Source organism: Streptomyces fradiae (assembly GCF_041270065.1).
Taxonomy (GTDB): domain Bacteria; phylum Actinomycetota; class Actinomycetes; order Streptomycetales; family Streptomycetaceae; genus Streptomyces.
Genome location: NZ_CP065958.1, coordinates 2,681,311 through 3,141,551, shown reverse-complemented (window position 1 = coordinate 3,141,551; position 460,241 = coordinate 2,681,311). Strand labels below are relative to the sequence as shown.

Below are 460,241 nucleotides of genomic sequence, written 5' to 3'. Positions count from 1 at the left end.
GAGGAGGAGCCGCCCCTGGAGGTCAAGATCGAGCTCCCGGTCGACGCGCACGTCCCCCACGACTACGCGCCGGGCGAGCGGCTGCGCCTCCAGGCCTACCGCGCCATCGCCTCCGCCAACTCGGAGGCCGACATCAAGGCCGTACGGGAGGAGCTCACCGACCGCTACGGCAAGCTGCCCGAGCCCGTCGAGAACCTCCTCCTCGTCGCCGGCCTGCGCATGCTGGCCCGCGCCTGCGGGGTCGGCGAGATCGTCCTCCAGGGTCCCAACATCCGCTTCGCCCCGGTGGAGCTGCGCGAATCGCAGGAGCTGCGCCTCAAGCGCCTCTACCCGCGCACGGTCATCAAGCCGGCCGTCCACCAGATCCTGGTGCCGCGCCCGACGACCGGGAAGATCGGCGGGAAGCCGGTGGTGGGCCGCGAACTGCTGGCGTGGACGGGCGAGTTCCTGACGGAGATCCTCAGCTAGGCGCTGGTGTACGAGGTACGGCGAGGGGTCGCCCCCGCCGTACCTCGTACGTCCGTACGGTCAGAGCTCGTCGAGGTCCAGCGCCCCGGCCATCGCGGTGTACCCCGCGTCGCCCGGGTGGAGGTGGTCGCCGGAGTCGTAGGCGGGCAGGATGCGGTCCGGGTCGGCGGGGTCGGCGACCGCGCGGTCGAAGTCGACGACCGCGTCGTAGGCACCGGAGGTGCGGACCCAGTCGTTGAAGGCCTCGCGCTTCGCCTCGTTCTCCGGGGTGAAGTAGAAGGAGCCCTTGATCGGGGTGAGGGTCGCGCCGACGACCTTGATGCCGTGGGCGTGGGCCTGGCGGATCAGGGCGCGGTGGCCCTCGATGAGCCGGTTCACCGAGACGTCGGGGGTCGGCCCGCCGGGGAAGGTGGGGCCGCTGCCGCCGATGTCGTTGATGCCCTCCAGGAGGACCACCGTGCCGACGCCCTGCTCGGTGAGCACGTCCTTCCGGAAGCGCACGACCGCCGCCTCGCCCGCCCAGGTGACGTCGTTGGTGACCTGGTTGCCGCCGATGCCGTGGTTGAGGACGGGGCGCGGGCGGCCGGTGGCGGCGAGGCGCTCGGCGAGCTCGTCGGGGTAGCGGTCGTCGGCGTCGTTCGTGGCGCCGACGCCGTCGGTGATGGAGTCGCCGAAGGTGACGATGCCGTCGCGGCGGTGCGGCCGGGCGGCGGCGGGGCCGCCGGAGACCTCGACGCCGGACAGGTAGTACCAGGAGGTGCTGGTCTCGGTGAAGGCCGCGCCGGACGCGTCGGCGCGGTGGTCGCCCGCCGCGCGGTAGCTGGTGGCGCCCGCGAAGTGGTGGAAGGTGGCGGGGCCGGTCGGCCCGGCGAGGTAGAGGGTGACGGTCACCGACTCCAGGGCCCGGGTCTTGAACGGCACGCCGTCGCTGAGCAGGGTGCCGCCGGCCGGGATCGTCACGGAGCCGCGGCCTCCGCCGAAGGTGAGCGGCCGGACCGAACCGGGCTCCACCGCGCCGCCCTTGGCGGTGCGGGCGACCGTGGCGCCGGTGATCCGCAGCGGGGTGGAGCCGTATCGGTTGGTCAGCTCGATCCGGGCCTTGGTGCCGCCGGCCGTGACCCGTACGACCTGGCGCACGGTCTGGTCGGCGAAGCCCTGAGTGGACCAGTTGGGGCCGAAGGGTGCCGTCGGCGCCTGCGGGGAGGCGGCCCAGACACCGTGCCAGGCGGGCTGTGCGGCAGGCTGCGGTGCGGGCTGCGGGGCCGCGGTGGCGGGCGCGCCGGTGAGGGTGCCGGCGAGGGTGAGGCCGGCGAGCAGGGCGATCCCTGCGCTGCGAAGGGTGGTGCGGTTGCGGTTGGTCATGTCAGGTCCCCCGTTGCTGTCGTGACTGCGTATGACAGGGAGAAGGCATGATCGACTCCGGCTATTCCCCTTCCGAGAGCGGGAGTTGACCGGAACCGAGGAGTCCGCTCAGTGCACGGAACGCCTCACCCGGCTCCCGCCCGCCCAGTGGGTCGTCCAGGTTGTGGGTGAGCAGCAGGGTCGCGAAGCCGTGGGCGAGGGACCAGGCGGCGATGCCGGCGTCCCGGGCGGCGGGAAGGGCGGCGACGCCGGCCCGGAGTTCGGCGGCGGCCCGCTCCTTGGCGGCGAGCAGCTCGGCGTCGTCGGCCCGGTCCCGGTACAGGTCGGGCTGGAACATCACCTGGAAGTGCGCGGGGTGCGCGACGGCGAACCGGACGTACCGCACTCCGCGCTCCCGTAGATCGGGCGCGTCGGCGAGGGCCGCGGCGAGGAGCTCGTATCCCTGGGCGGCGATCGCGGTGAGCAGCCCGGTGCGGTCCTTGAAGTGGTGCGCGGGGGCGGCGTGCGAGACGCCGGCGCGGCGCGCGAGGTCGCGCAGGCTGAGCGCGCCGGGGCCGTCGGTGGCGATGACGTCGAGGGCGGCGGCGAGGACGGCCTGGCGCAGGTCGCCGTGGTGGTAGCCGCGGCGGAGGCTCCCGGTGGTGGTCATGACAGCAGCGTACGCCGGATCTAGTCATTGACAAGTTGGGGGGAGTCAGAGCAATCTAGTCACTGACAAGATATTCAGGTTGTCGAGGAGAGCGAGGCGGAGTCATGACCGTGGAGACCCGGAACCTGACCGAGACGGTGGAACCGAGCCGCGTCCGGCAGATGTGGCACCTGCTCGAACCGCTGCACGCGGTGCTCTATTACGCCCCCGAGGCCTTCGAGGAGGCCGCCGCGCTCGGGTACGACGTGAACGAGCGCTGGCCCAGCTACTTCGCCTGGCGCGCGGCGCCGCTCGGACCGGTCGGGGCCGGGCCGGTCGCCTCCGCCTTCTACTCCTTCAGCCGGGAGACGGTCGGGCGGTACGTGCCCGGGGTCTGGGCCACCGCCGCGCCCGAGGCGGTGCTCGCCGCCCGCCTGCGCGCGGTGGACCGCACCTACCGCGCGCTGCTCGGGGACGAGGCGGTCGAAGGCCCCGAACTCGCCGAGGCCGCCGCCCTCGCCCGCCGGGCCGCCGAGGCCGCCGGTACGGCCGGGCGCCCGCTCGCCGCCGCCAACGCCGCGCTGCCCTGGCCCGAGGCCCCGCACCTCGTCCTCTGGCAGGCCGCCACGATCCTGCGCGAGCACCGCGGCGACGGGCACCTCGCGGCGCTGCTCGCCGCCGGCCTCGACCCGGCCGAGTCCCTGGTCTCCTTCGCCGCCGTCGGCGCCGCCGCCGAGACCACCTTCGCGAGCCGCGGCTGGCCCCCGGCCGAATGGACCGCCGCCCGCGACCGCCTCGCCGCCCGCGGCCTGCTCCACCCGAACGGCACCGCCACCGACGCGGGCCGCGCCCTCCGCACCGAGGTCGAACACCGCACCGACCTCCTCGCCACCACCCCCTGGTCCACCCTCGGCCCCGCCCCGACCGCCCGCCTCGCGGAACTCCTCGGCGCCCCGTGGCTCGCGATCATCGGCTCCGGCCTCCTGCCGTCCGAGAACACGCTCGGCATCGGAAAGGTGTGATCCCGAAGGGCGACTTGGGATCCTCGGGGAAAAATCGTTACGCCCGCTCCTGGAGGCGCAGTTAGCCTCGCCCGCATGGACGTGCACATCACTACGCTCGCCGAGCGCCCCGCCCTTGCCGGGAAGCTGTGGCAGATGAAGGACCTCTGGCCGGAGTTCATGATGTACGACCCGGTGGGGTGGAGCCACATCGGGCGGATCGTGGCCGAGTTCCCGGAGTACGTGCTCGTCGCGACCGACGGGCCGGACGGTGAGGACGTGGTGGCGCGCGGGTTCAGCGTGCCGTTCCAGCTGGGGGCCGAGGGGCGCGGGGAGCTGCCGGACACCGGGTGGGACCAGGTGTTGCTGTGGGCGTTCTCCGATCTGCGGCACGGGCGGACGCCGGACACGGTGAGCGCGATCGAGATCACCGTCGACACCAGCGCGCTCGGCAACGGGGTCTCGCACCGGATGCTCGCGGCCATGCGTGACAACGCCCGTCGCCTCGGGCACACCCAGCTCGTCGCCCCGCTGCGCCCGAACGGCAAGCACCTGGAGGCCGAGGGCTCCATCCACGAGTACGCGCGGCGCACCCGCGAGTCCGACGGGCTGCCGCACGACCCGTGGCTGCGCGTGCATGTGCGCGCGGGCGGCGCCGTCGTGAAGGTGGCGCCGGCGTCGATGACCATCGGCGGGTCCGTGGCGCAGTGGCGGTCCTGGACCGGGCTGCCCTTCGACACCGACGGACCGGTCGAGGTGCCCGGCGCCCTGGTGCCGGTGCACTGCGACACCGCCCGCGGTTACGCGGTCTACGTCGAGCCGAACATCTGGGTCCGGCACCAGCTCTGAGAGCGACACACACGAAAAGGCGTGACGGCCGCCCCCCTCCGGAGGCCGTCACGCCTTTCGCTTTCCGCCGGCCGACGCTCGGTCAGCCGAGGTCCTTCTCGTCCAGCACGTCCTTCTTCGCCGGCGCCGTCGCCGTGACCGGCTTGTCGTAGCCGGACAGGGCGATCGTGCCCGGCTCCTTCCCGCCGGTCGTGACGATCTTCAGCAGGTACGGCTTGCCCTCCGTGGCCACGTAGAACGTGTCCTTCTCGCCGCCCTTGTACGTCTGCGTCAGTGTCAGCGCCTTCTTGCCGCCGACCATCGTCTCCTCGCCCTGCACCGTGCCGGCGGTGGACTGCTCGAAGTCGGCGAGCAGCGCCTTCAGGTCGCACAGCTCGACCATGTCCTTGGCGTCCGGGTCCTTGGCGTCGGTCTTCAGCCAGCGGCCCTTCATCTGCTTGAGCACGGCCGCCTGCACCTCGGGCGACTCGCCCTTGGACTGCTCCTTGAGGAACGCCTCGTCGTAGCGGAGGTAGACCGCCTTGTCGTCGGGGCGGATCAGCTCGGCGGTGCCGGTCGTGTCGATCGTCATCGTCCCCGCGCACCTGCCCTGCAGGTCGGTCGAGACGAAGGCCTTGATCGGACCGTCGGTGGTCTTGAGGTCGAGGTCCATGCTCAGGGACTTCGCGGTCTTCGTCGTCGCGATCGCCTTGTCGACGATCTGCGGGCCGGTGAGTTCCCCGAACGGCCCGGAGGCCTTGGGCTCGGCGTCCCCGAAGGGCCCGCAGGCGGTCGCGCCGAGCGCGACGGCGGCGCAGAGGGTGGCGGCGAGGGCGGCCCGGCGGCGGATCCGGTGGCTGGCGCGGGCGCGGGCGGGGGCGGGGACGGTGGCAGACATGGTGAATCTCCGAGGGGGATCGGGGTGGTGCGGGGGTACGGGGTGGTGCGGGGGTTACGGGGGAGTGCTGGGCTTACGGGGCGGGGCGGCGGGTCAGCCGATCTTCAGGTCCCACTGCGCGGCGTCGTGCGCCAGACCCATGCCGGGCTCGATCTCGACGGTCAGCACCTTGGCGGCGGCGGGCGCGTCGAAGGCGAAGGTCTTGGTGACCTTCTTGCCGGGCAGGACCGAGCCGTCGAAGGCGACGTCGAGCTTCTCGCCGAGGATCATCTCCGCGTCCGCGCCGTCCTTGCCCGCGCGGGCGTTGGGCAGGGTGCCCGCGGTGTCGAAGGCCTTCTTGCCCTTGTTCTCGATGGTGACGGTGACCTTGTACGCCTTGTTGCCCTCGGTGTGGCCGACGGCGAACTCGTCCGGGGTGAACGCCTTGGGCGCGGAGACCGTGACCTCCAGGCCGTCCTCGTACGCGGCGGTCTCGTCGGCCGCGAGCGGCTTGTCCTTCTTGCTCTCGCCCGTGCCGCCCTTGCCCTTGGCGCTGCCGCCCGGCTTCGCGGGCGCGCTGCTGGCGGCGTCGTCGATCGCCTTGTTGATCTCGTCCGCCGCCTCGCTGACCGCGGTGACGGTGATGACCACGCCGACCACCGAGAGGACCAGGGACGCGAGGCCCAGGATCGTGCCGGTCACGGCGACGCCCTTGTTGTTCGCCTCGCCGCGCTTGACCCGGCCCTTGCCGACCAGGCCCAGGATCAGCGCGATGACGCCGAGGATGCCGGCCAGCCAGAAGAGCAGCGGGATGAAGCCGGACAGGGTGCCGATGATGCCGAGGATCAGGGCCGCGGTGCCGAGCCCGTTCCGCATGACCGCCGGGGCCGGGGTCTGCGGGTGCGGGAGCTGCGTGTCGTACGACATGAGTGTGTCCTCCCGGACAGTGAGTTTGTCTGGCGCGATGGATCAATGACAGCAGAGCCTGTGAACCGAGTCAACACGGTTCACGAAAAACAGGTCCGCTCACGCTGTGAAGGGGCGCCTCTTGCGTTCGTCGGTAGGATCGGCGTCACACGCCAGGCGGGACTGAAGCGGGCTGACGAAGCGGACTGAAGAGGAGTGGCCGGTGCCGGACAACGCAGCAGAGGTGACCGCCGCGGGGATCGCCCGCCTCGCGGGCGTCGGCCGGGCGGCCGTGAGCAACTGGCGCCGCCGCCACGCCGACTTCCCCCGGCCGGTCGGCGGCACGGAGACCAGCCCGTCCTTCGCCCTCGCCGACGTCGAGGACTGGCTGCGCGCCCAGGGCAAACTCGCCGAGGTCCCGCTCGGCGAGCGGGTCTGGCAGCAGATCGCCGCCCACCCCGCCGGCGCCGTCACCGCCCTCGTGCACGCGGGCTGCGCCCTGCTCCTGGTCCGCGACCGGGCCGCCGCCTGGCCCACCCTCGCCGCGGCGCCCGACACCCGCCTCGCCGAACTCCTCCCCGTACCCCTGGAGGAGACGCTGACCGAGCGGTTCGGCGTCGAGCGGGCCGTCCGCACCCCCACCGCGCGGGCCCTCGCCCCCTCCGTCCCGCTCGTCCGCGGCGCGGCCGAACTGGCCGCCGAGAGCAGCCCCGGCGAGGCCTTCGAGTTCCTGCTCGGCCGCCACCTGGACGCCAACCCCCGGCAGTACACGCTCACCCCGCCCGGCCCGGCCGCCCTCATGGCCGCGCTCGCCGGACCCGCGGCCACTGTCCTCGACCCCGCCTGCGGCACCGGTGCCCTCCTCCGCGCCGCCACGGCCACCGCCACGGTCGTCCACGGCCAGGACGCCGACGGCGACCTCGCCGCGCTCACCGCGCTGCGCCTCGCGCTCACCACCGACCGGACCACCGACGTCCGCGTGCTCCCCGGCGACACCCTGCGCGCCGACGCCTTCCCCGCCCTCACCGCCGACGCCGTGCTGTGCCACCCGCCGTTCAACGAGCGCAACTGGGGCCACGACGAACTCGCCTACGACCCGCGCTGGGAGTACGGCTTCCCGGCCCGCACCGAGTCCGAACTGGCCTGGGTCCAGCACGCCCTGGCCCGGCTGCGCCCCGGCGGCACCGCCGTCCTGCTCATGCCGCCCGCCGCCGCGTCCCGCCGCTCCGGCCGCCGCATCCGCGCCGACCTGCTGCGCCGCGGCGCGCTGCGGGCCGTCGTCGCCCTGCCGGCCGGCGCGGCACCCCCGTACGGCATCCCGCTGCACCTCTGGGTGCTGCGCAGGCCCGTCCCCGGCGAACGCCCGCCCGCCGAACTGCTCCTCGTCGACACGGCGACCGAGACCAGCGCCCCCGGCCGCGACCGGCTCGACTGGCCCGCCGTCGAGACCGCCGTCCTCGACGCCTGGCGCCCCTTCCTCCAGGACGGCACCCTCGCCGAGACCCCCGGCGAGAGCCGCTCGGTCCCCGTCATCGAACTCCTCGACGACGACGTCGACCTGGCGCCCGCCCGCCATCTGCCGCCGCCCGCCGCCGCCGAGGGCGCGGCGCAGCTGGCCGGCGTGCGCGAACGGCTGACGGAGACCCTGCGCCGCACCCGCGAGCTGACCCCGCCGCCCGCCACCGACCCGACGGCCGGCCCCGGTCTCCCCGGCGTGCACCGGACCGCGACGACCGTCGGCGAACTCGCCCGCGCGGGCGCCCTCACCCTCCACGCCGGAGGCGCCGGTTCGGCCGCCGCCGGCGCCCCCGTACGGGTCCTCACCGACACCGACGTCCTCGCCGCCCAGGCCCCCTCCGGCAGCCTCCCCGAGGCCCCGCCCGGCGGGCCCGCCGAGGAGCCGGTGCTGCTCGCCGCCGGGGACGTCGTCGTCCCGGTGCTCGGCGGCGGCGCGGTCGCCCGCGTCGTCGACCCGGCCACGGCCGGCGCCGCCCTCGGCCGCAACGTGCACCTGCTGCGCCCCGACCCGGCCGCCGTCGACCCCTGGTTCCTGGCCGGCTTCCTTCGCGTCACCGCCAACAAGCGACAGGCCAGCTCGTACGCCTCGACCGCCACCCGGCTCGACGTACGGCGCCTCCAGCTGCCCCGGCTCCCGCTCGCCGAACAGCGGCGCTACGGCGCCCGTTTCCAGGCGCTCGCCGAGTTCGAGGAGGCGCTGCGGCTCGCCGGACGGCTCGGCGAACAGCTGGTGCAGGGCATGTACGACGGGCTCGCGGACGGCACGGTGACGCCCTGACCAACGGCCTGGACAACGGCCCGCGCAACGGCCCGAACACGGTTATGCACAACCCCTGGGTGGCTGTCGGAGTCGGTGTATACGCTCATCTCCGACAGTCGGGCTTTTCAGGTGACCAGGGGCAGGAGCAGAAGCAGGAATGTACGGCCAGGGCTATCCGCCGCCCGCCACACCGCCGCAGCGGCAGGGTGTGCCGGCGTCGGTCATCGTGCTGCGGGTGCTGTTCGCCATGCTGCCGCTGCTCAGCATCGGGTTTCTGACGTGGGCGACGGCGCTGCGCATCGCCCTGCTGACCCGCCGGGTCGTCGACTGGATCCTGTTCGTCGCCTCGATCGTGCTGATCATCGTCTGCATGGTGCTGATGCCGGACGACGTCGAGACGACCCGGGCCGACGTCGTCATGGCGACGATCCTGCTCAGCGCGGCGGCGTTCACCGGGTACTACCTGGCGGTGGACATCCGACACGACCGGATACGTCTGCACGGCCCGGTCCCGCCGACCGCGCCGTACAACCCGTACGCGGCCACCGTGCCGCCGCACCGGCACCAGGTCCCGCAGCAGCCCCAGCAGGGTTACGGCTTCCCGCCCGTCCAGCCGCAACCGCAGCCCCAGCCTCAGCCCCAGTCCCAGTCCCAGATCACCCCGCCCAGCCCCCGCATCGACCAGGTCCGCGCCGAGCTCGACGAGCTCAGCGACCTGCTCCGCAAGGACAAGGACCCCCGGGACGGCGGTAGGTGAACGGCCGGGTCGTCGGCGGGCGTTACGAGCTGGCCACCCTGATCGGCCAGGGCGGCATGGGCCAGGTGTGGACGGCGTACGACGGCCGGCTCGACCGCCGGGTGGCCGTGAAGCTGCTCAACCCGGCCGCCATCAGCGGTCCGGCGACCGCCGCCGACGAGCTGCGCCGCCGCTTCGTGCGCGAGTGCCGGGTGACCGCGCAGGTCGACCACCCGGGCCTGGTGACCGTCCACGACGCCGGCAGCGACGGCGACGAGCTGTATCTCGTCATGCAGTACGTGGAGGGCGCCGACCTCGCCGACCACCTCGCCGAGCACGACCCGTACCCCTGGCCGTGGGCGGTGTCCGTCGCCGCCCAGCTGTGCGCGGTGCTCGCCGCGGTGCACGCCGTGCCGATCGTGCACCGCGACCTCAAGCCGCGGAACGTGATGGTCCGCCCCGACGGCACGGTCACCGTGCTCGACCTGGGCGTGGCGTCCGTCCTCGACAGCGACACCACCCGCCTCACCCACACCGGCTCGCCCATCGGCACCCCCGCCTACATGGCGCCCGAGCAGGCGATGGGCGGCGCCGTCGGCCCGTACACCGATCTGTACGCGCTCGGCGTGCTGCTCCACGAACTCCTCAGCGGCAACGTGCCGTTCGCCGGCTCCACCGCGCTCGGCGTGCTGCACCGCCACCTCCACGAGTCGCCGCTGCCGGTCCGCCGGCTGCGGCCCGAGGTGCCGGACGCCCTGGAGGCGCTGGTGCTGCGGCTGCTCGCCAAGGACCCGCAGGACCGCCCCTCCGGCGCCCAGGAGGTCTACGAGCGGCTGCTGCCGCTGCTGCCCGCGCCCGGTGTGGCCGCCGCCGCGGGTCCGGGCGCCGGGCCGCTCGACCCGACCCGCCCGTTCCGCCGCCCGCACGCCCCCTGGCCCGACCGGGCGACCGCCCCGGCCGCGGTGCCCGCCCCGCCGCCGGTGCCCCCGGCGCCCGGCAAGCCCGATGTGGCCGCCGCCGTCGACGAGGTGAAGCGGCTCCTCGGCGAGGGCTCCATCACCCAGGCCGTGGACGTCCTCGGCGGCATCCTCCCGGCCGCCGCCGCCGAGCACGGCGAGCGCTCGCCGGTCGTCCGCATCCTGCGCAAGCAGTACGCGACGACGCTGATGGACGACGGCCAGTACCGCCGCGCCCTGCCCGAGCTGCGCCGCCTCGCCGAGGACCGGTCCGCCGAGGCCGGCCCGTACGACCCGCAGACCCTGCGCTTCCGCTACGACGCGGCGCTGTGCCTGGAGCAGCTGGGCGACCCGGCGGCCGCGCTCGCCGAGTTCCGGGCGCTCCTGCCGTACCACGACCAGGGCGGCGCCGCGGACCCCGAACTGCGGCAGCGCGCCTTCGACATCCGCCACCGCATCGGCCTGCTGATGCTCGCCACCGGCGAGCAGGCGGGCGCCGTCTCCCACCTGGCGACCCTGCTGTACGACGTGGAGCGCGAGCAGGGGCCGTACCACCCGCTCGCCGCGGACCTGCGCCGGGTGCTGGATCGCCAGCGGCAGATGGATCCGCGGCTTCCCCGGGCCTGACCTCGGGCTGACCCTAGGGCTGGAGCGCGGGTACGGCCGGGGAGGACACCGGCATCGGGTCGTGGCGCAGGCGCTCCGGCGGCAGGCCCGCCTCGGTGAGGTGCCAGGCCGTGGCGGCGACGAGGCCGGTGGGGCCGCTGACGTAGACGAGCTGCCGGGACCCGGACCAGTCCGTGGGGGACGTACGGGAGCCGAGGACGGCGTCCATGAGGGCGCCACGGCCGTCGGGGCCGCTCGGACCGCCGTCGACCACACGGGTGACGCCGAGCCACGGGCAGCGGGCCTCCAGACGCTCCAGGGCGGCCTCGTCGTAGAACCCGCCGGCGTCCCGGGCGCCGAGGAAGAGACGGGCCGTCAGACCGGCCGGGCGGCGCCGGGACAGCTCGTCGAGGAGCGCCTTGGCGTGCGCCCAGCCGGTGCCGCCCGCGACGATCAGGACGTCGTCGGTCAGCTCCTCGTCGAGCGTGGCGGTGCCCTGCGGCGGGCCGAGCCGCAGCACGTCCCCGACCCCGGTGTGCGCGACGAGCGCGTCGCTGACCCCGCCGGGCGCCGTGCGCCGTACATGGAACTCCAGCTCGTCGCCGGGCACACCGGCCGGGGTGTACGGCCGCCAGGTGTGCGGCAGCAGCGGCGTCTCCACGCGCGCGTGCTGCCCGGCGCGGTACGGATACGGCTCGGCCGGCCGCACCCGCAGCAGCGCCAGGTCGGGGCCGACGCGCTCGTGCGCGGTGACGGTGGCGTTCCAGGCCACGGGTTCGCCCAGGGCCTCGTTCGCGCCCGCCACCATGGCGGCGGAGACATGCCGGTGCATCCGCACCCACGCCGCCTCGGCCGCCCCGCTCCACGCGCCGCCCGCGCACAGCCGCAGCCCCTCGACGAGGGACGACTCGAACACCTCGTAGTGCACCGGCAGCACGCCGAGCCGGCGGTGCTCGCGCCCCAGGCGGGCGAAGTCGGCGGCCAGTTCGGCGGGCCGGTCGAGGTGGTCGATCATGTGCCAGAAGGCCCGCTCCAGGTGCGAGCGCTGGAACTCCATGGAGTCGGGGAAGAGGCGCCTCAGATACGGGTGGCGGCCGAACATCGACTCGTAGAGCCGGTCGATCAGCTCCCCGAAGGGGGTGACGGCCGCCAGGTGCCGCAGGACGAGCGCCTGGTCGGCGGCGCCGGCGGCGTCGTCGTACGCACCCGGGACCGGGACCGGCCCCGACCCCGGTGCCGTAGTTCTCGCACCGCTCGCGGGCGAGAGCAGCCGGTTGCGCAGCCGCATCGCCTCGTGCCGCGCGACCAGGGCGTGGTAATCGTCCTGATGCCCGCTCATCCCCACGGTCCGAGCCTCCTGAATGCGTTCCGGTGGACAGTTCTCCGTCGTGATCCGATCACGGGGGAGGGGGCCGGCGGGGAGGGCCGTTCGGCCCTGGCTGGGAGGATTTTCGGCGGTTTCCTGACGGGTCGGCAGAGTCACGAGTCCGTACCGGATTGGGAAACGAAGCAGAACCGTCCGATTTACCTATTTTGCACTGTGTAACGTGCGCGTTCGATCATGTCCACGCCGTTCCCCCGTCAAGGATCCGAGATGACCACGCCTCAGCCGTCCGACCCGTTCGCCGCTGCCCAGGGTGCCCCGGTGCCCCAGCCCGAGCAGAAGAAGGGCGGCATGCTGAAGAAGATCGGTGGCTTCGTCGTCCTCGTGATCGTCGCCGTCGCCGTCAAGGTCGGCCTCCCGCACCTGACCGGTGACGCCCCGGTCCACGCCGAGGTCAACGACTGCGTGACCGTGACCGGCCCGGAGAACGACCCGAAGGTCGACACCCAGGACTGCTCCTCGGGCAAGGCCGACCTCTACAAGGTCCTCAAGGTTGTGGACAACACCTTCGACGTGAACAAGTGCGACGTCGGCGAGGTCGCGCTCGCGCAGCAGCTGAACTCGGACAAGTTCGTGCTCTGCCTCGACCCGGTCAAGAAGGCCTGACGCCCGTCCGTCACGCCACTCACGTAAGGGGCCGTCCCTAGGGGGCCGGCCCCTTACGCATGCGCCGAGTAAATGGTTTGCGGGGGCCGGTGGCCCCTTCCTAGGTTGGGCCGCATGTCAGCCTTCAGCACCGCCGCCATCGGCGGCTTCGGCGCCGTCTTCATCCGCCTGCGCAGCGACCGGCCCCAGGCCCGCTAGCGGACGGACGCACACCCTTCACACGTCCGCGGGCGTGCCCAGGGCCCTTCGAGACCTCTTCCTCATTCCTCTCGAAGACCCCGAAAGGGCAGCCGCAATGGCGAACAACTTCAACTCCCGCAAGCACGGTTACGGGAACTTCTCGCACAACACCCGGGGCAGGGCCGTCCCGGGCGCCCAGCGCAGCCCGCGCGACCGCGCCCACCAGGCCGTGTCCCCGTACGTGCTCGTCGACCCGGCCACGATCGGCCGACTCGTGGCGACCGCCGCCCCGGCGGCCCACGGCCACGTCCTCGTGCCCGCCGCCGGCGACGCCGCGCTCCTTCGCGCCCTGGCCGCCCACGGCGCCCGGGTCACCGCGTACGAGCCCGACCCGGCCGCCGCCGGAAGGCTCTCGGCGCGCACCCGCGACGTGCCCGGCATCAGCGTGCTCCGCGCCGACTTCACGAAGGCGAGGGCTCCACGCGAGCCCTTCGCCGTGGTCGCCGCGGCCCCCACCACGGCCCCCGCGATCCTCGCCTGGTGCCTGCGCGCCCCAGCCCTGACCTCGGCGACCCTCCTCGTCCCCCAGGAGTACGCCGACATCGCAGCCGACCAGGCCGCCCCGGCCTTCACCCGAACCCTCACCGACCCCGTCCCCGCCGAGGCCTTCCACCCCACCACCCCGACGCCCTGCGCGATCCTCCACCTCCGCCGCAGCTGACGCCTCACGGCCGGGCGCCCCACTCCCGGGGCGCCCGGCCCCCATTCGTGCCCACCCTCGCTGTCCTGCTGCTTGCCCCGTTCTCTCAGCCCCAGTCCTGCAGCTGCTGGAGCAGGTCGGCGTCGCCCTCGATCCGCAGCGAGTCGGCCGGGATGCGCATGTACATGAGCAGGGCCATCTCGCTTGCCGTGCCGTGGATGGCGGCGGTGGGCTTGCTCTCGGCGGCCTCCGCCGCGGTGAGGCGGGTGAAGCGGGAACCGGCGGCGTCCACCGTCTGGCGCCAGGAGCCGGCCTCGGCTGCGTGGTAGTCCATGGTGGCGGGCTCGCCCGGCCACGGGACCGTGACGGTGCAGACGGTGGCGAGGAACTCCTCGATGGCGTCGACCGCCTCGGTCGTCGGCAGCTCCTGCGGGGTACCGGAGGCCAGCTGGGCGTCGTAGGTGTGGATCAGCGACTCCGGGACGCGGCGGCGGGCCACGGCGGCCACCGTGTGCGGCGAGGCCAGCGGCTCCCACCAGGCCCAGCAGCCCCGGTCCGGGCCGGCCTCGCGCAGAGCGGTGAGCAGCTGCTCCGTCGAGTCGGCCAGCCAGGTTATGAGGGCCTCGCGCTCCCTGGGCGCCGCCAGGCCGTCCTTGCTCGGCCGCTCGTCGCCCGGCGCGGTGTTCAGCACGATGTAGGCCCAGAAGCGGTCCCCCTCACTGAGGTGGTTCGCCAGGTCGTACAGCGTCCAGCCCGGGCAGGACGGGACGTCGGCGTCGAGGCTGGGGGCCGCGGCGACGGCGGCGCGGAACGCGGCGGACCGCTCGTCAATCATCCGCAGCAGGGTGGGGAAGTAGGGATGCTCAGTCACGCGGACCTTGTATCACCCGGACCGGGACTCTCACACTCGATTAAGACCGCCCGGCACGCCTACTGCCGGGCGCCCTGGGCGAGTTCGGCTTGGGCAAGATCGAAACTTCTCGGACGGGAGCGCGGGCTCGCCCGAGCATGTCGAGTCCCTGGTCTTCACCCTCACCCGCCTGAAGGAGGCGTCCTGACAGAGCTCTGGGATCCGCACGGCAGTCTGCGCCGGATGCTGTGGATCGGCGGTGCGCAGTGGGCCGGGAAGACGACCGTGTCCGAACTGCTGGCCCGGGACTTCGGCGTGACGGTGTATCACTACGACTACCACGACGCCCGGGGCCATCAGGACCGCCGGATCGCGCGGCGGGTGGCGCTGGGGGAGCCGGTGGCGGACCCGGAGCCCGAGCAGGTCTGGACGGGGCGGAGCCCGGAGGAGATGGCGGCCGAGACGCTGGCCGGTTTTCCGGTGCGGTTCGAGTGGGCCCTGGACGACCTGCGCGCCCTGTCGACCGGCCGGCCGGCGATCGCCGAGGGGTGGGGCCTGCGGCCCGAGCTGGTCGCGCCGTTGATCGACTCGGTCCGGCGGATGGTCGTCCTCGTACCCACCGAGGACTTCCGGCAGCACCAGATCCGTACCCTCCGCCGGGCGGGCGCCCTGGGCGTGCCGGTCGGCGACCCGGCGCGCGCCCAGGCCAACCGGATCGCCCGCGACCGCCTCGTCGCCGAGGACGTGGTGCGCGGCGCCCGGCGACTGGGCATCCGCGTGATCGAGGTCGACGGGACGCGGGACGCGGCGGGTGTGGCGGCGTTGGTCGCCGAGCACTTCGGCCCCTGGCTGCGTGCCTGATCCACGGGGCGGGCGGCCGAGGGCGGCCAAGGGCGGCCAAGGTAACGACTTGAACGTGTTCAAGTTCCGTGCCAGGGTACGGCATGCGTTCTTGAGCCCAGAGGTGAAGTGTGTCGCGCTACCGCCGAATATCAGCCCTGATCCTGCCCGCCGTGGCCCTCGCCCTGACGGCCTGCGGCAGGCTCTACGAGCTTCCGCCGCCCGAGGGCGACCCCATCATCCTGAAGCCTGCCGAACTCGCCACCACGTGGACCGATGCCGACGACGGCACCCTCACGCTGAAGCCGGACGGGACGTTCGTCGCCGACAAGATCTGCGTCGCCGTCCGCTGGGAGGAGGGTTTGACCTGGTCCGGAACAGGCACCTGGAAGCAGGGTTCCAACAAGAAGCAGAGCATCCTCGCCCTGTCCTTCGACACCGATCACCCCGTCGACGAATATCGCCCCGAAGAGGTCGAGCGGGAGCCCGACCCCTGGGCCGCCTTGAAGCAGGGCGAGGTCCTGAAGCTCTGGACCCGCGTCGGCGATCCGGACCACGACCTTCCGCACTGCACCCTGACCCGCCCGGCGAACTGACCCGAGGCGGGGTGTGCGAGCATCCGCGCGTGAACGATCTTCGTATCCGCCTCGCCGTCGAGTCCGACCTCCCCACCCTCGTACGCCTCCGCGACGCCGCCGCCCGCTGGATGCTCGCGCGCGGCGTGACCCGCCAGTGGCAGCCCGGCGAGCTCGACGAGGACCACTTCCGGCGCGTCATCGCCGGGGACGGCGAGGTCTGGCTCGCGGAGTCGGAGTCGGAGTCGGCGGGCGGGGGTGCGGTCGTCGGGGCCTGGGAGCTGTGGTGGGACGACGAGGCCGCGTGGGGCGCCCAGCCGCCCATGGCCGGCTACATCCACCGCCTCATGATCGACCGCACCACCGCCGCCCCCGGCACCGGCCGCCGCCTCCTTGCCGCCGCCGAAGCCCGCGTCGCGGCGACCGGCCGCACCCACGCCCGCCTGGACTGCCTGGCCGACAACGCGCCCCTGAACGCGTACTACCGGGACGCCGGCTACCGCCCTGTCGGCCTGGTGGAGGGCAAGCCGCAACCGGGCGGCCCGCCCAAGTCCTTCACCCTGATGGAGAAGGCCCTCACGCCGTAAGGGGGCACATTCAGGCGGACAGTGCGCTTCCCACCAGCCAGTCGAGCAACCTGATCAGCACCAGCACGTTGAACACCACCGCGCAGATGAGCGCGCCGCTGCGTACGCGTCGCAGGAACAGCCGGACGCCCAGCCACACCCCGTATCCCGTCAGGCCGGTGGACACCAACAGGATGAGGATCTCAACGGCTGCCCCCGCACCGTTCTCCTTCGCGATGTACGCGACGGTGTACGCCAGCATCGCCTGCGGAAACCCGAGCAGCAGGATGTTCCGCACGTCCGCCGCGCGCGGCACCTGGACGGGAGCGGTGGCGGGCCGGGGAGGGTAGTACGACGGTGGCGGAGGACCCGACGCGGCGCGCGTGCGGGTGGCCGGCTGAGGCGGCGGCGGGCTGCTGCTCTGCGGCGCCTGAAGGGCCCCGGCCACGCGCGCGGCGAACTCCGGGTCCGCCCGCAATTCGTCGGCGAGTACGGAGGCCACGATGCCGGCCGACCCCTCGCCGGGCTGCTCGTGCAGCCGCGCCAGCGCCGAGGCGCCCAGCGTGCTTCCCCCGAGGCGGCCCCAGACCAGTTCCTGGACCACCTCCTTCTGCGCCGCCGCGACCGAAGCTCCTCCGGTCGCCACCCGGACCGCTGCGGTGGCTAACTCCGATGCCTGCATCGCCGATCCTTCCCCCCGACTACATGGCCGACTTGATCCCGTCCATGAAAGCGGACCAGGCGGCGGCCGGGAAGAGGAGGACGGGGCCGGTGGGGTTCTTGCTGTCCCGGACCGGGAGGAGGGGGAGGGGGACGGTGCCGGTGTCGGCGACCTCCAGGCACTCGCCGCCTTCTGAGTTGCTGTACGAGCTCTTGCGCCAGGTGACCGTGCTCAGATCGACGGCTCGCACTGTGCTTCCTCCAACGTACGCATGATGAACTTCCGTGAATCCGCCGGGGAAAGGGCCAGATCGCGAACTCGATCGTAACGGAGCTGCAGGAGGTCCACGTCGGCTGATTGTTCGATCAGGCTTCCGGAGTAGTTGGTCTCGACCCAGGCCACCACGCGGCTGTCCGCGAGTCTCAGGAACGTCGTCTGGGCGCTGTGTAGCGCGTACAGCCCGGCGGAGTGTGGGACCACGTGGATGGTGACGTTCCGGCGGTCGTCCATCGCGAGGAGGTGCTCCAACTGCTCCTGCCACTGAGTCCGGTCCGGAAGCGGCGTGCGGAGCACGGTCTCCGACAGGATCGTGCGGAAGTTGAGTGGGCTGGGGCCGGTCAGCAGCTCGTGTCGCCCAATGCGTGCCTCGACCTGTCGGTCCAGTTCTTCGCCCTCATGGATGCCTGCCCCCATCAGTGTGCGCGCGTAGGCCTCTGTTTGGAGCAGGCCCGGCAGTACGCAGGTCGCGTGCTGCCAAATGCTCACCGCCTCCGCCTCCAGCGCCATGTACTGGCGGTACTTCTCGCGGAACTGCGACTGGTCGCCCGCCGCCAGCTCCCACAGCACCAGTAACAGGTCCGACGTTCCGTAATACGTGTCCAACGCCTGGGCGACCTCCGGGCCGCCGATCGTCTCGCCCTTCTCCATCTTCGAGAACAGCGTCGCGTCCCAGCCAAGCGCCGCCCCCAACGCCCGGAAGCTCAGCTTGCGTTCCAGTCGCAGCTTGCGCAGCTCCTCGGTGAAACGCTTGCGCGGCTCCTGGCTGCGGCCGGTGACCACTCGTCTCGGCGGCATCAGCACTCCTTCCCGGAAGGTGTGGAAGTACCGGAACGACGACGGGGAACAACGGCCGCGAAACCGGCCTCCCCAACCTGCCCCGGGTTCATCCTCGACATGCCCCATTACGGAGGGTAGTCCAACACCTGGAGCTGTTGTCATGGAATGCGGCGCTTTTGTGTACGACGAAGTCGCTGGTGTGGTAGGGGAGTTCCGGGGCCACGCCGGGCCCCACGTGATGCTCCGGCCCCTCGGCGGCGGGCGCGAATGGCAGGCCGACCCCGCCCACATCCGGCTCGCGACGCAGGACGAGCGGCTGAGTGCCGGGGTGCGGGCGGTGAACGAGCGGGCGCGGGCGGCGGCGGTGGCGTTCCTGGACGTGGAGTTGCCGCCCGCGCCCGTCCCCGTAACGGGGTGTGCGGAGTGTGACGGCCTGGCGGGGCGTCGCCGCACGGCGCGGGTCGCGTACGACGGGAGTGCGGAGGCGGACGCCAACGTGCTCCTCCGCCGGCATCTGGCGAAGGAGCACGCGGGTGAGGGGAGCGGTCAGGCGAACTGGCCGACCTGGTAGTCGCCGCCCGGCATCTGGAGCAGGACGTTCATGCGGTTGAAGGCGTTGATCAGGGCGATCAGGCCGACGAGGCCGAGGAGCTGCTCCTCGTCGTAGTACTTGGCCGCGTTCAGCCAGACGTCGTCCGGGATGCCGGTGCCGTCGGCGATACGGGTGCCCAGCTCGGCGAGTTCGAGGGCGGCGCGCTCGGCGTCGGTGAAGACCTTCGCCTCGCGCCAGGCGCCGACCATGATCAGTCGCTGTGTGGTCTCGCCGGCCGCCTCGGCCTCCTTGGTGTGCATGTCGAGGCAGAAGGCGCAGCCGTTGATCTGGCTGGCGCGGATCTTCACCAGTTCCTGGGTCAGGACGGGCACTCCGGACGCGGTGACGGCGTTGCCGGCGGCCGCGAGGTGCTTGATGAGCTTGCCGGCGGTCGGGCTGGTGAAGGGGTTGAGGCGGGGTTCCATGATGGGCTCCTTTTGTGCCGTTCTCATCGTCGCTACACCCCTATGACGAGACGGCCGGAGCGTCTGTGACAGGCTCCAGTGTGACCTGAGTCACACTGTCGTGCGATGCGCTCCTCCGACTTGCGGACTATTGGTCGCGGCGGCGTATGCGGCGGTGTGTCCGCATGCCTCGTGTCGGCTCGGTGTGGCTTGATCGGCGGAGTTCCCGGTAGGGACCGGAACGTCCACCCCCCATGCGGCACCCCCTTGGCGAGGAGTCCCGAGCGTGAGACTGACCATGCATCCTGCGGTATCCCCACGACGTGGCGCCCTGCTGCTCGCCGCGGCGGCGCTGCCGGCCGCGCTGGTGGGGCCCCTGGCCGCGCCCGCGCAGGCGGCCCCCGTGACCGTGACCTTCAACGCCGGCGCCAATCAGGCCTTCAACGTGCCCTCCGGCGTCACCCAGCTGACCATCACCGCCGTTGGCGCCGCGGGCCGGAGCGGGGTCAACGGAGGGCTGGGCGGTGACGGCGCCAGCGTCACCGGCACCATCACCGTGCCGTCGGGGGTCACCACCCTCTACGTCAATGTCGCCCAGGGCGGAGGCAGCAGCGGAGACCTGACCGAATTCGGCCTCGGAGGCGGCGCCAGTGACGTCCGCACCTGCGACTCCACCATCCCGAGCTGTCTCCTCACCGGCGACCCCGCCACCGACCCACGCCTGATCGTCGCGGGCGGCGGAGGCGGCGGCGGAAGCATCGGCGCGTCCTCACCCATCACCCTCACCGAGGCCTACGGAGGAGACGCCGGAGACACCGGCCAGGATGGCGGCAGCAGGCCCGATGGCGGTGGAGGAGGGGGCGGCGGAAGTCAGACGATGGGCGGCGACGGTGGCGCCGGATGCGTCGCCGGGGGTGCGGGCGGAGGCGGCGGCGGAGCCGGTTTCGGCGGCGACGGAGGAGCTACCGGCTTCGAAGGCGGAGGTGGTGGAGCCGGCTGGCTCGGCGGAGGTGGCGGCGGCAGCTGCAACTCCGTCACCAACGACGGCCTCGGGACAGGTGGCGGTGGTGGCGGGTCCAACCGCGTCCCGGCGGGCGGTACCTCCAGGCTCGCCACGGGCCCGGCCATGGTGACCATCACCTACGAGCAGGCCGGCGGGAACAACGGCGGAGGCGGCGGGTCGATCCTGCCCATCAACCTCAGCGGCGTCCTGCCGATGTTCAACAACATCAGCGTCAACAACAACATCAACAGCCCCGGCGCCAGCAACACCACCACGCAGAACCTGAACACGCCCTGAACACGCCCTGATCCACGCATAGGGTGTCGGCATGTCACTGGGTCGCATAGTCCTCACGTCCGGTCGTTCGATCGAGCTCACCGAGCTGCGGATGTCTGAGACCTACGGGGGGATGCTGGAGGGCTACCCGTGCAAGCGGGTCAACGACCGCAGGGTCGAGTGGTTCCAGCGGCTGGCGGAGCGGGCGTATTCCTCCCGGCCGGTGCACTTCGTGGAGCCCTCCCGCGAGTACCCGGACGGGTCCGTCGGCGGCGGCGCCTTCGGTCCCGTCGAGGTGCTGCCCGGCGTGGCCTGTATCGGTGTCTTCGATTCCGGGGCGCTCGACAGGGCGATGGACGGTTCCTCCCTCGTCGTCGTCTGGTTTCAGCCGGAACCGGTGGTACCGGCGGGCGAGGACGCCGATCTCGCGCTGCGCGGCATCCGCTGGGAGGAACTGGCGCAGGACTACGAGCTGTAGCGACGCCGTCCCCACAGCACCCATCCCGCGAGCGCCAGCAGCGACGCCCCCGCCGCCGCGAGGCCGAGCCGCAGGCCCGGCGGGCGGAAGGTGCACGTCACCTCGCGCTGGTCCGAGGTGACCGGGGCGGCGACCAGGCCGCCGTACGACTCCGCCGACCGGCCGTCGCAGTGCCAGCCCGGGATGCGCGGCGCCGACAGGACGAGGGTGCCCGTCGTGCCCGGGCGAAGGGTGGCGTGGAAGCCCGTGGAGGTGACGTCCACCACCGGCGGGGCGGAGGCCCGGAGGGTGGTGACGGCGGCCCGTAGACGGGTGTGGTCCAGGCAGGCGAGTTCGCCCTTCGCGGGGACACGGGGCTTCAGGCCCGGCACCTTCTGGACGCCCAGCGAGACCAGGGCCGCGCGCCACTTCAGCAGCTGGCCGCGCAGCTTCACCGTACGGTCGCCGAGCGAGGCCGGGCCGGTGTAGTCGGGGGACCAGAAGAAGACCTCGGTGCCGACGCGGCAGGCGCCGGAGGGGGTCGGGGGCTCGTACACCCGGGCGCCCAGGAGGAGTTCCTGGTTGCGGAAGGGGGAGGGGCCGTAGACGGGGGGCGGGCCCGGGGGCCGGAGGGTCACCAGGGGCGCCGGCGGGGTGGCCGTACGGACGAGGTCGCCGTCCCGCAGGCGCGCGCCGACCGCGAACAGGGCGTCCGTGACCGGGTTGTCGAGGCTCTGCAGGTTGCGGCCGCGCGAGGTCCAGCCGACGCCGAGCGCCGCCATGGTGCGGGTGAGGACGTCGGGGGTGAGGCTGCTGTAGTAGGCGCCGCCCTGGCCGCCGAGCATCATCGGCTCGTTGCCGGTGGTCTGCGGCCGACCGGAGTCCACGCGGTACGCCGGCCAGCCGTCGGCCCGGTCGAGCGCCTCGTACCACCGGGTGTCGGCGGCGCTCCACGCCGGGTAGTCGTCGAGCCGCCGCAGCCGCTCCTTGTCGCCCCACGCCGTGGTCGCGGCGGCCTGCGCGACGAGGACGGCGGCGAGGAGGGGCAGGGCCAGGCGCCGGTGCCGTACGAGGACGACCGCGAGACCCGCCGCGAACAGCGCCCACCCCCACGGCGTCGCCTCGCCGCTGCCCAGCGCGCCGAGCGCGAGGACCCCGACGACGGCGACGCCGCCGAGCAGCGCGCGCCGGTCCGGCGGGCCGTCGGCGACCGCCGCCCACGCGGCGATCACCAGGACACCCGCGAGGACGAAGGTCTGGCGGTACGGGCTGCCGTTCGGTGTCGCGAAGACGTGCCACACCAGGTGCGTCGGCCCGAACTGGAAGGACAGCGCGACCCCGGTCACGACCGCCGGCCACAGCCACCTGCGCCGGAAGAGCAGGGAGGCCGCAAGCACCGGGACGGCCGTGAAGACGAACAGGGCCGGGGTGGAGAAGCCGTACGTGGCGGGCATCAGGCGGGCCGCGAGGTCCGCGCCGCCGGCCGGTGCGAAGTCCCGGACGACGCCGGGGTACGCGTACCGCGTCCCCAGGAACACCGGCACCAGGACCGGCGTCGCGAGGCCCACGCCGAGGAGCACGGTGAGGGCGCCGCGCAGGATCACCCGCCACCGCGGGGCGGTGACGATCAGGACGAGGGCGGCGCCGAGGGTCGCCATGTAGGCGGTGTAGAAGTTGGCGGTCCAGCAGACCACGACGACCAGCGGGCCGAGCAGCGGCCGCCGCCCCTCCCGTACCCACACCCCCACCAGGCAGAGCAGCGGGAACGCGATCAGGCCGTCCATCCACATGGGGTTGTAGACGGCCTCCAGGATCGCCCAGCCGCACAGGCCGTACGCCGCGCCGAGCACCCCCGGCGCCCACCAGAGCACTCGCTTGCCGGTCACCGGCTGGAGCCGGGGCAACAGGAAGGCCATCGCGGCCGCGGCCGCCGCCGTCTTCAGGACGGTGATCGCGTACAGCGCGTACGCCAGGTCGGCGCGCGGCGCGAGCGCCACCAGCGGGGCGAACGGGCTGGTCAGATAGGTGCCCAGATCGGGCAGGAAGCTGGTGCCCCAGCCCGACTGCCAGTTCAGGAGCAGCCCGCCGTCGGCCCGCCCGTGCAGCAGGTCCCACAGGCGCGCGTGGAAGGGCAGGAACTGGTTGCCCAGGTCGTTCACGCTGCGCCGGTGGTGGCCGAACGGGAAGGTGGTGGCGACCGCGTCCCCGGCGCACACGGCGACGACGGTGAGCAGCGCCGCCAGTCCGGTGGGACCGGCCGGGCTGTTCCGGATTCTGTTCCCGATCCCGATCCCGCTGGTGTTTCCGCTGATGTTCATCGTGGTGTCGAATATGACAGGGCAGATCATGAAATCGGCCCCGGTGCCGGGCAGTTCATTCAATGGTCGCCTCGTCGTCACCGGTGGAATCCGGCGGCGACATCCGGACCGGTTGTCGTGTGGTCCGTGCTGCTCTCGATCGTGGTCCCGTGCTTCAACGAAGAAGAGATCATCGGTCGCTTCCACGACCAGGTGACGGCCGAACTCTCCCGTTTCGACGGAGAATTCGAGATCGTTTACGTGGACGACGGAAGCCGTGACCGAACGCTCCCCCTTCTGGAGGGGATCGCCGACGGCGATCCCCGGGCGCGCTATGTCTCCTTCAGCCGCAACTTCGGCAAGGAGGCCGCCATGCTGGCCGGCCTCCGGGCCGCCGCCGGCGACGCCGTCGTGATCATGGACGCCGACCTGCAGCACCCGCCGGAGCTCGTGCACCGCATGCTGGCGCTGCACGCCGAGGGGTACGACCAGGTCATCGCCCGGCGCACGCGCACCGGCGACCGGGTCACCCGCACGCTCACCGCCCGCGCCTACTACTGGGCGATCAACCGCCTGGTGGACGTCGAGCTGGTCGACGGCGTCGGCGACTTCCGGCTGCTTTCCCGGCGCACGGTCGACGCCGTTCTCGAACTGACCGAATACAACCGTTTCTCCAAGGGCCTGTTCGCCTGGGTCGGATTCAAGTCGACGACCTTCGAGTACGAGAACGCGGTGCGCGAGCAGGGACGTTCGAAATGGACGTTCGGAAAGCTGCTCAACTACGGCCTCGACGGCCTTCTCTCCTTCAACAACAAGCCGCTCCGCGCCGCCGTCTATCTCGGAATGATCCTGGTCGCGGTGGCATTCGCGTACGCCGCCTGGATCGTCGGTGTCGCCTTGGTGAACGGCGTGGACACGCCCGGTTATGTCACCCTGCTCGTGACGGTCACGGCGCTCGCCGGCGTCCAGATGGTGATGCTCGGGCTGGTCGGCGAGTACGTGGGCCGCATCTACTACGAGGTGAAGCGCCGCCCGCACTATCTGGTCAAGGCCACCAACACGCGCGTCCCCGCGCCCCGGGAAGAGCAGGAACTCGTCCGCCGATGACGCCGAGCACCACGAGGAACACTGCCTGGCAGGTGGTGCGGTTCGGCCTGGTCGGCGTCGTCAACACCGGCACGTACTACGGGCTCTACCTGCTCCTCGGGCTGTGGGTGCCGTACATCGCCGCCCATGTCCTCGCCTTCGCGCTGTCCATGGTCGGCTCCTTCTTCCTCACCTCGTACTTCACCTACCGCACCCGCCCCACCTGGAAGAAGTTCCTGCTGTTCCCGCTGACCAACGCGGCGAACTTCGTCATCACGACGGTCGGCGTCTACGTCCTCGTCGACCTCATGGACGTCGACAGCACCTACGCGCCGCTGATCGCCGCGGCGGCGGCGATCCCGGTCACCTTCGTGCTCTCCCGGACGATCATGCTGGGACCCGACACCACCCGAACACGTGAGTCGTTGACCGAATCGACCGAGACAGTCGCCGCGAAGTAGTGGCCCGCGCCACGGTGACTGCCTAACATCGATCACCGCACGGTCGTTCCACTGACGCACGACCCACGCCGGGAGGCTCCTTTGCACCGCCGCACTGCGCTCTCCGTCTCCGCCGCCGCGACGCTGCTCGCCGCGGCCCCGCTGCTCACCGCCTGCGGCAGTGACGCCCATCCGGGCGCGGCGGCCGTCGTCGGCGGACAGCGGATCGACGTGTCCAGCCTCCAGGCCCAGGTCGCCGACGTGCGCACGGCGCAGCAGGCCTCGCCGAACGCGGAGCAGCTGATCCGCGAGACCGGCGACCTCAGCCGCCAGAAACTGCACGACATGATCTTCGACCGGGTGGCGCGGAAGGTCGGCGAGGACAACGGGGTCACCGTCAGCCGCGCCGAGGTCCAGCAGGCCCGCAGCGACTTCGTCCGGCAGAGCGGCGGCGAGCAGCAGATGGCGACCGCCCTGCTGCAACAGCGCGGGGTGGCGCCGGGCCAGATCGACGACGTGGCCCGGCGGGCCGTCCTCATGAACAAGATCGCGTCCAAGCTGGGGATCACCAACACCCCGGAGGGGCAGAAGAAGCTCACGGAGGCCTTCAGCAAGGCGTCCAAGGAGCTGAAGATCGACGTGAACCCGCGCTACGGCAGCTGGGACGACGAGAAGATCCAGCTGGGGACGTACACGGCGCCGTGGGTACGGCAGATCACCAAGCCGGCGGCCGTGGAGGCCGGGGCCTGAGCCTGGGCCGGGGCCGGGGCCTGATCAGCCCTTCGGCGACGGGGTAGGTTCGAGGTGTGAACGCTGAGAACCGTGGTCGTGTCGTCCTGCTCACCGCCAGCCACCGGGTGGCGCCGGGCCTGCTCTCCTGGCCGGCCTGGCAGGCGCTGCACGGGGCGGACCGGGTGCTGTGCCCGGACGCGGACCACCCCCAGCTTCCGTATCTCAAGGAGGCCGGGGTCACCGTCGAGGTGCTGCGGCCGACGGCCGAGGAGCTGGTCGAGGCCTGCGCCGGGGGCCGTACGGTGCTCGTGCTGCCGTCCGGCGAGGGCGACCGGGCGCTCACCGACGGGCTCGCCCGGCTCGCCGGTTCGGGCCGGGTCGCCATGCCCGACCTGGAGCTGCTGCCCGGCTCGTACGACCTGCCGGGCGCCCGGCTGCTCGACCTCGTCCAGGTCATGGACCGGATCCGCCGCGAGTGCCCCTGGACCTCGCGGCAGACGCACCCGGGCCTGGCGAAGTACGCCATCGAGGAGGCCTACGAGCTGGTCGAGGCCATCGAGGACGAGGACCGGGAGGCGCTGCGCGAGGAGCTCGGCGACGTGCTGCTCCAGGTGGTGTTCCACGCCCGGATCGCGGAGGAGGACGCCGAGGAACCGTTCTCGGTGGACGACGTGGCCGGGACGATCGTGGAGAAGCTGATCCACCGGCACCCGCACGTCTTCGGCGACGCGACCGCCGAGACCCCGGAGGACGTCAAGGAGCACTGGCTGCGCACCAAGGCCGCGGAGAAGCGGCGCGACTCCGTCACCGACGGCGTCCCGCTCGGCCAGCCCGGCCTCGCGCTCGCCGCCAAGCTCGCGGGCCGGGTACGGACCGCCGGACTCGACGTGCCGCTTCCGGCCGCCGACGGCATCGGCTACGAGCTCCTCGCCCTGGCCGTACGCGCGGAGGCCGCCGGCGTCGACCCGGAGGCCGCCCTGCGCGCGGCGGGCCGCCTCTACCGGGACGCGATCCGTGCGGCGGAGGGCCTGGAAACCCCGTAGGACAACTACAGGTCTCAGGGCTCGCGCGGTGCGCGGGCGTCCGGGTTGTGCCACTGGAGCTGCGGCGGGCTGAGGAGCCACTCCGCGCGGGTGGCCGGGCGGGTCCGGAAGCGGCCGACGGACGGCAGCCGGTCGTGGAAGATCCGGACCGGGTCGGTGCCGAGGCAGGCCAGCTCCTCCGACACCTCGTCGAGCAGGCCGGGCGGGCCGGCCAGATAGACGTCGTGGGCGGGCCAGTTCACGCCCGCCCGCAGGGCCTGGACCAGGCGCTCGGTGGCCTGGTCGCGGGGGCGGCCGGGGGCCGCGGTGATGTAGGTGACGTGCAGGCCCGGGAGCAGCCCGCACAGGCGCTGCGCGTCGGCCCGCCCGTACAGGTACTCCTTGGCCCGGGCGACCACGAACAGGCGCCCCTCAAGGCCGGGTTCGTCCCGCGCGGCCTCTTCGAGCAGCGCCCGCACCGGCGCCCAGCCGGTGCCGCCGGCGATGTACGTACGGGGTTTGCCGGGCGGGGTACGGGCGGTCAGCGCGCCGCCCGGGGAGCTCAGCCGGACCGTCTCGCCGACCCGCAGCCGCTCGGTCAGGGCGGTGCTCATCAGCCCGCCCCGGATCCGGCTCACATGCAGCTCCAGGGTGCCGTCCGGGCGCGGCGCGTTGGCGAGGGAGTAGGTGCGCCAGACCCGGGGCAGGTGGAGCGTGCTCACGCTCACGTACTGCCCGGCGGCGTACGGGTAGGGGCGGCGCGGGCGCAGCGTGAGCAGCGTCAGGTCGTCCCCGTACCGCTCGTGGCCCACGACGTCCGCGTCCCACCAGGCCGGCTCCCCCTCCGCGACGGCCTCCGCGGCGCCCGCCTGCATCAGGTCGGCGACCCGCCCGTACGCCTCGGTCCAGGCCTTCTCCGCCTCGATCGTCCACGCGGCGCCCGCGGTGTGCGCGAAGGCGGCGAGCAGGCTCGCGCCGACCGCGCAGTAGAGCGGGGGCGCGGCGAGGAACTTGCGGTGGTCCCGGCCCAGCTGCCCCAGATAGTGCGCGAGCCCGGGGTCCTCCACATGCGTCACCACATGGGTGAGCGCGGCGAACAGCCGGTCCCGCTGGGGCGCCAGGTCGGCGGGGAACAGCTCGCGCATGCCCGGGTTGTGCCAGAAGAGATGCGAGTAGAAGAAGGCGACGGCGTGCTCGGCACGCCGCTCGACGACCGCGAACACGCTTCTGAGCAGCTGGGCATCCACGCGGTGAATCTAAGCCCCGGAGTGTCACCGCACGGGCGGACTTCGGCATTCGCCTGCGGAGTCGGCCCTCCGTATGTCAGCTCCGGCACCACCTCCGGCATCAGCCCCGGTGCCGGCTCCGGTGTCAGCCCCGGAAGAAGTCTGTCAGGACGGGGGCCAGGACCTCCGGCGCGATGGTGTGCTCCTCGCCCGGGAAGACCCGCAGGGTGTAGTTCCCGGCCGAGGCGGCGAGCTCCCGGGCGCCGGTCAGCATGTGCGGCGCGCCGGCGTCGCCGCTGCCGACGAGGACGGGCACGGTCACCGGGGCCCAGCGCTCGACCGGCAGGGGCCGGCCGGACATGGTGTCGCCCATGACCTGCCCGTCGTACGGGAGGGTGCGGGCCACGGCCTCCATGCCGGACCAGAACGGGGCCTGCCGCATGCCCGCGACGACTTCCTCGGGCAGGTTGATCGCGGCGGTCATGAAGTACGCGGCGGCGTCCCCGTACGCCCCCTTCGCCACCAGCTCCGTCAGGTGCGCCACATAGTCGGCGGGCAGGGGCGGGCGGCTGTCGTCGGTGATGAACGGCGGCTCGTAGAGCGCGAGGCGGGTCACGGCGGCGCCCCGGGCGGTGGCCTCCAGGGCGAGCACGGCGCCCGAGGACATGCCGAAGAGCATGGCCGAGCCGCCGGCCGCCCCCGCGATCACCGCGTCCAGGTCCTCGACCTCGCGCCGCACCTCGTAGCCGGTGAGCCCGGAGGCGTCGCCGCTGTCGCCGCGGCCGCGCCGGTCGTACGTGATCACCGTGAAGTGCTCGGCGAGCAGCCCGGCCAGCGGGCCGGACTCGGCGTGGGACATGAACGCCCCGCCGATGAGCACGACGGCGGGCCCGGAGCCCTGCCGCTCGTAGGCGATCGGCGTGCCGTCGGCGGAGACGACCCTGTTCGTGGCCATGGTGAAGATCCCTTCCCCCTCGATGCGATCTTGTCTGCGACCTTACGGGTCGGGTCTGACAACCCGCGGCAGCCGCGGCAGCCGCGGCCTCCGCAGCATCCGCGGCCTTGTACGGTCGGGGGGTGAGCACCGCCCCCTCGTCCCCGTCCTCCCCGCCGCCCGCGCCCGAGCTCTTCACCTGGGAGTTCGCCACCGATCCGTACCCGGCGTACGCCTGGCTGCGCGAGCACGCGCCCGTGCACAAGGCCACCCTGCCCAGCGGGGTCGAGGCCTGGCTGGTGACCCGGTACGCGGACGCCCGGCAGGCCCTCGCCGACCAGCGGCTGTCGAAGAACCCGGCGCACCACGACGAGCCGGCGCACGCCAAGGGGAAGACGGGGATCCCGGGCGAGCGCAAGGCCGAGCTGATGACGCATCTGCTCAACATCGACCCGCCGGACCACACCCGGCTGCGCCGGCTCGTGTCGAAGGCGTTCACGCCGCGCCGGGTCGCGGAGTTCGCGCCCCGGGTGCAGGAGCTGACCGACCGGCTCATCGACGACATCATTTCGAAACAGCACAGCGTGGAGAAGGGGAGCGCGGACCTCATCCACGAGTTCGCCTTCCCGCTGCCCATCTACGCGATCTGCGACCTGCTCGGCGTGCCCGCCGAGGACCAGGACGACTTCCGGGACTGGGCCGGGATGATGATCCGGCACGGCGGCGGGCCGCGCGGCGGGGTCGCGCGCTCGGTGAAGAAGATGCGCGGCTATCTCCTTGAGCTCATCCACAAGAAGAGGGAGGAGCCGGGGGAGGATCTGATCTCCGGGCTGATCCGCGCCTCGGACCACGGCGAGCACCTCACCGAGAACGAGGCCGCCGCCATGGCCTTCATCCTTCTCTTCGCCGGTTTCGAGACGACGGTGAATCTGATCGGCAACGGTGTCTACGCGCTGCTGCGCAACCCCGAGCAGCGGGCCGTGCTCCAGGACTCGCTCGCGGCGGGGGAGACGGGGCTCCTGGAGACCGGGATCGAGGAGCTGCTGCGGTACGACGGTCCGGTCGAGCTGGCGACCTGGCGGTTCGCCACCGAGGCGCTGAGCATCGGCGGGCAGGACATCCCGGCCGGTGATCCGGTTCTGGTGGTGCTCGCCGCCGCCGATCGGGACCCGGCGCGCTTCGCGGAGCCGGACACCCTGGACCTGGCACGGCGCGACAACCAGCACCTGGGGTACGGGCACGGCATCCACTACTGTCTGGGCGCCCCGCTGGCCCGTCTCGAGGGGCAGACGGCGCTCGCGACCCTGCTGACTCGCCTGCCGGACCTGCGACTTGGGGCCGATCCGACTGAACTGCGGTGGCGCGGCGGGCTGATTATGCGTGGCCTGCGCACGCTTCCGGTGGAGTTCAGCGCTTCCCACAAAATCGCGCGGAACTGACGGACCATCAAGAATGTGATCTTCGCGTGATCTGCGCTGCATCGACTTGTGACGTGCGTTCGAATGCCGCTACGTTCACCCGCAGTCTCAGCAGTCACGCGAAAGGCACTCCGCATGCGCTCCGGGAACGGACGACACCGCAGACCCCGCCAGGCCCCCGCACTCGTCGTCGCGGCGGGAGTCACCGGCTCGGCCATGGCACTGCCGCTGCTCGCCACCGGCTCCGCCTCCGCTGCCGACGCCCAGACCTGGGACCGGGTGGCCGAGTGCGAGTCGGGCGGCGCGTGGAGCGCCAACTTCGGCAACGGTCTTTACGGCGGCCTGCAGTTCACCCAGGAGGGCTGGGAGCGGCACGGCGGCCTGGCCTACGCGCCGAGCGCGGACCAGGCGAGCCGGGCGCAGCAGATCGCCATCGCGGACAAGGCGTTCGCGGCCGGCGACAACCAGTGGGCCACCTGCGCCCCGATCGCCGGCCTGAAGAAGGACGGCAAGACGCCGGCCGTCGACCCCGGTCCGGGCGTCACGCCCGAGGAGTCCACCGGCCCGGCGCCGGAGTCCAACCGCACCGACGGCCTGCCCGCCACCGGCGCCACGGGTTCCACCGGCACCACCGCCGACCCCTCGACCGGCACGACCGCTCCGGCGACTCCGGCGACCCCCGCCACCCCTTCCACCGGTACGCCGACCACGCCCGGGTCCACGACCGCCCCCGCCACCCCGGCGACCCCCGCCACGCCCGCGACCCCGGGCGGCTCCGTAACGCCGGGCACGCCGGGTGCGCCGGACGAGTCCCTTCTGCCCGGTCTGCCGGGAACACCCGATGCGACCGGTACGCCCGGATCGCCGGATGCGACCACGCCCGGAACCGGCAAGCACCGCGGTGACGCCGCGACAGATGAATCGGGCGCAACGGACAGCTCGTCCGATTCCGGACGGCACGCCGCACCGGCTGACGGGGCGGCGGGCGGCACGGCCGACGGCGCCACCGGCGGTGGCGAGGCGGGCGATTCGGGCACCGCGGACAAGGCGGACGAATACACCGTCAAGCCGGGTGACAGCCTGTCGGGCATTGCACGGGACAACGGTCTCGACGGCGGCTGGTCCGCCCTCTACGACGCCAACAAGTCGACGGTCGGCTCCGACCCGGACCTCATCCTCCCTGGTCAGAGCCTTGAGTTGAGGCTCGGACTCGGCGACGCCCAGAAGTAGTTCGCGGCTGAATGTCCGGTTCTGTCCAAGTGAGACATGGGTCTCTCTTGCCGAACTGGCGTGTCACGCCCGCAAACTTTGCTCACCGCACTCCTCACCTGCGCAAACAGGGCCTGACGGAGTGCAAGTAGGGGCGATTTTTCCGGGTTGATGGTCTTTGAACTTCTCCCGGGTCTATGTCTACGGTCGTCACCGCTCGCCACCGCGGGCCCCGTCGACCGGTACGCCGAATCCTGCCGCCGACCGATGGGAACAGTCGTCGCGTCGAGCGCCGAAGGCAGGAGCGGGGGACCCAAGGTACGTGCCGGCCCCGGCCGCCCAACACGGGCGGCCGGAGACCGGCTTGGGGTGGAGCCGCGTGCTAGGACACGCGGCCGGGCAACTCACTCGCCCGAACCCGACAGCTCACCTCGTAGGCGTCGGTGAGGAGAACTTCCATGCTGCTTTCCGGCAAGGGCAAACACCGTCGTGCCTCCAAGGCCACCCGCGCCGTCGCGCTCGTCGGCGTCGCCGGCGTCGCCGTCGCCGCCCCGCTGATGACCGCGGGCTCCGCCTCGGCCGCCACCAGCTCCGAGTGGGACGCCGTCGCCCAGTGCGAGTCCGGCGGCAACTGGTCCATCAACACCGGCAACGGTTACTACGGCGGCCTGCAGTTCTCGGCCTCCACCTGGGCCGCCTACGGCGGCACCGCCTACGCGGCGCGCGCCGACCAGGCCTCCAAGTCGCAGCAGATCGCCGTCGCCGAGAAGGTCCTCGCGGGCCAGGGCAAGGGCGCGTGGCCGAGCTGTGGCGTGGGCCTCTCCGGCGCCTCGTACGACGGCGGCTCCGCCGAGGCCCCGACCTCGGCCCCGGCTCCGAAGCGCACCGCCGAGCAGCCGACCACCCGCAGCGAGCAGCGCACCGCGCCGAAGCCCGCCGCGCCGAAGAAGACCGAGTCGAAGAAGACCGTCACCACCCCGACCGGCAAGAAGGTCAAGAAGGGCGACGGCGAGTACAAGGTCGTCGCCGGCGACACCCTCAGCAAGATCGCCCAGGCGCACCACGTCAAGGGCGGCTGGGAGAAGCTCTTCGAGCTGAACAAGGACATCGTCCAGGACGCCGACCTGATCTACCCGGGTCAGCAGCTCCACCTGAAGTAAGGCGAGATCCGGGAGCGAGACCCGGAGTCAAGGAAGGACGGGGACGGTCCGGCGGTCGTCCCCTTCCCCCGCCCTCCCCGCGGTGACCGGGAGACCGGCCCGGAGCAGCCCGCTCCGGGCCGGTTTCGTACCGGTAAGTAACCGACTCGACCGCGGGGTCTTTCGTCCTCGTATGCATGCCCTCGGGTCCTTTTTCGTCCCAGGGGGCGGGCGCCCGGCTGGCCGGAGGCCCCGAGCCGGTTAGGCTCTTGTCGCAAGGCGAACGAGACCTTGCCGCATGCGTCACAACCAGCGTCACATCCCAGAAGGAGATGCTCGTGCCGTCCATCGACGTCGTCGTAGCCCGGGAAATCCTGGACTCCCGAGGCAACCCCACGGTCGAGGTCGAGGTCGGCCTCGACGACGGCAGCACCGGCCGTGCTGCCGTTCCCTCCGGTGCCTCCACCGGTGCGTTCGAGGCCATTGAGCTCCGCGACGGGGACCCCAACCGCTACCTCGGCAAGGGCGTCGAGAAGGCCGTCCTCGCCGTCATCGAGCAGATCGGCCCGGAGCTCGTCGGCTACGACGCCACCGAGCAGCGGCTGATCGACCAGGCGATGTTCGACCTGGACGCGACCGAGAACAAGGGCTCGCTCGGCGCCAACGCCATCCTCGGCGTCTCGCTCGCCGTCGCGCACGCCGCCTCCGAGGCCTCCGACCTCCCGCTCTTCCGCTACCTGGGCGGCCCGAACGCGCACCTGCTGCCCGTTCCGATGATGAACATCCTGAACGGCGGCTCGCACGCCGACTCCAACGTGGACATCCAGGAGTTCATGATCGCCCCGATCGGCGCGGAGTCCTTCTCCGAGGCGCTGCGCTGGGGTGCCGAGGTCTACCACACCCTCAAGAAGGTCCTGCACGCCAAGGGCCTCTCCACCGGCCTGGGCGACGAGGGCGGCTTCGCCCCGAACCTGGAGTCCAACCGCGCCGCGCTCGACCTCATTGTCGAGGCCATCAAGCAGGCCGGCTACACCCCGGGCAAGGACATCGCGCTCGCGCTCGACGTCGCCGCGTCCGAGTTCTACAAGGACGGCAAGTACGAGTTCGAGGGCCAGTCCCGCTCGGCCGCCGAGATGACCGAGTACTACGAGGAGCTCGTCTCCGCGTACCCGCTGGTCTCCATCGAGGACCCGCTGTACGAGGACGACTGGGCCGGCTGGAAGGTCATCACCGACCGCCTCGGCGCCAAGGTGCAGATCGTCGGCGACGACCTCTTCGTCACCAACCCGGAGCGGCTGGCCCGCGGCATCGAGGAGGGCACCGCGAACGCCCTGCTCGTGAAGGTGAACCAGATCGGTTCGCTGACCGAGACCCTCGACGCCGTCGAGATGGCCCAGCGCAACGGCTTCAAGTGCATGATGTCGCACCGCTCCGGCGAGACCGAGGACGTCACCATCGCCGACCTCGCCGTCGCCGTGAACTGCGGCCAGATCAAGACCGGCGCCCCGGCCCGCTCGGACCGCGTCGCCAAGTACAACCAGCTGCTGCGCATCGAGGAGATCCTCGACGACGCCGCGGTCTACGCCGGCCGCAGCGCCTTCCCGCGGTTTCGCACTGCGAACTAATTAAGAGGGGCAAGGGCTGAGCCTCTCCGTAAGGCAGCTTCCGTACGTCCCCGCACTCGGTCCCGTACCGTGTGCGGGGACGCACGTTTGATGAGGTGATCTGGGGAGGCACTGGACATGGCCGTGAAGAACCGGGACCGGGACCGGTTCTCGACCGCGACCCGGATCAGGCTGCTCGGCGAGCAGACCGCCGCCCGTGTCTACCGCTCCCAGACCCGCCGCCAGGCCCGCCGCTCCCGGCTCACCGGCCGCGCGGCCTTCCTGGCCCTCGTGGTCTGCTCGCTCGTGGTGGCGCTCGCCTATCCGATGCGGCAGTACGTCTCCCAGCAGGGCGAGATCGCCGACCAGGAGCGCAAGGCCGCCGAGGCGGCGGAGCGGGTCGAGGAGCTGCGGGACGAGAAGGCCCGCCTGCAGGACCCGGCCTATGTGCGCCGGCTCGCCCGCGAGCACCTGCACTACGTGCTGCCCGGCGAGACCGGCTTCACCGTGAACGACCCCGAGGCGGAGCACCGGCCCCGCACCGACCAGGACGCGACGGACGACCGCCCCTGGTACGACAACCTGTGGGACGGCGTCGACAACGCCGACCGCCGCTGACCCCCGTACACACGACGACGAGCAAGGCAGACATGGAAACGCCCCCTCCGCAGACCGCACGCACCGAGCCCACCGACGTGGACGTCGCCGCGTTCGAGGCCCAGCTCGGCCGGCCGCCGCGCGGCCTGCGCGCCATCGCGCACCGCTGCCCGTGCGGCAACCCGGACGTCGTCGAGACCGCGCCGCGGCTGCCCGACGGCACGCCGTTCCCGACCACGTACTACCTGACCTGCCCGCGGGCCGCCTCCGCCATCGGCACCCTGGAGGCCAACGGGGTCATGAAGGAGATGCAGGCCCGGCTCGCGACCGACCCCGAGCTCGCCGCCGCCTACCGGGCCGCGCACGAGGACTACATCGCGCGCCGCGACGCCATCGAGGTCCTGGAGGGCTTCCCCTCGGCCGGCGGCATGCCCGACCGGGTCAAGTGCCTGCACGTGCTCGTCGGCCACTCGCTGGTCGCCGGCCCCGGCGTGAACCCGTTCGGCGACGAGGCCCTCGCGATGCTGCCCGAGTGGTGGGCCAAGGGCCCGTGCGTGAACCCGTGCGCGGAGAAGAACGACGAGGACGGGGAAGCCAAGTGACCCGGGTCGCCGGAATCGACTGCGGTACGAACTCCATCCGCCTGCTCGTCGCGGACCTCGCTGTGCCCGATAGCGCCTCCGGCGCGGGGTCGACGGGCGAGCTCGTCGAGCTGGACCGGCGGATGACGATCGTCCGGCTCGGCCAGGGCGTCGACAAGACCGGCCGGCTCGCGCCCGAGGCGCTGGAGCGGACCTTCGCCGCCTGCCGCGAGTACGCCGCGGTGATCAAGGAGTTCGGGGTCGGCACCGACCGGCTGCGCTTCGTCGCCACCTCCGCCTCCCGCGACGCCGAGAACCGCGAGGACTTCGTCAAGGGAGTCGTGGAGATCCTGGGCGTCGAGCCCGAGGTGATCACCGGCGACCAGGAGGCCGAGTTCTCCTTCACCGGCGCGACCGGCGAGCTGCACGGCGCCGACCGGCGCCTGGTGGTGGACATCGGCGGCGGCTCGACCGAGTTCGTGGTCGGCAACAAGCACGTCGAGGCCGCCCGCTCGGTCGACATCGGCTGCGTCCGGCTCACCGAGCGGCACGTCCGGCACGACCCGCCGGCCGCCGAGGAGGTCGCCGCGATCCGCGCCGACGTGCGCGCGGCGATGGACCTGGCCGCCGAGACCGTGCCGATCACCGAGGCCGAGACCCTGGTCGGGCTCGCCGGTTCGGTCACCACGGTCGCCGCGATCGCCCTCGGGCTTCCGGAGTACGACTCCGAGCGCGTCCACCACTCCCGGATCTCCCGCGCCCAGGTCGACGAGGTCGTCGCCCGGCTGCTCGGCTCCACCCACGACGAGCGCGCCGCGATCCCGGTGATCCACCCCGGCCGGGTCGACGTGATCGTCGCCGGAGCCCTGGTCCTCGCCGAGATCATGGAGCGGACCGGCGCCGCCGAGGTCGTGGTCAGCGAGCACGACATCCTCGATGGGATCGCGCTATCCGTCGCATAGCGGGCGGCTATGAGCCCCTGTGAGAGGCCTGCGAAGGGCCTCCGAGGGGCCTTCGGGGACCCTCTTCGGGCCCCTGGAGGACCCCTTCGCCAAAAGGTTCGTGAAGTTCTTCACAAGGAAAAGGGCCCTGTGGGAGCCGTTGGAGGGCCTTTGGTCCCTCCGAGGGGTTCCGCGGGGCCCTTTCGCAGGCGCGGAGGCCACTTCGCTCGTTGTTTCCATCGTGTGAACGTGCCCTGCGGTTCAGCGTTAAAGAAGGCTCTCCGGTCCAGTTCACAGGGGGTGAACAACGTTCTCCCCGGCACCGTGGTTCCTTTGCTGGACCATGACCTGGGTCACGTGGGCGGCGGAGTGTAGCAGAGGTGCCTCGGAACCTTGTGAAGGGGCGCACGAGCCACCCCTCCCAAGGGGGTGGATACTCGGATGCATGAGCACCACGGAGCGTCCCAGGATCCTCGTAGTAGGCGGTGGGTACGTAGGCCTGTACGCAGCTCGGCGCATCCTCAAGAAGATGCGCTTCGGCGAGGCGACCGTCACGGTCGTCGACCCGCGGTCGTACATGACCTACCAGCCCTTCCTCCCCGAAGCCGCCGCCGGCAGCATCTCCCCGCGTCACGTCGTCGTCCCGCTGCGACGCGTCGTGCGCGGTGCGGAGGTGCTCACCGGCCGGGTCACCACCATCGACCAGGACCGCAAGGTCGCCACGATCGCGCCGCTCGTCGGCGAGGCGTACGAGCTGCCGTTCGACTACCTGGTCATCGCGATGGGTGCCGTCTCCCGCACCTTCCCGATCCCCGGCCTCGCCGAGCAGGGCATCGGCATGAAGGGCATCGAGGAGGCCATCGGCCTGCGCAACCACGTCCTCGAGCAGCTCGACAAGGCCGACTCGACGACCGACGAGGAGGTCCGCCGCAAGGCGCTGACCTTCGTCTTCGTGGGCGGCGGCTTCGCCGGCGCGGAGACCATCGGCGAGGTCGAGGACATGGCCCGCGACGCGGCGAAGTACTACACGAACGTGAAGCGCGAGGACATGCGCTTCATCCTCGTCGACGCCGCCGACAAGATCCTTCCCGAGGTCGGCCCGAAGCTCGGCCAGTACGGCAAGGAGCACCTCGAGGGCCGCGGCATCGAGATCTACCTCTCGACGTCGATGGACTCCTGCGTCGACGGCCACGTCGTGCTGAAGAACGGCCTCGAGGTCGACTCCAACACCATCGTGTGGACCGCCGGTGTGAAGCCGAACCCGGCGCTCGCCCGCTTCGGTCTGCCGCTCGGCCCCCGCGGCCACGTGGACACCTCCGCGAAGCTGCAGGTCCAGGGCATGGACTACGTCTGGGCCGCGGGCGACAACGCCCAGGTCCCGGACCTGGCCGCGATCAAGGCCGGCGTCCCGGCCGAGCGCGCCTGGTGCCCGCCGAACGCCCAGCACGCCCTGCGCCAGGCCAAGGTCCTCGGCGACAACGTGGTGGCCGGCATGCGCGGCTTCCCGCAGAAGGAGTACGCGCACTCCAACAAGGGCGCCGTCGCGGGTCTCGGCCTGCACAAGGGCGTCGCGATGATCGTCATGGGCAAGATGAAGATCAAGCTCAAGGGCCGGCTCGCCTGGTACATGCACCGTGGCTACCACGGCATGGCCATGCCGACCTGGAACCGCAAGATCCGCATCTTCGCCGACTGGACCCTCGGCATGTTCCTCAAGCGCGAGGTCGTCTCCCTGGGCGCCATGGAGACCCCCCGCGAGGAGTTCTACGAGGCGGCCAAGCCCGCCCCGGCGCCGGCCGCCCCGGCGCAGGAGAAGGCCAAGGCCTCCTGACCTCGTAGGTCCGGAAGCACCAGCAGGACCAGCAGCACCGGCAGTACCCGTACTGCCCCGTAGTACACGCAAGGCCGTAAAAGGGCCGTCCGCCATCCGTGGTGCGGACGGCCCTTCGCGTGTTTTTCACGCTGTTTACGCACGCGGCGGGATGGCATCGCCTACGGACGGTGTTCCCATGGTGACGAGCATTTCTGGGGCACGAGATCACGGAGGTGTTGCACCATGGCCGACGCCGCGTCGCGGCTGACCGCCCTTGCCGAGGACGTCCTGGGAGCGAAGCTCCCGGTGCGCCTGCGGGCCTGGGACGGCAGCGAGGCCGGTCCTGCGGACGGCCCCGTACTGATCGTGCGCGAGCGCCGCGCCCTGCGGCGGTTGCTGTGGAAGCCGGGGGAGCTGGGGCTCGCCCGGGCCTGGGTGGCCGGGGAGATCGATGTCGAGGGCGACCTCTACACGGTCCTGGACCGGCTGGCCGGCTTCCTCTGGGAGCGCGACGCGGAGACCCGCGGCGCCCTGGAGACCGTGCGCGACCCGAAGGTCAGGGCGGCGGCGAAGACGCTGCTCAAGCTGGCCGGCCCGTTCCCGCCGCCGAAGCCGCCCGTGGAGGAGATGCGCGGGCGCAGCGGCACCCGGCACAGCAAGCGCCGGGACAAGCAGGCGATCAGTCACCACTACGACGTGGGCAACGAGTTCTACGAGCTGGTCCTCGGCCCGTCGATGGTCTACTCGTGCGCCTACTGGACGGACACGGGCACCCTTGAGGAGGCCCAGCGCGACAAGCTGGACCTGATCGCCCGCAAGCTCGCGCTCAAGGAGGGCGACCGGCTGCTCGACGTGGGCTGCGGCTGGGGCTCGATGGCGATCCACGCGGCCAGGGAGTACGGGGCGCGGGTCGTCGGCATCACCCTCTCCCGCGAGCAGGCCGCCTACGCCCGCAAGCGGATCGCCGACGAGGGCCTGACCGACCGGATCGAGATCCGCGTCCAGGACTACCGGGACGTCACCGACGGGCCGTTCGACGCCATCTCCTCCATCGGCATGGCCGAGCACGTCGGCGCGGTGCGGTACCGGGAGTACGCGGACATCCTCTTCCGGCTCCTGAAGCCCGGCGGGCGGCTGCTCAACCACCAGATCGCGCGCCGCCCGGAGCCCGACGAGGAGGCGTACGAGGTGGACGCCTTCATCGACGCGTACGTGTTCCCGGACGGCGAACTGGCCCCGATGGGCCGCACCCTGACGACCCTGGAGGAAGCCGGCTTCGAGGTGCGGGACGTCGACGTGCTGCGCGAGCACTACGCGCTGACGCTGCGCCGCTGGGTGGCCAACCTGGAGGCGCACTGGGACCGGGCGGTCCGGCTGACCTCGCCGGCCCGGGCGCGGATCTGGCGCCTGTACATGGCGGCCTCGGCGGTCTCCTTCGAGCGCAACCGGATCGGCGTCAACCAGTTCCTGGCGGTGAAGACGCCGGCCTCGGGCGCGAGCGGCCTGCCGCGGCGCTCGCGGGAGTGGACGGAGTAGCCGACTCCGCGCCCGTACGGGTACGGCGAAGGGCCGGGCTCCCCCAGGGGAGCCCGGCCCTTCGCCGCGCCACGCGTGCGCTACTCGGCCTTGATCGCGGCCAGCATGTTCAGCTTCGCCGCGCTGCGCGCCGGCCACAGGGAGGCGAGCACGCCCACCAGTCCGGCGAGGAGCAGGAAGATCCCGATCCGGCCCCAGGGCAGGACGAGCGCGTAGTCCGGCAGGCTGGCCCTCAGGGTCTCGCCGATCGCCCAGCCCAGGAAGGAGCCGAGGGCGATGCCGACCACCGCGCCGAACAGCGAGATGACCACGGCCTCCAGACGCACCATCCGCTTCACCCTGCGCCGGTCGAGACCGATCGCCCGCAGCATGCCGATCTCCTGCTGCCGCTCGAAGACCGACATCGCCAGGGTGTTGACGACCCCGAGCACCGCGATGATCAGGGCCATCGCCAGCAGGCCGTACATGATGTTCAGCATCATGTTGATGACGCCGCCGAACTGGTCGCGGATGTCCTTCTGGTCCATCACCGTCATGGCCGGGTTATCGCCGAGCGACTTCGTCACGGCCTTCTCGGCCGCGGCCGACGGGCCGCCGTCCATCTTCACGAAGATCTGCGGGATGTACGGCTTGGGGTCGTGCGCGTTGAGCACCTTGGTGTCGAGCATCAGCGGCGAGACGAACTCGCTGGCCTCGTAGACCGCGCCGACCGTCAGCTCGCCCTTCTTCTTGTCCGAGTACTCCACCGGCAGCTTCGAGCCGACCTTCCAGCCCTGCTTGTCGGCGGTCTTGTCGTCGACCGCGACCTGACCTGCGGCGAGGGTGCCGAGGGAGCCGTTGACGACCTTGACGTTGAGCACCTTCTCGATGTCGCCCGGGGTGACGCCGGAGACGGACTTGAAGGTCCCCTTCACCTGGACCCAGCCGGCCTGCTGCGGGGAGACGGCGGTGGCGCCCGGGGTCTTCTTCACGGCGTCGAGCGCGGCCTGGTTGAGGCCCTCGCCGCTCGCCATGGTGATCATGTAGTCGGCCTTGATCTGGTCGGTCGTCATCCGGTCGACGGCCGAGCCGACCGTGGCGCCGAGCACCGAGAGGCCGGTGACCAGGGTGAGCCCGATGGCGAGCGCGGAGGCGGTGGCGCCGGTGCGGCGCGGGTTGCGGACCGCGTTGAGACCGGCCAGCGTGCCGGCCACGCCGAAGGCCTTGAGGACCGGGCGGGACAGCGCGATCACCGGACGGGAGAGCAGCGGGATCAGCACGATCACGCCGATGAGGGCCAGGAAGGCACCGCCGGCGATCATCATCCGGCCGTCGTCGCCGCCCTTGGAGGCGCCGAGGGCGATGGCGCCCACGCCGAGCGCGGTGACGATCGCGCCGATGGTGTTGCGGACGACCAGAGACTTGGTGGTGGCGACCGCGTGGACGCTGCTCATCGCGGCGACCGGCGGGATCTTCGCGGCGCGGCGGCCCGGCAGCCAGGCGGCGAGCACGGTGACGAGGATGCCGACGGCGAGCGCCGAGACCAGCGGGGTGGCGCCGATGACCAGCTCGCCCGCGGGGACCTTGAGCCCGAAGGCGTTCATGCCGGAGCGCAGTCCGGCGGCGAGCCCGATGCCGAGGACGAAGCCGATGGCCGAGGCGACCAGACCGACCAGACCGGCCTCGATGAGCACGGAGCGGGTGATCTGCTTGCGCGAGGCACCGACGGCGCGCATCAGCGCGAGCTCCTTGGTGCGCTGGGCGACCAGCATGGTGAAGGTGTTGGAGATCAGGAAGATGCCGACGAAGAGCGCGATGGCGGCGAAGCCGAGCAGCATCTGGTTGAGCGCGCCGAGCCCGGCCTCGATGTCCTTGGCCTGCTGGTCGGCGAGCTCCTTGCCGGTCTGGGCGTCGGCGGTGTCGCCGACGACCGGCTTCACTGCGGCGAGGATCTTGTCCGCGTCGGCGCCGGCCTTGGCGCTGACGCTGATGTCGGAGAAGAACCCGGGCCGCAGGAACAGCTTCTGGGCGACGTCGGTGTCGAACAGGACGAGGCTGCCGCCCGCGTTGACGGCGCCGTCCTCGGTGGTGAAGACACCGGCGAGGGTGTAGGTCTCGACGGGGCCGTTGGTGGCCACCCGGACCTGGTCGCCGACCTGGTAACCGCCCTTGGCGGCGGTCTCCTTGTCGAGCGCGATCTCGTCGTCCTTCACCGGGCCCTGGCCGGTGGTGAAGGCGTACGCGGAGTCCTTGCCGTCCTTGCCGGGGGCGAAGTTGCCGCCCTTGTTGGACCAGCCGGTGCCGATCAGCTTGCCGGCCTTGTCCGGCACGCCGGCGAAGCCGCTGACGCGGCCGGTGGCGTCGGCGACGCCGTCGAGCGCGGCGATCTTCTGCCGGGTCTGCTCGGACAGGCCGGGCGTGGAGTTGGGGTCCTTCTGGTTCGGGGCGGCGCTGACGGCCACGGCGACCTGGTCGTAACTCTTGGCCGACTGGTTGCGGAAGGCGTTGGACAGGGTGTCGGTGAAGACCAGGGTGCCGGAGACGAAGGCCACGCCGAGCATCACGGCGAGCACGGTCATCAGCAGCCTGGCCTTGTGCGCGAGCACATTGCGCAGGGCGGTACGGAACATGGAGGTGTCCTGGGTACGGAAGGTGGGACGGCGGACGGGGAGGAGACGGGCCCGGGGCCCCGGGCTCAGCTCGTGCGGCCCTTGGCGTCGAAGGCCTTCATGCGGTCGAGCACGCCGTCCGCCGTCGGGTGGAGCATCTCGTCGACGATCCGGCCGTCCGCCAGGAAGATCACGCGGTCCGCGTAGGAGGCGGCGACCGGGTCGTGGGTCACCATCACCACGGTCTGGCCGAGTTCGCGCACCGAGTTGCGCAGGAAGCCGAGGACCTCGGCGCCGGAGCGCGAGTCGAGGTTTCCGGTCGGCTCGTCACCGAAGATGATCTCGGGCTTGGAGGCCAGGGCGCGGGCCACCGCCACGCGCTGCTGCTGGCCGCCGGAGAGCTGGTTGGGGCGGTGGCTCAGCCGCCCGGACAGGCCGATCATGTCGATGACCTGCTGCACCCACTGCTTGTCGGGCTTGCGGCCCGCGATGTCCATCGGCAGCGTGATGTTCTCGAGCGCGGTGAGCGTCGGCAGCAGGTTGAACGCCTGGAAGATGAAGCCGATCTTGTCCCGGCGGAGCTGGGTGAGCTGCTTGTCCTTGAGGCTGCCGAGCTCGGTGCCGCCGATCCGGACCGAGCCGGAGGAGAAGGAGTCGAGGCCGGCGACGCAGTGCATCAGGGTCGACTTGCCGGAGCCCGAGGGGCCCATGATCGCGGTGAACTCGCCCTGCCCGAAGTCGACGCTGACCCGGTCGAGGGCGACCACCTGGGTCTCGCCCGATCCGTAGACCTTGCTGAGGTCGGTGGCACGGGCGGCCACCGCGGTCGAGCGGTGCACGGTGGGGGTGGTGGTCACGACGGCGACTCCTGTCACTGCGACGATTCGGGAACCACTCCATCGTGTCGTTCGTACCGCGCCGGGACGTCCGTCCACGTGCCCGTTCGAGGGGCCCTCTGGAGTCGGACCGCCGGGCCGCCCCGTCATCCTGAGGTATGACGGTGACCCCGAGACGCCGGACCGGTGCGGAGGCCGCCGTGGAGGGCACCCGGGAAGGTGACGGAGTCCCGCCCTGTTCGGCGGCGAGTTTTCGTCATTCCACCCCCCTCGTCTTTGCTGGCGCGACCCTGGTCACACTTCGTCACAAGGCCCCCCACCTGCGCTGACGCACCCTCAGGTGTCAATAAAATAAGACAACATCGGGCCAGCGTTCGACTGAACGGGCGAACGCGCCCCGATAGGCTCCTGTGCCAACGCGGAGCTTCGCGCACGCCCGGATGGTGGAATGCAGACACGGCGAGCTTAAACCTCGCTGGCCTTCGGGCCGTACCGGTTCGAATCCGGTTCCGGGCACTCCTCGGCGCCCTCGCGGCGCCGCCTCGGCCGACTCCCGCTCGACACGATCGTATAAAGATCCTCCCCGAGCACGAGGGAGTTCCTTTTGCCTTCCTATTACTCTTGACGCAAGGCCGCGCAGTGCGGCCATGGAGGAGTGAGATGAGGAGCAGCAACCCGGTCTTCTCGCGACGGGGGTTCAGCCGCGACAACGCCTACGCGGGCGCGCAGCAGCCGCAGGCCGGGGGCGTCGGAACCAACCCGTACGCCACCGGCAACCCTTACGCCGAGGGTGCCGCCAACCCGTACGCGACCAACCCGTACGCGCCGCAGGACACGCAGTTCGGCGCGCCGCAGCAGGTGCGCGGCAATGTGATGACGATCGACGACGTGGTGAGCCGTACGGCGATCACGCTCGGCACCGTCGTCGTGACCGCCGTGCTGTCCTGGCTGCTGCTGCCGGTCGACCCGGCCAACCTGAACAAGTCGTACGCCATCGGCGTCGGCGCCGGTCTGGTTGCCCTCGTCCTGTCGCTCATCCAGTCCTTCAAGCGCAAGCCGGTCCCCGCGCTGATCCTCGGCTACGCGGCCTTCGAGGGCGTCTTCCTCGGCGTGATCTCCGCCGCGGTGTCGACGTACATCGCGGACGGCGTGGTCGCGCAGGCGGTGCTCGGCACCATGGCGGTCTTCGCCGGTGTGCTGATCGCCTACAAGATGCGCTGGATCCGCGTCACCCGCCGCTTCTACGGCTTCGTGATGGCGGCCGCGATCGGCTTCGTGCTGCTGATGGCGGTCAACCTGCTGTTCGCCGTCTTCGGCGGCGGTGACGGCCTGGGCTTCCGCAGCGGCGGCCTCGGCATCATGTTCGGCGTCATCGGCATCATCCTGGGCGCCTGCTTCCTGGCCCTGGACTTCAAGCAGGTCGAGGACGGCATCACCTACGGCGCTCCGCGCGAGGAGTCCTGGCTGGCGGCCTTCGGTCTCACCATGACGCTGGTGTGGATCTACATGGAGTTCCTGCGCCTGCTGTCGATCCTGCAGGGCGACGACTGACGCACCGTGTGACCACGGCGTGAACTGAGAAGGGCCCGTCCGGCATCCGCCGGGCGGGCCCTTCCGCGTTCCCCGGTGTCGCTCAGTCCACGTACGCGTCGAGCAGCACCCGCGCCGCGTCCTTGGCCTGGGCGGCCGGCTCGGAGGTGCCGTTGATGCCGGCCACGACCATGGCGCCGTTGGCGAGCAGGGCGAGCTGGTCGGCGAGGGCGGGCGGGGCGTTCATGGCCCCGGTCTGCTCGGCGAAGTAGTCCCGCAGGGCCTGCTTGTGGCCGCGGGCGAGGCCGGCGATGTCGGGGGAGATGCCGCCCATCTCGCCGAAGGTGTTGATGAAGGCGCAGCCCCGGAAGTCGGGCTCGGCGAACCAGGCGCCGAGATAGTCGAAGACCGCGAGGGCCCGCTGGTACGGGGTGGTGGCGTGGGTGGCGCCATGGGCGGCGATGGCCTCGCGCACCGCCTTGTCGCGGCGCTCCAGGACCGCCCAGACCAGATGGTCCTTGGACGGGAAGAGCTGGTAGAGGCGCTTGAGGGAGACCCCGGAGGCGCCGCGGATGGCGTCCATGCCGACGGCCTGGACGCCCTTCTCGTCGAACAGCGTCTCGGCCGTCTGAAGGAGCTTCAGCTCCGCGGTCTCCGCGTCCATCACCGATCACTCCTCGGAAAGCGCCCTTGCGGGGAGAACCATCGTTCTCCTACTCTACAGGGCATCGGGAGAACGATCGTTCTCCACCGTCCGGGGAGGTCCCATGTCCGCATTCGCCCTGCGCGCCCGCACCGAGAACATCGACGGCCTTGAGGTCTTCTACCGGGAGGCCGGCGACCCCTCGCGCCCCACCCTGGTGCTGCTGCACGGCTTCCCGAGCAGCTCGCACATGTACCGGGGCCTGATGGCCGCGCTCGCCGACTCGTACCACCTGATCGCACCCGACCACATCGGCTTCGGCGCCTCCGCCGCGCCCGCCGTGGACGCCTTCGACTACAGCTTCGAGAAGCTCACCGAGATCACCCTGAAGCTGCTCGACCGGCTCGGCGCCGACCGCTTCGCCCTCTACATCCAGGACTACGGCGCACCCATCGGCCTGCGCATCGCCGCCCGGCACCCCGAGCGGGTCACCGCGATCGTCACCCAGAGCGGCAACGCCTACCTGGAAGGCTTCACGCCCTTCTGGGACGTGCTCTTCGCCCACGCCAAGGACCGCGAGGCCAACGAGGACGGGGTGCGCGCGCTGCTCACCCCCGAGGCCACCCGCTGGCAGTACACCCACGGTGTGCCGGCCGACCGGCTGGACCGGATCGGCCCGGAGGCCTGGACCCTCGACCAGGCAGGCCTCGACCGGCCGGGCAACCAGGAGATCCAGCTCCAGCTGTTCTGGGACTACCAGTTCAACCTGGACGGCTACCCGGCCTTCCAGGAGTACTTCCGCACCCACCGGCCGCCGCTGCTCGCCGCCTGGGGCCGCGGCGACGAGATCTTCGGCCCGGCCGGCGCCGAGGCCTTCGCCCGCGATCTGCCGGACGCCGAGATCCATCTCCTCGACGCCGGGCACTTCGCCCTCGAGACGCACGGCGAGGAGATCGCGGAGCTGGTCCGCGACTTCCTCGGCCGGCACGTCAACTGAGGGGAGTGGGCTCCGACCGGCGGGTCAGAGCATGCGGCGGGCGGCCCTCCGCAGGTCGTACTCGTGGATGATCGCCTTGGCGTGCCCGTAGGCGAGCCCGTGCTCGCCGCGCAGCCAGCTGACCTTCTCCTCGAAACGGATGAGGGACGGACCCTCCTCGACGGCCTTCAGCCAGTCGGACACCTCACGACCGGTGCAACGGGGGATGCGGGCCAGCAGATTGCGATGGGTCTCTTCGGAGAATGTGCGGGACATCGGCGCCTCCGGACGCGTTGTGCCTGTGCTCCTTCACGTCACCGTGCCCGAGCGTTCGCCCGTTGGCAATGGTCCCCGGACGGCGCGTAGGGTCGCGGGGTGCGCGATACGACCGAACTGACCGCCGCCGCCGAGCGCTTCGCCGACCGGCTGCGGGCCGCCCCGCAGAGCCGCCTCCAGCGCGGTGCCGCCGCCGAGGGCCTCGCGCTGGCCAGGGAGTTGGCGGCCCGGGCGCAGCGTCTGGAGGACCCGGAGCGGGAGCCCCGGACCATGCCCGACGCCGGGGTGTTCGTGGTCGCCGACCAACTCGCGGTCGCCGCCGCGGATCTGGCCGAAAGTATGCGTACGGCCCCGGCAGGAGCCCCCGGAGGGGACCTGGACGAGGCCGTGGAACTCGTACGGGCGGCACAGGCCCGCGCGGGCCTGTAGGGGGCCTGTAGGGGCCGTACGGCGCCCCCAGGGGCCCTACAGGCTGGCGATCACGCGGTCCGCGAGGATGTAGACGTTGTCCTCGGGCGCCTCGCCGCAGGAGAAGGTCAGGGCGTAGGCGCCGGAGACGCCCGAGCCGCCGAGCAGGACGGGGGTCTGTCCGGCGCGCAGGGCACCGGCGAGCCGCTCGGCGGTCTCGCGGTGGCCCGGGGTCATGCACAGCGTGGTGCCGTCGGCGAACACGTACACGTCCAGGGTGCCCAGCGGGCCGGGACGGACGTCGGTCAGCGCCGTACGGGTGTCGGCCAGCTCCTCAAGCCGCGCCACCGTGCGCTCGTGGTCGGTGACCACGGGCGTGCGGACCGGCACGAAGTCCGGGTGCGAGGGGTGCCGACGGCGGGCGGCGGCCAGCTCGGGGGAGTCCTCGGGGTACTCGCCGGCGCCGGCCGGCTCACCGGTCAGCTCGCCCGCGAGCTCACCGGCGAGCTCGGGGAACTCGTCGAAGGTCTCGAAGGTGTCGAACGTGTCGAAGGCGTCGAGGAGCTCCGTCGGGTCCTGCAGCGCGGCCTCGCGGCCCGGGCCGTCGAGCGCGGCGGCCTCCGCCTCCATGGCCTCCAGGGCCATCGCCTCCAGGCCCGTGAAGTCGGCCTGGCGCGGGACGAAGTAGGGGCCGTCCTCGCCGGGGCCGGCGAGGCCGCCGAGCAGCGACGGGGCGTCGGCGGCGTCCCGGGCCTCCTGCGCGGCCCAGAAGGCGCGCGCCTCGGCCAGCTCGCGCTCGCGCTCCTCGGCCAGGGCCTCGGCGACCGCGGCCCGTATCTCGGCGGCGGGCGTCTCGCGGGCCTGCTGGGGGACGGACGCGCCCTGCGCGGTTGCGATCTCGCCACGCAATGCGATGATCTGCTTACGGAGAGCGTGGGCGGAGTGCAGGGCCGCGGCGCCCACGGCCGTGGCAGCGGCGGTGGTCACCAGCAGGGCAAGAGACAGAGCGCTCACTGACGTACTCCCGATTCCGAGTCGATCCCCCCGACTTCCTACATCAGAGTGTCCTGAGGTCGCGCGTCCTGTCAGTGCATTACGTCACGAAATGGACAGGTATTTGGGCCGGGTGTTTAGTCCCGAAACCCCTGTGACCTGGGAAAACAACTCTCCCCCGGGATGTATGTCACATCCTGGGGGAGATTCGGTCACGGCTTGGACGCGGGGCGGTTAGCTCAGGCGCTCGATGACCATGGCCATGCCCTGGCCGCCGCCCACGCACATGGTCTCCAGACCGAACTGCTTGTCGTGGAACTGGAGGCTGTTGATCAGGGTGCCGGTGATGCGGGCACCCGTCATGCCGAAGGGGTGGCCGACGGCGATGGCGCCACCGTTGACGTTCACCTTGTCCAGGTCGAAGCCCAGGTCGCGGTAGGACGGGATGACCTGCGCGGCGAAGGCCTCGTTGATCTCGACCAGGTCGATGTCGCTCGCGGTGAGACCGGCGCGCTTGAGCGCCTGGTTCGACGCCTCGACCGGGCCCAGGCCCATGATCTCGGGGGACAGGCCGGAGACGCCGGTGGAGACGATCCGGGCCAGCGGGGTCAGGCCCAGCTCGCGCGCCTTGGTGTCCGACATGATCACCAGCGCGGCGGCGCCGTCGTTCAGCGGGCAGCAGTTGGCGGCGGTGACCAGGCCGTCGGGGCGGAAGACCGGCTTCAGGCCGGAGACGCCCTCCAGGGTGACGCCGGCGCGCGGGCCGTCGTCCTTCGACACGACCGTGCCGTCCGGGAGCGTCACCGGGGTGATCTCGCGCTCCCAGAAGCCGTTCTTGATGGCCTGCTCGGCCAGGTTCTGCGAGCGGACGCCGAACTCGTCCATGTCCTGGCGGGTGACGCCCTTCCAGCGCGCCAGGTTCTCGGCGGTCTGGCCCATGGCGATGTACGCGTCGGGGACCAGGCCGTCCTCGCGCGGGTCGTGCCAGGTGGAGCCCTCGGAGGCGGCGACGGCGGCCGTACGGGCCTCGGCGTCGGCGAAGAGCGGGTTGTGCGTGTCGGGCAGCGAGTCCGAGTTGCCCTTCACGAAGCGGGACACCATCTCGACACCGGCCGAGATGAAGACGTCGCCCTCGCCCGCCTTGATCGCGTGCATCGCCATGCGGGAGGTCTGCAGCGAGGAGGAGCAGTAGCGGGTGATCGTGCAGCCCGGCAGGTGGTCCATGCCCATCTGCACGGCCACGATGCGGCCCAGGTTGTTGCCCTGCTCACCGCCGGGCAGACCGCAGCCGAGCATCAGGTCGTCGATGTCGCGCGGGTCCAGCTCGGGGACCTTGGCGAGGGCGGCCTGGATGATCGTGGCGGTGAGGTCGTCGGGCCGCAGGTCCTTCAGGGAGCCCTTGAAGGCCCGGCCGATCGGGGAGCGGGCGGTCGAGACGATGACGGCTTCGGGCATCACGGCTCCAGGAGGATGCGGAGTGGGCGGACAGAAAGGGAAGTTACCTGCACGTACCGCGCGGGTCACCGGCCACGGTGTGTGATGCGGACCTCTTTTCTAAGCGCCCGCTCAGTCCTGGGGGAGGGGTGCGGAGGTGTCCCGCTGTCCATTGTCCCGCCCGGTCCCGTGTCCGTTCTCCCGCCCGTGCTCCTCCGGTACGGGGGTGCCGCCCGGCAGCGGCAGCCGGCGCCGCCTGCGGTGCTTGAGCAGCGCCCAGGGCGCCCGGGCGCCGGTGACCTCGGTGCCGGCCTCCCGGACCGCCTCCGCCGCCGCCTTCGCCACCGGCAGCATGTTCTCGCGGCGCGCCACGTCGAGCCGGTCGGCTTCCGGCCAGACCCCGAGCGCCGCGCAGACGGTCGGAAGGACCGCCATCGCCGCCGTCGCGTACCCCTCCGCGGAGGGGTGGAAGTTGTCCACGCCGAACATCTCGCGCGGGTTCTCCGCGAACTCCGGCCCGAGCAGGTCGCCGAGCGACACCGTCCGCCCGCCCTGCTCGACCACCACGATCGTCTGGGCCGCCGCGAGCTGCCGCGAGGCCCGCCGGGCCAGCCAGCGCAGCGGCTGGTAGACCGGCTCGATGGTGCCGAGATCCGGGCAGGTGCCCACCACCACCTCGGCGCCGGCCGTGCGCAGCCGCCGTACGGCCGCCGACAGACAGCGCACGGACTGGGTGGCCGGCATCCGGTGGGTGACGTCGTTCGCGCCGATCATGATCACGCACACGTCCGGGGGACCCGACGGCGCGGCGAGCAGCAGTGACACCTGCCGCTCCAGGTCGTCCGAGCGCGCCCCGGACAGCGCCACGTTCCGCAGGTCCACCGGGCGCTCGGCCACCGCCGCGAGCCCCGAGGCGATCAGCGCCCCCGGGGTCTGCCCGACCCGCCGCACCCCTTGCCCGGCCGCCGTGGAATCACCCAGAAGGGCCAGCCGCAGCGGCTCCTCGGGGCCGAACTCCCGCCCGTACCGGCCGTCCGACCCGGGCGGCAGCGGCGCCACCCCGCCCCCGACCGACTTCTTGGCCAGCGCGACCTCGGCGAGCAGCACGCCCACGGCCGCCACACCGAGCAGACCGATGCTCCCGCCGCCGTACGCCGCGCCCGCCGCGATCCGCCGCGCCACCCTCGCCCTGGACATCCGGGCCGCCACCTCCTTCAGGCCGCATCCGAGCCGTCTCGGTTACTCCTGCCCCGTAAGCGGCTCCGGCTACGCATTCCACGGAATACGCTGGCTGCACCATTACGGAGACCCCGGAGACTACGGTGCAATTCCACGACTCGATGATCAGCCTCGTCGGCAACACCCCGCTGGTGAAGCTCAACAGCGTCACCGCCGGCATTCAGGCGACCGTCCTGGCCAAGGTCGAGTACTTCAACCCGGGCGGCTCGGTCAAGGACCGCATCGCCCTGCGCATGATCGAGGCTGCCGAGGAGAGCGGCGCGCTCAAGCCCGGCGGCACCATCGTCGAGCCCACGTCCGGCAACACCGGCGTCGGCCTGGCGATCGTGGCCCAGCAGAAGGGCTACAAGTGCATCTTCGTCTGCCCGGACAAGGTGTCCACGGACAAGATCAACGTGCTGCGGGCGTACGGCGCCGAGGTCGTCGTCTGCCCGACGGCGGTCGACCCCGAGCACCCGGACTCGTACTACAACGTGTCGGACCGGCTGGTGCGGGAGACCCCCGGCGCCTGGAAGCCCGACCAGTACTCGAACCCGAACAACCCGCGCTCGCACTACGAGACCACCGGTCCCGAGCTGTGGGAGCAGACGGAGGGGAAGATCACCCACTTCGTCGCGGGCGTCGGCACCGGCGGCACCATCTCCGGCACCGGCAACTACCTGAAGGACGCCTCCAAGGGCAAGGTCCAGGTCATCGGCGCCGACCCGGAGGGCTCGGTGTACTCCGGCGGCTCCGGCCGCCCGTACCTGGTCGAGGGCGTCGGCGAGGACTTCTGGCCGACCGCCTACGACCAGAACGTCGCCGACCGGATCGTCGCGGTGTCCGACAAGGACTCCTTCCAGATGACCCGCCGCCTCGCCAAGGAGGAGGGCCTGCTCGTCGGCGGCTCCTGCGGCATGGCGGTCGTCGCCGCCCTGGAGGTCGCCAAGGAGCTCGGCCCCGACGACGTCGTGGTGGTGCTGCTGCCGGACTCCGGCCGCGGCTACCTGTCGAAGATCTTCAACGACGAGTGGATGGCCGACTACGGCTTCCTGGAGGACACCTCCTCCGCCACCGTCGCCGACGTCCTGACCCACAAGTCGGGCGACGTGCCCTCGCTCGTCCACATGCACCCGGACGAGACCGTCGGCCAGGCCATCGAGGTGCTGCGCGAGTACGGCGTCTCCCAGATGCCGATCGTGAAGCCGGGCGCCGGCCACCCCGACGTGATGGCCGCCGAGGTCGTCGGCTCGGTCGTCGAGCGCGAGCTGCTGAGCGCGCTGTTCACCCAGAAGGCGTCCCTGGAGGACCCGCTGGAGGACCACATGTCCGCCCCGCTGCCGCAGGTCGGCTCGGGCGAGCCGGTCGCCGACCTGATGTCGGTGCTCGGCGACGCGGACGCGGCGATCGTGCTCGTCGAGGGCAAGCCGACCGGTGTGGTCAGCCGCCAGGACCTGCTGGCCTTCCTCGCCGCGAGCGGCGGCGGCCGCCAGCACTGAGGCCCGGTAAGGGGGTGCCGCGGGGCCGCCGCGGGTCCGCTTCGGGTCCGTTCGCGCAAACGGTACGAGCGCGACACGTACCCGCAGCACCCCCTTAACAAGGCCACGGCAGAGTCTTACCCGTCGGCGTCACGGATCTCCGGAGCGGCTCCCGGACCTCCAGACGACGCCGCCGGACGCGGACCGGCCCTGACCCGGGCCCGTGTCCCTCGCGGGGACCGCCGTCGTCCCGCCCCCCGGAAACGGGGGTGCGGCGGTCCCCGCGCAACTTTCCCCCGGCCTTCGCGCCCGCCCTTCTCCCCGTCCTCTGCTTGCCTGTCTGCATATCCTCATGCAGAGTTCCAGGTGACTGAATAGATGGACGGGTGGAAGGGGGACGGCAGGCATGAGCGACAGCCCGGCCGGACGGCTGCAGGCGCTCTTCGAGGGGCACCGGCTCACACCGACCCAGCGCCGCATCGCGCACTGCATGGTGCGCCGCGCCGCCGACGTGCCCTTCCTGTCCAGCGTCGAACTGGCCGAGCTCGCCGGCGTGAGCCAGCCCTCCGTGACCCGCTTCGCCGTGGCCCTCGGCTTCGACGGCTACCCGGCGCTGCGCAAGCACCTGCGCGACAGCGTGCCCGCGGTCGCCGAGGAGCACACCGAGCACAACGAGTACCAGCAGGCCGTGCTCGGCGAGATCGAGAACCTCAAGCACCTCGCCGCGCTGCTCGCCGACCCGACCCCGGTCGAGCGGGCCGGGCGGCTGCTCGCCGGCTCGCGCCCGCTGCCCGTGCTCGGGCTGCGCGCCGCCTCCTCGCAGGCCCGCGGCTTCGCGTACTTCGCCGGCAAGGTGCACCCGGACGTCCGGCTGCTCGACGAGGGCGGCTCGATGCTCGACGACCGCATCGACGCGGCCGTACGGGCCGGGGCCTCGGCCCTGCTGTGCTTCGCGCTGCCCCGGCACCCGCGCGAGGTCGTCGACGCCCTCGCCCACGCGCGGGCGGCCGGCCTGCAGGTGGTGACCGTCGCGGAGTCCGCCTTCGCCCCCGTCGCCGCCCACAGCGACCTGCTCATCCCGGCCGCCGTCGGCACCGGCCTCGCCTTCGACACCGCCTGCGCCCCGATGCTGCTCGGCCGGGTGCTCCTGGAGGCGATGGCCGACGAGCTGCCGGACGCCCAGGCCCGCCTGGAGGAGTTCGACACGAAGGCGGCGGCGCGCGGCCTGTTCGTCGACTAGGGCCCGTCCTTCGACGGGTTCTAGCCCCGGCTCTCCACCGCCCGCGCCATCTCGTCCAGGTCCTTGCCGAGGGCGCGGGCGACCGCCCGTGAGCCGAACCGGTTGAGGAGCCGGGTCAGCACGCCCGGGTTGCGGTCGAGGGAGGGGCGGGCCGTGAAGGTCATGCGCAGGACGGTCGCGGTGGCCGCCGCCGCGGGGCCCTCGGGGTGGAGGGTGAGCTCGGAGACGTAGTGCATGCCGTGGGAGTCGGCGACCGTGACGTACCGCTCGGGCGGTTCGCAGACGGTCACCGTCATCTCCTCGGTGGCGGCCTTGCCGAGCATCCGCCGGGTCTCGCGCCAGCGGGTGCCCACCGCGAAGCCGCCCTCGGTGAGCACCTCGACCTTCTCGACGCCGGAGAGCAGCCGCGGCAGCTCGGGGAGGTCGGTGATCGACTCCCAGACGCGGCCGGGCGAGGCGGCGACACGGCGTTCCACGACGACGGAGGTGCCAGCTGTCATGCCTCCATGTCAGCATCCGGCGCCCGGTCGCGCATCGGATCGCGCGTCGGTTCGTTGGTCGGATCGCGCACCGGATCGCGCATCGGTTCGTGCACCAGGACGCCGGACCGGGCGCCGCCGGACTCGGCCACGATCTCGTCGAGGGTCTGGGCGGGGCGCACGGTGACGAAGACCGTCCCGCCGTCGTCCGTCGGGGTGAATCCGTGCACGGCGGGCCGGGGCAGGCTGTTGTACGCGTAGTGGTGGGCGAAGTAGTAGGCGCCGGTGTCCGGCACCGCCACCACGTCGCCGGGGCGCAGCAGCGGCAGGGCGCGGCCGGTGGCCAGCAGGTCCCCGGCGAAGCAGGCGGGCCCGGCCACGTCCTGGACGACCGGCTCGCCGGTGCGGGGCCGGCCCTCGGCGTCGTACGCGAGGATCCGCAGTGGCCAGGACTCGGGCGCGTAGACGGTGCGGGTGGCGATCTGGACGCCCGCGTGGGTGACGGCGATGGGGCGGCCGCCGGAGGTCTTGGTGTATTCGACCCGGGCCAGGACGGTGCCGTGCTTGGCGAGCAGGGAGCGCCCGAACTCGGTGACCAGCGCGTAGCGCCCGTCGAGCAGTCCGGGGACGGTCTCGGCGAGCAGCCGGGCGTAGTCGGCGTAGGTCGGGGTCTCCTCGTCGGAGGCGAAGTTGACCGGGAGCCCGCCGCCGATGTCGAGGGTGTCGATCTGCTGCCGGCCGGCCTTGGCGTTGATCTCCTCGGCGAGCGCGTACGCGGCGGCGACGCCTTCGGCCATCAGGGCGAGCGGGATGCCCTGGGAGCCGGTGTGGGTGTGAAGGCGGGTGAGCCAGGGGCGGTCCAGATAGGCCTGCACGACGGCCTCGCGGGCGCCCTCGTCGCGCAGCGCCACGCCGAACTTGGAGGTGGCGGTCGCGGTGGAGAGCGCGCCGATGGAACCGGCGCCGACCTGCGGGTTCACCCGCAGTCCGAGCGGCGAGGCGGTGGGCGCGGAGGCGACCAGGGCGTCCAGCCTGGCCAGTTCCTGGAGGTTGTCGGCGTTGACCGCGATGCCGAGCGCGAGGGCCTGGCGCAGCTCGGCGTGGGTCTTGGCGGGGGAGTCGAGGACGGTGCGGGAGGGCGGGATCCCGGCGGCGCGGGCGAGCGCCAGCTCGCCGGGGCTCGCGACCTCGACGCCGAGCCCCGACTCGTACAGGAGCCGGAGCACGGGCACCAGCGGGCAGGCCTTGACGGCGAAGGCATGCAGCACGGGAGCGCTGGTGACGGCGATGAATGCGCTGGTCAGGGCGGCGGCGGAGGCGCGGATGCCGGTCACGTCGAGGAGTGCGGTGACGGGCTCGGCGGGGGAGAGGAGGCCTTGCTCGACGGCGGCGCGGACGGCCCGGTCGCGTACGGAGAGCGTCATGCGTCCATGGCACCACCCGGCGGGTCGGACGCGCAGCTGTTGACTAAGTCTATTCAGGCGGTCAGGATGTGAATATCTGAACCACATTCGAGGAGGCACCGCCATGTCAGGACCCCGACCCGTACGGGCACCGCGCGGTACGGAACTGAGCGCCCTGGGATGGCAGCAGGAGGCCGCCCTCCGGATGCTCCAGAACAACCTCGACCCCGAGGTCGCCGAGCACCCCGACAAGCTCGTCGTCTACGGCGGCACCGGCAAGGCCGCCCGCGACTGGCGCTCCTTCGACGCCATGGTCCGCACCCTGAAGACCCTCAAGCAGGACGAGACCATGCTGGTCCAGTCCGGCCGCCCGGTCGGCGTCATGCAGACCCACGAGTGGGCCCCGCGCGTCCTCATCGCCAACTCCAACCTGGTCGGCGACTGGGCCAACTGGGAGGAGTTCCGGCGCCTTGAGGCCCTCGGACTCACCATGTACGGCCAGATGACCGCCGGCTCCTGGATCTACATCGGCACCCAGGGCATCCTCCAGGGCACCTACGAGACCTTCGCCGCCGTCGCCGCGAAGAAGTTCGGCGGCACCCTGGCCGGCACCATCACCCTCACCGCCGGTCTCGGCGGCATGGGCGGCGCCCAGCCGCTCGCCGTCACCATGAACGACGGCGTCGCCATCTGCATCGACGTCGACCCGCGCGCCATCGAGCGCCGCATCGAGCACCGCTACCTGGACGTCAAGGCCGACAACCTCGCCCACGCCCTCCAGCTCGCCACCGAGGCCCGCGACGCCCGCCGCCCGCTCTCCATCGGCCTCCTCGGCAACGCCGCCGAGCTGCTCCCGCAGATGCTTGCCGAGGGCGCGCCCATCGACATCGTGACCGACCAGACCTCGGCCCACGACCCGCTGTCGTACCTCCCGATCGGCGTCGCCTTCGAGGACATGGCCGACGCCGCCGCCAAGGACCCGGCCGGGTTCACCCAGCGCTCCCGCGAGTCCATGGCCAAGCACGTCGAGGCCATGGTCGGCTTCATGGACGCCGGCGCCGAGGTCTTCGACTACGGCAACTCCATCCGCGGCGAGGCCCAGCTGGCCGGCTACGACCGCGCCTTCGCCTTCCCCGGCTTCGTCCCCGCCTACATCCGCCCGCTGTTCTGCGAGGGCAAGGGCCCGTTCCGCTGGGCCGCCCTGTCCGGCGAGGCCTCCGACATCCACAAGACCGACAAGGCGATCCTCGACCTCTTCCCGGAGAACGAGTCGCTGCACCGCTGGATCAAGATGGCCGGCGAGCGCGTCCACTTCCAGGGCCTGCCCGCCCGCATCTGCTGGCTCGGCCAGGGCGAGCGCGACAAGGCCGGCGCCATGTTCAACGACATGGTCGCCGACGGCACCCTCGCCGCCCCGCTCGCGATCGGCCGCGACCACCTCGACTGCGGCTCGGTGGCCTCCCCGTACCGCGAGACCGAGGCCATGCTCGACGGCTCCGACGCCATCGCCGACTGGCCGCTGCTCAACGCCATGGTCAACGTCGCCTCCGGCGCCTCCTGGGTCTCCATCCACCACGGCGGCGGCGTCGGCATGGGCCGCTCCATCCACGCCGGCCAGGTCTCCGTCGCCGACGGCACCAAGCTCGCCGGCGAGAAGATCCGCCGCGTGCTCACCAACGACCCGGGCATGGGCGTCATCCGCCACGTCGACGCCGGCTACGACATCGCCGAGCGGGTCGCCGACGAGAAGGGCGTCCGCGTCCCGATGCGCGAGGGTGATTCCGCGTGACCTCGTCCCACGACGCCGCCGAGGCGCCCCGCGGCTCCGCCCGGGCCGCCTCGGCGGGGCGGGGGGACTCCCCCTCGTTCCACGCCATGTGGCGCAGCCTCCACGGAATCGGCCGCAACGCGGACTCCGGCGGCTACCGCCGCTACGCCTGGACCCCCGCCGACGCCGACTGCCGCCTCTGGTTCCGGATGCAGGCCGAGGCCCGCCGGCTCGACGTCGAGACCGACCGCAACGGCAACCAGTGGGCCTGGCTCGGCGACCCCACCGCGGGCGACGCCGTCGTCACCGGCTCCCACCTGGACTCCGTGCCCGACGGCGGCGCCTTCGACGGCCCGCTCGGCGTCGTGTCCGCCTTCGCCGCCCTCGACGAACTCCGCGCCCGCGGCGTCTCCTTCAAGCGGCCCCTCGCCATCGTCAACTTCGGCGACGAGGAGGGCGCCCGCTTCGGGCTCGCCTGCGTCGGCTCCCGGCTCACCTCCGGCCAGCTGACCAAGGAGAAGGCCTTCGAGCTGCGCGACGCGGACGGGATCTCGCTGCCGCAGGCCATGGAGGCCGCCGGCTACGACCCCGAGGCCATCGGCCACGACCCTGAGCGGCTCGCCCGCATCGGCGCCTTCGTCGAGCTCCACGTCGAGCAGGGCCGCGCCCTCGACCTGTCCGGCGACCCCGTCGGCATCGCCTCCGCCATCTGGCCGCACGGCCGCTGGCGGTACGACTTCCACGGCGAGGCCAACCACGCCGGCACCACCCGGCTCGTCGACCGGCGCGACCCCATGCTGCCGTACGCCGAGACCGTCCTCGCGGCCCGCCGCGAGGCCGAACTCGCGGGCGCCGTCGCCACCTTCGGCAAGATCGCCGTCGAGCCCAACGGCGTCAACGCCATCCCCTCGCTCGTCCGCGGCTGGCTCGACGCCCGCGCCGCCGACCAGGAGTCCCTGGACGCCGTCGTCGCCGGCATCGAGGCCGCCGCCCGCGACCACGCCGTCCGCCGGGGCGTCGACCTCGCCGTCGTACGCGAGTCGTTCACGCCGGTCGTCGAGTTCGGGCACGCCCTGCGCGAGGAGCTGAGCCGGCTGCTCGCCGACTCCACCGGCACCAAGGTCCCGGTTCTCGGCACCGGCGCCGGACACGACGCGGGTATTTTGTCCGCCTCGATCCCGACCGCCATGCTGTTCGTGCGCAACCCCACGGGCGTCTCGCACTCCCCGGCCGAGTTCGCGGCCGAGGACGACTGCGTGGCGGGCGTCCACGCACTCGCCGACGTACTGGAGGGCCTCGCGTGCAGGTGACGACGTACTGGCTGGAGCACGCCTGGCTCGACACCCACGTCGAGCCGGGCGTGGTGCTCGAAGCGGCCGACGGCCGGATCACCGCCGTACGGACCGGGGCCGAGACCCCGCCGCCCGGCGCGGTCGTCCTGCGCGGCCTGACGATCCCGGGCCTGGCGAACGCCCACTCGCACGCCTTCCACCGGGCCTTGCGCGGCACCGTCCAGGTCGGCAGCGGCACCTTCTGGACCTGGCGCGAGGTCATGTACGGCGTCGCCCAGCGGCTCACCCCCGACAGCTACTTCGCGCTCGCCCGCGCCGTGTACGCGGAGATGGCGCTCGCCGGCATCACCGCCGTCGGCGAGTTCCACTACCTCCACCACGCGCCCGGCGGCACCCCCTACGCCGACCCCAACGCCATGGGTGAGGCCCTGATCGCGGCCGCCGCCGACGCCGGCATCCGTATCACCCTCCTCGACACCGCCTACCTCTCCTCCGGTTTCGGCGCCGCCCCCGAGCAGCACCAGCTCCGCTTCTCCGACGGGACGGCCGACGCCTGGGCCGAGCGGGTCTCGGCGCTCAAGGAACGCGACGGCGTACGGATCGGCGCCGCCATCCACTCCGTGCGCGCCGTCCCCGCGGACCAGCTGGCGACCGTGGCCCGCTGGGCCCAGGACCGCCAGGCCCCGCTGCACGTCCACCTCTCCGAGCAGACCGCGGAGAACGAGGCCTGCCAGGCGGCCCACGGCCGCACCCCGACCCAGCTGCTCGCCGACCACGGCGTGCTCGGCGCGCACACCGTGGGCGTCCACAACACCCACATGACGGACGCCGACATCGCGCTGATCGGCTCGACGGCCACCGGCACCTGCATGTGCCCGACCACCGAACGCGACCTCGCCGACGGCATCGGCCCCGCCGTCGCCCTCCAGCGGGCCGGGTCCCCCCTCTCGCTCGGCAGCGACAGCCACGCCGTCATCGACCTCCTGGAGGAGGCGCGCGCGATGGAGCTCAACGAGCGCCTGCGGACCAGGACCCGCGGCCACTGGACCGCGGCGGCGCTGCTCCGCGCGGCCACGACGGACGGCCACGCGGCCCTCGGCCGGCCCGACGCCGGCCGCCTGGAGACGGGCGCGCTCGCCGACTTCACGACGATCGCGCTCGACTCCGTCAGGACAGCGGGACCGGTACCGCGTCTGGCAGCCGAGACGGCGGTATTCGCAGCGTCGGCCGCGGACGTGCGGCACACGATCGTGGGCGGCCGGCAGGTCGTCCGGGACGGGACCCACGTATCCGTTCCCGACGTGGCCCGGGCCCTCGCGGATTCGATCGCCGCCCTGCGCGGCTGAGCTGACGACCGAGCCGGCTGAGCTGACCGAACTGACGACCGAGCTGACGACCGAGCTGACTGAAGGAGAGACGCCTCACCATGAACAAGGGCCCCGCGGCGACGAACAACCCGGCGGCGAGCTCCGGCCCCACGAGCGCGAACAGCGCCGTGGCGGCGACCGCCACGGTGATCACCAACATTGCCAGTCTCGTCACCAACGACCCCTCCCTCGGTGATGGTTCGCCACTCGGTCTGATCCAGGACGCGGCCGTCGTCGTCGACGGCGACCGCGTCGTCTGGGTCGGTGAGACAAGCAAAGCACCGGCCACTGACAACCGGGTCGACGTCGGCGGCCGGGCGGTGATCCCCGGCTTCGTCGACTCCCACTCCCACCTCGTCTTCGCGGGCGACCGGACGGCCGAGTTCAACGCCCGGATGTCCGGCCAGGCGTACAAGGCGGGCGGTATCCGCACCACCGTCGCCGCGACCCGCGCCGCCACCGACGCCGAGCTGTCCGCCAACGTCGCCCGCTACATGTGGGAGGCGCTGCGCCAGGGCACCACGACCTTCGAGACCAAGTCCGGCTACGGCCTCACCGTCGAGGACGAGGCCCGCGCGCTGCGCATCGCCGCCGAGCACACCGACGAGGTCACCTACCTCGGCGCGCACATCGTGTCGCCGGACTACGCGGACGACCCGGCCGGGTACGTGAAGCTGGTGACCGGCGCGATGCTGGACGCCTGCGCGCCTTACGCCCGCTGGGTCGACGTGTTCTGCGAGAAGGGCGCCTTCGACGGCGACCAGGCCCGGGCGATCCTCAAGGCCGGCCAGGCGAAGGGCCTGCAGGCCCGGGTGCACGCCAACCAGCTGACGTACGGCCCCGGCGTGCAGCTCGCGGTCGAGCTGGACGCGGCGAGCGCCGACCACTGCACCCACCTCACGAACGCCGACATCGACGCGCTCGCGCAGGGCAACACGGTGGCGACGCTGCTGCCGGGCGCCGAGTTCTCCACCCGCGCCGAGTGGCCGGACGCGCGGCGGCTGCTCGACGTGGGCGTGACCGTCGCGCTGTCCACGGACTGCAACCCCGGCTCGTCCTTCACCTCCTCGATGCCCTTCTGCATCGCGCTCGCCGTCCGCGACATGCTGATGACGCCCGACGAGGCGCTGTGGTCCGCGACGGCCGGCGGCGCGGCGGCGCTGCGCCGCACCGACGTGGGCCGGCTCGCCCCCGGCGCCCGCGCGGACCTGATCGTCCTCGACGCGCCGTCGCACGTGCACCTGGCGTACCGGCCGGGCGTGCCGCTGGTCGCGGAGGTCTGGCGAAAGGGCGTGCGGACCGTCTGAGGGCGCCGCTAACCTCGGCGCCCATGACGACGACTCCGCAGACGCCTCCGAAGAAGATCCGGCCGAGCAGCTTCCGCGAGGAGTCCGGCCTGGACGACTGGCGGGTCCTGGGCGAGGGAGCCTGCGCGTACTACCGCACCGGCACCTTCGCCGAGGGCGCCGCCTTCGTGTCCGCCCTCGCCACCCTGCCCGGCTCGCCCGAGCGCGCACCCGACGTGGACCTGCGGCCCGACGGCGTGACGGTCCGCCTGATCACGGCCACCGACGAGCTGTACGGCCTGACCGAGGGCGACCCCGAACTCGCCCGCCGCATCTCGGCCCTGGCCGCCGAACTCGGCCTCACCGCCGACCCGTCGGCCCTCACCGGCGCCCAGGTCACCATCGACGCGCTCGACATCCCCGCGGTCACCCCCTTCTGGAGCGCCCTCCTCGGCTACGCCCACCGCGCCGGCAGCCCGGAGGACCTCATCGACCCGCACCGCCGCAACGCCCCCTTCTACTTCCAGCAGATGGACGCCCCCCGCCCCCAGCGCAACCGCCTCCACATCGACGTCTGGGTCCCCCACGACGAGGCCGAACCCCGCATCGCCGCCGCCCTCGCCGCCGGCGGCCGCCTCGTCACCGCCGAACACGCTCCCTCCCACTGGGTCCTGGCGGACCCGGAGGGCAACGAGGCGTGCGTGGGCACTCTGTGACGTACGAGGAGTTCCTCCTCCTGGCCTCGGCCGACCCGGCGGTCGTGGGCCTCGTCCTCAAGGGCTCCCAGGCCCACGAGGGCATGCCCACGGCCCACTCGGACCACGACCTCTACGTCGTCCTCGCCGACGACACACCCTCCGGCCTCACCCGCTTCGCGGGCCACCGCACCCCCGAACTCGACCTGGTCGTCCTGTCGTTGAGCGCCTTCCGGGCGGTGGGCATGCCGGGCTTCGAGCGCTACGCGCTCGCCCGGGCGCGGGTCGTCCTGGACCGTCTGGACGGGGAGATCGCCGCGATCCTCGCCGCGAAGGCCGTCCTCACGGAGGCGGAGTCCGCCCGCCTCGCCCCGGACTTCCTCGACGCCTACGCCAACTCCCACTACCGCTCCCTGAAGAACGCCCGCGACGGCCACCCGCTCGCCGCCCACCTGGACGCCACGGACAGCCTCTCCCACCTCCTGGACCTCCTCTTCACCCTGGCCCGCCGCCCCCGCCCGTACAACAAGTACCTGGAATGGGAGCTGACCCGTCACCCCCTCCCCGACTGGCCGGCCACGGACCTCCTCCCGCTCCTGACCCGCCTCGCGACCACCCCCGCCCCGACCCTCCAGCGCACCCTCTTCGCCCGCGTGGAATCCGCCGCCCGCGCGGCCGGCCACGGCGCGGTCCTCGACGCCTGGGGCGAGGACCTGGAACTGATGCGGCCGCAGCGAGCCTGAGCCGCGCCCTCACGCCAGCCACAGCCCCGAGCGGCGGTGACGGAACGGCGGGATGTCGACGGTGTCCGTCGCCGCCGGGTCGGTGTTCGCCAGGTGTACGGCGGCGGCCAGGGCGGTACGGAGGCGGGCGCGGGCACGGCGTTCCTCGACGGCCGCCCAGCGGCCGACCGTGGCGTCGTGCTGGTGGCGGGGGAAGGAACGGAACGCGACCTCGCGGCGGGTCCCGCGGCGCGGGTCGCGGAGCACCACGACATGCCAGGGCGCGCCGGGGCGCTCGGGCCGCTCGGCGTGGGCGGGCGGGATGTGATGGGCGGTACGCGACACGGGGCACTCCTCCGGCAGCGACCACCAGGACTCTCCTGGCGGGCTACCGGAAACCGGCCGGGCCGGTGGCGCGGGCGTGAGCGGCGTGAAGCACCGTGATATCCAACCGCATCGGTGACCGCTCGCGCGCGAGATTGGCGGCATGGGACATGCGCGGGCCTACCCCGCACGCACACCGTCTCCCTGCACGCCGACAAGCGCTGCCCGCCCGAGCGGGTCCGGGAGCTGGCCGGCCTCGCCGGGTTCGAACTGCTCGGCGAGGCGCGGATCGGCTGGTAGAAGCGGCTACCCGGCCAGGGTGACGATGAGCTCCCCGGCCGCCGGGATCGACGCGCGTTCCGCCTTCGACAGGTGTGGGTCCTGGGACCGGAGGGCGGTCGCCTGCGCGACGTACGGGGTGACCGGGGTGGGGAGGTGGGTGAGGAGGGTGGTCAGGGCGGTGTGGGCGCCGGGGGCGTAGGGGGCGGGGGAGAGGGCGGCTTCCGCGAGGAGGAGGGCGGACATCGCGCGGTCCAGGCCCGCCGGGCCCTGGCGGGCGGTGCGCCAGTCGATGACGACGGGGCCCGCCGGGGTGAGGACGACATTGCCGGGATGCAGGTCCAGATGGATCCACGGGGTCGCGTGGAGGCGGACGAGGAGGTCCGCGAGCAGGGCGCCCGCCGCCTCCGGGGTGACCGTGCCGGTCACGGCGGCGTCCAGGAGGGTGGGGCCGGTGAGGCGTTCCATGAGGAGGTCGGGGCCCTCCGCGCGGGCCACCGCCGGCACGGGGTAGCCGTGCGCGGCGAGCTCCCGCATGATCCGGGCCTCCGGTGCGGCGTCGCCGCCGTCGCGGTAGCGCCGCAGGACCCGGCCGTCCCCGGCCTCGTACACATCGGCCGAACGGCCCGTACCGATCAGTGACTTCCGCATGCGCCCCCCGCTCCTCCCCTACTCCTCCGCCGTCAGGCCCCTGCGCAGTCGCGCCAGCGTCCGCGACAGCAGCCGCGACACGTGCATCTGCGAGATGCCCAGCTCCTCGCCGATCTCCGACTGGGTCAGCCCGGCCGTGAAGCGCAGCGACAGTATGCGGCGTTCGCGGGCCGGCAGCGAGGCGATCAGCGGCTTGAGCGACTCGACGTACTCGATGCCCTCCAGGCCGTGGTCCTCGTAGCCGAGCCGGTCGGCGAGCGTCGCGCCGCCGTCCGACTCGGCCTCCTCCGGCGGGGCGTCCAGCGAGCTCGCGGTGTACGCGTTGGCCGCGGCCATCCCCTCGACGACCTCGTCGGTGCCGATGCCCAGTTCGCGGGCCAGCTCGTCGACGGTGGGCGCCCGGTCCAGGCGCTGGGCGAGTTCGTCGCCGGCCTTGGCCAGGTCGAGGCGGAGCTCCTGGAGCCTGCGCGGGACGTGCACCGACCACGAGGTGTCGCGGAAGAAGCGCTTGATCTCGCCGATGATCGTCGGCATCGCGAAGGTGGGGAACTCGACGCCGCGGGCCAGTTCGAAGCGGTCGATCGCCTTGATGAGGCCGATGGTGCCGACCTGGACGATGTCCTCCATCGGTTCGCTGCGGGTGCGGAACCGCGAGGCGGCGAACTTGACCAGGGCCAGGTTGAGTTCGATCAGGGTGTTGCGGACGTACGCGTACTCGTGGGTGCCCTCCTCCAGGTCGCCCAGCCGGGCGAAGAGGTTCTTCGAGAGGGCGCGCGCGTCGAGCGGCGCGATCTCGTCGAGGGGCGGGATGTGCGGCAGTTCCGCGCGTTCCGCCACCTCGAGGGGTACGAGGGATACGTCGTCGAGGCGGGGGGACATGGGTCTCCTCCAGTGGTGGTCTCTGTGTCTCTGCTGCGGTGTGCGGCGCCTCCGAAGCCGGCCGTGGGAAATGTGGTCCTTACTAGCCCTACCTGCTCGACCCTGATGGTTGCAAGTGGCAATTGTCTGCTTTGGTATGTATTGCGGTGGAGCTTGTGTGCGGTGCACGCGGGTGCGCTTGTATGGTTCGACGCATGTACCGCCAGCACATCGGCAGCGCACCCGAACGGTTTCGGGTCGAGGTCCGGACCGTGGGGGCGAGCGAGGTGCTCACCCCCGTGGGTGAGCTCGATCACCACACCGCCGAACTGTTGCGTGCGCCACTCGACCACGCGCTCGACGAGGGTCGTACACGCCTCGTACTCGACTGCTCACGCCTCGAGTTCTGCGACTCGACCGGACTGAACGTCCTGCTGGCCGCCCGGCTCCGGGCGGACGCCGGCGGTGGCGGGGTCCATCTGGCCGCGATGCGGCCGCCGGTCGCGCGGGTCTTCGAGATCACCGGGGCGGAGGCCGTCTTCACCCTCCACGACACGCTCGAATCCGCGCTCCCGCATCCCGGCTGAGCAGCCGGCCGAGCGCACGGCCCGGGCGCACGGCCCTCCGCCTCCGCCCGGCGTCCCCGACCCCGGCCCGCCGGGCCCCTGTCCTGAACTCGTCAAGCGATTGCATCGGTATCGGTGAGGTGAAGCGTTGAAGGAGACCGCCTCCGGCGACCCCGAGGTCCGCACCCTCGCCCTTGGGTCGGCCAGTGGCACCGTTCCGCTCGCCCGCGACTTCACCAGGCAGCTGCTCCACGAGTGGGGCTGGCTGCCGGCCGCCACCGCGGATCGCCGGGCCGCCGCCGAGGACGTCCTCCTCGTCGTCTCCGAACTGGTCACCAACGCCTGCCTGCACGCCGAGGGCCCGGAGAGCCTGCGCGTGCTGCGCCTCGCCGAGGTGCTGCGCCTGGAGGTCGCCGACCGAGGCGCCGGCCAGCCCGCCCCGCGCACCCCGCACCGGGCCGGCCGCCCGGGCGGACACGGGATGTTCATCGTGCAGCGGCTTTGCCGCGCCTGGGGCATCGACCGGGTCCCGGGCGCCCCGGGCAAGACGGTCTGGGCGGAACTCGCCGCCCCCGCATAGGACTTTCACAACGCTCTCTCTTCCCTCCACAAGGCACCGGGCGTACCTTGACGGCCAATCTGATGAACCGTCAGCAATGCTGTGGTGAGTGCGGTGAGGGGTGCTTGAGGTGCCGAACGTGCCGAACCGGAGAAGAGTGGCCCGTGCGCTGACGGCGACGGTGGCGGTGGCCGGCTCGGCCGTGCTGGTCTCCGCGCCCGCCGCCCACGCCACCGTCGTCGACGTCGACTACGCCTGCGAGACGAAGATCGGTCCCAAGAGCGCCGTCTCGCCCGTCGACATCAAGGCCGAGAAGAGCGGAAGCTCGTACACGATCACCATGTCCTTCGAGAAGGGCGTCTCGGACAGCCCGGTCGAGCTGCCCAAGGGGGTCATGACCCCGCGCGCCGAGCTGGTGCTCGGCGGCGCCGACAGCGGCAAGGTGCAGGTCAAGGGCGTGCCGAACGCGGTCGCGATCCCGCCCAACACCCCCATCAAGATCGGGCAGTTGACGGGCACGTACACGCCCAAGAAGAGCGGCAAGGTCACCTTCACGGCCGGCACGCTCATCGTCCACGCGCTCGGCATGGACGCCGCCACCTGCAAGCCCACCAACAGCCCCAAGCCCGCCCTGGAGCTGGACGTGACCGCCTCGGGAGGGTCCGGAGGCGGTTCCGGTGGGTCCGACGACCCCGGCTCCTCCGGCGGTACGGACTCGGGCGGCGGGCAGCTGCCCAAGACCGGGCCCCTCGACTCCGCCACCGCGCTCGGCACCCTCGGCGGCACCGTGCTGCTGACCGGCACGGCCGGAGTGCTCTGGCTCACCCGGCGCTCGGCCCGGCACACGGCACGTTGATGCGGGGGGTACGGGCGGGCCTCGGGGCAGTCGCCCTTCTCGGCGTGCTCGCGGCCGCCCCGCCGCCCCACGCCGACGCGGGCGCCAGGGCCGACGCCGGGGCCTGGACCGCCGCGCCCGCCGCCGGCCGCCCGTACGTCTATCTGGAGGGCGCCGCCGGCAGTGTCCTGCAGGACACCCTCTCCGTCACCAACCCCGCCCCGCGCCCGCTCACCGTCCGCCTCACCGGCCAGGGCGGCGCGCCCGTCGCCTTCGCCGCCACGACCGTGACCGTGCCCGCCCGTACCCGCGCGGACGTGCCCTTCGCCGTCACCGTCACCGCCGACACCCCGCCCGGGGAGCACCGCGGTGCGGTACGGGCCGAGGCCGCCGGGCACGCCACCGTCGTCCCGCTCCACCTGCGGGTGAGCGGGCCCCGGCTGGCCGCGCTGACCGTCGAGGACGTGCGCGTGGAGCGCTCCGGCACCCGGTGCACCCTGCGCTACACCCTGGTCAACCGCGGCAACACCGTGCTCGCCCCGCGCCTCGCCGTACGCGCCGAGGGCCTCTTCGGCACCGTCCTGGACCGCCCCGCGCAGGCCCTGCCGGTCACCCTGCGCCCCGGCGAACGCGTCACCCGCACCGACCCCTGGCCCGACCCGCCCGCGCTCGACTCGGTCACCGTGCGCCTGACGGCCGCCGCCCCCGGCGCGGCGCCCGCGACCGCCCGCGCGGACGCCTCCTTCGCCTCCCCGGCGGGCGTCGGTGGTCTGGCGGCCGCCCTCCTCGCGACGGCGGGCACGGCCACGTACGCGATACGACGGAGGAGACGATGACGTACCTGCGTACGGCGGCGGGCGCGCTGATCACCGCACTGCTCACCGCGCTCCTGCTCGTCCTGCCACTCGCCCTGCTGCCGGCCACCGCCACGGCCGCCGAGGCGCCCCGGGTCGCGCTCTCGCAGGCCGAGGGCGGCAAGGGCGGCGAGATCACCGTCAGCGGCTCCGGCTGGAAGCCGGGCGCCCTGCTCATGCTGCTGGTCTGCGGACAGTCGGCGCCCGGCAAGGGCGTCATCGGCGGCACCAACTCCTGCGCCAACACCGACGGCCGCGCGGCCACGGTCGACGCCAAGGGCTCCTTCAGCGCGAAACTGCCCGTCGCCGAACCACCCGTGCCCTGCCCTTGCGTGGTGCACGTGGCCGGGGTGACCGGCCAACAGGACGCCGTGGACGCCGCGTTCGCGGTCGCCGGCCACCCCACCGCCCCGCTGCCCGAGACCACCGGCACGGGCCGGCTCGCCGTTCTCACCTCGGCCCGCCTGGAGGGTTCGAGCGGGGTCCTGGTGTGGTTCGGCGCCCCGGCCCGGCGCGAGGTCGTCGTGACCCTCGGCAACCTCGGCCAGACACCGGTCAAGGACCCCGTCTTCGAAGTCGGCACCAGCCACGGGGTGTTCGCGCCGCAGTACGAGGAGCGCCAGTGGCGCGGCACGATCGAACCCGGCCGCAAGGCCCTGGTCAGACTGCCGGTCGAGCTGACCGCCGGCGCGCACGGCGACTACCAGGTCTCCGTGCGCTTCGGCGGCAAGGTCCTCGTCGAGCAGTCCTGGGGCGTCGGTCGCCCCTGGGGCGTGACCCTGTTCTGGGTGCTGCTCGCGCTCGTCGTCCCGGCCGCCCTCTTCCGTATCGGCATGGCGGTCGTGGACCGGGTCCGCCCGGCGGCGGCCTTCGTCCCCCGGGGCCGCCGGGCCCGTGGCCGTACACCTGCCCCCGCCCCCGCCTCTGTATCCGTATCCGAACCGACGGCGGTCCTGCCGTGGTTCACCCCTGACTCCGCACCGTCAGAGACCAGTCCGACGACGAAGGGACAGGCGTGAGTACGACACGCACGACGACACGGAGGATCGGTGCGACGGGCGTCGCGCTGATCCTCGGCGGGGCGGGGATCCTGCTGACCGCCGCACCCGCCCTGGCGGCGGAGGTCTCGTACAAGACCGAGTGCATCCCGCCCGCCATCTCCGGCCTTCCGCCGGTCCAGGGCACCACCAAGGTGCAGATCACCGCGCCCGCGGAGGCCAAGGTCGGCGACGAGGTCGAGGTGGTCTGGAAGACGGTCGAGGCCGCGTCCAAGAACCCGGACATCCTCGACCTCGACAAGGACACGGTGAAGCCGACCGGCGTGATCAAGATCGGCGGCGCGGCGAGCGGCACCCTGACCATGGAGGGCCCCCGGCAGAACCCGCCGATCCCGAAGAACAGCCCGATGGTCCTGCCGGACATGAAGGGCAAGCTGAAGCTGGAGAAGGCGGGCGAGATCACGCTGACGCCCGACAAGTACACGATCAACGTCTCCAAGCCGATGTCGACGGACACCAAGTGCTCCCCGAAGGAGACGGTCGCGGTCGGCGCCACGATCAAGGTGACGGACGGCGGTGGCGGCGGCTCCTCGTCCGGTGGCGGCTCCTCGTCCGGTGGTACGACCACGAGCGGTGGTACGACGACCAGCGGTGGTACGACGACCAGCGGTGGTACGACGACGAGTGGCGGTACGACCACCAGCGGCGGCAGCACCGCAGGCGGCACCACGGCGGGAGGCTCGACCTCCGGCGGCAGCTCCGGCGGCTCCGGCGGCCAGACCGACTTCCCCGGCAAGGAGGTCTCCGTCGCCTTCGCCTGCCAGGCCCCCGGCCCGGCGTCCATCAACTCCAAGGTGACCATCAACGCCAAGAAGAACGGCGGCTCCTACGCCCTCACCGTCAAGACCGCCAAGGGCGTCATGAACAGCCCGGCCGCCCTCCCCAAGGGCGCCCTCAAGCCCTCGATGGCGGTGAAGATCGGCGGCGCGGACAGCGGCACGGTCACCGTCACCGGCGCGCCCAACCCCGAGCCCCTGGAGGCGGGCAAGCCGGTCGACCTGACCGACATGACCGGCACCTACAAGCCGGGCGCGAGCGGCAAGGCCACGCTGAGCCCCGGCAAGCTGACCATCAGCGTCTCGCTCGGCGGCTCGCCGATCGTCATCCCCTGCGAGGTCAAGGGCTCCGTCCAGGCCTCGCTGACCCTGGACACCGAGAAGCAGGCGGGCGGCGCGGCCGGCGGCAGCGGGGACGGCGGCGCGTCCACCACGTCCGGCTCCGGTGGTGGCGGCCTCGCCGACACCGGCGCCGACGACGGCGGCGCCCTGCGCGCCCTCGCCCTGGTCGCCGGCACGGTGATCCTGCTCGGCGGCGCGGTGTTCACCTTCACCCCGTGGGCCCGCCTGCGCAGGTAGGCGGAAAAGGCGGAGGGCCGCCGCACCGGTTCGGTGCGGCGGCCCTCAGAGCCGTACAGCTACAGCGTCAGTCGGACGTCAGTGGACGTCGCCCATGAGCGCCTGGACCTTGTTGCGGTACATGTAGATCGCGAATCCGGCGACCACGGCCAGTGTGGCCTGCAACGCGATGATCCCGGTTCCGTTGAGGTCCACGCCCGCGATGGAGAGCAGACCGGTGGTGCAGTCACCGGCGGTGACGGCGAGGAACCAGACACCCATCATCTGGGATGCGTACTTCTTCGGCGCCATCTTCGTGGTGACGGAGAGGCCGACCGGGGAGAGGCACAGCTCACCGATGGTCTGGATCATGTAGATCGAGACGAGCCACATCGGGGAGACCAGGGTGCCGTCGCCGGCCATGTTCATCGGGACGATGAAGATGAAGAACGACGCGCCGACCGCGACGATGCCCATCGCGAACTTCACGATGGTGTTGGGCTCCTTGTTGCGGCGGGCGAGCCACAGCCACAGCCAGGCGAAGACCGGGGCGAGCGCCATCACGAAGAGCGGGTTCAGCGACTGGTACCAGGTGGCGGAGAAGCCGAGGCCGAACATCGTGTCGGCGGTCTTGTCGTCGGCGAACAGCGACAGGGTCGAGCCACCCTGGTCGTAGATCATCCAGAAGACGGCGGCGGCGACGAAGAACCAGATGTAGCCGGAGACCTTGGACTGCTCGGCCTTGTCGAGGTCCTTGTCGCGCTTGATCCGGGCCAGGACGGCGATCGGGATGATCAGACCGGCCAGGGTCAGCGGGACCAGGGCCCAGTTCAGGGTGTACAGGCCGAGGGCGACGACCGCGCCGTAGAACACGGCGGCGGCGACCACGACCAGGCAGACCTTGACGAGGACGTTCCTGCGCTCCTCGGCGGACAGCGGGTTCGGGACCTCGCTGCTCTTCGGGTTGAGGCTCTTGCCGAAGGCGAGGAAGACGGCGAGGCCGAGGCCCATGCCGACGGCGGCGAGGGCGAAGCCCACGTGCCAGTTGACTTCCTTGCCGATGGTGCCGATGAGGAGCGGCGAGACGAAGGCGCCGAGGTTGATGCCGATGTAGAAGAGCGTGAAGCCACCGTCACGGCGCGGGTCGTCCGGGCCGTTGTAGAGGTGGCCGACCATCGTCGAGATGTTGGCCTTGAGCAGACCCGAACCCACGGCGACGAGCGCCAGACCCACGAAGAACATCGCCTGGCCCGGCAGGGCGAGGGAGATGTGACCGGCCATGATCACGAAACCGGCGATGGCGACCGTCTTGCGGGCGCCCCACACGCGGTCACCGAACCAGCCGCCGGGCATGGCCATCAGGTAGACCATCGACACGTACACGGAGTAGATCGCCGTGGCCGTCGCGGCCGTCATGGCGAGACCGCCGCCCTGGCTCCCCTTGGCGGCGTCGACGCCACCGGAGACCAGGTAGTACACCAGCAGGGCCCTCATGCCGTAGTAGGAGAAGCGCTCCCACATCTCGGTGAAGAAGAGGGTGGTCAGACCTCGGGGGTGCCCGAGGAACGTCTTCTGGTACCGGGGCATCCCGGTCGAAGCCGTCGTCATGCTCGACGCCATGTCGATCCTTGCTCTGTCGGGACGCGCGCTTTGTGAGCGGGGTGCGCCCGGTGGGGGAGGCCGGCACCGGCGGGGAGCGGTCGCACCCCTCCGGGATCCACGCCCTGACGCGTCAGCGCGTCGCAGGACCCGGCCCACAGGTCATTCACTGTCCTCGAGACCGCCGACGGCCGCCTCGTGCAGAAAAGAGACCCTTGGCGTGCTTGGCGTACCAACCCGGCCAAAGGTCCCCGTTTACCGCTACAGAACTCTCGACACCATACGACACGACACTGCCGGATATGGAAGGACTTGAGAGATGGATCACAGGCGACTATGGAACCAACTTCCTTCATTCCAAGGTCATGAGCAAATTCCAGACCAAGATCAAAGGGGGGTGGTCCACCCCTGTGGATCACGCCCCGGCACCGTGCCGGTGCGGACTACCATCACCTCATGACCCGTGTACTGCTCGCCGAGGACGACGCATCCATCTCGGAACCGCTGGCCCGCGCCCTGCGGCGGGAGGGGTACGAGGTCGAGGTGCGCGAGGACGGCCCCACCGCGCTCGACGCCGGACTCCAGGGCGGGGTCGACCTGGTCGTGCTCGACCTGGGCCTGCCCGGCATGGACGGACTCGAGGTCGCCCGCCGGCTGCGCGCCGACGGGCACACGGTGCCGATCCTGGTGCTCACCGCCCGCGCCGACGAGGTCGACACGGTGGTGGGCCTCGACGCCGGCGCCGACGACTACGTGACGAAGCCGTTCCGGCTCGCCGAGCTGCTCGCCCGGGTCCGGGCCCTGCTGCGGCGCGGCGCCGCCGAGCCGGCCGTCGCGCCGACCACCCACGGCGTGCGGATCGACGTCGAGTCGCACCGCGCCTGGATGGGCGACGAGGAGCTCCAGCTCACCGCCAAGGAGTTCGACCTGCTGCGGGTCCTGGTCCGCGACGCGGGCCGGGTGGTCACCCGCGACCAGCTGATGCGCGAGGTCTGGGACACCACCTGGTGGTCCTCCACCAAGACCCTCGACATGCACATCTCCTGGCTGCGCAAGAAGCTCGGCGACGACGCGGCCAACCCGCGCTACATCTCCACCGTCCGGGGTGTGGGCTTCCGCTTCGAGAAGAGCTAGTCCGAGAAGAGCTGGTCCGAGAAGAGCTAGTCCGAGAAGAGCTAGTCCGATGAAGAGCTGGTCCGATGAAGAGCTGGTCCGAGAAGGCTGATCCCGTCCCGTGCGCCGCCGTCTGATCAACTCCACGCTCGCCGTGGTGCTCGTCGTCATCGCCGTCTTCGGCGGCTCGCTCCTGATCGTGGAGACCCGCACGGTCTCGTCCAGTGCCCAGGAGCGGGTGGACACGGAGGCGGTGCGGATCGCCTCCATCATCGACAGCCGGCTGATCGGCGGCGAACCCGTCAACCCGGACATCCTGGCCGACCAGAGCGGCGGCCGGCGGTACGCGATCATCCGCATCCCCGGCCGCGACCCCATCGAGATCGGCTCCCGCCCCGGCGGCAGCGTCATCCGCGGCTTCGCCGAGGGCGAGCGCGGCGAGACCGTGGTCGTCGAGGAGGCCCGTTCGGTCGTCATGACCGAGGTGCGCCGCACCCTGCTGATCATCCTGGCCGTGGCGCTGCTGTGCGTGGTGGCCGCGGTGCTCCTCGCCGTACGGCAGGCCAACAAGCTGGCCTCCCCGCTCACCGACCTCGCCGAGACCGCCGAGCGGCTCGGCTCCGGCGATCCGCGGCCCCGGCACAAGCGGTACGGGGTGCCCGAGCTCGACCGGGTCGCGGACGTCCTGGACGCCTCCGCCGAGCGGATCGCGCGGATGCTCACCGCCGAGCGCCGGCTCGCCGCCGACGCCTCCCACCAGCTCCGTACGCCGCTCACCGCGCTGTCCATGCGCCTGGAGGAGGTCGCCGTCGCCGACGACCTGGAGACGGTCCGGGAGGAGGCGACGATCGCGCTCACCCAGGTGGAGCGGCTCACCGACGTCGTCGAGCGGCTGCTCACCAACTCGCGCGACCCGCGGACCGGCTCCGCGGTCGCCTTCGACCTCGACGAGGTCGTCAAGCAGCAGCTGGAGGAGTGGCGGCCGGCCTACCGCAGTGCGGGCCGGGCGATCGTGCACTCCGGCAAGCAGGGCATGCGGGCCGTCGGCACCCCCGGCGCGGTCGCCCAGGTCCTGGCCGCGCTGATCGAGAACTCCCTGATGCACGGCGGCGGCACCGTCGCCCTGCGCACCCGGGTCACCGGCAACCAGTCGGTGATCGAGGTCACGGACGAGGGCCCGGGCGTGCCCGTGGACCTCGGGGCGCGGATCTTCGAGCGGGCGGTCAGCGGTCGCTCCTCGACGGGCATCGGCCTCGCGGTGGCCCGCGACCTCGCGGAGGCGGACGGCGGGCGCCTCGAACTGCTCCAGCAGCATCCGCCGGTGTTCGCGCTCTTCCTGAGCCGCGAGGTCAGAAGCCGTACGGAACCGGAGCCGGAGCGCCCTGTCCGGTAGCAGCCGTGATCGGCGGTCTCAGACCCGGTCGGGCTGCTTGCGGCCGGCCCGGGTGGCCTGCCGCGGCGCCTGCTCCAGGAACGATTCGGCGGCCTGCACCGCCTCCTTCGCCGGCAGCGCCTGGAACACCCAGGTGCGGTACGACCAGAAGCGGAACAGGGTCGCGACGCCGATGCCGAAGAACTTGAAGAAGTTGCTCTGCAGCGGGGTGTCCCAGCCGAAGCCGTACGTCGCCGTGTAGAGCACGCCGTTCTCGATCACCAGGCCGACCGCGCTGAACAGCAGGAACAGCACCAGTTCCTTCGTACGGCCGGACTTGTCGCGGTCGCGGTACGTGAAGTAGCGGAACCCCACGTAGTTGAAGAGGATCGCCACGACGGTGGCGATGATGCTCGCCCGCACCACCGGAAGCTCGGTGACATGGCGCACCAGGTTGAAGACGAGCAGGTTCACCAGGACGCCCAGACCGCCGACCACGCCGAATTTGGCGACCTCGCGGACGAGCCGGTCCACTCGCGTGCGCAGCGCGCCGGGTTCACTCATCGTGATCGCTCTGTCCTGTCCGTTCCGGAGGCGTTCCGGCCGACGCCGTGGCGGCGTCAACCCAGCCATGCTAACCAGCCCTCCGCACACCCGCCCGGGATGTGCGCGATCCGTGTGCGAGCACACCCCGGCTGTGACAAGACACAGCCGGACGAGGCTCCGGAACTTGTGCGGATACCCTAAGAGGGTGACGTTCCCGGTAGTCGGCATGGTCGGCGGCGGTCAGCTCGCTCGTATGACGCACGAGGCAGGCATCCCGCTCGGCATCCAGTTCAAGCTCCTCAGTGACACCCCGCAGGACTCGGCGGCCCAGGTGGTGAGTGAAGTCGTTCTCGGCGACTATCGCGACCTGGACACGCTGCGTGACTTCGCGCGCGGCTGTGACGTGATCACCTTCGACCACGAGCACGTGCCCGCGGAGCACCTCGCGACCCTGGAGGCGGACGGCGTCGTCGTCCGCCCGGGCCGCGCGGCCCTCGCGCACGCCCAGGACAAGGGGGTGATGCGGGCGAAGCTCGACGAGATCGGCGCGCCCAGCCCGCGCCACCGCATCGTGGCCGACCCGGCCGACGCCGTCGCGTTCGCCGCGGAGGGCGCGGGGGAGGGCGGGGGCGACGGCTTCCCGATCATCCTCAAGACCGTGCGCGGCGGCTACGACGGCAAGGGCGTGTGGTTCGTGCGCTCCGAGGAGGACGCCCACGACGCCTTCAAGGCGGGCGTGGCGGTGCTCGCCGAGGAGAAGGTCGACTTCGCGCGCGAGCTCGCCGCGAACATCGTCCGCTCCCCGCACGGCCAGGCGGTGGCCTACCCGGTGGTCGAGTCCCGTCAGGTCGACGGCGTCTGCGACACCGTGATCGCGCCCGCCCCCGAGCTCTCCGACGAGCTGGCCGGGCAGGCGCAGGAGCTGGCGCTGCGGATCGCCAAGGAGCTCGACGTGGTCGGCCACCTGGCCGTGGAGCTGTTCGAGACCCGCGACGGGCGGATCCTCGTCAACGAGCTCGCCATGCGCCCGCACAACTCCGGCCACTGGACCCAGGACGGCGCGATCACCTCGCAGTTCGCCAACCACGTCCGGGCCGTGCTCGACCTTCCGCTGGGCGACCCGCGCCCCCGCGCGAAGTGGACCGTGATGTGCAATGTTCTGGGTGGCGACTACCCGGACATGTATCAGGGGTATCTGCACTGCATGGCCCGGGACCCGCAGCTCAAGATCCACATGTACGGCAAGGACGTGAAGCCGGGCCGCAAGGTGGGCCACGTCAACACCTATGGCGACGACCTGGACGAGGTGCTGGAGCGCGCCCGCCACGCCGCCGACTACCTGCGAGGGACGATCGTTGAGTAATCCGGCCGCGTCGAATGTGAACTCGTCGAGCCCGCTCGTCGGCATCGTGATGGGGTCCGACTCGGACTGGCCCGTCATGGAGGCCGCCGCGCAGGCCCTGGACGAGTTCGAGATCCCGTACGAGGTCGACGTCGTCTCCGCGCACCGCATGCCGCGCGAGATGATCGCGTACGGCGAGGAGGCCGCCGACCGCGGACTCAAGGCGGTCATCGCGGGCGCCGGCGGCGCGGCCCATCTGCCGGGCATGCTCGCCTCCGTCACCCCGCTGCCGGTGATCGGGGTGCCGGTGCCGCTGAAGTACCTCGACGGCATGGACTCCCTCCTCTCCATCGTGCAGATGCCGGCCGGTGTGCCGGTCGCGACCGTCTCGGTCGGCGGCGCGCGCAACGCGGGTCTGCTCGCCGCCCGGATCCTCGCCGCGCACGACCCCGAACTGCTCGCCCGGATGAAGGAGTTCCAGCAGGAGCTCAACGACCAGGCGACGGAGAAGGGCAAGCGGCTGCGGCAGAAGGTCGAGGGCGCGGGCGCGTTCGGGTTCGCCAAGTGAGCGCGGCGGGTACGAGCGGGGCGGGTACGAGCGGGGCGCAGGCCTCGGACCGCCTCGCCGAGGCGCGCGAACTGCTCGCCGCGACCCCGGTCGTGGACGGGCACAACGACCTGCCGTGGGCCCTGCGCGAGCACTGCGGCTACGACCTCGACAAGCTCGACATCGCCGGCGATCTGTCCGCCTCCCTGCACACCGACCTCGCCCGGCTGCGGGCCGGCGGCGTCGGCGCGCAGTTCTGGTCGGTGTACGTGCCGGGCCGGCTGACCGGCGACCACGCGGTCAGCGCCACCCTGGAGCAGATCGACGCCGTCGACCGGCTGGTCGAGCGGTACGCGGCGGACCTCGCGCCCGCGCTGACCGCCGACGCCATGGAGACGGCCCGCAAGGAGGGCCGCATCGCGTCCCTCAAGGGCGCCGAGGGCGGCCACTCGATCAACAACTCCCTGGCCACCCTGCGCGCCCTGCACACCCTGGGCGTGCGCTACATGACGCTCACCCACAACGAGAACAACGACTGGGCGGACTCGGCCACCGACGACCCCCGGCACGACGGGCTCACCGCCTTCGGCCGCGAGGTCGTCCGCGAGATGAACCGCTGCGGCATGCTCGTGGACCTCTCGCACGTGGCGGCGTCGACCATGCGGGACGCGCTGGACACCAGCGTCGCGCCGGTGATCTTCTCGCACTCCTCGTCCCGCGCGGTCTGCGACCACCCGCGCAACATCCCGGACGAGATCCTGGAGCGGCTGCCCGCCAACGGCGGTGTGGCGATGGCGACCTTCGTGCCGAAGTTCATCCTGCCCGCCGCGGTCGAGTGGACCAACCGCGCGGACGAGAACATGCGCGCCCACGGCTTCCACCACCTCGCCACCACCCCGGACGCGATGGCCGTCCACCGCGCCTTCGAGGCGGAGAACCCGCGCCCGCTCGCGACGGCCGCCACGGTCGCCGACCACCTCGACCACATGCGCGAGGTCGCCGGCATCGACCACATCGGCATCGGCGGCGACTACGACGGCACGGCCTTCACCCCGGCCGGCCTGGACGACGTCGCCGGCTACCCGAACCTGATCGCGGAGCTCCTGGTCCGCGGCTGGTCGCCGGCCGACCTGGCGAAGCTGACCTGGTCCAACGCCGTACGGGTGCTGCGCGACGCGGAGTCGGTGGCGCGGGAGCAGCAGGCGCTGCGGGGCGCGTCGATCGCGACGATCGCCGGCTTCGACGCGTAACGCCTCGGTTCTGTACGGGATATGACGTCACGTCAGTGAGGCCCCCGCTCCGGCGGGGGCCTTCGTGTCGCTCGTACGGGCATCCCCCGGACGGCCTAGCCCGCCGCGCCGGGCGCCGGGGGCGGTGGCACGGTTGCCGTACTGCCTCAGTAGTACGGAGTTGAGTCACCCATGGCAGATCTGCTGGACGATCCCACCACCACCTTCACCGTCGCCCACGCCGTCTCGGCGGGCGACGCCGATCCCCCCGAACATCCCCGGCCCCTCGACGAGTCGACCCGAGCCCGCGCGCTGCTTGCCGCGCAGCCGGTCGTCGAGGGGCACACGGAACCGCCGCGCGTCACCGAACCGGACCCGGAAGACCTTCCGCCGGTACGGGCCGCGGAGGCGGGAGCACAGCTCTGGTCCCTGCGCGTCGACGCCGACGAGGGCGTCCTCGGCACCCTGCGCCGGATCGACGCGGTCCGCGCCCTCGTGGCGGCCTGCCCCGAGGACCTGCGCCTCGCCCACACCACCTCCGAGATGGACCACGCCCGCAACTGCGGCCGGGTCGCCGTCGTCCTCGGACCGGTGAGCTGGTCGGCCGTCGGCGGCTCGCCCGCCACGCTCCGGGCGTACCACGCGCTCGGCGTACGGGCGGTGAGCCTCACCCGCTACGACCGCTTCGCCCGCGAGGCGGTACGCGAGATGAACCGGCTCGGCCTGGCCATCGACCTGGCCGGCGCCGACACCGACACCGTCCGCCAGACCCTCGCGGTGAGCCGGGCCCCGGTCCTGCTCACCCGGGCGGACCCGGACGGCATGCCGGACGAGGTGCTGAGCCTCCTCGGCGAGAAGGACGGCGTGTGCATGGTGCCGGTCACCCCCGACGTCTCGGCCACCGCCGACACCCTCGACCGCCTCCGCGCCCTCGCGGGCCCCCGCTCCCTGGGCCTCTCCCACGCGGAACACCCGCCCACCGGCTACGTCCCGCTCTTCGCGGAACTCCTCCGCCGCGACTGGCCGGCGTCGGACCTGGTCTCCCTGTCCCACGGCAACATCACACGCGCGCTGCGGGACACGGAGTTCAGATCGCGGGTGACGCGGCTGAGAGCGGCGTAGCCGTCCCGTTGTGGGCATTCGTCCCGCAGGGCGTGGGGGTCCCCCCGGCGAAGCCAGGGGGAGGGTGGGCACACGGGACGGCGCCCATGCGGGCGCGTTCCGCTCCCGGGCCTGGACCCGCACCACCAGCGCGGCGCGCTCTTGGTGCCCGTTCAGGCCCGCGGGCGGCCCATCGCCCGGTACGTCCAGCCCGCCTCGCGCCACCGCCCCGCGTCCAGCGCGTTGCGGCCGTCGAGGATGACGGCCGAGGAGACGACCTCGGCCAGCTCCGCCGGGTCCAGCGCGTCGCGGAACTCGCGCCACTCGGTGAGGTGGAGGACGACGTCCGCGCCGCGCACCGCGTCGAGGGCGGTGGGCGCGTACGCCAGCGTCGGGAAGAGCCGGCGCGCGTTGTCCATGCCCTTGGGGTCGTAGACGGTGACCTGGCCGCCCTGGAGGTGGATCTGGCCGGCCACGTTCAGCGCGGGCGAATCGCGGACGTCGTCCGAGTCGGGCTTGAAGGTCGCGCCGAGCACCGCCACCCGCTTGCCGAGGAAGCCGCCGCCCAGCGCCTCCCGGGCCATCTCGACCATGGACGCGCGGCGCCGCATGTTGATGGAGTCGATCTCGCGCAGGAAGGTCAGCGCCTGGTCCGCGCCGAGCTCACCGGCCCGCGCCATGAAGGCCCGGATGTCCTTCGGCAGACAGCCACCGCCGAAGCCGATGCCGGCCCGCAGGAACTTGTTGCCGATCCGCTCGTCGTGTCCGATCGCCTCCGCGAGCTTGGCCACGTCGCCGCCGGCCGCCTCGCAGACCTCCGCCATCGCGTTGATGAAGGAGATCTTGGTGGCGAGGAAGGAGTTGGCGGAGGTCTTCACCAGCTCGGCGGTCGGGTAGTCGGTCACCACGAACGGCGAGCCCTCCGCCACCGGCACCGCGTACACCTCGCGCAGCAGCTTCTCGGCCCGCTCGCCGCGTACGCCCTCGGCCACGCCGACCACGATCCGGTCCGGGTGCAGGGTGTCCTGCACGGCGAAGCCCTCGCGCAGGAACTCCGGGTTCCAGGCCAGTTCGACGCCCTCGGGCAGCACGCCCGCGAGCCGCTGCGCCGAGCCGACCGGCACGGTCGACTTGCCGACGACCAGCGCCCCGTCCCGTACGACCCCGGCGAGCGAGGCGAAGGCGGCGTCCACGTAACTCATGTCGCACGCGTACTCGCCGTGCTTCTGCGGGGTGTTCACACAGACGAAGTGGACGTCGCCGAAGGCGCCCGCCTCCTCCCAGGAGGTGGTGAAGCGCAGCCGGCCGCTGGAGCCCTCGATCCCGGCGACGTGCCGCGCGAGCAGCTCCTCCAGACCCGGCTCGTACATCGGGACCCGGCCGCCGGCCAGCATCTCGATCTTCTCGGGGACCACGTCCAGACCGAGCACCTCGAAGCCGAGCTCCGCCATGGCCGCGGCGTGGGTGGCGCCGAGGTAGCCGGTGCCGATCACGGTGATCTTGAGGGCCATGCGGTCTCCATGAGGAGTCGAGGTCGGGCGAATGCCTGCCCGAGCATAGTCGTGCCCTGGCCCGGGGCCCGGTCTCGCCCTACCCTTTGAGTTACTTAACGGTAGTTAGCAAGCGTGGGAGTGTGTGACGGTGGCCGGTTCGGCTGATTTCGATCTGTATCGTCCGTCGGAGGAGCACGAGATGCTCCGGGAGACGGTCCGTGCGCTGGCGGAGGCGAAGATCACGCCGTTCGCGGCCGCGGTGGACGAGGAGGGCCGGTTCCCGCAGGAGGCCCTGGACGCGCTGGTGGCCGCCGACCTGCACGCGGTGCACGTCCCCGAGACCTACGGCGGCGCGGGCGCCGACGCGCTGGCCACCGTGATCGTGATCGAGGAGGTCGCCCGCGCCTGCGGCTCGTCCTCCCTGATCCCCGCGGTGAACAAGCTCGGCTCGCTCCCGGTCATCCTGTCCGGCTCCGAGGAGCTGAAGCACAAGTACCTCGGCCCGCTCGCCAAGGGCGACGCGATGTTCTCCTACTGCCTGTCCGAGCCCGACGCCGGCTCCGACGCCGCCGGCATGAAGACCCGCGCCGTGCGCGACGGTGATTTCTGGGTCCTCAACGGGGTGAAGCGGTGGATCACCAACGCCGGCGTGTCCGAGTACTACACCGTCATGGCGGTCACCGACCCGGAGAAGCGCTCCAAGGGCATCTCCGCCTTCGTCGTCGAGAAGGGCGACGAAGGCGTCTCCTTCGGCGCGCCGGAGAAGAAGCTCGGCATCAAGGGCTCCCCGACCCGCGAGGTCTACCTCGACAACGTCCGCATCCCCGCCGACCGCATGATCGGCGCCGAGGGCACCGGCTTCGCCACCGCGATGAAGACCCTCGACCACACCCGCATCACCATCGCCGCCCAGGCCCTCGGCATCGCCCAGGGCGCCCTCGACTACGCCAAGGGCTACGTCAAGGAGCGCAAGCAGTTCGGCAAGCCCATCGCCGACTTCCAGGGCGTGCAGTTCATGCTCGCCGACATGGCCATGAAGCTCGAAGCCGCCCGCCAGCTCACCTACGCCGCCGCCGCCAAGTCCGAACGCGTCGACGGCGACCTCACCTTCTTCGGCGCCGCCGCCAAGTGCTTCGCCTCCGACGTCGCCATGGAGGTCACCACCGACGCCGTCCAGCTCCTCGGCGGCTACGGCTACACCCGCGACTACCCCGTCGAGCGCATGATGCGCGACGCCAAGATCACCCAGATCTACGAAGGCACCAACCAGGTCCAGCGCATCGTCATGGCCCGCAACCTCCCGTAACCCCCCCACGGGAAGGAACAGCCCCCGGCACACCGTGCCGGGGGCTGTTCGCGTCGGGCGGGGTGCCCGGCCTCAGAAGCGTTCGAGCTTCTCGCCGTCCGGAATCTGGTAGCAGCCTGAGGTGACGAAGATGCTCAGTTTCGGCTCGTCGTCCTTGGCGTGATGGGAGATCTCGACGCTGAACTTCTTCGCGTCGTTGTCGGCCACGATGGTGACGTTCTTGTTCTTGCTCGTGTCCGGCCCGAAGCTGACGATCTTCCAACCATGCTTCGGCATTTCGTTCTTGAGCCGCTCCATGACGCCCTCCAGCTGTGCCGGAGCGGCCGGAACGAAGCTCCACGGGTGGAAGACCGTGAAGTACTTCTCCGGATCCTTGTCGCTCCCGCAGTGCCCCACACCGGCCCCTGTCTTGGTCGCCATCCCCTTGACGCCGACCAGGTCGTAGAGCTCGCTGGAGACCTTCTCCGCCGCGTCCGCCGCGTCATGCGTGGTGCTGATGCCCGAAGAGGGAAGGCCGGAGTCCTTGTCGTTCATGCTGCATCCAGTGAGGGTCGTGAAAGCGAGGGACAGGAGGAGCGCGGACGCGCCCGCCTTGATCTTCATCTAGCGCACTCCCGGCGTGAGGTTGGGCGGCGGCTTCAGCTTGACGTTGTCACCGCTGCCCGCGACGACCAGGCCCTGGTTCTTGAGACTCTCGGTGCCTTCCTTCCAGTAGTCGCTGTGGCCCTCGGTGTCGGTGGCCATCTGGTTGGCGCCGAAGGTCGGGTCACTGGGGATCTGGAACGGACCGTCCCAGTCGAGTCCACCGTGTCCGAACCGGCCGATGTCCGGGACCGGGTCCCCGTCGGCCTCCTCGTTCCAGACATGCCCCTTGGGGACGTCCAGCTGCTCCGCCTTCGGCACCTGCACGCCGGGGCTGCCCGCGAGGATCACGTCGTCGGCGTGCAGGTCTCCCTGCCGGGCCGCCGAGCCGATGAGGGTCGTGCCGTACGAGTGGCCGATCGCCGTGCGGTGCGGATCGGTGTCGACCGAGCGCGAGGCGTCCAGGCCGTCCATGAAGCGGTTGTACGCCGGGGCGCCGTCATCGGCGTAGTGGCTGAACGGCGAGTCCTTCACGATGTCCTGCGGGGCGTCGTAACCGAGCCACGTGATCGTGGAGACCGAGCCGTTGTGCTGCGCGTCGGCCACACGCCACACGTTCTGCATGCGCTCGATGTCGCCGTTGATGCCGCTCAGGTTGGACGTCGTGCCCGGCACGTAGACGGCCTGGTGGTCTGCCGTGTCCGGGTTCCCGTTGGCGACGATCGCGCGGCCGTTCCCCTCGGCGCTGAATCCGAGCAGGTAGGCCTCGGGCAGACCCCGCTCGCCGGTCCGGTCGAAGCGCGCCTGGATGCTGTCCATGCCCTTCAGAGCGCCTTCGAGCTCCCGGTACCGGTCCCCGTACTTCTTGTCCCACTCCATCCACTCGTCGGTGTGCACCTTGGCCGGGTACATACCGGCGGTGATCCACGTCCACTCGTTGGCAGGGGGCTTCGGGATGGAATCCAGCTCGGTACGGTAAGCGCCCTGCTTCTCCGCGAGCACCACCCGGTTCGCCTCGTCGCGGATCGGCGACGGCAGGCCGTCCAGCGCCCCGACCCGGTCCGGCCGCATCGCCAGCCAGGCCTCCTGCTGCTCCGGGGTGAGCCCCTTCCACCAGGCGGAGTTGTCCTTCGGACTGCCGTCCTTCGGCGGCTGCGGCAGCGAGTTCAGGTAGCTCTCGCCAGCCTCCCGGACGCCGCTCGTGTCGGACTGGGCGTCGGCCCAGTCCTTGTCCGAGACCTTCAGGTCGTCGTCCGCCTTCAGCGCCCGCAGCTTCGGCGCCCACTTGGCGTCGGCGTCCGCGGCCTCCTTCAGCGCGTCGGCGATCCGGTTCGCGTACCCGAGGGCCCGGCCGTAGTACGGGTTCGGGTGGATGTTGATCGCCTGGCGCTCGATCGCGTCGGAGGTGTCGGTGCCCCCGGCGCTGCCGGTCACCGTGCCGCCCTCGGCGACCTTGTCGGCACCCGGCTTCGCACCCGCGGGGAAGGTCACCGAGCCGTTCGGGTTCACGGTGCAGCCGTTGGCCTCGGCGTCGGCCGTCGCCGCGTCCAGGTTCCGCTTGGCGACCGCCATGTCGAAGGCGAAACCGTTCAGCGCGGTGCTCACCAGATCGCACTCGGTCTGCGCGTAGTGGAAGTTCTTCGCCAGCTCCTTGAGCTCGCCCAGCGCGGCCTCGGCGGCCTTGCCGGTCAGGCGGGCGCGGATCCCCGAGGAGACCTGGTTCTCCACCGTGTCCATGGCCGCCCCGGCCATGTCGCCGACGGCCCGGTAGCCGTCCGCGGCCTCCTCGTACTCGGCCTGCTTGAAGGCCCGCAAGGTCTCCAGATCCATGGCCGCGGTCACTTCTCCTTCGCCTGGCCGCCGACGGCCTCGGTGTCCGCGTAGTGCGCCTTGAGGCCGTTGAGCTCACCGAGGAGGGTCTCGTCGGGCTTCGACAGGTCGTGCCCGGACGAGGTCAGCAGTCCGCCCAGGGCGCCGCAGCGACTGCTCACGTCGCCGACGTACTTCTTCCAGGAGTCGTACAACTCCTTCTGCGCCGCCGCGCTCTGGATCCCCTGACCGTCGCCCAGTCCCGCCTGCCCCGAGTCGAGCTTGCCCAGCGCCGTGGTGATGTCGTCCTTGAGGCCCGAGACGCCCTCGCCGGCCTTCGTCCAGGCCCGCTTGTCGGTCTTCAGGTCCTCCGAGTACCCGCCGCCGCCCGGCTCCGGCGCGACCTGGTTCAGGCGCATCGAGGACGACTGGCGCGCCGCCGTCTCCGCCTTGAGCTGCTCCCACTCGTCCCACGGCACCCCGTGAACCTCCCCGTTCTCCCCGTTGTCCCCGCCGTCCACGGGCTGTCCCCCGCGGCGGTCCGCCATGATTTCCGAATTTGCTGGACGAAATCAAACGGTCGACGCCCGAACAGGGCGCCGACCGGAAGGAATGAGACGTCAGCGTCAGCGATTGGCCGTCAGCGGTTCGACGTGACCGTGACCGGCTCGTCGTTCTGGATCTCCTTGACCAGCTGCTTCACCTTCGGCATGTCCCACTTCAGGGAGTTCTGCGGGGCCGTGCCGTTGATCGGCATGTTCATCGACTTGCCGTCGCCGCCGCTGATGCCCTTCATCGCGAAGAACATCGTGCCCAGGTCGTAGAGCGACATGTCCTTGTCCACGATCAGGGTGTCCAGGCCCGCGCCGAGGGTCGGGTAGAGCTTGAACGGGTTGAGGATCGTGCCCGGGGTCGCCGCCTGGCTCGCCAGGGCCGACAGGAACTTCTGCTGGTTCTTCGTGCGCTGCAGATCGGACTCGGCGAAGGCGTAGCGGGTACGCACGAAGGCCAAAGCCTGCTCGCCGTTGAGGGTCTGGGTGCCGGCCTGGAAGTCGGCGCCGGACTTCTTGTCCTTGAAGCCCTTCTCGATGTTCAGCTCGACACCGCCGAGCGCGTCCACGATGTTCGCGAAGCCGGCGAAGCCGATCTCCGCGTAGTGGTCGATGCGCAGGCCGGTGTTGTACTCGACGGTGCGGACGAGCAGCTCCGGGCCGTCCATCGCGTAGGCCGCGTTCAGCTTGGAGCCGCCGCGGGCCGCGTACTGCTTGCCGGACTCCGAGCCCACGAAGGACGGGATCGTCACCCAGGAGTCACGGGGGAGCGAGACCATCGTGTTCCCGCTGGAGCAGGCCGCGAGGATCATCATCGAGTCGGTCCGCTTGCCCTCGGCGGAGCCGGTGTGGAGCTTCTTCTTCTCCTCGGCGGACATGCCCTCGCGGCTGTCCGAGCCGACGATCAGATACGTGGTGCAGTCGTCGTCGGCCGGCCGCTCGATGACCTTGGCCAGATCGACCTCGTTGCGCATCTGCGAGCTGGCCCACGCGTACGTGCCGATGCCCCACGCCAGGAGGCCCACGACCACCACGATCGAGCCGATCTTGACGCGCTTGCCCCAGTTCGGCGCGGGCCGCGCGGGTACGGGAGCGCCGCCGCCGGGCGCGTACTGCGGCGGCACGCCGCCCCGGCCGCCGCCCTGCTGGCCGCCGTACACCTGGCCGGAGCTGTAGCCGGAGTCGTAACCGGTGTTCTGGGCCTGGGTGAAGTTCGGGTTGTACCCCTGGTCGTACCCCTGGCCCTGGTCATAGCCCTGGTCGTACCCCTGGTTCTGCTGGTCACGGGGGTACGACTGCTGCTGCGGGGGGACCTGCGGGCGCTGCACGTGGCGCATCCGGCGAGGTCCCTCGGGCTGGGCGTCGGGCCAGTCATTCATGCGGAACAGTGTGCCGGTCCGCGGCTTCGCCCCGACAGGGCGGGTGGGAAATCGGACCGGCGCTGTTGCCAAGCTGATGCAAACCGGACGGCGCCGAGACCGGCCACAAGGGCGGGCATAAGGTAGAGGGCATGACAGATCAGGGCGCTATTCCGGGCAAGCCCACCTCCGCCTCCCGCACCACTCTCAGCCACATCATGACCAGCCACGACACCAACCTCCTCGGTACGGTGCACGGCGGCGTGATCATGAAGCTGGTGGACGACGCCGCGGGCGCGGTCGCGGGCCGGCACTCGGGCGGCCCCGCCGTCACCGCGTCCATGGACGAGATGGCCTTCCTCGAGCCGGTCCGCGTCGGCGACCTGCTGCATGTGAAGGCCCAGGTCAACTGGACGGGCCGGTCCTCCATGGAGGTCGGCGTCCGGGTCATGGCCGAGCGCTGGAACGAGTCCACGCCGGCCACCCAGGTCGGCTCCGCCTACCTCGTCTTCGCCGCCGTCGACGCCGACGGCAAGCCGCGCCCGGTCCCCCCGGTCCTCCCGGAGACCGAGCGCGACAAGCGCCGCTACCAGGAGGCCCAGATCCGCCGCACCCACCGCCTGGCCCGCCGCCGCGCGATCAGGGAACTGCGCGAGCAGCGGAAGGCGGAGGGTTACGAGGACTGATTGGTCCCATGCCCTACGGGCACACCACCTGGTCCCCCCGCACCGCCTCGAACTGCCCCGTCTGCTGCTCCCGCTCCCGTACCGGCGTCACGGCCTTGTAGTCCGCGCCCACCGTCACCTTCAGGGTCGCGCCCTGGCCCTTCACCGGGCGGAGCTCGGCGCCCGGCAGGGCCGCGGCCAGGGACTTCGCCGAGCGGTCCCAGCCGGGGTCGTACTCGACGAGGGTGCGGGCGTGCTCGCGGCCGCCGGGCGCGGTCCGCGGTGCGCGGGTGGTGTCGAAGCCGGTGGCGCGCAGGGCCGTGTCGACCCGGCCGCCGAGTCCGTCCGCGCCGGTCCCGTTGTAGACCTGGACCCGGATCGTCTTCGGCGCGACGTCCACGTCGACGGGCCGCGGCCCCTTCGGCGCGGCCGGCCGGGCGGGGGTGAGCGGGCGGTCGTCGCGCAGCGACTGGAACAGCTTCTGCGCCTTCGGCGCGTCCCACTTCACCGTGGAGCCGATCCCCTTCACCGGGAAGCTCATCTCGCCGATCGGCACGGACACGAACTCCGACGAGGCCGGCGTGAAGCCGTTCATCGCCTTCGCCAGGGCCAGCATCTGCTGGGTGCCGAAGCCCTGGTCGGCCCGGACCGAGCTCAGCATGGTGGAGGCGACCTCGCGGAAGCGCACCGGGTTGAGCAGCACCCCGCCGCCGGTCACCCGGTCGATCAGCGCCGCCAGGAACTTCTGCTGCCGCTGCATGCGCCCGATGTCGGCGGCGCCGTCGACGTGCCGGGCGCGCACGTACTGCAGCGCCTGCCCGCCGTCGAGCTCGTGCGGCCCGGCGGCCAGGTCGAGCCCGGTGTAGGAGTCCTTCAGCGGCTTGGCGGTGCAGATCTGCACCCCGCCGACCGCGTCGACGGTGCGCATGAAGCTGGTGAAGTCGACCTCCAGATAGTGGTCGATCTTCACCCCGGTCATCGACTCCACCGTCCGCACGGTCAGCGACGGCCCGCCCTCCGCGTACGCCGCGTTCAGCTTCACCGGGTGCGCGTGGTGGTGCTTGCCGGTGGTGAGGTCGGTGTGCTCGGGCATCTCGGCGTACGAGTCACGGGGCAGCGACACCACGCTCGCCCGCTCCCGGTCCTCCGAGATGTGCACGAGCATCACGGTGTCCGTGCAGTGGCAGGGGGCGCCGCCGAGCCGGTACTTCTTCCGCTCCTCCTCGGTGATCCGGTCGCGTCCGTCGGTGCCGACGACCAGCACGTTCATGCCGTGCCCGGCCTGCGGGCGGTTCTTCATGTCCTTGAAGGGGTCGATCCGGTTGATCCCGGTGTCGAGGCTGGTCACCACGGCATGCCCGATGCCCCCGGCGGCGAGCACCACCACGGACAGCGTCGTCGCCATCCGCATGCCCCACCGCGGCCGGCTCGGCCGGCGCCGGTGCCCGCGGGCCGGAGCGGCGCGGACCGGAGCGCGGTGGACCGGTTCGGTGCGGACCGGAGGCCGGGGCGGACGGGCCGGACGGGGCGGCGTACGAGGCGGCGTACGGGGCGGTGTGGGCACCGGGGGACACCTCCGCTGGTACGACAGGGGGACCGTGAGCACCGTAGGCCCATACGATCAGCGCCACCGTGCTGCGAGCCGGCGGCACGCGCCCGTGTCCCCCGTTCGCGGTAACGTGGCCCCCGATGAACGCCAATACCCCTGTGTCTGTGATCATGCCGGTCCTCGACGAGGAGCGGCATCTGCGCAACTCGGTCCGCCACATCCTGGAGCAGGAGTACGACGGCGAGATGGAGGTGGTGATCGCGCTCGGGCCGTCCACGGACCGCACCGACGAGATCGCCGCCGAGCTCGTACGGGAAGACCCCCGGGTCCGCACCGTGCCGAACCCCACCGGCCGTACGCCCGCCGCCCTGAACGCGGCGATCAAGGCCTCCCGTCACCCGATCGTGGTCCGCGTCGACGGCCACGGCATGCTGTCGCCCAACTACATCGCGACCGCCGTGCGCCTCCTGGAGGAGACGGGCGCGATGAACGTCGGCGGCATCATGCACGCCGAGGGCGAGAACGCCTGGGAGGACGCGGTCGCCGCCGCCATGACCTCGAAGATCGGCGTGGGCAACGCGGCCTTCCACACGGGCGGCGCGGCCGGCCCGGCGGAGACCGTCTACCTGGGCGTCTTCCGCCGCGAGGCGCTGGAGCAGCAGGACGGCTACAACGTGGAGTTCATCCGCGCCCAGGACTGGGAGCTGAACTTCCGCATCCGCGAGGCCGGCGGTCTGATCTGGTTCTCGCCGGAGCTGCGCGTGCAGTACCGGCCGCGGCCGAGCGTCCGCGCCCTCGCCAAGCAGTACAAGGACTACGGCCGCTGGCGGCATGTCGTCGCCCGGTACCACGAGGGCTCGATCAACCTGCGCTACCTCGCCCCGCCGGCCGCCGTCTGCGCGATCGCCGCGGGTCTCGTGATCGGCGCGACCCTCACCCCGCTCGGCTTCGTGATCCCGGCCGGCTATCTGGCGGCGATCACCGCGGGTTCGGTCCCGGCCGGCAAGGGCCTGTCCCTGAAGGCCCGGCTGCAGATCCCGGTGGCCCTGGCGACCATGCACATGTCGTGGGGCTTCGGCTTCCTGACCAGCCCGCGCGCGCTTGCGCGGAAGGTCATCGCGAGCAGGCGCCCGGCGGTGAAGGCCGGCGAGACCGTCTGACCCGCACCGCACCACACTCGTACGGCGAAGGCCGGGCCCCTCGCAAGGGGCCCGGCCTTCGCCGTATGGAACGTATGGATAGCGCGGGTTCCCAGGACTTAGGGACTCAGGACTTCCCGTCCCACTTGTAGACCGGGTAGACGCTCATGCAGTCGGTCTTGTCGTCCGCGCCCTCGGGCAGGTCGCCCGCCGCCACGGTCGGCTTCTTGTAGGTGCGGCCCTCGCGCCAGTCGGCGCCGACGACCAGGGTGAGGCCGCTGACCTTGGCGTCCGCACGGACCGCCGAGGCCGGCAGGCCGAGGGCGGTGGCCACGGAGGTGGCGTCGGCCTTGCCCTGGTCGCCGTCGCCCTTCGGGTAGAACACCACGCTGTCCTTGCGCGGCTGGGCCTCCCGGGAGGACTGGGCCTGGCCGAAGCCCTTGTCACGCAGTTCCTTGGCGACGTCGGTGGCCCGGCCCTCCTGGGCCGGCTCGCCGTCGCCCGCGGTGCCGTTGATCACCGAGATGGCGAGGGAGGCGGGCGCACCGGCGGTGGCCGCAGGCTTCGCGGACGCGGACGCCTTCGGCTTCCCCTTCCCGTCTGCCGGGTCGCCGTTCTTGTCCATGGCCACGTCGTCGCGGAGCATCGACCACATCTTCTCGGCGGCCGACGGGATCGGCTGGAGCCACGCCTTCGGGTTGGGCGGGTACTCGGTGGTCGGGACGGTGGCCGTGGTCAGCCGGTCCAGCTTCACGTTCTTCAGCTGCATCGACAGGTCGAACAGCTTCTTCACCGTGCCGATCTCGTCGGAGACCTGGAAGGCGTCGATGGCGGTCTCGACAAGCCCCATCAGCTGCGGGGTGTCGGTCCAGGCGTTCTGGTCCTGGAGCTTCTTCATCAGCCCGTTCATGTACATGTGCTGGGCCTGGGCGCGGCCCTGGTCGCTGCCCCAGGCGTGCCGGGTGCGCAGCCACTGCAGCGCCTGCTCGCCCTTGACGTCGTGGGTGCCCTCGGGGAGCTTGAGATGAGAGCCGCCGGGCGCGGCGGGCGTCGACTTGTCCCAGACGCCGGTCTTCACACAGACCGGGACGCCGCCGACCTCGTCGGCCATGGCGACCACACCCGCGAAGTCGATCATCATCCAGTGGTCGATGTAGACCCCGGTGAGCTTCTCCCAGGTGGTGAGGGTGCAGCCGGGACCGCCCCGGGCCAGCGACTCGTTGATCGGCCGGTTGGTGGTCTCGGGGTACTTCTTGCCGTCCGCACCCTTGCACTCGGGGATCTTGACGACCGTGTCGCGCGGGATGGAGACGATCGAGGCGTTCTTCCGGTCCGCGGAGACGTGCAGCAGCATCTGCACGTCGGCGAGCGGCGGCCGGTTGGCGTCCTTCTTGCCGCCGCCCAGCGCCACGTTCTTGGGGTCGGAACGGTCGTCGGAGCCGATGAGCAGGATGTTCAGCGGGGTGTCGCCGAGCGCGTTCGGCGCGGCCTTCTCCACCCCGCTCTCGCCGCCCGCGCGGCCACCGCTGCGGATGTTGCCGTTGAGGTGCTCGTAGTACAGGTATCCGGCGCCGGCCGTGCCGACGACCAGCAGCGACACCGCGATGGCGGTCCAGCGCAGCACCTTGCGCTTGCCGGACTTCTTGGTCCTGGCGCGCCGGCGCGAACCGCCGCGCCGGTGGCCCGTACCGGAACCCGAACCCGGGCCCGTACTCGTACCCGTAGAGCCGTCGTCGTCCCCGCCGCCGGCCCGCCGGGCGTGGGGTATTCGGCCGCCAGGGCCCCCGTCCGGGCCTCCGCCCGGACCGCCGTCACCGGTGTTCCCCTCCTCGTAGAGGCTGTCGTCCCAGCCCACCTCTTGGGCGCGCGAGGCGCGGTTCCGCGCCCCCTCCCTGCGCACGCTGCTCTGTCCCACCCCAGGTCTCCTTGTTGACTCAGGCGTTCCCGCAGGCGCGGCGCAGGGGCCGGACGGTGGTCCGGCTCACTTGGCGCACACCTGCTTGTCGGCCGTCTGCGCACCCTCCGGCGCCTTCGCCGGACCGGTGAGGGGCACCCCCGCCCCCTTGTAGTCGGCGCCGAGTACGAGCGTCATGGGCTCACGCTCCCCGGCGTCCTGCGTGCCCGGCTTGAGTGCCGTGGCGGGCAGGCCCATCAGGTCCGCGAGCTTGCGGGCCTGGTCGGCCTGGTTGGGCGCGTACGTGAGCGTGGTCTTCGCCGCCGGCTCCGGGGCGTTGCTCTTGTTGCTCGACCGCGTCACGCCGTGCTCGTTCTGGAGCCATTCGAGCGTCTTCTGCGCCGCGCCGGTCTTGCCGCTGCCGTTGTAGACATCGACCCGGACCTCGTGCGCGGTGGAACGGGCGCCCTGGAGAAGCTTCGCCTGGGCCGCGGCCTGGGCGTTCTTGGCGTCCGTCTCCTTCTTCTTCACCTCGGTGAGCGAGGTGTCGGACTGCATCATCTCGAAGAGCCGCGGGGCCTCGACGGGGTCGGGTACGACCGTGACGGGCTTGGGCTCGCTCGGGTTGTCGATGACCGGCATGGTCAGGAACGTGATGTTCTTGGTGTCGATCTTGGCGAGTTCCAGGGCCAGGGACTTGAGCTTGGAGATGCTTCCTATCCCCGTGTCGACGGTGAGCGCCTTGGTGGCGGCGTCGGCGAGGCCGTACAGCTTGGTCGGCGACGTGAGCGTGTCGTCCGACTTCATCTGCCGGATCATCGAGCTGAGGAACTGCTGCTGGACCTTCATGCGGTCCAGGTCGCTCTCGTTGCCGAAGCTGTGCCGGGTACGGACGAAGGCGAGGGCCTGCTCGCCCTGGATGGTGGACTCGCCGGCCGGCAGCTTGAGGTGCGACTTGGGGTCGTTGACGGGCTTCGCCACACAGACCTTCACGCCGCCGACGGCCGTCGTCATCTCCTTGACGGCGTTGAAGTCGGCCATCATGAAGTGGTCGACGGTGAGCCCGGTGATCTCCTTGACGGTGCGCATGGTGCAGCCCGGGTCGCGGTCGGCCTGGCCGAGGCTGATGTTGAAGCGCTCGTCGGTCTGGCCGGGGATCTTCTTGACGGAGCCGTCGGGCTGCTTCGTCTCGCACTCGGGGATGTCGATGACCAGGTCGCGCGGGATGGACATCGCCGTGGCGTTCGTCCGGTCCTTGGAGACGTGGAAGAGGATCGTGGTGTCGGCGTGGCCGGGGCTGTTCTTGTCCCCGTAGCCGGCGTTGCCCTCACCGGTCCGCTTGTCGGTGCCGATGAGCAGGACGTTGAAGGCCTCGTCCTTCTTGAAGCCCTCGCTGCCGCCCGCGACCTCGATGGTGTTGATGTTGTTGTCGAAGTGGTTGTAGAGCGCGTACGCCCCGGCGGCGCCCGCCACGACCACGAAGGCCATGGTGCCGCCGGTCCACATCAGGACCTTCTTCTTGCGCGACTTCTCCGGCCGGCGCTTGCGACGCCCGGCCGGACCGCGCTGGTCACCGGGCTCGGGGGCACGGCGCCGGCGCTGCCCGGGGACGGGCGGCGCGGCCTCGGTGGTGCGCTCGCCGCGCTCGTGGGTTCTCTGGCCGGGAGGTGTGGCGCCACGGGTGGTGCGGGGGCGCGGTTGGGACGGGGCGGCGGCCTGCGGCGACTGCCCAGCGGAGCGGTCCAGTCGCAGTTCGTAGTGGCCCGTCTGCGGGTTGAGTACCCACTGGTCGGCGGGGTCGATCTCGTCCGCCCGTCCACGGCTGTGCGCGTCCACGGTTACTTGAGTCCTCCGTCGGTGCCACGCGAGGCGCCTCCCCCTCGGGCGCTCGGTCGTTCGATCCATCGAGTGCGCGACCACGCGGTCTTGTGCACCGGATCGCGTCACACTATCCGCCCAGTTCAGCGTGGGGCGACGTCCGTGACAAATTCCACGCCCCTTACAACCGGGCAATGTGCCCAAACCGCATCGGGCATCTCCCATTCCCTCCCATCCCTTGGCCCTCGCTTTGCGCATCTTGCACATCGCGCACATCGCGCCACTCCGGTGAGTGCCGGGTGCGTTCCCCTCGGCCCTGCCTCAGCCTCGGCCCTGCCTGAGCCCCGGCCCTGCCTCAGCCCTGGCACGCCCCCTCCGCCGCGTTGCGTCCCGCGAACGTGGGCGCCGTGGAGGCGCCCGTCCCGTCCCCGGCCCGCTCCGGAGTGCCGCCACCGCCCGGGTGCACGGTCACCGGCTGGTCGGCGCGCAGCCGCGCGAAGAGCTGATCGGCGGCGGGTTGCACCAGTTCGTCCCGGTTCGCGTTGTACGAGTACGGGCGCCGCGGCACCGTCAGGAACTGCACCTTCTCCGTCGGGATCGCCCGCATCGACCGCGCCAGGTCGTACAGGTCGCGCAGCGAGTCGAGCCCCGGGTCGGTGGTGATGGACCTCGTGGCGGCGTCCAGGACCGGGTAGAGCTTCGTCGGGTTGAGCAGGACGCCGTCGCTCTGCACCTTGTTGACGAGCGCCCCGAGGAACATCTGCTGCCGGTCCATCCGATCGGTGTCACTGCCGTTGCCGATCGACTTGCGGGCCCGTACGAAACCGAGCGCCTGCTCGCCGTGGAGCGTCTGGCGCCCGGCCGGCAGCTTCAGATGCGCGTCGCGGTCGTCGATCGGCTCCTTGAGGCAGACCTCCACCCCGTCCACGGCGTCGACCATCTTCTTGAAGCCCCGGAAGTCGATCACCATGTGGTGGTCGATCCGGATCTTCGTGAGCTTCTCCAGGGTGCGGATGGTGCAGGCGGTGCCGCCGAACTCGAAGGCCCAGTTGAACTGCGCGAACTGCTCGTTCGTGGTGGTCCTGTCCGCCTTCGTGCAGCGGGGGATCCGCACCATCAGATCGCGCGGGATCGACACGGCGGTCGCGCCCGCCCCCTCCGCCGAGATGTGCAGCAGGATCGTGGTGTCCGAGCGCTGGGTGCCCTCGTCCTTCCCGTACTTCCCGTTCCCCGCCCCGGTCCGGGTGTCCGAACCGATCAGCAGGATGTTCCGCGCCGCGTTCACGGCCGGCGAGGGGCGCTCCTTCTCGTACTTGCGCAGCTCGGCCTCGGCGGTGGTGTCCGTGGTGATGTTCCCGTCCAGCTTCCGGTACGCCCACCACCCGACCCCCGCCGCGGCGAGCACCACGATCGCCGCGCCGAGCGCCGCCCACCGCAGCCAATGCCGCCGCCTGCGCCCGGTCCCGGCCTCCGCCCCGGCCTCGGTGGCGGGCGTGTCCGCGCTGTCCGTCACGTCTGAACCGTCCGTCCTCACTGGCGCCTGCGTCGCACCGTCCGGCCGTCCCTCCCTAGAGGTAGACGACCGATCCCGGCGCGCGGTTGTGCGGAAGGCATCGGATACCCCCTGCCGATCATGTACCGGCGAGGGGGAGGGGCGCGGGGTATGCGGCGCGTCGATGGGCCGTACGGGTGGGGCGAGGTCGAGCGGGGGGGCTCGGGCCGTGCGGGGGGCTCGGGCCGTGCGGCGGCCCACACGGCGGTGGAGCCGAAGGCCCCGCAGGGGGGCTCAGTCGGCCAGGACGAGCGTGACCCGCTCGCTCTCCACCCGCTTCGCCACACCCTCCGCCCCCAGCTCCGCCAGGTTCCGGCACAGCACCACCGACCCCCCCGCCACCGCGAGCGCCGCGTACAGCCCGGCCGAGACGCCGGCCCAGGTGTCGTACGACCGCCCGGACAGGACCCGGCCCCCGTCGAGGAGCCCCAGCTCGCCCGCGTCCGCGCGCGCCCGTTCCACCACCTGCGCGCCCGTCAGTTCCGTGCCGTCGACGACGAGGGCGACCTCGTCCGGGTCCACCGGGACGAACGGGGCGAACCGGTCCCCCTGGCTCGGCACCTCCACCGCGTAGTCCGCGTAACCCGCGGGCGGCGTCGGGAAGCGGCGCCCCAGCGGCGCGAGGGAGAGGGCGATCCGGTCACCGGAGCAGGCGAGGCCCGCCTCGAGGCCCTCCGGCCCCGCCACCACATAGTCCGCGCCGACCGGATCGCCGCCGATCTGCGCCGTCACGCCCACCGACGCGCAGGCGAGCAGCCACACCGCGGTCTGCCAGTGCGCGGGCAGCAGCAGCGCGACCCGGTCGCCGGGCGCGGCGGACAGTTCGCCCTGGAGCAGATTCGCGGTCTTGGCCACCCAATTGGCGAAGGTGGCCACCGACAATTCCACGCGTTCACCGGTGGCGTCGTCGTAGAAAGTGACCAAGGGGCGGGCCGGGTCCGCGGCGAGCGCGGATCGCAGCAGGTCGGCAGGGGTGCGGTCGCTGGCGTTCACGCGGGCAAGCGTACGCGCGGCGCCCGGCGCGGTCCGCCGTACCGGTGACACCGTCCTCCGGTCGGCCCGACGGACCGTCAGTTTCCGCACCGCCTCCCGCCGCGCGCGACCGCCCCACCGTACGGACGATCGCTCCATGCGTGCCTACCTCGCCTCCTCGATCGCCGTCACGTGCGCGGCGGCACTGGCCCTGCCGCTCGCCCTCACGACCCCGGCCGGCGCGGCCGCACCTCCAGCCGCCCCTCCGGCGCTCCCAGCCGCGGACCCGGGCGCGTACCCGGCCACGCACTCGGCCGCGGACCCGGCGGGCGACCTCGCCGGATCGACCCAGTCGCTCCCCCTCGAACCCCTCGCCGCCCCCGAGACCCGGCCGCACGGCCGCGCCTTCGGGCGGCCCGAAGGCGCGGTGGGGGAGAAGGGCCTGACCCGACGGGAGGTCAGACCCTTCTCCCTGGTGGGCGTCGTGTGGAACGACGCCCGCACCCCGCTGCACGGCACCGTGCAGGTCCGCACCCGCGCCACCGCGGACGGCGCCTGGTCCGACTGGCAGGACGTGGAGACCCACAACGAAGAGCACGGCGCCGACCCGGGCACGGCCGAAGGCCGTTCGGGCGCGCTGCACGGGGCGACCGCCCCGCTGTGGGTCGGCGACTCGGACGGCGTCGAGGTCCGCGTACGCCCGGAGTCCCCGGAGTCCGAGGAACGGACCGCCCCCACCGCCCTCCCGGCGGGCCTGCGCCTCGAACTGGTCGACCCCGGCCCGGACCCGGACCCGGCGGCCGGGGCGGGGGCGAGGGGAACGCGGGCCGCCGCTGCCCAGCCCGCCGCCGCGCCGAACGTCGATCGGGCCTCCGCCCAGGCCGCCGCGTCGGGCGCGAACGCCGAACAGGCCCCGTTCGGCGCCACCGTCATCCCCGCCCTCACCCGGGAGGAGACGCTCGCCACACTCCCGCCCGCCGCGGGCACTGGCAGTGGCAGTGGCACCGGCACTACGGCCGACCGCGCCGCGCTCGCGGCGAAGCCGTACATCGGCCCGCGCCCGAAGATCATCACCCGTAAGGGGTGGGGCGCGGACGAGAAGATGCGGGAGAAGGCCTTCGGCTACACGAAGACGATCAAGGCGGCGTTCGTGCACCACAGCGCCACCGGCAACAACTACACCTGCAAGCAGGCCCCCTCCGTGCTGCGCAGCATCTACCGCTACCACGTGAAGAGCCTGGGCTGGCGTGACTTCGGCTACAACTTCGCCGTCGACAAGTGCGGAAACATCTACGAGGGGCGGGCCGGCGGCGTCGCCAAGCCGGTGCTCGGCGCCCACACCCTCGGCTTCAACACCAACAGCATGGGCGTCGTGGTGCTCGGCACCTTCGGCAGCGCCACCCCGCCGGCCGCCGTCGTGACGGCCGTCGCCAAGCTGACGGCGTGGAAGCTCGGGCTCCACGGGGTGAATCCGAAGGGAAAGGTGACACTCACCTCAGGAGGCGGAAACCTCTACAAAAAGGGCAGGAAGGTGAAGTTCAACGCCATCTCCGGCCACCGCGACGGCTTCGCCACCGAATGCCCGGGCGGACGCCTCTACAGCAAACTCGGCACCGCCCGGTCCAGCTCGGCGAAGTACCAGGGAAGAAGCTGACGGAGCTGTCGGGATCGCCGCTGGGATCGCCGATGGGGCTGTCGGTGGGGTCATGGACTCAACCATCTGCATAAACTGACCGGTCATATCGTACGGGCGGCCGAAAAGCGGCCGCCCGTGGCGAGCCGCCCACGGCGATGAGACCGGACCGACAGGAAGCAGAGACGACAGGTGACCGAAGCGATTCTTCTGGTCGGTGGCAAGGGCACCCGGCTGCGTCCCCTGACCGTCAACACGCCCAAGCCGATGGTCCCGGCGGCCGGCGTCCCCTTCCTGACGCACCAGCTGGCCCGGGCCCGGGCCGCCGGCGTGGACCACATCGTCCTCGCCACGTCCTACCTGGCGGAGGTCTTCGAGCCGTACTTCGGCGACGGCTCGGCGCTCGGTCTGAGCATCGAGTACGTCACCGAGGAGGAGCCCCTCGGGACCGGCGGCGCCATTCGCAACGTCGCCTCCCGGCTCCACTCGGGCCCCGAAGACCCCGTCCTGATCTTCAACGGCGACATCCTCACCGGCCTCGACATCGGCGCGCTCGTCGCCACCCACGAGACCTCCGGCGCGGACGTGTCCCTGCACCTCACCCGGGTCGAGGACCCGCGCGCCTTCGGTCTCGTGCCGACGGATGCGACGGGACGCGTCACGGCCTTCCTGGAGAAGCCGCAGACGCCGGAGGAGATCGTCACCGACCAGATCAACGCGGGCGCGTACGTCTTCCGGCGCTCGGTCATCGACACCATCCCGGCGGGCCGGCCGGTCTCCGTCGAACGCGAGACCTTCCCCGACCTGCTGGCCTCCGGCGCGCACCTGCAGGGCATGGTCGACTCCACCTACTGGCTCGACCTCGGCACCCCGCAGGCCTTCGTCCGCGGCTCCGCCGACCTCGTCCTCGGCCGCGCCCCGTCCCCGGCCGTACCGGGCCGCTGCGGCGACCGCCTGGTCCTCGACACGGCGACCGTCGCCCCGGACGCCAAGCTCACCGGCGGTACGGTCGTCGGCCCCGGCGCGGTCATCGGCTCCGGCGCGCGCGTCACCGGCTCGACCGTCCTCGCCGGCGCCGTCGTCGAACCCGGCGCCGTCATCACCGACTCCCTCATCGGCACCCACGCCCGCATCGGCGCCCGCACCGTCCTCACCGGCGCGGTCATCGGCGACGGCGCCGACATCGGCCCGGACAACGAACTCCGCGACGGCGTCCGCGTCTGGTGCGACGCGAAGCTCCCGGCGGGCGCGGTCCGCTTCTCGTCCGACCAGTAGCCGGTAGGCGGGACCGGCCTCGGGGGCGCCCCGCTACGCTCGTACGCATGGCAGGCCGCTTCGCTCCCCGACCCACGCGCACCACCACGCGCGGCGGCCACGTCCCCGTACCCGCCCCGGCCCCCGCACCGAGCTCCGAGGAAGCCCTGGTCGACCTCGACCTCGGTCTCACCCTCGGCCCCCTCCGCCGCGGCCCCGGCGACCCCACCTTCCGGACGACGGCCGACGGCTCGGTCTGGCGGGCCAGCCGGACGCCCGACGGCGCCGGGACCGTCCGGGTCCGGGCGGCGGACGGACGGGCCGAGGCGTGGGGCCCGGGAGGCGGCTGGCTCATGGCGCGGCTGCCCGCGCTGCTCGGCGCCGAGGACGACCCCGCCGCCTTCGTCCCGCGCCACAAACTCCTCGCGCTCACCCACCGCGCCCGCCGCGGCCTCCGCCTCACCCGCACCGGTCTGGTCATGGAGTCGCTGATCCCCTCCATCCTGGAGCAGAAGGTCACGACGGACGAGGCCTACCGCTCGTGGCGGCTGCTCGTCCGGAAGTACGGGGAGCCGGCGCCCGGGCCCGCGCCCGAGGGGATGTACGTGATGCCCGACGCCCGCACCTGGGCGATGATCCCGTCCTGGGAGTGGCACCGCGCGAACGTCGACGGCAAGCGCTCCGCCGCCGTCGTGCGCGCCGCGCGGGTCGCCCACCGCATGGAGGAGGCGGCGCACATGCCGCCCGCCGAGGCCCGCAAGCGCCTCGAACTGATCCCCGGCATCGGCCCCTGGACCTCCGCCGAGACCATCCAGCGCAGCAACGGCGCCCCGGACGAGGTCACCACCGGCGACCTGCACCTCCCGGGCATCGTCGGCTGGGCCCTCGCGGGCGACCGCACGGCCGACGACGCGACGATGCTGGGCCTCCTCGCCCCGTACGCCGGCCAGCGCCACCGCGCCGCCCGCCTGATCCTCCTCAGCGGCCGCGTCCCGCCCCGCCGGGCACCCCGTATGGCGCCCGGCAACATCACGGGGATCTGACCCGCAGGCCCGTCGCCACGGGGCGTCACCGCACGCGCGTCACCGCACCGCGACGAACGTCTCCGCGTCCCGTACCGCCCGCTCCTTCGGTGCCGCCGCCGGGCGGCCGACGGCCACCGCGCCCATCGGGTCCCAGTCACCCGGCAGGCCGAGCACCTCCCGTACGACGTCGCGACAGAACATCGTCGAGGACACCCACGCCGAGCCCAGCCGCTCGCCGGCGAGCGCCACCAGCAGGTTCTGCACGCCCGCGCCCGCCGCGACCACGAACATCTCGCGCTCGGCGGCGTCCCGGCGCGGGTCGCCGTAGTGGTGGGCGCCGTCCATGACCAGGCAGGGCACGATCAGGTACGGCGCGTTGCGCAGCACGTCGCCGCGGCGGACGCGGCGCGCGATGGACTCCTCGGACTTGCCGTCGCGCCGCAGGTCCGCGATCCAGGCGTCCCGCATCGCGTCGAGCAGCCGCACGCGCGAGGCCTCGGACTCCAGGAGGACGAAGCGCCACGGGGTGGTGTGGTGCGGGGCGGGCGCGGTGACGGCGGCGGCGACGGCCCTCCGTACGGCGCCCGGGTCGACGGGGTCGTCGGTGAACTCCCGCACCGTACGGCGCAGGGTCACCGCCTCCCGTACCGCCTCCGAGGTGCCGAGCCGGAACATGTCGTCGGCGGCGTCCCGGACCAGGGCCCGCGCGCCCGTCCCGTCGTCGTCACCCGCGACGACGTGCGGCAGCCCGCGGACGACGGCCACCGGCCGCCCCGCCGCCTTGCCCTTCACCAGGTCCCCGGCGGCGGCCAGTTCGTCGGCGGTGGCGGTGACGGTCACGTTGAGCTCGTTGCCGTGGGAGTCGGTGGCGCCGCGCAGGTCGTCGAGGACCCGCACGCCGGCCGCGCCGATGGCCACGTCGGTGAGGCCGTTGCGCCAGGGCCGCCCGAAGGTGTCGGTGACGACCACGCCGACGTCGACCCCGAGCGTCTCGCGCAGCCCGGCGCGGATCCGCGCGGCGGAGGCGTCCGGGTCCTCGGGCAGCAGGAGCACGGTCCCGGCGGGGGTGTTGGAGGCGTCGACGCCGGCGGCGGCCATCACCAGACCCTGCCGGTTCTCGACGATGCGCAGGGCACCGCGCCGCGCCACCACCCGTACCGTCTCGGCGTCGATCGCCGCCTCCCGGTCGGCGGCGGCGATCACCCGCCCCTCCGCCTTGCTGACGATCTTCGAGGTGACGAGCAGCACGTCACCGTCGACGAGACCGGCCCCCGGGCCCGCCGTCGCGGCCGCGATCAGCTTGGCCAGGTCGTCCCCGGCCGCGACCTCGGGCACCCCGTCAAGCGCCCACACCTCGAACCGCGCGGCCGCGCCACCGCCCCCGTGCCCGTCCTGCCCTATGGCTCCGCCGAAGGCGCTGGCGTCGGCCTCGGCGGTACGCCCGGCTTCCTGCCCGGCGGCTCCGCCGGGGGCGCCGGCGTCGGCGGTACGCCTGCCGTCCTGCCCCGTGGCTCCGCCGGAGACCCTTGCGCTGGCGGCGCCCGTACGCCGGCCTTCCTGCCCTGCGGCTCCGCCAGAGGCGTTCGCGTTGCCCTCGCCCGTACGCCCGGCTTCCTGCCCCGCGGCTCCGCCGGACGCGCTCGCGCCAACCGCGGCCTCGCCCGTACGCCCGCCCCACCCGGGGCCGGGCCCCCCGCCGGGCCCTGCAGTGCCTGCGGGCCCTGCGGATCCGGCGGGTCCTTCGGCCCTGGCGGGCCCTTCCGTCCCTGCCGCCCCCGCCGTCACGCCTTGACCTCCGCCGCGAGCGCCAGCGCCTCGCGCGCCATCGCCGTCGTCGCGTCCAGGTCGGTCATCATCAGCGGCACCGCGCGGCAGCGGATGCCCGCCGCCTCGACGTCGGCGACCGTGCCCGCGTCGACGGTGTCGACGAGCCAGCCGTCGAGCAGCCCGGAGCCGTAGTGCAGGGCGACGGCGGCGGCCGTGGACTCGACGCCGACCGCCGCGAGCACCTTGTCGGCCATGCCGCGCACGGGCGCGTCGCCGACGATCGGGGAGAGGCCCACGACCGGCGCGTCCGCGGCGGCGACCGCCTCGCGGATGCCGGGCACGGCGAGGATCGTGCCGACGGACACGACCGGGTTGGACGGCGGGAAGACGATGAGGTCGGCGGCGGCGACGGCCTCAAGGACGCCCGGCGCGGGCTTCGCCTGCTCGGCGCCGACCGGCACGACGGCCAGCGCGTCGACGGAGGCGCGCAGCTTCACCCAGTACTCCTGGAAGTGCACCGCCCGCTGCTCGCCGTCGACCTCGATGGCCACATGCGTCTCGACCCGGTCGTCCGACATCGGAAGCAGCCGGACGCCGGGCTGCCAGCGGGCGCACAGCGCCTCGGTGACGGCGCTGAGCGGATAGCCGGCGCCCAGCATCTGGGTGCGGACGATGTGGGTGGCGAAGTCGCGGTCGCCGAGGCCGAACCACTCGGGCCCGACCCCGTACGCCGCGAGCTCCTCCTTGACCGTGAAGGACTCGTCCTCGCGGCCCCAGCCCTGTTCCTCGTTGATGCCACCGCCGAGGGTGTACATCACGGTGTCGAGGTCGGGGCAGACCTTGAGACCGAAGAGATGGATGTCGTCACCGGTGTTGCCGATGACCGTGATCTCCGCGTCGGGCGCGGCCTGCTTGAGGCCGCGAAGGAAGCGGGCACCACCGATGCCACCGGCCAGAACCACAATGCGCATGCCATGCAGTTTGTCAGGCGGTGACGACTCCGGGGGCCGTCGGGGCAGAGCCGCACTGTGAGGTCAGCGACTCGTGCATCGACTCGGGCGACTCGCGCGTCGACTCGTGCATCGGCATGTCGGTGAGGCCCGGGTAGTAGACGTGCAGGCTGACGGCGGGTTCGAGGGAGTCGTTGACGACCTCGTGGACGTACCCGGGCGCGAACACGCGCTGCGCGCCCGCGTCCAGGCTCCGCCCGCCCCGCTCCGTACGCTCCGTCAACTCGCCCGACAGGACGGTGAGCACGCCGGAGGACTGTCCGTGGTCGTGCCGGCCGCTGCCCTGGCCGGGCAGCCAGGAGAGCAGCCAGATCTCGTAGCCGGGGCCGGTGCGCAGCCGGTGGTACCAGCGGGTGGTGGCGTCGTACTCGACGTACGGGGCCCACAGGGCGCGGTCGGCGGCGATCTCGCGGGCGAGACCGGCGAACTCGGCCACGGTGGCGGGGTGCTCGCGGGCGGGCTGCAGGAGGTGCGGGACCTCAAGGATGTCGCCGGCGATCTGAAGGTCGCTGTCCATGTTCATGGGATGCGGTGGTTCCTCGGCAGAAGTGCGGGGTGTCGCAGAGCAAGGGGTGAGGCAGCGGCGGCGGGACGGCGGCCGCGAAGGGGCTGGAGCGCTAGACGCAGAACGCGCGCATCAACAGCTGGGACAGCAACAGCGACAGGAACGCGTCTGGACAGCGCGGCGGAACCCACGGGCGTGGGTCGCGAAGAGCGCTGCGGTCGCTGGCATGCCACCAAAGTGGCGTGAGGGACACCCGACTGTCAACCCAATGCCCGATTTGGCGGCAATGTTTCACCTCATCCGGTTACAGTGCGCGAAGAAAGGTTTGCGCACCGCGTGACCAGGAGACATGGCGCAGCAACCGGCGCCGTAAACACGGTGGGGGTCTTGTGATCAGACTGTGATCCGGATCGCTTCCGTGGCCGAATCGCAACAGGATTCGACTCCCGGACGTCCTTCTGTGTGGGGCGTGACGGTGCGGACAGGCCCGTGGCATGTGTCAGGTTTTTGGTGATTTGAACACTTTCCGCATAGGCTTGGTTCCGCAGAGTGAATACGGGGCCCAATAGCAGATCTCGGCTTGACTCGCACAGAGCACGAACTTGTAATTTCACTCGTGTCGTTCGGCCGGGACTGATCCGGGATCGATCCCGGATCGAAGACGGCCAATCACGGGGACGCAATGGACGGACGAGGGGCGCACATGACCGAGTTGTTCGAGGAACTGCTGGTCGAGGACGCGGACGAGGAACTCGGCTGGCAGGAGCGCGCACTGTGCGCCCAGACCGATCCCGAGTCCTTCTTCCCCGAGAAGGGCGGCTCGACCCGGGAGGCGAAAAAGGTCTGCCTCGCCTGCGAGGTCCGCTCCGAATGCCTCGAATACGCGCTGCAGAACGACGAGCGCTTCGGTATCTGGGGCGGTCTGTCCGAGCGCGAACGCCGCCGCCTGAAGAAGGCGGCCGTCTGAAGGACGTCTGGAAGGACGTCTGTACACCGCGCCGTACATCACGCCGTACACCGCGACGTATACCAAGACGTCCGCAACGACGTACACGACGTCCACAACGACGTACACAACGAACGGTCCGCACCCCGTGGTTGTCCACAGGCGGCGGACCGTTGTCGTGCCAGCTACTAGTGTGGGCCTCCGTCCGAGACGCATCCACGCCCTTCACCGGGCGACCCCCGGCCGGAGGGGCCGTAGCTCGATGTCCTCAACTCCTGAGTTCCCACGACACGTCGTCACCGCCGTGCTCGTCGCCCACGACGGCGCCCGCTGGCTGCCGGACGCCCTCGCCGGGCTGCTCGCCCAGGAGCGCCCCGTCCAGAACGTGGTCGCCGCCGACACCGGCAGCGCCGACGACTCCGCGCGGCTGCTCGCCGACTCGCTCGGCCCCGACCGCGTCCTCCACCTCGCCCGCCGCACCGGATTCGGCGCCGCCGTCGAGGAGGCCGCGCGCACCGCGCCCGTCCTCGGCCCCGAGGAGCTGCCGTATCTGAAGCGCCCCAGCGGCTGGGACCCGGTCACCCGCAGCTGGCGCGACGACGCCTACGACCTGCCCGAACTCCCACACGGCGAGCCCGTGCAGTGGCTCTGGCTGCTCCACGACGACTGCGCGCCCGAGCCCGGCGCGCTCACCGAACTCCTGCGCGTCGCGGACTCCGACGGCGACATCGCCGTCGTCGGCCCCAAGCTGCGCGGCTGGTACGACAAGAAGCAGCTCCTCGAAGCCGGCGTCTCCATCGCCCGCAGCGGCCGCCGCTGGACCGGCCTCGACCGCCGCGAGCAGGACCAGGGCCAGCACGACCAGGTCCGCTCCGTGCTCTCCGTCTCCAGCGCCGGCATGCTGATCCGCCGCGACGTCTTCGAGGAGCTCGGCGGCTTCGACCGCCGGCTGCCCCTCATGCGCGACGACGTCGACCTGTGCTGGCGCGCCCACTCCGCCGGCCACCGCGTCCTCGTCGCCCCCGACGCCGTGCTCCGCCACGCCGAGGCCTCCGCCCGCGAGCGCCGCACCGTCGACTGCGCCGGCCGCTCGGCCGCCAACCCGCACCGCGTCGACAAGGCCGGCGCCGTCTACACGCTGCTCGCCAACACCCGCGGCGCCGCCCTGCCGTACGTCTTCCTCCGCCTCGTCCTCGGCACCCTGCTGCGCACCCTCGGCTATCTCGTCGGCAAGGCGCCCGGCCAGGCCGTCGACGAGGTCATGGGCCTGCTCGCCACCCTGCTGCGGCCCGAGAAGATCCTCGCCGCGCGCGGCCGGCGCAAGCACCCCGCCGTGCCCTCGAGCGAACTGCGCCCGCTCTTCCCCGCGCCCGGCGCCACCGTCCGCGCCGCCGCCGAACAGCTCGCCTCCCACTTCGGCGGCTCCGACGCCGACTCCGGCGGCTCCCGGCACGGCGTCGTCGAGTCCGGCCCCGGCGGCGACGACGCCGACTACCTGGAGATCGAGCAGTTCGCCCGGCTGAAGAAGATCGCCCGCAAGCCCGGACCGGTCCTCTTCGCCCTCCTCCTCGTCGTCTCCCTGGTCGCCTGCCGCAACCTCTTCGGCGGCGGCTCGCTGACCGGCGGCGCCCTGCTGCCCGCCGCCGACACCGTCTCCGGCCTCTGGTCGCGCTACGCCGACGGCTGGCACGCCATCGGCACCGGCGGCACCCAGACCGCCCCGCCGTATCTCGCCGTCCTGGCCGCGCTCTCCGCGCTGTTCCTCGGCTCGACCTCCTTCGCGCTGACCGTGCTGCTCGTCTGCTCGGTCCCGCTGGCCGGCTTCACCGCCTACTTCGCCTCCCGCGGCATCGTCGAGTCCCGCCTCCTGCGCGCCTGGGCCGCCATCGCCTACGCCTTCCTGCCCGCCGCCACCGGCGCGCTCGCCACCGGCCGCCTCGGCACCGCCGTCCTCGCGATCCTGCTCCCGCTGATCGCCCGCGCCGCTGTCGCCGCCCACGGCCTCAACCGTCCGCGCGGCGAGCGCGGCAGCTGGCGCGCCACCTGGGCGTACACCTTCCTGCTGACCTTCGCGACCGCGTTCACGCCGGTCGTCTGGCCGCTCGCCGTCCTCCTCGGCCTCGGCGTCCTCGCCCTGCGCCGCGACGACATCACGGCGTACGCGCTGCGCTTCGTCGCCGCCGTCGGCACCCCCATCCTGCTCCTGGCCCCCTGGTCGCTCACCCTGCTGACCGGCCCCTCCGCCTTCCTGCGCGAGGCCGGCCTCGACATCCGTACGGGCAGCGCCTCCGCGCTCGACCTGCTCGGCACCAGCCCCGGCGGCCCCGGCACCCTCGGCGGCATCCTGCTCCTCGGCCTCGTCGGCGCCGGCCTGGCCGGACTGCTCCGCGAGGACCGCACCCTCGCCGTCCGCGCCGCCTGGGCCGCCGCCCTCGGCGGCCTGCTCTTCGCCGTGCTCACCAACGGCGCCGGCGACGGCGAGACCGGCTGGTCCGGCCCCGCCACCCTCGTCTACGGCGCCGCGCTGCTCGCCGCCGGCACCATCGGCGCCGAGGGCGGCCGCACCCGCGTCGCCGCCCATGGCTTCGGCTGGCGCCAGCCCGTCGCCGCCCTCGTCGCCCTCGCCTGCGCCGCCGGCCCGCTGCTCTCCGCGGCCGGCTGGATGATCGGCGGTGCCGACGGTCCGCTCACCCGCCGCGACCCGGTCCAGGTGCCCGCGTTCGTCGCCGAGGAGAGCGGCGAGGAGGACCAGGCCCGCACCCTCGTCCTCGGCGGCGGCGGGTCGGGCGAGGTGTCGTACACCCTGGTCCGCGGCTCCGGCGCCCGCCTCGGCGACGCCGAACTCACCGCGACCGGCGGCAGCGACCCGCGCCTCGACCAGGTCGTCTCCCACCTCGTGGCCGGCTCCGGCGCCGACCAGACCGAGGAGCTGAGCGGTTTCGCCATCCGCTTCGTCCTGGTACGGGACGGGGCGCCGCGCGCGATGGGCCGCGTCCTCGACGCCACCCCGGGCCTCTCCCGGCTCAGCCAGCTCGACGGCAGCGCGCTGTGGGAGGTGAGCCGCGAACACGCGGTCGCCCGCGTCATGATCGTCCCCAAGGACGGCGGAGCGGCCGCCGGCACGGCGACCGAGACCCCCGACGCGGCCCCGGCCGCCGAGACCGCGCGGCCGGTCGCCGTCGCCGCCGGCCCCGTCGAGGCCCACACCAAGATCCCCGCCGGGCCCGCCGGCCGCGTCCTGCGCGTCGCCGACCGCGCCGACGCCGGCTGGACCGCCACCCTCGACGGCAAGGAGCTCAAGCCGGTCACCGTCGACGGCTGGGCCCAGGGCTTCGAGCTCCCCGCGACCGCGGGCCGCCTCGACCTCACCTTCGAGGAGCCGGTCACCCACACCGCGTGGATCTGGACCCAGGCCTTCCTCGCCGTCGTCCTGCTCGTCCTCGCCCTGCCCGGCCGCCGCCGCGACATCGACGACGACCTGCCCGACGAGGAGCTCGCCCTCCCCGCCCAGGCCACCGCCGCCGACGGCGACGGCCGCCGAGCCCGCCGCCTGCGCGCCGCGGCGGAAGCCGGCGAGGCCGCGGTGCCCGCACCCGAGCCGGAGCCGGAGCCCGTGCCCGTCCCCGTACCGGAACAGCAGACGTACGAGCAGCAGCCCGAGTGGGACGGCCAGTACGCGGGGCAGCAGCAGGGCTACTACCAGGAGCAGTACGCGTACGACCCGTACGCGCAGCAGCAGTACGACCCCCAGCAGTACGACGCTCAGCAGCAGTACGACCCGTACGCCCAGCAGAACGGGTACGAGCAGCAGCCCTATGAACAGCAGGGCTACGAGCAGCAGCAGGGCTACGAGCAACAGCAGCCCTACGACCCGTACGACCCCTACGGGTACGGGCAGCAGCAGCGTCCGGACGGGAGCAGCAACCAGTGAAGCGCACCACCCTCTCCCTGATCGCCGTCGCCGGCACCCTGGCGGCGGTGACCGGCGTCGCTGCGCTCACCGCCCCCGACGGCGCCGTGCCCGTGAACACCTCGCAGGCCGCCCGGCTGCCCGTCGAGCGCACCGCCCTGCTCTGCCCCGGCCCCAGCACCTCCGAGGTCGCGGAGACCACGTACACCTCGTACACGCCCGAGGACACCCCGGCGGCGAAGGCGCCGGCGCAGGCGAAGGGGGAGGAGCGGACCGCCGCCAAGGCCGAGCTGCAGCCCGCCCCCATCGCCCCGCCGCCCGGCGAGCAGCCCGCCAAGACCACCAAGAAGCCCAAGGCCCCGGCGACCGTCACCAAGCCCGGCACCCCGGTCAACGCCGAGGCGAAGGGCCCCGACGCGCCCGCCCTCACCGGCTCCGCGAGCGGCGGCCTGGCCCCCGGCTGGACCGTCCAGCAGACCACCGTCGTCCCGGCCGGCGGCGCCCGCGGCCTGCTCGGCGTCACCTGCACCGCCCCGGACACCGACTTCTGGTTCCCGGCCGTGTCCACCGCCAAGGAGCGCCAGGACTACGTCCACCTCACCAACCCGGACGACGGCACCGCGACCGCCGACATCGAGCTGTACGGCCCGGCCGGCCCGCTCAAGCTGCTGTCCACCGAGGGCATCCCGGTCCCGGCGCACACCACCGTCCCGGTGCTGCTCTCCACCCTCACCAACGACCCGGCCCAGCAGGACCTCACCGTCCACGTGACCACCCGCAGCGGCCGCGTCGGCGCCGTCGTCGGCGCCGCCGACGACAAGGCGGGCGCCGACTGGCTGCAGGCCTCCGCCGACCCGAGCGGCACCGCCGTGCTGCCCGGCATCCCGGCCGACGCCACCTCGGTCCGCCTGGTCGCCTACGCGCCCGGCGACGCCGACGCCGACCTGAAGATCCAGCTGGTCACCCCGACCGGCAAGATCGTCCCGGCGAGCGCCGACGCCGTGCACGTGAAGTCCGGCATGACCGCCGCCGTCGACCTGCCCGACCTCACCCGCGGCGAGCCCGGCTCCCTGCTCCTGACCCCCACCGACCCCAAGAAGGCCACCCCGGTCGTCGCCGCGCTCCGGGTGGCCCGCGGCAAGGGCGAGCAGCAGGAGATCGCGTTCATCCCGGCCGCCGCCGCCATCGAGGGCCGCGCCACCGTCGCCGACAACCGCGCCAAGGGCTCCACCCTCGCCCTGACCGCGCCCGCCGGCGGCGCCGAGGTGCGGATCACCGCCTCCGCGGGCGCGCAGGGCGGCACCAAGGTCAGCAAGACCGTCACCCTCAAGGCGGGCACGACCACCTCCCTCGCCGCGCCGGTCCCCGACGGCCTCAAGGGCTCCTACGCCCTCACCGTCGAGCGCCTCTCGGGCGGCCCGGTGCACGCCTCGCGTCTGCTCGAACTGCCGCAGGACGGCATCCCGATGTTCACGATCCAGCCGTTCACGGACGACCACAGCAAGGTCGAGGTCCCCAAGGCCCGCCAGGACCTGACCGTCCTGGACGACTGACCCCGCTCCCACCCGCCCTCACAGGGGCCGGCCTCTTCGCCCGTACGGGTGGGGCCGGCCCCTTTTCGGTCCCTGCCCGGGTCAGCCGACCCAGTCGGTCCCGCCCCGGTCAGTCCTGCCCGTAGCGCGGGTCGACCGACTCGGGGGAGAGGCCGAGCAGGTCGGCGACCTGCTCCACGACCACCTCGTGCACCAGCAGCGCGCGCTCGTCGCGGTTCTTCGCGCGGATCTCGACCGGGCGCCGGTAGACGACGACCCGGGCCGGCTCGTTCTTCTCGGCCGGCGTCGAGCCGCCGAGCGGCACCACGGGCTCGCCCGAGACCGTGGGCGGCACCTCCATCACCATGAACTCGACGTCCGCCAGCTGCGGCCAGTGCCGCTCGAGCCGCTCCACCGAGTCCAGGACCAGATCGCGGAAGCTGTCCGCCCGGCTCGCGGACAGCGGCACCTGCGGCGGGGCCACCGGCCCCCGCATGCCGCGGCCGTGCCGGTCGCGGCGTCGCACGCGCGGCGTCGCACTGTCCATGCTGTGGGTGCTGTCCGTCACTGACGCAGCGTAACTCTCCCCGGTGTTCCCGGACCGGTCCGGGACGGCCGGGCCGGTGGCGACCGGCCGCCACCCGTGTCGCAACCCGACCGATCCGGCCAAGCCCGCGCCCGTTTTCCAGGGCCCCGGCGATCGGCCATCTGGCCGTGATTGACCGGATTTCCCCAGGCCGATGTCCGGATCGCGCGCCACCACGACCCGCCCGGCACACCGCTCCCGCAGGTCAGAACGGCCGATCGGACCCGGTCCGTGGCGGAGGTCACACCGCGACACGGTGGAGTGACCTGGGGGAGAGTCGTCGCGGCCCGCTCAAGAGTGCGGTACCGTCCAACGTCGTGAGCCCTGTACGTCGCTGTTCGCGCACCGCGTGCGGCCGCCCTGCCGTCGCGACACTGACGTACGTCTATGCCGACTCGACCGCGGTCCTCGGCCCGCTCGCCACCTACGCCGAGCCCCACTGCTACGACCTGTGCGCCGAGCACAGCGAGCGCCTCACCGCCCCGCGCGGCTGGGAGGTCGTGCGGCTCCACGACGCCAGCACCCCCACCCGCCCCAGCGGCGACGACCTCGAAGCCCTCGCCAACGCGGTACGGGAGGCGGCCCGCCCCCAGGAGCGCGCGGCCGAGGCCGGCGGCGGCAAGCCCGGTACGGGCGGCCGCGGCGCCGACCCCATGGAGGTCGGCCGGCGCGGGCACCTGAGGGTGCTGCGTTCACCTGAGAACTAGGGTGCTGCGTTCACCCGAGAACTGATCAAGGTCCGGTCCCGGGTAGTTTGGGCGGTCCGTACGCGCGCCGCAATCCGCGCGAACGACAGCCGAGACCTCAGGAGGATTGATCCGTGACTGCTGCTGATCTGTCGCAGATCGTGAAGGCGTACGACGTCCGCGGAGTGGTGCCGGATCAGTGGGACGAGTCGCTCGCCGAGCTCTTCGGCGCGGCCTTCGTGCGGGTCGTCGACGCCGACGCGATCGTCATCGGCCACGACATGCGCCCCTCCTCGCCCGGCCTCGCCGCCGCCTTCGCGCGCGGCGCCGCCCGGCTCGGCGCCGACGTCACCCTGATCGGCCTCTGCTCGACCGACCAGCTGTACTTCGCGTCCGGCGCCCTCGGCCTGCCCGGCGCGATGTTCACCGCCTCCCACAACCCGGCCCAGTACAACGGCATCAAGCTGTGCCGGGCCGGCGCCGCCCCCGTCGGCCAGGACACCGGCCTCTCCGAGATCCGCGCGCTCGTCGAGCGGTGGACGGAGCAGGGCGCCCCCGAGCCGGCCGCGACCGAGGGCACGGTCAGCGAGCGCGAGACCCTCAAGGACTACGCCGCCCACCTCCTCGGCCTCGTCGACCTCAGCGCCATCCGGCCCCTGAAGGTCGTCGTCGACGCCGGCAACGGCATGGGCGGCCACACCGTCCCCACCGTCTTCGACGGCCTGCCGCTCGACGTCGTCCCGATGTACTTCGAGCTCGACGGCACCTTCCCGAACCACGAGGCCAACCCCCTCGACCCGAAGAACATCGTCGACCTCCAGGCCCGCGTCCGCGCCGAGGGCGCCGACCTCGGCCTCGCCTTCGACGGCGACGCCGACCGCTGCTTCGTCGTCGACGAGAACGGCGACCCGGTCTCCCCGTCCGCGATCACCGCCCTCGTCGCCGCGCGCGAGCTCGCCAAGAACCCCGGCGGCACCGTCATCCACAACCTGATCACCTCGTGGTCCGTCCCCGAGGTCGTCCGCGAGAACGGCGGCACCCCGGTGCGCACCCGGGTCGGCCACTCCTTCATCAAGGAGGAGATGGCGAAGACCGGCGCCATCTTCGGCGGCGAGCACTCCGCGCACTACTACTTCAAGGACTTCTGGAACGCGGACACCGGCATGCTCGCCGCGCTCCACGTCCTCGCCGCCCTCGGTGGCCAGGACGGCCCGCTGTCCGCCCTGGTCGCCGCCTACGACCGCTACGCCTCCTCCGGCGAGATCAACTCCACCGTCGCCGACCAGACCGCCCGCCTGGCCGCCGTGAAGGCCGCCTACGCCGACCGCGACGGCGTCACCCTCGACGAGCTCGACGGCCTCACCGTCACCGCCGCCGACTGGTGGTTCAACCTCCGCGCCTCCAACACGGAACCCCTCCTCCGCCTCAACATCGAGGCCCGCGACGAGCCGACGATGTCCGCCCTCCGCGACGAGGTCCTGTCCCTGGTCCGCGCGTAGCCCGCAGCACAGCCCCGAGGGCCCGCCCGCAGGGGCGGGCCTTCGCCGTTCGCGGGGTCCGTCCCTGCAGGGCGGTGCCCACCCGCACGGGCGGTGTCGCGCCGTTCCCGTTGCGCGTCTTCGCCCCTAACGGGCGGTGCCCACCCGCACGGGCGGGGCGCGCCGTTCCCGTTGCGCGTCTTCGCCCCTAACGGGCGGTGCCCACCCGCACGGGCGGGGCGGGCCTTCGCCGTTTCCCGTTGTGGGCATTCGTCCCGCAGGGCGGGACGGGTGGGCACACGGGACGGCGCCCTTGCGGGCGCGCTCCGCTCCCTGCGCCTGCCCGCGCCCCGAGGGCGCTGCGCTGACGGGGCCGCCCGCCCGGTGGCCCCCCGTGCCCCGAGCGCGCCGCGCTCACCAGGCCGCCCACCCGGACCCCCCGCACCCGTAAGCAGGCCCGCACGGGCACCCCGCACGGGCAACCCGTCGCCCCCCGTTCCCCACCCGGTTCCCCCACCGCCGCCCCACCGTCGGCCGCGCCCCGCAACGTAACCCCGGCGCCCCGCCCCGCACCAAGGGCGCCGACCGCGGCCCGGCGGTAGGCTGACCAGGCCCGTAGACCCGCCCCGGTACCTTGTCGTACCGCCCCCCCCGAAGGGACCACCATGCCGCTCGAAGCCGGCCTCCTGGAGATCCTGGCCTGCCCGGCCTGCCACGCCCCGCTGAACGACCGGACGGCGGAGGAGACCCCGGAGCTCGTCTGCACCTCCGCCGACTGCGGACTCGCGTACCCCGTGCGCGACGGCATCCCGGTCCTGCTCGTCGACGAGGCCCGCCGCCCCGAGTGACCCGCTCCAGCGCCCGTTCCGCCGCCCGCCCCGCGCCCCGGGAAGCCGGCGCGGGACGGGGCGCGCGGGATGCGAGCGTGCGCTGACGCGCACCACCCTCGGGGGACCACCCACACCGGCCCACCGCCGGCCACCGCCGGCCCCGCTCCGCCGACCCACCGGAGGCCCGCCACATGCTCGACGAGACCCTCCTCGACGCCCCGGACGCCCTCGCGCTCGCCGACCTCCGCGGACTGCTCCGCGGCGCCGCCGAAGCGGGCGCGCGGGTACGGACCGCCGCCCGGCACGCCGCCGAGGCAGGCATCGCGGCGCTCCGCCCCGAGGGCCGCCCCCGCGCGGTCCTCGTCGCGGGCCCCGGCACCGCCGCCGCGGGCGTCGCCGATCTGGTCGGCGCCCTCGCGGGCGCCGCGGCCCCGGTGATCCGCCTCCAGCCGACCGGTGTCGCACCGGCCGCCGGCGCCCTGCGCTGGGCCCTGCCCGGCTGGGCCGGCTCGGTCGACCTGCTGCTCCTGCCGACGACGGACGGCGCCGAGCCGGGACTCGCGCTCCTCGCCGAGCAGGCGTACCGCCGCGGCGTCACCGTCGTCGCCGTCACCCCCAAGGACTCCCCGCTGGCCGAGTCGGTCGGCGGCGCGCGCGGCCTGCTCGTACCGATGGCGATGGCCCCGCACGAGACGGCCGACGAGTACGGGGAGAACCTCGCCGCGAGCCCCGGCGCGCTGTGGGCGCTGTTCACGCCGCTGCTCGCGCTGCTCGACCGGGTGGGCCTGGTAGAGGCCCCGCCGGAGGCGCTCGAACAGGTCGCCGACCGCCTGGACCGTACGGCGGAGCGCTGCGGCCCCGCCATCGCCACGTACAGCAACCCGGCCAAGACCCTCGCCGCCGAGCTCGCCGACTCCCTCCCGCTGGTGTGGACCGAGGGCGAGGTCGCCGGGCCGACCGGCCGCCGCTTCGCCGCCGTCCTCGCCGAACTCGCCGGCCTGCCCGCGCTCGCCGCCGAACTGCCCGAGGCGCTGCCCGCCCACGGCATGCTGCTCGCCGGGGACTACGCGGCCGGCGCCGACCCCGACGACTTCTTCCGCGACCGCGTCGAGGAGCAGCAGGCGCTGCGCGCCCGCGTCGTCCTCCTCCGCGACCGCCCGGCGGAGGGCAACGTACTGAGCGCGGCCCCCGCCGCCCGCGAACTCGCCCTCAGCCACGACACCGCGATCAGCGAGCTGGAAGCGGAGGAGGGCACCCCGCTGGAGAACCTCGCCGAACTCCTCGCCGTCACCGACTTCGCCGCCGTCTACCTCTCCCTCGCCTCGGCGGGCCGAGCCCCGCAGTAGCCGGGCCGCATCCCGTACCGGCCGGGCAGGCGGTCCGACACGTCCATCACCGCGCACCGCAACCGCACTGACGCGCCACCGCAACCGCACTGAAAAGAGCTGGAAGCCCCATGGACCGCCTCGTCAACACCGTCCGTCCGTACGCCTGGGGGTCCACGACGGCCATCCCGGAACTGCTCGGCGTCGCCCCCACCGGCGAGCCCCAGGCCGAGATGTGGATGGGCGCCCACCCCGGCGCCCCGTCCCGCACCGGCCGCGGTCCCCTCAACGAGGTCATCGACGCCGATCCCGTACGCGAACTCGGCCCGGCCGCGGTCGAGAAGTTCGGCCCCCAGCTGCCCTTCCTCTTCAAGGTGCTGGCCGCCGGCGCCCCGCTCTCCCTCCAGGTCCACCCCGACCTCGACCAGGCGCGCGCCGGATTCGCCGCCGAGGAGGCCGCGGGCGTCCCGATCGACGCCCCGCACCGCAACTACAAGGACGCCAACCACAAGCCCGAACTCATCTGCGCGCTCACGCCGTTCCACGGCATGTGCGGCTTCCGCGACCCGGCCGACGCGGCCGACACCATGGCCGCCCTCGGCGTCGACTCCCTCAAGCCGTATGTCGACCTCCTCCACGCCCACCCCGAGGAGGCCGCGCTGCGCGAGGTCCTCACCGCGCTGCTCACCGCCGACCGCACCGAGATCGCGCACACCGTCGCCGAGGCCGCGCACGCCGCCGCCCGCCTGGGCGGCGCCCACACCACGTACGCCCGGATCGCCCACCACTACCCCAACGACCCCGGCGTCCTCGCCGCGATGCTGCTCAACGAGGTCATCCTGCAGCCCGGCGAGGCCCTCTACCTCGGCGCCGGCGTCCCGCACGCCTACCTCGACGGCCTCGGCGTCGAGATCATGGCCAACTCCGACAACGTGCTGCGCTGCGGCCTCACCCCCAAGCACGTCGACGTCCCCGAACTCCTCCGGGTCGTCCGCTTCGAGCCCAACGACCCCGGGATCCTGCGCCCCGAGGCCTCCCCGTCGGGCGAGGAGCTGTACGACACCCCGATCGACGAGTTCCGGCTCTCCCGCTACGTACGCGCCGAGGGCGCCGCCCCCACCGACCTCACCGCCGGCACCCCGCAGATCCTGCTCGCCGTCGCCGGCCGCCCGGCGGTCGGCGAACTGACGCTCGCGCCCGGCGAATCGGCGTTCGTCCCGGCGGGCGAAAAGGCCGAACTGTCCGGTACGGGAACGGTCTTCCGTGCCACGGTCGTGGCCTGACGCGGGTCTGACCCGGACCCGATGCCCGCCTGATGCGAGAATGACCGGCCGAACGACGGCAAAGGGATGGCAATAAGCTGCCCTGCGACAGGGGCCGCGCCTCCCTCCCGGGCCGGAGCATCGAGCACACGACGAAGGGAACAGACACACCCATGAGCGCGTCAGGCGGAACCAAGGCGATCGTGGCGGCGCTCGGCGCCAATCTCGCGATCGCCGTAGCCAAGTTCGTGGCGTTCCTCTTCAGCGGTTCGTCCTCGATGCTCGCCGAGGCCGTCCACTCGCTGGCCGACTCCGGCAACCAGGGCCTGCTGCTCCTCGGCGGCAAGCGCGCCCAGCGCGAGGCCACCCCGCAGCACCCCTTCGGCTACGGCCGCGAGCGCTACATCTACGCCTTCCTCGTCTCCATCGTGCTCTTCTCGGTCGGTGGCATGTTCGCCCTCTACGAGGGCTACGAGAAGATCAAGCACCCGCACGCGATCGAGGCCTGGTACTGGCCGGTCGGTGTCCTCGTGTTCGCGATCATCGCCGAGAGCTTCTCCTTCCGCACCGCGATCAAGGAGTCGAACGAGCTCCGCGGCAAGAAGTCCTGGAAGGACTTCGTCCGCCACGCCAAGGCCCCCGAGCTCCCGGTCGTCCTCCTGGAGGACTTCGGCGCCCTCATCGGTCTCGTCCTCGCCCTCGGCGGCGTCGGCCTGGCCCTGCTGACCGGCGACGGCGTCTGGGACGGCATCGGCACCCTCTGCATCGGCGTCCTGCTCATCGTCATCGCGCTCGTCCTCGCCGCCGAGACCAAGTCGCTGCTGCTCGGCGAGTCCGCCGGCGTGGAGGAAGTGAAGAAGATCGAGGACGCGATCGTCGACGGCGAGACCGTCACCCGCCTCATCCACATGCGCACCCTCCACCTCGGCCCGGAGGAGCTCCTCGTCGCCGCCAAGATCGCCGTGGCGCACGACGAGTCCGCCACCCAGGTCGCCCGCGCCATCGACGCGGCCGAGGAGCGCATCCGCGCCGCCGTCCCGATCGCCCGGGTGATCTACCTGGAGCCGGACATCTACAGCGAGCAGCGGGCCGCCGCGGACGCCTGACGACCTGACGACCTGACGACAAGAGAGGCCCCGGACCCGATCAGAGGTCCGGGGCCTCCGTCGTTTCAGGGGACGGCGTACGGGACGGGGGGAGGCGGCGTCGCCGCGCGCCGCCGCGCCGACCGGCCGGTCAGCGAACCGGCGAGCCCGAGCCCGAACCCGGTCAACAGGACCGCCGCCCCACCGAGGAACCCGCCCACGGCGGCGACCCCGCCCACCGGCCCGTCCACCGCCCGCTCCCGTACCGCCGTCACCGGGACGGTGCCGCCGCTGAGCTCCTGGTGGAAGCGCGAGTCGAGGGAGTTGCCCCGGTTGTCGCCGAGCAGGAACAGCCGCCCCTCCGGCACCTTCACATCGATCTTGACGTCGGGCATGCCCCCGATCGGGTCGCCCCCGGCCACGTACGGCTCGCTGAGCGGCTCGCCGTTCACGTACACCTGCCGCTCGTCGGCCGTGACCCGGTCGCCGCCGACCCCGATCACCCGCTTCACGCCCAGGCCCTCGGTGATGCCCCACTCGGGCACGGACACGAGGACGACATCCCCGCGCCGTACCTCGGACGGCTCCACCACCTCGGCGTAGAGCATGTCGCCGGGCTCGTAGGTGGGCCGCATCGATTCGCTCGGCACCCGGTGTGCCGGATACGCGCTCCGCAGCATCAGCCCCGCGACGACCAGCACCACTCCCAACGGCACCAGCACCACCCAGCCCGCGATCCGCAGTCCCCGCCCCGGTCTCATACCCGTCAACCCCTCCAACCCCTCCCAGCAGCAGTTCGGCCCGCACCCTATAGGCGCGAAGCGGCACCGGGGCATGCTGTCGAGCCCCGTTCCGGCCCCGATCCGGCCGAATCCGTCACCAGGCGGACTGTGGGCCGCTGCGCCGATCGGTGTAGATTCGTGACCAGCCAGACGTCGCTGCTGATGGCGGTCGGGCGGTCCCGTACACGGACCGGCCGAGGGAGAGAGGGCCTCCGACGACTGCACCGCGGAAGACGCGGGAGCACTCGGGCATTCGTATGCCCGCGTCCTCCACAGCCGCGGTGCCAGGTGCCCACTCGAACCCTCGAACCCGATTGACGAGGAGCAGCTCCAGTCATGACGACTGTCGCCACGCAGGACTTCAAGGTCGCCGACCTGTCCCTGGCCGTGTTCGGCCGCAAGGAGATCACCCTCGCCGAGCACGAGATGCCCGGCCTGATGTCCATCCGCCGCGAGTACGCCGAGCAGCAGCCGCTCGCCGGCGCCCGCATCACCGGCTCCCTGCACATGACCGTGCAGACCGCCGTCCTCATCGAGACCCTGGTCGCCCTCGGCGCCGAGGTCCGCTGGGCCTCCTGCAACATCTTCTCCACCCAGGACCACGCCGCGGCGGCCATCGCCGTCGGCCCGAACGGCACCCCGGAGAACCCGCAGGGCGTCCCGGTCTTCGCCTGGAAGGGCGAGACCCTGGAGGAGTACTGGTGGTGCACGGAGCAGGCGCTGACCTGGCCGAACACCCCCACCGGCGGCCCGAACATGATCCTCGACGACGGCGGTGACGCCACCCTCCTCGTCCACAAGGGCGTCGAGTTCGAGAAGGCCGGCTCGGCCCCGGACCCGGCCACCGCGGACAGCGAGGAGTACGGCTACATCCTCCGCCTCCTCAACCGCACGCTCGCCGAGTCCCCGCAGAAGTGGACGCAGCTCGCGTCCGAGATCCGCGGCGTGACCGAGGAGACCACGACCGGTGTCCACCGTCTCTACGAGATGATGCAGGCCGGCACGCTCCTCTTCCCGGCGATCAACGTGAACGACGCCGTGACGAAGTCGAAGTTCGACAACAAGTACGGCTGCCGCCACTCGCTGATCGACGGCATCAACCGCGCCACCGACGTCCTGATCGGCGGCAAGACCGCCGTGGTCTGCGGCTACGGCGACGTCGGCAAGGGCTGCGCCGAGTCGCTGCGCGGCCAGGGCGCCCGCGTCATCGTCACCGAGATCGACCCGATCTGCGCGCTGCAGGCGGCGATGGACGGCTACCAGGTCACGACGCTGGACGAGGTCGTGGAGACGGCTGACATCTTCGTCACGACGACGGGTAACAAGGACATCATCATGGCCTCGGACATGGCCAAGATGAAGCACCAGGCGATCGTCGGCAACATCGGTCACTTCGACAACGAGATCGACATGGCCGGCCTCGCGCAGATCCCGGGCATCGTGAAGGACGAGGTCAAGCCGCAGGTCCACACCTGGACGTTCGAGGACGGCAAGGTCCTGATCGTCCTGTCCGAGGGCCGTCTGCTGAACCTGGGCAACGCGACCGGTCACCCGTCCTTCGTGATGTCGAACTCGTTCGCGGACCAGACCCTGGCCCAGATCGAGCTCTTCACCAAGCCGGAGGAGTACCCGACCGACGTCTACGTGCTCCCGAAGCACCTCGACGAGAAGGTCGCCCGTCTCCACCTGGACTCCCTGGGCGTCAAGCTGACGACCCTCCGCAAGGAGCAGGCCGACTACATCGGCGTCAAGGTCGAGGGCCCGTACAAGCCGGACCACTACCGCTACTGATCCCCACGACCGGCGGGTGACCGGCGCACACACGCACGCACACGCGCACGCGTACGCACCGACACCCGCCCGTCGCAGGCACCCGCAGCGGCACAGACAGGCCCCCCGCACCCCCGTGCCGGGGGGCCTGTCCCCGTTTCCCCCAGCCGCTACCGCTCCAGGACGCACCCCGAGGACCCATGCCCCGAGGCCGCTATTCGCTCCACGATCCGCACGATCACACCCCCCTCGGTGAAGAGCACTTCCACTGCGCGCCCGGCCCCTCCGGCTGGCGCTACGTCGCCCGGACCACATCCCCCTCCGGCGACCCCACAGGCTCCGTCGACCTGGCCGTCGACGACCTCGGCCGCCCGATCCGCCTCGAACTCCACGCCGCCGACTGGCAGGTCCGCGGCGCCGCGCTCGACGGCGTCACCTGGGTCCGTACCGACCCCACCGGAACCCATGCCACCGAAGGCAATGTGCGCGCCCACGCCTTCACCGGCACGTCCCCGGCATTCCTCGTCGCGATCTCCCGACTCCTGCGCCTCACCCCCGATTCCCCGGAGACCCGCATCCGGCTCGTCGCCTTCACGGATCCCGTACTCGCCCCCCTGACGGTCGACCAGTCCTGGGCCTTGGTGAAGAGTGAAGCGCACGCCACTGACAACGGCCCCCTGATCGTGGACGAGTACCAGGTCAGCGCCCTCGACACGGGCGAACGGCACACCGTCCACCTCGCCGGCGACGTGGTCCTCTCGGCCCCCGGCATCGAACTCGAAGAGCTCGACACCCCGCCTAACGTCTTCTGACCGCCGCTACGCGGGCGGCGCGAACCCGGTCGCAGGCGGGGGCGGCGTCCCCGCATCCGCCGCGGACACCGGGGGAGGGGTGACGGGCGCAGCGGGAGCCGAAAAGGCCGAGGGCGCCGAGGGGACGGAGGGAGCAGAGGGGACGGAAGTCGCAGGCTGGGAGGAGGCCGAGGAGGCCGAGGAGCCCGCGGAGGCGAACGCCCGCCGCGCCTCGCGCGCCTGCCGCTCGGCCACCACACCCGCCAGATACGCCGCCGCCGGCACCCCGGGCGGCGCGGGCGCGCCCGTACGCGCCACGAGCTCACCGGCCAGCCGCTCCGCGAGCCGTTGCCCGATCGCCGGATCCAGCTGCCGCATCCGCGTCAGGTACTGCCGTACCTCCAGCCACAGCGAATCCGGCACGGCCGACAGATCGAGCCCCGCGAACCGCCCCACCAGCCACGGCGGCGGAGGCGGCACCAGCAGCCCCGCGCCCGGACCGCCGGCCACCCGCTCCCTTACGACCAGCGTCCCGGCGAACACATCCCCGATCCGCCGCCCCCGCTCGGACACGAGCGACGCGATGCAGGCGACGACCCCGAAGGTCATCAGGATCTCCACGACCGCCATCGCCCCGCGCATCAGCGCGTGCCGGAAACGGATCGGGCCGCCGTCCTCACGCACCACCCGCAGCCCGAGCGCCAGCTTCCCGAGCGACCGCCCCCGCGACAGCGTCTCCACGGCGATCGGCGCACCGACCAGAACGAGGACGAACGAGGCCACCGACAGGGCGCGCACCGCCGCCTCGTCCAGCGAGGCCGTCGCGACCGCGAGACCGATGCTGATCAGCAGGAATCCCACCCACACCACGACGAGATCGATCAGAATCGCCAACGCCCGCGTCGGCAGCCGCGCCGGCTCCAACCCCAGATAGACGGCGTCCCCCGTCACCACCCCGCTCACGGAGCCCACCCTTCCTCGCCCGCCTTGTTCGCCCACCCGAACCCGGTCCGAACGCCAGTCTGCCAAGCTGACCCGCAGCGCGCCGCAGTAGTACGAGCAGCCATACGTAGTACGAGCAGCAGTAGTAGTACGAGCAGTACGGACCCGTACGCACCCAGTGCCTGGAGCAGCAGCCGACCATGGACCTCGACGTCTTCGTCACCACCCACCGAGCCGAGTGGGACCGCCTCGACCACCTGCTGGGCCGCGGCCGCCTCCTCACCGGCGCCGAGGCCGACGAACTCGTCGCGCTCTACCAGCGCACCGCGACCCACCTCTCGCTCATCCAGTCCAGCGCCCCCGACCCGATGCTCACGGCCCGGCTCACCCAGCTGATCGCCCGCGCCCGCGCCACGGTCACCGGCACCCGCCGGGCCTCCTGGCGCGACGCCGCTGACTTCCTGACCGCCGGATTCCCGGCCGCGGTCTACCGCTCGCGCCACTGGTGGATACCGACGGCGATCCTCTCCACCCTGCTCGCGGCCCTCATCGGCTGGTGGATCGGCACCCACCCCGAGGTCCAGTCCGCACTGGGCGCGCCCGCCGAGCTGCGCGAGATGACCCGCCCCGGCGGGGCGTACGAGACCTATTACTCCAGCCACCCGGCGGCCTCGTTCTCCGCCCAGGTCTGGACGAACAACGCCCAGGCCGCCGCCACCTGCCTGGTCCTCGGCGCCTTCCTCGGCCTTCCGGTGCTGTACATCCTGTTCGCCAACATGCTGAACGTCGGCATCGGCATCGGCCTGATGACGTCCGCCGGCCGCCTCGACGTCTTCCTCGGCCTGATCCTTCCGCACGGCCTCCTCGAACTGACCGCCGTCTTCGTCGCCGCCGGCACCGGCCTCCGCCTCGGCTGGACCGTCATCGACCCCGGCCCCACCACCCGCCGCGCCGCCCTCGCCCAGCAGGGCCGCGCCGCGATCGGCATGGCCATCGGCCTCGCCCTGGTCCTCTTCGTCTCCGGCCTGCTCGAAGGCTTCGTCACCCCGTCCGGCCTGCCCACCTGGGCCCGCATCTCCATCGGCATCGCCGCTGAGCTGGCATTTCTCGTGTACGTGTACGTGCTCGGCGGCCGCGCGGCCCGCGCCGGCGACACGGGCGACGTGGCAGAGGCGGACCGTACGGCCGAACTGCCGACGGCAGCCTGAGCTCGATGTGCGGAGCACCCTGCTGACCTGCTAGTCTCCTCTTCGCCCACAAAACCCGTTGACACGGGTGGCGAGGGGAGGTAGATTCAAACGGTTGCCCGGAGCTGGACAAGCTCGGGGCGGACAAGTTAGAATCTCTCTCGCTCCGGTCAAGGATTCGAGTCTCATTCGAAGATTTCGAAGACCACGGAGCCACCCCGATTCCTTATCCGAATCACTGAAGCCGTCCGTAAGGTCGGCGGAAATGAATCTGATAAAGTCGGAACCGCCGGAAGGGCCCGGAACGACGAGAGTCGAAAAGGGACCGGAAAGCACCGAGGAAATCGGATCGGAAAGATCTGATAGAGTCGGAAACGAAGGAAGCGCCCGGAGGAAAGCCCGCGAGGGTGAGTACAAAGGAAGCGTCCGCACCTTGAGAACTCAACAGCGTGCCAAAAATCAACGCCAGATTAGTTGATACCCCGTCCATCTTCGGATGGTCGAGGTTCCTTTGAAAAAGTCCACCCCTTGTGGGTGGCGCACAGCGAGGACGCTGTGAACAGTCGGCCACATTCCGGCATGACTGTTCCGCTCTCGTGTGTGTTGCACCGGATTACCGGTAAACATTCACGGAGAGTTTGATCCTGGCTCAGGACGAACGCTGGCGGCGTGCTTAACACATGCAAGTCGAACGATGAAGCCCTTCGGGGTGGATTAGTGGCGAACGGGTGAGTAACACGTGGGCAATCTGCCCTTCACTCTGGGACAAGCCCTGGAAACGGGGTCTAATACCGGATACGAGTCTCGAGGGCATCTTCGAGACTGGAAAGCTCCGGCGGTGAAGGATGAGCCCGCGGCCTATCAGCTTGTTGGTGAGGTAACGGCTCACCAAGGCGACGACGGGTAGCCGGCCTGAGAGGGCGACCGGCCACACTGGGACTGAGACACGGCCCAGACTCCTACGGGAGGCAGCAGTGGGGAATATTGCACAATGGGCGAAAGCCTGATGCAGCGACGCCGCGTGAGGGATGACGGCCTTCGGGTTGTAAACCTCTTTCAGCAGGGAAGAAGCGAAAGTGACGGTACCTGCAGAAGAAGCGCCGGCTAACTACGTGCCAGCAGCCGCGGTAATACGTAGGGCGCAAGCGTTGTCCGGAATTATTGGGCGTAAAGAGCTCGTAGGCGGCTTGTCACGTCGGGTGTGAAAGCCCGGGGCTTAACCCCGGGTCTGCATCCGATACGGGCAGGCTAGAGTGTGGTAGGGGAGATCGGAATTCCTGGTGTAGCGGTGAAATGCGCAGATATCAGGAGGAACACCGGTGGCGAAGGCGGATCTCTGGGCCATTACTGACGCTGAGGAGCGAAAGCGTGGGGAGCGAACAGGATTAGATACCCTGGTAGTCCACGCCGTAAACGTTGGGAACTAGGTGTTGGCGACATTCCACGTCGTCGGTGCCGCAGCTAACGCATTAAGTTCCCCGCCTGGGGAGTACGGCCGCAAGGCTAAAACTCAAAGGAATTGACGGGGGCCCGCACAAGCAGCGGAGCATGTGGCTTAATTCGACGCAACGCGAAGAACCTTACCAAGGCTTGACATATACCGGAAACATCCAGAGATGGGTGCCCCCTTGTGGTCGGTATACAGGTGGTGCATGGCTGTCGTCAGCTCGTGTCGTGAGATGTTGGGTTAAGTCCCGCAACGAGCGCAACCCTTGTCCTGTGTTGCCAGCATGCCCTTCGGGGTGATGGGGACTCACAGGAGACCGCCGGGGTCAACTCGGAGGAAGGTGGGGACGACGTCAAGTCATCATGCCCCTTATGTCTTGGGCTGCACACGTGCTACAATGGCCGGTACAAAGAGCTGCGATGCCGTGAGGCGGAGCGAATCTCAAAAAGCCGGTCTCAGTTCGGATTGGGGTCTGCAACTCGACCCCATGAAGTCGGAGTTGCTAGTAATCGCAGATCAGCATTGCTGCGGTGAATACGTTCCCGGGCCTTGTACACACCGCCCGTCACGTCACGAAAGTCGGTAACACCCGAAGCCGGTGGCCCAACCCCTTGTGGGAGGGAGCTGTCGAAGGTGGGACTGGCGATTGGGACGAAGTCGTAACAAGGTAGCCGTACCGGAAGGTGCGGCTGGATCACCTCCTTTCTAAGGAGCACAGTACCGATTGCGAGCAAACGTCTCGCACGGTCAGCTCATGGGTGGAACGTTGATTAGTTGGCGTGAGTGGCCTGATGGTCTTCCTAGTACTGCTTCGGCGTGGAACGGAACGGCACGGACGGTGCTCACGCTTGGCACGTTGTTGGGTATCTGAGGGTACGGCCGAAAGGTCTTGCCTTCGCGATGCCGGCCCCAGTGAACTCGCCACGTAGTGGTGGGGTGATGGGTGGCTGGTCGTTGCTTGAGAACTACACAGTGGACGCGAGCATCTGTGGCCAAGTTTTTAAGGGCGCACGGTGGATGCCTTGGCACCAGGAACCGATGAAGGACGTGGGAGGCCACGATAGTCCCCGGGGAGCCGTCAACCAGGCTTTGATCCGGGGGTTTCCGAATGGGGAAACCCGGCAGTCGTCATGGGCTGTCACCCATGCCTGAACACATAGGGCATGTGGAGGGAACGAGGGGAAGTGAAACATCTCAGTACCCTCAGGAAGAGAAAACAACCGTGATTCCGGGAGTAGTGGCGAGCGAAACCGGATGAGGCCAAACCGTATGCGTGTGAGACCCGGCAGGGGTTGCGCATGCGGGGTTGTGGGATCTCTCTTCTGTCGTCTGCCGGCGACAGGACGAGTCAGAAACCGTTGATGTAGTCGAAGGACATGCGAAAGGTCCGGCGTAGAGGGTAAGACCCCCGTAGACGAAACATTAGCGGCTCGTTTGAGAGACACCCAAGTAGCACGGGGCCCGAGAAATCCCGTGTGAATCTGGCGGGACCACCCGCTAAGCCTAAATATTCCCTGGTGACCGATAGCGGATAGTACCGTGAGGGAATGGTGAAAAGTACCGCGGGAGCGGAGTGAAATAGTACCTGAAACCGTGTGCCTACAAGCCGTGGGAGCGTCGGATACAAGCTTGCTTGTATCTCGTGACTGCGTGCCTTTTGAAGAATGAGCCTGCGAGTTTGCGGTGTGTTGCGAGGTTAACCCGTGTGGGGAAGCCGTAGCGAAAGCGAGTCCGAACAGGGCGATTCAGTAGCACGCTCAAGACCCGAAGCGGAGTGATCTAGCCATGGGCAGGTTGAAGCGGAGGTAAGACTTCGTGGAGGACCGAACCCACCAGGGTTGAAAACCTGGGGGATGACCTGTGGTTAGGGGTGAAAGGCCAATCAAACTCCGTGATAGCTGGTTCTCCCCGAAATGCATTTAGGTGCAGCGTCGTGTGTTTCTTGCCGGAGGTAGAGCACTGGATAGGCGATGGGCCCTACCGGGTTACTGACCTTAGCCAAACTCCGAATGCCGGTAAGTGAGAGCACGGCAGTGAGACTGTGGGGGATAAGCTCCATGGTCGAGAGGGAAACAGCCCAGAGCATCGACTAAGGCCCCTAAGCGTACGCTAAGTGGGAAAGGATGTGGAGTCGCAGAGACAACCAGGAGGTTGGCTTAGAAGCAGCCACCCTTGAAAGAGTGCGTAATAGCTCACTGGTCAAGTGATTCCGCGCCGACAATGTAGCGGGGCTCAAGCGTACCGCCGAAGTCGTGTCATTGCAGCATGAGGGCCAACGCCCGCTGTGATGGGTAGGGGAGCGTCGTGTGCCGGGTGAAGCAGCCGCGGAAGCGAGTTGTGGACGGTTCACGAGTGAGAATGCAGGCATGAGTAGCGATACACACGTGAGAAACGTGTGCGCCGATTGACTAAGGGTTCCTGGGTCAAGCTGATCTGCCCAGGGTAAGTCGGGACCTAAGGCGAGGCCGACAGGCGTAGTCGATGGACAACCGGTTGATATTCCGGTACCCGCTTTGAAACGCCCAATATCGAGCCCATTAATGCTAAGCCCGTGAAGCCGTTCCGGACCCTTCGGGGAATGGAAAGTGGTGGAGCCGGCGAACCAAGGTGGTAGTAGGTAAGCGATGGGGTGACGCAGGAAGGTAGTCCAGCCCGGGCGGTGGTTGTCCCGGGGTAAGGGTGTAGGCCGTGTGGTAGGCAAATCCGTCACACGTTAAGGCTGAGACCTGATGCCGAGCCGATTGTGGTGAAGTGGATGATCCTATGCTGTCGAGAAAAGCCTCTAGCGAGTTTCATGGCGGCCCGTACCCTAAACCGACTCAGGTGGTCAGGTAGAGAATACCGAGGCGTTCGGGTGAACTATGGTTAAGGAACTCGGCAAAATGCCCCCGTAACTTCGGGAGAAGGGGGGCCACACCTGGTGATCGGATTTACTCCGTGAGCTGGGGGTGGCCGCAGAGACCAGCGAGAAGCGACTGTTTACTAAAAACACAGGTCCGTGCGAAGCCGTAAGGCGATGTATACGGACTGACGCCTGCCCGGTGCTGGAACGTTAAGGGGACCGGTTAGTGACCTTTCGGGGTTGCGAAGCTGAGAACTTAAGCGCCAGTAAACGGCGGTGGTAACTATAACCATCCTAAGGTAGCGAAATTCCTTGTCGGGTAAGTTCCGACCTGCACGAATGGCGTAACGACTTCTCGACTGTCTCAACCATAGGCCCGGTGAAATTGCACTACGAGTAAAGATGCTCGTTTCGCGCAGAAGGACGGAAAGACCCCGGGACCTTTACTACAGTTTGATATTGGTGTTCGGTTCGGCTTGTGTAGGATAGGTGGGAGACTGTGAAGCGGCCACGCCAGTGGTTGTGGAGTCGTCGTTGAAATACCACTCTGGTCGTGCTGGATGTCTAACCTCGGTCCGTGATCCGGATCAGGGACAGTGTCTGATGGGTAGTTTAACTGGGGCGGTTGCCTCCCAAAGGGTAACGGAGGCGCCCAAAGGTTCCCTCAGCCTGGTTGGCAATCAGGTGTTGAGTGTAAGTGCACAAGGGAGCTTGACTGTGAGACCGACGGGTCGAGCAGGGACGAAAGTCGGGACTAGTGATCCGGCGGTGGCTTGTGGAAGCGCCGTCGCTCAACGGATAAAAGGTACCCCGGGGATAACAGGCTGATCTTCCCCAAGAGTCCATATCGACGGGATGGTTTGGCACCTCGATGTCGGCTCGTCGCATCCTGGGGCTGGAGTCGGTCCCAAGGGTTGGGCTGTTCGCCCATTAAAGCGGTACGCGAGCTGGGTTTAGAACGTCGTGAGACAGTTCGGTCCCTATCCTCTGTGCGCGCAGGAATATTGAGAAGGGCTGTCCCTAGTACGAGAGGACCGGGACGGACGAACCTCTGGTGTGCCAGTTGTTCTGCCAAGGGCATGGCTGGTTGGCTACGTTCGGGAGGGATAACCGCTGAAAGCATCTAAGCGGGAAGCCTGCTTCGAGATGAGTATTCCCACCTCCTTGAGAGGGTAAGGCTCCCAGTAGACGACTGGGTTGATAGGCCGGATGTGGAAGCCCAGTAATGGGTGGAGCTGACCGGTACTAATAGGCCGAGGGCTTGTCCTCAGTTGCTCGCGTCCACTGTGTTAGTTCTGAAGTAACGAACACGCCCCCCTACGGGAGGTGCGGCGGTTCAACTTCATAGTGTTTCGGTGGTCATAGCGTTAGGGAAACGCCCGGTTACATTCCGAACCCGGAAGCTAAGCCTTTCAGCGCCGATGGTACTGCAGGGGGGACCCTGTGGGAGAGTAGGACGCCGCCGAACAATCATTGTGGGAAAGCCCCGCACCTTATGGTGCGGGGCTTTTCTGCGTTCACAGCCCCTTTCCAGCGGCCGGCCGCCGACCGGAAGCACCGGAAAGCCCCGCACTCCGCTCAGAGCTTGCCGGCGGCCTTCAGTGCGAGATACGCGTCCGCCAGTGCGGGGGCCAGGGCATCCGGGGCCGCATCCACCACGGTGACGCCGTGGCGCTGGAGCTGTTCGGCCGTGCGGAGGCGCTGGGACTGGGTCTGGGTCGCGGCGGCTGCCTCGTAGACGCCCTCGATCGTGCCGCGGGTGCCGGCCATCCGGACGACGTGCGGGTCGCACGGGGAGGCGACCAGGACGGTGTGGCGCTGGGTGAGCTGGGGGAGGACCGGGAGCAGGCCCTCTTCGACGGGGGCGGCGTCCAGGCCCGTGAGCAGGACGATGAGCGAGCGGCGCGGGGCGCGGGCCAGGGCGGTGGCCGCGAGGCCCCGGGCGTCGGTCTCGACGAGTTCGGGTTCCAGCGGGGCCAGGGCGTCGACCACGGCCGGCAGGACGTCGCTCGCGGAGCGGCCCTGGACCTGGGCGCGGAGGCGGCGGTCGTAGGCGAGGAGGTCGACGCGGTCGCCGGCGCGGGAGGCGAGGGCGGTGAGCAGGAGGGCCGCGTCCATCGCGGCGTCGAGGCGCGGGACGTCGCCGACGCGGCCGGCGGAGGTGCGGCCGGTGTCGAGGACGATGAGGATGTGGCGGTCGCGTTCGGGGCGCCAGGTGCGGACGGCGACGGTGGTCTGGCGGGCGGTGGCCCGCCAGTCGATGGAGCGGGTGTCGTCGCCGGGGACGTACTCGCGGAGGCTGTCGAACTCGGTGCCCTCGCCGCGTGTGAGGACGCTGGTGCGGCCGTCGAGTTCGCGGAGCCGGGCCAGGCGCGAGGGCAGGTGCTTGCGGCTGGTGAAGGGCGGTAGGACCCGCACGGCCCACGGGACCTCGTGGTTGCCCTGGCGGGCAGCGAGGCCGAGGGGGCCGAAGGAACGGACGGTGACGCGCTCGGCGCGGCGGTCGCCGCGGCGGGTGGGACGCAGGGCCGTGGTGATCCGGCGGCGTTCGCCGGCGGGGACCGTCAGCTTCTGGCGCGTGGGGCTCTGGGCGCCGCTCGGAGGCCAGGCGTCGCGGAGTTGGGCGCGAAGTCGGCGGCGGGACGGGTTGGTGATGGTCAGTCGGACTTCGGCCGCGTCACCCAGTCGAACAGTTGTGTCACCAGATCGGGTGAATTGGAGCTTTCGCACTGGCGCGGCCATCGCGTAGTCGCACAGAATTGCGAGTGTGAGTGGCGCGTTCACCGCGAGCATCCCCGTCCAGCTGGGCGCGAGGATGCCCACGGGGAGCGACCCGATGGCGGCGAGCAGGGCGGTTCGTCCGGTGAGGGCCATGGGGTGCCGTTCTCAGCGAGGTACGGGGACGTGGGCGAGGATCGAGTTGAGGACGGAGTCGGGAGTGACTCCCTCCATCTCGGCCTCGGGCCGCAGTTGGACGCGGTGCCGGAGGGTCGGCAGCGCCAGGGCCTTCACATCGTCCGGGGTGACGTAGTCCCGGCCGGTGAGCCAGGCCCAGGCGCGGGCCGTGGAGAGCAGGGCGGTGGCTCCTCGGGGGGAGACGCCGAGAGTGAGCGAGGGGGATTCACGCGTGGCACGGCAGATATCGACGACATAGCCGGCGATCTCGGCGGAGATCGCGACCTTGGCGACCGCTTCGCGGGCGGCCGCGAGTTCGGCGGGGCCGGCGACCGGGCGGACTCCGGCGGCCTTCAGGTCGCGCGGGTCGAAGCCCTGGGCGTGGCGGGTGAGGACGCTGATCTCGTCCTCGCGTGAGGGCAGCGGGACCGTCAGCTTCAGCAGGAAGCGGTCCAGTTGGGCCTCAGGCAGCGGATAGGTGCCCTCGTACTCGACGGGGTTCTGGGTCGCGGCGACGAGGAAGGGCTCGGGCAGCGGGCGGGGGGTTCCGTCCACGGTGACCTGGCGCTCCTCCATGGCCTCCAGGAGCGAGGCCTGGGTCTTCGGGGGCGTCCGGTTGATCTCGTCGGCGAGCAGCAGGTTGGTGAAGACCGGGCCGGGCTGGAAGGAGAACTCCGCGGTCCGGGCGTCGTAGACGAGGGAGCCCGTCACGTCGCTCGGCATCAGGTCGGGGGTGAACTGGACGCGCTTGGTGTCGAGTTCGAGCGACGTGGCGAGGGCCCGCACCAGGAGGGTCTTGGCGACGCCGGGGACGCCCTCCAGCAGCACGTGGCCCTTGCAGAGCAGGGCGACGACGAGACCGGTGACGGCCGGGTCCTGGCCGACCACGGCCTTTCCGATCTCGGTGCGCAGGGCCTCCAGGGAGGCGCGGGCGCTGTCCGAGCCCGTCATGGCCTCGGGGGTCGGGGCGCTCATGAGGTGCGTACCTCTCTTTCGAGGGCGTCGAGTTGGTCCGCGAGGCGGACGAGGGCGGCGTCGTCGGCGGGAGCCGGGCCGAAGAGCAGGGTCCGGTGGACCGCCGCGGCGGTCGTGGGGATCCGTGCGGAGAGTGCGGGGAGGAGCAGGTCGGGGGAGTGGGCGTCCTTGCCGGGGACGCCGAGGAGCGGGGCGATCCGGTCGCGGGTCGCGGTGCGCAGGACGGTGGCCGCGCGGTCGCGGGCGTCGGTCTTGCGGTAGAGGCGGGCGCGGCCCTCGGTCGCCTCGGAGGCGCGGATGGCGACGGGGAGGCGTTCGGGTACGAGGGGGCCGAGGCGGCGGGCGCGCCAGACGGCGGCGAGCACGGCGGCGACGGCGAGTTGGAGGGTGCCCCACAGCCAGCCGGAGGGGATCAGGTCGAGGAAGGCGGAGCCGGGGTCGTCGGTGGTCTCGGGGTCCGCGGGCACGTCGGTGAGCGAGGGGAGGTACCAGACGAGATGCGGTCGGGAGCCGAGGAGTTGCAGGGCGAGGGACGCGTTGCCCTGTCGGGCGAGGCGCTTGTTGTAGAGGAGTTCGGGGGAGCCGACGAGGACCGTGTCGGCGCTGCCCGGGCCGGGGACGCGGACCAGGGTCGGCAGGCCGTCGGCGGGGTAGCAGGCGTCGGCGGTGGTGGCGCCGGTGCGGTAGCGCTCGCCGCCGAGGTCGGCCGTGCCGGCGCGGGTGGCGGCCGGCAGGGTGCAGCGGGGGCCGGGGGCGCGGGTGGCGACGGCGACGCTCAGGTCGGTGTCGATGCCGGGGGCGAGGGTGTCGAGGCTCGCGGCGCCGGCGCCGAGGAGGACGGTGCGGCCGGCCGATCGGCTCATCGCCCCGTACAGCGTGGACTGCTGTTGCGGCGTCAGCAGGTCGGGGGTGGTGACGAGCAGGGTGATGTCGTCGCCCGTGGCGGCGGTGGCGGCGGCCAGGGTGTCGTGGACGTCGACGGTGACGCCCCGGGCCTTGAGGAGTTCGGCGACGGCGCGGCTGCCGTAGGGGTCGGCGGAGCGCGGGTCGAGTCGGCCGCCGTGGTCGCCGGACCGGACGGTGGCCAGGACGAGGCCGCCGATCAGGGCCAGGGCGAGGAGCAGCAGGGCGCCGCGGGCGCGGCTCCACAGCTGGCGCGGGGTGAGCGAGGTGGAGGTGGCGGACCGGGTCTTCGGGGCGCGGTTCATCGGGGCGCCTCCGTGAAGCCGCCGGCGGTGCTCGTGGCGAGGACCGGTTTGGTCCGCTCCAGGGCGGTGTCCAGCTGCTCGATGCGCCGGTACGCGGGCTGGTCGGCGCTCCGGCCGCCGTATGTGACGTCGTCGAAGGCGCGGGCGGCGGCGCGCAGGGCGTCGGCGTGGACGGGGAGATGGCGGCCGGCTTCGGCGGCGGCCTCGTCGGCGGTGCGGCCGGGGCGGGGTTCGAGCAGGGTGCGTTCCTCGAGGGCGCGGACGATGGTGCGCATGCGTTCCTGGACGGCCTGGTTCCACTGGCCGGCGGAGGCGTGCCGGGCGGCGGCGGCCCGGTGTTCGGCGGCGGTGCGGGGACCGTCGTCGAAGAGGGAGTCGCCGCCGGCGGCGGGCGTGCGGCGGGGGGTGCCGAGGCGCCACCAGAGGGCGGCGACCAGGGCGAGCACGACGATGACGACGGCCACGAGGCCGATGACGCCGCCCGGTGTCGCGCCGGAGGCGGCGTCGAAGAGGCCGTCGACCCAGTCCCAGAAGCGGTCGAGGACGCGCTGGAGCAGGCTGGGATCGTTCTCGTGGTACATCGGCTTGGACAGTTCGCGCTCCGCCGCCTCCCGGGCGGGGACGCGCGGAATGTCGACCGGTGTGCCACCGGCCGTGCCCCCCGTGATCGTCACGCCATCAGCCTCCGTAGCCGGGGAGTCCGGCGGCGCGGGCCAGTTCGAGGTCGAGGGCCTCGCGGCGGATGCGCTGGTCGATGTAGAGGAGCACGGTCACACCGGAGGTGAGCGGGTAGGTGAGGGCGCTGGTGATGACGCCGCCGATGCCCATGATGATCAGGAAGGTCCAGCCGGTCTCCGGGACGCTGCCCTCCATGAAGGAGTCGAGGCCGCTGCCGGAGGCGGCCGTCGCCGCGATGAGGAACGGGATGGCGACCAGCATCGTGAAGACGGCGACCATCACATTGGTGAGCAGGGTGATGCCGAAGATGCGCCACCAGGAGCCCTGGACCAGCTTCATGGACCGCTTCATCGCCTTGACGACGCCCTGGCGTTCCAGCATCAGGGCGGGGGAGGCGAGGGAGAGGGCGATCGTCAGCCAGACGACGGCGACGAAGGCGCAGAGGCCGCCCACGAAGGCCAGGCCGCTGCCGGCGCTGCCGCCGAGGAGCAGTCCGGGCAGGATGCCCACGACCATGATCGCGACGGAGGCGGCGATCACCAGGACGGTGATGCCGAGGAGCTGGAGCAGCCGCGGGCGGGCGTCCCGCCAGGCGTCGCCGAGGGTGACCGGGCGGCCGAGGACGGCCCGGCTCATGACGACGGTGAGCAGCGCGGAGCAGATCAGCCCGGCGGCGATCATGACGACATACGAGGGGCCGGACTCGGCCAGTGCGTTCTTCAGGGACGCGACGCTCTGCGACAGGGCCTCGGCCGGGGTGGCGTCCGGGTCGATCGCCACGGGCTCCGGGGCCAGGAAGCGCACGCTGAGGATGTCCGCGAGCTGCGCGACGACCGCGACGCCGAGGGTGATCGCGAGGACCGTCTGCCAGTAGCGGCGCATGGTCGTCACGGCCCCGTCGAGGATGTCGCCGAGGGTCAGCGGGCGCAGCGGCAGCACACCGGGCTTGGCGGCCGGCGGCGGCCCCCAGTGCCCGTACGGGGGCGGCGCGCCCCAGCCGCCGCCGCTGTGGGCGCGTGCCGGGGTCTGCGGCGGGGCGTCGACGCCAGGGGCGGTCGGCGACTGCCACTGGCCGGCGGGCGGCTGCTCCTTCGACCACTGGGGTGCGGAGCCGTTCGCATCGCCGGGCGAGGCGGGCCGGGGGATCCCCGAGCCGTCCTGGCCGTCGGAGGGAGCAGATCCGGGCGAGGTCCAGCCCGGAGTGTCGTTCACGGTCGTCCACCTCGAGGAATGGTCGCGGGGCCGGATCGGCGAACCGGCTCGGTCTCTGCGGCCGTACGCCTGTCCGGGCGGCGGGCCGGGAGCCATCGTGCCACGCGGGCCCCTCCCGCGGGCGGGGGCCGAGCGCACTCCTGCGCCTTCCTTGCGGGAGGGCGGCGGGGCAGACTGTGCCGACGCCGCTTCGGGTGGGCGATTCGGGGGCGACGGGGGAACACATCGGGGAGGGTTCGGCGGCGATCACGGCGATGGCCGGAATCGTTCGCCTCGTCCGTACCGGAGGGCGCGGGGTACGGTGCTGGCCGGCCGCGTGGCCCCCGGAGCAGGCATCCGCCCGACACCGCAGGTCAGTGAGGTATCTCACCAGCCGCCTTGAGACTGATACGGAAATGGGATGATGTCGATATGAAGGGACGCGTTCTCGTCGTCGACGACGACACCGCACTGGCCGAGATGCTCGGCATCGTGCTGCGAGGTGAAGGGTTCGAGCCGTCGTTCGTCGCGGACGGCGACAAGGCGCTCGCGGCCTTTCGCGAGGCCAAGCCGGATCTGGTGCTGCTGGATCTGATGCTGCCCGGGCGGGACGGGATCGAGGTGTGCCGGCTGATCCGGGCCGAGTCCGGGGTGCCGATCGTGATGCTCACGGCCAAGAGCGACACCGTCGACGTCGTCGTCGGGCTCGAGTCGGGCGCCGACGACTACATCGTGAAGCCGTTCAAGCCGAAGGAGCTCGTCGCCCGGATCCGGGCGCGGCTGCGGAGGTCGGAGGAGCCGGCGCCCGAGCAGCTGGCCATCGGCGATCTGGTCATCGACGTGGCCGGGCACTCCGTGAAGCGGGACGGGCAGTCCATCGCCCTGACGCCGCTGGAGTTCGACCTGCTCGTCGCCCTCGCCCGCAAGCCGTGGCAGGTGTTCACGCGTGAGGTGCTCCTGGAGCAGGTCTGGGGCTACCGGCACGCCGCCGACACCCGTCTGGTGAACGTGCACGTCCAGCGGCTGCGCTCGAAGGTCGAGAAGGACCCCGAGCGCCCGGAGATCGTGGTGACCGTCCGAGGTGTCGGTTACAAGGCGGGACCGAGCTGACATGAGCGCAGGCAGTGCTGCTCCGAAGCCCGGGGACCCGGGAGTCCGTACGGGGCGGGCTGCCGGACCGGGACGGGGGGGTCCGCGTTTCGGCCGTCTGCTCCAGGACGGCGCCCCCGGCGGGCCGGTGTTCCGGCTCGTGATGCGCTGGGTGCGGCGCCCCCTGCTGCCCGCCGTACGCCTGTGGCGGCGCAATCTGCAGGTGCGGGTCGTCGCGGGCACCCTGCTCATGTCCCTCGGGGTGGTGCTGCTGCTCGGCCTGGTCGTCATCGGCCAGGTGCGCAACGGACTGCTCGACGCCAAGGAGAGGGCGGCGCAGAGCCAGGCGGCCGGCGGGTTCTCCGCCGCGCAGGACCGGGCCGCGACCACGCCCTCCCAGCCGGGCGACCAGGACGGCGGCCGGGCCGGCGCGTCCGTGAACTGGCGCTCGACCCTCGTCGAGCAGCTCGCCAGCGGCGGCCAGAGCGCCTACAACGTGGTCGCGCTGTCCCTGGAGACCGGCAACACCGCCAGCCGCGGCGCCCGCGCCTCCGGTGAGGTCGACCCGACCACGAGCATCCCCGCCGACCTGCGGCACAACGTCGCGCAGGGCACCAGCACCTTCCAGAAGTTCGCCCGCATCCACTACACCAGCGGCAAGTCCTCCGAGGCCGGCCTGGTGATCGGCAAGCGGCTCAACGACGCCGACGGCACCCCGTACGAGCTGTACTACCTCTTCCCGCTCACCCAGGAGGGCGACTCCCTCGCCCTGGTCAAGGGCACCCTGGCGACCGCCGGGCTGTTCGTCGTCGTGCTGCTCGGCGCCATCGCGTGGCTGGTGGTGCGGCAGGTCGTCACGCCCGTGCGGATGGCCGCCGGGGTGGCCGAGCGGCTGTCGGCCAGCGGGCTCCAGGAACGGATGAAGGTCACCGGCGAGGACGACATCGCTCGCCTCGGCGAGGCCTTCAACAAGATGGCGCAGAACCTCCAGCTCAAGATCCAGCAGCTGGAGGAGCTGTCCCGGATGCAGCGGCGCTTCGTCTCCGACGTGTCGCACGAGCTGCGCACCCCGCTGACGACGGTACGGATGGCGGCCGACGTCATCCACGACGCGCGCGCCGACTTCGACCCGGTGACCGCGCGCTCCGCCGAGCTTCTCGGCGACCAGCTCGACCGTTTCGAGTCGCTGCTCTCCGACCTCCTGGAGATCAGCCGGTTCGACGCGGGCGCGGCGGCCCTGGAAGCGGCGCCGATAGATCTGCGCGAGGTGGTGCGGCGGGTCATCGGCGGCGCCGAGCCGCTGGCCGAGCGCAAGGGCTGCCGGATCGTCGTCACCGGCGACGAGCAGCCGGTGGTCGCCGAGGCGGACGCCCGCCGGGTCGAGCGGGTGCTGCGCAATCTGGTCGTGAACGCCGTCGAGCACGGCGAGGGCCGGGACGTCGTCGTGAAGCTGGCCGCGGCCGGCGGGGCCGTCGCGGTCGCCGTGCGCGACTACGGCGTGGGCCTCAAGCCGGGCGAGGCGACCCGGGTGTTCAACCGTTTCTGGCGGGCCGACCCGGCCCGCGCCCGTACCACCGGCGGTACGGGTCTGGGCCTGTCGATCGCGGTGGAGGACGCCCGGCTGCACGGCGGCTGGCTCCAGGCGTGGGGCGAGGCGGGCGGCGGCTCGCAGTTCCGGCTCACCCTGCCGCGCACCGCGGACGAGCCGCTGCGCGGCTCCCCGATCCCGCTGGAGCCGGAGGACTCGCGGCGCAACCGCGAGCAGGCCGCGCTCGAGGCGGGGGCGGCGGGCGCCGAGGGCTGGGCTCCGAAGCCCGGCGGTACGGCGGCCGGGGCGCGGCTTCCGGCGGTGCCGGTGCAGTCCGCCGGGGACCGTCCGGCCCTGCCCGTACCGCCGCGGCTGCCCGCCGTGCCGCGGGCGACGGCCGATCCGACGGCCCTGCCGGGCAGCGGCGCCCGGGTGGTGGCCCGGTCCGCCGACGGCACGGAGGACACCGGGGACGGCCAGGGTGGTGAGGCGATGGCGTCGACGCGCGCCGAGCGGGAGGACGGAACTGGTGGGCGCTGACCTTCGAGGGAAGCGGGAGACCCTGGGGCGGGGAAGGCCGGTGCGGGGCGCGGTCCTGGCGGCGTGCGGTTCGCTGCTCGTGGCCGGCTGCGCGACCATGCCCGACAGCGGTGACGTCCAGGCCGTGAAGGCCTCCAACCCGGGCGACTCGCAGGTGCGGGTGTACGCGGTGGCGCCGCGCGAGAACGCTGATCCGGACGAGATCGTCGACGGCTTCCTTGAGGCCATGACGAGTGACGACCCCGGCTTCGCCACGGCGCGGAAGTACCTGACGAAGCAGGCCGCGCGCAGCTGGAAGCCGGAGGAGAACATCGCCGTGCTCACCACCGCGCCCGGCCGCGACCCGGCGGTGCGGCTCGCCGACCCGGAGAGCACGGGGCGGACCTTCCCGTTGTCCGGGCGGCAGATCGCGACGGTCGACGCGAGCCACGCCTACCAGCCGAAGGCGCCCGCCGAGTACGCCGAGTCGATCCATGTGGTGCAGCAGCTCGCGGCGGACGGCAAGACCAAGGAATGGCGCATCGACAAGCTGCCCAAGGGCCTGGTGCTCGGCGAGGCGGACTTCCTGCGCAACTACCGCTCGGTCAACAAGTACTACTTCGCGTCCGGCGAGAACTGGGTCGTCGCCGACCCCGTCTACATCCGGCAGCGCCAGGACCCGGTCACCCGCATGGACCCGGTGGCGCAGACCGTGAAGGCGCTCCTGGAGGGCCCGACCGGCTGGCTGAACCCGGCCGTGGACACCCGCTTCCCGTCCGGCACGCAGCTGCGCGAGGGCGTCACCACCCTGGCCACGGATGACCAGTCCACCCTGAAGGTGCCGCTCAACAAGAAGGCCGACCACGTCGGCGCGGCCGCCTGCAAGGGCATGGCGGCGCAGCTGCTGTTCACGCTGCGCGACCTGACCTCGGTACGGGTCGAGCAGGTGGAGATCCAGGGCAGCGGGGGCAACCGGCTGTGCCTGCTCGGCAAGGGGCAGGCGATCGACGAGTACTCGCCGGTCCGCAACCCCGGCGGCGGCGAGAACCCCTACTTCGTCGACGAGCACGGCAAGCTGATGATGCTGTCGGTCGACGGGCAGCGGCCCGACAAGCCGACCGAGGTGACCGGCCCCTTCGGCAAGGGCACGCTTCCGCTGCGGTCCGTGGGCGTGGACCGCGAGGAGAGTTACGCGGCGGGTGTCGTCCAGGACGGGCGCGAGCTGCGCGTCGGCTCCCTCAGCACCGACGAGGAGCTGCCCGCGCCCGTCGTCACCAGCACCGCCGCCCAGCCCGACAACCGTCTCTCGGCGCCCAGCTGGGACGGCCGCGGCGACCTGTGGGTCGCCGACCGCAACCCGCTCAAGCCGCGCCTGTGGATGGTGCCGGGCGGCCGGGGCGAGCGGATCGAGGTCGCGACGCCCTGGCTGCGGGACGGCGCGCGCATCGAGTCGCTGCGGGTCTCCGCCGACGGGGTGCGCATCGCGCTGCTCGTCACCCAGGACAAGCGGACCACCCTGCAGATCGGGCGGGTCGAGCGGACCTTCGACGACGGCGTGCAGTCGGTCGCCGTGACGGACCTGGAGAACGCGGCGCCGCGCCTTGAGTCGGTCACCTCCGTCTCCTGGGCCGGGCCGAGCCGGCTCGTCGTGGTCGGCACGGAGGCCGGCGGGGTGCAGCAGGTGCGGTACGTGCAGACGGACGGCTCGACCTCGGCGAGCTCCGTCCTGCCGGGCCTCAACGGCGTCGAGGCGGTGGCCGCGCCGCACGGCGAACAGGCGCCGGTGGTCGCCGACTCCGGCAACGACGGCATCGTGCGGCTGGTCCCGGGCGCGAACTGGCAGCCGGTGGTGAAGGAGGGCGGCTCCCCGGTCTACCCGGGCTGAGCCCCCCCAGGCACCGTCACGCCCCCTGGGTCCGGGCCTCGGCCCAGGCCGTCCGGCCCCGTCCCTCCGGGCCGTTCGGGCCCCGTCCGCGTCCTGCGGACGGGGCCCTTTCTCCGTTCCTCGCGTGTTGTCCACAGGGGGTTTTCCACAGGGGTGGCCGGAGCCGCCGGGCAGGAGGACAGTGGAGCCATGCGGGGGTGGTGGCGAGAGATTGCCGGGCTGGTGCTGCCGGGCTCCTGCGGAGGCTGCGGGAGACCCCGTACGGCGCTGTGCCCGCCGTGCGCGGTCGAACTCACCGGCGGCGCTCCCCGCCGGGTGCGGCCGGCGCCGGAGCCGCCGGGGCTGCCGGCGGTGTTCGCGGCGGCAGCCTACGAGGGCGCGACGCGGGCCGTGCTGCTCGCGCACAAGGAGCGCGGCGCGCTGCCGCTCGCCGGGCCGCTGGGCGTGGCGCTCGCGGGGGCCGTGACGGCCGCTGCCGGGGGTCGGGGCGGGCCCGGGGCCGGTGCGCTGCTTCTCGTACCGGTGCCGTCCTCGCGGCGCTCGGTGCGGGCGCGTGGCCATGATCCGACCCGGCGGATCGCCCTGGCCGCGGCGGGCCGGCTGCGGCGTACGGGACGGGCGGCGCGGGTCCTGCCGGTGCTGCGGCAGCGGCGGGAGGTGGCCGACCAGTCCGGGCTCGGTGCGCGCGGGCGGCGGGCGAACCTGGCCGGGGCGCTCGAGGTGGCGGCGTCCGGGGTGCGGCCGCTCGGCGAGGCCGTGCGGGCGGGCGCGCGGGTGGTCCTCGTGGACGACCTGATGACCACCGGGGCCTCGCTCGCGGAGGCGGCGCGGGCGCTCGCGGCGGCCGGGCACGGCCACCGCTCCGTACACCGTCCGTTCATGTTTCCGGGATTACCGGACAGGCCGAAGGGAGGCGTGGCAGGAGGAGTCGAGGAAGGGCAATTCGAACAGGCCGCGGCGGCGGTAGTCGCATCTTCTCCGTCCTCGTTCGAAATAAACCGGAACTGACGGGGAAGTTGCATCGTTGCAGGTGGTGAGAGGTGAATGCACCCGAACGGAGGTAACCGGCTCCAGCGGGTGCCGACACCCGTCCGAACGAGCTATGTTCGGTTGTGAGGAATGGCGAATGCCACACCTCATCGAATGCACGGGTGCGCCTACAGGACAGGAGTTCAAGGCGAATTAACCTCTGGTTGATGGGGTGGGGAGCTTGTCGACTGGGGAGGAGGAGGTCAGGTCGCCAAGTCCGAGGTTCCGGTAATCGCCGGGGCCTGGTGCAAAGGGATGTAGCCCGCCGGGCCAAGGAGCCGGGACGGGCAATCCGGGAACGGAGTTCTGCGTGGACATCGTCGTCAAGGGCCGCAAGACCGAGGTGCCCGAGCGGTTCCGGAAGCACGTGGCCGAGAAGCTGAAGCTGGAGAAGATCCAGAAGCTCGACGGCAAGGTGATCAGCCTCGACGTCGAGGTGTCCAAGGAGCACAACCCGCGGCAGGCCGACAGGTCGGACCGCGTGGAGATCACCCTCCACTCCCGAGGCCCGGTGATCCGGGCGGAAGCGGCAGCAGGCGACCCGTACGCAGCGCTCGACCTCGCCAGCGACAAGCTGGAGGCCCGACTGCGCAAGCAGCACGACAAGCGGTTCACCCGCCGCGGCGCCGGCCGGCTGTCGGCGGCCGAGGTCGGTGACGTCGTGCACGGCGCCGCCGAGCTCAACGGCAGCGGTGAGCTGGTCGCCGACGAGTCCGAGAACGTGCCCACCACGATGATGGGCTCGATCCAGGTCCAGGGCGAAGGGCCGCTGGTGGTCAGGGAGAAGACCCACAGTGCCGCCCCCATGAGCCTCGACCAGGCGCTCTACGAGATGGAGCTGGTCGGGCACGACTTCTATCTCTTCGTCGACTCCGACACGAAGCAGCCCAGTGTCGTCTACCGGCGACACGCCTACGACTACGGCGTCATCCACCTCGAGAGCGACCCGCTCGCCGAGGGCGGCGGCGCGGGCGGCGCGCTCGGCGGCTGATCGCCCCGGGCCGCGCGCCCCGGCCGCGGACGGACCATGACCCCGGTGCCCCTGGAGCGCTCCGCGCGCTCCCAGGGGCACCCCTGTGCGCCCGCGTGCGCCCACGGGATCACCGCACGGGGGCCGCGGCATGAAAGCATGGGCCGCACGCCAACCGGTGCTCCCCGAGCAGCGGTTGGGGACCGAAAGCGAACCAGTACATGACTTCAGGCCACGGCCTTCATGGGGGAGGAACGATGGCGGACAGCTTCGGGCCGGTGCACGGCGGGCGAACGCTCGACCAGCCGGTGAACCCGGAGGGAATGGATTCGGCCAACGGGGCGTCACGCGACGAGCCGATCCGGGTCCTCGTCGTGGACGATCACGCCCTTTTCCGCCGCGGTCTGGAGATCGTTCTCGCGCAGGAAGAGGACATCCAGGTCGTCGGCGAGGCGGGGGACGGCGCGGAAGCCGTCGACAAGGCGGCCGATCTCCTGCCCGACATCGTCCTGATGGACGTCCGCATGCCCAAGCGGGGCGGAATCGAGGCGTGCACCTCCATCAAGGAGGTCGCCCCCAGCGCGAAGATCATCATGCTGACGATCAGCGACGAGGAGGCCGACCTCTACGACGCGATCAAGGCGGGCGCCACCGGCTATCTCCTCAAGGAGATCTCCACCGACGAGGTCGCCACCGCGATCCGCGCCGTCGCCGACGGGCAGTCGCAGATCAGCCCCTCGATGGCCTCGAAGCTGCTCACCGAGTTCAAGTCGATGATCCAGCGCACCGACGAGCGCCGGCTCGTGCCCGCGCCGCGCCTGACCGACCGCGAGCTGGAGGTCCTCAAGCTCGTCGCCACCGGGATGAACAACCGGGACATCGCCAAGGAGTTGTTCATCTCCGAGAACACCGTGAAGAACCACGTCCGCAACATCCTGGAGAAGCTGCAACTGCACTCCCGGATGGAGGCCGTGGTCTACGCGATGCGGGAGAAGATCCTCGAGATCCGCTGAGGCCCGGCCCCGCCGGCCCCTCCCGGCCCCCGGCCCCGCCGGCCCCTCGCCCCCAGCCCAGCCCCCGGGACCCCGAGACCTACCCCAGGGCCTTCACCAGCGCCGGGGCCAGCTCGGGCGCGTCGACCCGCTCCACCGCCACCGCGTCGCAGCCGACCCACTCCGCGGCCTCGCGCAGCGCCTGTGCCACCGCCGGGACCGCCTTGGGGCCGTCCAGGGTGACCTGCCGGGCGACCAGTGTGCGCCCGTCCCGCGCCGGGTCCACCCGGCCCACCAGGCGGCCGCCGGCCAGGACCGGCATCGCGAAGTACCCGTACACCCGCTTCTGCTTCGGCACGTACGCCTCCAGGCGGTGCGTGAAGCCGAAGATGCGCTCGGTCCGCGGCCGCTCCCAGATCAGCGAGTCGAAGGGCGACAGCAGCGTCGTGCGGTGCCGGCCGCGCGGCTCGGTCGCGAGCGCCGCCGGATCGGCCCAGGCCGGCTTGCCCCAGCCCGCGACCGTCACCGGCACCAGACCCGAGTCCGCCACCACCGCGTCGAAGGCCTCGCCCTTGATCCGGTGATAGTCGGCGAGGTCCGCCCGGGTGCCGACGCCGAGCGCCTCGCCCGCCTGCCGGACCAGCCGGCGCAGACACTCCGTGTCGTCCAGGTCGTCGTGCAGCAGCGCGTCCGGCACGGCGCGCTCCGCCAGGTCGTACACCCGCTTCCAGCCGCGCCGCTCGGTCACGACCACCTCGCCGAACATCAGTGCCCGCTCGACGGCGATCTTCGAGTCCGACCAGTCCCACCACTCGCCCTTGTTCTTGGCGCCGCCGAGCTCGGTCGCGGTCTGCGGCCCCTCGGTCTTCAGCTGGGAGATCACCGCCTGGTACGCGTCGTCCGAGAGCTCGTGGTTCCAGTGCGGGCGGTCGCGGTAGGCGCGGCGGCGGAAGGCGAAGTGCGGCCACTCCTCGATCGGCAGGATGCAGGCCGCGTGCGACCAGTACTCGAAGGCGTGGCCGTCGGTCCAGTACGCCTCCTCGACGGCGCGTCGGCCGACCGCGCCCAGGCGCGCGTACGGAATCAGCTCGTGCGAGCGGGCGAGCACCGAGATCGTGTCCAGCTGGACCTGCCCGAGGTGACGCAGCACGCCCCGCACCCCGCCCCGGCGGTCGGGGGCGCCGAGGAACCCCTGGGCCCGCAGGGCGATCCGGCGGGCTTCGTCGGCGGACAGTTCGGCGGCGGGGCGCGGGGCGGTCGTCATGCTCCGACCCTAGAGCCCGGCACTGACAGTGCTCAGTGCCCAGAGCCCAGAGCCCAGAGCCCAGAGCCCAGAGCCCAGAGCCCAGAGCTCAGAGCTCAGGCCTCGGCGGAGGACTTCGCCGGGAGGTACGGCACGGGCGACGGCAGGTCCAGGTCGGAGGGGAGCAGGGCGCCGAGCCAGCAGTCGCGGGCCGTGCCCTTGTTGAGCAGACCGGCGCGCTCCACGCCCTCGACGACGAAACCGGCCCGCTCGGCCACGGCCCGCGAGGGCACGTTGCCGACCTCGGCCCGCCACAGCAGCCGGTGCACGCCGAGCGAGGCGAAGGCCCACCGGGCGAGCGCGCCCACGGCCTCCGTCACGTAACCGCGCCCCCGGTGCTCCTCGGTGGCCCAGAAGCCGACCTCGCGGATGCCCTCCCCGCGCGCGTGCAGGCCGATGGCGGCGAGCAGCGGGCCGCCATCGAGGGGCTCGACGGCGAAGGCGTAGTCGCTGTCGGCACGCCAGCCGTCCGGGACGATGCGGGTCACGAAGAGTTCGGCGTCCTCGCGGGTGTACGGCGCGGGGACCTGGGTCCAGCGCTGGATGGCGGGGTTCTGGCAGGCCTCGTACACCGCGCCGGCGTCGGCGGGGGTGAAGGGGCGCAGGCGCAGCCTGCCCGTGGTGAGGGTGATGGGCTCCATGACGGAATTCTGGTGACCCGCCGGGCCGGGTGCGAACACTTTTCGCAGGGGGCGGCACCTTCCGGCGGCCTCGTGCGTTGGTCAGGGAGCGAGGTGTCACGGGCGGGAGCGGGCCCCTCGGCACCGGCCCCGCACCCGTCCCGCAGCGCTCCGCCACTGCTCCGGCACTGCGGGCCTCCCTCCGTGAGGGTGGTCTCGCTTACGATGGCCGTTGCGGTGGGGACCACCTGCCGTGCCCGCGCCCGAGTCATGACAAGACCCAGTGCCAGGCCCGACCGGCAAGGAGACCAGCCTCAGTGTCCGTCTTCCACAAGCTCATGCGTGCAGGCGAAGGCAAGATCCTGCGCAAACTGCACCGCATCGCGGACCAGGTCAACTCCATCGAAGAGGACTTCGTCAACCTCTCCGACGCCGACCTGCGGGCGCTCACGGACGAGTACAAGCAGCGCTACCAGGACGGCGAGTCGCTGGACGACCTGCTTCCGGAGGCGTTCGCCACCGTCCGTGAGGCCGCCAAGCGCGTTCTCGGCCAGCGCCACTACGACGTGCAGATCATGGGCGGTGCCGCCCTCCACCTCGGGTACGTCGCCGAGATGAAGACCGGTGAGGGCAAGACCCTCGTCGGTACCCTCCCGGCGTATCTGAACGCGCTGTCCGGCAAGGGCGTCCACCTGATCACGGTGAACGACTACCTGGCCGAGCGCGACTCCGAGATGATGGGCCGCGTCCACCGCTTCCTCGGTCTGAACGTCGGCTGCATCCTCGCGAACATGACCCCGGCGCAGCGCCGTGAGCAGTACGCGTGCGACATCACGTACGGCACGAACAACGAGTTCGGCTTCGACTACCTGCGCGACAACATGGCGTGGTCCCAGGACGAGCTCGTCCAGCGCGGCCACAACTTCGCGTGCGTCGACGAGGTCGACTCGATCCTGGTCGACGAGGCCCGTACGCCGCTGATCATCTCCGGCCCGGCCGACCAGGCCACCAAGTGGTACGGCGACTTCGCCAAGCTGGTCACCCGCCTCGTCAAGGGCGAGCCCGGCAACCCGCTGAAGGGCATCGAGGAGACCGGCGACTACGAGGTCGACGAGAAGAAGCGCACCGTCGGCATCCACGAGTCCGGTGTCGCCAAGGTCGAGGACTGGCTGGGCATCGACAACCTGTACGAGTCGGTGAACACCCCGCTCGTCGGTTACCTGAACAACGCCATCAAGGCGAAGGAACTGTTCAAGAAGGACAAGGACTACGTCGTCATCGACGGCGAGGTCATGATCGTCGACGAGCACACCGGCCGTATCCTCGCCGGCCGCCGCTACAACGAGGGCATGCACCAGGCCATCGAGGCCAAGGAGGGCGTGCCGATCAAGGACGAGAACCAGACGCTCGCCACGATCACCCTCCAGAACTTCTTCCGCCTCTACGACAAGCTCTCCGGCATGACCGGTACGGCCATGACCGAGGCGGCCGAGTTCCACCAGATCTACAAGCTGGGCGTCGTGCCGATCCCGACGAACAAGCCCATGCAGCGCAAGGACCAGCCGGACCTGATCTACCGGACCGAGGTCGCGAAGTTCGCCGCCGTCGTCGACGACATCGCGGAGAAGTACGAGAAGGGCCAGCCGGTCCTCGTCGGTACGACCTCCGTCGAGAAGTCCGAGTACCTGTCGAACCAGCTCAGCAAGCGCGGCGTGCCGCACGAGGTGCTGAACGCCAAGCACCACGAGCGTGAGGCCGTGATCGTCGCGCAGGCGGGCCGCAAGGGCGCCGTCACGGTGGCCACGAACATGGCCGGCCGCGGTACGGACATCAAGCTCGGCGGCAACCCCGACGACCTCGCCGAGGCGGAGCTGCGGCAGGCGGGCCTGGACCCGGTCGAGCACGTCGAGGAGTGGGCGGCGGCGCTGCCGGGCGCGCTCGAGCGGGCCGAGAAGGCCGTGAAGGCGGAGTTCGAGGAGGTCAAGGAGCTGGGCGGGCTGTACGTGCTCGGCACCGAGCGCCACGAGTCGCGCCGTATCGACAACCAGCTGCGCGGTCGTTCCGGCCGTCAGGGCGACCCGGGCGAGTCCCGCTTCTACCTGTCGCTGGGCGACGACCTGATGCGTCTGTTCAAGGCGCAGATGGTCGAGCGGGTCATGGCCATGGCCAACGTCCCGGACGACGTGCCGATCGAGAACAAGATGGTGACGCGCGCGATCGCGTCCGCGCAGGCGCAGGTCGAGTCGCAGAACTTCGAGACGCGCAAGAACGTCCTGAAGTACGACGAGGTGCTCAACCGGCAGCGCGAGGTCATCTACGGCGAGCGCCGCCGCGTCCTGGAGGGCGAGGACCTGCACGAGCAGGTGCAGCACTTCATGGACGACACGATCGACGACTACATCCGCCAGGAGACCGCCGACGGCTTCGCCGAGGAGTGGGACCTGGACCGGCTGTGGAGCGCGTTCAAGCAGCTCTACCCGACGAAGGTCACGGTCGAGGAGCTGGAGGACGCGGCGGGCGACCGTGCGGGCATCACCGCCGAGTTCATCGCGGAGTCCGTGAAGGACGACATCCACGACCAGTACGACGCGCGCGAGAAGCAGCTCGGCTCGGACATCATGCGCGAGCTGGAGCGCCGGGTCGTGCTGTCGGTCCTGGACCGCAAGTGGCGCGAGCACCTCTACGAGATGGACTACCTCCAGGAGGGCATCGGCCTGCGCGCGATGGCGCAGAAGGACCCGCTGGTCGAGTACCAGCGCGAGGGCTTCGACATGTTCTCCGCGATGATGGAGGGCATCAAGGAGGAGTCCGTCGGCTACCTGTTCAACCTGGAGGTCCAGGTCGAGCAGCAGGTCGAGGAGGTCCCGGTGCAGGACGTGGCGCCGTCGCTCGAGAAGCAGGACGCCGTGCCGTCGGGCGCCGGGCGTCCGGAGATCCGGGCGAAGGGCCTGGACGCGCCGCAGCGTCCGGACCGGCTGCACTTCTCGGCGCCGAAGGTCGACGGTGACGGGTCGGTCGTCGAGGGCGACTTCGGCGCGGACGGTGAGCCGCTGGACGCGGGCGACGGGATGACGCGGGCGGAGCGCCGGAAGGCGCAGAAGAGCGCGGGCGGGCGTCGCCGCAAGAAGTAGTGACGTGAGGGGAGGGGCCGGTCGCCGCTTTGGGCGACCGGCCCCTCCTCGTCTGTTCACGGCTTTCTACGGCAGGCCGTCGAGCTCGACGGCGGCGCAGCGCCAGCGGAGGTCGCGGCCGCGCTCCAGGCGGAAGGCCATGGCCCGGACCCGGTCCCCGGTCGCGATCGTGGCGCAGGCCTCCACGGCCTCCCGGTGCCCCGGCTGCCGGGCGGTGCAGCGCCGCACCACCGGTCGCGGTCCGGCCGCCGACCGCAGGGGCGTCTCGGGCGCGAGCTGCACCAGCTGCTCGTACGCCTCCCCGACGGTGAAGCCGAGCATCCAGTGCACCGGCCGCTCCCCGCTCAGCACCGCGAGCAGTCGCTCCGCGAACATCAGATGCGGCGGCACCCGCAGCCCCGGCCCGCTCCCCGCCCGCCCCCGCGGCCGCGTCCCGGCGGGCCCGGCCGGCCTCCGGGGCGTCGTGCGGCGAGGGCGCGGCTGCGGCTGCGTGTCCGTTTCGGTGGTCATGCGGATCCCCGTTCGTCGCATGGAGTCACCAACCGATACCGGTCGGTAACTTTCTGTTGGGGATCTTGTACGGCCTGGACGAACCGCCGGGCAAGCGCCCCGACCGGCCCGGCGTCCACCCGCCGCGCTTCACCTATCAGGGTGACGGGCCCGGTACGGCACGGCCGCCGCCCGGTCCGCGGAGCCCGCCGGGGGCGGCGCGATCACCCGGACGGGTGGACGTGGGACCCCTCGAAGGGGGACGTGCGGTGTACCCGGGACGGGGCTCGGCGCCCGCGTGTCCGCCGTGGCGCGGAGCGCCCGGCAGAGTGACCCGGGGCGGGGCCGCCCGGCTGGTGCGCCGCCCCGGGTCCGCTGCTGCGGCGTTCGGAGCTCGGCCCGGGGCCCGTTTCCCGGGCCCTGCCGCTCCGGCGTGCGCGGCCGAGCCGCGCTCCACCGTCCGCCTGCGGCGCCGGCCGCGGGCGGCAGCCCGGCGGCCCGCCCCACCGCCCCCCGAAAGTCCCCTCCGCACGTATCCTGAGGGCGATTTCCGACGATGAAAGCGGCCTGCCATGCGTGTGTACGTACCTCTGACCCTCTCCGGGCTCGCACAGGCGTACAAGGGCGGTGAGCTGGGGCCCGGGCCCGTGGTGGCGTACGGGGTGACGCCGGCGCTGCGGGAGTGGTACGTGTCGGACGACATCGAGGAGCTGGAGTACGCGGCGCTGAGCCGGGCCGCGGCCGCGTCGTTGCGGATGATCGCGGGGGATCCGGGGGTCGCGCGGCGGCGGGTGGTCGTGGCGGTGGACGTGGCCGACAAGGACGCCGTCGTGGATCCGGGCCGGGGGCTGGACGCCGGGGCGCTCGGGGAGGTGCGGATCGCGCGGGCCGTGCCGATGGGGAAGGCCGCGGCCGTGCACGCCGACGCCGACGACGCCGAGACGGACGTCGCCGCCGCCGCGGCCGCGCTCGGTGCGGCCGATCAGGGCGACGACGACGCGCAGTTCGTCGTGGACGGCGCCGAGGACCACGAGCTGCTCTGGTACGGCGTGCAGGAAATCCCCGGACTGCTCGGCTGACCCGGGGCGGTACCGTGGCTTCCCATGGGGAAGCACGGCGCACACGGCATAGACGGCACACACGGCAAGCATCTGGTCTGGGACTGGAACGGCACGCTGCTCGACGACATCGGCGCGGTCATCGGCGCCACCAACGCGGCCTTCGCCGAGCTCGGTCTCGAACCGATCAGCCTGGAGCGGTACCGCGAGCTCTACACGGTGCCCGTTCCGAAGTTCTACGAGCGGCTCATGGGCCGGCTGCCCACCGACGACGAGTGGACGCTGATGGACGGCGCCTTCCACCGGCACTACTGGCAGCGCGCCGAGGGCTGCGGGCTCACCACCGGCGCCGCCGAGCTGCTCGCGGCGCGCCAGGCGTCCGGCTTCACCCAGTCGCTGCTCTCGCTCGCCCCGCACGCCGAGCTGATCCCGCTCGTACGCCGCCACGGCATCGCCGAGCGCTTCGTACGCATGGACGGGCGCGTCGACAGCTCCACGGACGGCAAGTCCGGGCACATGGTCCGGCACCTCGCCGCCCTGGAGGTGGCGGCCGAGCGGATCGTCGTCATCGGCGACGCCGCGGACGACGCCGTGGCGGCCCTGCACGTGGGGGCGAAGGCGGTCTTGTACACCGGCGGCTCGCACAGCCGACGCAGCCTGGAGCGGGTCGGCGTGCCCGTCGTCGACTCGCTCACCGAGGCCGTCGCCGTCGCCGACGAGATCGTCTAGGCATCAGACACCGGTCAGGCCTCCACGCCCGCCTCCCGCAGCACCTTCAGGAACTCCCGCATCCACGCCGGATGGTCCGGCCATGCCCGCGACGACACCAGCTTGCCGTCCACCACCGCCGTCGTGTCCTGGAAGCTCGCGCCCGCCGCCTGCATGTCCAGTTCGAGGGCCGGGTACGCCGTCACGCGCCGGCCCTCCAGGGAGCCGAGGGCGGCGGTCAGGAGCGGGCCGTGGCAGATCTGGGCGACCGGCTTGTCGGCGTCGAAGAAGGACTTCAGGATCTTGCGGAGCTCCGGGTCGTTGCGCAGATACTCCGGCGCCCGGCCGCCCGGGATCACCACCGCCGCGTAGTCGCCCGGGTCGACCTCGGAGAAGGCCAGGTCGGCGGGCCAGGTGTAGCCGGGCTTCTCGGTGTACGTGTCGTAGCCCGGTTCGAAGTCGTGGACCACGAAGCGGAGCTGCTTGCGGGTGGGGGCCGCGATGTCAACCTCGTACCCCTCTTCGAGCAGCCGCTGGTAGGGGTACATCACCTCCAGCGACTCCGCCGCGTCCCCGGTCACGATCAAGATCTTCGCCATGGCGACTCCCAGGTCTGTCCAGATCTCTGATGTCGGTGTACCCGTCGTACCTGTCGTGTGTGCCCCGTCGAAACATTCGTCGCTGTCCACAGTGTCAAACTTCCCGCCCCTCTTTTGTACACATAAGGCTCATGACGGCCGGGGGGTCAACAGCGATAGGCTTTTCCCGTGATCAGCGCGATACGCCATGGGGGCAGCGCAGCCCCCGGCATCCGCCCGGTTCGCCTCAGCGGCCGGGCCGACGGCGCGTTCGCCGAGATCCCCCGTCCGGTGGCCGAGAAGCGCCCGGACATCTCTCATCGCGGCATAACGTCTCTTACTACGACAGGTACCACCGCGTCGTGGCGTTGTGCCCTTTCTTCCACCGACGTCACGCAACGGCGCGCGACAGGAGTCAGAGGACATGCAGACCAAGCTGGACGAAGCCAAGGCCGAGCTGCTCGATCGGGCCGCCCGGGTAGCTGAGAACAGCCCGGTCGGGGGGCGACTTCCGACAGGGCCCGACGGGAAGCGTCCGGACCACGCGACCGTGCTCGACTACCTCCAGCGCTACTACCTGCACACCGCGCCCGAGGACCTGACCGACCGCGACCCCGTGGACGTGTTCGGCGCCGCGCTCTCGCACTACCGCCTCGCGGAGAACCGTCCGCAGGGCACCGCGAACGTCCGCGTGCACACCCCGACGGTCGAGGAGAACGGCTGGACCTGCAGCCACTCCGTCGTCGAGGTCGTCACCGACGACATGCCCTTCCTCGTCGACTCCGTGACCAACGAGCTGTCCCGCCAGGGCCGCGGCATCCACGTGGTCATCCACCCGCAGGTCCTGGTCCGCCGCGACGTCACCGGCAAGCTCATCGAGGTGCTCGCCAAGGAGCCCGAGACCAAGGCGGGGAAGGCCGGCAAGGCTGCCGCCGAGCGCCCGCACGACGTGCTCGTCGAGTCCTGGATCCACGTCGAGATCGACCGTGAGACCGACAAGGCCGACCTCAAGCAGATCACCAACGACCTGCTGCGCGTCCTGTCCGACGTCCGCGAGGCCGTCGAGGACTGGGAGAAGATGCGCGAGGCCGCGCTCCGCCTCGCCGACGGCCTGCCCGACGAGCCCACCGCCTCCGACCTGCGCCCGACCGAGGTCGAAGAGGCCCGCGAGCTGCTCCGCTGGCTCTCCGAGGACCACTTCACCTTCCTCGGCTACCGCGAGTACGAGCTGGTCAACGGCGACGCCCTGGCCGCCGTGCCCGGCACCGGCCTCGGCATCCTGCGCTCCGACCCGCACCACAGCGGCGACGACAACCACGCCCACCCGGTCTCCCCGTCCTTCAGCCGGCTGCCCGCCGACGCCCGCGCCAAGGCCCGCGAGCACAAGCTGCTGATCCTGACGAAGGCCAACAGCCGCTCGACCGTGCACCGCCCCTCGTACCTCGACTACGTGGGCGTGAAGAAGTTCGACGCCGACGGCAACGTCATCGGCGAGCGCCGCTTCCTCGGCCTGTTCTCCTCGGCCGCGTACACCGAGTCCGTGCGCCGCGTCCCCGTCATCAAGCGCAAGGTCCAGGAGGTCCTGGAGGGCGCCGGCTTCTCGCCGAGCAGCCACGACGGCCGCGACCTGCTCCAGATCCTGGAGACCTACCCGCGCGACGAGCTGTTCCAGACCCCGGTCGACGAACTGCGCTCCATCGTCACCAGCGTCCTGTACCTGCAGGAGCGCCGCCGGCTGCGGCTCTACCTGCGCCAGGACGAGTACGGCCGCTACTACTCGGCCCTCGTCTACCTGCCGCGCGACCGCTACACCACCCGCGTCCGGCTGCGGATCATCGACCTCCTCAAGGAGGAGCTGAACGGCACCAGCGTCGACTTCACGGCCTGGAACACCGAGTCGATCCTCTCCCGGCTGCACTTCGTCATCCGCGTCGAGCCCGGCACCGAGCTGGCCAAGCTCACCGAGGCCGACGTCGACCGCATCGAGTCCCGGCTCGCCGACGCCACCCGCTCCTGGGCCGACGGCTTCGCCGAGGCGCTCAACGCCGAGTGCGGCGAGGAGCGTGCCGCCGAGCTGCTGCGCCGCTACGGCAACGCCTTCCCCGAGGGCTACAAGGCCGACCACTCGCCGCGCGCCGCCGTCGCCGACCTCCAGCACCTGGAGGCCCTCGCCGGCAGCGAGAAGGACTTCGCGCTCTCCCTCTACGAGCCGGTCGCGTCCGGCTCCGGCGAGCGCCGCTTCAAGATCTACAAGACCGGCGAGCAGATCTCCCTCTCCGCCGTCCTGCCGGTGCTCAACCGGCTCGGCGTCGAGGTCACCGACGAGCGCCCCTACGAGCTGCGCTGCGCCGACCGCACCCACGCCTGGGTCTACGACTTCGGCCTGCGGATGCCCACGCCCACCGGCAACGGCGACTACCTCGGCGACGACGCCCGCGAGCGCTTCCAGGAGGCCTTCGCCGCCACCTGGACCGGCGAGGCCGAGAACGACGGCTTCAACTCGCTGGTGCTGTCCGCCGGTCTCACCTGGCGCGAGGCGATGGTGCTGCGCGCCTACGCCAAGTACCTGCGGCAGGCCGGTTCGACCTTCAGCCAGGACTACATGGAGGACACCCTCCGCAACAACGTCCACACCACCCGGCTCCTGGTCAACCTCTTCGAGGCGCGGATGGCGCCGGAGCGGCAGCGCGCCGGCACCGAGCTGATCGACGGACTCCTGGAGGAGCTGGACGGCGCCCTGGACCAGGTCGCCTCCCTCGACGAGGACCGCATCCTGCGCTCCTTCCTCACCGTCATCAAGGCCACGCTCCGGACGAATTTCTTCCAGAAGGCCGAGAACGGCCGGCCGCACCCGTACGTGTCGATGAAGTTCGACCCGCAGGCCATCCCTGACCTGCCGGCGCCGCGCCCGGCCTTCGAGATCTGGGTGTACTCGCCGCGCGTCGAGGGCGTCCACCTGCGCTTCGGCAAGGTCGCCCGAGGCGGCCTGCGCTGGTCCGACCGCCGTGAGGACTTCCGTACCGAGATCCTCGGCCTGGTCAAGGCGCAGATGGTGAAGAACACCGTCATCGTGCCGGTCGGCGCCAAGGGCGGCTTCGTCGCCAAGCAGCTCCCGGACCCGTCCGTGGACCGTGACGCGTGGCTGGCCGAGGGCATCGCCTCGTACAAGACCTTCATCTCCGCCCTCCTCGACATCACCGACAACCTGGTGGCCGGCGAGGTCGTGCCCCCGGCGGACGTGGTCCGCCACGACGAGGACGACACCTACCTGGTCGTCGCCGCCGACAAGGGCACCGCGACCTTCTCCGACATCGCCAACGGCGTGGCCCAGGACTACGGCTTCTGGCTGGGCGACGCCTTCGCCTCCGGCGGCTCCGCCGGCTACGACCACAAGGGCATGGGCATCACCGCCCGCGGCGCCTGGGAGTCGGTCAAGCGGCACTTCCGCGAGCTGGGCCACGACACCCAGACCGAGGACTTCACCGTGGTCGGCGTCGGCGACATGTCCGGCGACGTCTTCGGCAACGGCATGCTGCTCTCCGAGCACATCCGCCTCGTCGCGGCCTTCGACCACCGCCACATCTTCATCGACCCGAACCCGGACGCGGCCACCTCGTACGCCGAGCGCCGCCGGCTCTTCGACCTGCCGCGCTCGTCGTGGGCGGACTACAACACGGAGCTGCTGTCCGCGGGCGGCGGCATCCACCCCCGTACCGCCAAGTCCATCCCGGTCAACGCGCAGATGCGGGCCGCCCTCGGCATCGAGGACGGGATCACCAAGCTGACCCCGGCCGAGCTGATGAAGTCGATCCTGCAGTCGCCCGTCGACCTGCTGTGGAACGGCGGCATCGGCACGTACGTGAAGTCGAGCGCCGAGTCGAACGCCGAGGTCGGCGACAAGGCCAACGACGCCATCCGCGTCGACGGCCAGGACGTGCGCGCCAAGGTCATCGGCGAGGGCGGCAACCTCGGCGCGACCCAGCTGGGCCGCATCGAGTTCGCCCGCACCGGCGGCCCGGCCGGCGAGGGCGGCAAGGTCAACACCGACGCCATCGACAACAGCGCCGGCGTGGACACCTCCGACCACGAGGTCAACATCAAGATCCTGCTGAACGGTCTGGTCGCCGAGGGCGACATGACCCTCAAGCAGCGCAACAAGATCCTCGCCGAGATGACGGACGAGGTCGGCGCGCTGGTGCTGCGCAACAACTACGCGCAGAACACCGCCCTGGCCAACGCCATCGCCCAGTCGCCGTCCCTGCTCCACGCCCACCAGCGCTTCATGCGCCGGCTCGGCCGCGACGGGGCGCTCGACCGCTCGCTGGAGTTCCTGCCCAACGACCGGCAGATCCGCGACCTGCTCAACAACGCCAGGGGCCTGTCCCAGCCGGAGCTGGCCGTCCTCCTCGCGTACACGAAGATCACCGCGGCCGACGAGCTGATCGGCACCGATCTGCCGGACGACCCGTACCTGCGCGGGCTGCTGCACGCCTACTTCCCGACGCAGCTGCGCGACACCTTCGCCGAGGCCGTCGACACCCACCCGCTGCGCCGGGAGATCATCACCACGGTCCTGGTCAACGACACCGTCAACACCGGTGGCTCGACCTTCCTGCACCGCCTCCGCGAGGAGACCGGCGCGTCGATCGAGGAGATCGTGCGCGCGCAGACCGCGGCCCGCGTGATCTTCCGCCTGGGCGAGGTCTGGGACGCGGTCGAGGACCTCGACAACAAGGTGGCCGCCGAGTTCCAGACCCGGATGCGCCTGCACTCGCGCCGCCTGGTCGAGCGCGGCACCCGCTGGCTGCTCAACAACCGGCCGCAGCCGCTCCGGATCGGCGAGACCATCGAGTTCTTCGCGGAGCGGGTCGAGCAGGTCTGGGAGAAGCTGCCGCAGCTGCTGCGCGGCTCGGACCTGGAGTGGTACCAGTCGATCCTGGAGGAGCTGACCGGTGTCGGCGTCCCGGAGGAGCTGGCGCTGCGCGTGGCCGGGTTCTCCTCCGCCTTCCCGACGCTCGACATCGTCGCGATCGCGGACCGCACCGGCAAGGACCCGCTGGCGGTCGCCGAGGTCTACTACGACCTGGCCGACCGGCTGCGGATCTCCGACCTGATGGACCGGATCATCGAGCTGCCGCGCAACGACCGCTGGCAGTCCATGGCCCGCGCCTCCATCCGCGAGGACCTCTTCGCCGCGCACGCCGGGCTCACCTCCGACGTCCTGTCGGCCGGGAACGGCACCTCCACCCCGGAGCAGCGGTTCAAGGACTGGGAGGACAAGAACGCGGCGATCCTGGGCCGCGCGCGCACGACCCTGGAGGAGATCCAGGGCTCGGACGCCTTCGACCTGGCGAACCTGTCGGTCGCGATGCGGACGATGCGCACCCTGCTCCGTACGCACAGCTAGTCCCGTTTGCGGGAGGGGGCGCCCCCGTCGGTCTTCGTGACCGGCGGGGGCGCCCCCCTTTTTTTGCGTGTGTACGGCGCGCGTACGGCGTACGTACGGTTACGAGGTCACCGTCGCCGTCCACAGGCGCCGCGCGGCCACCACGGCCGCCGCGAGCAGCAGGGCGTTGCGGGCCGTCATGACGGCGAGGCCCTGCCAGGTGCCGGCGACGACGTCCTCGTACAGGACGGGGTAGGCGAGGGCGCTGAGCGCGGCGGCCGGCAGGAGCAGCAGGGCGACCGGGCGCATGACGGTGGCCCGGGAGGTCAGACAGACGGCGGCGAGGCCGAGCAGCCAGATCAGGTACTGGGGGCTGATCACCCGGCTGGTGACGGTGAAGAGCAGCACGGCGGCGAGGGCCGCGTCGAGCGGGGTGGCCGCGGTCCAGCGGTGCGCCCGGATGCGCCAGAACACCAGCCAGATGAAGGCGGCGGCGGTCAGGAACAGGGCCAGGTGCCCGACGGTGGAGACGTACGGGCCGACGTACTCGAAGGCGCCGAAGCGGAACTGGACACTGCCGGGCCACAGACCGGTGGCGCGGGCGAGGGCCAGGGCGGTGCCGCCGAGGGACTCGATCTGCACGCCCCGGTCGCCCTGCTGGCGCAGGAAGCCGAGGGGCTCGGCGAAGAGCAGGGCGAGGACGGCGAGCAGGGTCAGCGCGGTGACGGCGGCGGCGGTCCAGGACTCGCGGGTGGTGCGGCCGCGCGGGGTGCCGATCAGCGCGAGCGCGGGCCAGACCTTCACCATCGCGCCGAGTCCGGCGAGGACGCCGCCGATCCGGTGGGCGGCGGCCGGCCGGGCGGTGAGGGCGAGCAGGGCGAGGACGGCGAGGGCGGTGGTCTGCACGTCGTAGCGGGCGAGCGGGATGTGCAGGAGCAGCGGCAGGCCGAGCGCCCAGTACCAGGCGCCGTGGGTGAGCCGGGCGCGGTCGGCGCGGGCGAGCGCGACGGTGACGACGGCGTCGGCGAGCAGCGCGAGGGCGACGAAGGCCTGGAAGTAGCTGAGCCAGGGCAGCGCGCCGGGCGCCATGATGACCAGGCCGGCGCCCGGCGGGTACTGCCAGGTGACGTCGCCGGGCGGGAAGGTGCCGTGCGCGAACTGGCCGTACCAGTACCGGTAGAGGAGGGAGACCTCGCTGCCCACGCCGCCGATGCCGAGGTCGTCGCGGATCAGGAGCAGCAGCATGCCGGCCCGGGTGAGCAGCCAGACGGCGGCGAGGGCGAGCAGCGGGCCGCGCCCGACGGTCACGAAGGTGGCGGAGGTGAACGTCTCCGACTCGAAGGGCGAGCGGGTGAGGGCGGGCGGCGGCGCGTGCGTGTCGTGCGTGGCTTCGGTGGTGCGGGCCGCGGTGGGGGTGTCCTGCGGGGGCGGGTCGGTCGTCACCCCACCGCACTATAGTCCGCTATGTCCTCTTTGTTGTGGTCTTGGTGGCCGTTCCGGTGAAGTGTTCGTACGCCGCCACGACCTCGTCCGCCGGTCCGTCCATGCGCAGTTCGCCCGCCTCCAGCCACAGCGCCCGGTCGCAGGTCTCGGTGATGGTCGTGTTCGAGTGGCTGACCAGGAAGACCGTGCCCGCCTCGGCGCGCAGTTCGTCGATCCGCTGCCGGCTGCGGCGGCGGAAGGCCGCGTCGCCGGTGGCCAGGGCCTCGTCGATGAGCAGCACGTCATGGCTGCGGGCGGCGGCGATGGAGAAGCGGAGCCGGGCGCCCATGCCGGAGGAGTAGGTGCGCATCGGCAGCGAGACGAAGTCGCCCTTGTCGTTGATCCCGGAGAAGTCGACGATGTCGGCGTACCGGGCGGTGATCTCCCGGCGGCTCATGCCCATGGCGAGCCCGCCGAGGATCACGTTCCGCTCGCCGGTCAGATCGCCCATCAGGGCGGCGTTGACGCCGAGCAGGGCGGGGCGCCCCTGGGTGTAGATCCGGCCCTCGCTGGTCGGAAGCAGTCCGGCGACCGCCTTCAGGAGGGTCGACTTCCCCGATCCGTTCAAACCGATCAGGCCGATCGCCTCGCCCCGGTACGCGGCGAAGCTCACGCCCTTCACGGCGTGGACGCTCCGGGTGCTTCGGGGGCCGCTGCGCTCGGTGTACGTGATGTGGACGCCGTCGGCGACGACGGTGGGTGTGCGGGGATCGAGGTGCGCGTGCTCAGCCACGGCCGTAGGTCTCCTCAGCCTTCCAGAAGTAGACGAAGCCGCCCGCGAAGGCGAGCAGCGCCCAGCCGGCCGCCAGCGCCCACACGTGCGGCGGCAACTGGTCGGCGGTGAAGCTCTCCACGAGCGCGAAGCGCATCAGGTCGATGTAGACGGCGGCCGGATTGGCCCGGAGCAGCAGCACCACCGCGTGCGGCAGGCCGCGGCCCTCGGTGACGTGGGCGATGGACCACATCACGCCGGAGGCGTACATCCAGGTGCGCAGCAGGAACGGCATCAGCTGCGCGATGTCGGGCGTACGGGCCGCGAGGCGGGCCATCGCGAGCGCGAGCCCGGTGCTGAACAGCGCCTGCAGGGCCAGCGCGGGCACCGCGAGCAGCCAGCTCGGGCGCGGGAACTCGCCGAAGCAGAAGAGGATCACGACCAGCGCGCCGAGCGAGAAGACCAGCTGCTGGAGCTGCTGCAGCGCGAGCGCGATCGGGAGGCTGGCGCGCGGGAAGTGCAGCGCCCGGACCAGACCGAGGTTGCCGCTGATGGCGCGGGTGCCGGTCATGAGCGTCTGTGAGGTGAAGGTCCACACGAAGACGCCGGTGATCAGGAACGGCACGTAGTCCGGGATGCCGTGCTGCACGTCCATGAGGACGCCGAAGATCGCGTAGTAGACGGCCGCGTTGAGCAGCGGGGTCATCACGTGCCAGACCTGGCCGAGCCTGGCCTGGCTGTACTGCGCCGTGAGCTTGGCCGTCGCGAAGGCGGTGACGAAGTCCCGCCGGGACCACAGCTGCCGCACGTACGCGGGGAGGGAGGGGCGCGCGCCGCTCACCGTGAGCCCGTGGCGCAGGGCGAGGGCGCGCAGCTCCTCGGAGGTGAGGGGTGTCGGAGCTGTGGTGGGCGGTTTGCCGAGGGTGTGGGTCGTCACGGGATCGCCTTCGATGGAACGGGTCCGTATCGTCGCTACGGGGAGGTTAGGACGACTCGCCGTCGGAACGCAACCGTCTCGTCGTCACGCCGGTGTCTGGTAACCGCTGGTTAAGATCCTGTGCATGACGCCACCCACCGGACCCTCGGGAACCCCTCGCCGCGCCCCCGCGGGAGCCGCCGTGCTCCGGGAGGACGTCACCGAGGCCATCCGCGCCGCCGTCTTCGAGGAACTGGCCGCGGTCGGCTTCGCCCGGATGTCCATCGAGGGCATCGCCCGCCGCGCCGGGGTCGGCAAGACCGCCGTCTACCGGCGCTGGAAGTCCAAGCTCTCGCTCGTCCTCGACCTGGTCGGCGCCGTCGCCGTGCAGGGCCTGCCCGCCCCGGCCACCGGCTCGCTGCACGGCGACGTCCGCGCCCTCCTGGAACTCGCCGCGCACGCCCTGCGCCACCCGGTGGCCTCGCAGGTCATCCCGGACCTCCTCGTCGAGGCCGCCCGGCACCCCGAGATCGCCGACAGCCTGAAGGCCGCCCTGCTCGACCCGCAGCAGGGCGTCGTCGCCCAGGTCGTTCGCGCCGCCGTCGAGCGCGGTGAACTGCCGGCCGACGCCGACCCCGACCGCGCCCTGGACCTCGTGATGGGCCCGCTCTACTGGCGGCTCGTCGTGGTGCGCACCGAGCCGCCGAAGGGCTACCTCGACGACCTGGCGCGCTCGGCGGTGGCCGCGCTCACCGCGTAACCGCCCTTCTGTGTGGTGTGGGGGCTACTTCACGGCGCCCGCCATCACCCCGTTCACGAACTGCCGCTGGAAGGCGAAGAAGACGAGCAGCGGGATCACCATTGACACGAACGCGCCCGGCGCGAGCACGTCGACGTTGTTGCCGAACTGCCGGACCTGCTGCTGCAGCGCCACCGTGATCGGCGGCGACTGCGCGTCCGCGAAGATCAGCGCCACCAGCATGTCGTTCCACACCCACAGGAACTGGAAGATGCCGAGCGAGGCCACCGCCGGGCCGCCGAGCGGCAGCACCACCCGGGTGAACAGGCGCAGCTCGCCCGCCCCGTCGAGCCGGGCGGCCTCAAGCAGCTCGCGCGGGATCTCCGCGAAGAAGTTCCGCAGCAGGAAGATCGCGAACGGCAGGCCGAAGGCCGTGTGGAACAGCACCACGCCCAGCGTCGTCTCGAAGATCCCCACCGCGCCGAACAGCTTCGACACCGGGACCAGTGCCACCTGCACCGGCACCACGAGCAGCGCCACCACGAGCAGGAACCACCAGTCCCGGCCCGGGAAGTCCAGCCACGCGAAGGCGTAGCCGGCGAAGGCGCCGATCACGATCACGAGGAGGGTGGCCGGGACGGTGATCAGGACCGTGGAGACGAGGGAGCTCGTGATGGCGTCGTTGGAGAGGAGCTCGCGGTAGTTCTCGGTGGTCAGCTCGGCCGGCGCGGCGAACACCCGCCACCAGCCGCTGGAGGAGATGTCGGAGGGCGAGCGGAGCGAGGAGAGCAGCAGCCCGACCGTCGGCATCAGCCAGAACAGCGCGACCAGGACCAGGAAGACGCGCAGCGCGCCGCCGGCGGCACGGCCGGCGAGCCGCGCCGCGAGCCCGGTGTTCCGGCTGCCGGGGCGGTCAGCGGTCGTGCTGCTCGCGCTGGTCACGCCGCTCGCGCTGCTCATCGGCGGTTCTCCCTTCGCATACGGCGGATGTTCACGGCCATCACCGGCAGCACCAGCAACAGCAGCACCACGGCGATCGCCGAGCCCACCCCGAGGTCCGCGTCCGTCCCGAAGGACGAGCGGTAGAGCTGCAGCGCGAGCACGTTCGCGTCGTCCTGCGCCGAGCCCGGCGCGATGATGAAGACCAGGTCGAAGACCTTGAGGACATTGATCATCAGGGTCACCAGGACGACGCCCAGGACCGGCGCGAGCAGCGGCACGGTGATCCGCCGGAACACCTGCCACTCGTTCGCCCCGTCGACCCGGGCCGCCTCCAGGACGTCACGCGGCAGCCCGGCGAGCCCGGCGGCGATGAGCACCATCGCGAACCCGGCCCACATCCACACGTAACTGCCGATGATCGCCGGCGTGACGAGGTTCGGGCCCAGCCACGAGACCCCGTTGTACTGCTCGCGGAAGTTGCTCGCGGGCAGGCGCAGGACGGCCCCCTCGGCGGCGGCGTCGAGCGTGAAGCCGCCGTCGGCGGCGGCCGTCGCCCGGGCCACCACATGGCCGTCCTTCACCGCCTCGATGCGCAGCCCCTTGAGCCCGAGCTCCTTCGGGTCGACCGTGTTCGGCCGCCCGCCGCCGCCCCGGGTGAAGTCCAGCCACGCGACGCCTTCGATCGTGTCCTTGACCCCCGCCGCCGGGGTACGGGCCGGGCGGGCGCCCTCCGGCATCTGCGCCGGGGCCACGCCGACCAGCGGGAGCCGGGCCACCTCGCCCGCGCGGACCGGGGACTTCGTCTCGTACCCGCCGCCGGGAGCCGCCTTCAGCGGGTGCACCGGGAGGGGGCGGGCGCGCGGGAAGACGGAGGCCTCGGCGAAGGTGTCGTGCACCCCGACCCAGACCGCGTTGGCGACCCCGCGGTCCGGGTCCTGCTCGTACACGAGCCGGAAGATGATCCCGGCGGCGAGCATCGAGATCGCCATCGGCATGAAGACCACCAGCTTGAACGCCGTGCCCCAGCGCACCCGTTCGGTGAGCACGGCGAAGACCAGACCGAGGGCCGTCGCCACGGTCGGCGCGAGCACCACCCAGATGAGGTTGTTGCGCAGCGCGGTGCGGATCGCGTCGTCCGTGAACAGCGCGACGTAGTTGTCGAGGCCCGCGAAGGAGTCCCCGGCCTGGTCGAAGAGGGAGCGCTGGACGGAGTACCCGATGGGGTAGACGACGAGCGCGCCGAGGAGGACGAGGGCCGGGAGGAGGAAGAGCGCGGCGACGGCGGTGTGACGGGAGCGGGCGGACCGGGGGGCCTTGACGGGTCTGACAAGGCCGAGGGGTTCGGCGGGTGTGGGGGATGTGGTGGACGTCGTGGATGCGGCGGACGTGGGGGACCCGGTGGGCGTGTCCACCGGTCAGCCCTTGTACGCCTTGGCCGCGTCGGCCTCCAGCCGGGCCTGGGTCCCCGCCACGTCCTTCGGGTTCTTCAGGAAGTCCTGGAGCGCCTTCCACTCGCCCTTGCCGGGCGTGCCGCCGAAGGACTGCGGCATCTGGTCCGACATGTCGAAGCGGAAGGAGTCGCCCGAGCCGATCAGCGCCTTCGCGATGGTCCGCTGCACCTCGTTCGGATACGCGGCCGGGTCCAGCGCCTTGTTGGGGGACAGGAAGCCGCCCTCGGCCGCCCAGATCCGCGCCGCGTCGGGCGAGGCGAGGAAGGTGAGCAGCGCCTGCGCCCCCTTGGTGTCCTTCAGGGCCACCGCCGCGTCGCCTCCGGTCACCACGGGCGCGGAGCCGTCGCCGACGGCCGGGAACGGGAACACCTTCGCGTCCGTGCCGATCTTGGCGCCGGTCTCGGCGATGTTCACGGCCGAGAAGTCGCCCTCGAAGACCATGGCGGCCTTGGCCTGGTCGCCGCCCGTGAAGGTCTGCGTCACGGACACCGGGAACTCGGTCTGCAGCGCGCCGTTGGTGCCGCCCGCGATGAGGCCCGGCTTGCCGAACAGCTCGGCGAGGGTGGTCAGCGCCTGCGCCACGGACGGGTCGGTCCACTTGAGCTGGTGCTTCGCGAGCCGGTCGTACTTCTCCGGCCCGGCCTGGGAGAGGTAGACGTTCTCGAACCAGTCGGTGAGCGTCCAGCCGTCCGCGCCGCCGACCGAGACGGGCGTGACGCCCGAGGCGGAGATCGTCTCGGCGGTCGCGAGGAAGTCCTTCCAGGTCTTCGGCTCGGCCGCGCCGGCGTTCTCGAAGGCGGCGGTGTTGTACCAGACCAGGGACTTGTTGGCGGCCTTGAAGTACACCCCGTACGAGGTGCCGTCGACCGCGCCGAGGTCCTGCCAGCCCTTCGAGTAGTTCGCCGTCAGCTGGGCCTTCGCCTCCGGCCCGAGCGGCTTCAGCCACTTCTGCGCGGCGGCCTGCTGGATCGCGCCGACCTGCGGCAGCATCGCCACGTCGGGCGGCGAGCCGCCGGCGATCTTCGTCCCGAGGAAGTTCACGATCGGGTCCTGGGCGGGCACGAAGGTGACGGTCGCGCCGGTGCGCTTCTCGAACTCCTTCAGGACCTTGGTGAAGTTCGCCTGTTCGGGGCCGGTCCAGACTGCGGCGACCTCGATCTTCTCTCCCTTGAGGGAGGGCAGCGCGACGCCGGGCGCGCTGGTCTTCGGCGCAGGCTTTTCCGGGCCGCCGTCGCCGTCGCCGTCACCGCCGCCTCCGCAGCCGGCCGCCGCGAGCACGGCGACCGCCGCCAGCACACCGAGTCGAAGAGTTCTGCCGTTACGCATCCGAGCCCCGCCTCTCCCGCGTCTTCCGGTCCCGTGCCCTCAGGTCTACGCGCGGCGCCGGAGGGCCGCAAGGCCGCCTTCGGGGTGGGGCGGGGGATCGTGATCGGCTCGTGACGTGCCGTCAAGTGCGGTACGGGGGTGGGCTGGAGGGGTGGTGGAGGCGGGCTTGAGGGGGACTCGGTCCGCTGTCGTGGGTGCGCGGGGGCCGTTCCGGTGGCCGCGTCCGGGACTGCATGATTTACGGCGCGGTCGGGTGCCGGAATGGTCGAACGCCCTTGTCCCGCGCCACAAATCACGCTTTACGTCCCGAACGCGGCCCCCTGCACGTCCCCCGCTCCCGTCCGGGGGCGCACCCTGGCGGTCACACCTTGGGGGTCACACCCTGGGAGTGGGTGGGTGGCTCCCTCGCGGGGGGGGGGGGGGAAGAGAGGGATCAGGCCGGGGCCGGGGACACCAGCGGCGGTATCGGGGTCGCGTCCACCGAGCGGGCCGCGCGGTCGAGGGCGCTGGCGAGGAGGGCCAGGTCGGTGGGGCCGTTGCCGAGTTCGCGGACCGGGCGGCGGGTCGGCGGGTCGCCCATGCGGTCCCATTCCAGGGGGACGACCGTGGGGCGCAGGGTGGCCGTGCGGGGGATGCGGCCGGTGACCCGGCCGGTCTGGAACGGGGTCACTCGGCCGTCCGGGTGACCCAGTCGGCCGCGCCCCGGCTGGGGCTCGTCCGGGCCGGGGGCCGCGGGCGGCGGGTCCAGGACGATCCGGAGCCGCGCGCCGTGGGCCAGCTCGGTGTCGGCCGTGCGGTCCGGGCGGGCCGAGGCCGCGATCAGGTGCACCCCGAGCCGCGCCCCGTTGCGCGCGACCGCCTCCAGGGCCCGCACCACGGACCCGGCCGCCGGCCGGCCCGGCGCGCCGAGCGCGGGGGCGACCAGGGCGTCGAAGTCGTCCACGAGGACCACCAGCCGCGGCAGCGCACCCGCCCCCTCGGCGGCGGGCCCGCTGCGCACCGGGTCGGTGCGGCTGCTCGCCGTGTCCCCGAGCAGGCTGTCGGTGGTGAGCCGCAGCGTGCGGCTGCTGGGCCGGTCACCGAGCAGGTCCGCGCCAGGAGGTGGAGTGCGGTCGCCGGTGCTCGTACGCGGGAGGCGTCCGCTCGGGCGGTCGCCGAGGAGGTCCGCGCCCGGCGGCGGCGTGCGGTACCCGGCCGTGTCGGCCTGCTGGTCGTACACCTCGCGGCCCGCCGTGCGGTGGCTGCGGGTGCTGGGGACGTCGCCGATGGCGCCGTCGGCGGCGGTGCGCAGGGTGCGCCCGCTGGGGCGGTCGGCGCCGGAACGGGCGTCGGGGACGCGGGCGGTGGCCCGGCCGCCGGCCGGCGGGACGGACTCGGCCGGGCTCGGGGAGCGCTGGCCGATCAGCCGGGCCGAGCGGCGGTCGGCGAAGTGGGCGTCGCCGAGGAGTTCGGCGCGGCGCTTCAGCTCGGCGCCGAGCGCCTGGGCGAACTCCCGCATCCGCACCGGGTCGGAGGCCACCAGGTGCTCGGTCACGTGCGGCAGCTCCGTACAGGCCGCCAGGCCCTCGCCGCGCTCGCCGCCCGCGCCGTCGACGAGGAGCAGCCCGAGGCGGTCGGGGCGGGCCCCGGCGGCGAGGGAGGCGGCGACGGCGCGCAGGAGTTCGGTGCGGCCGCTGCCCGCCGGGCCCTCGATGAGGAGGTGCGGGCCCTCCTGGGTGAGGTCGACGGCGACCGGGCCGCGCGGGCCGGCGCCCAGGACGGCGGTGCCGTCGGCGGCGGAGGCCCAGCGGGCCATCAGGGAGGCGGGCGTGGCCCGGGCGAGGCCGAGCTCGTCGAGCAGCCGGGCCGACAGGGGCAGCGCGGCGGCCGCCCGGCCCGTACCGGTGCCCGCGCCCGTCTCCGTACGCAAGGGGGCGAGGGCGCGGCCGAAACGCTCGGCCCAGGCCACCGACACCGCGTCGACGACGCCGACCGTGCCGTGCCCCGCGGCCCGCCCGCCCGCCGTGCGCAGCAGCCGCAGCGCGGTCGCCACGTCGCCGCTGAGCAGGGCGGCCGCCCCGCACTCGCGGAAGGCGAGGGACGCGGCGCAGGCCGTCTCGTAGGTGGCGGCGACCGGGGAGGCGGGGGAGGCGGCGGGCGCCTCGGCGAGGCAGAGCAGATGGATGCCGGCGGCGGGTCCGGCCCCGGCGAGCCGCGCCGCAGTCTCGCGGAGCGCGGCGGAGCCCGGGTCGCCGTCGACGATCACGACGGTCTCGGGGCCCTCGTGGCGCGCGGCGGCCTCCGCCACGGCGGCGCGGTCGGCGCTGGGCCAGCCGGGGCCGAGCGGCCCGTCGTCCAGCCGCCGGGTGAGCTCGGTGAACCGGGCGTGGGCCTGGTCGCGGTCGTACGCGAGGAGCAGCCGGCAGTCCTGGCCGTGCGCCGGGCGGGTGTGCGGCAGCCAGCCGAGCCAGGCCCAGTCCCGGCGCCGCTCCTCCAGGGGGCGGTTGCGGTCGGCGCTGACCAGGACGATCTCCAGGTCGGCGGGGGAGTGCAGGGCGGCCAGCTGGGCGACCACGGAACGGGCCAGGCCGCCGAGCCGGGGCGCCGGCCCGGCGAGGCCGAGCGAGCCCGCCTCGCGCAGCCCGACGGTGACGGGCACGCCGGACAGGTCGGCGCGGTCGGTCGTGCCGAGCCGGACCACCAGGGCCTCGGGATGGCCGGGGCCCCGCTCCCACAGGCGCCGGCCGGGGCCGAGCGCGGTGAGCAGGACCGCGGCGGGATCCGGCCAGCTGTCGGGGGCGGGCAGGGCGGCGCCGTCGCCGCCGGCGCCGGGGCGGGCGCCGGCGGCGAAGGCCGGGACCGGGGCCACGCCGTACTCGCCGTCCCGGTCCTCGTCCCGGCCGCCCGCGAGCCGCCGGGCCCAGGCGCCGAGGCCGCGGCGGCGGGTCTGCCGGGTCCTGCTGTGGGACTCGGCCTCGCCGGCGGAGTCGGAGTCGGGGTCGGCGGGCTCCTCCACGCGCGCGTGGGCGGGGGAGTCGTGGGAGTCGTCGCCACGGTCGTGGTCCTCGTCCTCCACGCGTCCGTACGGTGCGGGGGCCGCGCCCGGCTCCGCCGTACCGCCCGGGGCCTCCGGGGCGCGCAGGGCGACCCGCAGATGGCCCTCGCCGTCGGGGGCGGTCGGCAGCCGGACCTCGTCCGTGGCGGAGTCGGCGCCGGGGCTCGCGTCGGCGCCCCCGCCCGTACGCGTACCTGCACTCGTGCCCGTACCGCCGGACCCGCCGGGGGACAGGCGCAGGGCGGACTCGCCGACCCGGAGGGTGCCGCCGGGCGGGAAGCGGACGGGCCGGGGGCCGACCGGGGCGCCGTCGAGGGTCGTGCCGTTGGTGGAGCCCTGGTCGGTGACCGTGACCCGGCCGTCGGGGCCGACCGTCACGGTGCAGTGGACCCGCGAGACGTCCGGGTCGTCGAGCGGAACGTCCGCGTCCACAGAACGGCCGATTCTGATCGCTCCGCCGTTCGCCCCGCCGTGCAGCAGATGCACCCCGCCGGCGTCCGGGCCCGCCACCACGTGCAGCCGGGCCGGGGCGCCCTCGCCCATGACCTCGGCCATGACCTCGTCCGGGCCGGGCACCTGGAGGGAGAGCACCGCCCCGTCGACCAGCGGCGGCTCGCCGAGCAGACAGCGGCGGGTGTCGAGGCGCTTCTCGCCCGCGTACAGCACGGTGGTGCCGGAGGAGGAGGTGTCGGGGCCGGAGACGGCCGCGGCGAGCGAGGAGGCCACGGCGGCCAGCTCGGTCCCCGCGGGCGCGGTGACGAGCACGTCGCAGGCGCGGCCGGCGCCGTGGCCGGCGTGCGGCGCGAGGACGGTCAGCCGGATCTGCATCGCCGTCAGCGGTCCCTTCTGCGCGGCGCGCCCGGCAGGGGACAGGACCGCTGGCTCCCCCCACCCGGCGCGGACGCGTCGTCCGGTACAGGTCGGCACGGGGCCGGGGCTCCCGACCCCGACACGACGTGCTGTACGCATCCTCGCACCTGCCACTGACAACCCGCCCCCGGGTCGCCTCCAAGTGATCTTGTTCGGTCGCCGATGGACGCTATTTCGCCTGGTTGCGTATGGCTCGCAGCACTTACGGCAACCCCGGCCGTGCTTCGGGCGTCTTGGCTTAGGACGGGTTTCGGACGCTCCTCGGGTGCGTTTCGGACATGTACGGCACCGGTGCGGCATCGGTACGGCACCCGGGGCGGCCGTGGAATCGGCCGTCCTGCGGACCGTCGATGACACGTTCGGCGGCACGGGAGAGGCCCTAAAGTGGGTCGGACACCCGGACGGGTCACAGAACACACAGGGACTCCGGGGACACTTCGACGGACCACCCCAGGACCACGATCAGCAGGGAGCGCGTGACGTGCGGCCTATCGGCAGCAAGTACCTGCTCGAGGAGCCGCTCGGCCGCGGCGCCACGGGCACCGTCTGGCGAGCCCGCCAGCGTGAGGCGGCCGGCGCCGAGGCGGCGGTGGCCGGGCAGCCCGGCGAGACCGTCGCGATCAAGGTCCTCAAGGAGGAGCTGGCCAACGACGCGGACATCGTGATGCGCTTCCTGCGCGAGCGGTCCGTGCTGCTGCGGCTCACCCACCCCAACATCGTGCGCACCCGCGACCTGGTCGTGGAGGGCGATGTCCTCGCCCTCGTCATGGACCTCGTCGAAGGCCCCGACCTGCACCGCTACATCCGCGAGAACGGCCCGCTCACCCCGGTCGCCGCCGCGCTGCTCACCGCGCAGATCGCCGACGCGCTCGCCGCCAGCCACGCCGACGGCGTCGTGCACCGCGACCTCAAGCCCGCCAACGTGCTGCTCGCCGAGCAGGACGGCGGCATGCACCCGATGCTCACCGACTTCGGCATCGCGCGGCTCGCCGACTCCCCGGGCCTGACCCGCACCCACGAGTTCGTCGGCACGCCCGCGTACGTCGCCCCGGAGTCCGCCGAGGGCCGTCCGCAGACCTCCGCCGTCGACATCTACGGCGCCGGAATCCTTCTGTACGAGCTGGTCACCGGCCGTCCGCCGTTCGCCGGCGGCACCGCCCTGGAGGTGCTGCACCGGCACCTCAGCGAGGAGCCGCGCCGCCCGTCCACCGTGCCCGGCCCGCTGTGGACGGTGATAGAGCGCTGCCTCAGCAAGGACCCGGCCGGGCGCCCGAGCGCCGAGAACCTGGCCCGCGGTCTGCGTACGGTCGCCGCCGGCATCGGCGTGCACTCCACCCCGGCCCAGATCGAGGCCGCCGACGGCGTCGGCGCGCTGCTCGCCCCCGACCCGGCGCCCGCGCCGGTCCCGGAGACCCCGGGCATGGGCGCGGGCGTGGACCCGGCGGGTGCCACCCAGGTGCTGCCGGCCGGTTCGGCCGCCCCGGCGGGCGCCGGTGCCTACGACCCGGCCGCGCCGACCAGCGTGCTGCCGACCGGCGGCCCGGCCGGCGCCGCCGACCCGACCGCGGTCATGCCCCCCGTACCGCAGGACCCGCCCGGTCCGCGGCCGGAGGACCCGCACCCCTGGCAGACCCAGCTCGGCGCGCTCCGCGACCGCAACGAGCAGACCCAGGTGCAGTACCTCGACCCGAGCGAGGACCCGCTGCGGCGGCGCCCGCAGCGCCGGGCCCAGCCGCAGCAGCCCCCGCAGGGGCAGGGTTACGGGCAGCAGGCGCCGCTGGGGGCACCTCCCGGGCCGCAAGGCCCAGGGGGCCAGTACCAGCAGCCGCAGCGGCCTCCGCAGCCCCAGCCGTACCAGCAACAGCGCCAGCCCCAGCCCCAGCCGTACGCGCCTCAGCCGCCGCAGCTGGGGGCACCTCCCGGGCCGCAAGGCCCAGGGGGACAGTACGCGCCGCAGCCCCCGCAACAGCAATACGTGCCGCCGCAGCCGCCCCCGCAGGCTCCGGCGCCCGCGCCCGTACCGCGCGAGCCGCGTCCGCCGCGGCAGCGCAGCGCGAACCCCATGCGCATCCCGGGTCTCGGCTGCCTCAAGGGCTGTCTGTTCACGATCGTGCTCTTCGTGGTCGCGGGCTGGCTCATCTGGGAGCTCACCCCGCTCCAGGACTGGATCGCCTCGGGCAAGGGCTACTGGGAGACGATCGGCGACGCCATCAGCTCCTTCACCGACTGGGTCTCCTCGCTCGGCGACAGCGCGAGCGGCACCGGAGGCGGCGGTGCTACCGGCGGTAGCGGGCAGTAGGAGGGCCCCGGCGGACGGTCGGGGCATCGATTTGTCGACTTCCGAGGGGTGATTTCCCCTCGGAAGTGCCGGTCGACGCCCTCGGACGCGTAACTTTGACGCGAACCGCAGCCGCTGAGGGAGCAGTCTTGGCACGGAATATCGGCAGCCGCTACACGGCCCACCAGATCCTCGGGCGGGGCAGCGCCGGCACGGTGTGGCTCGGCGAGGGCCCCGAGGGCCCCGTCGCCATCAAGCTGCTGCGCGAGGACCTCGCCTCCGACCAGGAACTCGTCGGCCGTTTCGTCCAGGAGCGCACCGCGCTGCTCGGACTCGACCACCCGCACGTCGTCTCCGTCCGCGACCTCGTCGTCGACGGCAACGACCTCGCGCTCGTCATGGACCTGGTCCGCGGCACCGATCTGCGCACCCGTCTCGACCGCGAGCGCCGGCTCGCGCCCGAGGCCGCCGTCGCGATCATCGCCGACGTCGCCGACGGTCTCGCCGCCGCCCACAAGGCGGGTGTCGTGCACCGCGACGTCAAGCCCGAGAACATCCTGCTCGACATGGAGGGCCCGCTCGGCCCCGGCGGCGCCCACCCCGCCCTCCTCACCGACTTCGGCGTCGCCAAGCTCATCGACACCCCCGGCCGCACCAAGGCCACCCGGATCATCGGCACCCCCGACTACCTCGCCCCCGAGATCGTCGAGGGCCTGCCGCCCCGCGCCGCCGTCGACATCTACGCCCTCGCGACGGTGCTGTACGAGCTGCTCGCCGGGTTCACCCCGTTCGGCGGCGGCCACCCCGGCGCCGTCCTGCGCCGCCACGTCACCGAGACCGTCGTCCCGCTCCCCGGCATCCCCGAGGAGCTGTGGCAGCTGCTCGTCCAGTGCCTGGCCAAGGCCCCCGCCTCCCGGCTGCGCGCCTCCGAGCTCGGCAGCCGGCTGCGGGACGTGCTGCCGATGCTCAAGGGCATCCCGCCGCTCGACGTCGACGAGCCGGACGCGGACCCGGCGACGGAGCCGGAGGACGAGCCGTACGCCACCAACGGCGGCACGGGCGGCACCGGCGAGCCGGCCCCGCGCCGTGCCGCCGTCCCCCTGGTGCCGGGCGCCTCCACCGACTCCAACCGCGACACCCACACCTCCATGCGGGTCCCCGGCCCCGACGAGCTCTCCGGCGGCCCCCTCGGCACCGCCCGCGCCCCCCGCTCCGCGAGCGCCCGCCGCCCCGGCTCCGCCCGCCACAAGGCGGACGCGGTCCGCAAGCGCCGGATCACCCTCACCGTCGCCGCCGTCGTCATCGCCGGCGCGCTCGGCGCCGGCGGCTACGTCGCGGCCACGGCCGGCGACGACGCCCCACCGCAGGACACGAAGCAGTCGCAGCAGCCGTAGGAGGCGCCTCGCGGGGCCCGGGCGGGGCCTCGCGAGGCCTGACGGCCGAAGAGGAGTCCGGGTCGGGGCGCGGAGCCGTTACGCTGGACGCGTGGCAGTCGTCGATGTATCCGAAGAGCTGAAGTCCCTCTCCTCGACCATGGGGTCGATCGAGGCCGTCCTGGACCTCGAGAAGATGAGGGCAGACATCGCCGTGCTCGAAGAGCAGGCCGCGGCCCCGTCCCTGTGGGACGACCCGGAGGCGGCGCAGAAGATCACGAGCCGGCTCTCGCGCCTCCAGGCCGAGGTCCGCAAGACCGAGGCGCTGCGCGGCCGCATCGACGACCTCGCGGTCCTCTTCGAGCTGGCCGAGGAGATGGACGACCCGGACACCCGGGTCGAGGCCGAGACCGAGCTCGTGTCGGTCCGCAAGGCCCTCGACGAGATGGAGGTCCGCACCCTCCTCTCCGGCGAGTACGACGAGCGCGAGGCGCTGGTCAACATCCGCGCCGAGGCCGGCGGCGTCGACGCCTCCGACTTCGCCGAGCGCCTCCAGCGCATGTACCTGCGCTGGGCCGAGCGCCACGGCTACGGCACGGAGATCTACGAGACCTCGTACGCGGAAGAGGCCGGCATCAAGTCGACCACCTTCGTGGTCAAGGCCCCGTACGCCTACGGCACCCTCTCCGTCGAGCAGGGCACGCACCGCCTGGTGCGCATCTCGCCCTTCGACAACCAGGGCCGCCGCCAGACCTCCTTCGCGGGCGTCGAGGTCCTCCCGGTCGTCGAGTCGTCCGACCATGTCGAGATCGACGACTCGGACCTCCGCATCGACGTCTACCGCGCGTCGGGCCCCGGCGGCCAGGGCGTCAACACCACCGACTCGGCGGTGCGCATCACGCACATCCCGACCGGCATCGTGGTCTCCTGCCAGAACGAGCGCTCCCAGATCCAGAACAAGGCGAGCGCGATGAACGTCCTCCAGGCCAAGCTCCTGGAGCGCCAGCGCCAGGAGGAGCGCGCCAAGATGGACGCCCTCAAGGGCGACGGCGGCAGCTCCTGGGGCAACCAGATGCGTTCGTACGTGCTGCACCCCTACCAGATGGTCAAGGACCTCCGCACCGAGTTCGAGGTCGGCAACCCGCAGTCCGTCCTGGACGGCGAGATCGACGGCTTCCTGGAGGCCGGCATCCGCTGGCGCAAGCAGCAGGAGCAGACCGCGTAGCCCTGACGCTCCGACAGGGACCGACCGACGGCCCCTGGCCCCCTCACCGAGGCGGGCCGGGGGCCGTCGGCGTACCCGGCGGCGCGTGTCCATGATTCGCTGGCGCAAGCGGTGCGTTGGTGTTCCTGACGCTTTGTCGACATGGGAACTGCTCTGGTGGGGCCGGGAGTTCCGGGTTTACGTCACAGTTGCATCGTTGCATGGCGGGCAGAAGTGGATCTTTCGGGCATCGCACGCGCAACGACCTTGACGTGTCTCCGGAAACTCGGAAGGGTGGCAAGCGGCATGCGTGAATCTGGGGCGCGTGTGAACGGGGGCAGGTCCAGTGCTTTGTGACGTCCCCGGTGTCCGGTGGCCCCGAGCGCAGCTCTACAGACGATTTGAGCTACTGGGGGTAGCAGCCAGATGACCAAGAAGACGCGGATCCGCGTCGCGCGGATCGCCGCCGGTGCCGTCATCGCGGCCGGTGCGTCGCTGACCGTCGCGGGTGCCGCTCAGGCCGTGGGCGGCGTCGGCGCCGACATCACGGTGACGGACGAGAGCGTGGACGTCGGCCTCGGCCTCAACGAGGACGAGACCAACGGCGGTAACACCAACGAGGGCAACACCTCCGTCGGCAGCATCGAGGGTGCCTCGACGGGCACGTCCTCGGGTACCTCGACGGGTACGTCCACCGGTACCTCGACGGGCACGTCGACGGGCCAGGAGGGTGGTACCTCGACGGGTACGTCCACCGGCACCTCGACCGGCACGTCGACGGGCACGTCGACGGGCCAGGAGGGTGGTACCTCGACCGGTACGTCCACCGGCACCTCGACCGGTACCTCGACGGGCACGTCGACGGGCCAGGAGGGTGGTACCTCGACCGGTACGTCCACGGGCACCTCGACCGGTACCTCGACGGGTACGTCCACCGGTACCTCGACGGGCACGTCGACGGGCCAGGAGGGCGGTACCTCGACCGGTACGTCCACCGGTACCTCGGCGGGCACGTCGACCGGCACCTCGTCCGGCACCGGTAACAACGGTGGCACGGGCAACAACGGCGGCACCGGTAACAACGGTGGCACGGGCAACAACGGCGGCACCGGCGACAACGGTGGCTCCGGCGACAACGGCGGGTCCGCCACCAACGGTGGGTCCTCCACCGATGGCGGCGCCGGGACCTGCACCGTGGACCTGGACGGCGCCGAGTGCGTCGACAACAACCCGGGCACCAACAACGCCGGCTCGCAGCCCGTCGAGCAGGGCAAGGCCAAGGAGGAGCTGGCCGAGACCGGCGCCGCCGAGACCTCGTTCCTGATCATCGGGGCCGCCACCATGATCGCGGGCGGCATCGGCTTCCGCTTCCTGCCGCGCCTCGTGACCGGCGGCCGTACCGCCGTCTGATCCTTTCAAAGGCACAGAAGGGCCGGAGGTGCTTTCCAGCACCTCCGGCCCTTCCGGTATGCGTCGTGGCCTCCGCAGAGGCTCCTGCGGGCTCCTACACCCCCCGCACCGCCACCAGCAGCGTCATCGCCGCCACCAGTGCGATCACCAGGGTCAGCAGCATCGCCGGGGTCAGACCCGTCGGCTGCGGCAGTCGCTCGCGGTTCGCGCGGCAGACGGGGCAGCGGCCCTCCGCGACGGGGGCCGCGCAGTTGGCGCACACCAGCCGGTCATAGGTCATGCGCTCTCCTCCTCCCGCACACAGGTCCTCGCACAAGGATCCTTATCAGGACAACGCCCGGCACGATCCGTGCGTTCCCTTTACCACTGTGCCAGCTCCGGAGCTTTTCGGCGCGCCCCATGAGCACGCGGGCGCAAGGACGAAAAGGATAAAGCACACAAGCCCGGACCGCGACTGCGCGGGCCTTCCCGGTTCGCGTATGGTCACGCACACCTACTCCCGGCCGACCGTGGTGCATCCGTGATCCGATTCGACAACGTCTCCAAGTCCTATCCGAAGCAGAACCGCCCCGCGCTCCGGGATGTCTCCCTGGAGATCGAGAAGGGGGAGTTCGTCTTCCTCGTCGGTTCCTCCGGCTCCGGAAAGTCGACCTTTCTGCGGCTGATCCTCCGCGAGGAGCGCGCCAGCCAAGGTCAGGTGCACGTCCTGGGCAAGGACCTCGCCCGGCTGTCCAACTGGAAGGTGCCGCACATGCGCCGCCAGCTCGGGACGGTCTTCCAGGACTTCCGGCTGCTGCCCAACAAGACCGTCGCCGAGAACGTGGCCTTCGCCCAGGAGGTCATCGGCAAGCCGCGCGGCGAGATCCGCAAGGCGGTGCCGCAGGTGCTCGACCTGGTCGGCCTCGGCGGCAAGGAGGACCGGATGCCGGGCGAGCTGTCCGGCGGTGAGCAGCAGCGTGTCGCCATCGCCCGGGCCTTCGTCAACCGCCCGATGCTGCTGATCGCGGACGAGCCCACCGGCAACCTCGACCCGCAGACCTCGGTCGGCATCATGAAGCTGCTCGACCGCATCAACAGGACAGGGACCACCGTCGTCATGGCGACCCACGACCAGAACATCGTCGACCAGATGCGCAAGCGCGTCATCGAGCTCGAAAAGGGCCGCCTCGTCCGCGACCAGGCGCGCGGCGTCTACGGCTACCAGCACTGAGCGGACAGGGAGAAGTCACACCATGCGCGCTCAGTTCGTGCTGTCGGAGATCGGGGTCGGTCTCCGCCGCAATCTGACGATGACCTTCGCCGTCATCGTGTCCGTGGCCCTGTCGCTGGCCCTGTTCGGCGGGGCGCTGCTCATGCGCGAGCAGGTCAGCACGATGAAGGACTACTGGTACGACAAGGTCAACGTCTCCATCTTCCTCTGCAACAAGAGCGACGGGGCCACCTCGCCCAAGTGCACCAAGGGCGCCGTCACCAAGCAGCAGGCGGACCAGATCGAGGCCGATCTGAAGAAGATGGACATCGTCGAGTCGGTCCACCGCGAGTCCGCCGACGAGGCCTTCAAGCACTACAAGGAGCAGTACGGCGACACGGCCATCGCGTCCGTCGTCACTCCGGACCAGATGCAGCAGTCCTTCCGGGTCAAGCTGAAGGACCCGGAGAAGTACAAGGTGGTCGCGACCGCCTTCGCCGGCCGGGACGGCGTCGAGTCCGTCCAGGACCAGCGGAACATCCTGCAGAACCTGTTCGACCTGATGAACGGCATGAACATCGCCGCACTCGGCGTGATGTTCCTGATGCTGATCATCGCGCTGATGCTGATCGTGAACACGGTCCGCGTGTCCGCCTTCAGCCGGCGCCGCGAGACCGGCATCATGCGGCTGGTCGGCGCGACCAACTTCTACATCCAGATGCCGTTCATCATGGAGGCCGCCTTCGCCGGTCTGCTCGGCGGCGCGGTGGCCTGCGTCATGCTGATGGTCGGCCGGTACTTCCTGATCGACCACGGCATCGCGCTCGCCGACAAGATGCAGCTGGTGAACTTCATCGGCTGGGACGCGGTCCTGGCCAAGCTGCCGCTGGTGCTCGCGATCGGCCTGCTGATGCCGGCCGTCGCCGCGTTCATCGCGTTGCGCAAGTACCTGAAGGTGTGACAGTTCACTCGCGCTGCGTGCATGGCGTCGTACGGCCAACCTCCGTACGGCGCCATGCGCTTGTCCTAGAGTGGGCGCCATGCGTGCCGGTGCCGGCCCCGAGTTCTGTCGTAGGCCCCGCGGAGTTCTCCGTGGGGCCGCTTTGACGTTGGTCTTCACCGGGGTGCTCGGCACCGCCGCCGCCACCGGTTCGCTGCCCCGCGAGGAGCGGCGGCACGAGCCGGCCCCGGCCGCCGCCACCGCCGCGGACCGGTCCACGGTCGACCGCGCCGCGCTCGCCCGGGCCGCCGCCGAGGCGATGGCCGACGGCAAGTCCGGCAAGAAGGCCGCCGAGGAGTTCGTCAGCCGCAGCGGCGACCGCTGGGGCGCCGTGTACGACAAGCGGGAGTACGCCGAGTTCGAGCAGGCCCTCGACGGCTCCTACACCGGCGTCGGCCTGTCCGCCCGGCGGGCCGGGCGCGACCGGGTGGAGATCAGCCGGGTGCAGCCCGGCGGCCCGGCCGAGCGGGCCGGGCTGCGCCCCGGTGACCGGCTCACCGCCGTGGACGGGCGCCCGGTCGACGGCCTCTCGGTCTCCGAGATCGTCTCCCTGCTGCGCGGCGACGGAGTCCCCGGCTCCACTGTCGGACTCGGCGTCGAGCGCGGCCGGGCCGTCTGGACCGAGCCCCTGCACCGGGCCCTGCTCGCCGTCGACCCGGTCGCCGTCCGCCGGCTCGGCGACGGCACGGTGCTGATCCGGGTGGCCGCCTTCACCAAGGGAACGGGCGAGGAGGTACGGCGGGCCGTGCGCTCCGCACCGGCCGGCGCCGGCGTCCTGCTCGACCTGCGCGGCAACTCGGGCGGCCTGCTCACCGAGGCCCGGGCCGCCGCCTCCGCCTTCCTCGACGGCGGCCTCGTCGCCACGTACGACATCGACGGGCAGCAGCACGCGGTGTACGCGGAGGGCGGCGGCGACACCGCACGGCCCCTGGTCGCGCTGATCGACGGCGGCACCATGAGCGCGGCCGAGCTGCTGACCGGAGCCCTGAAGGACCGCGGCCGGGCGGTCACCGTCGGCTCGCCCACCTTCGGCAAGGGCTCGGTCCAGATGCCCAGCACCCTGCCCGACGGCTCGGTCGCCGAGGTCACCGTCGGCCACTACCGCACCCCCGCCGGTCACGCGGTGGACGGCCGGGGCATCACCCCGGACGTCGCCGGGGGCGACCGGCCCGAGGAGCGGGCCCGCACGGTATTGAGTGGCCTCGGAGGGGGCTCGTAGTGCGAAAATGGCCGCACTATGGCAAAGGGACTCGTCAACGTGCAGGGCAAGCCTGCGAAGAAGAAGGCCCAGGACAAGGGGCCTGAGCGCAAGCTCATCGCGCAGAACAAGAAGGCGCGCCACGACTACCTCATCCTCGACACCTACGAGTGCGGCCTCGTGCTCATGGGCACCGAGGTGAAGTCGCTGCGCATGGGCCGGGCGTCGCTGGTCGACGGCTTCGTCCAGATCGACGGCGGGGAGGCCTGGCTGCACAACATCCACGTGCCCGAGTACTCCCAGGGCAGCTGGACCAACCACTCGGCGAAGCGGAAGCGGAAGCTGCTGCTGCACCGGGAGGAGATCGACAAGCTGGAGCAGAAGTCCTCCGAGACGGGTCACACGATCGTGCCCCTCGCGCTGTACTTCCTGAACGGCCGGGTGAAGTGCGAGATCGCGCTGGCCAAGGGCAAGAAGGAGTACGACAAGCGGCAGACGCTGCGTGAGCAGCAGGACACGCGCGAGACGGCGCGGGCCATCGCGGCGGCGAAGCGGCGCCAGCGCGCCCAGGAGCGTTAATCTGCTGGCAAGGGTGCCCGCAGGTCACGTACCATGGGCCCTGCACCCCACAGAGGGCGCAACCTTTGAAAAATCAACATGGGGATGATCGGTTTCGACAGCGGATGTCGAAGCAGGGGAAGCGTGTCGAGGAAGCGGCAATGATCTCGTAAACCACGCGCCGAAACCAATAATCGCCAACACCAAGCGCGATTCCTTCGCCCTCGCTGCCTAAGTAGCGACTTGCGAAGTGTCAGCCCGGGGCTGTTCCCGACCCGGATCCTGGCATCAGCTAGGGGACTAAACCTTGATCCCGGTCACGGGGTGAAGAGGGAAATCAAACAGTGACTGAGCCCGTTCCGGACTTGTCTGGGTGATCCGGAGGGCCGAGAAACTCGTACCAGACTGCACACGGAGAAGCCCTGGTTCCGCACCGTTGGACGCGGGTTCGATTCCCGCCATCTCCACTCATCCCATGTGGGCGAAAGGCCCGGTGGCCGTCACGACGACCGCCGGGCCTTCGTCATGTCCGCAGTCTTGATGTCCGCCCTCTTGTCGACTTGGTCTGGACCTGACACTCTTCCGGTCGCCGCCCCCCACGCCACGGCATCCCCGGAGGTACGTATGCGCCACAAGGGACTCCTCGCGGTCCTGCCCATGCTCCTCACCCTCCTCGCCCCCGCCGCCCCGGCCGCCGCCGCGCCCGCGCCGGTCCAGGTCTACGGCGCCTGGCACTGCGGTGACGACTACTGCACCTGGTCGCGGGTCCGCGACGTCGCCGAGTTCGACGCGAAGAACCACTGGCTGATCGACCGCGGCGACGGGCGGCCCTCGGTCAACGTGGTCGTCCTCAGCTTCGTCGACCCGCTGGAACTGCTGCACGGCACCACCGACGCCACCACCGCGAACGGCGTGCCCGTCGGCATGAACCGCGAGATCGTCCAGTACTTCACCTCGCGCGGGATCCGCGTGATGCTCTCCATCGGCGGCATCACCTACACCGACGCGTGGGACGCGGCCCTCGCCGAGGACCCGGCCGGCCTCGGCCGCGCCGCGGCCGCCGTCGCCGCCGACCTCGGCGTCGGCATCGAGATCGACTACGAGCAGAACACCGGTCCGAACCTCGCCGGGCTGCAGTCCTTCATCGACGCCTACCGGTCCGTCCACCCCTACGACGCCACCGGCGCGAACCCGGCCGCCCGGCTCACCCTCGACACCGCGGCCGGCGACCGCTGGCTGATCGACATCAACCGCAAGGCCACCGCCGACTGGCTGCGCACCGACACCCCGGTGCTCGACTACGCCAACGCCATGGTCACCGCCCGCCCCACCTCGGCGAGCTCCCACATCGCCAACTGGCAGGAGCACCTCGACGGCAAGTCGCAGTACTCCCCGCCCGTCCCCCCGCTCGCCCCCGCCAAGCTCACCGCGGGCCTCTACATCGCGTACGGCCGCAGCCCGCTGCCCGAGTGCACCAACTACGCGAACTCCCTCCAGAAGGCCACCGGCGACTGGGTCAGAAACGCGGCCCCCAACGGCGCCGGAACCACCTCCGGCCTGCTCGGCTACATGTTCTGGGCCGCCGAGAAGCCCTCCACCCGCGGCCTCGGCACCCAGGAGCCGGACGGCTGCGCGGGCGGGGTGGGCGCGGGGGCGACGTCCTTCGGCGTCCAGGTCCCGATGGGGCCGCTGCGGCAGAGCTGATCAGGAGGAGATCGGCGCGTGTGCGCGGCGGCTCCGGCCGGTCGTCGCGCACAGCAGCAGGGCCAGGGCCGCCGCCAGCGGCGGGGTCAGGTAGCCGTACAGCGGGGTCGGGGCGTGATCGGCGAGGTGGCCGCCGGTGGCCGAGCCCGTCGCGATGCCGGCGAGGAGGGCGGTCACCGCGAGGGTCATGCCCTCGTTGAGGCGGCCCGGTGGGGTGAGGCGCTGGATCAGGCCCATGCCGGTGACCATGGTCGGGGCGGTGGCCGCGCCCGCGAGCAGGAGCGCGCCCGCGAGGGCGAGGAGGGAGCCGGTGCGGGCGGCCAGGAGGGGGAGGGTCATCAGCAGGGTCATCGCCGCGAGGCAGGCCGCGAGCGGGGCCGCGCGGCGGGCCCGGCCGTAGACCAGGCCGGCCGCGCAGGAGCCGGCCGCCTGGAGGGCGAGGACCGGACCGGCGGCCGGGCCGTCCACGTACGCGAGGGTGACCACCTCCATCGAGCCGAAGACCGCACCGGTCGCGAGGAAGACCGCGAGCAGCCCCGGCATGCCGGGGCTGCGCAGCGGGGAGCCGCCGGAGGCGGGCGGCGCGGCCGGCGGTTCGGTCGTGCGCTGGGCCGCGAAGAGCAGCACCCCGGCGAGGAAGAACGCGGAGCCGACGAGCGCGCCCGCCTCCGGGAAGAGCGCCGAGCAGAGGAACGCGGCGAGCACCGGCCCCAGCATGAAGCCGAGCTCGTCGGCGGCCTGTTCGAAGGAGTTGGCGGTGTGCAGGGCGCCCGGGTCGCCCTTCAGGAGGTGCGCCCAGCGGGCCCGGGCCATGCCGCCGACGTTGGGCGCGGTGGCGCCGAGCACGGCGGCCGCGAACAGCGTCCAGACCGGCGCCCGGCCGTGCGCGCACAGCAGCAGGACCAGCTGGCCCAGGACCGCCCAGACGGTGGCCGGGACCGCGACCCGGGCCTGGCCGTGCCGGTCGACCAGCCGGGCGATCCAGGGCGCGGTGACGGCGCCCGCGGCCAGTCCGGCCGCGCTGACCGCGCCGGCCAGGGCGTAGGAGTCGTACGCCCCGGAGATCAGCAGGATGGTGCTGACGCCGAACATGCCCGAGGGCAGCCGGGCGAGCAGATTGCCGGCGGTGAACGCGCGGGTGCCGGGGAGCGCGAACAGGCGCAGATACGGGTTGCGGGGGAGCGGGCGGCGCGGGCGTGGTGCTGCGGGCGCCCGGTATGCGGGTGCCGGGGCGGGGCCGGCGGGGGTCAGGATCAACGGGCGGGACGGGTCTGGCTGGTACGGCATGACTCCAGGCTCCGTTGGCATGCCCCTGCCGGTCCAACACCTATCCGGTGGCGATTCACGCACCCCTGTTGTTAAAAAGGGCGCGTGGCCACCCCGAACGACCTCGACCCCCGCCTCCTGCGCGCCTTCGTCGCCGTCGCCGAGGAACTGCACTTCACCCGCGCCGCCGGCCGGCTCTTCATCGCCCAGCAGGCCCTCAGCCGGGACGTCCGCCGGCTCGAACGCGCCCTGGGCACCGAGCTGTTCCTGCGCACCACCCGGCAGGTGGTGCTCACCCCGGACGGCGAGCGGCTGCTGCCGTACGCCCGCCGGGTGCTCGCCGCGCACGACGAGCTCGCCGAGGCCTTCCGCGCCGAGCCCCGCCCCCTCCTCGTCGACCTCAACAGCGCCGGCCTCTGCCACGAGCGGGTGCTCCACCGGGCCCGCGAACTCGCCCCGGAACTCGAGCTGATGGCCCGGTACGAGAGCGGACTCACCGGCGCCGCCCGGGACCTCCTCGCCGGGCGCCTCGACGCCTCCTTCGGGCGGTACGGCGGGCTCGCGCCCGGACTGCGGGCCGGTCTGGAGGCGCAGCTCGTCCGGTACGAGCCGATGGCCGTGCTGCTGCCCGAGGGCGACCCGCTCGCCGGGCTGCCCCGGGTCCCGCTGGACGCGCTCGCGGGCCGTTCCGTCTACGCGGGCGCCGGCAACGACCGTACGCCCGAGTGGACCGACCTCGCCGCGCGGCTCTTCGCCGGCCGGGGCATCCGGGTCGCGGCGCCCGCGCCGCTCGTCGTCGGCAAGGAGGAGTTCCGCCGGGTGATGGCCAAGGCCCCGACCCCGGTGCTCGCCGTGGTCGACTTCCCGCCGATGCCGGGCAGCGTGCTGCGGCCGCTGACCGACCCCGTACCGCTGTCACCGGTGAGTCTGGTGTGGCGCAAGGGGCTGCGGCACCCCGGTCTGGACGTGCTGCGGCGGGCCGCCGCCGAGCTCGCCGCCCAGGAGGGCTGGCTGGCCCGTCCGCCCGGGTCCTGGCTGCCGGAGGGCGAGGAACCCGGCATTCCGTAAGGGGTCCCGTGACGCCGGGGCGGCCCGGCGCGCCGGGGGCGCTCACAGCAGCACCGCGCTCCGGGTGAGAGCAAGGTTCCGCGCCCGTCACCGTCCACCGCCGCCGTACGAAACGCGCCGTTCCTAGCGTCACCCGCAACAGTCGGACAGCGCGGAGGTGCGGGATGAGCGGCCGGTGGATCGAACGCTGGGAGCCGGAGGACGAGACCTTCTGGCAGGAGACGGGCGAGCGGATCGCGAAGCGGAACCTCCTCTGGTCCGTGATCTCCGAGCACATCGGCTTCTCCATCTGGAGCATGTGGTCGGTCATGGTCCTCTTCATGGGGCCGCAGTACGGCGTGGACGCCGCCGGGAAGTTCTTCCTGATCGGCACCGCCACCCTCGTCGGCTCGCTCATCCGCGTCCCGTACACCTTCGCCGTCGCCCGCTTCGGCGGCCGGAACTGGACGGTCTTCAGCGCCCTGCTGCTCCTGCTGCCGACCGGCTTCGCGTACGCCGTGATGGAGCCCGGCACCTCGTACGGCACGTTCGTGCTCGTCGCCGCGCTCACCGGCGTCGGCGGCGGCAACTTCGCCTCCTCCATGACCAACATCAACGCCTTCTTCCCGCTGCGGAAGAAGGGCTGGGCGCTCGGCCTCAACGCGGGCGGCGGCAACATCGGCGTCCCCGTCGTCCAGCTCGTCGGCCTGCTCGTCATCGGCACCGCGGGCGCGATGCACCCGCGGCTCGTCCTCGGCGTCTACGTCCCGCTCATCGTGCTCGCCGCCCTCGGCGCCGCGCTCTTCATGGACAACCTCGCCCCGGTGAAGAACGACACCGGCGCCGCCAAGGAGGCCGTGCGGGCCGGCCACACCTGGATCATGGCCTTCCTCTACATCGGCACCTTCGGCTCCTTCATCGGCTACAGCTTCGCCTTCGGGCTCGTGCTGCAGACCCAGTTCGGGCGCACCCCGCTGCAGGCCGCCTCGCTCACCTTCGTCGGCCCGCTGCTCGGCTCGCTCATCCGCCCGGTCGGCGGCGCGCTCGCCGACCGGCACGGCGGCGCCCGCATCACCCTGGGGACCTTCGCCGCGATGTCCCTCGCCACCGGCGTCGTCATCTACGCCTCGGTCGCCGCGTCGCTGACCGTCTTCCTGGTCGGCTTCGTCGCCCTCTTCGTCCTCACCGGCCTCGGCAACGGCTCCACGTACAAGATGATCCCGGCGATCTTCCTCACCCAGGGGCACCGCAAGGGGCTCACGGGCGAGGCCGCCGAGGCGTACGGGCGGCGCATCTCCGGCGCCTCCATGGGCCTCATCGGCGCCGTCGGCGCGCTCGGCGGCCTCGGCATCAACCTCGCCTTCCGGCAGTCCTTCCAGACCGTCGGCACCGGCACCGGAGCCTTCGTCGCCTTCCTCGCCTTCTACGCCGCGTGCATGCTCGTGACCTGGGCGGTATACCTTCGCCGGCCCGCCTCCGTGGCCTCCGTGCCGGACACCGCGGCCGGAGCCGAGCCGGACCGCGCGCCCGCCGAGGTATGAGCGCGAGGGATGAGTCACAGTGGTCGCTGAGGGCCGTAACGACCAGGAAATACGTGTGAACCGAGACGGACATCCTTCCCCGGCAGTGTCGGCGGACATGGACGAGCAAGAGCAGGCGCAGCAAGGGCCCCTGGCGGGGTTCACCGTCGGCGTCACGGCGGCGCGGCGCGCGGACGAACTGATCGCGCTGCTGCGCCGGCGCGGCGCGGGCGTCGTGCACGGCCCCGCGCTGCGGATCGTGCCGCTCGCCGACGACACCGAGCTGCTCGCCGCCACCAAGGACCTCATCGACCACGCCCCGGACGTCGTCGTCGCCACCACGGCGATCGGCTTCCGCGGCTGGGTCGAGGCGGCCGACGGCTGGGGCTTCGGCGAGGCGCTGCTCGACCGGCTGCGCGGGGTCGAACTCCTCGCCCGTGGCCCCAAGGTGAAGGGCGCGGTGCGCGCGGCCGGGCTCACCGAGTCCTGGTCGCCGTCCTCCGAGTCGATGGCCGAGGTCCTCGACCGGCTGCTCGGCGAGGGCGTCGCCGGGCGCCGGATCGCCCTCCAGCTGCACGGGGAGCCGCTGCCCGGCTTCGTGGAGGCGCTGACCGAGGGCGGGGCCGAGGTCGTACCCGTACCCGTCTACCGCTGGATGCCGCCGGAGGACCTCGGTCCGCTCGACCGGCTGCTCGACGCGACCGTGGCCCGCGCCCTGGACGCGGTGACCTTCACCAGCGCCCCGGCCGCCGCCTCGCTGCTCGACCGGGCGCGCCAACGCGGCCTGGCCGAGGAGCTGGTGACGGCCCTTCGGCACGACGTCCTCGCGGTGTGCGTGGGGCCGGTCACGGCCCTGCCGCTGCAGGCCCACGGCATCGACACCCACCAGCCCGAACGCTTCCGGCTCGGCCCGCTGGTCCAGCTCCTCTGCCGCGAACTGCCCGCCCGCGCCCGGGTCCTGCCGGTCGCCGGGCACCGCGTCGAGATCCGCGGCCACGCCGTCCTCGTGGACGGCGAGCTGCGCCCGGTGCCGCCGGCCGGCATGGCCCTCCTGGGCCTCCTCGCCCGCCGCCCCGGCTGGGTCGTCGGCCGCCCCGACCTGCTGCGCGCGCTGCCCGGCGCGGGCCGCGACGAGCACGCCGTGGAGACGGCGATGGCCCGGCTGCGGGCCGCCCTCGGCACGCCGAAGCTGATCCAGACGGTGGTGAAGCGGGGGTACCGGCTGGCGCTCGACCCGGCGGCGGACACGAAGTACGGGGACGGGTCAGCGGAGTAGCCGGATCCGGCGGCGCGGGGGCGGTTACGGTACGCGGATGACCACCGTCGCGATCAGACCCGCCGAGACCGAGTCCCCCGCCGAAGCCGCCGCCCTCGCCGCCGCGTTGCTGCGCAACCGGGCGTACATGCGGCCCTGGGAGCCGCGCCGGGAGGAGGCGTACTACACGCCCGGGGCGCAGGTGGCGCGGCTCGCGGACGGCGCGCGGCGCTGGTTCGCCGTGGACGGGGAGACCCTGGTCGGCGGCATCACGCTGACCGGGATCGTCCTCGGGCCGTTCCGCAGCGGCTCGGTCGGCTACTGGGTGGACGAGGCGTACGCGGGGCACGGCCTGGCCACCGCGCTGGTACGGGAGGCGTGCCGGGCGGCCGCCGAGGAGCTCGGCCTGCACCGGGTCGAGGCGAGCACGCTGCTGCACAACCACGCCTCGCAGCGGGTCCTCGCCAAGTGCGGGTTCGAGCGGGTCGGCACCGCGCCCCGCTATCTGCACATCGACGGCGACTGGCGCGACCACCACCTCTTCCAGCGGATCCTGCACGACGACCCGCCGGCCGGCTTCGGGGCCGACACCGGTCCGGACGCCCGCTAGCCGTTCGCGCGCAGCATCGGGGTGCTGACGTGGGACTTCTCGGGTCCCGGCCGGAACAGCATGATGATCAGGCGGGAGCCGGGCGCGGTGAGCGGCTGGGCGGCGCAGATCGTGACATGGCCGGGGCCCAGGAGGGCGTGGCGCAGCGGGCGTTCGGCGCCGTCGGGGTGGAGGTGCGCGCCGCCCGCCTCCCACAGCCGGCCGAGGAAGGCGTCGGCGCGGACCTCCCGCTCGATCTGCCGCAGCGTCGGGTCCTCCGGGCGCGCGGCGAGCGCGGCGCGCAGCTGCGGGAGGACCGGCGGCGCCCACACGGTGTCCCAGTCGATCAGGCTCTGCTCGCGGGCGCTCTCGTCGAAGAGCATCCAGCGCATGGTGTTCGCGGGGGCCCGGCCGCCCGGGTACAGCTCGGCGAAGCGCCGGTTGTGGGCGAGGACGTTCCAGGAGGCGTCGCTGACGTACGCCATGTGCCCGATGCCGTCGACGGCCTCCTGCCACGCCCCGGGGAGCTCCAGGCCGGAGGAGGGGTTGAGCGGCCCCGGCGGGTCGCCGATGCCCGCGTACCGGCAGAGCATCACCCACTCGCGCTCGTCGAGACCGAAGAGGCGCCCTATCTGGCGCAGGTAGTCGGCGGGCGGGTTGGGGTACCGCCCGGTCTCCAGGCGGTTGTACGTGTCGACCGCCCGGCAGGTGAGCTCGTCGACCTGCTGCTGGGCGAGGCCGCGGGCCCGCCGGCCGCGCCCGGTGGGCCGGGAGAGGCCGTGCGCCTCGGGGTCGATCAGCTCGCGGCGCTCCTTGAGGAGGGCGCGCAGCGCTGTCTTGTTCACGTCACTTTCACCAGCCCTCCGAATTGTCCGCACGCGAATTGTTAGAAAAAACAGTCTGTAGATAATAGACGTTTCAACATTCATGCTGTGGGTGCCCCCGTGCTGATCGTCCGCTTTGCGGCGCTGACCTGCGGGGACACCACCGAACCACCGGACGGCTCTCCCCCGGGCCCTCCGGTTCCGGTCGGCCCGGGCGGCTCCCCCGTACGCCCGGGCCGACTGCTTTCCGCCACCGGATCCCAGGGCCCTGCTAGGCCCCCCGCCCTCTGGTCACCCGCGTGCTCCCGGAGCACTCTGGTCGAGCCGGATGAGGAGCGTTCCGACCCGAAGGGTGGCAGGGGCATGCCAGGGCGATTCGAGGCCGGGCGGGTGTGTCTCGAGCTCGCCGACGAGGCGCTCGACCGGGTCGAGGGGCTCGTCGTCTTCCTGCGCGGCGCCGGGGTCGTGCCCGCCGGGGCGCGGCTCGCGGGGGTGGACCGGCGGTGGCTCGGGCCGTTCCGGGAGCTGCGGGACTGTGTCGCCGAGCTGGTCGGCGCCCAGCTCTCCGGGCGCCCCGCCCGGCCCGCCGCCCTGGCGCTGCTCAACGCGCTCGCCGCCGCCGCGCCGCCCGCGCCCCGGGCCGTACGGACCCGCTCCGGGCTGCTCGTCCGCACCCTCGGCGGCGAACCCGACTGCCGGGCCCTGCTCGCCGCCGTCGCCCGCGACGCCGTCGAACTCCTCACCGATCCGGCCGCCCGCGCCCTGCTCCGCCGCTGCGAGGGACCGGGCTGCCGGCGCTGCTATCTCGACACCTCCCGGGGCCGCCGCCGGCGCTGGTGCTCCAGCGAGGAGTGCGGCAACCGGGCCCGCGTCGCCCGCCACCGCGCCGCGCACCCCAGGGGCGGCCTTTCCGGCCCCGATCCGAAGGACACGGCCCAGGCCTGACATATCGCCTTCCGGTGGCGTACGCTCGACGGCTGCCCAGTGCACGTCAGAAGGGGGCCCGGGTGGCCGCGCAGGAAGCCGTCGACACGGTCAGAGACCGTGAGATCGGTGTCGAACAGGAACATCTGGATCAGGTCTACCGCCGCCTGGAGGAGAAGATCCACGAGGCGGAGTTCCTGATGCACGACGCCGCCCAGAAGGGCCACGTCGGAACGCCCGGCGCGCTCGCCGAGCGCGACGCCCAGGTCTTCCGGGCCGGCGTCCACCTCAACCGGCTCAACAACGAGTTCGAGGACTTCCTCTTCGGCCGGATCGACCTGCTCTACGGCAAGGACGGCAAGAAGGGCCCCGACGGCGCCTACACCTCCGTCGAACCCGCAGAGGACGCCATCCGGACCGACGGCGCCCAGCAGTACGCCGACATCGGCGAGACCCTGCACATCGGCCGCATCGGCGTCCTCGACGCCGACTACGCCCCCCTGGTCATCGACTGGCGCGCCCCGGCCGCCGCCCCGTTCTACCGCTCCACCCCGGTCGACCCCGGCCGGGTGGTGCGCCGCCGCGTCATCCGCTCCAAGGGCCGCAAGGTCCTCGGCGTCGAGGACGACCTGATGCGCCCCGAGCTCAAGGCCACCCTCGACGGCCAGGAGCTCCCGGTCATCGGCGACGGCGCCCTGATGGCCGCGCTCGGCCAGGCCCGCGGCCACACCATGCGCGACATCGTCGCCTCCATCCAGGCCGAGCAGGACCTGGTCATCCGCGCCCCCGCCGCCTCCGTCACGTACGTCGAGGGCGGCCCCGGCACCGGCAAGACCGCCGTCGCCCTGCACCGCGCCGCCTACCTGCTCTACCAGGACCGGCGCCGCTACTCCGGCGGCATCCTGATCGTCTCGCCGACCCCGCTGCTCGTCTCGTACACCGAGGGCGTGCTGCCCTCCCTCGGCGAGGAGGGCCAGGTCGCCATCCGCGCCCTCGGCTCGCTGGTCGACGGCGTCGAGGCCGACGCGTACGACGAGCCCGCCGTCGCCCGGGTCAAGGGCTCCTCCCGGATGCTCGCGGTGCTCCGCAAGGCCGCCCGCGGCGCCCTGGAGACCCCCGCGCCCAAGGCCCCCGCCCGGGCCGCCGGGGACCAGCTCGCGTTCGGCGACGAGGACGAGGCGCCCGCCGCTTCCGCCGGCACCCCGACCCTGCTCCGGGTCGTCGCCTTCGGCCGCCGCCTCGAACTCGGCGCCGACGAGCTCCGCCGGATCCGGCAGAACGTGCTCTCCGGCACCGCCCCCGTCAACCTGCTCCGCCCCCGCGCCCGCCGGCTGCTCCTCGACGCCCTGTACGCGAAGTCCGGCGCCGCCGGCCGGCACAGCGACCCCGAGCTCGCCGCCGAGCTGCGCTCGTCCTTCGACGAGGACGTGTCCACCGAGGACTCCTTCCTCGGCTTCCTGGACGCCTGGTGGCCCGAGCTCACCCCGCGCGGGGTCCTCGACGCCATGGCCGACGAGCGGCGGCTCGGCCGCTGGGCCCGCCGCGTGCTCAACCCCGGCGAGGTCCGCCGGCTGGCCCGCTCGCTGCGCCGCCCCGGCCTGTCCGTGCACGACGTGGCGCTCCTCGACGAGCTGGCCACCCTGCTCGGCGCCCCGGCCAAGCCGCGCAAGAAGCGCGAGTACGACCCGCTGGACCAGCTCACCGGCCTGGAGGAGCTGATGCCGGTACGCGAGGAGACCCAGCGCGAGCGGGCCGAGCGGCTCGCCGCCGAGCGCACCGAGTACGCCCACGTCATCGTCGACGAGGCGCAGGACCTCACGCCCATGCAGTGGCGGATGGTCGGCCGGCGCGGCCGGCACGCCACCTGGACGGTCGTCGGCGACCCCGCCCAGTCCTCCTGGTCGGACCCGGACGAGGCCGCCGCGGCCCGCGACGAGGCCCTCGGCACCCGCCCCCGGCGCCGCTTCGAGCTCACCGTGAACTACCGCAACCCGGCGGAGATCGCCGAGCTCGCCGCCAAGGTGCTCGCCCTCGCCATGCCCGGCAAGGAGTCGCCGCGCGCGGTGCGCTCCACCGGCGTCGTGCCCCGCTTCGTCCCCGTGGCGGAGCGGACCGGTCTGGCCGAAACCGTACGTTTGGCTGCCGAACGGCTCCTGAGCGAGGTCGAAGGAACGGTCGGCGTGGTCGTCGCCATGGACCGGCGCGCCGAGGCCGCCCGCTGGCTCGACGGCCTCGGCGACCGGGTGGTGGCGCTCGGCTCCCTGGAGGCGAAGGGACTGGAGTACGACGCCACGGTGGTGGTCTCACCGGCGGAGATCGCCGACGAGTCGCCGGCCGGACTGCGCGTCCTGTACGTGGCGCTGACCCGCTCCACGCAGGCGCTCACCGTGGTCTCGGGCGAGCGCGACCTGCCGGACGAGGACGGCGTACCGGACCTGCTGAGGGACTGATTTCGCGTCAACCCGCGCCGGGGGAATCACGTTCGGGGGTGGTTTGTTAGCCTGGTCGTGGCACCGGCTCGATCCAAGCCCCCGGGCCCAACCTTCGTCCCTCAGAGGGACCACTTGCCGCGAGGCGAGCATGGCGGGTCGGTGCCATTGGCTTGCAGAGGCCCCCGTCACCTTCAGGTGACGGGGGCCTCTGTCGTCGGCTCTTCTGTTTGGGCGCCACTTCTCGTATGGTGGAAACTACTTTCCGAAAACGAAAAGACCGTATTACCTGCTACCGGCAGGTAGGTGCGACGATCGGAGGGCGCCGCCGGGCGAACCAGCCGGGGCGGCGTAGCAACGAAGCTAGGGAAAGCAGAGGAACACGGCCATGGCAACGGCGCCCAGCGTCTCGTACTCGATGACGGTCCGCCTGGAGGTGCCGGCGAGCGGCACGGCGGTCTCCCAGCTCACCACGGCCGTCGAGACCCATGGCGGCTCCGTCACCGGCCTCGACGTGACCGCTTCCGGCCACGAGAAGCTCCGCATCGACGTCACCATCGCCGCGACCTCCACCGCGCACGCCGACGAGATCGTCGAGCAGCTGCGCGGCATCGAGGGCGTCGTCCTCGGCAAGGTCTCGGACCGTACGTTCCTGATGCACCTCGGCGGCAAGATCGAGATGGCGTCCAAGCACCCCATCCGCAACCGTGACGACCTGTCCATGATCTACACCCCGGGCGTGGCCCGGGTGTGCATGGCGATCGCCGAGAACCCCGAGGACGCCCGCCGCCTCACCATCAAGCGCAACTCCGTCGCAGTCGTGACGGACGGCTCCGCCGTCCTCGGCCTCGGCAACATCGGCCCCAAGGCCGCGCTGCCCGTCATGGAGGGCAAGGCGGCCCTCTTCAAGCGCTTCGCCGGCATCGACGCCTGGCCGATCTGCCTGGACACCCAGGACACCGACGCGATCGTCGAGATCGTCAAGGCCATCGCCCCCGGCTTCGCGGGCATCAACCTGGAGGACATCTCCGCGCCGCGCTGCTTCGAGATCGAGGCCCGGCTGCGCGAGGCCCTGGACATCCCGGTCTTCCACGACGACCAGCACGGCACCGCCATCGTGGTGCTCGCCTCGCTGACCAACGCCCTGCGGGTGGTCGGCAAGGGCATCGGCGACGTACGGGTCGTCATGTCCGGTGCCGGCGCCGCCGGTACGGCCATCCTGAAGCTGCTGATCGCCGCCGGCGTGAAGCACGCCGTGGTCGCCGACATCCACGGCGTCGTGCACGCGGGCCGCGAGGACCTGGTCGACGCCAAGCCCGGCACGCCGCTGCGCTGGATCGCCGACAACACCAACCCGGAGGGCGTCACCGGGACCCTCAAGGAGGCCGTCGTCGGCGCCGACGTCTTCATCGGCGTCTCCGCCCCGAACGTGCTCGGCGGCGAGGACGTGGCCAGGATGGCGGAGGGCGCGATCGTGTTCGCGCTCGCGAACCCGGACCCCGAGGTGGACCCGGCGGTCGCCCGCCAGACGGCCGCCGTCGTGGCCACCGGCCGCTCCGACTTCCCCAACCAGATCAACAACGTGCTGGTCTTCCCGGGTGTCTTCCGCGGTCTGCTCGACGCGCAGTCCCGGACGGTGAACACGGACATGATGCTGGCCGCCGCCAGCGCCCTGGCCGACGTCGTCACCGAGGACGAGCTCAACCCGAACTACATCATTCCCTCGGTCTTCAACGACAAGGTCGCGGGAGCGGTGGCCGGCGCCGTGCGCACCGCGGCGAAGGCGGCGGGCGCGGGCGCCGAGAACGGCGTCTGACGGACCGGCGGCAGCGGCGCCGGTGAACCGGGCGGGGGTGCGTCGGTGAACCGGGCGGGGGTGCGTCGGTGAACCGGGCGGGGGTGCGCGTGTCGTGCGGCGCCGCGCCCCAAACCCGCCTTTAGGGTGGTAGTCCGGCTCCGCATTGTCCGCGCGGAGTCGACGCTACGTCACCACCGAGGGGCACTGGCGCTTTTCGTGTGACCCCAGGGGGTGCCGGATTGGCGTTCCCGCCGCTGGTGGGGGCAGGATGCGGTCTGGGCGCGAGGGTCTGTCACCAGACCCGGGTCCGGGCACTGTCCGAGGGCCCTGGCAGCATCGGCTTCGCAGTGCCCGACATGCGGCTCATGGCCGCGTGGCCCGCCTCACAGGCAACCCGCCTCACAGGCAAGAAGAAATACGGGAGTAACGAAATGAACCGCAGTGAGCTGGTGGCCGCCCTGGCCGACCGCGCCGAGGTGACCCGCAAGGACGCCGACGCCGTGCTGGCCGCCTTCGCCGAGATCACCGGTGAGATCGTCGCCAAGGGCGACGAGAAGGTCACCATCCCCGGCTTCCTGACCTTCGAGCGCACCCACCGTGCCGCTCGCACCGCGCGCAACCCGCAGACCGGCGACCCGATCAACATCCCCGCCGGCTTCAGCGTGAAGGTCTCCGCGGGCTCGAAGCTCAAGGAAGCCGCCAAGGGCAAGTAAGTCGCCTGCAGGCAGCGCGCCAGGAGGCCGTACGACGGCCTGAGGCAAGCGGAGAGGGCGGTCACCCTGTCAGGGGGTGGCCGCCCTCTCGTATGCCCTCTGGGACCCCATCAGGGCCCGCAGGGGCCCGTACGGGGTGGACCCGTACGGGCGGGAAGTCCTGCTAGACCAGCGCGCTGCCCGGCAGCTCGACCTTGGCGCCCAGCTCGACGAGCTTCTCCATGAAGTTCTCGTAGCCGCGGTTGATCAGGTCGATGCCGTGCACCCGGCTGGTGCCCTGCGCCGCGAGGGCGGCGATCAGGTACGAGAAGCCGCCGCGCAGGTCGGGGATGACGAGGTCGGCGCCCTGCAGCCGGGTCGGGCCGCTGACGACCGCCGAGTGGAGGAAGTTGCGCTGCCCGAAGCGGCAGTCCGAGCCGCCCAGGCACTCGCGGTACAGCTGGATGTGGGCACCCATCTGGTTCAGCGCCGAGGTGAAGCCGAGCCGCGACTCGTACACCGTCTCGTGCACGATCGACAGGCCCGAGGCCTGCGTCAGGGCCACGACCAGCGGCTGCTGCCAGTCGGTCTGGAATCCGGGGTGCACGTCCGTCTCCAGCGCGATCGCGTTGAGCGAGCCGCCCGGGTGCCAGAAGCGGATGCCCTCGTCGTCGATCTCGAAGGCGCCGCCGACCTTCCGGTACGTGTTGAGGAAGGTCATCATCGAGCGCTGCTGCGCGCCGCGCACATAGATGTCGCCCTCGGTCGCCAGCGCCGCCGACGCCCAGGACGCCGCCTCCAGGCGGTCGGAGAGGGCGTGGTGGTTGTAGCCGCCGAGCTTGTCGACACCGGTGATCCGGATGGTCCGGTCGGTGTCCATGGCGATGATCGCGCCCATCTTCTGCAGCACGCAGATGAGGTCCTCGATCTCCGGCTCCACGGCCGCGTTGGACAGCTCGGTGACGCCCTCCGCGAGCACGGCGGTGAGCAGCACCTGCTCGGTCGCGCCGACGGAGGGGTACGGGAGGGCGATCTTGGTGCCGCGCAGCCGCTGCGGGGCCTCCAGGTACTGGCCGTCGTCGCGCTTCTCGATCGTCGCGCCGAACTTGCGGAGCACGTCGAAGTGGAAGTCGATCGGCCGGCCGCCGATGTCGCAGCCGCCGAGGCCCGGGATGAAGGCGTGCCCGAGGCGGTGCAGCAGCGGGCCGCAGAAGAGGATCGGGATCCGGGAGGAACCGGCGTGGGCATCGATGTCGGCCACGTTGGCGGACTCGACGTGGGTCGGGTCGAGGATCAGCTCGCCCGGCTCCTCGCCGGGGCGGACCGTCACGCCGTGCAGCTGGAGCAGCCCGCGGACCACGCGGACGTCACGGATGTCGGGCACGTTGCGCAGGCGGCTCGGCTCGCTGCCGAGCAGGGCGGCGACCATCGCCTTGGGCACGAGGTTCTTCGCGCCGCGGACGCGGATCTCGCCCTCCAGCGGGGTTCCGCCGTGGACAAGCAGGACATCGTCTGTGCCGGTCATGAATCTCGCGTTCCGGATCGTCGGTCGGGACGGCCGTCAGGTAGGCCAGAGAAAAGAGTAAGGCGCGATCAGACCCCGATTGTGTGGCCGAGGGGGCCCCGTGAACGTAATGAATTCGGCACAACACCCTCCGTTCCCGTGATCTTGCGGAGCGTCACCGTCCGCTTCTTCCTCTTCCTCCGTCCGCCGCTCCCGCCGGCTCCCCGGCTGACCTGCGATGGCGCCCGCCTACCCCGGACCCGACCGGACAACCCCCGCGAACGCCGAAAGTGCGGAATCATGTGTCGCATGACCGAGGTGTCCTCGCTCACAGGCCGGCTGCTCGTCGCCACCCCCGCGCTGGCGGACCCCAATTTCGACCGCGCGGTGGTCCTCCTGCTCGACCACGACGACGAGGGCTCCCTCGGCGTGGTCCTCAACCGTCCGACCCCGGTGACCGTCGGAGACATCCTCGCCCCCTGGGCCGCGCTGGCCGGCGAGCCCGGCGTCGTCTTCCAGGGCGGCCCGGTCTCCCTCGACGCCGCGCTCGGCATCGCCGTCATCCCCGGCGACGAGGGCCCGCTCGGCTGGCGCCGGGTGTACGGGGCGATCGGCCTGGTCGACCTGGAGACCCCGCCCGAACTCCTCGGCCCCGCCATCGGCGCCCTGCGGATCTTCGCCGGCTACGCGGGCTGGGGCCCCGGCCAGCTGGAGGGCGAGCTGCGCGACGGCGCCTGGTACGTCGTCGAGTCCGAGCCCGGCGACGTCTCCTCCCCGCGCCCCGACACCCTCTGGCGCCAGGTGCTCCGCCGCCAGCGCGGCGAGCTCGCGATGGTGGCGACGTACCCGGACGACCCGTCGCTGAACTGAGTCGTACGAGCGATCGAATCCTCACTCGTTTCGGCACGCCTGGGTGAATGTGGTTCTGATGTGCGAACCGCTCGCTAGCGTGGCCGGCGATGAAGCTGACTGTGCAGGTGAAGCTGAAGCCGACGCCCGAGCAGGCGGAGGCCCTGCTGGCGACCCTGCATGCGTGCAATGAGGCCGCTTCTTGGGTGGCGAAGATTGCTTTCGAGGAGGGGGAGTTCAACAACTTCGCCCTGCGTAAGCGCGTGTATGGCCAGGTGAAAGGCCGTTGGGCTCTGGGCGCCCAGGCAGCCCAGCATGTCATCAAGAAGACGTGCGACGCCTACGCCACCTTGAGGGCGAGTCTGAGGGCGGGCAGGTATGGCGCGCCGGGAACGGTGCGGAATCGCCGGGCTTCGGAGAAGCCTGTCGTCTTTCGCCCCGAGGGAGCGCAGCCGTTCGACGACCGGATGCTGTCCTGGCAGTGGGACGCGGGAACCGTGTCCCTGTGGACGGTACGCGGGCGTCTCAAGGCTGTTTGTTTCGCCGCAGGCGACGAGCAACTGCGCGTGCTTGCTCTCCATAGACGTGGTGAGTCGGACCTGGTGTGCAGAGATGGCATGTGGTTCCTTATCGCCACGTGTGAGGTCCCGCAGGCCGAGCCGACTGTCGCACCTGTGGACTTCCTGGGAGTGGATCTCGGGATTGTGAACATCGCCACCACCTCGGACGGCGAGATCATGGCGGGGCGGGGCCTTAATCGACTGCGAAGGCGGGAGCAGCGGTTGCGGCGGAAGCTCCGCGAGAAGAACACCAGGTCCGCCAAGCGTCGCCTGCGGAGAAGGCGTCGCAAAGAAGCGCGGCGGTCGAGGGATGTCAATCACAAGATTGCGAAGAGGATTGTGGCCGAGGCTGAACGCACCGGTCGTGGGATCGCCCTGGAAGACCTGACGGGCATCCGCGAGCGGGTACGGCTTCGCAAGCCCCAACGGGCCATGATTCACATGTGGAGCTTCGCGCAACTGGGCGGATTCATCGCCTACAAGGCGCGGAGGGTCGGGGTCCCGGTCGTGTACGTCGATCCGTCGTATACCTCCCGTACCTGCGCCGAATGCGGTCACATCGACAAGGCGAACCGGGCCTCGCAGGCCCGGTTCGTGTGCCGGTCCTGCGGGTTCGTTGATCATGCAGACCGGAACGGCTCCCGGAACATCCGCGCACGTGCGCGGATGTTCCGGCGAAGCGGGGCCCCATCGACGGCCCCTGCCCCCGCGAGGCCGCGGGTGGCTGGACGCGGACCGTGTGTCGCACCTGTCGGCGCCGGTCGTGCAAGCCCTGTCGCCGCGACGGCGGGCGGTTGATTACCCTTGGGTCCCATGAGCACTCTCGAGCCCGAGCGCGGGGCAGGTACGGGAACCCTCGTCGAGCCGACGCCGCAGGTGTCCCACGGTGACGGCGACCACGAGCGCTACGCCCACTACGTCCAGAAGGACAAGATCATGGCGAGTGCCCTCGACGGCACTCCCGTGGTGGCGCTGTGCGGCAAGGTCTGGGTACCGGGGCGCGACCCCAAGAAGTACCCGGTGTGTCCCATGTGCAAGGAGATCTACGAGTCCATGGGCTCGGGCGGGGACAAGGACAAGGGCGGCAAGGACGGCAAGGGCGGCAAGTAGTCCTTCAGTCCTTAGCCGTCAGCGGGTCCTCGGCGTCAGCTGTCGGGGACGGCCCCCGGCGTGTGCACCTGTGTGGTGCGTGCGCCGGGGGCCGTTTCGTTTCCCAGTGGTCGAGACCTCTTGTCGGGCCGTCGGTCCGCCCCTAACCTCACGCGTGTTGTGCAGTACGAAACGCCCGTTGCGTATGTTGCAACGCACGCCTGCTCGGAGGGGACCCGTCGTGAAGCTTCCTGCCCGCATCGCCCTGCCCGTCGCGCTGCCCGTCACGCTCCTCGCCCTCGCCGCCTGCGCCCCACAGACCTCGAACGGCGCCGCCACGACCGACGACAAGAGCGGCACCCTGCGGGTCTGGCTCTTCCAGGAGGTCGACAACAAGCCCAAGGAACAGGTCGTCGACCAGGCCGTCGCCGCCTTCGAACAGCGCCACAAGGGCACGAAGGTCGAGGTCGAGTACATCCCCGTCGACACCCGCGCCCAGCGCGTCAAGGCCGCCTTCAACGACCCGAAGTCCGCGCCCGACCTCATCGAGTACGGCAACACCGACACCGCCGGCTACGTCAAGGACGGCGGACTCGCCGACATCACCGCCGAGTTCGGCGCCTGGGCCGACGCCAAGGACACCGACCCCACCGCCAGGGCCTCCGTCACCGTCGCCGGCAAGGTCTACGGCGCCCCGCTCTTCGTCGGCGTCCGGGCGCTCTACTACCGCACCGACGTCTTCCAGGACCTCGGCCTCACCGCGCCCAAGACCCAGGACGAGCTGATCGCCACCGCGAAGAAGGTCCACAAGGCCAGGCCCGAGCTGTACGGACTCGCCGTCGGCGGCGCGTACACCTACGGGGCCATGCCCTTCATCTGGGCCAACGGCGGCGAACTCGCCACCGCCGAAGGGACGGGCGCGGGGGCGGGCGGCGCGGGGGCCTCGTACAAGGCGGCGATCAACAGCCCCGCCGCCCGCAAGGGCATCACTGCCTACACCTCCCTCTTCGGCGACGACAACTGCCCCGCCGCCAAGTGCGCCCAGATGGGCGGCAACGCCACCGTCACCGCCTTCGCCTCCGGCAAGGCCGCCATGGCGATCGGCGGCGACTTCAGCCACCAGGCCGTCGAGGCCGGCGTCGTCAAGGGCAAGTACGCCGTCGTGCCGCTGCCCGGCACCACCCCCGGCTCCGTCGCCCCCGCCTTCGCCGGCGGCAACAACCTCGGCGTGCTCAGGAGCACCGGCCACCGCACCCTCGCCGTCGACCTCATGAAGGAACTCGCCGGCAAGAACACCCAGGGCAGGCTCTTCGACGCCATGGGCTTCCTGCCCACCTACACCGACGTCCGGCAGCGGGCCGCCCAGCGGGAACCCTTCGTCAAGCCCTTCATCGACACCCTCGGCGCCGGCGCCAAGTTCGTCCCCGCCTCCGCCGGCTGGGGCCAGATCGACGCCTCGCTCGTGCTGCCCACGATGTTCCAGGAGATCGTCAGCGGCCGTAAGGACGTCGCCGCCGCCTCCGACGACGCCGCGAAGAAGATGGACGCCGCCTTCGCCGCGGCGGCGCGCTGAGACGACGGGAACCGGCCGCACCCATGACCACCGCGCTCGTCACCCGTACGGCCAAGGAGGCACAGGCGCCGCCCCGGCGCACCGCCCGCCGCCGCGGCGGCTCCGCCCGGACCCCTTGGACCCCCTGGCTCTATCTGCTCCCCGCCCTCGTCGTCCTCGGCGGACTCCTCGTCTACCCCGTCTACCAGCTCGGCCTGATCTCCTTCCTCGAATACACCCAGGCCCAGGTCAGCGGGGGACAGCCGACCACCTTCCAGGGCCTCGGCAACTACCAGGCACTGTTCTCCGACCCGCAGTTCTGGCAGGTCCTGCTCGCCACCGTCCTCTTCGCCGCCGCCTGCGTCGTCACCACCCTCGCCGTCGGCTGCGCCCTCGCCGTCCTCCTCACCCGGATCCGCGCCCTGCCCCGGCTCGCCCTGCTGCTGGCCGCGCTCGGCGCCTGGGCCACCCCCGCCATCACCGGCTCCACCGTGTGGGTGTTCCTCTTCGACCCCGACTACGGGCCGGTGAACCGGGTGCTCGGGCTCGGCGACTTCTCCTGGACGTACGGGCGCTACAGCGCCTTCGCGCTGGTCCTGATGGAGGTCGTCTGGTGCTCGTTCCCCTTCGTCATGGTCACCGTCTACGCGGGCATCAAGGCCGTCCCGGCCGAGGTCCTGGAGGCCGCCGCCCTCGACGGTGCCTCGCAGTGGCGCATCTGGCGCTCCGTCACGGCCCCGATGCTGCGGCCGATCCTGGTCGTCGTCACGATCCAGTCGATCATCTGGGACTTCAAGGTCTTCACGCAGATCTACGTGATGACGGGCGGCGGCGGCATCGCCGGCCAGAACCTGGTGCTCAACGTGTACGCGTACCAGAAGGCCTTCGCCTCCTCCCAGTACAGCCTCGGCTCGGCGATCGGGGTCGTGATGCTGCTGATCCTGCTGGCGGTGACGCTGGTCTACCTCCGGCTGCTGCGACGCCAGGGAGAGGACCTGTGAGCGTTTCGCGTGTGTCGCCGGTCCGTTCGCTCCTCCGCCGGCCGGGGCGGCTGGCCGCCGAGGCGGTGGCGCTGCTCGTCGCCGTCGTGGTCGCCTTCCCGCTGTACTGGATGCTCCTCTCGGCCCTCAAACCGGCCGGCGAGATCCAGTCGACCTCACCCCGACCCTGGACCCTGTCCCCGTCCCTCGACTCCTTCCGCCGCGTCTTCGAGCAGCAGGAATTCGGCCGGTACTTCCTCAACTCGCTGCTCGTGGCCGGCACGGTGGTCGTCGCCTCCGCCGTCATCGCCTTCCTGGCGGCGACCGCCGTCACCCGCTTCCGCTTCCGCTTCCGGACCACGCTCCTCGTGATGTTCCTGGTCGCGCAGATGGTGCCGGTCGAGGCCCTGACCATCCCGCTGTTCTTCCTCATGCGGGACGCCGGCCTGCTTAACACCCTGGGCTCCCTGGTCCTCCCGCACCTCGCCTTCTCGCTCCCCTTCGCGATCTGGATGCTGCGCGGCTTCGTGAAGGCGGTCCCGGAGGCCCTGGAGGAACAGGCCGCCCTCGACGGCGCGAGCCGCACCCGCTTCCTGTGGCAGATCCTCTTCCCCCTGGTCCTCCCCGGCCTCGTCGCGACCAGCGTCTTCTCGTTCATCTCGACCTGGAACGACTTCCTCTTCGCGAAGTCCTTCCTCATCAGCGACACCTCGCAGTCGACCCTCCCGATGGCGCTGCTCGTCTTCTTCAAGCCGGACGAGAACGACTGGGGAGGCATCATGGCCGGCTCGACCGTGATGACGATCCCGGTGCTCGTCTTCTTCGTACTCGTACAGCGCCGCCTGGTCTCGGGCCTGGGCGGCGCGGTGAAGGACTGACGCGATGACGCACGACGACCCGTACACGGCGTTGGGCCCGGGTCCGGACCCGGCCCAGGGCTCGGCCCCGGACCCCCGTTCGGCCCCGGGCCTCGGCCCGAACCTGGGTCCGGGCCCCGGCCCGGATCTGGGCCCGGGCTCCGGCCCGAACGTGGGTCCGGGCCCCGGCCCGAACCTAGGTCCGGCCCCCGGCCCGGCTCTGGACCCGGGCTCCGCCTCGGGTTCGGCCCTCGGCCCTGGCTCGGACCTGGCCCCCGGCCCGGCTCTGGCCGCGGGCTCGGCCCCGGGCCCCGCCCCTGACCCGAACCTGGACCCGGGCTCCGCCTCGGGTTCGGCCCTGGACCCGGGGCTGATTCCCGCGCCGCTCGCCGCGGAGACGCCCGCCGGAGCGGGCGAGTTCGTCCTCGACGAGCGCACCGTCGTGGACGCCGGGCCCGGCACCGCCGGCGCGGCCCGCTGGCTGCGGACCACGATCGGCGCGGCGACCGGGCTGCCGCTGGCGCCCGGTACGGCCGCCGACGGGCCGGCCATCCGCCTCCGGATCGCTCCGGCGACGGGTGCCGGCGGCACCGCCGAGGGCGGGCACGCCGGCCCGGCCGGATCCGCCGACCTCGGCTCCGCCGCCCATGCCGAACCCGCCTCCGAATCCGCTGGCCCGGTCCCCGTCGGTCTCGGCCCTGGCCGATGCGCCGACCCGGGCAGCCCCGGCGACCCTGCCCAACCCGCCTCCGCATCCGGCCCCGCTGCCCCGGCCACCGCCGCCCTCGGCCCCGGCCGAGGCGCCGGCCTCGCCGGGCCCACCCCCAGCGCCCCCGCCACCCCCGCCCTCGGCCCCGAGGCGTACCGCCTCACCGTCGACCGCAACGGAGTCGAGCTCGTCGGCGGCGGGCCCGCCGGGGCGTTCTGGGGGCTTCAGACTCTGCGTCAGATGCTGGGCGCGGCGGCCTTCCGGAAGGCGCCGCTCGACCGGGCGCGGCGCTGGGCCGTACCCGCCGGGACCGTCACCGACGGGCCCCGCTTTCCCTGGCGCGGCCTCATGCTCGACGTCGCACGCCACTTCATGCCCAAGGACGACGTCCTCCGACAGCTCGACCTGATGGCCGCGCACAAGCTGAACGTGCTGCACCTCCACCTCACCGACGACCAGGGCTGGCGCATCGAGATCAAGCGCCATCCCCGCCTCACCGAGGTCGGCGGGTGGCGGGCGCGGAGCAAGTGGGGGCACCGGGCGTCGCCGTTGTGGGACGAGACGCCGCACGGCGGGTACTACACGCAGGACGACATCCGCGAGATCGTCGGTTATGCCGCCGACCGGCATATCTCGGTGGTCCCCGAGATCGACGTGCCCGGCCACTCGCAGGCCGCCATCGCCGCGTACCCCGAACTGGGCAACACCGACGTCATCGACACCACCGCCCTCTCCGTCTGGGACACCTGGGGGGTCAATCCGAACGTACTCGCCCCCACTGACACCGTCCTCCGCTTCTACGAGGGCGTGTTCGAGGAGGTCCTCGACCTCTTCCCGGCCGAGGTCTCGCCGTTCGTCCACATCGGCGGCGACGAGTGCCCCAAGGACCAGTGGAAGGCCTCGCCGACCGCCCAGGCCCGGATCGAGGAGCTCGGCGTCGGCGACGAGGACGGGCTGCAGGCGTGGTTCGTGCGCCACTTCGACCGCTGGCTCGCCGCGCGCGGCCGCCGCCTCATCGGGTGGGACGAGATCCTGGAGGGCGGCCTGGCGGAGGGCGGCCTCACAGACGGCGCCGCCGTGTCGTCCTGGCGCGGCTACGCGGGCGGGATCACCGCCGCCGAGGCCGGCCACGACGTGGTGATGTGCCCCGAGCAGCAGGTCTACCTGGACCACCGTCAGGCGCCCGGCGAGGACGAGCCGATGCCCATCGGATACGTGCGCACCCTCGACGACGTCTACCGCTTCGAGCCCGTCCCGCCCGGCCTCGCCCCCGACGCCGCCGCCCACGTCCTGGGCACCCAGGCCAACGTGTGGACCGAGGTCATGGCGGACCGCGCCCGCGTCGACTACCAGACCTACCCCCGCCTCGCCGCCTTCGCCGAGGTCGCCTGGTCCCGGCTGCCCGCCCCCGAGGAACGTGATCAAGCCGGTTTCGAACGCCGGATGACCGCCCACTACGCCCGCCTCGACGCCCTCGGCGTCGCCTACCGCCCGCCCGCCGGCCCCCACCCCTGGCAGCGCCGCCCCGGCGTCCTCGGCCGCCCCATCGAGGGGCCGCCCCCGAACGTGTGAGTACGCGTGTGAGTGCGCGTGTGAGGTACCTATCGTCCCGGGGTCACCCAAGAGCGGCAAAAGGGAAGTTACCGTCGCTCGTGGGACGCCCCCGAACCTCCCCGGCGGAACGGTCCTTCGCGGACCCTCGCGACGTACGGCTCGGAAGATGTGCCAGAGTTGCCACGTCCAGGCTGTGAGCACGTACGGTACGCCCACACAGGCGCGACAGCCGGGGACGGTCGGGGATCACCGGGACACCGGGAAGGGGCAGCGGGTTGACCACGCACGCACCACAGACGGCATCACGGACGGCGCGGTCCGTGACGCTGCCCGCCTCGCTCGACGAGGCAGTGGCGGCGCTGACGGCCATGCCGGCCGCCGTTCCCGTGGCCGGCGGCACCGACCTGATGGCCGCCGTCAACCGAGGACAGCTGCGCCCCGCCGGCCTGGTCGGACTGAGCCGGATCAACGAGATCCGCGGCTGGCAGTACCAGGACGGTCACGCCCTGCTCGGTGCCGGTCTCACCCACGCCCGGATGGGCCGCCCCGACTTCGCCGCCCTGATCCCCGCCCTGGCCGCCGCCTCCCGCGTCGCCGGCCCCCCGCAGATCCGCAACGCCGGCACCCTCGGCGGCAACATCGTCTCCGCCGCGCCCACCGGCGACTCGCTGCCGGTGCTCGCCGCCCTGGAGGCCGAGCTCGTCGTCGTCGGCCCGCTCGGCACCCGCGAGCTGCCCGTCAGCCACCTCCTCGCGGGCCGCGACCTGCTGGCCCCCGGCGAGCTGGTGGCCTTCGTGCGGGTCCCGCTCCTGCACGCCCCCCAGGTCTTCCTCAAGGCCACCGGCCGCACCGGCCCGGCCCGCGCCACCGCCTCCGTCGCCGTCGTCCTCGACCCGGCCCGCCGCGGGGTGCGCTGCGCGGTCGGCGCGATCGCGCCGATGCCGCTGCGGCCGCTGGAGGCCGAGCAGTGGATCGCCTCCCTGGTGGACTGGGACGCGGAGCGGGGCCTGGCCCCGGAGGCGCTGACGGCGTTCGGCGAGTACGTCGCCGCCGCCTGCATTCCGGACCCGCAGGGCGACGAGCAGTTGCCCCCGGCCGTACTGCACCTGCGGCGCACGGTCGCCGCGCTGGCCCGACGGGCACTGGGGAGGGCGCTGTCGTGAGCGACGAGGCACAGGGGAACCGCGGCGGAACGGGCGGCTGGGAGCCGATCCCGCAGAGCGAGGGCTACGACGGCGACGCCACCGCCTTCGTCCAGATCCCGCCGGAGTTCATGCTGGAGGGCACCCCGCTGGAGGCCCCCGGCCACGGCTACGTGCCCCCGCCGATGATCGTCCCGCTCACGCCCGTCGCGGCGGAGCAGGGGTACGAGTACGAGGGCGGGCAGGGGTACGAGGACGGGCAGGCTTACGAGGACGGGCAGGGGTACGGGGCCGGGCCGGCCGGGTACGCCGACGACGCCGCGTACGACGCCGCGCCCGACCCCGGGGCCACCGGCCAGTGGACCATCCCGACGATCGAGGACGGGGCGGACGCCCTGGACGACTCGGGCGAGTACACCGCCTCCCGCCTCACGCAGTACACGAGCAGCGCCTCCGCGACCCTGCCGGGCGGCGCGCCGGCGCCGTGGGCGGACGCGTTCACGGAGCCCGAGCGGGAGCGAGAGCCGGAGGCCCAGGAGCCCGAGGCGCTGGACGCGGGCGAGCCCGACCTCGTACCGGAGCCGGAGGCCGAGGCGGAGCCCGTACGGGAGCGTGAGCCCGACCCCGTACCCGTACCGGTACCGGAAGAGCTGCTGCCGCCCACCGACAGCTCGGCCGACAGCGACGAGCACCCCACCACCTCGTACGCGCTGCGCGTGAACGGTGTCGACCGGCCGGTGACGGACTCGTGGATCGGCGAGTCGCTGCTCTATGTGCTGCGCGAGCGGCTCGGGCTCGCCGGCGCCAAGGACGGCTGCTCGCAGGGCGAGTGCGGCGCGTGCAACGTCCAGGTGGACGGCCGGCTCGTGGCCTCCTGCCTGGTGCCGGCGGCGACCGCGGCGGGTTCCGAGGTGCGTACGGTCGAGGGCCTCGCGGTCGACGGCGAGCCGTCAGACGTGCAGCGGGCGCTCGCCAAGTGCGGGGTGCAGTGCGGCTTCTGCATCCCCGGCATGGCCATGACCGTGCACGACCTGCTCGAAGGCAACCACGCGCCCACCGAGCTGGAGACCCGGCAGGCGCTGTGCGGCAACCTGTGCCGCTGCTCCGGCTACCGCGGCGTCCTGGACGCCGTCAACGAGATCGTCGCCGGGCGCGGCCCGGCGTCCGGTCCCGGGGCCGCTTCCGGTTCCGGTGACGGTATTGATCCCGCGGCCCGTATCCCGCACCAGATCCCCCACCCGCACGACGGAGGCACGGCGTGAGCAGCGACCCGACGACCACGGAGCCCGAGGGCCTCGGCCTGGGTCTCGGCGTCTCGCTCCCGCAGGCCGACGCGCGGGCGAAGACCGAGGGCACCTTCCCGTACGCCTCCGACCTGTGGGCCGAGGGCCTGCTGTGGGCGGCCGTCCTGCGTTCCCCGCACCCGCACGCCCGGATCGTGTCGGTCGACACCTCGGCGGCCGTCGAGATGCCCGGGGTACGGGCCGTGGTCACCCACGCCGACGTGCCGGGCGCCGCGACGTACGGCCGGCAGGTCGCCGACCGTCCCGTCTTCGCCTCCGACCTGGTCCGCCACCACGGCGAGGCGATCGCCGCCGTGGCCGCCGACCACCCGGACACGGCGCGGCTCGCGGCCGCCGCCATCGCGGTCGAGTACGAGGTCCTGGAGCCGGTCACCGACCCGGAGAAGGCGTTCGCGGCCGAGCCGCTGCACCCCGACGGGAACCTGATCCGGCACATCCCGCTGAGCTTCGGCGACCCGGAGGCGACCGGCGAGATCGTCGTCGAGGGCCTGTACCGGATCGGCCGGCAGGACACCGCCCCGATCGGCGCCGAGGCCGGGCTCGCCGTGCCGCGCCCCGACGGCGGCGTGGAGATCTACACGGCGTCGACCGACCCGCACACCGACCGCGACCTGGCCGCGGCCTGCTTCGGGCTCACCCCCGAGCAGGTCAAGGTGGTCGTGACGGGCGTGCCCGGCGCGACCGGCGACCGCGACGACCCGGGCTTCCAGATCCCGCTGGGCCTGCTCGCGCTGCGCACCGGCTGCCCGGTGAAGCTGACCGCGACCCGCGAGGAGTCCTTCCTCGGCCACGCCCACCGCCACCCCACCCTGCTGCGCTACCGCCACCACGCGGACGCCGAGGGCCGGCTGGTGAAGGTGGAGGCGCAGATCCTGCTGGACGCGGGCGCGTACGCGGACTCGTCGGCGGAGTCGCTGGCCGCGGCCGTGTCCTTCGCCTGCGGCCCGTACGTCGTGCCGCACGCCTTCGTCGAGGGCTGGGCGATGCGCACCAACAACCCGCCGTCCGGCCATGTGCGGGGCGAGGGCGCGATGCAGGTGTGCGCGGCGTACGAGGCGCAGATGGACAAGCTCGCTTCCCGGATCGGCCTGGACCCGGCGGAGCTGCGGATGCGCAACGTCCTGGCGACCGGCGACATCCTGCCCACCGGCCAGACGGTGACCTGCCCGGCCCCGGTTGCCGAACTCCTCGCCGCCGTACGGGACTTCCCGCTGCCCTCGCTCCCCATGGACTCCCCGGAGGAGGACTGGCTGCTGCCCGGCGGCCCGGACGGCGCGGGCGAGCCGGGCGCGGTGCGGCGCGGCGTCGGCTACGCGATCGGCATGGTGCACATGCTGGGCGCCGAGGGCACCGACGAGGTGTCGACGGCGACGGTACGGGTCCAGAACGGCGTCGCCACCGTCATCTGCGCCGCGGTCGACACCGGCTCCGGCTTCTCGACCCTGGCCCGCCAGATCGTGCAGGAGACCCTGGGCGTCGACGAGGTCCACGTCGCCCCGGTCGACACCGACCAGCCCCCGGCCGGCCCGGCGACCCACGGCCGCCACACCTGGGTCTCCGGCGGTGCGGTGGAGCGGGCCGCGAAGATGGTCCGTACGCAGCTGCTGCAGCCGCTGGCCCACAAGTTCGGCATGTCGGCCGAGCTGCTGCAGATCACCGACGGCAAGATCACCTCGTACGACGGCGTCCTGTCGACGACGGTCGCCGAGGCGATGGACGGCAAGGAACTCTGGGCCACCGCCCAGTGCCGCCCCCACCCCACCGAGCCCCTCGACGAATCCGGCCAGGGCGACGCCTTCGTCGGTCTCGCCTTCTGCGCGATCCGCGCCGTCGTGGACGTGGACGTGGAGCTGGGTGCGATCCGGGTCGTGGAGATGGCCGTCGCCCAGGACGTCGGCCGCATCCTCAACCCGGCCCAGCTGACCACCCGCATCGAGGCCGGCATCACCCAGGGCGTCGGCGCGGCCCTCACCGAGAACCTCCGCACCTCCCGCGGCCTGGTCCGCCGCCCCGACCTGACGGGCTACGCCCTCCCCACCTCCCTCGACGCCCCCGACATCCGCATCGTCAAACTCATCGAGGAACGCGACGTCGTCGCCCCCTTCGGCGCCAAACCGGCCAGCGCCGTCCCCGTCGTCACCTCCCCGGCCGCCGTAGCCTCCGCCGTCCGCGCGGCCACCGGCCGCCCCGTCAACCGCCTCCCGATCCGCCCCCAGGCGGCGGTGGTGACGGCCTGACGGCTCCCGGGTGCGCGGCGAGGGAACCGCTTCGGGAGTGTCCTCTGTCCTAGGTCTTGCCTACAGTGAAGTCATGCATGTGTAGCGTGGGTTGACGGTTCACGGGGGAGGAGCGCCGAACATGGAAGCCTATGTGGACGGGGGCGGCGGTGGTGCGCGAGGGCTGCGGTACCAGCCCGAGACCATGGTCAAGTTCAAGCAGGGCATCGATGAACTGATCAAGATGCTGACGGAGTCGCCGGCCGGTTCCAAGAACATGGCGGCCGACCCTGTGACACGACGGCAGTTCGGCGGTGGAGAAGCGGCCTGGACCGAGGCGCACGGGGTCTTCGACGCGTACGAGACGGTGCTGAACCGGCTCGTACAGCTCTCCAGCCTGCTCGGCGACTGCCTCGAAGGCATGGGGATCGCCGTCGTCATGTCCAAGAACGGGCTTGAGCGGACGGACGACGACATCAAGAGCCGCATGCGGGAGATCGCCATCCGGGCGGAGGAGGCGGAGGCGGAAGCCCGCCGGGAAGCCGCCGCGAACGCGCGGAGGGGCACGCGTCCCGGTCCCGCGCTCAAGGGCGAGGCGACGCTCGACGACTGATCCGTCGAGAACGGGGAGCAGCACATGAGGATCGGGATCACAGGCGACGGAGGGGCGGAGGGATGACCGACTTCGACAGCATGTCCCACCAGGGGATGCTGAATTGGCTCGACCAGGCCAGTGGTTTTCACGTCCGTCTGGCGGCGGAACGCCTGTCGGCCGCCGCCGCGAAGATGGAAGAGATCGCCGGGCAGGTGAAGAACCGTCCAGGCCGCGTGGAATGGGACGGCTCGGCCGAGGCCGCCTTCATGAACTGGGCCGATGGTCTGGCCAACAGCACAAGAGGACTCGCCGAGTACAGCGAGTACTCCGCCACCCGGATGCGTGACGTGGCCGACGCCATCTCCGCGGCGCAGAGCGCCATCCCCCGCTACACCTCGAACGCGCAGGCCAAGGAGAACCTCGCTGCCGCGCAGAAGTACCACAACGACCCGGACTCGCAGACCATCGCCCGCAACGCGCGCTCCCAGATGGCTCCGGAGGGCGCGGACGCGACCGCGATCGCGGCCAAGGAGGAGGCCAACCGTCAGGCCGCGGCGGCCGAGATGAAGCGCCTGTCGGACTCGTACCAGTTCGCCGGCGCGCTGATGAAGAGTAAGCAGGCACCGACGTTCCCGCCGCCGCCGAGCGACTTCGTGCCCCCGGCCGTCACCGATTTTCGCGGCGAGGACGACTACGCGAATTATTCGACGGGACACAAGGACACCGGCACCGGCGACGCCGTCACGAGGACCGCCGCACACCCCGACGAAGCGCGGCCGCCGACGGACGTCGGCCAGGTGACCCCGCCGGACGACGCGACGGGGCCGACACGCGTGATCCGGCCAGAGGTGCCGGCGGACATGGGCATCGACAGTGTGACCACGCTGCCGCCACCCACCACAGGGCCCGGCCCGACCCCGGTGGGGCCGCCCTCGCCCGCCAGGCCCGAAGTCGGCCCCACCCCACCGCTCACCCTTCCGACGGGCCCTCCGTTGCCGCCGACCGCTCTCGGCAGGGGCGGGCCAACGGTGACGCCCCCGATCACCGGCAACCGCCTTCCCCTCGGCCCCGGCGGTCGGACCGGACCCGGTCCCACCAGCCCGCTGCCACCGATCCCTCGGGACGGCATCACCGGCGGCCGTGTCGTGCCGCCCCAGCCGGGGCGCTCCGCGACCGGCATTCCGCGCTCCACGGTGATCGGCAACGAGGGGCCGGTGAACCAGCGCGGGCCGGTCGGCAGGGCCACCGGGGCTCCGATGGGCCAGGGTCCGATGTCCGGAGCGCAGCAGGGCCAGAGCGGCGTCACCGGCGGCCGACGACTCGCCTCTGAGCAGGGCGGGGTGGTCGGAGGACGCCCGCAGCAGCCGGGTGCCGCCGGCGGTCGGCCCTACACGCCCGGCGGTTCCGGTCTCGTACGCGAGGGCGGTCCGGCCGGACGGCGTGGTGACACAGGGGGTCCCGCCGCGACGGGGCGCGGTGGAATCATGTCGGGCGCCACGCCCGCGGGGGCGGGGCGGCAGGACGAGAACGACCGTGAGCGTCCCGACTACCTGGTCGAGGACGAGGAGACCTGGCAGCAGGGCAGCCGGCGGGCCGCTCCGCCCGTCATCGACTGAGGCAGAGGAAACAGATGCGCACCAGCAGTGTCCGTCGGAGTCGGGGCCGTACCGCCGCATCGGCGGCCTTGGGCGTCCTGCTGGTGGGCATGGCGGCCTTCCCCGCCCATGCCGAGTCCGTCCGCTCACGTCAGTGGCACCTGGACACTTTGGGCGCCGAGGAGGTGTGGCGGATCAGCAAGGGGGAGGGCGTCACGGTCGCGGTCATCGATAGCGGCGTGGACGAGAACCATCCCGACCTGGTCGGACGGGTCCTGGACGGCATGGACCTCGCGCCCAAGGAACGGGGCGACGAGCACACCGACTACGACGGTCACGGCACCGGTATGGCGGGCATCATCGCCGGCACCGGCACCGGCACCGGCACCGGCACCGGCAAGGGCGGCGGTGGTGACGGCGCCTTCGGACTGGCGCCCGGCACGAAGATCCTCCCGGTACGTGTTCCTCGGCCGGATCAGAGCAAGAGCCTCAAGGACTCGAACAACCAGGTCAACCGGACGGTGTCACAGGCAATCCGCTTCTCCGCGGACTCCGGCGCAAGGGTCATCAGTATCTCGCTCGGCGCAACAGAGGGTTCTCAAGAGCTCACCGACGCGGTGAAATACGCCCTCGACAAGGACGCCCTGGTCTTCGCCTCGGTCGGCAACTCGGGGGACAAGGGCAACAAGCCCGAATACCCGGGCGCCACCCCCGGCGTCGTCGGCGTCGGCGCCCTCGACAAGAAGCTGATGCCGCTGAAGAACTCCCAGACCGGTCCCCAGGTCGACATCGTCGCGCCCGGCGCGAAAATCCTGCACGCGTGCGGCGGCGGGACCGGGCTCTGCGACGGGACCGGCACCAGTGACGCCACGGCACTCGCCTCGGCCACGGCCGCCCTCATCTGGGCGGAGCACCCGGAGTGGACCAACAATCAGGTCCTCAGGGTCATGCTCAACACCATCAAGCAACCCGCGGGCGGTGAACAGCGCAACGACAGCGTCGGTTACGGCGCCATCCGCCCCCTGCGCGCCCTGAAGACCCCCGGCGACCCCGGCCCCGCCGACGTGCGCCCGATCCCGGACCTGACGGCGGAACAGACCTCCTCCAGTTCGCCCTCGGCCGCACCGGCCCCGGCCAAGCCCGCTCCTGCGCCGGCCGCGCAGGCGGACGACGCCGAGGCAGGGAGCAGCACAGGGCTCTGGATCGGTCTCGGCGTCGGCGCAGCCGTACTGTTGGGGGCGGCTGTCGCCGTGCCAGTGTTGCGGTCACGACGCAGTTGATCATCATTCACGTACGCATAGGCGCAGCTCGGCGAAGTGCCGCGTCCAATTGAACCGGACGGTCCAGATCGTGCTCCCTGTGGGGCACCGACGTGTCGGCGATGGCGCGTTCTTGACGTAGTGATCCGTGTGCACCCGTGTGCGTGCGTAAACTCCGGCATGTCCGGGGGCGAGGTCACGCCGAGTATGGCGGCGGTCGTGTGTGCAGGGGGGAATCGGTGTCGTTCGAGGAAGAATGGGCCGGGCTCAAGAGGGGCGCAGCGGAACGGCAGTCCGCCACGCGGCTCAACCAGGTTCCGCCCGACAGCGGTGGGAGCGGTGCCGGCGGCGGGGACGCGGATCTCGGCGTCAACCATGACAAGCTCGGCGCGATCGGTCACGCGGCCTTCGAACTGCATGGCCGGCTCCTGAAGGACGGAGACCACGCCCGGGCGACCACCGAGCAGGCCGGGGCCTCGATGAGCAGTAGCCGCTTTCGTACGGGGGGTGCGCTGGCGACGGTCCAGGAGACGTGGAGCTCCCAGGTGAGCGCGCTGCTGGACGCCTGCGCGCACATCTCCAACCACCTGGACTACAGCGCGGCACAGCACGCCAAGGACGACGAGGAGATCAGGGCTTCTCTCGCCGTGTCCGCGATCAACACGTACTTCAAGTAGGGCGGGGAGCGACCGTGCTGACGTTCGACGACGTGTACCGGGCCCCGCTCGACAAGATGAAGGCCGCGGCCGACGACTGGTCGGAGATGAAGGCCAAGCTGGACAGGTTGGCCGAGGACGCCCGTACGACGATGGCGGCCAAAGCCAAGGACGACTACTGGCGTGGGGTGAACGCCGAGGTCACGAAGCCGTTCGTGGACAAGACGGCGAAGGAGTTCGCGGACGCGGCCAAGGAGGCCGACGGCATTCACAAGATCCTTCAGGACGGGTACAACGCCTTCAAGAAGGCGCAGGACGACCTCAAGAAGATCATTGACACCGAGGCGCCCGCGCAGGGAATGGTGGTGATGGCAGACGGCCATGTCGAAGCCCGTGACTCCGTCGCCCTGATCAAGGATTCCGAAGTCCGGAACGATCCGGACTACCCCGACCGGGTGCGCCGGGAACGCGAGGCTGTCCAGGCGATGCAACTGCGTCTCGACGCTGTCGTCGAAGCCTGCGACGACGCCGACGAATCCTGTTCCAACGCGCTCAAGGCCAACGTCACCGGCGACAAGCACAACTTCAGCGGCCCGAAGTACGCCAGCCTCGATGCCGAGGAGGCCCAGCGCGCGCTCGCCCTGGCGAGGAAGGGCGCCGACCTCTCCCATGAGGAACTGCAGCGGCTGAATGAGCTCCTTCAGGACAATCACGGTTCACAGGAGTTCGCCAGGAAGTTCTACGACGGTCTCGGCCCGAAGGGGGCGCTGGAGTTCTTCGCGCGGCTGTCCACGGATACGTACGGAGAGGACTTCGGGGCGGGCGAGCCGGACAAGCAACGCCTGAAGGATGTCCAAGCCCTGCAGCAGAACCTGGGCTTCAACCTGGCGACTGCCACACGGGGCGGGGACCAGTGGGCCGATCGATGGTCGACCGAGATGCGGAGACTGGGCACCGAGTACATTCCGCTGACCTCGTACGAGGTCAAGCCCGCACTCGGCTATCAGCTGCTCGGCGGCATCATGCGGTACGGCACCTACGACCCCAGATTCCTGGTCCCCATCGCCGAGCACGTGACGCAGTTGCACGCCAAGTCTCCGAACTTCTTCTCCGAGAACACCGGCGGCTGGATCCAGAACCCGTACAACCCGTCCGGGACCAACGGCTCGGGCTTCGATCCGATGGTCTCGATGCTGGAGGCGCTCGGGCACAGCCCTGATGCCGCCAAGCAGTTCTTCTCGGCCGATCCGACGTCGTACGAGGTGGACGGTGGTGCCGGCGGCACACTGGACCTCGGCAAGGACAAGGACGGCAAGGCGATCGAGAACTACTTCGACTTCTTCACCAACGAGAAGTACGCGTCCTTCCAGGACAGCACCGGCCATGAATCCGCCGAGGCCACGGCGGGCTACATGCCGGATGCGTTCGGCCACGCCTTGGAAGCCGCGACCACGGGGCACGCGTGGGACGATCCGAGCCCGGAACTGAAGCGGGACGCGCAATCTGCGGCGATCATGCGAGAAGTGATGACCACATACGGAGCCGACTCCGGGCTGCGTGAGCGCCACAAGGCGTTGATCGACAGCCTCGGGAACATGGGGGCCGCGTACATCGACGACCTCAACTACTCCATCTACAACTTCGGTGAAACCGGTGATTCGCTCAATCGCGGCGAGCTCTTCCCGCTCAGCAGCGACAAGAGCGCCCGGACTGACTTCGGCCAGGGCGTAAGCCTGAAGTTCATGTCGGCCGTCGCCGCGGATGATGGTGCCTACCGGACCATGTCGGCAGCGCAGCAGGTCTTCGAGGCAAGTGGGATCAGGGCGCTGCACTCGAACCAGGACAACGTCATCGCCTTCGCGGAAAACGCCACCAAGGTCCACGGGCTGCTTGACGAGTCCCGAATCATTCAGATCGCGGACGATTTCAAGACTGACGAGGACGCACGCAACCTGGAACTCGAGAAGCAGGCCGAGTGGCGAAAGTCAGCCGTCAGCGGCGGTGTCGCCGCGGTAGTGGGCGTTGGTTCCGCCGTGGTGCTCGGACCCGCCGCGGGTCTTGTGGCCACCACCGTCGTCCCCATCATCATGGAGAGTGCGGGTGCGACGCTCAACACCAACTACGCCACCGACACGCTCCAATACCTCAAGGACAACGAGTACAAGAACGACGACCAGGCGCTGGATGCGATTTATCGAACTCAGCTCTCTGGGCAGAGCAGCGCGATGGTTCCCCTGCTCAACTACGCCGAATCCGTCGACATGTCGGTCGGTGAGAAACGCAAGCTGTTCTCCGGCATGGAGGACGCGTACAACAGGGGCGTGATCGCGGTCGGCGGCTCGATGAAGGTCAAGTGACGATGCGAACTCCCAGGTCTTGGGGGGCAAAGGGTGCGCTCTCGCTCTCCCTCGCCGTTGCCCTCACGGCAGTGGCGTGCAGTGGCGGGAGTGGGGCGGACCAAGGCGCCGAGAACGCGGCGGTTCAAGCCGCGCTGAAAACATGTGCGGCCTTCTTCGGCGAGGACAACGTCGCCGCCGTGCGTTCCGGCCTGGGCGAGATCGATGCTGCCAGCAGGTCCGTGGACTCGACGAAGGACGGGCTGCTCAAGGACGCGCGGGCTTGGCGTGCCGAGTCGGACGACCTCAAGCGCACCTCGTATCGTCCCTGCCAGCTCCGGGACGTCCGGCAAGGTGAGGGGAGCCTCGCCGGCACGATCAAGTGGTCCCAGCTCACCATGGAGCTCGTTTCCCAAGGCGCGGACGCCTCTGAGTGGCACAAGGCCTCCGACGGCGTGTACGTGAAGGAACAAAGCCTGGTCGACGGCCGTGCGGTGGTCATGGTCTGCACGGTTCCGGGTACAGCGCCAGAGCAAGGGAAACAGCTTCCGTTGGAGGTCAGACTGCGGGCCGAGGGACTCGACGACGATGGCGGTGTCCTGTCAGGGCGGCTGCTCGCGAGTCTCGCCCGGAACACGCGGAGCCTTGTGGGGTGTCAGGAAACGCTCGCGATTCCGGACACGTTGTGAGAACGCGGCGGGTGTTGTGGCGCGGTGTGGTCGGGGTGCTCGGGGGCCGCTGTGCTCGTCGGTGGGGGTGTGGCCGTGGCGGTTGTACGGGCACGGAGGCGTCGGACGCCTCCGGTTGCGCCGCCGCCCGCGTACGCGCCGAACCAGGGCACGTATCCGACCTCGTACCCGACCTCGTACCACCACCGTCAGCAGCCGCCGCAGAGCTGAGACGCGGATGCGCTGTTGCACTTGCGTACGGGAGGGGTGGTCCCGGTAGCGTGTCAACTCGTCTGGAAACAATGGCGTGTTGATGTGCGATCGAGCCAACAGCGGGGGAGGAACTGTGGCTGGAGACATGCAATCGCGAAGCCGTCTCGATCTGTTGAACCAGGGCGGGGACGCGGGGGCTTCCCCCGAGCAGGGGATGAGCCTGGCGGGTGTCGCCCCCGAACCCGGCGGAGCCGGTGGCGGTGGTGGTGCGGTCGGCGGGGAGGCGGATCTCAAGCAGTCCGCGGGGCCGTGGACGAGTGCCGCGGGCGCGGTCGTGGGGTTGCAGTCGGACACCAATGCGGGGCTGACGCAACTGGGTACCGCCCACGAGGGAGTTCAGGCCAACACCGAGGGTCTGGAGACCACGGCGGCCCTCAGCGCGGTGCTGTTCTCGTGGCAGGAGCGGCTGAAGGCCGTACGGGACGAGGCGGGCAGTCTGGAGCCGTCGCTGCGGCAGGTCGCCAAGGACCACGGTGAGATGGAGACGACCCTGCGGTCCCACTTCGCGGCCGTGGCCCCCTCGTCCCCGCAGGACGAGGGAGGTCGGTGACGCCCATGATGTCGATGCAGGAGCTCAAGGACCTGAAGCTCAACGAGCTGGTGGAGGCCGCCAGGGGCTGGGGCGAGGTCAGCAAGCGGGCTTACGAGTCGCGGGGCAAGCTCGACAAGGAGATCGTCCCCAAGCTGACCGACGTCACCAAGGGGATGGGGACCATCGCGGCAGCCGCCCGCCTGGGCCGGCTCGGCCGGAACTACCAGTACATCCACACCGAGTGCGGTCTGATGCAGGTGTCCCTCAGCGGACTCGCCGAGGAACTGGCCGCGCCGCAGCGCAGGCTCCTCGACGCGCTCGCCGACGCCGAGCACCTCGGCTTCACCGTGCATCCCGACTGTTCCGTCAGCTATCCGGCCGCCGGCCCCGAGATCGACGGACAGAAACCGCAGGGCGACACCGTGCGCCGTTCGGGCGGGATGTTCGGGCGGATCATGGACGACGTCCGCGCCGCGGCCAACCTCAACCCGAACGCCGCGAAGGCGCAGGACATCGCCGACGCGATAGGCAGCGCGCTCTCGGAGGCGCGGACGATCGACGGCCAGTACGCCGCCGCCGTGCGCCGGCTGAAGGCCGAGCAGGGCCTGGACGTCACCGAGAACACCTGGGCCGACGTGAGCAAGGACGCCGGTGCGGTCCACGGAGCGGCCGGCGACGTCTACAAGGACGACATTCCGCTGGGCCAGAGCCCCGCCGAGCGCAAGGAGTGGTGGAACGGGCTCAGCGAAGAGGACAAGATCGCCTACCTGGCCGCGTACCCCGACACCATCGGGAACCTGGACGGCATCCCCGCGGTGGCGCGCGACGAGGCCAACCGCACCTACCTGCCGCAGCTCATGGGCAAGCTCGCCGACCAGGGCGACGAGGCGTCCATGACCAAGCTGGACGGTCTCCGGGGCATCCAGGACAAGCTGAACGCGGGCAGCCAGCCGCCCATGTTCCTGCTGGGCGTCGGCGACCAGGGGAACGGGCGCGCCATCGTGTCCTTCGGCAATCCGGACACGGCCACGAACGTCTCGGCGTACGTTCCGGGCCTGGGCACCAAGCTCGACGGGTCGTTCGCGGGCGGAACGGTGAAGCGGGCGTACGACACCGCGGTCGGCGCCCAGAAGCTCGATCCGTCCAGTGCGTCCATCGTCTGGCTGGGCTACGACGCCCCCCAGGACATCGACGTGATGTCGGAGGACGACGCCAGGAACGGCGCTCCCGCCTACAGCTCCTTCATGGAGGGCCTGTCGGCCACGAACGACCACGGCGACGCCGCGCACATCACGGCGATCGGCCACTCGTACGGTTCCCTCACGGTCGGCCAGGCCACCCAGCTCCACGAGGGTGGCATCCCGGGAGTCGACGACATCATCCTGGTGGGCAGCCCCGGCGTCGGGGTGGACAAGGCCACGGACCTGGGCGTCGACCCCGGCCATGTCTTCGTCGGCGCGGCCGACAACGACGTCGTCACCAAGCTGCCGAGCAAGGGCGAGTCGAAGGCGGCCATCGGGGGCGCGGTGATCGGCGGGATCGTGGGCACCTTCACCGGCCCGCCCATCATCGGTACGGTCACGGGCGCGGTCGAGGGCGGACTGGGCGGTTACGGCATTGCGGAAACGTTCGACCGCGGCCACGACGACATCTACTTCGGCAAGGACCCGGCCAGCGAGGCCTTCGGAGCGACCCGCTTCCGGGTCGACCCGGGCCCCGAGCTGGTGGACGTGAAGTTCCCCGAGTTCTGGGAGACTCGGCCGGACCTCAGCGCGCACTCGAACTACTTCACGCCCGAGAAGGATCAGATGTCTGCAGACAACATCGCGGCGATCGTCGCCGGCGAACCCGGAAAGATCATCCCGGAGGCGCGGCGATGAGGGGACTGCGGGTGCCTGCCGCGGCAGGCCTCGCGACCCTGCTCGCGACCCTGCTCGCGGGTTGTGCGATGACGGGCGGTGGGCCGGCGCGGAGTGGTGAGGAGAAGGTGCCGAAGGTGAACCCGAAGACGAACCCGAAGATGAACATGCAGCAGGCCGCCGACCGGGCGGACGAGATCCTGGACGACGTGCTCGGCGCGATCCAGCCTCCGGTGGAGTGGACACACCGTCCGACCATGGCGGGCAACTGCTCGACCGACCGCTCGCGCACCGTGATGACGATCATCTCCGAGCAGCGCAGGGGCGCGTTCCTCGGTCTGGTCGACCGGCACTGGAAGAGCAAGGGCTTCACGTTCCGCGCGACGAGCAAGGACAAGCAGGCGGCGTACTACGTGAGTCCGGACGGGTTCCAGGCCAGCGTCCTGATCGGCTGGAAGGGGCAGGCCCACTTCGAGGTGACGACGCCCTGCGTGGAGAAGTCCGACGTCAAGCCCCCCACGTCGCCGCCGCACGGCCGCGACTACTACAACGAGCCGCCCACGGCACCGAACGTGACCTCCGACTTCTGGTCCGCGACCACGCCGGCGGGCAACTGAGCCGTGCGGTGACAGAGAGTTGACCGAGTAGCCCCACCCGTACGGGTGTCAGCCGTCCGCCCTGCCGGCCCCGCCCGCACCGGTCCCCGCCCCCATGCCCCCGGGGGCGGGCCGGCGTCGCGTTGACGCGGGCCCCCTCACCCGGTCGTACGCGTGCGTAGAGTCCGGTGCTCCGACAGCGGCAGCGAGGACGCTTGGGGCGGGGCAGGGGTGGGGACAGTCGTGTCGTTCGACGAGGAGTGGGCCGCCGCGCGGAGCGCCGCGGCCGGCCGGGTGGGCATGCGCCTGAACCGTACGGGTACGGCCCCGGATTCCGGCGGCGGTGGCGGTGGCGGCGGTGCCGATCTCGGGTTCCGGCAAGACCACCTGGGCGCCATCGGCCATGCCGCCCACGAACTGCACGGCCGCCTCGCGAAGGACGGCCACCACGCCCGTACGGACACCACCGACGCCGCGACCGGCCTGTCGCACAACGGCTTCCGCACCGGCCGGGCCCTGGCGACCGTCCAGGAGACCTGGGCCTCCCAGCTCGGCACCCTCCTCGACGCCTGCGCGCACATCTCCAACCACCTGGACTACAGCGCGGCCGCCCACGCGAAGGACGACGAGGACATCAGAACGGCGATCGGCGTGTCGAGGATCAGCGAGTACTTCAAGTAGGGGGGCGGGTAAGGAATCGTGCTGACCTTCGACAACGTGTACCACGCGCCGCTCGACCGGATGAAGGCCGCGGCCGACCGCTGGTCCGAGATGAAGAGCCGGCTCGACCGGCTCGCCGAGGACGCGCGGAAGACGATGGCCGCGAAGGCCGGGGCCGAGGACTGGCGAGGCGTGAACGCCGAGGTCACCAAGCCCTTCATCGACAAGACCGCGAAGGAGTTCGCGGACGCGGCGAAGGCCGCGGACGGCATCCACAGGGTCCTTGAGGACGGTTACCACGCCTTCAGGAAGGCGAAGGCCGACCTCACGACGCTCGTCGAGACCGACGCCCCGCACCAGGGGCTCGTGGTGAAGGGCAACGGCGTCGTCGAGGCCGCCTTCTCGCTGGAGCGGGAGGCGGTCGCGCACTACGACCGCGACCACGCCGAGGCCCTGCGCAAGCAGCGCGTCGACATCGCGGCGCTGCAGCGTCGCCTCGACGCCGTCATCGACAGCTGCGACGACGCCGACGAGGCGTGCGCGAACGCGCTGCGGGCCGACATCACCGGCGACAGGCACCAGTTCAGCGCCCCGAAGTACGGCAGCCTGGACGCGGAGCAGGCGGACCGGGCGCTCGCCCTGGCGAAGAAGGGCCGCGAGGGCCGCGGGCTCTCGCACGCGGAGCTGGTGCGGCTCAACGAGCTGCTTGGCGACCACCAGGGCTCGAGGGAGTTCGCCCGGACCTTCTACGACGGTCTCGGTGCCAAGGGCGCCCTGGAACTCTTCGGCGGGCTCGCCGGGGACGCGACCGGCGGCGTGAAGCTCGACGCGGAGCGCCTGAAGGACGTCCAGGACCTGCAGAGGAACCTGGGTCTGAACCTGGCCACGGCGACGCGGGGCGGGGACGCGTGGACCGAGACGTGGTCGGCCGAGATGCGCCGGCTCGGCACCGAGCGCATCCCGCTCTCCCCGCGCGACCACAACCCGGCGTTCGGCTACCAACTGCTCGGCGGCATCCTGCGCCACGGCGACTACCACCCCCGCTTCCTGGTCCCGATCGCCGAACACGTCGCCCAGCTCCACGCGAAGGACCCGCGCCTCTTCGTCGACAACAAACCGATGGGGGAGGGCTGGTTCCACAACCGCTTCAACCCGTCGGGCGTCAACGGCGCCGGGTACGACCCGATGATCCCGATGCTGGAGGCGCTGGGGCACAGCCCGGAGGCCGCGAAGCGGTTCTTCTCGGCCGAGCCGACGGCGTACGAGGTGGACGGTCGGGCGGGCGGCACGCTGGACCTCGGCAAGGGCAAGGACGGTGAGCCGATCACCAACTACCTCGACTTCTTCGCCAACGAGAAGTACGAGTTCTTCCGCGACATCGACAGCCACGATCCCGACGAGAAGAAGAAGGCCGCGGACTACCTGCCGGACGCGTTGGGGCACGCGCTGGAGGCGGCGACGCTCGGGCACGGGTGGGACGACCCGAAGCCGGAGCTGAGGCGGGACGAGACGACCGCGGGCATCATGGCGGCCGTGATCGAGAAGTACGGCGGCGACGCCGAACTCCTCAAGAAGCACCACTCCGTCATGGCGGACAGCCTCGGCAATATGGGCGCCGGGTACATCGACGACCTCAACTGGGCACTCACCAAGAACGAGTCGACGGCTCCCTTCGCACCTGGTGGGGACGGTGCCGGGCACCTGAAGTTCGGGCGGACAGCGGCGGTCGACTTCCTCAGCGTCCTGGGACAGCACCCGGACGCGTACGCCACGATGTCCACGGCCGAGCGCCTCTACACCACCAGCGTGCTGGAGGCCCAGGTCGGCCCCGACGGCCGGATCGACGAAGCCCGGGCCCGGGAGGCCGTACGCACCGGCGCCTCGCTCCAGGGAGTGCTGGACGAGGCCCGAGCCAGGCAGGTCGAGGCCGAGGGCATGAAGCTGCACGAGGACTACGAGAAGGCGCAGGCGAAGAAGGCCGCCTGGGTGGAGTTCGGCACCGGCGCAGCCATCGGGGCCGGCGTGGCCTTCCTGCCGGCTACGGCTGCCGCCGCGGGAGCCGCCGCGATCATCGTGCCGCTTGCCGTCGACACCGGCTCCGGCGCCATGGAGACGCTCGCAGGACAGGTCGTCGGCGACTGGTCCGACAAGGCGGTCGAGGACCACAAGGACGCGGCGGAGGACAAGATCCACGAGGACAGGAAGGCCATCTACGAGGCCGGCCGGTACAGCGCCGAAGCACCCATGGAGCGCTTCGTGCAGGTACACCGATCGCAGGTGAGCGGTAACTGCCGGCAGGACCTCATCGACGCGGTCGACATCGGCTACGGGAAGGGCAACACCCTGACGGGGCAGACCGGTAACGCCTCCGAGACCGGTTGATCGCGCGGCGGTCGACCCGAGGATTCACATGAGGAAATGGATCAGGGTTGGTGTATCGGGGCTGGCAGCATGCCTCCTGCTCACTGGCTGTGGAGGAGGCGAAGAGCCTGAGAAGCAGCGCGTCACAGCCGCGCAGCAGTGCGACGACACGCTTTCACCCGAGGCGGCCCGTGCCCTCGAAACGGTGCTGAGGACCGACAAGTTCGCCCACGACCCCAGGGGCGGTCTGGATCGCGTCGTGGCGCAGCTGACCGAGGACTACGCGGAAGACGGGTTGCGGTCGCGGAGCCGTAGCCTCTGCCGCGCCGATGCCGCCGGCCGTTCGGACCGGGTCGACATCCTCTTCGGACGGTACGACGACAGCGACCTCATCGGAGATGCCGACCCGGTCGGTCTGCACCCGTACGCCATGGGGCGTGAAGCGTGGTCCGGTCCGGAAGCCGCGTATCTGTTCGTGGCCTGTGTGAGTCCTCGGCTCGAAGGATCCCGGGAGCGGCCCGCCCGCTTCGACGGGATGCTGAGATTCAGACGATCGGATCTCCCCGACAGCCCCGCCATCCGCGAAGCCAACCTCACCGTCCTCCACTCCGTCACCCTCGCCCTCGTCAAGAAGCTCGGCTGCGAGAACAACGCGGGGCTCCCCGACAAGCCCGTGTTCAAGCCCAGGATCCAGTAGTTCCGAGCGCGGAAAGGGAATGGGGCGGCTCCCTTCCGGGAGCCGCCCCATTCCCTTTCCAGAGACCGTGGCGGGAATCGAACCCACGTAACTCGCTTTGCAGGCGAGCCCCTCAACCACTCGGGCACACGGTCGTGGTGACAGGAACGACGTTAGGCGGGGGCGAAGAGGGAGCTCAATGGTTTCGCCGGGGACGCAACACGACTGCCATATCCCGTTCACGGTCGGGCTGGGGGCGTACGACCATCGGGGCAGGAGGGATGGGACTCGCGACAGGGGCCATATCCGGCTACGACCCTTACTCTGGGCGTATGAGCGCCCTCGAACCGCGTGACGTCGACGCTGACGTCGTCGACGCCGTCGCACCGCCGCCCGCCGCCGTGCCGTCCGAAACCGCAGGCGGCGGGTCCGTGCTCGACCGGGGGCATCGGGCGCTCAGCATCGGGATCGTGTCCGTCGTGCTGCTGATCGCGTTCGAGGCGACCGCCGTCGGGACGGCGATGCCCGTCGCGGCGCGGGAGCTGGACGGGGTGCCGTTGTACGCGTTCGCGTTCTCGGCGTACTTCACGACGAGTCTGTTCGGGATGGTGCTGTCCGGGCAGTGGTCGGACCGGAGCGGGCCGCTCGGGCCGTTGACGGTCGGGATGAGCTGTTTCGCGGCCGGGCTGCTGCTCTCCGGGACGGCGGGCTCGATGTGGCTGTTCATCCTCGGGCGGGCCGTGCAGGGGCTCGGCGGCGGGCTGGTGATCGTCGCGCTGTACGTGGTGATCAGCCGGGCGTACGAGGAGCACCTGCGGCCGGCGATCATGGCGGCGTTCGCCGCGAGCTGGGTCGTGCCGTCGGTGGTCGGGCCGCTGGCGTCCGGGACGATCACCGAGCAGCTCGGCTGGCGCTGGGTCTTCGTCGGCATCCCGGCCCTCGTCGTGTTCCCGCTCGCGCTCGCGCTGCCCGCGATCCGGCGTACCGCGTCCGGGCCCGCCGACCCCGACGCGCCCGTCGTGCCGTGGGACCGGCGGCGGATCCGGCTGGCGTTCGCGATATCGCTCGGGGCGGCACTGCTGCAGTACGCCGGGCAGGAGCTGCGCTGGCTCTCGCTGCTGCCGGCCGCGGCCGGTGCCGCGCTGCTCGTGCCCGCCGTGCGCGGGCTGCTGCCCCGCGGGACGTACCGGGCCGCCCGCGGGCTGCCCTCCGTCGTGCTGCTCCGCGGTGTCGCGGCGGGCTCCTTCATCGCGGCCGAGTCCTTCGTACCGCTCATGCTGGTCACCCAGCGCGGTCTGAGCCCCACCCTCGCCGGGCTCTCGCTCGCCGTCGGCGGCCTGACCTGGGCGCTCGGCTCCTGGGTGCAGTCGCAGCCGCGCACGGAGCCGTACCGCGAACGCCTCGTCGTCCTCGGCATGGTGCTTGTCGCGCTCGCCGTCGCCGCCGCGCCGAGCGTGCTGATCCAGGGCGTGCCGGTGTGGGTGGTCGCCGTGGCCTGGGCGTTCGGCTGTTTCGGCATGGGCATGGTCATCGCCTCCACCAGCGTTCTGCTGCTCAAGCTCTCCGCGCCCGAGGAGGCCGGGGCGAACTCCGCCGCCCTCCAGATCTCCGACGGCCTCTCCAACGTCCTCCTCCTCGCCGCCGGCGGCGCCGCCTTCGCCGCGCTCGGCGGCGGCGCGGTCGGCCACGCCGTCTCCGAGGCCGGCGCCGGGTCCCACCCGGCCGCCTTCGCCGCCGTCTTCCTGCCCATGGCCGGTGTCGCCGCGCTCGGCGGCTGGGTCGCCACCCGCCTCCGCGACCGAAAGGCGGTGGCTGCGGAGTCTGGTCCTGCCTAGGGTGCGGGCATGGAACGACACCCCGACCTCGCCGATCTCGCCGACGCCCGAGGCGTCACCGTCGACGAGCTCGTCGACGAGGCCGTACGCCGGTACGTCGACGTCGAGACCACCCGCGTCACGCACACCGCCATGCGGCTCGCCCTCCGCCACCACGACCTCCTCCGGAGGCTCGGAGCATGACCGGCACCACCGGCACCACCGGTCCCACCGGCACCCGCTTCCTCACCGTCGCCGAGGTCACCGCCGTCGCCCGCCTCGCCTTCACCGGCGACGGCGACCCCGAGCTGCGCGCGCCCGGGCTCCTGGAGTCCGCGGTGCACCGTCCCCGGGCCCGTATGTTCGGCGAGAGCGCGTACCGCGACCTCTACGAGCAGGCGGCCGTCCTCCTCCACGCCCTCGCCTCCAACCACCCCTTCGTCGACGGCAACAAGCGCGCCGCCTGGCTCTCCGCCGCCGTCTTCCTCGCCGTCAACGGAGTCGATCTCGCCGACGCCGACCAGGACCGGGCATACGAGCTGGTCGTGGGCGTGGCCGGCGGCGAATTGGCGGAGATCACGGACATAGCGGGGCGTTTGAGAACGCTTTCCGGAGGAGTGTGAGGACGGTCTCACGGCGCCTCGACGCGGGCTCGATCCTGCCGGGTCGACGCGATCGCACCGGTAAGGTGGCCCGGTTGTCATATCTGGACGAGCGTCTGGACGAGCGTCGAACCGTAACCGGAGATCGTGACTACCACCGCCACCTCCTCACACCACCTCTCTCCCGCCTTCCCCGGCCGCGCCCCCTGGGGCACCGCCAACAAGCTGCGAGCCTGGCAGCAGGGCGCGATGGAGAAGTACATCCAGGAGCAGCCCCGTGACTTCCTCGCGGTCGCCACGCCCGGCGCCGGCAAGACCACCTTCGCGCTGACCCTCGCGTCCTGGCTGCTGCACCACCACGTGGTGCAGCAGGTCACGGTCGTCGCCCCCACCGAGCACCTGAAGAAGCAGTGGGCGGCCGCCGCGGCGCGGATAGGGATCAAGCTGGACCCGGACTACAGCGCCGGGCCGCTCAGCAAGGAGTACGACGGGATCGCCATCACGTACGCCGGCGTCGGCGTGCGGCCCATGCTCCACCGCAACCGCAGCGAACAGCGCAAGACCCTCGTCATCCTCGACGAGATCCACCACGCCGGAGACTCCAAGTCCTGGGGCGAGGCCTGCCTGGAGGCCTTCGAGCCGGCCACCCGGCGGCTCGCCCTCACCGGCACGCCGTTCCGCTCCGACACCAACCCGATCCCCTTCGTCACGTACGAGGAGGGGAACGACGGCATCCGCCGCTCCTCGGCCGACTACACCTACGGCTACGGCAACGCGCTCGGCGACGGCGTCGTCCGGCCGGTCATCTTCCTCTCCTACAGCGGCAACATGCGCTGGCGCACCAAGGCCGGTGACGAGATCGCCGCGCGCCTCGGCGAGCCGATGACCAAGGACGCCATCTCGCAGGCCTGGCGGACCGCGCTCGACCCGCGCGGCGAGTGGATGCCGAACGTGCTGCGCGCCGCCGACCAGCGGCTCACCGAGGTCCGCAAGTCCATCCCGGACGCCGGCGGCCTGGTCATCGCCTCCGACCAGGACTCGGCCCGCGCCTACGCCAAGCTGATCCGCGAGATCACCGGCACCAAGGCCACCGTCGTGCTGTCCGACGACACCGGCGCCTCGAACCGCATCGACGAGTTCAGCGAGAACACCGACCGCTGGATGGTCGCGGTCCGCATGGTGTCCGAGGGCGTCGACGTGCCGCGGCTCTCCGTCGGCGTGTACGCGACGACGATCTCGACACCGCTGTTCTTCGCGCAGGCCGTCGGGCGCTTCGTGCGATCCCGCAGGCGCGGCGAGACGGCGTCCGTGTTCCTTCCCACCATCCCCAGCCTCCTCGGCTTCGCCACCGAGATGGAGGTCGAGCGCGACCACGTGCTCGACAAGCCGAAGAAGGCGGGCGAGGACGAGGACCCGTACGCCGAGTCCGAGAAGGAGATGGCGGAGGCGGAGCGGCAGCAGGACGAGGACACCGGCGAGCAGGACATGCTGCCCTTCGAGGCGCTGGAGTCCGACGCCGTCTTCGACCGCGTCCTCTACAACGCCGCCGAGTTCGGCATGCAGGCCCACCCCGGCAGCGAGGAGGAGCAGGACTACCTCGGCATCCCCGGGCTCCTCGAACCCGACCAGGTGCAGCTGCTCCTCCAGAAGCGGCAGGCCCGGCAGATCGCGCACAGCCGCAAGAAGCCGGACACCGAGGCCGATCTGTTGGAGCTTCCGGCGGAACGGCGGCCCGTCGTTTCCCACAAGGAGCTGCTTGAGCTGCGGAAACAGCTCAACACGATGGTCGGTGCGTACGTTCACCAGAGCGGCAAGCCGCACGGTGTCATCCACACCGAGCTGCGGCGGGTGTGCGGCGGGCCGCCGAGCGCGGAGGCGACCGCCGGGCAGATCCGCGAGCGGATCAAGAAGGTGCAGGAGTGGGCCACGCGGATGCGGTGAGCCCCCGCACATGACGGTTCGAGGCCCGTACGCAGGCGGCGTACGGGCCTCGGCCGTTCCCGGGACCGGCCCCCACGGTCGGCCCGGGCACACCTCGCACGCTACGGGGACGAACCGGGCCCCCTTGTCAGCCAAAGTCCCGCGTTCGGCCGACTTAGGTCCCGAACCGCCCGTATCCGGTCGTCGGCGCCCGGATTCTGGACGAGGTCTTCCGCTGAGCGGAGCACGCCGCTACTGTCCCGGCTCAAGCAAACGCCCCGTGGCAGCGCCGCCGCGGAGCGCAGCCGGTGTACCCCGTCCTGCCGGCGGCCTCTGACGTGCGTCGCCGATGGGACCGGTGTCGCAGCTTTCGTACGAGTCCGCTGTCACTCACTCCGAAGGAGAGGGCGTCGTGACCGCGGAGACCTCCCAGACGCTCGACCGGGGACTTCGAGTCCTCAAACTGCTCGCCGACACCGACCACGGCCTGACCGTCACCGAGTTGTCCAACCGACTCGGTGTGAACCGGACCGTCGTCTACCGATTGCTCGCCACCCTCGAGCAGCACGCCCTGGTCCGCCGCGACCTGGGCGGCCGCGCCCGCGTCGGGCTCGGCGTGCTGCGCCTGGGCCGCCAGGTGCACCCGCTGGTGCGGGAGGCCGCGCTGCCCGCGCTGCGCTCGCTCGCCGAGGACATAGGAGCCACCGCCCACCTCACCCTGGTGGACGGGGCCGACGCGCTCGCCGTCGCCGTCGTCGAACCCACCTGGACCGACTACCACGTGGCCTACCGCGCCGGCTTCCGGCACCCGCTGGACCGCGGGGCGGCCGGCCGCGCCATCCTCGCCGCCCGCCAGGGCGAACTCATCGAACCCGGCTTCACCCTCACCCACGGCGAACTGGAGGCGGGCGCCAGCGGCGCCGCCGCGCCCCTGGTCGGCGTCACCGGCATCGAGGGCAGCGTCGGCGTGGTCATGCTCGCCGACGCCGTCCCCGAACGCGTCGGCCCCCGCGTGGTGGACGCGGCCCGCGAGGTCGCCGACGCGCTGCGCTAGAGCGCGCGGCGACCGGGGGTGGGGCCCTGGGACGTGCGGCCTCCCCCCGGGTTACGGCCCGGGGCGCGCGGCGCTTGGGCGCGCGCGATGGCCGGGCCTGCCCGGGCCCAGGTCCGGCATGCGCGCCGCCGCCGCGGGGCCGGGGCTGCGGCCTGCGGCCGAACCCTCGGGGCTTCGCCCCGGGCACCGGAGAGCCTCCCGGCGCCACGCCGTGCCCGACCCGCCCGGGAGGGCCGGCGCATCCCGCCCGCCCCCCTACACCCTCCCCCCGCCCCCGCGCGCGCCCATCACCAGGTCCGCCAGGGGCGTTCGGGCGTGGGTTACCGAGCGGCCGGTGCGGGTGGTGGTCAGGAGGGCGGCGGAGCGGAGGGCGGCTGCGTGGGTGGAGGCGGTGGCGTTGCTGATGTGGAGGGCGCGGGCCAGTTCGGTGGTGGTCAGGGGGGTGGTGAGGAGGCGGAGGAGGGCCGCGCGGGTGCGGCCGAGGGCTGCCGCCAGGGGGTCCTCGTGGGCTTCCGGTTGCGGGGTGGGCGGGGGGAGGGCGGGGCTCGACGGGTAGGTGAGGACCACCGGGTGGGGCGGGAGGTCGTGGAGGAGGGGGCCCGTGGGGTGGTGGAAGGTCGGGAGGAGGAGCAGGCCGCGGCCGGCCGGGTGGATGTCGCGGTCGGGGGCGGCGGCGGGCCACTCCCAGACGGTGCCGTCGAAGCGGGTGCCGGGCGCGAGGGACTGGAGGGCGGCGGTCAGGCCGTGTTCGGCGACCGTCAGGGCGTGGCGGGCGAACGCGTCGCGGTGCAGGTCCTGGACCAGGGGCCAGACCGGCGCCAGGACCGTCTCGTACGCGGCCCGCTGGGCCCGGCGCACGGCCCGCCAGGACGCCGCCTCGCCCGCGTGCAGGCCGCGGATCCAGCGCGGCGCGGGCCCCGCCCCGTACACCCGCTCCAGCTCGGCCCGCACGGTCTCGGATCGCGTCGCGCGGATGCGGTCGAAGGCATCGTCCAGCGTGTCGCCGAGGACGTCGAGGAAGGCCGGCGGGCGGCCGCCCGGCACCAGGTCGGCGAGCGGGGCCGCGGCGGCCGGCAGGGTGCGCAGGATTCGGGACCGCCAGCGCGCGAACAGCGGGCCCGCCGGGAACGGCGCGACGGCCGTCGTCAGGGCCGCGTGGAGCTCCTGGAGCGGGGCCGGGCGCGGGGCGAAGCGCACCCGGGCGAGATCGTCCGCAGTGAGGTGGATCCGCAGCACCGGCACAACTCCCCGTCCTCCGCCAGCCTTTCGGGCAGGGCCTGAACCTTCGCGGCGCCGCCCGCCCCGCTCCCACGATGCTCGCATGACCTCTCGACGCACCCTCCTCAAAGGCGCCCTGATCGCCCCCATCGCCGCCCACTCGCCCAGCCGCCCCGCGTTGCCGCTGCCCGCGCCGACCGGGCCGTACCCCGTCGGGCTGCGCACCCTCGCCCTGACCGACCCCTCCCGTACCGATCCCTGGGTCGGCGGGGTGCGGGAGGTGATGCTCACCGTCCTGTACCCGGCCGCCGGGGTGCGCGGCTGCCCGCGCGCCCCGCAGCTCACCCCGGCCGAGGCACGGGCGTTCGCCGAACTGGCGCCGTGGATCCACCAGGGGCTTCCGGCGGAGGGCACGGTGGACTGGGGGAGCGTCCGCACCCACGGGCACATCGGCGCGCCGCCGCTGCCGGGGCGGCGGCCGGTGCTCCTCTACAGCCCGGGCGGCGGGGACGCCCGCAGCCTCGGCAGCGGCCTGGCCGAGGACCTGGCGAGCCACGGCCGGACCGTGGTCCTCGTCGACCACCCCGGCGACGCCAGCCAGGTGGAACTGCCGAGCGGACTGCGCACCACCGCCCTGCACGGGCCGCCGGACCCGGCGACCTTCCGCACCATGATCGACACCCGGGTGGCCGACCTCCGCTTCGTCCTCGGCCAGGTACCCCGGCTGCTGCCGGAGGCCTCCGGCATCGGGATCTACGGGCACTCCGCGGGCGGCACCGCCGCCGTGTACGCCGCCGGTGCCGACCCCCGCGTCCGCGCCGTCGCCAACCTGGAGGGCTACCTCGACCTGGACCCCGTCCCGGACACCGGCCGGCCCCTGCTCCTCTTCCGCACCGACGGCTTCACCGAGGGCGCCGCCCGCATCGACTCCTCCTGGGCGGGGGTCCCGGGGGAGCGGGCACGGCTGCGGGACGCGAACCACTGGGCGTTCACCGACTACGCGGCCCTGGTGCCCCGGCTGCAGGCCGCGGGGCTCGTCACCGCGGAGGCGCGGGCCGCGCTCGTGGGCCCCGGCGACCCGGACCGGACGATCGCGGCGGTACGGCGCCGGGTGGGCGGCTTCTTCGCCCGCCACCTGCCGTAGCAGGGCCCGGGGCGGGCGCCCAGTAGCCTGGGGGCGTGCTCTCCCGTCTCGCCAGTCTCCCGCGCACCCGTGCCCTCGCGCTCTGCGCCCTGCCCGTCGTCGCGCTGTTCGCCGTCGCCGGGCTCGCGCCGCTGCCGTACGCCATCGCACAGCCTGGCACCACCGCCAATGTGCTCGGCAAGGACCAGGGGCGCGAGGTGATCACCGTCACCGGAGCCCCGGTCCGCCCGACCGACGGACAGCTGAGGATGACGACGATCCTGGCGACCGGGCCGTCCGCGTCGATCGACCTGGGCGATGTGGCCGACGCCTGGTTCCGCACCGACCGGGCGGTGCTGCCGAAGTCCTCGGTCTATCCGACGGGCCAGTCCGACGAGGAGATCGAGCAGCACAACCTGGGGCAGATGAAGGAGTCGCAGGACGCCGCCGCCCTCGCCGCCCTCGGCTACCTCAAGCTGGACCCGAAGAAGGTCAAGGTCACCCTCCACCTCGCCGACGTCGGCGGCCCGAGCGCCGGACTGCTCTTCTCCCTCGGCATCGTCGACAAGATCGACGGGGACGGCGACGGCGGCGACCTGACCGGCGGCCGGACCGTCGCCGGTACGGGCACGATCGAGCCCGACGGCACCGTCGGCGCGGTCGGCGGGGTGTCCCTGAAGACGCAGGCCGCCGCCCGCGACGGCGCCACCGTCTTCCTCGTCCCGAAGGCCGAGTGCTCCGACGCCCGGGCCGAACTGCCCAAGGGGCTGCGCCTGGTTCCCGTCACCGCGCTCAGCGACGCGGTGGCGTCCCTCCGGGCACTGGAACAGGGGCAGGAGTCGCAGGTCCCGAGCTGCTAGGACCTGTGCCGGCCTCAGCCGACGGCCCGGCCGGGGCGTCCAGCTCGCGCCAGACCGGGAACAGCAGCGGCGAGAGGGTGGTCAGGGCGAACGCGCCGCCGATCGTGAGCAGCGCCCAGGTGATGCCCACGCTCTCGACCAGGAAGCCGGCGGCCAGGCCGCCGAGCGGGGTGGTGAGCAGCACGGCGGCCGTGCTGGCGCCGCCCACGCGGCTGCGCAGCTCCTCCGGCACCACCTCGTAGAACGCGGTGGTGAGGATCGGGTTGAGCACCCCGGCGCCGAGCCCGCCCAACGCCCCCGCCACCACCATCGGCGCGATGGTGTCGGTGAACGCGGCCGTGAGGATCGGCGCGGCGGATATCAGGAAGCCGGCGGTGAAGACCGGCCGGCGCGGGAAGCGGTGGCCCACCGCGCCGTAGAGCAGCGCGCCGGCGAGGGCGCTGCCGCCGAAGACGGCGACCAGCAGACCCTGCGCGGCCGAGCCGCCGAGCTCCTCGCGGGCGTGGATCGGCAGCAGCACCGCGCTCCAGCTCAGGGCGAGCCCGTTGGTGACCATCACCATCAGGTCGACGGCGAGCAGCAGCCGGGTGCGCAGCAGGAAGGAGTAGCCCTCGCGCAGATCGGCGCGGTAGGCGGCGAGGCTCAACGCCGGTGCGTCGCGCAGCGGTTCGGCCGCCGGGACGCCCCGCAGGCCAGCCAGGACGAGCAGCGCCGACAGCAGGAACGTACCGGCGTCCACGTAAAGCACCGTGTCGGCGCCTATCAGCGCGACAAGGAGGCCGCCGACGGCGGCGCCGGTCATCCGGGCGCCGCGCGAGACGGCGTCGTAGAGGCTGGCGGCGCGGGACAGCGGGGTGCCGGCGCGCTGGGCGAGGTCGGGGACGAGGACATGGCGCGAGGTCTCGCCGGGGGCGTGGAAGAGGCCGGTGACGGCCATCAGCGCGCACAGCATCCAGAACTGCAGCACACCGGCCCGGTTGAGCAGCGGGATCGCGGCGAGCGCGAGGGCGCAGATCAGGTCGGAGGCGACGGAGACCCGGCGGCGGCCGATCCGGTCGATGACCGGACCGCCCGCGATGGCGGAGACGACCACGGGCACGGCGGCACAGAAGGCGACCAGGCCGGCCTTGCCGGCGCTCCCGGTGGTCTCCAGGGCGAACCACGGGACGCCGATGAGGGTGAGCGAATTGCCGCTGATGGAGATGGCGTTGGCCGACAGGACGGCGGCCAGTGGCAGACGGGACGCCGTGGGTGAGTGTGAGATCGGGCGTGCGTGTGTGTCGGTGCGCGCGGGCACGGTGGTTCCCCCCGGTTTCGGGCGTCGGTCAGGCGGCGACGGCGTGCGCGGCGCGGGAGGCGGTGGCGCGGTGGCCCTCGGGCAGCGCGAGCCGCAGACCGAACTCGACGACCCGCCATCCGAGTTGGACGCGCAAGGGCGGCCCGACGGTGGCGGCAGGGGCGGCGACGGGAACGGCGGACAGCTCGCGTTCGGCGTCGGCGAGGTGGTGCAGCGTCAGGTGGATGTCGGCGTGCATGGTGATGGTGGCCTTTCCGGTAGGTGCTGCGTGGGGGCGGAGGGCGGGGGAGCGGGCGAGCAGGAGGGGCGGGGTCAGTTGACGCCGTGCTGGGGGAAGGCGTGCAGGTGCATCCGTATCCGCTGGGCGTCCGCCGCCTCGGGGTCGGCGCTGTCCCGGTACTCGTCGATCAGCGTGTGGATCTTCTCGTTGAGCTCGTGTGCGCGCTCGGGCGAGAGGTGGAGCGTGAAGTCGCTCATGTCGGAGGAGTCCCGCCAGACGTCGTCCCACTGGTCGCGGGTGCCGAGGTAGGTGTTGAGCTCCGTGGTGTGGATGTTCGCGATCTCGTGGAGGTAGACCTCGACGGCACCCTGGACCTCCGGGTCGGGGTTCTTGTACAGCGCACCGTCGAACGTGGTGCCCTGCTGCATGGCCCGCCACCAGCGCTCCCGGCCCTTGCCGAGCTCCGGGGCGTCCTCGACGAAGCCGTGGGCCGCGAGCTGGCGCAGGTGGTAGCTGGTGGCACCGCTCGACTCGCCGAGCCGCTCGGCGAGTTGGGAGGCGGTGGCCGGGCCGTGGTGGCGCAGGGCGCGCAGCATCTGGATGCGCAGCGGGTGGGCGAGCGCCCGCAGGGAGCGCGGGTCGAGGACCCGGCTCACCGGCGCTTCGTTCCCGCGCTGGTTCTCCGCGCGCTCGCTCGTCCCGCGCTCGTTCTTCTCGTGCTCGTTCTCGGGCATGGAACAACCGTAGAGTTGCAAAGAGCTCTCTGCAAGCCTTTTTTGCAGAACTTCTTTGCAACTTCTCCAGGGGCGGGGTGGCGACTCAACTTCCCTTGATGAAGCCCTCCTTGATCAGCCACTCCTTCGCCACCTCGTGCGGGTCCTGCCCCTCCACGTCCACCTTGGCGTTGAGGTCCTGCGCCACCTCCGTCGTCAGCTTCGCCGTCACCGGGTTCAGCAGGTCCGCGATCTCCGGGTGCTCGGCGAAGGCCTTGCCGTTCAGCTCCGGCGCCGCGTTGTAGTTGGGGAAGAAGTGCTTGTCGTCCTCCAGGACGGTCAGGTCCATCGCCTTGATCCGGCCGTCCGTCGTGTACACCTCGCCGAGCAGGCACGAGTCGGACTTCGAGACCTGGGTGTAGATGATCCCCGCGTCCATCTTCTGGATGTTCGAGGCCGGCAGGCTCATCCCGTACGCCTTCTGCATCCCCGGCAGCCCGTCGTCGCGCGAGGCGAACTCGTTCTCCACGCACAGCGTCACCGCCGACGGGTCCTTCTTCGCGAGCGCCGCCGCGTCGGAGAGCGTCCTGAGCTTGTACTTCTCGTTGTTCTTGCGGCTGATGGCGAGCGCGTAGGTGTTGTCGAGGGTGGACTGCGGCAGCCAGACCACCCCGTTCGCGCGGTCCGCGTCGCGCACCGCCTCCCACTGCTTCTGCGGGTCCACGATCGGTTCGGCGTGGCCGAGGTACGTGATCCAGGCCGTGCCCGTGTACTCGTACATCGCGTCGGCGTCGCCCTTCACGATCGCCTCGCGGGTGCTGATCGAACCGGCGAGGTTCGTGCGGTCCAGGACCTCGGCGCCCGCCGCCTTGAAGACCAGGCCGATCATCTGGCCCAGGATGATGTTCTCGCTGAAGTTCTTGGACGTGACCGTCAGCGAGGCGCCCTCCAGCGGCCGGCCCTGCCCGACCGAACCGGGGGAGACGTCGTCCACCATCGGCGAACCGCTCTTCAGCCCGCAGCCGCCGACCGCCAGGGCGAGCACCCCGGCGAGCCCGCCCGCCAGCAGCATCCGGGGACGTCCGCACCCGCGTCCGCGCCCCTGTCGTCCGCTCATGCCGACGCCTCCAGACCGCGCGGCGTCAGCATCAGCTCGGCGAGCGAGGCCAGCCAGTCCACGATCAGCGCGAGCGACACGGTCAGCACGGAGCCCAGCACCAGGACCGGCATCCGCTGGGTCTGGATGCCGGAGGTGATCAGGTCGCCGAGGCCGCCGCCCCCGCCGAAGGTCGCGAGTGTCGCCGTACCCACGTTGAGGACCAGGGCGGTGCGCACGCCCGCGAGGATCAGCGGGACGGCGAGCGGGAGTTCGACCTTCGAGAGGGTGCCGAAGGGCGACATGCCGATGCCGCGGGAGGCCTCCACCAGCTGCGGGTCGATGGCCTTCAGGCCGGCCACCGTGTTGGAGAGCACCGGCAGCACCGCGTAGATGACCATGCCGATGATCGCCGTCGACGCGCCGACGCCGAGCCAGATCACCAGGAGCGCGAGCAGGCCGATCGCCGGGGTGGCCTGGCCGATGTTGGCGATGGTGGTGAAGACGGGCGCCGCCCGGCTGAGGCCGCGCCGGGTCAGGGCGATGCCGAGCGGGATCGCGATGATCAGCACCCAGAAGGTGGAAATCGCGGTCAGCTGGATGTGCTGCCGCAGTCGCAGCCACACGACGCCCTCGGCGAGGGCGTTGCGCGCGATGGAGTCGAGATCGACGTTGGAGATCCACAGGAAGGTCGCGAGCAGCACGACCGCCACGAAGGCGGGCAGGAAGACGAGTTTGCGCCAGGTGATCCGGCGCGGCGGCGCGGCCGGCAGCGGAGGCGGCGGCTCCTCCTCGGCCGGGCGCTCCTCCCCGGCCGGGCCCTCCACCAGGGCCTCCGCGCCCCCCGGCTCCGTACCGCCCCCGCCCCCGCCGCCCCCAGTGCCCGCGCCCCCACCGCCCCCACTCCCGCCGTTCACGCCCCGCCCTCCAGCTCCTGCTCGGTCAGATGGGCGCGATGCTCCTCCAGGTCGTGCTGGTGCTCGATCGCGGTCAGCCGGTCGGCCTCCAGGAGTTCGTGGACCGAGTTCATCAGGGTCTCCATGTCGACCACGCCGATGTACTCGCCGCGCCGCCCGGTCACCGCGACCCGCCCACCGCTGTCGAGGAGCACCGCCTCCAGGGCGTCGTGCAGGGTCGCGTCCCGGGTCACCGTGTCGTGCACCAGGGTGCCCGCGCGGGCCAGCGAGCCCTTGGCGCGCATCAGGTCGCCGCGCCGCAGCCACTTGTACGGGCGGCCGCGCCGGTCGAGCATCAGGAGCTCGTTGTGGCGGCCCTCGCGCAGGGTGTTGAAGATCGACTGGAGCGGGTCGTCGACGGTCACCGTCGGGAAGTCGGCGATCCCCACGTCCCGTACCCGGGTCAGGTTGAGCCGCTTCAGCGCGGCACCCGCGCCGACGAAACCGGAGACGAAGTCGTCCGTCGGGTTGGTGAGAATGGCCTCCGGGGTGTCGAACTGGGCGATGTGCGAGCGCTCCCGCAGCACCGCGATCCGGTCGCCCAGCTTGATCGCCTCGTCGAAGTCGTGGGTGACGAAGACGATCGTCTTGCGCAGCTCGTGCTGGAGCCGGATCAGCTCGTCCTGGAGGTGGTCGCGGGTGATCGGGTCGACCGCGCCGAAGGGCTCGTCCATGAGCAGTACGGGCGGGTCGGCGGCCAGCGCCCGCGCCACGCCCACCCGCTGCTGCTGGCCGCCGGACAGCTGGCGCGGATAGCGGCCGTGGAACTCGCGCGGATCGAGCCCGACGAGGTCGAGCATCTCCTCCACCCGGTCCTTCGTACGGGACTTGGACCAGCCGACCATCCTCGGGACCAGGGCGATGTTCTCGGCGACGGTCATGTGCGGGAAGAGCCCGGAGGACTGGATCGCGTAACCGACCTTGCGGCGCAGCTTCACCGGGTCGATCTTCGTGACGTCCTCGTCGCCGATCCGGATCCGGCCGGCGGTCGGCTCGATCAGCCGGTTGATCATCTTCAGGGTGGTGGACTTCCCGCAGCCGGACGGGCCGACGAAGATGACCGTCTCGCCCGCCTTGATCTCCATGTTCACGTCGTCCACGGCGGGGTTGGGGTTGCCGGGGTAGCGCTTGGTCAGCCCCTCCAGCTCGATCGAGGCCCCGGAGGTCGCGCCGTGCACACCGCCGGTCCCGTTCATGCCGTTGACGCTCATACCGTGGACGGGTTCAGACACGGATCCCCCTCGGAATCGTCAGCCGGCCGAGCAACACGTACGCCCCGTCGAAGAGCAGCGCCAGGATCACGATGCCGAGCGTCCCGGCGAGCACCTGGTTGATCGCGTTGGCGCTGCCCAGGGACGCGATGCCGCGGAAGATCTCGTTGCCGAGGCCGGGCCCGGAGGCGTACGCGGCGATGGCGGCGATGCCCATGAGCATCTGGGTCGACACCCGGATGCCGGTGAGGATCGGCGGCCAGGCCAGCGGCAGCTCGACGCGCAGCAGCCGGGCCGGCCGGGACATGCCGATGCCCGTCGCCGCGTCCACCAGGCTCGGGTCGACCCCGCGCAGCCCCACGATCGCGTTCCGTACGACCGGAAGCAGCCCGTACAGGGTCAGGGTGATCACGGTCGGCGGCACGCCCAGGCCGACCAGCGGGATCAGCAGACCGATCGCGGCGAGTGAGGGGATGGTGAGCAGGGAGGCGGTGGAGAGGATGGCCAGGTTCCCGGCCCATGGGCTGCGATACGTGAGGAGGCTGATCAGCACCCCGAGCGCGGTGGCGATCACCATGCACTGGAAGACGACGCTGGCGTGCTGGTACGCGTCGGTGAGCAGCTGCTGGTGGCGACTGACCACGTACTCCCAGAAGCTCACGCGCGACCCCTCCGCAAGCGCTGTAGGGCTACCGCGGCGGAAGCGGGTCCTCCGCGGCCTGTTCCACCAGCGGGATGATCCGCAGGGGGACCGGGTTCTCCATGACGATCGCCGTGGAGGCCCGGACGATGCCATCAAAACCGACGACCCGGTCGATCACCCGCTGGAGATCGGCGTTGGAGCGGGCCACCAGCCGGCAGAGCATGTCGCCGTGGCCGGTGGTGGTGTGCAGTTCGAGGACCTCCGGCACGGTCGCCAAGTGCCCGCGCACGTCCGCGCCTTGGCCCTGCTTGATCTCCAGGGTGGCGAAGGCCGTGACCGGATAGCCGAGGGCGGCGGGGTCGACCTGGGGGCCGAAACCGCTGATGACTCCATTCGACTGAAGCCGGTCGAGCCGGGCCTGCACGGTGCCGCGTGCCACCCCGAGCCGGCGCGAGGCCTCCAGGACCCCGATCCGGGGCTCCTGCGCGAGCAGCACGATGAGCCGCCCGTCCAGATGATCGATCGCCACGGCGGCCTCCCGGTGGTCATCATGTACAAGTCGTCCGCCCATACTGAACGGTCACTGTGCAGATTGACCAGTCGAACAAGAAACTATTGCGCACCTTGCGAGTCGGCGGGACTCTGCTGCCATGACTGAGACCATCGATCACACCCCGACCACCGCGCGTGAGGCCGATCCCTTCCCGGTGAAGGGAATGGACGCGGTCGTCTTCGCCGTCGGCAACGCCAAGCAGGCCGCGCACTACTACTCCACGGCCTTCGGCATGAAGCTCGTCGCGTACTCCGGACCGGAGAACGGCAGCCGCGAGACCGCCAGTTACGTCCTCACCAACGGCTCCGCCCGTTTCGTGCTCACCTCCGTCATCAAGGCCACCACCGAGTGGGGCCGCTTCATCGACTCCCACGTCGCCGAGCACGGCGACGGCGTGGTCGACCTGGCGATCGAGGTGCCGGACGCCCGCGCCGCGTACGCCTACGCCGTCGAGCAGGGCGCCACCGGCCTGGTCGAGCCGCACGAGGTGAAGGACGAGCACGGCACCGTCGTCCTCGCAGCCATCGCCACGTACGGCAAGACCCGCCACACCCTCGTCGAGCGCTCCGGCTACGACGGCCCCTACCTGCCGGGTTACGTCGCCGCCGCCCCGATCGTCGAGCCGCCGGCCAAGCGCACCTTCCAGGCCATCGACCACTGCGTCGGCAACGTCGAGCTCGGCAAGATGAACGACTGGGTCGGCTTCTACAACAAGGTCATGGGCTTCACGAACATGAAGGAGTTCGTGGGCGACGACATCGCGACCGAGTACTCGGCGCTGATGTCGAAGGTCGTCGCCGACGGCACCCTCAAGGTGAAGTTCCCGATCAACGAGCCGGCGATCGCGAAGAAGAAGTCGCAGATCGACGAGTACCTGGAGTTCTACGGCGGCGCGGGCGTCCAGCACATCGCCCTCGCCACGAACGACATCGTCGCCACGGTGCGCGCGATGCGGGCGGCCGGTGTCCAGTTCCTCGACACCCCCGACTCGTACTACGACACGCTCGGCGAGTGGGTCGGCGACACGCGCGTGCCGATCGAGACCCTCCGCGAGCTGAAGATCCTCGCCGACCGCGACGAGGACGGCTACCTGCTGCAGATCTTCACCAAGCCGGTCCAGGACCGTCCGACCGTCTTCTTCGAGATGATCGAGCGGCACGGCTCGATGGGCTTCGGCAAGGGCAACTTCAAGGCCCTGTTCGAGGCGATCGAGCGGGAGCAGGAGCGCCGCGGCAACCTCTAGCCGCCGCTCCCCCCATACGAGGGGCCCGGCCCCGGGTACGTCCCGGAGCCGGGCCCCCGCATGCCCCGCCGCACGCCGACCGCGCCGGGGCACCACCGGGACACCCCGGGCGGGCACGGGGGACCCGCCCGGGGCTCGCCCCCACGGAGCGGGCGAACCCCGAACCCCCGCCTAGGACCGCGCCGGCTCCTGCGGAGGCGTGACGTCCCGCGGAGCCATGGCGTCCTTCGGGAGCTCGTCCGGGAAGTCGCCCAGGGTCGCCGCCGCCTGCTTCGCGCGCGGCGCGAGCAGCGGCGAGAAGTGCGGGTTGGTACGGAGCGCCTCCGCGAGGTGGCGGCGGGCCGGGCTCAGGTCGCCCAGGGCGCGTTCGATCTCGGCGCGGTGGTACGCGAAGAGGGCGCTGCGGAGGCCCTCGTCGGTGGCGCGCTTGGCGTAGTCCAGAGCCTCCTTCGGCTCGCCCGACCGGTACAGCGCCCAGCCCAGCGCGTCCGCGACCCGCACCGAGCGGTGCCCGCCCGCCCACGCCGCCCGCAGCCGACGCACGGCCGCCGCCGGGTCGCCGTGGTCCGCGTCGAGGAGGCCGAGCTCGACCTCGGCGTCCGGCCAGCGGCCCGCCCGCAGCCGCGCGTACAGCGCCCGCGCGTCCTCGTCGCGGCCGAGGGACTCGTCCAGTTCGGCCGCTTCGAGCAGATACCCGGGCAGCGGAAGGCGCCCGATCGCCGCCCGCCAGTCCCGTACCGCCTCCTCGGTCCGCCCGAGCGCCGCCCGCGCCCGCGCCCGCCCCGCGAGCGCCGGCCCGTGGTCCGGTACGAGCCCGAGCGCCGCCCCGTACTGCGCCAGCGCCTCCGCCGGCTCGCCCCGCTCCCACGCCAGGTCGCCAAGCCGGGACAGCGCGACCGCCTTCTCGGCACCGGTCTCCGCGAGGGCCACCGCGTCGAGGGCGGCCGCGCCCGCGTCCTCGCGCCAGCCGCGGTCGCGGTACAGCTGCGCCGAGCGGCCGCTGACCGCCGCGCCCGTGTGCAGCTCGGCCAGCTTCTCGGCGGCCTTGCCGGCCGCCTTGTAGTCGCCGAGACCGTTGTACGCGTCGATCAGCACCGGGTACGCGGACCAGCGCTTCGGGTCCGCCTTCCGCACCCGCTCGCCCCACGCCCGGCCCGTCGCCCAGTCGCCGCGCGCGTTGGCGAGCGCAGCCAGGCCCACCTGCGCGTCCAGGCTCCCGGGCGCCCGCTTCAGGGCCGCCTCGGCCCGCGGCAGGTCCGCCGGGTCGGCGCGGCGCAGCGCCCGCTCCGTGTAGGCCGAGCCGAGCACCGCCCAGGACCCCGTGTCACCGGGGTGCGCCCGCAGCCACTTCTCCCGGTCTCCGATCAGCGCGACCAGGTCCGGCAGCGCCGCCTGCGCCCCCGAGGTCGCCGCGTGCGCCGCGCGCTCGGCGGGACCGGGCGGGGGCGGCGCGGACCGGCCGGCCAGCTCGGGCACGTACAGCAGCGCCGTCGCGGCGAGCACCGCGCCCACGCCCGAGGCGAGGACCGTCCGCGACACGTTCTCGGGTCTCATGGCGCACACTGTGCGCCCGCGACCGGCCGTACGAAGAGCACATCAGCGCCCGCTCCCCGGCGGGTTCACACCGATGGCCCCGGGTGCCACGCTGGACCCATGGACGATCTTCACGAGAGGCTCCACACCCTGCACGCCCGTCTGCGCGCCGGACTCCCGGCCGAGGCCGTGCTCACCGACCCCGACGTCACCGCCTCCTACGCCCGCGACATGGCGAGCTTCTGCACGGCCGGCACCCCCGCGGCCGTCGTGCTCCCGCGCACCGTCGAACAGGTGCGGCACGTCATGCGCACCGCGACCGAACTGCGCGTCCCGGTCGTCCCGCAGGGCGCCCGCACCGGTCTGTCCGGCGCCGCCAACGCCTCCGAGGGCTGCATCGTGCTCTCGCTCGTCAAGATGGACCGCATCCTGGAGATCGACCCGGTCGACCGGATCGCCGTCGTCGAACCGGGCGTCGTCAACGCCGTGCTGTCCCGCGCCGTCGCCGAACACGGCCTCTACTACCCGCCGGACCCCTCCAGCTGGGAGATGTGCACCATCGGCGGCAACATCGGCACCGCGTCCGGCGGTCTGTGCTGCGTGAAGTACGGGGTCACCGCCGAGTACGTGCTCGGGCTCGACGTCGTCCTGGCCGACGGGCGGCTCCTGCGCACCGGACGCCGCACCGCCAAGGGCGTCGCCGGATACGACCTGACCCGGCTGTTCGTCGGCTCCGAGGGCACCCTCGGCATCGTCGTCGGCGCCGTGCTCGCGCTCAAGCCGCAGCCGCCGGCGCAGCTCGCGCTCGCCGCCGAGTTCCCCTCGGCGGAGGCCGCCTGCGAGGCCGTCTGCGCGATCATGGAGCGCGGCCACACACCCTCACTCCTGGAACTGATGGACGGCACCACCGTCCGAGCCGTCAACAAGCTCGCCCACATGGGTCTGCCCGACACCACCGAGGCGCTGCTGCTGTGCGCCTTCGACACCCCCGACCCGGCCGCCGATCTGGCCGCGGTGGCGGAGCTGTGCCGGGCCGCCGGGGCGACCGAGGTCGTGCCCGCCGAGGACGCCGCCGAGTCCGAACTGCTCCTCCAGGCCCGCCGGCTCTCGCTCACCGCCCTGGAGGCCATCAAGACGGCCACGATGATCGACGACGTGTGCGTGCCGCGCACCAAGCTCGCCGCCATGCTCACGGGCACGGCGGAGATCGCCGCCAAGTACGGGCTGACCATCGGGGTCTGCGCGCACGCCGGCGACGGCAACACCCATCCCGTCGTCTGCTTCGACCACGCCGACGAGGACGAGTCGCGCCGGGCGCGGGAGTCCTTCGACGAGATCATGGCGCTCGGCCTCGCGCTCGGCGGCACGATCACCGGGGAGCACGGGGTGGGCGTGCTGAAGAAGGAGTGGCTGGCCCGGGAGCTGGGTCCGGTGGGCGTGGAGCTGCAGCGCGGGATCAAGGAGACCTTCGACCCGCTGGGCCTGCTGAACCCGGGCAAGCTGTTCTGAGCCTCCTGAGCCCTCTGAGCTTTCCGGGTACGAGTACGGGCACGGCGACGGGTTGGGGGCCCCGTCCCGTACGAGCGCAAAGCGGAGCTCACAGCTCGCCGTCGCCGGCCTCGTCCGACGGCCACGGGTCGCGCAGCCACAGCTCGTCCGCCACCACGGTGGCGGCGAGCAGCTCGGCCAGGCCGTCGTCGATGCCGAGCTGCTCGGTCTCGGTGCCCGGCGGGACCGCGCGCAGGGTCCGCTCCAGCCAGGCGGACACCTGCGCGGACGGCGCCTCCAGGAGCGCGTCGCCGTCGGGGGAGGACAGCGCCATCAGGATGACGTTGCGGCCGTCGACCTTGGTCGGCCAGATCCGCACGTCCCCGTGGCCGCACGGCCGGAAGACGCCCTCGACGAGCAGTTCGCGGGCGAAGGTCCAGTTGACCGGGTGCTCGGAGCCGATGTGGAAGGTGATGTGGACGGCGTACGGGTCGTCCACGCGGTAGGCGAGCCGGGCCGGGACCGGCACCGAACGCTCCGGGGACAGGACCAGCTTCAGCTCCAGCTCGCGCTCGACCACGTTGTTCTCGGTGTTCTGCATGGCGTGACGCCCTCTCTGCTCGTGGGCCCGGGGTGGGCCTTCACCGGGAGAGAGAGGGGTCGGCCGGTTCCATTACGCGACTTCGGAAGAGTTTCTGGGAAATTTTTTTGGGGCCGGGTCCACGGGGGTAGGTGGAGGCCCGAGGGTCACTGTGCGTGATGTTTTCGCCGGGGTGTCCCCCGAAGGCGGTCTTTATGGTGGGCTCCTCGTCCCAGCGGCGTCGTTCTTCGTTACTGTCCTCCCTGGGCCGCAGGCGCGGCCCGTGTGGATCAAGGCGTTGTGACGGAACGGAGTCGGGGCAGTGGCTACTCCACCTGGAGGCGGCGGAGAGGTACCGCAGGCGGGCTACTACCCGGACCCCTCGATTCCCGGGTACATCCGCTTCTGGAACGGCGGCGCGTGGGTGCCCGGTACGAGCCGGCCCGCGCCCAAGGAGGGCGAGACGCCGCCCGCGCCGCCCGTGCCGGTCGCCCCGCAGGTGGCGCCGAGCCCGGCCCCGGCGCCCCAACTCCCCGTGGCCCCCGCGGTTCCCGCGGTCCCGGCCGTCGAGGAGACCGGCCCGGTCTTCCTCGACGACGAACCGGAGCCCGCCGCGGCCGCTCCCCAGGAGCCCGCCTCCGCGTGGCAGGCCAGCACCTCGCGGCAGACCGGTTTCGGCGGCGAGCGCGACCAGAAGGTCTCGTGGGGCGTCCAGGACGAGCCCCAGCCCGCCGCGCCGGCCGCCGCCCCCGCCACCGACCCGCGCGCCGCGGCCGCCTGGCCCGCCGCTTCCGGCGGCGGGGTCTCGATGCGCCGCGACCCGGCGACGGTCGTCGCGCCCGTGGAGGAGGCCGCCCCGGAGGCCCCGGCCACCCCGACGCCCACCCCCGCTCCCGCCTGGCCGGAGGCCGGCGGCACCGTCCCCGAACAGCGCCCCGCCGCCGACCCGGCCGCCGCCCCGGCTCCCGCCCCGGCCGCTCCCGCCGCCCCGGCCGCACGCCTCGGCGGAATGCCCGTCACCCCCGCGCCCGCCCCCGCCGCGTGGAGCCCGCAGCCCGCGCACCCGGCCGTCCCGACTCCGGCTCCCGCTCCCGTCCCCACCCCCACGCCGGCCGCGCAGGACCCGCAGCAGCCCGTCGTGCCGTGGAAGCCACCCGTCGAGGACGTGTTCCAGGCGGCGGCGCGGGCGCAGGCGGCGGCCCGGCCCGCCGGGCTCGGGCGGCGGCTGCTCGCGCGGCTGGTGGACGGTGTGGTGCTCGGGGCGCTGGTCGGCGCCGTGTCGTACCCCTTCGTGACGGCCGCGATCGAGCACATCGACGAGAAGATCGAGGCCGCCCGGCAGACCGGCGTCACCGTGCAGGTGTGGCTGCTCGACGGCACCACCTCCGTGCAGCTCGGCATCGTGCTCGCCGCGTTCCTCGTGCTCGGCACGCTGTACGAGGCGCTGCCCACCGCCAAGTGGGGGCGCACGCTGGGCAAGAAGCTGTGCGGCCTGGAGGTCCGGGACATCGAGGGCCACCAGCCGCCGACCTTCGGTGCTGCGCTGCGCCGCTGGCTGCTCTACGGCGTGCTCGGACTGCTCGGCATCGGCGTGCTCAACGTCGTCTGGTGCCTCTTCGACCGCCCGTGGCGCCAGTGCTGGCACGACAAGGCGGCCGGTACCTTCGTCGCCCGGTAGGGCCAGCCCGGATTGCGGGGGTCCGGTGCGCGGGGTGCACTGCCCCCATGAGCAACGATCAGCCGCCGCCCCCGGGTCAGCCGCCGCCCGACGACGATCCGTTCCGCAAACGGCCCCCGCAGGAGCCCCCGCAGGGACCGCCGCAAGAGCCTCCGCAGGGGCCGCCGTCGGGGAGCCCGTACGACCGCATGCCCCCGCCGCCCCCCTCGTACGGCGGTGGCGGCGGTGATCCGTACGGCGGTGGCGGCGGCGGGCCCTACGGCGGGGGACCGTACGGCGGGACCGACCCGCTCTCCGGGATGCCGCCGCTCGCCGAGTCCGGCAAGCGCATCGCCGCCCGGGTCATCGACTGGCTGATCATCGCCGTGCCGCTCGCGGTCATCGGCATTCCGTTCAAGATCTACGACCGGGCCGGGGACGGCAACGACTGGGACGACACGGTCAACAGCCTCAACGGCGGCGGGCAGCTGGTCTTCCAGCTCATCACGATCGTCGCGTATGTCGCGTACGACACCGTCATGGTGGCCAAGGGCGGCCAGACGCTCGGCAAGAAGTGGATGAAGCTGCGGGTCGCGATGCTCAACGACGGTTCCACGCCGCCGATGAACGCCTCCCTCATCCGCGCGGTCGTGCTGTGGCTGCCGACGCTGATCTGCTGCGCGTGCCTGTGGCCGCTGCTCCTGCTGATCCTCATCCTCGTGGACAAGCCGTACAAACAGGGCCTGCACGACAAGGCGGCGAAGACGGTGGTGGTGTCCGTCCCGCAATAGGCCGTCACGAGCCGATCGCCGTCACGAGCCGATCGCCGTCACGAGCCGATCGCCGTCACGAACCGATCGTCGTCACGAACCGATCCGGGTGTCCGCGCCCGCGCCCACGGGCGCGGCGGGCACTCGGATCGCTGTTTCCTCGGCCACATTGACAGGAGTCGCCGTAGGGGTCTTGACGTGCCGCGCGCGCACCGGCATCGTCACCGCAACCAGCACACCCAGGAACAGGCCGGCGGCACACACGACCGCGATGCCGAGGGTCGTGGGCGTGCCGGCGAGCAGCAGCAGGGCGACGGTCGAGAGTACGACGGTGGCCGAACCGGTGGCGTACTGTGCGGCGTTCGGTCGCTGCATGGCGGTTACCGTCCCTCGGGGGCGCTGGGCGAGTGCGACTCTACGACGGTGGATGCCCGGCCGCAGGGGAACTAAGCGTGACCTAACCCACGCCGCGATGCACGGGGGGCGCAGGGGCGCACGGTCATGTCGCATATGCGGGCGACGGAAGTTCGTTCGATGTTCGACTATCGGAAATCCGATCCCACATAGTGCAGTTGGCCTGTCCAAGTCAAGGTCTGTCTTTTCTGCTTCAACTCCGGTCGAATGTCGTCACTTGTGACGCGTCACCCGTCCGGCGGACACCCCACCATCGATCTGCCGTGCGAGGTGCGCCTGGGGAGGACAGAAACAAGTGACCAACAGACGACGGGCGTTCCGCGCGTCCGCAGTCGTGGTGGCCCTCGCCGCCACGGCCGCGACCGCATCGACCTTCACCGCGTGGGCGGACACGACCACCCCCGCGCAGGCCGCCACCGCGGCCCGGGCCAACGCCGCTGACAAGACCACCGTCGACCACGACCTCGACGGTCCGTACAGCAAGCAGCAGGCTGCGCAGCGGCAGGCCGCCATCGAGCAGGTGCTCAACGGCGAGACCAAGGTCGAGAGCCGCCACGGCTCCAAGGTGGTCAAGCTCGACAGCAAGAAGTACGTCGAGCTGGCCCGCGAGAAGACCGACAAGATCTTCACCATCCTCGTCGAGTTCGGCGACCAGGTGGACAACACCACCCTGGTCGACCGCAAGGACGACGACACCACCGAGCTCAAGCCGAAGTACGGCGGCGAGCCCGGCCCGCTCCACAACTCCATAGCCCAGCCCGACCGGTCGAAGGACAACTCGACCGCCTGGCAGGCGGACTACAACCAGCAGCACTTCCAGGACCTGTACTTCGGCACCGGCAAGGACAAGAAGGGCCAGCCGAAGCAGTCCCTGAAGACCTACTACGAGAAGACCTCGTCCGGCCGCTACTCGGTCGACGGCGCCGTCTCCGACTGGGTCAAGGTCCCGTACAACGAGGCCCGATACGGCTCCAACTACTGCGGTCAGACCAACTGCGCCAACGTGTGGGACACCGTGCGCGACGGTCTCGTCGCCTGGAACGCCGACCAGAAGGCCAAGGGCAAGACCGACGCCGAGATCAAGGCGACGCTGGCGCAGTACGACCAGTGGGACCGCTACGACTTCGACGGCGACGGCAACTTCAACGAGCCCGACGGCTACATCGACCACTTCCAGATCGTCCACGCGGGCGAGGACGAGTCGGCCGGCGGCGGCGTCGAGGGCACCAACGCCCTGTGGGCCCACCGTTGGTACGCCTACGGCACGGACGCCGGCAAGACCGGCCCGGCGAACAACAAGGCCGGCGGAACCCAGATCGGCGACTCGGGCATCTGGGTCGGCGACTACACGATGCAGCCGGAGAACGGCGGCCTCGGCGTCTTCGCACACGAGTACGGCCACGACCTCGGTCTGCCGGACAACTACGACACCTCCGGCGGCGAGAACTCGACCGGCTTCTGGGACCTGATGTCCTCCGGTTCCTGGCTCGGCACCGGCAAGGACTCGATCGGCGACCTCCCCGGCGACATGAGCGCCTGGGACAAGCTGCAGCTCGGCTGGCTGAACTACGCCAAGGTCAACGACTGGCAGCGCGGCACCAAGACCACGCACAAGCTGGGCGTCTCGGCGTACAACACCAAGAACCCGCAGGCGCTCGTCGTCGAGCTGCCGAAGAAGCAGGTCACCACCGACATCGTGGCTCCCGCCGAGGGCGCCACGCAGTGGTGGAGCGACATGGGTGACGACCTCAAGAACACCCTGACCCGCTCCGTCGACCTGACCGGCAAGACCTCGGCCTCCCTGGAGCTCCAGGGCTGGTACGACATCGAGCTGGACTACGACTACCTCTACACCGAGGTGTCGACGGACGGCGGCGCCAACTGGACCGCCGTGGACGGCACCGCCGACGGCGTGGCCATCCCGAAGGACGCCTCCGGCGCCCCGGCGCTGACCGACGTCTCCGGCGCGCACAAGAAGCTCGTCTACAACCTGGACGCGTACGCGGGCAAGAAGTTCGACCTCCGCTTCCGCTACCAGACGGACGGCGGCGCGGGCGGCAAGGGCTTCACCGCCGACGCCATCACGCTGACCGCCGACGGTGCCGCCGTCTTCTCGGACAACGCCGAGAACGGTGACAACGGCTGGGTCGCCAAGGGCTTCTCGCGGGTCGGCAAGGGCTTCACGAAGGAGTACGAGCAGTACTACATCGCGGAGAACCGCCAGTACGTGTCGTACGACAAGACCCTCAAGGTCGGTCCGTACAACTTCGGCTTCACCGGCGACAAGGCCAGCTGGGTCGAGCACTACCCGTACCAGAACGGGCTGCTGATCTGGAAGTGGGACCTGTCCCAGAAGGACAACAACACCTCCCAGCACCCGGGTGTCGGCCGGATCCTCCCGATCGACGCTCACCCGAGCCCGCTGAAGTGGCGTGACGGCAGCCTGATGCGCAACCGCGTCCAGGCGTACGACTCGCCGTTCAGCATCTCCCGCACGGACGGCTTCCAGCTGCACAACAAGGGCGAGGCCACCTGGGTCCCGTCGCAGGCCGGCAACCGGGTCTTCGACGACCACAAGGGCGTCTACTGGTTCGCCGAGAACCCGCGCGCCGGTGTCCAGGTAACTGACACCAACACCCAGATCCGCGTCGTCAAGGAGCCGAAGAACGGCCAGACCATCACGGTCCAGGTCGGCCCCTCGGTGAAGTAAAAGCGAATTCTCCTGCGTCTTCGCAGGTCAGAGCATGATCGGCCGTCGCCCTCTAGCGGGCGGCGGCCGATCGTGTTTAGGTGCGTCTACGGCCCCTGGCCGTCCGACCTTATTGACAGTAGTTCCACGGGGGAGTGGTTCCGTATGCCCAATGGAGGGTTCTGCAGACTGCCGGGAGGCAGTGTCGTCGTCGCCATCGGCCTGCCCAGCCCGGCCGGCGACGGGGCCACGGTGCGCTTCCTGGTACACGCGGCGAACCGGGCCCGCGCCCTGACCAGGCTGCGGAACCTGGGCCTCCGCGCGGTCTACCTCCGCGGCAACGCCGAGCCGCCCACCCCGGACGAGATCACGGCCGTGCTCCACCACCCGGACGGCATGCTCTGGCGCGGCTGTCCCCAGGAGCTGTGGCACCCCATACGGTCCCTGCCGAAGGCCCCGGCGGCCTAGCGACCGGCGACCGGTGCGGCGGCGTTACGGGGCGACGACCGGCTTTCCGGTCAGCTCGACGCCCGCCGCGCGCAGCTCGTCCAGGGCCCGGTCGGTGGACTCCTTCGCGACCCCGGCCGTCAGATCGAGCAGCACATGGGTGCGGAAGCCCTCGCGGGCCGCGTCCAGGGCGGTCGCCCGGACGCAGTGGTCGGTCGCGATGCCGACCACGTCCACCTCGGTGACCTTGCGGGCGTGCAGCCAGTCGGCGAGGGTGCTGCCGTTCTCGTCCCGGCCCTCGAAGCCGCTGTACGCCGCCTCGTAGGCGCCCTTGTCGAAGACCGCGTCGATCGCGCCGCTGGCGACGGCGGGCGCGAAGTTCGGGTGGAACCCGACGCCCTCGGTGCCGGCCACGCAGTGCCGCGGCCACGAGGTCAGGTAGTCCGGGTGGTCCGAGAAGTGCGGACCCGGCTCCACGTGGTGGTCGCGGGTGGCCACCACGTGCTGGTACCCGGCGCCGCCCGCCGCCCCGATCAGCTCGGTCACGGCGGCGGCGACATCGGCGCCCCCCGCCACCGCGAGGCTGCCGCCCTCGCAGAAGTCGTTCTGAACGTCCACAACGATCAATGCGCGGTGCATGGCGGGTGTCCTTGCTGAGGCTGGGCGGGCGGGGTCGGTTTCGAGCCTAGAGACTTCCCCCGCCGGGCGGGAGGGGGCGCCAGGAGGGGTTACAGGTATTCGGTCGGGAGCACCGGCTCGCCCCGCGACAGCTGGATCGCCGACATCGGGAGCGCGGCGCGGGCCGCGATGTGCCGGGCGCGGGCGGCGTCCAGGGGCTCCCGGGCCACCACGTCACCGCCCTTGACCAGCTCGACCAGCAGCTGCCGGTCGACGAGCTCCGGCGGGACCTGACCGGTGCCGACGATCTCGGCCTCGGCGACCCCGGCGGCGTCGGTGCGGCGGGCCGCCCACTTGCGGCCGCCGATGGAGGCCTTGCCGCCCACCGACTTCTTCGCCACCGGCGTCAGCGGCGCCTTCGGATCGGCCGAGGAGGCCCGGGCGACCAGCTTGTAGACCATGGAGCAGGTCGGGTGACCGCTGCCGGTGACCAGCTGGGTGCCCACCCCGTACGCGTCGACCGGCGCCGCCGCCAGCGAGGCGATGGCGTACTCGTCGAGGTCCGAGGTCACCACGATCTTGGTGTCCGTCGCGCCCAGCTCGTCCAGCTGCGCCCGCACCCGGTGCGCGACGAGCAGCAGGTCGCCGGAGTCGATGCGTACGGCTCCGAGCCCGGGGCCCGCCACCTCGACGGCGGTACGGACGGCCTCGGCGACGTCGTACGTGTCGACGAGCAGCGTGGTGCCGTTGCCCAGCGAGTCCACCTGGGCCCGGAAGGCGTCCCGCTCCGAGTCGTGCAGGAGGGTGAAGGCGTGGGCGGAGGTGCCCACGGTGGGGATGCCGTAGCGGAAGCCCGCCGCCAGGTCGGAGGTGGCCTCGAAGCCGCCCACGTACGCGGCCCGCGAGCAGGCCACGGCGGCCAGCTCGTGGGTGCGCCGGGCGCCCATCTCGATGAGCCGGCGGCCGCCCGCTGCGGCCGACATCCGGGAGGCGGCGGCCGCGATGGCCGAGTCGTGGTTGAGGATCGAGAGGATCACCGTCTCCAGGAGCACGCATTCGGCGAAGGAGCCCTCAACCCGCAGGATCGGCGAGCCCGGGAAGTACACCTCGCCCTCCGGGTAGCCCCAGATGTCGCCGGAGAAGCGGTAGCCGGCCAGCCACTGGAGGGTCGGCTCGTCGACGATGCCCTGCTCGCGCAGGAAGCCGAGCACGCCCGGGTCGAAGCGGAAGTTCTCGACCGCGTCCAGGACCCGTCCGATGCCCGCCACCACTCCGTAGCGCCGCCCCTCGGGCAGCCGGCGGGTGAAGACCTCGAAGACGGACCGGCGGTCCGCGGTGCCGGCCCTGAGGGCCGCCTGGAGCATGGTCAGCTCGTACTGGTCGGTGAAGAGCGCGGTCGACGGCACGTCCACCGGGAGCCCAAGGTCCGCAGCGTTCATATGAGGAATGCTAGCGGGTATTCGTCAGTTTGACGAATACCCCTGCTTCGGGAGCGTCCCCGTGCGAGCGACCCGTTTGTGCGACGGGCCGGTAAGGGTGGCAGCATGGGACAAGTGAGCGTCGCGCCTATCGAGATCGAGCAGACCCAGTCGGCCGAGGAGGTCTCCGCCGTCGTCGAACCGGACGTGCCGTGGGTGACCCTCGTGCACAACGACCCGGTGAACCTGATGAGCTATGTCACCTACGTCTTCCAGGCGTACTTCGGCTACTCCAAGGACAAGGCGCACAAGCTGATGCTCGACGTGCACAACAAGGGCCGCGCGGTGGTCTCCAGCGGCACCCGCGAGGAGATGGAACGGGACGTGCAGGCGATGCACGGCTACGGCCTGTGGGCGACCCTCTCCCAGGACCGCGGCTGATGGCGGGGCGATTCGAGGCCGTTCCGGGTGGCGGCGCGGCCGTCGCGCTCGACGAGGTCGAGATCTCCATCCTGCGCTCCTTCGCCGTCCAGCTCATGGAGCTGATCGGCCCCGGCGACGAGCCGGCCGAGGACGCGGACCCGCTGGCCGCGCTGTTCGCCGAGGGCCCCAGCGAGCCGCCCGCCGATCCGGCGCTGCGCCGGCTCTTCCCCGACGCGTACGGGGACGACACCGACGAGCTGCGCCAGGCGGCCGCCGACTTCCGCCGCTACACCGAGAACGACCTGCGGGCCCGCAAGCGCGACGACGCGCACACGGTGGTGCGCAGCCTCGACTCGCTCAGCACCGACGCGGCGGGGGAGGGCGGCGGCATCCTCAAGCTGACCGCCGACGAGTCCCGCGCCTGGCTCGGCGCGCTCAACGACCTCCGGCTGACCATCGGCACCCGCCTGGAGGTCACGGACGACGACGAGAGCGAGGACCTGTACCGGCTCCCGGACGACGATCCGCGCAAGCCGATGGTGATGGCGTACCTCTGGCTGGGCGCGCTGCAGGAGTCGCTCGTCGACACCCTGCTGGCGTAGATCGGTCCGCTCGTCGTGCGTTCGCTCAGCGGACGCTCAAATCCGGATAACGAATACGTTATTCAAGTGCCTTCCTTGCTCTATTGAGTCCTTTTCGTCCGCTCTTTCGAGTGGTGTGGGTCACGCGCACAACGGTCGATCACGGTGAACCCCGTGATAAATCTTCACGACCACCCGGGGACGCCACCCCTGTCCCCGGGGGCGCTGGGACCGGCTGACCGCCGGTAGCACTCCATTCCACATCCGGGGGGATCAGGACCTGATCCGCAGCACGGACGGCCGAGCCGGCCGGTGCGCGGATCAGCATGGAGAAAGGCGCACCACCATGACCTCAGTGCAGGTCGACCAGCAGCACGACGGCAATGAGGCCGCGGACACCGCAGCCGGCGAGGGCTATCACCGGGCACTCGGCGCACGTCAGATCCAGATGATCGCGATCGGCGGCGCCATCGGCACCGGCCTCTTCCTCGGCGCGGGCAAGGGCATCTCCATCGCGGGACCCAGCCTGATCCTCGCGTACGCCGTCGCGGGCCTCGTCATCTTCTTCATCATGCGGGCGCTCGGCGAGCTCCTCATGTACCGCCCGGTCTCGGGCTCCTTCTCCGAGTACGCCCGCGAGTTCATCGGCCCCTTCGCGGGGTTCGTGACCGGCTGGACGTACTGGCTCTTCTGGGTCGTCACCGGCATCACCGAGGTCACCGCCGCCGCCACCTACATGACGTACTGGTGGGACATCCCGCAGTGGCTGTCCGCCCTCGTCTTCACGGTGATCCTCTACGCCGCCAACCTGATCTCGGTGAAGCTCTTCGGTGAGCTCGAGTTCTGGTTCTCCATGGTCAAGGTCACCGCCATCGTCGGCATGATCCTGATCTGCGCCGGCATCCTCACCCTCGGCTTCTCCGACGCGGGCGACACCGCGTCCGTGACCCACCTGTGGGACCTGGGCGGCTTCTTCGCCGGCAAGGACGGCATCTTCTCCACCCTGATGACCCTGCAGATGGTCATGTTCGCCTTCCTCGCCGTCGAGCTGGTCGGCGTCACCGCGGGCGAGTCCAAGGACCCGAAGACGGTCCTGCCGAAGGCCATCAACACCGTGCCGTGGCGCATCGCCGTCTTCTACGTCGGCGCGCTGATCATGATCCTTTCGGTCGTGCCGTGGACCGAGTTCCAGCCCGGCGTCTCCCCGTTCGTCGCGGCCTTCGAGAAGATGGGCCTGGGCATCGGCGCCGCCATCGTCAACTTCGTGGTCCTGACCGCGGCCCTGTCCTCCTGCAACTCGGGCATGTACTCCACCGGCCGGATGCTGCGCGACCTCGCGCTCAACGGCCAGGGCCCGAAGGTCTTCACCCGGCTGACGAAGAGCGGCACCCCGCTGGTCGGCACCACCGTCTCGGCCGCGCTGATGATGGTCGGCGTCTGGATCAACTACCAGTGGCCCGGCGAGGCGTTCAACTACGTCGTCTCCTTCGCCACCATCTCCGGCATGTGGGCCTGGATCGTCATCCTGGTCTGCCAGATCCGCTACCGCCTCAAGGCCGACCGCGGCGAGCTGCCCCAGTCCTCCTTCAAGGCCCCGGGCGGCATCTGGCTCAGCGCCTTCTCGCTCGCCTTCATCGGCATGGTCATCACGACGATGGCGATGGACAAGGACAACCGCGTGGCGCTGTACGGCGCCCCGGTGTGGGGCCTGATCCTGGCCGTCTCCTACCTGGTGCTCAAGGCCCGCAACCCCGAGGGCGCCGCGTTCAGCAAGCAGGTCTGACCGGCTCCGTACCGTGCTGACCTGCGTGGTCTCAGCATCCGGGCCGTCTCGTACCGAATCTCGGTACGGGGCGGCCCGTCTGCTTATCCTGTCGGCATGCTGACCATCACCCGAGCCCTGTACGACCAGATCGTGGAACACGCCCGCGCGGACCACCCCGACGAGGCCTGCGGCGTGGTCGCGGGGCCGGCCGGCAGCGGCCGCCCCGAGCGCTTCATCCCGATGCTGAACGCGGCACGCTCGCCCACCTTCTACGAGTTCGACTCCGCCGATCTGCTCAAGCTCTACCGCGAGATGGACGACCGCGACGAGGAGCCGGTGATCGTCTACCACTCGCACACGGCGACGGAGGCCTACCCGTCCCGTACCGACATCTCCTACGCCAACGAGCCGCAGGCGCACTACGTGCTCGTCTCCACCGCGGACGCCGACGGCGCGGGCCCCTTCCAGTTCCGCTCGTACACCATCGTCGAGGGCGTGGTGGAGGAGGAAGAGGTCAAGGTCGTCGAGGCGTACGAGTAGGGCGCGGGAGCAGGCGTACGAGCAGGGCGCACGGCGGGCCGTCCCGCCTCCGGGTCCGGCAGGCGAACGCGATCAGTCCGCGATGTGAGATCACATTCCGGAACCCGGACCGGGAATCGATACGATGAGCGCATGGTTATCCACGACGTGAGCGAAGAGACGCCGGGCACCCCGCTGCTCGTGGCGCGGCTGCACGTCGACCTGTGCCGCCTCGCCAGCGCGATGTGTCCGCCGCGCGCCGCGCTCTGAGCGACCGACCGCACGGCCCGACCGACCGACCGCACGGCCCGAGCGCACCTCCCGCACCATCCCCCTTCCGCGCGGGGGGCCCAGACGCGCGCCCACCACGCCACATCGCCCACGCCGCACCGCCCGCCGCCACTCCGCCCTTCCGAAGGAGCCCACGCCATGGCCATCGAGGTCCGCATCCCGACCATCCTCCGCACCTACACCGACGGCGCCAAGGCCGTCGAGGGCAAGGGCGACACCCTCGCCGAGCTCTTCGCCGACCTGGAGGCGCGGCACACCGGGATCGAGGCCCGCATCGTCGACGGCGGCAAGCTGCGCCGCTTCGTCAACGTCTACCTGAACGACGAGGACGTGCGCTTCCTCGACGGCATCGAGACCAAGCTCGCCGACGGCGACAACGTCACCATCCTGCCGGCCGTCGCCGGCGGCATGGTCTGAGCGGACCGGTCCACATGCGCTACGACTCCCCGCTGGCGGCGGTCGGCAACACGCCCCTCGTCCGGCTGCCGCGCCTGTCGCCCTCGGACGACGTCCGGATCTGGGCCAAGCTGGAGGACCGCAACCCCACCGGCTCGGTCAAGGACCGCCCCGCGCTCCACATGGTCGAGCAGGCCGAGAAGGACGGCCGGCTCACCCCCGGCTGCACCATCCTCGAACCCACCAGCGGCAACACCGGCATCTCGCTCGCCATGGCGGCCAAGCTCAAGGGCTACCGCATCGTGTGCGTGATGCCGGAGAACACCAGCGAGGAGCGCCGCCAGCTGCTCGCCATGTGGGGCGCCGAGATCATCTCGTCCCCCGCCGCCGGCGGCTCCAACACCGCCGTCCGGGTCGCCAAGGAGCTCGCCGAGCAGCACCCGGACTGGGTGATGCTCTACCAGTACGGCAACCCGGACAACGCGGGCGCCCACTACGCCACCACCGGCCCCGAGATCCTCGCCGACCTGCCCTCCATCACGCACTTCGTGGCGGGCCTGGGCACCACCGGCACCCTCATGGGCGTCGGCCGCTACCTGCGCGAGCACAAGCCCGACGTCAAGATCGTCGCAGCCGAGCCGCGCTACGACGACCTCGTCTACGGCCTGCGCAACCTCGACGAGGGCTTCGTGCCCGAGCTGTACGACGCCTCGGTGCTCACCACCCGCTTCTCCGTCGGCTCCGCCGACGCGGTCACCCGCACCCGCGAACTCCTCCAGCTGGAGGGCATCTTCGCGGGCGTCTCGACCGGCGCCGCCCTGCACGCGGCGATCGGCGTCGGCAAGAAGGCCGTCAAGGCCGGCGAGAGCGCCGACATCGCCTTCGTCGTCGCCGACGGCGGCTGGAAGTACCTGTCGACCGGCCTCTACACGGCCGCGACGACGGAAGAGGCGATCGAGACGGTCCAGGGCCAGCTCTGGGCCTGAGCCCCCGGCCCGCGTATCTCCGCTAACGCGCCAGATGGCGGACCTGGTCCCACACGACCGGGTCCGCCGTTCCCACTCTCCGGCGGAACTCCCACACCGGCACGTCCCGCAGCTCGTCCGTCTCCAGGAAGCTCGGCCGCCCCTGCGCGTCGCCCACCGAGCCCGGCGGCAGCGCGATCACCCCCGGCCGCTCGTCGTGGTACTTGCTGGTGATCTTCGCGACCAGGGCATTGTCCCCGCGCAGCGCGAGCACCAGACACGGCCGGTCCTTGGACCCGGGCCCGTCCTCGAAGGGCACGTCCGCCCACCAGATCTCACCGGGCCGCGGCAGCCGCTCCGGCGCCGGCCCGCGCGGCGGCGCCGTCCGCTTCGGCCGGGCCGGCGGACGCGTACGCCCGGAAGGCCGGCGGCCCGAGCGGCGCCACCCGTCGGCCAGCGCCACGACGAGTGCGAGCACCACCACCGCGACGAGCGCGGGCCACCACGACATGTCCATACCTCAAGACCGTACCGTCGCGCACGCCGCGCCGCCGGGACGCCCCGCCATCCATCCGAACCGGTGACAGAGCCCGTGAGTTCCCCCACAACGGGCCGCCACGGAGGAGCGACCGGCCGCCACGCGCCGTACTCTCGACAGACCGCACGACCTCCCCGCCAGCAGCGCGCTTTCCGCACCCGTCCACGGAGGTTCACGCTCCATGAAGCTCACCGTCGTCGGCTGCTCCGGGTCGTTCCCGTCCGCGGAATCGGCCTGTTCGAGCTACCTCGTAGAGGCCGACGGCTTCCGGCTGCTCCTCGACATGGGCAACGGCGCCCTCGGCGAGCTGCAGCGCCACATCGGTCTGTACGACCTCGACGCGATCTTCCTCAGCCATCTGCACGCCGACCACTGCATCGACATGTGCGGCTACTTCGTCGCCCGCTACTACCGCCACGACGGCGGCCGGTGCCCGGCCCTCCCCGTCTACGCCCCCGAGGGCGCCGAGCAGCGCCTGACCACGGCGTACGCGGACATCCCCACGCCCGGCGCGATGGGCGAGGCCTTCGACTTCCGCACCCTGAGCTCCGGCAGCTTCGAGATCGGCCCCTTCCAGGTGCGCACGGAGAAGGTCCAGCACCCGGTCGAGGCCTTCGGCATCCGGATCGAGCACGGCGGCCGCTCGCTGACCTACTCGGGTGACACCGGCGTCTGCGACGCCCTCCACGAGCTGGCCGACGGCACCGACCTCTTCCTCTGCGAGGCCTCCTTCACCCACGGCAAGGAAGACATCCCGGCGCTCCACCTCAACGGCCGCGAAGCCGGCGCCCACGCCGCCCGCGCCTCCGTCGGCCGCCTCGTCCTCACCCACATCCCCCCGTGGACGGACGGCGAACGCAACCTGGCCGACGCCCGCGAGGTCTTCCACGGCCCGGCGGAACTGGCCCGCGCGGGCGCGGTGTACGAGATCTGAGAGCGCGCGGACACACGGCCAGTGGCCCGGAACCATACGGTTCCGGGCCCCTGGTGCGTACGGGAGGAGGCTCACGCCTTGGTGAGGTCCTCGAGCTCCTCGTCGGGCTCGCGGCCCGGGGTCATGATGTTGAACTTGACGATCGCGAAGCGGAAGACCACGTAGTAGATCGCCGCGAAGACCAGACCGATCGGGATGATCAGCCACGGCTTGGTCGCGTACGTCCAGTTCAGGAAGTAGTCCAGCGCACCGGCGGAGAAGGTGAAGCCGTGGTGCACGCCGAGGGCCGAGGTGATGACCATCGAGGCGGCGGTGAGCACCGCGTGGATCACGTACAGCAGCGGCGCCAGGAACATGAAGGCGAACTCGATGGGCTCGGTGATGCCGGTGACGAAGGAGGTCAGGGCGAGCGAGAACATCATGCCGCCGACGACCTTGCGGCGCTCGGGGCGGGCGGCGTGGGTGATCGCCAGGGCGACGGCCGGCAGGGCGAACATCATGATCGGGAAGAAGCCCGACATGAACTGGCCGGCGGCCGGGTCACCGTGGAAGAAGCGCGGCAGGTCGCCGTGCCAGACGGCGCCGGTGGAGTCGGTGAAGGAGCCGATCTCCTGCCAGGCGACGGTGTTCACGAACTGGTGCATGCCGATGGGGAGCAGGGCGCGGTTGATGGCGCCGAAGATGCCGGAGCCGGCGGCACCGAGGCCGGTCATCCAGTTGCCGAAGTCGGTGATGACGCCGCCGATCGGCTCCCAGAGGAGACCGAACAGCACGCCCATCAGGGTGCCGACGAAGGCCATGAGGATCGGGACGAGCCGGCGGCCGTTGAAGAAGCCGAGCCAGTCGACCAGCTTGGTGCGGTGGTACCGCTGCCAGACGACGGCACCGAGCAGACCCATGATGATGCCGCCGAAGACCTTGGGGTCGTTGTACGTCGCGGCGACGTCGACACCGTCGTTGGCGGTCGTGTTGACCACGGCCTCGGTGACCGGGAACGCCTTCAGGACGCTCTGGTAGACGAGGAAGCCGACGAGGGCGGCGAGGGCGGTGGAGCCGTCGGCCTTCTTGGCGAAACCGATCGCGATGCCGACGCAGAACAGCAGCGGCATGTTGGCGAAGACCGCGTCTCCGGCATTGGCGAAGACCGTGGCGACCTTGCCCCAGCCGAGACCCTCGGCGCCGAAGACGTCGGGCTGGCCGAGACGGAGCAAGATACCCGCGGCCGGCAGCACGGCGATCGGCAGCTGCAGGCTGCGACCGACCTTCTGCAGGCCCTGGAACAGGCCGGATCCGCGCTTCTTCGCGGGAGCGGCGGCCTGGGCGGTGGCCGTACTCATCAACTTCCTCCAGTTGGGCAAGGCGCCGCCAGAGGACAGTGAAAGGGGGTGACGGCGGCGTCTCGGGGAACGCGGTGGTCTGGACCGCGTGGTCTACACCAATGAGTGGTGTAGACCAGTTGTAGCACGTGAGACTTAGATAAGGAACCTGTGAATTCTGTGGGCTTCGGCAAAGTCGGACAGGGGACGACAAAGGGCCCCCGGACCATGAGGTCCGAGGGCCCGTGGGGGACGGGTTCAATGCCCGTCGGGCGGGTCCTGGGGCGGCTTCACGCCTTCGTGACGTCCCGCTCCATCTCCTCCTCCAGCTCCTCCGGCTCGCGCCCGGGAGTCGGCAGATTGAACTTGGTGATCGCGAAGCGGAAGATCGCGTAATAGACGACGGCGAAACACAGCCCGATCGGAATGATCAGCCACGGCTTGGTCGCCAGGTTCCAGTTGATCACGTAGTCGATCAGACCGGCCGAGAAGCTGAAGCCGTCCTTCACCCCGAGCGCCCAGCTCACCGCCATCGACACACCCGTGAGCACCGCGTGGATCGCGTAGAGCACCGGCGCGATGAAGAGGAACGAGTACTCGATCGGCTCGGTGATGCCGGTGACGAACGAGGTCAGGGCGACCGACAGCATCATGCCGCCGATCTCCTTGCGCCGGTGCGGCTTGGCGCAGTGGGTGATCGCGAGCGCCGCGGCCGGCAGCGCGAACATCATGATCGGGAAGAAGCCGGTGGTGAACTGGCCGGCCTCCGGGTCGCCGGCCAGGAACATGGTGATGTCACCGTGCACCGTGATGCCGTCCGGCTTGGTGTAGGAGCCGAACTGGAACCAGACGGGCACGTTCAGGAACTGGTGCAGACCGATCACGAGCAGCGCGCGGTTCGCGACGCCGAAGATGCCCGAGCCCCAGGAGCCGAGTCCGACCAGCCAGTCGCTGAAGCTCTCCAGGCCGTCGCCGATCGGCGGCCAGATCCACACGCTCAGCGAGGCGACGGCGATCCCGACGAAGGCCATGATGATCGGGACGAGCCGGCGCCCGTTGAAGAAGCCCAGCCAGTCGACCAGCTTCGTGCGGTGGTACCGCTGCCACAGATAGGCCGTCAGCAGACCGATGATGATGCCGCCGAAGACACCCGGGTTCTGATACGTGTAGCCGACGAAGGCCTCGTCCGGGGCGAGGCAGCCGCCGGCGATGTCCTTCGTGCCCGGCGGACAGGTCTTCGGGAACTGCCGCAGCACGTTGTAGTAGACGAGGAAGCCGACCACCGCCGCCAGCGCGGTCGAGCCGTCCGCCTTCTTCGCCATGCCGATGGCGACACCGATGCAGAACAGCAGCGGCAGGCCCAGACTGCCGTCGAGCAGCGCACCGCCGGCCCCCGCCATCACCTTCGCGACGTTGTCCCACCCCAGTCCGTCGGCGCCGAACACGTCCGGCTGGCCCAACCGGTTGATGATGCCCGCCGCCGGCAGCACCGCGATGGGCAGCTGGAGGCTGCGGCCCATCTTCTGCATCCCCTGGAAGAAGCGGCTCCCCATCGATCTCTTCGGCGCGGCGGCGGCGGCATCGGCGCTGGCGCTACTCATCGGCGTCCTCCCGGGGTGCTGCGGATGCATACTGGTGTAGACCAGTTGCGGTAGGGTCCCGGAGGTCGCTCAGGGCAGGCCGCCGGTGATCGTCATCATTCGGCAGAACGGCGGCATCCGCTCGCGAGGTTGGGCCAACCGTGGGTTACCGTGACAAAGCGGATCACCGCGGATCGTCGGTGCGCAGAACGGACAGGGAGAAGCACATGGCCAGCAAGGCTGAGAAGATCGTCGCCGGCCTCGGCGGCATCGAGAACATCGAAGAGGTCGAAGGCTGCATCACCCGCCTCCGCACCGAGGTCGTCGACCCGTCCCTCGTCGACGACGCCGCGCTCAAGGCCGCCGGCGCCCACGGCGTCGTGAAGATGGGCACCGCCATCCAGGTCGTCATCGGCACCGACGCCGACCCGATCGCCGCCGACATCGAAGACATGATGTGACGAGCTGACACCGGCCGGCACCGAGACCGGCCGACGTCGGCAGGAGGGGCCCGTTCCGGCAGGGGAACGGGCCCCTTCCGCATGGGGCTACGCTCATTCCATGTCTCGTATCGACGGCCGTACGCCCGAACAGCTCCGCCCCGTCACCATCGAACGCGGATGGAGCAAGCACGCCGAGGGATCCGTCCTCATCTCCTTCGGCGACACCAAGGTCTTCTGCACCGCCTCCGTCACCGAAGGCGTCCCCCGCTGGCGCAAGGGCAGCGGCGAAGGCTGGGTCACCGGCGAGTACTCCATGCTCCCGCGCGCCACCAACACCCGCGGCGACCGCGAATCCGTCCGCGGCAAGATCGGCGGCCGCACCCACGAGATCTCCCGCCTCATCGGCCGCTCGCTGCGCGCCGTCATCGACTACAAGGCGCTCGGCGAGAACACCATCGTCCTCGACTGCGACGTCCTCCAGGCCGACGGCGGCACCCGCACCGCCGCCATCACCGGCGCCTACGTCGCCCTCGCCGACGCCGTCGCCTGGGCCCAGGCCAAGAAGCTGATCAAGGCCGGCCGCAAGCCGCTCACCGGCACCGTCGCCGCCGTCTCCGTCGGCATCGTCGACGGCACCCCGCTCCTCGACCTCTGCTACGAGGAGGACGTGCGCGCCGACACCGACATGAACGTCGTCTGCACCGGCGACGGCCGCTTCGTCGAGGTCCAGGGCACCGCCGAGGCCGAGCCCTTCGACCGCAAGGAGCTCAACGCCCTCCTCGACCTCGCCTCCGGCGGCTGCGCCGAACTCGCCGAGATCCAGCGCAAGGCCCTCGAAGGAACGCTGTAGGAACCCGTCAGGAACTCTGCGGGACGCCACCGCGTCCTTTACGACACGGGCGCACGGGTCGAAACCGTGCGCCCCGTCCATGTCTGTACGTCAGTACGTGTCCGTACGTATGTAGGGGGAGGACCCGAACGTGAAGCGCCGCAGCACCATAGCCCTCGCCGCCGCCACCGTCGCCATCGCCGTCACCGGCCTGACCGGCTGCGGAGCGCTCGACAAGGCCGCGGACTGCATCAAGACGGCCGATGCCATCGCGACCTCCGTCGACAAGCTCTCGCAGGCCGTGAGCAACGCCTCCAACGACCCGACGCAGATCGAGGAAGCCCTCAACAGCATCGACACCGAGCTGGGCAACCTCAAGAACACGACGGACAACGCGGACCTGTCCAAGGCCGTGGACGACCTCACCAAGGGCGTCGAATCCGTCCGTACGGCCGTGAAGAACGGCGACACCACGCCCGACATCAAGCCGATCACCGACGCGGCCACCGAGGTCGGCAAGGTCTGCACCCCCGGCTAGACCGTGCGTGGTCCGTCCGCGGAGGCCCGGATAATCGGGGCATGACCCGTCTGATCCTCGCCACCCGCAACGCGGGCAAGATCACCGAACTCCACGCGATCCTCGCCGACGCAGGCCTCGACCTCGAACTCGTCGGCGCGGACGCGTACCCCGAGATCCCCGACGTCAAGGAAACCGGCGTCACCTTCGCCGAGAACGCCCTGCTCAAGGCCCACGCCCTGGCCCAGGCCACCGGCCTGCCCGCCGTCGCCGACGACTCCGGCCTCTGCGTCGACGTCCTGAACGGCGCCCCCGGCATCTTCTCCGCCCGCTGGGCCGGCACCCACGGCGACGACAAGGCCAACCTCAACCTGCTCCTCGCCCAGCTCGCCGACATCGACGACGCCCACCGCGGCGCCCACTTCGCCTGCGCGGCGGCCCTCGCCCTCCCGGACGGCACGGAACGCGTCGTCGAAGGCCGCCTCCCCGGCACCCTCCGCCACGAGCCCACCGGCACCAACGGCTTCGGCTACGACCCGATCCTCCAGCCCGAGGGCCACGACGTGACCTGCGCCGAACTCACCCCGGCCGAGAAGAACGCGATCAGCCACCGCGGCCAGGCGTTCCGGGCGCTGGTGCCGGTGGTGCGGGAGCTGCTGTCGCCGGAGTCGTGACCGGCGCAGGTGTCGTGACCCGACGCAGGTGTCGTAAGTGCGGCCGGGGGGACTCGAACCCCCACGGGTATTACCCCACTGGGACCTAAACCCAGCGTGACTGCCAATTCCACCACGGCCGCTCGCTGCCCGGTCATGCTACTGGCCGGGCAGCCCTGCTCACAGACCGCCGTCGGGTCAGGCCTCGATCTTCAGGTCCTTGAGGATCTTGGCGACGTGGCCGGTGGCCTTCACGTTGTAGAGGGCGCGCTCGACCTTGCCCTCCTCGTCCACGACGATCGTCGAGCGGATCACGCCCGTCACGGTCTTGCCGTAGAGCTTCTTCTCGCCGAAGGCGCCGTACGCCTCCAGGATCTTCTTGTCCGGGTCGCCGACCAGGGTGACCTTGAGGTTCTCCTTCTCGCGGAACTTCGCCAGCTTCTCCGGCTTGTCGGGGGAGACGCCGATGACGTCGTAGCCCGCGCCGGCCAGCAGGTCGAGGTTGTCGGTGAAGTCGCACGCCTGCTTGGTGCAGCCGGGGGTCAGCGCGGCCGGGTAGAAGTAGACGATGACCTTGCGGCCCAGGTGGTCCGCGAGGGAGACCTCGGTGCCGTCCGCGTCGGGGAGGGTGAAGGCGGGGGCGGTGTCGCCGGGCTGCAGTCGCTCGCTCATGGCTGGCTCTCCTCGGGAAAACTCGCTTACGCGATGAGAGCCTAATGGGGGTCGGGGACAACCCGCGGCGGGGGAAGCTGACAGACTGTCTGTCAACGACCGGAACACCCCGGAAAGCACGACTGAGAACACGACCGGAACACACGGCCGGAACACAAGACCGGAAACACCACTACGGAGGCAGCTCGGTGTCGGACGCCAGGACCCCTGCGCAGATCGAGGCGGACATCGTCCGCCGGCGCGAGCAGCTCGCCGTCACTCTCGACGAGATCGGCATTCGGATGCACCCGAAGACGATCATCGGGGATGCGAAGGCGAAGGTCGCCGCCCAGGTCGACCACACCGCCGGCCGCGCGTTCGTGGCCGTCAACCGGGTCGTCTCGGACGTGAAGGCCCGCTTCACCCATGACGACGGCGCGCCGCGCCTGGAGCGCGTGGTGCCGGTGGCGGTCGTCGCCGTCGCCGTCATCGGGCTCCTGGTGAGCTCCTCCCGGCGGCACAAGGACTGAGCCGGGCCGGTAGGTTCGTTCCCGTGAGCGAGAACACCCACGACAAGCTGCCCATCCGGATGCTCCACGACCGGATCCTGGTCCGGACCGACACCCCCGAGGGGGAGCGGCGGTCGGGCGGCGGCATCCTGATCCCGGCGACCGCGGCGGTCGGGCGGCGCCTGGCCTGGGCGGAGGTCGTCGCGGTCGGGCAGAACGTCCGCACCGTGGAGATCGGCGACCGGGTCCTGTACGACCCCGAGGACCGGGCCGAGGTCGAGGTGCGGGGCGTGGCCTATGTGCTGATGCGCGAGCGCGATCTGCACGCGGTGGCGGCGGACCGTTTCCAGAGCGCGGACTCGACCGGCCTGTACTTGTAAATGCTGCTGCAAGAGCTCCTGCGAGAGCTGCTGTAGCCCGGATGGCGCAAGGCCCTGGTGACCGGTGTCACCAGGGCCTTTGCCTGTTCTTTGCTACGGTGGAAGCACCCCGACGAGACGCGCCGTACCGGGTTCACGACAAGACGACGCACCCCTGTTGATTCCGTCTCGCGGAGGTGTTCGTCGTCATGGCCTGGGTCCTTCTCGTCCTCGCCGGTCTGCTCGAAGTCGGCTGGTCCATCGGCATGAAGTACACCGAGGGCTTCACCCGCCTCTGGCCGAGCGTCTTCACGGTCGCCGGGATCATCGCCTCCATGGTGCTGCTCGCCCAGGCCACCAAGTCCCTCCCCATCGGTACGGCCTACGGCGTCTGGGTCGGCATCGGCGCGGCCGGTGCGGCGGTGCTCGGCATGGTGGTGCTCGGCGAGCCGGCGACCGCCGCCCGGATCTTCTTCGTCTGTCTGCTGCTGGTGGCGGTGGTCGGCCTCAAGGCGACGTCGGGCCACTGACGTCACTGGCCGGTGCCACGGCTGTCATGGGCGTCCCAGGCGCACCCGTATCGACGGGCGCCGGCGCCACGGGTGCCTCGGTCGGTGTTACGGGTACGGGCTCGGGCTCGGGCTGCGGCGCGGGCGGCGCCTGGAGGGGCTGCGGCGCCTGCCGGGGAGGCTGCGCGGGCCGCACGGGCTCCGGCCGTACGGGCTCGGCGCCCCGCTCCCGTACCGCCGGGCGCGGTACGTGCGGCGTGACCGGCGCCTTCCCGCGGTGACGCTGGGGCCCCTCGTACCCCTGCCCCGCCCCGTACGGATCACCGGAGAAGTCCGCCGGCGGCGACTCCAGCGGCAGCTCCTCCGCGCCCTCCATCAGCCGCAGGTCGAACTCCTTCGCCGGCACCCCGGCGAGCGCGTCCCGCGTGAACCGGGCCCAGATCTCCGCGGGCTCCCCGCCCCCGTTGATCCGCGGCCGGCCGAGCGCCCCGTACAGCGGCAGCTGCCGGCCCGTCTCCGGGTCCTGGCCCATCATCGCGACGACGGTCGCGAGCTCCGGCGTGAAGCCGGCGAACCAGGCCGCCTTGTCGTCCTCCGCCGTGCCCGTCTTGCCCGCCGCGGGCCGCCCGGCCGCCAGCGCCGCCGTGCCCGTGCCCTCGCGCACCACGCTGCGCAGCACCGAGGTCGTGGTGTCGGCGACCTCGCGGGACAGCACCTGACGGCCCTCCGGCTCCGACCCCGACCCCGGAAGGTCCAGCTCCTCGCCGTCCCGGGAGACCTTCTCGACCAGCGTGTACGGGGCGTGCCGGCCGTGGTTCGCGAGCGTCGCGTACGCCTGCGCGAGGTCCAGGACGCTCGCGGTGGCCGGGCCGAGCGCGATGGACGGCGTGGCGGTGAGGTCGGGGGTGCGGGCCGGCAGGCCGAGCGTCACGGCGGTGTCGCGCACCCGGGCCGGGCCGACGTCCACCGCCATCTGCGCGTACACCGCGTTGACGGAGCGGTCGGTGGCCGTCCGGACGCTGATCGGGCCGAAGCTCTCGTCGTCCTCGTTCGCCGGGTCGTAGTACGCCCCGTTCCAGCCCTGCACCGGGCGCCGGTTGTCCCCGTCGTACACGGTGTTGGGGGTGATCCGCTCGCCCTCCTGGGTCTGTGCCCCGTTCTGCAGGGCGGAGGCGAGCACGAAGGGCTTGAAGGTCGAGCCGACCTGGTAGTCGCGGCGGGTGGCGTTGTTGACGAACTGCCGGGTGTAGTCGATGCCGCCATAGATCGCCACGATCCGGCCGGAGCCCGGTTCGACGGCCGCGCCCCCGACCCGTACGAACCGGTCGGTGGGGTTGTGCCGCGGGTCCAGCTTCGCCGTCACGCTCTCCTCGACGGCCTTCACGAAGGCGTCCTGCTTGGCGCGCTCCAGGGTCGTGGTGATCCGGAAGCCGCCGGCGGCCAGCGTCTTCTCGTCGACGATGCCGTGCTCGGTGAGGTACTGCCGGACGGCCTGCACCAGATAGCCGCGCTGTCCGGACAGACCGGCGGAGGCGCGGGCCGGCTGCGGGTCGGGGAAGACGGCGGCGGCGCGGGCGGCCCGGGAGAGCCAGCCCTCGGTGACCATGCCGTCCAGGACGTAGCGCCAGCGGGCGAGCACCCGGTCGCGGTTCTCGGGGTGCTCGGTCACGTCGTACGCGTTGGGGGAGTTGAGCAGGGAAGCGAGGTACGCGCCCTCGGCGGTGGACAGGGCGTGGGCGTCCTTGCCGTAGTAGGCGCGGGCGGCGGCCTGCACGCCGTACGCGTTGCGCCCGAAGTAACTGGTGTTCAGATAGCCCTCGAGGATCTCGTCCTTGCTCTTCTCGCGGCCCAGCTTGAGCGCGATGAAGAACTCCTTCGCCTTGCGGGTGAGGGTCTGTTCCTGGCCCAGGTAGTAGTTCTTGACGTACTGCTGGGTGATGGTGGAGCCGGACTGGCGGCCCTTGCCGGTGAGGGTGTTCCAGGTGGCGCGGACCATCGCGCGCGGGTCGACGGCCTGCGAGGTGTGGAAGTCGCGGTCCTCGGCGGCGAGCACGGCGCGCTGTACGCCGAGCGGGACGCGGGCCAGGCTCACGTTCTCGCGGTCGACCTCGCCGTCCCGGGCGAGCTGGGTTCCGTCGCGGTAGAGGAAGAGGTTGGACTGGGCGACGGCGGTGGCGTTGGCGGCCGGTACGTCCACGAGGAGGTAGCCGGCGACGAGCCCGCCGAGCAGGAGCAGCACGCCGAGCGCGGCGAGGCCGAACAGGCGCCGGAGGAAGCGGCGGAGGCGGCGGGGACGGCGGGGACGGCGTGCGCGGGCCTGGTCGGGGCGCGGTGGGAGGGTCGGGTCGCGGGGCTCCCAGGCCTCCGGTTCCGACGGCAGGGTCTCGCCCGCCGCACTGGTGGGCATACCGGATGAAGGGGACATAACACTACATCCTGCACGCGCGGCGCCGGAAGTCCGCAAAACGACTCGACTGCGCTCCTCGGGTCCCACTAAGGTCGGGCGCTTTGGTGCGAACGGATGCATGCGGATGCGGGCGCGTGCGGGCGCCGGTGGGAAGGGGGGACGGGGATGGGGCACGTGTTACGGCTCTACGGCACCGTGGCGGCGGGTGGCTTCCGGCGCCATGCCACCTATCGGGTGGCCACCGCGGCGGGCGTGTTCACCAACACCGTCTTCGGCTTCATCCTGTCGTACACCTATATGGCCCTGTGGGACGCCCGTCCCGCCCTCGGCGGCTACACCCAGGCCGACGCCCTCGCCTATGTGTGGCTCGGCCAGGGCCTCATCACCGTCTGCGGACTGATGGGCGGCGGCTTCGAGGACGAGCTGATCGAACGGATCAGGACCGGCGACATCGCCGTCGACCTCTACCGCCCCGCCGACCTCCAGGCCTGGTGGTTCTCGGCCAATCTCGGCCGCTCCGCCTACCAGTTGCTCGGCCGCGGCGTCCTCCCCATGCTCTTCGGCTCCCTCGTCTTCGACTTCACCCTCCCGGCCGGCCCCGGCACCTGGCTCGCCTTCCTCCTCGCCGTCACGCTCGGCTCGATCGTCAGCTTCGCGCTCTGGTACCTGGTCGCGATGAGCGCCTTCTGGCTGCTCGACGGCCAGGGCGTGGTCCAGGTGGCCTGGCTCGGCGGCCTGTTCTTCTCCGGGATGCTCCTCCCGCTGAACGTCTTCCCCGGCACCCTCGGCGAGATCGCCCGCCTGCTGCCCTGGGCCTCGCTGCTCCAGGTGCCGGCCGACGTCTACCTGGGCCGGTACGAGGGCTGGGCACTGCTCGGCGCGTACGCCTTCCAGGCCTGCTGGGCGGTGGTGCTGCTCGCTGCGGGGCGGCTGGTGCAGACGGCGGCGACGCGGAAGGTGGTGGTGCAGGGTGGCTGAGACGGAGACGGAGACGGGTGCGGGTGCGGGTGCGGGGGTGGGGGTGGCGCCTTCGGCGGGTGCGGATACGGGTGCGGGGCCGGTGGGCCGGGTCGGGGCGTCCTGGCGTACGTACCGGATGGTCGCGGCCATGTGGATCCGCTCCACCCTCACCTACCGGGCGTCCTTCGCGCTGACCCTCCTCTCCAACCTCGTCGTCACCTTCTTCGACCTCGTCGTGATCCTCCTGATGTTCGGTCAGGTGCGCGCCCTCGGCGGCTTCTCCTTCCCCGAGGTGGCGTTCCTGTACGGGACGACCGCGACCTCCTTCGGCCTCGCCGACCTGGTGATGGGCTCGCTGCCGCGGATGGGCAAGCGGGTGCGCGACGGCTCCTTCGACACCTTCCTGCTGCGCCCGGCCCCGGTCCTCGCGCAGGTCGCGGCGGACCGCTTCGGGCTGCGCCGCCTGGGGCGGGTCACCCAGGGCCTGATCGTCCTGATCTGGAGCCTGGTGCTGCTCGCGCAGTCCTCGCTCGTGGCCTGGACGCCGCTGAAGGTGCTGCTCGTGCCGGTGATGCTGGTGAGCGGCGCGGTGATCTTCGGGGCGGTGATGGTGATCGGGGCCTCGGTGCTGTTCTGGGCGCAGGACGCGGCGGAGGTGACCAACTCCTTCACGTACGGCGGCAACAACCTGCTCCAGTTCCCGCCGACGATCTTCGCCCAGGACCTGGTGCGGGGCGTCGTCTACGTCGTACCGCTCGCCTTCGTGAACTGGCTGCCCGCGCTGTACGTGCTGGGCCGCCCGGCACCGGACGGCGTGCCGGCGGGCGCGGCGTTCGCGTCGCCGCTGGTGGCGGGCGTGTGCTGTGCGGTGGCGGGCCTGGCGTGGCGGACCGGCCTGCGGGCGTACCGATCGACGGGAAGCTGAGGGGAAGCTGAGGCGGATGTTCATCGAGGTGGAAGCCCTGGAGAAGACCTTCACGATCAGGAAGCGGGCCGGACTGCTCCGCCGCGAGAAACGCGAGGTCAGGGCCGTCGACGGCATCTCGTTCGGGATCGGGAAGGGGGAGATGGTCGGCTACATCGGCCCGAACGGCGCCGGGAAGTCCACCACCATCAAGATGCTCACCGGCATCCTCACCCCCAGCGGCGGCCGGCTGCGGGTGGCCGGAATCGACCCCTCGCGGGACCGGACCCGACTCGCGCACCGTATCGGCGTGGTCTTCGGCCAGCGCACCACGCTGTGGTGGGACCTGCCGCTGCGCGACTCGTACGCGCTCGTCCACCGGATGTACCGGATCCCCGACACCCGCTTCGCCGAGAACCTGGCCCGCTGCGTGGACCTCCTGGACCTCGGCGAGCTGCTCGACGTACCCGTACGGCAGCTGTCCCTCGGGCAGCGGATGCGCGGCGACATCGCGGCGGCGCTGCTGCACGACCCGGACGTGCTGTACCTCGACGAGCCGACGATCGGCCTCGACGTCGTGTCGAAGGCGAAGGTCCGCGAGTTCCTGCGCGAGCTGAACGCGACGCGCGGCACGACCGTGCTGCTCACCACCCACGACCTCACCGACATCGAGCAGCTGTGCTCGCGGGTGATGGTCATCGACCACGGGCGCCTGATGTACGACGGGGGGCTCGCCGGCCTGCACGAGGCGGGGGAGAGCGAGCGCAGCCTGGTGGTCGACCTGGCCCGGGAGACCGCCCCGATCGAGGTGCCGGGCGCCCGTTTCGTACGGGCGGAGGGCCCGCGCCAGTGGCTCGCGCTGCCCGCCTCCGCGTCGGCGGCGCCGGTGGTCGCGGCGGTGGCCGCCGCGTATCCGCTGGTGGACCTGTCGGTGCGGGAGCCCGACATCGAGTCGGTGATCGCGAAGATGTACGGAGGGACCGGAGGAACTCCACGTGCGGCCGGGGAGTCTGTCAGGTAAGGAGGTGGGGTGGTGAGGGTGATGGTGCGATGGTGAGCTTCACGTACACGGCGGCGGACGAGGAGAAGAGCAGGGGCGTCCGCCGTATGAAGGCGCTGGCGACGGGCCTCCTTGCTCTCGTCGCGACGATCTACGCCCTGGCGACCTGGGCGAAGTCGTCCGACGCGGGTGCCTGGGCGGGCTATGTCGCGGCGGCGGCGGAGGCCGGCATGGTGGGCGCGCTGGCGGACTGGTTCGCGGTCACGGCGCTGTTCCGGCGTCCGCTGGGGCTTCCCATCCCGCACACCGCGATCATCCCGACGAAGAAGGACCAGTTGGGCGCCTCGCTCGGCTCCTTCGTCGGAGAGAACTTCCTCTCCGCCGATGTCGTACGGGGCAGGCTGCGCGGCTTCGGTATCGCCCGCCGCCTCGGCCTCTGGCTCGCGGACCCGGCGCACGCGGACCGCGTCACCTCCGAACTGGCCGCGGCCCTGCGCGGCGCGCTGACGGTGCTGCGCGACTCCGACGTGCAGGCGGTCGTGGGTGAGGCGATCACCCGGCGGGCGGAGGCGGCGGAGATCGGCCCCGGCCTCGGCAAGACCCTGGAACGGATGGTCGCCGACGGCTCCCACCACCGCGCCGTCGACCTCGTCTGCGCCCGCGGCCACGACTGGCTGATCACCCACCGCGACTCGGTGATGGAGGCCATCGAGGGCGGCGCGCCCGGCTGGACCCCGCGCTTCGTGGACCGCAGGATCGGCGAGCGGGTCTACAAGGAGCTGCTCCGCTTCGTGACCGAGATGCGCGACATGCCGGGCCACCCAGCGCGCGGCGCGATCGACCGCTTCCTCACGGACTTCGCCGCCGACCTCCAGGGCGACACCGACACCCGGGCCCGCGTGGAGCGCCTGAAGTCCGAACTCCTGGCCCGCCCGGAGGTCCAGGACGTCATCGCCTCCGCCTGGTCCTCGGTCCGCGCCCTGATCCTGGCCGCGGCCGAGGACGACCAGAGCCAACTCCGCCGCCGCGCCCGCGCCTCCCTCATCTCCCTGGGCACCCGCCTCTCGACCGACTCCCGCCTCCAGGCGAAGGTCGAGGGCTGGGCGGAGGACGCCGCCGCCTACGTCGTCACCACCTACCGCGCCGAGATCACCTCCCTGATCACCGACACGGTCGCCGGCTGGGACGCCACCCAGACCTCTAAGAAGATCGAGGCCAACATCGGCCGCGACCTCCAATTCATCCGCATCAACGGCACGGTGGTGGGCGCCCTGGCCGGCCTCCTGATCTACACGATCAGCCACGCGCTGGGCGGCTGAGCCTCACTCGGCGTTACGGGTCACCGCGTACGCGGCCCCGGCCATGCCGGCAGCCACGGAGAACACGGCGGGCCACGCCCCGATCTTCTTCGCAAGCGGATGAGACCCGGCGAACGCCCCCACATAGGCCGCCGTCAGCCCAGCCGCCACCTTCCCCCCAGCCACCTGCTGCCACTCCCGCGCCGCCACCCCACCCGCCACCGCCAGCACAACCCCACCCAACGGCCGCTTCTTGGTCCACCGCGCCACGGCATACCCCCCGACAAGCCCGGCGGCGGCGACAACGGGGGAGAGGGTGCGGGCGCTGGGCATGACGGGGTCCAATCAGTCGGCAAGGTCTTTCGTACTCACGAGCCTAACGAGAGGCCCAAGGTACGAGGTTCCTGCGTGTGCTTCTGGTGCGGCCGCCCTCTCTCCGAGTGTGGCCCCCTCCACCACCGCGTCAAGGGCGCTCCCTTCGGTCGCGTCGCAAGCGATGGCCTGCGGCCACCCTTGACCCGGCGCCTCCGGGAGCCTTTGACCACTCGGAGGGCGGCCGGGGGAGCGGGCCGCGCGGGGTGCCGGGTATCGGCCGGCCGCCGTGGGCGGACGGCGGGCCGGTGGTGGATGAGCCCGGGTATCGCTCCGGACGGAGAGAGCTTCTGCTGCCCGGCGGGGTGGGGGCTCGGTTTGTGGCAGGGGCCGGGAGACCGCATCCCGCCGGTTGGGGGTGCGCGGAAGTGGATTGGGACGGCTGGCCCCAGCCCGGCGGCAGACGCCCGCCTTCGGCCGGGACTCATGCCCTGCTGGTCACGGCCGGTGGGTGATGCAAACCCCGCTCACGCGAGCCCTTGGGCCCCGTGGCCGCCTCTGAAGTCACAGGAGTTCGTACCCGCCCCATTTCGGCTGCGGATTGCCGACTTTGCTCGGCCGGGTCGGGGTGCACGGCAGTGGAACGTCAGTCTTCGAGTGACCTGGGCAGGGCCTCGGTGACCATACGGGTGGCGAAGTCGGGGTCGTCGGTGAGGCGGTTGATGTGCTCCGCGAGCAGAAGGGCGGTGGCTTCGAGGGGAGTCAGCTCCTCCTTGGTCCAGTCTCCGTACTGCTTGCGCCAAAGGTTGGGGCTGAGGCCGGTGCCCGCGGCGACGAGGAGGCCGGCCATGGTGGGGATGGCCTCGGGCCGGACGCTCTTGGGCATCATGCGCATGGTGCCCACGAGGTTGGGCACGACGTACTCGATGACGTCCTTGTCGTGCTCCTCGTAGGCCATCCGCAGCCACTGCATGAACATGTAGATGAGAGTGCACGCACCGTCCAGCACGTCATCGACTCCCCCGGGACCCAGGGAGGACGCGACCTGGGCGACCCACGACCGTTGTTCAGGGTCGGTTCCGTCCTTGCCGTTGTGGATGGCCGTGAGCTGAGAGTCGATCATCATGAGCGCGGTGCCCACGTCGCCGACGGGAGCGTGCCGGGGGTGACAGGGAGATGGCACAGGGACTCCTCCTCGTGTGACCGCGGTGGGTAACGCGGCATGTCCGTACGGTAGTCGGCGGCGAGCCGGAGGTTCAGGGGAATCCCACGGATTGCTCCCCGAGGCCGAGTTCGGAAGCCCTTCACGCGCCGCACCCTGATGACGTACGCCCCCTGGGTGAGCCTCTTCCGTGCCAAAGCCGCACGGGAAGCCACTCGAAGCGCCTCTGCAGTCACCGGAGTTCACTCCTTCGGCGCTCGGGATGGAGGTGTGCACTTGGGGCCGCCGTGCCGGGCCGCCAGCGCACCATCCGTCGCACGGGCTCATTCCGTGCCAGCAGTCGGCCGCCGAACCAGGCCCGGCTAACCAATCCACTTCCGCGCACCCCTGACCGGGGGACGGCGTCCCACCGGCTCCGGCCGCGAACTGGGCCCCCACCCACCGGCCCGAGGGATCCCTCTGCTCGGGAGCGATATCCGGGCCCACCCGCCACCGGCCTGCCACTCGCCTACGGCGGCCGGCCGATATCCGGGCCTATCCGCGTGGCCGGGCCCCCGGCCGCCCTCCGAGTGGTTAAAGGCGCCCGGAGGCACCGGGTCAAGGGTGGGCGCAGCCCATCGCCTGCGACGCGACCGCAGGGAGCGCCCTTGACGCGGTGGTGGAGGGGGCCACACTCGGAGTGAGGGCGGCCGTACCAGAAGCCCGCTTGGCGGGTGAGTGGGTGGCCCCGGTGCCTGAGCGAGGCGGGTGTCGCCAGCTACCTCCGGTTGTTAGAACTCCTCAGCCTTGCGAATCCGCTTCGCCGAGGTCTTGGGGAGGCCGGTGTCCCAGACGGTGACCATGACCCAGTAGGCGGCGGTCGCCCGCCCGCCCGTTCCGTCATGCCGGGTCCCGCCACCCGTGGCCGCCGTCGTGATCCTGCCCTTCATACCTTCCGCTGTACTTGTGGAGGCGAGTCGCTGGGCCATCCGCTTGTCGTCGATCAACTCCGGATGGCGCCCGATGATGAGCCCGAGACCATGGATGATGACGCCTTCCCAGGTAAACCGGGAGCGTCCCCAGGCGTTCTCGGCGACGGTCAGCGCGCGGTCGAGAACGTCAGGTCCGAACTGCTTGACCAGCGCGTGCGCCTTGGTGATCGCGCCGAACTGGTTGGCGGAGCTGCTGCCAGCGGTCAGGTTGTGCTTCTTCAGCACTGCCTCGGCCTCGACATACGGGCTGTGCCCGGCGGCGACCCCGTTCTTGTGCTCGTCGAAGGCACTGGGCTTCTTGCTGTCGCGGTTCTTGGCCAGGAACATGTCGGCTTCCTGAGCCCGTTCCAGTCCGGTGTGTACGTCCGCGTGCAGGTACGGGTGCTCGGCTTCCTTCGCGGCGAGCCAACGGTGCTGCCCGTCGATGATGTGGAAGGTGCCGTCCCCACGGTCGGAGACGATGATGGAACCGAGCTTGTTCTCGTCGAAGGCCTCAGCGATCTTCTTCGCGCGCCTCCTGTCAGGCTCGCGCTGCACGTCGTAGTCAACAAACAGCTTCTGCACCGGTATCTGGACGCCGTAGGTAACGGTGTGGCTGACCGAGGACATGCCCAACCTACTTTCGTGATCTTGACTTCTGAGCAGCTTCAGCCGAGGGAGAAGGCGAGCAGGGTGCGTGTGCGGCCCTGGATGGTGGTCGGGGCAGTAGTCACGTTTGCCTCCCAGGGAGTTGACTAGTGCTCAGTTTCAACAACTGTTGATCGTACTACTGGCTTTGTGCCGTATGGGGTTCCTATGGCCTCGCCTGCACCCCTGTGCGCCAAGGCGAGGAGACGCCTTCGATGAAGACGCTCCACGCGCCCCTACGTACAGCCAGCGCCGGCCCTTCCGGTCGCTTGGAGTCTCGTATAAGAGTTCCGTCCTCGGTTCGGGAGCACTCCACGCACTCGCCCCCAGAGCCATTGCTGTAGGAGGACTTGAACCACTCGTTGCGGTTGGGCGTTGCCGGAGTGGAACTGCTCATTACGTGTAGCCCTTCAGTAGAGTCGTGATGAGGTGGGTTGAGCGGTGGGGGCTTGCCGCGGCGGCGCGCAGATTGTCGAAGGCCCTGTTGTACGCACGTACCTCCTCGGCTCCCTCCAGGTAGATGGCATCTGTGATGCCATCTCGGTACACGATGTCTGGATCCTCTGGATCGGGGAAGCCCAGCATCGTGAAGGTGCCGGTGGCGGGGTACGGGCCAGCGTCGAAGGGCAGGACCTGCAGGGTGACGCTGGGGAGTTCAGTCATCTCCAGCACCTTCTCAAGCTGCTCGCGCATGACAGCCTCATCACCAATGAAGGAGCGCAGTGCACCTTCGTGCACCACGAACCAAGTGTCCGGCGCACTCGGTGACTGGAGGCGCGTCTGGCGTTCCATCCGGACACTCACGGCGTGGTTGATGTCCTCGTCGGACATCTGATTGGTCGCGCGGTGCAGTTCAGCGGCGTACGCGGGGGTCTGCATGAGGCCGGGAACGAACTCGTTCTGGTACTGGCGGAACGTGGAAGCGTCCTGCTCTAGGCCGATGTAGATCGAGAACCAGGCGGGGACGCCGTTGCCGTGGGCTTGCCACCAACCCTTCGTCTTCGCTTGTTTCGCAAGCGATTTGAGGAACTCGCGTAGCTCGTCCTCCACACCGTAGAAGCGGCAGAGCGCGTCGACGTCAGAAGGTTGGACGCGGCCCGTACCCGTCTCCATGCGGTTGACCTTGGAGCCGCTCCAGTCGAGGGCCGCACCAACCTGGGCGCAGGTGAAGCCGCTTGTCTCGCGGAGCTTCTTCAGCTCGATCGACAGTCGGCGGCGGCGGGCGGTGGGTGAACCAGCCATCTCAGTCCCCTTCTCGCTAGCGGATGTTCAGTCTGCGCACCAGAGCGAGGACTGCCAATCGCTCGATCGTGGGAATCCCGTCGTGCACATTGCATGGCGGGATGTGCAACGCAATGATATTGGCTCGTCACGATCTGTCATCGAGAGGGCATCGGAGCGGGAGGCATTGGTGATCGAGGCAGGATGCATGGTGCGGCAGCCGTGGGAGCTTCCGTTCTTGGCGGAGGCGCAGGAAGTAGCCGCGCTGCGACGTATCGTGCGGCTCCACTTGAAAGCATGGGGGCTGCCACGGCAGGTGGGAGTGGCCCAGCTCTGCGTGAGTGAACTGGTCACGAACGTGATCCGGCATGTGGGGCCTGGCACGCCGACGTCGCTCCGGCTCGCCATGAACGGCACGTACCTTCGGATCGAAGTGCGCGACCCGGACTGCCGGGCGCTGCCGACAGTGATCGCCGCCGGTCCGGAGGCTGAGTCGGGGCGAGGGATGGCGCTTGTGGACGCGATGGCTGACCGCTGGGGAGTGCTGCTCGGGTCGGATCGAAAGGTGACCTGGTGTGAGATCGCCACTGATCTCACCACGCCCAATGGCCACGCGGGCGGCATGCGTGTCACGCGAGCGGAGGCCATGATCTCCCTCTATGGGGCTGTCGCGTCCCCGCGAGCGGTGAACGCTAGTCGGCTCTCCGTCGCCGTGGCCAAAGACGCCGCGATCGACGTGATCGTGGACCTGCTCCACTGGATGGGCGCACATGGCTACGACGCTGATGACGTACTGGACATGGCGCAGACGAGATTCGAATCCGGCCTCTGAGTGGCACGTGATGTGACGAGGTGGGACGAATCCCGGTGTGCGCCGCGATCTCCTGATCTAGATTCCCCGCATGGGGATTCGAGACTTGCTCAGCGAGGTCGCGAGCACATACGACCGCACGGCCGGCTCCGGACGAGATGTGAAGGGGCAGCAGGTTCTGCGGAAGGTCGCGAGTCGTACCGATCTCGCGCTGCCGCTGGGCTTCAAGGCGGAGGGACACGGAGGGCAGACGACACCGGCCGCGACTCCGTGGATTGGCGTCTTCGACCAGGAGGGTCACCGCGATCCCAAGAAGGGGCTGTACCTCGCCTACATCTTCAGCGCCGATCTGAAAAACGTGACGCTGACATTGCAGCAGGGCATTACCTGGCTGGAGGAGCGGCTGGGAAGAGGCCGAGCCCGCGAAGACCACCTCCGGCGGCACGCGGCGCGGCTTCGCCGGGCCGTGCGGAGGCAGGAACGGCAGGGCTGGATAGACGAGCCGGAACTCAGGGACCATGCGGCCCGCCCTAAGGCGTATGAGGCCGCGAGCGTGATTGCCAAGGTGTACGACACTGCCGCCCTCCCCAGCGATGTCACGCTGATGGAAGACCTTCTGATCGGCATCGAGTCCCTTCGGCGCGTGGAAGAGGCAGATCGCGTGTGGTGGGGGAGCGATGCTCCCGAAGCCTTGGAGATGTACTACGAACCGGGCAGCCACGTTGCCCAGCCGATAGTGGATCCGCTGGCCAACTTCCGGCCGAAGGACGGCAGCGCTTACGTGGCGCAGATCAAGGCTCGGCAGCAGGTTAAGCAGCGCAGCCACGAGGAGCTCATCAGAGACTTCGGTCTCTATGTATCGGAGCGCGGGTACGAGCCGATCACGCTACTTCAGCACCCGAAGGACCTTGTGCTGCGTTCACACCGTGCTACCGAGGCATCGGGTGAGGAATGGCTGGTCGAAGCGAAGGTGGTGCGCAATGGGAATCCGACCCAGGCGGTGCGTGAGGCTGTCGGGCAACTCTACGAGTATCGCCACTTCCTCTATCTGGGGTGCCCCACACCCTTCCTCATAGGGCTCTTCTCCGAAGCGATCGGCGCCTATGCCCCGTACCTGGAGGAGCAGGGAATCGCCTCGATTTGGCGAGACGGTTCGGGCTGGGACGGCTCCCCCAAGGCACGTGAGTGGGGCATGACGTCGGAGTAGCCGAGCGTCGGCTAGTCCGCGCCGTGGCAGTCCCCGTACGTCCGCCCCGAGCCGCACCAGCAGGGGGCCGTGCGGGCAGGGGGCCAGGGGGTGGCGCGGCCGCGGGCGGCGAGGGTGGTGGTGTATTGGGGGAGGAGGGCGGGGTTGGCGGGGGTGGAGGATTCCGAGGCGGCGAAGGCCTCGTAGGAGGGGACCGTGGCCGGGACGATGCCGAGGTTGGGGGTGCCGGAGGCGGCGAGTTCGCGGAGGGAGGCCTCGATGTCGGTGAGGTGGGCCGTGTAGGTGGGGTACTCGGCCTCCAGCTCGGGGTAGGCCGCGAGGAGCTCGTCGAGTTCCGGTTCCGGCCAGTGGAGGACGGCGACCGGGAAGGGGCGGGAGAGGGCCGTGCGGTAGGAGCCCAGTTCCGAGCGGAGGCGGGTGATCTCGGCCTGGAGCTCGGCCGGGTCCGAGGAGCCGAGGGACCACAGGCGCTTCGGGTCGTGCAGTTCGTCCAGCGGGACCTCCGCCGTGTGGAGGCGGTCCGCGAGGGTGTCCCACGCGTCGTGCGGGAGGGCCAGCATCCGGCGCACCCGGTGGCGGCCCGACAACAGAGACTGCAACCCGTAGGAGGTCTCCTCGCCCGGCAGCACCAGCATCCCGGCCGCCTCCGAGAAGGCCGCCTCCGCCTCCTCCAGCTCGTCGTGGGCCTCCAGCGTCTCCGCCACGATCTCCCACGGCGCCGGCTCCTCCGGGCGGGCGCGCCGGACGCCGTCGATGATCGCGCGGGCCTCGGCCTCGTGGCCGTACTCCCACAGGTTCGACGCCTTCAGCGACCTGATGAGGAGGGGGTTCCCCGGCTCGGCGGCGAGCAGGTCGTCGTACAGGGTCGTCGCCCGCTCCCGCTCGCCCGCCAGTTCCAGGTGGGCGGCGGCGCGCAGCAGCAGCGGTTCGCGGTCCTCCGGGTACTGCCCCGCGGTGCGGAGCAGACGCTCGGCTTCGGTGGTGTGGTCGGCAGGCGTGTCGGGGCGCATGTCCTCACCGTACTGCTGTACGGCCCTGGAGAGTTGGCGCTCCACCGCTTATCGTGCCCGCCGTGCGAGCGAGGATGCGCGGTCGGGTTCCCGTCGTCGTCCAGACGCCCCGCGGGCGTCGGCGGCGCGGGCCGGTCGCCCGCGTCCTCTGGAGCGCCGCCGAAGTGCTCGTCACCTGTGGTGTTCTCGTCCTCCTGCTCGTCGTCCACCAGCTCTGGTGGACCAACCAGCAGGCCCGCGCCCAGGCCGTCCAGCAAGTCCGCAACCTTGAGCAGGAGTGGGACTCCTCACCTCCGGCCACCACGACTCCCGCCCCGACTCCCGCCCCGATTCCCAGCCCACCCTCCGCCCCACCCTCCGCCCCGGCGTCCACGCCGGAAGCCCCCGCCTACGCCGTCCTCCGCATCCCCCGCCTCGGCCTCACCGTCCCCGTCGCCCCCGGCGTCGGGCGCCGCGCCGTCCTCGACCGCGGTTACGTCGGGCACTACCCCGGCACCGGCGCCCCCGGGCGGCCCGGGAACTTCGCGCTCGCCGGGCATCGCAACACCCACGGCGAGCCGTTCCGGTACATCAACCGGCTCCAGCGCGGCGACACCCTCACCGTCCGCACCCGCGAGGGGACGTACACCTACCGCGTCGACCGGATCCTGCCGGTCACCTCGCCCCGCGACACCGGCGTCATCGAGCCCGTGCCGCGGTCGCTCTACCACCCGGATTACGGGTACGACCGGGCCGGCAGCTATCTCACCCTCACCACCTGCACGCCCGAGTTCACCTCCACCTACCGCCTCGTCGTCTGGGCCAGGCTCGTCACCACCGCCCCCGCAAGGCCGAGCGCCGCCGACGTGAGCAGCGCCGCGTCCGGGCCCGCTGTGGACAGCGCCAGGGAGAGGGCCACGCCCGCCGAGGAGCCGATGTAGCGGGCGGTGTTGTTGGCGCCGGAGCCCATCGCGGCCCGTTCCTGCGGTACGGAGTCCACGGCGAGGCGCGGCAGGGCGGCGTTCAGGAGCCCGCTGCCCACGCCCGCCACCACCAGGCCGGGCAAGAGGCGCAGGACGGAGCCGCCCTCCAGGGCGCCGTACAGCGCGAGGACTCCCGCCGTCGAGAGGGCGAAGCCCAGGACGAGTTGGTACGTGGCCGAGATCCGGCCCGCGAGGCGGCGCACCTGGAGCGCGACGACGAACGCCGTGCCCGACCAGAGCAGGAACAGCCAGGCCGTCGTGAGTGGCGCCATGCCCATGCCGTGCTGGAGCAGGGCCGGCAGCACGCTGAAGAAGCCGATCACGGCGAGGCCGGTGAACAGTGCGCCCGCCGTCGCCGCCCGGAACGCGGGGCGCCGGAACAGCGCCAGGTCGATCATCGGCGCCCGGACGCGCCGCTCGACGCTCACGAAGAGCGCGGTGAGGACGGCCGCCGCGAGCAGCAGCAGGCCCACCGACGGGCGCAGCCAGCCGTCCCGGCCCAGGGTCAGGGCGGTGAGCGCGGCGGCCAGGGCCAGGCCCAGGGTGAGCGCGCCCGCGAGGTCCGCCCGGCGGCCGGTCCGCGGTGCGTGCGACTCGGCCAGGGCGCGGACCCCGAACGCGGCCGCGACCAGCGTGCCCGCCGCGAGCACCCCGTACGTCAGCCGCCACGCGGCCAGGCCGCCCAGCTCGCCGAGACCGCTCAGCCCGCCCGCGAGCAGCGGCCCGAGCGCGATGCCCGCGCTCACGAACGCGCCCCACACCCCCGTCGCCCGGATCCGCGCCGCGCCGCCGGGGTGCGCGTGGGCGATCAGGCCGAGGCTCGCGGCGAGCACGGCGGCGCTCGCCGCGCCCTGCGCGATCCGGGCCAGGGTGAAGGTGAGCGTGGAGCCGGCCAGCGCGCCGAGCGCGGTGGTGACGCCGAGGGCGACGGTGCCGAGCAGGAAGATCCGGCGCCGGCCGTGGGCGTCGGCGAGGCTGCCGGCGACCAGGAGGAGGACGGCGAGGCCGAGCGGGGTGCCGTTGAGCAGCCAGGCCTGCGCGGAGGCCGGGGTCCCGAAGGCGGCGGACATCGCGGGCAGGGTCAGCATCGGCGCCGTGTAGTTCATCAGCGTGAGCGCGGTGGCGGCGCTGGTGACGGCGAGGGTCGCGCCGGGGCGGGGTGCCCCGAGCTCCCGGGTGGGTGAGGGACTGAGGGTCGATGCGGGGGCGGTCTTGGGCATGCCGGGGCCTCGGCTTCCGTAAGCGGCGCAACACCGCTGGGTTCGTTCACTGAACCTTGCAGGCTCGCCGCTCACCGTACCAGTCCTAGTTCAATGAATGAACCCGACCGCTACACTCGTTCCCATGGCCCTCGGCAAGGACTACGCGACCCAGCAGTGCTCCATCGCCCGCGCCCTCGAAGTGATCGGCGAGCGCTGGACCCTCCTCGTCGTGCGCGACGCCTTCTACGGCGTGCGGCGCTACAGCGACTTCCTCACCCACCTCGGCGCCCCGCGCGCCGTCCTCGCCGGCCGCCTCCAGGCCCTCGTCGAGGCCGGCGTCCTCGACAAGCGCCGCTACCAGGACTCCCCGGCGCGCTACGAGTACGTGCTCACCGAGCGCGGCATCGAACTGTGGCCCGTCCTGCGCTCCCTCGGCCGCTGGGGCCGCGACCTGCCCGGCATCGCCCCCATGCGCCACTTCCACCACGTCGACTGCGGCACCGAACTCGGCGCGTACGGCGAATGCCCGGCCTGCCGGATCCCCGTCCACCCCGCCGACATCGAGATGCGGCCCGGCGCCGGACTCGACCCCGACCCCGCCGACCCGGTCGGCCGCGCCCTCCTCGCGCCCCGCCGCCTCCTCGTACCGCTTGAGGTCGATCCGGTAGAGCGGCCTGATCCGGTATAGCGGCCTGATCCGGCGTAACGGCCTGATCCGGTATAACGGGAGTACGACAACCAGCCGTACGGCTCAGCAAGGAGGAGGAAGGCATGGCCCGTGGGCCCCTGCTGCGCGTTCTCGCGCCGCTCCTCTTCCTCCTCGCCCTCGCCGACCTGCTGCTCTCCGACGGCGTCGGTGTCAGCGGCGGCGCCGGTGCCGGCCTCTCCGCCGCGTTCGCCGTGGCCGCCGGCGCGTTCGTCTGCGCCCTGATCGGCGGCGGCCGTACGGCCCTGCCCGTACCACCCACCCGCGTACGCACCGCCCTGCGCGACCGCGCCCGGCGCACCGCGTTCCTGCCGCAACGCGACCCCGACGCCTCGGGCCGTCGCAGGCCCAGGGCACCCGGCCGTCCCCTCCTGACGGCCGCGTAGAGGTACTCCCAGCGCTCCCGGTTACTCCCAGCGCTCCTGGTCGAACCCCCTCGACGCGTTCCGTCCTGCCGAAAAGACGCTTTCCAGACCCTTTTCCCGGCACGACGAGACCCCTCGGAGGGCTCCCATGTCCGTTTTCGCCAGCCTGGTCGAGCAGCTCGCCGACCTGCTCCACCCCCTCTTCGCCGGCGCCTCGACCGCCGCCGCCATCGTCGCCTTCACGATGGCCGTACGCCTCGCCGTCCACCCCCTGTCCCGCGCCGCCGCCCGCGGCCAGAAGGCCCGCGTCCGGATCGCCCCGCAACTCGCCGAGCTGCGCAAGAAGCACGCCAAGAACCCCGAGCGGCTGCAGAAGGCGGTCATGGAGCTGCACGCCAAGGAGAAGGTCTCGCCCCTGGCCGGCTGTCTGCCGAGCCTGCTCCAGGCGCCCGCCTTCTTCCTGATGTTCCACCTCTTCTCCAGTGGGCGGATGGCCGGACACAGCCTGCTCGCCGCCCCGCTCGGCGGCCACTACGCCGACGCCCTCGGCAACGGCGGCGTCTTCGGCCCGGCCGGGCGCGTCTACCTCGTCCTCTTCGCGATCGTCGCTGTCGTCGCCACGTACACCTACCTCCGTACGAGGAAGCAGCAGGCGCTCAACCCGGTACAGGCGGTGCCCGCCGACCAGCCCGGCGCGGGGGCGATGGCCGCCATGACCAAGTACCTCCCGCTGCTCTCCTTCGCGACCCTGATCTCGGTCGCCGCCGTGCCGCTGGCCGCCGCGCTCTACCTCGTCACCAGCACCACCTGGACCGCCGTCGAACGCGCCTTCCTGTACCGGGACATGCCCGTGGCGGGCGCCCTCGCGCCGGCCGCCTGAGCGGGCCGGGACCGGGAGCGGGCGCGCCGGGTTACCCGTGCGTAAGGGTCCAGGGTGTGAACCGGGGCTTGCAGACTGACCCGAACTCTTGGAGGATCGACCAATCCTCCGATGGCCGCACTCCATCGGCCGGGGCACACCGAGGCCCGCCTCCCCGGGCCACCTCGACCAGAGGCTCGACCTGAGGAGAAGACCATGAAGCTGCTGCGCGTCGGCCCGGCCGGGGCCGAGCGGCCCGCCCTGCTGGACCAGGACGGGACGCTGCGCGACCTGTCCGCGCTGGTCGGCGACATCGACGGCGCCCTGCTCGGCGACGGCTCCGCGCTCGACCGGATCCGCGCCGCGCTCGGCGCGGGCGTGCTGCCCGTGCTCGACCCGGCCGGGCTGCGGATCGGCCCGCCGGTCGGCCGGATCGGCAAGGTCGTGTGCATCGGGCTGAACTACCACGGGCACGCGGCCGAGGTCGGCGCCGCGATCCCGGCGGAGCCCGTCGTCTTCCTCAAGGCCCCGGACACCGTCGTCGGCCCCGACGACACCGTGCTCGTACCCCGCGGTTCGGTGAAGACCGACTGGGAGGTCGAGCTCGCGGTCGTCATCGGCCGCACCGCCCGCTACCTGGAGACCGACGAGCAGGCCCTGGCCCACGTCGCCGGGTACGCCGTCGCCCACGACGTCTCCGAGCGCGAGTTCCAGATCGAGCGCGGCGGCACCTGGGACAAGGGCAAGAACTGCGAGACCTTCAACCCGCTCGGCCCCTGGCTGGTCACCGCCGACGAGGTGCCGGACCCGCAGGCCCTCGGCCTCAAGCTGTGGGTCAACGGCGAGCTGAAGCAGGACGGCCACACCTCCGACCAGATCTTCACGGTCGCCCAGGTGGTGCGCTACCTCAGCCACTTCATGACCCTCTACCCCGGCGACGTCATCAACACCGGCACGCCGGCCGGCGTCGCCATGGGGCAGCCCGAGCCCAAGCCGTACCTGCGCGCCGGCGACGTCGTCGAGCTGGAGGTCGAGGGCCTGGGGCGGCAGCGCCAGGAGCTCAAGGACGCGTAGCGGTACGGGTCGGGGTGCGGGTCGGTACGGACCGGCACCCGCGCCCCGTACGTACTCCTACTCCGCGCCGTACGCCGCCATCAGCCGCTCCAGGCCGAGGACGACCAGCGCGTGGTCCTCGGCCTGCGGCAGGCCCGAGACCGTGACCGAGCCGATGACCCCGGCGCCGGCGACGGCGATCGGGAACGAGCCGCCGTGCGCGGCGTAGACGTCCGGGTCGAGCCGGGACGAGGCCTCGAAGGTCGTGCCCTTGGCGCGGAAGCGGGCGCCGACGTGGAACGAGCTCACGCCGTACCGCTCGACGACCCGCCGCTTCCGGTCGATCCAGGCGTCGTTGTCGGCGCTCGACCCGGGCAGCGCGCAGTGGAACAGCTGCTGCGCCCCGCGTCGTACGTCGATCGCGACCGGCGCGCGCCGCTCCCTCGCCAGGTCGGCCAGGATCATGCCGAGCGTCCAGGCGTCCTCGTACGTGAAGCGGGGCAGGACAAGCGCCGCCTCCTGCGCCGTCAGCTCCTCCACGCCGGTCTCTTCCATGCTGGTCTTTTCCGCGCTGGTCTTTTCCGCGCTGGTCACAGGGTCACCGCCACGCCCTCGCGGGCGGACTTCTTCGCCGCCTCCAGGACGTCGAGCGCGGCCGCCGCCTCGTGGGCCGTCACCGGGTTCTCGCCGGCGCCACGCAGGGCGGCGGCGACGGCCGCGTAGTACGCCGGGTAGGCGCCCGGCAGGGTCTCCACGGGCGTGCCGCCGCCGGTCAGCGGGGACTCGCCGGCCCCGAGCCGGCCCCACAGCTCCTCGGGCTCGACGCCCCAAGCCTTGCCCGGTTCCGGCCGCAGGCCCTCGCGGAGCGCCGCCTCCTGGGGGTCGAGGCCGTACTTCACGTAACCGGCGCTCTGACCCAGGACGCGGAAGCGCGGTCCGAGCTGGGCGGTGGTCGCGCTCATCCAGAGGTGCGAGTGCACGCCGCCCGCGTGCGTGATCGCGATGAAGGTGTCGTCGTCGGCCTCGGCGCCCGGGCGGCGCACGTCGGACTCGGCGTACACGCGGACGGCCGGGCCGAACAGGACCAGGGCCTGGTCGACGACGTGGCTGCCGAGGTCGTACAGCAGCCCGCCGATCTCCTCGGGCGCGCCCGACTCGCGCCAGCCGCCCTTGAGCTGGGGGCGCCAGCGCTCGAAGCGGGACTCGAAGCGCTGCACCTCGCCGAGGGAGCCGTCGGCGAGCAGGGCCTGGAGAGTGCGGAAGTCGTTGTCCCAGCGGCGGTTCTGGAAGACGGAGAGCAGCAGCCCGCGCTCCTCGGCGAGCGCGGCGAGGGCGCGCGCCTCGGCGGCGGTGCCGGCCAGCGGCTTGTCCACGACCACCGGCAGACCGGCCCGCAGGGCGGCGGTGGCGACCGGGACGTGGGTCTTGTTGGGGGAGGCGATCACCACGAGGTCGAGCTCGGCGGCGCGGCCGAGGAGTTCCTCGGGGGAGCCCACGACCCGCACGTCCGGGTGCTCGGCGCGGGCCTGCACGGCGCGCTCCGGGTTGCCGGTGGAGACCGTGTCGAGCACGAGGTCGGGGTCGGCGGCGATCAGCGGGGCGTGGAAGACGGAGCCGGCCAGGCCGTAGCCGACGAGGCCGACGCGGAGCGGGGTACGGGGGGAGCTCATGGGAACCACTTTGGCAACGCTGTTGCCAAAGTGCAAGCGCCCGGCACAATGGACACGTGAACAGGGACAAGGGGAGTAAGGGGAGCGGCGGCGGGGCGGGTGGCGGTGCCGGGGCTGGGGTAGGGGTCGGGGTCAATCTGCCGGCGCTGCGCAGCCACAACGCGGCACTCGTGCTCGACCTGCTGCGCACCGCCGGGGAGGGCGGCGTCAGCCGGCTGGAACTGGCCGAGCGCACCGGCCTCACCCCACAGGCCGTCAGCAAGATCACCGCTCGCCTGCGCGCGGAGGGCCTGGCGGCGGAGGCGGGCCGGCGCGCGTCCACGGGCGGCAAGCCGGCCACGGTGCTGCGGCTCGTACCCTCGGCGGCGTACGCGATCGGCCTCCACCTCGACCGCGACGAGCTGACGGCCGTCCTGCTGGACCTGGCGGGCGAACGGGTCGCGGAGCGCCGCGCGCCGCTGGACCTGGGGGCGGGCGCGGAGACGGTTCTCGCGGTGGCGGGGGCGGAGGTCGCGGCGCTGCTGGGGGTCGGGGCCGGGGCCGGGTACGAGGGCGAGGGCGGGAAGGCGGACCTCCCCGTCCTCGGGGTCGGCGTCGCCATGCCCGGCCCCCTGGACCACCGGAGCGGTCGGCCCGGGCGGGTCACCGGGTTTCCCGAGTGGGACGGGTTTCCGCTGCGGGAGGAGCTGGCGCGGCGGCTCGGTCTCCCGGTCGCGCTCGACAAGGACACCAACGCCGCCGCCCTCGGCCTCGCCCTGCGCCCCGGCGCGCCCGGCTCCTTCGCCTATGTGCACCTCGGTACGGGCCTGGGCGCGGGTCTCGTCCTCGGCGGGGCCGTGCTGCGCGGCGGCCGCACCGGGGCGGGGGAGCTGGGTCACCAGACGGTGCAGCTCGACGGGCCGCTCTGCGACTGCGGCGGGCGCGGCTGCCTGGAGGTCCTGTGCCTCGCGGCCCTCGCCCGCGGCGACCTGCCCGAGGCCGCGCGGGTGCTCGGCACCGGCGCCGCCAACCTGGTCCGGCTGCTCGACATCGACCGCGTGCTCCTCGGCGGGCGCGCCGTCCTCGCCGACCCGGCCGTCTTCGCCCACGGCACCCGCGAGCTGCTCACCGCCCTCGGCCTGCCCGCCACCGTCGAGATCGCGACCGGGACGACGACGGTCGCGGACGGAGCGGCCCAGCTGATCCTGGCGCCGGTCTTCGGGAAGCAGGACACCACCGGTCCGAAAGATCTCAAAGATCTCAAAGATCTGAACAGTCTGAAAATACGCTGATCGGGCGGAATGCCCTCCCCGTCCGGCGCCCTTTGCCGCGTCGTTGCCCCACCGGCTCCGCCCCGCATGGCAGCGTCGCGGGCGATTCGTACGTCCGCGAGCAGCAAAGGCTTCGGCATCATGCGACCGAGGAGTCCGAGCAGTACCGCCCTCGCCCTCGCCGCCCTGGGCACGGCGGCCGGGCTGTCGGTGGCGGCGTCCGCCGCGCAGGCCGCAGCGCCTGCGGCGCAGACCGCGCCGGTGTCCCCCACCTGCGGGGCGGCCGGGGACAAGGACTTCCCGCTGGCCACCCGGATCCACGGCGGGCCGGCGGAGTACCCGGCGGGCGGGGAGCTGCGGACCTGGAGCCTGGACCTCACCAACACGACCGCCGAACCGTGCCGTGCCGTGCACCCGGTCCTGGTCCTCACCGACCGGGACCAGGCGCTGCGGCCCGGGCAGATCCGGGCCGAGTTCTACGACGCGGAGGCGCGGCTCTGGCGGCCGGTGGCGTTCGAGAGCACCGAACGGGCCGAGAGCGTGGGCGTGTTCGCGGGCCCGGAACTGCAGACCGGGCCGAAGAACCCGATCCCCGCCGTGCCCGCCTTCGACGGCTTCGCGGTGCCCGCGGGACGGACCCTCACCGTGCCCGTACGGCTCGCGTTCGGCGCCGACGCCGCGCCCGACGAGGTCACGGTCAGCGCGGCCGTCGTGCAGAAGCGCGGCGAGGACGGCGACTGGGTCGGCGAGTCCGGCGCTTACCGCCTGATGATCGGCCCCGCCGAACCGGACGGCGAGGATACGGGTACCAGTACGGGGGTCAGTTCCGGCACCGACCCGGCCGACCCCGCAACCACGGCCCGCCCGACCGCCCCGGGCACCGGCTCCGCCGACCCGGGCGGCCCCGAACTCGCCCGTACCGGACAGCGCGAGTCCGCCGCGAACACCGCCCGGCGCACCGCCCTGCGCCTCGCCCCGGTCGCCGCGGCCCTGCTCGCGGGCGGCGCGGCCCTGGTGCTGCTCGCCCGCCGCTCACGGCGCTCGTAGGCCACCCGCCGTACACCTTTCCGTTCACGACGGTCTGCGACCATCACCGGATGAGCGACACGAACGACAAGAGCAGCACGAGCAGCACGAGCAACACGGGCAGCGCAGGCGGCATGGGCAACTGGCCGGGCGCGCCCATCCGTTCCGGCATCCCGGAGCACGGCCGCATCCCGAAGTACTACGCGGTGAAGGCGAAGGTCGCCGAACTCGTCGACGAGCTGGGGGAGGGCGGGCTGCTGCCCACGGAGCGCGATCTCGCCGTGCGCTACGAGGTGTCGCGCGAGACCGTCCGGCAGGCCCTGCGCGAGCTGCTGCTCGAAGGGCGGCTGCGGCGGCAGGGCCGCGGCACCGTCGTCGCCGGGCCCAAGCTGGAGCAGCCGCTGTCGCTCGCGAGTTACACCGAGGGCGTGCGCCGCCAGGGCCGCACCCCGGGCCGTGCGCTCATCTCGCTCGACCGCTTCCCGTGCCCGGCGGAGCTGGCGCCCCAGCTCGGCGTGGCGGCCGGCGAGCCCGTGTGGCACATGGAGCGGGTGCTGCTCGCCGACGACGAGCGGGTCGGCCTGGAGAGCACGTACGTCTCCGAGGCCCGCGCCCCGCGCCTCGACACCGAGTTCGACCCCGACTCCTCCTTCTACGCCTATCTCCACGAACGGCTCGGCGTGGTCTTCGGCGACGCCGACGAGCGGATCGAGACGGTGCTCGCGACCCCGCGCGAGGCGCTGCTCATCGGCACCCCGCCCGCGCTGCCGATGCTGCTGATCCAGCGCGTGTCCCGGGACACCGACGGGCGTCCGCTCGAACGGGTCCGCACGCTCTACCGCGGCGACCGGTTCAGCTTCACCGCCCACCTGGGCCGCCAGGAATAGGTCGCCAGGAATAGACGCATTCGGTGCTGTCCGTCCCCGGCATCAGATCACGAGAAGATAACGGGTCTAGGCCAAGCTTGTCGGTCCGTTCACCGTCCCGTCGCCACCCCGCCCCGTCCGGGCCACCCGCCGCCCCGACCGTGAACGGCATGAAGGTGATAGTCGTCGGAGCCGGCGTCGTGGGAACCATGCACGCCTGGCAGGCAGTAGAACGCGGCCACGAGGTCGTCCACATCGAGCGGGAGGCCGAGGCGCGCGGCGCCTCCCTCCGCAACTTCGGCCAGATCTGGGTCAGCGGGCGCGCGGGCGGGGAGGAGCTCGACACCGCCCTGCGCGCCCGCGAGCTCTGGGAGGGCATCGGCGCCCGCGTCCCCAAGCTCGGCTTCCGGGCGATCGGTTCGCTCACCCCCGTCCGCGGCGCGCTCGAACTCGCCGTCGCCGAGGCGGCCGTGGCCCGGGACGACGCCGCCGCCCGCGGCTACAAGCTGCTCACCCCCGAGGAGGCGCGGGCGGTCAACCCGGCGCTGCGCGGCGCCTTCGACGCCGCCCTCTGGTGCGAGCGGGACGCCGCCGTCGAGCCGCGCACCGCCCAACTCGCCCTGCGCGAGGCCCTGCTGGCCTCCGGCCGCTACACCTTCCTGCCGAACCGCGAGGTCCGGGAGGTGATCGGAGCCGACAGCAATGGGCACAGCTCCGTCCGCGACGACCACGGCGACACCCACACCGGCGACGCCGTCGTCCTGTGCACCGGCGCCTGGCTGTCCGGCCTGGTCCGCGAGCTGGCCGGCGATGATCTGCCGGTGCGCCGGGTCCGGCTCCAGATGATGCAGACCGACCCGCTCGGCGAGGCGCTCACCACCTCGGTCGCGGACGCCGACTCCTTCCGCTACTACCCGGCCTACGCCTCACCCGCTCTGGAGGAGCTCAACTCCCGCCAGGCGCAGGACCCGACGGCCGCCGCGCACAAGATGCAGCTGCTCATGGTGCAGCGCCTCGACGGCGGACTGACCATCGGCGACACCCACGAGTACGAGCACCCCTTCGCCTTCGACACCGTCGAGGAGCCCTACGAACACCTCACGCGCGTGGTCGAGTCCCTGCTCGGCCGCCCGCTGCCGCGCGTGCGCCGCCGCTGGGCCGGCGTGTACGCGCAGTGCACCGACACCACCCGGGTCGTCCACCGCCAACAGGTGCGCGACGGCGTGTGGCTGGTGACCGGACCCGGCGGCCGCGGCATGACCTGCTCGCCCGCCATCGCCGAGACCACCGCGAACGAACTGGGCTGGTGAACAGCGTGAAGAACATGCAGGACAGGCAGGACATGAAGAACAAGCAGCAGATGAGCCTCGTCGTCCTCGACATGGCCGGGACCACCGTCGCCGACGGCGGCCTCGTCGAGCAGGCCTTCGACGCCGCCGCGACCCGCCTCGGCGAGGACCCGGCCACGATGATCGACTACGTCCGCGCCACCATGGGCGAGTCCAAGATCTCCGTCTTCCGCCACCTCTTCGGCGGCGACGAGCAGCGCGCGCAGCGGGCCAACCTCGCCTTCGAGGAGGCGTACGGAGAGCTGGTCGCCGACGGCCGGATCGCCCCGGTCCCCGGCGCCGCCGAGGCCATCGCCCAGCTGAAGGACCAGGGCCGGACCGTCGTCCTCACCACCGGCTTCGCCCGCGTCACCCAGGACGCCATCCTCGACGCCCTCGGCTGGGCGGACGGCCTGGTCGACCTCACCCTCTGCCCGGCCGACGCCGGCGGCCGCGGCCGCCCGTACCCCGACATGGTGCTCGCCGCCCTCCTCCGTACCGGCGCCGTCGACGACGTCCGGCAGCTCGTGGTCGCCGGCGACACCTCGTACGACATGCTCAGCGGCGTCCGCTCCGGCGCCGGCATCGTGGCCGGGGTCCTCACCGGAGCCCACGACGAGGCCGCGCTCAAGGAGCACGGCGCCACCCGCGTCCTGTCCTCCGTCGCCGAACTCCCCGCCCTGATACGGGAGTACGAGGGGGAGTACGAGGAGGGCGAGGGATGAGCGCCCCCGCCCCCGCCGCCGGCGGCATCCGCTTCGACGGCGTCTCCGTCGCGTACCACGGCCACACCGTCCTCGACTCCCTCGACCTGACCGTCGAGCCCGGCGAGGTCATGGCCCTGCTCGGCCCCTCCGGCTCCGGCAAGACGACCGCCCTGCGCGCCGTCGCCGGGTTCGTCCGGCCGGCCGCCGGGCGGGTGTTCATCGGCGACCGCGACGTCACCGCGCTCCCGCCGTACCAGCGGGGCATCGGCATGGTCGTCCAGCAGTACGCCCTCTTCCCGCACATGCGGGTCGACGCCAACGTCGCCTTCGGTCTCAAGGCGCAGCGGAACCCCAAGGTCCCCAAGGCCGAGATCCCGGGGCGGGTCGCCGAGGCCCTGGAGATGACCGGCATGGCGGCCTACGCCCAGCGCTACCCGCGCGAGCTCTCCGGCGGCCAGCAGCAGCGCGTCGCCATCGCCCGGGCCCTCGCCATCCGCCCGAACGTCCTCCTCCTCGACGAGCCGCTGTCCGCGCTCGACGCCCGGCTGCGTTCCGGGATGCTCGCCGAACTCGCCCGGCTGCACCGCGAGTTGCCGGACGTCTCGATCCTGTACGTGACCCACGACCAGGTCGAGGCGCTCACCCTCGCCGACCGGATCGCCGTCATGGACCGGGCCCGGCTGCAGGACTGCGGCACCCCGCAGGAGCTGTACCGCAGGCCCCGCACCGAGTTCACCGCCTCCTTCGTCGGCAACGCGAATCTGCTGCCGGTGCGGGTCGGCGAGGGCGGGGTCGTTCTCGACGGGGACGGGGTCACGCTCGACGTTCCCGTCGTGGACGCGGTCCCCGGCGCGACCGCCACCCTCTGCGTCCGCCCCCACCTCGTCGGCCTCGGGCCCGGGCCCAACGCCCTGACCGGCCGCATCGCCGAGGTCCAGTGGCGCGGCGCCACCCACCGCCTGTACGTGGAGGTGGGCGCGTCCGGCCACCGGGTGAAGGCGGACGTACGGGAGCTGCGGGAGACCCCGGCGCTCGGCGACGAGATCACGCTGCACTTCGCCCGCGAGGACGCGGTGCTGCTGGCCGCAGGGGTGAACGATGGCTAGTCGTGGTGCGGGGCTCGTGGAGGCGCAGCGCGCGGGTGGGGTTGTGCCCACCCGTCCCGCCCTGCGGGACGATTGCCCACAACCGGTCGACGAGGCCCCCCGGCGCACCGTCCCCACCTGGCTCTGGGCCGCCCCTCCGGTACTCGCCCTCGCCGTCGTCTTCCTCTACCCCCTCGCGCTCGTCGTCAAGGAGTCCCTCGCCCCCGGCGCGTACGCCCAGGTCTTCGCCTCCGCGTCCTTCCGCGACGCGCTCGTCACCACCGTGTGGCTGGCCGCGGCGGCCACCGCCGGCTGTCTCGTCCTCGGTTTCGTGCTCGCCCTCGTCATCGCCTTCGTGCCCTTTCCCGGCGGCAAGGCGGTCGCGAAGTCCATCGACGTCTTCCTCTCCTTCCCGTCCTTCCTGATCACGCTCGCCCTGCTGTTCCTGTACGGCACGGTCGGCATGGCCAACGGGGTGTGGACGGACGTCACGGGCGCCGCCGAGGGGCCGTTCCAGTTCCTGACCACGCCGTGGGGCGTGCTGCTCGCGGAGATCACGTACTTCACGCCGTTCGTGATGCGCCCGCTGCTCGCCGCCTTCTCCCAACTCGACACCGCCCAGCTGGAGGTGGCCTCCTCGCTCGGCGCCCGCCCGCTGCGGATCGTGCGCCGGGTGATCCTGCCCGAGGCGCTCCCGGCCCTCGCCGCCGGCGGCAGCCTCGTCCTCGTCATGTGCCTCAACGAGTTCGGCATCGTGCTCTTCACCGGCGCCAAGGGCGTCACGACGCTGCCGATGCTCGTGTACGGCAAGGCCATCCTCGAGTCCGACTACGCGGCGGCCTGCGTCGTCGCCGTCGTCAACGTCCTGATCTCCGTGGGCCTCTACGCCCTCTACGGGGTGGTGAGCCGTCGTGCTGGTGCATAGCCGTACGGGCAGGTGGGCGGCCCGGGCGCTGTTCGCGGTCCTCTTCGTGCCGCTCTTCGCCCTGCCCCTCCTCGTCATCCTCGCCGCCTCCTTCTCCACCCACTGGTCCGGCGCCTTCCCGTCCGGCCCGACCACCGCGCACTACACGGCGGCCGTCCGCGGCGAATCCCTCCAGGCGCTCACCACCAGCCTGGTCACCGCGCTCACCGCGAGCGTCCTCGCGCTCACCGCCGGCACCTGGGCGGCGCTCACCGCCGCCGCGCTGCGCAAGCGGGGCCGCCGGGTGCTCGACGCGCTGTTCGTGCTGCCGGTCGCCGTGCCCTCGGTCGTCGTCGGCCTCGCCGTCCTGGTCGCCTTCTCGCAGCCCCCGCTGCTCCTCAACGGCACCCGCTGGATCGTGATCCTCGCGCACACGGTTCTTGTCACGGCGTTCGCCTACCAGTCGGTCTCGGCCGCCATCCTGCGTCTGGACCCGATGTACGAGCAGGCGGCGGCCAGCCTGGGCGCCCGCCCCTCGTACGTCCTGCTCCGGGTGCGGCTGCCGCTGCTGCTCCCGTCGCTCAACGCGGCGGCCGGCCTCTGCTTCGCCCTTTCCATGGGCGAGTTGAGCGCCACGATGATGCTCTACCCGCCGGACTGGCTGCCGCTGCCCGTGCTCGTCTTCACGGCCACCGACCGCGGTTCGCTCTTCACGGGCTCGGCCCTCGCCGTGCTCCTCATGACGGCGACGCTCCTGGTCCTGCTCGCCGTCTCCCGTATCCGCACCAAAGCCTCGTATCGCTAGCAAACCCCTGTACCGCTAGGAGAGAACGACGTTATGCGCACCACGTCCACCACGCCCCCGTACCTCAAGCCGCTCGCCGCCGTCACCGGCGGCCTCGTCCTCGCCGCGACCCTCACCGCCTGCGGCGGCTCCTCCTCCGCCGCGTCCGACGAGAAGGTCGTCACCGTCTACAGCGCCGACGGCCTCAAGGGCGAGGCGGGCGACGGCTGGTACGACAAGGTCTTCAAGGACTTCGAGAAGCAGACCGGCATCAAGGTCGAGTACGTCGAGGGCGGCTCCGGCGAGATGGTGCAGCGCGCCGCCCGCGAGAAGAGCAACACCCAGGCCGATGTCCTCGTCACCCTGCCGCCCTTCATCCAGCAGGCCGACTCCAAGGGCCTGCTCCAGGCCTACACCCCGCAGGGCGCCGACCAGGTCAGCGGCGGCGACAAGGCCGACGACGGCAAGTGGATCTCCGTCGTCAACAACTTCTTCGGCTTCGTCCACAACAAGAAGGAGCTGACGACCCCGCCGACCACCTGGGAGCAGCTGCTTGACGCGAAGTACAAGAACAAGCTGCAGTACTCCACCCCGGGCGTCGCGGGCGACGGCACCGCCGTCCTCATCAAGGCGATGCACGACTTCGGCGGCAAGGAGCCGGCGATGGAGTACCTGAAGAAGCTCCAGGCCAACAACGTCGGCCCGTCCTCCTCCACGTCCAAGCTCGCGCCCAAGGTCGACAAGGGCGAGATCCTGGTCGCCAACGGCGATGTGCAGATGAACTTCGCCCAGGCCAGGTCCATGCCGAACCTCGCCATCTGGTTCCCCGCGAAGGAGGGCGGCAAGCCGACCACCTTCGCCCTGCCGTACGCCGCGGGCCTGGTGAACAAGGCCCCGCACACCGAGAACGGCAAGAAGCTGCTCGACTTCATGCTGAGCGAGCAGGCCCAGCGCGAGGTCAGCTCCATCGGCGGCGGCTTCAGCGTCCGCAAGGACGTAAAGGCCACCGACGCCAACGCCATCGAGCTGGCGAAGCTGATGGGCGGCGTCGAGGTCTTCGAGCCGGACTGGGCCGACATCGACAAGAACCTGACGGCGTACGTCGACGGGTGGAAGTCCGCGACCGGAAGCTGAGAGTTCACCGTACGACCCTGGAATCCGCTCCCTGTGTAGCGGAAAGATAACGGGTACGGACCAAAGCTCACGCACGCGGCAACGCCCCTGAGGAATCAGGGGCGTTGCCATGCCCACCCCCTTCCACGGAGGACTCCGACATGCCGACCACCGGCATCTCCCGCATTTCCCGCATATCCCGCCGCACCGTGCTCGCCGCCGCAGGCGCCGGCGCGGCCGTCGCCGCCACCGGCCTCGCGACCGCCCCAGCGGCCCAGGCCGCGGCCACGGCCGCCCCGACGCTGCCGAACGGCACCAGCAAGGACAAGGTGCTTTTCGTCGGCATGGACGGCCTGCGCCACGACCGCATCGACGCCGCCAAGGCCCCGAACCTCAAGTCCCTGATGGCGAACGGCACTTATGGCCGCTCCCTGCTCTACGCCAGCCCCATGGCCGGCACCCTCTCCGGCCCCGGCTGGTCCACCATCTCCACCGGCGTCTGGCCCGACAAGCACGGCGTGAAGGACAACACCTTCACCGGCCGCAACTACGGCACCTACCCCGGCTTCCTCGCCCGCCTGAACCAGGTGCGCCCGGACCTCTCCCTCTTTGCCGCCGTCGACTGGCCGGAACTCGACACCTACGGCACGGTCACCGCCGGCGCCGACGCCAAGCTGGTCTACAACAACGACTACGCGGTCAACGACGCGCTGATCACCGACGCGACCGAGGACATCCTCCGCAACCAGAACCCCGACGTCCTCTTCGTCTACTTCGGCGAGACCGACGAGATCGGCCACGCCTACGGCGCCGCGAGCCAGAAGTACCTCGACGCCATCGACGTCCAGGACGCCTACCTCGGCCGCCTGCTCGCCGCGATCAAGACCCGACCGGCGTACGCCACCGAGCGCTGGACCGTCATCGTCACCACCGACCACGGGCACACCGACCCCGGCGGCCACGGCGGCTCCAGCATCGAGGAGCGCCGCACCTTCGTCCTCGCCACCGGCCCCGGCATCGCCGCCGGCGCCCGCCCGCTCGACACCCGGCTCGTCGACGTCGCCGCCACCGTCTTCCGCCAGCTCGGCATCACCCCCGACCCGGCCTGGGGCCTCGACGGCAAGCCGATCCAGGAGCGGACCGCCGACCCCTTCGACACCCTCCAGTCCGCCCTCGCCGGCCGCGTCGACGAGACCGGCATCCCGGTCGGAGTCCTCGGCTTCACCCACACCGCGCCCAGCGGCTGGTCCGTCATCAACAACGCCATGGGCGCCGGCGGCATGACCGAGTGGCGCGGCTGGTCCTTCGCGACCGACGAGTTCTGGTCCCGCAGCCAGCGCGACCAGTGGCGCGAGCTGAACGTGCGCTCCCGGGGCGTGTTCGCCGTCGCCGACTCCGACGAGTGGGCCGACAAGTCCTTCTCCGGTACGTACGACTCCACCCTGGTCACCCCGGCGTACGCGGTCTCGGGCGCCGCCCGCGTCACCCTCGACTTCACCACCCTCTACCGTCAGGAGGGCGCCCAGACCGCCCAGATCCTCGCGAGCTTCAACGGCGGCACCCCGACGGTCGTGAAGTCCTACACCGCCGACGTACTCTCCAAGCCCCAGTCCGTCACGGTCCCGGTCCCCGCCGGCGCCTCGAACGTCAGCTTCCGCTTCCGCTACACCGGCTCCAACAACTGGTACTGGGTGATCGACGGGGTCAACATCACCACTTCCTGACCTAGGCTTGGGGGCGTCGCCACAGCGTCGTCGCGTCGCCCCCAGCACCGTTCGTCAGTACTTGTTACTCGTTCCTCACGACGGCAGGAGTCCCGCACCCATGGCAGAGCGCAAGCCGATCGAATCCTGGCTCACCGACATGGACGGCGTCCTCATCCACGAGGGCGTGCCGATCCCCGGAGCCGACGCGTTCATCACGAAGCTGCGCGACACCGGGAAGCCGTTCCTCGTCCTCACCAACAACTCCATCTACACCGCCCGCGATCTGCACGCCCGCCTCGCGCGCATGGGCCTCCAGGTCCCGGTCGAGAACATCTGGACCTCGGCGCTCGCCACCGCCAAGTTCCTCGACGACCAGCGCCCCGGCGGTACCGCGTACGTCATCGGCGAGGCCGGCCTCACCACCGCCCTGCACGACATCGGCTACGTCCTCACCGACCACGACCCGGACTACGTGGTGCTCGGCGAGACCCGTACGTACTCCTTCGAGGCCATGACCAAGGCCGTCCGCCTGATCAACGCCGGCGCCCGCTTCATCTGCACCAACCCCGACGAGACCGGCCCGTCCCTCGAAGGCCCGCTGCCCGCCACCGGCTCGGTCGCCGCGCTGATCACCAAGGCGACGGGCAAGGAGCCGTACTTCGCGGGCAAGCCCAACCCGCTGATGATGCGCACCGGCCTCAACGCGATCGGCGCGCACTCCGAGACCAGCGCGATGATCGGCGACCGGATGGACACCGACATCCTGGCCGGTCTGGAGGCGGGCATGCAGACCTTCCTGGTGCTGACCGGTCTGACGACGGAGGCCGAGGTCGACCGCTACCCGTTCCGGCCGTCGAAGATCGTGAAGTCGATCGCGGACCTCGTCGAGCGCGTCTGAGTCCTCGCATCTGAGTCCTCGCAGGTGGGGGCCCTGACCGGGCCCCTGCGGATGCGATCAGGCCCGATCCGGGTGACCCTGCCAGTACCAGGAGGTCACCATGCGTTCAGGTCCCATCGCTCTCCGTGCCGCAGCTGTGGCGGTAGCCGCAGGGTCGGCCGTGGCTCTGGTGCTCGCGCCGCCCGTCGCGGGCACCGCGCTCGCCCACGACGGAGTGCGGGCCACCGTCACCCCGGCCACGGCCGCGCCCGGCGCCGACGTCGACGTGCGCGTCACGGGGTGCAAGGGCACCACCGGCGCGGCCAGGTCCCAGGCCTTCGTCGCCGACGCCGAGCTCACCGGCCGGGACGGCGGGAAGAACGCGCTGTTCGGCGACACCAGCCTGAAGTCGGGACTCGAGGACGGTACGTACAAGGTCACCGTGACCTGCGACGGCCACGACCACGCCGACGTCGGCAGCGTCCAGGTCCGCCGCCACCAGGAGCCGACCCACCGGCCCACCCACGAGCCCACGCACCAGCCGACCCACCAGCCGACGCATCAGCCCACCCACCACGCGTCCCCGATCGCGCCGGTCCGTGCGGGCGGCGGCGGTGCGGCGGCCGCCTTCGCCGCGCCCGCGGCCCCCGGCGTCGCCCAGACGGCCGACGAGGCCGGGCTCGGCACCCCGTACACCCTCCTGGGTCTGGGCATGGCCGCCCTCGCGGCCGTCGCCGTCGCGCTCCGCAGCGCCGCCCGCCGCCGCGGCGGCGGCGCGGGCCAGAGCACGGACTGACCGGGGCCGGCCGGGTGTCCTCCGGGCGCGCGCTGACCGGCACGGCCTGGGCCGTGCTCGTGCTCGGCCTCTGGGTCTGGGGGAGGGACGCGGCCGACGGCCCGGCGTACGGCTCGGCGCCGACCACCGGCGACATCGCCGCCGTCGGCCGCCCGCCCGGAGTGCCGCTGCCCCCGGACCACGCCCCGCTCGACCCGGTCGAGCCGCGCCGCGTGGAGATCCCCTCGGTGGGGATCTCCGCCCCGGTCGTCGCCCGCGGCCTGGACGCGGACGGCGCGATCGACCCGCCGCCGTTCGAGATGCCGCACACCGTCGGCTGGTACGGCTCCGGCACCCGCCCCGGAGCCCCCGGCGCCGCCCTCCTGGTCGGCCACGTCGACACCGAGACCCGCCCCGCCGTCTTCTACGGCCTGAGCGCGGCGCGCCCCGGCGCGACGGTGACCGTGACCCGTTCGGACGGAAGCACCGCGGAATTCACGATCGACGAGGTCGAGGTGGTGCCCAGGGACGGTTTCGACGCCCGTAAGGCCTACGGCCCGCACCGCTCGGGGCGCGCTGAGCTGCGCCTGATCACCTGCGGCGGCAGCTTCGACCGGGCGGCGGACGCGTACACGGCGAACGTGGTGGTGTCGGCGTATCTGACCGGCACGAAGAGGTAGGACCGGGGGCCGGCCGGCGGGGCGGTGAGCGCCGGCCGCCGGCCGGTCCGGTCCTCGACCGCGGGCTCGCGGGCCGCGGGAGGAGCCCGGAGCCGTCGCGGGAGGTCGGGATCCGCCCACTGTAGAGGAAACGGTCAACGGGGAACCGGAAACCGGAAACGGGAAACGGGAAGACGACCGAGGCCCTTCACCATTCGGTGAAGGGCCTCGGTCTTTCGCGTGCGCCGCCAGGGACTCGAACCCCGGACCCGCTGATTAAGAGTCAGCTGCTCTAACCAACTGAGCTAGCGGCGCCTGCTGACAGAGATAACTCTACAGGACCTCTGACCGTGCTCTTGACCATTTACGGTCCCGCCCGGCCTGTCGGATGGTCGTATTGGGCCTTCGATCCGTCAAAATGCGATTTGTCCAGACAGTTGAGACGATGGCGCCCGTGCAAGAGCGCGAAAAGATCTTGACGAGTGTGGAGGGGAACGCATGAGCGTGCCGGTCTTCGAAGAAATCGAGCCCGCGGCCGACTGCGGCTGCCCGGGCTGCGCCCAGCGGCGGCGCGACCTCGCACTGGGACTTCCGGTGCGGGCCGGGGGCCACCCGGCGGCGCACGGCGCACGCCGCGCGCTCGTCCTGGTGACGGCGGCGGGCGTGGTGTTCGGCGGGGGTGCGGGCGGAGCGGCGGCGCTGCCGGCGGACCCGGCGACGGACCTGGCGGCGACGGACCTGGCGGCCGCGGACGCGGCCACGGTGGCGGGAGTGGCCGACGGGGCCGACGGGGCTGTCGGGACCCTCATCGAACCCGGCCCGGACACCCCGCAGGGCGGCCGGGGTCCGCTGCACGGCGCGGCGGGCCCGGGCTCGGCGCCGTCCCCGTACGCGAGCCCGACGACCAGTCAGATCTCGGCCCAGACCCTGCGGAAGACCACGCGGGCCGACATCATCAACCGCGCGAAGAAGTGGGTCACGGCGGCCGTCCCGTACTCCATGGAGAAGTACTGGAGCGACGGCTACCGCCAGGACTGCTCTGGCTACATCTCGATGGCGTGGAACCTCGCGTCCAACGAGTGGACCGGCAGCCTCGACCGCTTCGCCGACCGCATCGACCGCTCCGAGCTGCAGCCCGGCGACATCCTGCTGTTCCACAACCCGGCCAACCCGACGCGCGGCTCGCACGTGACGATCTTCGGCGGCTGGACCGACTACACCCACACCTCCTACATCGCGTACGAGCAGACCCCGCCGCGCGCGCGGAAGCAGGCGACGCCGCTCGCGTACTGGGAGAACTCCGACAAGTACGTCGCCTACCGCTACAAGGCCGTGATCAGCGGCGACAGCGGAAGCGCGGGCGCGGGTGCGGGTGCGGCGACCGGGACGGCGTTCCCGGGGGCGGGGAAGTTCGGGCCGGGCGCGAACAACGCGTACGTGACCCAGCTCGGCAAGCTGCTCGTCGCGCGCGGCGGCAAGTCGTACTACTCCCAGGGCCCCGGCCCGCGCTGGGGCGAGGCGGACCGCCGCGCCACCCAGGCCTTCCAGCTCGCGCAGGGCTGGAAGGGCGCGGAGGCGGACGGCATCCCGGGCCCGGACACCTGGGCGCTGCTGGTGTCGGGCAAGGGCAGGAACATCGGCGGTTCGAGTGGTTCGAGCGGGTCGAGCGCATCTGCGAACGGGTTCCCCGGGCGTGGCTACTTCCGTCCGGGGCAATCCAACGCATATGTGGAGAAGCTGGGCAAACAACTGGTGAAGCGGGGCTACGGCAAGCACTACGTGTCGGGCCCCGGTCCGCGGTGGACGGAGGCGGACCGCCGCAACGTCGAGGCCTTCCAGCGGGCCCAGGGCTGGCGCGGCGCGGCGGCCGACGGCTACCCGGGCCCGGAGACCTGGCGGCGCCTTTTCCGATGACCCCGAGAACATGAGGTGGACCGAATGACGGCATCGACCCCGACCCCGCCGGACAACGGCCCGGCCGCCACCCGCGACGCGGCCCGCACGGCCCGCCGCCTGACCGACGGCCGCCTACGCCCCGCCGGCCCACCCCCGACCCCGCCTGGCGGAGCGTCAGCGGCGGGTGCGGTGGGGCCGGTTGCGGGGGCGGGGGAGGTGCTGCCGGCGTCGTCGGCCGGTGGCGAGGGCGGTGCGCGTACGGGCTCCGCCGCGCAGCCCGGCGTGTCCGGTGGCGGTGCGTCGTCCACGGCGGCGCAGGCGGGCGGCCGGGCGGGCGGTGGTGACGTGCTGTCCGGTGCGCCCGAGGGCGGCGGGCGTACGAGCGCGGCTGCCTCCGGCGGCGGCGAGGTGTGGTCCGGCGCGCCTGAGGGCGGCGGGTTTACGGGCTCCGCCGCGCAGCCTGGCGTGTCCGGTGGCGGGGCGCCGTCCACGCCACCGGATGCCTCCGCTCCCGCGGCCGCGGCCGGCTGCCACGTGCGGCCCGTCTCGTTCCGTGACGGGTCGGCGTCCGGCCACGGCCCCGCCTCGCCGAAGGCGAGTGGAGTTGCGGCCGGAGCCCTTCCCGCCGACGGCTCCACGCCCGCGCCGTCCGGCAGCCGCCCGACCGGTGCGCCCTCGGGCCATGCCCCTCAGCCGGATCGGTCTGTGCCCGGCCGGGGCCTCGCCTCGCGGGAGCCGGGTGCCGGCGGCGCTGCGGCGCAGCTCGCTTCGCCGGAGGCGAGCGCTCTTCCGGGCGGCGCCCGCACCGGCATGCCCGCGTCGGCGGCCGGCCGCCTGCCCGGCTCGGGAACCCCTGCCGGCGCGGCAACCACGCCCGACGGCCGTCCTACCGACGCGGGAACCCACGTCGGTGCGGCAGCGGACACGCGTGCGGTCCACCCGGACTCGCAGGCGGGTGCCCTTTCGGGCGGCGCCCGCGCCGATGCGTCCGGTACGGGGATCGCCGCCGCTGCGGCGGCGGACGCGCGTGCGGTCCACCCGGACTCGCAGGCGGGCGCGACCGCCGGCGGGCACGGCGCGTCGGGTACGCGGGCTTCCGGAGCGGCGGCGGACACGCGCGCTGCCCACCCGGACCGTCCTGCGACCGGTCAGCCGCCCGGCTCGCCGCAACCGAGCACCCTCGACGGAGCACGCCCGTCTTCTACTGGTGCCGGCTCGGCCCAGCCGACTCCGTCCGGCGCCAGCCACGGACTGGGGTTGGCGCAGGCCGGTGCAGCCAGTGCCTCCGGGGCAGTGCAGTCCGCGTCGTCCGTGGGTACCCACGCTGGCGCCCGGAGTTCCACGGCGACCGGCCAGGCCCCGGGTTCGCCGCAGGCGGGTGCGCCCGACGCGCACTTGTCGTCCGCCGGTTCGCGCGCTCGTGTGTCCGGTTCGCCGCAGGCGGGTGCCCACGCCGGCGTCTCCGGCTCGGCGCAGCCGGCCCCGTCCGGGGACAGGCGCGGCCTGGGTTCGGCGCAGGCCGGTGCAGCCAGCGCCTCCGGTTTGGCGCAGGCCGTTTCGTCCGTGGGTGCCCACGCCGGCGGCGGGACTTCCGCGGCGACCCGCCAGGCGGCGGCCTCGCCGCAGGCGAGTGCGCCCGATGAGCCGCACTCGTGGTCCCCCGGTTCGCGCGCTGGCGTGTCCGGTTCGCCGCAGGCGGGTGCCTACGCCGGAGCCTCCGGCTCGGCGCAGCCGGCCCCGCCCGGTGCCGGCCACGGCCTGAGTTCGGCGCAGGTCGGTGGGCGCAATGAGCCGCGCCCGGCTTCCGCCGGTGCCCGCAATGCCTCCGGCTCGGGCCAGGCCGCGTCGTCCGTGGGCGCCCACGCTGGCGCCGGGACTTCCTCTGCGACTGGCCAGGCCCCGGGTTCCCCGCAGGCAGGTGCCCAGGCCGGAGCCCCTGGCTCGGCGCAGCCGACTCCGTCCGGGGCCAGCCACGGCCTGGGTTCGTCGCAGGCCGGTGGACGCAATGAGCCGCGCTCGGCTTCCGCCGGTGCCGGCAACGCCTCCGGTTTGGCGCAGGCCGCGTCGTCCGTGGGTGCCCACGCCGGTGCCCAGAGTTCCTCGGCGACCGGCCATGTTCCGGCCGGTGCTGCTGGGTCGGCGCAGCCGGCCCCGTCCGGTGCCCGGACGGCCTCGGCGGCCTCGCCGCAGGCGAGTGCGCCCGACGAGCGGTACCCGTCGTCCGCCGGTGCGCCCGGTCGCGCGTCTGGTTCGCCGCAGGCCGGCACCCACGCCGGCGCCTCCGGCTCGGCGCAGCCTGCCGCCCCGGGCCGGGCCGGGCGCCCGGACGAGGCTGTCGACTTCGGGTGGATCGCCGGGATGCGCGTCAAGGCGGTCACGCTGCCCGTCGCCGCCAACGCCGAGCCCCCCAGCCGCAGCACCACCGCCGCCACCACCACCAACCCCCGGCGGCAGAAGGTCATCGCGGGGGAGACCACCGGGAGCATTCCGGTGCATCTGTTGTTCCGGGACGAGTCGGAAGGGGGCGGGAAGGGGGACGACGGGGGGCCCGACACCGTGCCCGTGGCCAAGGCGAAGGGTAAGCCCGGCGACAAGGGCAAGGCCGGCAACGGCAACGGCAACGGCAGGAAGAAGGCCGCCGCCATCCCCGCGCCCACCCGCTCCGCCTCGCGCCCCGCGCCGACCGCAGATCCGAAGCTGGTCGAGCGGCCGGGGCCGGTGCTGCCGGGGTGGGTCGGGGTGGTCGGCGGGGCGATCGCGGCGATCGGGTGCGCGGCGATCGTGTGGTGGACGGGCGCCGTGCCCGACGAGGCCGCGCGGATGCTGCGGCTGCCGGTCCGCCCGTACGACGGGATCCATCTCGGCCAGTGGGCGCTGCTGGCGCTCGGCGTCGTCGTCGCGCTGTTCTTCCTCGGCGGTCTCGGCCGCGGCCGGGTCGGTTACGCCCTCGTGCTCACCCTGTTCGGCGAGTACCGCGGCACCGTCCGCCGCACCGGCCTGCTCTGGGTGAGCCCGCTCCTGCTCCGCCGCCGGGTCGACGTACGCCTGCGGCACTGGCGCAGCGAGCCGCTGCCCGCGGTCGACGCGAAGGGCACGGCGCTGGACGTCGTGGTCCTGGTGGTGTGGCGGATCAGGGACACCGTGCGGGCGGCGCTCGGGGTGGACGGGCACGAGGAGTATCTGCGCGAGCAGGTCGAGGCCGCGATGGCGCGGGTCCTGTCGCAGCTGCCGGCGGACGCGTTCCACGAGGACGCGCCGACCCTGCGCGACGCGGAGGCGGTCGGCGAGGCGCTGACCCGGATGCTGTCGGCGGAGTGCGCGCCGGTCGGGATCGACGTGTTCTCGGCGCAGCCGACCCGGATCGAGTACGCCCCCGAGGTCGCCGCGGCGATGCAGCGCCGCCGGATCGCGGCGATCGACGCGAAGCACCGGGACAGCGTGCTCACCTCGGTCGTGGACGCGGTGGACGACGTGGTCCACCGGCTGACCTCCCGTGGTCTGGTGGAGCTGGACGACTACGAGAAGAAGGCGCTGGTGAAGGACCTGACCGTGGCGTTCTACACCGGCCGCACCGCCCCGGGGGAGGGCGCCTGAACCCGTCCCGGCCACCCCGCCGTTGGTATGGACATGTTCAAGTTCCGTCCCTACCTTGGGACTTGGTCTAGACCTAAACCCGACAGTCAAGAGCACTACCGCACGCGTGCAAGCACAGCCCACAGAACACCCCCACGTTCTCCTGGAGCGACAGCATGCGCAAAAAGACAGGGGTGGCGGCCGTGGCGCTCGGCGTCGCAGCCGCCTCCCTCTTCGCCACCACCAGCGCGAGCAGCCACGGCTACACCGACTCGCCGATCAGTCGGCAGAAGCTCTGCGCCAACCGCACCGTCTCCAACTGCGGCGACATCCAGTGGGAGCCGCAGTCGGTCGAGGGGCTCAAGGGCTTCCCGTCCCGCGGCCCCGCCGACGGGACGATCTGCGCGGGCGGGAACTCCCGCTTCGCGCAGCTCGACGACGCCCGCAACGGCGCCTGGCCGACGACCAGGGTCAGCGCGGGCCAGAGCTACACCTTCCGGTGGCAGTTCACCGCCCGCCACGCGACCACGGACTTCCGCTACTACATCACCAAGAACGGCTGGACCGGGACCAGGGCCCTCACCCGGGCCGACCTCGACACCCAGCCCTTCCTGGTCGTCCCCTACAACAACCAGCAGCCGCCGTCGACCCTCTCGCACTCCGGGACCATCCCGGCGGGCAAGACCGGCCGGCACCTGATCCTGGCGGTCTGGACGATCGCGGACACCGGGAACGCCTTCTACGCGTGCTCGGACGTCCAGCTCTAGTCGCCAACGGGCACATCGGCGACGTTCACAACTGAAAGACCGTCAGCTACCATCCCGCCGCATGGGGACCGTCGCGGAACTCGTACGACGCCAGTGGAACGACCACCGGACCGGACTGAGGGACGAGCGCACCACCCTCACCCACCACCAGGTCGCCGCCGGCGCCGCCGCGCGGGCCGCCCTGCTCACGGAGCTGATGCCCCCCCGGCCGGGGCGCGAGCCGCACCTCGGCCTGCTGCTCGACAACACACCGGAGTACCCGCTCTGGCTCGGCGCGGCGGCCCTCGCCGGGGCCGCCGTCGCCGGGATCAACCCCACCCGGCGCGGCGCCGAACTCGCCCGCGACATCCGGCACACCGACTGCCGGGTCCTCGTCACCCAGCGCGCCCACCTGCCGCTCCTCGACGGACTCCCGCTGCCCGCCGGGCTGCGCGTGCTCGTGACCGACACCGACGCGTACGCGACCCTGCTCGCCCCCTACGGGACGGCCACGCCCCACGACACCTTCCTCCGGCCCGCCGCCCGCCCCGACACCCGCTTCCTGCTCTCCTTCACCTCCGGCTCCACCGGCGCGCCCAAGGCCGCCGTCTGCTCCCAGGGCCGGCTCGCCGCCGCCGGCGCCTCCCTCGTCTCCCACTTTCGGATACGGCCGGACGACACCCACTACATCTGCATGCCGATGTTCCACGGCAACGCGGTGATCGCCGACTGGGCCCCCGCCCTCGCCGCCGGCGCCGACATCGCGCTGCGCGCCCGCTTCTCCGCCTCCCGCTTCCTGCCCGACGTACGGCGCTTCGGCGCCACCTACTTCACCTACGTCGGCCGCGCCGTGCAGTACCTCCTCGCCACCCCGCCCGGCCCGCACGACCGGGACCACCGGCTCCGGCTCGGCTTCGGCACCGAGGCCGGCGCGGCCGACGCCGCCCGCTTCGAGGCGCGCTTCGGGGCGCGGCTCGTCGAGGGGTACGGATCCTCCGAGGGCGGGGCCGCGATCCAGCGCACCCCGGGCACCCCGGCCGGGGCCATCGGGCGGGCCGCGCCCGGCGACGACCTGGCCGTGGTCGACCCGGAGACCCGCCGCGAGTGCCCGCCGGCCCGCTTCTCGCCCACCGGCGTGCTCCTCAACGCCGACGAGGCCGTCGGCGAACTCGTCAACCGGGGCCGCAGCCCCTTCGAGGGCTACTGGCGCAACCCCGAGGCCGACGCCGCACGGGTACGGGACAGCTGGTACTGGACCGGCGACCTCTTCTACCGGGACACCGACGGCTTCCTCTACTTCGCCGGCCGCACCGACGACCGGCTGCGCGTCGACAGCGAGAACCTCGCCGCCGCGATGATCGAGAACATCCTGGCCCGCTGGGAACGCGCGGCGGGCGTCGCCGTCTACGCGATCCCCGACCCCGTCGCCGGCGACCAGGTGATGGCCGCGCTCGCCCTGCGCCCCGGCACCGCGTTCACCCCCGGCGCCTTCGCCGGTTTCCTGGCCGCCCAGGGCGACCTCGGCACCAAGATGCCCCCGAAATACGTCCGGGTCGTCCCCGAACTCCCCCTGACCGCCACCAACAAGATCCACCGGGTCGCCCTGCGCCGTACCGCGCTCGCCACCGCCGACCCCGTCTGGTGGCGCCCGGCGCCCACCGCCCCGTACGAACCCCTGACCCCGGCCGTCCGCGCCCGCCTCCGCGAGGAGTACGCCCGCCAGGGCCGGCCGCTTCCCGGCGACCCGCCGCTGTCCGACTGCCCCTAGGGGTAGGGCCAGGCCCACCCCCCGTACGCCCCTCAGACCCATGGCCCCCGGCCCGCCCCCGCGCCTAGCGTGCACGTCATGCAGTCCCGCAGCCCCCGGCCCCGCACCCCCCGCCCCGCCGCCCGCACCGTCTGGCAGGCCCTCGCCCGCCCCGCCGGCCTCCTCCGCACCGCCTGGCCCTGGCGGGCCGTCGCGCACCTCGCGGGCGGGGTGGCCTCCGGCGCCGTCACGCTGCTCCTGCTGCTGGTGCTCTGCGGGTTCTCGCTGCTGCTCGTCGGGCTCCCGCTGCTCCTCCTCGCCGGGGTCGCCGTCGGCGCCGCCGAGCGGTGGCGGCTGCGGCTCGTCGACCCCGACCCGGCGCCCGACCCGCACCGGCTGCCCGAGGCCCCCGGGCTCGGCGCCTGGCTCCGGCTGCGGGCGAGGGAACAGGCCACCTGGCGGGAGCTCGCGTACGCCCTGCTCCACGCCACCGTCCTGTGGCCGCTCGACCTGACCGTCCTCGCCGTCGGACTCGGCCTGCCCGCCGCCCTCATGAGCGCCCCGCTCCAGCTCGCCGCCGACGGCCACGAGGCGAAGGTGGTCAAGGCCTACCTGGTCACCTCCTACCCCCAGGCCTGCGCCGCCGCCCTCCTCGGCCTGCTGCTCCTGCCGCTCCTCCTCTACCCGCTGACCGGTTACGCCGGCGCCCGCGCCGCCCTCGCCCGCGCCCTGCTCGCCCCGCGCGAGGCCGAACTGCGGCAGCGGATCGGCGAGGTCACCGCCTCCCGGGCCCGGCTCGCCGCCGCCTTCGAGGCCGAGCGGCGCCGGATCGAACGCGACCTCCACGACGGCGCCCAGCAGCGGCTCGTCGCCCTCACCATGACCCTCGGCCTCGCCCGTTACGACGCCCCGCCCGGCCCGCTCGCCGACCAGCTCGCCAAGGCCCACGACGAGGCCGGCCGGGTCCTCACCGAACTGCGCGAGCTGATACACGGCATCCACCCCCAGGTCCTCGCCGACTACGGACTCGGCGCCGCCCTCGCCGACGCCGCCGACCGCACCGCCACCCCCGTGGACTCCGCCGGCCTCGACCCCGAGCTGCCCCGGCTGCCCGCCGCCGTCGAGAGCGCCGGCCACTTCGTGGCCCGCGAGGCCCTCGCCAACGTCGACCGGCACAGCGGCGCCGCCCGCGCCCGGATCACCGCCCGGTACGCCGACGGCACCCTGCTCGTCGCCGTCGAGGACGACGGGCACGGCGGCGCCGACTCCGCCCGGGGCAGCGGACTCACCGGACTCGCCGACCGGCTCGCCGTCCTCGATGGCACACTGACGATCACCAGCCCGCCCGGCGGGCCGACCCTCCTCCGAGCGGAGATCCCGTGCAGCCCGCTGCCCCCGACCGACCCGGCCTCCGGATCGTCCTCGCCGAGGACGGCGTCCTTCTCCGCGAGGGACTGATCGGCCTGCTTGCCCGCTTCGGCCACGAGGTGGTCGCCGCCGTCGGCGACGCCGACGCCCTGCGCACCGCCGTCGCCGCGCACGCCCCGGACATCGTCCTCACCGACGTACGGATGCCGCCCGGATTCCAGGACGAGGGACTGCGCGCCGCCGTCGCGCTGCGCGCCGAGCGCCCGGGCCTGCCGGTGCTCGTGCTCAGCCAGTACGTGCAGCGCAGCTACGCCGCCGACCTCCTCGACTCCGGCGACGGGACCGGCGTCGGCTATCTCCTCAAGGACCGGATCGGTCAGGTCGAGGAGTTCGTGGACGCGCTCGCCCGGGTCGCGGCCGGCGGCACGGTCGTCGACCCCGAGGTCGTACGGCAGCTGCTGCGCCGGCACCGCGATCCGCTGGCGGCGCTGACCCCGCGCGAGCGGGAGGTCCTTGCCCTGGTCGCCGAGGGGCACTCCAACGGGGCGGTCGCCCGCCAGCTTGTGGTCACGGAGGCCGCCGTCGGCAAGCACATCGGCAACATCCTCGCCAAGCTGGACCTGCCGCCGGCCGAGGACACCCACCGCCGGGTGCTCGCCGTCCTCGCCTATCTCCGGGCGTGACGCCGGAAGAACGGGCAAAGAAGAACGGGCAAAGCAGAAGGCCCCTCGCTCTCGCGAGGGGCCTTCCTGTCTGTGCGCCGCCAGGGACTCGAACCCCGGACCCGCTGATTAAGAGTCAGCTGCTCTAACCAACTGAGCTAGCGGCGCCTGCTGACAGAGAAAATACTACCTGGTCCGGAGGGGTGCTCGTGACCACCCCCGGACCACCTTCCCGACACCCGCTAGATCGCCAGCGAGAGCACCACCGGAGCCGCCCGCCGGTTGAGGGTGTCGGCCGCGGCGCGCAGCCGGTGCGCGTGCTCGATCGGGAGCGACAGGGCGAGGCAGCCCACGGTCGCGCCCGCGGTGAGCGGCACCGCCGCGCAGACCGTGCCCACCGCGTACTCCTGGAGGTCGAGCATGGGTACGGTCGGCGGCTGGCTGTCCAGCTTGGAGAAGAGCACGCGCTCGTTGGTGATCGTCCGGGAGGTCAGCCGGGCGATCTTGTGGCGGCTCAGATGGTCGCGGCGCCCGTTCTGGTCGAGCTGGGTGAGCAGGCACTTGCCGACCGCGCTGGCGTGGGCGGCCGAGCGGAAGTCCACCCACTCGTTGACCTTCGGGGTGCGCGGGCCGTCGGCGAACTGGGTGATCTTCACCTCGCCGTCGATGTAGCGGCTGATGTAGACCGCGGCGCCGACGGAGTCGCGCAGCTCGGTCAGGGTCTCCTGGAGCTTGCGCTCCAGGGCCTCGCGGCGGGTGACGCCGGAGCCGAGGAGGACCAGGGAGTCGCCGATGACATAGGCGCCGTCGGAGACCTGCTCCACATAACCCTCGCGCCGCAGCATCAGGAGCAGGGACGACAGATGGGCGACGGGCAGGCCGGTCTCCCGCGCGATCTGCACGTCCGTCACGCCGCCGCCGTGCCGTGAGACCGTCTCAAGCACGCGCAGGGCGTATTGCACCGAGTGGAACGGCGCGGTGGGCTCGGGCTTCAGCGCCACGGTTTCCCCCTACCAGGTTGTGACCGCAAGCTTCCGTACCACGATAGCCGCCAAGCGCCCGCAACGGGGCGGCTGTTGGCGAGAATGATGCGGTGCACAGGCCCCCTGTGCTGGGCATCACCCCGGTGGCATATGCCACAGTCACAGCCCCGCCGGAGAGGCTGAGGTCAGGGCCGTGTGAACAGGCGTCCGCACGCCCGTTCGGTGCCCTTCCGGACGTGAAGACTTTTTCGCGCGGGGACCTCCGGAACCCCCGGTGGACCCGCGGAAGGGCTCCCGGACGGGCTTTTGCCCCGGCTTCCGGAATAACCGGAGACCTCCTCCTGTTAGCCCCCGTGACCGACGTCCCTACGCAGGAAGGCCGCCCACGGTGAGCGACGCGATTCGAGACGCGATTCGAGGAGAGGCGCGCGGCACCGCGCCCGTACCGCTGTCCGTGCTTGACCTGGTCACGGTCGGCGAGGGGCGCACCGCGAGCCAGGCGCTCGCGACCAGTGTGGAGATCAGCAGGCTCGCCGAGCGCCGCGGCTACCACCGGCACTGGGTGGCCGAGCACCACTCCATGCCCGGCGTCGCCTCCTCCTCGCCCGCCGTGATCCTCGCCCACCTCGCCGCCCACACCCGGCGCATCCGCCTCGGCTCCGGCGGCGTGATGCTGCCGAACCACGCCCCGCTGGTGATCGCCGAGCAGTTCGGCACCCTGGAGGCGCTGGCCCCGGGCCGGGTCGACCTCGGGCTCGGCCGCGCGCCCGGCACGGACGGCGCCACCGCCGCCGCCCTGCGCCGGACCCAGACCCTGGGCGAGGGCGCCGACGACTTCCCCGAGCAGCTCTCCGAGCTGACCCGGTTCCTCGACGACACCTTCCCGGACGGGCATCCGTACGCCCGGATCCACGCCGTCCCCGGCCCGGTGCAGGGCCCGAAGGGCCGGCCGCCGATCTGGCTGCTCGGCTCCTCCGGCTTCAGCGCCCGCCTCGCGGGCCTCCTCGGACTGCCGTTCGCCTTCGCCCACCACTTCTCCGCGCGCAACACCATCCCCGCGCTCGACCTCTACCGGGAGTCCTTCCGCCCCTCCGCCGTCCTCGACGCGCCGTACGCGCTGATCGGCGTGGCCGCGCTCGCCGCCGACGAGGCGAAGGAGGCGCACCGCCAGGTGCTGACCGGCGCCCTGTCGATGCTGCGGCTGCGCACCGGCCGGCCCGGCCTCGTACCGACGCCGGAGCAGGCCGAGGCGTACGCGTTCGCGCCCGCGGAGCGGGAGTTCGTGGACGGCTGGCTGGCGAACATCGTGTACGGCACGCCGGACGAGGTCCGCGACGGCCTGGACGCGCTCCAGAAGCGCACCGGCGCCGACGAGTTGATGCTCACGGCCAACGCGCACAGCGGGGACGCGCGGCTGCGCAGCTACGAGCTGATCGCCGACGCGTACGGTCTGCCGGAGGTCGCGCCCGAGCTCGCGTCCGAGCTCGTGTCCGAGCTCGTGTCCGAGCTCGACTGACTCCACCAAGTGGAATTTCCCGGCCCGTTGGTTCACCTTCGAACCGGCGGGCCGTGGAAACCTAAGTGAACCTTAAACCGCTCGTCACGCATGGTGGCGGGCGGTTGTTCTTTGTGCTGCACGCCTCTGACAAGGGCTTTCTTCCGCCAATTGGTCTAGTCCTCAATCTGGTTCAGACCATTGACGAGCTGTTCACGCGGCGGATATCACTGCTCCAACTTCCGTACCGCCACCCCTTCCGGAGGCCGCACGTGCACCCCCGCAACCCCCGCAGTCTCGGCAGTCCCCGCAAGCCACTGATCGCCGCACTCCTCTGCTCGACCCTCGCCGCCGGCGCGCTCGCCGCGACCGTCGGCCTCGGCTCGGCCTCGGCCGCCGGCGCCGCCACCACGGCCGCGTCCACCGGCGGCGTCAAGATCGCGTACTACGACCAGTGGAGCGTCTACGGGAACGCCTTCTACCCCAAGCACCTCGACGAGCGGGGGATCGCGGCCAAACTGGACGTCATCAACTACTCGTTCGGGAACATCCACCCGACCGACCTCACCTGCTTCGAGGCCAACAAGGCCGCCGGCGACGACGCCAACCCCAACGCCGGTGACGGCGCGGGCGACTCGTACGCCGACTACCAGAAGTCCTTCTCGGCCGCGGACAGCGTCGACGGTGTGGCCGACAAGTGGGACCAGCCGATCGTGGGCGTCTTCAATCAGTTCAAGGAACTGAAGGCGAAGCACCCCAACCTGAAGATCAACATCTCGCTCGGCGGCTGGACCTACTCCAAGTACTTCTCGGACGCGGCCAAGACCGACGCGAGCCGCAAGAAGCTGGTCGCCTCCTGCATCAAGCAGTACATCCAGGGCGACCTGCCGGTCGAGGGCGGCTACGGCGGCCCCGGCACCGCCGCCGGCATCTTCGACGGCATCGACATCGACTGGGAGTACCCGGGCTCGCCCGACGGGCACCTCGGCAACCACTACGCCACCGAGGACAAGCAGAACTTCACCCTGCTCCTCGCCGAGTTCCGCAAGCAGCTCGACGAGTACGGCGCCGCCCACGGCGGCAAGAAGTACCTGCTGACCGCCGCCCTGCCGGCCGGCCAGGACAAGATCAAGAACATCGAGACGGACAAGATCGGCGCGTACCTCGACTACGCGAACATCATGACGTACGACATGCACGGCGCCTGGGACGGCGACGGGCCGACGTACCACCAGTCCCCGCTCAACTCCGGTGCCAACGACCCGACCGACGTCATCAAGCCCGGCACCGAGAAGTACTCGATCGACAACGCCATCGACTCCTGGATCGACGGCAAGCCCGCCTACGGCATCACCGGCGGCTTCCCCGCCAACAAGCTGACCCTGGGCTACGAGTTCTACTACCGCGGCTGGAAGGGCGTGCCGGCCGGCACCACCAACGGCCTCGCGCAGACCGCCACCGGCGGCTCCAACGCCCGCCCGCTGAGCCAGGCGGCCGGCATCGCGTACTACAAGGAGCTCGGCGGCATCGTCGACAACCCGGCGACCACCTTCTGGGACGACCAGGCCAAGTCCGCCTACTTCTACAAGGACGGCGAGTTCTTCACCGGTCTCGACCAGCGCACCATCCAGGCCCGCGCCGACTACGCCCACCAGCGCGGTCTCGCCGGCGCGATGATGTACTCGCTGCTCGGCCTGGACGCCAACGCCACGCTCTTCAACCAGATCGTGACCGCGGTCGGCTCGACCCCGACCGACCCGACCACCCCGCCCACCACCCCGCCGACGACGGCCCCCACGACTCCGCCGACCACGGAGCCCACGCCGGACCCGACGCAGACCACCACCCCGCCCACCGGCTGCACCAACCCGGCGTACGTCGCCGGCCAGGTCTACACCGGCGGCCAGACCGTGTCCCACAAGGGCCACAACTGGAAGGCCAAGTGGTGGACGCAGAACGAGGAGCCGGGCACGACCGGCGAGTGGGGCGTCTGGCAGGACCTCGGCGCCTGCTAGTCACCCCGGTGTGAACCCCTCATGAACCACTGCCCCCGCCCGGAATGTCCCTCCGGCCGGGGGCAGTTCCATGCCCTGCGTGGATTCTTCCGTACGGGCTACGCCGGCTGCGGCTGTACGGGCAGGGGCGCGACCCCGATCAGTTCCGCGATGCGGTCCGGCGCCACCGGCCGGGAGTACAGCCAGCCCTGGCCGGTGTCGCAGCCGATCCGGCGCAGCCGGGCGGCCTGGCCCGAGGTCTCCACGCACTCGGCGGTGACCGTGAGCCCGAGCCGGTGCGAGAGCCCGACCAGCGCCTCGACGATCAGCTCGTCCGCCGGGTTGGCGTGCTCCTCGTCCTGGAAGCCGCGCACGAACGATCCGTCCAGCTTGAGCACGGAGACCGGCAGCCGGCTCAGATAGGCGAGGTTCGAATAGCCGGTGCCGAAGTCGTCGATCGCGATCCGCACCCCCATGTCGCTCAGCGCCTGGAGCGCCTGCAGCGGCCGGCCGGCCGAGCCCATGACGGCGGACTCGGTCAGCTCCAGCTGGAGCAGATGCGGCGCGAGCCCGGTCTCGGCGAGGATGCCGGCGACGTCGGCGACCAGGTCGGAGTCCCAGACCTGACGTACCGCCACATTGACGCTGACGAAGATCGGCCGGTCGCCCGGGTGGTCCTTCTGCCACTGCCGGGCCTGGCGGCAGGCGGTGTGCAGCACCCAGCGGCCCAGCTCGACGATCGAGCCGTCCTCCTCGGCGATCCCGACGAACCGATTCGGCGTGAGCAGCCCGAACTGCGGGTGGTCCCAGCGCACCAGCGCCTCCACCCCGCGCACCGCCCCGTCGACGAGGTCCACGAGCGGCTGGTACTCCAGCACGAACTCGCCCCGCTCCACGGCCGGCCGCAGGGTGGAGGAGAGCGCCTGCCGGGTCATCCGGTGCGCGTTGCGCTCGGGGTCGAAGAGGGTCCAGCGGGCCTTGCCGTCGGCCTTGGCCCAGTACAGCGTGGTGTCGGCGGCCTGCATCAGCTGCGTCGCCGTCGAGCCGTGCGCGCGCCGCTCGACCACGCCGATGGAGGCGGAGACCGAGAGCCGCTGCCCGGACAGGTCGAAGGGCTCCTGGAGCGCGGTGAGGACGGACTGCGCGAGGTCGGCCAGCTGCTCGGTGCCGGTGGAGTCCTCGACCAGGATCGCGAACTCGTCGCCGCCGAGCCGGGCCACCAGGTGCCCGCCGCCGCTGCGGGTGTAGCCGTAGCCGTCGGCGCACTCGGTCAGCCGGCCCGCGACGGCGGCGAGCAGCCGGTCGCCGACCCGGTGCCCGAGGGTGTCGTTGACCGCCTTGAACCCGTCGAGGTCCAGGTAGCAGATGCCGATCCGCCCTGTTCTGCCATGCCCGTACGACTCGTAGGACTGGTAGGTCTCGTGGGTCCGGTGCGTGTGCTCCCGGGGGGCCTCGCCGGCCGCCGGGCCCTCGGTGGCGGCGCTCTCCAGGGCGGCGGTGAGCCGCTCGAAGAAGAGGGTGCGGTTGGGCAGCCGGGTGACCGGGTCGTGCATCTGGAGGTGGCGCAGCCGGGCCTGGAGCTCGCGCCGGTCGCTGATGTCCGCGACCGAGAGCAGCACGCGCGGGCTGTCCGGCACGGGGGCGACGGTGACCTCGGCCCACAGGGAGCGCCCGTCGGGGTGCTTGAGGCGGCGGGTGCAGCGGAAGCGGGAGCGGCGGCCGCCGAGCACCTCGCGGTAGGCGTGCCAGGTGCGGCCGTCGGCGGCGAGGTCGACGAGGTCGGCGGCGGCCTGCCGGCGCAGGGCGTCGGCGTCGGCGCCGAGGAGGGAGCCGAGGGCGTCGTTGGCGGCGAGCACGATGCCGTCCCGGTCGACCAGGGCCATGGCGAGCCGGGCGGCGCGGAAGGCGGCCTGATGGTCGCGGAGGTCGCGGAGGTCGTCTCGGGGGTCGTGGAGGTCGTCTCGGGGGTCGCGGAGTTCCGTACCGTCGTCCGGATCGGGTGCGGGTGAGTGACACTCTGTGATCGCCGGTTCCGCCGACGGGTGCACCGGTACTTCGGGGGATCCGCTCACCGCTCGCTCCCGTACAGATGTGGTCGGAATGGTCGGCCCAGGGAAAGTGTGCCGATCATAGAGGCTGGTTGGGGCGCCGTTCCAGCTTCTGGACGGGCCCCGGGCCCCGTGCGGGCTGTGAGGCTGACCACCCCGGGTGGCGGCAGATCGTTTCTGCGCGGGTGTGACACGGGTCGATGAGGGCCTGACCGAATGTGACTTTCCGTGAGCTGATGCCTGCCCGTGTCGCGTCGACCGGGCGCGTCCCGCTCACCCGACCGGGGCAGCGGAAAGGTGCGAAACACCACAAACCGCCACAAGGTGGTTGAGGTGTCAGCTTTCCGGAGCCGGAGGTCCACGTGAGGGGTCAGCAGCCACCCGGGCGGGTGCCCGGGCGAGGGTCCGGTGGCGCGCACGGGGGAGCGGGCGGGGGAGGGCTCGGCCGGGGGGCTGGGGGAGTGTATGGAGGAGGGTCCGAGTGGGCGCCCGGGCGAGGGCTCGGCCGGGGGTCCGGTGGCGCGCGCGGGCCGGTGGAGCGCTCCCGCCTGCGGGCCGGCGCGGCCGCCTTCACCTCCCTCGCGGCGCTCGCCGCGACCGGTCTGGTGGCCGGGCCGGCCGTCGCCGCGCCCTCGGCGGGCCCGTGCGCCCTGCCCCGTACCGCCGCGCACCACTCCCTCGGCCTCGACACCTGGAACCGGGCCTACCCCCGGCCCGCCCGCGCCCTCGACGCCGTCATGATCTTCCTGTCCTTCCCCGACTCCCCGCCGCTCACCACCCCCGCCGAGCTGACCGCCGACCACTTCCCCGGCACCGCCGAGTTCTTCGAGCGCGCCTCCTACGGACGCTTCAGCCTGCGCGTCCACCCGCAGGCCGGCTGGGCCCGGATGCCGCAGAAATCCACCGCGTACGCGATACGGCGCGACTGGAGCGCCGAGCACCGCGGGGCCTATCTGCGCGACGCGATCCGGGCGGCCGACGCCGCCGTGGACTTCTCCCGCTACGACATCGTCTATCTGGTCGCCGACCCGGACGCGCCCGGCGTGGACTCCGACGCCACCAAGGTGGTCAACCTGGAACACCCGCCGGAGGCCGACGGTACCGAGATCAAGCGGGTCGTCACCGTCTTCGAGCGGCACCCGCCGGACCGCAACGTGCTCGCCCACGAGACCGGACACGTCTTCGACCTGCCCGACCTCTACCACCGGCCCACCGACGGCAAGGGCGACTGGGACACCCACGTCGGCGACTGGGACGTCATGGGCAGCCAGTTCGGCCTCGCGCCCGACCTCTTCGCCTGGCACAAGTGGAAGCTGGGCTGGCTCGACCGCGCCCAGGTGGCCTGCGTACGCGGCCCCGGCACCCACGTCATCGGCCTGGAACCGGTCGCCGCCGCCCCGGTCGCCGGCGGCACCCTCGGCACCCGGCTCGCCGTGGTCCGCACCGGCGAGGACAGCGTCCTGGCCATCGAGGCCCGCTCGGCCACCGGCAACGACGCCGACACCTGCACCGAGGGCGTCCTCGTCTACCGCGTCCGCAACCGCGCCGCCTCCGGCGACGGTCCCGTCGAGGTCGTCGACACCCACCCCCGCACCGAGGCCTGCTGGGAACGCTCCGTCTACCCCCCGCTCGCGGACGCCCCGCTCCAGGAGGGCGAGTCCTTCACGGTCCCGGACACCGGCGTCCGCGTGGACGTCGCCGAACGCACCCCCTCGGGCGTCTGGACCATCCGCATCACGGGCCCGCAGCCCGTCGGCTGAGCCGACCGATCCCCCGTGCACACGAAGAAGCCCCCCGCTTCCGCGAGGGGCTTCTTCCGTCTGTGCGCCGCCAGGGACTCGAACCCCGGACCCGCTGATTAAGAGTCAGCTGCTCTAACCAACTGAGCTAGCGGCGCCTGCTGACGTCGTAGACATTAGCATCCTGGTCGGCGGAAGCAAAAATCGATACCCGCACGTCGGCCGCCCTAACCGCCCGGACGGCCCGCACGCAGGCCCACAGCAGGACCTCGGGGCCGGGGAGCCAGGGCTTGCGGGTGTCGGGGGCGACCAGCCAGCGGGGGCCCGAGGAGTCGTGCGGGGTGAGCGGGGGGATGGTGACCGCGTCGCCGGTGCCGTGGCAGAGCGGGCGGGGGACCTCCTGGCCCCACTCCTCCCAGTCGAGCAGGGACGGTAAGCGCTGGGCGGTGCCGGGGGCGGCGAAGAGCAGCATCCGGCCCCGGTGGACCGCGACCGGGCCGCTGCCCGGGCCCTCGGCCCACAGCCGGTCCAGCATCCGGCGCCCGAAGGTCGGCTCCACGTTGACGACGTCGAAGACCGTGCCGCAGGGGAGTACGGCGGGGGAGGCGGGGCGCTGCTCCCAGTGGGCGAGCGCGGGGCCCGGGCGCGAGGTGGCGGAGGCGAGCCAGGCGGCGCCGTCCTCGGTGACCCGCGCGGGCTGGTGCCGGCAGATGTCGTACAGGACCGTCGTCTCGTCGCTCAACCACGTCGTCATACGAGAACATCTACCGGGTGTGACGGAGCCGTTTCAGCGGGTTGCGGGAAACCCGGACACGGTGGGGTGCGGAGGAGTATCTTGCGCCCCGGCATATGCCAGCGCGCTGGGCTGCCGGGGTAGACCGCGGGCGCAGTCCCGGTCCCCGTTCCCTCAGTCCTCGGTCTCGCGCCCGCCCGTACGGATCAGGCCCTGCCCGAACTCGATCATCTTCCGCGCGTAGTCCTCGGTCCACGCCGCCCGCTCGGCGATGTCGGCGGGCGTCAGCCGGTCGAACCGGCGCGGGTCCGCGAGCTGGGCCGCCGCGATCGCCTGGTACTCGATCGCCCGGTCCGTCGCCGCCCGGAACGCGAGCGTCAGCTCCGTCGCCCGGGCCAGCAGCTCCCGCGGGTCCTCGATGGACTCCAGGTCGAAGAAGTGCTCCGGGTCGGCGGTCGCCTCGGCAGGCTCGAAGACCAGCGGCGCCGGCCTGACCCGCCGCTGCCCGCTCCGCTCCGCGGATTCCGCCATGGTCCTTCTCCTCCTCGCACACACACGGCCCGGACACCCGGGCCGCCGCTTCCCATTCTCCCGCGCCTGGCAAGAGGGCCGAAGCCCGCCGCTCACGGGCCCGGACTCACGGCGTCCGGACTCACGGCGCCCACGACACGCGGTGCTCCGCCAGGTGCGAGAGCACCGCGTGGTTCGCCTCCCACCCGTCGGGGAACTTCACCGTGACGCCCAGCTGGACCGGTTCCGTCGAGGGGTGTTCGTCGAGGAGGGCGGTGACGCCGGCGCGGCAGACGACGATGCAGGCGTGGCGGTGGCGGGAGGCGAGGACGCAGAGGCGGCCGGTCTCCAGGTGGAAGGCGGTGGCGTCGGGGCGGCCGGAGAGGGGGTGGAGGACGACGGTGACGTCGTACTCGCGGCCCTGGAGGCGGTTCGCCGTGTCCACGGTGACGCCCGTGACGCCGAGGTCGGCGAGGGCCGCGCGGACGGCCGCCGCCTGGTCGCGGTGGGCGGTGCCGACGGCGACGCGGTCCGGGGTGAGGGGGGCCGGGTCGGGGGAGCGCTCCGAGACCGAGGCGCCGCCGCGGTCGAGCAGGCGGCGCACGACGAGGGCGACCGCGTGGACCGCCTCGGGATCGGTGCGCGGGGTGTGGCGGGCGGGGAGTTCGAGCAGGCCCCAGCCGGACTCGGCGGCCTCGTCGAGGACCCGGTCCGGGGCCGAGCCGTCCGAGGGCACGCCGAAGGACAGACGCCGGTCGCCGTGGCCGGTGCCGCTGCGGAAGGGCGTGTACGGGTAGAAGGCATCCGACACCAGCGGCGCGGCCGAGGCCGGCAGCCGCCAGGACACCGGGAGCCGGTGCTGCGGCAGCTCCGGGTTGTGCGCCAGGAGCGTGGAGACGGCCGACGCCGACGGGTCGTACGACAGGCCCGCCCACTGCTCCGCGCCCACCACCGAGAACGGGTCCAGCTGCCCCGGGTCGCCCACGAAGAGCGCCCGCTCGAACAGGCCCGCCACGGCGAGCAGCGCGTCCGAGCGCATCTGGTACGCCTCGTCGACGATCGCGTGCGCCCACGGCTCCACGTTCTTCACGTGCGCCCACTTCGCGGCCGTCGACACCACCACCGGCAGACCCACCAGGTCCCCGGCCTTCGCCGACTTCCGCACCTGCTCCAGGTCGTCGAGCGCCTTGTCGTACGGATCGGCGTCGCTGGAGTGCAGCCGGCCGACCGCGAGCTCCGGCTGCTTCTCGGCGATCCGCAGCACCAGGTCGTCCACCTGCGCGTTGGTCTGCGCCACGATCATCAACGGGCGCCCGGCATCGGCCAGTTCGAGCGCCGCCCGCACCACGAGCGTCGATTTCCCGGCGCCCGGCGGAGAGTCCACGACCACGCCGCGGGCGGAGCCGCGCAGCGTGTCGGCCAGGATCGCCTCCGTCGCCCGGGTCGCCTCCGCGGACGGGTCGAAGGGCAGGGACTCGGGGCTCACAGGATGTCCTCCGGTGTGACGGCATCAGGGAGTTCCAGGGCATCGGTGCGCGGAGGGCCGCCGTGCGTCCACGGCGTCTCCTCCGGGTCCGGCAGCTTCGCGCCCATCCGCTGGTCGTGCTCGAACAGCGTCCAGGCGATCCGCTCGCCCTTCTCCGGCACGGTGCCCTCCGCCGGATCCTTCGAGCGGCCCATCTTGTCCAGGAGTCGCAGCACCAGGGCGCCGTCCGGCTCGTGGCGCACGAACTCGGCCGACTGCGGCTTGCCGTCGAGCGAGCGGTACGCCTTCACGCCCTCGCCCAGGTGCGGCCGGTCGTCGGTGCGGACGGTGAGCAGCGGGCGGGGCGCCGGGCGCTTCGACTCCGTCCAGGCCATGGTGACCTCGGTGACCTCCGCGACGAACGCCTCGCCCGCGAGCCGCCGGCCCGCCATCACCAGCGGGTCGTCCAGGGCCTCCTGCGCCTCCAGCTGGCCCTGCGCCTGTTCGCGCGCCGCCAGCTTCGAGGCCGCGGTCACCGCGTCGTCCCGGCGCGGCTGCGGCGGCTCGCCCGCCGCGATCCGGTCGCGCTGGCCGGTGAACGACCAGCGGTCGCGGGTCCAGCGGTCGGCCACCCGGGCCCCCTCCGGGAGTTCCCGCAGCAGGTCGAGCGCCTGCCACACCGCGTACCAGGTCGGCCTCAGCTGCGAGAGGACGAGGCGGCGGATCTCCCGCTCGGCGCGGGTGAGTTCGGCGAGCCCGTCCTCGGCCGCCCCGCCGTCCTCGGCCGCGCCGAGCGCCTGCCGGGCCCGGTCGTAGCGCTCGATCGCGGGCGCGAGCAGCCTGTTGTCGAAGGCCGGGTCGGTCGCCGGACCGGCCGGCGGGCACACCAACTGCCCCTGCGCGTCCCGCCCGAGCTCGGCGCGCAGCGCCGCCTCCGCCCCGGACTCGCCGTCGTCAGGGGCGATCCAGGCGAGCAGCGCGCCCAGGTGCTGGTCCTCCAGGGAGGACTGGCCGGTCGCCCAGTGCCGGTTCAGCAGATCGGTCGCCGCGACGAGCAGCGACGAGCCCGGCACCCGGGCCCGCTCGCCGAAGTGGGTCAGCCAGCGCCCGAGCAGCGGCACCCGCGGCGGCGCCGGGAACGGCGTCTCCGGGTCCTGCTCGGCCGTGCGCCGGAACCGCATGGACCGCCCGAGCAGTCGTACGTACTCGACGCCCGCCCGGCTCGGCACCACCAACTGCGGTGCGTCCGCGCACAGTTCGACCTCGACCTTGACCTTCTTGCCGGTCTCCGGGTCGGTCTCGGAGCGCTCGGCCGCCTCCACGACCTCCGCGTACGAGTCCACGTACGGCAGGATCTCGTCGGCCAGCTCGGCGAGGAACGCGAAGCGCAGGTCCCGGTCGCGCGGCTGCGGCACGACGAGCAGCCGCGGCTCCTCCGGGTCCGTGCCCACCAGCGCGCCGAGCGGCGCACCGGCCTCACCGGAGGTCGTCAGCGGTACGAGGACCAGCGGACGCTCGGACAGATGCCGGTGCCGCACCGTGGCCAGCGGCTGGGCCCGGCCCGCCTCCACGGCCTCCATCCGGGCCAGGGTGCCGATCAGCGACATACGGGTGCCTCCTCGGCAGTCTCGGCAGTCTCGGCGGGGATGGCAGGGACGGGCCGAAGGCCGGTCAGCAGGCGCATTCGACGACCTCCGCCGGGATACGGGCCGGAGCCGCCGCCAGCGCCTCCGCGCGCAGGGCCCGCGCCCGGCGCAGCGCCGCCACCGCCGGGTCGTCCGGGTCGCCCGCCTCGCCGCGCGCCGCCGCCAGGACCGCGCCGATCGTGGTCAGGCCGCCCAGCTCGCCCCGTACCGAACGGCCGAGCGCCGTCACCACGTCCGCTGTGCGGGCCCGCTCACGGCAGTGGAAGGCCAGCTCGCAGGCGGCCAGGCACTCCGGCGCGTAGGCGTGCGGCACGCACTCCACCGCCGAGGCCAGCTGCTCCGCCGAGCACTCGGCGACATCGAAGGTGACGCCCTCCGGCAGGGTGTCCGCGATCTCCTCGATCCGGGTCAGCCGGGTGAGCTGGCGCCGGGTGACGGCGAGCTGCTTGCGGACGTCCACGGCGGAGGCGGTCGGCAGGTTGGAGAAGTCCTTGGGGCAGACGAGCAGCACCTGGTGGGCCACCGCCGCGCCCTCCGTGAGCGCGGCGACCTTCTCCAAGGCGAGCACGTACACCGCGGCCTGGCGGGCCGCCGCGCCCACCTTCGCCGCGTCCGCCGAACCGTCGATCATCGGGAAGGACTTGATCTCCACGACCGTCCACCGCCCGTCCGGCCGGACCACCACCGCGTCCGGCTCCAGATAGACCGGCGAACCGGCCACCTCCAGGGCCAGCATCGGATGGTCGAACAGCGCCCAGCGGCCCGCCGCCGTCGCCTCCCGCAGCGCCAGCGCGGTCCGCGCCGCCCGGCCCTCCGGGCCTGCGGCCGTCAGCTCCGGCAGGTCGACCTCGCCCGGCTCGGCGATGCCGAGCAGCCCGAGCAGCTCGCGCCCGCCGTCCGCCTTCACCTTCGCCTCGAACGCGTTGCCCCGGGCGATCGCGAACTGCGACTGGCCGAAACCGGACGGGGAGCCCAGCTTCGCGGCGAGCGCGGTCTTGTCGACCCCCGCCCCGTCGAGGATCGCCCGCCGCCGGCAGCCGGGGTTCGCGGCCAGGGCGGCCAGCGCCCGCGCGTCCAGCGGACGCGGCACGGCGGCCGGTCCGCGCAGCTCAGCGAGCCGATGCCGGAGTGTCGTCTGCGGCGGCCGGTGCGGGCCGCTGCCCAGGGATGCGCTCACCCGCGGAAGTCTCCCATCCGCCACTGACACGCGGGTGGTTTCGCTCCGATTCGCCCCCGAAGATCCGATCCTGGAGTCGATCCAGGGCCCGGCGTACGAGCGGCGTGAGCAGCAGCCCGGCCCCCATCACCGCCGCCCCGGCCGCCGCGTCCAGGAAGTAGTGGTTGGCGGTGCCCATCACCACGAGCACGGTCAGCAGCGGGTACGCCGCCCCCAGGACCTTCAGCAGCGGCGTCCGCCCGTACCGCCACAGCAGCACCCCGCACCACAGCGCCCAGCCGACGTGCAGACTCGGCATCGCCGCGTACTGGTTGGTGAACGAGCCGAGACCGCGCGGCGCGCTGGCCTCCCCGCCCCACCAGCCGTACGAGCTGAAGTGCGCCATCGTGTCGACGAAGCCGTGCCCGGGGGCGAGCAGCCGCGGCGGGCAGGTCGGCAGCAGCGTGAAGCCGACGAGGCCGAGGAGGGTGGCGAGCATCAGCCAGGTGCGGGCGGCCAGATAGGCGGCGGGGCGGCGGCGGTACAGCCAGATCAGGACGGCGGGCGTGACCAGGTAGTGCAGGGACGCGTACGCGAAGTCGGCGGGCACGCCGAGCGCCGGGACCGCGGTGAACAGACGGTTCAGCGGGCGCTCGAAGTCGAGCGCCAGGGTCTCCTCGATCCGCAGGATCGCCAGCCCGTGCCCCACGGCCGAGTCCGCGTCGCCCCGGGCGAGCAGTCGCCCGCCGGAGTAGGCCGCGTACACCGCGGCGATCAGTATCAGCTCCGCCCACCAGCGTGGCCTGCGCATGCCCGGTTCCCCCACTCGGTCCGTACCCGTACCCCCGTCCGGTCGTGGGAGGACGCGGTCCGTGTCGGGGAGGTTGCCCGGCGGTCACCGCGAATTCGGGTGGGAGATGATGGGAGGGCATCCGCACGTGAAGATCTGGAGAGCCTCCATGGCACCGCGCATCCTGCTCGCCCGGCACGGCCAGACCGAATGGTCGCTGCTCGGCCGGCACACCGGCAGGACCGACATCCCCCTGCTCGACGAGGGCCGGCGCGGCGCCAAGCTCCTCGGCGAGCGGCTCGCCCGCGGCCCGTGGGCCGGCCTCGACGGCGTCGAGGTGCGCACCAGCCCGCTGGTGCGGGCCCGCGAGACCTGCGACCTGGCCGGTTTCGGCGAGCGCGCCGAGGACTGGGACGCGCTGATGGAGTGGGACTACGGCGCGTACGAGGGGATGACCCCGGCCGAGATCCAGCGGGTGCAGCCGGGCTGGTTCATCTGGCGCGACGGCGTGCCGGACGGAGAGACGATGGCCGAGCTGTCGGCCCGCGCCGACCGGGTCGTGGAGTGGGCCCGCTCGGCCGACCGCGACGTGCTCGTCTTCGCGCACGGCCACATCCTGCGCTCCATCGGCGCGCGCTGGCTGGGCGAGGACGTCTCCTTCGCCGCCCGCATCCGCCTCGACCCGACCAGCCTCTCGGTGCTCGGCTGGGCCTACGGCGACCCGGCGATCGAGCGCTGGAACGACACCGGGCACCTGGAGCAGTAGCTCTGGGGCAGGGGGGCGCCGTGGCGGCTCAGTGCGCGGCTTGCGCGCCGGAGCCCGCGCGCGGCCTCACCCCGGGCCGCTTGCGCGCCGGGGCGCCCGCTGGGTACGCGCCGCGGCCCGCGCTCGGCTCAGTGCGCGGCGATGACCTTGCGGGTCTCCGTCAGCAGGCTGCGGATACGGGCCGACTCGACGCCCGCCAGGGAGTCCTCCACCCGCCGGATCTCCGCCGCCGCCTCGTCGGGGCGGCCCGCGCGGGCCAGGTTGCCGGCCAGCTGGGTGCGGTAGAGGGCGAGGTTACGGGCGAAGTGCGGGTCCTGCAGGACCGTGGCGCGCTGGGCGTGGCGGGCGGCGCGCGACCAGTCGCCGAGCAGCGACCAGCACAGCGCCTCCTGCGCCTCCAGCTCCGGCTCGCCGAAGAAGGACATCCACTCCGGGTCGCCCTCGCCGGGGCCCCGCCCGAAGTGGGCGTGCGCCCGCCCGAGCGCCGCCGAGCAGGCGCCGCGGTCGCCGAGCCCGGCCCAGGCCCCGGCCTCCCGGAGGGTGAGCAGCGCGAGCAGCCGGTCGGAGGCGAGCGGTGTCGCGGCCCGCAGCCCGGCCTGGGCGGCCCGTACCGCCTCGCGGTAGCGGCCCGAGTCCCGCGCCAGGAACGACGCGTTGCAGAAGGCGTGCGCCTCCAGGGCGGAGTCGCCGGCCATCCGGGCGGTGGCCAGGGCCTCGGCGTAGTGCGAGCGGGCATCGTCGAGCCGGCCCGAGTCGTGGGCGAGCCAGCCGACCGAGATGGCGAGTTCACCGGCGCCGTTGTGCAGCCGGTCGGCCGTGGCGCGGCGGGTGGTGACGCCCGCGTCGAGCAGGGCGTACGCGGAGCGCAGCGGCTGGGTGGCCCGCCGGTAGAGCCCCTCGGCGCCGTGCCGGTCGTCGAGCAGCCGGATCTGGCGAACCGCTTCCTCTACGGCGCGGACCTCGGCGTCGCCGACGCGGTGGACCGAGCGGGGGGCCGGGATGGCCACGGCGGCCGAGCCGCCGAGGCCCAGCGAGGCGGTCGCCAGGGTGGCGGTGCCGCCGGTCATGAATGCGCGACGCAGCACGTCGCTCTCCTCATCGTTCCGGGTGGTGAAGGCGAGGGGCGGCGGTGCCCCGGCCGCCACGGCGGCCGGCCGCCGGCCGCGAACGGCCTCCCGCGCCGAGAACCCCAGGTCCGCAAGGCTCAGTCCGGGGAACATGTGCAGGAAGACCCGCTCGTACGCGTAGTTCGGGCAGCGGATCTCGCCCGCCTCGACGCGGCCGATGTAGCGGGCGTCGCACGCGACCTGCTCGCCGATCTCCCGTGCCGCCCGGCGGACGGCCGCGGCGAACTCCGCCGGCGAACGCTGTCCGCGGAGCCTGCGGAAGGCGAGATTGGGAACTGCCCGTGACAACGCCATGGCCGAGCCCTCTCCTGGTGCTGCCGGTGTTCCGGCGGGGCAAGAACGTACCTGCTGTGACCGGTCGCCCACGCTGGGTTTGGCAACAAATCGGATATCTCGTACGCGATCTGCCATGAACTGCCATCCTTTGCGGCGGCGTGCCGCCGTAGCCGTTGACGGGGAGCGGCGTTGAACCATGTGGAGAGACGGAACGTGTCTCCTCTTCGAAAACGAGGAGGGTCCCATGGTGGAAATGGTGGAAGCCGGAGCCATCGGGCCGGTCGCCGCGCAGGCGTCGTCCGCCTCGCAGGCGTCGACCGAGCGGCACACCCCCACGGCGGACGCGAGCGCGTCCCCCGGCGAAGCCGTCCGGACGGCCTCGCCGGCCGTCGCCGCGCCCTGCGACCTGGTGACCGTGCCGGCCCGGCAGGGCCTGGAGGCCGTGGACATCCTGCGCCGCGGCGGCGCCCCTGCGGTGGGCCCGGTGCTGCACGACGGGGCGTGCGACACGCTCGGCTTCCTGGTGCCGCCGGGCACCGCGGCGGGCTGGGACATGCCGGGCAGCGCGTGTACGAGGACGGACGGGCGCGGGCTGCGGATCCCGGAGCCGCCGGAGCTCCCGGGCCCGGACGGCGTCACTCCGCGCCCGGCCGACTGGCTGTTGCCGCCCGGCGACAGCGGTGAGGTCACGGATCCGGCGATGTTGCGGGAGGCGCTTGGGCAGGCGGCGCGGTTGATCGAGGCGGCGGATGGCTGCCGCTGAGCGGTGCGGGCGCCTAGCGGGTGGGTGAGATCTGCCGTCTCGCGGCTGCGGCGCCGTCGTGGCTTGGCGCGCCCACGCGGCGGAGCCGCACAGTGTCACAGCCCCGCGCCCCTTGGGGGCCCTTTCGCCGTAGGCCGGTGCGGCGCCGTCGTGGCTGGTCGCGCAGTTCCCCGCGCCCCTGAAAGGCCTGGTCCGTCGTGGCGATCGCGCCCACGCGGCGGAGCCGCAAAGTGTCACAGTCCCGCGCCCCTGAAAGGCTCGGCGCCGTCTTGCGTCACCTGCGCCGATAATGAGGGCGTGGCCAGGAACAGACAGCGGGAGCGGGCGGCGGAGGGCGTGGCGGTCGTCGAGCAGGTGGACGGCGGGCTCGCGGAGCTCATACCCGACCGGGAGCGGGCGCGCGGGTGGACGCTGCTGATCGACGGCGCCCCGCAGTCGCATGTGGACCTCGACGATCCCGCGTATCTGTCCTTCGAGTACCAGCGGCGGCTCGGGCACATCGCCGACCTCGTCGCGCCGCCGAACCGGCCGGTGCAGGTCGTGCACCTCGGCGGCGGCGCGTTCACCCTCGCCCGGTACGTGGCGGCCACCCGGCCTCGCTCGACCCAGCAGATCGTGGAGCTGGACGGGCCGCTCGTGCAGCTCGTGCGGCGGGAGCTGCCGCTCGACGCGGGGGCCAGGATCCGGGTCCGGTCGACCGACGCCCGCGCCGGGCTCGGCAAGGTCCAGGACGGCTGGGCCGACCTGATCATCGCCGATGTGTTCAGCGGCGCCCGGACCCCCGCGCATCTGACCAGTACGGAGTTTCTCGCCGAGGTACGCAGGGTGCTGCGGCCCGGCGGCTTCTACGCGGCCAACCTCGCCGACGGCCCGCCGCTGGCGCATCTCCGCGGCCAGATCGCGACCGCCGCCGCCGTCTTCCCGGAGCTCGCGGTCGCCGCGGACCCGACCGTGCTGCGCGGGCGCCGCTTCGGCAACGCCGTACTGCTCGCCTCCGACCGTGAACTGCCGGTGGCCGAGCTGACCCGGCGGGTGGCGACCGACCCGCACCCGGGGCGGGTCGAGCACGGGCGGGCGCTCGCCGACTTCACCGGTGGCGCGGCCGCGGTCACCGACGCCAGCGCCAAGCCCTCTCCCGTACCGCCCGCCTCTGTCTTCCGTTAGTCAGACGGAGCGCTCGTCGATCTCCACGCGCGGCGCCGAGTCGTGCCACAGGCAGAAGACGGAGATCTCGCGCCCGTCCTTGGTGAAGGTCACCCGGATCCAGGTGGGCTGCTTCCACACCTGCATCTGCCAGCCCGACTCGGGCGTCGCGTTCACCAGTTCCGCCGAGGACGGGCCCAGGTCGAAGACGGCCCGGCCGCCGTCCGTGCCGTAACTCTTCACGTTGCCGCTCGTGTCCGCCGGCGGCTTCGCGGAGGCGGGCTGCCGGGGCGCGGCCGGGGGAGTGGTCGGCGGCTGCGACGGGCTGCCGGTGCCCGGGCCGGCGGAGGGGGTGGGCGTGGGCGCCGACGGGGTCGCGGCCGAGGTGGGCGCGCCGATCGAGGCGCCGTCCGAGCCCGTGGCGCCGGACGGGATGGGCAGCGCGCGCGGCGGGTCGTAGACCGTGCCGGCCAGCACCGTGTGCACCCCCCACCAGGAGAGGGTGACCGCCGCGCCCGTGGCGAGCGACCACGCCAGGGCGTGAACCAGACCTCTTCGCACCGGGTCATCCTGCCATCCGTCAGCCGTACTGCTGTCCGTCCCGCTGTCCCCCGAATGGCGTACGGTGCGGGCCATGGCAAGTGTGCTCGTGGTCGAGGACGACCAGTTCGTCCGTTCCGCCCTCATCCGGCATCTCACCGAGGCCTCCCACACCGTGCGGAGCGTCGGGACGGCCCTGGAGGCGTTGCGCGAGGTCGCCCATTTCCGCTTCGACGTGGTCATCCTCGACCTCGGGCTGCCCGATCTCGACGGGGCCGAGGCGCTGAAGATGCTGCGCGGGATCACGGACGTGCCGGTGATCATCGCGACCGCCCGCGACGACGAGGCCGAGATCGTACGGCTGCTCAACGACGGGGCCGATGACTATCTGACCAAGCCGTTCTCCGTGGAGCACCTGTCCGCGCGGATGGCCGCGGTCCTGCGCCGGGCCCGTTCCTCGGCCGGCGAGGCGCCGCCGTCCCGGGAGCTGCGGGTCGGCGGGCTCGCCATCGACCCGCTGCGGCGGCAGGCGGCCCTCGACGGGGCGGCGCTCGACCTGACCCGCCGCGAGTTCGACCTGCTCGCCTTCCTCGCCGGGCGGCCCGGGGTGGTCGTCTCGCGCAAGGAACTGCTCGCCGAGGTGTGGCAGCAGGCGTACGGGGACGACCAGACCATCGACGTCCATCTGTCCTGGCTGCGGCGGAAACTGGGCGAGACGGCGGCCCGGCCCCGCTATCTGCACACCCTGCGCGGGGTGGGCGTGAAGCTGGAGCCGCCGGCCGGGGCCGCCGAGGCCCGGCCGTGAGGTGGGCGCTGGTCAAGGTGTCGCTCGCCGTCACCGTGATGGTCGTGGTCGCCTTCGCCGTACCGCTCGGGCTCGTCGTCAAGGAGATGGCCCGCGACCGGGCCTTCTCCAACGCCGAGCGGCGGGCCTCCGGCCTGGCGCCGGTGCTCGCCATCACCACCGACCGCGAGCAGCTGGAACGGGCCGTCGCCACCACCGACGACGGCGCGGAGGGGCGGCTCGCCGTCCATCTGCCCGGCAAGGGGCGGGCGATCGGGTCCCGGCGGGCCAGCGGCGAGGACCTGGGCACCACGCGGCGGCTCGGGCGGGCGACGATCGCGGAGGTGCCGGGCGGATTCGTGCTGCTCCAGCCCACCGCGGTCAGCTCGGGGCAGGTCGCCGTCGTCGAACTCTTCGTGCCCGAGGGCGAGGTCAGCAACGGCGTCGCGACGGCGTGGCTGGTGCTCGCGGCGGTCGGCGCGGCCCTGATCGTCGGATCGGTCGCGGTCGCCGACCGGCTCGGCCTGCGCATGGTGCAGCCCGCGCAGCGGCTCGCCCGCGCCGCGCACGAACTCGGCGAGGGGCGGCTGGGCGCGCGGGTACGGGAGGAGGGGCCGCCGGAGCTCAAGTCCGCGGCCGTCGCCTTCAACTCGATGGCCGACCAGGTCGTCCAGCTCCTCGCCAACGAGCGCGAACTCGCCGCCGACCTCTCCCACCGGCTGCGCACCCCGCTCACCGTGCTCCGCCTCAACGCGGCCTCGCTGGGCTCCGGTCCGGCCGCCGAGCAGACCCGGGCCGCGGTCGAGCAGCTGGAGCGCGAGGTCGACACGATCATCCGTACGGCCCGGGAGGCCAAGCCGCAGACCCAGCCGACCGGCCCGGTCGCCGGCTGCGACGCGGCCGAAGTGGTGCGCGAGCGGATGGACTTCTGGTCGGCGCTCGCGGAGGACGAGGGCCGGAAGGTACGGGTCGCGGGCGTCGACCGTCCGGTCCGCATCCCGGTCGCGCGCCCCGAACTCGTCGCCGCGCTCGACGCCCTCCTCGGCAACGTCTTCCGGCACACCCCGGAGGGCACCGCCTTCTCCGTGGACCTCCACAACGGCGACGACGCCGTCATCGTCCTGGTCTCCGACGCCGGCCCCGGCATCCCCGACCCCGCCGCCGCGCTCGCCCGCGGCGCGGGCAGCGGCCGAGACGGCTCCACCGGCCTCGGCCTCGACATCGCCCGCCGCATGGCCGAGGCCACCGGCGGCGACGTCCGCATCGGCCGCTCCGTCCTCGGCGGCACCGAGATCCGCATCTGGATCGCCCTCGACGCCCGCCGCGCCCCCGCCCCGACCCGGCGCCGGGGCCGCCGAGCGGGCGCGGGCACGGGCCGCCGCGGCCGGAGCCAGCAGGGCTGAGGGGGTCCGCGGGTCGGGTCGGGTCCGGTTTCGGGGGGTCTTCACGGCGCAACCTTTTCCCGTCCCGATGTCCTCCTTAAGCGGACCCTAAGAATCCCAACCCCGCCCCGTCATCGGGCATTTGTCCGTTTCCGAGTCGCTAGCGTGCTGCCGCACCCCACCACCCCCCACACCCCCCCCACACACCACCCCCGGCAGACAGAGGCAGGCACGCGATGGGCACCAGCGCACACCGGCGCAAGGCGAGCGTCAGGACCAAGGCGATCGGGGCGGTCGTGGCCGCGGCTGTCATCGGGGGCGCGGCGTTCGCGCTCTCCGGGACCGCGCAGGCCGCGTCCGTCGGCGCGGCGTACACCAGGACCAGCTCCTGGACCGGCGGCTACACCGGGCAGTACGTCGTCACCAACGAGACCGACGCGCCGCAGTCGGACTGGACGCTGGAGTTCGACCTGCCGGAGGGGACCACGATCGGGTCGCTGTGGAACGGCGAGCACACCGTCTCCGGGCGGCACGTCACCGTGAAGCCCGCGAGCTGGAACCGGCAGCTGGCGCCCGGGCAGTCCGTCACCGTCGGGTTCGTGACCTCCGCGGCCGGGCAGGCCGGGGACCCCGTCAACTGCCTCATCAACAAGGCCAGCTGCGCCGCCGGCGGCCCCGCGCCCACCCCCACCGGGCGTCCCACGACGACGGCGCCTACCCCGAGCCCGACGCCCACCAGGACGGCTACCCCGACGCCCACGCCCACCAAGACGGCCACCCCGACCCCGACCCCCACCACGACCACCCCGCCCCCGACCACCGGCTCCGCGAAGTTCGCGCCGTACGTCGACACCTCCCTCTACCCCGCGTACGACCTCCTCTCCACCGTCGACGCGACCGGCGTCAAGGAGTTCAACCTCGCCTTCATCACCTCCGGCGGCAGCTGCGCCCCGCTCTGGGGCGGGGTCACCGACCTCGCCTCGGACAAGGTCGCCGCGCAGATCGGGGCGCTGCGCGCCAAGGGCGGGGACGTGCGGGTGTCGTTCGGCGGGGCCGCCGGGCACGAGCTGGCGCTCAACTGCTCGACCGCGGACGCGCTGGCCGCCGCGTACGGCAAGGTCGTCGACCAGTACAAGCTCACCAAGGTCGACTTCGACATCGAGGGCGCCGCGCTCCCCGACACCGCCGCCAACACCCGCCGCTCCCAGGCCATCGCGCAGCTCCAGAAGTCGCACCCGGGCCTGAACGTGTCGTTCACCCTGCCCGTCATGCCCGAGGGCCTGACCCAGCCGGGCGTGGACCTGATCGCCGACGCGAAGCGCAACGGCGTCCGGGTCGACGCGGTGAACATCATGGCGATGGACTACGGACCGGCCTACAGCGGCGACATGGGCACGTACGCGATCCAGGCCGCCACCGCCACCCAGGCCCAGATCAAGGGCGTCCTCGGGCTCTCCGACGCGGCCGCCTGGAAGGCCGTCGCCGTCACCCCGATGATCGGCGTCAACGACGTCTCGTCCGAGGTCTTCAAGGTCGACGACGCCACCCAGCTCGTGGACTTCGCCAAGTCCAAGGGCATCGGCTGGCTGGCGATGTGGTCGGCGACCCGCGACAAGCAGTGCGCGTCCGGCGCCGTGAACTACGCCGACCCGACCTGCTCCTCGATCCTCCAGCAGCCGCTGGCCTTCACCAAGGCCTTCGGCGCCTACAAGTAGCACCCCGAGCAAGCCACACCCCGAGCCACACCCCGAGCCACACCCCGAGCCACTCCGGCCCCCCACACCGCGCGCCCCGGACGGTCCCACCCCCACCATCGTCCGGGGCGCGCTCCTTTCCGGTCCCCCGGCTCACCCCTTCACCGCGCCCCGCATCACCCCGCCCACCACCAGCCGCCCGAGCACCGCGAACACGAGCAGCAGCGGCACCGTGCCGAGCAACGCGCCCGCCATCACCACCGAGCGGTCCGGGATGTAGCCGCGGCCCAGACCGGTCAGCGCCACCTGCACCGTCGGACTGCCCGTCTGGGTAAGCACCAGCACCGGCCAGAAGAAGTCGTTCCAGGCCGCCACGAAGGTCAGCGTGCCGAGCACCGCCATCGCCGGGCGCGCCGCCGGGAACACCACGTGCCAGACGATCCGCAGCGGCCCCGCCCCGTCCATCCGCGCCGCCTCGACCAGTTCGGCCGGCAGCGCGCGCAGCAGGTGCTGCCGCATGAAGAACACCCCGAACGCCGACACGAGACCCGGCAGCACCACCGCCCGCAGCTCGTCCGTCCACTGCAGCCGGGCCACGAGCAGATACAGCGGTACGACGCCGAGCTGCGGCGGGATCAGCATCGTCGCCACCACCAGCGCGAACAGCGCGCCCCGGAAGCGGAACCGCAGCCGCGCGAAGGCGAAACCGGCCAGGGTCGCCACCAGGACCGTGCCCGCCGCGATCAGCCCCGCCACGAGCACGGTGTTGAACAGCGCCGCGCCGAGCCGGGCGTCGGTCCATGCGACGGCCAGGTGCTCGGGCAGGTTCCGGCCGAAGCGCAGCGGCGGCGGGGTGTGCGCGAGCCGGGTGGTCGTCCGCGAGGCGGCCACCGCCGCCCACACGAGCGGGAAGAGGGAGACCGCGCAGAACAGCAGGAGCAGGGTGTACGTGCCCCAGCCTGCCCGCTCGCCCCCCTCGCTCCCCTTGCCCCGCATCAGGCCCGCCCCCGGAGCCGCGAGCGCACGAGCCGGGCCGCCCCGAACACGACGAGCAGGATCAGCAGCATCACCCAGGCGATCGCCGAGGCCCGCCCCAGATGCAGGTTCACCCACCCCTGCTCGTACAGGTAGAGCCCCAGCGTCTGGAACTGGTGGTCCGCCCCGCCCGAGGCGCCCGTCCCGGCGTCGAAGAGCAGCGGCTCGCCGAACAGCTGCGTCGCCCCGATCGTCGACACGACGACCGTGAACAGGATCGTCGGCCGCAGCGCCGGCAGCGTGACATGGACGAACCGCCGCCACCGCGAGGCCCCGTCGAGCGCCGCCGCCTCGTACAGCTCGCGCGGCACGGTCTGCATCGCCGCCAGATAGATCAGCGCGTTGTAGCCGGTCCACCGCCACACCACGATCGCCGACACCGCCGCCTTGGCCGCCCACGGCCCGTTCTGCCAGTCCACCGGCGCCAGCCCGGCCGCCGTGAACGCCCAGTTCACCGGCCCGTGTTCGCGCCCGAAGAGCAGCGCGAACACCAGCGTCGCCGCCGCCACCGAGGTCGCGTACGGCGCGAGCGCCACCACCCGGAAGAAGCCGCGCGCCCGCAGCCGCGCGTCGAGCAGATGCGCAACGCCGAGCGCGAGCAGCAGCTGGGGCACCGTCGAGAGCACGCCGATCACGAAGGTGTTCACCAGCGCGTTCCAGAAGTACGGATCCTCGGCGAGCCGGGTGTAGTTGCGCAGGCCCACCCACTCGGGCCGGTCGAGCGCCGTCAGCTCGACCCGGTGCAGCGAGGCCCAGCCGGTGTAGAGGAGCGGGAAGAGCCCGAAGGCGCCGAAGAGGACGAAGAAGGGCGCGACGAGCCCGTACGGCACCCAGCGGTCGACACGCCGCCTCACCGACACCGTCACCGTCACCGGTCCAGGGCGTTGTCGATCGACCGCAGCGCGTCCGCCCAGGCCTCGTCCGGGTCGCGGCCCGTCTGGTCGACCAGGAGCATGCCGCCGTCGGTCAGGAGCTGGGCGACCAGGCCCTCCTTCGGGCCGATCGGCGCCGACGGCACACCGCGGGCCGCCGCCCCGAAGATCGCGCCCACCGGGGTGTCGCCGAAGTACGGGTGGCGGGCGCCGGCCACCGACGGCAGGGCGTGCGCGGCGGAGGCGCTCGGGAAGCTGCCCCGGCGGGCGAAGACCCGGGCCTGCTGGGCCGGGGCGGTCAGCCACGCGGCGAGCTCGGCCGCCTCCGTCCGGTGCGGGCCGGCCTTGGGGACGACCAGGAAGGAACCGCCCCGGTTGCCCGGCCGGGGCGCCGCCGCCACGTCCCAGCGGCCCCGCCCCGCCTGGCCCGCCTTGTCCTCGATGTAGCCGAGCATCCAGGCCGGGCACACCACGGTCGCGAAGGCCCCGTTCGCGAATCCCTGGTCCCAGCCGGGCGTGAACTGCTGCAGCCGGGCCGTGAGCCCCTGCCGGGCGAAGGCCGCGGCCAGGTCCCAGGCCTCCCGTACGCCCGGGTCGGAGCCCACGACGAGGGCGCCCCGCTCGTCGTAGAAGCGCCGGGGGTTGCTGCTGACGACCGCCGAGAGGACCCCGGACGCCGAGTCCGTGAACGCCGTCCCGGCCGGCGCCTTCGCCGCGAACCGCCGCCCTGCCGCCAGGAACCGCCGCCAGTCCCCGGCCCACAGCCGCCCCACCTCCGCCCGGCCGGTCGGCAGCCCGGCCCGCGCGAACAGGTCCTTGCGGTAGCAGACCGCCTGCGGGCCGACGTCGGTGCCGAGCGCGACCGTGCGCCCGTCCCGGCCGGTGCCCTGCGCCCACTTCCACGGCAGTAACGCCGCCCGGTCCACCCCCGGCACCGCGCCCAGGTCCACCAGGCGCGGCCCCTGCGTGCCGACCACCTCGGCGATGTTCCCGACCTCCACGGCCTGCACGTCGGCGAGGCCCGAGCCGGTGACCAGATGGGTGATCAGCTGCGGGTAGTAGTTCTCGTTCCGCTCGATCGAGGTCTGCCGGACCGCCACGTCGGGATGGAGCCGCATGTACGTGTCGTAGAGCCCGGCCTCCTTGAGCCCGAAGGCCCCGAACACTCCGACCGTCAGGGTGACCGGCCGCCCCGCCGGATCCACCCCGCCCTTCTCACCGGTCCGGCGCGGCCCGGGCGGGTCGGTGGCGCAGCCCGCGGTGAGGCCCGCGCCGAGCAGCAGGGCGAGCGCGAGCGCGGTGACCCGCCGGGCGACGGCGCGGCGGGGGCCGCTGCTGCTTCTCGTACGCCGGGACATGGCGCGACCGTAATGCGGTCCGGCGGGCCGTCCGGGGACGCTCGCCGGTGAAGGCCCCGGTGGATGAATCCCCGGCGGGTGAGGCGTTGACGTGCGAGGCTGACGGGACCGGAGGGGGCGAGGGTACGGATGAGCGGTACGAGCGGTACGAGAGGGGAGAACGGGATGAGCATCGAGGTGCGTCCGGCGTCGGACTTCGCGGACACGGCGGCCGTCATCGGCCCGAAGTCGCCGACCGCCACCGTCTGCTGGTGCCTCAGCCATCGCATCCCGGCCAAGCTCGACCACGCGATGCGCGGGCCGGAGCGCGGTGCGTACGTCGCGGAGCTGTGCGCCGGTGCCGTACCGCCCGGGGTCCTCGCGTACGACGGGGACGAGCCGGTCGGCTGGGCGGCCGTGGCGCCGCGCGCCGACACCTCGTACGCCCGCAGCCGCACGATCCCGCACCTCGACGACCTGCCGGTGTGGTCGCTGTGGTGCGTCCGGGTCCGCCCCGGCCACCGCAAGCAGGGCATCTCGCACGCCCTGATCACCGGCGCGGTCGAGTTCGCCCGCGCCCACGGCGCCCCGGTCGTCGAGGCGTACCCGGTGGACAACGGCGACGCGCGGGTCGACACGACCATGGCGTACGCGGGGCTGCGGAGGAACTTCGAGCGCGCCGGGTTCGTCCACGCCGCCGACACCACCTCGGTCCTCGCCGGCCACCCCCGGGTCCTGATGCGGCGCGACCTGCGCTGACGGCGGGACATGCCCTGAGTGCCGTACACATGAACAGGCGGGAACGCGGGGCCGTTAGCATCGCGGGACGCTTGACGCTTGATGACGGCAAGGAAACGGAGTGGGTTGTGGCGCGACCGCGTATGGGTGTGGCGGTGCTGACGATGGGCACACGCCCGAAGGAGCTGCGGGCGCTGCTCGATTCGGTGGCCATGCAGGACGAGCCGCCCGCCCGGGTCGTGGTGATCGGCAACGGCACCGGTTCGCTCGCCGAGCTGCCGGACGGGGTGCACGGCGTGGAGCTCCCGGAGAACCGCGGGGTGTCCGGCGGCCGCAACGTCGCCATCGAGACCCTCCGCTCCTTCGGCGACGTCGATGTCGTCGTGGACCTCGACGACGACGGTCTGCTCGTCGACACCGATGTCTTCCGGCGGCTCGCCGACCTGTACGGGGCGGAGCCGGCGCTCGGCATCGTCTCCTTCCGGATCGCCGACGAGCACGGCGAGACGCAGCGCCGCCATGTGCCCCGGCTGGGCGCCAAGGACCCGATGCGCGGCGGCGAGGTGACCACCTTCCTCGGCGGCGGCCACGGCCTGTCGATGCGGATGCTGGACCAGGTCGGCGGCTGGCCGGAGGACTTCTTCTTCACCCACGAGGAGACCGACCTGGCCTGGCGCGCGCTCGACGCGGGCTGGACCGTGCGGTACGCGCCGGAGCTGCTGCTCCAGCACCCGAAGACCAGCCCGGCCCGGCACGCGGTCTACTACCGGATGACGGCCCGCAACCGGGTCTGGCTGGCGAAGCGGAACCTGCCGGCCCCGCTCGTCCCCGTCTACCTGGGCGTGTGGACCCTGCTCACGATCGCCCGCACCCGCTCGCTGCCGGGGCTGCGCGCCTGGTTCGGCGGCTTCGCCGAGGGCGTCCGCCGGTCCGGCGGCGACCGCCGGCCGATGAGCTGGGCCACGGTCTGGCGGATGGGCCGGCTCGGCCGCCCGCCGGTGATCTGAGACACACCGCCCGGCCCTGCCCTCTCCAGGGGCGGGGCCGCTCTCGTATCCGGGTCGGAGAACGAGCGAGGCCCCGGTTCTTCCGAACCGGGGCCTCGACCCTTCAGGGTGAGTGACGGGACTCGAACCCGCGGCATCCTGGACCACAACCAGGTGCTCTACCAGCTGAGCTACACCCACCATGACCGGTCATTCGCCCGAGGGCTTCCCTGACCGGCCGAGAAGAAGTCTACAGGGTCTCGGGGGGTGCTCGCGCACACGTTTCTTTCGAGCGTCTTTCCGGCGCGAGCAGGCCCCCTCGCGCCCCCTAGTGGGAGCTGTCGCCGGCGATGACGTGGCGGGCCGCGATCTGCTTCGCGGTCTCCGAGTCCGGGCCGGGCTGCGGCACGAAGATCGCCTCCCGGTAGTAGCGGAGCTCGGCGATCGACTCGCGGATGTCCGCGAGCGCCCGGTGGTTGCCGTTCTTCTCCGGACTGTTGAAGTACGCCCTCGGGTACCAGCGGCGGGCCAGTTCCTTGACCGAGGAGACATCGACGATCCGGTAGTGGAGGTGCTTCTCCAGGGCCGGCATGTCGCGGGCGAGGAAGCCGCGGTCGGTGGAGACCGAGTTCCCGCACAGCGGGGCCTTGCCGGGCTCCTTCACGTGCTCGCGGATGTACGCGAGGACCTGGGCCTCGGCGTCGGCGAGGGTGGTGCCCCCGGCCAGCGCGTCGAGCAGCCCGGACTTCGTGTGCATCTCGCGCACGATCTCCGGCATGGTCTCCAGGGCCGCGTCCGGCGGGCGGATCACGATGTCCACGCCTTCGCCGAGCACGTTCAGTTCCGAGTCGGTGACCAGCGCGGCCACCTCGATGAGTGCGTCGTCCGTCAGCGAGAGCCCGGTCATCTCGCAGTCGATCCACACCATGCGATCGTTCATGCGTCTACCTTATGGCCGAAGGGGGGCCGGGGCCGAAGAACGGCCGCGGCCACGGAATGGCCGAAGGGCCCCCTGGGTGGTGTCCGGGGGGCCCTTCGGTTTCTCGGTGCGCGCTTTGTGGCGCGCGGTACGGGGGCCGGTTACGGGGCGCTCCGCTGGCCCGGGAGGGCCGGGCGGCCCGGCGTGAAGGCGTCCGACGGCGGCTTGCCGGGGTCCAGGAGGTGGCCGCCCGGACGGCGCGGGGCCGCCGGGACCTGGGCCTGGGCCGGGACCACCGCGTCGAGCAGCGCCGTACCGCCTTCGCCCTGCGGCCGCCGGGCCCGGTACGCCGCCCGATATGCGGCCGGCGAGGAGCCCAGCTGCCGCCGGAAGTGGCCGCGCAGGGCCACCGGCGAGCGGAAGCCGCAGCGCCCGGCGACCTCGTCGACCGAGTAGTCGGAGGTCTCCAGGAGCCGCTGTGCCTGGAGCACCCGCTGGGTGATCAGCCACTGCAGCGGCGCCGAGCCGGTCAGCGAGCGGAACCGGCGGTCGAAGGTCCGCCGTGACATGTACGCGCGCGCCGCGAGGGTCTCCACGTCGAACTGCTCGTGGAGGTGCTCGAGCGCCCAGGCGACGACCTCGGCCAGCGGGTCGGCGCCGATCTCCTCAGGTAAAGACCTGTCGAGGTAGCGCTCCTGACCGCCGCTGCGCCGCGGCGGGACGACCAGCCGGCGCGCCAGGGCGCCCGCGGCCTCCGTGCCGTGGTCGGTCCGCACGATGTGCAGACACAGATCGATTCCGGCCGCGGTGCCGGCCGAGGTCAGCACGTCGCCGTCGTCGACGAAGAGCTCCCGCGGGTCCACGTGGACCGACGGATAGCGCTTGGCGAGCGTCGGCGCGTACATCCAGTGCGTGGTCGCCGGGCGGCCGTCGAGCAGCCCGGCGGCGGCGAGGACGAACGCGCCGGTGCACAGACCGACGATGCGCGCGCCCTCCTCGTGCGCCCGGCGGAGCGCTTCGAGCGCCTCCGGGGGCGGCGGCGAGGTGATGGAACGCCAGGCCGGCACGACGACGGTGCCCGCCCGGCTGATCGCCTCCAGGCCGTAGGGCGCGGTGAGTTCGAGTCCCCCTGTGGTCCGCAGCGGGCCTTCCTCGCCGGCGCACACCAGCAGCCGGTAGCGCGGCACCCCCGCGTCCTGGCGGTCGATGCCGAAAACGGAGAGCGGGATGGAGCTCTCGAAGATGGGGCCACCGCTGAACAGCAGTACCGCGACGACTTCGCGACGGCGGCGCCCGGACAGCTTCCGTGCCGCCTCCGGTGCGGCGGAGTCCTGGCTCATGACGCTAAGCCCCCCTCGGTGTTGGCGTCTCCCTGGTCATGTGGATGTGCCACGTTTCCCCTCGGTTTTGCGCGAGACCCCAGTCTTCGGTATCCATGATCGAATCTACTGTGTCCCGCAGTGCCCGAGTGACAAGTTCTCCTTCCGGCACATTGTCGACATGGCAACTTGGCGTGAAGCATTCGATCGTGAAGCCCAGTACAGCGCGGTGATGCCAGCACCTACGCGGGTTGAGCGGTCTTCGGCCAAGGACTCGCCGAGTACCGGAACTTGGCTGAAAACATACGGGATCGGCTGTGCGACCCTGTCAACTCCGCGAGTGGCGCCCGTCCCGTAGCCCGTCCCGGAGCTCGGTCCGCAGCCCGCGTTCCGAGCGGCGCAGCAGCACCCGGCAGGCCGCGGTGACCGCCGCGAGGCCGAGCGCGGTGCCGGCGGCGCCGCCCAGGGAGGTCCCGTAGACCAGCAGGACCACCGGCACCAGGACGCAGCAGAACACCGCCCAGCGCACCACGTCGCCCCCGGCGTCCGGTCCGACGGTGCCACCGGGTCCGACGGTTCCACCGGGCCGGTCCGGCGCGGCCCGGCGGCGCCCGCGCGGGCCCGGGGGCCGGCCGTGCGCCGGGGCGCCGCCGGGGGGTACGCAGACCGCGGTGACCGTCTCGGCGGAGGCGAGCGCGGCGGGGTCAAACGGGGCGTCGGTGTCCATGGGTGACGGTGCGGGCACGGGCGGGCTCCCTGCGACGGTGACGTTGACCTGTGGAAACGAGGAGCGGAACGTTCCGGTCACTGCGCGAGGCGTCCGTTTGGCCCCCGTACGGACACCTGTAGGGCACATCCGGCATTGCGCTACGGCGCGGGGCTCGTGCATGCTCCCTGGGACGCCGTAACGGCGCCCGGCGGTCGCCCCTGGGCACGGGAGGAGTGTCGCCGTACCCTTGGGGGTATGGGCTTGGGAAGATGATTCCCGGACACAGCTCCGCCGCCAACCGTTGTTCCGCTCCCTCTCCCCTTCCGTCCCTCCCAGAGGACCTTCTTCGCCGAGACACCGATGGCCGGTCACGAATTCCCCGAACCCGCGGACCGCAAGCGCGTCGCCGACTCCACGGTCGACCCCCTCGCGGTGGAACAGCCACGTCACTCCTGCGATCCGGCCTTCCGGCACGGCGTCGTCGTCGGCTTCGACGGCTCGACCTCCAGTGAACGCGCCCTCGCGTACGCCATCGGCATGGCCCGCCGCTCCGGCTCCGGCCTGATCATCGTGCACGTGGCCAACCGGCTGCCCACCACCGTGTGGGCCGGCTGCGAACCGCCGGTCTTCGTCGACGTCCCCGACCACCGCACCGAGGTCCTCGGCCTGGAGCTCGCCTGCGCCGACCACCTCTCCGAGGTGCCCTGGATCCTGGTCGAGCGCGGCGGCGACATCTGCCACGAACTGGAGGAGGTCGGCAAGGAGTACTCGGCCGACGCGATCGTGGTCGGCTCGACCCACGGCATCGTCGGGCGGATCTTCGGCTCGGTGGCCGGCCGGCTCGCCCGCCGCGCCCAGCGCCCCGTGATCGTCATCCCGTAACAGCGGTCACGGCAGCAACTTTCGTTCCAACTCCCTTGATTCGGCCATAATTTCGGCCTTCCCCAGGTGAATTGTGCGGTTGTGAAGGGTACATAAAAGTCACCGGAACAAAGTGACCCAAGCAGTACAACTGCACACCTGAAGGGAGCCCGCCGTGTCCAATGAAGCCGCCGCGGGAAACAGCACCTCCACCCTCGGACACCTCGCACTCGGCCTGACCCTGCTGGCCTTCGGCATCGGCTCCACCGGCGTGATCGACCACGTCGGCGCGGGCGACGCCGCGGGCCTGGCGACCTGGGTCGGCGGAGTGGCCCTGTTCCTCGTCGGGCTGCTCGCCCTCCGCGCCGGCAACACCGGTGAGGGCACGGCCTATTCGGCGCTCGGCGCCTTCTGGTTCACCTGGGGCACCGGGGTGGGCGACGCCGGTTCGGCCGAGGCCGCCGGGCTCTTCCTGCTGCTGTGGGCGCTGCTCGCGCTCACCCTCACCGTCGCGTCGAGCGGCAGCGGCCTCTTCGGCCAGGGTGTGTACGGACTGCTCTTCGTCGCCCTGCTCCTGACGGGCATCGGGGCCCTCGCCGACAACGCGGGCCTCGGCAAGGCGGGCGGCTGGGTCGCCGCGGTGGCGGGCCTCGCGGCCTGGTACGGCGCGACGGCGGCGGTGGCCGGCTGGCCGACCTCGCTGGCCCGCGGGTCCCGCGCGGCCGCGGCGAGCTGAGCCCGCACCCGTACCCGTAACAGCGCAGGAAAGAGCGGCCTCCGTGCACCTGGGATGCACGGAGGCCGCTCTTGTGTCCGGTCGACCACCGGGGGACAGGCCCGGTGGGCGGGGGGCCGGGGGACAGGCCCGGCGGCCCCGCTACTCGACCGTGACGGACTTGGCCAGGTTGCGCGGCTTGTCGATGTCGCGGCCCATGGCGAGCGCCGTGTGGTAGGCGAGGAGCTGGAGCGGGATGCCCATCAGGATGGGGTCGAGCTCGTCCTCGTTCTTCGGCACGACGATGGTGTGGTCGGCCTTCTCCTGCGGCTGGTGCGCGACGGCGAGGATGCGGCCGCTGCGGGCCTTGATCTCCTCCAGGGCGCCGCGGTTCTTCTCCAGGAGGTCGTCGTCGGGGACGATGGCGACCGTCGGCAGGGCCGGCTCGATCAGGGCGAGCGGGCCGTGCTTCAGCTCGGAGGCCGGGTAGGCCTCGGCGTGGATGTAGGAGATCTCCTTCAGCTTGAGGGAGGCCTCCAAGGCGACCGGGTAGCCCCGGACGCGGCCGATGAACATCATCGACTGGGCGCCCGCGTACTCCTTGGCCAGCTTCTTGATCTCGTCCTCGGACTTGAGGATCTCCTCGATCTGGCCGGGCAGCTTGCGCAGGCCCTCGATGATCCGCTTGCCGTCGGTGACGGACAGGTCGCGGATGCGGCCGAGGTGCAGGGCGAGCAGCGCGAAGGCCACCACCGTGTTGGTGAAGCACTTGGTGGAGACGACGCAGACCTCGGGGCCGGCGTGCACGTACATGCCGCCGTCCGCCTCGCGGGCGATCGCGGAGCCGACCACGTTGACCACGCCGAGGACGCGGGCGCCCTTGCGCTTGAGCTCCTGGACGGCGGCGAGGACGTCGTACGTCTCGCCGGACTGGGAGACCGCGATGTAGAGGGTGTCGGGGTCGACGACCGGGTTGCGGTAGCGGAACTCGGAGGCCGGCTCGGCGTCGGCGGGGATGCGGGCCATGGACTCGATGAGCCCGGCGCCGATCAGACCGGCGTGGTACGAGGTGCCGCAGCCGAGGATCTTGATCCGGCGGATGGTGCGGGCCTCGCGCGGGTCCAGGTTCAGGCCGCCCAGGTGCACGGTGGAGAAGCGGTCGTCGATCCGGCCGCGCAGCACGCGGTCGACCGCGTCGGGCTGCTCGGAGATCTCCTTGTGCATGAAGGTGTCGTGGCCGCCCATGTCGTACGAGGCGGCCTCCCACTCGACCGTCTCGGGGGTGGCCGTGGTGGAGGCGCCCGAGGTGGTGTAGGTGCGGAAGTCGTCGGCCTTGAGGGTGGCCATCTCGCCGTCGTCGAGGGTGACGACCTGGCGGGTGTGGGCGATCAGGGCGGCGACGTCGGAGGCGACGAGCATCTCCTTCTCGCCGATGCCGAGGATGACCGGGGAGCCGTTGCGGGCCACCACGATGCGGTCGTTGAAGTCGGCGTGCATCACGGCGATGCCGTAGGTGCCCTCGATGTGCTTGAGCGCCTCGCGGACCTTCTCCTCAAGGGTCTCGGCCTGGGAGCGGGCGATCAGGTGGGTGATCACCTCGGTGTCGGTCTCGGAGGCGAAGACGACGCCCTCGGCCTCCAGCTTGGTGCGCAGCTCGGCGGCGTTGTCGACGATGCCGTTGTGGACGACCGCGACCTTGTTCTCGGGGTCCAGGTGGGGGTGCGAGTTGATGTCGCTGGGGGCGCCGTGGGTGGCCCAGCGGGTGTGGGCGATGCCGGTGGTGCCGGTGAAGCGCTTGGGGACCCGGGCCTCCAGGTCACGGACCCGGCCCTTGGCCTTGACCATCTTCAGGCCGGCGGCCTTCGGGCTGGTGACGACCATGCCGGCCGAGTCGTAGCCGCGGTACTCGAGGCGGGCCAGGCCCTCCAGGAGCAGCGGGGCCACGTCGCGCTTACCGATGTAACCGACAATTCCGCACATAAAGGTGAAACCCCTCCAGGTTGACGACAGGTGCTGCTCAGCCGCGCTGCATTCGCTTCGGCCGTGGACGCTCAGCCGTAGACGATGCGGCGCAGTTGCCGCAGCGAGAGCTCCGGCGGTGCCACCGCGCGGTGCGGCAGTTCGGCCGCGATCCGCTCGAAGATCTCGGCGTTCACCGCCCCGCCGGACTGCAGTTCGCGGTGCCGGCGGCGGACGAAGTCCTCGGTCGACTCGTCGAAGTACGCGAGGACGTCGAGGATCACCCGGGCGGCCTCACCACGCTGGAGCGAGGTGCTGCGGACCAGGTGGTCGATGAGGTCGTCGTGCGACGGGCGGCGTTCGAGCACCCGTGAATACTGAGGGTTACCCGAGGGTCATGGCAACAATCCTGCCCGATTTCGGGCAGGAGGGGTCATGATCACGCCGCCAGATGGGCTAATTGGTCTACACCTTGACCCTCGGCGGGGCAGAGGGTACGCATGGTGACCGTTCGGATACGTCAGTCGCGTCAGATACGTCGGATACGCAAAGCCCGCAGCCACACGCCCGCAGCCGTATGCCTGTCGGACACCCCGCCGGACACCCCGCCGGGTGTTCCGCCGGGCATCCCGTCGAAAGGGACCCGCCTGTGACTCCGCGCAGAACGCTTCCGCTCCTCCTGCTCTCCTCCCTGCTCCTCGCCGGTGTGGCCTCCTCCGGTTCCGGCGCCGCCGCCTCCGGTGGCTCCGCCGAACCCCTCGTCCGCCCGCTCGGCGACGTCGTGCCGGCGCCCGCCTCAGTGACCCCCGGCGGCGCCCCATACACCCTCACCCACCGCACCGCCGTCCGCGTCGACGCCGCCGACCACGAGTCCCGCGCGATCGGCCGCTACCTCGCCGGAGTGCTCCGCCCCTCCACCGGCTATCCGCTGCCCGTCGTCGACGACCACGCGGCCCGCGGCGGCATCCTGCTGCGGATCGACCGGCGCGCCACCGTGCTCGGCGACGAGGGGTACGAGCTGCGCTCCGGCCGCGACGGCGTCACCCTCACCGCCCGCGCCCCCGCCGGACTGTTCCGCGGCGTGCAGACCCTGCGCCAGCAGCTGCCCGCCGCCGTCGAGAGGCGCACCGTGCAGTCCGGGCCCTGGCAGATCGCCGGCGGCACCGTCACCGACACCCCGCGCTTCGCCTACCGCGGCGCGATGCTCGACGTCTCCCGGCACTTCTTCACCGTCGACCAGGTCAAGCGCTACATCGACCAGCTCGCCCTCTACAAGGTCAACACCCTGCACCTGCACCTCAGCGACGACCAGGGCTGGCGCATCGCGATCGACTCCTGGCCCCGGCTCGCCGCGTACGGCGGCTCCACCCAGGTCGGCGGCGGCCCCGGCGGCTCCTACACGAAGGACGACTACCAGGAGATCGTCCGCTACGCCGCCTCCCGCTACCAGGAGGTCGTGCCCGAGATCGACATGCCCGGCCACACCAACGCGGCCCTCGCCTCCTACGCCGAGCTCAACTGCGACCGCGCCGCCCCGCCGCTCTACACCGGCACCAGCGTCGGCTTCAGCTCGCTGTGCGTGCCGAACGACCGCACGTACGACTTCGTGGAGGACGTGATCCGCGAGCTCGCCGTGCTCACCCCCGGCCGCTACCTCCACATCGGCGGCGACGAGGCGCACTCCACCAGCCACGCCGACTACGTGGCCTTCATGGACCGGGTCCAGCCGCTCGTCGCGAAGTACGGCAAGACCGTCATCGGCTGGCACCAGCTCACCGGCGCCCGGCCCGCGCCCGGCGCACTCGTCCAGTACTGGGGGCTCGACCGCTCGCCGGCCGGCGAGAAGGCGCAGGTCGCGGCGGCCGGGCGGGCCGGGACCGGGATCATCCTGTCGCCCGCCGACCGGGCCTACCTCGACATGAAGTACACGAAGGAGACCCCGCTCGGGCTCTCCTGGGCCGGTTACGTCGAGGTGCGGCGCTCGTACGACTGGGATCCGGGCGCGCTCCTTCCGGGGCTGCCCGAGGAGGCGGTCGCGGGCGTCGAGGCGCCGCTGTGGACGGAGACCGTCTCGCAGAGCGTCCACATCGACCGGATGGCCTTCCCGCGGGTGGCCGGCATCGCCGAACTCGGCTGGTCGCCGGCGGCCGCCCACGACTGGGAGTCCTACCGGGCGCGGCTCGCACAGCAGGGGCCGCGGCTGGACGCGCTCGGCATCGACTACTACCGCTCGCCGCAGGTGCCGTGGCCGGCCGAGTGACGGCCGTGTCCCCCGTATGAACACGGCATGTGCATACGGCGTGGCCCCGGCGGAGGACCGTACTCCGCCGGGGCCACGCCCGTCTGTGGCCGTCTGTCGGCCCGTCCGTCAGGCGAACCGCGCGATCGGGTTCACCAGGTCGCCGACCAGCTGCAGCGCCCCCGAGGGGTCCGCGAGGTCGACCATCTGCCGGTTGTCGCGCAGCTGGAGGCGGTTGAGCGCGGAGAGCGCGAAGGTCTCCGCGAACAGGTCGTACTGCGCGAACCGGTCCGCCAGCTCCGGCTTGCCCGCCTGGTAGTCCTTCACGCAGGCGGCGACCGTGCGCCAGAAGTCGTCCTCGCCGAGGACGCCCTCCGCCGCGAGCGTCGCGCCGAGGAAGCGGAAGAAGCAGTCGAAGACGTCCGTGAACACGGACAGCAGCTTCATGTCCTCTGGGACCTCGGCCCGGATCCGCTCCACGGCCGGCGGCAGCACCGCGTCCGGGTCCATGACGCAGATCTCCTCGGCGATGTCCTTGAAGATCGCCCGCGCCACCGCGCCCCGCTCGTCGAGGACCAGGATCACGTTCTCGCCGTGCGGCATGTAGACCAGGTCGTACGCGTAGAAGGAGTGCAGCACCGGGACCAGATAGGCGTCGAGGTACTTCCGCAGCCACTCCGCCGGGGCCAGGCCCGACTCCTTGACCAGCGCGCCCGCGAAGGACGCGCCCGCGTGGTCGACGTGCAGCAGCGAGGCCATCGTGGCGAGCCGCTCGCCCTCGGCCAGGGACGGCACCGGGGACTCCCGCCACAGCGCGGCCAGCATCTTGCGGTAGGGGGAGTAGCGGTCGGTGGCCGCCTCGTACTCCAGGTGCCGGTAGCCGACCGCCGCCCGCTCGCGGATGATCGAGAAGCGGGCCGCGCGCAGGGTGTCGTCGGCCTCGATCAGACCGGCCAGCCAGTCGTTGATGGCCGGTGTGGCCTCCATGTAGGCCGCCGAGAGGCCGCGCATGAAGCCCATGTTGAGGACGGAGAGCGCCGTCTTCACATAGTGCTTGGCCGGGTCGGTGGAGTTGAAGAAGGTACGGATGGACTGCTGCGCCAGATACGCGTCCGTCCCCTCGCCCAGGTACACCAGGCGCTGCTGCGCGACCTCGGCGGCGAAGGTGACCGCCATCTTGTTCCACCACTGCCAGGGGTGGACCGGGATCAGGAGGTAGTCGGCGAGGTCCAGGCCGCGCGCGGCGAGGGTCGCGGCGAAGCCGTCGACGGCCGCGTCGCCGAGCTCGGCCCGTACGAAGGTCTCGTAGTCGATGCCGGCGCCGGCCGTGAAGGTGGTGCGGTCGCGGTGCGCGGCCAGCCACACCAGGTGCACCGGGCTCGCGGCCTCCGGGGCGTAGGCGCGGTACTCGTCGACGCCGAAGCCGAGCCGCCCGTTGTTGGCGACGAAGCAGGGGTGGCCCTCGGTCATCCCGGTCTCGATCGCCTGGAAGCCGGCCCGGGCGAGCTCGGCGGAGGTGACGCGCGGCTTGGTCGCCTTGTACGCCGTACCGGCCAGGGTGGCGGAGATCTCCTCCAGGTACACCGGCAGGATCTCGTCGCTGAGGCCGAGCGCGCCGCGCAGCTCGATGACGAACTGCAGGGCGTCGAGCGGCAGTTGCTCGCTGCCCCGGTGCCGGCTGATCGACTCGGGGTAGACCTGCCAGTGGTCGAGCGCGAAGCGGTCGGCGGTGAAGCGGTACTCGGTGCGCCGGTCGTCGCTCAGCACCGCGTAGCGGCTGTCGCCGAGCTCGCGCGGGTCGAGCAGCCGCTCGTGGACGAACTCGGCGAGGGCCTTGCGGATCAGGGCGCGGTTGGCGTCGGCCCAGCGCTCGGGGGTGAGGTGGGCGACGGGGCTGTTGTCGGTGACGGGGCTGTTGGCGAAGGCGCTCACGCGGCGACCCCCATGGCGGACTCGAACTGGGCGCGGGTGCAGAAGCTCAGCAGGGCCGTCTTCTCCGGCTTCTCGACCTCCCGCTCGGGCACGAAGCCGACGGCCGCGTTGAGCGCGTGCACGGCGGTGTTGCGTATGTCCGGCTCGACGACCACCCGGGCGGTGGCCGGGTCGGCGAACAGCTCGCGCATCACGGCGGTGATCACGGTGCGGGTGAAGCCGTGCACGGGGGTGTCGCTGGGCGCGACCAGGAAGTGCATGCCGACGTCGCCGGGCTCCGGCTCGTACAGGCCGACCAGTTCGGCCATCGCGGGGTCGTAGCGCTCCATGAGGAAGGCGGGCACGCCGTCCACGCTGCCGATGAAGGCGTCGTGGTGCGGGTCGGCGGCGATCGCCATGTACTCGCGCTCGACGTCCTGGAGCCGGTGGTCCTGCATCATCCAGAACGCGGCCTTGGGGTGGGTGACCCAGGGGTGGATCAGCTCGGCGTCCGTCAGCGGATCGAGGGGGCGGATGCTGATCGAGCTCATCGCGCTCGTCGTGCTCTTCGTGCTCATACGGCGAACTCCTGGAACGCGATGGTCTTCTCGACGGGGTAGTACTCGGCGCCGAGCATCTCGGCGATGATGTAGGCGTTCCGGTAGGGGCCCATGCCCAGGTCGGGCGAGGTGATCGAGTGGGTGTGGACGCCGGCGTTCTGCAGGAACACGGCGCGGCCGGTGGTGTCGATCGCGTAGTTGCGGGCGACGTCGAAGCGGCCCTGGGAGTCCAGGCGGAGCCGGTCGCCGATCGGCGCGAGGAAGTCGGGGACGGCGTACTTGTAGCCGGTGGCGAGGATCAGGCCCTCGGTCTCGACCGTGAAGTCCTTCTCCTGCTCCTCCTGGCGGAAGCCGAGCGTGTACGTGCCCGTCGCATCGTCGTACGAGGCGGTGCGCAGCGCGGAGTTGGTGAGCAGCCGGGTGGGGACCGGGCCGGCGAAGTTCTTCTGGTAGAGCAGGTCGAAGATGCCGTCGATGAGCTCGCCGTTGATGCCCTTGAACAGGCCCTTCTGCTGCGACTCCAGGCGGTAGCGGGTCTCCTCGGGCAGCGCGTGGAAGTAGTCCACGTACTCCGGGGAGGTCATCTCCAGGGTGAGCTTGGTGTATTCGAGCGGGAAGAAGCGCGGGGAGCGGGTGACCCAGTTCAGCTTGTAGCCGTGGACGTCGATCTCGCTGAGCAGGTCGTAGTAGATCTCGGCGGCGCTCTGGCCGCTGCCGACGATCGTGATCGACTTCTTCTTCTGGAGCTCCTCCTTGTGCGGGAGGTAGCGCGAGTTGTGGATCAGGTCGCCGCCGAGCTCCCGGCAGGGCTCGGGGACGTACGGCGGGGTGCCGGTGCCGAGGACGATCCGGCGGGCCCGGAACGTCTCTCCGGCGGCCGTGGTCACCACGTACAGCTCCTCGGTCTCCTCGTACGAGACGGAGGCGACGGTCGTGGAGAAGCGGATCGAGGAGAGCTTGCCGGCGGCCCAGCGGCAGTAGTCGTTGTACTCGGCGCGCAGCGGATAGAAGTTCTCGCGGATGTAGAACGAGTACAGTCGGCCCTTCTCCTTCAGGTAGTTGAGGAAGGAGTACGGCGAGGTCGGGTCCGCGAGGGTGACCAGGTCCGACATGAACGGGGTCTGGAGGTGGGCGCCTTCGAGGAACATCCCCGAGTGCCACTCGAAGTCCGGCTTGGACTCCAGGAAGAGGCCGTTCAGTTCGGCGATGGGCTCGGTGAGGCAGGCGAGGCCGAGGTTGAACGGACCGAGACCGATGCCGATGAAATCAAGAGGCTGCGTGGACAAGGTTCTCTCCCAGGTACTGCTCGGCGTGGCCGGCTATCAGATCGAGGACGGCGGCGATGTCGGCCACGGTCGTCTCGGGGTTGAGCAAGGTGAACTTGAGGTACTGACGGCCGTCGACCTTCGTGCCCGCGACCGCGGCCTCGCCGGAGGCGAAGAGGGCCTTGCGGGCGTGCAGGTTGGCGCGGTCGATGTCCTCGGGCGTGGAGGCGTTCTCGGGGACGTAGCGCCAGACCAGGGTGGACAGCTGGGGCTCGACGACCACGTCGAAGCGCGGGTCGGCGGCGAGCAGCTCGAAGCCCTGCCGGGCCAGGTCGCAGACCTCGTCGAAGAGCCCGCCGACGCCGTCGGCGCCCATGACGCGCAGGGTCAGCCACAGTTTGAGGGCGTCGAAGCGGCGGGTGGTCTGCAGGGACTTGTCGACCTGGTTGGGGATCCGCTCGGCCAGCGTGCGGCGCGGGTTGAGGTACTCGGCGTGGTAGGTCGCGTGCCGCAGCGTGGCGCCGTCGCGGACCAGGACGGCGGAGGAACTCACCGGCTGGAAGAAGGACTTGTGGTAGTCGACGGTGACCGAGTCGGCGTGCTCGATGCCGTCGAGGAGGTGGCGGCGGGTCGGCGAGGCGAGCAGTCCGCAGCCGTAGGCGGCGTCCACGTGCATCCAGGCGCCGTACTCGGCGGCCAGGGCGGCGATCTCCGGCAGCGGGTCGATGGAGCCGAAGTCGGTGGTGCCGGCGGTGGCGACGATCGCCATCGGGATCAGGCCCTCGGCGCGGCAGGCCTCCAGCTCGGCGGCGAGGACCACCGACTGCATGCGCTTGGTGCGGTCGACCGGGATCGGGACGACGGCGTCGCGGCCGAGGCCGAGCAGCTGGGCGGACTTCTGGACGCTGAAGTGGCTGCACTCGGAGGAGAAGATGCGGAGCTTCTTCAGATCCGTCGTCCCGGCCTCCTCGCGGGCGAGCAGCAGCGCCTGGAGGTTGGACTGGGTGCCGCCGCTGGTGAACACGCCGTCGGCGAGCGGCCCGAGGCCGATCCGGGCGGCGGTCCAGTCGATCAGTTTCCGCTCGATGAGGGTGCCCCCGGCGCTCTGGTCCCAGGTGTCGAGGGAGGAGTTGACGGCGGAGAGCACGGCCTCGCCGAGCACGGCGGGGATGACCACCGGGCAGTTGAGGTGGGCGAGGTAGCGGGGGTGGTGGAAGTAGACGGCGTCCCGCAGGTACACGTCCTCCAGCTCGTCGAGGGCGGCGGAGGCGTCACCGAGCGGCTTGTCGAGGTCGACGGCGTCGACGACGGGGGCGAGTTCGGCGGGCGTGACGCCCGTGAACGGGCCGCGCGTCGTGGCGAGTTTCCTCGCCACCCGCTCGACTCCTTCGGTGACGGAACGTCGGTAGACGTCCGCCGTCGTGTCGTTGAGCAGGTGGGAGCGCATGTGGGGGCCCTTCCGGGAGCGGGAGCGGACTCGGTCGGTGTAAGTAAGGTTAGCCTAACCTAATTTTGAGTACGGAAAAGCCCCCCGACTCCGCCGAGTCGAGGGGCTGTGGCCGATTGTCCGGTTCGCTACGCCGCCGAGGGGGCGTCCGTCTGAGTGACCGTCGGGGCATCCGTCTGCGCGTCCGTCTCCGTCTCGTCCGGGACCTCGCGCAGGGCGTCCTCGGACAGACCCTTGCGCCAGTAGCCGACGAAGGTCACCTTCCGCCGGTCCAGGCCGCGTTCGCGTACGAAGTGGCGGCGCAGCGCCTTCACCGCGCCGGACTCGCCGGCGATCCACACGTACGGGTTCTCGCCGGGCAGTTCGGCGCCCGCGATCGCCTCCAGGGCGGACGGCGCGCCCTCCTCCCGTACCAGCCAGGTGACGGTCGCGTCCGCCACCGTGGCGAACTCCGTGCGGTCGCCGGAGTAGGGGACTTCGAGGTACACGTGGGCGCGGGTCTCGGCCGGCAGCCACTCCAGGATCGCGGAGGCGGCCGGCAGGGCCGTCTCGTCGCCCCAGATCAGTACGGAGTCGGCGTCGTCCGGGAGTTGGAAGCGCACGCCGGTGTTGTCGGCCACCGCCGGGCCGAGGACGACCACCCGGTCGCCGGTCTCGGCGCGCTGCGCCCAGCGGCAGGCCGGGCCGCCGTCCTCGTGGATCGCGAAGTCGATGTCGACCTCGGTGCGCCCGTCGGGCGCGGTGCGCTGCTCGCGGACGGTGTACGAGCGCATCACGGCCCGCTCGTCGTGCGGCATCGCCCGGTAGGCGCCCAGGATCGCGTACATGTCCGGGTCGTCGAGCGGCGGCAGTACGGGGGCGTCCTGCCCGGGGTGCGGCAGGAAGAGGGAGAGCGACTGGTCGCGGCCCCCGGCGGCGAAGCCCTTCAGCTCCTCGCCGACGAGGTCGTCGCCCGCGAAGGTGACCCGGACCAGGGACGGGCCGAGCCGCCGCGTCCGGTCGACCTGGAGGGAGAAGAACTGGAACGGGGCGGTCTCGGCGTTCGTCATGGGGTCAGGCCACCTTCTTGGCGTTCTCGAGGGCCTTGGCCAGGTCCTCCAGGAGCGGCGCGCACTTGGCGTACGAGTAGATGGGCTCGGTGACGCGCGGGAAGACCTGGCCGGCCTTGACGGCGGGCAGCGCGGCCCAGGTGGGCTTGGCCTTCAGGGCCTCGGGCTGCAGGGCGGAGGTGCGGTTGTCGAGCAGGATGACGTCGGCCTTGTACTTGTCGACGTTCTCCCAGCTGAGCAGCTCGAACCAGCCGGTCGGGTCCAGCTTGTCCGGGATGATCAGGTCGACGCCCAGCTCCTGGAAGAAGAGGGTGTCGGTGGGGCGGGCCGGGGCGGAGACGTAGAAGGTGTCGGGGGCGCCGGAGCCGATGAGCACCTTGATGCCCTTCTTCGCCTTGGCGGCCTTGCGGACCCGCTCGGCGGCGGCCTCGAAGCGCGCCTTGTCCGCCTTGATCTGCGCGCTGTTGACGTCGGCGCCGAGCGAGGCGGCGAGGTCGACGTGGCGCTGGAGCACGGTGGGCATCGACTTCCCGGCGGCCCACAGGGCGACGCTCGGGGCGATCTTGAGGATCTTGTCCTTCTGCTCCTCCGGGACGTACCAGAGGGCGTCCTTCTCCCACATGTCCGTGATGAGGACCTCGGGCTGGAGCTTCAGGTACTCCTCGATCTTGAACTCGCCCCAGACGTTGCCGAGGACGGTGACCTTGGAGATGTCGAGGTCGCCGGCCTGGACGTCGGCCTTCTTCGTCTTGGTCTTGGGGTCCTCGACGTAGGTCGGGCCGAAGACGCCCTTCACTTCGATGCCGAAGTCCTTCAGGGCGGCGGCCATGCCGGTGAAGGCGACGATGTTCTTCGGCGTCTTCGCCGTCTTCACGGTCTGGCCGCGGTCGTCCTTGAACTCCCAGGCGCCGGACTTGCCGGAGGCCGAGGGCTTCGCGGAGCCGCCGTCCTTCGCGTCTTTCCCGCCGCACGCGGCGAGCGCGGCGCCGATCCCGAGTGCGCCGCCCGCGGCGAGCAGGCCGCGACGGGTGAGGGAGGTGGCTCGGGCGGTGCTGGGCATGGCGAAGTCGCTTTCGGTACGTGCCGGGGTGCCGGGGCGGCGTCCGGGCAGGCGGGGGCAGGCGGAGGGCAGGCCGAGGAAGGTAAGGCTTACCTCACGACGTGCAGGTTAGCCTAACCTCACTTGGATCAACAGCCCCGGGGTGACCCGAAAACGACGGAGGCCCGTCAACTGGTCGGTTGGGCCGCTATGCGGCGGGCGTGGGTTCTTTCCTGTCCTGGAAAGCCGGGGGCCTTGACCTTGATCACTGGAGGACGGAAGCATCGAGCAGGGCACTCGCGACGACCTGAGGGGAAGCCATGACCGCTGAACCGCTGCGTAAGCTCACCGGAGACACGGACTGCAAGAACGGCACCTGCCCGACACTGTGGACCAAGACGGCCACGGGCGACTACGTCGTCCAGGGCTACGTGATCACCGACCCCGCCGAATTGGCGCAGCTCGACCTGCCGGCCGGTGAGACGGCCGTGCGCATCCCCGCCCCCATGCTTGAGGAGTACTTCCGTGGCCGCTTCTGACCTTGTGTCCGGCGAGGACTTCGGCCGGCTCTTCGACGCCTTCGAGCGGACCGCTTTCCGTCTCGAAACCCTGGCCACGTACGACGTGGAGGAGGAGCAGGGGGAGATGGCCCGCTTCTTCGCGGGCGAGGACATGGGCCCTGAGTGGGACGACAATCCGTGGGTGCGCTCCATGACTGACCGGGGCAGGCGGGTGTCCCGCGTTCACGTCCTGACATCGCCGCTCACCGATTACCTGCGCTACGAGCTCGCGGCCTATCCGGGCAACATCAAGGCCGGTGAGTCCATCGGCATCATCGATCGCGCCGAGCAGACCGTAATGGACCTGCCAGAACACGACTTCTGGTTGTTCGACGACCGGGACGTCTACCGGATGCACTACACCGAGGGCGGTGCGTTCGTCGGCGGTGAACTCCTGCCCGCCGACCGGCTGGCCGAGTACCGCACCTACCGAGACACGGCCCTGTCCGCCGCTGTGCCCTTCGCGTCCTACTGGGAGCGGCACCGCTGAGCGCGCCGTCCCTGGGAAGAGCCCTGCGGGCGTTACGGGAAGCGTCGGGACTGACCGGCGACACCGTGGCCCGGAGGGCTTCCATGTCTGCGGGCAAGCTGTCGAAGATCGAGAACGAGAAAGTTCGTCCGTCCGTCCAGGACGTCGACCTGATCCTCACCGCCCTCCGTGTGTCCGAGGAGGCGAAGGACGAATTCATAGCGACAGCCCGCGCGGAGGCCACGGAAGCGACAGCATGGCGTCTCTTGCGCCGTATGGGCCCGTGGAAGCACCAGAACACCATCAAGGCCATCGAAGCCAGTACCAGTGTGCTCAGGCTGTTTCAGGGACAACTCATCCCCGGTCTGCTTCAGACACCGGAGTACATGACGGCCGTGTTCGGCTTGCCTCCGGCGCTTCCTGATGAAACGAGGGCGCGCACGGTAGCCGCTCGCGTCGAGCGACAAGCCGTCCTGTATGGCACCGGCCGGTCCTTCCGGTTCCTGATCTGCGAACACGTCCTGCGATGGCTGATCAGCGAGCCGACCGTCATGGCTCTGCAGCTCGACCGTCTTGTCTCCGTGTCCAGACTTCCGCAGGTGTCCCTGGGAATCGTGCCGATCGGCTCACGCATGCCGGATTTTCCCATGACCTGTTTCAGCCTCCACGACGACCGACTTGTCATCGTGGAGACATTCCACTCGGAGATCACCACGACCGATCCGAAGGACGTGCAACTCTATGCCGACACCTTCGACCGGTTCTCCGAGGTCGCGCTCTATGGCGACCCAATGCGCACCCTCATCGAGCATGTCCGCGACGAACTCTTGCGGCAACAGGAAAGCCACTAGATCGCATCCGGCGCCCAGGCCACGCTCTCAGCGGAAGCAACGGAGAGGTGGACACCATGGCGACCGCCGCACAGCGCCCGATCATCGACGAGTACGGCACTTACGCGCCTGCTGGGCAGGTCTGTCCTGCGTGCCGCCAGGTGATCGAGCCGAATGAGCCGGTCCGGCGCGGTTACCGGCGTCCTGAGGACGCCGTGAATCTGACGCCCACCTACTGGCATGACACCCGGTGCCCCCAGCACCCGCTGATCACTCACACGGAAGAGAGGACTTCCTCATGACGGTCGCACCCGAGAAGCCCGTCGCCCTGCGACGTGGCCGGGACCTTGTGTGCCCTGAACTGTTCGACAGGCTGACCGCGTTCTGTGTCGAGGAGTACAGGCTCGACGCGGACATGGCCGGCCGGATCATGAACGAGGCGCTGGCGTTCCTGTGGACCATGGGGACGACCGGGAAGGGCGAAGTGATGGCGCCCAGCCTGGACGTGGACCCGGCGTGGCACACGTTCATGCTCCACAGCCAGGAGTACGCCGACTGGTGCCAGGAGCACTTCGGTCGCTTCCTCCACCACGCGCCGAACTCCAAGACCCGTACCACTGGGCTGATGCTGGACGTCATGGATCTGATCCGCGGCGCCGGGTTCGAGGTGGACCGGTCGTTGTGGGGGTTCGCCGCGGACTGCAACGCGCCGGCGTGCTGCGGCGACGGCCCGTGCTGCTGACCTGAACCATCGAGCAAGGCGCGGCCCGGACGTGGAGAAGACGTCCGGGCCGCGCTGCCATCGGAGCCGAGAGTATGCACCACGCCAACGGCGCGGAAGGCCGTACACGGACGTGCGTCTTCGCCATGTTCGGAACCGTCTTCGGCTACGCCACACACCATTTGGACGAACGGAGGCTGGGGGAGGTCGGCATCGTGGGCCCGCTGACCCCGGGTGTCGACTGGTCTCGGCTGTGGCAGATGGCTGCCGCCATGAACAAGGAGTCGGCGACGGAGACCGACAAGGGCAGGTGGATCATGCTGCAAGCCCACCGGGCCTTCGTCTGCGGTGATCTCCTCGCCCGCTGGGAAGCGACAGGCTGGAAGCTGGAGCCCGGCGGCCGGCGTATCGACTTCGGTGGTCCTTGGTGCAACCGGTACGAGCTGTGGACCGGGAAGCTGACCGTCGAAGGCACCACACCGGACATGGTGGCGCCCAAGCCCACGACCTACACGGTTTAGGGACTGCCTAGGATCCGCCATGACCGATCGGGGCGGGCGTGCACTGGCGGCACAGTGTCTCGTCGCCGACGGGCCGGAAGAGCGTGGCTTGGGCGTGCTGGCCTTCGCATTCCCGGGTTTCGGCGAGTCGGGCGGAGATTCCGGGTCCGGTGGGTGGTGGGGGCTGCGGGGGCGCCACTGGCGGGATCGCGCGGAGTAGGTAGCGGACGAGCCCGCCGGGTCGGTGTACGGGCGTGTCGCCGCCGGGCAGGCCGCGGAGGAGGTGGGCGTGGATGGCGGCGGAGGTGTGTCCGGCGGCGAGCCAGGCGGCGGCGAGTCGGGCGAGTTCGTCGCGCATGCCGGGCGGGATGTGCTTGAGGGCGGGGGAGAGGAGGGGCAGCGTGCCGACGACGGCGCGGGCCTCTTCGGGGACATCCGGTGTCGGCTCCGGCTCGGGATCCGGCTCGGGGGGAAGGATGGAGTTGTCCTCCCCTAGGTGTTCATCCTTTGGATAACCGTCGGTGGGCCGGGGTGTCGGCTCACCGACCGTCGGATTTACGGGACTCGGTGGCGTCCGTCCGAGCAGCTTGGCGGCCTGGGCCTCGCTCAACGGCCGGTTGGACACGAGCTGTTGTGTCACCCACCGCCCACCGGGTCCTTGGACCCGCCGCTCGTGGACGAAGCCCGCCGCCTTCAGCTGCCGCTTGGCCCGGGTGAACGCGCATGCCCCGATCCGGGCTTTTTCGGCCGTTCGGGAGAGTGACTCGCGGGCGCCTTCGGGGAGGGAAAGCTGCCAGGTCAGGAGGCGTACGGCGTCGGAGTTGAGGCTCGGATGCCGGATGAGGTCGTGCGAGAACTGGGTGAAGCCGCGCGAGGGCGCGATAAAGTGCCGGTACATCACGGTGGAGTCGTCTTCCACTAGTGGTCTAGGCCCTCGCGGATGGGTGCAACCATCCACGGGGGCCGATTTGCGTGAACCGTACCGCACACAGAGTGTTCACATGGACGCGTTGTGTGAATATGCCACTTGTGGGTGACCTGCTCAGGCTCAGAACTGGATCTTCGCTCGCCTGGCCAACGTCGTGAGCCGGGGATTGCTCCGCTTGTGGAGCGAGGTCAGGACGCGCAACAACTCCTGAGCCGTGGGGTGGACCCGCGCCATCTGCGGCGCCAGGGCCCATGCTTCTTCCAACTCCTCCAAGGCTCCGTCCCGATCGCCGAGGGCCAGCTTCGAGCGTGCGACGTTCATGTGCAGCGGGCTGGTCCGAGTCGCGGGCAGCGTCAGTCGTCCCACCCTCTCCAGCGCGCGGAGGGCGTCCATCGCGGCGATGCCCTCCACATGCCGGCCGAGGTCGGCCGAGGTCGCGACGATGTGAACGCCGAGGTCCTGGGTGCCGAAGTGGATGCCGAGACGGCTGGTGTCCTGACCCAACTCCTCGGCGAGATCGCACGCTTTCGCGATGTGCAGGTCGGCTGTGCGTCGGTCCCCGAGGCGCCCGGCGAGGGTGAGCCCGCGAAGGTGCAGCACCCCCAGGGCGTACAGACGGCCGGGGCCCGCGGGGGCGTCACGCTCCACGCGCACCAGGCCGCTGTCGACCACGGCGAGGCCGTCCTCGAAGTCCCCGTGATTCAGGTACAGGCCCGCTTCGTCGCGAACGGCGATGGCGGCCGTGACCGGGTCCGCCTGCTGAGCGGCCAGCTTCTGTTTCGTGGTGGCCAAGTCGGCCAGGGTCATCCAACGGTGCCTGGCCGCAAGCCAGTAGACGGTCGAGTACGCCTCGGCGACCCTGGCCCAGGCGGCCGGGGTGCCGGCCGCGTGCGCGTGATTCGTGGCAGCCGACACGAGCCGCGGAAGGCACGTCATGACACCGCGCAGGTCGGCCCGCTCCCGAAGAAGCACCATCTCGTGAAGTCGGGCGCCCAGCTCGGCCTCGGTCATCTCCGGATCACCCGCGAGATCGAAGCGGCGGATCGCCCTGGTGAGCGCCCGCAATGTGCTCTCGTCGTCCTCGTGCACCGGCGCCCTGCCCAACAGTTCGTCGAGGGTGATGCCGAGGGCGTGCGCCAGCGACGCCCCCACGCCTTGGGACAAGGCGCGTTCGCCGCGCTCGATCTTGCCGAGCAGGCTCGTCGAGATCCCGGCAGCGGCGGCCAGCCGGTCCTGACCCCATCCGCGTGCCTTCCGCAGGACGGCGATGTTGGCTCCGGGCCCGGGCACTTCGATGATCGCACTCATATCGGCGCTTCCCGACGATCGACGTTGCGTTGGTCCCATGCTCTCAGGGCTCGGATGCCCACGCCCTGGCGCTTGTGCACATCTTGTGCGCTTTCGCGGCTCTCGTCGGCCGTTGACTCAAGGTGACAGCCGGTCAGCGATCAGTTCGGAGAGCCCGATGACGAACAACCAGGAGCCGGAACGGCTTCACGCCCTGACATCCTGCGAAACGCATTGCGGATACGGCCCGTCCGCCGGTCTGTTGGCGCGGGCCCAGCGCGGCTGGGAGGCATTCCTCGCTCGTACGGGACCGCTGCACGGCGAGGCCGAGACCGAGGATGGCGGGCGGTGAGCGCCGTGTCCGAGCCGTCGTTGTCGGCGTGGGTCGACATGGGCCGGGACGTGGATCTGGCCCTCGCCCTTGCCGAGGGGCGGGCGACAGGGCCGGCCGCCGACGAGGTCCGCAGGCGGCTGCGCTTGTACATCGGGCAACTCGTCGGTCCGGCCGAGGCGTACGCGAAGACGCTCGCGGACGCGCGCGCACAGGCCATCGTCGAGCAGACGGCCGCACACGCCCGCGCGCTGCTGCGGGACCAGGACGGCGACCCGGCCGCGATGCTGAGGTTGCTGGGCAAGGCGACGTACTGCCTGATGCGCTACGGCACGTGAACGGCCCGCCGAGGCGTACTCGGCGGGCCGCATTCACATCAGTCGTCGACCAGGGGTCAGCCGGTGAGGCCCAGCTCGCGGGCGATCAGCATGCGCTGGACCTCGCTGGTACCCTCGCCGATTTCGAGGATCTTGGAGTCGCGCCACATGCGGGCCACCGGGTACTCGTTCATGAAGCCGTAGCCGCCGTGGATCTGGGTGGCCTCGCGGGCGTTGTCGACGGCCACCGTCGAGGAGTACAGCTTCGCGAGGGCCGCCTCCTTCTTGAAGGGCTCGCCGAGGACGAGGCGGGAGGCGGCGTCGCGCCAGCCGATGCGGGCCATGTGGGCGCGCATCTCCATGTCGGCGATCTTGAACTGGATGGCCTGGTTGTCGCCGATCGGGCGGCCGAAGGCGTGACGTTCCTTCGCGTACTTCACGGACTCGTCGACACAGCCCTGCGCGAGGCCGGTGGCAAGGGCGGAGATCGCGATCCGGCCCTCGTCGAGGATCCGCAGGAACTGCGCGTAGCCGCGGCCCTCCTCGCCGAGCAGGTTCTCGACCGGGACGCGCACGTCGTCGAAGGCGAGTTCGCGGGTGTCCGAGGCGTTCCAGCCGACCTTGGAGTAGGGCGCGGCGACCGTGAAGCCGGGGGTGCCGGACGGGACGATGATCGAGGAGATCAGCGGGCGGCCGTCCGCCTTGCGGCCGGTCACCGCGGTCACCGTGACCAGACCCGTGATGTCCGTACCGGAGTTGGTGATGAAGCACTTCGAGCCGTTGATGACCCAGTGGTCGCCGTCCCGGACGGCGGTGGTGCGGGTGCCGCCCGCGTCCGAGCCGGCGCCCGGCTCGGTCAGGCCGAACGCGCCCAGCATCTCGCCGGAGCACAGCTTCGGCAGCCACTGGCGCTTCTGCTCCTCCGTACCGAACAGGTGCAGCGGCATGGCGCCGAGCGAGACGCCCGCCTCCAGGGTGATGGCGACCGAGGAGTCGACCCGGGCCAGCTCCTCCAGGGCGATGCCGAGGGCGAGGTAGTCGCCGCCCATGCCGCCGTACTCCTCGGGGAACGGCAGGCCGAACAGGCCCATGCGGCCCATCTCGGCGACGATCTCGTACGGGAACTCGTGGCGCTCGTAGTAGTCGCCGATCTTCGGGGCGACGACGTCGTGGGCGAACGCCTCGACGGTACGGCGGAGTTCCTCGTGCTCTTCGGAGAGCCGGTGGTCGAGGGACATGCTCAGGACTCCTTGTGGGAGAGCGCGCGAACGGTGCGGGACGGGCTCGGGCGGCCCAGGTGGTCGGCCATCCACCCGCTCGTGGCGGTGAGGGCGGCCAGGTCGACCCCGGTCTCGATGCCGAGGCCGCGGAGCATCCACACCAGGTCCTCGGTGGCGAGGTTCCCGGTGGCGGACTTGGCGTACGGGCAGCCGCCGAGGCCGCCGGCGGACGCGTCGAAGACGGTGACGCCGTGTTCGAGCGCCGCGTAGGCGTTGGCGAGGGCCTGCCCGTAGGTGTCGTGGAAGTGCACGGCGATACGGGAGGTGGGCACCCCGGCCTCGTTGAGCGCCGTGAGCAGCGCCTTGACGTGGCCCGGGGTGGCAACGCCGATCGTGTCGCCGAGGCTCAGCTCGTCGCAGCCCATGTCGGCGAGCGCCTTGGTGACCCGGACGACCTGCTCGATCGGGACCGGGCCCTCCCACGGGTCGCCGAAGCACATCGAGAGATAACCGCGGACCTTGAGGCCGGCCTCGGCGGCGCGGGTGACGACCGGGGCGAACATGGCGAGCGCCTCGTCCACGGTGCGGTTGAGGTTGGCCTTGGCGAAGGACTCGGTCGCCGACGCGAACACGGCGACCTCGCGAGCGCCGAGCGTGAGCGCCCGGTCCAGGCCGCGCTCGTTCGGCACCAGCACCGGGAGCCGTACGGGCAGGTCGCGGACCTGCGGGAACAGGTCCTCGGCGTCGGCCAGTTGGGGCACCCACTTGGGGTGCACGAAGCTGGTCGCCTCGACGGTGGTGAGGCCGGCGGCGACGAGGCGGCGGATGAACTCCGCCTTCACGTCGGTCGGTACGGCGGTCTTCTCGTTCTGCAGCCCGTCGCGGGGCCCCACTTCGTGGATCCGCACGCGTGCGGGCAGCCCCGCGGCCGGCACGGGCATCGGCAGTCCGGTGGCGGTCATGCGTCCTCCTCGTCGCGGGGCGTCACCACGGCCAGGACCTGGTCCATGGCGACGGTCGTGCCGGGCGTGACGTCCAGCTCAGTGACGGTGCCGGCGTGCGGCGCGGAGATGACGTGCTCCATCTTCATCGCCTCCACCACCAGCAGGCTCTGCCCGGCCTCCACCTCGTCCCCGACCGCCACCTTCACGACGGTGACGGTGCCGGGCATCGGCGCGGCGAGCGTGTCGGCCCCGCCGTGCCGGGCGCCGGAGAGGGCGGCGGCGACGGGGTCGTGGTCGAGGACGTGCCAGGAGTGCCCGTCGCGCCCGAGCCAGTCCCCGGCCCGCCGGAAGTGGTGGGTGACCCCGTCGACGGTCACACTGACCGAACGGTCCGTGACCTGCGCGCCGTTCGGAGCGAGGACGGTGACCGGCTCGTTGCCCGGCACGCGGAACGGGAAGGCCAGAGCCTTCGGGGCGCCGCCGAGGCGGAAGCCGTTCGGTACGGAGAAGGGGTCGGTCCAGCCGTCCCGGGGCGCCGGGGCGAGCTCCGCGAACCGTACCGCCGCGGCCGCCGCGTACACCTCCTCCGGTACCGACCCGTCGACCAGCGATTCCGCGTCCCGCTCCACCAGACCCGTGTCCAGCTCGCCCGACACCACGTCCGGGTGCGCGAGGAGGTTGCGCAGGAAGCCGGCGTTCGTCGGGACGCCCAGGGTGACCGTGTCCGCGAGGGCGGCGCGCAGCTTGCGCAGGGCGCTCGGGCGGTCCTTGGCGTGGACGATGACCTTCGACAGCATCGGGTCGTAGAGGCTGGACACCTCCGTGCCCTCGCTCAGGCCCGAGTCGGTGCGGATGCCCGCGCCCGAGGGCTCGTTGAGGGCGAGGACCGTGCCGCCGGACGGCAGGAAACCGCGGGCCGGGTCCTCGGCGCAGATGCGGGCCTCGATGGCCCAGCCGTCGAGGCGGACGTCGTCCTGGCCGAAGTCCAGCGGTTCGCCGGCCGCGACCCTGAGCTGCCACTCCACCAGGTCCAGGCCGGTGATGAGCTCGGTCACCGGGTGTTCGACCTGGAGGCGGGTGTTCATCTCCATGAAGTAGTACGCGGAAGGGTCACCGCCCGGCACGATGAACTCGACCGTGCCCGCGCCGACATAGCCGCAGGAGCGGGCCGCCTCGACGGCCGCCGCGCCCATCGAGGCGCGGATCTCCGGGGTGAGGAGGACCGAGGGCGCCTCCTCGATGATCTTCTGGTGGCGGCGCTGGAGGGAGCACTCGCGCTCGCCGAGGTGCACCACGTTGCCGTGGGCGTCCGCGAGGACCTGGATCTCGATGTGCCGGGGGCGGTCGATCCACCGCTCCACAAGCAGCGTGTCGTCGCCGAACGAGGAACGCGCCTCGCGCCGCGCCGCCGCGATCTCGTCGGTGAGCACGGCCAGGTCGCGGACCAGCCGCATGCCCTTGCCGCCGCCGCCCGCCGAAGGCTTGAGGAGCACGGGCGCGCCGAGCTCGTGCGCGGCGGCCTCGATGTCCGGGTCGGCGGCGCCGGGGACGACCGGGACGCCGGCCGCCCGTACCGTCTCCTTGGCCCGGATCTTGTCGCCCATGAGCGAGATCGCCTCGGCCGAGGGCCCGATGAAGGCCAGCCCCGCCTCCGCGCAGGCCCGGGCGAAGGCCGCGTTCTCCGCGAGGAAGCCGTAGCCGGGGTGGACGGCCTGCGCGCCGGTGCGGCGGGCCGCGTCGAGCAGGGCGGGGACCGAGAGGTACGACTCCGAGGCCGGCGCGGGCCCGATCCGTACCGCCGTGTCCGCCTCCCGTACGTGCCGGGCGTCGGCGTCCGCGTCACTGTAGACGGCGACCGACCGCACGCCGAGCTCCCGCAGGGTGCGGATGACGCGCACGGCGATCTCGCCCCGGTTGGCGACGAGCACTGTGTCGAACAGCATGTTCCGAAGTCCCCTTACATCCGGAAGACGCCGAACTGGGGGTCACCCAGGGGCGCGTTGGCACAGGCGGTCAGGGCGAGACCGAGCACCTGCCGGGTCTCCAGCGGGTCGATGACGCCGTCGTCCCAGAGGCGGGCGGTCGCGTAGTAGGCGTTGCCCTGGGTCTCGTACTGGGCGCGGATCGGCTCCTTGAAGGCCGTCTCCTCCTCGGCGCTCCACGCGTCGCCGAGCTGGTCGCGCTTGACCGTGGCGAGCACGGACGCGGCCTGCTCGCCGCCCATGACCGAGATCTTGGCGTTGGGCCACATCCACAGGAAGCGGGGGGAGTAGGCCCGGCCGCACATCGAGTAGTTGCCCGCGCCGTACGAACCGCCGACGACGACCGTCAGCTTCGGCACGCGCGTGGTGGCCACGGCCGTCACCATCTTGGCGCCGTGCTTGGCGATGCCGCCGTGCTCGTAGGCCTTGCCGACCATGAAGCCGGTGATGTTCTGCAGGAACAGCAGCGGGATGCCGCGCTGGTCGCACAGCTCGATGAAGTGCGCGCCCTTCTGGGCGGACTCGGCGAACAGGATGCCGTTGTTGGCGACGATGCCGACCGGGTGCCCGTGGATCCGGGCGAAGCCGGTGACCAGGGTCTGCCCGTACTCGGACTTGAACTCCTGGAAGCGGGAGCCGTCCACGATCCGCGCGATCACCTCGCGCACGTCGTACGGGGTGCGGGAGTCCACCGGCACCGCCCCGTAAAGACCCATCGGGTCGACCTTCGGCTCCTCGGCCGGCTCGACCGACCAGGGGAGCGGGCCGCGCTCGGGGAGGGTGGCGACGATGTTGCGGACGATCCGGAGGGCGTGGGCGTCGTCCTCGGCGAGGTGGTCGGTGACGCCGGAGATCCGCGAGTGGACCTCGCCGCCGCCGAGCTCCTCGGCCGTGACGACCTCGCCGGTCGCGGCCTTCACCAGAGGCGGGCCGCCGAGGAAGATCGTGCCCTGGTTGCGCACGATCACGGCCTCGTCGCTCATCGCCGGGACGTACGCGCCGCCGGCCGTGCAGGAGCCCATGACCGCCGCGATCTGCGGGATGCCGGCGCCGGACATCCGGGCCTGGTTGAAGAAGATCCGGCCGAAGTGCTCGCGGTCCGGGAAGACCTCGTCCTGCATCGGCAGGAAGGCGCCGCCGGAGTCGACCAGGTAGAGGCAGGGGAGACGGTTCTCCAGGGCCACCTCCTGGGCGCGGAGGTGCTTCTTCACCGTCATCGGGTAGTACGTGCCGCCCTTGACGGTCGCGTCGTTGGCGACGATCACGCACTCGCGGCCCGAGACCCGGCCGATGCCGGCGATGACGCCGGCGGCGGGGGCCTGGTCGCCGTACATCCCGTTCGCCGCGAGCGGGGCCAGCTCCAGGAAGGGCGAGCCCGGGTCCAGGAGGGTGTCCACCCGGTCGCGCGGCAGCAGCTTGCCGCGCGCGGTGTGCCGGGCGCGGGCCTTCTCGCCGCCGCCGAGCGCCGCCTCGGCGAGCTTGCCGCGCAGGGTCGCGGCGAGCTCGTGATGGGCCGCCTCGTTGGCCTGCCAGGCCGGCGAGGCGGGATCCGCCGCACTCGTCAGCACAGGTGCCTGCTGCATCCGTCGAGCTCCCTTGCTCGGTCGGTCCACTCGGTTAATGAGCGTTAACGTATGCCGCCAAGGTTAACGACCGCTAACCCCGCTGTCTAGAATCGAATCCATGACCACCACCCCGACGCCGACCCCGTCCTCTTCCGGCCGGACCGACGCCCCGACGCGACGCGAGCAGATCCTCAAGGAGGCCGCCCGCCTCTTCGCCGAGCGCGGCTTCCACGGGGTGGGCGTGGACGAGATAGGAGCCGCGGTCGGCATCAGCGGCCCCGGGCTCTACCGGCACTTCCCCGGCAAGGACGCGATGCTCGCCGAGCTGCTCGTCGGCATCAGCGAGCGGCTGCTCGACGGCGGCCGGCTGCGGGTCGCCGAGTCCGACGGCGACCCGCGCGCGGTGCTGCGCTCGCTCATCGACGGGCACATCGACTTCGCCCTCGACGACCGCCCGCTGATCACCCTCCACGACCGCGAGCTCGACCGCCTCAAGGACGAGGACCGCAAGCGGGTCCGCCAGCTCCAGCGCCAGTACGTGGAGCTGTGGGTCGCCGTCGTCCGCGACCTGTACCCCGGCGCCGGCGAATACGAGGTCCGCGCCGCCGTCCACGCCGTCTTCGGCCTCCTCAACTCCACCCCGCACCTGGGCGCCCCCCTGGGCCGCGAGCCGATGGAACGGCTGCTGCGGGAACTGGCGCACGGGGCGTTCGGGGCGCTGGGGGCGGAGTAGGGCGAGGCGCGAGGCGCGGGGCCAGTGCGGCCGGTCCGGTGGAATCCGGTCCTCCGTTCGGCGGAACCTGGGCCTCCGACCCGCGGGCCCCGAGACGGGCCCCGTCCATCGTGTGGGCGGCGGCCCGGCGGGGCGGTGGGAACGGCAGAATGGGGGCCATGCCGATACTCAGCCGCGCCGACCTCGTCGAGCACCTCGTCCGGACCCGTATCGCCGGGGACGTGGCCACCCCGCGCGACAACAACCTCAGCCACTACCGGAAGCTCGCCAACGGCGACCGCCACTACTGGTTCGGCCTCGAGTTCGGCGACCGGTGGACGGACGAGCAGGACGTGCTCGCCGTGATGGCCGAGCGGTGCGGCGTCGTCGACGACCCGGCGCACCGGACCGGGCAGGACACCATCGACCCGGAGCTGACCGTGGCGGCGCTCGACCGGATGGCCGCGCGGCTCGCCAAGGCCGCCGCCGCGAAGGAGCGCGTGCTGTTCGCGACCGGGCACCCCGGCTCGCTGATCGACGCGCACAGCCGGATCGCCGCCGCGCTGCGGGCGCGCGGCTGCGACATCGTGCGGATCCCCGGCGGGCTGACCGCCGACGAGGGGTACGTGGTGCAGTTCGCCGACGTCGCCGTCTTCGAGCGGGGCGCCAGCCTGTGGCACACCCACTCCCCGGAGCCCATGAACGCGATCCTGGACGGCCTGGACGCGCTCGGCGAGCCCGCGCCGGACCTGGTCGTCGCCGACCACGGCTGGGCGGGCCGCGCCGCCCAGCGCGGCCTGGAGTCCATGGGCTACGCCGACTGCAACGACCCGGCGCTCTTCCTCGCCGAGGCCGAGGGCACCATGCAGGTCACGATCCCGCTCGACGACCACGTCGTGGACCCGCGCTACTACGAGCCGATGACGGCGTACGTGCTGGACGCGGCGGGTCTGACGAACGCCTGACGGACGGCCTGACGGGTCGGGGTGCGGCCGGGCGTGTGGCCGGGGGTGGGCGGGGGCCGTGCTCAACCGCGGCCCGGCGTCGGGTCCAGATAGACGCGCCGGACGGACGGGAAGCGGGCCCGGAGCCGCCGTTCGGCGTCCTCGCAGGCCAGCTCGACCTGCTCGGCCGAGGCCACGTCGCGGAAGTCGACCTTCGCGGCGACCAGGACCTCCTCCGGGCCCTGGATCAGGGTCGTGAGGTCCAGGACGGAGACCACGTGGTCCACCGCGAGGAGCTCGTCCCGTACCGCGTCCCGCATCCGCGGCGGCAGGGCCCGGCCCACCAGGAGCTCGGCGTTGGAGCGGCCCAGGACCCAGGCCACGTACACGAGCAGGCAGCCGATGAGGATCGAGGCGACGCCGTCCCACACGCCGGAGCCGGTGATCTGCCCGCCGAGCAGCCCGCCGGCCGCGAGCATCAGACCGGCCAGGGCGGCGGAGTCCTCCATGACGACGGCCTTGACGGTCGTGTCGGGGGTGAGCCGCAGATAGCGGGAGAACGGCGCCGCGGCGCGCTGGGCCTCCGCGCTGACCTGCCGGATCGCGGTTCGCAGCGAGAAGCCCTCCAGGACGGCGGCGATGCCGAGCACGATGTACGAGACGAGCGGATCGCCGAGCTCCTCGCCCTGCACGAGCGTGTGGATGCCGTCGTAGAAGGAGAAGACGGCGCCGCCCACGAAGGTCGCCACCGCCGCGAGCAGCGCCCACACATAGCGCTCGCCCGCGTGCCCGAGCGGATGGTCCTCGTCGGCCGGGCGGCTGCCCCGCCGGAGCGCGGTGAGCAGCATGCCCTCGGTCACGGTGTCGGCCACCGAGTGGGCCGCCTCGGAGAGCATCGCGCTCGATCCGCTGATCACGCCCGCGACGGCCTTGGCGGCGGCGATCCCGAGGTTCGCCACCGCCGCGACCATCACCGTGGTGGTGCTTTCACCGTTTTCCGACATAAGTCGGACAGTATGTCCGGGCGTCAGCGCGGGACGCGAACGACACCCTCCTGGATGACGGAGATCGCGAGCCGCCCGTCCTGCGTGTAGATCCGGGCCTGGCCCAGACCGCGCCCGCCGGACGCGGTCGGCGACTCCTGGTCGTACAGCAGCCACTCGTCCGCCCGGAAGGGGCGGTGGAACCACATCGCGTGGTCGAGCGAGGCCCCCACGACGTCGCCGACCGCCCAGCCGCCGCGCCCGTGCGCGAGCAGGATGGAGTCGAGCAGCGTCATGTCGGAGACGTACGTCGCGAGCACGACGTGCAGCAGCGGGTCGTCGGCCAGTTTGCCGTTGGTGCGGAACCAGACCTGGGAGCGCGGCTCGCGCGGCTGCCCGACCGTCCCCCACGGGGGCGTCTCGGCATAGCGCAGGTCCACCGCCGCCCGCGCCTCGATCAGCCGGTCCGCGACCTCGCGGGGGAGGTGGCGGGGCAGCATCTCGGCCGGCGTGGGCAGCGACTCCGGGTCCGGGGCGGGCGGCATATCCGCCTGGTGGTCGAGCCCCTCCTCGTACGTCTGGAAGGACGCCGAGAGGTGGAAGATCGGCTGGCCGTGCTGGACGGCGACGACCCGGCGGGTGGTGAAGGAACGTCCGTCGCGGATGCGGTCCACGTTGTAGACGATCGGCGCGCCCGGGTCGCCGGGGCGCAGGAAGTACGCGTGGAGCGAGTGGGCGAGCCGGTCGGCCGGGACCGTCCGGCCCGCCGCCACCAGCGCCTGGGCGGCCACCTGGCCGCCGAAGACGCGGGGGACGAGCGCGGACCGGGACTCGCCGCGGAAGATGTCCCGCTCGATCCGCTCCAGGTCGAGCAGATCGAGCAGGGCATCCAGTGCCGTGGGTGTTGCCTCCGGCACTTACAGGCCCATCGACTTGGCGATGATCGACTTCATGATCTCGCTGGTGCCGCCGTAGATGCGGTTGACGCGGTTGTCCGCGTACAGGCGGGCGATCGGGTACTCGTTCATGTAGCCGTAGCCGCCGTGCAGCTGGAGGCAGCGGTCGATCACGCGGTGCGCGACCTCGGTGCAGAAGAGCTTGGCGGAGGCGGCCTCGGCCGGGGTCAGCTCGCCCGCGTCCAGGGCCTCCAGGGCGCGGTCGGCGACGGCCTCGGCCGCGTCCACCTCGGCCTGGCAGGCGGCCAGCTCGAACTTGGTGTTCTGGAAGTGCGCGACCGGCTTGCCGAAGACCGTGCGGTCGGTGACGTACTGCTGGGCGAACCGCACGGCGGCCTTGGCCTGCGCGTACGCGCCGAAGGCGATGCCCCAGCGCTCGGAGGCGAGGTTGTGGCCGAGGTAGTAGAAGCCCTTGCCCTCCTCGCCGAGCAGGTCCTCGACCGGCACCTTGACGTCGACGAACGCGAGCTCGGCGGTGTCGGAGGTGCGCAGGCCGAGCTTGTCCAGCTTGCGGCCGATGGAGTAGCCCTCGGACTTGGTGTCCACGGCGAAGAGGGAGATGCCGAAGCGGCGGTCCTCGGCCGACGGGGCGGAGGTGCGGGCGCAGACGATCACGCGGTCGGCGTGGACGCCGCCGGTGATGAAGGTCTTGGCGCCGTTGAGGACGTAGTGCGTGCCGTCCTCGGAGAGCTTGGCGGTGGTCTTCATGCCCGCGACGTCGGAGCCGGTGCCCGGCTCGGTCATCGCGAGGGCCCACATCTCCTCGCCGGAGACGAACTTCGGCAGGTAGCGCTTCTTCTGCTCGTCGGAGGCGAGCATCTTGATGTACGGGAGCGCCAGCAGGACGTGCACGCCGGAGCCGCCGAACTGCACGCCGGCGCGGGCGGTCTCCTCGTAGAGGACGGCCTCGAACTTGTGGGTGTCCAGACCGGCGCCGCCGAACTCCTCCGGCACGTTGATGCCGAAGATGCCCAGCTCGCCGAGCTTGTGGTAGAAGTCGCGCGGCGCCTGGCCGGCGGCGAACCACTCGTCGTAGACGGGGACGACCTCGGCCTCGATGAAGGCCCGGATGGTCTCCCGGAACGCCTCGTGGTCCTCGTTGAATACGGTACGGCGCACGAGCCGCCTCCTTCGGGTCCTGTCCTGGTCCGGCGCAACGCTTGTCTAAGCGCTTGCTCAGTCCAAGTTACCCGTGGGTTGTTGAAAGTGTCCAGAGTTCTGGACTGTGATCCAGCACCGGCCCGCGGGGAGCCCGCGGGGAGAGCGAGGTCTATTCGGCCCGGGCGCTGCCGAGGGCGAACCACAGCTCCATCCGTACGTCCGGGTCGTCCAGGTCGCGGTCGAGGAGGGTCGCGATCCGGGCGATCCGCTGGCGGACGGTGTTGCGGTGGATGTCCATGGCCACCGCCGTGCGGTCCCAACTGCCGTGCAGGGAGAGCCAGGTGCGCAGGGTCTCGGTCTGCGGCTCGCTGAGCGGGGCGAGCAGCACGCGCGCGTGGGTGGCGGCCTCGGCCGGGTCCACGAGGCCGGCCAGGCCGTTCGCGCGGTGCCGGACCAGAGGGGTGCGGGTGGCCTCGGCGCGGCGCAGGGCGCGGGCCGCCTGGGCGTCGGCGGCGGCGAGGGCGGTCGGTTCGGCGGGGGCGCTGACGCCGAGGCTCCAGCCGGGCTTGGCGGCGACGGAGGCGGCGGCCCCCGGCGGGAGCAGGAGCCGTACGACCCCGGGGCGGCCCTCCCCGGCGCCTGGACCCTCCGGGGCGCCCGGCGCCTCTCCGGACCGGGTCCTGCCGGGGTCCGCGCCGGATCCGTGGCCGGCCGTCCTGCCGAGCCCCATCCCGGCGCCCGCGGACCCGGCGCCCGCGCCCGGGTCCACCAGGTCCGTGCCCAGGGCCGCCGCGAGCGCCGCCGCCGCGAACGGGGTGCCGTCGCCGCCCCGGGCGTGCACCACCGTCCACGGGCCGGGGGAGAGGGCCGCCGCGGCCTCGGCCACCGGTGCGCCGAGCAGCAGCCGGGCCAGGGCCCCGTCCCGTACCGAGACATCGGCGGCCCGGTGCGGTGCGGTGAGCAGCGAGAGCAGGACGACGGCGACCCCGGCGATGGTGTGGTCGCCGGGCGCGCGCCCCTCGGTCGCGATCCCGAGGGCCATGCCGTCGCCGCCGCCGAGCGCGTACGCGGCGAGCCGCAGCCCGCCGCCGTCCCCGCTCGCGGAGGCCGGGCCGCCGGGCCGGGGCCCCCGACCACGCCCGCCAGGTCCGCGAGGGCCCGGGCCGCCTCCGGCGGGATCGCGCGGCCGGCCGCCGCCGACTCCGTACCGGCGGGGTCGAAGAGCACCGCGCGCCCGCCGAGCCGGGAGGCGAGCGCGCCGAGCACGGCCGGCACCGGCGCCGGGCGGGCCGCGGCGGTCGCCAGGGACTGCTGGGCCTCGCTCACCCGGCGCAGCTCGTGCAGCCGGGCCTCCGCCATCAGCCGCCACAGCGCCCGCGCCACCGCCGTGAACGGTGTCTCGGGCGGCACTTCGATCAGCGGCAGACCGAGCCGCTCGCAGGCCCCGACGAGCGCGGCCGGCACCGTGTCGTACACCGGCGTGACGCCGAACCCGAGCGCCGCCGCACCCGCCTCGACCACCCGCTCCACGAACCGCGCCGGGTCGGCGAGCTGTACGCCCGCCGTGAGCAGCAGCTCGCCGCCGAGCAGATACGGGTACGGGTCGGCCATCTCCGAGGCGTGCACCCAGTGCAGCGGTACGTCCCTCGGCCCGGCCAGCAGCCGGAGCCCGAGGTCCCGCCGGGCGAGCAGCGCGGCGAGCGGGACGGGGGAGGTGGGAGGCGCGGGCTCCGGCGCGGCGGACGTGGTCATGGATCCTTCGTACACCACACGGCCGTACTGTGGAGGAAACGCACACTTCTCCGTCGCTGTCCGGCCCCCTACTGTCGAGTCGCCGGACCGATCCATCTCCGGACCGATACATCCCAGGAGGACCGACCATGAGCAGCAGCGACCAGAACACCCCGCGCGGCCCGATCGACTCGTCCCGCATCCCGCGGTACGCCGGTCCCGCGACGTTCGCCCGGCTGCCGCGGCTCGACGAGGTCGGCACCGCCGACGTCGCCGTGGTCGGCATCCCCTTCGACAGCGGCGTCTCCTACCGCCCCGGCGCCCGCTTCGGCGGCAACGCGATCCGCGAGGCCTCCCGCCTGCTCCGCCCGTACAACCCGGCGCAGGACGCCTCCCCGTTCGCCCTCGCGCAGGTCGCCGACGCCGGTGACATCGCGGCCAACCCGTTCAACATCAACGAGGCCGTCGAGACCATCGAGGCCGCCGCCGACGACCTGCTCGCCACCGGCGCCCGCATGATGACCCTGGGCGGCGACCACACCGTGGCGCTGCCGCTGCTGCGCTCGGTGGCCAAGAAGCACGGCCCGGTCGCCCTGCTCCACTTCGACGCGCACCTCGACACCTGGGACACGTACTTCGGCGCCGAGTACACCCACGGCACCCCGTTCCGCCGCGCCGTCGAGGAGGGCATCCTCGACACCTCCGCCCTCTCGCACGTCGGCACCCGCGGCCCGCTCTACGGCAAGCAGGACCTCACCGACGACGAGAAGATGGGCTTCGGCATCGTCACCTCCGCGGACATCTACCGCCGCGGCGCCGACGAGGTCGCCGACCAGCTGCGCCAGCGCATCGGCGACCGCCCGCTCTACATCTCCATCGACATCGACTGCCTCGACCCGGCCCACGCCCCCGGCACCGGCACCCCCGAGGCGGGCGGCATGACCTCCCGCGAGCTCCTGGAGATCCTGCGCGGCCTGTCCTCCTGCAACCTGGTCTCGGCCGACGTGGTGGAGGTCGCCCCGGCCTACGACCACGCCGAGATCACCGCGGTAGCGGCCTCGCACACGGCGTACGAGCTGACGACGATCATGTCGCGGCAGATCGCGGCGAGCCGGTAATCGCGCGGAGCCGATAATTTCCGGGGGTGCCCGGCCCGCCGGCCTTCACGGTCGGCCGGGCCGGGCATCCTCGCGTACGCGCCCGACCACGCCCACGCCCACGCCCCAAGGAGCCGGCCCATGACCCACGACCACGACCTGGTCCTGCGCCCGACGCCCGCGCAGACCGCGGCGGCCCTCCACCCGCCCGCCGGGCGGACCGGCGGGGACCTGGTCGTCGAGAGCCTCAGCGGACTCGGCGCCACGACGGTCTTCGGGCTCCCGGGGCAGCACGCGCTCGGCATGTTCGACGCGCTGCGCCGCTCCGACCTGCGGTACGTCGGACTGCGGGTCGAGAACAACGCGGGCTTCGCGGCCGACGCGTACGGGCGGATCACCGGCGAGGCGGCCCCGCTGCTGCTGTCCACCGGCCCCGGGGCGCTGATGTCGCTCGCCGCGCTGCAGGAGGCGGCGGCCGCGTCCGCGCCCGTGCTCGCGATCGGGAGCCAGATCCCGGGCGCCGGGCTCGGCGGCGGCCGGCACGGCTACCTCCACGAGCTGCGCGACCAGCAGGCGTCCTTCCGGGACGTCGTGAAGTCCGTGCACACCGTGCGGACGCAGTCGCAGATCCCGTCCGCGATCGCCGCCGCCTGGCAGTCCGCGCTCACCGCCCCGCACGGGCCGGTGTGGGTGGAGATCCCGCAGGACGTGCTGCTCGCGGAGACGACGCTGCCGGTGGTCACGGCCATGGACGCGACGCCCGACGAGATCCCGCCGCGGCCCGAGCTGACGGCCGTCGCCGCGCACCTGCTGGCGCACGCCGAGCGCCCCGTGATCATCGCGGGCGGCGGGGTGGTCCGCTCGGACGCCTCCGGCAAGCTGCGGGCGCTCGCCGAGCGGATCGCGGCGCCGGTCGTGACGACCTTCGGCGGCAAGGGCGCCTTCCCGTGGCAGCACCCGCTCTCCCTGCAGTCCTGGCTGGAGGACCGGCACACCACGGACTTCCTGGAGGACGCGGACGTGCTCCTCGTGGTCGGCTCCGGCCTCGGCGAGCTGTCCTCGAACTACCACACCTTCGCCCCGCGCGGCCGGGTGATCCAGATCGAGGCCGACGCGGGCAAGCTGGAGTCCAACCACCCGGCGCTCGGCATCCACGCGGACGCCCGCCTCGCGCTGCAGGCGCTCCTGGAGACGGTGGCGGTACGGGAGGACCCGGCCGCCCCGGAGCGGGTCGCCGCCCTGCTCGCGAAGGTCCGGGACCGCCTCGCCGCCCAGGACCTGGACCTGGAGCAGCGGGTCGTGGCGGCGGTCCGCGAGGCGCTCCCGTCCCGGGCCCCGAGCTTCTGGGACATGACGATCCTGGCCTACTGGGCCTGGTCCGCCTTCGACGCGCGCCACCCGAACACGATGCACTCGGCCCAGGGCGCCGGCGGCCTCGGCTACGCCTTCCCCGCCGCGCTGGGCGCCGCCGTGGCCGACCCGACCCGCCCGGTCCTCGCGGTGTCGGGCGACGGCGGCGCGATGTACTCGATCGCGGAGCTGGCCACGGCGAAGCAGTACGAGCTCGACGTCACCTGGCTGATCGTCGACGACGGCGGCTACGGCATCCTGCGCGAGTACATGACGGACGCCTTCGGCGCGGCCACCGCCACCGAACTCACCCGCCCAGACTTCGTCGCCCTCGCCGAATCCTTCGCCGTCCCGGCCACCCTCACCACCCCGGACTCCCTCGCCTCGGACCTCGCCGCGGCCCTGAAGACCCCGGGCCCGTCGGTGGTGGTCCTCCCGGCCCTGCTGCGGATGTTCGAGCCGACGCATCTGTAGGCGACTGGGCCCCCTCGCTCAACCCTCCGGGCCCCGTACGGGTCCTCCCTTCCCGGAGGCCCCTCACGGGGGCGGGAGGGGGCGGGGGCATGCGTTTCCTGAAGGAGTTCGTCGGTGAGTTCGTGGGCGAGCTGATCCTGCAGGTCCTGGCCTACGGGCTGCTCATCGGCCTGGCGTTCGTGTTCTTCTGGGGCTGGAGCATCAGCCCGCTGGTGACCGGAGGGGTCACAGCCCTGGCCGTCGCGTTCACCGGCTACGGCGCCTGGGAGACCTTCCGCGGCTCCGCCCGGCGACGCAAGGGGCGGCTGGCGGGTGCCGCTGTCATCGCCTTCGGGGGCGCGGCCTTCTTGGCTCTCTATGCGATCGACTTCGTCTGGTGGTGACCGCCCCGCCCGGCCCCGGAGCGGCCTAGGACCAGGGACCCGGCCGGGTCGGTCCTTGGGCCCGGGATTGTTGCGGCGGGATGAAATCGCACGTCGGCCGCGTTGGCCCTTCCGGTAGAGCAGGACGGACGGGAGGCGCCACGTGGCGGCGGTGGGGCAGAAGCAGACGGGGGAGCGGGGCCCGGGATGGGCCCGCAGGCTCTGGGGGTATGCCTGGCGGTACAAGGCGGACGTGGTGCTCGCGCTGGGCTCCTCGCTCGCCGGCATGGCCGTGCTCGCGCTCGTGCCCCTCATCACCAAGGTCGTCATCGACGACGTGATCGGCGCGAAGGGCGACGGCTCGGGCTCACTCGCCCTGTGGACCGGTCTCCTCCTCGGCGCGGCCGTCGTCGTCTACGTCCTCACCTACATCCGCCGCTATTACGGCGGCCGGCTCGCCCTCGACGTCCAGCACGACCTGCGCACCGAGATGTACGGGACGATCACCCGGCTCGACGGGCGGCGCCAGGACGAGCTGTCCACCGGGCAGGTCGTCGGCCGCGCCACCAGCGACCTGCAGCTGATCCAGGGCCTGCTCTTCATGCTCCCGATGACCATCGGGAACGTGCTGCTCTTCCTCATCTCGCTCGGCGTGATGGCCGCCCTCTCCCTGCCGCTTACCGCCGTCGCCCTCGCCGTCGCCCCCGCCCTGTGGTGGATCGCCCGCCGCAGCCGCACCCGGCTGCACCCCGCCACCTGGTACGCGCAGCAGCAGGCCGCCGCCGTCGCCGGCGTGGTCGACGGCGCCGTGACCGGCGTCCGCGTGGTGAAGGGCTTCGGGCAGGAGGAGCAGGAGACCGGCAAGATCCGCGAGGCCGGCCGGAAGCTGTTCGCGGGCCGGCTCCGCACCATCCGGCTCAACGCGAAGTACACCCCCGCCCTGCAGGCCGTCCCGGCGCTCGGCCAGGTCGCCGTGCTCGCCCTCGGCGGCTGGCTGGCCTACAAGGAGCAGATCACCCTCGGCACCTTCGTCGCCTTCTCCGCCTACCTCGCCTCCCTCGTCGGCCCGGTCCGCATGCTCGCCATGGTCCTCACCGTCGGCCAGCAGGCCCGGGCCGGCGTCGAGCGGGTCCTGGAGCTCATCGACACCGAGCCGACGATGAAGGACGGCACCAAGGAGCTTCCCGCGGACGCGCCCGCCACGGTCGAGTTCGACGACGTGTCGTTCGCGTACGAGAGCGCCGACGGAAAGGCCAACCCGGTCCTGGAGGGCTTCTCCCTGGAGATCCGGCCCGGCGAGACCGTCGCCGTCGTCGGCGCCTCCGGCTCCGGCAAGTCCACCGTGTCGCTGCTCCTGCCCCGCTTCTACGACGTGACGCACGGCGCCGTCCTCGTCGGCGGCCACGACGTGCGCGAGCTGACCCTCGACTCGCTGCGCGCCGCCGTCGGCCTGGTCCCCGAGGACAGCTTCCTGTTCTCCGACACGGTCCGCGCCAACATCGCGTACGGCGTCCCCGACGCCACCCAGGAGCAGATCGAGGCCGCCGCCCGCGCCGCCCAGGCCGACCGGTTCATCGCCGAGCTGCCCGGGGGGTACGACACCAAGGTCGGCGAGCACGGCCTGACCCTGTCCGGCGGCCAGCGGCAGCGCATCGCGCTCGCCCGCGCCATCCTCACCGACCCGCGGCTCCTGGTCCTCGACGACGCCACCTCGGCCGTCGACGCCAAGGTCGAGCACGAGATCCACGAGGCCCTGAGGTCGGTCATGGCCGGCCGCACCACCCTGCTCATCGCGCACCGCCGCTCCACCCTCGGCCTCGCCGACCGGATCGCCGTCCTCGACGGCGGCCGGCTCGCCGCCATCGGCACCCACGAGGAGCTCCAGGAGCACTCCGCGCTCTACCGCCGGCTGCTCACCGACCCCGACGAGCTGGGCGCCGTCTCGCCGGGCCACGTGCTGCCGGCCGAGCCGCCCGAGGACCGCACCCTGCGGGCCGAGCTGGACGCCGAGTTCGACGCCGAGCGCGGCATCACCCCCACCCTGTGGGTACGGGACGAGCGCGCCGAGGAGCGCGAGGCCAAGTCCCCCGTAGCCTTCGGCACGGGAGGTGCCCCCACGGGATCCACCCCGGAGCTGCTCGCCGCCGTCGACGCGCTGCCGCCCGCCACCGACGCCCCGGAGGTCGACGAGGGCCGCGCGGTCGCCCCCGAGACCTCGTACGGGCTGCGCCGACTGCTGCACGGCTTCGGCGTTCCGCTGCTCGTCAGCCTCGGCCTGGTCGCCGTCGACGCGGGCGCCGGGCTGCTGCTCCCGGTCCTGATCCGGCACGGCATCGACGAGGGCGTCAACCGGCTCGCCATCGGCGCCGTCTGGGCCGCGTCCGCGCTCGCCCTGCTCACCGTCTTCGTCCAGTGGATCGCGCAGACCGCCGAGACCCGGATGACCGGCCGCACCGGCGAGCGGATCCTCTACGCGCTCCGTCTGAAGATCTTCGCCCAGCTCCAGCGCCTCGGCCTGGACTACTACGAGCGCGAGCTCACCGGCCGGATCATGACCCGGATGACCACGGACGTCGACGCCCTGTCGACCTTCCTGCAGACCGGCCTGGTCACCGCCTTCGTCTCCGTCGTCACCTTCTTCGGCATCATGGGCGCCCTGCTCGTGCTCGACCTCCAGCTCGCCCTGGTGGTCTTCACGACCCTCCCGGTCCTCGCCGTCGCCACCTTCTTCTTCCGCCGCGCCAGCGTGAAGGCCTATGAGCTGGCCCGCGAGCGGATCAGCGTGGTCAACGCCGACCTCCAGGAGTCCGTCGCAGGACTGCGGATCGTGCAGGCGTTCCGGCGCGAGCAGTACGGCGCCGAGCGGTTCACCGCCCGCAGCCGGGAGTACCGCGCGGCCCGCATCCACGGCCAGTGGCTGATCTCGGTCTACTTCCCGTTCGTCACCCTGCTTTCCTCAGTGGCCGCCGCGGCCGTCCTGATCGTCGGCGCCCACCGCATCGAGGACCAGACCCTCACCACCGGCGCCCTGGTCGCCTATCTCCTCTACATCGACCTGTTCTTCGCCCCCGTCCAGCAGCTCTCCCAGGTCTTCGACGGCTACCAGCAGGCCGCCGTCTCGCTCAAGCGGATGCAGGAGCTCCTCCAGGAGCCCACCTCCACCGCCGCCGCGGACGCCCCGCTCGACGTGCTCTCGCTGCGCGGCGAGATCGCCTTCGAGGACGTCTCCTTCGGCTACGGCTCCGCGGACGACGGCGAGGAGGCCCTGACCGGCATCGACCTGCGCATCCCCGCCGGGCAGACCGTCGCCTTCGTCGGCGAGACCGGCGCCGGCAAGTCCACCCTGGTCAAGCTGGTCGCCCGGTTCTACGACCCGACGGCCGGCCGGGTCACCGCCGACGGCACCGACCTGCGCGCGCTCGACCTCACCGCGTACCGGCACCGGCTCGGTGTCGTCCCGCAGGAGGCGTACCTCTTCGAGGGCACCGTGCGCGACGCCATCGCCTACGGACGCCCGGACGCCGGCGACGCCGAGGTGGAGGCCGCGGCCCGCGCGGTCGGGGCCCACGACATGATCGCCACCCTCGACGGCGGCTACCTCCACGCGGTCGCCGAGCGCGGCCGGAATCTGTCGGCGGGCCAGCGCCAGCTGATCGCCCTGGCCCGCGCCGAACTCGTCGACCCCGACGTGCTGCTCCTCGACGAGGCCACCGCCGCGCTCGACCTGGCCACCGAGGCCCAGGTCAACGCGGCCACCGACCGCCTCGCCGGCCGCCGCACCACCCTGGTCGTCGCCCACCGCCTCACCACCGCGGCCCGCGCCGACCGGGTCGTCGTCATGGACCACGGCCGGGTCGCCGAGGACGGCACCCACGACGAACTCCTCGCCCTGGACGGGCGGTACGCGGCCCTGTGGCGCACCTTCATCGGCGAGGACGCGGAGCAGGAACCCGCTCCCGCCGAGGCGATCTGAGTACGGGAGCGCATACCGGGCCCCGGGCGGGCGGGGGTTGAATCGGTCGTATGAGCGACGACCTCCTCCCGCCCCTCCCGGGCCCCCGGCCCGCCCCCACGGCGGCGCGCCGGCTGCGCACCCGCGCCCTGTGGGCCGGGCTCCTCCTGGTGCCCGCGACGATCCTTGTGGTGGTGCTCGCGCTGGCCTCGGAGAGCGGCACGGGCTGCGTGATGTACGGCACCTGCGGGGAGATCCCCGGCTGGGCGTACCTGGCCACCCTCGCCGTGGCGGTGGCCGCCTGGATCCGGGCCCTGAGCACCCCGGACACCCCGCACACCCCCGCCACCGGCCGCACGGCCGCGCTCTGGATCCTGCTCGGCGCCGAGCTGACCTTCCTCTCCCTCGTCGCCGGCCACTTCTCGGGTTAGGGCGCGGCTTCGGCGTACGGCCGGAGCCGGGCCCGATCGAATCGGGCCCGCAACCGAATCGGGCCCGGTCGCGTCGTAAACCTGTACGAGTTCGGGCGGGGGAACCAAAGGGGAGGGGCGGGGGACATGAGCGCGGGGGCGCTGCGAAGGACGGGGCGGGGCCTCTCGGCGTATCTGCTCGCCCTGGTCACGGCCGTAGGGCTGCTCGTGCTCGCCGGGCCGCCGGCCGGGAGCGCCGAGGCGGCGTCCGTCTGTGCCGGGCGGCCCACCCGCGTCATCGGGTTCGCCACCGGCGAGCTGCGCCTCTACCGCACCCGGCAGTACGCGTGCGCGGTCGCCGTCGCCAAGCGGCCCGGGCCGCTGCGGCCGATGTCCCTGTCCGTGCAGCCGCGCGGCGGACGGGCGGCCGTGGACGCCGGACGGTTCGGCCGGCAGGCCGGGCCGGTCACGGTGTACGCGCTGAACCGCTGCGTCCGGGTGTCCGCCACCATCGACGGCCGCTCCACCGCCACTGGCTGGATCCTGTGCTGAAGCACAGGAAACGCCCCGGCGTAAGGTCCAACTGGGTCTGGCGGTCCGCACGTTGCCCCCGCTAGGTTCGCGACACCGTTGTGAACCAAGGGGAGGGTGCATGCGCAAGTCGCTCAGATGGCTGCTGTCGCTCTCGGTGCTCATAGGCACCGCGGGCTCCACCGGCGTGGCCACCGCCGCGGAACCGGACACGGACAGCAGAGCCGTCGCAGAGGCGCAGAGCGCGGACATCAAGGACCGCATCCTGGCGATACCCGGGATGAGCCTGATCGAGGAGAAGCCGTACGCCGGCTACCGCTTCTTCGTCCTGAACTACGAGCAGCCGATCGACCACCGGCGCCCGTGGGCCGGCACGTTCCAGCAGCGGATCTCGGTCCTGCACAAGGACACGGACCGCCCGACCGTCTTCCGCACCAGCGGCTACGGACTGAGCACCACGCCCAGCCGCACCGAGCCGACCCGGATCGTCGACGGCAACCAGGTCTCCATGGAGTACCGCTTCTTCACGCCGTCCCGGCCGCAGCCCGCCGACTGGTCGAAGCTCGACATCTGGCAGGCCGCCAGCGACCAGCACCGCATCTTCACCGCGCTGAAGAAGATCTACGGCAAGAACTGGCTGTCCACCGGCGCCTCCAAGGGCGGCATGACCGCCACCTACTACGAGCGCTTCTACCCGCGCGACATGGACGGCGTGGTGGCGTACGTGGCGCCCAACGACGTGGTGGAGAAGGAGGACTCGGCCTACGACCGCTTCTTCGAGACCGTCGGCACCAAGGACTGCCGCGACCGGCTGAACGCGATGCAGCGCGAGGCGCTGGTGCGCCGCGAGCCGCTGGAGAAGAAGCTCGCCGCCCAGGCGGCGGCCGACGGCTCCACCTTCAACACCCTCGGCACGCTCGACAAGGCCTACGAGGCCGTCGTCCTCGATTTTGTGTGGGGCTTCTGGCAGTACTACGGCCAGGACGTCTGCGACCAGATCCCGGACGCCGCCACCGCGAGCGACGACACCGTCTACGAGACGATCGACGCCTACTCCGGCTGGGCCGCGTACACCGACCAGAGCCTGGAGGGCTACACGCCGTACTACTACCAGGCGGCGACCGAGCTCGGCTCGCCCACCATCACCCAGCCCCACCTGGCCGGGCTGAGCCGCTACGGCTACCAGCCGGCCCGCAACTTCGTGCCGCGCGAGATCCCCATGAAGTTCAAGCCGTGGGTGATGCGGGACGTCGACACCTGGGTCCGCCACAACGCCAACCACATGCTGTTCGTCTACGGCGGCAACGACCCGTGGGGCTCCGAGCAGTTCCGCCTCGGCAAGGGCGCCCGCGACAGCTTCGTGTACGTCGCGCCGGGCGCCAACCACGGCGCCAACGTGGCCGGTCTGGTCGAGGCCGAACAGGCCAACGCCACCGCTCGGATCCTCGCCTGGGCCGGCGTCGACGCCCCCGCCGTCCGGGCCGCGCAGCCGCTGGCCCGCTTCGACGCCCGGATCGACAAGCTCGTCGACGAGGACGCCACCCGGGAGCACGGACTGCGCCCGTAAGTCCGTCCGCAGGTCCCGCGGTTCCTGGCCCCCGTACGCACGCGATCGCGCGCGTGCGGGGGCCCTTCACGTACCGGAGGTGCGTGCGGGATCAGTCCCGGATGGGGGCCGGGGCCTGGGACATCCGCAGGCAGCGGTAGATGCCCTGGTCCCAGATCTCCCACTTGTGCTTGATCCGGTCGCGGGTGTTCGGGCCGTAGACGCCGTCCGCGACGAGGCCCTCGGAGGCCTGGACCTTCTTCAGGGCGGCCTCGGTGGCCGGCCCGAACTGGCCGTCCTTGGCGAGGTTGATCTGGCCGTAGCAGAAGTGCATGGTCCACTGCAGGGCCTCGACCCCTCTGCCCGAGGCGCCGCGCCCCATCACACAGAAGTTGGAGCCGTTCTCGTAGTCGGTGGGCATCTCCACGGTGTAGCCGACGGCGTCCACGTAGGTGTTGGCGCCGGTGCAGGTCGGCATGGCCGCGGACGCGGTGGTCGTGCCGGCGGTCAGCAGGCCGGCGGCGAGGACGGCGGCCGTGCCGAGCGCGGTCAGGGTGCGCTTCATGGATCTCTCCGGGAAGGGTGGGTGGGCGGGGAGGAAGGACGGGGAGGAGCGGGAGGGTCAGACGATGCTGGGGATGTACTCGTTGCAGTAGCCGGCGTTGGTGACCTTGTCGTCGTAGCCGAAGCGCGGGTCGCCCTCCCACAGGAGCGCGTAGCCGGTCTCCGGGCCGACGATGCCGTCGATCTCGTTGGGGAAGAACGACTTCTGGAAGAAGCGGATCGCCTCGTCCGTCTGGGGGCCGAACGCCCCGTCCTCGGCGATCTGGCCGTGCCAGCCCAGGCGCCCGACCCAGTTGTTCGCGAACGCCCAGTTCAGCTGGTGCTGCACGCACCACACGGCGTGCGTGTTGTTCGTCTGGCCGTATCCGATGTACGGGGCGCCCACGCGGGCCTGAGCCGTACCGGAGAGGGCGACGACGGACAGGGCGGCCGCGGCGGCCACGGTGGCGACGGTCCGTGAGACGGTCTTCTTGAGCATGGCGAACCTGCTTTCCGTGAGGAGGGGGGCGGGGGTCGTGCCGGACGGGCAGGGCTCGACGCCGCCGGACAGCCCGAACACTAGGGCGGGTTCGGGCGCGTCCCGGTGTCCCGGCCGTCCCCGGGAAGTCCCGGAGAGCGGGTGGGGACTGCCCGCCTGGTTGAATCCCGTGGCCGGCGGGGCCGGCCGCGGCGCCCTCCCGTGAACCGGCCCGGGACGCCCGCCCGTCCCGGGAGGCCGCCGTCCCGTCCCCCGGGCCCGGGACGGTGTTCCCGTCCCGCGAGCCGGGCCCCGTACGGGACGTCCCGGGGAGGCTTCCGGCCCCGAACGGCCGTGTGCGGCCCCTACATTGCTGGCGTCGGACGGCCCCGCCCGTCCTCCTCACCCACCCCACCCCTTCCGCCGAGGCCGGCCCCTGCCCGCGATGCCCCAGGGCGTCTGAGGCTGCCGTGTGCTGCCTCGGCGGGGACGTCACGGAAGAGAAGACCCTTGCATCGACACAGACGACGGCCGTCGGCCGCCGCCGTGGTGCTCGCCACCACGGCGGCCCTGATGGCGCCGCTCACGCTGCCCGCCCAGGCGGCGCCGCCCGCGCCCCCCGCTGCCCCCGGGCAGAGCGCGCCCGCGCCGGAAGCCGACCGGCACCCCACCGCCGTACCGCCCGGTGACCGGGCCAAGGTGCTCGGCGGGGCCTCGGACCGGGCCTGGACCACGACCGGGGACGCCTCCGGGTTCCATGTGCTGGTCGCCGACGCGAAGGCGGGCTACGCCTGGAAGACGGCGGCCACCCTCGCGGAGCCGGGCTTCGACACCGACGCCTGGATCGGCAACGCGTGCGTCACCGCCTCCGGCGAGCGCGCGGTCGTGGCGTACGCGCCCCGTACCTTCACCAACAAGCCGGAGCTGATGACCCGCGGCGCGTTCACCGCCGTGGTCGAGCTGACCACCGGCAAGGTGACGAAGCTGCCGGTGCAGGCCTCCCTGTCGTACTTCTCGCCCGGCTGCGGCGCGGGCGAGACGGCGGTGCTCTCCCAGTTCACCGACGACGGGTCGAAGGCGAACGCGACCCGGCTGATCACCGTCGACGCGAAGGCCGGGCGCACGTCGATCCCGCTGAAGCTGACCGGCCAGATCACGTCCGCCATTCCGTACGACGGCGGCGAGATCGTCGCCGCCGACGGCCCGCAGCTGGTCCGGATCGGCAAGGAAGGCCGCCGGCGGACGATAGCCCGCGCCGACCGCGTCCCGTTCCAGCTCACCCGGGACGCCGCCGGCGGCATCACCTTCCTGGACGCCCCCGGCGGGCCGGCCGCGGGACCGAAGGCGGCCGGCCAGGTCAAGCACGTCGACGCCGCCGCGGTCCGGTCCGTTGGCAATGGCCGGGCCGTGCCCCGCCTGGTCGCCTCCGGCCGGCTCAGCGCCCTCGACGTGGCCGGATCGCCCTCCGGCGAGGTCTTCGTCACCGGTACGGCGGACAGCAAGGGCACCCTGCCCGCGCACCTCCACAACCCCGGCGGCCTCGACAAGGACGCGGTGCTGAGCGCCCGCGGCCAGTCGGCCGTCACCACCCGCTGGGCGCACGGCCGGGACGGCAGCCCGGTCCGGGCCGACGAGGCCGCCGCCGAGCGGACCGTCGTCAACCAGGTCACCGTGCTGGGCACCGGCAGGAGCGTCGAACTCGAAGCCACGCCCGGGGCCGAGGCCGTGGCCCCCGCCCGGCTCGTCGACGGGCAGGCGCCCTCGCCCGCCCTGCGCTCCCCGGCCGGACCCGCCGGCACTCCCCGTAAGTCCGCCCAGAACGCGCCCAGCGCGCAGACCGCGCGGACGACCCTGCTCGCGGGCGTCGCCGAATCCTCGTCGCACGACCCCGCCGAAGTGGAGCGCACCTGCTCCGTACCACGCGGTGACGTGCGCAAGCAGGCCTTCCAGCCCACGCCCCGCCAGGTCGAATGGGCCGTGGACCAGGCCGTGATCATGGGCCTGAACCAGCACATCAACCGGCCGGCCAATTGGAAGAGCACCGGCATCGCGGGCTACAACCCGCAGCTCCTGTTCCCGCTGCGGGTGCTGAGCGGCGACCCCAACGGCTACACCGACAAGGCCGACGAGTGGCACATCCCGGCGCAGATCCTGCTGGGCGTCATCGCCCAGGAATCCAACATGTGGCAGGCCAGCCGGTACGTCGTCCCGGGTGTCACGGGCAATCCGCTGATCGGCAACTACTACGGCATCGACTACGCGCCCAACGGCACCCAGGGTGATCCGTGGGCCGTCAACTGGTCGAAGGCCGACTGCGGTTACGGCCTCACCCAGATCACCGACGGGATGCGGCTGCCCGGCCACGACCAGCCCACCCTGTCGACCGTGCAGCAGGAGGCCGCGGCCCTGGACTACACGGCGAACATCGCCGCCGGCGCCGACAAGCTCGCCGAGAAGTGGAACCAGACCCGCGACGCCGGTCTGGTCATCAACAACGGCAAGCCGAAGTACATCGAGAACTGGATCTTCGCCCTGTGGGCGTACAACTCCGGTTTCTACCCGCAGGCCGACGCGGCGAAGAACAACGGCACGTGGGGCGTGGGCTGGACGAACAACCCGGCCAACCCGCTCTGGAAGGCCAACCGCACCCCGTTCCTCGAGTCGGCCAACGGCGGCGACGACTACTCGCACGCCTCCCACCCGCAGGACTGGCCGTACCAGGAGAAGGTGATGGGCTGGGCGGCCCGGCCGCTCTCGGCGATGTTCAAGCCGGGCGTGATGGGCGTCGGGTTCCGCCAGGCCTGGTGGAACACGGCGGCCGACCGCACCGCGGGCCTCAAGCCCTCGGAGGCGATGTTCTGCGACGCCACCAACGAGTGCAACCCCGACAAGATCGGCCCGGACGACAAGAACGAGCCGGGACTCGGCGCCTGCACCCGGACCGACCTGCACTGCTGGCACCACCACGCGGTCTCGTACAAGAACTGCGATCAGAGCCAGTGCGGCCAGGCGACCCACCGCTTCGACACCACCTACCCGGAGCAGCCGGACGAGGACTCCTCCTATCCGCCGCGGTGCAGCAGCGGCCTGCCGGCCGGTTCGCTGATCGTCGACGACCTGCCGAACGGCACCCGGCCGGCCGGATCGGACGCCCGCAACTGCCCCGGCACGGTCGCCTCGGCGGGGTCCTTCAGCTTCGACTTCACCCCGTGGCTCGGCACGTATCCCGGCAAGATCGACATGCACCAGATCGGCGGCGGCTACGGCGGCCACTTCTGGTTCTCCCACACCCGTGACAAGTTCACCACCGACAGCAGCCGGCTGCTCACCACCGGAACCTGGACGCTGGGCCAGAACATCGGCGGCAGCGGCTGGGCCCGGGTGATGGTGCACATGCCGGACCACGGCGCGCACACCCGGCAGGCCACGTACACGGTGTACGGGACGGATTCGACCAGCCCCGTACGGGTGGTGCCGCAGCGCACCCGGGAGAACCGCTGGATGGACCTCGGCGTGTTCCACTTCACCGGCACGCCGAAGGTCTCGCTGAGCACGCACGCCGTGGGCGGCGACGGCACCGAGGACGTGGCCTGGGACGCCGCAGCGTTCCAGCCGCTGCCCGGCAAGCCGCGCGACTTCGTGGTCGCGCTCGGCGACTCGTACTCCTCCGGCGAGGGCGCGTCCGTCTCCGGCGGAGCCGACTACTACAAGGAGACCAACTACCGGGACACGACGAACGGCGCCACCCGCGACGCCTGCCACCGCTCCACCAAGGCCTGGTCCCGGCAGGCCACGCTGCCCGGCCGCGGCAGCTCGGTCGGCGCGCTCGCCGACGCCCGTGACCCGTCGCTGGACTACCACCTGATCGCCTGCTCCGGCGCCCGTACGTACAACGTGCTCGGCCAGCTGGACGGCGGCGGCAAGACGGAGTACGGCGAACTCGCCCAGCTGGACCAGGGCTACCTCGACCAGAACACCAACCTGGTGACGATCTCCATCGGCGGCAACGACACCCTGTTCACGCCCATCTTCCAGCAGTGCATCCTCATCTCCCTGATGTGCCAGAACGCCGAGATCGCCGTCGTCGACGCCGACGGGAACAAGACGGACAAGAGCTCGGGGCCGCTCATCACCTATGTCCCCGACCGCATCCACAACCTGGTGCGCCCGCAGATCGTGAAGACCCTGAAGGCCATCCAGGCGCGGGCCCCGCAGGCCCGGATCGTGCTGATGGGCTATCCGCCGCTCCTGGAGAACAACGGGCAGTGCGTGCCCAACATCAGCATGGGCGAGGGTCCCTGGCTGAACTCCGTCGGCGATCTCCTGCTCCAGGAGATGGACGGGGCGGCCGCGGACGCCCGGGCGCAGGGGGTCAAGGTGTGGTTCTCCAACCCCAAGGAGGCCTTCAAGGGCCAGGCCATCTGCGGATCGCCCGAGACGGTGCACGGCCTCGTCGGGGACCTGGTGGAGAGCGACGTGCCGAACCTCGACATCGATGTGATCAAGGTCGGTGCCTCGGCCCAGTCGTTCCACCCGAAGATCGCCGGCGCGCGGCACTACGCCGACGCGCTGGAGCAGACCCTGGGCGGCATGCCCGCGCAGTGACCTGCTGACGCGATCCGCTGACGCGACCTCACTGACGCATCGCTTCCGACGACACCCGTCCCGTGCCGTCTCACGGTCCCGTGGGACGGCACGGGACGCCGGGACGGGCGTTGCGGCTTGTCCTGGCGGCTCGTCAGTTCCTAGCGTCGAACCACCACTTTCCGAAGGCCCGACGGAACGGAACGGACTCACATGACCACGCCGACGGCACGACCGCCGCTGCTCCGCCGACGTTCCCTGCTGGCCGGCGCGCTGTCCCTGGGGGCGGCGCTGACCACGCTGGGCACGGCGGCCGGCCGGGCGCGAGCCGCCGACGGACCCCTGATCTCCGGCTGCGAGGCCTGGGGCGCGCGGCCGCCCAAGAGCCCCGTGAAGGTGTTCGCGGCCCGGCCGCAGAAGATCATCGTGCACCACACGGCGACCGCCAACGTGGCCGAGTACGGACAGGACCGCGCGTTCGCGCTGGCCCGCGCGATGCAGACGTACCAGATGGACACGGAGGGCTGGATCGACACCGGGCAGCACTTCACCGTCAGCCGGGGCGCGTACGTCACCGAGGGCCGGCACGGCAGCCTGGCCGCCCTCGACAGCGGCGCGCAGACCGTCGAGGCCGCGCACTGCACCGGCCAGAACACGGTGGCCGTCGGCATCGAGAACGAGGGCACGTACGTCACGGAGGAGCCCCGCCCCGAGCAGTACGCGGCGCTCGTCGACCTCTGCACCCGGATCTGCCTCCAGTACGGGCTCCAGCCGTACCAGATCTACGGGCACCGGGACTTCAACAACACCCAGTGCCCCGGCGACCGCCTCTACGCGCTGCTGCCCCAGCTGCGCGCGGACGTGGCCGCCCGGACCGGCGGCGACCCGACCGCCCCGGTGTGGCCGGTGCTGCGCACGGGCGACGTGAACGAGCGGGTGCGCGTGCTGCAGTGCCTCCTCGTCCAGCGCGGGGCGGCGATCACGCCGGACGGCTCCTTCGGGCCGGCGACCGACGGCGCGGTGCGCGCGTTCCAGAAGCTGATCGGAGCCGGTGTCGACGGGGTGGCGGGGAACCAGACCTGGAACCAGCTGTGCGCGCCGGTCGCGCAGGGCGCGGCCGGGGAGGCGGTGAAGGCGGTGCAGAGCCGGCTCACCGCCCTCGGCTTCGCGACGACGGCGGACGGCCTTTTCGGGCCCGGCACCGCGGCCCGGGTGGCGGCGTTCCAGGAGTCCCGCGCGCTGCCGCAGGACGGCGTCGTGGACGCGCGGACCTGGAGCCGGCTGCTCGCCTGACCCATGTGCCCGCAGGCGGCGAGAAGCCTGCGCCGACCGAGACCCCCCGGGAGCGACACTCCCGGGGGGTCACAGTCATGAGCACGCCACTTTCGTGGCTGATACTGTTCCCGCCGGCCGAGGGCCGGGGGACGGAAACAGGCACGAGACATGGGGAGTCACGTGATGGCTGGGGGAACAGGGGCGGGCGGCGGCGCCGACGCTCCGAGAGACGGCGCTCCGAGAGACGGTGACATCCCGCGAGGTGACCTCTTCGCCGAGATGCGCCGGATCAAGGACGCGTCGCAGCTGAGCTACAACCGCCTGGCGGACAAGACGCACTACAGCCGCTCCTCCTGGGAGCGCTTCCTCAACGGAAAACAGGTCCCGGCCCGGATCGCAGTCGAGGAGTTCGCGGCCGCGGCCAGGACCGATCCCGGGCCCCTGCTCGCGCTCCTCGACCAGGCCGTCGTACGCGAGGAGGCGGCGGCGGAGACGCCGGCCGAGGAGCCCGCGGCCAGGACCGCGGAGCGCCCGCGACCGGAGTCGGTGCCGGAGCCGGTGCCGGGGCCGGGTGCGCCCGGACCGGAAGAAGGCGCTCCGGCACGGCGGTTCGCCTGGCCCCGGATCCTGACCACGGCGGCCGGCGTCGTCGCGGGCGCCGCCCTCGGCAGCCTCCTGACGGTCCTCCTCATCGAACCGGCCGACGCGGGCACCCCCGGGGCGAAGGGCTCGCCCTCGACCACGGCCTCGGCCACGCCCGCCGCGCAGACCCGCCCGAGCGGTCCGATCAAGGTCGGCTGCAAGAGCGACACCTGCCTGGACCGCGAGCCGCAGGCGGAGGACTGCCAGTGGGACGCGAAGACGGTGCGCCAGACCTTCCTGCGCGGCATGCGCATCCAACTCCGCTACAGCGAGGCCTGCCAGGCGGTGTGGGGGCGGATCGAGAACGGCAACATCGGGGACACGGTCATGATCCGGGACAAGCGCAGCTCGTCCGACGAGGCCACGATCCGGATGGAGCACGACACGTACACGCGGATGCTTGCCGTCACCCCGGACGCGCCCTGGGAGACCATCACCATCTGCGGGGCGATCCCCGCCCAGAAGGAACAGGAGTGCTCCCCGCTGGGCGAGATCAAGCCCTGACCTGAAGAGGGACAACGCGGGAAGCAGGACGGGACGGCGTGCGGGACACCCCCGGGACGGTACGAGACGGGTCCCGCCCGCCGGAGAAGGCCCAGCCCCCGCGGGCCCGGGGCCTTCCCGGACCGCCCGTGGGAGGGCGTTCGGGGCGGTCCGGAGGGCCCTGCGGCGGCCGGCGGCGCGCTGCTAGCTTTCGGCCCGCCGTCGTCCGCCGGTCCGCCGGTCCGCCGACACGGCCGACGTCCGACGTCCGAAGTCCATGACTCCCCGGGGGGACCCACCCATGAAGCTGCAGCGCACCCTCGCATCGCTCGGCGCGGTCGCCGCGCTCACGCTCGGCGTACTCACCACTGGTTCGGCGTCGGCGAGCGCCGCCATGCCCCGCTGTACCGATTACGACACCTACCACGACGCCGCCGACTACTACGCGAAGATCCCGACCGATGCCGCGGGAAGCAACTTCTGCGCGATGGGCCGCGGCGCCTCCGGTGAGCAGGTCCGCTGGCTGCAGGAGACCCTGTGGCAGTGCTACGGCCAGAACATCGTGTCCGACGGCCAGTTCGGTCCGGCGACCGAGTCCGCCCTCAAGCGGGTCCAGTCCGCCCTCAAGATCTCCGCCGACGGCGTCTACGGTCCGCAGACCCGTGACGCGCTCAAGTGGAACTGGGTCCTCTTCGAGACCGGCGGGGACCGGTGCCTCCGCCTGACGGAGGCCCCGGGCCCGCTCCGCTCGTAGTCCGCCGGTCAGCGGTACGAGAGTCCGTACCCCACCGGGTAAAGCACCTTCGCCGGGTCGGCCGCGTCCTGCACCGGGACCGGAAGCCGGCCCTGCGGCTCGGCCCGGCCCGCCAGGACCCGTACGGCGGCGCGCAGTTCGACGTCCGTCCAGGAGTAGGCGGCGAGCGTGGCCCGCTGGCCGGTGGTCCGCGCCACGTCGTACGGATTGCGGATGGCGATCGTGACCACCGGCACTCCGGTCGCGACGAGCCGGGCGACCAGCGTGCGCTGGGTGCTGGTCGCCGTCAGGTTGTACGTGCCGACCACGACCAGGTCCTGGCCGGCCGCGGCGGCCACCGCCTCGTCGATCTTCGCGGCGGTCGGGGCCGTCCCGGTCGGCACCACCGTGGGGGTGAAGCCGAGTTCGTTCAGGGCACCGGCCACGGTGCCGGTCGGCGGGCCCGTGGTGCCGGACGGCGAGGCCGGGTCGGCGCCCACCACCAGGACCTTGGGGTGACTGCGCCGGCTGACCGGCAGGAAGCCGCCCTCGTTGACCAGCAGCGTGGTGGTCCGCTCGGCGATCCGGTCGGCGTGCGCGAGGTGGGCCGGGGTGCCGACCGTGCGGTCGACGCCGGCGTCGCTGACGTACGGCTCCTTGAACAGGCCGAGTCTGGCCTTGAGGCGCAGGATCCGCAGGATCGATTCGTCGAGCCGGGCCTCGGTCAGCTCGCCGTTCTTCACGGCGGCGAGCACCGCGTGCCAGGCGACGGAGAGGTCCGGCGGGTTGAGCAGCTGGTCCACGCCCGCCTTCAGCGCGAGCACGGGGACGCGCTCGTCGCCGTACTTCGTCCGCACGCCCTCCATGCCGAGCGCGTCGGTGACCACCACACCGTCGTAGCCGAGCTGTTCGCGCAGGATGCCGGTGAGGATCGGCCGGGACAGCGTCGCCGGGTCCTCGCTCGGGTCGAGCGCGGGCACCACGATGTGCGCCGTCATGATCGAGTCGATGCCGGCGGCGATCGCCGCACGGAACGGCGGGGCGTCGAGCTCGGCCCACTGCTCGCGGGTGTGGGTGATGGTCGGCAGGCCGTAGTGGCTGTCGGTGGCCGTGTCGCCGTGCCCCGGGAAGTGCTTGGAGGTCGCCGCGACCCCGCCCTGCTGGTAGCCCTTGACCTGCGCGGCGACCATCGCGGCCACCGCCGCCGGGTCGGCGCCGAAGGACCGTACGCCGATCACCGGGTTGGCCGGGTTGACGTTGACGTCGGCGACCGGCGCGTAGTTCTGCCGGATGCCGACGGCGGCCAGTTCGGCGCCCGCGATCTGCGCCGCCTTGCGGGCGTCGGAGTGCGAACCGCCCGCGCCCAGCGCCATCGCGCCCGGCATCAGGGTGGCCGGCTCGCCGACCCGGCAGACGATGCCGTGCTCCTGGTCGGTGGAGATGAGCAGCGGGAGCGGGGTCGGCTGCGCGAGCCCGGCCCGCTGGATGCCGTTGGACAGGTCGGCGATCTGGTGCGGGTCGCGGGTGTTGTGCGCCCAGGCGAAGTAGATGATCCCGCCGACGTGATAGCGCTCGATCAGCTCGGCGGCCGTGCGGACGCCGATCTCCTTGAGGTTGGCGTCGACGTCGACCTGGTCGGGGGCGGTGGCGGAGTGGCCGTAGACCCGCATGACGAAGAGCTGGCCGACTTTCTCCTCCAGGGACATCCGGGAGAGGAGCGTGCGCAGCTTGTCGTCGGAGATCCGCTGCTCGTCGGCGAGAGCCGCGGTCGCGGTCACGCCCGTGACGGCGGCGGCCGCCGCGGCGGCGGTGACGGTGAGGACGGTGCGTCGGGAGGGGGCCGGGGGCACTGGTGCTCCTTCCGTGAAGGAAACTTCCAAGGTGACACGGATATCCGGAAACTAACTGCCAGGTCAAGGATCCGCGCAGGAATGACGCCCCGTCACCCGAGCAGCGTCCGCCGCCGGGACGGCGTAGGCCACCAGGGCGGCGTCGGGACGGCGTCCTTCGCCGGGGCGGCGCCGCCCGTCACCCGGCCGCCGCGATCTCCGGCCACACCTCCTGCAGGGTCCGCACCGTCTCCGTGATCGCCGGCCGCCGGGCCGCCCCGGTCCGCCACAGCGCCCACAGCCGCCGCATCGGGATCGGGTCGAGCCGCAGCGCCACCACCTCCGGCGGCAGGGTGCCGCGGCCGAGCCGCGGTACGAGCGCGATGCCGAGCCCGGCCGCCACCAGCGCCACCTGGGTGTGGTTCTCCTCGGCCTGATGGGCGATCAGCGGCTCGTAACCGGTCGCCCGCAGCGTCCGGATCAGCCAGTCGTGACACACCGTCCCCGGCGGCTGGGTGATCCACCGCTCCTGGCTCAGCTCCTCGCGCCGCACCCCGTCCCGGCCCGCCAGCGGATGCTCGCGCGGCACCAGGATGTCGCACAGGTCGTCGCCGATCACCGCCTGCTCCACCCCCGGCGGTACGGGCAGCGGCGCGATGTCCCAGTCGTGCGCCACGGCCAGGTCGAGCACGCCCCGCCCCACCAGGTCCACCGAGAGATGCGGGTCCACCTCGGACAGGCGGGCGTCGAGCGCCGGATGGCGGCGGGCCAGATCGGCGAGCGCCCGGGGCATCAGACCGCGCGCCGCGCTGGCGAAGCAGCCGATCCGCAGCCGCCCCGCGGGCAGCCCGCGCCGCTCCTCCAGACGTACCTCCGCCTCCTCCACGAGCGCGAGCAACCGCTCGGCGGTGTCGGCCAGTTGGCGGGCCTCGTCGGTCAGCCGGACGCCCCGGCCGCTGCGTTCGAGCAGGGTCGTGCGGGTCTCCCGCTCCAGCTTGGCGATCTGCTGCGAGACCGCCGAGGGCGTGTAGCCGAGCGCGGTGGCCGCCGCGCCGACCGTGCCGTGCACGGCGACGGCGTGCAGCGCGCGCAGACGTCCCAGATCGAGCACGTCGACGACCCCTTTCTGTAGCAGTGCTTCATCCAATCATGAAGGAATCCGTGCTGGTGCTACATGGTCCGCGCGGGCGATGCTCGTCCCCATGCGCCCCGCTCATGTAGCCCTCGCCGCCCTGGTCGCCGCCGTCTGGGGAGTCAACTTCGTCGTCATCGAGATCGGCCTCGACCACTTCCCGCCGCTGCTCTTCTCCGCCCTCCGCTTCCTCGTCGCCGCCCTGCCCGCCGTCTTCTTCGTCGGCCGCCCGAAGGTCGCCTGGAAGTGGATCGTGGGGGTCGGACTCGCCCTCGGCGTCGCCAAGTTCGGACTGCTCTTCACCGGCATGAGCCTCGGCGCCCCGGCCGGCCTCTCCTCCCTGATCCTGCAGGTCCAGGCGGTCTTCACGGCCCTCTTCGCCTTCCTCGCGCTCGGCGAGCGGCCCGGCGGGGTCAAGGTGCTCGGCATGGGCGTCGCGCTCGCCGGCATCGGCGTCGCCGCCGTCGACGAGGGCACCTCCGGACCGCTCACCGGCTTCGTCCTGGTGATCGCGGCCGCCGTCTGCTGGGGCGTCTCCAACGTCCTCACCCGCAAGGCCGCCCCGCCCGACCCGCTCAACTTCATGGTCTGGGTCAGCACCGTCCCCGTACTCCCGCTGCTCGCCCTCTCCCTCCTCCTCGAAGGCCCCGACCGCGACCTGGCGGCGCTGCGCGGTCTCGACTGGACCGGCGCCGGCGTCATCGTCTACGTCGCCTGGATCACCACCGTCTTCGGCTTCGGCGCCTGGGGCTGGCTGCTCCGCCGCCACCCGGCCTCCTCCGTGGCCCCCTTCTCCCTCCTCGTCCCCGTCTTCGGCATGTCCTCCGCCGCCCTCTTCCTCGGCGAACCGGTCAGCCCGCTGCGCTGGTGCGCCGCCGCGCTGCTCGTCGGGGGAGTGGCCCTGACCTCCTTCCAGCGCCGCAAGGCCGCGCCGGAGCCGGCGGCTAGGGTGCTGGTGCAGACGTCGAACGGGGGAACCGCACCATGACCTACCCGCCCCAGCAGCCGGGACCGTACGGATACCAGCAGCCGTACCCGCCTCAGCAACCTCAGGCGTACGGGCAGGGGTACGGGCAGGGGCACGGGCACGGGTACGGCTGCGAGGTGTGCGGGGCGCAGCCCGCCGCGCCGGTCACCGTCCGGGCCCACCAGGGCATGGTCGTCATCATGCGCACACTCACCCGGCGCGGCGTGTACTGCCGCACCTGCGGTCTCGCGATCTACCGGAAGATGACCTCCGAGACCCTGGTCACCGGCTGGTGGGGCCTGTTCTCCTTCTTCGTCACCCCGTTCATCGTGCTCGGCAACGTCTTCGGCGCCCGCGCCGCCCTCAACCGGATGCCCGAGCCGTACGGTGCCCAGCGGCCGCCGCTCGACCCGGGCCGGCGCGTGCTTCGCCGGGCGCCCGCGATGCTGGTGCTCACCCCGTTCGCGCTCGTCGCGGCGGCGATCCCGACGCTGTTCCTCATCGGACTGTTCGCGGGGGACGGCAAGGGCGAGAAGGCCGCGTTCTCGGTCGGCGACTGCGTCCGCAACGAGGCGGAGTGGCCCGAGCAGCAGCTGGAGAAGGTGGACTGCGGCTCGCCGCTCGCCGAGTACCGCGTCCTGGACGAGCCGACCTGCGGACCGACGGACCATCTGCTGCGGGCCGAATATTCCATGGATGCGCCGGGGAAGCCCGGCTACTGTGTCACGCCCCTGTGACCGGTCCCCGTGACCCGTACCGTCCGCTGAAAGAGCGTGCATGACCTTCGAGAACGTCGTCGTCGACAGCCCCGAACCCGCACCCGGCGCCGTCCTGTTGGCCGGCATCCCGGGCAGCGGCAAGAGCACCGTCGCGGCGGCCCTCGCGGCCCGGTTCGCGCGGGCCGCGCACATCGAGGTCGACCACCTCCAGGAGCTCATCGTCAGCGGCGGCCACTGGCCGAGCCCGGACGGCGACGCCGAGGCCGACCGGCAGATCCTGCTGCGGGCCCGGCACGCCTGTCTGCTCGCCGACAGCTTCGTCGCGGCCGGCTTCCTGCCCGTCCTCGACGACGTGGTGGTCCGCCGCTCCCACCTCGACTTCTACCGCGCCCGGGCGAGGGCGCCGCTGCACGTGGTCATCCTGGCCCCGGGCCCGGACAGGGCCTGGGAGCGCAACAACGCCCGTCACAAGCGCCTGACGACCAACTGGGGCTGGCTCGACGAGGCCATGCGCGAGGAACTGTCCGGCGAGGGCGTCTGGATCGACAACGCGGAGCAGACGGTCGAGCAGACCGTCGACGCCGTCCTCGCCGCCACGGGCCTCGACGCCACCGTCCCGGGCACCGCCTGACGCCCGTCACCCCTTACGGTCACCCCTTCGGCGGCGCCGTCGACCCCCGTACCACCAGCTCCGCCGGGATCGTCGAGGGCTCGCCCGCCGGCGGCTCCTCCGCGCCGAGCGCGATCCGCCCGGCCCGCGCGCCCGCCTCGTGCAGCGGGAGCCGTACGGTCGTGAGCGCGGGCACCGCGTCGACCGAGAAGGGCAGGTCGTCGAAGCCGGCCACCGAGACGTCGCCCGGGATGCTCAGGCCCCGGTCGCGCAGCGCCGCGCAGACGCCGAGCGCGACCGTGTCGTTGGCGGCGACGACCGCCGTCAGGTCCGGGGCGCGGGACAGGAGTTCGGAGGTCACCTCGTAGCCGGACGGGCGGTCGTAGCGGCCGTGCACGGTCGGGCCCTCCGCGACCCCGGCCGCCGCGAGCGCCGCCCGGTGGCCCTCCAGGCGGTGCCGGGTGGTGGTGCGGTTCTCCGGGCCCGCGACGTAACCGATCCGCCGGTGCCCGAGCGACAGCAGGTACTCGGTGAGCCGCTGCGCCCCGGTCCGGTTGTCGAAGGCGAGCGTGGCGGCCGACACCCCCTCCAGCGGGGGCCGCCCGCACAGCACCACCCGGGTGCCGGCCTCGGTGAGCCGGGCCAGCTTCGCGCTCACCGCCGCCAGGTGCTCCGGGTCCTCCAGGGAGCCGCCGGTGAGGATCACGGCGGCGGCGCGCTGCCGCTGGAGCAGGGTGAGATAGGTGAGTTCGCGCTCCGGGTCGCCGCCGGTGTTGCACACCACGGCCAGTTTCTCGCCGCCGGCCCGCCCCGCGCCCGGCGCGCCGATGGCGCCCTGCGCGGCCCCGGCCATGATCCCGAAGAAGGGGTCGGCGATGTCGTTGACGAGGATGCCGACCAGGTCGGAGGTGGCGGCGGCGAGGGAGCTGGCCGGTCCGTTCGGTACGTAGTCGAGCTCGTCCACCGCGCGCAGCACCCGCTCTCGGGTGGCGGCGGCGACCGGGTAGTTGCCGTTCAGGACGCGGGAGACGGTCGCGGGGGAGACCTGTGCGCGGGCTGCCACGTCCGCCAGGGTGACGGTCATCGCGTGCGTACCTCCAGGGCCCTTGTCGGCAGTGATGTCGGCAGGCTAGCGTCATACGTCGTAGAAAGCGCTTTCTATCTTTCCTCCGTTTCCATCCCCGCCGCTCCCCGCCCCCTCCGGGAGGAACACCCCCGTGACACCCCGCACCGCCCGCCGCACCGTCCGCATCGCCATGAACGGCGTCACCGGCCGCATGGGATACCGCCAGCACCTCGTCCGCTCGATCCTCGCCCTGCGCGAGCAGGGCGGACTCGACCTCGGCGACGGCCAGGTCCTGTGGCCGGAACCGGTCCTCGTCGGCCGCCGCGAGCCCGCGCTGCGCGCGCTCGCCGAGCGGCACGGGCTGACCGAGTGGTCCACCGACCTCGACGCGGTCCTCGCCGACGACTCGATCGACATCTACTTCGACGCGCAGGTCACCTCCGCCCGCGTCGCCGCGCTGACCAAGGCCATCGCCGCCGGCAAGCACGTCTACACCGAGAAGCCCACCGCCGGTGACCTGGCCGGCGCCCTCGAACTCGCCCGCCTGGCCCAGGAGAAGGGCATCCGGCACGGCGTCGTCCAGGACAAGCTGTTCCTGCCGGGCCTGCGCAAGCTGAAGCGGCTGATCGACGGCGGCTTCTTCGGCGAGATCCTGTCCGTGCGCGGCGAGTTCGGCTACTGGGTCTTCGAGGGCGACTGGCAGGAGGCGCAGCGCCCCAGCTGGAACTACCGCGCGGAGGACGGCGGCGGCATCGTCGTCGACATGTTCCCGCACTGGGAGTACGTGCTCCACGAGCTGTTCGGCCGGGTCACCTCCGTCACCGCCGCCGTCGCCACCCATGTGCCGCGCCGCTGGGACGAGCGGGGCAAGCCGTACGAGGCGACCGCCGACGACGCCGCGTACGGCATCTTCCAGCTGGCGGGCGGCGCCATCGCGCAGATCAACTCCTCCTGGGCGGTCCGGGTGCACCGCGACGAGCTCGTCGAGTTCCAGGTCGACGGGACGCACGGCTCCGCCGTCGCCGGCCTGCGCGGCTGCCGGATCCAGCACCGCGCCGCCACCCCGAAGCCCGTGTGGAACCCGGACATCCCGGCGACCGAGCCGTTCCGCGAGCAGTGGCAGGAGGTGCCGGACAACGCCGAGTTCGACAACGGCTTCAAGGCCCAGTGGGAGCTGTTCCTGCGGCACGTCGTGCTCGGCGAGCCGTACCACTGGGACCTGCTCGCGGGCGCGCGCGGTGTGCAGCTCGCCGAGCTCGGCCTGCGCTCGGCTGCGGAGGGCCGCCGGATCGAGGTCCCAGAGGTCGCGCTGTGATCGCCCTTCCCCTGCCGGGCGGCGGCACGCGCGCGTACACCCCCCGTACCGAGCCGCTCGCGCTCACCGGGGCCGGTCCGCTGGTCTCCCGTACGGTCTTCTCCGCCGCGCACGTCGTCGCCGACCCGTACGCCGACACCACCCCCGACGGCCCGGCCGCCCTCGACTGGGACGCCACCCTCGCCTTCCGCCGCCACCTGTGGTCCCACGGGCTCGGCGTCGCCGAGGCGATGGACACCGCGCAGCGCGGCATGGGCCTGGACTGGGCGGGCGCGGCCGAGCTGATCCGCCGCAGCGCCGCCGAGGCGAAGGCGGTGGGCGGCCCGATCGCGTGCGGGGTCGGCACCGACCAACTCACCGGCCCGGCCACTCTTACGGAGATCCACGCGGCGTACGAGGAACAGCTCGCCGTCGTCGAGGAGTCGGGCGCCCAGGCGATCCTCATGGCCTCCCGGGCCCTCGCGGCCACCGCGACCGGCCCCGAGGACTACCTGGAGGTTTACGGGCAGCTGCTGCGCCAGGCCGCCGAGCCGGTGATCCTGCACTGGCTGGGCCCGATGTTCGACCCGGCCCTGGCGGGCTACTGGGGGTCGGCGGACCTGGACGCGGCGACGGAGGTGTTCCTCGAAGTCATCGCCGCGCACCCGGACAAGGTCGACGGCATCAAGGTCTCGCTGCTCGACGCGGGCCGCGAGGTCGCGCTGCGCCGCCGGCTGCCGGACGGGGTCCGCTGCTACACGGGCGACGACTTCCACTACCCCGAACTGATCGCGGGCGACACCCACGGTTTCAGCCACGCCCTGCTCGGGATCTTCGACCCGCTGGGTCCGCTGGCGGCGGAGGCGGTCCGGGTGCTCGACACGGGCGACACGGCAGGCTTCCGCGCCGCCCTCGACCCGACGGTGGAACTCTCCCGCCATCTCTTCGAGACCCCCACCCGCTTCTACAAGACGGGGGTGGTCTTCCTCGCCTGGCTGGCCGGCCACCAGGAGCACTTCACGATGGCGGGCGGCCTGCAGTCCGCCCGCTCCCTGCCCCACCTCGCCCAGGCGTACGAACTCGCCGACGGCCTCGGCCTGTTCCCCGACCCGGCCCGTGCGGAGTCCCGGATGCGTTCGCTCCTCACCGTGTACGGAGTCGCCCAGTGAACCTCGACCGCTTCGGCATCAACCAGATGACGGTGAAGCAGCTCGCCCTTCCCGACCTGGTCGCGGAGTGCGTCCGGCTCGGGATCCCGGGCGTGGGCCTGTGGCGCGAACCCGTCCAGGAGTACGGCATCGAGGCGACCGCGGCCCTGGTGCGGGACGCGGGGCTCGCCGTCACCACGCTGTGCCGGGGCGGATTCTTCACCGGCGACGGCTGGGAGGCGGAGAACCGCGCGGCGATCGACGAGGCCGCGGTCCTCGGCACCGACACCCTCGTCCTGGTCTCCGGCGGCCTCACCCCGGCCTGCCCGGACCTCCCCGCCGCCCGGGCCCGGATCACCGAGGCGATCGGCGCGCTCGCCCCGTACGCGGGGGAGCAGGGCGTCCGCCTGGCCATCGAGCCCCTCCACCCCATGTACGCCTCCGACCGGTGCGCGGTCTCCACCCTGGACCAGGCCCTGGAGATCGCCGAGCACTTCCCGGCCGACCAGGTGGGCGTCACGGTCGACACGTACCACCTCTGGTGGGACGACCGCGCCCCGGCCGCCGTCGCCCGCGCGGGCGCGGCCGGCCGCATCCACTCCTTCCAGCTCGCCGACTGGACCACCCCCCTCCCGGCCGGCGTCCTCAACGGCCGCGGCCAGCTCGGCACCGGCGCGATCGACCTCCCCGCCTGGGCGGCCCTGGTCGAGAAGGCGGGCTACACGGGCCCCGTGGAGGTCGAACTCTTCAACGACGCCCTGTGGGCGCGGGACGGCGTGGAGGTCCTGGAGGAGACGCTGGAGGCGTTCCTGGCGGTGTGAGTCCCGGGCAGGGCGGGCGTTGTCCACAGGTGCGCGCATCCGCGTTGTCCACAGGCCCGCCCCGGTTGTCCGAGGGCTTCGCTACCTTCGGGTCATGTCCAGCGAAGTGCGCAGTCTCGCGGTGCTCGAAGGGGTCCTGGAGCGGATCACCTATGCCAACGAGGAGTCCGGGTACACGGTGGCCCGGGTCGACACCGGGCGCGGGTCCGGGGACCTGCTGACGGTCGTCGGGGCGCTGCTCGGGGCGCAGCCGGGGGAGTCGCTGCGGATGCAGGGGCGGTGGGGCTCGCACCCGCAGTACGGGCGGCAGTTCACCGTGGAGAACTACACGACGGTGCTGCCCGCCACCGTCCAGGGCATCCGCCGCTATCTCGGCTCGGGCCTCATCAAGGGCATCGGGCCGCGCATCGCCGAGCGGATCGTGGACCACTTCGGCACCGACACCCTGGACGTCATCGAGACCGCGCCGAAGCGCCTGATCGAGGTGCCGGGGCTCGGGCCGAAGCGGACGAGGCTGATCGGCGCCGCCTGGGAGGAGCAGAAGGCGATCAAGGAGGTGATGGTCTTCCTCCAGGGCGTCGGGGTGTCCACCTCCATCGCGGTGCGGATCTACAAGAAGTACGGGGACTCCTCGATCGGCGTCGTGAAGAACCAGCCCTACCGGCTCGCCGCCGACGTCTGGGGCATCGGCTTCCTCACCGCCGACCGGATCGCCCAGGCCGTCGGCATCCCCCACGACAGCCCGGACCGGGTGCGGGCGGGCCTGCAGTATGCGCTGTCGCAGTCCACCGACCAGGGGCACTGCTTCCTGCCCGAGGAGCGCCTGATCTCCGACGCGGTGAAGCTGCTCCAGGTCGACACCGGTCTGGTCATCGAGTGCCTCGGCGAGCTCGCCGAGGACCCGGAGGGGGTCGTACGGGAGAAGGTGCCCGGCCCCGAGGGGCTGCCGGTCACCGGGGTGTTCCTGGTGCCGTTCCACCGGGCCGAGCTGTCCCTCGCCGGGCAGCTGCGCCGGCTGCTCACCGCCGAGGAGGACCGGCTGCCCGCCTTCCGGGACGTCGCCTGGGACCGGGCCCTCGCCTGGCTGGCGGAGCGGACCGGGGCCTCGCTCGCGCCGGAGCAGGAGGAGGCGGTCCGCCTCGCCCTGACCCGTAAGGTCGCGGTCCTCACCGGCGGACCGGGCTGCGGCAAGTCCTTCACGGTCCGCTCGATCGTGGAGCTGGCCCGCGCCAAGCGGGCCAAGGTGGTGCTCGCCGCGCCCACCGGCCGCGCCGCGAAGCGGCTCGCGGAGCTGACCGGCGCCGAGGCCTCGACCGTGCACCGGCTCCTGGAGCTGAAGCCCGGCGGCGACGCCGCGTACGACCGGGACAAGCCGCTGGACGCCGATCTGGTCGTGGTCGACGAGGCCTCGATGCTGGACCTGCTGCTCGCCAACAAGCTGGTCAAGGCGGTGGCCCCGGGGGCCCATCTGCTCCTCGTCGGGGACGTGGACCAGCTGCCCTCGGTCGGCGCGGGCGAGGTGCTCGGCGATCTGCTCGCCCCGGGCAGCCCGATCCCGGCGGTCCGGCTCACCCGGATCTTCCGCCAGGCCCAGCAGTCCGGCGTGGTCACCAACGCACACCGGATCAACGCGGGCGAGCAGCCCGTCACCACCGGCCTGCCGGACTTCTTCCTGTTCGCCGAGGAGGAGACCGAGGACGCCGCCCGGGTCGCGGTGGAGGTCGCCGCCCGCCGGATTCCCGCCAAATTCGGCCTCGACCCGAGGCGGGACGTCCAGGTCCTCGCCCCCATGCACCGGGGCCCGGCCGGCGCCGGCTCGCTCAACGGGCTGCTCCAGCAGACGATCACCCCGGCCCGCCCCGACCTCCCGGAGAAGCGCTTCGGCGGCCGCGTCTTCCGGGTCGGCGACAAGGTCACCCAGATCCGCAACAACTACGAGAAGGGCGCCAACGGCGTCTTCAACGGCACCGTGGGCGTCGTCACCGCCCTCGACCCCGTCGAGCAGCGGCTCGTCGTGCGCACCGACGAGGACGAGGAGGTGCCGTACGACTTCGACGAGCTGGACGAGCTGGCCCATGCCTACGCTGTGACCATCCATCGCTCGCAGGGCAGCGAGTATCCGGCGGTGGTGATTCCGGTCACCACCAGCGCCTGGATGATGCTCCAGCGGAATCTGCTCTACACGGCCGTCACCCGCGCCCGGAAGCTCGTGGTCCTGGTCGGCTCGCGCAAGGCGATCGCCCAGGCGGTGCGCACGGTTTCGGCCGGGCGCCGCTTTACCGCACTCGCCCATCGGCTCGCAGGCGGCACTCTCGTGTGAAAGATCACGGAGGACTACCGGAACCGGGGCGAAGGGGGCAGGATAAGCAGGTTGGCGGCACTGAGTGCCGCCGAATGGCCCAATGAGCGACCCCGAGTGCACTCTCCACAGCCAAATGGGGGATGGTAGAGACAGTCAGGGCACCTCGAAGAAGAGGCACTACGTCGGTGAGGGATGACGTGAGCGACAACTCTGTAGTACTGCGGTACGCGGACGGTGAATACACCTACCCGGTGGTCGAGAGCACCGTCGGCGACAAGGGCTTCGACATCGGGAAGCTCCGAGCCCAGACCGGTCTGGTCACCCTGGACAGCGGATACGGCAACACCGCCGCCTACAAATCCGCCATCACCTACCTCGATGGTGAGCAGGGCATCCTGCGGTACCGCGGCTACCCCATCGAGCAGCTGGCCGAGCAGTCCACCTTCCTGGAGGTGGCGTACCTGCTGATCAACGGCGAGCTGCCGAAGGCGGACGAGCTCTCCGTCTTCCAGAACGAGATCACCCAGCACACGCTGGTCCACGAGGACGTCAAGAACTTCTTCCGCGGCTTCCCGCGGGACGCCCACCCGATGGCGATGCTGTCCTCCGTGGTGTCCGCGCTGTCCACCTTCTACCAGGACAGCCACAACCCGTTCGACGAGAAGCAGCGCCACCTGTCGACGATCCGGCTGCTCGCCAAGCTGCCGACGATCGCGGCCTACGCGTACAAGAAGTCGATCGGTCACCCGTTCGTCTACCCGCGTAACGACCTCGGCTACGTCGAGAACTTCCTGCGCATGACCTTCTCGGTCCCGGCCCAGGAGTACGACCTGGACCCGGTCGTGGTCTCGGCGCTCGACAAGCTGCTGATCCTGCACGCGGACCACGAGCAGAACTGTTCGACCTCCACCGTCCGGCTGGTCGGCTCCTCGCAGGCGAACATGTTCGCCTCGATCTCGGCCGGCATCTCGGCCCTGTGGGGCCCCCTGCACGGTGGCGCCAACCAGTCCGTCCTGGAGATGCTCGAGGGCATCCAGGCCAACGGCGGCGACGTCGACTCCTTCATCCGCAAGGTGAAGAACAAGGAGGACGGCGTCCGCCTGATGGGCTTCGGCCACCGGGTGTACAAGTCCTTCGACCCGCGCGCCAAGATCATCAAGGCGGCGGCGCACGACGTCCTGTCGGCCCTCGGCAAGTCCGACGAGCTGCTCGACATCGCGCTCAAGCTGGAGGAGCACGCGCTCTCCGACGACTACTTCGTCTCGCGCAACCTCTACCCGAACGTGGACTTCTACACGGGTCTCATCTACCGCGCGATGGGCTTCCCGACCGAGATGTTCACGGTCCTCTTCGCCCTCGGCCGCCTCCCGGGCTGGATCGCCCAGTGGCACGAGATGATCAAGGAGCCGGGTTCCCGCATCGGCCGCCCGCGCCAGATCTACACCGGCGAGGTCCTGCGCGACTTCGTCCCGGTCGAGTCCCGCTGACCGACTCCCGGGCCACGACGCCGTAGGTACGCCGTACGTGCGGCGTCGTCAGTGCGTCGTAAGCGGAAGCGCCCCGCCGCCGATCCCCCCACGGGTCGGCGAACGGGGCGCTTCCCATATCCCCGGTGCGGATTCCCCCCACGGGATCCGGGCCGGGCGTCTGCTCGCGCGGTCTGCCGGGGAACGTACGTACGGGAGGGCCGCTCAAAGCTCCCCGGTGCACGTGCCCCGGCCGCGCTTGCCTGGAGACGTCCCCCAAGACATCTCCGTGAACGTCCCCCAAGACGTTCTTGGCATCGCCCACTTAGACTCGCGAACAGCCCAGATGGTTACCCCCCAATATCTGTGATCTAGATCTCTTTGTGAAGGTCCTGTGCATCACGTGTAGGTGAATTCGCGTGATCACCCGCTGTACGGGGGCCCCGGGGGGTCAGCGGAAGCGGCGCAGCCGCAGGCTGTTGGTCACCACGAAGACCGACGAGAAGGCCATCGCGAGCCCGGCGATCATCGGGTTGAGAAGGCCCGCCGCCGCCAGCGGCAGCGCGGCCACGTTGTAGCCGAAGGCCCAGCCCAGGTTCCCCTTGATCGTCGCGAGGGTGCTCCGGGAGAGCCGGATCGCGTCGGCCGCGACCCGCAGATCGCCCCGTACGAGCGTGAGGTCGCTCGCCTCGATGGCGGCGTCCGTGCCGGTGCCCATCGCCAGGCCCAGATCGGCCGTGGCCAGGGCCGCCGCGTCGTTCACGCCGTCGCCGACCATGGCCACCGTGCGGCCCTCGGCCTGAAGGCCCCTGACCACCTCGACCTTGTCCTGCGGCAGCACCTCGGCGATCACCTCGTCGATGCCGACCTCCGCCGCCACCCGCTCGGCCACCGTCCGGGTGTCGCCGGTGAGCAGCACCGGCCGCAGCCCGAGGCCGCGCAGCCGGGCCACCGCCTCGGCGCTGGTCTCCTTGACCGCGTCGGCGACCGTCAGGGTGCCCCGGGCCCGCCCGTCCCAGGCCACGTGGACCACGCCGGGGGCGGCCCGGTCCGGGACCTCGATCTCCTCGGCGGCGAGCAGCGCGGCCCGCCCGACCAGGACCAGGTGTCCGTCGACCGAGCCGCGCACGCCGAGGCCGGGGACGTTCTCGAAGGACTTCGGTACGGGCAGCTCGCCGACCCGCGCGGCGGCGCCGGCCGCGACGGCGCGGGCGACCGGGTGCTCGGAGGAGTGCTCCAGGGCGCCCGCGAGCCGCAGCAGCTCGGCCTCGTCGGTGCGGTCGGCGCCGTAGGCGCCCCCGTACACATGCACCCCGGTCAGCTCCATCCGGCCGGTGGTGACCGTGCCGGTCTTGTCGAGGACGACCGTGTCGACCCGGCGGGTGGACTCCAGGACCTCCGGGCCCTTGATGAGGATGCCGAGCTGCGCGCCGCGCCCGGTGCCGACCATGAGCGCGGTCGGGGTGGCGAGGCCGAGCGCGCACGGGCAGGCGATGATCAGCACGGCGACGGCGGCCGTGAAGGCGGCCGTGGTGTCGCTCGTGACGAGCAGCCAGCCGACCAGGGTGCCGAGCGCGATGAGCAGCACCACGGGCACGAAGACGGCGGAGATCCGGTCGGCGAGCCGCTGCACCTCGGCCTTGCCGTTCTGGGCGTCCTCGACGAGCTTCGCCATCCGGGCCAGCTGGGTGTCGGCGCCGACCCGGGTGGCCTCGACGACCAGCCGGCCGGAGACGTTGACGCACCCGCCGGTGACGGTGTCGCCGGGCGCCACGTCGACCGGCACGGACTCGCCGGTGAGCATCGAGGCGTCCACGGCGGAGGTGCCGTCGGTCACGGTGCCGTCGGTGGCGATCTTCTCCCCGGGGCGTACGACGAAGCGGTCGCCGACCGCGAGCGCACCGACCGGGACCCGTACCTCGGCCCCGCCCCGTAGGACGGCGACGTCCTTGGCACCGAGCCGCAGCAGCGCGTGCAGGGCCGCGCCGGCCTTCCGCTTGGCGCGGGCCTCCAGATAGCGGCCGAGCAGGAGGAAGGTGATGACGCCGGCGGCGACCTCCAGATAGATGGTGGAGGCGGCGTGGTCGCGGGAGACGGTGAGGTCGAAGTCGTGGCGCAGGCCGGGCATCCCGGCGTCGCCGAGGAAGAGCGCCCACAGCGACCAGCCGAAGGCGGCGACGGTGCCGAGCGAGACCAGGGTGTCCATGGTGGCGGCGCCGTGCCGCAGATTGGTCCAGGTGGCCCGGTGGAAGGGCAGTCCGCCCCAGACGACGACGGGGGCGGCGAGGGTGAGCGAGAGCCACTGCCAGTTGTCGAACTGCAGGGCCGGGACCATCGAGAGCAGGACGACGGGGAGGGAGAGGACGGCGGAGACGGTGAGCCGTTGGCGGAGCGAGGCGAGCTCGGGGTCCTCCTGATCCCGGACTTCGGAACCTTCGGCTTCGGTTTCCGGCTCCGGCCCGGGCTCCGGCTCGGGCGGCGGGGGCTCCTCGGCGGTGTAGCCGGTCTTGACGACGGTGGCGATCAGATCTGCGACCGGGATGTCCGTAGCGTGTTCGACGCGCGCCTTCTCGGTGGCGTAGTTGACGGTCGCTGTCACGCCCTCCATCCGGTTGAGCTTCTTCTCGACCCGGGCGGCGCAGGACGCGCAGGTCATGCCGCCGATCGTGAGCTCGGTGACGGTGGAGGTCGTGAGCGGTTCCATGGAGTTCCCAACAGGAGCAGGGCCGTACGTAGTCACCGTACGACCCTGCGGGGGTGCTGCGGAGGGCCGGTGGTCCCGGCCCTGATGTCAGGCCTGGCCGACGAGCTCGTAGCCGGCCTCGTCGACGGCGGCGCGGACGGCCTCCTCGTCGAGCGGGGCGGCGGAGACGACGGTGACCTTGCCGGTGGCGGCGACGGCGGTGACCGAGGCCACGCCGGCGATCTCGGAGATCTCGCTCGACACCGCGCCCTCGCAGTGGCCGCAGGTCATGCCCTTGACCTCGTAGACGGTGGTGATGCCGTCGGCCTGGGCCGCGTCCGCCGCGCCGTCCTGACAGCCGCCGGTGGAGGAGCAGCAGGAGGCGGTCGCCTGGGGGAGTTCGGTCCGGGTCTCGGCGGTCATGGCGTTCTCCTCTTCGAGGGGTGTGTACTCACCCCCCACTGTACCCCTAGGGGGTATGGATGCGAGCGGGGGTCCGGGTGGAGGTCGGGGCGAGGGCTCGGGCAGGGTTCGATCGCGCCGGACCCTCACTTTCCTCCGCGTACCCGGTGATTGGCCGGAGCTTATGGTATTCACCCCGTATGTCGCATTCGGGGACCACGCTGATCCTGATCATGGCGATCGCCGTCCTGGCGCCGCTGCTCGCCTACGGGGCCGCCCGCCGGCTCCCCGTGCCCCTCGTCATCTTCGAGATCCTGCTCGGCATCCTCGTCGGCCCCGACGTCCTGGACTGGGCGAGGACCGACGCCCTCATCGACGGGCTCTCGCAGCTCGGCCTCACCATGCTGATCTTTCTCGCGGGGTACGAGATCGAGTTCGACAAGGTCCGCGGCGACACCCTCAAGCGCTCCCTGAGTGCCTGGGGCATCGCCCTGGTCCTCGGCCTCGCGGCGGGCGTGCTGCTCGGCGGCGGCTACACGAAGGGCGTGTTCATCGGGGTCGCGCTCACCAGCACCGCGCTCGGCACCGTGCTGCCCGTGCTGCGCGACTCCGGCGGACTGCACGGGCGCTTCGGCTCGGTCGTCATGGCCTTCGGCGCGGTGGGCGAGTTCGGGCCGATCATCGCCATGGCGCTGCTCCTGAGCGGCCGCCGGCCCGCCGAGTCGGCCGCCCTGCTCGCCGTCTTCGCCGCGCTCACCGCGGGCGCCGTGTTCTGGGCGATGCGGCCGCGCCGGCCGTGGTTCTCCGACATCATCGTGCGCACCCTGGACAGCAGCGGGCAGTTCGCGCTCCGCTTCGTCTTCCTGCTGCTCGCCGTGATGCTGGGCGCCTCCACGGCGCTCGGCCTGGACGTGCTGCTCGGCGCCTTCGCCGCCGGGATGATCACCCGGCTGCTGCTCGCCGGGGCCGCCCCGGAGTACGGGCCGCGGATCCTGGAGAAGGTCGAGGCGGTCGGCTTCGGCTTCCTCGTCCCCGTCTTCTTCGTCGTCACCGGCATCGAGTTCGACCTCGACTCGCTGCTCTCCGGCGGCCGTACGCTGCTGCTCCTGCCGCTCTTCCTCGCGCTGTTCCTGGTGGTGCGGGGCGGGCCGATCTGGTTCCTGGCCCCGCGCGACCTCGGCCGGCGCGACCGGAGCGGGCTCGTGCTCTACGGCTCCACGGCGCTGCCGCTGGTCGTCGCCATCACCACCATCGGCGTGGACGACAAGACGCTGACGGCGGGCGAGGCGGCGGCGCTCGTCGGGGCGGGCATGGTGTCGGTCCTTGTCTTCCCGCTGCTCGCGCTGGAACTGCGGGCGGGCGCGGAGTCCCCGTCCAGGCCTGAGGCCGCGTCCGAGCCCGAGTCCGCGTCCGAGTCCGCCTCCGAGCGGATCACGGGCTCGGAGTCGTGGTGAGCCGCTGGTCCGCGAGGGGCGGGGCGAGGTAGCGCAGCAGGACCGTCTTCAGCTCGGTGATCACCGCCTCCCGCTCCGGCCCCTCGGGCGCGGCGAGCACGAGCGCGAGCCCCGACTTCACGATGGCGAAGATCATGTCGGCCATCCGGGCGCGCTGGGCGGGTTCGGTGCCGGGCAGGTAGTGGGCCATCAGCTCGCCGACCCGGGCGAGCATCGAGGCGTGCAGGGCGTCGTGCTCCTCGGCGATCCGGCCGGGGATCTCGGAGCCGTGCATGAGCGCGAGGAAGACCGGGTGCTGGCAGTTGAACTCGATCAGCGGGTCGAGGACGGCGTCCACGAGCTGGGGGATCGGCAGCCCCAGGTTCGCGGGGGTGAAGGCCTGGCCATGGGCGGCCCGCATCTCGGAGAGCAGCCGGTCGCCCAGCTCCAGGGCGATGGCCTCCTTGTTCGGGAAGTACTGGTAGAGCGTGCCGGGCGAGACGCTCGCCTCGCGGGCGATCGCGTTGGTGCTCGCCGCCGTGTAGCCCTTGGCGCAGAAGACGTCCGCGGCGGCCTGGAGCAGCTGGGCGATCCGGCGTTCGCCGCGGGCCTGGCGCCGGCGCGGCTTCGTTTCCTCGGGCGCGGTCCCGGGGGTCTCCTCGTCCTCGGACATGGCTGTCCACAGCCTCCTCAACACGTTTGACAAACACGAGAGGTCGCTCGCATTCTTGAAAAACGCGAGCGATGTCTCGTGTTTGCCAGCCTATGGCAATGGGCGACCCCTGCGCGCGTCGCACGGGTCACGGTGAAGGGGACACCGCGTCATGGCCGAAGTCAAGAAAGCCCTGCCCACAGGGGGTGGGCCCGGCCGCTGGACACGACTGGTGACGGCCCGGCCCCGGCTGTCACTGCTCGTCGCGCTGGTCCTCACCGCGCTCGCGGTGCTGGCCGGCGGCGGGGTCGCCGACCGGATGGGCAGCGGCGGCTGGGAGGACCCGGACGCCGAGTCCACCCGGGCCATACAGGTCCTCGAGCGGGAGTTCCCCGCCTCCCAGCCCAATGTGCTGCTCCTGGTCGACGCGGGCTCCGCCGGGGTCGACGCCCCCGCGGTCGCCGCCGAGGCCCGCCGGCTCGCCGAGCGGCTCGACGCCCAGGAGGGCGTCGACGGCGTCGGCTCCTACTGGCAGACCGGCTCCCCGGCGCTGCGCTCGAAGGACGGCCGGCAGGGCGTGATCGCCGCCCGCATCGACGGCGAGGAGAAGGCCGCCGGCGAGATCCTGCAGCGCCTCGCCCCCGAGTTCCGCGGCACCCACGGACCCGTCGAGGTCTCCGTCGGCGGCCCGCTCGCCGTCCGCCACGAGATGCAGACGATCATCCAGGAGGACCTGCTCAGGGCGGAGATGATCGCCCTGCCGATCACCCTCGTCCTGCTCGTCATGGTGTTCGGCAGCGCCGTCGCCGCCGTGCTGCCGCTCGGCATCGGCATCGTCGCGATCCTCGGCACCAACGCCGTGCTGCGCGGCATCACCGAGTTCACCGACGTCTCCGTCTTCGCCCAGAACCTCACCACCGCCCTGGGCCTCGGACTCGCCATCGACTACGCCCTGTTCGTGGTCCGGCGCTTCCGCGAGGAGCTGGCCGGCGGCGCCGACACCCGCACCGCCGTGGCCACCACCCTGCGCACCGCCGGACGGACCGTGCTCTTCTCCGCCCTCACCGTCGCCGTCTCGCTCGCCGCGATGCTGGTCTTCCCGCAGTACTTCCTGCGCTCCTTCGCCTACGCGGGCATCGCCGTCGTCCTGCTCGCCGCCGCGGCCGCCCTGATCCTGCTGCCCGCCGCGCTGCTGCTGCTCGGCGACCGGGTCAACGCCCTGGACCTGCGCCGGGTCCTCCGGCGACGGGGCACCGCCGATGCCGGGCGGGCGGAGGGCGCCGGATGGGGGCGGGCGGCCGGTCTCGTGATGCGGCGGGCGCCGTGGTTCGCCGCCGTCACGGCCGCCGGCCTGGTGCTGCTCGGACTGCCGTTCCTCGGCGTGAAGTTCGGCACCGCCGACGACCGACAGCTGCCCGTCACCGCCGAGTCCCGCGTCGTGCAGGACCAGCTCCGCGAGGGCTTCCCCGGCAACCCCGGCGGCGCGCTCACCGTGCTCGCCGAGGGCCCGGCCACCGCCGCCCAGTACGAGGACTACCGCACCCGCATCGCGGCCCTCGAAGGCGTCGCCCGGGTCGACGGGCCGGTCACCGCCGGCACAGCAGGTGCCGCCGGTGCAGCCGAATCCGCGGGCGCCGGCGGGCGGACCCACGCGTACTACACCGTCGTCCCCGAGGGCGAGGGAGTCGGCGCCGGAGCCCAGCGCGTGGTCGGCGAACTGCGCGCCGAGGAAGCCCCCTTCGCGACCTCCGTCACCGGCGCCGCGGCCGTCCTGGTCGACTCCAAGGACGCCATCGGCGAGCGTCTGCCCTGGGCCGCCGCCATCGTCGCGATCGTCACCCTGATCCTGGTCTTCCTGCTCACCGGCAGCGTCGTCGTCCCGCTCCAGGCCGTCGTGCTCAACGCCCTCAGCCTCACCGCCATGTTCGGTGCCGTCGTCTGGGTCTTCCAGGAGGGACACCTCGCCGGGCTCCTCGGCTTCACCTCCACCGGCGACATCGAGACCACCCTGCCCGTCCTCATGTTCTGCGTGGCCTTCGGACTCTCCATGGACTACGGGGTGTTCCTGCTCTCCCGCATCAAGGAGGAGTACGACGCCACCGGCGACCACGAGGGCGCCGTCCGGCACGGACTGCGCCGCACCGGCGGGCTGATCACCGCAGCGGCCGTCATCCTGGCCGTCGTCATGGTCGCCATCGGCACCAGCCGGGTCACCAACACCAAGATGCTCGGCCTCGGCGTGGCCCTCGCCGTCCTCATGGACGCCATGGTGGTGCGCAGCCTGCTCGTTCCGTCCGTGATGAAGCTGACCGGCCGCCTCACCTGGTGGGCGCCCGCGCCGCTGCGCCGGCTCCATGCCCGCTTCGGCATCAGCGAGGGCGGCATACCCGGGGCGCCCGCCCCCGAGGCGGGCGCCGCCCGCGAGCCCGAGAAGGAGACCGTCGCCGGATGACGGACGGCCCCGCACCGCGCGGCCGCGCGGTGCGGGCCCCGGGGGCCTCGGGGCGGCGGCTCAGTTCCGGCGGCTCCGGTTCCCCGGCCGGTTCGCGACCCAGGCGCGGATGGTGTCCGGGCTCCAGTAGGGCTTGCCCGACTCCACGTGGTCGGGCACGGGCAGCAGTCCGTGCTTCCGGTAGGAGCGGACCGTGTCCGGCTGCACCTTGATGTGCGCGGCGATGTCCTTGTACGACCAGAGCCTTCTGTCGGTCATGGCGTGGCACCTCTCCTGCGTGCCCGGCAGGGCGGCGGGGGCGCCGTCGGGGGAGCTGCCGGACGTCACTGGTGATCACTCGTGACGCGTGATCACTGAGCCTGTGCCCGGTCGACGGCCCCTTCCGACGGGAGGAGAGAGGCTGTCGAACGCCTGTGACGGAAAACCCGCGTAACGGAGACATGCGTGACGAAGGAGCGACGGCCGTGACGAAAGTGACGCACGATCATCAGACGCCACAGGAGCGGAGGAAGCGGCGGGTGCGCTCCGCGATGGGGTAGGGGGCGTCGGGCTCGCAGGGGTACATGTCCTGCTCGACGATGGCGAACAGGTCCACGTCCAGGGCGCGCGCCGCGTCGAGCACCGGCTCCAGGGCCGGCACCCCGGCCGGCGGCTCGCACATCACACCCTGGGCCACCGCCGGGCCGAAGGGCAGCTCCTCGGCCACCACCCGGGCGAGCACCGCCGGGTCGACCTGCTTGAGGTGGAGGTAGCCGATCCGCTCGCCGTAGGTCTCGATCAGCTTCACGCTGTCGCCGCCGCAGTAGGCGTAGTGCCCGGTGTCCAGGCACAGCGCCACCAGGTCGGGGTCGGTGGCGTCGAGGAAGCGGGTGACGTTCTCCTCGGTGTCGAGGTGGGTGTCGGCGTGCGGATGGACCACGATCCGCAGCCCGTAGCGCTCCCGCACCTCATGGCCGAGGCGCTCGGTCAGACCGGTCAGCTGCCGCCACTGTTCGGCCGTGAGGGTGCGGTCCTCCAGGACCTCGCCGGTGCGGTCGTCCCGCCAGAAGGAGGGGATCACCACCAGATGTTCCGCGCCCATGGCCTGGGCGAGCGCCGCGTTCTCGGCGACATGGGCCCAGGTCCGCTCCCACCCGGCCGGCCCGTGGTGGAGCCCGGTGAACACGGTCGCCGCCGAGACCCGAAGCCCCCGGCTGCCCGTCTCCTCGGCGAGCAGGCCCGGATCGGTCGGCAGATAGCCGTACGGGCCGAGCTCGATCCACCCGTAGCCGGCGCCCGCCACCTCGTCCAGGAACCGCTGCCACGGCACCTGCCGCGGATCGTCGGGGAACCACACCCCCCACGAGTCCGGGGCGGAACCGACTCTGATCCGCGACGGCTGGGGGGAGGCTGACGGGGGCGGCGCGGGCCGCCGAGGTGACGGATTCGTCATGAATGCCACCTTGGGGCGGACTCCTGGGGGCGTCAAGACGGCGTCGGGCAGTACGTGCGGCGGCACGCCCGGTCGCGCCCGGGGGCACGTCCGGCGGCGCGTCCGGATGGCAGGACCTGTCGTTGACACGCCCCAGGGCCGTGGATAGACCTGAGGACGTGGGCCCACCAGGGCCGAGGCGAGAGGTGACGTGCCGATGACGGCGGAACCGGAGCACCGGCGGGACGGCCGCCCCGACGACCCGATCGGGCGGGACCCGGTCGCGTACGACCTGATCACGATGGGGCGCCTCGGTGTGGACCTGTACCCGTTGCAGAGCGGGGTGGAGCTGGCCCGGGTGGAGAGCTTCGGGAAGTTCCTCGGCGGCTCCCCGGCCAATGTGGCCGTCGCCGCCGCGCGGCTCGGCTGCCGCACCGCGCTGATCAGCCGGACCGGGGCCGACCCGTTCGGGGAGTACCTGCGCCGCGAGCTCCGGGCCTTCCGGGTGGACGAGCGGTGGGTCACCGAGGTCGCCGCGTACCCCACCCCGGTCACCTTCTGCGAGATCTTCCCGCCCGACCACTTCCCGATCCACTTCTACCGCCGCCCCAAGGCCCCCGACCTGGAGATCCACCCCCACGAGCTGGACCTCCACGCACTCCGGGCGGCCCGCGCGCTGTGGGTCACCGGCACCGGCCTGAGCGCCGAACCCAGCCGCACCGCGACCCTCGCGGCGCTGCGCGAGCGGGCCGCCGCGGCCGGACCCGGGGCGTTCACCGTCCTCGACCTCGACTGGCGCCCCGCCCTCTGGGACGCCCCCGGCGAGGCCGGCCCGCTGTACGCGGAGGCGCTGCGGCACGTGACCGTCGCCGTCGGCAACCTCGACGAGTGCGAGGTCGCCACCGGCGAGCGCGAGCCGTACGCCGCCGCCCGCGCCCTGCTCGCCGCCGGTGTCCGGCTCGCCGTCGTCAAACAGGGCCCCAAGGGCGTCCTCGCGCTCGCCGCCGACGGCACCACCGCCGAGGTCCCGCCGCTGCCGGTCGAGGTGGTCAACGGCCTCGGCGCCGGCGACGCCTTCGGCGGCGCGCTCGCCCAGGGACTGCTCGCCGGCCTCGACCTGGAACTGCTGCTGCGCCGGGCCAACGCGGCGGGCGCGATCGTGGCCGGCCGGCTCGCCTGCTCGCCCGCCATGCCGTACGCCGAGGAGATCGACCTGGCCCTCGCCACCGGCGACGCCTCGATCCCGGAGCACCCCCGATGACGGGGCGCCCCGGCGGGTAGGGACATGACCATGGACTCCACGCTCGCCCTCCATCTCCCCGCCGGCTCGGCCGCCCGCGGCCCGTACGACGTCGACATCGACCCCGAGCGGGCCGGCTGGACGCACAGCTCGCTGCGGGTGCTCGATCTGCCGCCCGGCGGGACCCACGAGTTCGAGACGGGGAACAGCGAATGGGTGGTGCTTCCGCTGGCCGGGGGCGGTACGGTGCGCGTCGACGGGGAAATCCTCGAACTCGTGGGCCGCGACAGCCCGTTCGACGGGGTCTCGGACTTCGCCTACGTACCCAGGGACGCCCACGCCCAGATCGCCTCCGGTGCGGGAGGCCGCTTCGCTTTGGCAGGAGCGAAGTGCGAGCGACGACTCCCCGCACGCTACGGCTCCGCGCCGGAGGTTCCCGTCGAGACCCGGGGCAGCGGCAACCGCACCCGCGAGGTGCGCAACTTCGCCGCGGCGAACGTCTTCCCCTGCGACCGGCTGATCGCCGTCGAGGTGATCACCCCCGGCGGCAACTGGTCCTCCTACCCGCCGCACAAGCACGACGAGCACCGCCCGGGCACGGAGTCCGTCCTGGAGGAGATCTACTACTACGAGGTGTCCGCGCCACCCGCAGCCCCGCCCGGCACCCCGCACCACGCCCCGCCCGGCTACGCCTACCAGCGGATCACCCCCTCCCGCCCCGGCGGCGCCGAGCTGCTCGCCGAGGTCCGCACCGGCGACGCCGTCCTCGTCCCCGACGGCTGGCACGGCCCGTCGATCGCCCAGCCCGGGCACCCGCTCTACTACCTCAACGTCATGGCCGGACCCGGCCCCGAGCGGGAGTGGCGGATCAGCTTCCACCCCGACCACACGGAGGGATACAAGTGACCCGGCTGACCGTCGCCCAGGCCCTGGTGCGCTTCCTCGCCGCCCAGCACACCGAGCGCGACGGCGTGCGGCAGCGGCTCGTCACCGCCACCTGGGGCATCTTCGGCCACGGCAACGTCGCCGGGATCGGCCAGGCGCTCGTCGAGCACGCCGACCTCATGCCGTACCACCAGGGGCGCAACGAACAGGCCATGGTGCACGCGGCCGTCGGCTACGCCCGCCAGTCCCGGCGGCTCCGGATCCACGCCGTCACCACCTCCATCGGCCCCGGCGCCACCAACCTCGTCACCGGCGCCGCGCTCGCCACGATCAACCGGATCCCGGTCCTCCTGCTGCCCGGCGACACGTTCGCCACTCGCCCCGCCGACCCCGTGCTCCAGCAGCTCCAGGTCCCGTACGCCGGCGACGTCTCCGTCAACGACTGTCTGCGCCCGGTGTCGAGGTACTTCGACCGGATCGTCCGCCCCGAGGCGCTGATCCCGGCCGCCCTCGAAGCGATCCGGGTCCTCACCGACCCCGCCGAGACCGGCGCCGTCACCCTCGCGCTCCCGCAGGACGTGCAGACCGAGGCGTACGACTGGCCCGAGGCGTTCTTCGCCGAGCGGACCTGGCGGGTGCGCCGCCCGTCACCGGACGAGGGCGAACTGGACGCGGCGGCGGAGGCGATCGGCCGGGCCGCCCGCCCGCTGATCGTCGCGGGCGGCGGCGTCAAGTACAGCGGGGCCGAGGAGTCGCTCTCCGACTTCGCCGCACGGACCGGCATCCCGGTCGCCTCCACCCAGGCCGGCAAGGGCGCGCTGCCCCACGGCCACCCCCAGGACGTGGGCGGCATCGGCCACACCGGCACCGCCGTCGCCGACCACCTGGCCCGTACCGCCGACGTGGTGATCGGGGTCGGCACCCGCTGGAGCGACTTCACCACCGCGTCCTCGACCCTGTTCGGCCACCCCGCCGTGCGGTTCGTCAACCTCAACATCGCCGCCGTCGACAGCCACCGCATGGCGGCGCTCCCCCTGGTCGCGGACGCCCGCGAGGGCCTGGAGCAACTCCACGGTCTCCTTGAGCAGCACCATGTCACCGAGCACTACGTGCACGAGTACGCGGAGGAGAAGCTGCGCTGGGAGGCCCGTACCGACGCCGCCTACGCCGCGTCCGACCCGCGCGCCCGCCCCACCCAGGCGCAGGTCCTCGGCGTACTCGACACCCTGGTCACCGGGGACGACATCCTGATCAACGCGGCCGGCTCACTCCCCGGCGACCTCCACAAGCTGTGGCGGACCCGTTCCGTCGACCAGTACCACGTCGAATACGGCTACTCCTGCATGGGATACGAGATCCCGGCGGCCGTCGGCGTCTCGCTCGCCGCGCCCGGCCGGCCGGTGTGGGCGCTGGTCGGCGACGGTACGTATCTGATGAACCCCACCGAAATCGTCACCGCCGTGCAGGAGGGACTGCCGATCAAGCTGGTGATCCTCGACAACCACGGCTACGCGTCGATCGGCGGCCTGTCGGAGGCGGTGGGCGCCGAGCGCTTCGGCACCGGCTACCGCTTCCGCGCGGAGGACGGCGGCTTCACCGGGCCGCCCCTGCCCGTCGACCTCGCCGCCAACGCCGCCTCGCTCGGCCTGCGGGTGCGGCGCGCCCGTACCGTACGTGACCTGCGGGAAGCCCTCGCGGACGCCCGGCAGGCCACGGTTCCCACATGTGTCTACGTGGAGACCGAAACGGACGACAGTGTGTCGGGCCCGCCCCCCGCCCAGGCGTGGTGGGATGTGCCCGTGGCCGCGATTTCGACCCGCCCGTCGGCGGTCAAGGCCCGCGAGGAGTACGACCGGCACGTCACCGCCCGACGCCGCCACCTGTAGCAGCCAGAAGGAGCATTCCGTCATGACGAAGACCGTCAACCACTGGATCGGTGGCAAGAGCGTCGAGGGCACGTCGGGCAACTGGGGCCCGGTCACCGACCCGGCCACCGGCGCCGTCACCACGCAGGTCGCGCTCGCCTCCGCCGACGAGGTCGACACGGCGGTCGCCGCCGCCAAGGCCGCGTACGCCACCTGGGGCACCTCCTCGCTGGCCCAGCGCACCACGATCCTGTTCCGCTTCCGCGCGCTGCTCGACGCCAACCGCGACGCGATCGCCGAGCTGATCACCGCCGAGCACGGCAAGGTGCACTCCGACGCGCTCGGCGAGGTCGCCCGCGGCCTGGAGATCGTCGACCTGGCCTGCGGCATCACCACCCAGCTCAAGGGCGAGCTGTCCACCCAGGTCTCCAACCGGGTCGACGTGGCCGCCATCCGCCAGCCGGTCGGCGTGGTCGCCGGCATCACCCCGTTCAACTTCCCGGCGATGGTGCCGATGTGGATGTTCCCGCTGGCCATCGCCTGCGGTAACACCTTCATCCTCAAGCCGAGCGAGAAGGACCCGTCGGCCTCCCTGAAGATCGCCGAGCTGCTCGCCGAGGCGGGCCTGCCGGACGGCGTCTTCAACGTCGTGCACGGCGACAAGGTGGCCGTGGACCGGCTCCTGGAGCACCCGGACGTCTCCGCGGTCTCTTTCGTCGGCTCGACCCCGATCGCCCGCTACATCCACACCACCGCCTCCGCCAACGGCAAGCGCGTCCAGGCGCTCGGCGGCGCCAAGAACCACATGCTGGTTCTCCCGGACGCCGACCTCGACGCGGCCGCCGACGCGGCGGTGAGCGCCGCCTACGGCTCCGCCGGCGAGCGCTGCATGGCGATCTCCGCGGTCGTCGCGGTCGGCTCCATCGGCGACCAGCTCGTCGAGAAGATCCGCGAGCGCGCCGAGAAGATCAAGATCGGCCCCGGCAACGACCCGACCTCCGAGATGGGTCCGCTCATCACCGCCGTCCACCGCGACAAGGTCGCCTCCTACGTGCACGGCGCGGCGGACGAGGGCTGCGAGGTCGTCCTCGACGGCACCGGCTACACGGTCGACGGCCACGAGAACGGCCACTGGATCGGCCTCTCCCTCCTCGACCACGTCCCGACCTCGGCCAAGGCCTACCAGGACGAGATCTTCGGCCCGGTCCTCTGCGTCCTGCGCACCGAGACCTACGAGGAGGGCGTCGCCCTCATCAACGCCTCGCCGTTCGGCAACGGCGTCGCCATCTTCACCCGCGACGGCGGCGCCGCCCGCCGCTTCCAGCTGGAGATCGAGGCCGGCATGGTCGGCGTCAACGTGCCGATCCCGGTCCCGGTGGGCTACCACTCCTTCGGCGGCTGGAAGGACTCGCTCTTCGGCGACCACCACATCTACGGCAACGACGGCGTGCACTTCTACACCCGCGGCAAGGTCGTCACCACCCGCTGGCCGGACCCCTCCGACGCCCCGGCCGGCGTCGACCTGGGCTTCCCGCGCAACCACTGATCGCCACTCAGGTGGCCCCCAGGCGCGTTCGCGCTTGGGGGCCTTGTGGCCGGGGGCTCAGTCCTCGGCGACGCGGATGATCGTCCTGCCGGGCGTGCGCTTGGCCGGGGTGAAGGCGGCGGGCGCCTCGGCGAGTGGGTGGACGGCGCCGACGAGCGGCTTGAGGCGCCCGTCGCGCACCCGCTGGGCGAGCTGCGACAGGCGGGTCCGGTCCGGTTCGACGACGAAGAAGACGGCGTGGGCGTCGCGGGGGCGGACGGTCACCGGCTCGGCGATGGTGACCAGGGTGCCGCCGGGGCGGACAAGCGCGGCGGAGCGTTCGAGGATCTCGCCGCCGATCACGTCGAACACCACGTCCACCTCGCCGATGCCCTCCAGCCTGTCGGCCTGGAGGTCGACGAAGGCGTCCACGCCCAGGCCGAGGGCGGTGTCGCGGTCGGCCGCCCGGCCGGTGCCGATCACCCGGGCGCCGGCCTCGCGGGCCAGCTGCACCGCGAGCGACCCGACGCCGCCCGCCGCGCCGTGGACGAGCACGCTCTGGCCGGTGCGCAGCCGGCCGTGGTCGAACAGGGCCTGCCAGGCGGTGAGCCCGGAGATCGGCAGCGCGGCGGCCGTGACGTGGTCGACATCGGCAGGGAGCGGGGCGAGGTTGCGGGCCTCGACCGCGACGTACTCGGCCAGTGACCCGTCGCGCGCCCAGTCGGCGAGCCCGAACACCCGCTGCCCGACCGTCAGCCCGGTGGTGCCGTAGCCGAGCCCGGTGACCACGCCGGACAGCTCGTGGCCGGGCACGCTCGGGGTCCGGTCGCGACCCGCCCGGTCGGTCCAGGTGGCGGGCCAGGTCAGCTCACCCGGGGTGAATCCGGCGGCGTGGACCCGCACGATGACGTCGTTCTCGGCGGCGTGCGGGTGGGGCAGCTCGGAGAGGGTCAGGCCGCCGACACCGGCGTCGCGGTCCTTGACGGTGATGGCTTGCATGAGGAGTTCCTCCGAGTGGGTCCGAGTGATCCGAGTGATCCGAGTGAGGGGACGTCCATGGCACGGGCGGGCCGCCCGCCCGCCAGACCCATCCCAGCGCCGTGGGCCGCTCTCCGCCACCGCAGGCACCCCGGCGGACGGCTGCCCACCCGGGCCGGCGGGGGAGGTAAACCGGTGGCCCCGGGGATGTGGTCGCGCGCACCCTGGGGGCATGTCCGTTCCGCCGAAGCATCAGATCCGCGCCCTGCACACCGACTCGACGGTGACCGTGTACCAGGCCTACCGCCCGGAGATCGGCCTTCCGGCCGCCCGTGACGGACGCTTTCCGGCGGAGTGGAAGCGGGACCGGATGACCTGGATCAAGCCGTCGTTCCTGTGGATGATGTACCGCTGCGGCTGGGGGCTGAAGGAGGGGCAGGAGGTCGTGCTCGCCGTCGAGATCCGGCGGGACGGCTTCGAGTGGGCGTTGCGGAACGCCGCCCTCTCCCACTACGTGCGCGGCCTCCACACCGACCGGGCCGACTGGCAGCGGGAGTTGAAGCGCGCACCGGCCCGGGTGCAGTGGGATCCCGAGCGGGACCTGCACCTGAGCGCGCTCGGCCACCGGTCGCTGCAGCTCGGGCTCGCCGGGGAGGCGTCGCGGCGGTACGCCGACGAGTGGACGGTCGCGATCCGGGACGTGACGCCGCTCGCCCACGAGATCCACGGGCTCGTACGGGAGGGGCGCCTGGCGGAGGCCGGGCGGCTGCTGCCGCAGGAGCGGCCGTACCCCGTGCCGGACGGGCTCCTCGACCGGGTGCTCCCCGTCAGGACCGGGGAAACGACCAGCCCCGCATCGTGAACACGCCCTCGTCCACCGCGCCCGCCGCCGCGTACGTCCGCAGCGCGGGCTCGTTGTCCGTGTCCACGCCCACCCACATGCCGTAACAGCCCCGCGCCCGGGCCTCCGCCGCGAGCGCCTCGGTGAGGGCGCGGCCGATGCCGCGGCGGCGATGGGCCTCGTCGACGGAGAGCTCGTACAGGCACAGCTCCACGCCCTTGTCCGGGTGGTGCATCTCGATGCCGGAGACGAAGCCGGCCGGGGTGCCGTCGGGCGCGTAGGCGATGAGCAGCACATGGCCGGGGGCGGCGAGGAAGGCCGCCGCCCAGTCCTCGCGGGGCGGCGCGTCGTACAGGTGCGCCGCCGCGAGCAGCTCCGCCACCGTGGTGGCCCGCCGGATCTCCACCGTGCACCTCCCGTGCCGCGTACCGCGCCTGGTGTACGGGACGGTACCGCGTACGACCGGAGGAGGCCTCCGAGTTCCGACCGGGGCACCCGGGGCGCGGCCCCCGGTCCGCCTAGGCTCGATGCCATGCAGCTGCGACTTCCCCGCAAGGGCCTGCGGCGGTGGGCCGCGGCCGGCGCCGCGCTCGCCGTGCTCCTCGGCGGCGCCGGCACCTGGACCGCCGTCGCCTCCGACGGGCCCGCGCCCGTGCACCGCGCGGACCGGATGCTCGACCTCGACGGCGTACGGCTCGACACCTCGTACTTCACCGCGGGCGACGATGCCGGGCGCCGCCCCGCCGTGCTCCTCGGCCACGGCTTCGGCGGCTCCAAGGACGATGTCCGCGCCCAGGCCGAACGGCTGGCCCGCGACGGCTACGCCGTCCTCACCTGGTCCGCGCGCGGCTTCGGCGCCTCCACCGGACAGATCGGCCTCAACGACCCGGAGCGCGAGGTCAAGGACGTCCGCGGGCTCGTCGACTGGCTCGCCGCCCGGCCCGAGGTCCTGCTCGACAAGCCGGGCGACCCGCGCGTCGGCATCACCGGCGCGTCCTACGGCGGCGCGGTCGCGCTGCTCGCCGCCGGCCACGACCCGCGCGTCGACGCGGTCGCGCCGCAGATCACGTACTGGAACCTCGCCGACGCGCTGTTCCCGAACGGCGTCTTCAAGAAGCTGTGGTCGGGCATCTTCTTCTCGGCGGGCGCGACCGCCCCGCGCGGCTCAGGCCCGAACGGGCAGGCCCCGGCGGACCCGACCGCTCCGGCGGCCCCGAAGGGCGCCGACACGCCCGGCGCGGCGCCGGCCCCGACGGCCTCGGCGGGCCGGCCGGGCACGTCTCGGGACGGCTCGATTCCGGGTGCCACGCCCGCCACCGCCGCCGGCACGCCCGCCGCCCCCACCGCCTGTGGGCGCTTCAGCCCCGAGGTCTGTGCCCTCTACCAGCGGGTCGCCGTGTCCGGGCGGCCCGATCCCGCCGCCCGCGCTCTCCTGGAGGCGCGCAGCCCGTCCGCCGTCGGCGCGCGCATCAAGGTGCCCGCGCTGATCGTGCAGGGGCAGGCCGATTCGCTGTTCACGCTCGATCAGGCCGACGCCATGGCCCGGACCATCGCGGGCAACGGCGCGCCCGTCGCCGTCGACTGGACCGCCGGCGGGCATGACGGCGGCGACCGCGAGACCGACCGGATCGAGGGCCGGATCGGCGCCTGGTTCGACCGCTATCTGAAGCAGGACACCGGCGCCGACACCGGCCCGGCCTTCCGGGTCAGCCGGACCGGCGGCGTGGACTCCACCGACGGCCGGGCCACCCTGCGCGGCGCCACCGCCGACCGCTACCCCGGGCTCGCCGCGGGTACGGTGAAGGTGGCCCTCTCCGCGCAGGCCGGCGCCCCGGCGGGCACCCCCGCCGACCGCCCGGCGAATGCCACGGCCGAGGGCAGGACCGCCTCGGCCACCGGCCCCTCCGCCCCGCGCCCCTTCGCCAACCCGGCCGGCGCCAACCCGCCCGCCCTGTCCGCCGTGCCCGGGCTCGGCGGCGGGCTGAGCCAGTTGTCCTCCCTCGGCGCGGGCTTCTCCCTCGACTTCCCCGGTCAGTTCGCCGCCTTCGACGCCCGGCCGCAGTCCGCGCCGCTGCGGATCACCGGCACGCCCACCGTCCGGGTGCGGGTCACCTCGACCGCCCCCGACGGTTCGGCCGTCGTCTTCGCCAAGGTGTACGACCTGGGGCCGGACGGCCGGCAGCAGGTGCTGCCCGCCCAGCTCGTCGCCCCGGTCCGGATCGACGGCGCCGCCCGGGGCCGCACCGTCGACCTCACCCTCCCGGCCGTCGACCACGAGGTCCCGGCCGGGCACCGGCTGCGTCTTGTGCTCGCCGCGACCGACCTCGGCTACGCGTCCCCGGCCGCCCCCGCCACGTACACCGCCGCCGTCGAGGGCCCGCTGACCGTGCCGACCGCGCCGGCCGTCACCACCCAGGCCACCGGCCTTCCGTGGTGGGCCTGGGGCCTGCCGCTCGGCGGCGCCGTCGTGGCCGCCGTGCTGCTGCTGACCGCCCGGCGCCGCACCACGGCCCCCGCCCCGGACCCCGAACTGGCCCACGTACCCCTGCAGATCACCGGCCTCAGCAAGAAGTACGCGGGCGGCGACCGGTACAGCGTCCGCGAGCTGTCGTTCCGGGTCGAACAGGGCCAGGTCCTCGGCCTGCTCGGCCCCAACGGCGCCGGCAAGACCACCACCCTGCGCATGCTGATGGGCCTGATCACCCCCGACGAGGGCGAGATCCGGGTCTTCGGGCACGCCATCCGGCCCGGCGCCCCGGTGCTGTCCAGGGTCGGCGCCTTCGTCGAGGGCGCCGGGTTCCTGCCGCACCTGTCCGGGCGGGAGAACCTGGAGCTGTACTGGGCCTCCACCGGCCGCCCCGCCGAGGACGCCCACCTCGACGAGGCGCTGCGCATCGCCAACCTCGGCGGCGCCCTGCAGCGCTCCGTGCGCACCTACTCGCAGGGCATGCGGCAGCGGCTCGCCATCGCCCAGGCCATGCTGGGCCTGCCCGACCTGCTGATCCTGGACGAGCCGACCAACGGGCTCGACCCGCCGCAGATCCGCGAGATGCGGGAGGTGATGATCCGGTACGCGGCCGGGGGCCGGACCGTCATCGTCTCCAGCCACCTCCTCGCCGAGGTCGAACAGTCCTGCACCCACCTCGTGGTGATGGACCGCGGCGGCCTCGTCCAGGCCGGCCCGGTCGGCGAGATCACCGGCAACGGCGACACCCTGCTCGTCACCCTGGCGGGCCCGGTGCCGGACCCGGTGGTGGAGAAACTGGCCGCCGTACGGACCGACGCGGGCCTGCTCGTACCGCTCGACGGCCGGACCGCCACCGAACTCATCGGCGAACTCGTCCGGCTCGAACTGCCGGTGACCGGCGTCGGACCGCACCGGCGGCTCGAGGACGCGTTCCTGACCCTGATCGGAGGAGAGACGGCATGACGACCGCTACCGACGCACCCGCCGCCGCCACCGCGACCGGTTACGCGCCGGGCCGCACCCTGCCGCTGCGGGTCGAGGCCCTGCGCCAGCTCAAGCGCCGCCGCACCCTGGTCATGGGGCTGATCCTGGCCGCCCTCCCGTTCGTCCTCATCGTCGCCTTCGCCATCGGCGGCTCACCGGACGGCGCCGAGAACGGCCGGATCACCCTGATGGACACGGCGACCGCCTCGGCCGCCAACTTCGTCGCCACCTGTCTCTTCGTCTCCGCGGGCTTCCTCCTGGTGATCCCGGTCGCCCTCTTCTGCGGCGACACCGTGGCCTCCGAGGCCGGCTGGTCCTCACTGCGCTATCTGCTTGCCGCACCCGTGCCGCGCGCCCGGCTGCTGTGGTCCAAGCTCGCCGTGGCCCTCGGCTTCAGCGCCGCCGCGATGCTGCTCCTTCCGCTGGCCGCGCTCGCCGCCGGCACCGTCGCCTACGGCTGGGGCCCGCTGAAGCTGCCCACCGGCGGCGCGCTCCCGGCCGGCGAGTCGCTGCTGCGGATCGGCATCGCCGTCGCCTTCGTCTTCGTGTCCCAACTCGTCACCGCGGGCCTCGCCTTCTGGCTCTCCACCCGCACCGACGCACCTCTGGGCGCGGTCGGCGGCGCCGTCGGACTCACCATCATCGGCAACGTCCTCGACGCGGTCACCGCCCTCGGCGACTGGCGCTCCTTCCTCCCGGCGCACTGGCAGTTCTCCTGGATCGACGCGCTCCAGCCGCAGCTGGAGTGGACGGGCATGGCCAAGGGCGCGGCGGTCTCCGTCACGTACGCCCTGATCCTCTTCGCCCTCGCCTTCCGGGGCTTCGCCCGCAAGGACATCGTGTCCTGAACCGGGACGAACCACCCTTGTCGGCCGTCTAGATCCACCCCCTTCGAGCCGCTTCCGCCCCCGCGCGGAAGCGGCTCGTGGTGCCCAGGGCCGCCATCAGCTCACCCACCCTCCGGCTGTACGTCCGCGGCGACATGCCCAGGCGGGCCGCGGCCGTCTCGTCGGTGAGCCCCGCGAGGAGGGCGTCGAGCACGGGGCGCAGCTGCGGCGGCAGTTCGCGGGCGGGAGGGGTCAGGCCGGCCAGCTCCTGGCTGGTGTCCCACGAGGCGTGATGGGCCCGGACCAGAGCCTGGACGACCACCGGGTCGCGGATCAGGAGCAGCCCGTTGTAGTGCAGCTCCAGGTCGAGCGGGACCGCGGCGACCGTGCGGTCCACGACGATCATCTTGAACGGGATGGTCTCGGCCACCCGGGCCCGGCCGGGGACCCGGACCGCCCCCGCCACCTGGGGGAGGGCGTGCCGGGGCACGATCCGGCGGACCTCGCCGGCCCGCTCCGCCGCCGCGCGCATGCACGCTCCCGCCAGCTCCAGGAACGGCTCGGGGATCGCGCGCGACACGGAGGCCGCCGGGTCGTCGAAGGTCAGCAACTCGTGCCGCGCGGACGCCGCCAGGCCCGCGAGCGCGGCGCTGACCCGGCGGGTGCCGCGCACCGGACGCCCCGGCGGACGCTGCGGCTCCGGCCCGGCCCGGCCCATCGCCGAACGGGCGAGCATCACGGAGCCCGCTGTCTCTGCCACCGCTGACCACCCCCGCCCGATCGGTGTGCCACTCCATGTACGCACGCGACTGCGTACGGTGACAACCCCTGTTGACAAGGATGGCGAATCCCTGCCACGGCAGCGCGCCCCCGCCGCCGTTGCCGCATTGAGATCCTTCCGCAACTCCTTCGTCTGCTCCTTCCGGCCCTCCCGAACGTCACATTCACAAGTGCCGACCTCCCAGGGGGAGATGAGGAGATGGGGGATATGCCCATGAAGCGGATCATGAAGCGAAGGCTGGCCGGTGTGGTCGCCGGAACGCTCGGAGGCGTCCTGCTGGTCGCGGGCTGCGCGGGCGGCGCAAACGGTTCGCGCACCAGTGCGGACGGCTCCCGCGCCGACCGGGGCGCGCCCGCGCCGAACCGTCCGGCCGTCCCCGACGGCGGCAAGGGCGCGGCGGAGAAGGCGCCGAGCAGGGCCCCCGACGGGAAGCCCGCGCCCGCCCCGGACCGGCTGTCCACCTTCGCGCTCGACGTCGACACCGCCTCGTACGGCTACGCCCGCCGCACCCTCGCCGAGGGCCGGCTGCCCGACCCGGCGGACGTCCGCCCCGAGGAGTTCGTCAACAGCTTCAAACCGGACTACCAGCGTCCCGAGGACAACGGCTTCAGCGTCACCGTCGACGGCGCCCGCTCCGACGCGCCCGGCTGGTCCCTCGTACGCGTCGGCCTCGCCACGAAGCCCAGCGACGGCGAACGCCCGCCCGCCGCCCTCACCTTCGTCGTCGACATCTCCGGCTCCATGGGCGAACCGGGCCGCCTCGACCTGGTCAAGGAGTCCCTCGGGCTGCTCGCCGACAAGCTCCGCGACGACGACTCCGTCGCCCTCGTCACCTTCAGCTCCGACGCCGAGACCCGGCTCCCCATGACCCGCGTCGGCCCCAACCGCGGCCGGATCCACGAGGTCGTCGACGCCCTGGAGACCACCTCCTCCACCAACGTCGAGGCGGGCGTCCGCACCGGTTACGACGTCGCCGTCGAGGGCCGCCGCAAGGGCGCCACCAACCGGGTCGTGCTGCTCTCCGACGCCCTCGCCAACACCGGCGACACAGAGGCCTCCGGCATCCTGGAGCGCATCGACAAGGAGCGCCGCACGTACGGCATCACGCTGTTCGGCGTCGGCGTCGGCAGCGACTACGGCGACGCCTTCATGGAGCAGCTCGCCGACAAGGGCGACGGCCACACCAGCTACGTCGGCACCTCCGAGCAGGCCCGCAAGGTCTTCGTCGACCAGCTCCCCAGCCACATCGAACTGCGCGCCCGCGACGCCAAGGCGCAGGTCGCCTTCGACCCGAAGACCGTGGAGAGCTTCAAGCTCATCGGCTACGACAACCGCAAGGTCGCCGACGAGGACTTCCGCGACGACCGGGTGGACGGCGGCGAGGTCGGCGCCGGGCACACCGTGACCGCGCTGTACGCGGTGAAGCTGCGGCCCGGACAGCAGGGCCGGGTCGCCACCGCCACCGTCCGCTGGCTCGACCCCGCGACCCGCGCCCCGCACGAGCGCTCCGGCACCGTCGAGACCGCCGCGCTCACCGCGCCGATCTGGGGCGGCGGCCACGACAGCCTCCAGTTGACCGCCATCGCCGCCTACTTCGCCGACCGGCTGCGCGGCGGCCAGGTGCCCGGCGCCCCGCAGCTGTCCGGCCTCGCGGCCCGCGCGGGCGCCCTCGCCGACCGGTCCCGCTCGGCGTCCGTACGGGAGCTGGCCGAGGCCATCCGGCAGGCCGACCGGCTCGGCGGCCGCGAGGGTTCCGCCGACCCGTACGCGGACTGAGCGGGGCCCCGGCATCATGGAGTTCATGGCCGCCCTGCTGCTCGCCCTCGCCGTCGTGTCCACGGGTCTCTACGCCGGATTCATGCTGATCTTCCGCACCGGGGTCATGCCCGCCCTGGCCCGGCTCTCGGACGAGGAGTTCGTCCGTGCGATGCGGCGGATCAACGAGTACGTGCCGAGGCCGGTTTTCCTGCTGGTCTTCCTGGGGGTCGTGGTCTTCCCGGCGGCCGCCCTGTTCGTGCCGGTCGACGGGCGCACCGACACGCAGAAGTGGCTGGTGGCGGCGGGCCTGGCGGCCGCGGTGGCGAACCATCTGGTCACCGTGGCCGGGAACATCCCGCTCAACACCGCCCTCGCCGCCTCCGAACCGGCCGGCGCGTCTGCCGGTGGGTCTGCCGGTGAGTCGGCGGGCGCGGTACGGGCGGCCTTCGAGCGGCCCTGGAACCGCTTCCACCTCCTCCGCACGCTGCTCGTCCTGGCGGCCTTCGGGCTGCTCACCGCCTCGGCCGTGGTGAGCGGCTGACCGGCCGGTATACCGAACAGGGGACCGGAGGGTCGGTTTTCCGGTCGCCCTGAGTGACGTACGAGGAGAACGAGCACGCTGTCAGGTCGGTGCGAGCGGCACCGACCTGACGTTCTCTTACTCGAGTAGATCGGCAAATGAGCTGGTCAGGGGCGCGTATTCGGCGATGGCCGGGCGTTCGGGTTCATTGCGAACACGGCTTCGGGTATCTTCCAGCTGCCGGAAAATTGGTACCCCAAGGTTTGTTTTCTCGGGCCACCGGGATGCCGGTTCGGGCGCGATGAGAGGGACGTGACTCCCATGGCGAAGCAGGATCGGGCGATCCGTACCCGCAGGGCGATCCTGGAGGCGGCGGCGGCCGTCTTCGACGAGCGGGGCTACGAGGCGGCGAAGCTCTCCGACATCCTCGCCCTCGCCCAGGTGACCAAGGGCGCGCTCTACTTCCACTTCGACTCCAAGGAAGACCTCGCGCACGCGGTGATCGACGCACAGGTGTCCGTGGTGCCCACGCCCCCGCCGCAGACCTGCAAGGTCCAGGAGTTCGTGGACGTCGGCATGGTCTTCGCGCACCGGCTCACCGTCGACCGGGTGCTCAGCGGCAGCGTCCGGCTCACCCTCGACCAGGGCGGTCACGACCTCAACCGCAGCGGCCCCTACCGCGAGTGGACCGACATCAACGTGAGCCTGCTGCGCGAGGCGAAGGGACAGGGTGAGCTGCTGCCGCACGCCGACCCCGAGCAGGTGGCCCCGCTGGTGGTCGGCGCCTACGCCGGGCTCAATCTGATGACCCATGCGCTGGAGGGCGACCGGTCCTCCATGGAGCGCTGGGCCTCCGCGCTCTACCAGCACTTACTGCCCAGCATCGTGGTGCCGGCCGTGCTCACCATGCTGGACCTGGAGCCGGGCCGCGGCGCCCGCGCGCTCGGCCTCACGGACGAGGCCTCCTAGGCGAGGCTCCGGCCGGCCGGGCCCCTCCGGGGAGGCCCTTCCGCGTGAGCCCTTCCACGTGGGGCCTCCCCGCGGCCGTTCCCGGCCCGTACCCCTGGCGTCCCCCGGACGTCATCTCCTGATGCGTCACTTCCTGGTGGTGGGGTGCTTCCCCCTGCGTCCGCGCCGGGCCATCATGATCTCAAAGAAAACCGCCATGCCGGTTTTCTCGTGCCGCTGGCCGGAAGGTGCCCGCACGCCTGCCTGAAAACGAGCGGCAAACCATACCCGTGGGTCCAGTATCTGGATCCGCGAGTACGTTTCCTCACATCCTTACGCGTTGTTGATGGGTCAAAAGTGGGGCGAACCGGGCAAAATTTCCGCCCACGGGGTTCGGAGATTCCATACCGTCCGGTTTCTTATTGACATGCCGCGCGGTCTCTTTTCTAATCGTCCAGGGTCATCCCGTGCGCAGACACTGAGGGGGCAAGGTGGACGTCCGGATCCTGGGGGGACTTTCGGTGTGCGAGAACGGGGTGTCGATCACCCCGACCGCCGCCGCGCCGCGACAGGTGCTCGCGCTGCTCGCCGCCTCCGCCGACCAGGTCGTGCCGGCCACCGTGCTCATGGCCGAACTGTGGCCGTCCGGCGGCCCGCGCGGCGCCCGCGCCGAACTCCACGCGCACATCACGGGACTTCGCGCGCTCATCGCCGCCGCCCTCCACGACGGCGACCGGCGTGCGGGCGAGGGGCGTACGAGCGACGGGCGTACGGGCGAAGGGCGCACCGCGGACGGGCGCACCGCCGAGACCGTGCTCGCCGCCCAGTCCGGCGGCTACCGCCTCGACACCGGCGGCGGCTCCCACGACGTCGGCCGGTTCGAGCGCGCCGCGGGCGCCGGCTACCGCGCCATGGAGGCCGGCGACCTGTCCCGGGCCGCGCTCCGGCTCGGCGAGGCCCTCGCCCTCTGGCGCGGCGAGCCCTACGAGGGCGTGGCCGCCGGCCCCCGGCTGCGCGCCGAGACCGCGCGCCTGGCCGCCTCCCGGATGAGCGTCCTCGACCAGTGGGTGGAGGCGCAGCTGGGCCTCGGCAAGCACGCCGAGATGGTCCCCGAACTCGCCACCCTCGTCGCCCGGCACCCCGTCAACGAGGCGCTGCACGCCCAGTTCATGGTCGCGCTGCTGCGCTCCGGGCGTACTGAGGACGCCCTCGACGTCTACCAGCGCCTGTGCGGCGCGCTCCTCGTCGACGGCGACCGGGAGCCCTCCGCGCGGCTGCGCCGGCTCTACCGCTCGCTGCTCACCGTCCGGGACGGCGCCCGGCCGCCCCGGGTGCCCGCGCAGGCGCCCGGCGTGTGGGCCCGTACGCCCCGGCTCGTACCCGCCTTCGCGGGCGCGTCGTTCGCGGGCGCGCCGGTCTGATCCGGCCGCGCTCCGCCCGCTCCTGACGCCCCGTCGCGCCATGCCGCCCCGGAAGGGGCGCAAGAGGAGCGAACGGGAGCGAACGGGAGGGAAGCGGGAATGAACGGGTGGATCCCACCGTTGACCGACAACTGCACGACAGAGCTGCACGACTGAGCTGCACGACTGAGCTGCACGACAGCGGGAGTTGATAGATGTCCCACCACGGCACGGACGGGGGCGGAAGCGTGGACGCGCTCTCCGTGCTGGAGCTGCTCGCCCAGCAGGCGCCGCCGGAGCGGCTCGCCGAACTGCTCGACGGGGCCCGCGAGGCCGGCCGCCCGGCCGCCGAACTCGCCCATCTGGAGCGGGCCGTGCACCTCGCGACCGGAGTCGCCCAGTCGCTCGCCCGCCGTGAGCAGCGCGGCCTCGCGCTCGACGCGCTCGCCGACACCGTCCGCGACCTCACCCACCCGTACGACCTCGACGGGCTGCTGCGCCTGATCGTCCGCCGCGCCCGCCGGCTCCTCGACCTCGACCTGGCCTGCGTCACCCTGCGCGACGCGCACGGCACGCGCGTGCTGCACAGCAGCGAGGGCGGGCTGACCGTCCTCGACCCGGCCGGCTGCACCGCCGCTCTGGAGCGCGAGGGGCTGGGCGGACTCGTCCATGTCCTCGGCGGACCGGCCTGGACCGAGGACTATCTGACGGACGACCGCTTCCCGCACGTGCCCGCCGTCGACCGGCTGGTGCGCGACGAGGGACTGCGCGCGGTGCTCGCCGTGCCGCTGCGGATCGGCGACACCGTCCTCGGCCTGCTGTACGGCGGGGACCGCAGGGCCCGCCGGTTCGCCGACGGCGAGCTCGGCCTGCTCGCCCCGCTCGCCGACCTGGCCGCCGTCGCCACCGAGAAGGCCGGGCTCCTCGACCAGACCCGCGCCGAGGTCACCGAACTGGAGCAGGACAGCTCCCGCGCCCGTACCGCGCTCACCCGCATGCGCTACATCGGCGAGGCGCACGGCCGGATCATGAACCTGGTGCTGTCCGGCGGCGACCTCCTCGGCGTCGCCAAGACCGCCGGCGACGCCCTCGACGCCTGCGTCCTGGTCCGCGACCCGGGCGGCCGCACGCTCGCCGCCGCCGGCGAGGTCCCCGCCTTCGACGAGGACGCGGTGGCGAAGGCCTCCCTCGACGCGCACGCCGGCCGCCGTCCCGTCCGCGCCCCCGACGACACCCCCCAGACCGGAGTCCCGGCGCAGACCGGCCCCGCGCAGACCTGGGTCGCCCCGGTCATCGCCGGCTCCGAGGACCTCGGCGTCCTCGTCGTCAGCGCCGCCACCCCGCTCACCGGCGAGGACGAGCGCCTGCTCGAACTCGCCGCCCAGTCCGTCGCCTTCCTGCTCCTCATGCAGCGCTCCACCGCCGTCGCCGAGGGCCCCGTCCGCGACGAGCTCCTCGACGACCTGCTCGCCGAGCCGCAGCACGCCCCGCAGCAGATCGCCCAGCGCGCCCGCCGCCTCGGCATCGACCTGCGCAAGCCGCACATCCTGGTGGTGGCCCGGCCCGAGGGCGGCGAGCAGGGCCGCGCCGTCGTGTGGGCGTCCTCGTACGCGTACCGGATGGCGGGTCTCAAGACCGTGCAGGGCGGCTGCATCGTGCTGCTGCTGCCCGGAGTGGACGCCTCCGCCGCCGCGAAGGCCGTCTCCGCCGAACTCGCCCCGCTGCTCGGGCACCCGGTGTCCGTCGGCGCCGCCGGCCCCGGCTGGAGCCCCGACAGCGTCGCCCGGCTCTCCCAGGAGGCCATGCGCTGCCTGGACGCCATGAGCGCGCTCGGCGGCGCCGGTGCCGCCGCGTCCGTCGACGACCTGGGCTTCCTGGGCCTGCTGCTCTCCGACGACCACGACGTGGACGGCTTCATCGAGTCGGCGATCGGCCCCGTACTGGACTACGACGCCGAGCGGTTCACCGACCTCACCCGCACCCTGGAGGCCTACTTCGCCTCCGGCGCCAGCCCCACCAACGCGGCCGAGGCCCTGCACGTGCACCCCAACACGGTCTCCCGCCGCCTGGAGCGCATCGGCGAACTCCTCGGCACCGAATGGCAGAAGCCCGGCCAGGTCCTCGAAGTGCAGCTCGCCCTGCGCCTCCAGCGCACCCGCGACGTCCTGGCCCGCCGCCGCGCCGCCCTGGCCGCGGACCCCGAATAACTCCGTACGGGGTCCGGAAGCCCCAACTCCCGGACCCCGGTCCGAAGCCCGGGCCGGGGACCGATCCGGCCCCGACCCGGAAGCACCTCGATCGCTGCTCGGTCTCTGCTCGGCCTCAGCCCGCCGAGCGCGCCGGCGCCGCGCCGAACGGCGCGTTCCGGTCCGCGGCGAGCACCGTCGCCGCGTGCGCCGCCGAGGCCAGCGTGATGTGCCGGTGCCAGCCGCGGAAGGAACGGCCCACGAAGTCCCGCAGGCCCGCGCCCTCGCCGACCGCCCGGAAGTCCCGCTCGACCCGCCGGGACAGCTTGGTCAGCCGCAGCAGCGGACCGACCGCCGAACCGGTCAGATCGGTGATCCACAGCCGGGCCGGAGCCTCCTGCGGCTCGTCCCACTCGCCGAGCAGGAGCAGCGGCCGCTGCCGCTCGCCCGCCGGCACCGGCAGGGTGACCCGTACGGCCGTGGCCAGCGAGGTCCGCGAGGTGCGCACGCCGTGCACCGAGTCCACCCAGCTCACCGGACGGCGCAGCCCCTTCAGCGACTCCAGGATCTGCAGCGCGGTCAGCGGCCCCGAGCCGAAGCCGGGCAGCGAGCGGTCCGCGACGGTCAGCCGGCAGCCCGCGCCGATCCGCGCCACCACCGGCACGCCCGCCAGGGCGAGCCGGTGCAGGGCCGCCCGGCCCGCGCCGCCGCGCACGTCGAGCAGCAGCGGCTTGCGGGCCACGTCGGGCCAGCGGGCGGTGTCGAGCGCCGCGTTGACCGCGCACTCCTCCAGGGTCTCCTCGCCGGCGCCCTCCGGGACCTCGGCCCGGTCGCGCCGGGTGCGGTCCTTGACCCACGGATCGGGCAGGAAGAGCCGCCAGTTGACCGGCACGCTGGTCTCCTCGGAGGCGAACCACAGACCGAACGCCTGCTGCCCGCGGAAGACCTGCCCGCGCTCCGGGTCGAACCGCCGGTCGACGCCCACCGAGTGCTGTCCGGCCTTCGGTATCGGCATCGGCCGCACGACCCAGGCCTGCGGGGCCGCGGTGCGCTGGACGTGCCGGGCCAGCTCGGCGCGCATCGGCCGCCAGTCCCAGGTGGAGCTGGAGATGAAGTGGTGCAGGCTCTGCTCGGCGGCCGGGCCGCCGATCTGGGCGGCGATGTTGCGGATGGACTTGCGGCCCTGCGCGGTCAGCAGACCGCTCAGATACTGCTCGGCCTTCATCCGCTGGTCGCGGCGCGGGAAGCCGGAGAACAGCGCGGCGCAGAGTTCGCCGTACACGTCCTCGCCGGCGGTCTTGCCGACCGCGTCCCGGTGCCCGGTGACGGTCCTGAACCTCGATGCGGTTGCGACGGATGTACTCACGACACTCCTGCCATGGGGGGTGGTGCAGCTCCCTCCCGCTGCCCCACCACACTCCCGTCCCCGACCCCTCCCGGACGAGGTGGAGACGGCACCCGTCTGGGCCGCCCGGTGGTGGCCGGACCACACCCCCACCCCCGCTCGACCCTTTCCGGCCACGGGACGCGATACCCCACGGGGGGATCTGACAGATTCGGGAGCCCGGCTTTGACCCCCGTGCGGCCCCGCCCGGAACATCGGGGCGAGGCAGCACGGGCCGGGCTCCGGTTAATGCCCCAGGCCGGAGACCGTGCCTGTGCGCCTCGTCCCCCGCCGACCGGCCGGCCGTCCCCGCCGACGGCGGGGCCACTGCCGAGCGGCGGGCCGCCCCCTGCCGACCGGTGGTGTGCGGCGCCTGCTGCTGGTGCCCTGCCGACCGGCGGGACCACGCGGGACCGGCGAGGTTTCTGCCGATCCGGCGGGACCCATGCGCGAGGCGGGGTCCCGGCCCCCCCGGTCGGGTCCCTGCCCATCGGCGGGAATGCGCTGCGCCTACGCTGGTGCCATGGGATTCCGCGCACAGCTGCCGGTCGTCGGGGTGATCGCCGCGGGCGGCGCGCTCGGCGCGACCGCGCGCTATGCCGCGACCCTGCTCTGGACCACCCCGGCCGGCGCGTTCCCCTGGACGATCCTGACGGTGAACGCGGTCGGCTGCGCCGTCCTCGGCGCGCTGATGGTGGTCGCCACCGAGACCGCGAACCCGCCGCACCCGCTCGTCCGCCCCTTCCTCGGCACCGGCGTCTGCGGCGGCTTCACCACCTTCTCGACCTATTCCCTCGACACCCAGCGGCTGCTCGCCGGCGGCGAGGTCCCGCGCGCCCTGCTCTACCTGGGGGGCACCGCCGTGACCGCGCTCGCCGCCGTCTGGGCCGGCGTCGTCGCCGCCCGCGCCGCCACCGTACGGAGGATCCCGTCATGACCCGGCTCGCGGGCCGCGCGCTGCGGCTGACCGCCCTCGTCGGCGAGAACGACACCTGGCACCACCGCCCGCTGTCCACCGAGATCGTGCACCGCGCGCACGCCGCGGGACTGGCCGGGGCCTCCGTCTTCCACGGCGTCGAGGGCTTCGGCTCCTCCGCCCTGGTGCACACCGCCCGGCTGCTCTCGCTCGGCGAGGACCTGCCGATGGCGATCGTGATCGTCGACACCGAGGAGCGGGTGCGGGCCTTCCTGCCCGAGCTCGACGAGCTGATGCGGGACGGCGGCCTGGTGCTGCTCGACGCCTGCGAGGTCGTACGGTACGGGCCGCCCGCGGCGGCCGGGGAGCCGCCCGCGTGAACTGGCTGCTCGTCGTCGCCGGCGCCGCCGTCGGCGCCCCCCTGCGCTACCTCACCGACCGGGCCGTCCAGGCCCGCCACGACTCGGTCTTCCCCTGGGGCACCTTCGTCGTCAACGTCGTCGGCTCCTTCGTCCTGGGCCTGCTCACCGGCGTCGCCTCGACCCGTCTCGGCCTGCTGCTCGGCACCGGCCTGTGCGGCGCGCTCACCACGTACTCCACCTTCTCCTACGAGACGCTGAAGCTGTACGAGTCGGGCGCGCGCGCCTACGCCGCGGCCAACCTCGCCGGCAGCACCGCCGCCGGTCTCACCGCGGTCTGGCTGGGCGTCGAGGTCGCGCAGACCTTCTGAGCGGGCTTCCTCCAGCCGTCGCTTTCCGCCCCCCATCAGGACCGCGTCAAGAGGCCCGTCGCGCGCGTCAGGGGTCCGTCAACGGCGGCGGTGACCTGGCCGAAAAGAGGTTTCCTCGTCTGGTCAGACAATCCGCTCTCTTTTGTCAGGAGCTCACGATGGCCGACGTGGCCTTCGTCGTCACCACGGTCGCGGTCTTCGCGCTGGTGGCGTTCATCGCCAGGGGGGTGGCGAAGCTGTGAGTGCCGAGAACATCGTCGGGCTCATCGTGGCCGCCGCCCTGCTCGGGTATCTGGTCCTCGCCCTCGTCAAGCCGGAGAGGTTCTGAGCCCCGCCATGAGTCCCGTCCTGGCTGGAATCCTCCAGCTGCTCGCCCTCGTCGTCGCTCTCGGTCTGTCCTACCGGCCGCTCGGTGACCACATGGCCAAGGTGTACTCCTCGGAGAAGCACTACCGGCCCGAGAAGTGGATCTACAAGGCGATCGGCGCGAACCCGTCGGTGGAGATGCGGTGGCCCGCGTATCTGCGCGGTGTGCTCGCCTTCTCCGCGGTGAGCGTGCTGTTCCTGTACGGCCTTCAGCGGCTGCAGGGCTCCCTGCCGGGCTCGCTCGGCTTCGTCTCCATCGACCCGGACCAGGCCTTCAACACGGCCGCGTCCTTCGTCGCCAACACCAACTGGCAGTCGTACTACGGCGAGCAGGCCATGGGCCATGTCGTGCAGACCGGCGGCCTCGCGGTGCAGAACTTCGTCTCGGCGGCCGTGGGCATCGCCGTGGCCGTCGCCCTGGTCCGCGGCTTCGCCCGGTCCCGTACCGGCGAACTCGGCAACTTCTGGGCCGACCTGGTGCGCGGCTGTGTCCGGATCCTGCTGCCGATCTCGGTGATCGGCGCGCTGGTCCTGGTGGCGTGCGGCGCGATCCAGAACTTCTCCGGCATCCACGAGGTGGGTCAGTTCTTGAATGGGCACAGCGCGGGTGGCGCGCAGCAGTGGAACGGCGGCGCCGTCGCCTCGCAGGAGGTCATCAAGGAGCTGGGCACCAACGGCGGCGGTTACTTCAACGCCAACTCCGCCCACCCCTTCGAGAACCCCAACGGGCTCTCCAACCTCTTCGAGATCTATCTGATTCTCGTCATCCCGTTCGCGCTGACACGGACCTTCGGCCGCATGGTCGGCTCGATCAAGCAGGGGTACGCGATCCTCGGCACGATGGCCGTGATCTGGCTCGGCTTCACCGCGCTGATGATGTGGACCGAGTTCGCGGGCAAGGGCCCGGCGTTCGAGCTCGCCGGCGGTGCCATGGAGGGTAAGGAGACCCGTTTCGGCATCGGCGCGTCTGCGATCTTCTCGGTCGCGACCACGCTGACGTCGACCGGTGCGGTCAACTCCTTCCACTCCTCCAACACGGGCTTCGGCGGCGGCATCAATCTGCTGGGGATGCAGCTCGGCGAGATCGCGCCCGGCGGAGTCGGCTCCGGCCTCTACGGCATGCTGATCATGGCGATCATCGCGGTCTTCATCGCGGGTCTGATGGTCGGCCGCACCCCCGAGTACCTGGGGAAGAAGATCGGCACCCGCGAGATCAAATACGCGGCCTGCTACATCCTCGTCACCCCGGCGCTCGTACTGTGCTTCACCGCCCTCGCGATGGCCCTGCCGACGCCCGCGCACTCGATGACCAACTCCGGCGCGCACGGCTTCTCCGAGATCCTGTACGCCTACACCTCCGGCGCCAACAACAACGGCTCCGCCTTCGCCGGCCTGAACGCCGACACCCAGTGGTTCAACTCGACGATCGGCATCGCGATGCTGCTCGGCCGGTTCCTGCCCATGGTGTTCGTGCTCGCGCTCGCCGGCTCGCTCGCCGAGCAGTCGCCCGTACCCGAGACCGCGGGCACCCTGCGTACTGAGAAGCCGCTGTTCACCGGCCTGCTCGTCGGCACCATCATGATCATCACCGGTCTGACCTACTTCCCGGCCCTCGCGCTGGGTCCGCTCGCCGAAGGGCTGGCAGCATGAGCACCCTCACACCCACCCGCGCGCCGCACGAGGACGCGCCCCGGTCCTCGCACCAGGAGGACGCCCACACGGGCGGCCGGGTCGGCGGGGGTCTGTTCGACCCGGGGCAGCTGGTGAAGTCGCTGCCTGATGCGATCCGGAAGCTCGACCCGCGGGTGATGATCAAATCGCCGGTCATGTTCGTGGTCCTGGTCGGCTCGGTGGTGACGACCGTGCTCGCCGTCATGCACCCGGGCGACTGGTTCGGCTGGGCGATCACCGCCTGGCTGTGGTTGACCACGATCTTCGCCAATCTGGCGGAGGCCGTGGCCGAGGGCCGCGGCAAGGCCCAGGCCGACACCCTGCGCAAGGCCAAGACCGACACTGTCGCCCGCCGGATCACCAAGACCGGCGAGGAGCAGGTGCCCGGCACCGAGCTGACGATCGGCGACCTCGTGGTCTGCGAGGCCGGCGACGTCATCCCCGGCGACGGTGACGTCGTCGAGGGCGTGGCGTCGGTCGACGAGTCGGCGATCACCGGCGAGTCCGCCCCCGTCATCCGGGAGTCGGGCGGCGACCGCTGCGCCGTCACGGGCGGGACGAAGGTGCTGTCCGACCGGGTCGTCATCAAGATCACGACGAAGCCCGGCGAGACGTTCATCGACCGGATGATCAACCTGGTCGAGGGCGCCGCCCGGCAGAAGACCCCCAACGAGATCGCCCTCAACATCCTGCTCGCCTCGCTGACGATCGTCTTCCTGCTCGCCGTGGTCACCCTCAAACCGTTCGCGATCTACGCCGGGGCCGACAAGCAGACCTCGATGATCGTCCTCACCGCGCTCCTCGTCTGCCTCATCCCGACGACGATCGGCGCGCTGCTCTCCGCGATCGGCATCGCCGGCATGGACCGGCTCGTGCAGCGCAACGTGCTGGCGATGTCCGGGCGTGCGGTCGAGGCCGCCGGCGACGTGAGCACCCTGCTGCTCGACAAGACCGGCACCATCACCCTCGGCAACCGCCAGGCCGCCGAGTTCGTGCCCGTACGCGGGACGACGGAGGCGGAGGTCGCCGACGCAGCCCAGCTGTCGTCCCTCGCGGACGAGACGCCCGAGGGCCGCTCGATCGTCGTCCTCGCCAAGGAGAAGTACGGGCTGCGCGAGCGCCACCAGGGCGAGCTCGCGGGTGCCGAGTGGGTCGAGTTCACCGCCCAGACCCGCATGTCGGGCGTGGACATGGACGGCCGCAAGGTCAGGAAGGGCGCGGCCGGTTCGGTCGTGGCCTGGGTGGAGGAGCAGGGCGGTCATGTCGCCGAGGACGCACAGCAGCTCACCGACCGCATTGCGCAGGCTGGTGGCACGCCGCTGCTCGTGGCTGTGGCGGACGGCGAGGGCGCGCGTGTCCTCGGCGTCATCCACCTGAAGGACGTCGTCAAGGACGGCATGCGCGAGCGCTTCGACGAGCTGCGCCGCATGGGCATCAAGACGGTCATGATCACGGGTGACAACCCGCTGACCGCCAGGGCCATCGCCGAGGAGGCCGGTGTCGACGACTTCCTCGCCGAGGCCACCCCCGAGGACAAGATGGCCCTCATCAAGCGCGAGCAGGCCGGCGGCAAGCTCGTCGCGATGACCGGCGACGGCACCAACGACGCCCCGGCGCTCGCCCAGGCCGACGTCGGCGTGGCCATGAACACGGGCACGTCGGCCGCGAAGGAGGCCGGCAACATGGTCGACCTCGACTCCGACCCGACCAAGCTCATCGAGATCGTCGAGATCGGCAAGCAACTCCTCATCACCCGGGGAGCGCTGACCACCTTCTCTATCGCCAACGACGTGGCGAAGTACTTCGCGATCATCCCCGCGATGTTCGCCGTCGCCTACCCGTCGCTCGACAAGCTCAACATCATGCAGCTGGCCTCGCCGGAGTCCGCGATCCTCTCCGCCGTCGTCTTCAACGCGCTGATCATCATCGCCCTGGTCCCGCTGGCCCTGAAGGGCGTCCGCTACCGGCCGAGCAGCGCCGACTCGATGCTCCGCCGCAATCTCGGGCTCTACGGACTCGGCGGCCTGATCGCCCCGTTCATCGGCATCAAACTCATCGACCTGCTCCTCAACCTCATCGGAATCGGCTGACCGTCATGAACAACTCTGTTGGAAACGCGGGGCGGTTGCTCTGGGCCGGCTTCCGTGCCCTCCTCGTCCTCACGGTCGTGCTCGGCGTGCTCTACCCGCTCGCCGTCACCGGCATCGCCCAACTCGTCTTCCCCGGCAAGGCCAACGGCTCCGAGATCAAGGACGCGAGCGGCAAGGTCGTCGGCTCCGAACTCATCGGCCAGAGCTACCAGGACCTCAAGTGGTTCCAGGCGCGCCCGTCGAACGGTCTCGGCACCAACTCCGTCAACACCCAGTACAAGATCATCCTGTCGGGCGCGACCAACCGCTCCGGTGACAACCCCGAGCTGATCAAGTGGGTCACGGACGCCAAGGCGGCCGTCGTCAAGGACAACTCGGTCGTCGGCTTCACCGTACGGCCCGAGGACGTCCCCGCCGACGCCGTCACCTCCTCCGGCTCCGGCCTCGACCCGCACATCTCCCCGGAGTACGCGAAGCTCCAGGTCCACCGGATCGCCCAGCGGAACCACCTCACCGTGGCCCAGGTCGACAAGCTCGTCGCCGACCACACCGACGACCGGATCCTCGGCTTCATCGGCGAGCCCCGGGTCAACGTCCTCCGGCTCAACATCGCGCTGAAGGCGCTCGTGGCGGAGTCAGCCAAGGGCTGACGCCGCCACGGCGCCTGTCGACGAGGGAGGCCTCAGGCCCGGCGGCCCGGCAGGAGCAGCGCGGGCAGGACGGCCAGGGCGATGAGGGCCGCCGCGACCGCGTAGGTGAGCCGGAAACCGGCCGGGTCGGTGCCGGCCGAGGCGAGGACCACCGAGCAGAGGGCGGTGCCGATGGACGCGCCCAGCTGCGAGTTGATGCTCAGCGCGGTGCTCGCGGCGGCCAGCCGGTCCTTCGGCAGGTCGCGGCTCGCGGTGGTCATGGTCGGCATCAGGACGATGCCCGAGCCGACGCCCATCAGCATCGCCGCCGCGATCGGCCGCCAGACCGCCACGTCCGGGATGCCGGTCTGCACGGCGCTCAGCCCCATCCCGAGCGCGCCGAGGACGACACCGATCGGGATCAGCCGCCGGGGCGTGGTCCGGTCGATGCGCCGGGCGGCGAGCTGCATCGTCAGGCCGACGGTGAGCCCGACGGGTACGGAGAGCAGCCCGGCGGTGCTCGCGGTGAACCCGCGCACCGACTGCCAGTACACCGGCGCGAGCAGCATCGAGCCGAAGTAGCCGCAGGTGAACAGGGCGAGGGTGCCGATGCCCGCGGCGAAGGTGCGGTCGCGGAGCAGCCGCAGGTCGAGCAGCGGCTCACGGGCCGTCAGGGCCCGCCGTACGAAACCCGCCACGAGGACGAGTCCGGCAAGCGCGGGCAGCAGCGCCCCGGGCGCGGTCGGGTCGCCGTCCTCGCCGCCCCGCGCGAGCCCGTACAGGAGCAGCGCGAGCCCGGGGGAGAGCATAAGGAGGCCCGGTACGTCGAGCCGGGGCGCCGGTGCGCCGACGCGCGGCGCGTCGGGGCGCAGCAGCCGGGCGGCGAGGACGAGGGCGAGCGCGCCGAGCGGCAGGTTGACCAGGAAGATCCAGTGCCAGGTCGCGGCGTCGACGAGCCAGCCGCCGAGGGTGGGCCCGATGACCGGGCCGACCAGGATCGGCAGTCCGCCGATCGCCATCGCCCGGCCCATCCGTTCCGGATCGGCGGCGCGCATGACCATCGTCATGCCGACCGGCATGAGCAGCCCGCCGCCGAGCCCCTGCACGGCCCGGAACGCGATCAGACTGCCCGCGTCCCAGGCGAGCGCGGCGAGCAGCGAGCCGAGGGTGAAGAGCACGAGCGCGGTGAGATAGGTGCGGCGGGCGCCGATCCGGCCCATCGCCCAGGCGGCGGTCGGGATGACGGCGGCGAGCGCCAGGGTGTAGGCGGTGGCGGTCCACTGAATGGTGGTCAGCGGGGCCTGGAAGGCGTCCGAGAGGCTGCGGAGCGCCACATTGACGATGGTCATGTCCAGGACCGCCATGACGGAGCCGAGGACGGTGACGGCGAGGACCCGGTTGAGCGCGGTGCCGGTCGGTCCGCCCGGGACCGTCTGCCCCGAAGGGGCGACGGGTCCGGTACGGGGCGGTGCGGAGGTCATGGCCGGTGCCCCCTCAGCCCTGGTACGGGAGGTCGGCCCGGGCGGTGCGCAGCGCGCGGCCCCACCAGGTGAGCTGGCCCAGCATGCCCTTGGCGGCGCCCTCGGCGACGGTGCGGTCGAGCGGCTGCCCGTCCTCGCCGAGGCCGGACCAGGGGCCGTGCAGGCTGACCGAGTCGCGCACGGTGGTGGCGTGCAGCTCGGCGAAGACCAGCCGGAGCTGCTCGACCGCGCGCAGGCCGCCGCCGAGGCCGCCGTACGAGACGAAGCCGACCGGCTTGGCGTACCACTCGGTGCGGTGCCAGTCGATGAGGTTCTTCAGGACGGCCGGGAAGCTGTGGTTGTACTCGGGGGTCACGACCACGAAGGCGTCGGCGGCGGCGAGCCGCGGTGAGACCTCGGCGAGCGCGGCGACGGCGCGCGGGTCGACCTCCCCGCCCCAGCCGGGCATGACCAGCGGCAGATCGACCTCGGCGAGGTCGATCACATCGAGCTCCAGGCCCCCGTGCGCGGCGGCGACGCGGGTGAACCAGTCGGTGACGGCGGGGCCCTGGCGCCCCTCGCGGACGCTGCCGACGAGGACGGCGACGCGCAGCGGAGCCGTCGCGCCGGTGTTCTGGCCGGTGTTCTCGACGCCCGCGTTCTCAACACTGGTCGTGGACATGGCTGTTCCCCCTCCATGAGCGGCCGGAACGCCCGCTGCGTTCCGGCACACCAGGAAGGTACAACGAGCGTTGTAAAAAGTGCAACGCCCGTTGTACTTGTCCGAGGTTCCACGGGTAAGGTGCCGTCATGAGCAGCAGCAACGACGCCTGGATGGAGCGCGCCAAGCGCGAGGTCCCGCCCCGCAAGCTGGAGAAACAGCTCGCCATCGTCCGCGCGGCCTGCGGGGTCTTCGGCCGCGAGGGCTACGCGCGGGCCTCGGTCGACGCCATCGCCGCCGCCGCGGACGTGTCGACGCGCACGCTCTACAACCACTTCCCGGGCGGCAAGGCCCTGCTGTTCCGCACCGTCGTCACCTGGACGGCCAACGAGGTGCGGGACGCCCAGCTCGCCCGCCTCCACGCGCTCCTCGACCCCGCGCGCCCGCCCCACCCCGACGACCTCGAACGGGACCTGGTCGCCCTCGCCCACGCGTTCACCGACCTCATCGGCGAGTACCAGGACCACTTCGCCCTCGTCCGGCACATCCACGCCGATGCCGGGCACATGCCCGAGGAGGTCATGACCGCCTGGCGGGAGGCCGGCCCGCTCCCCGTCGCCCGTGCCTTCACCGCCGCCCTCGCCGCCCTGGAGGACGCCGGGCTGCTCGACCTGCACGGCGACGCCGCCCTCGCCGCCGTCCACTTCCCGGCCCTCACCTCGGCCGCCGTCCTCCAGCGCTCCGTCTACGGCCTGCTGCCGCTCCCGCAGGACGAGACCGACCGGCTTCTGCGCGGCGGCGTCGGCGCCTTCCTGCGCGCCTACCGCGCTGCGGAGGGTGCGTAGACCCGCGCCTCCGCCCGGGGGACGGCCGGGGCGAGCGCGAAGCCGTGGTTCGCGGCCACCGACCGCAGGTGCTCGGCGGACAGCGAACCCGGCCGCTCCAGGATCAGCGCGGGCAGCCCCGCCCGGCCGTACCCCGCCGAGCGGTGGAAGGCCACGACGGTCACCGGCACCGGCGCGTGATGCGGGTGGTGTGCCTGTGTCGCCCTGTCATCGGCGTGCGCCAGGACCGGTACGTCGGGCAGATGCCGTGATGGGTCGGCGAAGGCGGTGAACAGCAGGCCGGTGCCGACGCGGTCGAGCGCGGCGGCGAAGAAGGCGTTCGACGGGCAGTGCCGGCCGGGCGCCACGACCCGGGTGGTGCGCACCCCGTCCCGTACGGCGGTCAGATGGTCCGGCACCGTCTCCGCGGCCGGCCCGCGGAAGCCGAACGGCCCCAGCTCGTACAGCTCCTCCATGAGCAACCGCAGGGGGCGGCGGGGGAGTTCGGCGGGCAGCCGGGTCCAGTCGAAGAGCCCGGGCAGTGCCTCCGGTGTGGTGGTGACGCTGCCGGCATGCCCCTCCGGGCGGCCCTTGAGCCGGTTGGCGAGCGCGACCCCCTCCCGGTCGGGTCGGGCGGTCAGCGCGTGGATGTTGGCGAAGCCGTGCAGCACCGCGCGGCCCCGGGTCAGCGCGTCCGCCGCCGCCCGTACGTCCCCGGGGTCGGCGACCGGCCATCGTGTCCCTCGCTCCGCCGCCGGCTCCGTCATCAACGCCGTCCGCTCGTCTCCCATCGTCGCCATCGTCGTGCCTCCACTGCTCGTCGCCTGCCTGATCGTTTACGGCGTGCAACGATCCCGGCCCGATCCGGTCACCCACGGTCACTGTGGGTCACGGGAAGGCGGTCGCGCGGAAGGCGTCCCGGACCCGGGTGATCGGGCCCGTCGCGCGCGTGAAGTACAGCTTGTTGGTGAGCAGGACGGCCCACCGCCCGCGCGCCGGGCTCACCCACATCCCGGTGCCGGTGAAGCCGTAGTGCGCCCAGATGTCGTCGCGGGCCGTCGTGCCCGGCGCGAGATGCCAGAACAGGCCGCGGGGCGGGGCGAGTTCGCCGGTCCGCACGCGCAGCGACGCCGCCGTCCACTCCGCCCCGAACGGCGGCCGTACGGGATCGAGCACCTGCCGCAGGAAGCGCCCCAGGTCCCCGGCGGTGGCGAAGGTCCCCGCGATCCCGCACGCCCCGCCGAGCAGCCGGGTCGAGAAGTCGTGGACGGTGCCCCGCAGATGGGTGCCGGTCTCCTCGTCGTACTCGGTCGGCGCGGCCCGTGCGACGAGCTCAGGCGGCAGCGGCCCGTACCGGGTCTCCGTCATCCCGAGCGGCTGCCACACCCGGGTCGCGGCCAGTTCGCGCAGCGGCCGGCCGCCGGTCAGGAACTCGGCGAGATAGCCGAGCGCCAGCGCCGCCCGGTCGGTGTACTCCACCGCCTCGCCGGGCCGCCGCCGCAACCGCTCCCGGACGACCCCGTCCCGTACGTCCTGCGGGTCCGAGCCGTACAGCGCGCGGAGGTTGGCGCGCAGCGGCAGCCCGGCGGTGTGGGTGAGCAGTTGCAACGGCGTGACGTCGCCCAGCGGATGCCCGGCCGCCTCCGGCCAGAAGTCGCCCAGCGGTATGTCGAGAGGCAGCTTGCCGTTCTCCACCAGGGTGCCGACGACCGGCCACACGGCGATGATCTTGGTGAGGCTCGCGAGGTCGAACAGCGCGTCGGCGCCCGCCGGTTCGCCCCCGGGTGCGAGCGCCCCGACGCCCCCGCCCGCCACCGCGCCGCCGGCGTCCCCGACCGCCCACACGGCCCCCGGGAACACCTGGGCGCGGACCCCGTCCTGAAGGAGCCGTTCGATGCGGGGAACGGCGAGGGTCGTGTTCATGTCCACCAGGGAGGTCTACCCGTGGCGCGGGCGGCGCGACCGCGGAAGCCTCGGGTCCGGGACGGGCGGAACCTTTCGGTCCGGGACGGCGGAAGTCGGTCGCTCCGGGACCGGCGGATGGGGTCGAGTGTCGGCGAGCGTGCCTACGATGCCCCCATGGCCTCACGTGACGGCGACCCCGAACCGGCAGACCCGAAGGGCGCCCACCCGCGCACCCATGAGCACACCCCCGGCGTCCGCGAGCTCGACGCCGCCGCCCGGGTCTTCGGGCTGCTCTCCGACCCCACCCGGCTGCATCTGGTGTGGCTGCTCTCGCGCGCCGAGTCCGATGTCAGCGCGCTCGCCGAGAGCGTCGCCGCCGCCCGCCCCGCCGTCAGCCAGCACTTGGCCAAGCTGCGCCTCGGCGGTCTGGTGGAGTCCCGCAAGGAGGGCCGGCGGGTGGTCTACTCGCTGCCCGACGGGCACATGAAGCGCCTGGTCGTCGAGGCCATCAGCCATGCCGACCACCAGGTGACGGGCGAGCCCTGGCACGACTGAGCGCCACCGGGGCACCTTCCGCCGGGACTGGACGATTCAACGCGTGCGCACATGCGCACGCGTCGGCTACGGTGGAGGCACCCGCGCCCCCGAGGTGGCCCATGCCGTCCGTCCTGCGCAACCGCACCTACCGCCATCTGTTCACCGCCCAGGTCGTCGCCCTCGTCGGCACCGGCCTCGCGACCGTCGCCCTCGGCCTCCTCGCCTACGACCTCGCGGGGGCCGACGCCTCCGCCGTCCTCGGCACCGCCCTGGCGATCAAGATGCTCGCGTACGTGCTGATCGCACCGCTCGCCACCGCCCTCGCCGACCGCGTCTCCCGGCGCGCCCTGCTCGTCTCCATGGACCTGATCCGGGCCTGCGTCGCGCTCGCGCTACCCTTCGTCACCCAGGTGTGGCAGGTGTACGCGCTGATCCTGCTGCTCCAGGCCGCCTCCGCCGCCTTCACGCCCACCTTCCAGGCGACCGTGCCCGAGGTGCTCCCCGACGAACGCGACTACACCCGCGCCCTGTCCCTCTCCCGGCTCGCCTACGACCTGGAGAGCCTGTTCAGCCCGGTGCTCGCCGCCGCGCTGCTCTCCCTCGTCCGGTACGCGTGGCTGTTCACCGGCACCGCCGTCGGCTTCGCCGCCTCCGCCGCCCTGGTCGTGTCCGTCCTGCTGCCCACGCCCCGGCCCACCGCCGGGCCCTCGGACCCCCGGCCCCGCCGGCAGGTACTGCGCGGCACCCGGCTCCTGCTCGCCACCCCGGCCCTGCGCGCCCTGCTCGCGCTCGACCTGGCGGTGGCCGCCGCGGGCGCGCTGGTCCTGGTGGACACCGTGGTCCTCGTCCGCGGCCCCCTCGGCCGGCCCGCCGGCGACGTCCCGCTCGCCCTCGGCGCGTACGGCGCGGGCTCCATGGCGGTCGCCCTCCTGCTGCCCCGGGTCCTGGACCGGACGGTCACCGAGCGGGCCCTGATGCCGGCCGCCGGCGGCGTCCTGACGGCCGCCCTCGCGGTCTGCGCGGCCGGCCTGGCCCTCGGGCCGGGGGCCTGGGCGTGGCCCGCGCTGCTCGTGGCCTGGGCGGTCATCGGCGCGGCGAGCTCGGCGGTGCTCACCCCGGGCGGCCGAGTGCTGCGCCGCTCGGTCGCCCCCGGCGACCTGCCCGCCGCCTTCGCCGCCCGCTTCTCCCTCACCCATGCCTGCTGGCTCCTCACCTATCCGCTGACCGGCTGGCTCACCGCCCGCACCGGACCGGCCGCCGCGACCGGCGCGCTCACCGTCCTCGCCCTCGCCGGGAGCCTGCTCGCCCGCCGCCTGTGGCCCCGCACCGATCCGGTGCCGGAGCCGCAGGCGGATCGGGCAGGTCAGGCCGGTCGGACGGGAGCGGTCGTGTGACGCGTCCGCAGGGTGCCGGCCAGGCAGAGCAGCGCGCCGACGGCGAGCCAGACACCGAGCACGGTGAGCGCGGAGGCGGCGCCGTGGCCGTCGAAGAAGGCGGTGGAGCGCAGCAGCCGGCCACCCGCGCCCGGCGGAAGCAGCCCGCCGAACTCCCCGCTCCACCCCGGCAGCATCTCCGGCGCGGTCGCCGTGCCCGAGAGCGGATTGCCGATCAGCATCATCGTGACGCCGCCGATCGCGAGCCCGGCCGTCCCGAGCAGCGCTTCGAGCCCGATCACGCTCACGGAGGTGGCCGCCACGGCCAGGGCGACGGCGCCCGCGTTCGCCGCGTACGAGCCGCCGAGCGAGCCCAGCCAGAACTGCAGCAGCGCCGCCACGGCCGCGCCGCCGGTCAGCGCGAAGGCGAGCGCGCCCACCACCCGGCGCGAGGTGCCCCGTACGAACCGGGTGAGCACCACGGCGGCCAGCAGCCCGCCCATCACCAGCGGCAGCGCCCCGGCCGACAGACCGGCGCCGCGCGGGTCCTCGGCCGGCAGCGGTACGAGATCGGTGACCGGGCCGGCCGCCGGGGCGCCGCCGCCGGAGGGCCGGGGCGCCGGGGCGAGCGCGGCCCCGAGGCCCTGGAGGCTCTGCGCGACCACCGGGCTCGCGGCCGAGGCCACGAACACCCGCGGTCCGCCCGGTCCCGCGTCCACCGCCCCGTACACCGCCCGGTCCCGGACGAGCCGCTCGGCGGCGGCCGCGTCGGCGACCTCGGTGACGGCGAAGGCGCCGGGCCGGGCGCGGTCCAGGGCGGTGCGGACCTTTGCGACGGCCGCCGGCGGGCCCGCGACGGCGATCGGCACGTCGTGCGGATGCGAGCGCACCGAGGGCCAGGCGAAGGCGGTGAGCAGCACGGCGACCACCGCCGTGAGCAGCCCGACGGTCGCGGCCACCCGCGACCAGGGGGAGGGGGAAGACGTGTTCTGGGCAGCATTCATGACGCCTCCTCGGATGGACCGTCAGAGTCGTTGCGGAAAGGGTGAGTTCAGCGCGTGGGGCAGCTGGTCAGGGGGGCTGCGGGGTCAGCGGGTCAGCGGGGTCTCGGAGGCGATGCGGGTCAGCTTCTCCGGGTTGCGGACGAAGTAGATGCCGGCGATGCGGTCGTCCTCGACGCGGAAGGCCATCACGCCGTCGAGTTCGCCGTCGACCAGCACGGCGAGCGCCGGGCTGCCGTTGACCACCGTCGGGACACAGCTGACGTGCACCCCGTGCTTGGCGGTGCCGCCCAGATAGAAGCGGACGAACGTCTCGGCGCCGACCACCGGGTGCAGCGCGGCCCGCTTCACGCCGCCGCCGTCGCTCACGAGCACGACGTTCGGGGCGAGCACGTCCAGGAAGCTCTGCGGGTCGCGGGATTCGAGCGCGCGGCGGAAGGACTCCAGGACGCCGCGCACCTTCTCCGGCGGGAGCGGGGTGCGCGGGCGGCGGGCGTCGACGTGCCGGCGGGCCCGGTGCGCGATCTGGCGGACCGCCTCCGGCGTCTTGCCGAGGGCCTCGGCGATCTCGGCGTACCCGATGTCGAAGACCTCGCGCAGTACGAACACCGCCCGCTCGGTGGGCGCCAGGGTCTCCAGGACCAGCATCATCGCCATCGACGTGCTCTCGGCGAGCTCGACGTCCTCGGCCACGTCCGGCGTGGTGAGCAGCGGCTCGGGCAGCCACTGCCCGACGTAGGCCTCGCGCCGCCGCTTCACCGCGCGCAGCCGGTTGAGCGCCTGCCGGGTGGTGATCCGGACCAGATACGCCCGGCGGTCCTCCACCCGTGCCAGGTCGACCTCGGCCCAGCGCAGCCAGGTCTCCTGGAGCACGTCCTCGGCGTCGGCGGCCGAGCCGAGCATCTCGTACGCCACGGTGAAGAGCAGGTTGCGGTGGGCGACGAAGGCGTCCGTCGCCGCGTCGGTCGACGCGTCCGTGCCGCTGCCGTCGTCCGTGTTCCGCTCCATGCCGCCCATGCCGCCCATGCCGCTCGAATCCCCCGTCGTGTCGGTGTCGTTCCGGTCGTCGCTCATGCCCCGACCCGCTCGCTCTCCCGCAGCGCCCGCAGCGCGTCCCGCCGTACGTTCCCGGCCTTCGGCCACGAGTGCCTGCCCGGCGTGCGGGCCTCCTCCTTCAGGTGCTTGACGCTGAACTCGCAGGAGAGTTCCTTGAGTTTCGCACCCGCGCGCCCGGGGACGTACAGCCGCCGGGCGGTGTCGTCCTTGCGCCCGAGCTGGAAGACGGCGGCGCGCCGCCCCAGGCTGATGCACATCGCCGGGAACGACAGGTCGATCGGCTCCGGCCGCCGCCCCGCGACCCGGGCGAGCACCGTGTCGGCGGCGTGCGCGCCCAGGCAGCCCGCCGCGTAGGCGCTCATCCGGAACGGCAGGTCCGACGGCGCCGCCGCGTCCCCGGCGGCCACCACCCGCTCGTCGCCCACGCAGGTCAGCGTCTCGTCGGTGCGCAGCCGCCCGGCCGCGTCGGTGCTGAGCCCGCTGCGCGCGGCCAGGTCCGGCACGCCGAAGCCGGCCGTCCACACGGTCACCGTGCTCGGCAGCTCCCGCCCGTCGGCGAGCCGTACCGCCTCGCGCGTCACCTCCGTCACCCGCGACCCGGGGCCGTCGAGGACGGTCACGCCGAGACCGGTCAGCCGCCTGAGCACCGTACGGCGGGCGGCGGGGTGCAGATACGGGCCCAGGACGCCGCCGCAGGACAGGGTCACCCGCCGTCCCCGCTCGGCGAGTTCGGCGGCGGTCTCGATGCCGCTCGGGCCGCCGCCGATCACCGTCAGGGCGGCCTCCGCGGGCGCGCCCTCGACGACCTCCTTGAGCCGGCGGGCCGCCTCCAGGGAGGCCACCGGGTACGCGAACGCGGCCGCCCCCGGCACCGCGGGCTCGCCGGCGCCGCTGCCCACCGCGTACACGAGGTAGTCGTAGCCGAACGACCCGCCCGAGCCGAGCAGCACCCGGCGCCGCGCCGCGTCGATCCGCGTCACGTCGTCCACGACGAGCGCGACCCGCTCGGCCAGCACGTCCCGGTACGCGACGACCGCCTCGTGCGTCCCGGCGACCAGCTGGTGCAGGCGCAGCCGGGGCACGAACTCGGTGCGCGGGTTGATCACGGTCACGTTGAGGTCGGGGTTCTGGGTGAGCCGGTTGGCCGCCATCACGCCCGCGTAGCCGCCGCCGACCACGACGACGTCGATGCCGTTTCCGGTGCCGGTGTCCGTGCCGCTCAGGTGCTCGTTCATCGCGTCTCTCCTCCGTCGTCCCCGCCGGCGGGGTTCGCCCTCAGGGGTTCGGCCTCAAGACACCGCGCCCCCGATGGGCGTGACGAAATATGACGCAGGTCACATTCGAAGACTGATGTGGGGCGGCCGCGCTCAGTCGGCGGTGCCGGGTTTCGTCCCCCATACGTACACCCGGTCGTCGACCTTGAGGAGCTTCCACAGCGCCTCCGCGTCCTTCATCGACAGATTGACGCAGCCGGCCGAGCCGCCGCCGTCGAAGAGGTTGCCCGGGTGTCCGTGCAGCGCCTGGCCGCCGTCGAAGAACTGGGCGTACGGCATGGGGGCGTCGTCGTACAGGCTCGACACGTGGTCCTTGTCCCGCCAGTAGATGGCGTGCCAGCCCGGCCGGGTCTCCATGGTGTCGCGGCCGGTGCGGATCGGGACCGGGCCGAAGCCGATCTTCTTGCCGGTCTGCACCCACAGCAGCTGCCGGTCCATGTCGACGCAGGTGACGCGGTACGCGCGCACCGGGCAGCGGCCCTGCGCGTTGGGGTTCGGCCGGGCCTGGGCGGCGACCATCGTGCGGTACGTGGCGAGGTCGGCGTACCCGTCGGTGCGCGGGGTCTTCTCGCGCTGCTGGAAGGCCCGGATGGCGGCGCAGTCCTCCGCCGACTGCACGCCGTCGACGGGCCGCCCCAGGTACTGCTCAAGGGGCCGCTGGTACGGGCCGGTCGGCGCCGTGCACGCGGCGGCGGCCAGGGGCGTGCCGGCGGGAGCGGTGGGGGCGGCGGCCAGGGCGGCGGGGGCCGCACACAGCAGTGCCGCGAACGCCGTGGCGGCGGTCGCGGCACCGGTTGCCCGAAGGGTGAGCACTTCGGAACCTCCTGAAGGGGTGGGGACGTTCGCTCCCAGTCGATCAGTGCCGACCGGCCCCGGCCCGGCCTGCGCGGCCGAACCGGTGAACGTGCCCCGCCCCTTCAGAACGTCTTCAGAAGGTCTGCAGGAGATCCTCAGGAGGTCACCGCTTGGGGCGGCTCTTGCAGTCCTTCCCGTGGCACGGCTCGCCGCGCTCGTTGGGAATGCTCACCTCCACCGGCCTGCCCTGGTCGCCCTTGGTGATCTCGAAGGGCCCGAAGGCGTTGCCGGGCCGCAGCACGTACCCCTCGGGCACGGCCGTCTCCCGCAGGTAGTACGCGCCGAGCGGCAGGTCGCCGAAGGCGCAGACGCCCTTGGCGTCCGTCGCGCAGCCCGCGCCGACCCGGGTGTCGGGCTTGGCGCCGCCGGTCTGCAGCCCGGCCGTGCCGTTCGTCTCGCGCCACAGCTCGAACACGGCACCCGCCAGCGGGCGTCCGGTCTTGGCGTCGGTCTTGAGCAGCTTCAGGGAGCCCTTCGGCTCGGGCGTGCGGGTGTTGCGGGCGGTGATCCGCACGCCGGAGGCCGCGTTGTCCTCGGTGAGCACGAGCGGGCCGAAGACGGCGGGGGCGGGCAGGTCGTAGCCCGTGGGGGCCTTGGTCTCCTGCCAGTAGTAGGTGCCGGTCTCCACCGTGCGGGAGCACAGGCCGTCGGCGCCGGTGACGCACTCGCCCCGGGCGCTGTCGGGGTTCGCGCCGGTGGTCTGGAGCCCGGCGGTGCCGTTGGTCTCCTTCCACAGCTGGAACTTCGCGCCGGCGAGCACGGCGCCGGTCGTGGCGTCCTTCTTCAGGATCTCGACGGAGCCGCTGGTCGGGACGACCGGGGTGCGCTCGTTGAGCGCCTCGACCGTGACGCCCTGCTCGATGTACTGCTCGCTCAGGACGAGCGGGCCGAAGACGGCCGGGTCGGGCAGCTCGTGCCCGGCGGGCGCGGTCAGCTCCTCCCAGTAGTAGGTGCCCGGCTCGACCGCGTGCGTGCAGACGCCGTTGGAATCGGTGGTGCAGGGGGTGCCGACCTCGGTGTCCGGGGTCCCGCCGGTGGTCTGCAGGCCCGTGGTGCCGTTGGTCTCCTTCCACAACTGGAAGACGGCGCCGGGCAGTTCGTCGCCCGTCCGGGCGTCCTTCTTGACCACCCGCACCTCGCCGCTGGTCGGGACGACCGGCGTACGGGAGTTGTTGGCGGTGACGGAGACGCCCTGCTCGGCGTTCTCCTTGTCGAGGACGAGCGGCCCGAACACGGCCGGGTCGGGCAGGTCGAAGCCCGCCGGGGCCTTGGTCTCCTGCCAGTAGTACGTGCCGGTCTCCACCGTGCGGGAGCACAGGCCGTCGGCGTTCGTGGTGCACGGGTCGCCGACCATGGTGTCGGGGTTGATGCCGATGGTCTGGAGGCCCTCCGTCCCGTTGGTCTCCTTCCACAGCCGGAACTCGGCGCCCGGCAGCACCGCGCCGCTCTCCGCGTCCAGCTTGAGCACGTCGACGGCGCCGGTCACGGGCAGCCGGGTGTCGCGGGCCTGGACCGTCACGCCCCGCTCGGCGTTCTGCTCGGTGAGGACGAGCGGACCGAAGACGGCGGGGTCGGGCAGCGCGTAGCCGTCCGGGGCCTTGGTCTCCTGCCAGTAGTACGTGCCGGTCTCCACCGTGCGGGAGCAGACGCCGTCGGCGTCGGTCGTGCACGGGTCGCCGACGGCGGTGTCGGCGTTCGCGCCGTTGGTCTGGAGTCCGTCCTTGCCGTTGGTCTCCTTCCACAGCCGGAACTCCGCGCCCTGCAGTTCCTCGCGGCTCTCGGCGTCCGTCTTGACCACCTTCACCACGCCCGTCGCGTTCGGCGAGTCGCCGCAGTCCGGCAGCTCGCCGTTGAACGGGTACGCGTGGAACTCCTGCCCGCCGCCGCCCGTGGCGCTGCTGGTGTGGGTCAGCGAACCGGTCGTGAAGAAGCGCCCGTTGACGCCGGGCAGGGTCACCGTCGTGGTCGACTTCTGCTCGCCGACGAGGACGCTGCCCTGGAACTGGCCGGTGCCCGCGAGGTTCACGGTGGCGGCGTCCGGGATGTTCCAGAGGAGCCGCTCGCGGTAGGCGTTGAGCGGGTCCGTCCTGTCGTCGATGCCGCCGCTGTAGGTGCTGATGGTGCGGTTCGCGCCGAGGACGTTGACGAGGATCGTGGCGTTCGCCGGGATGTTCCGGAAGACGATTCCCTGCTGCCCGCCGGTGGCGGTGGTCATGTCGAAGTCGACGTTGAAGATCTGGAGCGCCGAGCTGTTGTCGCCGGTGAACAGCGTCTGGCCGCCCTGGTTCACCGCCGTGCCGGTGGGCGTCCGCGGCTTGCCGTCGACCCGTGCGTAACAGCGGCTCGCGGTGGTCAGCTGGTCGCGCAGCGCCGTGTACGGGTCGGTCGCGTCCGGGTCCCGGTCGAGCGTGGCGACCACGGTGCCGGTCAGCGCGCCCGCGTGCCGTACGACCCCCTTCTCGGCGAGCAGCCGCTGGCCGGCGGCCACGCTCACCTTGCCGCCGGCGGTCAGCCAGTCCGAGCCGTCGGGCGGCGGCACGCGCGAGCCGACGCCCACCTCGCCGATGTTGTACGTGGAGCCGGCCGAGGCGCTCTTTGCCATGTCGAAGTCGTCGAGCACGACCACCCGGCCCTCGGCCTCGGCGGCGGAGCCGCGCACGAGGAAGTCCTCGCCGACGAAGATGTTGATCGCCTTGTCGCGCCCGGCGAAGTCGAGGTTGTTGATGCCCGGGAAGGGGTCGGGGCAGCTGCCGGGCATGCACGGGCCGAGGCCGCCGGGCAGCTTCGCGGCCGCCGCCGGCGCGGCCGCCGGGCCGAGCAGGAGGAGGGCCGGGACCGCCGTGGTGGTGACCACGGCGGTGGTGACGGCGGAGGCGAGCGCGGCGGACCTCGCCCGGCGGCTGCGGCGAGGAGTCCCTTGTGTAGTGCTTTGGATCATTTCGCGAGTTTCGCAGCAGGTCAGGGCCGGGCCCGGGATTGGCGGCGGCGAACCGATCCGCCCCCGGACAGACCACCGCGCCGCATGAACGGACTCCGCCAGTCGGCGCAGGCCGGGGTGCGCGGGGCCGGTGGTCGTGCGGTGCGTTGTGCGGTGCCTCGTGTGGTGCGTCGTGTGGTGCCTCGTGTGGTGTGGCCTAGGGGGTGGTGCGCGGGGCGGGTACGGGCACGGGACGGGGCCCGGTTCCGGCCGCGCCGCCGGCGCCGGTTCCGGATGTGCCGGCGCCGGCGTCTCCGTCACCGTCGCGGAGGGTGTCGAGCAGCCGGCGCAGGGCCGCGCGCGGCTGCGGGGCGTCGAGCCGGGCGTCGAGGTGGGCGAGGGCCCGTTCGGCGCGGCGGCGGGCCCGGCCGGGGCGCCCGGCCCGTACGTCGGCGAGCGCCCGGGCGTACTGCGCGAGGGCCGTCGCCCAGGTGTCGTGGTGCCCGGTGGGCTGCGCGAGGGCCCGGCGCGCGGTGCGTACGGCACGGGCGGGCGCGGTCGCGGAGTCCACGATCGCGAGCGCGGCGAGGCTGACCGCCGGGGTCGGGCCGCCGGGCGCGAGCGGGGGCACGGTGTCGGCGGCGTGGCGGTAGTGCGCGGTGGCCGCCGGCAGGTCGCCGCGCTGCCAGGCGAGCGTGCCGTGCACATGGGCGATCCGGCCGACCAGGGCGTCGTCGCCGCACAGCACCGCGATCGGCCAGGCCCGGTCGAGCAGCCGCTGCGCGGTGGCCGGGTCGGCACCGGTGGTGAGCCAGCCCGCGAGCCACTGGCCGCGGGCGGTCAGCCACTCGGCGGCGGGCAGCCGCGGCAGCAGCGCGAGGACGTGCCCGGCGCCCTCCCGGGCCCGCTCGTGGGCCACCCACCAGAACCACAGGTGGAGCACCGTCTCCAGGGCCGTCTCGGCGTGCCCGGGGTCGAGGGTGCCGCGCCGCACCAGCGCGGTGAGGTCGGCGAGTTCGTCCTGCACGAGCCGTACCGCCTGCTGCTGGAGCCCGGTGTTCCACAGGGTCTCGGCGACCGCCGCGGTGCTGCGGCAGTGCCGGGCGTGCCGGCTCGCGGCGGCGGCCGACTCGCCCGCCGCCGCGAGCCGTTCGGCGCCGAAGTCGCGGGCGGCCCGGGCCATCCGGTAGCGCGGTTCGAGCACGGAGCCGAGCTCCGAGGCCCGCTCCAGGGCCCCGATCGCGGTCAGATGGGCGAGGGCGCCCGGCACCCGGTCGGGGGAGAGGTCGGCGCCCTCGCACACGAAGACCGCGGCCCGCTCGGTGAAGTCGCCCGCGAACACGCTGAGCCGCCGCCAGGCCTTCCGTACGCCCGGCTCGCACAGCGCGTGGACGGCGCCGAGCGAGGCGCGCCAGGAACGGTGCCGCTTCAGCAGCGGACCGGTCGCCGACAGCCAGCACTGCCCGTCCTGGAGGCGGTCGGCGAGATCGTCGGCGGGGAGGTCGGTCAGCTGCGCGGCGGCCAGTTCGATCGCCAGCGGATTGCCCTCCAGGAGCCGGCAGACCCGGGCGACGGCGGCCGGATCCGGCTCACTGGTCACCCCGTGCGCCTCCGCCGAGGCCCGGAGCAGCTCGGCCGCCGGCTCGGTGGCCAGCGGCGCGAGCCGTACGACATGCTCGTCGCCGAGCCCCAGCGGCCGCCGCGCGGTGACCAGCACGCGCAGCGCGGGCAGCGCCATGAGCAGCGACTGCACGACCCCGGCGCACTGCCCGTGCACAGGGTCGACGTCGTCCAGGATCAGCAGCAGCTCGTCGTCCGGCAACGCCCGTACGGCATCGGCCAGTTCGAGCGCCGCGCCCACCCGTACGGTGCCGGCCGCATTGCCCGCCGTGCCCACCCGCCCGTACCCGCCGGCCGCCGCGTCGAGCGCCTGCGCGATCCGCCCGGCGAGCGCCCGCGGCCCCACCGGCACCCCGTCGTGCCACCGCACCCGCACCATCGCCCGCCACGGCGCCTCCTCCGGCGCCACTGCCGCAAGCGCGAGCCGGCTCTTTCCGACCCCGGCGGCCCCGGTCACGCTCACCAGCCGATGCGCCCCGAGCGCCGCCCGCACCGCCGCGAGCTCCGCCTCCCGCCCGACGAGCCCCTGCGGCCCGGCCGCCCGCTCAAGCAGCCGCACCCCGCCGCCGCCCTGCCCTGCCCACACGCCCACTACCCCCGTCACGTCGTCCCACATCTCGTCATCCCGCCCCCGAACCCGCAGGTCCGCCGTGCAGAACCGTCACTGCAAAAGGCGTCACGGGACGTCAACGCGGAAGGGTGGGGTGAGGTAGCGCGGATGACGCCGGTGTCACCCTCCCCGGTGACGGGGGATCACCGTGGAAGGGGGCTCACCGCAGACGGGGCCTCACCGCAGGACGACGCAGCCGCGCCGTTCGAGCCGGGCCAGGAGCGCCGGGGGCGGAACGCAGAGATTCCAACGGAGGTCCAGCTTCTCCAGCGCGGGCAGCTCGGCGATCCAGTCCGGCAGCCGGGTGAGCCGGTTGCTGCGGACGTCGATGTGCCGCAGCAGGGGCAGGCCGGCGAGCGGCTCCGGGAGCTCGGTGAGGGCGTTCTCGCGCAGATCCAGATGGCGCAGTGCGCGCAGGGCGGCCGTGGACGGCGGCAGATGGGTGATCGTGTTGCCCCGGAGCCAGAGCTCGCGCAGGTCGCGGAGGGAGCCGATCGTCTCCGGAAGGGTCGTCAGGCGGTTGTGCTGCGCCCGGAGTTCGACCAGTCCGGTCATCCGGCCGAGGGCCTCGGGCAGGGCGGTGAGCCGGTTCTCGCCGACGTTGAGGTAGCGCAGCCGGCGGAGCTCGCCGAGGGTGTCGGGGAGGTCGGCGAGCTCGTTGTCGTGGAGGTAGAGAAAGGCGTCGAGGCCGGTCAGGCGGCCGAGTTCGGCGGGCAGCGAGGTGAGCCGGTTGTGGCCGAGATCCAGGGTGGACAGCCGCCGTAGCCCGCCTATCTCGGGCGGGAGGTGGGTGAGCCCGTTCTCCGCGAGGATCAGTGTGTCGAGATCGGTGCGTTCCCAGACCGAGGCGGGTACTTCGCCCAGCTGTCGGCGCCACAGGTTCAGCGTGTGCGTCACGGTGCGATTCCTTCGGGGGAGGGGGAGTCGGGTGCGGGTCGGGTGCGGGCCGGGTGCGGGGGCTGGTCAGCGGGGAGGGGCGAGGAGGCCGTTCGACGGCGGACCGTTCACCTGGCACGGTGACGAGACGACCGGCCGCCGAATTCTGAAGCCCCCTTGACCCCCCTGATCTCGACGTTGTGAGGGACATATGCCCTTGAAGCCCACCGCACCGGATTCGGTCGAGTACGTGCGGCAGCACGACACCCGGCACGACACCTTCACCGTGGAGGCCCACCTGGCGGCACCCCCGGACACGGTCTTCGGCGCGTTCGCCGACACCCCGGCCCGGCGCCGGTGGTTCAGGCTGCCCGGCCGCCAGGTCTCGTACACCCACGACTTCACGGTGAACGGCGGCGAGACCGCGTCGAGCCTCTTCACGACCACGGGCGCCGCACCGGAACGGCTCGCCTACGCATCCCGGTACCTCGACATCGTGCCGGCCGCGCGCGTCGTCTACACGTACACATCCCACGTGGACGACATCCCCCGCTGGGCCTCCCTGGTGACCGTCGAACTCCACCCGCACCCCGACGGCACCCACCTGCGCTGGACCGAACAAGCCGCCTTCCTGACCCCCTCCGCCCGCCCGGAAGACGACCTCCCCCACCTCCGCGGCGCCACCCGCCTCCGCCTGAACGGCCTCCCGGCGGCGCTGGGGTAGCGCCTGTGGTCGCCCCTGCGGTCACCCTGACGCCGTGTGTGTCCGCCGCCGGGGACAGCCTGTGGCGCCGGGGCGGCGCGGGAGGTCACTCGGCCAAGGCGTCGTACAGCTCGGCGTCGTCGGGAATCCAAGGGAAGGCGATCGCCGGGTACGCGGCCGAGCGGTCCTGCAGGTCGAAGGCCAGGACGGCGTCGACGAACTCCCGGGGCGGCAGGTAGCGGTGATCGGCGACGTAGTGCCCGATCAACTGGGGCGCGGCGTAGGCGGTTCCCGGAGCCCCGGGTACCCGGATCTCGCCCGTAGCGGCGCTCGCGCGTCGGTGTCCCGGCCGGGGTTCGTACCAGGGGCGGGCAGAATCGAGCGGTACGGGACACAGGTCGCACTCGTGCAGGCCGAGCGCCTGGTTCACGCCCTGCCCGTCCAGCACCGCCAGCAGTTTGGAGACGAAGTCCGCGGACGCCGGCCCCTTGGTCCAAGGCTGTCCGGACTCCAGCCAGCCGATGTTGAGCCGCCGGTAGGCGTTCCGCACGGTGACGAACCGCAGGCCGGCACCGGCTTCGGTGAACACATCGCCGTCCTCGGCCGGGAGGTAGGCGTAGGGACTGAGATCGGCGTAGAACACGACGTCATTCCATCAGAAGGCCTGATCGAGGTTGATGTCAGCGGGGCAAGGCTCCGCGCCGGCGACGGGGAAGGCCTGGGCTGACACGGCCAGATCGCCGGAGTCGTCGTAGAGATGACATGGGGCACCTTCCTCGTACCGATGAGTTCGCCGCTCCTCACCGGTCATATGTGCGACCAGACCGGTACGAGGAAGGCCCGCCATGACCCACACGCTCAACGCCCCCCGCGCCAACCCCGCTTCCGCCCCCGCCGCTGTGCTGCCCGCGGCCCGGTCCGGGGCACGGGGGCGGGGGCTGATGGGCGGCGCGGTCGTCGCGGGCCCGGTGTTCCTTCTCGCCGGGGTCGTCCAGGGGTTCAGCCGTGACGGATTCGACTTCGCGCGCAACGCGATCAGCCAGCTCGCCCTCGGCGACGGCGGTTGGATCCAGACGGTGAACTTCCTGCTCACCGGCGCCCTGTTGACCGCCGGCGCGGTCGGTCTGCGGCGCGAGCTGAGCGGCGGGGCGGGCGGTACGTGGGGTCCGGCCCTGGTGGGCGTGTTCGGGGCCTCGTTCTGGGCGGCCGCCGCCCTCCCGGCCGACGCCGGGGCGGGCTTTCCCGTCGGCGCGCCCGACACGACCGTGATGAGCGGGCACGGCGCCGGCCACATGCTCGCCGGGATGGTCGGTTACGTCGCGCTGTGCGCCGTGTTCGTCGTCCTGGCGCGCCCGCTCGCCGCGCGGGGCCACCGAGCCTGGGCCGTGGCCTCGCGGATCGCCCCGGCGGTCGTCCTCGCCGGGTTCATGGCCTCCGCCGCCTCGGTCCTGGCGTTCACCGCCGGCGCGGGCCTCGGGCTGGTGTGGCTGGCCGCGGTGACGGCCCGCCTCGCCGGAGACCGGTCCGAGCGCCCGGGGCTTGCAGCCTGAGCCGGACAGCCGTCCGTCCTTCCGTCCGGCCGGTCAGTGCGGTGGCGGCGCCGGGTGCAGCGCGTTGCTCACGCTGCAGCCGCCCTCCCCGGGCATCCGCTGGATCCGGGTCGGCGTCCACACCTCGGTGGCGCCGGGGCTCACCCGGGCGAGGACACAGTCCTGCGCGTCGAAGCCGTTGCCCTGCACCGACAGGAGAACGCCGACCCGCCCGTCCTCCGCCCGCACCTCGCTACGGATCGCCGGATCCAGGTCCAGGGCGGCGACCGCGCGGCGCACCTCGGCCTCGTCGACCCGGCCACCCCGCGGCACCCGCGGAAGCTTGGCGCGCAGCTGCTCCCCGTACGGCAGCTCGGGCGGCGCGGGCGGTGGGGCGAAGGTCAGCGGAGGTCCCTCCGGGCAGTCCACGTCACGCGGCTCCTCGCGCCACTCCGACGTCGGCGACACCCGCACCGCGAAACAGCGGAGCACGGTGACCTCCTCGAGGTCGAACCAACTGTTGTACGCCGAGCCGGACGTCCGGACGACCACCTCCACGCCGTCCCCTTCGTGCGTCGAGGTGCCGGTCACCCGCAGCACGTCCACCCCGTCGATGCCGGCGGCGGACCGCCCGACCTCCTCGGCCGTGCGCGGCCGCTGGCCGTACAGACGCTCGCCCGCCCTCCTGGCCGCCTCCCGCGCGGCATCCGTCGCCTCACCGTTGGAGTTCTGCACCACCCCACACCCGGTGATGAGCACCAACAGCGAGCCGAGCAGCAGCAGTCGACGCATGCCCCCACCCTTCCTCGTACCGCTGCGGGCGATCGTACTCAGCCCGCCCGCTCAGCGGCCGGCTCAGCCGCCGATCCGGGCGAGGGCGGTCGGGTCGAGGTGCTGAGCGAGGACGTTCAGGGCGGCCTTGACCTCGTCGAGTCGAGCCGGGTCCTCCAGCGCGCGGGTGAGGACGCCGTCGATGTCGGCGGCGCGGACGGCCGCGACGCGGGGGGAGGCGCTCGGGGAGGGCGTGATGAGGGTGCGGCGGCGGTCGGCCGGGTCGGTGCGTGTCTCGACCGTGCCGGCTTCGCGGAGGCGGGCGACGCACGCGGAGACCTTGCTCTGGGGGAAGCCGGTCCGCGCGGCGATGTCCTTGACGGGTGTGCCGGGATGGGCCCTGATATCGGCCGCGACGATGATCACCGACTGGGTGCTCGTGCCGTGGGCGCCGATGCCCTCGGTCGGGATGGCGGCCTCGCCGAGCTTCATCAGGGTGCGCCCCAGCAGGGCCAGATCCATGCCGTTCACACCCACAAGATACATCCCTCCAGATGCATCAAGATTGATACATCAGAAAAGATGCATTACTTTGAAGGCCACCATCCGGCGAAGGAGGACTCCTGATGACCACCGGCCTGCTGCCCGTCGACGGCGCGACCCTCTACTTCGAGCGGCGCGGCACCGGCCCGCTCCTGTTCATCTCGCAGAGCGGGGAGGGCGACGCCCGGCGCACCGCCGACCTCGTGGACGCCCTGGCCGACGACTTCACCCTGCTCACGTACGACCGCCGCGGCCTGTCCCGCAGCACCCTCGACGACCCCGGGCGGCCCGTCACCATGGCCGACCACACCGATGACGCCCACCGCCTCCTCGCCCACGTCGCCGACGGCCCGGCGTACATGCTCGGCTGCAGCTTCGGCGCCGTGATCGGCCTCCACCTGGCCGCCGGCCACGGCGATCAGCTCGACACCCTGATCGCCCACGAGCCCGTCGCCCCCTGGCTGCTCGACGCCGGCCTCGACGCCGAGGCCCACCGCGCCGAACTGGCCCACCTCCAGGACCTGTTCGCCACGCGCGGCCTGCCCGCCGCCCTCCCCGCCATCGCGGCGTCCCTCGGCATCGACCCGGCCGGCCCCGACGCCGAACCCGACCTGACCCCGCAGCCGATGGACGCACAGCGCCGCAGCAACTTCGCCCACTTCATCACCACCGAGTTCACCGCCCTGCGCACCGATCCCGGCTGCCGCGACGCCCTCGCCACCACCCCCGTCCGCATCCTGCCGGCCACCGGGCGGACCACCCCGACAACGGTCTACGACTACCAGGCCGCCCACCGCCTCGCCGCCCTGCTCGACCGCCCGGTCACCCCCTTCCCCGGCGGCCACAACGGCAACACCACCCACCCCCGCGCCTGGGCCACCCAACTCCGCGCCACCCTCCACACGCAGGACTCGAGCCTGCGCCCAATTGCTGAGAAGGGGCCCACGCCCAGCTCCGGCTTGCCGGGCCCCCGTCCCAGGTTGGTCTGATCGGTCGGATCTGCCGGTGGGTCGTGCCGGGACGTCCCGGGCGGCGGCAGGGCCGAGGTTATGCATGAAATCGCATGACCGTTTCATCCCCTGACCATCCATGAGCATCAATCTCAGGAGCCGCACGATGCGCACCATCAGATCGGCCTGTCTCGGCACGGCCACCGCGCTGGTCACCCTCCTCGCCTGCGCCCCTCTCGCGACCGCCGCCGAGACGGGCGCCGATTTCGGCCACGGCAAGGGCAAACACCAGGTCATCACCCTCATCGGCCAGCTCGCGGAGCAGTCCCGCTTCCCCGTCAACCCCAAGGGTCCGGCCGCTCAGGGCGACCGGACCGTCGTCCGCTCGATCCTCTCCGACGAGGCCGGCAACAAGGTCGGCGAGACCGGCGGCTTCTGCACCACCACCCGGGCGGCGCTGCCCGGGGACACTGGCGGAGCGGAGGAGTGCGTCGTGACCTACACCCTCCCGGACGGCCAGCTCACCGCGCAGGGGATGGTCTTCGGCATCCTCAACCCCCAGGGCCTCCCGACCGTCCCTCCCCCCTCGTTCGACAACGCGATCACCGGCGGCACCGGGAAGTACGACCGTGCTCGTGGCTCGGTCCACGCCGACACCATCGGCCCGGGCAAGAGGCGCTTCACGATCGACCTCTACCTCTGACCGACTCTGCCCCTGCCCGGTGAGACGGCCTGAAGAGGCGCATCGAGGAGGCGGGTGAGCTAGGGGATCCGGACAGGCCCGGGGCTGCCCGAAGACTTCTCCGCGTATTCACCGCAGCCACCCGCAGAAACCCGGTTTCCGCCAGACACCGCCGGGACGCCCCTCGGGCCCACCGGGGCGCGTCCGGCGCCCCCCGGACGATCACAGAAACCCCACCCGACCAGCAAAAAGACCCTCCCGAAGGAGGGTCCCGATGTTGCGCCCCCGGCAGGACTCGAACCTGCGGCCAAGTGCTTAGAAGGCACCTGCTCTATCCGCTGAGCTACGGGGGCCGGTGGTGGCCGGTGGGGTGGCCGGGTCAAGGATAGGGGTCCGGTCGGCCTGGCCCGGGTGCTTCACCTGCGTGGCACGATGTGGAGGTTCGGTGAAGCGGTCCGATAATCGCAGGCAGGTGCGATTCGTGCAGCGCTTTTCGCGCCACTCGGGCCGGGTGTTGTGCAGTCGTTATGCCCAGGGTGGCACCGAGGGTGCCCGGCTACATCCGTTCGGTCGGCGCGCGCAGCCGCAATACGCTTCAAAAAGGCTCCAAAATTGGGCATTCTTCGCATGTGGTGACCTTGGACGAACGGCCTCAGCTGATCGACGCACTCTCCGCCCTGCGCGACCGTGTCGCCGCCGTGCGTCTTCCCCTCCCCCTTCCCGGCGCCCCGCGCGCCCGCCAGACCCGGGCCGAGTTGCTCGCCCAGCTCGACGACTATCTGGTGCCCCGGTTGAAGGATCCCGACGCGCCGCTGCTCGCGGTCGTCGGCGGTTCCACCGGGGCCGGGAAGTCCACGCTGGTCAACTCGCTCGTGGGGCGGCGGGTGAGCGAGGCGGGGGTGCTCAGACCCACCACCCGGACGCCCGTCCTGGTCTGCCACCCCGAGGACCACCACTGGTTCGCCGGGATGCGCGTACTGCCGCAGCTCACCCGCGTCTGGCTGCCCCAGCAGGACGACGAGCACCCCGCCGAGGAACCCCCGGAGGACAACGCCCTGCGGGTCGAGACCGCCGCCACCCTGCCCCGTGGCCTGGCCCTGCTCGACGCGCCCGACATCGACTCCCTCGTCGTCGAGAACCGGCTGCTCGCCGCCGAGTTGATGTGCGCCGCCGACATCTGGGTCATGGTCACCACCGCCTCCCGCTACGCCGACGCCGTCCCCTGGCATCTGCTCCGTACCGCCAAGGAGTACGACGCCACCCTCGTCACCGTCCTGGACCGGGTTCCCCACCAGGTGATCACCGAGGTCTCCCGGCAGTACGAGGCGCTGCTCGACAAGGCCGGATTCGGCGACCTGCCCCGCTTCACCATCCCCGAACTGCCCGAGTCCACCGGCGGCGGCACCGGACTCCTGCCCGACAACGCCGTCGCCCCGCTCCGCGGCTGGCTCGCCCACTGCGCCCAGGACCCCGCCGCCCGCCAGCAGGCCGTCGGCCGGACCGCCGCCGGAGTGATCGACTCGCTCGACACCCGCATGCCGGAACTCGCCGGGGCGGTCGCGGCCCAGTACGCGGCGGCCGTACGACTCGGCGGCGCCGTCGAGTCCGCGTACGAGGAGCAGGGCGGCCGGGTCCGCGAGCAGGTGCGCCGCGGCGCCGTCCTCGCCGGCGACGCCCGTACCCGCTGGCGCGGCTACCCCCGGGACAGCTCGGCCGGCGAACTCCTCGACGCCCTCGTCGAATCCCTCGGCGCGGTCGTGCAGTGCGCCGTCGCCGCCGCCGACGAACGGGTACGGGACGCCTGGCGCCGTGAACCCGCCGCCGGCGCGCTGGCGCCCAAAGCCCACGCCCCCGCCTCCGCCTCCGCCCCCGGCCTCGCCCCCAGCGGCAAGGACGACGCCCAGGACGCCGGGGAACGGATCGCCATGACCGTACGGCGCTGGCGGCGCGTCCTGGAGGAGACGGTCGAGGAGGAGGTACGGGACATCGAGCGCCCCGCCGCCACCCGGGCCCGGGGCGGCAAGCGCGCGGCCGCCGCCGCGGCCCCCGACACCGAGACCCTCACCGCGCTCCTCGCCGCCGTCCTGCTCGGCGGCCGCCGCACCCGTGCCGCCGGCGACCGGCTGGCCGAACTCCTCGGCGCCCAGGGCGCCCTGCGGCTGCGCGACAAGGGCGGCGAGCTCCTCGCCACGTACCTCGACCGCGCCCTGCACACCGAACGCGACCGGCGTCTCGCCCCCCTCGACGCCCTCGACGTGACCCCCGAGCCGCAGGCCGAACTGATCGCCGCGCTCTCCGTACTGCAGAAGGAGAAGTGACGCCGTGGACGACACAGCGGATGGAGAGAAGCGCTGGGACGACGGGCTGATCGCCCGCCGTGTCGCCGACCGCCCCCACCCCAAGGGCCATCAGGACCAGCAGCTCACGGACGACGACGAGAGCGCGCTCCCGCCCCTCGGCGGCGCCTACGGCGGGGCGCTGCGCACCCGCCTCGACGCGCTGCACGAGCTCGTCGGCCTCTCCCGTACCCGGGTCGAGGGCCGGGCGCTGGCCGAGGCCGGACGGGTGCTCGACGAGGCCGCGGCGCGCCAGCGGCTGTCCGCGCGGCACACCGTCGTCGCCATCGCCGGGGCCACCGGCAGCGGCAAGTCGTCCCTCTTCAACGCCCTCGCCGGCGTCCCCGTCTCCGAGACCGGCCTGCGCCGTCCCACCACGTCCGCGCCGATCGCGCTCAGCTGGTCCGAGGGCGCGGCGGGGCTGCTCGACCGGCTCGGCATCCCCGGGCGGCTGCGCCGCAGGCCGCTCGCGGGCGGCGCGGCCGACGCCGAACTCCAGGGGCTCGTCCTGATCGACCTGCCGGACCACGACTCGGCCGTCACCGCCCACCGCGACCAGGTGGACCGGCTGCTCGGGCTCGTCGACGCGGTGATCTGGGTGGTCGACCCGGAGAAGTACGCCGACGCCGCGCTGCACGAACGCTATCTGCGGCCGCTCGCCGGGCACGCGGAGGTCACCTTCGTTGTCCTCAACCAGATCGACCGGCTCGGCACCGAGGCCGCCGACCTCGTCATCGACGACCTGCGCCGACTCCTCGACGAGGACGGCATGGCGCTCGGCGAACACGGCGAACCCGGCGCGACCGTCCTGCCGCTGTCCGCGCTGACCGGGGAGGGCGTGCCGGAGCTGCGCGAGCTCCTCGGGCGGTTCGTCCAGGAGCGCACCGCGCCCGAGCGGCGGCTCGCCGCCGACGTGGACGCCGCCACGGCCCGGCTGCGGCCGGAGTTCGTCGCCGACGGGCGGCCCGGGCTCGGCGAACGCTCCCGGGAGGAGTTCGCCCACCGGCTCGCCGTCGCGGTCGGCGCGCAGGCGGCGGGCGAGGCCGCCGAACGGGTCTGGCGCCGCAACGCCATCCGCGCCTGCGGCACGCCGTGGCTGCGGCTCTACCGCTGGTACGAGCGGGTGCGCGAGCACGGCAGCGGCGATACGGGCCAGGTGGCGCCGGTCGAGGACGAGCTGACCGCGCGTCAGCGGGTCGAGCAGGCGGTACGGATCGTCTCCGACGAGGCCGCGCGCGGGCTGCCGGGCCCCTGGGCGCAGTCGGTCCGCGAGGCGGCGCTGCGCGGCGCCGACGGGCTGCCGGAGGCGCTCGACGAGCTGACGGTGAGCATGGGCGACCCGGCGGCCCGGCCGCCCCGCCCGGCCTGGTGGCCGGCCGCGGTGCTCGCCCAGGTGGTGATGACCTTCCTGCAGATCTTCGGCGCGCTGTGGCTGATCGCCCAGATCGTGGGGGTGGTCGAGCCGCTGCTCTGGCCGCCGGTGCTCATCATGGTCGCGGGGATCGTCGGCGGTCCGCTGGTCGAGTGGGCCTGTGCGGCGGCGGTACGGGGACCTGCGCGGCGTTACGGGCAGGAGGCCGAGCGCGCGCTGCGCGAGGCCGCGGCGGCCTGCGGCCGGGCCCGGGTGCTCGACCCGATCGCGGCGGAGCTGATGCGCTACCGGGAGGTGCGCGAGCAGTTCGTGACGGCCGCCGGTGCGACGCGGATGGCGAGCCGGACCGTGGGCGGCGGGGGAGCGGGGATCGGTGGCGGTGGCGGGCGGTTCGGCGGGACGCGGTTCGGGCCGGCGCGGGCGGGGGGCGCGCGGGTGCGCTGAGGCGGAAGGCCTCGTTCGGGTGGCCGAGTTGTCCCCAACTGCTCACTTGTCCACAGGCTTCAGCGGGTTTCTCCGGTTCGGTCCAGGATGGATTGCGGAAGGGCGGACGACCGCCGTTCCGGGGAACCGATGGGGGAGCGTGGGCAGATGAACGAGACGACGGTGACGCTGGTCGGCAACGTGGCGACGAACGTGGAGTACCGGGAGACGGTGTCGGGCGGGGTCGCCCGGTTCCGCTTCGCGGTGACCGCGCGCCGCTGGGACCGCGAACGGGGGATGTGGGCCGACGGGGCCACCAGCTTCTACACGGTGTCGGCGTGGCGCTCGCTGGGGGCGAACCTGGCGGCCTCGGTCTCGGTGGGCGAACCACTGGTGGTGCACGGCCGGTTGAAGGTCCGTGAGGAGGAGCTCGACGGGCGCCGGAAGACCTTCGTGGACGTCGACGCGGTCGCGGTCGGCCACGATCTGACGCGGGGCACGGCGGCCTTCCGGCGAGCGACGCGACAGGCGGCGGCCGAAGCTCCCGCGACTTCCAGCG

At 72.2% G+C, this 460,241-nt stretch carries 401 protein-coding genes, 8 tRNA genes, 3 rRNA genes, 1 other RNA gene, 2 pseudogenes and 2 riboswitches (2 of these 417 only partly in view); of the genes and pseudogenes, 254 read left to right on the top strand and 161 right to left on the bottom strand.

Annotation, left to right across the window (positions count from 1 at the left end; genetic code table 11):
* Positions 1-468, top strand: the 3' portion of a protein-coding gene (mfd, locus tag JAO84_RS14110) for a transcription-repair coupling factor (RefSeq protein ID WP_370413182.1). It extends 3,069 nt beyond the left edge of the window; 468 of the gene's 3,537 nt are visible here — the last part of the coding sequence; its start codon lies beyond the left edge, outside the window; its stop codon occupies positions 466-468.
* A gap of 60 nt (positions 469-528) precedes the next feature.
* Here mfd and JAO84_RS14105 read toward each other — a convergent pair whose 3' ends face one another.
* Together JAO84_RS14105 and JAO84_RS14100 are read right to left on the bottom strand one after the other, a co-directional pair.
* Positions 529-1,830, bottom strand: coding sequence for an SGNH/GDSL hydrolase family protein (locus JAO84_RS14105; RefSeq protein ID WP_370413181.1), 1,302 nt, complete (start codon positions 1,828-1,830; stop codon positions 529-531).
* Between the two features lie 61 nt (positions 1,831-1,891).
* Positions 1,892-2,479, bottom strand: coding sequence for a TetR/AcrR family transcriptional regulator (locus tag JAO84_RS14100; protein WP_370413180.1), 588 nt, complete (start codon positions 2,477-2,479; stop codon positions 1,892-1,894).
* 104 nt (positions 2,480-2,583) lie between these two features.
* Here JAO84_RS14100 and JAO84_RS14095 point away from each other — a divergent pair, with 104 nt between their 5' ends.
* Together JAO84_RS14095 and JAO84_RS14090 are read left to right on the top strand one after the other, a co-directional pair.
* Positions 2,584-3,480: a hypothetical protein gene (locus JAO84_RS14095; RefSeq protein WP_370413179.1), complete on the top strand. Its 897-nt coding sequence runs from the start codon at positions 2,584-2,586 to the stop codon at positions 3,478-3,480.
* Positions 3,481-3,555: 75 nt separating this feature from the next.
* Entirely contained in the window at positions 3,556-4,308 is a 753-nt protein-coding gene (locus JAO84_RS14090) for an N-acetyltransferase (RefSeq protein ID WP_370413178.1), read from the top strand.
* An 82-nt stretch (positions 4,309-4,390) separates the two neighbouring features.
* Here JAO84_RS14090 and JAO84_RS14085 read toward each other — a convergent pair whose 3' ends face one another.
* Both JAO84_RS14085 and JAO84_RS14080 read right to left on the bottom strand, forming a co-directional pair.
* A complete protein-coding gene (locus JAO84_RS14085) occupies positions 4,391-5,185 on the bottom strand; it encodes a hypothetical protein (protein ID WP_370413177.1) in 795 nt (264 codons plus the stop codon).
* 93 nt (positions 5,186-5,278) lie between these two features.
* A complete protein-coding gene (locus JAO84_RS14080) occupies positions 5,279-6,091 on the bottom strand; it encodes a DUF4190 domain-containing protein (protein WP_370413176.1) in 813 nt (270 codons plus the stop codon).
* A gap of 202 nt (positions 6,092-6,293) precedes the next feature.
* Between JAO84_RS14080 and JAO84_RS14075 the strand changes: the two genes are divergently transcribed.
* The 3 genes from JAO84_RS14075 (at position 6,294) to JAO84_RS14065 (ending at position 10,667) form a co-directional block, all read left to right on the top strand.
* Positions 6,294-8,366: an N-6 DNA methylase gene (locus JAO84_RS14075; protein WP_370413175.1), complete on the top strand. Its 2,073-nt coding sequence runs from the start codon at positions 6,294-6,296 to the stop codon at positions 8,364-8,366.
* Positions 8,367-8,505: 139 nt separating this feature from the next.
* On the top strand, positions 8,506-9,105 hold the full coding sequence (locus JAO84_RS14070; protein ID WP_370413174.1) for a hypothetical protein: 600 nt from the start codon (positions 8,506-8,508) through the stop codon (positions 9,103-9,105).
* Positions 9,102-10,667 (top strand): protein kinase, encoded by a 1,566-nt coding sequence (locus tag JAO84_RS14065; RefSeq protein WP_370413173.1) that lies wholly within the window; start codon positions 9,102-9,104, stop codon positions 10,665-10,667. The genes JAO84_RS14070 and JAO84_RS14065 overlap by 4 nt, the downstream gene beginning before the upstream one ends.
* Before the next feature lie 13 nt (positions 10,668-10,680).
* Here the strand turns inward: JAO84_RS14065 and JAO84_RS14060 are convergent, their stop codons facing one another.
* A complete protein-coding gene (locus JAO84_RS14060; protein WP_370413172.1) occupies positions 10,681-11,985 on the bottom strand; it encodes a globin domain-containing protein in 1,305 nt (434 codons plus the stop codon).
* Positions 11,986-12,240: 255 nt separating this feature from the next.
* Between JAO84_RS14060 and JAO84_RS14055 the strand changes: the two genes are divergently transcribed.
* Both JAO84_RS14055 and JAO84_RS14050 read left to right on the top strand, forming a co-directional pair.
* On the top strand, positions 12,241-12,636 hold the full coding sequence (locus JAO84_RS14055) for a hypothetical protein (protein ID WP_370413171.1): 396 nt from the start codon (positions 12,241-12,243) through the stop codon (positions 12,634-12,636).
* Positions 12,637-12,931: 295 nt separating this feature from the next.
* A complete protein-coding gene (locus JAO84_RS14050) occupies positions 12,932-13,537 on the top strand; it encodes an rRNA adenine N-6-methyltransferase family protein (RefSeq protein ID WP_370413170.1) in 606 nt (201 codons plus the stop codon).
* Positions 13,538-13,622: 85 nt separating this feature from the next.
* Here JAO84_RS14050 and JAO84_RS14045 read toward each other — a convergent pair whose 3' ends face one another.
* The gene (locus JAO84_RS14045) at positions 13,623-14,387 is read right to left on the bottom strand and encodes a maleylpyruvate isomerase family mycothiol-dependent enzyme (RefSeq protein WP_370413169.1); all 765 of its coding nucleotides are present in this window, start codon (positions 14,385-14,387) and stop codon (positions 13,623-13,625) included.
* A gap of 222 nt (positions 14,388-14,609) precedes the next feature.
* On the opposite strand from JAO84_RS14045, the gene JAO84_RS14040 reads away from it, so the two are divergent.
* The 3 genes from JAO84_RS14040 to JAO84_RS14030 all read left to right on the top strand — a co-directional run bounded on the left by JAO84_RS14040 (position 14,610) and on the right by JAO84_RS14030 (position 16,368).
* Positions 14,610-15,227: a hypothetical protein gene (locus JAO84_RS14040; protein WP_370413168.1), complete on the top strand. Its 618-nt coding sequence runs from the start codon at positions 14,610-14,612 to the stop codon at positions 15,225-15,227.
* 110 nt (positions 15,228-15,337) lie between these two features.
* Positions 15,338-15,802, top strand: coding sequence for a hypothetical protein (locus JAO84_RS14035; RefSeq protein ID WP_370413167.1), 465 nt, complete (start codon positions 15,338-15,340; stop codon positions 15,800-15,802).
* A gap of 29 nt (positions 15,803-15,831) precedes the next feature.
* Positions 15,832-16,368 (top strand): N-acetyltransferase family protein, encoded by a 537-nt coding sequence (locus tag JAO84_RS14030; RefSeq protein WP_370413166.1) that lies wholly within the window; start codon positions 15,832-15,834, stop codon positions 16,366-16,368.
* Between the two features lie 10 nt (positions 16,369-16,378).
* On the opposite strand, the gene JAO84_RS14025 is transcribed toward JAO84_RS14030, so the two are convergent.
* Genes JAO84_RS14025 through JAO84_RS14015 form a run of 3 tightly spaced genes read right to left on the bottom strand, consistent with a single transcriptional unit; the run spans position 16,379 to position 18,082 of the window.
* Positions 16,379-17,029: a hypothetical protein gene (locus JAO84_RS14025; protein ID WP_370413165.1), complete on the bottom strand. Its 651-nt coding sequence runs from the start codon at positions 17,027-17,029 to the stop codon at positions 16,379-16,381.
* 19 nt (positions 17,030-17,048) lie between these two features.
* Positions 17,049-17,258 carry a DUF397 domain-containing protein gene (locus tag JAO84_RS14020; RefSeq protein WP_370413164.1) on the bottom strand — a complete coding sequence of 70 codons (210 nt, stop codon included), beginning with the start codon at positions 17,256-17,258 and terminating at the stop codon, positions 17,049-17,051.
* Positions 17,240-18,082, bottom strand: a complete 843-nt coding sequence (locus JAO84_RS14015) for a helix-turn-helix domain-containing protein (RefSeq protein ID WP_370413163.1) — start codon at positions 18,080-18,082, stop codon at positions 17,240-17,242. The genes JAO84_RS14020 and JAO84_RS14015 overlap by 19 nt, the downstream gene beginning before the upstream one ends.
* Positions 18,083-18,299: 217 nt before the next feature.
* On the opposite strand from JAO84_RS14015, the gene JAO84_RS14010 reads away from it, so the two are divergent.
* Positions 18,300-18,635: a hypothetical protein gene (locus JAO84_RS14010; RefSeq protein ID WP_370413162.1), complete on the top strand. Its 336-nt coding sequence runs from the start codon at positions 18,300-18,302 to the stop codon at positions 18,633-18,635.
* On the opposite strand, the gene JAO84_RS14005 is transcribed toward JAO84_RS14010, so the two are convergent.
* Complete coding sequence (locus tag JAO84_RS14005) at positions 18,611-19,081, bottom strand: carboxymuconolactone decarboxylase family protein (protein WP_370413161.1); 471 nt, start codon at positions 19,079-19,081, stop codon at positions 18,611-18,613. The genes JAO84_RS14010 and JAO84_RS14005 overlap by 25 nt on opposite strands.
* Before the next feature lie 277 nt (positions 19,082-19,358).
* Between JAO84_RS14005 and JAO84_RS14000 the strand changes: the two genes are divergently transcribed.
* Complete coding sequence (locus JAO84_RS14000) at positions 19,359-20,360, top strand: hypothetical protein (protein ID WP_370413160.1); 1,002 nt, start codon at positions 19,359-19,361, stop codon at positions 20,358-20,360.
* 31 nt (positions 20,361-20,391) lie between these two features.
* A complete protein-coding gene (locus tag JAO84_RS13995; RefSeq protein WP_370413159.1) occupies positions 20,392-20,817 on the top strand; it encodes a hypothetical protein in 426 nt (141 codons plus the stop codon).
* Here JAO84_RS13995 and JAO84_RS13990 read toward each other — a convergent pair.
* Entirely contained in the window at positions 20,805-23,114 is a 2,310-nt protein-coding gene (locus JAO84_RS13990) for a YfhO family protein (protein WP_370413158.1), read from the bottom strand. The two genes, JAO84_RS13995 and JAO84_RS13990, sit on opposite strands and share 13 nt — an antisense overlap.
* Before the next feature lie 126 nt (positions 23,115-23,240).
* Between JAO84_RS13990 and JAO84_RS13985 the strand changes: the two genes are divergently transcribed.
* The 4 genes from JAO84_RS13985 (at position 23,241) to JAO84_RS13970 (ending at position 26,394) form a co-directional block, all read left to right on the top strand.
* Positions 23,241-24,200, top strand: a complete 960-nt coding sequence (locus JAO84_RS13985; RefSeq protein WP_370413157.1) for a glycosyltransferase family 2 protein — start codon at positions 23,241-23,243, stop codon at positions 24,198-24,200.
* Positions 24,197-24,640: a GtrA family protein gene (locus tag JAO84_RS13980; RefSeq protein WP_370413156.1), complete on the top strand. Its 444-nt coding sequence runs from the start codon at positions 24,197-24,199 to the stop codon at positions 24,638-24,640. Before JAO84_RS13985 ends, JAO84_RS13980 begins: the two co-directional genes overlap by 4 nt.
* 81 nt (positions 24,641-24,721) lie before the next feature.
* Positions 24,722-25,369, top strand: a complete 648-nt coding sequence (locus JAO84_RS13975; RefSeq protein WP_370413154.1) for a SurA N-terminal domain-containing protein — start codon at positions 24,722-24,724, stop codon at positions 25,367-25,369.
* Between the two features lie 56 nt (positions 25,370-25,425).
* The gene (locus JAO84_RS13970) at positions 25,426-26,394 is read left to right on the top strand and encodes a nucleoside triphosphate pyrophosphohydrolase (RefSeq protein WP_265868370.1); all 969 of its coding nucleotides are present in this window, start codon (positions 25,426-25,428) and stop codon (positions 26,392-26,394) included.
* Positions 26,395-26,408: 14 nt separating this feature from the next.
* On the opposite strand, the gene JAO84_RS13965 is transcribed toward JAO84_RS13970, so the two are convergent.
* Together JAO84_RS13965 and JAO84_RS13960 are read right to left on the bottom strand one after the other, a co-directional pair.
* On the bottom strand, positions 26,409-27,620 hold the full coding sequence (locus tag JAO84_RS13965) for a globin domain-containing protein (protein WP_370413153.1): 1,212 nt from the start codon (positions 27,618-27,620) through the stop codon (positions 26,409-26,411).
* 124 nt (positions 27,621-27,744) lie between these two features.
* A complete protein-coding gene (locus tag JAO84_RS13960; protein WP_370413152.1) occupies positions 27,745-28,554 on the bottom strand; it encodes an alpha/beta fold hydrolase in 810 nt (269 codons plus the stop codon).
* 122 nt (positions 28,555-28,676) lie between these two features.
* On the opposite strand from JAO84_RS13960, the gene JAO84_RS13955 reads away from it, so the two are divergent.
* The 9 genes from JAO84_RS13955 (at position 28,677) to JAO84_RS13915 (ending at position 39,371) form a co-directional block, all read left to right on the top strand.
* Positions 28,677-29,972 (top strand): cytochrome P450, encoded by a 1,296-nt coding sequence (locus tag JAO84_RS13955; protein ID WP_370413151.1) that lies wholly within the window; start codon positions 28,677-28,679, stop codon positions 29,970-29,972.
* 114 nt (positions 29,973-30,086) lie between these two features.
* Positions 30,087-31,181, top strand: a complete 1,095-nt coding sequence (locus JAO84_RS13950) for a transglycosylase family protein (RefSeq protein ID WP_370413150.1) — start codon at positions 30,087-30,089, stop codon at positions 31,179-31,181.
* A gap of 259 nt (positions 31,182-31,440) precedes the next feature.
* Positions 31,441-31,615, top strand: a riboswitch (cyclic di-AMP (ydaO/yuaA leader).
* Positions 31,616-31,618: 3 nt separating this feature from the next.
* Entirely contained in the window at positions 31,619-32,320 is a 702-nt protein-coding gene (locus tag JAO84_RS13945; protein ID WP_370413149.1) for a transglycosylase family protein, read from the top strand.
* A gap of 311 nt (positions 32,321-32,631) precedes the next feature.
* Entirely contained in the window at positions 32,632-33,924 is a 1,293-nt protein-coding gene (gene eno, locus JAO84_RS13940) for a phosphopyruvate hydratase (protein WP_370413148.1), read from the top strand.
* Positions 33,925-34,041: 117 nt separating this feature from the next.
* Positions 34,042-34,521: a septum formation initiator family protein gene (locus JAO84_RS13935; RefSeq protein WP_370413147.1), complete on the top strand. Its 480-nt coding sequence runs from the start codon at positions 34,042-34,044 to the stop codon at positions 34,519-34,521.
* A gap of 32 nt (positions 34,522-34,553) precedes the next feature.
* Positions 34,554-35,102: a DUF501 domain-containing protein gene (locus tag JAO84_RS13930; RefSeq protein WP_370413146.1), complete on the top strand. Its 549-nt coding sequence runs from the start codon at positions 34,554-34,556 to the stop codon at positions 35,100-35,102.
* Positions 35,099-36,043 (top strand): exopolyphosphatase, encoded by a 945-nt coding sequence (locus JAO84_RS13925; protein ID WP_370413145.1) that lies wholly within the window; start codon positions 35,099-35,101, stop codon positions 36,041-36,043. The genes JAO84_RS13930 and JAO84_RS13925 overlap by 4 nt, the downstream gene beginning before the upstream one ends.
* A 424-nt stretch (positions 36,044-36,467) precedes the next feature.
* Complete coding sequence (locus JAO84_RS13920; protein WP_370413144.1) at positions 36,468-37,853, top strand: NAD(P)/FAD-dependent oxidoreductase; 1,386 nt, start codon at positions 36,468-36,470, stop codon at positions 37,851-37,853.
* A 225-nt stretch (positions 37,854-38,078) separates the two neighbouring features.
* Positions 38,079-39,371, top strand: coding sequence for a class I SAM-dependent methyltransferase (locus JAO84_RS13915; RefSeq protein ID WP_370413143.1), 1,293 nt, complete (start codon positions 38,079-38,081; stop codon positions 39,369-39,371).
* Positions 39,372-39,451: 80 nt separating this feature from the next.
* Here the strand turns inward: JAO84_RS13915 and JAO84_RS13910 are convergent, their stop codons facing one another.
* Positions 39,452-41,980 (bottom strand): ABC transporter permease, encoded by a 2,529-nt coding sequence (locus JAO84_RS13910; protein WP_370413141.1) that lies wholly within the window; start codon positions 41,978-41,980, stop codon positions 39,452-39,454.
* 65 nt (positions 41,981-42,045) lie between these two features.
* The gene (locus JAO84_RS13905) at positions 42,046-42,816 is read right to left on the bottom strand and encodes an ABC transporter ATP-binding protein (RefSeq protein ID WP_370413140.1); all 771 of its coding nucleotides are present in this window, start codon (positions 42,814-42,816) and stop codon (positions 42,046-42,048) included.
* A gap of 413 nt (positions 42,817-43,229) precedes the next feature.
* Here JAO84_RS13905 and JAO84_RS13900 point away from each other — a divergent pair.
* Together JAO84_RS13900 and JAO84_RS13895 are read left to right on the top strand one after the other, a co-directional pair.
* Positions 43,230-43,311: transfer RNA gene (locus JAO84_RS13900), tRNA-Leu, on the top strand.
* A gap of 144 nt (positions 43,312-43,455) precedes the next feature.
* Entirely contained in the window at positions 43,456-44,346 is an 891-nt protein-coding gene (locus JAO84_RS13895) for a Bax inhibitor-1/YccA family protein (protein WP_265868346.1), read from the top strand.
* Between the two features lie 82 nt (positions 44,347-44,428).
* On the opposite strand, the gene JAO84_RS13890 is transcribed toward JAO84_RS13895, so the two are convergent.
* Entirely contained in the window at positions 44,429-44,989 is a 561-nt protein-coding gene (locus JAO84_RS13890) for a TetR/AcrR family transcriptional regulator (RefSeq protein ID WP_370413139.1), read from the bottom strand.
* Between the two features lie 103 nt (positions 44,990-45,092).
* Here JAO84_RS13890 and JAO84_RS13885 point away from each other — a divergent pair, with 103 nt between their 5' ends.
* Positions 45,093-45,965: an alpha/beta fold hydrolase gene (locus tag JAO84_RS13885; RefSeq protein WP_370413138.1), complete on the top strand. Its 873-nt coding sequence runs from the start codon at positions 45,093-45,095 to the stop codon at positions 45,963-45,965.
* Between the two features lie 24 nt (positions 45,966-45,989).
* Here JAO84_RS13885 and JAO84_RS13880 read toward each other — a convergent pair whose 3' ends face one another.
* Complete coding sequence (locus tag JAO84_RS13880) at positions 45,990-46,220, bottom strand: DUF4287 domain-containing protein (RefSeq protein ID WP_265868343.1); 231 nt, start codon at positions 46,218-46,220, stop codon at positions 45,990-45,992.
* 99 nt (positions 46,221-46,319) lie between these two features.
* Between JAO84_RS13880 and JAO84_RS13875 the strand changes: the two genes are divergently transcribed.
* Entirely contained in the window at positions 46,320-46,649 is a 330-nt protein-coding gene (locus JAO84_RS13875; protein ID WP_265868342.1) for a hypothetical protein, read from the top strand.
* A gap of 36 nt (positions 46,650-46,685) precedes the next feature.
* Here the strand turns inward: JAO84_RS13875 and JAO84_RS13870 are convergent, their stop codons facing one another.
* From JAO84_RS13870 to JAO84_RS13860, 3 genes are all read right to left on the bottom strand, one after another.
* Entirely contained in the window at positions 46,686-47,642 is a 957-nt protein-coding gene (locus JAO84_RS13870) for a hypothetical protein (protein WP_370413137.1), read from the bottom strand.
* Positions 47,643-47,855: 213 nt separating this feature from the next.
* Positions 47,856-49,076 carry an acetyl-CoA C-acetyltransferase gene (locus tag JAO84_RS13865; protein ID WP_265868341.1) on the bottom strand — a complete coding sequence of 407 codons (1,221 nt, stop codon included), beginning with the start codon at positions 49,074-49,076 and terminating at the stop codon, positions 47,856-47,858.
* A gap of 111 nt (positions 49,077-49,187) precedes the next feature.
* Positions 49,188-50,252, bottom strand: a complete 1,065-nt coding sequence (locus JAO84_RS13860; protein WP_370413136.1) for an SGNH/GDSL hydrolase family protein — start codon at positions 50,250-50,252, stop codon at positions 49,188-49,190.
* 125 nt (positions 50,253-50,377) lie between these two features.
* On the opposite strand from JAO84_RS13860, the gene JAO84_RS13855 reads away from it, so the two are divergent.
* Positions 50,378-51,772, top strand: a complete 1,395-nt coding sequence (locus JAO84_RS13855; RefSeq protein WP_370413135.1) for a cystathionine beta-synthase — start codon at positions 50,378-50,380, stop codon at positions 51,770-51,772.
* Between the two features lie 385 nt (positions 51,773-52,157).
* The gene (locus tag JAO84_RS13850) at positions 52,158-52,991 is read left to right on the top strand and encodes a MurR/RpiR family transcriptional regulator (protein WP_265868337.1); all 834 of its coding nucleotides are present in this window, start codon (positions 52,158-52,160) and stop codon (positions 52,989-52,991) included.
* Between the two features lie 20 nt (positions 52,992-53,011).
* Here JAO84_RS13850 and JAO84_RS13845 read toward each other — a convergent pair whose 3' ends face one another.
* Together JAO84_RS13845 and JAO84_RS13840 are read right to left on the bottom strand one after the other, a co-directional pair.
* Positions 53,012-53,491, bottom strand: a complete 480-nt coding sequence (locus JAO84_RS13845) for an SRPBCC family protein (protein WP_370413134.1) — start codon at positions 53,489-53,491, stop codon at positions 53,012-53,014.
* The gene (locus JAO84_RS13840) at positions 53,488-54,894 is read right to left on the bottom strand and encodes a diaminopimelate decarboxylase (RefSeq protein ID WP_370413133.1); all 1,407 of its coding nucleotides are present in this window, start codon (positions 54,892-54,894) and stop codon (positions 53,488-53,490) included. The genes JAO84_RS13845 and JAO84_RS13840 overlap by 4 nt, the downstream gene beginning before the upstream one ends.
* Positions 54,895-54,997: 103 nt before the next feature.
* Between JAO84_RS13840 and hutU the strand changes: the two genes are divergently transcribed.
* From hutU to JAO84_RS13810, 6 genes are all read left to right on the top strand, one after another.
* Entirely contained in the window at positions 54,998-56,662 is a 1,665-nt protein-coding gene (gene hutU / locus JAO84_RS13835; protein ID WP_370413132.1) for a urocanate hydratase, read from the top strand.
* Between the two features lie 86 nt (positions 56,663-56,748).
* Positions 56,749-57,951 carry an allantoate amidohydrolase gene (locus tag JAO84_RS13830; RefSeq protein WP_370416761.1) on the top strand — a complete coding sequence of 401 codons (1,203 nt, stop codon included), beginning with the start codon at positions 56,749-56,751 and terminating at the stop codon, positions 57,949-57,951.
* Complete coding sequence (locus tag JAO84_RS13825; protein ID WP_370413131.1) at positions 57,942-59,279, top strand: formimidoylglutamate deiminase; 1,338 nt, start codon at positions 57,942-57,944, stop codon at positions 59,277-59,279. The genes JAO84_RS13830 and JAO84_RS13825 overlap by 10 nt, the downstream gene beginning before the upstream one ends.
* Before the next feature lie 80 nt (positions 59,280-59,359).
* Complete coding sequence (gene hutI / locus JAO84_RS13820; RefSeq protein WP_370413130.1) at positions 59,360-60,607, top strand: imidazolonepropionase; 1,248 nt, start codon at positions 59,360-59,362, stop codon at positions 60,605-60,607.
* A gap of 23 nt (positions 60,608-60,630) precedes the next feature.
* A complete protein-coding gene (locus JAO84_RS13815; RefSeq protein ID WP_370413129.1) occupies positions 60,631-61,302 on the top strand; it encodes a VOC family protein in 672 nt (223 codons plus the stop codon).
* Positions 61,284-62,024, top strand: coding sequence for a hypothetical protein (locus tag JAO84_RS13810; protein WP_370413128.1), 741 nt, complete (start codon positions 61,284-61,286; stop codon positions 62,022-62,024). Before JAO84_RS13815 ends, JAO84_RS13810 begins: the two co-directional genes overlap by 19 nt.
* 9 nt (positions 62,025-62,033) lie before the next feature.
* Here the strand turns inward: JAO84_RS13810 and JAO84_RS13805 are convergent, their stop codons facing one another.
* The 3 genes from JAO84_RS13805 to JAO84_RS13795 form a co-directional block, all read right to left on the bottom strand.
* Entirely contained in the window at positions 62,034-62,348 is a 315-nt protein-coding gene (locus JAO84_RS13805; protein ID WP_370413127.1) for a hypothetical protein, read from the bottom strand.
* A gap of 285 nt (positions 62,349-62,633) precedes the next feature.
* Entirely contained in the window at positions 62,634-63,257 is a 624-nt protein-coding gene (locus JAO84_RS13800; RefSeq protein ID WP_370413126.1) for a phosphotransferase, read from the bottom strand.
* Positions 63,258-63,275: 18 nt separating this feature from the next.
* The gene (locus JAO84_RS13795) at positions 63,276-64,136 is read right to left on the bottom strand and encodes an RNA polymerase sigma factor SigF (protein WP_370413125.1); all 861 of its coding nucleotides are present in this window, start codon (positions 64,134-64,136) and stop codon (positions 63,276-63,278) included.
* A gap of 194 nt (positions 64,137-64,330) precedes the next feature.
* On the opposite strand from JAO84_RS13795, the gene JAO84_RS13790 reads away from it, so the two are divergent.
* From JAO84_RS13790 to JAO84_RS13765, 6 genes are all read left to right on the top strand, one after another.
* Positions 64,331-64,702 carry an STAS domain-containing protein gene (locus JAO84_RS13790; protein ID WP_265868324.1) on the top strand — a complete coding sequence of 124 codons (372 nt, stop codon included), beginning with the start codon at positions 64,331-64,333 and terminating at the stop codon, positions 64,700-64,702.
* Between the two features lie 127 nt (positions 64,703-64,829).
* On the top strand, positions 64,830-65,261 hold the full coding sequence (locus tag JAO84_RS13785) for an ATP-binding protein (RefSeq protein WP_370413124.1): 432 nt from the start codon (positions 64,830-64,832) through the stop codon (positions 65,259-65,261).
* Between the two features lie 118 nt (positions 65,262-65,379).
* Positions 65,380-66,096, top strand: coding sequence for a peptidase (locus JAO84_RS13780; protein WP_370413123.1), 717 nt, complete (start codon positions 65,380-65,382; stop codon positions 66,094-66,096).
* The gene (locus tag JAO84_RS13775; RefSeq protein ID WP_370413122.1) at positions 66,096-66,911 is read left to right on the top strand and encodes a hypothetical protein; all 816 of its coding nucleotides are present in this window, start codon (positions 66,096-66,098) and stop codon (positions 66,909-66,911) included. Before JAO84_RS13780 ends, JAO84_RS13775 begins: the two co-directional genes overlap by 1 nt.
* Complete coding sequence (locus JAO84_RS13770) at positions 66,908-67,948, top strand: hypothetical protein (RefSeq protein WP_370413121.1); 1,041 nt, start codon at positions 66,908-66,910, stop codon at positions 67,946-67,948. Before JAO84_RS13775 ends, JAO84_RS13770 begins: the two co-directional genes overlap by 4 nt.
* Before the next feature lie 26 nt (positions 67,949-67,974).
* Positions 67,975-69,342, top strand: a complete 1,368-nt coding sequence (locus tag JAO84_RS13765; protein ID WP_370416759.1) for a hypothetical protein — start codon at positions 67,975-67,977, stop codon at positions 69,340-69,342.
* A gap of 78 nt (positions 69,343-69,420) precedes the next feature.
* On the opposite strand, the gene JAO84_RS13760 is transcribed toward JAO84_RS13765, so the two are convergent.
* Entirely contained in the window at positions 69,421-70,941 is a 1,521-nt protein-coding gene (locus JAO84_RS13760) for a peptide MFS transporter (RefSeq protein ID WP_370413120.1), read from the bottom strand.
* Between the two features lie 435 nt (positions 70,942-71,376).
* On the opposite strand from JAO84_RS13760, the gene JAO84_RS13755 reads away from it, so the two are divergent.
* Positions 71,377-72,054, top strand: a complete 678-nt coding sequence (locus JAO84_RS13755; protein ID WP_370413119.1) for a response regulator transcription factor — start codon at positions 71,377-71,379, stop codon at positions 72,052-72,054.
* Positions 72,055-72,154: 100 nt separating this feature from the next.
* On the top strand, positions 72,155-73,426 hold the full coding sequence (locus JAO84_RS13750) for an ATP-binding protein (protein WP_370413118.1): 1,272 nt from the start codon (positions 72,155-72,157) through the stop codon (positions 73,424-73,426).
* A gap of 18 nt (positions 73,427-73,444) precedes the next feature.
* Here the strand turns inward: JAO84_RS13750 and JAO84_RS13745 are convergent, their stop codons facing one another.
* Complete coding sequence (locus JAO84_RS13745; RefSeq protein ID WP_370413117.1) at positions 73,445-73,969, bottom strand: GtrA family protein; 525 nt, start codon at positions 73,967-73,969, stop codon at positions 73,445-73,447.
* A 208-nt stretch (positions 73,970-74,177) separates the two neighbouring features.
* Here JAO84_RS13745 and JAO84_RS13740 point away from each other — a divergent pair, with 208 nt between their 5' ends.
* From JAO84_RS13740 to JAO84_RS13725, 4 genes are all read left to right on the top strand, one after another.
* Positions 74,178-75,314, top strand: a complete 1,137-nt coding sequence (locus tag JAO84_RS13740) for a 5-(carboxyamino)imidazole ribonucleotide synthase (protein ID WP_370416758.1) — start codon at positions 74,178-74,180, stop codon at positions 75,312-75,314.
* Positions 75,315-75,363: 49 nt separating this feature from the next.
* Positions 75,364-75,861, top strand: a complete 498-nt coding sequence (gene purE, locus JAO84_RS13735; RefSeq protein WP_370416757.1) for a 5-(carboxyamino)imidazole ribonucleotide mutase — start codon at positions 75,364-75,366, stop codon at positions 75,859-75,861.
* A 71-nt stretch (positions 75,862-75,932) separates the two neighbouring features.
* The gene (locus tag JAO84_RS13730) at positions 75,933-77,090 is read left to right on the top strand and encodes a dipeptidase (RefSeq protein ID WP_370416756.1); all 1,158 of its coding nucleotides are present in this window, start codon (positions 75,933-75,935) and stop codon (positions 77,088-77,090) included.
* Positions 77,091-77,261: 171 nt separating this feature from the next.
* Positions 77,262-78,191: a membrane dipeptidase gene (locus JAO84_RS13725; RefSeq protein ID WP_370413116.1), complete on the top strand. Its 930-nt coding sequence runs from the start codon at positions 77,262-77,264 to the stop codon at positions 78,189-78,191.
* Between the two features lie 152 nt (positions 78,192-78,343).
* Here JAO84_RS13725 and JAO84_RS13720 read toward each other — a convergent pair whose 3' ends face one another.
* Complete coding sequence (locus tag JAO84_RS13720; protein ID WP_370413115.1) at positions 78,344-79,681, bottom strand: UDP-glucose/GDP-mannose dehydrogenase family protein; 1,338 nt, start codon at positions 79,679-79,681, stop codon at positions 78,344-78,346.
* A gap of 130 nt (positions 79,682-79,811) precedes the next feature.
* Between JAO84_RS13720 and JAO84_RS13715 the strand changes: the two genes are divergently transcribed.
* A complete protein-coding gene (locus JAO84_RS13715) occupies positions 79,812-80,969 on the top strand; it encodes an acyl-CoA dehydrogenase family protein (RefSeq protein WP_370413114.1) in 1,158 nt (385 codons plus the stop codon).
* A 72-nt stretch (positions 80,970-81,041) separates the two neighbouring features.
* On the opposite strand, the gene JAO84_RS13710 is transcribed toward JAO84_RS13715, so the two are convergent.
* From JAO84_RS13710 to JAO84_RS13695, 4 genes are all read right to left on the bottom strand, one after another.
* The gene (locus JAO84_RS13710; protein ID WP_370413113.1) at positions 81,042-81,572 is read right to left on the bottom strand and encodes a hypothetical protein; all 531 of its coding nucleotides are present in this window, start codon (positions 81,570-81,572) and stop codon (positions 81,042-81,044) included.
* Positions 81,573-83,381: an alpha/beta hydrolase gene (locus JAO84_RS13705; protein ID WP_370416755.1), complete on the bottom strand. Its 1,809-nt coding sequence runs from the start codon at positions 83,379-83,381 to the stop codon at positions 81,573-81,575. It lies immediately after the preceding gene.
* Positions 83,382-83,389: 8 nt separating this feature from the next.
* Positions 83,390-83,908, bottom strand: coding sequence for a hypothetical protein (locus tag JAO84_RS13700; RefSeq protein WP_370413112.1), 519 nt, complete (start codon positions 83,906-83,908; stop codon positions 83,390-83,392).
* A 92-nt stretch (positions 83,909-84,000) separates the two neighbouring features.
* Positions 84,001-85,290, bottom strand: coding sequence for an LCP family protein (locus tag JAO84_RS13695; RefSeq protein WP_370413111.1), 1,290 nt, complete (start codon positions 85,288-85,290; stop codon positions 84,001-84,003).
* Positions 85,291-85,421: 131 nt separating this feature from the next.
* On the opposite strand from JAO84_RS13695, the gene JAO84_RS13690 reads away from it, so the two are divergent.
* Positions 85,422-85,955 (top strand): acyl-CoA thioesterase, encoded by a 534-nt coding sequence (locus JAO84_RS13690; protein WP_370413110.1) that lies wholly within the window; start codon positions 85,422-85,424, stop codon positions 85,953-85,955.
* Positions 85,956-85,968: 13 nt separating this feature from the next.
* Here JAO84_RS13690 and JAO84_RS13685 read toward each other — a convergent pair whose 3' ends face one another.
* Positions 85,969-87,345, bottom strand: coding sequence for an LCP family protein (locus JAO84_RS13685; RefSeq protein ID WP_370413109.1), 1,377 nt, complete (start codon positions 87,343-87,345; stop codon positions 85,969-85,971).
* A 278-nt stretch (positions 87,346-87,623) separates the two neighbouring features.
* Between JAO84_RS13685 and JAO84_RS13680 the strand changes: the two genes are divergently transcribed.
* The gene (locus JAO84_RS13680) at positions 87,624-88,643 is read left to right on the top strand and encodes a glycosyltransferase family 2 protein (RefSeq protein WP_265868970.1); all 1,020 of its coding nucleotides are present in this window, start codon (positions 87,624-87,626) and stop codon (positions 88,641-88,643) included.
* 106 nt (positions 88,644-88,749) lie between these two features.
* On the opposite strand, the gene JAO84_RS13675 is transcribed toward JAO84_RS13680, so the two are convergent.
* The 4 genes from JAO84_RS13675 to JAO84_RS13660 all read right to left on the bottom strand — a co-directional run bounded on the left by JAO84_RS13675 (position 88,750) and on the right by JAO84_RS13660 (position 94,879).
* Positions 88,750-90,537: an LCP family protein gene (locus tag JAO84_RS13675; RefSeq protein WP_370413108.1), complete on the bottom strand. Its 1,788-nt coding sequence runs from the start codon at positions 90,535-90,537 to the stop codon at positions 88,750-88,752.
* Between the two features lie 66 nt (positions 90,538-90,603).
* The gene (locus JAO84_RS13670) at positions 90,604-92,352 is read right to left on the bottom strand and encodes an LCP family protein (RefSeq protein ID WP_370413107.1); all 1,749 of its coding nucleotides are present in this window, start codon (positions 92,350-92,352) and stop codon (positions 90,604-90,606) included.
* Positions 92,353-92,689: 337 nt separating this feature from the next.
* Complete coding sequence (locus JAO84_RS13665; RefSeq protein ID WP_370413106.1) at positions 92,690-93,847, bottom strand: LCP family protein; 1,158 nt, start codon at positions 93,845-93,847, stop codon at positions 92,690-92,692.
* Positions 93,848-94,120: 273 nt separating this feature from the next.
* Positions 94,121-94,879 (bottom strand): TIGR03089 family protein, encoded by a 759-nt coding sequence (locus tag JAO84_RS13660; protein WP_370413105.1) that lies wholly within the window; start codon positions 94,877-94,879, stop codon positions 94,121-94,123.
* A 136-nt stretch (positions 94,880-95,015) separates the two neighbouring features.
* On the opposite strand from JAO84_RS13660, the gene JAO84_RS13655 reads away from it, so the two are divergent.
* The 3 genes from JAO84_RS13655 (at position 95,016) to JAO84_RS13645 (ending at position 98,788) form a co-directional block, all read left to right on the top strand.
* A complete protein-coding gene (locus JAO84_RS13655; protein WP_370413104.1) occupies positions 95,016-96,512 on the top strand; it encodes a peptidoglycan recognition protein in 1,497 nt (498 codons plus the stop codon).
* 171 nt (positions 96,513-96,683) lie between these two features.
* Positions 96,684-97,766, top strand: coding sequence for a sugar phosphate nucleotidyltransferase (locus JAO84_RS13650; protein WP_370413103.1), 1,083 nt, complete (start codon positions 96,684-96,686; stop codon positions 97,764-97,766).
* Between the two features lie 47 nt (positions 97,767-97,813).
* On the top strand, positions 97,814-98,788 hold the full coding sequence (locus JAO84_RS13645) for a DNA-3-methyladenine glycosylase (RefSeq protein WP_370413102.1): 975 nt from the start codon (positions 97,814-97,816) through the stop codon (positions 98,786-98,788).
* Positions 98,789-98,827: 39 nt separating this feature from the next.
* On the opposite strand, the gene JAO84_RS13640 is transcribed toward JAO84_RS13645, so the two are convergent.
* From JAO84_RS13640 to JAO84_RS13630, 3 genes are all read right to left on the bottom strand, one after another.
* Entirely contained in the window at positions 98,828-100,171 is a 1,344-nt protein-coding gene (locus tag JAO84_RS13640; protein ID WP_370416754.1) for a coenzyme F420-0:L-glutamate ligase, read from the bottom strand.
* A gap of 380 nt (positions 100,172-100,551) precedes the next feature.
* Complete coding sequence (gene cofD / locus JAO84_RS13635; RefSeq protein ID WP_370413101.1) at positions 100,552-101,508, bottom strand: 2-phospho-L-lactate transferase; 957 nt, start codon at positions 101,506-101,508, stop codon at positions 100,552-100,554.
* A 13-nt stretch (positions 101,509-101,521) separates the two neighbouring features.
* Entirely contained in the window at positions 101,522-102,070 is a 549-nt protein-coding gene (locus JAO84_RS13630; protein ID WP_370413100.1) for a cysteine dioxygenase family protein, read from the bottom strand.
* A 685-nt stretch (positions 102,071-102,755) separates the two neighbouring features.
* Between JAO84_RS13630 and JAO84_RS13625 the strand changes: the two genes are divergently transcribed.
* The 3 genes from JAO84_RS13625 (at position 102,756) to JAO84_RS13615 (ending at position 108,461) form a co-directional block, all read left to right on the top strand.
* On the top strand, positions 102,756-103,019 hold the full coding sequence (locus JAO84_RS13625; protein WP_265868980.1) for a WhiB family transcriptional regulator: 264 nt from the start codon (positions 102,756-102,758) through the stop codon (positions 103,017-103,019).
* 241 nt (positions 103,020-103,260) lie between these two features.
* Complete coding sequence (locus JAO84_RS13620; RefSeq protein WP_370413099.1) at positions 103,261-106,929, top strand: glycosyltransferase family 2 protein; 3,669 nt, start codon at positions 103,261-103,263, stop codon at positions 106,927-106,929.
* Positions 106,926-108,461 (top strand): DUF5719 family protein, encoded by a 1,536-nt coding sequence (locus JAO84_RS13615; RefSeq protein ID WP_370413098.1) that lies wholly within the window; start codon positions 106,926-106,928, stop codon positions 108,459-108,461. Before JAO84_RS13620 ends, JAO84_RS13615 begins: the two co-directional genes overlap by 4 nt.
* Positions 108,462-108,570: 109 nt before the next feature.
* Here JAO84_RS13615 and JAO84_RS13610 read toward each other — a convergent pair whose 3' ends face one another.
* A complete protein-coding gene (locus JAO84_RS13610) occupies positions 108,571-108,987 on the bottom strand; it encodes a metallopeptidase family protein (RefSeq protein WP_265868998.1) in 417 nt (138 codons plus the stop codon).
* A 305-nt stretch (positions 108,988-109,292) separates the two neighbouring features.
* On the opposite strand from JAO84_RS13610, the gene JAO84_RS13605 reads away from it, so the two are divergent.
* The 6 genes from JAO84_RS13605 to JAO84_RS13580 all read left to right on the top strand — a co-directional run bounded on the left by JAO84_RS13605 (position 109,293) and on the right by JAO84_RS13580 (position 115,713).
* A complete protein-coding gene (locus JAO84_RS13605) occupies positions 109,293-109,733 on the top strand; it encodes a DUF3499 domain-containing protein (protein WP_370416753.1) in 441 nt (146 codons plus the stop codon).
* 113 nt (positions 109,734-109,846) lie between these two features.
* Positions 109,847-111,211 (top strand): phosphomannomutase/phosphoglucomutase, encoded by a 1,365-nt coding sequence (locus tag JAO84_RS13600; RefSeq protein WP_370413097.1) that lies wholly within the window; start codon positions 109,847-109,849, stop codon positions 111,209-111,211.
* Positions 111,212-111,855: 644 nt separating this feature from the next.
* Positions 111,856-112,038, top strand: coding sequence for a Trm112 family protein (locus JAO84_RS13595; RefSeq protein WP_265868984.1), 183 nt, complete (start codon positions 111,856-111,858; stop codon positions 112,036-112,038).
* A gap of 173 nt (positions 112,039-112,211) precedes the next feature.
* Entirely contained in the window at positions 112,212-113,366 is a 1,155-nt protein-coding gene (locus JAO84_RS13590) for an SIS domain-containing protein (protein WP_370413096.1), read from the top strand.
* Between the two features lie 110 nt (positions 113,367-113,476).
* Positions 113,477-114,628 (top strand): mannose-6-phosphate isomerase, class I, encoded by a 1,152-nt coding sequence (gene manA, locus JAO84_RS13585; protein ID WP_370413095.1) that lies wholly within the window; start codon positions 113,477-113,479, stop codon positions 114,626-114,628.
* 152 nt (positions 114,629-114,780) lie between these two features.
* Complete coding sequence (locus JAO84_RS13580; protein ID WP_370413093.1) at positions 114,781-115,713, top strand: cation diffusion facilitator family transporter; 933 nt, start codon at positions 114,781-114,783, stop codon at positions 115,711-115,713.
* 65 nt (positions 115,714-115,778) lie between these two features.
* Here JAO84_RS13580 and lepB read toward each other — a convergent pair whose 3' ends face one another.
* Positions 115,779-116,453, bottom strand: coding sequence for a signal peptidase I (gene lepB, locus JAO84_RS13575; RefSeq protein WP_370413092.1), 675 nt, complete (start codon positions 116,451-116,453; stop codon positions 115,779-115,781).
* Between the two features lie 357 nt (positions 116,454-116,810).
* Between lepB and ahcY the strand changes: the two genes are divergently transcribed.
* Together ahcY and JAO84_RS13565 are read left to right on the top strand one after the other, a co-directional pair.
* Positions 116,811-118,265, top strand: coding sequence for an adenosylhomocysteinase (gene ahcY / locus JAO84_RS13570; RefSeq protein ID WP_370413091.1), 1,455 nt, complete (start codon positions 116,811-116,813; stop codon positions 118,263-118,265).
* Between the two features lie 179 nt (positions 118,266-118,444).
* The gene (locus JAO84_RS13565) at positions 118,445-119,056 is read left to right on the top strand and encodes a hypothetical protein (protein WP_370413090.1); all 612 of its coding nucleotides are present in this window, start codon (positions 118,445-118,447) and stop codon (positions 119,054-119,056) included.
* A gap of 6 nt (positions 119,057-119,062) precedes the next feature.
* Here JAO84_RS13565 and JAO84_RS13560 read toward each other — a convergent pair whose 3' ends face one another.
* Positions 119,063-119,998, bottom strand: a complete 936-nt coding sequence (locus JAO84_RS13560) for an RDD family protein (RefSeq protein ID WP_370413089.1) — start codon at positions 119,996-119,998, stop codon at positions 119,063-119,065.
* A 179-nt stretch (positions 119,999-120,177) separates the two neighbouring features.
* Between JAO84_RS13560 and JAO84_RS13555 the strand changes: the two genes are divergently transcribed.
* The 4 genes from JAO84_RS13555 to rrf all read left to right on the top strand — a co-directional run bounded on the left by JAO84_RS13555 (position 120,178) and on the right by rrf (position 126,921).
* Positions 120,178-121,185 carry a stage II sporulation protein M gene (locus JAO84_RS13555; RefSeq protein ID WP_370413088.1) on the top strand — a complete coding sequence of 336 codons (1,008 nt, stop codon included), beginning with the start codon at positions 120,178-120,180 and terminating at the stop codon, positions 121,183-121,185.
* Positions 121,186-121,790: 605 nt separating this feature from the next.
* Positions 121,791-123,316: ribosomal RNA gene (locus JAO84_RS13550) — 16S ribosomal RNA — on the top strand.
* A 285-nt stretch (positions 123,317-123,601) separates the two neighbouring features.
* Positions 123,602-126,722 (top strand): 23S ribosomal RNA (locus JAO84_RS13545).
* An 82-nt stretch (positions 126,723-126,804) separates the two neighbouring features.
* A 5S ribosomal RNA gene (rrf, locus tag JAO84_RS13540) occupies positions 126,805-126,921 on the top strand.
* Together the 16S, 23S and 5S rRNA genes form the textbook arrangement of a ribosomal RNA operon.
* 110 nt (positions 126,922-127,031) lie before the next feature.
* Here rrf and JAO84_RS13535 read toward each other — a convergent pair.
* The 5 genes from JAO84_RS13535 to JAO84_RS13515 are packed head-to-tail and all read right to left on the bottom strand — an operon-like array spanning position 127,032 to position 132,421.
* Positions 127,032-128,327, bottom strand: a complete 1,296-nt coding sequence (locus JAO84_RS13535) for a DUF58 domain-containing protein (RefSeq protein ID WP_370413087.1) — start codon at positions 128,325-128,327, stop codon at positions 127,032-127,034.
* A 12-nt stretch (positions 128,328-128,339) separates the two neighbouring features.
* Positions 128,340-129,323, bottom strand: a complete 984-nt coding sequence (locus JAO84_RS13530) for an AAA family ATPase (RefSeq protein WP_370413086.1) — start codon at positions 129,321-129,323, stop codon at positions 128,340-128,342.
* The gene (locus tag JAO84_RS13525; protein WP_370413085.1) at positions 129,320-130,531 is read right to left on the bottom strand and encodes a DUF4350 domain-containing protein; all 1,212 of its coding nucleotides are present in this window, start codon (positions 130,529-130,531) and stop codon (positions 129,320-129,322) included. The genes JAO84_RS13530 and JAO84_RS13525 overlap by 4 nt, the downstream gene beginning before the upstream one ends.
* Entirely contained in the window at positions 130,528-131,205 is a 678-nt protein-coding gene (locus JAO84_RS13520) for a DUF4129 domain-containing protein (protein ID WP_370413084.1), read from the bottom strand. The genes JAO84_RS13525 and JAO84_RS13520 overlap by 4 nt, the downstream gene beginning before the upstream one ends.
* Positions 131,206-131,209: 4 nt before the next feature.
* Entirely contained in the window at positions 131,210-132,421 is a 1,212-nt protein-coding gene (locus tag JAO84_RS13515; RefSeq protein WP_370413083.1) for a hypothetical protein, read from the bottom strand.
* A gap of 411 nt (positions 132,422-132,832) precedes the next feature.
* Between JAO84_RS13515 and mtrA the strand changes: the two genes are divergently transcribed.
* From mtrA to JAO84_RS13485, 6 genes are all read left to right on the top strand, one after another.
* Positions 132,833-133,510 (top strand): two-component system response regulator MtrA, encoded by a 678-nt coding sequence (gene mtrA, locus JAO84_RS13510; protein WP_009333493.1) that lies wholly within the window; start codon positions 132,833-132,835, stop codon positions 133,508-133,510.
* A gap of 1 nt (position 133,511) precedes the next feature.
* On the top strand, positions 133,512-135,557 hold the full coding sequence (gene mtrB, locus JAO84_RS13505; protein ID WP_370413082.1) for an MtrAB system histidine kinase MtrB: 2,046 nt from the start codon (positions 133,512-133,514) through the stop codon (positions 135,555-135,557).
* Positions 135,547-137,421 (top strand): LpqB family beta-propeller domain-containing protein, encoded by a 1,875-nt coding sequence (locus JAO84_RS13500; protein WP_370413081.1) that lies wholly within the window; start codon positions 135,547-135,549, stop codon positions 137,419-137,421. The genes mtrB and JAO84_RS13500 overlap by 11 nt, the downstream gene beginning before the upstream one ends.
* A gap of 189 nt (positions 137,422-137,610) precedes the next feature.
* Positions 137,611-138,429 (top strand): ComF family protein, encoded by an 819-nt coding sequence (locus JAO84_RS13495; RefSeq protein WP_370413080.1) that lies wholly within the window; start codon positions 137,611-137,613, stop codon positions 138,427-138,429.
* Between the two features lie 331 nt (positions 138,430-138,760).
* Complete coding sequence (gene hpf / locus JAO84_RS13490) at positions 138,761-139,441, top strand: ribosome hibernation-promoting factor, HPF/YfiA family (RefSeq protein WP_265868031.1); 681 nt, start codon at positions 138,761-138,763, stop codon at positions 139,439-139,441.
* A gap of 236 nt (positions 139,442-139,677) precedes the next feature.
* Positions 139,678-140,433 (top strand): response regulator transcription factor, encoded by a 756-nt coding sequence (locus JAO84_RS13485; protein ID WP_265868032.1) that lies wholly within the window; start codon positions 139,678-139,680, stop codon positions 140,431-140,433.
* A gap of 79 nt (positions 140,434-140,512) precedes the next feature.
* On the opposite strand, the gene JAO84_RS13480 is transcribed toward JAO84_RS13485, so the two are convergent.
* Together JAO84_RS13480 and JAO84_RS13475 are read right to left on the bottom strand one after the other, a co-directional pair.
* Positions 140,513-141,676: a winged helix-turn-helix domain-containing protein gene (locus tag JAO84_RS13480; protein ID WP_370413079.1), complete on the bottom strand. Its 1,164-nt coding sequence runs from the start codon at positions 141,674-141,676 to the stop codon at positions 140,513-140,515.
* Positions 141,677-141,771: 95 nt separating this feature from the next.
* On the bottom strand, positions 141,772-142,356 hold the full coding sequence (locus JAO84_RS13475; protein WP_370413078.1) for a GNAT family N-acetyltransferase: 585 nt from the start codon (positions 142,354-142,356) through the stop codon (positions 141,772-141,774).
* A 296-nt stretch (positions 142,357-142,652) separates the two neighbouring features.
* Between JAO84_RS13475 and secA the strand changes: the two genes are divergently transcribed.
* A complete protein-coding gene (gene secA, locus JAO84_RS13470) occupies positions 142,653-145,466 on the top strand; it encodes a preprotein translocase subunit SecA (RefSeq protein WP_265868035.1) in 2,814 nt (937 codons plus the stop codon).
* Positions 145,467-145,532: 66 nt separating this feature from the next.
* Here the strand turns inward: secA and JAO84_RS13465 are convergent, their stop codons facing one another.
* On the bottom strand, positions 145,533-145,976 hold the full coding sequence (locus JAO84_RS13465) for an Rv3235 family protein (RefSeq protein ID WP_370413077.1): 444 nt from the start codon (positions 145,974-145,976) through the stop codon (positions 145,533-145,535).
* Positions 145,977-146,527: 551 nt separating this feature from the next.
* On the opposite strand from JAO84_RS13465, the gene JAO84_RS13460 reads away from it, so the two are divergent.
* Both JAO84_RS13460 and JAO84_RS13455 read left to right on the top strand, forming a co-directional pair.
* Complete coding sequence (locus JAO84_RS13460; protein WP_370413076.1) at positions 146,528-147,034, top strand: hypothetical protein; 507 nt, start codon at positions 146,528-146,530, stop codon at positions 147,032-147,034.
* 24 nt (positions 147,035-147,058) lie between these two features.
* Entirely contained in the window at positions 147,059-147,742 is a 684-nt protein-coding gene (locus JAO84_RS13455; protein ID WP_370413075.1) for an HAD family hydrolase, read from the top strand.
* A 14-nt stretch (positions 147,743-147,756) separates the two neighbouring features.
* Here the strand turns inward: JAO84_RS13455 and JAO84_RS13450 are convergent, their stop codons facing one another.
* On the bottom strand, positions 147,757-148,320 hold the full coding sequence (locus JAO84_RS13450) for a DJ-1/PfpI family protein (RefSeq protein ID WP_370413074.1): 564 nt from the start codon (positions 148,318-148,320) through the stop codon (positions 147,757-147,759).
* A 403-nt stretch (positions 148,321-148,723) separates the two neighbouring features.
* On the opposite strand from JAO84_RS13450, the gene JAO84_RS13445 reads away from it, so the two are divergent.
* On the top strand, positions 148,724-153,706 hold the full coding sequence (locus tag JAO84_RS13445) for an NAD-glutamate dehydrogenase (RefSeq protein WP_370413073.1): 4,983 nt from the start codon (positions 148,724-148,726) through the stop codon (positions 153,704-153,706).
* Positions 153,707-153,805: 99 nt separating this feature from the next.
* On the opposite strand, the gene JAO84_RS13440 is transcribed toward JAO84_RS13445, so the two are convergent.
* The 3 genes from JAO84_RS13440 to JAO84_RS13430 all read right to left on the bottom strand — a co-directional run bounded on the left by JAO84_RS13440 (position 153,806) and on the right by JAO84_RS13430 (position 156,816).
* Positions 153,806-154,993, bottom strand: a complete 1,188-nt coding sequence (locus JAO84_RS13440; RefSeq protein ID WP_370416752.1) for a glycosyltransferase 87 family protein — start codon at positions 154,991-154,993, stop codon at positions 153,806-153,808.
* Positions 154,994-155,147: 154 nt separating this feature from the next.
* Entirely contained in the window at positions 155,148-155,900 is a 753-nt protein-coding gene (locus tag JAO84_RS13435; protein ID WP_370413072.1) for an ABC transporter ATP-binding protein, read from the bottom strand.
* Positions 155,893-156,816, bottom strand: a complete 924-nt coding sequence (locus JAO84_RS13430) for an ABC transporter permease (RefSeq protein ID WP_370413071.1) — start codon at positions 156,814-156,816, stop codon at positions 155,893-155,895. Before JAO84_RS13430 ends, JAO84_RS13435 begins: the two co-directional genes overlap by 8 nt.
* A gap of 124 nt (positions 156,817-156,940) precedes the next feature.
* Here JAO84_RS13430 and JAO84_RS13425 point away from each other — a divergent pair, with 124 nt between their 5' ends.
* Positions 156,941-157,555 carry a TetR/AcrR family transcriptional regulator gene (locus tag JAO84_RS13425; RefSeq protein ID WP_370413070.1) on the top strand — a complete coding sequence of 205 codons (615 nt, stop codon included), beginning with the start codon at positions 156,941-156,943 and terminating at the stop codon, positions 157,553-157,555.
* 24 nt (positions 157,556-157,579) lie between these two features.
* On the opposite strand, the gene JAO84_RS13420 is transcribed toward JAO84_RS13425, so the two are convergent.
* The 4 genes from JAO84_RS13420 to JAO84_RS13405 all read right to left on the bottom strand — a co-directional run bounded on the left by JAO84_RS13420 (position 157,580) and on the right by JAO84_RS13405 (position 165,115).
* A complete protein-coding gene (locus JAO84_RS13420) occupies positions 157,580-158,494 on the bottom strand; it encodes a carbohydrate ABC transporter permease (RefSeq protein ID WP_370413069.1) in 915 nt (304 codons plus the stop codon).
* Entirely contained in the window at positions 158,491-159,888 is a 1,398-nt protein-coding gene (locus JAO84_RS13415) for a carbohydrate ABC transporter permease (protein WP_370413068.1), read from the bottom strand. Before JAO84_RS13415 ends, JAO84_RS13420 begins: the two co-directional genes overlap by 4 nt.
* A gap of 3 nt (positions 159,889-159,891) precedes the next feature.
* Positions 159,892-161,253, bottom strand: a complete 1,362-nt coding sequence (locus JAO84_RS13410; RefSeq protein WP_370413067.1) for an ABC transporter substrate-binding protein — start codon at positions 161,251-161,253, stop codon at positions 159,892-159,894.
* 433 nt (positions 161,254-161,686) lie between these two features.
* Entirely contained in the window at positions 161,687-165,115 is a 3,429-nt protein-coding gene (locus JAO84_RS13405) for an FtsK/SpoIIIE domain-containing protein (protein WP_370413066.1), read from the bottom strand.
* A 523-nt stretch (positions 165,116-165,638) separates the two neighbouring features.
* Here JAO84_RS13405 and JAO84_RS13400 point away from each other — a divergent pair.
* The 4 genes from JAO84_RS13400 (at position 165,639) to JAO84_RS13385 (ending at position 171,422) form a co-directional block, all read left to right on the top strand.
* The gene (locus JAO84_RS13400) at positions 165,639-167,456 is read left to right on the top strand and encodes a serine/threonine-protein kinase (RefSeq protein ID WP_370413065.1); all 1,818 of its coding nucleotides are present in this window, start codon (positions 165,639-165,641) and stop codon (positions 167,454-167,456) included.
* Between the two features lie 128 nt (positions 167,457-167,584).
* Positions 167,585-168,829 (top strand): serine/threonine-protein kinase, encoded by a 1,245-nt coding sequence (locus JAO84_RS13395; RefSeq protein WP_370413064.1) that lies wholly within the window; start codon positions 167,585-167,587, stop codon positions 168,827-168,829.
* 91 nt (positions 168,830-168,920) lie between these two features.
* Positions 168,921-170,033 (top strand): peptide chain release factor 2, encoded by a 1,113-nt coding sequence (gene prfB, locus JAO84_RS13390; protein WP_370413063.1) that lies wholly within the window; start codon positions 168,921-168,923, stop codon positions 170,031-170,033.
* 405 nt (positions 170,034-170,438) lie between these two features.
* Positions 170,439-171,422 carry an LPXTG cell wall anchor domain-containing protein gene (locus JAO84_RS13385; RefSeq protein ID WP_370413062.1) on the top strand — a complete coding sequence of 328 codons (984 nt, stop codon included), beginning with the start codon at positions 170,439-170,441 and terminating at the stop codon, positions 171,420-171,422.
* A 94-nt stretch (positions 171,423-171,516) separates the two neighbouring features.
* On the opposite strand, the gene JAO84_RS13380 is transcribed toward JAO84_RS13385, so the two are convergent.
* Complete coding sequence (locus JAO84_RS13380) at positions 171,517-171,702, bottom strand: hypothetical protein (RefSeq protein ID WP_265868055.1); 186 nt, start codon at positions 171,700-171,702, stop codon at positions 171,517-171,519.
* A gap of 240 nt (positions 171,703-171,942) precedes the next feature.
* Here JAO84_RS13380 and ftsE point away from each other — a divergent pair, with 240 nt between their 5' ends.
* The 6 genes from ftsE to JAO84_RS13350 all read left to right on the top strand — a co-directional run bounded on the left by ftsE (position 171,943) and on the right by JAO84_RS13350 (position 177,071).
* The gene (gene ftsE, locus JAO84_RS13375) at positions 171,943-172,632 is read left to right on the top strand and encodes a cell division ATP-binding protein FtsE (RefSeq protein WP_128983761.1); all 690 of its coding nucleotides are present in this window, start codon (positions 171,943-171,945) and stop codon (positions 172,630-172,632) included.
* A gap of 22 nt (positions 172,633-172,654) precedes the next feature.
* On the top strand, positions 172,655-173,572 hold the full coding sequence (gene ftsX, locus JAO84_RS13370; RefSeq protein WP_370413061.1) for a permease-like cell division protein FtsX: 918 nt from the start codon (positions 172,655-172,657) through the stop codon (positions 173,570-173,572).
* 79 nt (positions 173,573-173,651) lie between these two features.
* A complete protein-coding gene (locus JAO84_RS13365) occupies positions 173,652-174,830 on the top strand; it encodes a S41 family peptidase (RefSeq protein WP_370413060.1) in 1,179 nt (392 codons plus the stop codon).
* 18 nt (positions 174,831-174,848) lie between these two features.
* Positions 174,849-175,388, top strand: a complete 540-nt coding sequence (gene smpB / locus JAO84_RS13360; RefSeq protein ID WP_265868061.1) for an SsrA-binding protein SmpB — start codon at positions 174,849-174,851, stop codon at positions 175,386-175,388.
* Between the two features lie 80 nt (positions 175,389-175,468).
* Positions 175,469-175,837: a transfer-messenger RNA gene (ssrA, locus tag JAO84_RS13355) on the top strand.
* A gap of 154 nt (positions 175,838-175,991) precedes the next feature.
* Entirely contained in the window at positions 175,992-177,071 is a 1,080-nt protein-coding gene (locus JAO84_RS13350) for a hypothetical protein (RefSeq protein WP_370413059.1), read from the top strand.
* On the opposite strand, the gene JAO84_RS13345 is transcribed toward JAO84_RS13350, so the two are convergent.
* Entirely contained in the window at positions 177,072-178,358 is a 1,287-nt protein-coding gene (locus tag JAO84_RS13345) for an MFS transporter (RefSeq protein ID WP_370413058.1), read from the bottom strand.
* Between the two features lie 84 nt (positions 178,359-178,442).
* Here JAO84_RS13345 and JAO84_RS13340 point away from each other — a divergent pair, with 84 nt between their 5' ends.
* The 4 genes from JAO84_RS13340 (at position 178,443) to JAO84_RS13325 (ending at position 182,769) form a co-directional block, all read left to right on the top strand.
* Positions 178,443-179,405, top strand: a complete 963-nt coding sequence (locus JAO84_RS13340) for a LysR family transcriptional regulator (RefSeq protein ID WP_370413057.1) — start codon at positions 178,443-178,445, stop codon at positions 179,403-179,405.
* A gap of 164 nt (positions 179,406-179,569) precedes the next feature.
* On the top strand, positions 179,570-180,925 hold the full coding sequence (locus JAO84_RS13335; protein WP_370413056.1) for a nitrate/nitrite transporter: 1,356 nt from the start codon (positions 179,570-179,572) through the stop codon (positions 180,923-180,925).
* A gap of 97 nt (positions 180,926-181,022) precedes the next feature.
* Positions 181,023-182,180 carry a uroporphyrinogen-III synthase gene (locus JAO84_RS13330; protein ID WP_370413055.1) on the top strand — a complete coding sequence of 386 codons (1,158 nt, stop codon included), beginning with the start codon at positions 181,023-181,025 and terminating at the stop codon, positions 182,178-182,180.
* Between the two features lie 37 nt (positions 182,181-182,217).
* Entirely contained in the window at positions 182,218-182,769 is a 552-nt protein-coding gene (locus JAO84_RS13325; RefSeq protein WP_370413054.1) for a GNAT family N-acetyltransferase, read from the top strand.
* On the opposite strand, the gene JAO84_RS13320 is transcribed toward JAO84_RS13325, so the two are convergent.
* Positions 182,766-183,593, bottom strand: coding sequence for a helix-turn-helix domain-containing protein (locus JAO84_RS13320; protein WP_370413053.1), 828 nt, complete (start codon positions 183,591-183,593; stop codon positions 182,766-182,768). The genes JAO84_RS13325 and JAO84_RS13320 overlap by 4 nt on opposite strands.
* 342 nt (positions 183,594-183,935) lie before the next feature.
* On the opposite strand from JAO84_RS13320, the gene JAO84_RS13315 reads away from it, so the two are divergent.
* The 4 genes from JAO84_RS13315 to JAO84_RS13300 all read left to right on the top strand — a co-directional run bounded on the left by JAO84_RS13315 (position 183,936) and on the right by JAO84_RS13300 (position 189,436).
* Entirely contained in the window at positions 183,936-184,517 is a 582-nt protein-coding gene (locus JAO84_RS13315) for an ABATE domain-containing protein (protein ID WP_370413052.1), read from the top strand.
* A 62-nt stretch (positions 184,518-184,579) separates the two neighbouring features.
* Positions 184,580-186,946: a UvrD-helicase domain-containing protein gene (locus JAO84_RS13310; protein ID WP_370413051.1), complete on the top strand. Its 2,367-nt coding sequence runs from the start codon at positions 184,580-184,582 to the stop codon at positions 186,944-186,946.
* Positions 186,947-187,313: 367 nt separating this feature from the next.
* On the top strand, positions 187,314-188,741 hold the full coding sequence (locus JAO84_RS13305; RefSeq protein ID WP_370413050.1) for an NAD-dependent malic enzyme: 1,428 nt from the start codon (positions 187,314-187,316) through the stop codon (positions 188,739-188,741).
* Between the two features lie 413 nt (positions 188,742-189,154).
* Positions 189,155-189,436, top strand: coding sequence for an HU family DNA-binding protein (locus JAO84_RS13300; RefSeq protein WP_128983783.1), 282 nt, complete (start codon positions 189,155-189,157; stop codon positions 189,434-189,436).
* Positions 189,437-189,599: 163 nt separating this feature from the next.
* On the opposite strand, the gene murA is transcribed toward JAO84_RS13300, so the two are convergent.
* Positions 189,600-190,940: a UDP-N-acetylglucosamine 1-carboxyvinyltransferase gene (murA, locus tag JAO84_RS13295; protein ID WP_265868077.1), complete on the bottom strand. Its 1,341-nt coding sequence runs from the start codon at positions 190,938-190,940 to the stop codon at positions 189,600-189,602.
* 288 nt (positions 190,941-191,228) lie between these two features.
* On the opposite strand from murA, the gene JAO84_RS13290 reads away from it, so the two are divergent.
* From JAO84_RS13290 to JAO84_RS13185, 22 genes are all read left to right on the top strand, one after another.
* Positions 191,229-191,789 (top strand): YqgE/AlgH family protein, encoded by a 561-nt coding sequence (locus tag JAO84_RS13290; protein WP_265868078.1) that lies wholly within the window; start codon positions 191,229-191,231, stop codon positions 191,787-191,789.
* A gap of 89 nt (positions 191,790-191,878) precedes the next feature.
* On the top strand, positions 191,879-193,126 hold the full coding sequence (locus tag JAO84_RS13285) for a transposase (RefSeq protein ID WP_265868079.1): 1,248 nt from the start codon (positions 191,879-191,881) through the stop codon (positions 193,124-193,126).
* Positions 193,127-193,141: 15 nt separating this feature from the next.
* Positions 193,142-193,438 carry a DUF3039 domain-containing protein gene (locus tag JAO84_RS13280; RefSeq protein ID WP_265868080.1) on the top strand — a complete coding sequence of 99 codons (297 nt, stop codon included), beginning with the start codon at positions 193,142-193,144 and terminating at the stop codon, positions 193,436-193,438.
* Between the two features lie 220 nt (positions 193,439-193,658).
* Positions 193,659-194,990, top strand: coding sequence for an extracellular solute-binding protein (locus JAO84_RS13275; RefSeq protein WP_370413049.1), 1,332 nt, complete (start codon positions 193,659-193,661; stop codon positions 194,988-194,990).
* A gap of 23 nt (positions 194,991-195,013) precedes the next feature.
* Positions 195,014-195,970, top strand: coding sequence for a carbohydrate ABC transporter permease (locus JAO84_RS13270; RefSeq protein ID WP_370413048.1), 957 nt, complete (start codon positions 195,014-195,016; stop codon positions 195,968-195,970).
* A complete protein-coding gene (locus JAO84_RS13265; protein WP_370413047.1) occupies positions 195,967-196,827 on the top strand; it encodes a carbohydrate ABC transporter permease in 861 nt (286 codons plus the stop codon). Before JAO84_RS13270 ends, JAO84_RS13265 begins: the two co-directional genes overlap by 4 nt.
* Positions 196,828-197,176: 349 nt before the next feature.
* Positions 197,177-199,087 (top strand): family 20 glycosylhydrolase, encoded by a 1,911-nt coding sequence (locus JAO84_RS13260; RefSeq protein ID WP_370416751.1) that lies wholly within the window; start codon positions 197,177-197,179, stop codon positions 199,085-199,087.
* A gap of 257 nt (positions 199,088-199,344) precedes the next feature.
* Complete coding sequence (locus JAO84_RS13255; RefSeq protein WP_265868085.1) at positions 199,345-200,232, top strand: xanthine dehydrogenase family protein subunit M; 888 nt, start codon at positions 199,345-199,347, stop codon at positions 200,230-200,232.
* Positions 200,229-201,473, top strand: a complete 1,245-nt coding sequence (locus JAO84_RS13250; RefSeq protein ID WP_370413046.1) for a (2Fe-2S)-binding protein — start codon at positions 200,229-200,231, stop codon at positions 201,471-201,473. Before JAO84_RS13255 ends, JAO84_RS13250 begins: the two co-directional genes overlap by 4 nt.
* Positions 201,470-203,752: a molybdopterin cofactor-binding domain-containing protein gene (locus tag JAO84_RS13245; protein WP_370413045.1), complete on the top strand. Its 2,283-nt coding sequence runs from the start codon at positions 201,470-201,472 to the stop codon at positions 203,750-203,752. Before JAO84_RS13250 ends, JAO84_RS13245 begins: the two co-directional genes overlap by 4 nt.
* Positions 203,753-203,873: 121 nt before the next feature.
* On the top strand, positions 203,874-204,344 hold the full coding sequence (locus JAO84_RS13240; RefSeq protein WP_370413044.1) for a hypothetical protein: 471 nt from the start codon (positions 203,874-203,876) through the stop codon (positions 204,342-204,344).
* Between the two features lie 62 nt (positions 204,345-204,406).
* Positions 204,407-205,942 (top strand): hypothetical protein, encoded by a 1,536-nt coding sequence (locus tag JAO84_RS13235; RefSeq protein ID WP_370413043.1) that lies wholly within the window; start codon positions 204,407-204,409, stop codon positions 205,940-205,942.
* Between the two features lie 68 nt (positions 205,943-206,010).
* The gene (gene mycP, locus JAO84_RS13230) at positions 206,011-207,201 is read left to right on the top strand and encodes a type VII secretion-associated serine protease mycosin (protein ID WP_370413042.1); all 1,191 of its coding nucleotides are present in this window, start codon (positions 206,011-206,013) and stop codon (positions 207,199-207,201) included.
* 218 nt (positions 207,202-207,419) lie between these two features.
* Positions 207,420-207,857 carry a hypothetical protein gene (locus tag JAO84_RS13225; RefSeq protein ID WP_370413041.1) on the top strand — a complete coding sequence of 146 codons (438 nt, stop codon included), beginning with the start codon at positions 207,420-207,422 and terminating at the stop codon, positions 207,855-207,857.
* A 14-nt stretch (positions 207,858-207,871) separates the two neighbouring features.
* The gene (locus tag JAO84_RS13220) at positions 207,872-210,193 is read left to right on the top strand and encodes a hypothetical protein (protein ID WP_370413040.1); all 2,322 of its coding nucleotides are present in this window, start codon (positions 207,872-207,874) and stop codon (positions 210,191-210,193) included.
* Positions 210,194-210,264: 71 nt separating this feature from the next.
* Complete coding sequence (locus JAO84_RS13215) at positions 210,265-210,861, top strand: hypothetical protein (RefSeq protein ID WP_370413039.1); 597 nt, start codon at positions 210,265-210,267, stop codon at positions 210,859-210,861.
* Between the two features lie 337 nt (positions 210,862-211,198).
* A complete protein-coding gene (locus JAO84_RS13210) occupies positions 211,199-211,663 on the top strand; it encodes a hypothetical protein (protein ID WP_370413038.1) in 465 nt (154 codons plus the stop codon).
* Between the two features lie 5 nt (positions 211,664-211,668).
* Entirely contained in the window at positions 211,669-213,525 is a 1,857-nt protein-coding gene (locus tag JAO84_RS13205; protein WP_370413037.1) for an alpha/beta hydrolase, read from the top strand.
* Between the two features lie 11 nt (positions 213,526-213,536).
* Positions 213,537-214,121 (top strand): hypothetical protein, encoded by a 585-nt coding sequence (locus tag JAO84_RS13200; RefSeq protein ID WP_370413036.1) that lies wholly within the window; start codon positions 213,537-213,539, stop codon positions 214,119-214,121.
* 222 nt (positions 214,122-214,343) lie between these two features.
* Positions 214,344-214,781 carry a hypothetical protein gene (locus JAO84_RS13195; RefSeq protein WP_370413035.1) on the top strand — a complete coding sequence of 146 codons (438 nt, stop codon included), beginning with the start codon at positions 214,344-214,346 and terminating at the stop codon, positions 214,779-214,781.
* Positions 214,782-214,799: 18 nt separating this feature from the next.
* On the top strand, positions 214,800-217,142 hold the full coding sequence (locus JAO84_RS13190; RefSeq protein ID WP_370413034.1) for a hypothetical protein: 2,343 nt from the start codon (positions 214,800-214,802) through the stop codon (positions 217,140-217,142).
* Between the two features lie 28 nt (positions 217,143-217,170).
* Positions 217,171-217,818, top strand: coding sequence for a hypothetical protein (locus JAO84_RS13185; protein ID WP_370413033.1), 648 nt, complete (start codon positions 217,171-217,173; stop codon positions 217,816-217,818).
* A gap of 62 nt (positions 217,819-217,880) precedes the next feature.
* On the opposite strand, the gene JAO84_RS13180 is transcribed toward JAO84_RS13185, so the two are convergent.
* A tRNA-Cys gene (locus tag JAO84_RS13180) sits at positions 217,881-217,952 on the bottom strand.
* A gap of 177 nt (positions 217,953-218,129) precedes the next feature.
* Between JAO84_RS13180 and JAO84_RS13175 the strand changes: the two genes are divergently transcribed.
* The 5 genes from JAO84_RS13175 (at position 218,130) to JAO84_RS13155 (ending at position 223,187) form a co-directional block, all read left to right on the top strand.
* A complete protein-coding gene (locus JAO84_RS13175) occupies positions 218,130-219,632 on the top strand; it encodes an MFS transporter (RefSeq protein ID WP_370413032.1) in 1,503 nt (500 codons plus the stop codon).
* A 9-nt stretch (positions 219,633-219,641) separates the two neighbouring features.
* Complete coding sequence (locus JAO84_RS13170) at positions 219,642-219,815, top strand: hypothetical protein (protein WP_370413031.1); 174 nt, start codon at positions 219,642-219,644, stop codon at positions 219,813-219,815.
* Positions 219,812-220,234, top strand: a complete 423-nt coding sequence (locus JAO84_RS13165) for a type II toxin-antitoxin system death-on-curing family toxin (protein ID WP_370413030.1) — start codon at positions 219,812-219,814, stop codon at positions 220,232-220,234. Before JAO84_RS13170 ends, JAO84_RS13165 begins: the two co-directional genes overlap by 4 nt.
* A gap of 123 nt (positions 220,235-220,357) precedes the next feature.
* On the top strand, positions 220,358-222,154 hold the full coding sequence (locus tag JAO84_RS13160; protein ID WP_265868125.1) for a DEAD/DEAH box helicase: 1,797 nt from the start codon (positions 220,358-220,360) through the stop codon (positions 222,152-222,154).
* A 391-nt stretch (positions 222,155-222,545) separates the two neighbouring features.
* A complete protein-coding gene (locus JAO84_RS13155; protein WP_265868104.1) occupies positions 222,546-223,187 on the top strand; it encodes an IclR family transcriptional regulator in 642 nt (213 codons plus the stop codon).
* Between the two features lie 255 nt (positions 223,188-223,442).
* On the opposite strand, the gene JAO84_RS13150 is transcribed toward JAO84_RS13155, so the two are convergent.
* Positions 223,443-224,423 carry an ArsR family transcriptional regulator gene (locus JAO84_RS13150; RefSeq protein WP_370413029.1) on the bottom strand — a complete coding sequence of 327 codons (981 nt, stop codon included), beginning with the start codon at positions 224,421-224,423 and terminating at the stop codon, positions 223,443-223,445.
* Positions 224,424-224,508: 85 nt separating this feature from the next.
* Between JAO84_RS13150 and JAO84_RS13145 the strand changes: the two genes are divergently transcribed.
* Together JAO84_RS13145 and JAO84_RS13140 are read left to right on the top strand one after the other, a co-directional pair.
* Positions 224,509-225,549: an alpha/beta hydrolase family protein gene (locus JAO84_RS13145; protein WP_370413028.1), complete on the top strand. Its 1,041-nt coding sequence runs from the start codon at positions 224,509-224,511 to the stop codon at positions 225,547-225,549.
* Positions 225,550-225,584: 35 nt separating this feature from the next.
* Positions 225,585-226,388: a S16 family serine protease gene (locus JAO84_RS13140; RefSeq protein WP_370413026.1), complete on the top strand. Its 804-nt coding sequence runs from the start codon at positions 225,585-225,587 to the stop codon at positions 226,386-226,388.
* Here the strand turns inward: JAO84_RS13140 and JAO84_RS13135 are convergent.
* The 8 genes from JAO84_RS13135 to JAO84_RS13100 all read right to left on the bottom strand — a co-directional run bounded on the left by JAO84_RS13135 (position 226,321) and on the right by JAO84_RS13100 (position 233,053).
* Positions 226,321-227,685 (bottom strand): MFS transporter, encoded by a 1,365-nt coding sequence (locus tag JAO84_RS13135; protein WP_370413025.1) that lies wholly within the window; start codon positions 227,683-227,685, stop codon positions 226,321-226,323. The genes JAO84_RS13140 and JAO84_RS13135 overlap by 68 nt on opposite strands.
* Positions 227,686-227,713: 28 nt before the next feature.
* Positions 227,714-227,923, bottom strand: a complete 210-nt coding sequence (locus tag JAO84_RS13130) for a hypothetical protein (RefSeq protein ID WP_370413024.1) — start codon at positions 227,921-227,923, stop codon at positions 227,714-227,716.
* Positions 227,924-227,997: 74 nt separating this feature from the next.
* Positions 227,998-228,639: an ArsR/SmtB family transcription factor gene (locus JAO84_RS13125; RefSeq protein WP_370413023.1), complete on the bottom strand. Its 642-nt coding sequence runs from the start codon at positions 228,637-228,639 to the stop codon at positions 227,998-228,000.
* A gap of 85 nt (positions 228,640-228,724) precedes the next feature.
* On the bottom strand, positions 228,725-229,690 hold the full coding sequence (locus tag JAO84_RS13120; RefSeq protein WP_370416750.1) for a glycine betaine ABC transporter substrate-binding protein: 966 nt from the start codon (positions 229,688-229,690) through the stop codon (positions 228,725-228,727).
* A gap of 41 nt (positions 229,691-229,731) precedes the next feature.
* Positions 229,732-230,544 carry an ABC transporter permease gene (locus JAO84_RS13115; protein ID WP_370416749.1) on the bottom strand — a complete coding sequence of 271 codons (813 nt, stop codon included), beginning with the start codon at positions 230,542-230,544 and terminating at the stop codon, positions 229,732-229,734.
* Between the two features lie 83 nt (positions 230,545-230,627).
* A complete protein-coding gene (locus JAO84_RS13110; RefSeq protein ID WP_370416748.1) occupies positions 230,628-231,881 on the bottom strand; it encodes a betaine/proline/choline family ABC transporter ATP-binding protein in 1,254 nt (417 codons plus the stop codon).
* 13 nt (positions 231,882-231,894) lie between these two features.
* On the bottom strand, positions 231,895-232,542 hold the full coding sequence (locus JAO84_RS13105; RefSeq protein WP_370413022.1) for an ABC transporter permease: 648 nt from the start codon (positions 232,540-232,542) through the stop codon (positions 231,895-231,897).
* 28 nt (positions 232,543-232,570) lie between these two features.
* Positions 232,571-233,053, bottom strand: a complete 483-nt coding sequence (locus JAO84_RS13100) for an Lrp/AsnC family transcriptional regulator (RefSeq protein WP_265868115.1) — start codon at positions 233,051-233,053, stop codon at positions 232,571-232,573.
* Between the two features lie 121 nt (positions 233,054-233,174).
* Between JAO84_RS13100 and hppD the strand changes: the two genes are divergently transcribed.
* Positions 233,175-234,320, top strand: coding sequence for a 4-hydroxyphenylpyruvate dioxygenase (gene hppD, locus JAO84_RS13095; protein ID WP_370413021.1), 1,146 nt, complete (start codon positions 233,175-233,177; stop codon positions 234,318-234,320).
* Positions 234,321-234,491: 171 nt separating this feature from the next.
* Here the strand turns inward: hppD and JAO84_RS13090 are convergent, their stop codons facing one another.
* Positions 234,492-235,874 carry a tetratricopeptide repeat protein gene (locus JAO84_RS13090; protein ID WP_370413020.1) on the bottom strand — a complete coding sequence of 461 codons (1,383 nt, stop codon included), beginning with the start codon at positions 235,872-235,874 and terminating at the stop codon, positions 234,492-234,494.
* A gap of 99 nt (positions 235,875-235,973) precedes the next feature.
* Between JAO84_RS13090 and JAO84_RS13085 the strand changes: the two genes are divergently transcribed.
* Positions 235,974-237,362, top strand: coding sequence for an FAD-binding oxidoreductase (locus tag JAO84_RS13085; protein ID WP_370413019.1), 1,389 nt, complete (start codon positions 235,974-235,976; stop codon positions 237,360-237,362).
* Positions 237,363-237,450: 88 nt separating this feature from the next.
* On the opposite strand, the gene JAO84_RS13080 is transcribed toward JAO84_RS13085, so the two are convergent.
* On the bottom strand, positions 237,451-237,942 hold the full coding sequence (locus JAO84_RS13080) for an SsgA family sporulation/cell division regulator (protein WP_370413018.1): 492 nt from the start codon (positions 237,940-237,942) through the stop codon (positions 237,451-237,453).
* A 301-nt stretch (positions 237,943-238,243) separates the two neighbouring features.
* Here JAO84_RS13080 and JAO84_RS13075 point away from each other — a divergent pair, with 301 nt between their 5' ends.
* Both JAO84_RS13075 and JAO84_RS13070 read left to right on the top strand, forming a co-directional pair.
* Entirely contained in the window at positions 238,244-239,599 is a 1,356-nt protein-coding gene (locus JAO84_RS13075) for an RDD family protein (RefSeq protein WP_370413017.1), read from the top strand.
* A 47-nt stretch (positions 239,600-239,646) separates the two neighbouring features.
* Positions 239,647-240,369, top strand: coding sequence for an RDD family protein (locus tag JAO84_RS13070; RefSeq protein WP_370413016.1), 723 nt, complete (start codon positions 239,647-239,649; stop codon positions 240,367-240,369).
* A 72-nt stretch (positions 240,370-240,441) separates the two neighbouring features.
* Here the strand turns inward: JAO84_RS13070 and JAO84_RS13065 are convergent, their stop codons facing one another.
* Positions 240,442-240,723 carry a hypothetical protein gene (locus tag JAO84_RS13065; protein ID WP_370413015.1) on the bottom strand — a complete coding sequence of 94 codons (282 nt, stop codon included), beginning with the start codon at positions 240,721-240,723 and terminating at the stop codon, positions 240,442-240,444.
* 334 nt (positions 240,724-241,057) lie between these two features.
* Here JAO84_RS13065 and JAO84_RS13060 point away from each other — a divergent pair, with 334 nt between their 5' ends.
* Both JAO84_RS13060 and JAO84_RS13055 read left to right on the top strand, forming a co-directional pair.
* Positions 241,058-243,472: an immune inhibitor A domain-containing protein gene (locus JAO84_RS13060; protein ID WP_370413014.1), complete on the top strand. Its 2,415-nt coding sequence runs from the start codon at positions 241,058-241,060 to the stop codon at positions 243,470-243,472.
* A 144-nt stretch (positions 243,473-243,616) separates the two neighbouring features.
* The gene (locus JAO84_RS13055) at positions 243,617-243,919 is read left to right on the top strand and encodes a hypothetical protein (RefSeq protein WP_265869087.1); all 303 of its coding nucleotides are present in this window, start codon (positions 243,617-243,619) and stop codon (positions 243,917-243,919) included.
* A 24-nt stretch (positions 243,920-243,943) separates the two neighbouring features.
* Here JAO84_RS13055 and JAO84_RS13050 read toward each other — a convergent pair whose 3' ends face one another.
* Entirely contained in the window at positions 243,944-244,537 is a 594-nt protein-coding gene (locus tag JAO84_RS13050; protein WP_265869085.1) for an isochorismatase family protein, read from the bottom strand.
* Positions 244,538-244,626: 89 nt separating this feature from the next.
* Complete coding sequence (locus JAO84_RS13045) at positions 244,627-245,955, bottom strand: nicotinate phosphoribosyltransferase (protein ID WP_370413013.1); 1,329 nt, start codon at positions 245,953-245,955, stop codon at positions 244,627-244,629.
* A 105-nt stretch (positions 245,956-246,060) separates the two neighbouring features.
* Here JAO84_RS13045 and clpS point away from each other — a divergent pair, with 105 nt between their 5' ends.
* The 7 genes from clpS to JAO84_RS13010 all read left to right on the top strand — a co-directional run bounded on the left by clpS (position 246,061) and on the right by JAO84_RS13010 (position 250,895).
* Positions 246,061-246,375, top strand: coding sequence for an ATP-dependent Clp protease adapter ClpS (clpS, locus tag JAO84_RS13040; protein WP_265869081.1), 315 nt, complete (start codon positions 246,061-246,063; stop codon positions 246,373-246,375).
* Positions 246,375-246,959, top strand: a complete 585-nt coding sequence (locus tag JAO84_RS13035; protein WP_370413012.1) for a DUF2017 domain-containing protein — start codon at positions 246,375-246,377, stop codon at positions 246,957-246,959. The genes clpS and JAO84_RS13035 overlap by 1 nt, the downstream gene beginning before the upstream one ends.
* Before the next feature lie 325 nt (positions 246,960-247,284).
* Positions 247,285-248,721 carry an amino acid permease gene (locus JAO84_RS13030; RefSeq protein WP_370413011.1) on the top strand — a complete coding sequence of 479 codons (1,437 nt, stop codon included), beginning with the start codon at positions 247,285-247,287 and terminating at the stop codon, positions 248,719-248,721.
* A 96-nt stretch (positions 248,722-248,817) separates the two neighbouring features.
* Positions 248,818-249,243, top strand: coding sequence for a M67 family metallopeptidase (locus JAO84_RS13025; RefSeq protein WP_265869077.1), 426 nt, complete (start codon positions 248,818-248,820; stop codon positions 249,241-249,243).
* A 132-nt stretch (positions 249,244-249,375) separates the two neighbouring features.
* Positions 249,376-249,492 (top strand): putative leader peptide, encoded by a 117-nt coding sequence (locus JAO84_RS13020; RefSeq protein WP_370413010.1) that lies wholly within the window; start codon positions 249,376-249,378, stop codon positions 249,490-249,492.
* Between the two features lie 159 nt (positions 249,493-249,651).
* Positions 249,652-249,930 (top strand): MoaD/ThiS family protein, encoded by a 279-nt coding sequence (locus tag JAO84_RS13015; protein WP_370413009.1) that lies wholly within the window; start codon positions 249,652-249,654, stop codon positions 249,928-249,930.
* Positions 249,931-249,944: 14 nt separating this feature from the next.
* Positions 249,945-250,895, top strand: a complete 951-nt coding sequence (locus JAO84_RS13010) for a PLP-dependent cysteine synthase family protein (protein WP_265869075.1) — start codon at positions 249,945-249,947, stop codon at positions 250,893-250,895.
* Positions 250,896-250,917: 22 nt separating this feature from the next.
* Here JAO84_RS13010 and JAO84_RS13005 read toward each other — a convergent pair whose 3' ends face one another.
* The gene (locus JAO84_RS13005; protein ID WP_370413008.1) at positions 250,918-251,391 is read right to left on the bottom strand and encodes a type II toxin-antitoxin system PemK/MazF family toxin; all 474 of its coding nucleotides are present in this window, start codon (positions 251,389-251,391) and stop codon (positions 250,918-250,920) included.
* A 202-nt stretch (positions 251,392-251,593) separates the two neighbouring features.
* Between JAO84_RS13005 and JAO84_RS13000 the strand changes: the two genes are divergently transcribed.
* Positions 251,594-252,346: an MBL fold metallo-hydrolase gene (locus JAO84_RS13000; protein WP_265869073.1), complete on the top strand. Its 753-nt coding sequence runs from the start codon at positions 251,594-251,596 to the stop codon at positions 252,344-252,346.
* Positions 252,347-252,417: 71 nt separating this feature from the next.
* Here the strand turns inward: JAO84_RS13000 and JAO84_RS12995 are convergent, their stop codons facing one another.
* Entirely contained in the window at positions 252,418-253,683 is a 1,266-nt protein-coding gene (locus tag JAO84_RS12995; RefSeq protein ID WP_370413007.1) for a PTS transporter subunit EIIC, read from the bottom strand.
* A 269-nt stretch (positions 253,684-253,952) separates the two neighbouring features.
* The gene (locus tag JAO84_RS12990; RefSeq protein WP_370413006.1) at positions 253,953-255,263 is read right to left on the bottom strand and encodes a PTS transporter subunit EIIC; all 1,311 of its coding nucleotides are present in this window, start codon (positions 255,261-255,263) and stop codon (positions 253,953-253,955) included.
* Positions 255,264-255,469: 206 nt separating this feature from the next.
* On the opposite strand from JAO84_RS12990, the gene JAO84_RS12985 reads away from it, so the two are divergent.
* The 4 genes from JAO84_RS12985 (at position 255,470) to rdgB (ending at position 257,705) form a co-directional block, all read left to right on the top strand.
* Entirely contained in the window at positions 255,470-255,703 is a 234-nt protein-coding gene (locus JAO84_RS12985; protein ID WP_265869069.1) for a PTS glucose/sucrose transporter subunit IIB, read from the top strand.
* Between the two features lie 100 nt (positions 255,704-255,803).
* Positions 255,804-256,535 (top strand): ribonuclease PH, encoded by a 732-nt coding sequence (gene rph / locus JAO84_RS12980; RefSeq protein ID WP_370413005.1) that lies wholly within the window; start codon positions 255,804-255,806, stop codon positions 256,533-256,535.
* Between the two features lie 130 nt (positions 256,536-256,665).
* Positions 256,666-257,052: a hypothetical protein gene (locus tag JAO84_RS12975; protein ID WP_370413004.1), complete on the top strand. Its 387-nt coding sequence runs from the start codon at positions 256,666-256,668 to the stop codon at positions 257,050-257,052.
* Between the two features lie 41 nt (positions 257,053-257,093).
* Positions 257,094-257,705: an RdgB/HAM1 family non-canonical purine NTP pyrophosphatase gene (gene rdgB, locus JAO84_RS12970; protein ID WP_370413003.1), complete on the top strand. Its 612-nt coding sequence runs from the start codon at positions 257,094-257,096 to the stop codon at positions 257,703-257,705.
* 38 nt (positions 257,706-257,743) lie between these two features.
* On the opposite strand, the gene JAO84_RS12965 is transcribed toward rdgB, so the two are convergent.
* Together JAO84_RS12965 and bcp are read right to left on the bottom strand one after the other, a co-directional pair.
* Positions 257,744-257,827 (bottom strand) — tRNA-Leu (locus JAO84_RS12965).
* A gap of 55 nt (positions 257,828-257,882) precedes the next feature.
* Positions 257,883-258,356 carry a thioredoxin-dependent thiol peroxidase gene (gene bcp / locus JAO84_RS12960; protein WP_265869065.1) on the bottom strand — a complete coding sequence of 158 codons (474 nt, stop codon included), beginning with the start codon at positions 258,354-258,356 and terminating at the stop codon, positions 257,883-257,885.
* A 188-nt stretch (positions 258,357-258,544) separates the two neighbouring features.
* Here bcp and JAO84_RS12955 point away from each other — a divergent pair, with 188 nt between their 5' ends.
* The 3 genes from JAO84_RS12955 to JAO84_RS12945 all read left to right on the top strand — a co-directional run bounded on the left by JAO84_RS12955 (position 258,545) and on the right by JAO84_RS12945 (position 259,733).
* Entirely contained in the window at positions 258,545-258,865 is a 321-nt protein-coding gene (locus JAO84_RS12955; RefSeq protein ID WP_265869064.1) for a DUF3618 domain-containing protein, read from the top strand.
* Between the two features lie 23 nt (positions 258,866-258,888).
* Positions 258,889-259,224, top strand: a complete 336-nt coding sequence (locus tag JAO84_RS12950; protein ID WP_265869063.1) for a co-chaperone GroES — start codon at positions 258,889-258,891, stop codon at positions 259,222-259,224.
* Positions 259,225-259,311: 87 nt separating this feature from the next.
* Positions 259,312-259,377: riboswitch (guanidine-III (ykkC-III) riboswitch) on the top strand.
* Between the two features lie 35 nt (positions 259,378-259,412).
* Positions 259,413-259,733, top strand: coding sequence for a multidrug efflux SMR transporter (locus JAO84_RS12945; protein ID WP_265869062.1), 321 nt, complete (start codon positions 259,413-259,415; stop codon positions 259,731-259,733).
* Here the strand turns inward: JAO84_RS12945 and JAO84_RS12940 are convergent.
* The gene (locus JAO84_RS12940; RefSeq protein WP_370413002.1) at positions 259,711-262,119 is read right to left on the bottom strand and encodes a transglycosylase domain-containing protein; all 2,409 of its coding nucleotides are present in this window, start codon (positions 262,117-262,119) and stop codon (positions 259,711-259,713) included. The genes JAO84_RS12945 and JAO84_RS12940 overlap by 23 nt on opposite strands.
* A gap of 165 nt (positions 262,120-262,284) precedes the next feature.
* Between JAO84_RS12940 and JAO84_RS12935 the strand changes: the two genes are divergently transcribed.
* The 4 genes from JAO84_RS12935 to JAO84_RS12920 all read left to right on the top strand — a co-directional run bounded on the left by JAO84_RS12935 (position 262,285) and on the right by JAO84_RS12920 (position 266,302).
* Positions 262,285-263,097 (top strand): ABC transporter permease, encoded by an 813-nt coding sequence (locus JAO84_RS12935; protein ID WP_370413001.1) that lies wholly within the window; start codon positions 262,285-262,287, stop codon positions 263,095-263,097.
* A gap of 118 nt (positions 263,098-263,215) precedes the next feature.
* Entirely contained in the window at positions 263,216-264,004 is a 789-nt protein-coding gene (locus tag JAO84_RS12930; RefSeq protein ID WP_370416747.1) for an ABC transporter permease, read from the top strand.
* Between the two features lie 16 nt (positions 264,005-264,020).
* Positions 264,021-265,004 carry an ATP-binding cassette domain-containing protein gene (locus JAO84_RS12925; protein WP_370413000.1) on the top strand — a complete coding sequence of 328 codons (984 nt, stop codon included), beginning with the start codon at positions 264,021-264,023 and terminating at the stop codon, positions 265,002-265,004.
* A 29-nt stretch (positions 265,005-265,033) separates the two neighbouring features.
* Positions 265,034-266,302: a DUF445 domain-containing protein gene (locus tag JAO84_RS12920; RefSeq protein ID WP_370412999.1), complete on the top strand. Its 1,269-nt coding sequence runs from the start codon at positions 265,034-265,036 to the stop codon at positions 266,300-266,302.
* Between the two features lie 3 nt (positions 266,303-266,305).
* Here the strand turns inward: JAO84_RS12920 and JAO84_RS12915 are convergent, their stop codons facing one another.
* From JAO84_RS12915 to JAO84_RS12895, 5 genes are all read right to left on the bottom strand, one after another.
* Positions 266,306-266,614: a hypothetical protein gene (locus JAO84_RS12915; RefSeq protein ID WP_370412998.1), complete on the bottom strand. Its 309-nt coding sequence runs from the start codon at positions 266,612-266,614 to the stop codon at positions 266,306-266,308.
* Positions 266,615-267,239: 625 nt separating this feature from the next.
* Positions 267,240-267,776, bottom strand: a complete 537-nt coding sequence (locus tag JAO84_RS12910; RefSeq protein WP_370412997.1) for a hypothetical protein — start codon at positions 267,774-267,776, stop codon at positions 267,240-267,242.
* A 749-nt stretch (positions 267,777-268,525) separates the two neighbouring features.
* The gene (locus JAO84_RS12905; RefSeq protein ID WP_265869055.1) at positions 268,526-269,335 is read right to left on the bottom strand and encodes a DUF6551 family protein; all 810 of its coding nucleotides are present in this window, start codon (positions 269,333-269,335) and stop codon (positions 268,526-268,528) included.
* A gap of 184 nt (positions 269,336-269,519) precedes the next feature.
* Complete coding sequence (locus JAO84_RS12900) at positions 269,520-269,750, bottom strand: DUF397 domain-containing protein (protein WP_265869054.1); 231 nt, start codon at positions 269,748-269,750, stop codon at positions 269,520-269,522.
* Positions 269,750-270,595: a helix-turn-helix domain-containing protein gene (locus JAO84_RS12895; RefSeq protein WP_370412996.1), complete on the bottom strand. Its 846-nt coding sequence runs from the start codon at positions 270,593-270,595 to the stop codon at positions 269,750-269,752. Before JAO84_RS12895 ends, JAO84_RS12900 begins: the two co-directional genes overlap by 1 nt.
* A gap of 169 nt (positions 270,596-270,764) precedes the next feature.
* On the opposite strand from JAO84_RS12895, the gene JAO84_RS12890 reads away from it, so the two are divergent.
* A complete protein-coding gene (locus tag JAO84_RS12890; protein ID WP_265869147.1) occupies positions 270,765-271,406 on the top strand; it encodes an ATP-binding protein in 642 nt (213 codons plus the stop codon).
* Positions 271,407-271,476: 70 nt separating this feature from the next.
* Complete coding sequence (locus JAO84_RS12885) at positions 271,477-272,592, top strand: MrcB family domain-containing protein (protein WP_370412995.1); 1,116 nt, start codon at positions 271,477-271,479, stop codon at positions 272,590-272,592.
* 11 nt (positions 272,593-272,603) lie between these two features.
* Here the strand turns inward: JAO84_RS12885 and JAO84_RS12880 are convergent, their stop codons facing one another.
* Positions 272,604-273,602: an SEC-C metal-binding domain-containing protein gene (locus JAO84_RS12880; RefSeq protein ID WP_370412994.1), complete on the bottom strand. Its 999-nt coding sequence runs from the start codon at positions 273,600-273,602 to the stop codon at positions 272,604-272,606.
* A gap of 74 nt (positions 273,603-273,676) precedes the next feature.
* Between JAO84_RS12880 and JAO84_RS12875 the strand changes: the two are divergent.
* A pseudogene (locus JAO84_RS12875) lies at positions 273,677-274,426 on the top strand (class E sortase); the annotation flags it as partial.
* Here the strand turns inward: JAO84_RS12875 and JAO84_RS12870 are convergent.
* Positions 274,384-275,784: an MFS transporter gene (locus JAO84_RS12870; RefSeq protein WP_370412993.1), complete on the bottom strand. Its 1,401-nt coding sequence runs from the start codon at positions 275,782-275,784 to the stop codon at positions 274,384-274,386. The pseudogene JAO84_RS12875 and the gene JAO84_RS12870 sit on opposite strands and share 43 nt — an antisense overlap.
* A 124-nt stretch (positions 275,785-275,908) precedes the next feature.
* On the opposite strand from JAO84_RS12870, the gene JAO84_RS12865 reads away from it, so the two are divergent.
* The 4 genes from JAO84_RS12865 to JAO84_RS12850 all read left to right on the top strand — a co-directional run bounded on the left by JAO84_RS12865 (position 275,909) and on the right by JAO84_RS12850 (position 278,770).
* Positions 275,909-276,454 (top strand): winged helix-turn-helix transcriptional regulator, encoded by a 546-nt coding sequence (locus JAO84_RS12865; RefSeq protein WP_370412992.1) that lies wholly within the window; start codon positions 275,909-275,911, stop codon positions 276,452-276,454.
* Between the two features lie 83 nt (positions 276,455-276,537).
* Complete coding sequence (locus JAO84_RS12860; RefSeq protein ID WP_265869142.1) at positions 276,538-276,858, top strand: DUF6412 domain-containing protein; 321 nt, start codon at positions 276,538-276,540, stop codon at positions 276,856-276,858.
* A 127-nt stretch (positions 276,859-276,985) separates the two neighbouring features.
* The gene (locus JAO84_RS12855; RefSeq protein WP_370412991.1) at positions 276,986-277,717 is read left to right on the top strand and encodes a YidC/Oxa1 family membrane protein insertase; all 732 of its coding nucleotides are present in this window, start codon (positions 276,986-276,988) and stop codon (positions 277,715-277,717) included.
* 195 nt (positions 277,718-277,912) lie between these two features.
* On the top strand, positions 277,913-278,770 hold the full coding sequence (locus JAO84_RS12850) for a fumarylacetoacetate hydrolase family protein (RefSeq protein WP_370412990.1): 858 nt from the start codon (positions 277,913-277,915) through the stop codon (positions 278,768-278,770).
* Between the two features lie 57 nt (positions 278,771-278,827).
* Here the strand turns inward: JAO84_RS12850 and JAO84_RS12845 are convergent, their stop codons facing one another.
* On the bottom strand, positions 278,828-279,304 hold the full coding sequence (locus tag JAO84_RS12845) for a heme-degrading domain-containing protein (protein ID WP_370416746.1): 477 nt from the start codon (positions 279,302-279,304) through the stop codon (positions 278,828-278,830).
* A gap of 35 nt (positions 279,305-279,339) precedes the next feature.
* Positions 279,340-280,419: a Gfo/Idh/MocA family oxidoreductase gene (locus JAO84_RS12840; protein ID WP_370412989.1), complete on the bottom strand. Its 1,080-nt coding sequence runs from the start codon at positions 280,417-280,419 to the stop codon at positions 279,340-279,342.
* Positions 280,420-280,475: 56 nt separating this feature from the next.
* Here JAO84_RS12840 and JAO84_RS12835 point away from each other — a divergent pair, with 56 nt between their 5' ends.
* From JAO84_RS12835 to JAO84_RS12775, 13 genes are all read left to right on the top strand, one after another.
* A complete protein-coding gene (locus JAO84_RS12835; protein WP_370412988.1) occupies positions 280,476-281,690 on the top strand; it encodes an ROK family protein in 1,215 nt (404 codons plus the stop codon).
* A gap of 120 nt (positions 281,691-281,810) precedes the next feature.
* Positions 281,811-282,716, top strand: a complete 906-nt coding sequence (locus JAO84_RS12830; protein WP_370412987.1) for a hypothetical protein — start codon at positions 281,811-281,813, stop codon at positions 282,714-282,716.
* Positions 282,717-282,829: 113 nt separating this feature from the next.
* Complete coding sequence (locus tag JAO84_RS12825; RefSeq protein WP_370416745.1) at positions 282,830-283,582, top strand: GntR family transcriptional regulator; 753 nt, start codon at positions 282,830-282,832, stop codon at positions 283,580-283,582.
* A 149-nt stretch (positions 283,583-283,731) separates the two neighbouring features.
* A complete protein-coding gene (locus tag JAO84_RS12820; RefSeq protein ID WP_370412986.1) occupies positions 283,732-284,871 on the top strand; it encodes a TIGR03364 family FAD-dependent oxidoreductase in 1,140 nt (379 codons plus the stop codon).
* Between the two features lie 14 nt (positions 284,872-284,885).
* Complete coding sequence (locus JAO84_RS12815) at positions 284,886-285,614, top strand: phosphonatase-like hydrolase (protein WP_370412985.1); 729 nt, start codon at positions 284,886-284,888, stop codon at positions 285,612-285,614.
* Positions 285,611-286,702, top strand: coding sequence for an ABC transporter ATP-binding protein (locus JAO84_RS12810; protein WP_370412984.1), 1,092 nt, complete (start codon positions 285,611-285,613; stop codon positions 286,700-286,702). The genes JAO84_RS12815 and JAO84_RS12810 overlap by 4 nt, the downstream gene beginning before the upstream one ends.
* A gap of 16 nt (positions 286,703-286,718) precedes the next feature.
* Positions 286,719-287,606 carry a 2-aminoethylphosphonate ABC transporter permease subunit gene (locus JAO84_RS12805; RefSeq protein WP_370416744.1) on the top strand — a complete coding sequence of 296 codons (888 nt, stop codon included), beginning with the start codon at positions 286,719-286,721 and terminating at the stop codon, positions 287,604-287,606.
* Complete coding sequence (locus tag JAO84_RS12800; protein WP_370412983.1) at positions 287,593-288,390, top strand: ABC transporter permease; 798 nt, start codon at positions 287,593-287,595, stop codon at positions 288,388-288,390. Before JAO84_RS12805 ends, JAO84_RS12800 begins: the two co-directional genes overlap by 14 nt.
* A gap of 33 nt (positions 288,391-288,423) precedes the next feature.
* Positions 288,424-289,503, top strand: a complete 1,080-nt coding sequence (locus JAO84_RS12795; protein WP_370412982.1) for a 2-aminoethylphosphonate ABC transporter substrate-binding protein — start codon at positions 288,424-288,426, stop codon at positions 289,501-289,503.
* Positions 289,504-289,643: 140 nt separating this feature from the next.
* Positions 289,644-291,206 (top strand): alkaline phosphatase family protein, encoded by a 1,563-nt coding sequence (locus JAO84_RS12790; RefSeq protein WP_370412981.1) that lies wholly within the window; start codon positions 289,644-289,646, stop codon positions 291,204-291,206.
* Positions 291,207-291,306: 100 nt separating this feature from the next.
* A complete protein-coding gene (locus tag JAO84_RS12785; RefSeq protein ID WP_265869124.1) occupies positions 291,307-292,086 on the top strand; it encodes an HAD-IIA family hydrolase in 780 nt (259 codons plus the stop codon).
* A gap of 160 nt (positions 292,087-292,246) precedes the next feature.
* Positions 292,247-292,861, top strand: coding sequence for a PT domain-containing protein (locus JAO84_RS12780; RefSeq protein WP_370412980.1), 615 nt, complete (start codon positions 292,247-292,249; stop codon positions 292,859-292,861).
* A 14-nt stretch (positions 292,862-292,875) separates the two neighbouring features.
* Positions 292,876-293,520, top strand: coding sequence for a class F sortase (locus JAO84_RS12775; protein ID WP_370412979.1), 645 nt, complete (start codon positions 292,876-292,878; stop codon positions 293,518-293,520).
* A 220-nt stretch (positions 293,521-293,740) separates the two neighbouring features.
* Here the strand turns inward: JAO84_RS12775 and JAO84_RS12770 are convergent.
* Positions 293,741-293,814, bottom strand: a tRNA-Lys gene (locus tag JAO84_RS12770).
* A 183-nt stretch (positions 293,815-293,997) separates the two neighbouring features.
* Between JAO84_RS12770 and JAO84_RS12765 the strand changes: the two genes are divergently transcribed.
* Positions 293,998-295,413, top strand: coding sequence for a peptidoglycan-binding protein (locus JAO84_RS12765; RefSeq protein WP_370412978.1), 1,416 nt, complete (start codon positions 293,998-294,000; stop codon positions 295,411-295,413).
* 156 nt (positions 295,414-295,569) lie between these two features.
* Here the strand turns inward: JAO84_RS12765 and JAO84_RS12760 are convergent, their stop codons facing one another.
* Positions 295,570-295,929, bottom strand: coding sequence for a hypothetical protein (locus tag JAO84_RS12760; protein ID WP_370412977.1), 360 nt, complete (start codon positions 295,927-295,929; stop codon positions 295,570-295,572).
* A 1,824-nt stretch (positions 295,930-297,753) separates the two neighbouring features.
* Between JAO84_RS12760 and JAO84_RS12755 the strand changes: the two genes are divergently transcribed.
* The 5 genes from JAO84_RS12755 to JAO84_RS12735 all read left to right on the top strand — a co-directional run bounded on the left by JAO84_RS12755 (position 297,754) and on the right by JAO84_RS12735 (position 303,512).
* Complete coding sequence (locus tag JAO84_RS12755; protein WP_370412976.1) at positions 297,754-298,989, top strand: SPFH domain-containing protein; 1,236 nt, start codon at positions 297,754-297,756, stop codon at positions 298,987-298,989.
* 155 nt (positions 298,990-299,144) lie between these two features.
* A complete protein-coding gene (locus JAO84_RS12750) occupies positions 299,145-299,735 on the top strand; it encodes a lytic polysaccharide monooxygenase (protein WP_265862697.1) in 591 nt (196 codons plus the stop codon).
* Between the two features lie 61 nt (positions 299,736-299,796).
* Positions 299,797-301,482 carry an AMP-binding protein gene (locus JAO84_RS12745; protein ID WP_370412975.1) on the top strand — a complete coding sequence of 562 codons (1,686 nt, stop codon included), beginning with the start codon at positions 299,797-299,799 and terminating at the stop codon, positions 301,480-301,482.
* 78 nt (positions 301,483-301,560) lie between these two features.
* The gene (locus JAO84_RS12740) at positions 301,561-302,919 is read left to right on the top strand and encodes a sensor histidine kinase (protein ID WP_370412974.1); all 1,359 of its coding nucleotides are present in this window, start codon (positions 301,561-301,563) and stop codon (positions 302,917-302,919) included.
* A complete protein-coding gene (locus tag JAO84_RS12735; RefSeq protein WP_370412973.1) occupies positions 302,841-303,512 on the top strand; it encodes a response regulator in 672 nt (223 codons plus the stop codon). The genes JAO84_RS12740 and JAO84_RS12735 overlap by 79 nt, the downstream gene beginning before the upstream one ends.
* Positions 303,513-303,585: 73 nt before the next feature.
* Here the strand turns inward: JAO84_RS12735 and JAO84_RS12730 are convergent.
* Together JAO84_RS12730 and JAO84_RS12725 are read right to left on the bottom strand one after the other, a co-directional pair.
* A tRNA-Lys gene (locus tag JAO84_RS12730) sits at positions 303,586-303,659 on the bottom strand.
* A 74-nt stretch (positions 303,660-303,733) separates the two neighbouring features.
* On the bottom strand, positions 303,734-304,492 hold the full coding sequence (locus tag JAO84_RS12725; RefSeq protein ID WP_265862690.1) for an IclR family transcriptional regulator: 759 nt from the start codon (positions 304,490-304,492) through the stop codon (positions 303,734-303,736).
* Positions 304,493-304,862: 370 nt separating this feature from the next.
* Between JAO84_RS12725 and JAO84_RS12720 the strand changes: the two genes are divergently transcribed.
* Together JAO84_RS12720 and JAO84_RS12715 are read left to right on the top strand one after the other, a co-directional pair.
* Positions 304,863-305,990, top strand: coding sequence for an LLM class flavin-dependent oxidoreductase (locus JAO84_RS12720; RefSeq protein ID WP_370412972.1), 1,128 nt, complete (start codon positions 304,863-304,865; stop codon positions 305,988-305,990).
* Between the two features lie 296 nt (positions 305,991-306,286).
* Entirely contained in the window at positions 306,287-307,984 is a 1,698-nt protein-coding gene (locus JAO84_RS12715; protein ID WP_370416743.1) for a glycosyl hydrolase family 18 protein, read from the top strand.
* A 98-nt stretch (positions 307,985-308,082) separates the two neighbouring features.
* Here the strand turns inward: JAO84_RS12715 and JAO84_RS12710 are convergent, their stop codons facing one another.
* Positions 308,083-309,846, bottom strand: a complete 1,764-nt coding sequence (locus JAO84_RS12710; protein WP_370416742.1) for a putative bifunctional diguanylate cyclase/phosphodiesterase — start codon at positions 309,844-309,846, stop codon at positions 308,083-308,085.
* Positions 309,847-310,544: 698 nt separating this feature from the next.
* On the opposite strand from JAO84_RS12710, the gene JAO84_RS12705 reads away from it, so the two are divergent.
* The gene (locus JAO84_RS12705) at positions 310,545-311,771 is read left to right on the top strand and encodes a M6 family metalloprotease domain-containing protein (RefSeq protein ID WP_370412971.1); all 1,227 of its coding nucleotides are present in this window, start codon (positions 310,545-310,547) and stop codon (positions 311,769-311,771) included.
* 63 nt (positions 311,772-311,834) lie between these two features.
* Here JAO84_RS12705 and JAO84_RS12700 read toward each other — a convergent pair.
* The 7 genes from JAO84_RS12700 to JAO84_RS12670 all read right to left on the bottom strand — a co-directional run bounded on the left by JAO84_RS12700 (position 311,835) and on the right by JAO84_RS12670 (position 318,071).
* Positions 311,835-311,908, bottom strand: a tRNA-Lys gene (locus JAO84_RS12700).
* Positions 311,899-312,504 (bottom strand): bifunctional DNA primase/polymerase, encoded by a 606-nt coding sequence (locus JAO84_RS12695; protein ID WP_265862686.1) that lies wholly within the window; start codon positions 312,502-312,504, stop codon positions 311,899-311,901. The genes JAO84_RS12700 and JAO84_RS12695 overlap by 10 nt, the downstream gene beginning before the upstream one ends.
* Before the next feature lie 153 nt (positions 312,505-312,657).
* Positions 312,658-313,014 carry a hypothetical protein gene (locus tag JAO84_RS12690; protein ID WP_265862683.1) on the bottom strand — a complete coding sequence of 119 codons (357 nt, stop codon included), beginning with the start codon at positions 313,012-313,014 and terminating at the stop codon, positions 312,658-312,660.
* A 121-nt stretch (positions 313,015-313,135) separates the two neighbouring features.
* Positions 313,136-314,464: an AAA family ATPase gene (locus JAO84_RS12685; protein WP_370416741.1), complete on the bottom strand. Its 1,329-nt coding sequence runs from the start codon at positions 314,462-314,464 to the stop codon at positions 313,136-313,138.
* 11 nt (positions 314,465-314,475) lie between these two features.
* Positions 314,476-316,065 carry a hypothetical protein gene (locus tag JAO84_RS12680; protein ID WP_370412970.1) on the bottom strand — a complete coding sequence of 530 codons (1,590 nt, stop codon included), beginning with the start codon at positions 316,063-316,065 and terminating at the stop codon, positions 314,476-314,478.
* A gap of 64 nt (positions 316,066-316,129) precedes the next feature.
* Entirely contained in the window at positions 316,130-317,281 is a 1,152-nt protein-coding gene (locus tag JAO84_RS12675) for a hypothetical protein (protein WP_370412968.1), read from the bottom strand.
* Positions 317,214-318,071, bottom strand: a complete 858-nt coding sequence (locus JAO84_RS12670; protein WP_370412967.1) for a phosphatase PAP2 family protein — start codon at positions 318,069-318,071, stop codon at positions 317,214-317,216. The genes JAO84_RS12675 and JAO84_RS12670 overlap by 68 nt, the downstream gene beginning before the upstream one ends.
* Before the next feature lie 148 nt (positions 318,072-318,219).
* Between JAO84_RS12670 and JAO84_RS12665 the strand changes: the two genes are divergently transcribed.
* The gene (locus JAO84_RS12665; protein ID WP_370412966.1) at positions 318,220-318,816 is read left to right on the top strand and encodes a histidine phosphatase family protein; all 597 of its coding nucleotides are present in this window, start codon (positions 318,220-318,222) and stop codon (positions 318,814-318,816) included.
* A 128-nt stretch (positions 318,817-318,944) separates the two neighbouring features.
* Here JAO84_RS12665 and JAO84_RS12660 read toward each other — a convergent pair whose 3' ends face one another.
* Positions 318,945-320,237 (bottom strand): tetratricopeptide repeat protein, encoded by a 1,293-nt coding sequence (locus JAO84_RS12660; protein ID WP_370412965.1) that lies wholly within the window; start codon positions 320,235-320,237, stop codon positions 318,945-318,947.
* A gap of 235 nt (positions 320,238-320,472) precedes the next feature.
* Between JAO84_RS12660 and JAO84_RS12655 the strand changes: the two genes are divergently transcribed.
* Together JAO84_RS12655 and JAO84_RS12650 are read left to right on the top strand one after the other, a co-directional pair.
* Positions 320,473-320,982: a hypothetical protein gene (locus JAO84_RS12655; RefSeq protein WP_370416740.1), complete on the top strand. Its 510-nt coding sequence runs from the start codon at positions 320,473-320,475 to the stop codon at positions 320,980-320,982.
* 297 nt (positions 320,983-321,279) lie between these two features.
* Positions 321,280-322,146, top strand: coding sequence for a spermidine synthase (locus JAO84_RS12650; protein WP_370412964.1), 867 nt, complete (start codon positions 321,280-321,282; stop codon positions 322,144-322,146).
* Here JAO84_RS12650 and JAO84_RS12645 read toward each other — a convergent pair whose 3' ends face one another.
* Positions 322,147-322,686, bottom strand: a complete 540-nt coding sequence (locus tag JAO84_RS12645) for a hypothetical protein (RefSeq protein ID WP_370412963.1) — start codon at positions 322,684-322,686, stop codon at positions 322,147-322,149. It abuts the gene before it with no gap.
* Positions 322,687-322,759: 73 nt separating this feature from the next.
* Between JAO84_RS12645 and JAO84_RS12640 the strand changes: the two genes are divergently transcribed.
* From JAO84_RS12640 to JAO84_RS12630, 3 genes are all read left to right on the top strand, one after another.
* Positions 322,760-323,470: a response regulator transcription factor gene (locus tag JAO84_RS12640; protein WP_370412962.1), complete on the top strand. Its 711-nt coding sequence runs from the start codon at positions 322,760-322,762 to the stop codon at positions 323,468-323,470.
* Complete coding sequence (locus tag JAO84_RS12635) at positions 323,467-324,852, top strand: ATP-binding protein (RefSeq protein WP_370412961.1); 1,386 nt, start codon at positions 323,467-323,469, stop codon at positions 324,850-324,852. The genes JAO84_RS12640 and JAO84_RS12635 overlap by 4 nt, the downstream gene beginning before the upstream one ends.
* 215 nt (positions 324,853-325,067) lie before the next feature.
* Positions 325,068-326,546, top strand: a complete 1,479-nt coding sequence (locus tag JAO84_RS12630; protein WP_370412960.1) for a cellulose binding domain-containing protein — start codon at positions 325,068-325,070, stop codon at positions 326,544-326,546.
* A 132-nt stretch (positions 326,547-326,678) separates the two neighbouring features.
* On the opposite strand, the gene JAO84_RS12625 is transcribed toward JAO84_RS12630, so the two are convergent.
* Genes JAO84_RS12625 through JAO84_RS12615 form a run of 3 tightly spaced genes read right to left on the bottom strand, consistent with a single transcriptional unit; the run spans position 326,679 to position 329,790 of the window.
* Complete coding sequence (locus JAO84_RS12625; protein ID WP_370412959.1) at positions 326,679-327,521, bottom strand: carbohydrate ABC transporter permease; 843 nt, start codon at positions 327,519-327,521, stop codon at positions 326,679-326,681.
* Positions 327,521-328,474, bottom strand: a complete 954-nt coding sequence (locus tag JAO84_RS12620; protein WP_370416739.1) for a carbohydrate ABC transporter permease — start codon at positions 328,472-328,474, stop codon at positions 327,521-327,523. Before JAO84_RS12620 ends, JAO84_RS12625 begins: the two co-directional genes overlap by 1 nt.
* On the bottom strand, positions 328,429-329,790 hold the full coding sequence (locus tag JAO84_RS12615) for an ABC transporter substrate-binding protein (RefSeq protein WP_370412958.1): 1,362 nt from the start codon (positions 329,788-329,790) through the stop codon (positions 328,429-328,431). The genes JAO84_RS12620 and JAO84_RS12615 overlap by 46 nt, the downstream gene beginning before the upstream one ends.
* A 165-nt stretch (positions 329,791-329,955) precedes the next feature.
* Here JAO84_RS12615 and JAO84_RS12610 point away from each other — a divergent pair, with 165 nt between their 5' ends.
* Both JAO84_RS12610 and JAO84_RS12605 read left to right on the top strand, forming a co-directional pair.
* Entirely contained in the window at positions 329,956-330,528 is a 573-nt protein-coding gene (locus JAO84_RS12610) for a GNAT family N-acetyltransferase (RefSeq protein ID WP_370412957.1), read from the top strand.
* Between the two features lie 122 nt (positions 330,529-330,650).
* Entirely contained in the window at positions 330,651-331,514 is an 864-nt protein-coding gene (locus tag JAO84_RS12605) for a glycosyltransferase family 2 protein (RefSeq protein ID WP_370416738.1), read from the top strand.
* 107 nt (positions 331,515-331,621) lie between these two features.
* Here the strand turns inward: JAO84_RS12605 and JAO84_RS12600 are convergent.
* From JAO84_RS12600 to JAO84_RS12585, 4 genes are all read right to left on the bottom strand, one after another.
* A tRNA-His gene (locus JAO84_RS12600) sits at positions 331,622-331,694 on the bottom strand.
* A 127-nt stretch (positions 331,695-331,821) separates the two neighbouring features.
* Positions 331,822-332,433, bottom strand: coding sequence for an oligoribonuclease (orn, locus tag JAO84_RS12595; protein WP_265862660.1), 612 nt, complete (start codon positions 332,431-332,433; stop codon positions 331,822-331,824).
* 140 nt (positions 332,434-332,573) lie between these two features.
* Entirely contained in the window at positions 332,574-333,752 is a 1,179-nt protein-coding gene (locus JAO84_RS12590; RefSeq protein WP_370412956.1) for a helix-turn-helix domain-containing protein, read from the bottom strand.
* Positions 333,753-334,059: 307 nt separating this feature from the next.
* Positions 334,060-334,476, bottom strand: a complete 417-nt coding sequence (locus JAO84_RS12585; protein ID WP_370412955.1) for a hypothetical protein — start codon at positions 334,474-334,476, stop codon at positions 334,060-334,062.
* A 324-nt stretch (positions 334,477-334,800) separates the two neighbouring features.
* On the opposite strand from JAO84_RS12585, the gene JAO84_RS12580 reads away from it, so the two are divergent.
* Both JAO84_RS12580 and JAO84_RS12575 read left to right on the top strand, forming a co-directional pair.
* Positions 334,801-335,322, top strand: coding sequence for a universal stress protein (locus JAO84_RS12580; protein WP_370412954.1), 522 nt, complete (start codon positions 334,801-334,803; stop codon positions 335,320-335,322).
* Positions 335,323-335,476: 154 nt separating this feature from the next.
* Positions 335,477-336,037: a GPR1/FUN34/YaaH family transporter gene (locus JAO84_RS12575; RefSeq protein ID WP_370412953.1), complete on the top strand. Its 561-nt coding sequence runs from the start codon at positions 335,477-335,479 to the stop codon at positions 336,035-336,037.
* Between the two features lie 141 nt (positions 336,038-336,178).
* Here JAO84_RS12575 and glmS read toward each other — a convergent pair whose 3' ends face one another.
* Positions 336,179-337,996 (bottom strand): glutamine--fructose-6-phosphate transaminase (isomerizing), encoded by a 1,818-nt coding sequence (gene glmS, locus JAO84_RS12570; protein WP_370412952.1) that lies wholly within the window; start codon positions 337,994-337,996, stop codon positions 336,179-336,181.
* Positions 337,997-338,067: 71 nt separating this feature from the next.
* Positions 338,068-338,343, bottom strand: a complete 276-nt coding sequence (locus JAO84_RS12565) for a hypothetical protein (RefSeq protein WP_265862652.1) — start codon at positions 338,341-338,343, stop codon at positions 338,068-338,070.
* A 281-nt stretch (positions 338,344-338,624) separates the two neighbouring features.
* Between JAO84_RS12565 and JAO84_RS12560 the strand changes: the two genes are divergently transcribed.
* Entirely contained in the window at positions 338,625-340,235 is a 1,611-nt protein-coding gene (locus JAO84_RS12560) for a beta-N-acetylhexosaminidase (protein WP_370412951.1), read from the top strand.
* Between the two features lie 108 nt (positions 340,236-340,343).
* Here the strand turns inward: JAO84_RS12560 and JAO84_RS12555 are convergent, their stop codons facing one another.
* From JAO84_RS12555 to JAO84_RS12530, 6 genes are all read right to left on the bottom strand, one after another.
* On the bottom strand, positions 340,344-342,146 hold the full coding sequence (locus JAO84_RS12555; protein WP_370412950.1) for an IucA/IucC family siderophore biosynthesis protein: 1,803 nt from the start codon (positions 342,144-342,146) through the stop codon (positions 340,344-340,346).
* Positions 342,143-342,703 (bottom strand): GNAT family N-acetyltransferase, encoded by a 561-nt coding sequence (locus tag JAO84_RS12550; RefSeq protein ID WP_370412949.1) that lies wholly within the window; start codon positions 342,701-342,703, stop codon positions 342,143-342,145. Before JAO84_RS12550 ends, JAO84_RS12555 begins: the two co-directional genes overlap by 4 nt.
* Positions 342,700-343,971, bottom strand: a complete 1,272-nt coding sequence (locus tag JAO84_RS12545) for a lysine N(6)-hydroxylase/L-ornithine N(5)-oxygenase family protein (RefSeq protein WP_370412948.1) — start codon at positions 343,969-343,971, stop codon at positions 342,700-342,702. The genes JAO84_RS12550 and JAO84_RS12545 overlap by 4 nt, the downstream gene beginning before the upstream one ends.
* Positions 343,952-345,397: an aspartate aminotransferase family protein gene (locus JAO84_RS12540; RefSeq protein ID WP_370412947.1), complete on the bottom strand. Its 1,446-nt coding sequence runs from the start codon at positions 345,395-345,397 to the stop codon at positions 343,952-343,954. Before JAO84_RS12540 ends, JAO84_RS12545 begins: the two co-directional genes overlap by 20 nt.
* 128 nt (positions 345,398-345,525) lie before the next feature.
* Positions 345,526-346,446, bottom strand: coding sequence for a siderophore-interacting protein (locus JAO84_RS12535; protein WP_370412946.1), 921 nt, complete (start codon positions 346,444-346,446; stop codon positions 345,526-345,528).
* A gap of 4 nt (positions 346,447-346,450) precedes the next feature.
* A complete protein-coding gene (locus JAO84_RS12530) occupies positions 346,451-347,506 on the bottom strand; it encodes an ABC transporter substrate-binding protein (protein ID WP_370412945.1) in 1,056 nt (351 codons plus the stop codon).
* Positions 347,507-347,805: 299 nt separating this feature from the next.
* Between JAO84_RS12530 and JAO84_RS12525 the strand changes: the two genes are divergently transcribed.
* From JAO84_RS12525 to JAO84_RS12505, 5 genes are all read left to right on the top strand, one after another.
* Positions 347,806-348,024 carry a hypothetical protein gene (locus JAO84_RS12525; protein WP_370412944.1) on the top strand — a complete coding sequence of 73 codons (219 nt, stop codon included), beginning with the start codon at positions 347,806-347,808 and terminating at the stop codon, positions 348,022-348,024.
* A complete protein-coding gene (locus JAO84_RS12520; RefSeq protein WP_370412943.1) occupies positions 348,011-348,535 on the top strand; it encodes a DUF6879 family protein in 525 nt (174 codons plus the stop codon). Before JAO84_RS12525 ends, JAO84_RS12520 begins: the two co-directional genes overlap by 14 nt.
* Complete coding sequence (locus JAO84_RS12515; protein WP_370416737.1) at positions 348,517-349,365, top strand: helix-turn-helix domain-containing protein; 849 nt, start codon at positions 348,517-348,519, stop codon at positions 349,363-349,365. The genes JAO84_RS12520 and JAO84_RS12515 overlap by 19 nt, the downstream gene beginning before the upstream one ends.
* Before the next feature lie 277 nt (positions 349,366-349,642).
* Complete coding sequence (locus tag JAO84_RS12510) at positions 349,643-350,086, top strand: hypothetical protein (RefSeq protein ID WP_370412942.1); 444 nt, start codon at positions 349,643-349,645, stop codon at positions 350,084-350,086.
* Between the two features lie 239 nt (positions 350,087-350,325).
* Entirely contained in the window at positions 350,326-350,586 is a 261-nt protein-coding gene (locus JAO84_RS12505; RefSeq protein ID WP_370412941.1) for a hypothetical protein, read from the top strand.
* Positions 350,587-350,593: 7 nt separating this feature from the next.
* Here the strand turns inward: JAO84_RS12505 and JAO84_RS12500 are convergent, their stop codons facing one another.
* Together JAO84_RS12500 and JAO84_RS12495 are read right to left on the bottom strand one after the other, a co-directional pair.
* Complete coding sequence (locus JAO84_RS12500) at positions 350,594-351,484, bottom strand: hypothetical protein (protein ID WP_370412940.1); 891 nt, start codon at positions 351,482-351,484, stop codon at positions 350,594-350,596.
* 129 nt (positions 351,485-351,613) lie between these two features.
* Complete coding sequence (locus JAO84_RS12495) at positions 351,614-352,801, bottom strand: helix-turn-helix domain-containing protein (RefSeq protein WP_370412939.1); 1,188 nt, start codon at positions 352,799-352,801, stop codon at positions 351,614-351,616.
* A gap of 157 nt (positions 352,802-352,958) precedes the next feature.
* Between JAO84_RS12495 and JAO84_RS12490 the strand changes: the two genes are divergently transcribed.
* Complete coding sequence (locus JAO84_RS12490) at positions 352,959-353,132, top strand: hypothetical protein (protein WP_370412938.1); 174 nt, start codon at positions 352,959-352,961, stop codon at positions 353,130-353,132.
* Positions 353,129-353,449 carry a hypothetical protein gene (locus JAO84_RS12485; RefSeq protein ID WP_370412937.1) on the top strand — a complete coding sequence of 107 codons (321 nt, stop codon included), beginning with the start codon at positions 353,129-353,131 and terminating at the stop codon, positions 353,447-353,449. The genes JAO84_RS12490 and JAO84_RS12485 overlap by 4 nt, the downstream gene beginning before the upstream one ends.
* 56 nt (positions 353,450-353,505) lie before the next feature.
* Here the strand turns inward: JAO84_RS12485 and JAO84_RS12480 are convergent, their stop codons facing one another.
* Genes JAO84_RS12480 through JAO84_RS12465 form a run of 4 tightly spaced genes read right to left on the bottom strand, consistent with a single transcriptional unit; the run spans position 353,506 to position 359,157 of the window.
* Positions 353,506-354,666 carry an acyl-CoA dehydrogenase family protein gene (locus tag JAO84_RS12480; protein ID WP_265862634.1) on the bottom strand — a complete coding sequence of 387 codons (1,161 nt, stop codon included), beginning with the start codon at positions 354,664-354,666 and terminating at the stop codon, positions 353,506-353,508.
* 2 nt (positions 354,667-354,668) lie between these two features.
* Positions 354,669-355,610 (bottom strand): hydroxymethylglutaryl-CoA lyase, encoded by a 942-nt coding sequence (locus JAO84_RS12475; RefSeq protein WP_370412936.1) that lies wholly within the window; start codon positions 355,608-355,610, stop codon positions 354,669-354,671.
* Positions 355,607-357,535 (bottom strand): biotin carboxylase N-terminal domain-containing protein, encoded by a 1,929-nt coding sequence (locus JAO84_RS12470; protein ID WP_370412935.1) that lies wholly within the window; start codon positions 357,533-357,535, stop codon positions 355,607-355,609. The genes JAO84_RS12475 and JAO84_RS12470 overlap by 4 nt, the downstream gene beginning before the upstream one ends.
* A 14-nt stretch (positions 357,536-357,549) precedes the next feature.
* Positions 357,550-359,157, bottom strand: a complete 1,608-nt coding sequence (locus JAO84_RS12465) for a carboxyl transferase domain-containing protein (RefSeq protein WP_370412934.1) — start codon at positions 359,155-359,157, stop codon at positions 357,550-357,552.
* Positions 359,158-359,257: 100 nt separating this feature from the next.
* Between JAO84_RS12465 and JAO84_RS12460 the strand changes: the two genes are divergently transcribed.
* The gene (locus JAO84_RS12460) at positions 359,258-359,872 is read left to right on the top strand and encodes a TetR/AcrR family transcriptional regulator (RefSeq protein WP_370412933.1); all 615 of its coding nucleotides are present in this window, start codon (positions 359,258-359,260) and stop codon (positions 359,870-359,872) included.
* A gap of 149 nt (positions 359,873-360,021) precedes the next feature.
* Complete coding sequence (locus tag JAO84_RS12455) at positions 360,022-360,816, top strand: phosphatase (RefSeq protein ID WP_370412932.1); 795 nt, start codon at positions 360,022-360,024, stop codon at positions 360,814-360,816.
* A 62-nt stretch (positions 360,817-360,878) separates the two neighbouring features.
* Here JAO84_RS12455 and JAO84_RS12450 read toward each other — a convergent pair whose 3' ends face one another.
* From JAO84_RS12450 to JAO84_RS12435, 4 genes and pseudogenes are all read right to left on the bottom strand, one after another.
* Entirely contained in the window at positions 360,879-361,799 is a 921-nt protein-coding gene (locus tag JAO84_RS12450) for a cation diffusion facilitator family transporter (protein WP_370412931.1), read from the bottom strand.
* 23 nt (positions 361,800-361,822) lie between these two features.
* The gene (locus JAO84_RS12445) at positions 361,823-362,695 is read right to left on the bottom strand and encodes an acyl-CoA thioesterase (protein ID WP_370412930.1); all 873 of its coding nucleotides are present in this window, start codon (positions 362,693-362,695) and stop codon (positions 361,823-361,825) included.
* Entirely contained in the window at positions 362,696-363,853 is a 1,158-nt protein-coding gene (locus JAO84_RS12440; RefSeq protein WP_365756740.1) for an acyl-CoA dehydrogenase family protein, read from the bottom strand. It abuts the gene before it with no gap.
* A gap of 151 nt (positions 363,854-364,004) precedes the next feature.
* Positions 364,005-365,587: pseudogene (locus JAO84_RS12435) on the bottom strand (PucR family transcriptional regulator).
* Positions 365,588-365,715: 128 nt separating this feature from the next.
* On the opposite strand from JAO84_RS12435, the gene speB reads away from it, so the two are divergent.
* The 7 genes from speB to JAO84_RS12400 all read left to right on the top strand — a co-directional run bounded on the left by speB (position 365,716) and on the right by JAO84_RS12400 (position 375,309).
* Positions 365,716-366,684 (top strand): agmatinase, encoded by a 969-nt coding sequence (speB, locus tag JAO84_RS12430; RefSeq protein ID WP_265862621.1) that lies wholly within the window; start codon positions 365,716-365,718, stop codon positions 366,682-366,684.
* Positions 366,685-366,804: 120 nt separating this feature from the next.
* Positions 366,805-368,487: a thiamine pyrophosphate-binding protein gene (locus JAO84_RS12425; RefSeq protein ID WP_370412929.1), complete on the top strand. Its 1,683-nt coding sequence runs from the start codon at positions 366,805-366,807 to the stop codon at positions 368,485-368,487.
* Between the two features lie 89 nt (positions 368,488-368,576).
* Entirely contained in the window at positions 368,577-368,870 is a 294-nt protein-coding gene (locus tag JAO84_RS12420; RefSeq protein ID WP_370412928.1) for a lysine transporter LysE, read from the top strand.
* 142 nt (positions 368,871-369,012) lie between these two features.
* Positions 369,013-372,822: an ABC transporter ATP-binding protein gene (locus tag JAO84_RS12415; RefSeq protein WP_370412927.1), complete on the top strand. Its 3,810-nt coding sequence runs from the start codon at positions 369,013-369,015 to the stop codon at positions 372,820-372,822.
* Positions 372,823-372,872: 50 nt separating this feature from the next.
* Entirely contained in the window at positions 372,873-373,232 is a 360-nt protein-coding gene (locus JAO84_RS12410) for a hypothetical protein (RefSeq protein ID WP_370412926.1), read from the top strand.
* A gap of 126 nt (positions 373,233-373,358) precedes the next feature.
* Positions 373,359-373,763: a hypothetical protein gene (locus JAO84_RS12405; RefSeq protein ID WP_370412925.1), complete on the top strand. Its 405-nt coding sequence runs from the start codon at positions 373,359-373,361 to the stop codon at positions 373,761-373,763.
* 100 nt (positions 373,764-373,863) lie between these two features.
* Positions 373,864-375,309: an aminopeptidase gene (locus tag JAO84_RS12400; RefSeq protein WP_370412924.1), complete on the top strand. Its 1,446-nt coding sequence runs from the start codon at positions 373,864-373,866 to the stop codon at positions 375,307-375,309.
* 91 nt (positions 375,310-375,400) lie between these two features.
* Here the strand turns inward: JAO84_RS12400 and JAO84_RS12395 are convergent, their stop codons facing one another.
* Together JAO84_RS12395 and JAO84_RS12390 are read right to left on the bottom strand one after the other, a co-directional pair.
* Positions 375,401-375,853: a peptidoglycan-binding protein gene (locus tag JAO84_RS12395; RefSeq protein WP_370412923.1), complete on the bottom strand. Its 453-nt coding sequence runs from the start codon at positions 375,851-375,853 to the stop codon at positions 375,401-375,403.
* Positions 375,854-375,910: 57 nt separating this feature from the next.
* Positions 375,911-376,330 (bottom strand): peptidoglycan-binding protein, encoded by a 420-nt coding sequence (locus JAO84_RS12390; protein WP_370412922.1) that lies wholly within the window; start codon positions 376,328-376,330, stop codon positions 375,911-375,913.
* A gap of 489 nt (positions 376,331-376,819) precedes the next feature.
* Between JAO84_RS12390 and JAO84_RS12385 the strand changes: the two genes are divergently transcribed.
* The 4 genes from JAO84_RS12385 (at position 376,820) to JAO84_RS12370 (ending at position 384,047) form a co-directional block, all read left to right on the top strand.
* Positions 376,820-380,914: a NocE gene (locus JAO84_RS12385; protein WP_370412921.1), complete on the top strand. Its 4,095-nt coding sequence runs from the start codon at positions 376,820-376,822 to the stop codon at positions 380,912-380,914.
* Between the two features lie 192 nt (positions 380,915-381,106).
* The gene (locus tag JAO84_RS12380) at positions 381,107-382,186 is read left to right on the top strand and encodes an N-acetylmuramoyl-L-alanine amidase (RefSeq protein WP_370412920.1); all 1,080 of its coding nucleotides are present in this window, start codon (positions 381,107-381,109) and stop codon (positions 382,184-382,186) included.
* 261 nt (positions 382,187-382,447) lie between these two features.
* Positions 382,448-383,314 carry a DUF2690 domain-containing protein gene (locus JAO84_RS12375; RefSeq protein WP_370412919.1) on the top strand — a complete coding sequence of 289 codons (867 nt, stop codon included), beginning with the start codon at positions 382,448-382,450 and terminating at the stop codon, positions 383,312-383,314.
* Positions 383,315-383,594: 280 nt separating this feature from the next.
* Positions 383,595-384,047: a peptidoglycan-binding protein gene (locus tag JAO84_RS12370; protein ID WP_370412918.1), complete on the top strand. Its 453-nt coding sequence runs from the start codon at positions 383,595-383,597 to the stop codon at positions 384,045-384,047.
* An 8-nt stretch (positions 384,048-384,055) separates the two neighbouring features.
* On the opposite strand, the gene JAO84_RS12365 is transcribed toward JAO84_RS12370, so the two are convergent.
* The gene (locus JAO84_RS12365; RefSeq protein WP_370412916.1) at positions 384,056-385,876 is read right to left on the bottom strand and encodes a glycoside hydrolase family 3 protein; all 1,821 of its coding nucleotides are present in this window, start codon (positions 385,874-385,876) and stop codon (positions 384,056-384,058) included.
* Between the two features lie 178 nt (positions 385,877-386,054).
* Complete coding sequence (locus JAO84_RS12360; RefSeq protein ID WP_370412915.1) at positions 386,055-386,966, bottom strand: LysR family transcriptional regulator; 912 nt, start codon at positions 386,964-386,966, stop codon at positions 386,055-386,057.
* A 91-nt stretch (positions 386,967-387,057) separates the two neighbouring features.
* Here JAO84_RS12360 and JAO84_RS12355 point away from each other — a divergent pair, with 91 nt between their 5' ends.
* Genes JAO84_RS12355 through JAO84_RS12345 form a run of 3 tightly spaced genes read left to right on the top strand, consistent with a single transcriptional unit; the run spans position 387,058 to position 389,304 of the window.
* Entirely contained in the window at positions 387,058-387,975 is a 918-nt protein-coding gene (locus JAO84_RS12355) for an EamA family transporter (protein WP_370412914.1), read from the top strand.
* Positions 387,972-388,691 (top strand): hypothetical protein, encoded by a 720-nt coding sequence (locus JAO84_RS12350; protein WP_370412913.1) that lies wholly within the window; start codon positions 387,972-387,974, stop codon positions 388,689-388,691. Before JAO84_RS12355 ends, JAO84_RS12350 begins: the two co-directional genes overlap by 4 nt.
* Before the next feature lie 40 nt (positions 388,692-388,731).
* Positions 388,732-389,304, top strand: a complete 573-nt coding sequence (locus tag JAO84_RS12345) for an AAA family ATPase (RefSeq protein ID WP_370412912.1) — start codon at positions 388,732-388,734, stop codon at positions 389,302-389,304.
* A gap of 19 nt (positions 389,305-389,323) precedes the next feature.
* On the opposite strand, the gene JAO84_RS12340 is transcribed toward JAO84_RS12345, so the two are convergent.
* Positions 389,324-390,367 (bottom strand): LacI family DNA-binding transcriptional regulator, encoded by a 1,044-nt coding sequence (locus JAO84_RS12340; RefSeq protein ID WP_370412911.1) that lies wholly within the window; start codon positions 390,365-390,367, stop codon positions 389,324-389,326.
* A gap of 172 nt (positions 390,368-390,539) precedes the next feature.
* On the opposite strand from JAO84_RS12340, the gene JAO84_RS12335 reads away from it, so the two are divergent.
* The 5 genes from JAO84_RS12335 (at position 390,540) to JAO84_RS12315 (ending at position 397,401) form a co-directional block, all read left to right on the top strand.
* Complete coding sequence (locus JAO84_RS12335) at positions 390,540-391,664, top strand: Gfo/Idh/MocA family protein (RefSeq protein WP_370416736.1); 1,125 nt, start codon at positions 390,540-390,542, stop codon at positions 391,662-391,664.
* A complete protein-coding gene (locus JAO84_RS12330; protein ID WP_370412910.1) occupies positions 391,661-392,812 on the top strand; it encodes a dihydrodipicolinate synthase family protein in 1,152 nt (383 codons plus the stop codon). The genes JAO84_RS12335 and JAO84_RS12330 overlap by 4 nt, the downstream gene beginning before the upstream one ends.
* 26 nt (positions 392,813-392,838) lie before the next feature.
* A complete protein-coding gene (locus JAO84_RS12325) occupies positions 392,839-393,612 on the top strand; it encodes a sugar phosphate isomerase/epimerase family protein (protein ID WP_370416735.1) in 774 nt (257 codons plus the stop codon).
* A 94-nt stretch (positions 393,613-393,706) separates the two neighbouring features.
* Positions 393,707-395,932 carry an ATP-dependent RecD-like DNA helicase gene (locus JAO84_RS12320; RefSeq protein WP_370412909.1) on the top strand — a complete coding sequence of 742 codons (2,226 nt, stop codon included), beginning with the start codon at positions 393,707-393,709 and terminating at the stop codon, positions 395,930-395,932.
* 179 nt (positions 395,933-396,111) lie between these two features.
* On the top strand, positions 396,112-397,401 hold the full coding sequence (locus tag JAO84_RS12315) for a citrate synthase (RefSeq protein WP_265862607.1): 1,290 nt from the start codon (positions 396,112-396,114) through the stop codon (positions 397,399-397,401).
* A 430-nt stretch (positions 397,402-397,831) separates the two neighbouring features.
* Here the strand turns inward: JAO84_RS12315 and JAO84_RS12310 are convergent, their stop codons facing one another.
* Complete coding sequence (locus JAO84_RS12310; protein ID WP_370412908.1) at positions 397,832-400,084, bottom strand: heavy metal translocating P-type ATPase; 2,253 nt, start codon at positions 400,082-400,084, stop codon at positions 397,832-397,834.
* An 87-nt stretch (positions 400,085-400,171) separates the two neighbouring features.
* Positions 400,172-400,486, bottom strand: a complete 315-nt coding sequence (locus tag JAO84_RS12305; RefSeq protein WP_370412907.1) for a heavy-metal-associated domain-containing protein — start codon at positions 400,484-400,486, stop codon at positions 400,172-400,174.
* A gap of 179 nt (positions 400,487-400,665) precedes the next feature.
* On the opposite strand from JAO84_RS12305, the gene JAO84_RS12300 reads away from it, so the two are divergent.
* Positions 400,666-401,919 carry a cation:proton antiporter gene (locus JAO84_RS12300; RefSeq protein WP_370412906.1) on the top strand — a complete coding sequence of 418 codons (1,254 nt, stop codon included), beginning with the start codon at positions 400,666-400,668 and terminating at the stop codon, positions 401,917-401,919.
* On the opposite strand, the gene JAO84_RS12295 is transcribed toward JAO84_RS12300, so the two are convergent.
* On the bottom strand, positions 401,897-402,571 hold the full coding sequence (locus JAO84_RS12295) for a TetR/AcrR family transcriptional regulator (protein ID WP_370412905.1): 675 nt from the start codon (positions 402,569-402,571) through the stop codon (positions 401,897-401,899). The two genes, JAO84_RS12300 and JAO84_RS12295, sit on opposite strands and share 23 nt — an antisense overlap.
* A 151-nt stretch (positions 402,572-402,722) precedes the next feature.
* Here JAO84_RS12295 and JAO84_RS12290 point away from each other — a divergent pair, with 151 nt between their 5' ends.
* Positions 402,723-405,002, top strand: coding sequence for an MMPL family transporter (locus JAO84_RS12290; RefSeq protein ID WP_370412904.1), 2,280 nt, complete (start codon positions 402,723-402,725; stop codon positions 405,000-405,002).
* A 60-nt stretch (positions 405,003-405,062) separates the two neighbouring features.
* On the opposite strand, the gene JAO84_RS12285 is transcribed toward JAO84_RS12290, so the two are convergent.
* Together JAO84_RS12285 and JAO84_RS12280 are read right to left on the bottom strand one after the other, a co-directional pair.
* Complete coding sequence (locus tag JAO84_RS12285; protein ID WP_370412903.1) at positions 405,063-405,260, bottom strand: helix-turn-helix transcriptional regulator; 198 nt, start codon at positions 405,258-405,260, stop codon at positions 405,063-405,065.
* Positions 405,261-405,489: 229 nt separating this feature from the next.
* On the bottom strand, positions 405,490-406,434 hold the full coding sequence (locus JAO84_RS12280; protein WP_370412902.1) for a sugar phosphate isomerase/epimerase family protein: 945 nt from the start codon (positions 406,432-406,434) through the stop codon (positions 405,490-405,492).
* Positions 406,435-406,714: 280 nt separating this feature from the next.
* Here JAO84_RS12280 and iolC point away from each other — a divergent pair, with 280 nt between their 5' ends.
* The 4 genes from iolC to mmsA are packed head-to-tail and all read left to right on the top strand — an operon-like array spanning position 406,715 to position 411,949.
* The gene (iolC, locus tag JAO84_RS12275; protein WP_370416734.1) at positions 406,715-407,674 is read left to right on the top strand and encodes a 5-dehydro-2-deoxygluconokinase; all 960 of its coding nucleotides are present in this window, start codon (positions 406,715-406,717) and stop codon (positions 407,672-407,674) included.
* Between the two features lie 30 nt (positions 407,675-407,704).
* Positions 407,705-408,559 (top strand): 5-deoxy-glucuronate isomerase, encoded by an 855-nt coding sequence (gene iolB, locus JAO84_RS12270; protein WP_370412901.1) that lies wholly within the window; start codon positions 407,705-407,707, stop codon positions 408,557-408,559.
* A complete protein-coding gene (gene iolD, locus JAO84_RS12265; protein WP_370412900.1) occupies positions 408,556-410,424 on the top strand; it encodes a 3D-(3,5/4)-trihydroxycyclohexane-1,2-dione acylhydrolase (decyclizing) in 1,869 nt (622 codons plus the stop codon). Before iolB ends, iolD begins: the two co-directional genes overlap by 4 nt.
* Positions 410,425-410,446: 22 nt before the next feature.
* The gene (gene mmsA, locus JAO84_RS12260) at positions 410,447-411,949 is read left to right on the top strand and encodes a CoA-acylating methylmalonate-semialdehyde dehydrogenase (RefSeq protein WP_370412899.1); all 1,503 of its coding nucleotides are present in this window, start codon (positions 410,447-410,449) and stop codon (positions 411,947-411,949) included.
* A 57-nt stretch (positions 411,950-412,006) separates the two neighbouring features.
* Here mmsA and JAO84_RS12255 read toward each other — a convergent pair whose 3' ends face one another.
* Positions 412,007-412,927 (bottom strand): NADP-dependent oxidoreductase, encoded by a 921-nt coding sequence (locus JAO84_RS12255; RefSeq protein ID WP_370412898.1) that lies wholly within the window; start codon positions 412,925-412,927, stop codon positions 412,007-412,009.
* A gap of 211 nt (positions 412,928-413,138) precedes the next feature.
* On the opposite strand from JAO84_RS12255, the gene JAO84_RS12250 reads away from it, so the two are divergent.
* A complete protein-coding gene (locus JAO84_RS12250) occupies positions 413,139-413,768 on the top strand; it encodes a DUF4291 domain-containing protein (RefSeq protein WP_370412897.1) in 630 nt (209 codons plus the stop codon).
* Here the strand turns inward: JAO84_RS12250 and JAO84_RS12245 are convergent.
* Positions 413,734-414,153, bottom strand: a complete 420-nt coding sequence (locus JAO84_RS12245; protein ID WP_370412896.1) for an N-acetyltransferase family protein — start codon at positions 414,151-414,153, stop codon at positions 413,734-413,736. The two genes, JAO84_RS12250 and JAO84_RS12245, sit on opposite strands and share 35 nt — an antisense overlap.
* A gap of 126 nt (positions 414,154-414,279) precedes the next feature.
* Here JAO84_RS12245 and JAO84_RS12240 point away from each other — a divergent pair, with 126 nt between their 5' ends.
* Together JAO84_RS12240 and JAO84_RS12235 are read left to right on the top strand one after the other, a co-directional pair.
* Positions 414,280-417,177: an alpha/beta fold hydrolase gene (locus tag JAO84_RS12240; protein ID WP_370412895.1), complete on the top strand. Its 2,898-nt coding sequence runs from the start codon at positions 414,280-414,282 to the stop codon at positions 417,175-417,177.
* Positions 417,174-418,046, top strand: a complete 873-nt coding sequence (locus JAO84_RS12235) for an ABC transporter permease (RefSeq protein ID WP_370412894.1) — start codon at positions 417,174-417,176, stop codon at positions 418,044-418,046. Before JAO84_RS12240 ends, JAO84_RS12235 begins: the two co-directional genes overlap by 4 nt.
* 28 nt (positions 418,047-418,074) lie before the next feature.
* Here JAO84_RS12235 and JAO84_RS12230 read toward each other — a convergent pair whose 3' ends face one another.
* Entirely contained in the window at positions 418,075-418,785 is a 711-nt protein-coding gene (locus tag JAO84_RS12230; RefSeq protein WP_265862582.1) for a DNA-binding response regulator, read from the bottom strand.
* A 246-nt stretch (positions 418,786-419,031) separates the two neighbouring features.
* On the opposite strand from JAO84_RS12230, the gene JAO84_RS12225 reads away from it, so the two are divergent.
* From JAO84_RS12225 to JAO84_RS12205, 5 genes are all read left to right on the top strand, one after another.
* On the top strand, positions 419,032-420,582 hold the full coding sequence (locus tag JAO84_RS12225) for a von Willebrand factor type A domain-containing protein (protein ID WP_370412893.1): 1,551 nt from the start codon (positions 419,032-419,034) through the stop codon (positions 420,580-420,582).
* A gap of 25 nt (positions 420,583-420,607) precedes the next feature.
* Positions 420,608-421,105, top strand: coding sequence for a DUF1772 domain-containing protein (locus JAO84_RS12220; RefSeq protein ID WP_370412892.1), 498 nt, complete (start codon positions 420,608-420,610; stop codon positions 421,103-421,105).
* Positions 421,106-421,405: 300 nt separating this feature from the next.
* Positions 421,406-422,053, top strand: coding sequence for a ScbR family autoregulator-binding transcription factor (locus JAO84_RS12215; protein ID WP_370412891.1), 648 nt, complete (start codon positions 421,406-421,408; stop codon positions 422,051-422,053).
* A gap of 470 nt (positions 422,054-422,523) precedes the next feature.
* Positions 422,524-423,453: a BTAD domain-containing putative transcriptional regulator gene (locus JAO84_RS12210; RefSeq protein ID WP_370412890.1), complete on the top strand. Its 930-nt coding sequence runs from the start codon at positions 422,524-422,526 to the stop codon at positions 423,451-423,453.
* A 194-nt stretch (positions 423,454-423,647) separates the two neighbouring features.
* Positions 423,648-425,639 carry a GAF domain-containing protein gene (locus JAO84_RS12205; RefSeq protein ID WP_370412889.1) on the top strand — a complete coding sequence of 664 codons (1,992 nt, stop codon included), beginning with the start codon at positions 423,648-423,650 and terminating at the stop codon, positions 425,637-425,639.
* 115 nt (positions 425,640-425,754) lie between these two features.
* Here the strand turns inward: JAO84_RS12205 and JAO84_RS12200 are convergent, their stop codons facing one another.
* Entirely contained in the window at positions 425,755-426,900 is a 1,146-nt protein-coding gene (locus JAO84_RS12200; protein WP_265862753.1) for a transposase, read from the bottom strand.
* Positions 426,901-427,525: 625 nt separating this feature from the next.
* Here JAO84_RS12200 and crcB (JAO84_RS12195) point away from each other — a divergent pair.
* From crcB (JAO84_RS12195) to JAO84_RS12165, 7 genes are all read left to right on the top strand, one after another.
* Positions 427,526-427,939 (top strand): fluoride efflux transporter CrcB, encoded by a 414-nt coding sequence (crcB, locus tag JAO84_RS12195; RefSeq protein WP_370412888.1) that lies wholly within the window; start codon positions 427,526-427,528, stop codon positions 427,937-427,939.
* Positions 427,936-428,298 carry a DUF190 domain-containing protein gene (locus JAO84_RS12190; protein ID WP_370412887.1) on the top strand — a complete coding sequence of 121 codons (363 nt, stop codon included), beginning with the start codon at positions 427,936-427,938 and terminating at the stop codon, positions 428,296-428,298. The genes crcB (JAO84_RS12195) and JAO84_RS12190 overlap by 4 nt, the downstream gene beginning before the upstream one ends.
* Positions 428,295-428,648, top strand: a complete 354-nt coding sequence (crcB, locus tag JAO84_RS12185; protein WP_370412886.1) for a fluoride efflux transporter CrcB — start codon at positions 428,295-428,297, stop codon at positions 428,646-428,648. Before JAO84_RS12190 ends, crcB (JAO84_RS12185) begins: the two co-directional genes overlap by 4 nt.
* A 238-nt stretch (positions 428,649-428,886) precedes the next feature.
* Positions 428,887-428,976, top strand: a complete 90-nt coding sequence (kdpF, locus tag JAO84_RS12180) for a K(+)-transporting ATPase subunit F (protein WP_057950521.1) — start codon at positions 428,887-428,889, stop codon at positions 428,974-428,976.
* A gap of 8 nt (positions 428,977-428,984) precedes the next feature.
* Positions 428,985-430,664, top strand: coding sequence for a potassium-transporting ATPase subunit KdpA (gene kdpA, locus JAO84_RS12175; RefSeq protein ID WP_370412885.1), 1,680 nt, complete (start codon positions 428,985-428,987; stop codon positions 430,662-430,664).
* The gene (gene kdpB / locus JAO84_RS12170; RefSeq protein WP_370412884.1) at positions 430,661-432,775 is read left to right on the top strand and encodes a potassium-transporting ATPase subunit KdpB; all 2,115 of its coding nucleotides are present in this window, start codon (positions 430,661-430,663) and stop codon (positions 432,773-432,775) included. The genes kdpA and kdpB overlap by 4 nt, the downstream gene beginning before the upstream one ends.
* A 5-nt stretch (positions 432,776-432,780) precedes the next feature.
* Complete coding sequence (locus JAO84_RS12165; protein WP_370412883.1) at positions 432,781-433,425, top strand: potassium-transporting ATPase subunit C; 645 nt, start codon at positions 432,781-432,783, stop codon at positions 433,423-433,425.
* A 32-nt stretch (positions 433,426-433,457) separates the two neighbouring features.
* Here the strand turns inward: JAO84_RS12165 and JAO84_RS12160 are convergent, their stop codons facing one another.
* Positions 433,458-434,885 (bottom strand): DHA2 family efflux MFS transporter permease subunit, encoded by a 1,428-nt coding sequence (locus tag JAO84_RS12160; protein ID WP_370412882.1) that lies wholly within the window; start codon positions 434,883-434,885, stop codon positions 433,458-433,460.
* Positions 434,886-434,898: 13 nt separating this feature from the next.
* A complete protein-coding gene (locus JAO84_RS12155) occupies positions 434,899-435,546 on the bottom strand; it encodes an NADPH-dependent FMN reductase (RefSeq protein WP_370412881.1) in 648 nt (215 codons plus the stop codon).
* 128 nt (positions 435,547-435,674) lie between these two features.
* Here JAO84_RS12155 and JAO84_RS12150 point away from each other — a divergent pair, with 128 nt between their 5' ends.
* Positions 435,675-436,370 (top strand): TetR/AcrR family transcriptional regulator C-terminal domain-containing protein, encoded by a 696-nt coding sequence (locus JAO84_RS12150; RefSeq protein ID WP_370412880.1) that lies wholly within the window; start codon positions 435,675-435,677, stop codon positions 436,368-436,370.
* On the opposite strand, the gene JAO84_RS12145 is transcribed toward JAO84_RS12150, so the two are convergent.
* Positions 436,346-437,149 carry a hypothetical protein gene (locus JAO84_RS12145; protein WP_370412879.1) on the bottom strand — a complete coding sequence of 268 codons (804 nt, stop codon included), beginning with the start codon at positions 437,147-437,149 and terminating at the stop codon, positions 436,346-436,348. The genes JAO84_RS12150 and JAO84_RS12145 overlap by 25 nt on opposite strands.
* Positions 437,150-437,237: 88 nt before the next feature.
* On the bottom strand, positions 437,238-438,272 hold the full coding sequence (locus JAO84_RS12140) for a serine hydrolase domain-containing protein (RefSeq protein WP_370412878.1): 1,035 nt from the start codon (positions 438,270-438,272) through the stop codon (positions 437,238-437,240).
* A 156-nt stretch (positions 438,273-438,428) separates the two neighbouring features.
* Between JAO84_RS12140 and JAO84_RS12135 the strand changes: the two genes are divergently transcribed.
* Together JAO84_RS12135 and JAO84_RS12130 are read left to right on the top strand one after the other, a co-directional pair.
* Positions 438,429-438,809, top strand: a complete 381-nt coding sequence (locus JAO84_RS12135) for an ArsR/SmtB family transcription factor (protein WP_370412877.1) — start codon at positions 438,429-438,431, stop codon at positions 438,807-438,809.
* A gap of 101 nt (positions 438,810-438,910) precedes the next feature.
* Complete coding sequence (locus JAO84_RS12130; RefSeq protein ID WP_370412876.1) at positions 438,911-440,185, top strand: MFS transporter; 1,275 nt, start codon at positions 438,911-438,913, stop codon at positions 440,183-440,185.
* Here the strand turns inward: JAO84_RS12130 and JAO84_RS12125 are convergent.
* The 7 genes from JAO84_RS12125 to JAO84_RS12095 all read right to left on the bottom strand — a co-directional run bounded on the left by JAO84_RS12125 (position 440,155) and on the right by JAO84_RS12095 (position 450,394).
* A complete protein-coding gene (locus JAO84_RS12125; RefSeq protein ID WP_370412875.1) occupies positions 440,155-441,168 on the bottom strand; it encodes an ABC transporter permease in 1,014 nt (337 codons plus the stop codon). The two genes, JAO84_RS12130 and JAO84_RS12125, sit on opposite strands and share 31 nt — an antisense overlap.
* A gap of 84 nt (positions 441,169-441,252) precedes the next feature.
* Complete coding sequence (locus tag JAO84_RS12120; RefSeq protein ID WP_370416733.1) at positions 441,253-442,182, bottom strand: RNA polymerase sigma-70 factor; 930 nt, start codon at positions 442,180-442,182, stop codon at positions 441,253-441,255.
* 53 nt (positions 442,183-442,235) lie between these two features.
* Entirely contained in the window at positions 442,236-443,456 is a 1,221-nt protein-coding gene (locus JAO84_RS12115) for an NAD(P)/FAD-dependent oxidoreductase (RefSeq protein ID WP_370412874.1), read from the bottom strand.
* 132 nt (positions 443,457-443,588) lie between these two features.
* Positions 443,589-444,308 (bottom strand): L,D-transpeptidase, encoded by a 720-nt coding sequence (locus JAO84_RS12110; protein ID WP_370412873.1) that lies wholly within the window; start codon positions 444,306-444,308, stop codon positions 443,589-443,591.
* Between the two features lie 145 nt (positions 444,309-444,453).
* Entirely contained in the window at positions 444,454-447,288 is a 2,835-nt protein-coding gene (locus tag JAO84_RS12105; RefSeq protein ID WP_370412872.1) for a SpaA isopeptide-forming pilin-related protein, read from the bottom strand.
* A 196-nt stretch (positions 447,289-447,484) separates the two neighbouring features.
* Entirely contained in the window at positions 447,485-449,491 is a 2,007-nt protein-coding gene (locus JAO84_RS12100; protein ID WP_370412871.1) for an AAA family ATPase, read from the bottom strand.
* Positions 449,492-449,674: 183 nt separating this feature from the next.
* Positions 449,675-450,394, bottom strand: a complete 720-nt coding sequence (locus JAO84_RS12095; RefSeq protein WP_370412870.1) for a leucine-rich repeat domain-containing protein — start codon at positions 450,392-450,394, stop codon at positions 449,675-449,677.
* A gap of 196 nt (positions 450,395-450,590) precedes the next feature.
* Here JAO84_RS12095 and JAO84_RS12090 point away from each other — a divergent pair, with 196 nt between their 5' ends.
* Complete coding sequence (locus JAO84_RS12090; protein ID WP_370412869.1) at positions 450,591-451,097, top strand: SRPBCC domain-containing protein; 507 nt, start codon at positions 450,591-450,593, stop codon at positions 451,095-451,097.
* Positions 451,098-451,182: 85 nt separating this feature from the next.
* On the opposite strand, the gene JAO84_RS12085 is transcribed toward JAO84_RS12090, so the two are convergent.
* Positions 451,183-451,719 carry a hypothetical protein gene (locus JAO84_RS12085; protein ID WP_370412868.1) on the bottom strand — a complete coding sequence of 179 codons (537 nt, stop codon included), beginning with the start codon at positions 451,717-451,719 and terminating at the stop codon, positions 451,183-451,185.
* A 202-nt stretch (positions 451,720-451,921) separates the two neighbouring features.
* Between JAO84_RS12085 and JAO84_RS12080 the strand changes: the two genes are divergently transcribed.
* Positions 451,922-452,626 (top strand): DUF998 domain-containing protein, encoded by a 705-nt coding sequence (locus JAO84_RS12080; protein ID WP_370412867.1) that lies wholly within the window; start codon positions 451,922-451,924, stop codon positions 452,624-452,626.
* A gap of 33 nt (positions 452,627-452,659) precedes the next feature.
* On the opposite strand, the gene JAO84_RS12075 is transcribed toward JAO84_RS12080, so the two are convergent.
* Both JAO84_RS12075 and JAO84_RS12070 read right to left on the bottom strand, forming a co-directional pair.
* Positions 452,660-453,397 carry a translation initiation factor IF-2 gene (locus tag JAO84_RS12075; RefSeq protein WP_370412866.1) on the bottom strand — a complete coding sequence of 246 codons (738 nt, stop codon included), beginning with the start codon at positions 453,395-453,397 and terminating at the stop codon, positions 452,660-452,662.
* Between the two features lie 63 nt (positions 453,398-453,460).
* Positions 453,461-453,898, bottom strand: a complete 438-nt coding sequence (locus tag JAO84_RS12070) for a MarR family winged helix-turn-helix transcriptional regulator (protein WP_370416732.1) — start codon at positions 453,896-453,898, stop codon at positions 453,461-453,463.
* A gap of 104 nt (positions 453,899-454,002) precedes the next feature.
* Here JAO84_RS12070 and JAO84_RS12065 point away from each other — a divergent pair, with 104 nt between their 5' ends.
* Together JAO84_RS12065 and JAO84_RS12060 are read left to right on the top strand one after the other, a co-directional pair.
* Positions 454,003-454,908 (top strand): alpha/beta fold hydrolase, encoded by a 906-nt coding sequence (locus tag JAO84_RS12065; protein WP_370412865.1) that lies wholly within the window; start codon positions 454,003-454,005, stop codon positions 454,906-454,908.
* A gap of 127 nt (positions 454,909-455,035) precedes the next feature.
* Positions 455,036-455,572 carry a hypothetical protein gene (locus tag JAO84_RS12060; protein ID WP_370412864.1) on the top strand — a complete coding sequence of 179 codons (537 nt, stop codon included), beginning with the start codon at positions 455,036-455,038 and terminating at the stop codon, positions 455,570-455,572.
* A 259-nt stretch (positions 455,573-455,831) separates the two neighbouring features.
* On the opposite strand, the gene JAO84_RS12055 is transcribed toward JAO84_RS12060, so the two are convergent.
* Positions 455,832-455,904, bottom strand: a tRNA-Arg gene (locus tag JAO84_RS12055).
* A gap of 285 nt (positions 455,905-456,189) precedes the next feature.
* Between JAO84_RS12055 and JAO84_RS12050 the strand changes: the two genes are divergently transcribed.
* The 3 genes from JAO84_RS12050 to JAO84_RS12040 form a co-directional block, all read left to right on the top strand.
* A complete protein-coding gene (locus JAO84_RS12050) occupies positions 456,190-457,869 on the top strand; it encodes a dynamin family protein (protein ID WP_370412863.1) in 1,680 nt (559 codons plus the stop codon).
* Between the two features lie 4 nt (positions 457,870-457,873).
* Positions 457,874-459,703, top strand: coding sequence for a GTPase (locus JAO84_RS12045; protein WP_370412862.1), 1,830 nt, complete (start codon positions 457,874-457,876; stop codon positions 459,701-459,703).
* A gap of 147 nt (positions 459,704-459,850) precedes the next feature.
* A protein-coding gene (locus JAO84_RS12040; RefSeq protein ID WP_370412861.1) for a single-stranded DNA-binding protein crosses the window boundary here: on the top strand, positions 459,851-460,241 show its 5' portion. 95 nt of this gene lie beyond the right edge of the window; 391 of the gene's 486 nt are visible here — the first part of the coding sequence; its start codon is at positions 459,851-459,853; its stop codon lies off the right edge, out of view.

Bases quoted from the DNA above. Each gene is read 5' to 3' on its own strand.
- JAO84_RS13005 (WP_370413008.1), bottom strand. From the start codon at position 251,391: ATGGACATGTCGTGGTGGCCCGCGCTCGTCGCGGTGGTGGTGCTCGCA.
- ftsX (WP_370413061.1), top strand. From the start codon at position 172,655: ATGCGCGCTCAGTTCGTGCTGTCGGAGATCGGGGTCGGTCTCCGCCGC.
- JAO84_RS12900 (WP_265869054.1), bottom strand. From the start codon at position 269,750: ATGAGCAGTTCCACTCCGGCAACGCCCAACCGCAACGAGTGGTTCAAG.
- JAO84_RS14005 (WP_370413161.1), bottom strand. From the start codon at position 19,081: ATGGAACCCCGCCTCAACCCCTTCACCAGCCCGACCGCCGGCAAGCTC.
- JAO84_RS14095 (WP_370413179.1), top strand. From the start codon at position 2,584: ATGACCGTGGAGACCCGGAACCTGACCGAGACGGTGGAACCGAGCCGC.
- JAO84_RS14085 (WP_370413177.1), bottom strand. From the start codon at position 5,185: ATGTCTGCCACCGTCCCCGCCCCCGCCCGCGCCCGCGCCAGCCACCGG.
- JAO84_RS13085 (WP_370413019.1), top strand. From the start codon at position 235,974: ATGGACGATCTTCACGAGAGGCTCCACACCCTGCACGCCCGTCTGCGC.
- JAO84_RS12535 (WP_370412946.1), bottom strand. From the start codon at position 346,446: ATGACGAACGCCGAGACCGCCCCGTTCCAGTTCTTCTCCCTCCAGGTC.
- JAO84_RS13705 (WP_370416755.1), bottom strand. From the start codon at position 83,381: ATGGATCTGGAGACCTTGCGGGCCTTCAAGCAGGCCGAGTACGAGGAG.
- JAO84_RS13995 (WP_370413159.1), top strand. From the start codon at position 20,392: ATGTCACTGGGTCGCATAGTCCTCACGTCCGGTCGTTCGATCGAGCTC.
- JAO84_RS13710 (WP_370413113.1), bottom strand. From the start codon at position 81,572: ATGAAGATCAAGGCGGGCGCGTCCGCGCTCCTCCTGTCCCTCGCTTTC.
- JAO84_RS12115 (WP_370412874.1), bottom strand. From the start codon at position 443,456: ATGAACGAGCACCTGAGCGGCACGGACACCGGCACCGGAAACGGCATC.
- JAO84_RS12310 (WP_370412908.1), bottom strand. From the start codon at position 400,084: ATGGAACCGCTCACGACCTCCACCGTCACCGAGCTCACGATCGGCGGC.
- JAO84_RS12665 (WP_370412966.1), top strand. From the start codon at position 318,220: ATGGCACCGCGCATCCTGCTCGCCCGGCACGGCCAGACCGAATGGTCG.
- JAO84_RS13455 (WP_370413075.1), top strand. From the start codon at position 147,059: ATGGGGAAGCACGGCGCACACGGCATAGACGGCACACACGGCAAGCAT.
- JAO84_RS12990 (WP_370413006.1), bottom strand. From the start codon at position 255,263: ATGAGTAGCGCCAGCGCCGATGCCGCCGCCGCCGCGCCGAAGAGATCG.
- JAO84_RS12615 (WP_370412958.1), bottom strand. From the start codon at position 329,790: ATGTCCCGGCGTACGAGAAGCAGCAGCGGCCCCCGCCGCGCCGTCGCC.
- JAO84_RS13345 (WP_370413058.1), bottom strand. From the start codon at position 178,358: ATGCCGTACCAGCCAGACCCGTCCCGCCCGTTGATCCTGACCCCCGCC.
- JAO84_RS13420 (WP_370413069.1), bottom strand. From the start codon at position 158,494: ATGAGCAGCGCGAGCGGCGTGACCAGCGCGAGCAGCACGACCGCTGAC.
- JAO84_RS13405 (WP_370413066.1), bottom strand. From the start codon at position 165,115: ATGCAGATCCGGCTGACCGTCCTCGCGCCGCACGCCGGCCACGGCGCC.
- JAO84_RS12060 (WP_370412864.1), top strand. From the start codon at position 455,036: ATGCGCACCATCAGATCGGCCTGTCTCGGCACGGCCACCGCGCTGGTC.
- JAO84_RS12610 (WP_370412957.1), top strand. From the start codon at position 329,956: ATGAGCATCGAGGTGCGTCCGGCGTCGGACTTCGCGGACACGGCGGCC.
- cofD (WP_370413101.1), bottom strand. From the start codon at position 101,508: ATGCGCATTGTGGTTCTGGCCGGTGGCATCGGTGGTGCCCGCTTCCTT.
- JAO84_RS12420 (WP_370412928.1), top strand. From the start codon at position 368,577: ATGCGTTTCCTGAAGGAGTTCGTCGGTGAGTTCGTGGGCGAGCTGATC.
- JAO84_RS12165 (WP_370412883.1), top strand. From the start codon at position 432,781: ATGAACAACTCTGTTGGAAACGCGGGGCGGTTGCTCTGGGCCGGCTTC.
- JAO84_RS13425 (WP_370413070.1), top strand. From the start codon at position 156,941: ATGACGCCACCCACCGGACCCTCGGGAACCCCTCGCCGCGCCCCCGCG.
- lepB (WP_370413092.1), bottom strand. From the start codon at position 116,453: ATGAGACCGGGGCGGGGACTGCGGATCGCGGGCTGGGTGGTGCTGGTG.
- JAO84_RS12785 (WP_265869124.1), top strand. From the start codon at position 291,307: ATGGCAGAGCGCAAGCCGATCGAATCCTGGCTCACCGACATGGACGGC.
- JAO84_RS13700 (WP_370413112.1), bottom strand. From the start codon at position 83,908: ATGGCGGACCGCCGCGGGGGACAGCCCGTGGACGGCGGGGACAACGGG.
- purE (WP_370416757.1), top strand. From the start codon at position 75,364: ATGGGGTCCGACTCGGACTGGCCCGTCATGGAGGCCGCCGCGCAGGCC.
- JAO84_RS12940 (WP_370413002.1), bottom strand. From the start codon at position 262,119: ATGCCCACCAGTGCGGCGGGCGAGACCCTGCCGTCGGAACCGGAGGCC.
- JAO84_RS13720 (WP_370413115.1), bottom strand. From the start codon at position 79,681: ATGGCCCTCAAGATCACCGTGATCGGCACCGGCTACCTCGGCGCCACC.
- JAO84_RS13270 (WP_370413048.1), top strand. From the start codon at position 195,014: ATGACCACCGCGCTCGTCACCCGTACGGCCAAGGAGGCACAGGCGCCG.
- ahcY (WP_370413091.1), top strand. From the start codon at position 116,811: ATGACGACTGTCGCCACGCAGGACTTCAAGGTCGCCGACCTGTCCCTG.
- JAO84_RS12740 (WP_370412974.1), top strand. From the start codon at position 301,561: ATGCAGTCCCGCAGCCCCCGGCCCCGCACCCCCCGCCCCGCCGCCCGC.
- JAO84_RS13475 (WP_370413078.1), bottom strand. From the start codon at position 142,356: ATGGAGCCCATCACCCTCACCACGGGCAGGCTGCGCCTGCGCCCCTTC.
- JAO84_RS12215 (WP_370412891.1), top strand. From the start codon at position 421,406: ATGGCGAAGCAGGATCGGGCGATCCGTACCCGCAGGGCGATCCTGGAG.
- JAO84_RS12510 (WP_370412942.1), top strand. From the start codon at position 349,643: ATGACGGTCGCACCCGAGAAGCCCGTCGCCCTGCGACGTGGCCGGGAC.
- JAO84_RS14015 (WP_370413163.1), bottom strand. From the start codon at position 18,082: ATGCCGCCGAGACGAGTGGTCACCGGCCGCAGCCAGGAGCCGCGCAAG.
- JAO84_RS13055 (WP_265869087.1), top strand. From the start codon at position 243,617: ATGCCCAATGGAGGGTTCTGCAGACTGCCGGGAGGCAGTGTCGTCGTC.
- JAO84_RS13365 (WP_370413060.1), top strand. From the start codon at position 173,652: ATGCGTGCCGGTGCCGGCCCCGAGTTCTGTCGTAGGCCCCGCGGAGTT.
- JAO84_RS13130 (WP_370413024.1), bottom strand. From the start codon at position 227,923: ATGCACGCCGACATCCACCTGACGCTGCACCACCTCGCCGACGCCGAA.
- JAO84_RS13300 (WP_128983783.1), top strand. From the start codon at position 189,155: ATGAACCGCAGTGAGCTGGTGGCCGCCCTGGCCGACCGCGCCGAGGTG.
- JAO84_RS13350 (WP_370413059.1), top strand. From the start codon at position 175,992: ATGCGCCACAAGGGACTCCTCGCGGTCCTGCCCATGCTCCTCACCCTC.
- JAO84_RS13725 (WP_370413116.1), top strand. From the start codon at position 77,262: ATGGCAGATCTGCTGGACGATCCCACCACCACCTTCACCGTCGCCCAC.
- JAO84_RS12375 (WP_370412919.1), top strand. From the start codon at position 382,448: ATGCGCCGGATCAAGGACGCGTCGCAGCTGAGCTACAACCGCCTGGCG.
- JAO84_RS12915 (WP_370412998.1), bottom strand. From the start codon at position 266,614: ATGCCCAGCGCCCGCACCCTCTCCCCCGTTGTCGCCGCCGCCGGGCTT.
- JAO84_RS13315 (WP_370413052.1), top strand. From the start codon at position 183,936: ATGCCAGGGCGATTCGAGGCCGGGCGGGTGTGTCTCGAGCTCGCCGAC.
- JAO84_RS12325 (WP_370416735.1), top strand. From the start codon at position 392,839: ATGACGGTGAAGCAGCTCGCCCTTCCCGACCTGGTCGCGGAGTGCGTC.
- JAO84_RS12630 (WP_370412960.1), top strand. From the start codon at position 325,068: ATGGGCACCAGCGCACACCGGCGCAAGGCGAGCGTCAGGACCAAGGCG.
- bcp (WP_265869065.1), bottom strand. From the start codon at position 258,356: ATGAGCGAGCGACTGCAGCCCGGCGACACCGCCCCCGCCTTCACCCTC.
- mtrA (WP_009333493.1), top strand. From the start codon at position 132,833: ATGAAGGGACGCGTTCTCGTCGTCGACGACGACACCGCACTGGCCGAG.
- JAO84_RS13240 (WP_370413044.1), top strand. From the start codon at position 203,874: ATGGAAGCCTATGTGGACGGGGGCGGCGGTGGTGCGCGAGGGCTGCGG.
- mmsA (WP_370412899.1), top strand. From the start codon at position 410,447: ATGACGAAGACCGTCAACCACTGGATCGGTGGCAAGAGCGTCGAGGGC.
- JAO84_RS13465 (WP_370413077.1), bottom strand. From the start codon at position 145,976: ATGACCACCGAAACGGACACGCAGCCGCAGCCGCGCCCTCGCCGCACG.
- JAO84_RS13945 (WP_370413149.1), top strand. From the start codon at position 31,619: ATGCTGCTTTCCGGCAAGGGCAAACACCGTCGTGCCTCCAAGGCCACC.
- JAO84_RS12815 (WP_370412985.1), top strand. From the start codon at position 284,886: ATGCAGGACAGGCAGGACATGAAGAACAAGCAGCAGATGAGCCTCGTC.
- kdpB (WP_370412884.1), top strand. From the start codon at position 430,661: ATGAGCACCCTCACACCCACCCGCGCGCCGCACGAGGACGCGCCCCGG.
- JAO84_RS13775 (WP_370413122.1), top strand. From the start codon at position 66,096: ATGCGGGGGGTACGGGCGGGCCTCGGGGCAGTCGCCCTTCTCGGCGTG.
- JAO84_RS12455 (WP_370412932.1), top strand. From the start codon at position 360,022: ATGGGGGCCATGCCGATACTCAGCCGCGCCGACCTCGTCGAGCACCTC.
- eno (WP_370413148.1), top strand. From the start codon at position 32,632: ATGCTCGTGCCGTCCATCGACGTCGTCGTAGCCCGGGAAATCCTGGAC.
- JAO84_RS13065 (WP_370413015.1), bottom strand. From the start codon at position 240,723: ATGCAGCGACCGAACGCCGCACAGTACGCCACCGGTTCGGCCACCGTC.
- JAO84_RS13535 (WP_370413087.1), bottom strand. From the start codon at position 128,327: ATGGCCCTCACCGGACGAACCGCCCTGCTCGCCGCCATCGGGTCGCTC.
- JAO84_RS13770 (WP_370413121.1), top strand. From the start codon at position 66,908: ATGACGTACCTGCGTACGGCGGCGGGCGCGCTGATCACCGCACTGCTC.
- JAO84_RS13990 (WP_370413158.1), bottom strand. From the start codon at position 23,114: ATGAACATCAGCGGAAACACCAGCGGGATCGGGATCGGGAACAGAATC.
- hppD (WP_370413021.1), top strand. From the start codon at position 233,175: ATGACTGAGACCATCGATCACACCCCGACCACCGCGCGTGAGGCCGAT.
- JAO84_RS12490 (WP_370412938.1), top strand. From the start codon at position 352,959: ATGACGAACAACCAGGAGCCGGAACGGCTTCACGCCCTGACATCCTGC.
- JAO84_RS12220 (WP_370412892.1), top strand. From the start codon at position 420,608: ATGGCCGCCCTGCTGCTCGCCCTCGCCGTCGTGTCCACGGGTCTCTAC.
- JAO84_RS14055 (WP_370413171.1), top strand. From the start codon at position 12,241: ATGACCACGCCTCAGCCGTCCGACCCGTTCGCCGCTGCCCAGGGTGCC.
- JAO84_RS12895 (WP_370412996.1), bottom strand. From the start codon at position 270,595: ATGGCTGGTTCACCCACCGCCCGCCGCCGCCGACTGTCGATCGAGCTG.
- JAO84_RS13070 (WP_370413016.1), top strand. From the start codon at position 239,647: ATGAGCAACGATCAGCCGCCGCCCCCGGGTCAGCCGCCGCCCGACGAC.
- JAO84_RS13185 (WP_370413033.1), top strand. From the start codon at position 217,171: ATGAGGAAATGGATCAGGGTTGGTGTATCGGGGCTGGCAGCATGCCTC.
- JAO84_RS12350 (WP_370412913.1), top strand. From the start codon at position 387,972: ATGACCTACCCGCCCCAGCAGCCGGGACCGTACGGATACCAGCAGCCG.
- JAO84_RS13910 (WP_370413141.1), bottom strand. From the start codon at position 41,980: ATGTTCCGTACCGCCCTGCGCAATGTGCTCGCGCACAAGGCCAGGCTG.
- JAO84_RS13740 (WP_370416758.1), top strand. From the start codon at position 74,178: ATGGTCGGCGGCGGTCAGCTCGCTCGTATGACGCACGAGGCAGGCATC.
- JAO84_RS12745 (WP_370412975.1), top strand. From the start codon at position 299,797: ATGGGGACCGTCGCGGAACTCGTACGACGCCAGTGGAACGACCACCGG.
- JAO84_RS13690 (WP_370413110.1), top strand. From the start codon at position 85,422: ATGACAGATCAGGGCGCTATTCCGGGCAAGCCCACCTCCGCCTCCCGC.
- JAO84_RS12285 (WP_370412903.1), bottom strand. From the start codon at position 405,260: ATGACCGACAGAAGGCTCTGGTCGTACAAGGACATCGCCGCGCACATC.
- JAO84_RS12495 (WP_370412939.1), bottom strand. From the start codon at position 352,801: ATGAGTGCGATCATCGAAGTGCCCGGGCCCGGAGCCAACATCGCCGTC.
- JAO84_RS12425 (WP_370412929.1), top strand. From the start codon at position 366,805: ATGACCCACGACCACGACCTGGTCCTGCGCCCGACGCCCGCGCAGACC.
- JAO84_RS13915 (WP_370413143.1), top strand. From the start codon at position 38,079: ATGGCCGACGCCGCGTCGCGGCTGACCGCCCTTGCCGAGGACGTCCTG.
- JAO84_RS13930 (WP_370413146.1), top strand. From the start codon at position 34,554: ATGGAAACGCCCCCTCCGCAGACCGCACGCACCGAGCCCACCGACGTG.
- JAO84_RS12335 (WP_370416736.1), top strand. From the start codon at position 390,540: ATGAACGGCGTCACCGGCCGCATGGGATACCGCCAGCACCTCGTCCGC.
- JAO84_RS13330 (WP_370413055.1), top strand. From the start codon at position 181,023: ATGGACGAGCAAGAGCAGGCGCAGCAAGGGCCCCTGGCGGGGTTCACC.
- JAO84_RS12120 (WP_370416733.1), bottom strand. From the start codon at position 442,182: ATGGGCGGCATGGAGCGGAACACGGACGACGGCAGCGGCACGGACGCG.
- JAO84_RS13830 (WP_370416761.1), top strand. From the start codon at position 56,749: ATGTGGCGCAGCCTCCACGGAATCGGCCGCAACGCGGACTCCGGCGGC.
- JAO84_RS12830 (WP_370412987.1), top strand. From the start codon at position 281,811: ATGCGACCGAGGAGTCCGAGCAGTACCGCCCTCGCCCTCGCCGCCCTG.
- JAO84_RS12670 (WP_370412967.1), bottom strand. From the start codon at position 318,071: ATGCGCAGGCCACGCTGGTGGGCGGAGCTGATACTGATCGCCGCGGTG.
- JAO84_RS13610 (WP_265868998.1), bottom strand. From the start codon at position 108,987: ATGGACAGTGCGACGCCGCGCGTGCGACGCCGCGACCGGCACGGCCGC.
- JAO84_RS12280 (WP_370412902.1), bottom strand. From the start codon at position 406,434: ATGACGAATCCGTCACCTCGGCGGCCCGCGCCGCCCCCGTCAGCCTCC.
- JAO84_RS12480 (WP_265862634.1), bottom strand. From the start codon at position 354,666: ATGTCCCTCGACCACCGGCTCTCCGAAGAGCACGAGGAACTCCGCCGT.
- JAO84_RS12205 (WP_370412889.1), top strand. From the start codon at position 423,648: ATGTCCCACCACGGCACGGACGGGGGCGGAAGCGTGGACGCGCTCTCC.
- manA (WP_370413095.1), top strand. From the start codon at position 113,477: ATGGACCGCCTCGTCAACACCGTCCGTCCGTACGCCTGGGGGTCCACG.
- JAO84_RS14060 (WP_370413172.1), bottom strand. From the start codon at position 11,985: ATGAGCGGGCATCAGGACGATTACCACGCCCTGGTCGCGCGGCACGAG.
- orn (WP_265862660.1), bottom strand. From the start codon at position 332,433: ATGAACGATCGCATGGTGTGGATCGACTGCGAGATGACCGGGCTCTCG.
- JAO84_RS14000 (WP_370413160.1), top strand. From the start codon at position 19,359: ATGCATCCTGCGGTATCCCCACGACGTGGCGCCCTGCTGCTCGCCGCG.
- speB (WP_265862621.1), top strand. From the start codon at position 365,716: ATGAGCAGCAGCGACCAGAACACCCCGCGCGGCCCGATCGACTCGTCC.
- JAO84_RS13175 (WP_370413032.1), top strand. From the start codon at position 218,130: ATGAGCGCCCTCGAACCGCGTGACGTCGACGCTGACGTCGTCGACGCC.
- JAO84_RS12885 (WP_370412995.1), top strand. From the start codon at position 271,477: ATGGGGATTCGAGACTTGCTCAGCGAGGTCGCGAGCACATACGACCGC.
- JAO84_RS12945 (WP_265869062.1), top strand. From the start codon at position 259,413: ATGGCCTGGGTCCTTCTCGTCCTCGCCGGTCTGCTCGAAGTCGGCTGG.
- JAO84_RS13205 (WP_370413037.1), top strand. From the start codon at position 211,669: ATGATGTCGATGCAGGAGCTCAAGGACCTGAAGCTCAACGAGCTGGTG.
- JAO84_RS12155 (WP_370412881.1), bottom strand. From the start codon at position 435,546: ATGTCCACGACCAGTGTTGAGAACGCGGGCGTCGAGAACACCGGCCAG.
- JAO84_RS12405 (WP_370412925.1), top strand. From the start codon at position 373,359: ATGAGCGCGGGGGCGCTGCGAAGGACGGGGCGGGGCCTCTCGGCGTAT.
- JAO84_RS12470 (WP_370412935.1), bottom strand. From the start codon at position 357,535: ATGCTGTTCGACACAGTGCTCGTCGCCAACCGGGGCGAGATCGCCGTG.
- JAO84_RS12680 (WP_370412970.1), bottom strand. From the start codon at position 316,065: ATGTCGCTGATCGGCACCCTGGCCCGGATGGAGGCCGTGGAGGCGGGC.
- mtrB (WP_370413082.1), top strand. From the start codon at position 133,512: ATGAGCGCAGGCAGTGCTGCTCCGAAGCCCGGGGACCCGGGAGTCCGT.
- hutI (WP_370413130.1), top strand. From the start codon at position 59,360: ATGAACAAGGGCCCCGCGGCGACGAACAACCCGGCGGCGAGCTCCGGC.
- JAO84_RS12290 (WP_370412904.1), top strand. From the start codon at position 402,723: ATGGCCGAAGTCAAGAAAGCCCTGCCCACAGGGGGTGGGCCCGGCCGC.
- JAO84_RS13145 (WP_370413028.1), top strand. From the start codon at position 224,509: ATGACCTCTCGACGCACCCTCCTCAAAGGCGCCCTGATCGCCCCCATC.
- JAO84_RS13840 (WP_370413133.1), bottom strand. From the start codon at position 54,894: ATGACGCTCTCCGTACGCGACCGGGCCGTCCGCGCCGCCGTCGAGCAA.
- JAO84_RS13125 (WP_370413023.1), bottom strand. From the start codon at position 228,639: ATGCCCGAGAACGAGCACGAGAAGAACGAGCGCGGGACGAGCGAGCGC.
- JAO84_RS12840 (WP_370412989.1), bottom strand. From the start codon at position 280,419: ATGAGCTCCCCCCGTACCCCGCTCCGCGTCGGCCTCGTCGGCTACGGC.
- JAO84_RS13580 (WP_370413093.1), top strand. From the start codon at position 114,781: ATGAGCGCGTCAGGCGGAACCAAGGCGATCGTGGCGGCGCTCGGCGCC.
- JAO84_RS12820 (WP_370412986.1), top strand. From the start codon at position 283,732: ATGAAGGTGATAGTCGTCGGAGCCGGCGTCGTGGGAACCATGCACGCC.
- JAO84_RS12250 (WP_370412897.1), top strand. From the start codon at position 413,139: ATGTCCGTTCCGCCGAAGCATCAGATCCGCGCCCTGCACACCGACTCG.
- JAO84_RS12710 (WP_370416742.1), bottom strand. From the start codon at position 309,846: ATGGCCCTGGTCGACCGGGACGGCATCGTGCTCGCCGCCAACGACGCC.
- JAO84_RS12305 (WP_370412907.1), bottom strand. From the start codon at position 400,486: ATGACCGCCGAGACCCGGACCGAACTCCCCCAGGCGACCGCCTCCTGC.
- rdgB (WP_370413003.1), top strand. From the start codon at position 257,094: ATGACCCGTCTGATCCTCGCCACCCGCAACGCGGGCAAGATCACCGAA.
- JAO84_RS14105 (WP_370413181.1), bottom strand. From the start codon at position 1,830: ATGACCAACCGCAACCGCACCACCCTTCGCAGCGCAGGGATCGCCCTG.
- JAO84_RS12380 (WP_370412920.1), top strand. From the start codon at position 381,107: ATGACCACGCCGACGGCACGACCGCCGCTGCTCCGCCGACGTTCCCTG.
- JAO84_RS14050 (WP_370413170.1), top strand. From the start codon at position 12,932: ATGGCGAACAACTTCAACTCCCGCAAGCACGGTTACGGGAACTTCTCG.
- JAO84_RS13595 (WP_265868984.1), top strand. From the start codon at position 111,856: ATGCCGCTCGAAGCCGGCCTCCTGGAGATCCTGGCCTGCCCGGCCTGC.
- JAO84_RS13625 (WP_265868980.1), top strand. From the start codon at position 102,756: ATGACCGAGTTGTTCGAGGAACTGCTGGTCGAGGACGCGGACGAGGAA.
- JAO84_RS12075 (WP_370412866.1), bottom strand. From the start codon at position 453,397: ATGCGTCGACTGCTGCTGCTCGGCTCGCTGTTGGTGCTCATCACCGGG.
- JAO84_RS13685 (WP_370413109.1), bottom strand. From the start codon at position 87,345: ATGCGGATGGCGACGACGCTGTCCGTGGTGGTGCTCGCCGCCGGGGGC.
- JAO84_RS12605 (WP_370416738.1), top strand. From the start codon at position 330,651: ATGGGTGTGGCGGTGCTGACGATGGGCACACGCCCGAAGGAGCTGCGG.
- JAO84_RS13000 (WP_265869073.1), top strand. From the start codon at position 251,594: ATGAAGCTCACCGTCGTCGGCTGCTCCGGGTCGTTCCCGTCCGCGGAA.
- JAO84_RS12625 (WP_370412959.1), bottom strand. From the start codon at position 327,521: ATGCGGGGCAAGGGGAGCGAGGGGGGCGAGCGGGCAGGCTGGGGCACG.
- JAO84_RS12795 (WP_370412982.1), top strand. From the start codon at position 288,424: ATGCGCACCACGTCCACCACGCCCCCGTACCTCAAGCCGCTCGCCGCC.
- JAO84_RS13165 (WP_370413030.1), top strand. From the start codon at position 219,812: ATGACCGGCACCACCGGCACCACCGGTCCCACCGGCACCCGCTTCCTC.
- JAO84_RS12475 (WP_370412936.1), bottom strand. From the start codon at position 355,610: ATGACCGCCACCGGACTGCCGATGCCCGTGCCGGCCGCGGGGCTGCCC.
- JAO84_RS12880 (WP_370412994.1), bottom strand. From the start codon at position 273,602: ATGCGCCCCGACACGCCTGCCGACCACACCACCGAAGCCGAGCGTCTG.
- JAO84_RS13325 (WP_370413054.1), top strand. From the start codon at position 182,218: ATGACCACCGTCGCGATCAGACCCGCCGAGACCGAGTCCCCCGCCGAA.
- JAO84_RS13290 (WP_265868078.1), top strand. From the start codon at position 191,229: ATGACCGAGGTGTCCTCGCTCACAGGCCGGCTGCTCGTCGCCACCCCC.
- JAO84_RS12985 (WP_265869069.1), top strand. From the start codon at position 255,470: ATGGCCAGCAAGGCTGAGAAGATCGTCGCCGGCCTCGGCGGCATCGAG.
- JAO84_RS13980 (WP_370413156.1), top strand. From the start codon at position 24,197: ATGACGCCGAGCACCACGAGGAACACTGCCTGGCAGGTGGTGCGGTTC.
- JAO84_RS12320 (WP_370412909.1), top strand. From the start codon at position 393,707: ATGTCCAGCGAAGTGCGCAGTCTCGCGGTGCTCGAAGGGGTCCTGGAG.
- JAO84_RS12295 (WP_370412905.1), bottom strand. From the start codon at position 402,571: ATGTCCGAGGACGAGGAGACCCCCGGGACCGCGCCCGAGGAAACGAAG.
- JAO84_RS12395 (WP_370412923.1), bottom strand. From the start codon at position 375,853: ATGAAGCGCACCCTGACCGCGCTCGGCACGGCCGCCGTCCTCGCCGCC.
- JAO84_RS14040 (WP_370413168.1), top strand. From the start codon at position 14,610: ATGCTGTGGATCGGCGGTGCGCAGTGGGCCGGGAAGACGACCGTGTCC.
- JAO84_RS12400 (WP_370412924.1), top strand. From the start codon at position 373,864: ATGCGCAAGTCGCTCAGATGGCTGCTGTCGCTCTCGGTGCTCATAGGC.
- JAO84_RS13015 (WP_370413009.1), top strand. From the start codon at position 249,652: ATGGCCATCGAGGTCCGCATCCCGACCATCCTCCGCACCTACACCGAC.
- JAO84_RS12530 (WP_370412945.1), bottom strand. From the start codon at position 347,506: ATGCCCAGCACCGCCCGAGCCACCTCCCTCACCCGTCGCGGCCTGCTC.
- JAO84_RS13010 (WP_265869075.1), top strand. From the start codon at position 249,945: ATGCGCTACGACTCCCCGCTGGCGGCGGTCGGCAACACGCCCCTCGTC.
- JAO84_RS12540 (WP_370412947.1), bottom strand. From the start codon at position 345,397: ATGCGCTCCCACCTGCTCAACGACACGACGGCGGACGTCTACCGACGT.
- JAO84_RS13110 (WP_370416748.1), bottom strand. From the start codon at position 231,881: ATGAGCGTCAACGGCATGAACGGGACCGGCGGTGTGCACGGCGCGACC.
- JAO84_RS12860 (WP_265869142.1), top strand. From the start codon at position 276,538: ATGGCCCGTGGGCCCCTGCTGCGCGTTCTCGCGCCGCTCCTCTTCCTC.
- smpB (WP_265868061.1), top strand. From the start codon at position 174,849: ATGGCAAAGGGACTCGTCAACGTGCAGGGCAAGCCTGCGAAGAAGAAG.
- JAO84_RS12160 (WP_370412882.1), bottom strand. From the start codon at position 434,885: ATGACCTCCGCACCGCCCCGTACCGGACCCGTCGCCCCTTCGGGGCAG.
- kdpA (WP_370412885.1), top strand. From the start codon at position 428,985: ATGAGTCCCGTCCTGGCTGGAATCCTCCAGCTGCTCGCCCTCGTCGTC.
- JAO84_RS13050 (WP_265869085.1), bottom strand. From the start codon at position 244,537: ATGCACCGCGCATTGATCGTTGTGGACGTTCAGAACGACTTCTGCGAG.
- JAO84_RS14070 (WP_370413174.1), top strand. From the start codon at position 8,506: ATGTACGGCCAGGGCTATCCGCCGCCCGCCACACCGCCGCAGCGGCAG.
- JAO84_RS12660 (WP_370412965.1), bottom strand. From the start codon at position 320,237: ATGGCGTTGTCACGGGCAGTTCCCAATCTCGCCTTCCGCAGGCTCCGC.
- JAO84_RS13950 (WP_370413150.1), top strand. From the start codon at position 30,087: ATGCGCTCCGGGAACGGACGACACCGCAGACCCCGCCAGGCCCCCGCA.
- JAO84_RS12640 (WP_370412962.1), top strand. From the start codon at position 322,760: ATGGCAAGTGTGCTCGTGGTCGAGGACGACCAGTTCGTCCGTTCCGCC.
- JAO84_RS12855 (WP_370412991.1), top strand. From the start codon at position 276,986: ATGTCCGTTTTCGCCAGCCTGGTCGAGCAGCTCGCCGACCTGCTCCAC.
- JAO84_RS14080 (WP_370413176.1), bottom strand. From the start codon at position 6,091: ATGTCGTACGACACGCAGCTCCCGCACCCGCAGACCCCGGCCCCGGCG.
- JAO84_RS13800 (WP_370413126.1), bottom strand. From the start codon at position 63,257: ATGCGGAAGTCACTGATCGGTACGGGCCGTTCGGCCGATGTGTACGAG.
- JAO84_RS13020 (WP_370413010.1), top strand. From the start codon at position 249,376: ATGGTTATCCACGACGTGAGCGAAGAGACGCCGGGCACCCCGCTGCTC.
- JAO84_RS13025 (WP_265869077.1), top strand. From the start codon at position 248,818: ATGCTGACCATCACCCGAGCCCTGTACGACCAGATCGTGGAACACGCC.
- JAO84_RS12505 (WP_370412941.1), top strand. From the start codon at position 350,326: ATGGCTGCCGCCATGAACAAGGAGTCGGCGACGGAGACCGACAAGGGC.
- JAO84_RS13335 (WP_370413056.1), top strand. From the start codon at position 179,570: ATGAGCGGCCGGTGGATCGAACGCTGGGAGCCGGAGGACGAGACCTTC.
- JAO84_RS13850 (WP_265868337.1), top strand. From the start codon at position 52,158: ATGAGCGACAGCCCGGCCGGACGGCTGCAGGCGCTCTTCGAGGGGCAC.
- JAO84_RS12255 (WP_370412898.1), bottom strand. From the start codon at position 412,927: ATGCAAGCCATCACCGTCAAGGACCGCGACGCCGGTGTCGGCGGCCTG.
- hutU (WP_370413132.1), top strand. From the start codon at position 54,998: ATGTCAGGACCCCGACCCGTACGGGCACCGCGCGGTACGGAACTGAGC.
- JAO84_RS14025 (WP_370413165.1), bottom strand. From the start codon at position 17,029: ATGCAGGCATCGGAGTTAGCCACCGCAGCGGTCCGGGTGGCGACCGGA.
- JAO84_RS13845 (WP_370413134.1), bottom strand. From the start codon at position 53,491: ATGACAGCTGGCACCTCCGTCGTCGTGGAACGCCGTGTCGCCGCCTCG.
- glmS (WP_370412952.1), bottom strand. From the start codon at position 337,996: ATGTGCGGAATTGTCGGTTACATCGGTAAGCGCGACGTGGCCCCGCTG.
- JAO84_RS12695 (WP_265862686.1), bottom strand. From the start codon at position 312,504: ATGACGACGTGGTTGAGCGACGAGACGACGGTCCTGTACGACATCTGC.
- JAO84_RS12460 (WP_370412933.1), top strand. From the start codon at position 359,258: ATGACCACCACCCCGACGCCGACCCCGTCCTCTTCCGGCCGGACCGAC.
- JAO84_RS12465 (WP_370412934.1), bottom strand. From the start codon at position 359,157: ATGCAGCAGGCACCTGTGCTGACGAGTGCGGCGGATCCCGCCTCGCCG.
- rph (WP_370413005.1), top strand. From the start codon at position 255,804: ATGTCTCGTATCGACGGCCGTACGCCCGAACAGCTCCGCCCCGTCACC.
- JAO84_RS12525 (WP_370412944.1), top strand. From the start codon at position 347,806: ATGACCGCTGAACCGCTGCGTAAGCTCACCGGAGACACGGACTGCAAG.
- JAO84_RS12140 (WP_370412878.1), bottom strand. From the start codon at position 438,272: ATGAACACGACCCTCGCCGTTCCCCGCATCGAACGGCTCCTTCAGGAC.
- JAO84_RS12070 (WP_370416732.1), bottom strand. From the start codon at position 453,898: ATGGATCTGGCCCTGCTGGGGCGCACCCTGATGAAGCTCGGCGAGGCC.
- JAO84_RS13645 (WP_370413102.1), top strand. From the start codon at position 97,814: ATGGCAGGCCGCTTCGCTCCCCGACCCACGCGCACCACCACGCGCGGC.
- JAO84_RS14100 (WP_370413180.1), bottom strand. From the start codon at position 2,479: ATGACCACCACCGGGAGCCTCCGCCGCGGCTACCACCACGGCGACCTG.
- JAO84_RS13920 (WP_370413144.1), top strand. From the start codon at position 36,468: ATGAGCACCACGGAGCGTCCCAGGATCCTCGTAGTAGGCGGTGGGTAC.
- JAO84_RS13960 (WP_370413152.1), bottom strand. From the start codon at position 28,554: ATGGCCACGAACAGGGTCGTCTCCGCCGACGGCACGCCGATCGCCTAC.
- JAO84_RS12905 (WP_265869055.1), bottom strand. From the start codon at position 269,335: ATGTCCTCGGTCAGCCACACCGTTACCTACGGCGTCCAGATACCGGTG.
- JAO84_RS12850 (WP_370412990.1), top strand. From the start codon at position 277,913: ATGAAGCTGCTGCGCGTCGGCCCGGCCGGGGCCGAGCGGCCCGCCCTG.
- JAO84_RS13760 (WP_370413120.1), bottom strand. From the start codon at position 70,941: ATGGCGTCGAGCATGACGACGGCTTCGACCGGGATGCCCCGGTACCAG.
- JAO84_RS12240 (WP_370412895.1), top strand. From the start codon at position 414,280: ATGCAGCTGCGACTTCCCCGCAAGGGCCTGCGGCGGTGGGCCGCGGCC.
- JAO84_RS13120 (WP_370416750.1), bottom strand. From the start codon at position 229,690: ATGCTGCTGGCGGGCGGGCTCGCCGGGGTGCTCGCCCTGGCGGTCGGC.
- JAO84_RS13790 (WP_265868324.1), top strand. From the start codon at position 64,331: ATGTACCGCCAGCACATCGGCAGCGCACCCGAACGGTTTCGGGTCGAG.
- JAO84_RS12765 (WP_370412978.1), top strand. From the start codon at position 293,998: ATGAGCGTGCCGGTCTTCGAAGAAATCGAGCCCGCGGCCGACTGCGGC.
- JAO84_RS12130 (WP_370412876.1), top strand. From the start codon at position 438,911: ATGCCGTCCGTCCTGCGCAACCGCACCTACCGCCATCTGTTCACCGCC.
- JAO84_RS12845 (WP_370416746.1), bottom strand. From the start codon at position 279,304: ATGGAAGAGACCGGCGTGGAGGAGCTGACGGCGCAGGAGGCGGCGCTT.
- JAO84_RS13385 (WP_370413062.1), top strand. From the start codon at position 170,439: ATGACCAAGAAGACGCGGATCCGCGTCGCGCGGATCGCCGCCGGTGCC.
- JAO84_RS12590 (WP_370412956.1), bottom strand. From the start codon at position 333,752: ATGAGCCAGGACTCCGCCGCACCGGAGGCGGCACGGAAGCTGTCCGGG.
- JAO84_RS12870 (WP_370412993.1), bottom strand. From the start codon at position 275,784: ATGCCCAAGACCGCCCCCGCATCGACCCTCAGTCCCTCACCCACCCGG.
- JAO84_RS12920 (WP_370412999.1), top strand. From the start codon at position 265,034: ATGGTGAGCTTCACGTACACGGCGGCGGACGAGGAGAAGAGCAGGGGC.
- JAO84_RS13890 (WP_370413139.1), bottom strand. From the start codon at position 44,989: ATGGACGCGGAGACCGCGGAGCTGAAGCTCCTTCAGACGGCCGAGACG.
- JAO84_RS12125 (WP_370412875.1), bottom strand. From the start codon at position 441,168: ATGAATGCTGCCCAGAACACGTCTTCCCCCTCCCCCTGGTCGCGGGTG.
- JAO84_RS12865 (WP_370412992.1), top strand. From the start codon at position 275,909: ATGGCCCTCGGCAAGGACTACGCGACCCAGCAGTGCTCCATCGCCCGC.
- JAO84_RS13680 (WP_265868970.1), top strand. From the start codon at position 87,624: ATGAACGCCAATACCCCTGTGTCTGTGATCATGCCGGTCCTCGACGAG.
- JAO84_RS13530 (WP_370413086.1), bottom strand. From the start codon at position 129,323: ATGAGCGCCCCGACCCCCGAGGCCATGACGGGCTCGGACAGCGCCCGC.
- clpS (WP_265869081.1), top strand. From the start codon at position 246,061: ATGGGACAAGTGAGCGTCGCGCCTATCGAGATCGAGCAGACCCAGTCG.
- JAO84_RS13880 (WP_265868343.1), bottom strand. From the start codon at position 46,220: ATGTCCCGCACATTCTCCGAAGAGACCCATCGCAATCTGCTGGCCCGC.
- crcB (WP_370412888.1), top strand. From the start codon at position 427,526: ATGGGATTCCGCGCACAGCTGCCGGTCGTCGGGGTGATCGCCGCGGGC.
- JAO84_RS13045 (WP_370413013.1), bottom strand. From the start codon at position 245,955: ATGAACGCTGCGGACCTTGGGCTCCCGGTGGACGTGCCGTCGACCGCG.
- JAO84_RS12790 (WP_370412981.1), top strand. From the start codon at position 289,644: ATGCCGACCACCGGCATCTCCCGCATTTCCCGCATATCCCGCCGCACC.
- JAO84_RS13030 (WP_370413011.1), top strand. From the start codon at position 247,285: ATGACCTCAGTGCAGGTCGACCAGCAGCACGACGGCAATGAGGCCGCG.
- JAO84_RS12065 (WP_370412865.1), top strand. From the start codon at position 454,003: ATGACCACCGGCCTGCTGCCCGTCGACGGCGCGACCCTCTACTTCGAG.
- JAO84_RS13865 (WP_265868341.1), bottom strand. From the start codon at position 49,076: ATGCCCGAAGCCGTCATCGTCTCGACCGCCCGCTCCCCGATCGGCCGG.
- JAO84_RS12390 (WP_370412922.1), bottom strand. From the start codon at position 376,330: ATGCTCAAGAAGACCGTCTCACGGACCGTCGCCACCGTGGCCGCCGCG.
- JAO84_RS12825 (WP_370416745.1), top strand. From the start codon at position 282,830: ATGGGCAACTGGCCGGGCGCGCCCATCCGTTCCGGCATCCCGGAGCAC.
- JAO84_RS12930 (WP_370416747.1), top strand. From the start codon at position 263,216: ATGGTCGCGGCCATGTGGATCCGCTCCACCCTCACCTACCGGGCGTCC.
- JAO84_RS13280 (WP_265868080.1), top strand. From the start codon at position 193,142: ATGAGCACTCTCGAGCCCGAGCGCGGGGCAGGTACGGGAACCCTCGTC.
- JAO84_RS12750 (WP_265862697.1), top strand. From the start codon at position 299,145: ATGCGCAAAAAGACAGGGGTGGCGGCCGTGGCGCTCGGCGTCGCAGCC.
- iolB (WP_370412901.1), top strand. From the start codon at position 407,705: ATGGACTCCACGCTCGCCCTCCATCTCCCCGCCGGCTCGGCCGCCCGC.
- JAO84_RS12925 (WP_370413000.1), top strand. From the start codon at position 264,021: ATGTTCATCGAGGTGGAAGCCCTGGAGAAGACCTTCACGATCAGGAAG.
- JAO84_RS13035 (WP_370413012.1), top strand. From the start codon at position 246,375: ATGGCGGGGCGATTCGAGGCCGTTCCGGGTGGCGGCGCGGCCGTCGCG.
- JAO84_RS12150 (WP_370412880.1), top strand. From the start codon at position 435,675: ATGAGCAGCAGCAACGACGCCTGGATGGAGCGCGCCAAGCGCGAGGTC.
- iolC (WP_370416734.1), top strand. From the start codon at position 406,715: ATGGGGCGCCTCGGTGTGGACCTGTACCCGTTGCAGAGCGGGGTGGAG.
- JAO84_RS12810 (WP_370412984.1), top strand. From the start codon at position 285,611: ATGAGCGCCCCCGCCCCCGCCGCCGGCGGCATCCGCTTCGACGGCGTC.
- JAO84_RS13590 (WP_370413096.1), top strand. From the start codon at position 112,212: ATGCTCGACGAGACCCTCCTCGACGCCCCGGACGCCCTCGCGCTCGCC.
- JAO84_RS12995 (WP_370413007.1), bottom strand. From the start codon at position 253,683: ATGAGTACGGCCACCGCCCAGGCCGCCGCTCCCGCGAAGAAGCGCGGA.
- JAO84_RS13755 (WP_370413119.1), top strand. From the start codon at position 71,377: ATGACCCGTGTACTGCTCGCCGAGGACGACGCATCCATCTCGGAACCG.
- JAO84_RS12655 (WP_370416740.1), top strand. From the start codon at position 320,473: ATGGTGGAAGCCGGAGCCATCGGGCCGGTCGCCGCGCAGGCGTCGTCC.
- JAO84_RS13235 (WP_370413043.1), top strand. From the start codon at position 204,407: ATGACCGACTTCGACAGCATGTCCCACCAGGGGATGCTGAATTGGCTC.
- JAO84_RS12550 (WP_370412949.1), bottom strand. From the start codon at position 342,703: ATGAGCACGAAGAGCACGACGAGCGCGATGAGCTCGATCAGCATCCGC.
- JAO84_RS13620 (WP_370413099.1), top strand. From the start codon at position 103,261: ATGTCCTCAACTCCTGAGTTCCCACGACACGTCGTCACCGCCGTGCTC.
- JAO84_RS12145 (WP_370412879.1), bottom strand. From the start codon at position 437,149: ATGGCGACGATGGGAGACGAGCGGACGGCGTTGATGACGGAGCCGGCG.
- JAO84_RS12225 (WP_370412893.1), top strand. From the start codon at position 419,032: ATGAAGCGAAGGCTGGCCGGTGTGGTCGCCGGAACGCTCGGAGGCGTC.
- JAO84_RS13170 (WP_370413031.1), top strand. From the start codon at position 219,642: ATGGAACGACACCCCGACCTCGCCGATCTCGCCGACGCCCGAGGCGTC.
- JAO84_RS13655 (WP_370413104.1), top strand. From the start codon at position 95,016: ATGCGTGCCTACCTCGCCTCCTCGATCGCCGTCACGTGCGCGGCGGCA.
- JAO84_RS13305 (WP_370413050.1), top strand. From the start codon at position 187,314: ATGGCAACGGCGCCCAGCGTCTCGTACTCGATGACGGTCCGCCTGGAG.
- JAO84_RS12135 (WP_370412877.1), top strand. From the start codon at position 438,429: ATGGCCTCACGTGACGGCGACCCCGAACCGGCAGACCCGAAGGGCGCC.
- JAO84_RS12190 (WP_370412887.1), top strand. From the start codon at position 427,936: ATGACCCGGCTCGCGGGCCGCGCGCTGCGGCTGACCGCCCTCGTCGGC.
- JAO84_RS13695 (WP_370413111.1), bottom strand. From the start codon at position 85,290: ATGAATGACTGGCCCGACGCCCAGCCCGAGGGACCTCGCCGGATGCGC.
- JAO84_RS13630 (WP_370413100.1), bottom strand. From the start codon at position 102,070: ATGAACATGGACAGCGACCTTCAGATCGCCGGCGACATCCTTGAGGTC.
- JAO84_RS12300 (WP_370412906.1), top strand. From the start codon at position 400,666: ATGTCGCATTCGGGGACCACGCTGATCCTGATCATGGCGATCGCCGTC.
- JAO84_RS13935 (WP_370413147.1), top strand. From the start codon at position 34,042: ATGGCCGTGAAGAACCGGGACCGGGACCGGTTCTCGACCGCGACCCGG.
- JAO84_RS13210 (WP_370413038.1), top strand. From the start codon at position 211,199: ATGCAATCGCGAAGCCGTCTCGATCTGTTGAACCAGGGCGGGGACGCG.
- JAO84_RS13090 (WP_370413020.1), bottom strand. From the start codon at position 235,874: ATGAGACCCGAGAACGTGTCGCGGACGGTCCTCGCCTCGGGCGTGGGC.
- JAO84_RS12080 (WP_370412867.1), top strand. From the start codon at position 451,922: ATGACCCACACGCTCAACGCCCCCCGCGCCAACCCCGCTTCCGCCCCC.
- JAO84_RS12450 (WP_370412931.1), bottom strand. From the start codon at position 361,799: ATGTCGGAAAACGGTGAAAGCACCACCACGGTGATGGTCGCGGCGGTG.
- JAO84_RS13815 (WP_370413129.1), top strand. From the start codon at position 60,631: ATGACGACGACTCCGCAGACGCCTCCGAAGAAGATCCGGCCGAGCAGC.
- JAO84_RS13450 (WP_370413074.1), bottom strand. From the start codon at position 148,320: ATGGCGAAGATCTTGATCGTGACCGGGGACGCGGCGGAGTCGCTGGAG.
- JAO84_RS13080 (WP_370413018.1), bottom strand. From the start codon at position 237,942: ATGCAGAACACCGAGAACAACGTGGTCGAGCGCGAGCTGGAGCTGAAG.
- JAO84_RS13380 (WP_265868055.1), bottom strand. From the start codon at position 171,702: ATGACCTATGACCGGCTGGTGTGCGCCAACTGCGCGGCCCCCGTCGCG.
- JAO84_RS12410 (WP_370412926.1), top strand. From the start codon at position 372,873: ATGAGCGACGACCTCCTCCCGCCCCTCCCGGGCCCCCGGCCCGCCCCC.
- murA (WP_265868077.1), bottom strand. From the start codon at position 190,940: ATGACCGGCACAGACGATGTCCTGCTTGTCCACGGCGGAACCCCGCTG.
- JAO84_RS12935 (WP_370413001.1), top strand. From the start codon at position 262,285: ATGGGGCACGTGTTACGGCTCTACGGCACCGTGGCGGCGGGTGGCTTC.
- JAO84_RS13895 (WP_265868346.1), top strand. From the start codon at position 43,456: ATGAGGAGCAGCAACCCGGTCTTCTCGCGACGGGGGTTCAGCCGCGAC.
- JAO84_RS13495 (WP_370413080.1), top strand. From the start codon at position 137,611: ATGCGGGGGTGGTGGCGAGAGATTGCCGGGCTGGTGCTGCCGGGCTCC.
- JAO84_RS13485 (WP_265868032.1), top strand. From the start codon at position 139,678: ATGGCGGACAGCTTCGGGCCGGTGCACGGCGGGCGAACGCTCGACCAG.
- JAO84_RS13460 (WP_370413076.1), top strand. From the start codon at position 146,528: ATGCGTGTGTACGTACCTCTGACCCTCTCCGGGCTCGCACAGGCGTAC.
- JAO84_RS13565 (WP_370413090.1), top strand. From the start codon at position 118,445: ATGCCCCGAGGCCGCTATTCGCTCCACGATCCGCACGATCACACCCCC.
- JAO84_RS12340 (WP_370412911.1), bottom strand. From the start codon at position 390,367: ATGACCGTCACCCTGGCGGACGTGGCAGCCCGCGCACAGGTCTCCCCC.
- JAO84_RS12580 (WP_370412954.1), top strand. From the start codon at position 334,801: ATGGCCGGTCACGAATTCCCCGAACCCGCGGACCGCAAGCGCGTCGCC.
- JAO84_RS12370 (WP_370412918.1), top strand. From the start codon at position 383,595: ATGAAGCTGCAGCGCACCCTCGCATCGCTCGGCGCGGTCGCCGCGCTC.
- JAO84_RS13745 (WP_370413117.1), bottom strand. From the start codon at position 73,969: ATGAGTGAACCCGGCGCGCTGCGCACGCGAGTGGACCGGCTCGTCCGC.
- JAO84_RS12355 (WP_370412914.1), top strand. From the start codon at position 387,058: ATGCGCCCCGCTCATGTAGCCCTCGCCGCCCTGGTCGCCGCCGTCTGG.
- JAO84_RS14090 (WP_370413178.1), top strand. From the start codon at position 3,556: ATGGACGTGCACATCACTACGCTCGCCGAGCGCCCCGCCCTTGCCGGG.
- JAO84_RS12755 (WP_370412976.1), top strand. From the start codon at position 297,754: ATGCGCGTCAAGGCGGTCACGCTGCCCGTCGCCGCCAACGCCGAGCCC.
- JAO84_RS13410 (WP_370413067.1), bottom strand. From the start codon at position 161,253: ATGCGTAACGGCAGAACTCTTCGACTCGGTGTGCTGGCGGCGGTCGCC.
- JAO84_RS12235 (WP_370412894.1), top strand. From the start codon at position 417,174: ATGACGACCGCTACCGACGCACCCGCCGCCGCCACCGCGACCGGTTAC.
- JAO84_RS12105 (WP_370412872.1), bottom strand. From the start codon at position 447,288: ATGATCCAAAGCACTACACAAGGGACTCCTCGCCGCAGCCGCCGGGCG.
- JAO84_RS12345 (WP_370412912.1), top strand. From the start codon at position 388,732: ATGACCTTCGAGAACGTCGTCGTCGACAGCCCCGAACCCGCACCCGGC.
- JAO84_RS13860 (WP_370413136.1), bottom strand. From the start codon at position 50,252: ATGTCCAGGGCGAGGGTGGCGCGGCGGATCGCGGCGGGCGCGGCGTAC.
- JAO84_RS13885 (WP_370413138.1), top strand. From the start codon at position 45,093: ATGTCCGCATTCGCCCTGCGCGCCCGCACCGAGAACATCGACGGCCTT.
- JAO84_RS13480 (WP_370413079.1), bottom strand. From the start codon at position 141,676: ATGACGACCGCCCCGCGCCCCGCCGCCGAACTGTCCGCCGACGAAGCC.
- JAO84_RS13795 (WP_370413125.1), bottom strand. From the start codon at position 64,136: ATGTCCCCCCGCCTCGACGACGTATCCCTCGTACCCCTCGAGGTGGCG.
- JAO84_RS13285 (WP_265868079.1), top strand. From the start codon at position 191,879: ATGAAGCTGACTGTGCAGGTGAAGCTGAAGCCGACGCCCGAGCAGGCG.
- JAO84_RS13445 (WP_370413073.1), top strand. From the start codon at position 148,724: ATGCAGACCAAGCTGGACGAAGCCAAGGCCGAGCTGCTCGATCGGGCC.
- JAO84_RS12690 (WP_265862683.1), bottom strand. From the start codon at position 313,014: ATGGCGGAATCCGCGGAGCGGAGCGGGCAGCGGCGGGTCAGGCCGGCG.
- JAO84_RS13525 (WP_370413085.1), bottom strand. From the start codon at position 130,531: ATGAACCGCGCCCCGAAGACCCGGTCCGCCACCTCCACCTCGCTCACC.
- JAO84_RS13555 (WP_370413088.1), top strand. From the start codon at position 120,178: ATGGACCTCGACGTCTTCGTCACCACCCACCGAGCCGAGTGGGACCGC.